391 protein-coding genes, 1 other RNA gene and 40 pseudogenes (1 of these 432 cut by a window edge) are annotated in these 452,734 nt (G+C 65.0%); 220 read left to right on the top strand and 212 right to left on the bottom strand.

Annotated elements, in window-relative coordinates; translation table 11 throughout:
- The first annotated feature begins 1 nt into the window (after nucleotide 1).
- Nucleotides 2-1,303 carry an RsmB/NOP family class I SAM-dependent RNA methyltransferase gene (locus tag FOM02_RS22795; protein ID WP_027557472.1) on the top strand — a complete coding sequence of 434 codons (1,302 nt, stop codon included), beginning with the start codon at nucleotides 2-4 and terminating at the stop codon, nucleotides 1,301-1,303.
- Nucleotides 1,304-1,509: 206 nt separating this feature from the next.
- On the opposite strand, the gene FOM02_RS22790 is transcribed toward FOM02_RS22795, so the two are convergent.
- The 3 genes from FOM02_RS22790 to FOM02_RS22780 form a co-directional block, all read right to left on the bottom strand.
- Nucleotides 1,510-1,719, bottom strand: coding sequence for a cold-shock protein (locus FOM02_RS22790; protein ID WP_008141931.1), 210 nt, complete (start codon nucleotides 1,717-1,719; stop codon nucleotides 1,510-1,512).
- A 268-nt stretch (nucleotides 1,720-1,987) separates the two neighbouring features.
- On the bottom strand, nucleotides 1,988-2,320 hold the full coding sequence (locus FOM02_RS22785; protein ID WP_027557473.1) for a DHCW motif cupin fold protein: 333 nt from the start codon (nucleotides 2,318-2,320) through the stop codon (nucleotides 1,988-1,990).
- Between the two features lie 328 nt (nucleotides 2,321-2,648).
- Nucleotides 2,649-3,020, bottom strand: a complete 372-nt coding sequence (locus FOM02_RS22780) for a nuclear transport factor 2 family protein (RefSeq protein WP_027557474.1) — start codon at nucleotides 3,018-3,020, stop codon at nucleotides 2,649-2,651.
- Between the two features lie 148 nt (nucleotides 3,021-3,168).
- Between FOM02_RS22780 and guaA the strand changes: the two are divergent.
- Nucleotides 3,169-4,765 (top strand): annotated as a pseudogene (gene guaA, locus FOM02_RS22775) (glutamine-hydrolyzing GMP synthase).
- A gap of 85 nt (nucleotides 4,766-4,850) precedes the next feature.
- Here the strand turns inward: guaA and FOM02_RS22770 are convergent.
- The 3 genes from FOM02_RS22770 to FOM02_RS22760 all read right to left on the bottom strand — a co-directional run bounded on the left by FOM02_RS22770 (nucleotide 4,851) and on the right by FOM02_RS22760 (nucleotide 6,788).
- A complete protein-coding gene (locus FOM02_RS22770) occupies nucleotides 4,851-5,243 on the bottom strand; it encodes a VOC family protein (RefSeq protein WP_027557476.1) in 393 nt (130 codons plus the stop codon).
- A 194-nt stretch (nucleotides 5,244-5,437) separates the two neighbouring features.
- Nucleotides 5,438-6,037: an NADPH-dependent F420 reductase gene (locus tag FOM02_RS22765; RefSeq protein WP_027557477.1), complete on the bottom strand. Its 600-nt coding sequence runs from the start codon at nucleotides 6,035-6,037 to the stop codon at nucleotides 5,438-5,440.
- Between the two features lie 16 nt (nucleotides 6,038-6,053).
- On the bottom strand, nucleotides 6,054-6,788 hold the full coding sequence (locus FOM02_RS22760; RefSeq protein ID WP_027557478.1) for an SDR family NAD(P)-dependent oxidoreductase: 735 nt from the start codon (nucleotides 6,786-6,788) through the stop codon (nucleotides 6,054-6,056).
- A 274-nt stretch (nucleotides 6,789-7,062) separates the two neighbouring features.
- Between FOM02_RS22760 and FOM02_RS22755 the strand changes: the two genes are divergently transcribed.
- Nucleotides 7,063-7,959, top strand: coding sequence for a LysR family transcriptional regulator (locus FOM02_RS22755; protein WP_027557479.1), 897 nt, complete (start codon nucleotides 7,063-7,065; stop codon nucleotides 7,957-7,959).
- A gap of 114 nt (nucleotides 7,960-8,073) precedes the next feature.
- Here the strand turns inward: FOM02_RS22755 and FOM02_RS22750 are convergent, their stop codons facing one another.
- The 3 genes and pseudogenes from FOM02_RS22750 to FOM02_RS22740 form a co-directional block, all read right to left on the bottom strand.
- The gene (locus tag FOM02_RS22750) at nucleotides 8,074-8,568 is read right to left on the bottom strand and encodes a DUF302 domain-containing protein (RefSeq protein WP_027557480.1); all 495 of its coding nucleotides are present in this window, start codon (nucleotides 8,566-8,568) and stop codon (nucleotides 8,074-8,076) included.
- Between the two features lie 63 nt (nucleotides 8,569-8,631).
- Nucleotides 8,632-9,506 (bottom strand): annotated as a pseudogene (locus tag FOM02_RS22745) (alpha/beta fold hydrolase).
- Between the two features lie 193 nt (nucleotides 9,507-9,699).
- A complete protein-coding gene (locus FOM02_RS22740) occupies nucleotides 9,700-10,470 on the bottom strand; it encodes an alpha/beta hydrolase (protein WP_027557482.1) in 771 nt (256 codons plus the stop codon).
- Nucleotides 10,471-10,687: 217 nt separating this feature from the next.
- Between FOM02_RS22740 and FOM02_RS22735 the strand changes: the two genes are divergently transcribed.
- Nucleotides 10,688-11,650, top strand: a complete 963-nt coding sequence (locus FOM02_RS22735) for an AraC family transcriptional regulator (RefSeq protein WP_027557483.1) — start codon at nucleotides 10,688-10,690, stop codon at nucleotides 11,648-11,650.
- Nucleotides 11,651-11,670: 20 nt separating this feature from the next.
- Here FOM02_RS22735 and FOM02_RS22730 read toward each other — a convergent pair whose 3' ends face one another.
- Entirely contained in the window at nucleotides 11,671-11,934 is a 264-nt protein-coding gene (locus FOM02_RS22730) for a hypothetical protein (protein ID WP_199820225.1), read from the bottom strand.
- Between the two features lie 160 nt (nucleotides 11,935-12,094).
- Here FOM02_RS22730 and FOM02_RS22725 point away from each other — a divergent pair, with 160 nt between their 5' ends.
- From FOM02_RS22725 to FOM02_RS22710, 4 genes are all read left to right on the top strand, one after another.
- Nucleotides 12,095-13,345: a serine hydrolase domain-containing protein gene (locus tag FOM02_RS22725; protein WP_027557484.1), complete on the top strand. Its 1,251-nt coding sequence runs from the start codon at nucleotides 12,095-12,097 to the stop codon at nucleotides 13,343-13,345.
- A gap of 76 nt (nucleotides 13,346-13,421) precedes the next feature.
- On the top strand, nucleotides 13,422-14,303 hold the full coding sequence (locus tag FOM02_RS22720) for an AraC family transcriptional regulator (protein WP_027557485.1): 882 nt from the start codon (nucleotides 13,422-13,424) through the stop codon (nucleotides 14,301-14,303).
- Nucleotides 14,304-14,502: 199 nt separating this feature from the next.
- Nucleotides 14,503-15,165, top strand: a complete 663-nt coding sequence (locus FOM02_RS22715) for an SRPBCC family protein (protein ID WP_027557486.1) — start codon at nucleotides 14,503-14,505, stop codon at nucleotides 15,163-15,165.
- Nucleotides 15,165-15,527 (top strand): ArsR/SmtB family transcription factor, encoded by a 363-nt coding sequence (locus FOM02_RS22710; protein WP_027557487.1) that lies wholly within the window; start codon nucleotides 15,165-15,167, stop codon nucleotides 15,525-15,527. The genes FOM02_RS22715 and FOM02_RS22710 overlap by 1 nt, the downstream gene beginning before the upstream one ends.
- Before the next feature lie 130 nt (nucleotides 15,528-15,657).
- Here the strand turns inward: FOM02_RS22710 and FOM02_RS22705 are convergent, their stop codons facing one another.
- A complete protein-coding gene (locus tag FOM02_RS22705) occupies nucleotides 15,658-16,797 on the bottom strand; it encodes an FAD-dependent oxidoreductase (RefSeq protein WP_027557488.1) in 1,140 nt (379 codons plus the stop codon).
- Between FOM02_RS22705 and FOM02_RS22700 the strand changes: the two genes are divergently transcribed.
- Both FOM02_RS22700 and FOM02_RS22690 read left to right on the top strand, forming a co-directional pair.
- The gene (locus tag FOM02_RS22700) at nucleotides 16,726-16,983 is read left to right on the top strand and encodes a hypothetical protein (RefSeq protein WP_265442307.1); all 258 of its coding nucleotides are present in this window, start codon (nucleotides 16,726-16,728) and stop codon (nucleotides 16,981-16,983) included. The two genes, FOM02_RS22705 and FOM02_RS22700, sit on opposite strands and share 72 nt — an antisense overlap.
- A gap of 113 nt (nucleotides 16,984-17,096) precedes the next feature.
- Nucleotides 17,097-17,546: a TetR/AcrR family transcriptional regulator C-terminal domain-containing protein gene (locus FOM02_RS22690; RefSeq protein WP_265442139.1), complete on the top strand. Its 450-nt coding sequence runs from the start codon at nucleotides 17,097-17,099 to the stop codon at nucleotides 17,544-17,546.
- Between the two features lie 3 nt (nucleotides 17,547-17,549).
- Here FOM02_RS22690 and FOM02_RS22685 read toward each other — a convergent pair whose 3' ends face one another.
- Nucleotides 17,550-18,050 (bottom strand): peptide deformylase, encoded by a 501-nt coding sequence (locus FOM02_RS22685; protein ID WP_027557490.1) that lies wholly within the window; start codon nucleotides 18,048-18,050, stop codon nucleotides 17,550-17,552.
- Nucleotides 18,051-18,255: 205 nt separating this feature from the next.
- Here FOM02_RS22685 and FOM02_RS22680 point away from each other — a divergent pair, with 205 nt between their 5' ends.
- From FOM02_RS22680 to FOM02_RS22660, 5 genes are all read left to right on the top strand, one after another.
- Complete coding sequence (locus tag FOM02_RS22680; protein WP_027557491.1) at nucleotides 18,256-18,840, top strand: TetR/AcrR family transcriptional regulator; 585 nt, start codon at nucleotides 18,256-18,258, stop codon at nucleotides 18,838-18,840.
- 166 nt (nucleotides 18,841-19,006) lie between these two features.
- Complete coding sequence (locus FOM02_RS22675; RefSeq protein ID WP_265442202.1) at nucleotides 19,007-19,525, top strand: DUF308 domain-containing protein; 519 nt, start codon at nucleotides 19,007-19,009, stop codon at nucleotides 19,523-19,525.
- A gap of 141 nt (nucleotides 19,526-19,666) precedes the next feature.
- Entirely contained in the window at nucleotides 19,667-20,683 is a 1,017-nt protein-coding gene (locus FOM02_RS22670; protein ID WP_027557493.1) for an alpha/beta fold hydrolase, read from the top strand.
- 67 nt (nucleotides 20,684-20,750) lie between these two features.
- A complete protein-coding gene (locus FOM02_RS22665) occupies nucleotides 20,751-21,155 on the top strand; it encodes a VOC family protein (protein WP_027557494.1) in 405 nt (134 codons plus the stop codon).
- Nucleotides 21,156-21,791: 636 nt separating this feature from the next.
- A complete protein-coding gene (locus FOM02_RS22660) occupies nucleotides 21,792-23,723 on the top strand; it encodes a peroxidase family protein (RefSeq protein ID WP_265442138.1) in 1,932 nt (643 codons plus the stop codon).
- Between the two features lie 1,009 nt (nucleotides 23,724-24,732).
- Here the strand turns inward: FOM02_RS22660 and FOM02_RS22655 are convergent.
- Nucleotides 24,733-25,191 (bottom strand): cupin domain-containing protein, encoded by a 459-nt coding sequence (locus FOM02_RS22655; RefSeq protein ID WP_027557496.1) that lies wholly within the window; start codon nucleotides 25,189-25,191, stop codon nucleotides 24,733-24,735.
- A 374-nt stretch (nucleotides 25,192-25,565) separates the two neighbouring features.
- Between FOM02_RS22655 and FOM02_RS22650 the strand changes: the two genes are divergently transcribed.
- The gene (locus FOM02_RS22650) at nucleotides 25,566-26,786 is read left to right on the top strand and encodes an MFS transporter (protein WP_265442137.1); all 1,221 of its coding nucleotides are present in this window, start codon (nucleotides 25,566-25,568) and stop codon (nucleotides 26,784-26,786) included.
- A 22-nt stretch (nucleotides 26,787-26,808) separates the two neighbouring features.
- Here FOM02_RS22650 and FOM02_RS22645 read toward each other — a convergent pair whose 3' ends face one another.
- A complete protein-coding gene (locus FOM02_RS22645; protein WP_027557498.1) occupies nucleotides 26,809-27,195 on the bottom strand; it encodes an ester cyclase in 387 nt (128 codons plus the stop codon).
- A 16-nt stretch (nucleotides 27,196-27,211) separates the two neighbouring features.
- Nucleotides 27,212-28,102, bottom strand: coding sequence for a LysR family transcriptional regulator (locus tag FOM02_RS22640; RefSeq protein WP_027557499.1), 891 nt, complete (start codon nucleotides 28,100-28,102; stop codon nucleotides 27,212-27,214).
- A 98-nt stretch (nucleotides 28,103-28,200) separates the two neighbouring features.
- Between FOM02_RS22640 and FOM02_RS22635 the strand changes: the two genes are divergently transcribed.
- Complete coding sequence (locus FOM02_RS22635) at nucleotides 28,201-28,926, top strand: SDR family oxidoreductase (RefSeq protein WP_027557500.1); 726 nt, start codon at nucleotides 28,201-28,203, stop codon at nucleotides 28,924-28,926.
- Here FOM02_RS22635 and FOM02_RS22630 read toward each other — a convergent pair.
- From FOM02_RS22630 to FOM02_RS22620, 3 genes are all read right to left on the bottom strand, one after another.
- The gene (locus tag FOM02_RS22630; protein ID WP_027557501.1) at nucleotides 28,923-29,795 is read right to left on the bottom strand and encodes a bifunctional helix-turn-helix transcriptional regulator/GNAT family N-acetyltransferase; all 873 of its coding nucleotides are present in this window, start codon (nucleotides 29,793-29,795) and stop codon (nucleotides 28,923-28,925) included. The two genes, FOM02_RS22635 and FOM02_RS22630, sit on opposite strands and share 4 nt — an antisense overlap.
- A gap of 43 nt (nucleotides 29,796-29,838) precedes the next feature.
- The gene (locus FOM02_RS22625) at nucleotides 29,839-30,252 is read right to left on the bottom strand and encodes a cupin domain-containing protein (RefSeq protein WP_027557502.1); all 414 of its coding nucleotides are present in this window, start codon (nucleotides 30,250-30,252) and stop codon (nucleotides 29,839-29,841) included.
- 77 nt (nucleotides 30,253-30,329) lie between these two features.
- Nucleotides 30,330-30,731 carry an Ohr family peroxiredoxin gene (locus FOM02_RS22620; protein ID WP_027557503.1) on the bottom strand — a complete coding sequence of 134 codons (402 nt, stop codon included), beginning with the start codon at nucleotides 30,729-30,731 and terminating at the stop codon, nucleotides 30,330-30,332.
- A gap of 150 nt (nucleotides 30,732-30,881) precedes the next feature.
- On the opposite strand from FOM02_RS22620, the gene FOM02_RS22615 reads away from it, so the two are divergent.
- A complete protein-coding gene (locus FOM02_RS22615) occupies nucleotides 30,882-31,352 on the top strand; it encodes a MarR family winged helix-turn-helix transcriptional regulator (RefSeq protein WP_027557504.1) in 471 nt (156 codons plus the stop codon).
- Between the two features lie 76 nt (nucleotides 31,353-31,428).
- Here the strand turns inward: FOM02_RS22615 and FOM02_RS22610 are convergent, their stop codons facing one another.
- The 8 genes and pseudogenes from FOM02_RS22610 to FOM02_RS22575 all read right to left on the bottom strand — a co-directional run bounded on the left by FOM02_RS22610 (nucleotide 31,429) and on the right by FOM02_RS22575 (nucleotide 39,367).
- Nucleotides 31,429-31,578 carry a hypothetical protein gene (locus FOM02_RS22610; RefSeq protein WP_035729843.1) on the bottom strand — a complete coding sequence of 50 codons (150 nt, stop codon included), beginning with the start codon at nucleotides 31,576-31,578 and terminating at the stop codon, nucleotides 31,429-31,431.
- Nucleotides 31,579-31,661: 83 nt separating this feature from the next.
- A complete protein-coding gene (locus FOM02_RS22605; protein ID WP_035729840.1) occupies nucleotides 31,662-32,876 on the bottom strand; it encodes a VWA domain-containing protein in 1,215 nt (404 codons plus the stop codon).
- Nucleotides 32,873-35,097, bottom strand: a pseudogene (locus FOM02_RS22600) (DUF5682 family protein). The gene FOM02_RS22605 and the pseudogene FOM02_RS22600 overlap by 4 nt, the downstream one beginning before the upstream one ends.
- A gap of 4 nt (nucleotides 35,098-35,101) precedes the next feature.
- A complete protein-coding gene (locus FOM02_RS22595) occupies nucleotides 35,102-36,178 on the bottom strand; it encodes an ATP-binding protein (RefSeq protein WP_027557506.1) in 1,077 nt (358 codons plus the stop codon).
- Entirely contained in the window at nucleotides 36,175-37,620 is a 1,446-nt protein-coding gene (locus tag FOM02_RS22590) for a DUF5691 domain-containing protein (protein WP_027557507.1), read from the bottom strand. Before FOM02_RS22590 ends, FOM02_RS22595 begins: the two co-directional genes overlap by 4 nt.
- The gene (locus FOM02_RS22585; RefSeq protein WP_265442136.1) at nucleotides 37,613-38,155 is read right to left on the bottom strand and encodes a hypothetical protein; all 543 of its coding nucleotides are present in this window, start codon (nucleotides 38,153-38,155) and stop codon (nucleotides 37,613-37,615) included. Before FOM02_RS22585 ends, FOM02_RS22590 begins: the two co-directional genes overlap by 8 nt.
- Entirely contained in the window at nucleotides 38,145-38,894 is a 750-nt protein-coding gene (locus tag FOM02_RS22580; protein WP_265442135.1) for an SWIM zinc finger family protein, read from the bottom strand. Before FOM02_RS22580 ends, FOM02_RS22585 begins: the two co-directional genes overlap by 11 nt.
- Before the next feature lie 98 nt (nucleotides 38,895-38,992).
- On the bottom strand, nucleotides 38,993-39,367 hold the full coding sequence (locus FOM02_RS22575) for an MmcQ/YjbR family DNA-binding protein (protein WP_027557509.1): 375 nt from the start codon (nucleotides 39,365-39,367) through the stop codon (nucleotides 38,993-38,995).
- Between the two features lie 69 nt (nucleotides 39,368-39,436).
- Between FOM02_RS22575 and FOM02_RS22570 the strand changes: the two genes are divergently transcribed.
- The 3 genes from FOM02_RS22570 to FOM02_RS22560 all read left to right on the top strand — a co-directional run bounded on the left by FOM02_RS22570 (nucleotide 39,437) and on the right by FOM02_RS22560 (nucleotide 41,380).
- Nucleotides 39,437-39,988, top strand: a complete 552-nt coding sequence (locus tag FOM02_RS22570; RefSeq protein WP_027557510.1) for a carboxymuconolactone decarboxylase family protein — start codon at nucleotides 39,437-39,439, stop codon at nucleotides 39,986-39,988.
- 125 nt (nucleotides 39,989-40,113) lie between these two features.
- Nucleotides 40,114-40,737, top strand: coding sequence for a PadR family transcriptional regulator (locus tag FOM02_RS22565; RefSeq protein ID WP_027557511.1), 624 nt, complete (start codon nucleotides 40,114-40,116; stop codon nucleotides 40,735-40,737).
- Between the two features lie 211 nt (nucleotides 40,738-40,948).
- On the top strand, nucleotides 40,949-41,380 hold the full coding sequence (locus FOM02_RS22560; RefSeq protein ID WP_265442134.1) for an O-methyltransferase: 432 nt from the start codon (nucleotides 40,949-40,951) through the stop codon (nucleotides 41,378-41,380).
- Here FOM02_RS22560 and FOM02_RS22555 read toward each other — a convergent pair.
- Together FOM02_RS22555 and FOM02_RS22550 are read right to left on the bottom strand one after the other, a co-directional pair.
- On the bottom strand, nucleotides 41,361-41,594 hold the full coding sequence (locus FOM02_RS22555) for a tautomerase family protein (protein ID WP_027557513.1): 234 nt from the start codon (nucleotides 41,592-41,594) through the stop codon (nucleotides 41,361-41,363). The genes FOM02_RS22560 and FOM02_RS22555 overlap by 20 nt on opposite strands.
- 27 nt (nucleotides 41,595-41,621) lie before the next feature.
- Nucleotides 41,622-42,362, bottom strand: a complete 741-nt coding sequence (locus FOM02_RS22550) for an SDR family oxidoreductase (protein WP_027557514.1) — start codon at nucleotides 42,360-42,362, stop codon at nucleotides 41,622-41,624.
- A 104-nt stretch (nucleotides 42,363-42,466) separates the two neighbouring features.
- Between FOM02_RS22550 and FOM02_RS22545 the strand changes: the two genes are divergently transcribed.
- The 9 genes and pseudogenes from FOM02_RS22545 to FOM02_RS22500 all read left to right on the top strand — a co-directional run bounded on the left by FOM02_RS22545 (nucleotide 42,467) and on the right by FOM02_RS22500 (nucleotide 51,531).
- Complete coding sequence (locus tag FOM02_RS22545; protein WP_265442133.1) at nucleotides 42,467-43,372, top strand: LysR family transcriptional regulator; 906 nt, start codon at nucleotides 42,467-42,469, stop codon at nucleotides 43,370-43,372.
- 341 nt (nucleotides 43,373-43,713) lie between these two features.
- On the top strand, nucleotides 43,714-45,369 hold the full coding sequence (locus FOM02_RS22540) for an acetolactate synthase large subunit (protein WP_027557516.1): 1,656 nt from the start codon (nucleotides 43,714-43,716) through the stop codon (nucleotides 45,367-45,369).
- 271 nt (nucleotides 45,370-45,640) lie between these two features.
- Nucleotides 45,641-47,467 carry a chloride channel protein gene (locus FOM02_RS22535; RefSeq protein WP_051377935.1) on the top strand — a complete coding sequence of 609 codons (1,827 nt, stop codon included), beginning with the start codon at nucleotides 45,641-45,643 and terminating at the stop codon, nucleotides 47,465-47,467.
- Nucleotides 47,468-47,491: 24 nt separating this feature from the next.
- Entirely contained in the window at nucleotides 47,492-47,839 is a 348-nt protein-coding gene (locus FOM02_RS22530) for a Lin0512 family protein (RefSeq protein WP_018646107.1), read from the top strand.
- Nucleotides 47,840-47,845: 6 nt separating this feature from the next.
- Nucleotides 47,846-48,538, top strand: a complete 693-nt coding sequence (locus FOM02_RS22525; protein ID WP_027557517.1) for a GNAT family N-acetyltransferase — start codon at nucleotides 47,846-47,848, stop codon at nucleotides 48,536-48,538.
- 74 nt (nucleotides 48,539-48,612) lie between these two features.
- Nucleotides 48,613-49,796, top strand: a pseudogene (locus FOM02_RS46880) (serine hydrolase domain-containing protein).
- 22 nt (nucleotides 49,797-49,818) lie between these two features.
- Nucleotides 49,819-50,484, top strand: a complete 666-nt coding sequence (locus FOM02_RS22510) for a DUF429 domain-containing protein (RefSeq protein WP_027557519.1) — start codon at nucleotides 49,819-49,821, stop codon at nucleotides 50,482-50,484.
- A 118-nt stretch (nucleotides 50,485-50,602) separates the two neighbouring features.
- On the top strand, nucleotides 50,603-50,746 hold the full coding sequence (locus tag FOM02_RS22505; RefSeq protein ID WP_167336515.1) for a hypothetical protein: 144 nt from the start codon (nucleotides 50,603-50,605) through the stop codon (nucleotides 50,744-50,746).
- Between the two features lie 80 nt (nucleotides 50,747-50,826).
- The gene (locus FOM02_RS22500) at nucleotides 50,827-51,531 is read left to right on the top strand and encodes a glutathione S-transferase family protein (protein ID WP_027557520.1); all 705 of its coding nucleotides are present in this window, start codon (nucleotides 50,827-50,829) and stop codon (nucleotides 51,529-51,531) included.
- 2 nt (nucleotides 51,532-51,533) lie between these two features.
- On the opposite strand, the pseudogene FOM02_RS22495 reads toward FOM02_RS22500, so the two are convergent.
- From FOM02_RS22495 to FOM02_RS22485, 3 genes and pseudogenes are all read right to left on the bottom strand, one after another.
- Nucleotides 51,534-52,315 (bottom strand): annotated as a pseudogene (locus FOM02_RS22495) (sulfite exporter TauE/SafE family protein).
- Between the two features lie 3 nt (nucleotides 52,316-52,318).
- On the bottom strand, nucleotides 52,319-52,951 hold the full coding sequence (locus tag FOM02_RS22490; RefSeq protein WP_027557522.1) for a TetR/AcrR family transcriptional regulator: 633 nt from the start codon (nucleotides 52,949-52,951) through the stop codon (nucleotides 52,319-52,321).
- A 204-nt stretch (nucleotides 52,952-53,155) separates the two neighbouring features.
- On the bottom strand, nucleotides 53,156-53,527 hold the full coding sequence (locus tag FOM02_RS22485) for a tRNA-binding protein (protein WP_027557523.1): 372 nt from the start codon (nucleotides 53,525-53,527) through the stop codon (nucleotides 53,156-53,158).
- A gap of 103 nt (nucleotides 53,528-53,630) precedes the next feature.
- Here FOM02_RS22485 and FOM02_RS22480 point away from each other — a divergent pair, with 103 nt between their 5' ends.
- Entirely contained in the window at nucleotides 53,631-53,984 is a 354-nt protein-coding gene (locus FOM02_RS22480) for an ArsC family reductase (protein ID WP_027557524.1), read from the top strand.
- Nucleotides 53,985-54,008: 24 nt separating this feature from the next.
- Here the strand turns inward: FOM02_RS22480 and FOM02_RS22475 are convergent, their stop codons facing one another.
- Nucleotides 54,009-54,683: a hypothetical protein gene (locus FOM02_RS22475; protein ID WP_027557525.1), complete on the bottom strand. Its 675-nt coding sequence runs from the start codon at nucleotides 54,681-54,683 to the stop codon at nucleotides 54,009-54,011.
- Nucleotides 54,684-55,002: 319 nt separating this feature from the next.
- Between FOM02_RS22475 and FOM02_RS22470 the strand changes: the two genes are divergently transcribed.
- The 7 genes from FOM02_RS22470 to FOM02_RS22440 all read left to right on the top strand — a co-directional run bounded on the left by FOM02_RS22470 (nucleotide 55,003) and on the right by FOM02_RS22440 (nucleotide 61,614).
- Nucleotides 55,003-55,758, top strand: a complete 756-nt coding sequence (locus FOM02_RS22470) for an ABC transporter ATP-binding protein (protein WP_027557526.1) — start codon at nucleotides 55,003-55,005, stop codon at nucleotides 55,756-55,758.
- Nucleotides 55,751-56,497: an ABC transporter ATP-binding protein gene (locus tag FOM02_RS22465; RefSeq protein ID WP_027557527.1), complete on the top strand. Its 747-nt coding sequence runs from the start codon at nucleotides 55,751-55,753 to the stop codon at nucleotides 56,495-56,497. Before FOM02_RS22470 ends, FOM02_RS22465 begins: the two co-directional genes overlap by 8 nt.
- Before the next feature lie 113 nt (nucleotides 56,498-56,610).
- On the top strand, nucleotides 56,611-57,834 hold the full coding sequence (locus FOM02_RS22460; RefSeq protein WP_265442130.1) for an ABC transporter substrate-binding protein: 1,224 nt from the start codon (nucleotides 56,611-56,613) through the stop codon (nucleotides 57,832-57,834).
- A gap of 74 nt (nucleotides 57,835-57,908) precedes the next feature.
- Nucleotides 57,909-58,772, top strand: a complete 864-nt coding sequence (locus FOM02_RS22455) for a branched-chain amino acid ABC transporter permease (protein ID WP_027557529.1) — start codon at nucleotides 57,909-57,911, stop codon at nucleotides 58,770-58,772.
- Between the two features lies 1 nt (nucleotide 58,773).
- Nucleotides 58,774-59,742: a branched-chain amino acid ABC transporter permease gene (locus tag FOM02_RS22450; protein ID WP_027557530.1), complete on the top strand. Its 969-nt coding sequence runs from the start codon at nucleotides 58,774-58,776 to the stop codon at nucleotides 59,740-59,742.
- Between the two features lie 153 nt (nucleotides 59,743-59,895).
- Entirely contained in the window at nucleotides 59,896-60,540 is a 645-nt protein-coding gene (locus FOM02_RS22445; protein WP_027557531.1) for a DUF47 domain-containing protein, read from the top strand.
- A gap of 69 nt (nucleotides 60,541-60,609) precedes the next feature.
- Nucleotides 60,610-61,614 (top strand): inorganic phosphate transporter, encoded by a 1,005-nt coding sequence (locus tag FOM02_RS22440; RefSeq protein WP_027557532.1) that lies wholly within the window; start codon nucleotides 60,610-60,612, stop codon nucleotides 61,612-61,614.
- Here the strand turns inward: FOM02_RS22440 and sugE are convergent.
- Nucleotides 61,607-61,921 carry a quaternary ammonium compound efflux SMR transporter SugE gene (sugE, locus tag FOM02_RS22435; RefSeq protein ID WP_027557533.1) on the bottom strand — a complete coding sequence of 105 codons (315 nt, stop codon included), beginning with the start codon at nucleotides 61,919-61,921 and terminating at the stop codon, nucleotides 61,607-61,609. The two genes, FOM02_RS22440 and sugE, sit on opposite strands and share 8 nt — an antisense overlap.
- Nucleotides 61,922-62,078: 157 nt before the next feature.
- On the opposite strand from sugE, the pseudogene FOM02_RS22430 reads away from it, so the two are divergent.
- The 8 genes and pseudogenes from FOM02_RS22430 to FOM02_RS22395 all read left to right on the top strand — a co-directional run bounded on the left by FOM02_RS22430 (nucleotide 62,079) and on the right by FOM02_RS22395 (nucleotide 70,884).
- A pseudogene (locus tag FOM02_RS22430) lies at nucleotides 62,079-63,700 on the top strand (peptide chain release factor 3).
- A 230-nt stretch (nucleotides 63,701-63,930) separates the two neighbouring features.
- Complete coding sequence (locus FOM02_RS22425) at nucleotides 63,931-64,509, top strand: hypothetical protein (RefSeq protein ID WP_027557535.1); 579 nt, start codon at nucleotides 63,931-63,933, stop codon at nucleotides 64,507-64,509.
- Between the two features lie 71 nt (nucleotides 64,510-64,580).
- A complete protein-coding gene (locus FOM02_RS22420; protein ID WP_027557536.1) occupies nucleotides 64,581-65,165 on the top strand; it encodes an NnrU family protein in 585 nt (194 codons plus the stop codon).
- A gap of 72 nt (nucleotides 65,166-65,237) precedes the next feature.
- Nucleotides 65,238-66,830: a class I adenylate-forming enzyme family protein gene (locus tag FOM02_RS22415; RefSeq protein WP_027557537.1), complete on the top strand. Its 1,593-nt coding sequence runs from the start codon at nucleotides 65,238-65,240 to the stop codon at nucleotides 66,828-66,830.
- A 168-nt stretch (nucleotides 66,831-66,998) separates the two neighbouring features.
- On the top strand, nucleotides 66,999-67,652 hold the full coding sequence (locus tag FOM02_RS22410) for a tetratricopeptide repeat protein (protein ID WP_027557538.1): 654 nt from the start codon (nucleotides 66,999-67,001) through the stop codon (nucleotides 67,650-67,652).
- A 30-nt stretch (nucleotides 67,653-67,682) separates the two neighbouring features.
- A complete protein-coding gene (locus FOM02_RS22405; protein ID WP_265442129.1) occupies nucleotides 67,683-68,144 on the top strand; it encodes a hypothetical protein in 462 nt (153 codons plus the stop codon).
- 104 nt (nucleotides 68,145-68,248) lie between these two features.
- Nucleotides 68,249-69,631, top strand: coding sequence for a ribosome biogenesis GTPase Der (gene der / locus FOM02_RS22400; protein ID WP_027557540.1), 1,383 nt, complete (start codon nucleotides 68,249-68,251; stop codon nucleotides 69,629-69,631).
- Nucleotides 69,628-70,884, top strand: coding sequence for a TCR/Tet family MFS transporter (locus tag FOM02_RS22395; protein WP_265442128.1), 1,257 nt, complete (start codon nucleotides 69,628-69,630; stop codon nucleotides 70,882-70,884). The genes der and FOM02_RS22395 overlap by 4 nt, the downstream gene beginning before the upstream one ends.
- Nucleotides 70,885-70,986: 102 nt before the next feature.
- Here the strand turns inward: FOM02_RS22395 and FOM02_RS22390 are convergent, their stop codons facing one another.
- From FOM02_RS22390 to radA, 6 genes are all read right to left on the bottom strand, one after another.
- Complete coding sequence (locus FOM02_RS22390; protein ID WP_027557542.1) at nucleotides 70,987-72,213, bottom strand: ABC transporter substrate-binding protein; 1,227 nt, start codon at nucleotides 72,211-72,213, stop codon at nucleotides 70,987-70,989.
- Nucleotides 72,214-72,380: 167 nt separating this feature from the next.
- A complete protein-coding gene (locus tag FOM02_RS22385; RefSeq protein ID WP_027557543.1) occupies nucleotides 72,381-73,526 on the bottom strand; it encodes a hypothetical protein in 1,146 nt (381 codons plus the stop codon).
- Between the two features lie 78 nt (nucleotides 73,527-73,604).
- Nucleotides 73,605-74,345 carry an SDR family NAD(P)-dependent oxidoreductase gene (locus FOM02_RS22380; protein WP_027557544.1) on the bottom strand — a complete coding sequence of 247 codons (741 nt, stop codon included), beginning with the start codon at nucleotides 74,343-74,345 and terminating at the stop codon, nucleotides 73,605-73,607.
- Nucleotides 74,346-74,486: 141 nt separating this feature from the next.
- Nucleotides 74,487-75,998 carry an amidophosphoribosyltransferase gene (gene purF, locus FOM02_RS22375; RefSeq protein ID WP_027557545.1) on the bottom strand — a complete coding sequence of 504 codons (1,512 nt, stop codon included), beginning with the start codon at nucleotides 75,996-75,998 and terminating at the stop codon, nucleotides 74,487-74,489.
- Between the two features lie 28 nt (nucleotides 75,999-76,026).
- On the bottom strand, nucleotides 76,027-76,656 hold the full coding sequence (locus tag FOM02_RS22370; protein WP_027557546.1) for a CvpA family protein: 630 nt from the start codon (nucleotides 76,654-76,656) through the stop codon (nucleotides 76,027-76,029).
- Between the two features lie 166 nt (nucleotides 76,657-76,822).
- Complete coding sequence (gene radA, locus FOM02_RS22365; RefSeq protein WP_027557547.1) at nucleotides 76,823-78,271, bottom strand: DNA repair protein RadA; 1,449 nt, start codon at nucleotides 78,269-78,271, stop codon at nucleotides 76,823-76,825.
- 203 nt (nucleotides 78,272-78,474) lie between these two features.
- Here radA and FOM02_RS22360 point away from each other — a divergent pair, with 203 nt between their 5' ends.
- Together FOM02_RS22360 and FOM02_RS22355 are read left to right on the top strand one after the other, a co-directional pair.
- The gene (locus FOM02_RS22360; RefSeq protein ID WP_035729830.1) at nucleotides 78,475-79,632 is read left to right on the top strand and encodes an ABC transporter substrate-binding protein; all 1,158 of its coding nucleotides are present in this window, start codon (nucleotides 78,475-78,477) and stop codon (nucleotides 79,630-79,632) included.
- Nucleotides 79,632-81,701: a putative bifunctional diguanylate cyclase/phosphodiesterase gene (locus tag FOM02_RS22355; protein ID WP_027557549.1), complete on the top strand. Its 2,070-nt coding sequence runs from the start codon at nucleotides 79,632-79,634 to the stop codon at nucleotides 81,699-81,701. Before FOM02_RS22360 ends, FOM02_RS22355 begins: the two co-directional genes overlap by 1 nt.
- A gap of 7 nt (nucleotides 81,702-81,708) precedes the next feature.
- Here FOM02_RS22355 and FOM02_RS22350 read toward each other — a convergent pair whose 3' ends face one another.
- The 9 genes from FOM02_RS22350 to FOM02_RS22310 all read right to left on the bottom strand — a co-directional run bounded on the left by FOM02_RS22350 (nucleotide 81,709) and on the right by FOM02_RS22310 (nucleotide 88,547).
- Complete coding sequence (locus tag FOM02_RS22350; protein WP_027557550.1) at nucleotides 81,709-82,434, bottom strand: sulfite exporter TauE/SafE family protein; 726 nt, start codon at nucleotides 82,432-82,434, stop codon at nucleotides 81,709-81,711.
- Between the two features lie 44 nt (nucleotides 82,435-82,478).
- Nucleotides 82,479-83,396, bottom strand: a complete 918-nt coding sequence (locus tag FOM02_RS22345; protein ID WP_027557551.1) for a ribokinase — start codon at nucleotides 83,394-83,396, stop codon at nucleotides 82,479-82,481.
- A 9-nt stretch (nucleotides 83,397-83,405) separates the two neighbouring features.
- Nucleotides 83,406-83,852: a ribose 5-phosphate isomerase B gene (gene rpiB / locus FOM02_RS22340; protein ID WP_018646068.1), complete on the bottom strand. Its 447-nt coding sequence runs from the start codon at nucleotides 83,850-83,852 to the stop codon at nucleotides 83,406-83,408.
- Between the two features lie 68 nt (nucleotides 83,853-83,920).
- Entirely contained in the window at nucleotides 83,921-84,715 is a 795-nt protein-coding gene (locus FOM02_RS22335; RefSeq protein WP_027557552.1) for a transporter substrate-binding domain-containing protein, read from the bottom strand.
- 20 nt (nucleotides 84,716-84,735) lie between these two features.
- Nucleotides 84,736-85,494, bottom strand: a complete 759-nt coding sequence (locus FOM02_RS22330) for an amino acid ABC transporter ATP-binding protein (RefSeq protein WP_027557553.1) — start codon at nucleotides 85,492-85,494, stop codon at nucleotides 84,736-84,738.
- Between the two features lies 1 nt (nucleotide 85,495).
- A complete protein-coding gene (locus tag FOM02_RS22325) occupies nucleotides 85,496-86,164 on the bottom strand; it encodes an amino acid ABC transporter permease (RefSeq protein ID WP_027557554.1) in 669 nt (222 codons plus the stop codon).
- A gap of 7 nt (nucleotides 86,165-86,171) precedes the next feature.
- Nucleotides 86,172-86,855 carry an amino acid ABC transporter permease gene (locus tag FOM02_RS22320; RefSeq protein ID WP_027557555.1) on the bottom strand — a complete coding sequence of 228 codons (684 nt, stop codon included), beginning with the start codon at nucleotides 86,853-86,855 and terminating at the stop codon, nucleotides 86,172-86,174.
- Between the two features lie 10 nt (nucleotides 86,856-86,865).
- Nucleotides 86,866-87,765 carry an NAD(P)-dependent oxidoreductase gene (locus tag FOM02_RS22315; protein WP_027557556.1) on the bottom strand — a complete coding sequence of 300 codons (900 nt, stop codon included), beginning with the start codon at nucleotides 87,763-87,765 and terminating at the stop codon, nucleotides 86,866-86,868.
- Nucleotides 87,766-87,809: 44 nt separating this feature from the next.
- Nucleotides 87,810-88,547 (bottom strand): FadR/GntR family transcriptional regulator, encoded by a 738-nt coding sequence (locus FOM02_RS22310; protein ID WP_027557557.1) that lies wholly within the window; start codon nucleotides 88,545-88,547, stop codon nucleotides 87,810-87,812.
- Nucleotides 88,548-88,727: 180 nt separating this feature from the next.
- Here FOM02_RS22310 and FOM02_RS22305 point away from each other — a divergent pair, with 180 nt between their 5' ends.
- From FOM02_RS22305 to FOM02_RS22295, 3 genes are all read left to right on the top strand, one after another.
- A complete protein-coding gene (locus FOM02_RS22305) occupies nucleotides 88,728-89,036 on the top strand; it encodes a hypothetical protein (protein ID WP_027557558.1) in 309 nt (102 codons plus the stop codon).
- Between the two features lie 84 nt (nucleotides 89,037-89,120).
- Nucleotides 89,121-89,489: a GFA family protein gene (locus FOM02_RS22300; protein ID WP_027557559.1), complete on the top strand. Its 369-nt coding sequence runs from the start codon at nucleotides 89,121-89,123 to the stop codon at nucleotides 89,487-89,489.
- A gap of 102 nt (nucleotides 89,490-89,591) precedes the next feature.
- Nucleotides 89,592-90,407, top strand: a complete 816-nt coding sequence (locus FOM02_RS22295; protein ID WP_265442127.1) for a DUF4886 domain-containing protein — start codon at nucleotides 89,592-89,594, stop codon at nucleotides 90,405-90,407.
- Nucleotides 90,408-90,508: 101 nt separating this feature from the next.
- Here FOM02_RS22295 and FOM02_RS22290 read toward each other — a convergent pair whose 3' ends face one another.
- Nucleotides 90,509-91,279, bottom strand: a complete 771-nt coding sequence (locus FOM02_RS22290; RefSeq protein ID WP_027557561.1) for an exodeoxyribonuclease III — start codon at nucleotides 91,277-91,279, stop codon at nucleotides 90,509-90,511.
- A 40-nt stretch (nucleotides 91,280-91,319) separates the two neighbouring features.
- On the opposite strand from FOM02_RS22290, the gene FOM02_RS22285 reads away from it, so the two are divergent.
- On the top strand, nucleotides 91,320-91,538 hold the full coding sequence (locus FOM02_RS22285; RefSeq protein WP_027557562.1) for a cysteine rich repeat-containing protein: 219 nt from the start codon (nucleotides 91,320-91,322) through the stop codon (nucleotides 91,536-91,538).
- 145 nt (nucleotides 91,539-91,683) lie between these two features.
- On the opposite strand, the gene alr is transcribed toward FOM02_RS22285, so the two are convergent.
- Both alr and FOM02_RS22275 read right to left on the bottom strand, forming a co-directional pair.
- A complete protein-coding gene (gene alr, locus FOM02_RS22280; protein WP_416207789.1) occupies nucleotides 91,684-92,943 on the bottom strand; it encodes an alanine racemase in 1,260 nt (419 codons plus the stop codon).
- 64 nt (nucleotides 92,944-93,007) lie between these two features.
- Nucleotides 93,008-94,519 (bottom strand): replicative DNA helicase, encoded by a 1,512-nt coding sequence (locus FOM02_RS22275; protein WP_027557564.1) that lies wholly within the window; start codon nucleotides 94,517-94,519, stop codon nucleotides 93,008-93,010.
- Between the two features lie 546 nt (nucleotides 94,520-95,065).
- Here FOM02_RS22275 and FOM02_RS22270 point away from each other — a divergent pair.
- On the top strand, nucleotides 95,066-95,272 hold the full coding sequence (locus FOM02_RS22270; RefSeq protein ID WP_027557565.1) for a hypothetical protein: 207 nt from the start codon (nucleotides 95,066-95,068) through the stop codon (nucleotides 95,270-95,272).
- A 17-nt stretch (nucleotides 95,273-95,289) separates the two neighbouring features.
- Here FOM02_RS22270 and FOM02_RS22265 read toward each other — a convergent pair whose 3' ends face one another.
- Nucleotides 95,290-96,540, bottom strand: coding sequence for an SAM-dependent methyltransferase (locus FOM02_RS22265; RefSeq protein WP_265442126.1), 1,251 nt, complete (start codon nucleotides 96,538-96,540; stop codon nucleotides 95,290-95,292).
- Nucleotides 96,541-96,821: 281 nt separating this feature from the next.
- Between FOM02_RS22265 and FOM02_RS22260 the strand changes: the two are divergent.
- From FOM02_RS22260 to FOM02_RS22250, 3 genes and pseudogenes are all read left to right on the top strand, one after another.
- A pseudogene (locus tag FOM02_RS22260) lies at nucleotides 96,822-97,244 on the top strand (hypothetical protein); the annotation flags it as partial.
- Between the two features lie 138 nt (nucleotides 97,245-97,382).
- Nucleotides 97,383-97,979 carry a TetR/AcrR family transcriptional regulator gene (locus FOM02_RS22255; RefSeq protein ID WP_027557568.1) on the top strand — a complete coding sequence of 199 codons (597 nt, stop codon included), beginning with the start codon at nucleotides 97,383-97,385 and terminating at the stop codon, nucleotides 97,977-97,979.
- An 11-nt stretch (nucleotides 97,980-97,990) separates the two neighbouring features.
- Nucleotides 97,991-98,458 (top strand): PaaI family thioesterase, encoded by a 468-nt coding sequence (locus FOM02_RS22250; RefSeq protein WP_027557569.1) that lies wholly within the window; start codon nucleotides 97,991-97,993, stop codon nucleotides 98,456-98,458.
- 118 nt (nucleotides 98,459-98,576) lie between these two features.
- Here FOM02_RS22250 and rplI read toward each other — a convergent pair whose 3' ends face one another.
- The 4 genes from rplI to rpsF all read right to left on the bottom strand — a co-directional run bounded on the left by rplI (nucleotide 98,577) and on the right by rpsF (nucleotide 101,066).
- Complete coding sequence (rplI, locus tag FOM02_RS22245; protein WP_027557570.1) at nucleotides 98,577-99,176, bottom strand: 50S ribosomal protein L9; 600 nt, start codon at nucleotides 99,174-99,176, stop codon at nucleotides 98,577-98,579.
- Between the two features lie 51 nt (nucleotides 99,177-99,227).
- A complete protein-coding gene (locus FOM02_RS22240; RefSeq protein WP_027557571.1) occupies nucleotides 99,228-100,196 on the bottom strand; it encodes a DUF2232 domain-containing protein in 969 nt (322 codons plus the stop codon).
- Nucleotides 100,197-100,323: 127 nt separating this feature from the next.
- Nucleotides 100,324-100,563, bottom strand: a complete 240-nt coding sequence (gene rpsR, locus FOM02_RS22235; RefSeq protein WP_007592020.1) for a 30S ribosomal protein S18 — start codon at nucleotides 100,561-100,563, stop codon at nucleotides 100,324-100,326.
- A gap of 5 nt (nucleotides 100,564-100,568) precedes the next feature.
- Entirely contained in the window at nucleotides 100,569-101,066 is a 498-nt protein-coding gene (gene rpsF, locus FOM02_RS22230; RefSeq protein ID WP_027557572.1) for a 30S ribosomal protein S6, read from the bottom strand.
- A gap of 347 nt (nucleotides 101,067-101,413) precedes the next feature.
- On the opposite strand from rpsF, the gene FOM02_RS22225 reads away from it, so the two are divergent.
- The 9 genes and pseudogenes from FOM02_RS22225 to gmk all read left to right on the top strand — a co-directional run bounded on the left by FOM02_RS22225 (nucleotide 101,414) and on the right by gmk (nucleotide 110,029).
- On the top strand, nucleotides 101,414-102,118 hold the full coding sequence (locus FOM02_RS22225; protein WP_027557573.1) for a TetR/AcrR family transcriptional regulator C-terminal domain-containing protein: 705 nt from the start codon (nucleotides 101,414-101,416) through the stop codon (nucleotides 102,116-102,118).
- A gap of 3 nt (nucleotides 102,119-102,121) precedes the next feature.
- The gene (locus FOM02_RS22220; RefSeq protein ID WP_027557574.1) at nucleotides 102,122-103,147 is read left to right on the top strand and encodes a fatty acid desaturase family protein; all 1,026 of its coding nucleotides are present in this window, start codon (nucleotides 102,122-102,124) and stop codon (nucleotides 103,145-103,147) included.
- A gap of 172 nt (nucleotides 103,148-103,319) precedes the next feature.
- Nucleotides 103,320-104,278, top strand: a pseudogene (gene fabD, locus FOM02_RS22215) (ACP S-malonyltransferase).
- Nucleotides 104,279-104,345: 67 nt separating this feature from the next.
- A complete protein-coding gene (fabG, locus tag FOM02_RS22210; protein WP_027557576.1) occupies nucleotides 104,346-105,083 on the top strand; it encodes a 3-oxoacyl-[acyl-carrier-protein] reductase in 738 nt (245 codons plus the stop codon).
- A 313-nt stretch (nucleotides 105,084-105,396) separates the two neighbouring features.
- Nucleotides 105,397-105,636 carry an acyl carrier protein gene (locus tag FOM02_RS22205; protein WP_008551805.1) on the top strand — a complete coding sequence of 80 codons (240 nt, stop codon included), beginning with the start codon at nucleotides 105,397-105,399 and terminating at the stop codon, nucleotides 105,634-105,636.
- Nucleotides 105,637-105,744: 108 nt separating this feature from the next.
- Nucleotides 105,745-107,010 carry a beta-ketoacyl-ACP synthase II gene (gene fabF / locus FOM02_RS22200; RefSeq protein WP_027557577.1) on the top strand — a complete coding sequence of 422 codons (1,266 nt, stop codon included), beginning with the start codon at nucleotides 105,745-105,747 and terminating at the stop codon, nucleotides 107,008-107,010.
- A gap of 124 nt (nucleotides 107,011-107,134) precedes the next feature.
- Nucleotides 107,135-108,365: pseudogene (gene mltG / locus FOM02_RS22195) on the top strand (endolytic transglycosylase MltG).
- 113 nt (nucleotides 108,366-108,478) lie between these two features.
- Complete coding sequence (locus FOM02_RS22190; protein WP_027557579.1) at nucleotides 108,479-109,366, top strand: YicC/YloC family endoribonuclease; 888 nt, start codon at nucleotides 108,479-108,481, stop codon at nucleotides 109,364-109,366.
- Nucleotides 109,367-109,369: 3 nt separating this feature from the next.
- Nucleotides 109,370-110,029, top strand: a complete 660-nt coding sequence (gmk, locus tag FOM02_RS22185) for a guanylate kinase (RefSeq protein ID WP_265442125.1) — start codon at nucleotides 109,370-109,372, stop codon at nucleotides 110,027-110,029.
- Here gmk and FOM02_RS46875 read toward each other — a convergent pair.
- The 3 genes from FOM02_RS46875 to FOM02_RS22175 form a co-directional block, all read right to left on the bottom strand.
- On the bottom strand, nucleotides 109,962-110,582 hold the full coding sequence (locus FOM02_RS46875) for a hypothetical protein (protein WP_322596981.1): 621 nt from the start codon (nucleotides 110,580-110,582) through the stop codon (nucleotides 109,962-109,964). The genes gmk and FOM02_RS46875 overlap by 68 nt on opposite strands.
- Complete coding sequence (locus tag FOM02_RS46870) at nucleotides 110,567-111,118, bottom strand: hypothetical protein (protein WP_322596980.1); 552 nt, start codon at nucleotides 111,116-111,118, stop codon at nucleotides 110,567-110,569. The genes FOM02_RS46875 and FOM02_RS46870 overlap by 16 nt, the downstream gene beginning before the upstream one ends.
- A 449-nt stretch (nucleotides 111,119-111,567) precedes the next feature.
- Nucleotides 111,568-111,975 carry a hypothetical protein gene (locus FOM02_RS22175; protein ID WP_084334123.1) on the bottom strand — a complete coding sequence of 136 codons (408 nt, stop codon included), beginning with the start codon at nucleotides 111,973-111,975 and terminating at the stop codon, nucleotides 111,568-111,570.
- Between the two features lie 525 nt (nucleotides 111,976-112,500).
- Between FOM02_RS22175 and FOM02_RS22170 the strand changes: the two genes are divergently transcribed.
- On the top strand, nucleotides 112,501-112,821 hold the full coding sequence (locus tag FOM02_RS22170) for a low affinity iron permease family protein (protein WP_027557584.1): 321 nt from the start codon (nucleotides 112,501-112,503) through the stop codon (nucleotides 112,819-112,821).
- A 10-nt stretch (nucleotides 112,822-112,831) separates the two neighbouring features.
- Here FOM02_RS22170 and FOM02_RS22165 read toward each other — a convergent pair whose 3' ends face one another.
- Both FOM02_RS22165 and FOM02_RS22160 read right to left on the bottom strand, forming a co-directional pair.
- Nucleotides 112,832-113,533, bottom strand: a complete 702-nt coding sequence (locus FOM02_RS22165) for a Crp/Fnr family transcriptional regulator (protein ID WP_027557585.1) — start codon at nucleotides 113,531-113,533, stop codon at nucleotides 112,832-112,834.
- A 15-nt stretch (nucleotides 113,534-113,548) separates the two neighbouring features.
- The gene (locus FOM02_RS22160; RefSeq protein ID WP_265442124.1) at nucleotides 113,549-113,788 is read right to left on the bottom strand and encodes a hypothetical protein; all 240 of its coding nucleotides are present in this window, start codon (nucleotides 113,786-113,788) and stop codon (nucleotides 113,549-113,551) included.
- A gap of 160 nt (nucleotides 113,789-113,948) precedes the next feature.
- Here FOM02_RS22160 and FOM02_RS22155 point away from each other — a divergent pair, with 160 nt between their 5' ends.
- The gene (locus FOM02_RS22155) at nucleotides 113,949-114,680 is read left to right on the top strand and encodes a Crp/Fnr family transcriptional regulator (RefSeq protein ID WP_027557587.1); all 732 of its coding nucleotides are present in this window, start codon (nucleotides 113,949-113,951) and stop codon (nucleotides 114,678-114,680) included.
- A gap of 18 nt (nucleotides 114,681-114,698) precedes the next feature.
- On the opposite strand, the gene FOM02_RS22150 is transcribed toward FOM02_RS22155, so the two are convergent.
- The 7 genes and pseudogenes from FOM02_RS22150 to FOM02_RS22120 form a co-directional block, all read right to left on the bottom strand.
- A complete protein-coding gene (locus FOM02_RS22150; RefSeq protein ID WP_027557588.1) occupies nucleotides 114,699-115,418 on the bottom strand; it encodes a Crp/Fnr family transcriptional regulator in 720 nt (239 codons plus the stop codon).
- 315 nt (nucleotides 115,419-115,733) lie between these two features.
- Nucleotides 115,734-115,970, bottom strand: coding sequence for a hypothetical protein (locus tag FOM02_RS22145; protein ID WP_027557589.1), 237 nt, complete (start codon nucleotides 115,968-115,970; stop codon nucleotides 115,734-115,736).
- Between the two features lie 67 nt (nucleotides 115,971-116,037).
- Entirely contained in the window at nucleotides 116,038-116,199 is a 162-nt protein-coding gene (locus tag FOM02_RS22140; RefSeq protein WP_027557590.1) for a Flp family type IVb pilin, read from the bottom strand.
- 151 nt (nucleotides 116,200-116,350) lie between these two features.
- On the bottom strand, nucleotides 116,351-117,409 hold the full coding sequence (locus FOM02_RS22135; RefSeq protein ID WP_027557591.1) for an alcohol dehydrogenase: 1,059 nt from the start codon (nucleotides 117,407-117,409) through the stop codon (nucleotides 116,351-116,353).
- 72 nt (nucleotides 117,410-117,481) lie between these two features.
- Nucleotides 117,482-118,339 carry a 16S rRNA (adenine(1518)-N(6)/adenine(1519)-N(6))-dimethyltransferase RsmA gene (gene rsmA, locus FOM02_RS22130; protein ID WP_027557592.1) on the bottom strand — a complete coding sequence of 286 codons (858 nt, stop codon included), beginning with the start codon at nucleotides 118,337-118,339 and terminating at the stop codon, nucleotides 117,482-117,484.
- Nucleotides 118,339-118,974: pseudogene (gene pdxA / locus FOM02_RS22125) on the bottom strand (4-hydroxythreonine-4-phosphate dehydrogenase PdxA); the annotation flags it as partial. The gene rsmA and the pseudogene pdxA, both read right to left, overlap by 1 nt.
- Before the next feature lie 92 nt (nucleotides 118,975-119,066).
- Nucleotides 119,067-119,950: pseudogene (locus FOM02_RS22120) on the bottom strand (LysR family transcriptional regulator).
- A 122-nt stretch (nucleotides 119,951-120,072) separates the two neighbouring features.
- Between FOM02_RS22120 and FOM02_RS22115 the strand changes: the two are divergent.
- Nucleotides 120,073-120,708, top strand: coding sequence for a pyridoxamine 5'-phosphate oxidase family protein (locus tag FOM02_RS22115; protein ID WP_027561251.1), 636 nt, complete (start codon nucleotides 120,073-120,075; stop codon nucleotides 120,706-120,708).
- Between the two features lie 180 nt (nucleotides 120,709-120,888).
- Here the strand turns inward: FOM02_RS22115 and FOM02_RS22110 are convergent, their stop codons facing one another.
- From FOM02_RS22110 to FOM02_RS22100, 3 genes are read right to left on the bottom strand one after another with little or no spacing between them, the layout of a single operon-like run.
- Nucleotides 120,889-121,620: an ABC transporter ATP-binding protein gene (locus tag FOM02_RS22110; protein ID WP_027561250.1), complete on the bottom strand. Its 732-nt coding sequence runs from the start codon at nucleotides 121,618-121,620 to the stop codon at nucleotides 120,889-120,891.
- Nucleotides 121,617-123,386 carry an ABC transporter permease subunit gene (locus tag FOM02_RS22105; protein WP_051378232.1) on the bottom strand — a complete coding sequence of 590 codons (1,770 nt, stop codon included), beginning with the start codon at nucleotides 123,384-123,386 and terminating at the stop codon, nucleotides 121,617-121,619. Before FOM02_RS22105 ends, FOM02_RS22110 begins: the two co-directional genes overlap by 4 nt.
- 5 nt (nucleotides 123,387-123,391) lie before the next feature.
- On the bottom strand, nucleotides 123,392-124,432 hold the full coding sequence (locus FOM02_RS22100; protein ID WP_027561249.1) for a branched-chain amino acid ABC transporter permease: 1,041 nt from the start codon (nucleotides 124,430-124,432) through the stop codon (nucleotides 123,392-123,394).
- Between the two features lie 177 nt (nucleotides 124,433-124,609).
- On the opposite strand from FOM02_RS22100, the gene FOM02_RS22095 reads away from it, so the two are divergent.
- Nucleotides 124,610-125,131: a MarR family winged helix-turn-helix transcriptional regulator gene (locus tag FOM02_RS22095; RefSeq protein ID WP_027561248.1), complete on the top strand. Its 522-nt coding sequence runs from the start codon at nucleotides 124,610-124,612 to the stop codon at nucleotides 125,129-125,131.
- 130 nt (nucleotides 125,132-125,261) lie between these two features.
- Here FOM02_RS22095 and FOM02_RS22090 read toward each other — a convergent pair.
- The 9 genes and pseudogenes from FOM02_RS22090 to FOM02_RS22050 all read right to left on the bottom strand — a co-directional run.
- Nucleotides 125,262-126,347, bottom strand: a pseudogene (locus FOM02_RS22090) (glycerate kinase type-2 family protein); the annotation flags it as partial.
- Between the two features lie 230 nt (nucleotides 126,348-126,577).
- Nucleotides 126,578-127,807, bottom strand: coding sequence for an ABC transporter substrate-binding protein (locus FOM02_RS22085; protein ID WP_027561246.1), 1,230 nt, complete (start codon nucleotides 127,805-127,807; stop codon nucleotides 126,578-126,580).
- Nucleotides 127,808-128,038: 231 nt separating this feature from the next.
- Nucleotides 128,039-129,265 (bottom strand): ABC transporter substrate-binding protein, encoded by a 1,227-nt coding sequence (locus FOM02_RS22080; protein ID WP_027561245.1) that lies wholly within the window; start codon nucleotides 129,263-129,265, stop codon nucleotides 128,039-128,041.
- Between the two features lie 116 nt (nucleotides 129,266-129,381).
- The gene (locus FOM02_RS22075; protein ID WP_027561244.1) at nucleotides 129,382-130,617 is read right to left on the bottom strand and encodes an ABC transporter substrate-binding protein; all 1,236 of its coding nucleotides are present in this window, start codon (nucleotides 130,615-130,617) and stop codon (nucleotides 129,382-129,384) included.
- Between the two features lie 31 nt (nucleotides 130,618-130,648).
- On the bottom strand, nucleotides 130,649-131,665 hold the full coding sequence (locus tag FOM02_RS22070; protein WP_027561243.1) for a branched-chain amino acid ABC transporter permease: 1,017 nt from the start codon (nucleotides 131,663-131,665) through the stop codon (nucleotides 130,649-130,651).
- 2 nt (nucleotides 131,666-131,667) lie between these two features.
- Nucleotides 131,668-132,546: a branched-chain amino acid ABC transporter permease gene (locus FOM02_RS22065; protein WP_027561242.1), complete on the bottom strand. Its 879-nt coding sequence runs from the start codon at nucleotides 132,544-132,546 to the stop codon at nucleotides 131,668-131,670.
- 12 nt (nucleotides 132,547-132,558) lie between these two features.
- Nucleotides 132,559-133,272: an ABC transporter ATP-binding protein gene (locus FOM02_RS22060; RefSeq protein WP_008135694.1), complete on the bottom strand. Its 714-nt coding sequence runs from the start codon at nucleotides 133,270-133,272 to the stop codon at nucleotides 132,559-132,561.
- Nucleotides 133,269-134,066, bottom strand: a complete 798-nt coding sequence (locus FOM02_RS22055; protein WP_027561241.1) for an ABC transporter ATP-binding protein — start codon at nucleotides 134,064-134,066, stop codon at nucleotides 133,269-133,271. Before FOM02_RS22055 ends, FOM02_RS22060 begins: the two co-directional genes overlap by 4 nt.
- 66 nt (nucleotides 134,067-134,132) lie before the next feature.
- Entirely contained in the window at nucleotides 134,133-134,999 is an 867-nt protein-coding gene (locus tag FOM02_RS22050) for an IclR family transcriptional regulator (protein ID WP_027561240.1), read from the bottom strand.
- A 130-nt stretch (nucleotides 135,000-135,129) separates the two neighbouring features.
- On the opposite strand from FOM02_RS22050, the gene FOM02_RS22045 reads away from it, so the two are divergent.
- The 9 genes from FOM02_RS22045 to FOM02_RS22005 all read left to right on the top strand — a co-directional run bounded on the left by FOM02_RS22045 (nucleotide 135,130) and on the right by FOM02_RS22005 (nucleotide 148,766).
- Nucleotides 135,130-137,226, top strand: coding sequence for a 3-hydroxyacyl-CoA dehydrogenase NAD-binding domain-containing protein (locus tag FOM02_RS22045; protein ID WP_027561239.1), 2,097 nt, complete (start codon nucleotides 135,130-135,132; stop codon nucleotides 137,224-137,226).
- A 111-nt stretch (nucleotides 137,227-137,337) separates the two neighbouring features.
- Complete coding sequence (pimA, locus tag FOM02_RS22040; RefSeq protein ID WP_027561238.1) at nucleotides 137,338-139,020, top strand: dicarboxylate--CoA ligase PimA; 1,683 nt, start codon at nucleotides 137,338-137,340, stop codon at nucleotides 139,018-139,020.
- Entirely contained in the window at nucleotides 139,017-140,204 is a 1,188-nt protein-coding gene (locus FOM02_RS22035; protein ID WP_027561237.1) for an acetyl-CoA C-acyltransferase, read from the top strand. The genes pimA and FOM02_RS22035 overlap by 4 nt, the downstream gene beginning before the upstream one ends.
- A 134-nt stretch (nucleotides 140,205-140,338) precedes the next feature.
- Nucleotides 140,339-141,529, top strand: coding sequence for a pimeloyl-CoA dehydrogenase large subunit (gene pimC, locus FOM02_RS22030; protein ID WP_027561236.1), 1,191 nt, complete (start codon nucleotides 140,339-140,341; stop codon nucleotides 141,527-141,529).
- Between the two features lie 177 nt (nucleotides 141,530-141,706).
- Nucleotides 141,707-142,849: a pimeloyl-CoA dehydrogenase small subunit gene (gene pimD / locus FOM02_RS22025; RefSeq protein ID WP_027561235.1), complete on the top strand. Its 1,143-nt coding sequence runs from the start codon at nucleotides 141,707-141,709 to the stop codon at nucleotides 142,847-142,849.
- 134 nt (nucleotides 142,850-142,983) lie between these two features.
- Entirely contained in the window at nucleotides 142,984-143,757 is a 774-nt protein-coding gene (locus FOM02_RS22020) for an SDR family NAD(P)-dependent oxidoreductase (protein WP_027561234.1), read from the top strand.
- A gap of 265 nt (nucleotides 143,758-144,022) precedes the next feature.
- Entirely contained in the window at nucleotides 144,023-145,525 is a 1,503-nt protein-coding gene (gene glpK / locus FOM02_RS22015) for a glycerol kinase GlpK (RefSeq protein WP_027561233.1), read from the top strand.
- 83 nt (nucleotides 145,526-145,608) lie between these two features.
- A complete protein-coding gene (locus FOM02_RS22010; protein WP_027561232.1) occupies nucleotides 145,609-148,056 on the top strand; it encodes a penicillin acylase family protein in 2,448 nt (815 codons plus the stop codon).
- Between the two features lie 116 nt (nucleotides 148,057-148,172).
- Complete coding sequence (locus FOM02_RS22005) at nucleotides 148,173-148,766, top strand: GNAT family N-acetyltransferase (RefSeq protein WP_027561231.1); 594 nt, start codon at nucleotides 148,173-148,175, stop codon at nucleotides 148,764-148,766.
- 41 nt (nucleotides 148,767-148,807) lie between these two features.
- On the opposite strand, the gene FOM02_RS22000 is transcribed toward FOM02_RS22005, so the two are convergent.
- Nucleotides 148,808-149,002, bottom strand: a complete 195-nt coding sequence (locus FOM02_RS22000) for a DUF6636 domain-containing protein (RefSeq protein WP_231164210.1) — start codon at nucleotides 149,000-149,002, stop codon at nucleotides 148,808-148,810.
- A gap of 328 nt (nucleotides 149,003-149,330) precedes the next feature.
- Here FOM02_RS22000 and FOM02_RS21995 point away from each other — a divergent pair.
- Nucleotides 149,331-149,762 (top strand): annotated as a pseudogene (locus FOM02_RS21995) (ABC transporter permease subunit); the annotation flags it as partial.
- Nucleotides 149,763-149,766: 4 nt separating this feature from the next.
- A complete protein-coding gene (locus FOM02_RS21990; protein ID WP_265442123.1) occupies nucleotides 149,767-151,404 on the top strand; it encodes an ABC transporter ATP-binding protein in 1,638 nt (545 codons plus the stop codon).
- Nucleotides 151,405-151,518: 114 nt separating this feature from the next.
- On the opposite strand, the gene FOM02_RS21985 is transcribed toward FOM02_RS21990, so the two are convergent.
- Entirely contained in the window at nucleotides 151,519-151,749 is a 231-nt protein-coding gene (locus tag FOM02_RS21985) for a hypothetical protein (protein ID WP_027561216.1), read from the bottom strand.
- Nucleotides 151,750-151,786: 37 nt separating this feature from the next.
- Nucleotides 151,787-152,068, bottom strand: coding sequence for a hypothetical protein (locus FOM02_RS21980; RefSeq protein ID WP_027561215.1), 282 nt, complete (start codon nucleotides 152,066-152,068; stop codon nucleotides 151,787-151,789).
- A gap of 274 nt (nucleotides 152,069-152,342) precedes the next feature.
- On the opposite strand from FOM02_RS21980, the gene FOM02_RS21975 reads away from it, so the two are divergent.
- Entirely contained in the window at nucleotides 152,343-152,597 is a 255-nt protein-coding gene (locus tag FOM02_RS21975) for a hypothetical protein (protein ID WP_141263098.1), read from the top strand.
- A 110-nt stretch (nucleotides 152,598-152,707) separates the two neighbouring features.
- On the opposite strand, the gene FOM02_RS21970 is transcribed toward FOM02_RS21975, so the two are convergent.
- Both FOM02_RS21970 and FOM02_RS21965 read right to left on the bottom strand, forming a co-directional pair.
- Nucleotides 152,708-153,550: a C40 family peptidase gene (locus FOM02_RS21970; protein WP_027561214.1), complete on the bottom strand. Its 843-nt coding sequence runs from the start codon at nucleotides 153,548-153,550 to the stop codon at nucleotides 152,708-152,710.
- A pseudogene (locus tag FOM02_RS21965) lies at nucleotides 153,543-154,918 on the bottom strand (leucyl aminopeptidase family protein). The gene FOM02_RS21970 and the pseudogene FOM02_RS21965 overlap by 8 nt, the downstream one beginning before the upstream one ends.
- Before the next feature lie 204 nt (nucleotides 154,919-155,122).
- Between FOM02_RS21965 and FOM02_RS21960 the strand changes: the two are divergent.
- The 3 genes from FOM02_RS21960 (at nucleotide 155,123) to FOM02_RS21950 (ending at nucleotide 158,049) form a co-directional block, all read left to right on the top strand.
- Nucleotides 155,123-155,326, top strand: coding sequence for a hypothetical protein (locus FOM02_RS21960; protein WP_018454690.1), 204 nt, complete (start codon nucleotides 155,123-155,125; stop codon nucleotides 155,324-155,326).
- Nucleotides 155,327-155,625: 299 nt separating this feature from the next.
- Nucleotides 155,626-157,140, top strand: coding sequence for a metallophosphoesterase family protein (locus tag FOM02_RS21955; protein ID WP_027561212.1), 1,515 nt, complete (start codon nucleotides 155,626-155,628; stop codon nucleotides 157,138-157,140).
- A 93-nt stretch (nucleotides 157,141-157,233) separates the two neighbouring features.
- The gene (locus FOM02_RS21950; protein ID WP_027561211.1) at nucleotides 157,234-158,049 is read left to right on the top strand and encodes a tetratricopeptide repeat protein; all 816 of its coding nucleotides are present in this window, start codon (nucleotides 157,234-157,236) and stop codon (nucleotides 158,047-158,049) included.
- Between the two features lie 56 nt (nucleotides 158,050-158,105).
- Here the strand turns inward: FOM02_RS21950 and FOM02_RS21945 are convergent, their stop codons facing one another.
- The 10 genes from FOM02_RS21945 to FOM02_RS21900 all read right to left on the bottom strand — a co-directional run bounded on the left by FOM02_RS21945 (nucleotide 158,106) and on the right by FOM02_RS21900 (nucleotide 167,025).
- Complete coding sequence (locus tag FOM02_RS21945) at nucleotides 158,106-159,083, bottom strand: type II secretion system F family protein (protein WP_027561210.1); 978 nt, start codon at nucleotides 159,081-159,083, stop codon at nucleotides 158,106-158,108.
- 9 nt (nucleotides 159,084-159,092) lie between these two features.
- Nucleotides 159,093-160,070, bottom strand: coding sequence for a type II secretion system F family protein (locus FOM02_RS21940; RefSeq protein WP_027561209.1), 978 nt, complete (start codon nucleotides 160,068-160,070; stop codon nucleotides 159,093-159,095).
- Between the two features lie 15 nt (nucleotides 160,071-160,085).
- Nucleotides 160,086-161,423: a CpaF family protein gene (locus FOM02_RS21935; RefSeq protein WP_265442122.1), complete on the bottom strand. Its 1,338-nt coding sequence runs from the start codon at nucleotides 161,421-161,423 to the stop codon at nucleotides 160,086-160,088.
- Nucleotides 161,424-161,556: 133 nt separating this feature from the next.
- Nucleotides 161,557-162,822: an AAA family ATPase gene (locus tag FOM02_RS21930; protein WP_027561207.1), complete on the bottom strand. Its 1,266-nt coding sequence runs from the start codon at nucleotides 162,820-162,822 to the stop codon at nucleotides 161,557-161,559.
- Entirely contained in the window at nucleotides 162,819-163,553 is a 735-nt protein-coding gene (locus FOM02_RS21925; RefSeq protein WP_027561206.1) for a CpaD family pilus assembly protein, read from the bottom strand. Before FOM02_RS21925 ends, FOM02_RS21930 begins: the two co-directional genes overlap by 4 nt.
- A 19-nt stretch (nucleotides 163,554-163,572) precedes the next feature.
- Nucleotides 163,573-165,048: a type II and III secretion system protein family protein gene (locus tag FOM02_RS21920; RefSeq protein WP_027561205.1), complete on the bottom strand. Its 1,476-nt coding sequence runs from the start codon at nucleotides 165,046-165,048 to the stop codon at nucleotides 163,573-163,575.
- Between the two features lie 11 nt (nucleotides 165,049-165,059).
- Nucleotides 165,060-165,860, bottom strand: a complete 801-nt coding sequence (cpaB, locus tag FOM02_RS21915) for a Flp pilus assembly protein CpaB (RefSeq protein WP_027561204.1) — start codon at nucleotides 165,858-165,860, stop codon at nucleotides 165,060-165,062.
- 128 nt (nucleotides 165,861-165,988) lie between these two features.
- Nucleotides 165,989-166,513, bottom strand: coding sequence for an A24 family peptidase (locus FOM02_RS21910; RefSeq protein WP_027561203.1), 525 nt, complete (start codon nucleotides 166,511-166,513; stop codon nucleotides 165,989-165,991).
- Between the two features lie 129 nt (nucleotides 166,514-166,642).
- Complete coding sequence (locus FOM02_RS21905) at nucleotides 166,643-166,789, bottom strand: hypothetical protein (RefSeq protein WP_167336537.1); 147 nt, start codon at nucleotides 166,787-166,789, stop codon at nucleotides 166,643-166,645.
- Between the two features lie 71 nt (nucleotides 166,790-166,860).
- Nucleotides 166,861-167,025 carry a Flp family type IVb pilin gene (locus FOM02_RS21900; protein WP_008546920.1) on the bottom strand — a complete coding sequence of 55 codons (165 nt, stop codon included), beginning with the start codon at nucleotides 167,023-167,025 and terminating at the stop codon, nucleotides 166,861-166,863.
- Between the two features lie 271 nt (nucleotides 167,026-167,296).
- On the opposite strand from FOM02_RS21900, the gene FOM02_RS21895 reads away from it, so the two are divergent.
- The 4 genes from FOM02_RS21895 to FOM02_RS21880 all read left to right on the top strand — a co-directional run bounded on the left by FOM02_RS21895 (nucleotide 167,297) and on the right by FOM02_RS21880 (nucleotide 170,221).
- Entirely contained in the window at nucleotides 167,297-168,124 is an 828-nt protein-coding gene (locus FOM02_RS21895; RefSeq protein ID WP_027561202.1) for a sterol desaturase family protein, read from the top strand.
- Nucleotides 168,125-168,291: 167 nt separating this feature from the next.
- Nucleotides 168,292-168,801: a pilus assembly protein N-terminal domain-containing protein gene (locus tag FOM02_RS21890; RefSeq protein ID WP_027561201.1), complete on the top strand. Its 510-nt coding sequence runs from the start codon at nucleotides 168,292-168,294 to the stop codon at nucleotides 168,799-168,801.
- A gap of 209 nt (nucleotides 168,802-169,010) precedes the next feature.
- Nucleotides 169,011-169,583: a TadE/TadG family type IV pilus assembly protein gene (locus tag FOM02_RS21885; protein ID WP_027561200.1), complete on the top strand. Its 573-nt coding sequence runs from the start codon at nucleotides 169,011-169,013 to the stop codon at nucleotides 169,581-169,583.
- 23 nt (nucleotides 169,584-169,606) lie between these two features.
- On the top strand, nucleotides 169,607-170,221 hold the full coding sequence (locus FOM02_RS21880) for a TadE/TadG family type IV pilus assembly protein (RefSeq protein WP_027561199.1): 615 nt from the start codon (nucleotides 169,607-169,609) through the stop codon (nucleotides 170,219-170,221).
- A gap of 115 nt (nucleotides 170,222-170,336) precedes the next feature.
- Here the strand turns inward: FOM02_RS21880 and FOM02_RS21875 are convergent, their stop codons facing one another.
- From FOM02_RS21875 to FOM02_RS21865, 3 genes are all read right to left on the bottom strand, one after another.
- Nucleotides 170,337-170,549 carry a cold-shock protein gene (locus FOM02_RS21875; RefSeq protein ID WP_027561198.1) on the bottom strand — a complete coding sequence of 71 codons (213 nt, stop codon included), beginning with the start codon at nucleotides 170,547-170,549 and terminating at the stop codon, nucleotides 170,337-170,339.
- 267 nt (nucleotides 170,550-170,816) lie between these two features.
- Nucleotides 170,817-171,107 (bottom strand): translation initiation factor IF-1, encoded by a 291-nt coding sequence (infA, locus tag FOM02_RS21870; protein WP_008546913.1) that lies wholly within the window; start codon nucleotides 171,105-171,107, stop codon nucleotides 170,817-170,819.
- A gap of 25 nt (nucleotides 171,108-171,132) precedes the next feature.
- The gene (locus FOM02_RS21865) at nucleotides 171,133-172,365 is read right to left on the bottom strand and encodes a DEAD/DEAH box helicase (protein ID WP_265442201.1); all 1,233 of its coding nucleotides are present in this window, start codon (nucleotides 172,363-172,365) and stop codon (nucleotides 171,133-171,135) included.
- A gap of 480 nt (nucleotides 172,366-172,845) precedes the next feature.
- On the opposite strand from FOM02_RS21865, the gene urtA reads away from it, so the two are divergent.
- The 17 genes and pseudogenes from urtA to FOM02_RS21780 all read left to right on the top strand — a co-directional run bounded on the left by urtA (nucleotide 172,846) and on the right by FOM02_RS21780 (nucleotide 187,588).
- Entirely contained in the window at nucleotides 172,846-174,168 is a 1,323-nt protein-coding gene (gene urtA, locus FOM02_RS21860) for an urea ABC transporter substrate-binding protein (RefSeq protein ID WP_027561196.1), read from the top strand.
- Between the two features lie 81 nt (nucleotides 174,169-174,249).
- Nucleotides 174,250-175,859: pseudogene (gene urtB, locus FOM02_RS21855) on the top strand (urea ABC transporter permease subunit UrtB).
- Nucleotides 175,856-177,022, top strand: coding sequence for an urea ABC transporter permease subunit UrtC (gene urtC / locus FOM02_RS21850; protein WP_027561194.1), 1,167 nt, complete (start codon nucleotides 175,856-175,858; stop codon nucleotides 177,020-177,022). Before urtB ends, urtC begins: the two are co-directional and overlap by 4 nt.
- A gap of 6 nt (nucleotides 177,023-177,028) precedes the next feature.
- The gene (urtD, locus tag FOM02_RS21845; protein ID WP_018646608.1) at nucleotides 177,029-177,790 is read left to right on the top strand and encodes an urea ABC transporter ATP-binding protein UrtD; all 762 of its coding nucleotides are present in this window, start codon (nucleotides 177,029-177,031) and stop codon (nucleotides 177,788-177,790) included.
- A gap of 3 nt (nucleotides 177,791-177,793) precedes the next feature.
- The gene (gene urtE / locus FOM02_RS21840; protein ID WP_027561193.1) at nucleotides 177,794-178,489 is read left to right on the top strand and encodes an urea ABC transporter ATP-binding subunit UrtE; all 696 of its coding nucleotides are present in this window, start codon (nucleotides 177,794-177,796) and stop codon (nucleotides 178,487-178,489) included.
- Nucleotides 178,490-178,544: 55 nt separating this feature from the next.
- Nucleotides 178,545-179,354 carry an urease accessory protein UreD gene (locus FOM02_RS21835; protein ID WP_416207777.1) on the top strand — a complete coding sequence of 270 codons (810 nt, stop codon included), beginning with the start codon at nucleotides 178,545-178,547 and terminating at the stop codon, nucleotides 179,352-179,354.
- Between the two features lie 24 nt (nucleotides 179,355-179,378).
- A complete protein-coding gene (locus FOM02_RS21830) occupies nucleotides 179,379-179,681 on the top strand; it encodes an urease subunit gamma (protein WP_027553946.1) in 303 nt (100 codons plus the stop codon).
- 112 nt (nucleotides 179,682-179,793) lie between these two features.
- The gene (locus FOM02_RS21825; protein ID WP_026202067.1) at nucleotides 179,794-180,099 is read left to right on the top strand and encodes an urease subunit beta; all 306 of its coding nucleotides are present in this window, start codon (nucleotides 179,794-179,796) and stop codon (nucleotides 180,097-180,099) included.
- A 57-nt stretch (nucleotides 180,100-180,156) separates the two neighbouring features.
- A complete protein-coding gene (locus FOM02_RS21820; RefSeq protein WP_027561191.1) occupies nucleotides 180,157-180,696 on the top strand; it encodes an HD domain-containing protein in 540 nt (179 codons plus the stop codon).
- Nucleotides 180,693-181,214 carry a hypothetical protein gene (locus FOM02_RS21815; protein ID WP_027561190.1) on the top strand — a complete coding sequence of 174 codons (522 nt, stop codon included), beginning with the start codon at nucleotides 180,693-180,695 and terminating at the stop codon, nucleotides 181,212-181,214. Before FOM02_RS21820 ends, FOM02_RS21815 begins: the two co-directional genes overlap by 4 nt.
- Before the next feature lie 45 nt (nucleotides 181,215-181,259).
- A complete protein-coding gene (ureC, locus tag FOM02_RS21810) occupies nucleotides 181,260-182,975 on the top strand; it encodes an urease subunit alpha (protein ID WP_027561189.1) in 1,716 nt (571 codons plus the stop codon).
- A gap of 130 nt (nucleotides 182,976-183,105) precedes the next feature.
- Nucleotides 183,106-183,405, top strand: coding sequence for a putative quinol monooxygenase (locus FOM02_RS21805; protein WP_027561188.1), 300 nt, complete (start codon nucleotides 183,106-183,108; stop codon nucleotides 183,403-183,405).
- Between the two features lie 14 nt (nucleotides 183,406-183,419).
- Nucleotides 183,420-184,082 (top strand): urease accessory protein UreE, encoded by a 663-nt coding sequence (gene ureE, locus FOM02_RS21800; protein WP_027561187.1) that lies wholly within the window; start codon nucleotides 183,420-183,422, stop codon nucleotides 184,080-184,082.
- On the top strand, nucleotides 184,063-184,791 hold the full coding sequence (locus tag FOM02_RS21795) for an urease accessory protein UreF (protein WP_265442200.1): 729 nt from the start codon (nucleotides 184,063-184,065) through the stop codon (nucleotides 184,789-184,791). Before ureE ends, FOM02_RS21795 begins: the two co-directional genes overlap by 20 nt.
- 39 nt (nucleotides 184,792-184,830) lie before the next feature.
- Nucleotides 184,831-185,454: an urease accessory protein UreG gene (gene ureG, locus FOM02_RS21790; protein ID WP_008131868.1), complete on the top strand. Its 624-nt coding sequence runs from the start codon at nucleotides 184,831-184,833 to the stop codon at nucleotides 185,452-185,454.
- A 299-nt stretch (nucleotides 185,455-185,753) separates the two neighbouring features.
- Nucleotides 185,754-187,409, top strand: coding sequence for an HWE histidine kinase domain-containing protein (locus FOM02_RS21785; RefSeq protein WP_027561185.1), 1,656 nt, complete (start codon nucleotides 185,754-185,756; stop codon nucleotides 187,407-187,409).
- A 17-nt stretch (nucleotides 187,410-187,426) separates the two neighbouring features.
- Nucleotides 187,427-187,588, top strand: a complete 162-nt coding sequence (locus tag FOM02_RS21780; protein ID WP_265442306.1) for a hypothetical protein — start codon at nucleotides 187,427-187,429, stop codon at nucleotides 187,586-187,588.
- 384 nt (nucleotides 187,589-187,972) lie between these two features.
- Here FOM02_RS21780 and FOM02_RS21775 read toward each other — a convergent pair whose 3' ends face one another.
- Nucleotides 187,973-189,115, bottom strand: coding sequence for an OpgC domain-containing protein (locus FOM02_RS21775; protein ID WP_027561183.1), 1,143 nt, complete (start codon nucleotides 189,113-189,115; stop codon nucleotides 187,973-187,975).
- 576 nt (nucleotides 189,116-189,691) lie between these two features.
- On the opposite strand from FOM02_RS21775, the gene FOM02_RS21770 reads away from it, so the two are divergent.
- The 3 genes from FOM02_RS21770 to FOM02_RS21760 are packed head-to-tail and all read left to right on the top strand — an operon-like array spanning nucleotide 189,692 to nucleotide 193,209.
- Nucleotides 189,692-191,806: a TonB-dependent siderophore receptor gene (locus FOM02_RS21770; RefSeq protein WP_231164211.1), complete on the top strand. Its 2,115-nt coding sequence runs from the start codon at nucleotides 189,692-189,694 to the stop codon at nucleotides 191,804-191,806.
- A gap of 9 nt (nucleotides 191,807-191,815) precedes the next feature.
- Nucleotides 191,816-193,030 (top strand): PepSY-associated TM helix domain-containing protein, encoded by a 1,215-nt coding sequence (locus tag FOM02_RS21765; protein WP_051378228.1) that lies wholly within the window; start codon nucleotides 191,816-191,818, stop codon nucleotides 193,028-193,030.
- Nucleotides 193,027-193,209, top strand: a complete 183-nt coding sequence (locus FOM02_RS21760) for a hypothetical protein (protein WP_051378226.1) — start codon at nucleotides 193,027-193,029, stop codon at nucleotides 193,207-193,209. Before FOM02_RS21765 ends, FOM02_RS21760 begins: the two co-directional genes overlap by 4 nt.
- 2 nt (nucleotides 193,210-193,211) lie before the next feature.
- Here FOM02_RS21760 and FOM02_RS21755 read toward each other — a convergent pair whose 3' ends face one another.
- The 3 genes from FOM02_RS21755 to FOM02_RS21745 form a co-directional block, all read right to left on the bottom strand.
- Complete coding sequence (locus FOM02_RS21755) at nucleotides 193,212-193,667, bottom strand: hypothetical protein (RefSeq protein ID WP_027561179.1); 456 nt, start codon at nucleotides 193,665-193,667, stop codon at nucleotides 193,212-193,214.
- Nucleotides 193,668-193,749: 82 nt separating this feature from the next.
- Nucleotides 193,750-194,121: a DUF883 family protein gene (locus FOM02_RS21750; protein ID WP_027561178.1), complete on the bottom strand. Its 372-nt coding sequence runs from the start codon at nucleotides 194,119-194,121 to the stop codon at nucleotides 193,750-193,752.
- Between the two features lie 78 nt (nucleotides 194,122-194,199).
- Nucleotides 194,200-195,312, bottom strand: a complete 1,113-nt coding sequence (locus FOM02_RS21745) for an AI-2E family transporter (protein WP_027561177.1) — start codon at nucleotides 195,310-195,312, stop codon at nucleotides 194,200-194,202.
- A 212-nt stretch (nucleotides 195,313-195,524) separates the two neighbouring features.
- Between FOM02_RS21745 and FOM02_RS21740 the strand changes: the two genes are divergently transcribed.
- Together FOM02_RS21740 and FOM02_RS21735 are read left to right on the top strand one after the other, a co-directional pair.
- On the top strand, nucleotides 195,525-196,313 hold the full coding sequence (locus tag FOM02_RS21740; protein WP_027561176.1) for a L,D-transpeptidase: 789 nt from the start codon (nucleotides 195,525-195,527) through the stop codon (nucleotides 196,311-196,313).
- 16 nt (nucleotides 196,314-196,329) lie between these two features.
- Complete coding sequence (locus FOM02_RS21735; RefSeq protein WP_027561175.1) at nucleotides 196,330-196,983, top strand: DUF2865 domain-containing protein; 654 nt, start codon at nucleotides 196,330-196,332, stop codon at nucleotides 196,981-196,983.
- A gap of 201 nt (nucleotides 196,984-197,184) precedes the next feature.
- Here the strand turns inward: FOM02_RS21735 and FOM02_RS21730 are convergent, their stop codons facing one another.
- Nucleotides 197,185-199,278 (bottom strand): methyl-accepting chemotaxis protein, encoded by a 2,094-nt coding sequence (locus tag FOM02_RS21730; protein WP_027561174.1) that lies wholly within the window; start codon nucleotides 199,276-199,278, stop codon nucleotides 197,185-197,187.
- A 341-nt stretch (nucleotides 199,279-199,619) separates the two neighbouring features.
- The gene (locus tag FOM02_RS21725; RefSeq protein ID WP_027561173.1) at nucleotides 199,620-201,713 is read right to left on the bottom strand and encodes a methyl-accepting chemotaxis protein; all 2,094 of its coding nucleotides are present in this window, start codon (nucleotides 201,711-201,713) and stop codon (nucleotides 199,620-199,622) included.
- Between the two features lie 272 nt (nucleotides 201,714-201,985).
- Here FOM02_RS21725 and FOM02_RS21720 point away from each other — a divergent pair, with 272 nt between their 5' ends.
- Nucleotides 201,986-202,141, top strand: a complete 156-nt coding sequence (locus tag FOM02_RS21720) for a Thivi_2564 family membrane protein (RefSeq protein ID WP_008546817.1) — start codon at nucleotides 201,986-201,988, stop codon at nucleotides 202,139-202,141.
- Nucleotides 202,142-202,204: 63 nt separating this feature from the next.
- On the opposite strand, the gene FOM02_RS21715 is transcribed toward FOM02_RS21720, so the two are convergent.
- The 4 genes from FOM02_RS21715 to cysD form a co-directional block, all read right to left on the bottom strand.
- Nucleotides 202,205-202,405, bottom strand: coding sequence for a CsbD family protein (locus tag FOM02_RS21715; protein ID WP_008546815.1), 201 nt, complete (start codon nucleotides 202,403-202,405; stop codon nucleotides 202,205-202,207).
- Between the two features lie 145 nt (nucleotides 202,406-202,550).
- On the bottom strand, nucleotides 202,551-204,716 hold the full coding sequence (locus FOM02_RS21710) for a malate synthase G (RefSeq protein ID WP_027561172.1): 2,166 nt from the start codon (nucleotides 204,714-204,716) through the stop codon (nucleotides 202,551-202,553).
- A gap of 404 nt (nucleotides 204,717-205,120) precedes the next feature.
- Nucleotides 205,121-207,037, bottom strand: a complete 1,917-nt coding sequence (cysC, locus tag FOM02_RS21705; RefSeq protein ID WP_027561171.1) for an adenylyl-sulfate kinase — start codon at nucleotides 207,035-207,037, stop codon at nucleotides 205,121-205,123.
- A 20-nt stretch (nucleotides 207,038-207,057) separates the two neighbouring features.
- Complete coding sequence (cysD, locus tag FOM02_RS21700) at nucleotides 207,058-207,852, bottom strand: sulfate adenylyltransferase subunit CysD (protein ID WP_027561170.1); 795 nt, start codon at nucleotides 207,850-207,852, stop codon at nucleotides 207,058-207,060.
- Between the two features lie 245 nt (nucleotides 207,853-208,097).
- Here cysD and cysG point away from each other — a divergent pair.
- From cysG to FOM02_RS21640, 12 genes and pseudogenes are all read left to right on the top strand, one after another.
- Nucleotides 208,098-209,525: pseudogene (gene cysG, locus FOM02_RS21695) on the top strand (siroheme synthase CysG).
- Nucleotides 209,522-209,839, top strand: a complete 318-nt coding sequence (locus tag FOM02_RS21690; RefSeq protein ID WP_027561168.1) for a DUF2849 domain-containing protein — start codon at nucleotides 209,522-209,524, stop codon at nucleotides 209,837-209,839. Before cysG ends, FOM02_RS21690 begins: the two are co-directional and overlap by 4 nt.
- 11 nt (nucleotides 209,840-209,850) lie before the next feature.
- A complete protein-coding gene (locus FOM02_RS21685) occupies nucleotides 209,851-211,506 on the top strand; it encodes a nitrite/sulfite reductase (protein WP_027561167.1) in 1,656 nt (551 codons plus the stop codon).
- Nucleotides 211,493-212,008 (top strand): DUF934 domain-containing protein, encoded by a 516-nt coding sequence (locus FOM02_RS21680; RefSeq protein ID WP_027561166.1) that lies wholly within the window; start codon nucleotides 211,493-211,495, stop codon nucleotides 212,006-212,008. The genes FOM02_RS21685 and FOM02_RS21680 overlap by 14 nt, the downstream gene beginning before the upstream one ends.
- Nucleotides 212,005-212,732: pseudogene (locus tag FOM02_RS21675) on the top strand (phosphoadenylyl-sulfate reductase). The gene FOM02_RS21680 and the pseudogene FOM02_RS21675 overlap by 4 nt, the downstream one beginning before the upstream one ends.
- A gap of 112 nt (nucleotides 212,733-212,844) precedes the next feature.
- Nucleotides 212,845-213,858 carry a sulfate ABC transporter substrate-binding protein gene (locus FOM02_RS21670; protein ID WP_092216572.1) on the top strand — a complete coding sequence of 338 codons (1,014 nt, stop codon included), beginning with the start codon at nucleotides 212,845-212,847 and terminating at the stop codon, nucleotides 213,856-213,858.
- Nucleotides 213,859-213,894: 36 nt separating this feature from the next.
- Complete coding sequence (gene cysT, locus FOM02_RS21665) at nucleotides 213,895-214,731, top strand: sulfate ABC transporter permease subunit CysT (protein ID WP_084334537.1); 837 nt, start codon at nucleotides 213,895-213,897, stop codon at nucleotides 214,729-214,731.
- 11 nt (nucleotides 214,732-214,742) lie between these two features.
- On the top strand, nucleotides 214,743-215,654 hold the full coding sequence (gene cysW / locus FOM02_RS21660; protein ID WP_027561162.1) for a sulfate ABC transporter permease subunit CysW: 912 nt from the start codon (nucleotides 214,743-214,745) through the stop codon (nucleotides 215,652-215,654).
- Nucleotides 215,644-216,677 (top strand): annotated as a pseudogene (locus FOM02_RS21655) (sulfate/molybdate ABC transporter ATP-binding protein). The gene cysW and the pseudogene FOM02_RS21655 overlap by 11 nt, the downstream one beginning before the upstream one ends.
- A 182-nt stretch (nucleotides 216,678-216,859) precedes the next feature.
- Nucleotides 216,860-217,360: a CAP domain-containing protein gene (locus FOM02_RS21650; RefSeq protein WP_027561160.1), complete on the top strand. Its 501-nt coding sequence runs from the start codon at nucleotides 216,860-216,862 to the stop codon at nucleotides 217,358-217,360.
- A 79-nt stretch (nucleotides 217,361-217,439) separates the two neighbouring features.
- A complete protein-coding gene (locus tag FOM02_RS21645) occupies nucleotides 217,440-218,615 on the top strand; it encodes a DUF3734 domain-containing protein (protein ID WP_027561159.1) in 1,176 nt (391 codons plus the stop codon).
- Nucleotide 218,616: 1 nt separating this feature from the next.
- A complete protein-coding gene (locus FOM02_RS21640; protein WP_027561158.1) occupies nucleotides 218,617-219,405 on the top strand; it encodes a 3-hydroxybutyrate dehydrogenase in 789 nt (262 codons plus the stop codon).
- Between the two features lie 133 nt (nucleotides 219,406-219,538).
- Here the strand turns inward: FOM02_RS21640 and FOM02_RS21635 are convergent, their stop codons facing one another.
- The 3 genes from FOM02_RS21635 to FOM02_RS21625 all read right to left on the bottom strand — a co-directional run bounded on the left by FOM02_RS21635 (nucleotide 219,539) and on the right by FOM02_RS21625 (nucleotide 223,066).
- Nucleotides 219,539-220,363 (bottom strand): sulfite exporter TauE/SafE family protein, encoded by an 825-nt coding sequence (locus FOM02_RS21635; RefSeq protein ID WP_092216567.1) that lies wholly within the window; start codon nucleotides 220,361-220,363, stop codon nucleotides 219,539-219,541.
- 186 nt (nucleotides 220,364-220,549) lie between these two features.
- Nucleotides 220,550-221,917 (bottom strand): flippase, encoded by a 1,368-nt coding sequence (locus FOM02_RS21630; protein ID WP_027561156.1) that lies wholly within the window; start codon nucleotides 221,915-221,917, stop codon nucleotides 220,550-220,552.
- A 309-nt stretch (nucleotides 221,918-222,226) separates the two neighbouring features.
- A complete protein-coding gene (locus FOM02_RS21625; protein ID WP_027561155.1) occupies nucleotides 222,227-223,066 on the bottom strand; it encodes a protein-disulfide reductase DsbD domain-containing protein in 840 nt (279 codons plus the stop codon).
- A 141-nt stretch (nucleotides 223,067-223,207) separates the two neighbouring features.
- Here FOM02_RS21625 and FOM02_RS21620 point away from each other — a divergent pair, with 141 nt between their 5' ends.
- A complete protein-coding gene (locus tag FOM02_RS21620; protein WP_027561154.1) occupies nucleotides 223,208-223,852 on the top strand; it encodes a YqgE/AlgH family protein in 645 nt (214 codons plus the stop codon).
- A gap of 220 nt (nucleotides 223,853-224,072) precedes the next feature.
- Here the strand turns inward: FOM02_RS21620 and FOM02_RS21615 are convergent, their stop codons facing one another.
- Both FOM02_RS21615 and FOM02_RS21610 read right to left on the bottom strand, forming a co-directional pair.
- Nucleotides 224,073-224,960, bottom strand: coding sequence for a TauD/TfdA dioxygenase family protein (locus tag FOM02_RS21615; protein ID WP_027561153.1), 888 nt, complete (start codon nucleotides 224,958-224,960; stop codon nucleotides 224,073-224,075).
- 98 nt (nucleotides 224,961-225,058) lie between these two features.
- Entirely contained in the window at nucleotides 225,059-225,838 is a 780-nt protein-coding gene (locus FOM02_RS21610) for an SDR family NAD(P)-dependent oxidoreductase (protein WP_027561152.1), read from the bottom strand.
- A 97-nt stretch (nucleotides 225,839-225,935) separates the two neighbouring features.
- Here FOM02_RS21610 and FOM02_RS21605 point away from each other — a divergent pair, with 97 nt between their 5' ends.
- Together FOM02_RS21605 and FOM02_RS21600 are read left to right on the top strand one after the other, a co-directional pair.
- Nucleotides 225,936-226,673 carry an SDR family NAD(P)-dependent oxidoreductase gene (locus tag FOM02_RS21605; RefSeq protein ID WP_027561151.1) on the top strand — a complete coding sequence of 246 codons (738 nt, stop codon included), beginning with the start codon at nucleotides 225,936-225,938 and terminating at the stop codon, nucleotides 226,671-226,673.
- Nucleotides 226,674-226,733: 60 nt separating this feature from the next.
- The gene (locus tag FOM02_RS21600; protein WP_027561150.1) at nucleotides 226,734-227,105 is read left to right on the top strand and encodes a CsbD family protein; all 372 of its coding nucleotides are present in this window, start codon (nucleotides 226,734-226,736) and stop codon (nucleotides 227,103-227,105) included.
- A gap of 132 nt (nucleotides 227,106-227,237) precedes the next feature.
- Here FOM02_RS21600 and FOM02_RS21595 read toward each other — a convergent pair.
- A pseudogene (locus FOM02_RS21595) lies at nucleotides 227,238-228,599 on the bottom strand (SGNH family hydrolase).
- 170 nt (nucleotides 228,600-228,769) lie between these two features.
- On the bottom strand, nucleotides 228,770-230,152 hold the full coding sequence (locus tag FOM02_RS21590; protein WP_416207788.1) for a lytic murein transglycosylase: 1,383 nt from the start codon (nucleotides 230,150-230,152) through the stop codon (nucleotides 228,770-228,772).
- A gap of 208 nt (nucleotides 230,153-230,360) precedes the next feature.
- Here FOM02_RS21590 and galU point away from each other — a divergent pair, with 208 nt between their 5' ends.
- Nucleotides 230,361-231,236 (top strand): UTP--glucose-1-phosphate uridylyltransferase GalU, encoded by an 876-nt coding sequence (galU, locus tag FOM02_RS21585; protein ID WP_027561147.1) that lies wholly within the window; start codon nucleotides 230,361-230,363, stop codon nucleotides 231,234-231,236.
- A 175-nt stretch (nucleotides 231,237-231,411) separates the two neighbouring features.
- On the opposite strand, the gene FOM02_RS21580 is transcribed toward galU, so the two are convergent.
- Entirely contained in the window at nucleotides 231,412-232,908 is a 1,497-nt protein-coding gene (locus FOM02_RS21580) for a diguanylate cyclase (RefSeq protein ID WP_027561146.1), read from the bottom strand.
- Nucleotides 232,909-233,061: 153 nt separating this feature from the next.
- On the opposite strand from FOM02_RS21580, the gene FOM02_RS21575 reads away from it, so the two are divergent.
- A complete protein-coding gene (locus FOM02_RS21575) occupies nucleotides 233,062-233,325 on the top strand; it encodes a hypothetical protein (RefSeq protein ID WP_027561145.1) in 264 nt (87 codons plus the stop codon).
- Nucleotides 233,326-233,499: 174 nt separating this feature from the next.
- On the opposite strand, the gene FOM02_RS21570 is transcribed toward FOM02_RS21575, so the two are convergent.
- The 3 genes and pseudogenes from FOM02_RS21570 to FOM02_RS21560 all read right to left on the bottom strand — a co-directional run bounded on the left by FOM02_RS21570 (nucleotide 233,500) and on the right by FOM02_RS21560 (nucleotide 238,015).
- Complete coding sequence (locus tag FOM02_RS21570; protein WP_027561144.1) at nucleotides 233,500-233,757, bottom strand: hypothetical protein; 258 nt, start codon at nucleotides 233,755-233,757, stop codon at nucleotides 233,500-233,502.
- Between the two features lie 243 nt (nucleotides 233,758-234,000).
- A complete protein-coding gene (locus tag FOM02_RS21565) occupies nucleotides 234,001-236,877 on the bottom strand; it encodes an EAL domain-containing protein (RefSeq protein ID WP_027561143.1) in 2,877 nt (958 codons plus the stop codon).
- Nucleotides 236,878-237,017: 140 nt separating this feature from the next.
- Nucleotides 237,018-238,015 (bottom strand): annotated as a pseudogene (locus FOM02_RS21560) (NAD(P)H-quinone oxidoreductase).
- A 113-nt stretch (nucleotides 238,016-238,128) separates the two neighbouring features.
- Between FOM02_RS21560 and FOM02_RS21555 the strand changes: the two are divergent.
- Nucleotides 238,129-238,320, top strand: coding sequence for a DUF1192 domain-containing protein (locus FOM02_RS21555; RefSeq protein ID WP_027561141.1), 192 nt, complete (start codon nucleotides 238,129-238,131; stop codon nucleotides 238,318-238,320).
- A 701-nt stretch (nucleotides 238,321-239,021) separates the two neighbouring features.
- On the top strand, nucleotides 239,022-239,531 hold the full coding sequence (locus FOM02_RS21550) for a DUF1465 family protein (protein ID WP_027561140.1): 510 nt from the start codon (nucleotides 239,022-239,024) through the stop codon (nucleotides 239,529-239,531).
- A gap of 179 nt (nucleotides 239,532-239,710) precedes the next feature.
- Here the strand turns inward: FOM02_RS21550 and rpmE are convergent, their stop codons facing one another.
- Nucleotides 239,711-239,938 (bottom strand): 50S ribosomal protein L31, encoded by a 228-nt coding sequence (gene rpmE, locus FOM02_RS21545; RefSeq protein ID WP_027561139.1) that lies wholly within the window; start codon nucleotides 239,936-239,938, stop codon nucleotides 239,711-239,713.
- Between the two features lie 201 nt (nucleotides 239,939-240,139).
- Here rpmE and FOM02_RS21540 point away from each other — a divergent pair.
- Nucleotides 240,140-241,952: pseudogene (locus tag FOM02_RS21540) on the top strand (ABC transporter ATP-binding protein/permease).
- A 155-nt stretch (nucleotides 241,953-242,107) separates the two neighbouring features.
- Here the strand turns inward: FOM02_RS21540 and FOM02_RS21535 are convergent.
- The 4 genes from FOM02_RS21535 to FOM02_RS21520 form a co-directional block, all read right to left on the bottom strand.
- On the bottom strand, nucleotides 242,108-242,332 hold the full coding sequence (locus FOM02_RS21535) for a hypothetical protein (RefSeq protein ID WP_027561137.1): 225 nt from the start codon (nucleotides 242,330-242,332) through the stop codon (nucleotides 242,108-242,110).
- Nucleotides 242,333-242,420: 88 nt separating this feature from the next.
- The gene (locus FOM02_RS21530) at nucleotides 242,421-242,867 is read right to left on the bottom strand and encodes a GNAT family N-acetyltransferase (RefSeq protein ID WP_027561136.1); all 447 of its coding nucleotides are present in this window, start codon (nucleotides 242,865-242,867) and stop codon (nucleotides 242,421-242,423) included.
- A complete protein-coding gene (locus tag FOM02_RS21525; protein WP_027561135.1) occupies nucleotides 242,867-243,895 on the bottom strand; it encodes a peptidoglycan -binding protein in 1,029 nt (342 codons plus the stop codon). Before FOM02_RS21525 ends, FOM02_RS21530 begins: the two co-directional genes overlap by 1 nt.
- 16 nt (nucleotides 243,896-243,911) lie before the next feature.
- Nucleotides 243,912-244,934 carry a hypothetical protein gene (locus FOM02_RS21520; RefSeq protein ID WP_027561134.1) on the bottom strand — a complete coding sequence of 341 codons (1,023 nt, stop codon included), beginning with the start codon at nucleotides 244,932-244,934 and terminating at the stop codon, nucleotides 243,912-243,914.
- A 256-nt stretch (nucleotides 244,935-245,190) separates the two neighbouring features.
- Here FOM02_RS21520 and FOM02_RS21515 point away from each other — a divergent pair, with 256 nt between their 5' ends.
- From FOM02_RS21515 to FOM02_RS21505, 3 genes are all read left to right on the top strand, one after another.
- Nucleotides 245,191-246,210, top strand: coding sequence for an SAM-dependent methyltransferase (locus FOM02_RS21515; RefSeq protein ID WP_027561133.1), 1,020 nt, complete (start codon nucleotides 245,191-245,193; stop codon nucleotides 246,208-246,210).
- 230 nt (nucleotides 246,211-246,440) lie between these two features.
- The gene (locus FOM02_RS21510) at nucleotides 246,441-247,634 is read left to right on the top strand and encodes an efflux RND transporter periplasmic adaptor subunit (protein WP_092216635.1); all 1,194 of its coding nucleotides are present in this window, start codon (nucleotides 246,441-246,443) and stop codon (nucleotides 247,632-247,634) included.
- 6 nt (nucleotides 247,635-247,640) lie between these two features.
- A complete protein-coding gene (locus FOM02_RS21505) occupies nucleotides 247,641-250,796 on the top strand; it encodes a multidrug efflux RND transporter permease subunit (RefSeq protein WP_027561131.1) in 3,156 nt (1,051 codons plus the stop codon).
- A gap of 135 nt (nucleotides 250,797-250,931) precedes the next feature.
- Here FOM02_RS21505 and FOM02_RS21500 read toward each other — a convergent pair whose 3' ends face one another.
- The 8 genes from FOM02_RS21500 to tkt form a co-directional block, all read right to left on the bottom strand.
- Complete coding sequence (locus FOM02_RS21500; RefSeq protein ID WP_027561130.1) at nucleotides 250,932-251,723, bottom strand: inositol monophosphatase family protein; 792 nt, start codon at nucleotides 251,721-251,723, stop codon at nucleotides 250,932-250,934.
- 97 nt (nucleotides 251,724-251,820) lie between these two features.
- Nucleotides 251,821-252,903 (bottom strand): tetratricopeptide repeat protein, encoded by a 1,083-nt coding sequence (locus FOM02_RS21495; protein WP_092216554.1) that lies wholly within the window; start codon nucleotides 252,901-252,903, stop codon nucleotides 251,821-251,823.
- A gap of 8 nt (nucleotides 252,904-252,911) precedes the next feature.
- Nucleotides 252,912-253,586 carry a thiamine phosphate synthase gene (locus tag FOM02_RS21490; RefSeq protein WP_027561128.1) on the bottom strand — a complete coding sequence of 225 codons (675 nt, stop codon included), beginning with the start codon at nucleotides 253,584-253,586 and terminating at the stop codon, nucleotides 252,912-252,914.
- Between the two features lie 3 nt (nucleotides 253,587-253,589).
- Entirely contained in the window at nucleotides 253,590-254,615 is a 1,026-nt protein-coding gene (locus FOM02_RS21485) for a class I fructose-bisphosphate aldolase (RefSeq protein WP_027561127.1), read from the bottom strand.
- Between the two features lie 321 nt (nucleotides 254,616-254,936).
- On the bottom strand, nucleotides 254,937-256,004 hold the full coding sequence (fba, locus tag FOM02_RS21480; protein WP_027561126.1) for a class II fructose-bisphosphate aldolase: 1,068 nt from the start codon (nucleotides 256,002-256,004) through the stop codon (nucleotides 254,937-254,939).
- Nucleotides 256,005-256,060: 56 nt separating this feature from the next.
- Nucleotides 256,061-257,257, bottom strand: a complete 1,197-nt coding sequence (locus FOM02_RS21475; RefSeq protein WP_027561125.1) for a phosphoglycerate kinase — start codon at nucleotides 257,255-257,257, stop codon at nucleotides 256,061-256,063.
- A gap of 143 nt (nucleotides 257,258-257,400) precedes the next feature.
- Nucleotides 257,401-258,408, bottom strand: a complete 1,008-nt coding sequence (gap, locus tag FOM02_RS21470) for a type I glyceraldehyde-3-phosphate dehydrogenase (RefSeq protein WP_027561124.1) — start codon at nucleotides 258,406-258,408, stop codon at nucleotides 257,401-257,403.
- 170 nt (nucleotides 258,409-258,578) lie between these two features.
- Nucleotides 258,579-260,573 (bottom strand): transketolase, encoded by a 1,995-nt coding sequence (gene tkt, locus FOM02_RS21465; protein ID WP_265442199.1) that lies wholly within the window; start codon nucleotides 260,571-260,573, stop codon nucleotides 258,579-258,581.
- Nucleotides 260,574-260,966: 393 nt separating this feature from the next.
- Between tkt and FOM02_RS21460 the strand changes: the two genes are divergently transcribed.
- The 5 genes from FOM02_RS21460 to FOM02_RS21440 all read left to right on the top strand — a co-directional run bounded on the left by FOM02_RS21460 (nucleotide 260,967) and on the right by FOM02_RS21440 (nucleotide 263,590).
- Nucleotides 260,967-261,287 carry a DUF4164 domain-containing protein gene (locus FOM02_RS21460; protein ID WP_014439722.1) on the top strand — a complete coding sequence of 107 codons (321 nt, stop codon included), beginning with the start codon at nucleotides 260,967-260,969 and terminating at the stop codon, nucleotides 261,285-261,287.
- Nucleotides 261,284-261,667 (top strand): cell division protein ZapA, encoded by a 384-nt coding sequence (locus FOM02_RS21455; protein ID WP_027553871.1) that lies wholly within the window; start codon nucleotides 261,284-261,286, stop codon nucleotides 261,665-261,667. Before FOM02_RS21460 ends, FOM02_RS21455 begins: the two co-directional genes overlap by 4 nt.
- 133 nt (nucleotides 261,668-261,800) lie before the next feature.
- Nucleotides 261,801-261,961: non-coding RNA, 6S RNA (gene ssrS / locus FOM02_RS21450), on the top strand.
- Between the two features lie 230 nt (nucleotides 261,962-262,191).
- The gene (locus FOM02_RS21445) at nucleotides 262,192-262,788 is read left to right on the top strand and encodes a 5-formyltetrahydrofolate cyclo-ligase (RefSeq protein WP_027561122.1); all 597 of its coding nucleotides are present in this window, start codon (nucleotides 262,192-262,194) and stop codon (nucleotides 262,786-262,788) included.
- Complete coding sequence (locus FOM02_RS21440; protein WP_027561121.1) at nucleotides 262,766-263,590, top strand: TIGR00282 family metallophosphoesterase; 825 nt, start codon at nucleotides 262,766-262,768, stop codon at nucleotides 263,588-263,590. Before FOM02_RS21445 ends, FOM02_RS21440 begins: the two co-directional genes overlap by 23 nt.
- Before the next feature lie 230 nt (nucleotides 263,591-263,820).
- Here the strand turns inward: FOM02_RS21440 and FOM02_RS21435 are convergent, their stop codons facing one another.
- Entirely contained in the window at nucleotides 263,821-264,888 is a 1,068-nt protein-coding gene (locus FOM02_RS21435) for a CobW family GTP-binding protein (protein WP_051378224.1), read from the bottom strand.
- Nucleotides 264,889-265,009: 121 nt separating this feature from the next.
- Between FOM02_RS21435 and FOM02_RS21430 the strand changes: the two genes are divergently transcribed.
- Nucleotides 265,010-266,107, top strand: coding sequence for a cyclase family protein (locus FOM02_RS21430; RefSeq protein ID WP_027561119.1), 1,098 nt, complete (start codon nucleotides 265,010-265,012; stop codon nucleotides 266,105-266,107).
- A 254-nt stretch (nucleotides 266,108-266,361) separates the two neighbouring features.
- Here the strand turns inward: FOM02_RS21430 and FOM02_RS21425 are convergent, their stop codons facing one another.
- From FOM02_RS21425 to FOM02_RS21405, 5 genes are all read right to left on the bottom strand, one after another.
- Nucleotides 266,362-267,705 carry a c-type cytochrome gene (locus FOM02_RS21425; RefSeq protein ID WP_027561118.1) on the bottom strand — a complete coding sequence of 448 codons (1,344 nt, stop codon included), beginning with the start codon at nucleotides 267,703-267,705 and terminating at the stop codon, nucleotides 266,362-266,364.
- On the bottom strand, nucleotides 267,702-269,867 hold the full coding sequence (locus tag FOM02_RS21420) for a xanthine dehydrogenase family protein molybdopterin-binding subunit (RefSeq protein WP_167380856.1): 2,166 nt from the start codon (nucleotides 269,865-269,867) through the stop codon (nucleotides 267,702-267,704). The genes FOM02_RS21425 and FOM02_RS21420 overlap by 4 nt, the downstream gene beginning before the upstream one ends.
- 8 nt (nucleotides 269,868-269,875) lie before the next feature.
- Nucleotides 269,876-270,340, bottom strand: a complete 465-nt coding sequence (locus FOM02_RS21415) for a (2Fe-2S)-binding protein (protein ID WP_027561116.1) — start codon at nucleotides 270,338-270,340, stop codon at nucleotides 269,876-269,878.
- Between the two features lie 716 nt (nucleotides 270,341-271,056).
- A complete protein-coding gene (locus FOM02_RS21410; protein ID WP_027561115.1) occupies nucleotides 271,057-272,481 on the bottom strand; it encodes a methyl-accepting chemotaxis protein in 1,425 nt (474 codons plus the stop codon).
- Nucleotides 272,482-272,684: 203 nt separating this feature from the next.
- Complete coding sequence (locus FOM02_RS21405; protein ID WP_027561114.1) at nucleotides 272,685-274,433, bottom strand: methyl-accepting chemotaxis protein; 1,749 nt, start codon at nucleotides 274,431-274,433, stop codon at nucleotides 272,685-272,687.
- 205 nt (nucleotides 274,434-274,638) lie between these two features.
- Here FOM02_RS21405 and FOM02_RS21400 point away from each other — a divergent pair, with 205 nt between their 5' ends.
- The 7 genes from FOM02_RS21400 to FOM02_RS21370 all read left to right on the top strand — a co-directional run bounded on the left by FOM02_RS21400 (nucleotide 274,639) and on the right by FOM02_RS21370 (nucleotide 279,957).
- A complete protein-coding gene (locus FOM02_RS21400; RefSeq protein ID WP_018646706.1) occupies nucleotides 274,639-275,385 on the top strand; it encodes a YebC/PmpR family DNA-binding transcriptional regulator in 747 nt (248 codons plus the stop codon).
- Between the two features lie 233 nt (nucleotides 275,386-275,618).
- Entirely contained in the window at nucleotides 275,619-276,146 is a 528-nt protein-coding gene (ruvC, locus tag FOM02_RS21395) for a crossover junction endodeoxyribonuclease RuvC (RefSeq protein ID WP_027561113.1), read from the top strand.
- Nucleotides 276,143-276,760, top strand: a complete 618-nt coding sequence (gene ruvA, locus FOM02_RS21390; RefSeq protein ID WP_027561112.1) for a Holliday junction branch migration protein RuvA — start codon at nucleotides 276,143-276,145, stop codon at nucleotides 276,758-276,760. The genes ruvC and ruvA overlap by 4 nt, the downstream gene beginning before the upstream one ends.
- Entirely contained in the window at nucleotides 276,757-277,815 is a 1,059-nt protein-coding gene (gene ruvB, locus FOM02_RS21385) for a Holliday junction branch migration DNA helicase RuvB (RefSeq protein ID WP_027561111.1), read from the top strand. Before ruvA ends, ruvB begins: the two co-directional genes overlap by 4 nt.
- A gap of 145 nt (nucleotides 277,816-277,960) precedes the next feature.
- On the top strand, nucleotides 277,961-278,878 hold the full coding sequence (locus tag FOM02_RS21380) for a metallophosphoesterase (protein WP_027561110.1): 918 nt from the start codon (nucleotides 277,961-277,963) through the stop codon (nucleotides 278,876-278,878).
- A 67-nt stretch (nucleotides 278,879-278,945) separates the two neighbouring features.
- On the top strand, nucleotides 278,946-279,395 hold the full coding sequence (gene ybgC, locus FOM02_RS21375; RefSeq protein WP_027561109.1) for a tol-pal system-associated acyl-CoA thioesterase: 450 nt from the start codon (nucleotides 278,946-278,948) through the stop codon (nucleotides 279,393-279,395).
- 94 nt (nucleotides 279,396-279,489) lie between these two features.
- Complete coding sequence (locus FOM02_RS21370) at nucleotides 279,490-279,957, top strand: DUF1348 family protein (protein WP_027561108.1); 468 nt, start codon at nucleotides 279,490-279,492, stop codon at nucleotides 279,955-279,957.
- Between the two features lie 210 nt (nucleotides 279,958-280,167).
- On the opposite strand, the gene FOM02_RS21365 is transcribed toward FOM02_RS21370, so the two are convergent.
- On the bottom strand, nucleotides 280,168-280,881 hold the full coding sequence (locus tag FOM02_RS21365) for a type 1 glutamine amidotransferase (RefSeq protein WP_027561107.1): 714 nt from the start codon (nucleotides 280,879-280,881) through the stop codon (nucleotides 280,168-280,170).
- 27 nt (nucleotides 280,882-280,908) lie between these two features.
- Nucleotides 280,909-281,838, bottom strand: coding sequence for a LysR substrate-binding domain-containing protein (locus tag FOM02_RS21360; protein WP_027561106.1), 930 nt, complete (start codon nucleotides 281,836-281,838; stop codon nucleotides 280,909-280,911).
- A 276-nt stretch (nucleotides 281,839-282,114) separates the two neighbouring features.
- Here FOM02_RS21360 and FOM02_RS21355 point away from each other — a divergent pair, with 276 nt between their 5' ends.
- From FOM02_RS21355 to FOM02_RS21305, 10 genes and pseudogenes are all read left to right on the top strand, one after another.
- A complete protein-coding gene (locus FOM02_RS21355; protein ID WP_027561105.1) occupies nucleotides 282,115-283,149 on the top strand; it encodes an ABC transporter substrate-binding protein in 1,035 nt (344 codons plus the stop codon).
- A gap of 23 nt (nucleotides 283,150-283,172) precedes the next feature.
- A complete protein-coding gene (locus tag FOM02_RS21350; protein ID WP_027561104.1) occupies nucleotides 283,173-284,213 on the top strand; it encodes an ABC transporter ATP-binding protein in 1,041 nt (346 codons plus the stop codon).
- Complete coding sequence (locus FOM02_RS21345; RefSeq protein WP_027561103.1) at nucleotides 284,210-285,085, top strand: ABC transporter permease; 876 nt, start codon at nucleotides 284,210-284,212, stop codon at nucleotides 285,083-285,085. The genes FOM02_RS21350 and FOM02_RS21345 overlap by 4 nt, the downstream gene beginning before the upstream one ends.
- Nucleotides 285,082-285,891: an ABC transporter permease gene (locus FOM02_RS21340; RefSeq protein ID WP_027561102.1), complete on the top strand. Its 810-nt coding sequence runs from the start codon at nucleotides 285,082-285,084 to the stop codon at nucleotides 285,889-285,891. Before FOM02_RS21345 ends, FOM02_RS21340 begins: the two co-directional genes overlap by 4 nt.
- A gap of 8 nt (nucleotides 285,892-285,899) precedes the next feature.
- Nucleotides 285,900-287,036, top strand: a complete 1,137-nt coding sequence (locus tag FOM02_RS21335) for an NAD(P)/FAD-dependent oxidoreductase (RefSeq protein WP_027561101.1) — start codon at nucleotides 285,900-285,902, stop codon at nucleotides 287,034-287,036.
- Nucleotides 287,037-287,067: 31 nt separating this feature from the next.
- Entirely contained in the window at nucleotides 287,068-287,364 is a 297-nt protein-coding gene (locus FOM02_RS21330) for a (2Fe-2S)-binding protein (RefSeq protein WP_027561100.1), read from the top strand.
- A pseudogene (locus FOM02_RS21325) lies at nucleotides 287,361-288,778 on the top strand (NAD(P)/FAD-dependent oxidoreductase). The gene FOM02_RS21330 and the pseudogene FOM02_RS21325 overlap by 4 nt, the downstream one beginning before the upstream one ends.
- Nucleotides 288,775-289,896: an NAD(P)/FAD-dependent oxidoreductase gene (locus FOM02_RS21315; protein WP_027561098.1), complete on the top strand. Its 1,122-nt coding sequence runs from the start codon at nucleotides 288,775-288,777 to the stop codon at nucleotides 289,894-289,896. The pseudogene FOM02_RS21325 and the gene FOM02_RS21315 overlap by 4 nt, the downstream one beginning before the upstream one ends.
- 15 nt (nucleotides 289,897-289,911) lie before the next feature.
- Nucleotides 289,912-290,256: a RidA family protein gene (locus tag FOM02_RS21310; protein ID WP_027561097.1), complete on the top strand. Its 345-nt coding sequence runs from the start codon at nucleotides 289,912-289,914 to the stop codon at nucleotides 290,254-290,256.
- Between the two features lie 164 nt (nucleotides 290,257-290,420).
- Nucleotides 290,421-292,036 (top strand): annotated as a pseudogene (locus FOM02_RS21305) (ABC-F family ATP-binding cassette domain-containing protein).
- Nucleotides 292,037-292,157: 121 nt separating this feature from the next.
- Here FOM02_RS21305 and FOM02_RS21300 read toward each other — a convergent pair.
- The gene (locus FOM02_RS21300; protein ID WP_027561095.1) at nucleotides 292,158-293,492 is read right to left on the bottom strand and encodes a dicarboxylate/amino acid:cation symporter; all 1,335 of its coding nucleotides are present in this window, start codon (nucleotides 293,490-293,492) and stop codon (nucleotides 292,158-292,160) included.
- A 157-nt stretch (nucleotides 293,493-293,649) separates the two neighbouring features.
- On the opposite strand from FOM02_RS21300, the gene FOM02_RS21295 reads away from it, so the two are divergent.
- The 11 genes from FOM02_RS21295 (at nucleotide 293,650) to FOM02_RS21245 (ending at nucleotide 306,899) form a co-directional block, all read left to right on the top strand.
- Complete coding sequence (locus tag FOM02_RS21295) at nucleotides 293,650-294,969, top strand: solute carrier family 23 protein (protein WP_027561094.1); 1,320 nt, start codon at nucleotides 293,650-293,652, stop codon at nucleotides 294,967-294,969.
- 73 nt (nucleotides 294,970-295,042) lie between these two features.
- A complete protein-coding gene (locus FOM02_RS21290; RefSeq protein WP_027561093.1) occupies nucleotides 295,043-295,879 on the top strand; it encodes a glucose 1-dehydrogenase in 837 nt (278 codons plus the stop codon).
- Between the two features lie 74 nt (nucleotides 295,880-295,953).
- On the top strand, nucleotides 295,954-296,775 hold the full coding sequence (locus FOM02_RS21285; protein WP_027561092.1) for an NAD-dependent protein deacetylase: 822 nt from the start codon (nucleotides 295,954-295,956) through the stop codon (nucleotides 296,773-296,775).
- Between the two features lie 141 nt (nucleotides 296,776-296,916).
- On the top strand, nucleotides 296,917-299,001 hold the full coding sequence (locus tag FOM02_RS21280) for a hydantoinase/oxoprolinase family protein (RefSeq protein ID WP_027561091.1): 2,085 nt from the start codon (nucleotides 296,917-296,919) through the stop codon (nucleotides 298,999-299,001).
- A 2-nt stretch (nucleotides 299,002-299,003) separates the two neighbouring features.
- Entirely contained in the window at nucleotides 299,004-300,662 is a 1,659-nt protein-coding gene (locus FOM02_RS21275) for a hydantoinase B/oxoprolinase family protein (protein ID WP_027561090.1), read from the top strand.
- 33 nt (nucleotides 300,663-300,695) lie between these two features.
- A complete protein-coding gene (locus tag FOM02_RS21270; protein ID WP_027561089.1) occupies nucleotides 300,696-301,694 on the top strand; it encodes a TRAP transporter substrate-binding protein in 999 nt (332 codons plus the stop codon).
- A 10-nt stretch (nucleotides 301,695-301,704) separates the two neighbouring features.
- Nucleotides 301,705-302,298, top strand: coding sequence for a TRAP transporter small permease subunit (locus FOM02_RS21265; protein ID WP_027561088.1), 594 nt, complete (start codon nucleotides 301,705-301,707; stop codon nucleotides 302,296-302,298).
- 31 nt (nucleotides 302,299-302,329) lie between these two features.
- Nucleotides 302,330-303,634 (top strand): TRAP transporter large permease, encoded by a 1,305-nt coding sequence (locus FOM02_RS21260; protein ID WP_027561087.1) that lies wholly within the window; start codon nucleotides 302,330-302,332, stop codon nucleotides 303,632-303,634.
- 310 nt (nucleotides 303,635-303,944) lie between these two features.
- Nucleotides 303,945-305,663 (top strand): pyrroloquinoline quinone-dependent dehydrogenase, encoded by a 1,719-nt coding sequence (locus tag FOM02_RS21255; RefSeq protein WP_027561086.1) that lies wholly within the window; start codon nucleotides 303,945-303,947, stop codon nucleotides 305,661-305,663.
- An 89-nt stretch (nucleotides 305,664-305,752) separates the two neighbouring features.
- Complete coding sequence (locus FOM02_RS21250; protein ID WP_108914503.1) at nucleotides 305,753-306,094, top strand: c-type cytochrome; 342 nt, start codon at nucleotides 305,753-305,755, stop codon at nucleotides 306,092-306,094.
- Between the two features lie 37 nt (nucleotides 306,095-306,131).
- The gene (locus FOM02_RS21245; RefSeq protein ID WP_027561084.1) at nucleotides 306,132-306,899 is read left to right on the top strand and encodes a substrate-binding periplasmic protein; all 768 of its coding nucleotides are present in this window, start codon (nucleotides 306,132-306,134) and stop codon (nucleotides 306,897-306,899) included.
- A gap of 69 nt (nucleotides 306,900-306,968) precedes the next feature.
- Here the strand turns inward: FOM02_RS21245 and FOM02_RS21240 are convergent, their stop codons facing one another.
- Nucleotides 306,969-307,613: a glutathione binding-like protein gene (locus tag FOM02_RS21240; RefSeq protein WP_027561083.1), complete on the bottom strand. Its 645-nt coding sequence runs from the start codon at nucleotides 307,611-307,613 to the stop codon at nucleotides 306,969-306,971.
- Nucleotides 307,614-307,719: 106 nt separating this feature from the next.
- Between FOM02_RS21240 and FOM02_RS21235 the strand changes: the two genes are divergently transcribed.
- Nucleotides 307,720-308,388 carry a TetR/AcrR family transcriptional regulator gene (locus FOM02_RS21235; protein ID WP_027561082.1) on the top strand — a complete coding sequence of 223 codons (669 nt, stop codon included), beginning with the start codon at nucleotides 307,720-307,722 and terminating at the stop codon, nucleotides 308,386-308,388.
- 423 nt (nucleotides 308,389-308,811) lie between these two features.
- Here FOM02_RS21235 and FOM02_RS21230 read toward each other — a convergent pair.
- Nucleotides 308,812-309,196, bottom strand: a pseudogene (locus FOM02_RS21230) (hypothetical protein); the annotation flags it as partial.
- 279 nt (nucleotides 309,197-309,475) lie between these two features.
- On the opposite strand from FOM02_RS21230, the gene FOM02_RS21225 reads away from it, so the two are divergent.
- The gene (locus FOM02_RS21225) at nucleotides 309,476-309,847 is read left to right on the top strand and encodes a Crp/Fnr family transcriptional regulator (protein WP_027563822.1); all 372 of its coding nucleotides are present in this window, start codon (nucleotides 309,476-309,478) and stop codon (nucleotides 309,845-309,847) included.
- Nucleotides 309,844-310,656, top strand: a complete 813-nt coding sequence (locus FOM02_RS21220; RefSeq protein ID WP_027563821.1) for an MBL fold metallo-hydrolase — start codon at nucleotides 309,844-309,846, stop codon at nucleotides 310,654-310,656. Before FOM02_RS21225 ends, FOM02_RS21220 begins: the two co-directional genes overlap by 4 nt.
- Before the next feature lie 131 nt (nucleotides 310,657-310,787).
- On the opposite strand, the gene FOM02_RS21215 is transcribed toward FOM02_RS21220, so the two are convergent.
- From FOM02_RS21215 to FOM02_RS21205, 3 genes are all read right to left on the bottom strand, one after another.
- Complete coding sequence (locus FOM02_RS21215; protein WP_027563820.1) at nucleotides 310,788-311,285, bottom strand: TPM domain-containing protein; 498 nt, start codon at nucleotides 311,283-311,285, stop codon at nucleotides 310,788-310,790.
- 3 nt (nucleotides 311,286-311,288) lie between these two features.
- Nucleotides 311,289-312,176, bottom strand: coding sequence for a TPM domain-containing protein (locus FOM02_RS21210; protein WP_027563819.1), 888 nt, complete (start codon nucleotides 312,174-312,176; stop codon nucleotides 311,289-311,291).
- A 165-nt stretch (nucleotides 312,177-312,341) separates the two neighbouring features.
- Nucleotides 312,342-312,944 (bottom strand): LemA family protein, encoded by a 603-nt coding sequence (locus tag FOM02_RS21205; RefSeq protein WP_027563818.1) that lies wholly within the window; start codon nucleotides 312,942-312,944, stop codon nucleotides 312,342-312,344.
- Between the two features lie 145 nt (nucleotides 312,945-313,089).
- Here FOM02_RS21205 and FOM02_RS21200 point away from each other — a divergent pair, with 145 nt between their 5' ends.
- The 3 genes from FOM02_RS21200 to FOM02_RS21190 are packed head-to-tail and all read left to right on the top strand — an operon-like array spanning nucleotide 313,090 to nucleotide 316,297.
- A complete protein-coding gene (locus FOM02_RS21200; protein ID WP_027563817.1) occupies nucleotides 313,090-313,941 on the top strand; it encodes an enoyl-CoA hydratase in 852 nt (283 codons plus the stop codon).
- Between the two features lie 4 nt (nucleotides 313,942-313,945).
- Complete coding sequence (locus FOM02_RS21195; RefSeq protein WP_027563816.1) at nucleotides 313,946-315,085, top strand: acyl-CoA dehydrogenase family protein; 1,140 nt, start codon at nucleotides 313,946-313,948, stop codon at nucleotides 315,083-315,085.
- A 15-nt stretch (nucleotides 315,086-315,100) separates the two neighbouring features.
- Nucleotides 315,101-316,297: an acyl-CoA dehydrogenase family protein gene (locus FOM02_RS21190; protein WP_027563815.1), complete on the top strand. Its 1,197-nt coding sequence runs from the start codon at nucleotides 315,101-315,103 to the stop codon at nucleotides 316,295-316,297.
- A 202-nt stretch (nucleotides 316,298-316,499) separates the two neighbouring features.
- Here FOM02_RS21190 and FOM02_RS21185 read toward each other — a convergent pair whose 3' ends face one another.
- The 3 genes from FOM02_RS21185 to FOM02_RS21175 all read right to left on the bottom strand — a co-directional run bounded on the left by FOM02_RS21185 (nucleotide 316,500) and on the right by FOM02_RS21175 (nucleotide 320,932).
- Nucleotides 316,500-318,821: a xanthine dehydrogenase family protein molybdopterin-binding subunit gene (locus FOM02_RS21185; RefSeq protein WP_265442119.1), complete on the bottom strand. Its 2,322-nt coding sequence runs from the start codon at nucleotides 318,819-318,821 to the stop codon at nucleotides 316,500-316,502.
- Between the two features lie 208 nt (nucleotides 318,822-319,029).
- On the bottom strand, nucleotides 319,030-319,905 hold the full coding sequence (locus FOM02_RS21180; protein WP_027563813.1) for a dihydrodipicolinate synthase family protein: 876 nt from the start codon (nucleotides 319,903-319,905) through the stop codon (nucleotides 319,030-319,032).
- A gap of 61 nt (nucleotides 319,906-319,966) precedes the next feature.
- Entirely contained in the window at nucleotides 319,967-320,932 is a 966-nt protein-coding gene (locus tag FOM02_RS21175) for a VOC family protein (RefSeq protein ID WP_265442118.1), read from the bottom strand.
- A gap of 233 nt (nucleotides 320,933-321,165) precedes the next feature.
- On the opposite strand from FOM02_RS21175, the pseudogene FOM02_RS21170 reads away from it, so the two are divergent.
- Together FOM02_RS21170 and FOM02_RS21165 are read left to right on the top strand one after the other, a co-directional pair.
- A pseudogene (locus tag FOM02_RS21170) lies at nucleotides 321,166-322,031 on the top strand (S1C family serine protease).
- Nucleotides 322,028-322,399 (top strand): response regulator transcription factor, encoded by a 372-nt coding sequence (locus FOM02_RS21165; RefSeq protein WP_027563810.1) that lies wholly within the window; start codon nucleotides 322,028-322,030, stop codon nucleotides 322,397-322,399. The pseudogene FOM02_RS21170 and the gene FOM02_RS21165 overlap by 4 nt, the downstream one beginning before the upstream one ends.
- On the opposite strand, the gene FOM02_RS21160 is transcribed toward FOM02_RS21165, so the two are convergent.
- The 4 genes from FOM02_RS21160 to FOM02_RS21145 form a co-directional block, all read right to left on the bottom strand.
- Entirely contained in the window at nucleotides 322,394-323,461 is a 1,068-nt protein-coding gene (locus FOM02_RS21160) for a sensor histidine kinase (protein WP_027563809.1), read from the bottom strand. The genes FOM02_RS21165 and FOM02_RS21160 overlap by 6 nt on opposite strands.
- Complete coding sequence (locus tag FOM02_RS21155) at nucleotides 323,448-324,140, bottom strand: response regulator transcription factor (protein WP_027563808.1); 693 nt, start codon at nucleotides 324,138-324,140, stop codon at nucleotides 323,448-323,450. Before FOM02_RS21155 ends, FOM02_RS21160 begins: the two co-directional genes overlap by 14 nt.
- Nucleotides 324,141-324,240: 100 nt before the next feature.
- On the bottom strand, nucleotides 324,241-324,777 hold the full coding sequence (locus FOM02_RS21150; RefSeq protein ID WP_027563807.1) for a hypothetical protein: 537 nt from the start codon (nucleotides 324,775-324,777) through the stop codon (nucleotides 324,241-324,243).
- A 330-nt stretch (nucleotides 324,778-325,107) separates the two neighbouring features.
- Nucleotides 325,108-327,438, bottom strand: a complete 2,331-nt coding sequence (locus tag FOM02_RS21145) for a Tex family protein (protein ID WP_027563806.1) — start codon at nucleotides 327,436-327,438, stop codon at nucleotides 325,108-325,110.
- A 416-nt stretch (nucleotides 327,439-327,854) separates the two neighbouring features.
- Between FOM02_RS21145 and FOM02_RS21140 the strand changes: the two are divergent.
- Both FOM02_RS21140 and FOM02_RS21135 read left to right on the top strand, forming a co-directional pair.
- A pseudogene (locus FOM02_RS21140) lies at nucleotides 327,855-328,955 on the top strand (ring-opening amidohydrolase).
- Between the two features lie 111 nt (nucleotides 328,956-329,066).
- Nucleotides 329,067-330,536: an amidase gene (locus FOM02_RS21135; protein ID WP_027563804.1), complete on the top strand. Its 1,470-nt coding sequence runs from the start codon at nucleotides 329,067-329,069 to the stop codon at nucleotides 330,534-330,536.
- A 170-nt stretch (nucleotides 330,537-330,706) separates the two neighbouring features.
- Here the strand turns inward: FOM02_RS21135 and FOM02_RS21130 are convergent, their stop codons facing one another.
- The gene (locus FOM02_RS21130; protein WP_027563803.1) at nucleotides 330,707-331,018 is read right to left on the bottom strand and encodes a hypothetical protein; all 312 of its coding nucleotides are present in this window, start codon (nucleotides 331,016-331,018) and stop codon (nucleotides 330,707-330,709) included.
- 134 nt (nucleotides 331,019-331,152) lie between these two features.
- On the opposite strand from FOM02_RS21130, the gene FOM02_RS21125 reads away from it, so the two are divergent.
- On the top strand, nucleotides 331,153-332,061 hold the full coding sequence (locus FOM02_RS21125; RefSeq protein ID WP_027563802.1) for a PaaI family thioesterase: 909 nt from the start codon (nucleotides 331,153-331,155) through the stop codon (nucleotides 332,059-332,061).
- Nucleotides 332,062-332,129: 68 nt separating this feature from the next.
- On the top strand, nucleotides 332,130-332,495 hold the full coding sequence (locus FOM02_RS21120; protein WP_027563801.1) for a hypothetical protein: 366 nt from the start codon (nucleotides 332,130-332,132) through the stop codon (nucleotides 332,493-332,495).
- Here FOM02_RS21120 and poxB read toward each other — a convergent pair.
- The 3 genes from poxB to FOM02_RS21105 all read right to left on the bottom strand — a co-directional run bounded on the left by poxB (nucleotide 332,492) and on the right by FOM02_RS21105 (nucleotide 335,869).
- Nucleotides 332,492-334,228, bottom strand: a complete 1,737-nt coding sequence (poxB, locus tag FOM02_RS21115; protein WP_027563800.1) for a ubiquinone-dependent pyruvate dehydrogenase — start codon at nucleotides 334,226-334,228, stop codon at nucleotides 332,492-332,494. The genes FOM02_RS21120 and poxB overlap by 4 nt on opposite strands.
- A gap of 80 nt (nucleotides 334,229-334,308) precedes the next feature.
- Complete coding sequence (locus tag FOM02_RS21110) at nucleotides 334,309-334,941, bottom strand: 2-dehydro-3-deoxy-6-phosphogalactonate aldolase (protein WP_027563799.1); 633 nt, start codon at nucleotides 334,939-334,941, stop codon at nucleotides 334,309-334,311.
- Nucleotides 334,942-334,954: 13 nt separating this feature from the next.
- Complete coding sequence (locus FOM02_RS21105; protein ID WP_027563798.1) at nucleotides 334,955-335,869, bottom strand: 2-dehydro-3-deoxygalactonokinase; 915 nt, start codon at nucleotides 335,867-335,869, stop codon at nucleotides 334,955-334,957.
- Between the two features lie 210 nt (nucleotides 335,870-336,079).
- Here FOM02_RS21105 and FOM02_RS21100 point away from each other — a divergent pair, with 210 nt between their 5' ends.
- Both FOM02_RS21100 and FOM02_RS21095 read left to right on the top strand, forming a co-directional pair.
- Complete coding sequence (locus tag FOM02_RS21100; protein ID WP_027563797.1) at nucleotides 336,080-337,177, top strand: LLM class flavin-dependent oxidoreductase; 1,098 nt, start codon at nucleotides 336,080-336,082, stop codon at nucleotides 337,175-337,177.
- A gap of 57 nt (nucleotides 337,178-337,234) precedes the next feature.
- Nucleotides 337,235-337,789: a flavin reductase family protein gene (locus tag FOM02_RS21095; protein ID WP_027563796.1), complete on the top strand. Its 555-nt coding sequence runs from the start codon at nucleotides 337,235-337,237 to the stop codon at nucleotides 337,787-337,789.
- A 1-nt stretch (nucleotide 337,790) separates the two neighbouring features.
- Here FOM02_RS21095 and FOM02_RS21090 read toward each other — a convergent pair whose 3' ends face one another.
- The 5 genes and pseudogenes from FOM02_RS21090 to FOM02_RS21065 form a co-directional block, all read right to left on the bottom strand.
- Nucleotides 337,791-339,020 (bottom strand): FAD-binding protein, encoded by a 1,230-nt coding sequence (locus FOM02_RS21090; RefSeq protein ID WP_265442198.1) that lies wholly within the window; start codon nucleotides 339,018-339,020, stop codon nucleotides 337,791-337,793.
- A gap of 325 nt (nucleotides 339,021-339,345) precedes the next feature.
- Entirely contained in the window at nucleotides 339,346-340,233 is an 888-nt protein-coding gene (locus FOM02_RS21085) for a LysR family transcriptional regulator (protein WP_027563795.1), read from the bottom strand.
- Nucleotides 340,234-340,357: 124 nt separating this feature from the next.
- Nucleotides 340,358-342,188 (bottom strand): annotated as a pseudogene (locus tag FOM02_RS46865) (sigma-54-dependent Fis family transcriptional regulator).
- Nucleotides 342,189-342,424: 236 nt separating this feature from the next.
- Nucleotides 342,425-345,726 (bottom strand): annotated as a pseudogene (locus tag FOM02_RS21070) (carboxyl transferase domain-containing protein).
- Between the two features lie 190 nt (nucleotides 345,727-345,916).
- Nucleotides 345,917-347,194 (bottom strand): annotated as a pseudogene (locus FOM02_RS21065) (methyl-accepting chemotaxis protein); the annotation flags it as partial.
- Between the two features lie 161 nt (nucleotides 347,195-347,355).
- Here FOM02_RS21065 and msrB point away from each other — a divergent pair.
- From msrB to FOM02_RS21025, 8 genes and pseudogenes are all read left to right on the top strand, one after another.
- Complete coding sequence (gene msrB, locus FOM02_RS21060) at nucleotides 347,356-347,868, top strand: peptide-methionine (R)-S-oxide reductase MsrB (protein WP_265442116.1); 513 nt, start codon at nucleotides 347,356-347,358, stop codon at nucleotides 347,866-347,868.
- Nucleotides 347,869-348,137: 269 nt separating this feature from the next.
- Nucleotides 348,138-350,423, top strand: a complete 2,286-nt coding sequence (locus FOM02_RS21055; RefSeq protein ID WP_027560349.1) for a flagellar hook-basal body complex protein — start codon at nucleotides 348,138-348,140, stop codon at nucleotides 350,421-350,423.
- Nucleotides 350,424-350,458: 35 nt separating this feature from the next.
- Nucleotides 350,459-352,342, top strand: coding sequence for a flagellar hook-associated protein FlgK (gene flgK, locus FOM02_RS21050; protein WP_027560348.1), 1,884 nt, complete (start codon nucleotides 350,459-350,461; stop codon nucleotides 352,340-352,342).
- 20 nt (nucleotides 352,343-352,362) lie between these two features.
- A complete protein-coding gene (locus tag FOM02_RS21045) occupies nucleotides 352,363-354,264 on the top strand; it encodes a flagellar protein (RefSeq protein ID WP_265442115.1) in 1,902 nt (633 codons plus the stop codon).
- A 71-nt stretch (nucleotides 354,265-354,335) separates the two neighbouring features.
- Nucleotides 354,336-355,121, top strand: a complete 786-nt coding sequence (locus FOM02_RS21040; RefSeq protein ID WP_265442114.1) for a hypothetical protein — start codon at nucleotides 354,336-354,338, stop codon at nucleotides 355,119-355,121.
- A 10-nt stretch (nucleotides 355,122-355,131) separates the two neighbouring features.
- A complete protein-coding gene (locus FOM02_RS21035) occupies nucleotides 355,132-356,763 on the top strand; it encodes a hypothetical protein (protein ID WP_265442113.1) in 1,632 nt (543 codons plus the stop codon).
- Nucleotides 356,757-358,010: an ATP-grasp domain-containing protein gene (locus FOM02_RS21030; RefSeq protein ID WP_265442112.1), complete on the top strand. Its 1,254-nt coding sequence runs from the start codon at nucleotides 356,757-356,759 to the stop codon at nucleotides 358,008-358,010. The genes FOM02_RS21035 and FOM02_RS21030 overlap by 7 nt, the downstream gene beginning before the upstream one ends.
- Nucleotides 358,007-359,504 (top strand): annotated as a pseudogene (locus tag FOM02_RS21025) (pyridoxal phosphate-dependent decarboxylase family protein). The gene FOM02_RS21030 and the pseudogene FOM02_RS21025 overlap by 4 nt, the downstream one beginning before the upstream one ends.
- Before the next feature lie 79 nt (nucleotides 359,505-359,583).
- Here the strand turns inward: FOM02_RS21025 and flbT are convergent.
- On the bottom strand, nucleotides 359,584-360,009 hold the full coding sequence (gene flbT, locus FOM02_RS21020; RefSeq protein ID WP_027560342.1) for a flagellar biosynthesis repressor FlbT: 426 nt from the start codon (nucleotides 360,007-360,009) through the stop codon (nucleotides 359,584-359,586).
- A 323-nt stretch (nucleotides 360,010-360,332) separates the two neighbouring features.
- On the opposite strand from flbT, the gene FOM02_RS21015 reads away from it, so the two are divergent.
- From FOM02_RS21015 to flaF, 4 genes are all read left to right on the top strand, one after another.
- Nucleotides 360,333-362,576 carry a DUF1522 domain-containing protein gene (locus tag FOM02_RS21015; protein ID WP_265442111.1) on the top strand — a complete coding sequence of 748 codons (2,244 nt, stop codon included), beginning with the start codon at nucleotides 360,333-360,335 and terminating at the stop codon, nucleotides 362,574-362,576.
- A gap of 323 nt (nucleotides 362,577-362,899) precedes the next feature.
- Entirely contained in the window at nucleotides 362,900-365,140 is a 2,241-nt protein-coding gene (locus FOM02_RS21010) for a DUF1522 domain-containing protein (RefSeq protein WP_027560340.1), read from the top strand.
- 242 nt (nucleotides 365,141-365,382) lie between these two features.
- Nucleotides 365,383-367,623 carry a DUF1522 domain-containing protein gene (locus FOM02_RS21005; RefSeq protein ID WP_027560339.1) on the top strand — a complete coding sequence of 747 codons (2,241 nt, stop codon included), beginning with the start codon at nucleotides 365,383-365,385 and terminating at the stop codon, nucleotides 367,621-367,623.
- A 291-nt stretch (nucleotides 367,624-367,914) separates the two neighbouring features.
- A complete protein-coding gene (gene flaF, locus FOM02_RS21000; protein WP_027560338.1) occupies nucleotides 367,915-368,283 on the top strand; it encodes a flagellar biosynthesis regulator FlaF in 369 nt (122 codons plus the stop codon).
- Nucleotides 368,284-368,351: 68 nt separating this feature from the next.
- On the opposite strand, the gene FOM02_RS20995 is transcribed toward flaF, so the two are convergent.
- The 4 genes and pseudogenes from FOM02_RS20995 to FOM02_RS20980 all read right to left on the bottom strand — a co-directional run bounded on the left by FOM02_RS20995 (nucleotide 368,352) and on the right by FOM02_RS20980 (nucleotide 370,877).
- Nucleotides 368,352-368,711: a hypothetical protein gene (locus FOM02_RS20995; RefSeq protein WP_027560337.1), complete on the bottom strand. Its 360-nt coding sequence runs from the start codon at nucleotides 368,709-368,711 to the stop codon at nucleotides 368,352-368,354.
- A 159-nt stretch (nucleotides 368,712-368,870) separates the two neighbouring features.
- On the bottom strand, nucleotides 368,871-369,368 hold the full coding sequence (locus FOM02_RS20990; RefSeq protein ID WP_027560336.1) for a hypothetical protein: 498 nt from the start codon (nucleotides 369,366-369,368) through the stop codon (nucleotides 368,871-368,873).
- A 12-nt stretch (nucleotides 369,369-369,380) separates the two neighbouring features.
- Nucleotides 369,381-369,752, bottom strand: a complete 372-nt coding sequence (gene flgJ / locus FOM02_RS20985; RefSeq protein ID WP_027560335.1) for a flagellar assembly peptidoglycan hydrolase FlgJ — start codon at nucleotides 369,750-369,752, stop codon at nucleotides 369,381-369,383.
- Nucleotides 369,752-370,877 (bottom strand): annotated as a pseudogene (locus FOM02_RS20980) (flagellar basal body P-ring protein FlgI). Before FOM02_RS20980 ends, flgJ begins: the two are co-directional and overlap by 1 nt.
- A 284-nt stretch (nucleotides 370,878-371,161) precedes the next feature.
- On the opposite strand from FOM02_RS20980, the gene FOM02_RS20975 reads away from it, so the two are divergent.
- Nucleotides 371,162-371,575, top strand: coding sequence for a flagellar assembly protein FliX (locus FOM02_RS20975; protein ID WP_027560333.1), 414 nt, complete (start codon nucleotides 371,162-371,164; stop codon nucleotides 371,573-371,575).
- Nucleotides 371,576-371,759: 184 nt separating this feature from the next.
- Here FOM02_RS20975 and FOM02_RS20970 read toward each other — a convergent pair whose 3' ends face one another.
- Complete coding sequence (locus FOM02_RS20970; protein WP_092213791.1) at nucleotides 371,760-372,131, bottom strand: winged helix-turn-helix transcriptional regulator; 372 nt, start codon at nucleotides 372,129-372,131, stop codon at nucleotides 371,760-371,762.
- 146 nt (nucleotides 372,132-372,277) lie between these two features.
- On the opposite strand from FOM02_RS20970, the gene FOM02_RS20965 reads away from it, so the two are divergent.
- Nucleotides 372,278-372,889: an NAD(P)-dependent oxidoreductase gene (locus tag FOM02_RS20965; protein WP_027560331.1), complete on the top strand. Its 612-nt coding sequence runs from the start codon at nucleotides 372,278-372,280 to the stop codon at nucleotides 372,887-372,889.
- Nucleotides 372,890-373,105: 216 nt separating this feature from the next.
- Nucleotides 373,106-373,471, top strand: coding sequence for an RNA polymerase-binding protein DksA (dksA, locus tag FOM02_RS20960; protein WP_008554760.1), 366 nt, complete (start codon nucleotides 373,106-373,108; stop codon nucleotides 373,469-373,471).
- A gap of 284 nt (nucleotides 373,472-373,755) precedes the next feature.
- Here dksA and FOM02_RS20955 read toward each other — a convergent pair whose 3' ends face one another.
- Nucleotides 373,756-374,154: a winged helix-turn-helix transcriptional regulator gene (locus FOM02_RS20955; protein ID WP_027560330.1), complete on the bottom strand. Its 399-nt coding sequence runs from the start codon at nucleotides 374,152-374,154 to the stop codon at nucleotides 373,756-373,758.
- Between the two features lie 98 nt (nucleotides 374,155-374,252).
- Between FOM02_RS20955 and FOM02_RS20950 the strand changes: the two genes are divergently transcribed.
- A complete protein-coding gene (locus FOM02_RS20950; RefSeq protein ID WP_027560329.1) occupies nucleotides 374,253-375,281 on the top strand; it encodes an SDR family oxidoreductase in 1,029 nt (342 codons plus the stop codon).
- Nucleotides 375,282-375,366: 85 nt separating this feature from the next.
- Nucleotides 375,367-376,146 carry a 2-keto-4-pentenoate hydratase gene (locus FOM02_RS20945; RefSeq protein ID WP_027560328.1) on the top strand — a complete coding sequence of 260 codons (780 nt, stop codon included), beginning with the start codon at nucleotides 375,367-375,369 and terminating at the stop codon, nucleotides 376,144-376,146.
- A gap of 262 nt (nucleotides 376,147-376,408) precedes the next feature.
- Here FOM02_RS20945 and flgH read toward each other — a convergent pair whose 3' ends face one another.
- The 5 genes from flgH to FOM02_RS20920 all read right to left on the bottom strand — a co-directional run bounded on the left by flgH (nucleotide 376,409) and on the right by FOM02_RS20920 (nucleotide 381,525).
- On the bottom strand, nucleotides 376,409-377,170 hold the full coding sequence (gene flgH / locus FOM02_RS20940; RefSeq protein ID WP_027560327.1) for a flagellar basal body L-ring protein FlgH: 762 nt from the start codon (nucleotides 377,168-377,170) through the stop codon (nucleotides 376,409-376,411).
- Between the two features lie 3 nt (nucleotides 377,171-377,173).
- Entirely contained in the window at nucleotides 377,174-378,313 is a 1,140-nt protein-coding gene (gene flgA / locus FOM02_RS20935) for a flagellar basal body P-ring formation chaperone FlgA (protein WP_027560326.1), read from the bottom strand.
- A gap of 10 nt (nucleotides 378,314-378,323) precedes the next feature.
- Nucleotides 378,324-379,112: a flagellar basal-body rod protein FlgG gene (gene flgG / locus FOM02_RS20930; protein WP_027560325.1), complete on the bottom strand. Its 789-nt coding sequence runs from the start codon at nucleotides 379,110-379,112 to the stop codon at nucleotides 378,324-378,326.
- Between the two features lie 16 nt (nucleotides 379,113-379,128).
- Nucleotides 379,129-379,890 (bottom strand): flagellar basal-body rod protein FlgF, encoded by a 762-nt coding sequence (flgF, locus tag FOM02_RS20925; RefSeq protein ID WP_027560324.1) that lies wholly within the window; start codon nucleotides 379,888-379,890, stop codon nucleotides 379,129-379,131.
- A 612-nt stretch (nucleotides 379,891-380,502) separates the two neighbouring features.
- Nucleotides 380,503-381,525 (bottom strand): NADP-dependent oxidoreductase, encoded by a 1,023-nt coding sequence (locus FOM02_RS20920; protein WP_027557458.1) that lies wholly within the window; start codon nucleotides 381,523-381,525, stop codon nucleotides 380,503-380,505.
- A 491-nt stretch (nucleotides 381,526-382,016) separates the two neighbouring features.
- On the opposite strand from FOM02_RS20920, the gene FOM02_RS20915 reads away from it, so the two are divergent.
- Nucleotides 382,017-382,535 (top strand): hypothetical protein, encoded by a 519-nt coding sequence (locus FOM02_RS20915; protein ID WP_027557457.1) that lies wholly within the window; start codon nucleotides 382,017-382,019, stop codon nucleotides 382,533-382,535.
- 16 nt (nucleotides 382,536-382,551) lie between these two features.
- On the opposite strand, the pseudogene guaB reads toward FOM02_RS20915, so the two are convergent.
- Nucleotides 382,552-384,043, bottom strand: a pseudogene (gene guaB, locus FOM02_RS20910) (IMP dehydrogenase).
- A 443-nt stretch (nucleotides 384,044-384,486) separates the two neighbouring features.
- Between guaB and FOM02_RS20905 the strand changes: the two are divergent.
- Nucleotides 384,487-385,977, top strand: a complete 1,491-nt coding sequence (locus FOM02_RS20905) for an MFS transporter (protein ID WP_027557455.1) — start codon at nucleotides 384,487-384,489, stop codon at nucleotides 385,975-385,977.
- A gap of 84 nt (nucleotides 385,978-386,061) precedes the next feature.
- Here FOM02_RS20905 and FOM02_RS20900 read toward each other — a convergent pair whose 3' ends face one another.
- Entirely contained in the window at nucleotides 386,062-388,035 is a 1,974-nt protein-coding gene (locus FOM02_RS20900; protein ID WP_027557454.1) for a hypothetical protein, read from the bottom strand.
- Nucleotides 388,036-388,349: 314 nt separating this feature from the next.
- On the opposite strand from FOM02_RS20900, the gene FOM02_RS20895 reads away from it, so the two are divergent.
- The gene (locus tag FOM02_RS20895) at nucleotides 388,350-389,276 is read left to right on the top strand and encodes a class I SAM-dependent methyltransferase (RefSeq protein ID WP_159073913.1); all 927 of its coding nucleotides are present in this window, start codon (nucleotides 388,350-388,352) and stop codon (nucleotides 389,274-389,276) included.
- A gap of 81 nt (nucleotides 389,277-389,357) precedes the next feature.
- Here FOM02_RS20895 and FOM02_RS20890 read toward each other — a convergent pair whose 3' ends face one another.
- From FOM02_RS20890 to FOM02_RS20870, 5 genes and pseudogenes are all read right to left on the bottom strand, one after another.
- A complete protein-coding gene (locus tag FOM02_RS20890) occupies nucleotides 389,358-390,464 on the bottom strand; it encodes a hypothetical protein (RefSeq protein ID WP_265442110.1) in 1,107 nt (368 codons plus the stop codon).
- A gap of 105 nt (nucleotides 390,465-390,569) precedes the next feature.
- On the bottom strand, nucleotides 390,570-391,358 hold the full coding sequence (locus tag FOM02_RS20885) for a hypothetical protein (protein WP_265442109.1): 789 nt from the start codon (nucleotides 391,356-391,358) through the stop codon (nucleotides 390,570-390,572).
- Nucleotides 391,304-393,082 carry an FG-GAP repeat domain-containing protein gene (locus tag FOM02_RS20880; protein ID WP_265442108.1) on the bottom strand — a complete coding sequence of 593 codons (1,779 nt, stop codon included), beginning with the start codon at nucleotides 393,080-393,082 and terminating at the stop codon, nucleotides 391,304-391,306. The genes FOM02_RS20885 and FOM02_RS20880 overlap by 55 nt, the downstream gene beginning before the upstream one ends.
- Nucleotides 393,083-393,268: 186 nt before the next feature.
- Nucleotides 393,269-393,955 carry an RlmE family RNA methyltransferase gene (locus tag FOM02_RS20875; protein ID WP_027557452.1) on the bottom strand — a complete coding sequence of 229 codons (687 nt, stop codon included), beginning with the start codon at nucleotides 393,953-393,955 and terminating at the stop codon, nucleotides 393,269-393,271.
- 1 nt (nucleotide 393,956) lies between these two features.
- Nucleotides 393,957-395,029 (bottom strand): annotated as a pseudogene (locus FOM02_RS20870) (Ppx/GppA phosphatase family protein).
- 215 nt (nucleotides 395,030-395,244) lie between these two features.
- Between FOM02_RS20870 and FOM02_RS20865 the strand changes: the two are divergent.
- Nucleotides 395,245-397,614, top strand: a complete 2,370-nt coding sequence (locus FOM02_RS20865) for a xanthine dehydrogenase family protein molybdopterin-binding subunit (RefSeq protein WP_265442107.1) — start codon at nucleotides 395,245-395,247, stop codon at nucleotides 397,612-397,614.
- 55 nt (nucleotides 397,615-397,669) lie between these two features.
- Here FOM02_RS20865 and FOM02_RS20860 read toward each other — a convergent pair whose 3' ends face one another.
- The gene (locus tag FOM02_RS20860; protein ID WP_084334115.1) at nucleotides 397,670-399,112 is read right to left on the bottom strand and encodes a DUF5107 domain-containing protein; all 1,443 of its coding nucleotides are present in this window, start codon (nucleotides 399,110-399,112) and stop codon (nucleotides 397,670-397,672) included.
- On the bottom strand, nucleotides 399,113-399,913 hold the full coding sequence (locus FOM02_RS20855) for a hypothetical protein (RefSeq protein ID WP_027557449.1): 801 nt from the start codon (nucleotides 399,911-399,913) through the stop codon (nucleotides 399,113-399,115).
- A gap of 107 nt (nucleotides 399,914-400,020) precedes the next feature.
- Between FOM02_RS20855 and FOM02_RS20850 the strand changes: the two genes are divergently transcribed.
- From FOM02_RS20850 to FOM02_RS20840, 3 genes and pseudogenes are all read left to right on the top strand, one after another.
- The gene (locus FOM02_RS20850; protein ID WP_265442106.1) at nucleotides 400,021-400,524 is read left to right on the top strand and encodes a YaiI/YqxD family protein; all 504 of its coding nucleotides are present in this window, start codon (nucleotides 400,021-400,023) and stop codon (nucleotides 400,522-400,524) included.
- Nucleotides 400,525-400,526: 2 nt separating this feature from the next.
- Complete coding sequence (locus tag FOM02_RS20845; RefSeq protein WP_027557447.1) at nucleotides 400,527-402,338, top strand: ABC-F family ATP-binding cassette domain-containing protein; 1,812 nt, start codon at nucleotides 400,527-400,529, stop codon at nucleotides 402,336-402,338.
- Nucleotides 402,339-402,399: 61 nt separating this feature from the next.
- Nucleotides 402,400-403,478, top strand: a pseudogene (locus FOM02_RS20840) (D-TA family PLP-dependent enzyme).
- 99 nt (nucleotides 403,479-403,577) lie between these two features.
- Here the strand turns inward: FOM02_RS20840 and FOM02_RS20835 are convergent.
- The 8 genes and pseudogenes from FOM02_RS20835 to FOM02_RS20800 all read right to left on the bottom strand — a co-directional run bounded on the left by FOM02_RS20835 (nucleotide 403,578) and on the right by FOM02_RS20800 (nucleotide 413,133).
- Nucleotides 403,578-404,798, bottom strand: coding sequence for an NAD(P)/FAD-dependent oxidoreductase (locus FOM02_RS20835; RefSeq protein ID WP_084334165.1), 1,221 nt, complete (start codon nucleotides 404,796-404,798; stop codon nucleotides 403,578-403,580).
- Nucleotides 404,795-405,712: an SDR family NAD(P)-dependent oxidoreductase gene (locus FOM02_RS20830; RefSeq protein WP_027557444.1), complete on the bottom strand. Its 918-nt coding sequence runs from the start codon at nucleotides 405,710-405,712 to the stop codon at nucleotides 404,795-404,797. The genes FOM02_RS20835 and FOM02_RS20830 overlap by 4 nt, the downstream gene beginning before the upstream one ends.
- A 221-nt stretch (nucleotides 405,713-405,933) precedes the next feature.
- Nucleotides 405,934-406,413 (bottom strand): MaoC family dehydratase, encoded by a 480-nt coding sequence (locus FOM02_RS20825; protein WP_027557443.1) that lies wholly within the window; start codon nucleotides 406,411-406,413, stop codon nucleotides 405,934-405,936.
- 130 nt (nucleotides 406,414-406,543) lie between these two features.
- Entirely contained in the window at nucleotides 406,544-408,259 is a 1,716-nt protein-coding gene (locus FOM02_RS20820) for an AMP-binding protein (RefSeq protein WP_027557442.1), read from the bottom strand.
- Nucleotides 408,260-408,391: 132 nt separating this feature from the next.
- Nucleotides 408,392-409,285, bottom strand: a pseudogene (gene mmsB / locus FOM02_RS20815) (3-hydroxyisobutyrate dehydrogenase); the annotation flags it as partial.
- Nucleotides 409,286-409,304: 19 nt separating this feature from the next.
- Entirely contained in the window at nucleotides 409,305-410,372 is a 1,068-nt protein-coding gene (locus FOM02_RS20810) for an enoyl-CoA hydratase/isomerase family protein (RefSeq protein ID WP_027557440.1), read from the bottom strand.
- Nucleotides 410,369-411,514, bottom strand: a complete 1,146-nt coding sequence (locus tag FOM02_RS20805) for an isobutyryl-CoA dehydrogenase (RefSeq protein WP_027557439.1) — start codon at nucleotides 411,512-411,514, stop codon at nucleotides 410,369-410,371. Before FOM02_RS20805 ends, FOM02_RS20810 begins: the two co-directional genes overlap by 4 nt.
- A gap of 121 nt (nucleotides 411,515-411,635) precedes the next feature.
- Nucleotides 411,636-413,133: pseudogene (locus FOM02_RS20800) on the bottom strand (CoA-acylating methylmalonate-semialdehyde dehydrogenase).
- Between the two features lie 102 nt (nucleotides 413,134-413,235).
- Here FOM02_RS20800 and FOM02_RS20795 point away from each other — a divergent pair.
- A complete protein-coding gene (locus FOM02_RS20795; protein WP_027557437.1) occupies nucleotides 413,236-414,144 on the top strand; it encodes a LysR family transcriptional regulator in 909 nt (302 codons plus the stop codon).
- Nucleotides 414,145-414,254: 110 nt separating this feature from the next.
- On the opposite strand, the gene FOM02_RS20790 is transcribed toward FOM02_RS20795, so the two are convergent.
- Both FOM02_RS20790 and FOM02_RS20785 read right to left on the bottom strand, forming a co-directional pair.
- Nucleotides 414,255-414,875 (bottom strand): TetR/AcrR family transcriptional regulator, encoded by a 621-nt coding sequence (locus FOM02_RS20790; protein ID WP_027557436.1) that lies wholly within the window; start codon nucleotides 414,873-414,875, stop codon nucleotides 414,255-414,257.
- A gap of 70 nt (nucleotides 414,876-414,945) precedes the next feature.
- A complete protein-coding gene (locus FOM02_RS20785; protein WP_027557435.1) occupies nucleotides 414,946-415,473 on the bottom strand; it encodes a PaaI family thioesterase in 528 nt (175 codons plus the stop codon).
- 152 nt (nucleotides 415,474-415,625) lie between these two features.
- Between FOM02_RS20785 and FOM02_RS20780 the strand changes: the two genes are divergently transcribed.
- From FOM02_RS20780 to FOM02_RS20770, 3 genes and pseudogenes are all read left to right on the top strand, one after another.
- The gene (locus FOM02_RS20780; RefSeq protein WP_027557434.1) at nucleotides 415,626-416,396 is read left to right on the top strand and encodes an enoyl-CoA hydratase; all 771 of its coding nucleotides are present in this window, start codon (nucleotides 415,626-415,628) and stop codon (nucleotides 416,394-416,396) included.
- 293 nt (nucleotides 416,397-416,689) lie between these two features.
- Complete coding sequence (locus tag FOM02_RS20775) at nucleotides 416,690-417,886, top strand: acetyl-CoA C-acyltransferase (protein ID WP_027557433.1); 1,197 nt, start codon at nucleotides 416,690-416,692, stop codon at nucleotides 417,884-417,886.
- A gap of 226 nt (nucleotides 417,887-418,112) precedes the next feature.
- A pseudogene (locus tag FOM02_RS20770) lies at nucleotides 418,113-419,409 on the top strand (MFS transporter).
- Here FOM02_RS20770 and FOM02_RS20765 read toward each other — a convergent pair.
- From FOM02_RS20765 to FOM02_RS20755, 3 genes are all read right to left on the bottom strand, one after another.
- Nucleotides 419,406-420,803, bottom strand: a complete 1,398-nt coding sequence (locus tag FOM02_RS20765) for a carbohydrate porin (RefSeq protein WP_027557431.1) — start codon at nucleotides 420,801-420,803, stop codon at nucleotides 419,406-419,408. The pseudogene FOM02_RS20770 and the gene FOM02_RS20765 sit on opposite strands and share 4 nt — an antisense overlap.
- Nucleotides 420,804-420,809: 6 nt before the next feature.
- Nucleotides 420,810-421,829 carry a transporter gene (locus FOM02_RS20760; RefSeq protein WP_027557430.1) on the bottom strand — a complete coding sequence of 340 codons (1,020 nt, stop codon included), beginning with the start codon at nucleotides 421,827-421,829 and terminating at the stop codon, nucleotides 420,810-420,812.
- A gap of 116 nt (nucleotides 421,830-421,945) precedes the next feature.
- Complete coding sequence (locus FOM02_RS20755) at nucleotides 421,946-422,725, bottom strand: acetoacetate decarboxylase (RefSeq protein WP_027557429.1); 780 nt, start codon at nucleotides 422,723-422,725, stop codon at nucleotides 421,946-421,948.
- A 230-nt stretch (nucleotides 422,726-422,955) separates the two neighbouring features.
- Between FOM02_RS20755 and FOM02_RS20750 the strand changes: the two genes are divergently transcribed.
- The 3 genes from FOM02_RS20750 to FOM02_RS20740 all read left to right on the top strand — a co-directional run bounded on the left by FOM02_RS20750 (nucleotide 422,956) and on the right by FOM02_RS20740 (nucleotide 425,555).
- Entirely contained in the window at nucleotides 422,956-424,131 is a 1,176-nt protein-coding gene (locus FOM02_RS20750) for a patatin-like phospholipase family protein (protein ID WP_027557428.1), read from the top strand.
- A 489-nt stretch (nucleotides 424,132-424,620) separates the two neighbouring features.
- On the top strand, nucleotides 424,621-425,046 hold the full coding sequence (locus tag FOM02_RS20745; RefSeq protein WP_231164346.1) for a YybH family protein: 426 nt from the start codon (nucleotides 424,621-424,623) through the stop codon (nucleotides 425,044-425,046).
- A gap of 233 nt (nucleotides 425,047-425,279) precedes the next feature.
- A complete protein-coding gene (locus FOM02_RS20740; protein ID WP_018319867.1) occupies nucleotides 425,280-425,555 on the top strand; it encodes a DUF3303 domain-containing protein in 276 nt (91 codons plus the stop codon).
- Nucleotides 425,556-426,204: 649 nt separating this feature from the next.
- On the opposite strand, the pseudogene FOM02_RS20735 reads toward FOM02_RS20740, so the two are convergent.
- From FOM02_RS20735 to FOM02_RS20725, 3 genes and pseudogenes are all read right to left on the bottom strand, one after another.
- Nucleotides 426,205-427,076: pseudogene (locus FOM02_RS20735) on the bottom strand (Bug family tripartite tricarboxylate transporter substrate binding protein).
- Between the two features lie 171 nt (nucleotides 427,077-427,247).
- Complete coding sequence (locus FOM02_RS20730) at nucleotides 427,248-428,462, bottom strand: CaiB/BaiF CoA transferase family protein (RefSeq protein ID WP_027557425.1); 1,215 nt, start codon at nucleotides 428,460-428,462, stop codon at nucleotides 427,248-427,250.
- The gene (locus tag FOM02_RS20725; RefSeq protein ID WP_265442105.1) at nucleotides 428,459-429,322 is read right to left on the bottom strand and encodes a hydroxymethylglutaryl-CoA lyase; all 864 of its coding nucleotides are present in this window, start codon (nucleotides 429,320-429,322) and stop codon (nucleotides 428,459-428,461) included. The genes FOM02_RS20730 and FOM02_RS20725 overlap by 4 nt, the downstream gene beginning before the upstream one ends.
- A gap of 219 nt (nucleotides 429,323-429,541) precedes the next feature.
- Here FOM02_RS20725 and FOM02_RS20720 point away from each other — a divergent pair, with 219 nt between their 5' ends.
- Entirely contained in the window at nucleotides 429,542-430,504 is a 963-nt protein-coding gene (locus FOM02_RS20720; protein ID WP_027557423.1) for a LysR family transcriptional regulator, read from the top strand.
- Nucleotides 430,505-430,645: 141 nt separating this feature from the next.
- Entirely contained in the window at nucleotides 430,646-432,019 is a 1,374-nt protein-coding gene (locus FOM02_RS20715) for an aldehyde dehydrogenase family protein (protein WP_027557422.1), read from the top strand.
- A gap of 313 nt (nucleotides 432,020-432,332) precedes the next feature.
- On the opposite strand, the gene FOM02_RS20710 is transcribed toward FOM02_RS20715, so the two are convergent.
- Both FOM02_RS20710 and FOM02_RS20705 read right to left on the bottom strand, forming a co-directional pair.
- The gene (locus FOM02_RS20710; protein ID WP_027557421.1) at nucleotides 432,333-432,827 is read right to left on the bottom strand and encodes a hypothetical protein; all 495 of its coding nucleotides are present in this window, start codon (nucleotides 432,825-432,827) and stop codon (nucleotides 432,333-432,335) included.
- A gap of 119 nt (nucleotides 432,828-432,946) precedes the next feature.
- The gene (locus FOM02_RS20705; protein ID WP_027557420.1) at nucleotides 432,947-434,401 is read right to left on the bottom strand and encodes a type II and III secretion system protein family protein; all 1,455 of its coding nucleotides are present in this window, start codon (nucleotides 434,399-434,401) and stop codon (nucleotides 432,947-432,949) included.
- Nucleotides 434,402-434,671: 270 nt separating this feature from the next.
- On the opposite strand from FOM02_RS20705, the gene FOM02_RS20700 reads away from it, so the two are divergent.
- The gene (locus tag FOM02_RS20700) at nucleotides 434,672-436,147 is read left to right on the top strand and encodes an FAD-binding oxidoreductase (RefSeq protein ID WP_027557419.1); all 1,476 of its coding nucleotides are present in this window, start codon (nucleotides 434,672-434,674) and stop codon (nucleotides 436,145-436,147) included.
- 24 nt (nucleotides 436,148-436,171) lie between these two features.
- Here the strand turns inward: FOM02_RS20700 and FOM02_RS20695 are convergent, their stop codons facing one another.
- From FOM02_RS20695 to FOM02_RS20680, 4 genes are all read right to left on the bottom strand, one after another.
- The gene (locus tag FOM02_RS20695; protein ID WP_322596979.1) at nucleotides 436,172-436,522 is read right to left on the bottom strand and encodes a hypothetical protein; all 351 of its coding nucleotides are present in this window, start codon (nucleotides 436,520-436,522) and stop codon (nucleotides 436,172-436,174) included.
- Nucleotides 436,523-436,983: 461 nt separating this feature from the next.
- Nucleotides 436,984-438,681 carry a GMC family oxidoreductase gene (locus FOM02_RS20690; RefSeq protein WP_027557417.1) on the bottom strand — a complete coding sequence of 566 codons (1,698 nt, stop codon included), beginning with the start codon at nucleotides 438,679-438,681 and terminating at the stop codon, nucleotides 436,984-436,986.
- A gap of 228 nt (nucleotides 438,682-438,909) precedes the next feature.
- Entirely contained in the window at nucleotides 438,910-440,469 is a 1,560-nt protein-coding gene (locus tag FOM02_RS20685; RefSeq protein WP_027557416.1) for an acyl-CoA carboxylase subunit beta, read from the bottom strand.
- Entirely contained in the window at nucleotides 440,399-441,373 is a 975-nt protein-coding gene (locus tag FOM02_RS20680; RefSeq protein WP_027557415.1) for an IclR family transcriptional regulator, read from the bottom strand. The genes FOM02_RS20685 and FOM02_RS20680 overlap by 71 nt, the downstream gene beginning before the upstream one ends.
- Nucleotides 441,374-441,467: 94 nt before the next feature.
- Between FOM02_RS20680 and FOM02_RS20675 the strand changes: the two genes are divergently transcribed.
- The 4 genes from FOM02_RS20675 to glsA all read left to right on the top strand — a co-directional run bounded on the left by FOM02_RS20675 (nucleotide 441,468) and on the right by glsA (nucleotide 447,038).
- Nucleotides 441,468-441,689, top strand: coding sequence for an acetyl-CoA carboxylase biotin carboxyl carrier protein subunit (locus FOM02_RS20675; protein ID WP_027557414.1), 222 nt, complete (start codon nucleotides 441,468-441,470; stop codon nucleotides 441,687-441,689).
- Between the two features lie 200 nt (nucleotides 441,690-441,889).
- A complete protein-coding gene (locus FOM02_RS20670) occupies nucleotides 441,890-443,056 on the top strand; it encodes a TAXI family TRAP transporter solute-binding subunit (RefSeq protein ID WP_027557413.1) in 1,167 nt (388 codons plus the stop codon).
- Between the two features lie 37 nt (nucleotides 443,057-443,093).
- Complete coding sequence (locus tag FOM02_RS20665; RefSeq protein ID WP_027557412.1) at nucleotides 443,094-445,169, top strand: TRAP transporter permease; 2,076 nt, start codon at nucleotides 443,094-443,096, stop codon at nucleotides 445,167-445,169.
- A 21-nt stretch (nucleotides 445,170-445,190) separates the two neighbouring features.
- On the top strand, nucleotides 445,191-447,038 hold the full coding sequence (glsA, locus tag FOM02_RS20660; protein WP_027557411.1) for a glutaminase A: 1,848 nt from the start codon (nucleotides 445,191-445,193) through the stop codon (nucleotides 447,036-447,038).
- Nucleotides 447,039-447,179: 141 nt separating this feature from the next.
- Here the strand turns inward: glsA and FOM02_RS20655 are convergent, their stop codons facing one another.
- The 7 genes and pseudogenes from FOM02_RS20655 to FOM02_RS20625 form a co-directional block, all read right to left on the bottom strand.
- Complete coding sequence (locus FOM02_RS20655) at nucleotides 447,180-447,482, bottom strand: nucleoside triphosphate pyrophosphohydrolase family protein (RefSeq protein ID WP_027557410.1); 303 nt, start codon at nucleotides 447,480-447,482, stop codon at nucleotides 447,180-447,182.
- Nucleotides 447,483-447,507: 25 nt separating this feature from the next.
- Nucleotides 447,508-448,035, bottom strand: a complete 528-nt coding sequence (locus tag FOM02_RS20650) for a carboxymuconolactone decarboxylase family protein (RefSeq protein WP_027557409.1) — start codon at nucleotides 448,033-448,035, stop codon at nucleotides 447,508-447,510.
- A gap of 578 nt (nucleotides 448,036-448,613) precedes the next feature.
- Entirely contained in the window at nucleotides 448,614-448,967 is a 354-nt protein-coding gene (locus tag FOM02_RS20645) for a Zn-ribbon domain-containing OB-fold protein (RefSeq protein ID WP_092216515.1), read from the bottom strand.
- Complete coding sequence (locus tag FOM02_RS20640) at nucleotides 448,964-450,100, bottom strand: thiolase family protein (RefSeq protein WP_027557407.1); 1,137 nt, start codon at nucleotides 450,098-450,100, stop codon at nucleotides 448,964-448,966. Before FOM02_RS20640 ends, FOM02_RS20645 begins: the two co-directional genes overlap by 4 nt.
- A gap of 144 nt (nucleotides 450,101-450,244) precedes the next feature.
- A pseudogene (locus tag FOM02_RS20635) lies at nucleotides 450,245-451,443 on the bottom strand (CaiB/BaiF CoA transferase family protein).
- A 125-nt stretch (nucleotides 451,444-451,568) separates the two neighbouring features.
- Nucleotides 451,569-451,775 carry a hypothetical protein gene (locus tag FOM02_RS20630; RefSeq protein ID WP_027557405.1) on the bottom strand — a complete coding sequence of 69 codons (207 nt, stop codon included), beginning with the start codon at nucleotides 451,773-451,775 and terminating at the stop codon, nucleotides 451,569-451,571.
- Nucleotides 451,776-451,898: 123 nt separating this feature from the next.
- A pseudogene (locus tag FOM02_RS20625) lies at nucleotides 451,899-452,734 on the bottom strand (acetyl-CoA acetyltransferase) (it continues 333 nt past the right edge of the window).

Raw genomic sequence — 452,734 nt, 5'->3', positions numbered from 1 at the left:
AATGACTCCCGCTGCCCGGCTGTCCGCAGCCATCGAACTGATCGACACCATCGAGAAGGACCGCGTGCCCGCGGCCAAGGCGCTGAAGGAGTGGGGCACCGCGCACCGCTTCGCCGGCTCCGGCGACCGCGCCGCGATCGCCGGCCTCGTCTGGGACGTGCTGCGCCGATACGCCTCGAGCGCCTATCTCATGGACGCCGACACCGCGCGTGCCAGGCTGATCGGCATGCTCCGCCTCGAACGCGACATGGACTCGGCCACCATGGCCGCGATGTTCGACGGCAGCCGCTTTGCGCCGACGCCGCTGACCGATGCCGAGCAGGCCGCGCTGGCCTCGCGCTCCCTCAAGGACGCCCCGCCTGCGGTCGTCGGCGACTATCCCGAGTGGCTCGACCCGCACCTTGCAAAAGTGTTCGGCGAGGACCGCGCCGCGGAGGCAGCCGCGATGGCGAGCCGGGCGCCGCTCGATCTGCGCGTCAACACGTTAAAATCCAACCGCGACAAGGTGCTGCGCGCGCTGGCTCATCTTCACGCGAAGCCTGCGCCGTGGTCGGCAACGGGTTTGCGCATCGAGCTTTCGGCCGATGCGCGCAACCCCGGCATCCAGGCCGAGGAGGATTTCATCAAGGGCGGCGTTGAAGTTCAGGATGAGGGATCGCAGCTTGCGGCCCAGTTCACCGCGGCAAAACCGGGCGAGCAGGTGATCGATCTCTGCGCTGGCGCCGGCGGCAAGACGCTGGCGCTCGCCGCCCTGATGCAGGGCAAGGGCCGCCTCATTGCCACGGATCGCGACAAACGCCAGCTCGTGCCGATCCACGAGCGGCTGTCGCGCGCCGGGGTCCACAATGCCGATGTCCGCACGCCCAAGGGCGAGGCCGATCCGCTCTCGGACATCCAAGCCAGCGCCGACCTCGTCGTGATCGACGCGCCCTGCACGGGAACCGGAACCTGGCGCCGCAACCCCGACGCCAAATGGCGCATGCGGCCGGGCGCGCTGGAGATTCGTCTGCGCGACCAGGCCGAGGTGCTGGAGCGTGCGGTTCCCCTGGTGAAGCAGGGCGGCCGCATCGCCTACATCACCTGCTCGGTGCTGGCGGAGGAGAATGGCGAGCAGGTCAGGGCGTTCGTTGAACGCCATCCGGAGTTTGCGGTCGTTCCGCCCGAGCAGACCGCCAGCGTGCTCTGGGACAAGGCTGAGGCCTTTGCCGAGGCCGCGCTGCAGTCGGCCGAGGGCTGGCTGATGACGCCGCGGCGCACGGGCACGGACGGCTTTTTTGTGTCGGTGCTGCGAAAAACGGGATGATCAACGTTGTCATTCCGGGGCGCGCGTAGCGCGAGCCCGGAATCCATCGTGCGGCGGTCTCCGCGGGTCCATGGATTCCGGGCTCTCGCTTCGCGAGCCCCGGAATGACAGGGAAAACAAAAGCCCCGCGGACCGGATCCCGGTCGCGGGGCTTTCGAGTTCTAGTGCTCTGCCGGTACGTCCGCGGTCAGAGCGTGCGCTGGCGATTAGCCGACGCGGAGATTGTCAGCCGACGACTTGCCGCTGCGGCGGTCGGCGACGATGTCGAACGAGACCTTCTGGCCTTCGTTGAGGGAGGAGAGGCCAGCGCGCTCGACGGCGCTGATGTGGACGAAAACGTCCTTCTGGCCGTCGTCCGGCTGGATGAAACCATAACCCTTTTGGGTGTTGAACCACTTCACGGTGCCCATAGCCATGGGAAATTTCCTTTAGTTAGTTAGAGACGGTACGCACGTGGGCCGGTACGCAACGCTGCGCCCATAGCCCTGATGAGTCGATGTTTTGGAGAAATCATCTGAAGCGTGCGCGCCTGTCTTAGACGAGGCGAAGCGGCCCAGTCGTTCGGCCAAGTATCGATGATCACAATATAGCGAGATAATTAGACTTCTTCAAGGCACCACCCGTGAACCGGCACGTCCGCGGACTTTGCTATTTTGCGGTGCAAATTGGCCGTTTTCGCGCGTCTCAATCGACGATGAAGAGCGTCGCGCCCACCGCCGTCGAGGACCGGTGCGCGGCATCGCCGAAATCGGAAACCTGGTAGCTCATCCCCGCCGTGAGCTTGAATTTGCGCCCGTCGCGCAACTCCGAGTCGAGCTCGCCCTTGAGCACGTAGAGCACGTGGCCGCGGTCGCACCAATGATCGGCAAGATAGCCCGGCGAATACTCGACCATCCGCACGCGCAAATCGCCGATGTTGAGCGTGCGCCAGAGCGCTTGCCCGGTCTCGCCGGGATGCACGGTGGCCTCGACCTTGCTCCAGTCGGTGACGGTGAACGGGGAGGCGGGGAGTTTCATGGAAGGACGGTCCTTGGATTCCAGTAATTCGTAGGGTGGGCAAAGCGAAGCGTGCCCACGGTGTCTTTCCGCAATGATGGAAGACATGATGGGCACGGCGCAAGCGCGCCTTTGCCCACCCTACGAGTGCTTTGTTGAAGCAGCGCGCCCGACTCTCTGAGCGTCCCCCTGAGGTGGCCGCTTCTTCAGCGGCCCTCGAGGGGCGACAGCCCGGCTGCATCCGGGCCGTGCATCCTTCGAGGCTCCCCATGGGACGCGTTGCGTCCCATGCTTCGCACCTCAGGATGACGGGGAAGGGAGCGAAATTGCCGAGCCAAAAGAGCAGCGACTAATGCGGCAAATGGTTCGCCGACCCCTGCACGATCAGCCCGGCATCATTCACCCGCAGATATTCGCAGATCCTCTTGCCGCGCTCGTTCTCGTAAAACACCACCACGCTATCAGGGCTGACGAAGACATCGATCAGCGAGAAATGCAGCTCCGGCAGCAGGGCGAGCGCCTTGCCCCAATAGGCCCGCAAGCTGTCCTTGCCCCGCACGGTGCCGCTGGCATCGAACCCCATCGCCGGGATGCGGTCCGAGGTCATCACGGCCGCCTCGTCATAGAGCGTGAGCACCCGCTCGAGGTCGCGTGCGTTCCAGGCCTCGACCCAGGTCCGGCCGAGCGCGGCAAGCTTTGACGGCTGATGATGCTGTGACATGGCGATCTCCCTGGTTGGCCCCAGTTTGAGACTGAGGCAATTAGGTCAATAATACTTACCTATATCGATTTGTCCATGCCCAAAGAAGCATGTGGGCGCGCGAGCCGGCGCGGTTGCGGGCAGAGGCGTGGTCGCGTATCTGCTTGCCATGACAGCAGCACAGAACGACCGCTCCGCGTCGACGCCCTCGGTGGCCTCGGCGCACGACAAGATTCTCATCGTCGACTTCGGCAGCCAGGTGACGCAGCTGATCGCGCGTCGCGTGCGCGAGGACGGCGTCTATTGCGAGATCGTCCCGTTCAACAAGGCCGAAGCCGCCTTCGCCGAGATGAAGCCGAAAGCGGTGATCCTCTCCGGCGGCCCTGAGTCGGTGCATGAGGCCGGCTCCCCCCGCGCCCCGCAAGCGATCTTCGATTCCGGCGTGCCCGTGATGGGCATCTGCTACGGCCAGATGACCATGGCGGCCCAGCTCGGCGGCGAGGTCGAGGGCGGCCATCACCGCGAATTCGGCCGCGCCGATGTCGAGGTGAAGGCGCAGAGCCAGCTGTTCGCGGACGTCTGGTCATCGGGCAGCAAGAACCAGGTCTGGATGAGCCATGGCGACCGCATCACCAAGATGCCGCCGGGCTTCTCGGTCGCCGGCACGTCGCCGAACGCGCCGTTCGCGATCATCCAGGACGAGAAGCGCAAGTACTACGGCCTGATGTTCCACCCCGAAGTGGTGCACACGCCAGACGGCGCCAAGCTGATCCGCAATTTCGTCCGCAAGATCGCTGGCCTCACCGGCGACTGGACCATGCGCGCCTTCCGCGAGGAGGAGATCGCAAAAATCCGCCAGCAGGTTGGCAAGGGCAAGGTGATCTGCGGCCTCTCCGGCGGCGTCGACTCCGCCGTCGCGGCCGTCTTGATCCACGAGGCCATCGGCGACCAGCTCACCTGCGTGTTCGTCGATCACGGCCTCTTGCGCCTCGATGAAGCCAAGACCGTCGTCGACCTGTTCCGCCACCACTACAACATCCCGCTCGTGCACGTGGATGCGTCAAAGCAGTTCTTGGGCGAGCTCGAAGGCGTCACCGACCCCGAGAAGAAGCGCAAGACCATCGGCCGCCTCTTCATCGAGGTGTTCGAGGCTGAAGCCAAGAAGATCGGCGGCGCCGACTTCCTCGCGCAAGGCACGCTCTACCCCGACGTGATCGAGAGCGTTTCCTTCACCGGCGGACCTTCGGTGACGATCAAGTCGCACCACAATGTCGGCGGTTTGCCTGAGCGCATGAACATGAAGCTCGTCGAGCCCTTGCGCGAGCTGTTCAAGGACGAGGTGCGCAAGCTCGGGCGCGAGCTGGGTCTTCCCGAAATCTTCGTCGGCCGCCACCCGTTCCCGGGCCGGCCTCGCCATCCGCTGCCCCGGCGACATCACCAGAGACAAGCTCGACATCCTGCGCAAGGCCGATGCCGTCTACATCGACCAGATCCGCAAGCACGGCCTCTACGACGAGATCTGGCAGGCCTTTGCGGTGCTGCTCCCGGTGAAGACCGTCGGCGTCATGGGCGACGGCCGCACTTACGATTATGTGGTTGGCCTGCGCGCCGTCACCTCCACCGACGGCATGACCGCGGACTTCTACCAGTTTGACATGAAGTTCTTAGGCGAGACCGCCACGCGCATCATCAACGAGGTGAAGGGCGTGAACCGGGTGGTGTACGACGTGACCAGCAAGCCGCCCGGGACGATTGAGTGGGAGTAGGGGATCTCGACGCTATTGGTCGATTGACCCCATTGATGCCATCGCTCCGCTAGTCGCCCGTGAGAACCGCTTTGGGCGGCGGATTCTAGGAGGGGATCTCCTGCGCGATCTCCCACATATGACCGGATGGGTCGGAAAAGGCGGCGGTGCGACGACCCCAGGGACGATCGATGGGGCCGTTCACGAGGTCTACGCCGCTTTGCCGAAGCCTCGCGCACGCTTCATCGACATCGGCGACGCGAATGGTCATGAGCATGCGAGGTCCGGCGCTTGAAGCAGCCGGCACCACCGGCTCCACGAGCTGCAGCGCCTGCGTCTCCTGGAGCAAGTTGATCATGACGCCACCGAGCCCGATCACGCTGCATACGGCATCGGAATAGATTGGCCTCGCATCGAACACGGTCTCGTAGAATGTCCTTGTGCGCGCGAGATCGTCAACGAAGAGGGTCACGCACTCCAGATTGTTCAAGCTGTTCATTCGAGCGGGCCTCGGTTAACTGGTCAGTCGAAGTTTCTTTCGACAAAAGATAACAACGTATTTGGCAATAATGAAGCAGATTGCCTTTTCGACTCTTGCGCCGCTCGCGCATGTGCAGCAGCACGTGAAAGAAGGCGCGTGGGAGTACAATGGAGTTGTATCTCCCCGCTCTTCGAACGGCGCCGATACGCCGACTACTGCTCCTTCCTGAACAAATCCTGGAAGATGAGCTGGCCCCAGACGCGGTCGCGTGCGTGCACCAGCGCGCCACCCTCGTTGAGCCTTCCCAGCTTGACGGGTGCGAAGCCGAGTTGTTTGGCCAAGGCCGCCACGGGCGCGGTCGCGTCCTCGTCGTCGCTCGAGAGAAAGACGACCCGATGGCCGCCCTCGACGACCGGATCGGCAGCCAGTTTGGCCGCAACCAGGTGGTTGAAAGCTTTCACGAGCTTGGCACCGGTGAATGCCTTCGCGACGAAGGCGGAGGACAGGAGACCGTCCAACTCCTCGGGGGGAACCAACGCGTTCATCGCATCGATGACTGTCTTGCCTGTCCAGCTCGGCAGGGCCTTCGCAACCTCGCGATGCTCCCCGAACGGGACCGCCAAGATGATCGTATCGGCCTCGAGTGCTTCCCGTAGCGGCTTGGCGACGACCGCGGGTCCAATCGCCCGAGCCTGCGGCGCCAACGCCTCGGGCGGCCGGCGGCTCGCGACGGTGACCTCGATGTTCTTACGGGCGAAGGCATGGGCGAGGGCCTGGCCTACCTTGCCGAATCCTACAATTGCGTAGCTCATAATGCTTCTCCGATTTTCAGATGGCCGAGAAGCCGCCGTCGACGGACAGCTCCAGCCCATTCACGAAGCTGGAATCGTCTGAAGCCAGAAACAGCGCGGCCGCCGCAATTTCCTCAGGACGACCCATCTTTCCCCGCGGGATCAGGGATTCGAACATCCGCTTCGCCTCCTCGGTGAGAACCTGGTCCTGCATCGGTGTGGCGATCGGCCCCGGGTGCAGCACGTTCACCCGGATATTCCTGTCCTTCAGTTCGTTGAGCCACCCGCGTGCGAATGCGTGCAACGCCGCCTTGCTCGCTGCATACACGCTGTAACCGGGAAAACCTTTCACCGACGCAACTGATCCCGTCATGAAGATCGATCCGCCATCGCTGAACAGCGGCAACGCCTTCTGAACCGTGAACAGCGTGCCGCGCGTGTTCAGGCCGAAGGTCGCATCGAAATGCTGCGCGGTAATCTCGCCCAGTGGGACGGCGTTGCCCATGCCGGCGCTCGCATACAGGACGTCGATCTTGCCCTTTTCTCGCTTGACCGTGTCGAACAGACGATCGAGGTCGTCGAGATCGGCCGCGTCGCCGCGCACGCCGGTCACGTTCCGGCCAATCAGCTTGACGGCCTCGTTGAGTACCTCCTGCCTCCGGCCCGTGATGAAAACGTAAGCGCCTTCTTCAACGAACCGCTTGGCGCTCGCCAGCGCCATGCCACTCGATCCACCCGTGATGACTGCAACCTTACCTTCAAGCTTTCCCATGACTTTTCCTTCAGACTCCGTCTTTGGTCGTTGGGGGATGCCCCCGAGGACCTCGACATAGGTCTGCCGGCGTCGGGCGTTGAGTGCGGAAGCGCGCACATCGGTGGTGCGAAATCGATCCGGCTGGACGACGGGCGTCAGCAGTGGCGATCAGTGTCCGCCGTTCGAAATGGGGCCGCGCTCGTCGACATAGGCCACAATGACCACCATATTGCTGTTCGATGTACTCGATACGGGCTTTGGAAGGCGCACCCCAGCGGTGCCGGATTGCACCATGATCGACTGGGATGACGTTCGCTACTTTCTTGCCGTCGCGCGCGGAGGCTCGGTGCGGGCTGCCGCCGAGCGCCTCGGGGTGAACCATTCGACCGTGCTGCGACGCGTCGCCCAACTGGAGGAGCGGCTCGGGGCGCAGATGTTCGAGAAGCTGCCATCGGGCTACCGCCTGACGGCTGCGGGAGAGGAGGTCCTCGAACTCGCGGATCAGATGGAAGCGTCGTCGCACCAGCTGGAGACGCGCGTCTTTGGCCGCGACCAGAGCGTGCGCGGGCTTCTGCGGGTGACACTGGCACCGCCGCTGGCGACACACCTTCTCATGCCTGACTTCGCCGATTTCGCGCGCCTGCATCCGGACATCGAGATGGACATCCTGTCGTTCGGCGAGCTGGCAAATCTGACCAACCGGGAGGCCGACGTCGCGATCCGCGTCGTCTACGACCGCAAAACCATGCCGCTCAATCTCCACGGCCTGAAGGGACCGGAGCTGTTCGGCGGCGTCTACATGTCCAGGGATCGACTAGCCGCGTGGCGTGCTGGCGCGCCTGATCCTATCCGGTGGATCGTCATAAGCATTCATGGAATCCCGGATTGGGCCCACGAGGGTGAGGTTCGCACCGCCGGGGTTCCGTTCAGGGTCACAGATGCGGGAGCGCAGATCGTTGCAGTAAGGCAAGGGCTCGGGATGACGACACTGCCGTGCTTCGTCGGAGATGCCGATCCCCTGCTGGTGAGGGTGCCAGGCACCGACCTGCACATGTACGGAACGCTCTGGCTTCTCACACAGGGGGAGACACGCAAGACGAAGCGCGTGCGGCTCTTCACGGAGTTCGTATCCCGCAGGCTCGCCGCGTACGCTCCGCTTCTCGCAGGGCTGTCCATATCGCCTGACTGACGCCCCGCACCGTCGTCTGAGCCTTGATCCTGGCCGCGAACGATTTCTGCGCCTCGGACGCGATGCTTGGTCGCGACGGCTGCTTGTGATTCAAAGCTCAGACGTCGATGGCACTCAGCTTGCGCATTCTCGGAGCAAGGTTGTGATTTTCGCGTCGAGATTTCGGGCGACGGAGAGTGCGTCCGAATTGCCATAAGGCAGCAGAAAGCTCTCCATTTTGTCGTAAGAGATGTGCACGCCATCGGGGCGCTCATCGATGAGCACTGTGACCGGAGCGTAAGATCCAGCATCGGGCACGTGCTTGACCATTTCCTTCATGATGAGTGGATTGCCGATCACTAGCCGTATGATTTTAGGCGTCTTGGATCCGGCTTCGCGACGCAGAATGTCGCCCAGGTCAAATTCCGCGAAGAGCATAAGGTCCGTTCGGCCGAGGCCGCTTCGTACAACGCGCTCCAAATCCGGGAAGGAATTTGTCGCCCTCGTTTCCTTGAAAAATTCGATCATGTTGGGTCGCCCGACCGCCGATTTGAGCGCCGCCACAATAGTGTCGAATGATTTTGAGCTCGTGAGGCTGAAGCGATCCACTTCGATTTTGGCGATTGTCATTTTGTCCTCTGTAACAACTCTCATGGATAAGGTGCGCCTGATCCCGTCGGAGCGCGCCTCGTGTCATGCGGCCACGGGTTGGGCATCCAGGAAAGTCCGGACGTGGCTGACGAACATCTCGTGGTGCTGAAACAGCGCGCCGTGCCCTGAATCGGGATAGAGGACCAGCTGAGCATTGCTGAGTTCCCTAGACATTGCGTAGGCGTTGCTCGCGGGGAGCATGGTGTCGTGGCTGCCGCTGACCACAAGAGTGGGTTGGCGGATGGCGCGCAGGATGGCGTGTCCGGGGTCGGGTGTGGCGCACCAGGTGATCAGCGCCTTGGCCTGCGGATCGGTGACAGCGCTGCCGTTATCGGTGTCCCGATCGTCCTGACGGACCTTTGCTCTTTTCAGGAAGGCAAGGCCGGAGGACTGGCTGGCAGGTGAAGTCGTGAAAAATAGCGGCAGCCGTGGGTCCGGCGCATCGGTTTTGGAGAATGCGTCCTGCAGAACCGCCAACAGGTGTTCCTCGCCACCTTTCGGCGCAGTACCGACGAGTATGAGCTTGCGGACCAGCTGTCCGTGCTCGGCAGCGATCTGCTGAGCGACGCAGCCGCCGAGGGAAAAGCCGAGCAGGTCCACTTTGGAGAGGTCGAGCAAGTCGACGAAATTGATGGCGTCTCGCGCCATCGCCTCGACGTTCTCGGGCGTTTGACCGGTCGAGCGGCCGACCCGGCGTTGTCAAAGGCGATCACGGGGCGATCGGTGGCCAGCGCGTTGACGACGGCGGGGTCCCAAGCGTCGATGTTGCCCGAGAAGTGCTGCAGAAGAACCAGCGGAGTTCCGGTCGCGGGGCCGAGACGGCGATACGCGAAGCGGATTCCGTGGCCTTCAATGTAACGAGTTGGCGCCGTTTCGAGCGTAGTGGCGTCCTGGCTCGCGATGTCGCGTTTAGTCATGTCATCCTCCGGATGCTTGGCATGAGATAATTGGGTGGGGGATCGGCGTGGCGCAGTGACCGAGGCCTTCTCCAGTACGGCGCTCGCGCTTCTGCGGCTTCGCCAGCTTTTCGTGATCGCGGTCTGGGCGTTCCGCATTTGCCCGAAGAGAACGTGCGCGCTCCCGGCGTGAAAGGTGCCGGGAGCGGCATCGTCATTTCACGAGCGTTGCCTTTTCGATGACCTCGGCGACTTCCTTGGCATGGACGACGAGCGAGGCATGGCTGCCGGCAACGTCCGTCACCTGAGCCTTCATCCTGGCTGCGAACGACTTCTGGGCCTCGGGCGCGATGACCTTGTCCTTCGTGGTGATGACATCGAAGGTCGGCTTGTCACGCCAGGCCGCAATGGTCACGGGAGCCTCGAACGCAGCGACGCTCAATGGAAGCTGCGATTTGGCCAGGTGCTCGGCGATCTCCGGCGGAAGGTCAGCCGCGACCGCCGACGGAAACACCTTGGGATCGATGTACAGATTGCCCTTCGCGTCGGGATGGATCGCGTTGCCGCCTTCGGTCGGCGGGCCGGCCTTTGACAGCGATGCCAGGGATTCGCCGACGTCCGGCGCGAAGGCGGAGACGTAGACCAGCGCCGAGATCTTGGGATCATTGCCGGCTTGCGTGATCACCACGCCGCCCCATGAATGGCCGACCAGCACGGTCTTGCCGTCCTGTTTCGCGAGCGCCTGCTTGGTGGCATCGACGTCAGCGGTGAGCGAGGTGAGCGGATTTTCGACGAGCGTGACGTTGTAGCCCTTCTTCGTGAGAATGTCGGCAACGGGCTGCCAGCTCGTCTGGTCCACGAAAGCGCCGTGCACGAGCACGATGTTGTGGGCTGCTCCCTTGGGCAGTTCGGCGGAAGAAGCGGAGCCGGCCAATGTCGTTCCGGCCAGGAGTACGGTGACGGCTGAGAGGAGGAAATTTAGCATTGATCGTTCCTGTTGGCATGTCGGACGGAATGAGTCCTGCGGGAATGGACAGGCGTTTCCAGCCAGGTCGCGGTCTTTTCCATCCGCCGTTGGCGAAATGGTTGCCGCCCGTGGCGTCGGCCCGCCGCGACATGAACTAGTTCGCGGTCTTTTCGGACTGTAGGGATCAATCGTCCGGATGTTGTGTCCGATCGTCCACCGGACTAACTTCGGCGTCATGGACATCCTCGCCCAGGTGCTCGATCGCGTCCGTCTCGGCGGGACGTTGCTGTTTCATTTCGAGCTCGGCCATCCCTGGAATCTGGAGCTGCCGGCGCGCCCCTACGCCCTGTTTCACTATCTCAGCCGGGGCTCGGCGACCCTCGCGCTCGAACAGGGACAGGAAATCCAGATGACAGAGGGCGACTTTGTCGTGATCACGCGCGGCGAGCCCCATGGGTTTTATTCGGATCGCCGGGCCAAGCCTTTGCAGATCGTGGACCTCGATCGATCGTCAGCACGTCTGGGCGTCGTTCGTCACGGCGGCCGTGCAAAGCCGTCCTCGACCATGATCTGCGGCAATTTCACCGTGTCGCGGCCCTCGTTCGACGGCGTGCTGGAATTACTTCCGCCCGTGCTTCTGCTGAAGCCGACGGCGGACGGGGGCTGGCTCGAAGCCATCCTGCGCCGCATGGTGAGTGAGTCCGCGCTCGAGCGTCCTGGCCAGCGCGTCGCGCTTTCACGCTTGACGGAAGTGCTGTTTGTCGAGGTGCTCCGAAGCTGGATCGCGTCTCTCAGTCCCGGACAGGGCGGCTGGCTCGGGGCCATATCGGACCCGCATATCGGACCGGCGCTCAGATTGATCCACGAAAACCCGGAGCGGCCCTGGACGCTGAGCGACCTCGGGCAACGCGTGGGGCTCGGCCGCTCGGTATTTTCGGCCCGCTTCACCAAGCTCGTCGGCCAGTCCATGCACCGTTACGTGATCGAACGCCGGATGGCGGAAGCGGCATTCCTGCTCGAAACCACCGATGAGCCCATCGCACGGATCGCGAGCCAGGTCGGTTACGAGACAGCGGCGGCGTTCTCAAAACTCTTTCATCGACATCATGGCATGTCGCCCGGCCGCTACCGGACCGCTCAACGCCTCGATGGAAGCCAAGGTCAACTGCGCGGTTCGGACGTGAATGTCTCCGATTGATTGCACGCCAGCTGTGAATGTCAGGCAGTCGTCATTTCGGGCACACCGGCGGCGAGAACCGTCTCGAAGAATGCGTTGACGTCATCCAACCGGAGGCAACAGCTGAACCAGCTCGTCGCAGGGGCGAGATCGGCGTGCGGGAAGAACGCCAGCGTCAGATCGCCCCGCTTCAGGATCATCCACGCATCGTCGCGCCAGGTCTGTTCGAAGCCCAGGGCTCCGTAAAACCTCGCCGTTGTTCCGAAGTCTCTCGAAGGAAGGTTCGCCGTCGCGCTATCGGTCATCGGGTCGCTCCGTCAGGTCTTGCTGCCAGTCGCTGCATCCGCCCGCAAGCCGCTCTCACGTCGCCTCTGATCGTCGTGCAGGTCCCCTTGCACAAACGCAGGATCTAACGTCGCGCTCTCCTATGCTACGACATCGGCATTCCCTCCGGAGCCCGTGATCATGTCTGCTGCGACCCAAGCGCCCGCCACCGCGACCGAGACCGATCCTGAAACGCTCGGCTGGATGCGCGGCTTCCCGCCGTCCCCCGATCGCACCATCACCTTCCAGAACGGCTCCTTCCGCAGCTTCCCCGAGCTGCGCTGGGCCTGGAGCAACGTGCGTCAACTCGTGCCGACGGTGAATGTCTGGCGCGGGGCAGGGCCTGCATCCGTGCTGCCGCGCGTGGACCATGACATCGGCGCGGTCGCCTCGACGTCGATGGACGGCCGGCCCATGACCTTCGCAAAAATGCTGGAGGAGACGTACACCGACGGCATCGCGGTGCTGCATCGAGGCAGGCTGATCTATGAGCGCTATTTCGGCGCGCTGAAGCCGCACAAGCCTCATATCGCGATGTCGGTGACGAAGTCGTTCACCGGCGTGCTCGCGGGCATGCTGGTCGCCGAGGGCAGGATCGATCCGCAGGCGCCGGTCACCGATTATGTGCCGGAGCTGAAGGCGAGCGCGTTTGGCGATGCGCGCGTGCACGAGGTCATGGATATGACCACGGGGCTCGAATACACCGAAGTCTACACCGACAAGAACTCGCACGTCTGGGGCCTGCGGCGTGCCAACGGCATGGCGCCGATCCCGGCTGATTATGATGGCCCGACCACCATTTTCGATTTCCTCGTCGCGCAGAAGAAGCAGGGCGAGCACGGCAAGGCCTTTGCCTACAAGACCGTCAACACCGACGTGCTCGCCTGGATCGTCAGGCGCGCCAGCGGCATGACGCTGTCGGACCTGCTCTCCGAGCGGATCTGGACCCGGATCGGCGCCGAGGAGGATGCGCATTATCACGTCGACCGCATCGGCACCGAGAGCGGCGGCGGTGGTCTGTCCACGACGCTCCGCGATCTCGCCCGCTTCGGCGAGACCATGCGCAACCACGGTCGCTTCAACGGCCGGCAGATCGTGCCGTCGCAGGTGGTCGAGGACATCGCGCGCGGCGGCGATCCCGAAAAGTTCAAGCCGGCCGGCTACACCACGCTGCCCGGCGCCTCCTATCGCAATCAATGGTGGGTCACGCACAACGCCCACGGCGCCTATATGGCGCGCGGCGTTCACGGCCAGGGCATCTATGTCGATCCCAAGGCCAAGATGGTGATCGCACGCTACGCCTCGCACCCCACGGCGGGCAACGCCGCCAACGATCCGGTGACGCTGCCGGCGTACATGGCGCTGGCGAAGGAGCTGATGGCGGGCGGGTAGGGGTACCAAACCGCAAGATCGGTCGAGCACGCCGAGGCCGTCACCGGCTAACTGCACCCGCCACGGAGGAGGGACGATGACGGCGGCGCTGCAAAACTATCAGGCCCGGATGCGCAGGGTGCTGGAGCATATCGACCGGCATCTCGACACGGATCTGGACCTGGATAGCCTCAGCAGCGTTGCGGCCTTCTCGAAATTCCATTTCCACCGGCAGTTTTCGGCAACCTTCGGGTTGTCCGTGCATCGCTATGTCCAGCTCGCCCGTATGAAGCGCGCTTCCTACCGGCTGGCTTACAGCGACGCCCTGAGCGTCACGGACATCGCGATGGACGCCGGCTACGATGCTCCGGATGCCTTTGCCCGCGCCTTTCGGCAACGGTTCGGGCAGTCGCCGTCATCGTTCCGGAAATCGCCGGATTGGGAGCCGTGGCTTGCGGCCTTCGGGCCTCTCGATATTGCGAGGAGCAAGCTCATGCAGACGACCTTTACCCCTGACGACGTGACGATCCGCGACGTGCCCACCATCAAGGTGGCGATCATGGAACACCGCGGCGACCCGGCGACGCTCGGCGCCACCATCCAGCGCTTCATCGCCTGGCGCAAGTCCGCGGGCCTGCATCCCAGCACGAGCCCGACCTTCAATGTCTGGCGATCCGAACGGCGACCGGCGCAGCCGGCCGATTACAGCGCGGACCTCTGTGCCGGGACCGACCAGCCGATCGTGGCGAATGGCGAAGACATCAAGGCCGGCGAGATCCCCGGCGGACGCTGCGCCGTGCTGCGCGTCGTCGGCTACACCGACAATCTGGAGCCCGCCGCGCTCTATCTCTATCGGGACTGGCTTCCGGCCAGCGGCGAGGAGGCGCGCGACTTCCCGCTCTATTGCCAGCGGCTGAGCTTCTTCCCTGATGTGCCGGAGCACGAGACGGTCGCGGAGCTGTTCCTGCCGCTGAAGTAGCTGCCGAACGCCGAGCTTGTAGGATGGGTAGAGCGCAGCGAAACCCATCATCGCTCCTCCACGGGGAAAGCGATGGGTTTCGCTTCGCTCTACCCATCCTACGGTCCTACCCATCCTACGGTCTCCTAAATATCAGTATTGACTTATATTAGTGTGAGCCGATATTCATCGTCCTGCGCAAACGGCAAGGAGGCTCGCAATGGAGATCGACGTCGCCCGGGTGTTGGGGCTTGTGACGCGTTCGGTGAGGAATTTCGAGAAAGATGGCAAGGCGGCGAGTGCGGTGACGCTGACGCGCCTGTACGACACCAGCGTCGACGATCTCTGGGACGCCGTGACCAGCCGGGAGCGTATTCCGCGCTGGTTCCTGCCGGTCGAAGGCGATCTCAAGATTGGCGGACGGTATCAGCTCAAGGGCAATGCCGGCGGCACCATCACCGCGTGCACGCCGCCGAGCCACTTTGCAGCGACATGGGAATTCGGCGGCGGGGTGAGCTGGATCGACGTCCAGCTCGCAGCCGAACGGGGCCAGGCGCGTTTGACGCTTGAGCACACCGCGATCATCGAGGATCATTGGAATCAGTTCGGTCCGGGCGCGGTGGGGATCGGCTGGGACCTCGCCCTTGCGGGGCTCGAGCGATATGTTGCGACCGGGGCGTCGGTCGACCACGAGACGGCCGAGGCATGGATGGGCTCTCCCGCGGGCAAGGATTTCATGACGATGAGCGGCGAGTACTGGCGCGCGGCGCATGTAGCAAGCGGTGTCGATCCGGCCGAAGCGAAGCAGCGCTCGGATCGCACCATCGCGTTCTATCGCGGCGAGATGCCGCCCGACATCGCCCATCCGGGCACAGGAAGCTGATGCACGCCTTCGAGGTCCTCGCCGATCCCGTGCGCCGCCGTATCCTCGAGCTGCTGGTATCAGGCGAAATGGCGTCCGGCGAGGTCGTTGAGGTGATCGGGGCCGAGTTCGGCATCACGCAGGCGGCCGTGTCGCAGCACCTCAAGGTGCTGCGCGAGAGCGGCTTTGCCATCGTCCGCGCGGAGGCGCAGCGACGGCTCTATTCGGTCGACATTGCCGGGCTTCGGGCGGTGGATGCGTGGATCGGCCAGTTCAGGAATTTCTGGGAGCCGAAGCTGGATGCCCTGGCGACCGAGATCGCGCGCGGAAAACGCGAGCGTCGCAACGCGCCGATCACCAAGCGGGGCGGGAAGAGGGCGTGAGCTTCGCCAAGTAGTTCGCCATGTAGGATGGGTAGAGCGAAGCGAAACCTACCATCGCTCCTTCACAGGGAAAGCATGTTGCGATCATGGCCGGTGCGCGGGTCATGCCGGTCATCATCACGAGAATGGATCATTCCGGCATCCTCTCCCGCATCCCGGTGAAGAAGTCCACCAGGCTGTGCGGCGCGCGGTCGCCGAGGCAGAGCTCCAGGATCTGGTGCGCGCCTATCGCGGCTGACTGGCTGCGGGGGAATAGCGCGGCTTCGTAAGTTGCCAGCGCCGCTTCGATGTCGGCGGGGTGCGCGGCGATGGCCTTGCCGAGCTCCGCACCATCGAGCATCGCGAGGTTCGCGCCGTCGCCGGCCGGTGGCATCAAATGCGCGGCATCGCCGAGCAGCGTCACCCCACGCACGCGGTCCCAGCGATGGTCGTTCGGGAGTGTGTGGAGCATGCGTAGCACCGGCGGCGTGTCGGCATCGGTCATCAACGCCGTGAGCGCCGGCGCCCAGCCCTCGAATTCAGCCGCGATGTGCGCCGTCGCGCCAGGAGCATCGGTGAAATCGATCGCGGTGAACCATTCAGCCGGGCGGTTCAGCGCGATGTAGGCGTGCAGCACGCTGTCGGGCTCGCGATGCGCAAAGATGCCCTTGCCGGGTGCGTTCGCAAACATTCCGCCGCCGCCGACGGCCTCGGCTGACGCAGCGTGCTGCGCGTCGGCATCGCGCAGATAGGTCTCGATGAACGACGTGCCGACATAGTCTGGCGTCGCGCTCGACAGCAGCGGCCGGACCTTCGACCAGGCGCCATCTGCGCCCACAAGCAGTTCGGTGCTCACGTACGACCCGTCTGCGAATGTCAGCTCATGCCGTCCGTCGCCATGCGCGGCGACGCTCGCCAGCTTCTTGCCCCATCGGATCGTTTCCGCGGGCAGGGAGTCCAGAAGCATGCGCCGCAGGGCGCCGCGACGCACCTCGGGCCGTCCGCCCGTGCCATCGTCCGGCTCGTCGAGCAGCACTTTGCCGTGCTGGTCGAGCACGCGCGAGGCCTGTCCGCCTTCGTGAATGAGGCTGCGGAATTCCTCGAACAGTCCTGCCGCCTTCAGCGCGAGCTGTCCGCTGTCGTCGTGGATGTCGAGCATCCCGCCTTGCGTCCGCGCCATCGCGGAAGCCTCGGCTTCGTAGAGAGTGACGAGAATGCCATGCAGGTGCAGCACGCGGGCGAGGGTGAGGCCGCCGAGGCCTGCGCCGACGATCGTGACGGGGGGCGTCATCGGGGTCCTTTACGAATGTTTATGGAACATCGTTCCATAGTATTGGAACGTTGTTCCAGTCGTGTCAAGATAGCGTTGATGGCGAAGAAGACTCACCGAGTTGAACGGCGCACTGACGCTCTGTCGCGGGAGCGGATCATCGCGGCCGCAATTGAAATTCTCGACGCCGGCGCGAGGGCGCCCTGACCGTCCGTGCGCTCGCTGCGCATCTCGCAACAGGAAGCGGCGCGATCTATTGGCACGTCGCCGACAAGAGCGAGCTGCTTGCGGCGGCGACCGACGAGGTCATCGCGGGTGTCATGTCCGAGGTGGCCGGTGGCGCCAGGCCGCGCGAGGCGATCCGGTCGGTCGCGCTCGGCGTGTTCGACGCGATCGATGTCCATCCCTGGGTCGGCGCGCAGCTCTTCCGCGAGCCGTGGCGGCCTGCGATGCTGGAGATCATCGAGAGCATCGGCGGACGGCTCCAGGCGCTCGGTGTGCCCCCGGCCGCCCAGTTCGATTCGGCGTCGGCGCTCGTGCACTACATTCTCGGCGTTGCCGGGCAGAATGCCGCCAACGCACGCGTTCATGCCCCTGATACAGATCGGTCCGCCTTTCTCGCCTCCGTCGCCGCGCAGTGGGAGGCACTCGATCCCGCGAAGTATCCATTCGTGCGACAGATGGCGGCGCAGCTGCGCGACCACGACGATCGCGCGCAGTTTCTCGCCGGTATCGATCTGATCCTGGCGGGGATCGGCACGGTTCGGTAGGCCCTATGAACCCCGCGACAGCTTCTCGAACTTCTTCACCAGCCGCTTGCGCTTCAGCCGCGATAGCCGCTGGATCCAGAACATGCCGTCGAGCTGGTCGATCTCGTGCTGGTGGCAGACGGCGCGCAAGGCTTCGGACTCCTCGGTCTGCATGTTGCCGTCGAGATCCCAATAGCTGATCCGCACGCGGGCGTGGCGCTGCACCTCGTCGTTGACGCCGGGCATCGAGACGCTGCCTTCCTTGTGCATGATCATCTCGGGCGAGGCCCATTCGATCGCCGGATTGACGTAAGTCTGAGGCCCCGCTGTGGCGTCGAGCTCGAGCACGACGACGCGCAGGGGCACGCCGATATGCGGGGCGGTGATGCCGATGCCCGGCGCGGCGCGCATCGTCTCGAGCAAATCGCCGGCAAGCTCGCGCAAGGCCTCGTCGAACGCGGTGACGGGGCGGGCAGGGACTGTGAGGCGGCGGTCGGGATAACGGACGATCGGACGAATGGTCATGCAGGGCTCCTAGAGCATGATCCGGAAAGTGCGCAGCGGTTTTCCCTCGCGACAAACGCGGAACGCGTTTGCGCGGAGATCATGCTCAAACGACAACCTAAAGCGCGATGACGATTCATCCCAATCTCATCGCGCTTTAGCACTCACGGATGGTTGAAGCACCCCATTCTTGACGCTCTACCAACTGGAAGGTAGTTTATCCGCCATGACCAACGTTTCCTCGACCGCCGACGACATCCTGGCCTGCGCGCGCAGCCTGATCATCGCGGGCGGCTATAACGGCTTCAGCTATGCCGACATCGCCGATGTCGTCGGCATCCGCAAGCCGAGCATCCACCACCATTTCGCCAGCAAGGTCGATCTGGTCCGCACCCTCGTGTCGCGTTACCGCGAAGAAGCGGAGGCCGGACTGGCTGCCCTGGAGCGCAACATCCCGGATCCGCGCGACCAGCTCAAGAGCTACGTCGGGTACTGGGAGGCGTGCATCACGGACGCGACGGCGCCATTCTGCGTCTGTGCGCTGCTGGCCAGCGAGCTTCCGATCCTGCCGGAGGAGGTGGCGCTCGAAGTCCGCGCGCACTTCCGTGCGCTCGCGTCCTGGCTGACATCGGTGATGGAGCGCGGCAAGCGGAAGGGGCGGCTTCATCTGTCCAACTCAGCCAAGGTCGAAGCTGAAGGATTCATGGCGACTATTCACGGCGCGATGCTGTCGGCACGCGCTTACGGCGATCCAAAGATGTTCGGTGTGATCACCGGCCCGCTGCTGGAGCGGCTCTCGACCAGGCACTGAAGACACCGGCGAGACGATCACAGCACCCCGAGGGCGAGCGGGGTGAGGGCGTCTTGCTGCGCACGGAAACTACCAACTAGTAGGTAAAGGAGCGACTGCAATGGTGCAACATCAACTGGATCTGGTTCGTGCCGACCGCGAGCAATGGCTGAAGCAATACTAGTTCCTGCGCGCGGCGTTCTCGATCGCCTGGGTCGTTGCCGCGTTTGCGGTCGGACCGTCGTCTGCCGCGATCGCCGGCGTCTTGCTCGTGCTCTATCCGGCATGGGACGCCGTGGCCAACTTTGTGGATGGCCTGCGCAGCGGCGGGCTCGATCAAAACCGCACGCAGATGCTGAACGTCGTGGTCAGCCTTGCGACCGCGATCGCGGTCCTCGTGGCATTGCAGATGAGCATGAACTGGGTCCTCGGCGCGTTCGGCGCCTGGGCGATCCTGTCAGGACTGCTCCAACTGGGCACGGCTGTGCGGCGCTGGAAAAGTTTTGGCGCGCAATGGGCCATGGTGCTCAGTGGCGGCCAGTCGGCGCTCGCTGGCGCGTTCTTCATCTTCCAGGCCACGACGCCGATGTCGCCATCGATCGCGACTGTCACGGGTTATGCCGCGGTCGGTGCGGTCTATTTTCTGGTCTCGGCCGTCTGGCTCACCGTCAGCGCATGGCGCGCCAGAAGGGCACAGCTGGGATGATGCGATGGCGTCGGCGGGATGATGACATCATCCCACTGTTTTTTGCCGGGCGAGTCAAATCGCGGTCTGGCAATTGCCCTGCATCGTCGCGTGGCCTAACGTTGCCGCCAACAACAAGAGCGGGAAGCGGAGGACAACTTCATGCGCACGATCGCAATCGCACTGGCGGCAACCATCACCGCGGCAACGCCGGCTGCAGCCGATTATCTCGTCAAGGAGGTCGGCAGCTTCCACATCGGCGGGCACACCGAGACGCTGAACGGACTTCCATCCAAGGAGATCGTGTTCTCGCCCGGCGCGCCGCCGATCAAGGTCGATCCGAACGGCGAGTTCGAGGTCGAGCAGATGTATGTCCAGTTCGTCAGGCTCGCGCAGCCGAAATCGAAGCTGCCGCTGCTGCTCTGGCATGGCGGCGGTCTCTCCGGCGTCACCTGGGAAACCAAGCCCGACGGCAAGCCGGGCTGGCAGCAGTTCTTCCTCAATGCCGGCTATGACGTCTACGCGTCCGATGCGGTCGAGCGCGGCCGCGCCTCCTGGGCGCGCTACCCTGAGATATTCAAGAGCGAGCCGTTCTTCCGGCCGAAGAAGGAGGCCTGGGAGCTGTTCCGGATCGGGCCGAGCTACGAGGTCGGCGGCAAGCGCGAGGCGTTCGAGGGCGAGCAATTCCCGATCGAGGCATTCGACCAGTTCGCCAAGCAGGGCATCCCGCGCTGGGCCACCAACGACGCCGCCACGCAAAAAGCCTATGACGCGCTGGTGCAGAAGGTCTGCCCGTGCATCGTCATCGTTCACAGCCAGGGCGGCAATTTCGGCTTCACCGCGGCGCTCAATGCGCCCGACAAGGTCAAGGCGCTGATCACGATCGAGCCGTCAGGCGCACCTGATCCCACCAAGGCGGATGCCGCGAAGCTCAAGGGCGTGCCACATCTGATCGTGTGGGGCGATTTCCTCGACAAGGTCCCGGTATGGTCGAAGCTGGTGGTCAACCCGACCAAATGGGGACAGGCGATCGCCGCTGCGGGCGGCAAGGTCGATACGTTCGAGTTGCCCAAGATGGGCATCAAGGGCAACACCCACATGCTGATGATGGACCGCAACTCGGACGATGTCGCGAAACTGGTCAACGACTGGATCGGGAGGCAGGGGCTGGAGAACTAGGGCGCGGGGGTCGTAACGCGAAGCTTGAGTCGCGCCCGACCCTTGTTGAATCCAGAAGGAGAGAAGCATGCTGGGAAAAGCGAAGGTGGCTACCCGTCTTCCCGCCAAGGATCTGGATCGGGCACGTGCGTTCTATTCCGAAAAACTCGGCCTCGATCCGGTTGAACAGCGCGAAGGTGGACTGCGCTACGTCTGCGCAACTGGTGAGTTTGCGATATTCATCTCGGCCGGAGTGCAATCCGGCACGCACACGCAGATGGGCTGGGAGGTGGAGGATATCGATGCAACCGTGCGCGAGCTTCGCGCGCGGGGAGTTAAGTTCGAGGAATATGATTTGCCCGGTCTGAAGACCGTCGATGGCATCGCCGAGATCGCCGGGAATTATCCCAGCAAGGGTATCGGTGAGCGAGGCGCGTGGTTCCGCGACAGCGAAGGCAATCTTCTTGGAATCGGACAGCCGGTTCGTTCCTGACGGGCGGCTGGGCCGCCGCGGGCTGGAGTTGGTCCGAGGCTGTCTGTGTTCGGTGCTCATCCGAACGTCGGCTATCCGGCGTGGAGCGGAAGCAAGCACGCAGCGATCTAGGCCGCCGATTTTGACATGCAATTGAAGCGCTTGCGGCTTTTGGTTTGATGGAAAACATCAATACTCGCTTTGGGAGATGGACAGAAGCCGGAAACCAGTTTCGCGAAGAGTTCAACAGGATAAGAGGACTAGCATCGGTCGAAAATCCCGGTGGCATCAAATTGGTTGGGCGACCAAAATCGGAAAGCTGATCGGTTATCCGCTTATGGCCCGTCAGCGAAGTTGCAACGCTCCCCATTGAGATCCGCTTTGTGAGCTTGAGCGGATTAGATTTACTCGCTCTGAGTTGTTCGCATTCTGACCCATGTGAGACATGCGATGATGGCCGCTTTTAATGCTGCGTTGAGGGCCATTGCAGACGCGCGCGTTCGGAATCGGACAACCGGATAGGTCACAAAAATTGTGGTACCGCCCAAGAATCCCCGAAAATGCTTTCACATTGTCGCTTAACAACCGCACGAGCAACACAATGAATCAAGCAGTTTATAGCGCAAGCTGGGGACTTTGCTCTCAGGGAGGGTACCCATGGCGCTCCGATTCCGTACTATCGACGGTTCAAATAACAATCTTTCCGACGCGGCCCTAAATCAGGCAAACACAGACTTTGCGCGCGTGGGGCCGGCAAATTTCGCCGACGGCTTTGGCGCCATGCAGCCTGGTCCAAACCCACGCGAAATCAGTAACATCGTGGTGGCGAACGGTCCCGACACGCATCTTGAGGTCAACGGCGTGGCGCTATCCGGGATGATGTACGCATGGGGTCAGTTTGTCGATCATGACCTCGACCTGGAAAAGAGCGGAACCAATACAGCGGATATTTCAATACCCGTGCCGGCGGGTGACAGCCTACCTCAAGGCACCGTAATTCCTTTGACGCGGGTGGCGATCGATCCGGCGACCGGAGTGCTCGGACACCCCGCAACTGCCATTAACACGGTGACCGGCTGGCTTGATGGCTCCCAAGTGTATGGTTCCGACACCGCGACTGCAGCCAGCCTTCGCACCGCGGATGGTCACATGAAGGTATCGGCCGGCGACAATCTGCCCATCGTTATGACCGCGCAGGGACCCGCCTTTGCGGCGGGGGATGTGCGGGCGCAAGAGAATCCCGATCTGACTGCTCTGCAGACTTTGTTTGTCCGTGAACACAATTACCAAGTCGATAAACTGCACCAAGAGCACCCGCACTGGAGCGGCGACCGCTTGTACGAGACCGCCAAGGCGATCACCACCGCGGAAATGGTCAACATCACATATAATGAGTTCCTGCCGCATTTGTTGGGATCGGCTGCCATTCCGGCCTATCACGGTTACGATCCGAACGTTAACGCCAGCATCACCGAGGAGTTTGAAGGTGCGGCCTATCGCTTCGGACACTCTATCGTCTCGAGCGACATCAATGGCATTAACAATCTGGGCGCGACCACCTCGGAACAATCGCTGGCGGACACCTTCTTCGAATCACCGGCGGCGTTCGCTGCCAATGGCGGTGCCGATGGATTGTTGCGACATCTTTCCAGCGATATCGCGCAACCGCTCGACACACACATCATAGAGGATCTCAGAAGCCTCCTGAGTGATCCTCCGGATGCTGTCGATCTGGCCGCTACCAACATTCAGCGCGCTCACGATCTAGGCCTCGGAACATTGAACGAAACGCGGGCGGCTTTGGGGCTTGCTCGCTACACAAGCTTCAACCAGATCACCTCGGATTCGGACACGGCTTCAGCACTGAGGCAGGCCTACGGAACGGTCGATGCCATCGATCTTTGGACAGGCGGTCTGGCAGAGGCTCACACGTCGGGAGCCGCAATCGGTCCGACCTTCGGCAAGATTATCGCTGACCAGTTCACGGCATTACGCGACGGGGACCGGCTCTATTTCGAGAACCAGGGCTTTGATCCGCAAACACTGCAGGAGATCAAATCGACCACCCTCTCGGACATCATCAAACGCGATACGACAGGCACGACCGCCATGCAGGCCGATGCGTTCATATCAACAGAGCGGCACTCCGGCGCGCTTGGCGGGGTGGATCCGACCGGGGCCGATGCAGTGAGCGGTCAGGCTCAACTCATCGTCGGATCTCCAGGTGAGGATACACTGACGGGCGGAAACCTGGACGACACATTGGTGGCAGCACCTGGCCACATGACGATGACCGGCGGTGCCGGCGCTGATACTTTTGTGTTCAACCTTGAGGACCTCGTAAACCCGGAGGACTGCTTGTTGGCACCACGTGGTCACAGGACAATGTTCAACCATGACATCACGGCGGCCCACAGCGCGGTCATCACCGACTTCGATCCTAAGGTCGATCAGCTGCAACTCCTCAACCGTGCTTTCCTGTCGCTATCTTACGACCATCACGGTGGAACCCTCCTGCAGTACGGCAACGAAACCATCGACCTGCTTGGCGTAAGGCCGGATGCGTTGCGCGGTAAAGATTGGACATAAGTTCAAATGCTGCGGGGCTCGGCGGTTCTCGTGTGGCGGATGCCCCCCATGCGAGAGCCGTCTGTCTCCGGCTAATAGTGGTCTGGTCGGATTTGGCAGCGGGCTGCCTTCCATACTGCGCGCTGCCAAAGCTTGAGTTTGCCGAACTCATTCAACGAAAATCACTCATATGGTGGTGGTTTCGAATGCCATCGCGAAAGCACTCGCCTCGGTTCGAAGGCGGCATTATCGGCCATCGAGATCGCGCTTGAGCCCTGCTACGGCCTTAGCGGCTTGATCCGGGCGCGTGCAGTGTCCATTACTTTCGAGCCCGGTAAACCCAACCCTCAGGACGGATGACGTCCGCTTGTAGCTCTCAGCTGACCTGCCGCGGGTCGGGTTGAGGACTGCTTCCGACCCTTAGCGGATACACATGGTTGCCAATGCCCTAAGCGAACGCCGCAGTTGCTGGCTCACCGAGGAAAGATCGCGTTGATGCAATTCGAGTAGGTTCGTCTTCGTGCGCCTCAGACCCGGAAACCTCGTAGTCCACAAGAGCGGCGGCCCGATCATGATGATTGAGCGGGTGTGGCCAGAACATTTATGGCTGCCCAATCGCCAGAATTACCCGTGCGATTGCATATGGGTGGAGGACCGTATTCAGAAGGCCGCCACTTTCCCGGCCTTGGAGTTGCAAGCGGTCCGCGCTGACGGTTCTTCACGAAGCTACGACGAGGAAGCTCATGACTGACGGCGAAGTCTAATGCGGCGCGCCATGATGGGGGTAGGCTTGGCCCTCGCAATGCTTGTAGGTCTCTATTTCTACGGATCGCCGCAATACAGAGCACTGAAGAAAGACTGCATCGAAACCGGCATGGACCATTCGGATGCTCCATCGGACGATGATTTGCATCGCTTGTGGATGGCTTGCCGCAAGATAGGCTTTGGCGCTCCGTTGTGAAACGAGGCAGGTGCTCTTCCTGGCGTAGCGGCCCCCCGTGGGAACCAGTCGCGTTTATAGGTACACGGCTTAGTCCGGATAGGGCGTGCCGTCCTTGTGCACGAAGCGGCCGTCGGAGTTTGCGCTCATCATGTCGATGTCGGAGCAGGTCGTGAGGTCCTCGGGCGCGCGCGAGCCGACTTCGAGATAGACCGCCACCGCATCCGAGCGGTTGATCATGTGATGGCCGTTGCCGCTGCCTTTCGGGAAGGCGGCGCAGTCGCCTGCGCGCAGCACGGTTTCGCCTTCGTCCTCGACCAGCACCACCTCGCCTTCGAGCACGTAGACGAACTCGTCCTCATGCGAATGCCAGTGCCGCTGGCTGGACCAGTTGCCCGGCGGCAGGCGCATCAGGTTGACGCCGAAATCCGACAGGCCCCCGGCATTGCCGAGCCTCTTGCGGATGCGCTCGGCGCATGGCGCGTCGAAGGGTGCCGGATAGCCCGAGCCGTTGCGGGCCGGCACGGTGGCGATGTCGATCTTTGGCATGTGAAAGGTCCGTTCAAAATCAGTGCATCGAACTCGCATGGATCGGCAACTGCGCGCCATGATCGGCGGGCGTCCAAACGTGCTGCGACTATGCTGGCGGGATGATGACATCATGCCGGTGTTTTGCCCGACGTGTCAAATTGCTTGCTGGCATCGCGATGCATAGCGATTCTTGGGCATCGCAAGCGATGGGTCTCGTAAGTCATTGATCCCGCTGCGGCCGGCTACTGTGCATGGGGTTGTTTTCGACATTTTTGATGTGCGGGGGCGAAATTCGCGCCGCCAGAGAGCCTGCCGCAAAAAATCGCGCTACTCTGTCGGCCCGCGCGGTTCCCATTCGTCTTCCACCCAGACAGATCTGACGGGAGACCAAAATGAACGCTTCCTCCTATCGCTGGGTGATCGTCGCCGCCGGCGGCTTGCTCGGCTGCGTCGCGATCGGCGGCATGTTCTCGCTGCCGGTGTTCCTGCAGCCGATCACCAAGGACACCGGCTGGTCGGTGACCGGCATCTCCAGCGCGATGACGATCGGCTTTCTGGCGATGGCCTGCACCAGCATGGCCTGGGGCACGGCGACGGACAGGTTCGGGCCGCGTCCGGTGGTGCTGACGGGATCGACGGTGCTGGCGCTGAGCCTGTTTGCCGCGAGCCATGCGACCTCGCTCGTCGTGTTCCAGTTCGTGTTCGGCCTCCTGGTCGGCGCCTCCTGCGCCGCGATCTTCGCGCCGATGATGGCGACCGTCACCGGCTGGTTCGACACGCAACGCAGCCTCGCGGTGTCGCTGGTGTCGGCCGGCATGGGCATGGCGCCGATGACGATGTCGCCCCTCGCGGCCTGGCTCGTCTCCGGCCATGACTGGCGCACCTCGATGCAGATCGTGGCGCTGGTGGTCGGCGCCATCATGATCCCGGTCTCGCTGCTGGTGCGCCGTCCGCCTGCGCTCGCGCAGGCCGCGGCGGCGCCGATGGGTGAGGGGACCGCGCAGGCGGAGATGTCGATGGCCGAGGCGCTGCGCTCGCCGCAATTCCTGATCCTGCTCGCGACCAATTTCTTCTGCTGCGCCACCCATTCCGGCCCGATCATCCACACCGTGTCCTATGCCGTGAGCTGCGGCATCCCGCTGATCGCGGCGGTGACGATCTACAGCGTCGAGGGGCTTGCCGGTATGGGCGGCCGCATCGCCTTCGGCCTAATGGGCGACCGCTTCGGCGCCAAGCGCGTGCTGGTCTCGGGGCTGCTGCTCCAGGCGTTCGGCGCGCTCGCCTATGTCTTCGCGCATCAGCTCGCGACATTCTACGCGGTCGGCGCCGTGTTCGGATTCATCTATGCCGGCACGATGCCGCTCTATGCCGTGCTCGCCCGCGAAAACTTTCCGCTTCGCATGATGGGCACCGTGATCGGCGGCACCGCGATGGCCGGAAGCCTCGGCATGGCGACCGGCCCGCTGGCCGGCGGCCTGATCTACGACGCGTTCTCCAGTTACGCCTGGCTCTACATCGCCTCCTGGGCGATGGGCCTGGGTGCGTTCCTGATGGCGATGACGTTCCGCCCCTTTGCCAAGCCGCAAGGCGAGGCGGCGCCGGCGGCGGCGTGATGGCGACCGTCGAGGCGCAGCGTCAGAGCTGCGCCTCGATCGCCGTCTTGTCGATCACCGACCAGACCTGCCGAATCTTTCCGTCGCGAAATTCGTAGAACACGTTCTCGCAAAAGGACACACGCCTGCCATTGACGGCGAGCCCGAGGAACGTCCCGACCGGCGTGCAATCGAACTTCAGCCGGGCAGCGATGCGAGGCGGATCGGAGATCAGCATCTCGATGTTGAATCGCAGATCTGGGATCTCCCGAAAATCCTGCTCAAGCATCGCGCGATAACCGGAGAGCCCGAGCGGTCGCGCGTTGTGGGCGACGTCGTCATGCACGAACTGCCCGAGCGCCGGCCAGTCCTGCCGGTTCAGGCAGCCGATGTAGGCGCGGTAGATGCCGGCGAGGTCGGCTCCGGTCATGGCACATTCCTTCGGCTCACGCGCGCCGCTGCACGTGCTCGATCAGCGCGCGCAGCTTTGGCGCAAGGTTGCGGCGGCTCGGATAATAGAGATAGAAGCCGGCGAAGAACGGGCAATAGTCTTCCAGGATCGGCACCAGCTCGCCGCGTGCGATCGCAGGGCGAAAGCTCGCCTCCATGCCGAAGGTGATGCCGGCACCGGCCACCGCCAGCTTGATCATCAGCGCCATGTCGTTGGTGGTGATCTCGGGCGCGACCGCGACGCTGAACTCCTTGCCGCCTTCCGCAAACTCCCAGCGATAGGGCACGACGTTCGGCGCCGGACGCCAGCCGATGCAGCGAAAGGATGGAAGCTCGGACGGGTGCGAGGGAACGCCGAAGCGGTCGCGGAAGGACGGCGCGCAGACCGCGAGCTGGCGTTCGTCGCCGGCGATCGGCACCGCGATCATGTCCTGCTCGATCACCTCGCCGAGGCGGACGCCGGCGTCATAGCCGGCGGCGACGATGTCGAACTCCGCATCGGTCACGGTGACGTCGAGCTGCACGTCGGGGTGGGCTGCGGTGAAGCCGGCAAGAAAAGGCCCCGATAGGAAATGCTCGGCAATCGAGGAGACCGCGAGCCGCAAGAGTCCGCGCGGCTGTCCCTGCAATGCTTCGGTGTTGCCGAGCGCGGCGCGCATGTCGGCGAGGGCAGGGGCGATTTCCGCATGCAGCCGCTCGCCGGCCTCGGTCAGGCTGACGCTGCGCGTCGTGCGCTGCACGAGCGCGATGCCGAGGGTTTGCTCCAGCCGCTGGATGGTCTGGCTCACGGCCGAACGCGTCACGCCGAGACGGTCGGCGGCAGCCCGAAAGCTCCGCTCTTTGGCAACCAGCGCGAAGACGGCGAGGGCGTTGAGGTCAGGTTCCATTGGTTAGATGAGCTTGCCGGACTGGTTAGGGATCGTCGTCTTATCACGACGGTGGCTCCGGTCCATCTTCGGCGCCATTAATCACGAGGAAGGACCACATGCCCGTCGATAAAGTCGTTCTCATCACCGGCGCCTCCAGCGGCATCGGTGCAGGCATCGCCCGCGAACTCGCCGCGGCCGGCGCAAAGGTCTTGCTGGGTGCGCGTCGCGTTGATCGTCTGAAGGATCTCGCAGCCGAGCTGAACGCTGCGGGTGGAACGGCGCTCGCGCATCCGCTCGATGTGACCGACCGCGCCAGCGTCGCCGCCTTTGCCAATGCTGCGCGCGGCGTCTGGGGGCGAGTGGACGTCATCATCAACAATGCGGGTGTGATGCCGCTGTCGCTGATGGCCTCGCTGAAGGTCGAGGAATGGGACCGGATGGTCGACGTCAACATCAAGGGCGTGCTGTACGGCATCGCGGCCGTGCTGCCTGAGATGGTGGCGCGCGGTTCGGGTCATGTGATCAACATCGCCTCGATCGGCGCGCTGAGCGTATCGCCAACCGCGGCGGTCTATTGCGCCACCAAATACGCGGTGCGGGCGATCTCGGATGGCTTGCGGCAGGAGCACGGCAACATCCGCGTCACCTGCATCCATCCCGGCGTGGTCGAAAGCGAGCTCGCCAGCACCATCACCGATCCCGCAGCCGCCGAGGCGATGAAGACCTATCGGGCCATTGCGCTCCAGCCGGGCGCGATCGCCCGCGCGGTACGCTTTGCGATCGAGCAGCCCGAAGACGTCGACGTCAACGAGATCGTGGTGCGCCCGACGCGGACGACCTAAAGCCGCTTCTCGAAGAACAGGTCCGGATAGGGATCGTCGTTGAAACGCGGGATCTCGCGCCAGCCGGTGGTGCGGTAGAGCTGGCCGGCCTCGGGCAGCGCGCTGTTGGTATCTAACCGGAGCAGCGCGATGCCGAGCTCGCACGCTGTGGCCTCGGCTGCGTCCATCAGGCGCCGGCCGAGCCGCAAACCGCGCGCAGCGGGGGCAACCCAGAGACGCTTGATCTCGGCGTAGCCATGATCGGTTCCCTTCAGGCCGACGCAGCCGATCGGCAGCGTGTCCGACATCGCGACGATGAAGCTGCCGTGCGGGCGGCGCATGTCTTTTGCGTCGGGATCGCGCGACAGCGAGACATCAAAGCCCTGCTTGAAGCGGCGGCCGAGCTCGGCATAGTACTCGCCGAGGCAGTAGCGCGCCTCCTGGCTCTGCGGATCCATCTCGTCCAGCGTGACGCGCTCCTGCGTCAGGGCTGAGGCGATCAGGTCCATCGCCGCGAGCAGCGCCTCGCGCTGCGAATGCCGGGCGAGGAAGCCCTCGGCCTGCGTGTTCGACAGCGCTTCATATGCTGCGAACTCGCGCCGGCCCGCGCGCGTCAGTGTGGCGACGCGCCGGCGTGCATCGTCCGCGTGGGCATTGGTCTCGACCAGTCCCTCGTCCTCGAGGCTGCGCAGCAGCCGGCTCATGAGCCCGGAATCGAGGCCGAGATAGTCGCGGATCTCAGCGACATCCGAACGCCCGTGCCCGATTGCGTTGAGCACGCGTGCGGCCCCGAGCGCGCGCCCGCGACCCAGGAACGAGGTGTCGAGCGCGCCGACGGCGGAGGTGACGGCACGGTTGAAGCGGCGGACGCGTGAGACGGGGTCGAGCATGATATCTGACTTTAGTCAGATATCGTTTTCCAGTCAATCGGAGTTACTTTGTCAGCGTCAGCAGCGGCTTGTCCTTCGCGACGATATAGGTCGCAAGCTCGCTCGCAGGCACCGCGCCGACGTTCTTCGCGGCATGCACCGTGCCGGCCGGGATGAACAGCACGTCGCCGGCCTTCAAGGTCACCGGCGGCTTGCCCTCGACATCGTATTCGATGGCGCCCGCCAGCACGTAGATGATCTCTTCGCCCGGATGGGTGTGCCGTCCGAACGCCACGCCGGGGGCGAGGTCGACGCGGACCTGCACAGCCTCGCGACCGGACGCGCTGAGATCGTGGCGCTGCAAATCCGTGCGCGTGACGCCGGACGGCTGCGCCGCCGCGGGCAGGGTGAGAAGATTGGCGGTGAGCACAGCCGCGCTGGCAAGGACACGCACGGCTGAGGAAAGGCGATGGCCCATGGTCGGCTCCTGATGTTGACGGGATGAATTGAACCGCGCGGGCCCGGCCGGCGCAGGCCGGGCCGCGTCGTGGTGTGTCAGACGAGTGTCGTCGTCACTTCGATGTTGCCGTGAACCGCCTTGGAGTAGGGGCAGATGCCGTGCGCGGCCTCGATCAGCTCCTGCGCAACCGTGTGGTCGACGCCGGGTACGCTGACATCGAGCCGGGCACGCAGGAAGAAGGCGCCGTTCGCATTGTTGAGGTCGATCGTGGTGTCGACCGAGGGCTCGCTCGGCAGCTTGACCTTGCGCTGGGCGGCGGCGAGCCCGAGCGCACCGAGGTAGCAGGCCGACCAGGCGGCGGCGAACAGGTTTTCGGCGGCGGGATGCGGCTGCGCCAGCTTGATGTCGAGCGACCCGTCGCTGGAGTGCGCGGTACCGTCGGCGCCGGAGGTGACGTGGGTCTTGCCGGTGAAGAGGAGCTTGGCAGCGGTCGACATGGCGGAATTCCTTTCGGGTGAATATAGATCGGATACGATCTAATCGTATGCGCGTTGAAATAGACCCCATGCCCGGACCGGTCAAGCTCTTCCGATTTAATCGGATGCGATTTATATGGGTTGCGAGATCACGAATTGCGGAGGTTCCCCATGGCCCGTACCCCCAAAGCCGCCGAAAAGCGGCGAAAACTGTCGAATTTCCTGTGCTTTGCGGTCTATTCGGCCAATCTCGCCTTCGGCCGCGCCTACAAGCCGCTGCTGGACAAGGTCGGGCTGACCTACACCCAGTACATCGCGATGGTGGCGCTGTCGGACCAGGACGAGCTGACCGTCAGCGCGCTCGGCGAGAAGCTGTTTCTGGAATCCAACACGCTGACGCCGATCCTGAAGAAGCTCGAGCAGATGGGGCTGATCAAGCGGCACCGCGATCCCGCCGACGAACGGCAGGTGCGCCTGAGCCTAACGCCGGCGGGGCGCAAGCTGATTGAGCAGGATCTCGGCGGGTCCCTGATCGAGGCGACCGGCCTCGGCGACGAGTTTCCAGTGGTGCAGCAGACGGTGAGCCGCTTGCGCGACAATCTACTGCGCGCGACGCAAGCGGACGACGCAAAGAAGCGCTAATTAACGCGCCAGGTGAGGGCGGCCCGAGGCGAATGCCGCCTCCGACGCGAGGATGAAAGACGAGCGCGTCTCCGATCTAGCAGGGCGCGCGCGGAATCATCCACGTCGCGAAGGTCTGCCAGTTGCCGTCTTCGCGCCGGCGTTGATAGGCGACGAAGTCGGCGTCTTCGCCATGCATGAGCTCATAGCGATGGGTCTTGGCGGATGCCGTGCTGGATTTGGTCATGGAAAGTCTCCATCTGGAATGGACTTTCCATTGAGCTAGTTGCGGTGCAGCATGGCGCCAGTGGGAGGATGAGGATCATCCCATCACGTTCTGGAGAGGCTTTGCGTCGTCTTCACATCGCTTACGGGCCGGATCAGCTTGATATCCCGGTCGGCGGCCCAGCCGGCGATGTCCTCGCGCTTCAGCGCTGTCGCCATCAGATCTGGAAACTGATCCGGCGTGCAGGCAAAGACGGGAATGCCGAGGCTGGCGACCCTCGCAGACAATACGGGGTCGTAGGAGGGGCGGCCGGTGTCGGTCAGGGCCAGAAGCACGATCACGTTGATCCCGCGCGTTGCAAGCCGGGCCAGCCGGTCAACCAGCGCATCCGCATTGCCGCCTTCATAGAGATCAGTGATCAGGATCAGATGCGCCTTGGACGGCCGCTCGATGCGCTCCTCGCAGTAGGCGACCGCGCTGTTGATGTCGGTGCCGCCGCCGAGCTGGACGCCGAACAGCACTTCGACGGGATCGGCGAGCTCTTCCGTCAGGTCCACGATCGCGGTGTCGAAGCAGACGAGCTTGGTCGCGACCACCGGCAGCGAGGCCATGACCGCCGCGAAGATCGAAGCATAGACGACGGAGGTTGCCATCGATCCCGACTGGTCGACGCACAGGATCACCTCGTCGAGATCGACGATGCGGCGTTGCTGGCGCAGGAATCCGATCAGCCGTTCCGGTACCACGGTGCGATGCTCTGGCTGGTAATGGCGCAGATTGGCCTTGATGGTGCGCGGCCAGTCGATGTCGGCGAAGCGCGGGCGACTGGTGCGCAGCGAACGGTTCAGCGCGCCGCGGATCGCGTCAGCTGTGCGCCGCTCGAGCCGCTCCATCAGCTCGGCCACCACCTTTGCGATCACAATTCGTGCGGTGTCCTTGGTCTTCTCCGGCATCACGCCGCGCAGCGCGACGAGGTCGGCGATCAGGTTCACGTCCGCTTCGACGGTTGCGAGAAATTCGGGCTCGAGCAGCATCTGGCGCAGTCCTTTGCGCTCGAAGGCGTCTTTCTGGATCACCTGCACCACGGGGGCAGGGAAGAACTCCCTGATATCGCCGAGCCACTTGGCAACGCGCGGTGCCGAGCCACCGAGACCGCCGCGGCCTTTCTTCGGCGCGTCGTCGCCGTTGCCGTAGAGCGCGGTCAGGGCCTCCGACATGCGGCGATCGCTGTCTGACAGCGTGATCGTGTTTCCCGCGTCGTCGACATCGACGCCGAGAGCCAGCGTCCAGCGGCGGTTGCGCTCGTCTGTCTGGCTCATCGTGGAGCTCCGGAGTTGAGCAGTGCAATCACGCGGGCCGCGTGCTGCAGCCAGATGGCTGCCGCATCCGGGATGAGCCGATATCCCTTCGCGCCACCAGCGCTCCGCGCAAACAAGGCATCCATCAAGCGCCTGCGCTCGTTGCGGTCCAGTGCCGAGAAGACTCGGCGGAACAGCGGCAGGCTGCCGGTAAAGGCTTCATCGTCGAGTGACAGCAGCCAGCCGTCCACCGCGCCGCGCAACGCCGCGTCGTGGATCAGCCGCTGACCTGCGCCCTCGAAGAAGCCTTCGAAGAAACCCGCGGCCTCGGGAACCGGCGTGCCGGGCGACAGCATTCGCGCGAGCAGGTCGGCGGTGTGATCGGCGGCCAGCAACTCGGCTTCATAGAGCAACCGCGCGGCGGTACCGGCAATCAGCCGGGTGGTCTGGTCATCGTGCAGAACGGCCGTCAACGCCTCGCGCCATTTGCCGACGATGTCAGCTTCGAGCTGGGCCAGTTGAATCGCGGCATCGGCTGCGAGGATGGCACCGCGCAGCTTGCTTGCTGCCGGAACATCCAGGTTGCGTGCGGCGTAGGGCAAAGCGAGCGCCGCCTGCACCACGATCCGCGGCATCAGGGCCGTCAGATGCTCGACGGTGCCGGCGCGCGCCTCGCCGTAGCGCAGGATGTCGGCCATCGGCGGCAGTGCGCCGAGCAGCGACTGGCCGTCGCTGGTGAGGGCTGCCTTGGTCTCCAGGGCAGCGATGCCGGACTCGGTGGCGCGCGGCAGATCGGCGATCATGGCGTTGCGCACAAGGCTCGCGAGGGCGCCGAGGTCCGCCTCCTTGCCCATCGCCTCGATCAGGCGGCCGGCGGCCGCTTCCGCGATGGTGGAGCCGTAGAGCAGGTTCTCGACCAGCCGCACCGCGAATTCGGGCTCCCAGCGCAATTGCCAGTTCTCGCGGAACGTGCCCCGGCTGCGGCCAGCGTCCGTCAATCGTCCCCATGGCACATCGAGCGCGCCCAGACGGTGCAGCAGCGTTGAACGCATCAGCCCGCTTTCGCTGCGCAGATCGAGCGTCAGCGGCCGCTCGAGCGCTTCCGGCTTCAGCCGCGTTGCCTTTTGCTGGCGCTGGAGATCGTCCAGGAGCGGCGCCAGCGGTGTCGCCGACGGGATCGATCCGACACCCGCGCCGACCAGGAGCTCGGCCGCGACGTCGTTCCACATGGCGCGCTCGCCGTTGCACAGGCAGGCGATCGCTGCCTCGCGCAGCTCCTCGAATCCGGGCGAGGGCCGCTCGCGTAGTGCCGCGAGCGCGACGCCAAGACGCTGCGCCTCGATCACCGAAGCAGTCGAGACGAATGACCGCGCTCGCGTAGCACGCGCGTTACCTTGGCGAGCCAAAGGGAGGCCCGGTCGCCGTCGCGGGTATCCCAGAGATGCGCGCACCAGCCGGGCGCGACCACGCCCGCGCCATAGCCGCTCGCGCGCGACAGGCGCGGGGCCGTCCACGGCGCCCAGGTCGCCTTGATCTTCGTCTTCGGCCGGGCCTTGAGCACTTCGCGGTCGGCCGCAAGGCTGCGACGCTCGGCCAGCGCCGGCACGTGCCAGGCGCCGCAGACGACCGCGATAGCACCACCGTACTCCTTCGTTGCCTTGGCGATCTCGATCCGCATATGGGCTTCGCGCGCGGCCTCTCGGGCGGTGAGCAGTTTTGCCTCGGCGCGCAATGCCGTCATCGCATCCGCAACGGCGGTGAACACGGGCCCCGATGCGGGATTTTCCTCGATGACATCGGACCACCAGGACTCGCCGTCGTCATAGCCGGCGGCGGTCGCGAGTGCCCCGATCGGGTCATAGCTGATGGGATCGTCATCGGCCTTCGTCGCGGTCTCCTCCGCGATCTCGCTTGCCGCGACGCCCAGCCGGTCGGATGCCGGCAGGTCGATGAACCGCAGTGCTGCGCGGTGACGCACCGCCCAGCGCGTGGCCTGATATTCCGGCGAATACTCCGCAAAGGGAAAGAAGCTCGCATTTGCCGGATTGTCTTCGGCATAGGTCAGTAGCGCCACCGGCGTCACCATATCAGGGTCGGCAAGCATGGGCAGCAGCTCGGAAGCATCCGACGGCCCTTCGATCAGCACCGCGATCGGCTTCAGCGCATCGAGCGCTTCCACCAGCCGCCGGGCCGATCCGGGCCCATGGTGCCGGATGCCGAACAGGTGAACATCGCCGGCCATGGTGTCAGATCAGATCGGTCAGCGAGGCGTAATAGCCTTCAAAGCCGCGCTTCTTCTTCAGCACGGTCTCGAGATATTCGCCGAGCACGGCCGTATCCTGTACAGGATCCCTGACCACCGCGCCGATCATGTTGCTGGCCAGCGTTTCCGGCGTCAGCTTGCCGTCGTTGAAGAAGGTCGCCTGGCTGATGCCACCAACCATGACCGCGATCGCCTCGGCTGTCGACAGGCCGCCGGACGGAGATTTCAGCGCGACCTTGCCGTCCTCGGTCGAGCCCGAACGCAGCTCGCGGAAGATCGCGACCACTCGCGCGACTTCTTCGGCGACGTTCTTCGGTGCCGGCAGATCGAGGTTCTGCGCCATCTCACTGACGCGCTTGACGACGATCGACACTTCTTCCGCAGCGCTGTCGGGCAGCGGCAGCACGACGACGTTGAAGCGGCGCTTGAGCGCGGAGGACAGCTCGTTGACGCCCTTGTCGCGGTTGTTGGCGGTTGCGATGATGTTGAAGCCGCGCCGCGCATAGACGGCGGTGTTGAGCTCCGGGATCGGCATCATCTTCTCGGACAGCACGGTGATCAGCGTATCCTGCACGTCGCTGCCCATCCGCGTCAGCTCCTCGAACCGGCAGAGCTTGCCGCCTTCCATCGCGCGCATCAGCGGAGTCGGCACCAGCGCGTCGCGGCTCGGCCCGTGAGCGAGCAACTGGGCGTAATTCCAGCCATAGCGGATCTGGTTCTCGTCGGTCCCGGCGGTGCACTGGATCACGAGCGTGGAGTCGCCGGTGATGCCGGCGGCAAGATGCTCGGAGACCCACGACTTGGCCGTGCCGGGTACGCCGAGCAGCAGCAGCGCGCGGTCGGTTGCCAGCGTCGCGACGGCGGTCTCGATCAGCCGCTTGTCGCCGACATATTTGGGCGTGATCGCCGTGCCGTCGGCTGCCTTGCCGCCCATCAGATAGGTCACGACCTGGCGCGGCGACAGGGCCCAGCCCGGCGGACGATGGCCGTCGCCGGCCGCGAGCGCCGTCAGCTCGGCCGCAAAGCTTTCCTCGGCGGGCAACCGTAGTTTCTCGCTCATGGGTTTTCTCCATCATCGTCCAAAGCGGCGTTGAGCCGCAGCGTGTCGAGGCGCGGGTCGCCCTGCAGCAGGCCTGCGCCGGTCAGGCGCTGCAGGGTCTGCTGCGCCGCCGTGCGCGAGGCCAGCAACCCCAGCGCATGAAGTTCCGCAACATGATCGGATGGCTTTGCATCATCGCGCTGAAGCTCGGCCAGCAGCTTGGCGCCGGCAGGCGCCGACAGCGGATCGTCGAGGCGCGCGGCAGCGCCGGCGATCACCTGCGCCATCTCGAAGCCGATGCCGTGTGTGCGCAAACCCGCTGCCGCAAATCCTGCCCGCTCGGCGGGCGCAAGTCGGGGTGCGAGCGCCACGATGAGACCGGTTGCATCGTGTTGGCTGACGATTCCGGCTGCCTGCGCGAGCTGTGCATCGGTACCGGTCTCCAAAATCAACTTGATCAGCCCCGCGTCGGCTGCCGGGTCCACGTTCCAGTCCCACGCGGCGATCAGATCCTGCGGACTGAGACCGAGCGTGCCCGAGAATGACATCAGATCGGTGCCGTCGAGCAGGGCTTTCCGCCGCTGCCACTGCGCCGGTGTCTTCGGAGTTTCGATGTGGACCACGCGGGAGCGGCGCAGCAGCCCCTTCATCTTCACCGAGAAGAAGCCGGCGAGCTCCGCAATATCCTCGCCTGCTGCAGGACCATGGCCGAGACGTGCAAGCATGGATGTTGCAAGCGCCTTGATCTTCGGCGCGCGATCGTTGGCCGCGAGCTCCTCGAGAAAGGCAGCGTCGTCGCCGGACAATCGCTCCGACAGCAGCGCCAACAGGCGCAGCCGCACATCGGCATTCGCGCCGCCGAGTTTTGCTTCGAGCAGCACCCGTGCCACAGATGGATCGCGCCGCCTGAGCCCGATCAATGCGGCCTTGCGCGCGGCCGGCCAGAAGTCTTCCCAATTCTCCGCGGTGAGCTGGTCGCCGGTCTGTCGCCGCGTCGTCGCACCCGCTGCGGTGGATGCGGCCCAATCGCGCCAGGCGGCATAGACGTCGGGCGCATCATCGTCGTTCGCGTCCGGCATCCAGTCGGCAGGATGCGTCGTCCAGCCGCGCGCGGCGAGGAAATGGACGGTTTCGGTTCTGGAAGCCGCATCCTTGCTCGCCGCAAGGATCCGGCGCACCAGCGGCCGCAATGTCTCTGGCACAGTCGGCAGCGCGAGCGCGGGAATGTCGGGCAATACGCGCAGCGCCGACGACGGCTCGGTCGTCACGGTCGCACCGAGGAACTGCCCCGACAAAGCGAGCAGTCGCAGCTCGGCCTCGACGGGATCGTCGCCAAGCTCGGCGTTCCAGAACGACGCGGCGGATGCGGCGGCCGAGCCCATGGTCCAGCGCGTCACGACCGCGCCCATGGCCTCGAAGATCGCTTCGGCTGTGATCGCTTCAGCTCTGATCGCTTCAGTCATGGCCGGCGATCCTGCCCCAGGGGGTCTGCGCGGCGAGGATCGTGAGGCGATTGCCCGACCAGATCGCAGCTGTGCGCGTCAGCTCTGTGCCGGCCAGCAAACCCGCCGCGCTGCCGGTGATAGGCAAGGTGTCGGTGCCGTCCGCAGAGCGCCACCATGCGTGCCCAGCATCATCGCGCGCGATCCGTCCCTGCGGCAGCAGCAGCGGAACATCGATTGTCCAGGGCTCTGCCAGCAGAGGGCGCGTCAATGCGTGGGAGAGCGTCTCATCCGGCGCGGGCCATTCGTGCGTGAGGGTCTCCTCCGCAGCGTCGCGCCGCACCAGCAGGGCGCGCAGCGGCTGCTGCGACGGATAGAAGACGAGTTCCGCCTGGAAGCGTTCGCCGGGCGTAAACACCGAGCCGCGCCGTCCGGCACTCGCCGGGAAGAAGTCGAGCAGCATCGCAAATCGTGGCCCGGCCGCGCCGAGATTGAGCAGCCATGTGGTTTGCGAGACCAGGCCGTCGCGCCGCGTCTGCACTTGCTCAGCCAGCACTTCCCAGTTGTCCGTTCACGTGCGGCGCTTGCGGGATCGGTCCTACGCACCGTCTGCGTGCGCCTGCGGCAAGCGCAAGCAGGCGCGCCGGCAATTCGTCGATCCGTCCGGCCAGCACCGCGGCCTTGCCGTCGACCAGCCGCGCGGCGATGCGCCGGCATCGCGCGGTCGCATCGTCGATGAAGCCGGACAAGCCCAGGCGGAGTTGATCGCCGATCCATTGCTCGAGTGCGTCAAGCGCATCGAGGATGGCGCGCTCGGTCTCCTCGTTGCGTTTGGCTGCCTGTGCCTCGCGCCGTGCTGCATCCTTCGGGTCTTCGGCGGCTTCAGGTTCGGCAGTGCGCGCGGCGCGCAAATCCTTCTCGCCGGCCGGAGCGGCGGCGCCTGCCGGTTTGGCGGCGGATGTGCCGCGCCGGCGGCCCAGCCAGTCGCTGACCCAGGCCGGCGTCTCGGCGGGCGCAAACGGCACGATCGATTCCGCGTTCAGCCACAACAGGCCGAGCACATGCTTGCAGGGGAATTTGCGCGACGGGCAGGTGCACTTGTTGCCGAGGTCGCGGAGATCGGCCATCACCCGGTACGGGTTGGCGCCGGAGCCTGCGCATTCACCCCAGATCAGCGCGCCATCCTGGCTTCCGCCGACGCCGGACCATTTGGCAGGCTTGGCGAGTCCGGCGGCCGCCTTGAGCGAAGATTGATCGGTAGCGAGTTGCTCGACCGCCTTCAGATCAATCGCCACGCCGGCTTCCTAATTCGAATCCACGATGGTCAGTATATCGGGGAAGGATGAAAGCTCAATGTCGCCGGGCGTGGCCGGTCGGCTGCACGCGGAGATCGTCATGCGGGCCCGGTCTGCGGCGACGCAAGCCCAAGCTCCTTGCGCAGCTTCTTCGAGAGCCTTGCGACGATCAAGGCATGGGCCTGCGCCAGATACGCCGCGAGCTCGGCATCCGGCAGCGCGTTGTTGCTGACGAGCTGCACCCATTTCGCCCGCGCCAGATAAGGCGCCGGGCGTGCCAGGCCATGCTCGATCAGCATCGCGTAGGCCATGTTCGAGACCTTGAACATGTAGCCGCCGGAGCGCGCGGCAAAGCCGCCGCCGAGCGCGAACATCTTGCCGCCAACCTTGAACACGGACGTGCCTTCCCACTGCACCACCCTGGTGACGGCGGGCAGGCGGAGGCAGCGTGCTTCAAATGTCCTGGGTGTCATGCGATCGCGTCCGATACGCGAGGCGAGCCGTTATGGCAGGATGCGCGTTCCAACGAAGGATGAATTGCCATGTCGCGCGTTTCAATCAAGGCCAGGGACGATCTGCCGGAGATGCTGAGGCCGCTGTGGGACAAGATGACGACCTACGGTGCGTTCGAGAACCAGGCCGGCGTCATGGCCCACCGCGCGCCGATCTTCAAGCACATGTGGTCGCTGCTGGTCGATCTCGCCGAGGAAGGCAACATATCGAAGCGCCATCTCGAGCTGGCACTGGTCACGGTCTCGCTGCTCAACAAATGCGATTACTGCGTCTCGCACCACGCGCCAAAGCTGGCGGTACAGGGCGTTTCGGAGCAGGGCGCCGCTCACCTTCTCGACTACAAGGATCATCCCGAGCTCGATGAACTCGACAAGCTCGTCGTCGAATATTCCATCGCCGTCACCAACAACTGGAACAGGACGCGCGACGAGATCTTCGGCCGTCTTCGTGCGCATTTTTCAGAAGCCCAGATCGTCGAGTTGACCTGGCGCATCGCGCTCTGCGGTGCCTTCAACCGCTTCAACGACATTCTCCAGCTCGAGGTCGAGCAGGGCGTTCCTCACAGCCAAGCCGCGGAGTAATCGCGAGCGGCCACGCCGGCCTCGGCGGGACCGGCGCGTTGCGGCGGCCGATCACGGATTTGTGGGTTGCGGCTGGACTATCGCAAACTATATCGTAAGATATGTTTTACAAAAGGACGTACGATATGCGCCACGGACGAGACCACAGAGATTTCCACTTCGGGCACTTCGCCCACTTCGCCATGGGCCGGCATGGCGGCGGTCGGCGCTTCGGCCGCGGCGGGCACGGTTTTTTCGGGCGCGGCGGGGATGATTTCCCCGGCGCGCGGCGGCTGTCCTCGCAGGACCTCCAGCTCGTCATCCTGGCGCTGCTCGCCGAAAATCCCGGGCACGGATACGAGCTGATCAAGATCATCGAGGAGCGCTCCGACGGCTTCTACACGCCGAGCCCGGGCGTGATCTATCCGGCGCTGACCTATCTTGAGGAGGTCGGCCACGCGCGCGTCGAGCAGGATGGCGGCCGAAAGCTCTACAGCATCACGCCGCAGGGCGAGGCGCATCTGGCCGAGAACCGCGCGACCGCTGACGCCATCCTTCAGGCGCTGTCGCGGATCGGACGCCGCATGGACGAGGTGCGCGAGGCCTTTGCCGGCATCAGCGATCTCGACGCGGATGCCTCGGACGAATTGCACCGTGCCCGCCACAATCTCAAGCGCGCGCTGCGCACCAAGCACGGCAGCGACTCCGCCGAAGCACGCCGGATCGCTGCGATCCTGGATCGTGCCGCGGCGGAAATCCTCGGCAAGTGAGGCCGCAGATGAACGATCGGCCTCACAGCCCAATCCAGGACCCGCGCGTCAACGCCGTCATCGCGCGCCTGCAAGGCGCGCGGCAGCGGCCATCGGGCGGCGGGCCGCGCGGCGATCCCCCACCGCCTAATGCCGACGCAGGGCTTTTCGATCCATCCCCGAGCAGGGCGAACTGATCTACCTGCTTTGCCGCGGCCTGCGCGCCAAGCGCGTGGCGGAGTTCGCGACATCGGTCGGCATGTCCACGCTGTATTTCGCGGCCGCCATCCGCGACAATGGCGGCGGCACCGTGATCGGCTCGGAGATCGTGCCGGCCAAGGTCGAGACCGCGAGGCGCAATCTCGCCGAGGCGGGTCTTGCCGACTATGCCGAGATCCGACAAGGCGATTCGCGGCAGACGCTGCGCGATCTCGGCGGCCCCGTCGACTTTGTCCTGATCGACGGCTGGCCGGGCGAAGGAGGTCCCTCGCTCGCGCGCGAGGTGATCGAGATCGTGGTGCCGCAGCTTCAGGTCGGCCGCTATGTCATGAACGACAACGCCGAACCTGATTATCTCGACTTCATCCGCGATCCCGAGAACGGCTTCGTCTCGATGACGCTGCCGCTCAAGGGCGGCACCGAGCTCAGTCTGAAGCTGAAGTAACGACGTCGCCGGCGCGATACGCCTCGGGAACCACGAACACCTCGTCGGCGCGGCCGTAGCCGCCGTCGGGCACCTCCTCGATCAGCACCATCGTGTGCGGCCGCGCCGCTTCGCCGAAATAATGGACGAACAGCGCGGTGAGGTTATGCACGATCTCCGTCTTCTGGCTCCGCGACAGCGCGGCCTGCGGGATCTTGATGTTGACGAACGGCATGATGGTTCTCTCTTTTGTGTGTGGTGGTCAGATCACGCCGCCATTGGCGCGGATGATCTGGCCGTTGACCCAGCCGCTGTCGCGGCCGGCGAGGAAGGCGACGATGCCTGCGATGTCGTCGGGCTGGCCGAGGCGGCCGAACGGGTTCATGGCGGCGATGGCGCGCACCTGCTGCTCGCTCTTGCCCTCCAGGAACAGCCGGGTTTCGACCGGGCCGGGCGCGACAGCGTTGACGGTGATCTGCCGGCCGCCGAGCTCCTTGGCGAGGATGTGCGTCATGGCTTCGATCGCGGCCTTGGTCGCGGCGTAGACGCCGTAGCCGGGCTGGTAGAGGCCGATGACGCTGGAGGAGAAGCTGACGATGCGGCCGCCCTCGCGCAGCCGCCGCGCTGCTTCGCGCAAGGAGCGGAACACGCTGTCGAGGTTGATCGACGTCTGTCGCGCGAACGCTTCGTCGGTCACCTCGGCGAGCGGGCCGAGCTCCATGATGCCGGCATTGTTGACGAGGATGTCGACGCCGCCGAAGGCCTGCTCGGCCGCATCGAACAGCCGCGCCGGCGTTGCCGGATCGGCGAGGTCTGCCTGCACGGCGATGGCGCGTCCGTCTGCGGCCTCGATCTCGGCCACGAGCGCATCGGCGGCATCGCGGCCGCTGGCATAGTTGATCGCAACCGCAATCCCGTCCTGCGCCAGCCGGCGGGCGATCGCCGCGCCGATGCCGCGGGAGCCTCCGGTGACGATGGCGGAGCGCTGATGTTGGTTGGTCATGGCGGCTCTCCTCGATGTTGATGAGGGCGAGAATAGCTGGTCGCTGTGTCCGGATAATCACCCAATACTTGCCATCACTTGTCGGTTGTGGTGAACAATCGACCATGGACCGCTTTGACGCCATGCGCCTGTTCGTCCGCCTCGTCGAGCGCCGGAGCTTTACGGCTGCGGCTGCCGACCTCGGCATTCCCCGCTCAACGGCGAGCGAGGTCTTGCGCGGGCTCGAAGCGCGCCTCGGTGCGCGCTTGCTGGAGCGGACGACGCGGCACGTCACGCCGACGCTCGACGGCGAGGATTTTTACCGCCGCTGCGTCGCCATCCTCGCCGAGGTCGAGGAGGCGGAAGCCGCGATGCGGGATGCGCAACCCCGCGGCCTGCTCCGCATCGACGCGCATCCCTTGCTGACCCGCACCTTCATCCTGCCGCATCTGCCGGAATTCCTGGCGCGCCATCCGCAGCTCGAATTGCAGATCGGGCAGGGCGACCGCTTGGTCGATCTCGTGCGCGAAGGCATCGATTGCGTGATCCGGTCTGGCCAGCCCGACGACAGCGGCATGATCCTGCGCCGTCTCGGCACGGTCGCGGAGATCACGGTGGCGAGCCCGGCCTATCTCGCACGCCACGGCATGCCGGCGACGCCGGATGCGCTCGACGGGCATCAGATGGTCGCCTTCCTCTCTTCGCGCACCGGCGACGTGCTGCCGCTGGAATTTTCCGTCGCCGGCGCGCTGCGTCATGTCGTGCTGCCGAGCCGGGTGCGCGTGAACAATTCCGACACCATGGCCGATCTCGCGCGGCTCGGCTTCGGCCTTGCGCAGGCGCCCCGCTATCGCTTCGCCGATGATCTCGCCAGCGGCGCGCTGGTCGAGGTGCTCGCCGATTATCCGCCGTCGCCGACGCCGCTCTCCGCGCTCTATCCGCAAAATCGTCAGCTAGCGCTGCGCCTGCGCGTCTTTCTCGACTGGCGGCATCTTTGCCGCGGCGAAGCTGTGAGGGGCTGTAAGATCTAAGGCTACGAGATATTGCGTTGCCCGTCGGGCAAAACACCCAAACCATCGGTCAACGCCGCGCGCCAAAGGTATCGAGGCAAAGCTCGGGCGAAATGCGCCGCGAGGATGCGAAGGTGTGTCTGGGAGGCCGTAGGATGGGTAGAGCACTTGCGAAACCCATCGTTTTCGGCGCGAGGAAGCGTTGATGGGTTTCGCTTCGCTCTACCCATCCTGCGAAGCGCGTGCAGGAATGCACGACGCAAGACGGATTACGCTTCATTGTGAGTTGTGCATATGCCCCAGACCGCTACCATGCGATCGCTTCCGTGGAACACGGGAGCACAGCAGCAAGCGGAGGCGACATGAGCAAGCAGGACCAAAAAGTGAAGGGATCGGACCTGTTTGTCGCGGCGCTGGAGAACGAGGGTGTCGATCGCATTTTTGGCGTGCCCGGCGAGGAAAATCTCGATCTCGTCGAATCGCTCCGCACCTCGAAGATCCAGTTGATCCTCACCCGCCACGAGCAGGCCGCCGCCTTCATGGCCGCGACGCATGGGCGGCTGACCGGCAAGCCCGGCGTGTGTCTCTCGACCCTCGGCCCCGGCGCGCTCAACCTGTCCACCGGCGCGGCCTATGCGCATCTCGGCGGGATGCCGATGATCCTGATCACCGGCCAGAAGCCGATCATGAGCAGCCGGCAGGCGCGCTTCCAGATCGTGGACGTGGTCGCGACCATGAAGCCGCTGACAAAACTGTCGCGGCAGATCGTCAGCGCCTCCTCGATCCCGACCGTGGTGCGCGACGCGTTTCGCGTGGCGATGGAGGAGCGGCCCGGACCGGTGCATCTCGAATTGCCCGAGGACATCGCCGGCGACGAAGTGCCTGCGGCCCCCGTAATCCCGGTTCATCCGATCGAGATCCCGGTCGCCCATCGCGGCGCGCTCGACCGTGCCGCCGAGATGATTTTGGCCGCAAAGCGTCCGCTGGTGATGATGGGCGCTGCCACCAGCCGGCCGCGCTCGACCCACGGCATCGCCAGCTTCGTGCGGCGGACTGGCATTCCCTTCTTCACCACGCAGATGGGGAAGGGCACCGTGCCCGGCGGCACCAATCTCTACATGGGCACCGCGGCGCTGTCCGAACGCGACTACGTCCACGACGCCATCGACGCCGCCGACCTGATCGTCGCGATCGGCCACGACCCCGTCGAGAAGCCGCCCTTCATCATGGGCCCGTCGGGGCCGAAGGTCATTCACGTCAGCTACACGCCGGCGAGCGTTGAACTTGTCTATTTCCCTGATGCCGAGGTCGTCGGCGATGTCGGCCCGAGCCTGGAGCTGCTCGCCGATCGGCTCGAAGGCAAGCTGCCGCAGGCGGCGGCGTTGCTGCCGCTCCGCGAAGAGATTCTCAATCACATCGCCGACCGTGCCACCGAGGCGCGCTGGCCGCCGACGCCGCAGCGCATCGTGCACGACATCCGGCAGGTCATCCCCGAGAACGGCATCGTCGCGCTCGACAACGGCATGTACAAGATCTGGTTCGCGCGCAACTACCGCACCCGCGTCGCCAACACGCTGCTGCTCGACAACGCGCTGGCGACCATGGGCGCCGGCCTGCCGTCGGCGATGATGGCGGCCATGCTCTATCCCGACCGCCGCGTGCTCGCGGTCGCCGGCGACGGCGGCTTCATGATGAACAGCCAGGAGATGGAGACGGCCGTCCGCCTCAAGCTCAATCTGGTCGTGCTGGTGCTCGAGGACAACGCCTACGGCATGATCCGCTGGAAGCAGGCCGTCGATCATTTCGCCGATTACGGCATGACGTTCGGCAATCCGGATTTTGTCCTCTACGCCAAGGCCTATGGCGCGAAGGGACATCGCATCGAGAGCATCGACAGCTTTGGTCCGACGCTGGAGGCGGCGTTCAGGGAAGGCGGGGTGCATCTGGTCGCGATCCCGATCGATTATTCGGAGAATGTGCGCGTGCTCGTCGACGAGTTGCGGGCGCGGGAGAAGTAGGTCACGAGGGACTAGGCCTTCCATGGTTCGAGACGCCCGCTTTGCGGGCTCCTCACGATGAGGGTTTGACATCTCGCCACGAACACGAACCATCCTGAGGAGCCCGCAAAGCGGGCGTCTCGAAGGATGTGCCACAACGGGATTTTTGCCTCACTTTCCGGGATTTAGGGTCTGCCCGATCTAGAGGCCGGCGAATACCTGCCATTCCTTGATATATATCGTGCCACGATATATTGGCTGGCGCGAGCAATCCTCCCGAATAGAGCAATTCATGCGCCAGACCCTGGACATCACCGGCGGGCTCCCGCGTCCTCGCGGCAAGCCCGGAGACTTCACCGCCGACCGCCGTGTGCTGGTCTTGATCGGCATGGCCCTGGTGGTCGGCAGCCTTGGGGCAGGGGCCGCCTGGGTGCTGCTGAAGCTGATCGCGCTGGTGACCAACCTGGTCTGGTTCGGCCATGTCAGCACCGAGAACGTCTCGCTGGCGAACGCCCATCCGGGGCTCTGGATGGTGCTGGCACCGGCGCTCGGCGGTCTCGTGATCGGCCTGATGGCGCGGTTCGGATCGGAGAAGATCCGCGGCCACGGCATCCCCGAGGCGATCGAGGCGATCCTGATCGGCGGCAGCCGGATGCAGCCGAAGGTCGCCATCCTGAAGCCGCTGTCCTCGGCGGTGTCGATCGGAAGCGGCGGGCCGTTCGGTGCCGAAGGCCCGATCATCATGACCGGCGGCGCGATCGGCTCGATCTTCGCGCAGTGTTTTCATCTCACCGCCGCTGAGCGCAAGACGCTGCTGGTCGCGGGCGCGGCGGCCGGCATGACGGCGATCTTCGGCACGCCGATCGCAGCGGTCCTGCTCGCCGTCGAGCTATTGCTGTTCGAATGGAAACCGCGCAGCTTCCTGCCTGTGGTGACCGGCGCCGTGATCTCGGCCGCCTGGCGTCCGCTGCTGTTCGGGACGGGGCCATTGTTTCCGTTCGCGGAACGGCCGGACCTTCCCTGGTGGGGCCTCGCAGCTGCGATCGGCGTCGGCATCGTGGCCGGCCTGCAATCTGGACTGATGACGCGGCTGCTCTACGCCATCGAAGATTTGTTCGACCATCTGCCGTTGCACTGGATGTGGTGGCCGATGCTCGGAGGCTTGATCGTCGGCCTTGGTGGACTGATTGATCCGCGCGCGCTCGGTGTCGGCTATGACGTCATCGCCGATCTGCTCTCCGGCCACATGGTGCGCGACGAGGCGATCCGGCTCTTGCTGGTGAAATCCGCGATCTGGGTGATCGCACTGGGTTCGGGCACATCAGGCGGCGTGCTGGCGCCGCTGCTCATCCTCGGCGGCACGGCGGGCTGGATGGAGGGACTTGTGCTTCCAGGTGGCGCATCATTCTGGGCGCTGGTCGGCATGGCCGCGATGATGGGCGGCACGATGCGCTCGCCGCTGACCGGCGTGATGTTCGCCATCGAGCTGACCGGCAATATCGACATGCTGCTGCCGTTGCTGGCGGCGACCGGGGCGGCGCACGCCGTCACGGTGCTGTTGCTGAAGCGATCGATCCTGACCGAGAAGATCGCGCGCCGCGGCCAGCACATCACCCGCGAATACGCGATCGATCCGTTCGAGCTGATGCGCACCGCCGATGTCATGGTCACGAAAGTCGACACGCTGCCCGTCGACATGCCTATCGACGAAGCGGTCACGTTCTTCACCTCGGATCAGCGCCGTCACAAATCCTATCCCGTGGTCGCCGCCGACGGACGGCTCACCGGCATGGTGACCCGTGCTGACGTGCTGCGCTGGCGCACCGAGGGCGATCACCACGCCGCAACGCTCGACGACGTCGTCTCGGACACATCGGCCGTGGTGGCACATCCCGACGACGTGCTGGGCCGGGTCGCCGATCTCATGGTGGCCTCCGATCTCGGGCGTTTGCCGGTGGTCGATCGCGCTAGTCATCGTGTGGTGGGCCTCGTCGCGCGCAAGGATTTGCTGCGCATTCGCGCGGTCGTGAACGCGCAGGAGGAGGACCGCAGTGCATATTTCCTGCGCGAAAAGGCGCTTGTGCGGGAGGCGCGGATCGCAGAAGGTCAGCCCCTCTGAACTCCAGCACTGACAGGAATGAACATGACACGTGTTCGCTGCGTTACCGAGATGGGCATGGGCGTCGACGTTCACGGCAGGGACGCCACCAAGGCAGCGAAGCGCGCGGTGTCCGATGCCATCCGGCATTCGAGCCTCGGGTTTTTCCGGATGATCGGCAAGACCGCGAACGACATGTTCGTCGATGTCACGATCGGCGTGCCCAATCCGGAGGCCGTGGACAAGGAGGCCGTTGCCAAGGAGCTGCCTTACGGCACCGTGACCGTCACCGCGGTCAAGGGCGGGCTGGAGATTCCCTCGGCCACGGAAGTGGCCAACGACCCCATCCTCATCGCCAATGCCGCCGTCATCGTCAGCTTCGACAAGGACTAGGGTCCGGTGTCTGACCGCGATGAGGCGCTGCTGGATCGCCCGATCTGGAGCGCGCTGACGACGAGCCAGAAGCATCTGGCGGAGGGCGGTGCGCGCGCGCTGCGCTATCCCCAGGACATGACGCCGTTCGCCGACATGGTGGACATGTCGGAAGCGAGCTTCGCCGCGCTCGGTGATTTGATGTCGGGCTCGCAGGTCGCCGCGCTGTTCACGCCCGAGCCGGTCGACGTTCCCGCCGGCTTCAAGGTCGTGCTCGCCGAGACCGGCGAGCAGATGATCGGCTCGCCCGCCGACAGCCCGCTGCGCGATGCCGAGATCGTCACGCTGGGAGCTGCTGACGTTCCCGCCATGATGGCACTGACGGAACTGACCAAGCCCGGGCCTTTCGCCGCGCGGACGCACCAGCTCGGCACATTCCTCGGCATCCGCGCCGGCAACGAGCTGGTCGCGATGACCGGCGAGCGGATGAAGCCGGGAAAGTTCGTGGAGATGACGGCCGTCTGCGTGCATCCCGACTATCGCGGGCGCGGCTACGCGCAGGCGCTGCTTGCGGCGGTCGCGCGCCGGATCGAGGCGCGCGGCGAGATTCCGTTCCTGCACGTGTTTTCGAACAACACCTCGGCCATCGCGCTGTACCAGCGGCAGGGCATGCGCATCCGGCGACAGCTCCACGTCACCGCGCTGATGAAGCAGGGATGATCGCCCTTCAGGGGCGGTCTTCATTTCCAGCGAAAGCGCGCTATATCCATCCCCAACCATCATTGGGGGGACACATGGACGCCAGGACACCTGATTTTTCCGCCGCGCGGACTGCGATGCAGCGCTACGTCGATCAGGAGATCATTCCCGGAGTATCCTGGGCGGTGCTGCGCGGCCGGGAGGTCGTCGACCAGCAGTGCGTCGGCTTCGCCGATCGCGAGGCGAACACTGTGTTGCGTCCCGACCACATCTTCCGTGCGTTTTCCAACACCAAGATCTTCGTCACCTGCGCGATCATGCTGCTGGTCGAGGAAGGCCGCATCGGGCTCGATGACCCGATCGAGAAATGCCTGCCGCAGCTTGGCAACCGCAAGGTGCTCAAGCAGGGCGCGACGAGCCTTGCCGATGTCGAGCCGGCAAAAAGTCCGATCACGATCCGCCAGCTTCTGACCCATACCTCCGGCCTCAGCTACGGCATCTTCGATCCCGGTACGGTGCTGTTCAAGGGCTATAACGAAGCGCGCGTGCTCAATCCGCTGACGCCGCTCGCCGACATGATCGACAAGCTCGCCGATCTGCCGCTGTCCTATCATCCCGGCGCTGGTTGGGAATATTCGGTGGCGACCGACGTGCTCGGCCGCGTCGTGGAGGTGGTGTCGGGCAAATCCCTCGATGCCTTCCTTAAGGCGCGCATTTTCGATGCCCTGGGCATGACCGATACCGGCTTCCATGTGCCGGAGGCGCAGCAGGGCAGGCTGGTGGCGCTCTACAACGGCGCGACGTGCTCGATCCCATGAAGCCGGGCCTGACGCGGGCCGACAATCTGCCTTACCCGCAGGCCTATCGGCAGCCGTTCCCGCGGCTGTCGGGCGGCGGTGGTCTGGTCTCGACCTTGCCTGACATGCTGGCGCTGGTCCGCGCGCTGCTGCCGGGCTCGGATGCGCTGCTCAAGCCCGACACGCTGCGGCTCATGATGACGAACCAGTTGCCATCGGGGCAGACCATCCGCTTTGCCAATCTCGGGCCGATCCCCGGCAAGGGCTTTGGTCTCGGCGGCGCTGTCACCTTCGCGCCGACGCCCTTTGATCCGCCAAATTCCGTTGGCGAATTCCAATGGGGCGGCCTCGCCGGCACTCATTGGTGGATCTGCCCGGAGGCCAACACCGCCGGCGTGCTGATGGCCCAGCGCTACATGGGTTTCTGGAATCCGTTCTTCTTCGAATTCAAGCGCCTGGCCTATCAGGCCGTCGGAGGCTGACCGCGAATTCATTCGGTATGACGTGTCCAACTATCTCGGCCTCGACGGGTTTCGCTTTGGCTGGGTCGCAGCCTGGATCGACGAGCGCGGCGAGCACGGCTTCGATTACTCACCCGGTCTGACGCGGTTGCTCGCGATGCCGCATGCGCGCGCGATGATCGACATGCCGATCGGATTGAAGCCGAGCGGCTACCGGGCCTGCGATTTGCGCGCACGCGAGCTCGTTGGCCCCGCCGTGTTTCTCGGCGCGCGCCGTGACCTCTGGACGTTTCCCGACATGGCGACGGCCAATCGCCACTACTGGGAGCATGAGGGCAAGGGCAGGGGTGTGTCGGCGCAGCTCTGGAACATCAGGGACAAGATCAGGGACGTCGATGCGATCATCACGCCGGCGCGGCAGGCGGCGATCGGCGAAGCGCATCCGGAATTGATTTTCTGGAATCTCGCTGGCCGCGTGCGGCTTGCCAGGAAGACATCTGCGGAAGGCCGCGAGCAACGCATCGCGCTCCTGGCGCAACGCGGCTTCACCCGCCTGCCAAAATGGCTGACGCAGCGGCATGGCACCGGCATCGGCCGTGACGATCTGATCGACGCCTGCGCCTGTGCGGTCGCGGCACGCGACAGCACGCAGCGTGTGGGTGGCGAGGAGGTCGATCCGCGCGGGTTGCGGATGGAGATCAATTATTGAGACGCCTCGCGGCACGGCCATCGATCGGGAAAAAGCGGCAATTTATTTGACGCATATAGGAACTGCCTGTGGTCGGACCGCGTTCCCTGTGCGAACCGATTATGGAGAATTCCTCGCGATGAATGATGCCAGTCAATTCGCGACCGCGATGCTCGCGCTCGTCTTCACCGGGGCGCTTCTCGTCACCGGGCAGCTCTTCATCGAGCGGCGCGCGCAGCACGACGTGGTGTACGCAACCAGCCATTTGCTCCGACCATTATGATCCGGCCAACTGCCCGGCCTTGCGCCGTTCGCCGTCTCGCCTAGATTAGGCGGCGTCTCACGAACGCAGCCGGGGTCCCGATGTCCGATCTGTCCGCCTTTCCCATCACCAAGCGCTGGCCGGCCGAGCATCCCGAGCTGCTCCAGCTCTATTCGCTGCCGACGCCGAACGGCGTCAAGGTCTCGATCATGCTGGAGGAGATTGGGCTGCCATACGAGGTGCATCTCGTCGACTTCGGCAAGGACGACCAGAAGACGGCGGAGTTTCTCTCGCTCAATCCGAACGGCAAGATCCCGGCGATCCTCGATCCCAATGGCCCCGGCGGCAGGCCGCTGCCGCTGTTCGAGTCCGGTGCCATCCTGCAATATCTCGCGGAGAAGACCGGCAAGCTGCTGCCGCAGGACGCCGCGCGCCGCTACCAGACCATTCAGTGGGTGCATTTTCAGATGGGCGGCATCGGGCCGATGTTCGGCCAAGTCGGCTTCTTCCACAAATTCGCCGGTAAGGATTTTGAGGACAAGCGACCGCGCGATCGTTACGTCAGCGAGGCCAAGCGTCTGCTTGACGTGATGGAGACGCATCTCTCCGGCCGGCAGTGGTTCATGGACGATGATTACACCATCGCCGACATCTCCATGCTGGGCTGGGTGCGCAATCTCATCGGCTTTTACGGCGCCGGCGATCTCGTCGAGTTCAATCAATTCAAGTCGGTCGGCGCCTGGCTTGAACGCGGGCTGGCGCGCCCGGCGGTGCAGCGCGGGCTGAACATTCCGAAGCGGCCGTGAGGTCAGCTCAGCGCCTTGTACGCCATGTAGAGCGCCATCAGCGAGACGAGGGCGATCATGGCCCGGCGCAGCGCCGATTTGCTGACGCCGTTGGCCATGCGCGCGCCGAGGTCGGTGCCGATCCACAGGCCGGCAACGATGCCGATGATGGCCGGCCAGCCGACCATCAGCCCTTTGCTCCAGTAGATCCAGGCTGCCGGAATGTTGGTCGGGATCACCGAGAAAATCAGGCTGACAAGTTGCGCCTGATGTTGCGGCACGCGCAGGCCCGCGGCGAGGCCGACGGTGATCGCGAGCCCGCCGCCGATGCCCATGAAGCCGGAGGAAAATCCGGCGAGCATGCCGATGAGGAGCAGTGGCAGCCAGGGCAGTTCATTGCCGTCACCGGCCTTGATGCCGTCGTCCTTGCGCTCGCGGCGCAGGATCAAAAGCGCGATCAACGCGACGAGATAGACCACGTAAGTCCATTGCAGAACAGAGTCCGAAACCGACGCCGCGGCATAGCCGCGCCCACGCCGCCGACCAGAAATCCAGCGCCGATCCAAATGATCCATTGCAGCGGACTGCGATTGCCGCTCTGCCAGTAGCGGCGCGCGCCGGCGAGGCCGGTTGGGGGGATTTGCGTGATCAGCGATGTGCCCTGGGCAACGTGTTGCTCGGCCCCGAGCAGCAGCACGGAGAAGATCACGAGGCCGCCACCCGGGCTCGTGCCGGTGAAGCCCGATGCCAACCCTGCGACCAGACCGACGCCGGCGCCGGCGAGGAGTTCATGAATCCAGGACATCGGTCATGCTCTGGTTCGTCGCTTCACGTCCGGCTTCGTGGTGCGGAAGCCATCGATCACGCCAGCAACGGCCGCCATGCAGGCCTCGACGTCAAAATCCTCGCCCCAGCACTTCTGCAGCACAAAGCCCTGGAAGATCGCGATCAGCACACGCGCGATCGCGTCGGCGCCGAGATCGCGCTTGATCAGCCCGTCGTGCTGGCCGCGTTCGACCAGTGCCACGATCAGGGCACGCGGCATGTCGATGCCTTCGACGACGCTGATACGGACGCGGCGGTTGCGCAGCGCTTCGGCCCAGCCATGGATGCCGACGCGTCGCCGCGCTTCGCCGGCAGGGTCGGAGAGCCATTGGGCGTAGACGCGGACCAGCGCGCGCAGGCCTTCGATCGGATCGCCCGATCCTTGTGCGACAGAGTTGAGAACGGCCTCGCGGCGATGCCGGTCGTCGGCCAGCGCCTCGATCAGATCGTCCTTGCTCTGGAAGTAGAGATAGACCGCGCCGTGGCTCAGCCCCGACCGCTTCACGATGTCGGCCATGCCGGTCTGGTGGAAACCGTCCTCGGCGAAGCAGGTGAGGGCAGCCTCCAGAATCTGCTGCCGCCGGCCTTCGCGCTGCTTGTCGCTGATCTTGGGCATCTTGACCGTCCGTAAATAACTGACTGATCGATCGTTTTAGCTGTCGGCGGGGTGTGACCCAAAAAAGGTCGATCAAAATAAAAAACGATCGATCAGTCATTTTATTGCCAAGCTGCACTTTGGTCAAGTCCGACCCGCCAGAGCCGGGAAAAGAGGAGGATTATTCGGTTGCGAACGCGGAGAGGCGATGGCCTGGCCCGGCTGCTAAAACAGCCGCCCGCCGTTCGGCACTGGCTTGCTCGGCTGCACCAGCACCACCTTGCCGTCGGCATCAGGGAAACCGAGCGTCAGCACTTCGGAGACGACCGGCCCGATCTGGCGCGGCGGGAAATTGACGACGGCTGCGACCTGTTGTCCGACCAGCGTCTCGAGCGGGTGGTTTTCGGTGATCTGCGCCGAGCTCTTGCGCACGCCAATCACAGGTCCGAAATCGATCCACAGCCGAAAGGCCGGCTTGCGCGCCTCCGGGAACGGCTTTGCGTCGACGATGGTGCCGACACGGATGTCGACCGCGAGGAAGCTGTTGAAGTCGATGGTCGGCGAGGCGGCCGCTGCGGAATCGTGGGTGACGTGCATAGGATGTCCGTTGGGCGAGTTGGCGTCGTTCGCAATATTGTGGCGCGACGCGGAGTTTCGTACAACGCCGTGGTCACGATACGACGCATGCGCGGGGGACGTCTTGCCCAACATCATCTATGGCATCAAGAACTGCGACACCATGAAGAAGGCGCGCGCCTGGCTCGATACCCACGGCGTCGCGTATGAATTCCATGACTACAAGGTGGTGGGCGTCGAGAAGGACAAGCTCAAGCAGTGGAGCGACAAGGTCGGCTGGGAGACGCTGCTCAATCGCGCCGGCACGACTTTCAAGAAGTTGCCCGATTCCGACAAGGAAGGCCTCACCGAGAAGAAGGCGCTGGCGTTGATGCTAGCGCAACCATCGATGATCAAGCGGCCGGTGCTGGAGATCGGCGGCAAGCTGCTGGTCGGCTTCAAGCCGGACATCTATGCCAAGGACGTCAAGACCAAATAGGTCGACGCCCGATCTCTCTGGGCGTCAGTTCAGCTCGATGATCTCGGTGGTGACGCCGGGCTGATCGACGAACTCGACCACGTCGGCCGCCGCAATGCGGCCGGGGGCACGATGAAACAGGTCGCAGTCGATCACCGCGCGCAGCTTCGGGCGTGGCAGCGCGTCATTTCCGCGCATCAGATTCTTGATCTCGAAGCCGCCGTCCTCGCAGAAGGTCTTGAGCGAGGCGATGACGTGGCAGATCTTGCCGTCGGTCTGGAACGGCAGCAGCAGGCGCTCATAGGCTACGACGCGGCCGTAGATGTCGTCGACATCGGCAACGCTGTAGACCGGAAGTCCGCGCGCGACGCATTCGTAATAGATCGGCATCACGAACGGCACGAGTCGTGGCCCGATATAGTCGTCGAGCAGAACGCCCTTGCCGGTATGTCCGTAGGCGCGCGAGATGCGAGTGCCTTCGCTCTGGATGGTCAGCCGCGGCGTCGGAGCTGAGCTGTCCACCGTGTAATAGATGAGATCGGACAGCTCGTCCTCGAGTCTTGCCGGCTGATACTCCCAGATTGCCGGCACCATCTGCTCGCGCGCATAAAGTCGCAGCCACGTGTTCAGGAGATCACGCTGCCGGATCGACTTGACGACGGAGGGAGCAGCACTTGAGAAATCCAAAACAATATTCCCGGCATGTAAAAGCCCGCACATGATCCATGTTGCGGGAAAATTTTCTATGAAGGCTGGCGCGGGGAACGAAAGACCGTTAACGACGGCTTGATGACCGGAGCTTTCGCGAACCGGGAGGCCGGGCAGGCGGCATCAAAACATCTCCGACTAAGGGAGCATTTGTATCCCAGCCGGAGGCCTGATCTGCTCAGCTTTCCGCCTTGCCTAACCCCCGTCACCTCCGGCATATTCCGCGCCCGGAGGCGGCGTTCCGGGACAGGCTCCAAGGCCTCCGGAAAGCCGAAGTAAACAAGGACAGCCACGCGCGACCAGCGCGTCGTGCGGGCAGGGGGAAATCTGTTTGGCCGATGAGTTCATTCTCGAAACGGAAGGCTTGACCAAGGAGTTCGCGGGCTTCTTCGCCGTCCGCGATGTTGCGCTCAAAGTCCGCCGTGGGAGCATTCACGCGCTGATCGGCCCGAACGGTGCCGGCAAGACGACGTGCTTCAATCTTTTGACCAAGTTCCTGAAACCGTCTGCCGGGAAAATCCTGTACAAGGGCCAGGACATCACCGCGATGGCGCCGGCCGACGTGGCCCGCATGGGCCTCGTTCGTTCGTTCCAGATCTCGGCGGTATTTCCGCATCTCACCGCACTGGAGAACGTCCGAGTCGCGCTCCAGCGCCAGCACGGCTCCTCGTTCGATTTCTGGCGCTCGAAGTCCGTGCTCAACCGCTTCAACGACCGCGCCCGCGAGCTGTTGAACGATGTCGGCCTCAGCGAGTTTGCCAATACGCCCGCGGTCGAGATGCCCTACGGGCGCAAGCGCGCACTTGAGATCGCAACCACGCTCGCGCTCGACCCCGAGATGATGTTGCTGGACGAGCCGATGGCCGGCATGGGCCACGAGGACATCGACAAGATCGCGGCGCTGATCAAGCGCATCTCCGCGAAATACACCATCCTGATGGTCGAGCATAATTTGAGCGTCGTCGCCAACCTTTCCGACATCATCACCGTGCTGACGCGCGGGCAGGTGCTGGCGCAGGGCCATTATGCCGAGCTCACCAAGGACGAGCGCGTCAAGGAAGCCTATCTGGGAGCCGGTCATGCCTGAGACTGCGATGGCCGAAGCTCCGGCAAAGGCCGCGACCGGCGGCAACATCCTCCAGGTCCGCAACCTCGAAGCCTGGTACGGCGAGTCCCACATCCTGCACGGGATCAACTTCGACGTGAATGCCGGCGAGGTGGTCACCCTGCTCGGGCGCAACGGCGCCGGCAAGACCACCACGCTGAAGTCGATCATGGGCATCATCGGCAAGCGCGCCGGCTCGATCAAATTCAACAACCAGGACATCATCCGCGCGACCTCCGACAAGATCGCCCGCATGGGCATCGCGTTCTGTCCGGAAGAGCGGGGGATATTCTCCAGCCTCGACGTGCGGGAGAATTTGTTGCTGCCGCCGGTGGTCCGCGCCGGCGGACTGCCGCTCGAGCAGATATTCGATCTGTTTCCGAACCTGAAGGAGCGGCTGAACAGCCAGGGCACCAAGCTGTCCGGCGGCGAGCAGCAGATGCTCGCGATCGCGCGCATCCTGCGCACCGGCGCGAGCTTCCTGATGCTGGACGAGCCGACGGAAGGTCTTGCGCCCGTCATCATCCAGCAGATCGGTCACACCATTGCGCGGCTCAAGAAGGAGGGCTTTACGATCCTCCTCGTCGAGCAAAACTTCCGCTTCGCCTCCACCGTCGCCGACCGCTACTACGTGGTCGAACACGGCAAGATCATTGACGGATTTTCCAATTCGGAGCTTGCCGCCAACATGGACAAGCTCCACACCTATCTCGGTGTCTAGAGCATGATCAGGATGGGGAGAGCCGCGTTAGCACAAAGTGTGTAGCGGTTTTCCGAAGAGATCGTGCTCAAACCGAAGAACGGCCAACGAGAAAAATTCAAAAGGAACGTTGCATGAAGACCAGGTCGATTGCGTCATTGCTGCTGACCACCGCGCTCACCTTCGCCGCAACAGGCGTCGCATTTGCGCAGGACAAGACCGTCAAGATCGGCGCGCTGTCCGATCAGTCGGGCCTCTATGCCGATCTCGGCGGTCCCGGCTCGACGCTCGCCGCGCAGATGGCCGTTGAAGATTCCGGTCTTGCGGCGAAGGGCTGGAAGATCGACATCATCTCCGGCGATCACCAGAACAAGCCCGACATCGGTACCGCGATCGCGCGGCAGTGGTTCGACGTCGACAAGGTCGACGTCATCGTCGACGTGCCGAATTCCGGCGTGGCGCTCGCCGTCAACAACGTCGTCAAGGAGAAGAACGGCGTCTACATCAACTCGGGCGCGGCGACCTCCGACCTCACCAACGCGCAGTGCTCGCCCAACACCGTGCACTGGACCTACGACACCTACATGCTGGCCCACACCACGGGCCAGGCGCTGGTGAAGGCCGGTGGCGACACCTGGTTCTTCCTGACCGCCGACTATGCGTTCGGCGCAGCGCTCGAGCGCGACACCACCGCCGTCATCACCGCCAACGGCGGCAAGGTCGTCGGCGGCGTCAAGCATCCGCTGAACACGCCGGATTTCTCGTCCTTCCTGCTCCAGGCCCAGGCCTCCAAGGCCAAGATCATCGGCCTTGCCAATGCCGGCGGCGACACCACCAACTCGATCAAGCAGGCGGCCGAATTCGGCATCGTCAAGGGCGGCCAGAAGCTCGCGGCGCTGCTGTTGTTCCTCACCGACGTCAAGGCGATCGGCCTCGAGACTGCGCAGGGCCTCAACTTCACCGAGACCTTCTATTGGGACATGGACGACAAGACCCGGGCCTTCCCCAAGCGCTTCGCCGACAAGATGAAGAACAACGCTCCACCGACCATGGTGCAGGCGGGCGTCTATGCGGGCGTGCGCCACTACCTCAAGGCGCTGGAAGCGCTCGGCGGCAATTCGCATGACGGCGTCAAAGTCGTCGAGAAGATGAAGTCGATGCCGACCGAGGACGATCTGTTCGGCAAGGGCGAGATCCAGCCCAATGGCCGCACCATCCACAACGCCTATCTGTTCGAGGTGAAGAAGCCCTCGGAGTCCAAGGGACCGTGGGACTTCTACAAGCTCGTCGGCACGGTGCCGGGCGACCAGGCCTTCACGCCGCTCTCCGAGAGCAAGTGCGCGCTGTTGAAGAAGTAAGATAACGGCCCGCAGGCCTTAATGGCCTGCGGGCGACTTTCAGGGGAACGCCGAAGGGACCGGGTGCGGGATCGATGCAGGCTCTATACGCTCAGCTACTGGTGGGACTGATCAACGGCTCGTTCTACGCGCTGCTCAGTCTCGGGCTTGCCGTGATCTTCGGCATGCTCAACATCATCAATTTCGCCCATGGCGCGCTCTACATGATGGGCGCATTCGTCGCCTACTTCCTGCTCAACCTCGGCGGCATCAACTACTGGTGGGCGTTGCTGCTGGCCCCCATCATCGTCGGCATCTTCGGCATGATCCTGGAACGGACCATGCTGCAATGGCTGACCGGGCTCGATCACCTCTACGGCCTGCTCCTGACCTTCGGCATCGCGCTGATCGTGCAGGGCGTGTTCCAGAACTATTTCGGCTCCTCCGGCCTGCCTTACGCCATTCCGGACCAGCTCAAGGGCGGCATGAATCTCGGCTTCATGTTCTTGCCCGTCTATCGCGGCTGGGTGGTCATCTTCTCGCTGGTGGTGTGTCTGGCCACCTGGTTCCTGATCGAGAAGACGCGGCTCGGCGCTTACCTGCGCGCCGCCACCGAGAATCCGACGCTGGTGCGCGCCTTCGGCATCAACGTGCCGCGCATGATCACGCTGACCTACGGTCTCGGCGTCGGCCTTGCCGCGCTCGCCGGCGTGCTTTCGGCGCCGATCAACCAGGTGCGGCCGCTGATGGGCGCCGACCTGATCATCGTGGTGTTCGCGGTGGTCGTGATCGGCGGCATGGGATCGATCATGGGCTCCATCATCACCGGCTTCGCGCTCGGTGTGATCGAGGGCCTGACCAAATATTTCTACCCCGAGGCCTCCAACACCGTCGTGTTCGTGCTGATGGTGCTGGTGCTCTTGGTGAAGCCAACGGGATTGACGGGAAGGGCGGCCTGAGATGACAGCCTTGACGGACGACACGCTTTCGGTAACCCCGCGCGCGGTGCGCGACGAGATGATCGTCTTCGTGGTGATGGCGCTGCTGCTGGCGTCGGTGCCCTTCACAGGGGTCTATCCGTTCTTCGTGATGCAGGCGCTGTGCTTCGCGCTGCTGGCCTGCGCCTTCAACCTGCTGATCGGTTACGGCGGATTGCTGTCGTTCGGCCACGCGATGTTTATGGGCACGGCCGGCTATTGCAGCGCGCATGCGCTGAAGGTGTGGGCGCTGCCGCCGGAGCTCGGCATTCTCGTCGGTATCGCCGCGGCTTTCGGGCTCTCGATCATCACCGGCTACATCTCGATCCGCCGCCAGGGCATCTATTTCTCGATGATCACGCTGGCGCTGTCGCAGCTCTTGTACTTCATCTATCTCCAAGCGCCGTTCACCCATGGTGAGGACGGCATCCAGGGCATTCCGCAGGGACGCATGTTCGGCGTGCTCGATCTGTCGAAGCCGACCGTGCTCTATTACGTCGTGCTGGTCGGCTTCCTCGCCGGCTTCCTGCTGATCTATCGCATCATCAATTCGCCGTTCGGCGAGGTGCTGAAGTCGATCCGCGAGAACGAGCCGCGCGCGATCTCGCTCGGCTATCGCACCGACCAGTACAAGTTCCTGGCGTTCGTGCTGTCGGGGACGCTGGCGGGCTTTGCCGGTGCGCTGAAAGTGTTCGTGGCGCAGAACGCCTCGCTCACCGACGTGCACTGGACGATGTCGGGCGAGGTCGTGCTGATGACGCTGGTCGGCGGTCTCGGCACCATCTTCGGCCCGGTGGTTGGTGCCTTCGCGATCATCGCCATGCAGCAATACCTGGCGGGCTTCGGCCAGTGGGTGACGGTGATTCAGGGCTCGATCTTCGTGGTCTGCGTGCTCACCTTCCGCCGCGGCGTCATTGGCGAAATCGCCCATTACTTCCGGCGTTCGCTCTAAATCATTGATATCGCATCAATTTCATTGGTGCGCTAAAGCGGTGGATGATCCGGCGCCGCGGGTGTGAGAAGACACGCGCGCGGCGTCGAAATGGTCTATGACAGTTTTGTGACGGCTCGTTCGGGCCGGGCCATTTCGAGCCGGTAGCGACCCATGATGCGTTGGTTTCGCGCTCTGCTTCCCAGGGAAGAGCGCTTTTTCGAACTGTTCGACCGCCATGCCCAGACCGTGATTCAGGGCGCGTTTGCGCTCCAGGGCGTGCTCAATGGCGGCGAGGAGACGCCGGTCTATTGCCAGCGGGTCAGCCAGTTCGAGAACGAGGCCGACAACGTCACCCGCGAGGTGCTGACGGCGGTGCGACGCACGTTCATCACGCCGTTCGATCGCGGTGACATCAAGAACCTCATCACCTCGATGGACGACGCCATCGACCAGATGCAGCAGACCGCAAAGGCGGTGATGCTGTTTGAGGTCCGCGCCTTCGAGCCGCCGATGCGCGAGATCGGCGGGCTTCTGATCGAATGCGCCAATCTGGTCGGACGCGCTTTGCCGCTGTTGCAATCGATCGGGCCGAACGTCGCGATGCTGACAGCCATCACGGAGGAGCTGACCAAGCTCGAGGGGCGTGTCGATGACCTCCACGACATCGGGCTGAAGGAATTGTTCCTCAAGCATCGCGATGGCAACGCGATGGATTTCATCGTCGGCGTCGAGATCTACGACCACCTCGAAAAGGTGGCCGATCGCTTCGACGACGTCGCGAACGAGATCAACAGCATCGTCATCGAGCAGGTCTAGCGCATGATCCGGAAAAGTGTGCAGCGGTTTTCCGCTCAGATCATGCGCGAAGAGTAAGGCAGGGCCGCCGTGGATGCCGCGTTGGGTCTTCCCGTCCTGGTCGGACTGATCGCCGTCGCGCTGCTGTTCGACTTCCTGAACGGCCTGCACGACGCCGCCAATTCGATCGCGACCATCGTGTCGACCCGCGTGCTGCGGCCGCAGTTCGCGGTGCTCTGGGCCGCCTTCTTCAATTTCATCGCCTTCATGGTGTTCGGCCTGCACGTCGCCCAGACCATCGGCACCGGCATCATCGATCCCTCGATCGTCGATGCCCAGGTGATCTTCGCCGCTCTCATCGGCGCCATCGTCTGGAACCTCGTGACCTGGGCGCTCGGCATCCCGTCCTCCTCGTCGCATGCGCTGATCGGCGGCCTTGTCGGCGGCGGCATGGCCAAGGCGGGGATTTCGGCGGCGGTGTGGGGCGGTCTGTCGAAGACGGTGCTGGCGATCGTCCTGTCGCCGCTGGTCGGCTTCTTTCTCGCGATGATGCTGGTCGCGATCGTGTCCTGGCTCTCGGTGCGCTCGACGCCGTTTGCGGTCGACCGCGCGTTCCGCATCCTGCAATTCGCCTCCGCCTCGCTCTATTCGCTCGGCCATGGCGGCAACGACGCGCAGAAGACCATGGGCATCATTGCCGTGCTGCTCTATTCGCAGGGCCATCTCGGCGGCGAATTTTCGGTGCCGTTCTGGGTGGTGCTGTCGTGCCAGGCGGCGATGGCGTTGGGCACGCTGATGGGCGGCTGGCGCATCGTCCGCACCATGGGCCTGCGCATCACCAAGCTGACGCCGATGCAGGGCTTCTGCGCCGAGACGGGCGGCGCCGCGACGCTGTTCATGGCGACGTTTCTCGGCGTTCCCGTCTCGACCACCCACACCATCACTGGCGCCATCGTCGGCGTCGGTGCCGCCCGCCGGGTTTCGGCGGTGCGCTGGAACGTCGCAAGCTCGATCGTCTATGCCTGGGTGATCACCATCCCGGCCTCGGCCATCGTGGCCGCGCTGACCTGGTGGGCAGTCCAGCTCTTCAGGTGACGAGCTTCAGCCCGACGATGCCGGCAACGATCAGCCCGATGCTGGCGAGGCGGAAGGCGGTGGCGGGCTCGCCGAACAGGAAGATGCCGAGCGTGGCAGTGCCGACCGCGCCGATCCCGGTCCAGACCGCATAGGCGGTCCCGACGGGCAGGGATTTGAGGGCAAATCCCAGCAGGATGACGCTGCCGGCCATCGCCGCGAGCGTGACGACGGACGGAACAAGCCTGGTGAAACCCTCGGTGTACTTCAGCCCGATCGCCCAGGTGATCTCGAGAAGACCGGCGACGAACAGGATGCTCCAGGCCATGACGACCCTCCATTCAAGGCAGGGTCGTCCCCGCTGGCGATTAGTTGTGAAAAGGAGGGCCGTCCCTCCCAAACGGCGATATGGGGCTGGCTGAAGGGCTCCGCAATCACCAAATCAGGCTTGATCAGGCCCATTTTCCCTGCCAAACGCTCCCGCCATGTCCGACATCGCCACCACCACAGCCGAATCGCCGGCCCGTTCCCCGCTTGCCGCCGAAGTGGCGCGTCGGCGGACCTTTGCGATCATCTCGCATCCAGACGCCGGCAAGACCACGCTGACCGAAAAGCTCCTGCTGTTCGGCGGCGCCATCAACCTCGCCGGCCAGGTCAAGGCAAAGGGCGAACGGCGCAATACGCGCTCGGACTGGATGAAGATCGAGCGCGAGCGCGGCATCTCGGTCGTGACCTCGGTCATGACCTTCGAGTTCGAGGGCCTCGTGTTCAACCTCCTGGACACGCCGGGCCACGAGGACTTTTCGGAAGACACCTACCGCACGCTCACCGCGGTCGATTCCGCGGTCATGGTGATCGACGCCGCCAAGGGCATCGAGGCGCGCACCCGCAAGCTGTTCGAGGTCTGCCGGTTGCGCGACATCCCGATCATCACCTTCATCAACAAGATGGACCGCGAGAGCCGCGACGTGTTCGAGCTGCTCGACGAGATCGAGAAGACGCTGGCGCTCGACACCACGCCGATGACCTGGCCGGTTGGCCGCGGCCGCGACTTCCTCGGCACCTACGACGTCATCAATGGCGGTGTCCGCCTGCTCGAAGGCGGCGCGCCAAGACTGGCGCGGCGCAGCAGATCGCGATCGCCGAACTCGCCAAGCTCAACGCCAATCTCGACGCCTCTGCTGTGAAGGACGAACTCGAGCTCGTCACCGAAGCTTCAAAACCATTCGAGCTCGACGCGTTTCGCGAAGGGCATCTGACGCCGGTCTATTTCGGCAGCGCGCTGCGCAATTTCGGCGTCGGCGACCTCCTGGAAGGCCTCGGCAAGTTCGCGCCCGAGCCGCGCGCGCAGGACAGCGACCAGCGCAAGGTCGAGGCGACAGATCCGCGCATGAGCGCCTTCGTGTTCAAGATCCAGGCCAACATGGATCCGAACCACCGCGACCGCATTGCCTTCGCGCGCCTGTGCTCCGGCAAGCTCAGCCGCGGCATGAAGGCCAAGCTCGTGCGCACCGGCAAGAGCATGCCGCTGTCGAGCCCGCAATTCTTCTTCGCGCAGGACCGTTCGGTCGCGGACGAGGCCTTTGCCGGCGACGTCGTCGGCATTCCCAATCACGGCACGTTGCGCATCGGCGACACGCTGACCGAAGGCGAGGATTTCAATTTCGTGGGCGTGCCGAGCTTTGCGCCGGAAATCGTTCGCCGCGTGCGGCTCACCGACGCCATGAAAGCGAAGAAGCTGAAGGAAGCGCTTCAGCAGATGTCGGAAGAGGGCGTGGTCCAGGTGTTCCGCCCGCGCGACGGCGCGCCGGCACTGGTCGGCGTGGTCGGCGCGCTTCAGCTCGACGTGCTGAAGGCGCGCCTCGAAGCCGAATATTCGCTGCCGGTCGAGTTCGAGGTCAGCGAATTCCAGCTTGCGCGTTGGGTCTCCTCCGAGGACCGCAAGAAGCTCGACACCTTCATCGCCGCCAACACGTCCAGCATCGCCGACGATGTCGACGGCGATCCCGTGTACCTGGCGCGGAACGAGTTCTATCTCGGTTACACCAGGGAGCGCGCCGAGGGCATCGAGTTCACCAACGTCAAGGACGTCAAGAAGAAGGGGTAGGGCGCTCTCGCCCGCCACTGGCCAAACGCCCCACTGTCATTCCCCGCGAAGGCGGGGAATCCAGTACGCCGCAGCCCATCGATTCAATCATTGCCGTCACGGCGTACTGGGTCGCCCGGTCAAGCCGGGCGACGACAGCGTGCTCGAACGCAAGCATGTGAACGTCCGCAGGCTTGACGTTGTCAGAGGCAATGCCACCTTCAACTCGTGTGACATCGCGAGCTCGCATCATGTGGCGCGGCATCCTCGTTCTGTTCCTGCTGGCGATGTCGACGATCGCCGCCGACGCGCGGCCGCGCCAGATCAATCCGATCCCGTTTTCACACGAGCCGTGCAGCGTGCTCGACGGCCGGCCCTGTACGCCGTCTTATTGCAGCCCGCTCGAGCCCGGCCCCTGCATTCCCGAGATCGACTATCCGTACGGCCAGAATCTCCAGCTCACGGTCGAGAGCGTTCCGTCCGACGCCGATCGCGCCAAATATCAAAGGCCGGATCACGACCTCGACACGATCGGCGACCTCTTCGCCGAGCTGCGCAGCTGCTGGTTGCCGCCCTCCGATAATGCGCGGGCGGGCATGCAGATGTCGGTGCGCTTCAGCTTCAACAAGGCGGGCGGCCTGATCGGCCCGCCGCGCCTGACATACGCGACCGCGGGCGTCCCCGCCGACATCCGAACGACCTACCTCAACGCGATCAATTCATCGCTGAAAGCCTGTCTGCCGCTGAAATTTACCAGCGGCCTCGGCGGCGCGCTGGCGGGCCGGCCGATCGCGATCCGCTACGTCGACAATCGGGGGCTCGGCAAATAGCGCGTCAGTTGCGACCGGCGGCCAATCGATGATACGCCATGGGCGGGGGCGTTGGACGAGGGGAGGATGTCGTGGGTCTGCTGGTCATGATCCTGGGGCTGGTGCTGTTTTTCGCGGCCCATGGTTTCACCACGAAACGCGAGGCGCGCGCGCAAGCCATCGTGAGGCTGGGCGAGGGGACCTACAAGCTCCTTTACTCCGTCGTTTCGCTTGCGGGGCTGGCGCTGATCATCTGGGGCTTTGCCCATTATCGTAGCTCCGGCTGGATCGACGTCTGGTATCCGCCGAAGGCGCTCAAGCACATAACCCTCGCGCTGATGCTGCCCGCGGTCATCCTGGTGGTCGCCTCCTACCTGCGCGGCCGCATTTATGCGACGCTGAAGCATCCGATGCTGGCGGGCATCAAACTGTGGGCGGCAGCGCATCTGCTCGCCAATGGCGATCTCGGCTCCATCATCCTGTTCGGCTCGTTCCTGGGCTGGGCGGTGTATGACCGCATTTCGCTCAAGCATCGCAAGGACGCTGGCGGGCCGCCGATCCCGGTGGGCGGCGTCACCAACGATCTGATCGCTGTTGCTGTGGGCGTCGTTGCCTATCTGGCTCTGGCGTTTGCGTTCCATCCGGTGGTGATCGGTGTTCCCGTCGTGGGGGTGTAGCCGATCGGCACAAGACACGGCCTGCACGTCCGTGCGCGGAAGATAACAAGAGCAACAAGCCGAGGCATTCCGATGGACTGGTGGCAATCTCAGATCCCGCCGATGCGTCTCGAGGCGCGCTTTGGCGATCGGGCGGTGCCGGCGTTCTGGGACCGTCCGGCGAGCTTGTGGGCCATGATTGCGGACGCCTGCGCACGCAATGCCGATGGCGAAGCGCTGATCGCAGGCGACGTCCGCCTGAGCTGGCGGCAGGCGGTAGAGCAGGCCGCGCGGATCGCGGCGGGTTTCCGCAAGCTCGGCCTGCAACGCGGCGATCGCGTTGCGATCCTGCTCGGCAACCGCATCGAGTTTCCGCTGCTGCTGTTTGCCGCCGCGCATGAGGGCCTCGTCACGGTGCTGCTGAGCACGCGCCAGCAGAAACCCGAGATCGCCTATGTGCTCGCCGACTGCGGCGCCAGGATCCTGATCCATGAGGCAGGACTTGCCGACCGGCTGCCCGATGCATCGGATGTCCCCGATGTGATCCACCGCATCGCCATCGACAGCGATCCGGCCCTGTCGCGTTTTGGCATGCTGGCGGACAATCCTCCGGCACCGGCGCCTGTCGAGGTGGGCGAAGAGGACACCGCGATGATCCTCTACACCTCGGGCACGACGGGCAAGCCGAAGGGCGCGATGCTCGCCCATTGCAACATCGTGCATTCCTCGATGGTGTTCGTGTCCTGCCTGCAATTGACGGAAACGGACCGTTCGATCGCGGCGGTGCCGCTCGGCCATGTCACCGGCGTCGTCGCCAACATCACGACGATGATCCGCTGCGGCGGCGCGCTGATCATCATGCCGGAGTTCAAGGCCGCAGAGTATCTCAAGCTCGCCGCGCGCGAGCGCGTCACTTACACGGTGATGGTGCCGGCGATGTACAATCTCTGCCTGCTCCAGCCCGATTTCGACAGCTATGATCTCTCGAGCTGGCGCATCGGCGGCTTCGGCGGCGCGCCGATGCCGGTCGCGACCATCGAGAAGCTCAAGGCGACGATCCCCGGTCTGAAGCTTGCGAACTGCTACGGCGCCACTGAGACGACGTCGCCGTCGACGATCATGCCGGGCGAGCTGACCGCGAGCCACATCGATAGCGTCGGCCTGCCGTGCCCCGGTGCGCGCATCGTCGCGATGGGGACGGACGGGCGCGAGCTGCCGCCCGGCGAGATCGGCGAGCTCTGGATCCAGAGCGCCTCGGTCATCAAAGGTTACTGGAACAATCCGAAGGCGACGGCGGAGAGCTTCACCGCCGGATTCTGGCACTCCGGCGATCTCGGCTCGGTCGACGCCGAAGGCTTCGTCCGCGTGTTCGACCGGCAGAAGGACATGATCAACCGCGGCGGGCTGAAGATCTATTCCGCCGAGGTCGAGTCTGTGCTGGCCGGCCACCCCGCGGTGGTCGAGAGCGCGATCATCGCCAAAGCGTGCCCGGTGCTGGGCGAGCGCGTCCATGCCGTCGTGGTGACACGCGCGCCCGTGGCCGCCGACGCCTTGCGGGCCTGGTGCGCGGAACGGCTGTCCGACTACAAGGTCCCCGAGACCATGGCGATCACCGCCGAGCCGCTGCCGCGCAATGCCAATGGCAAGGTGCTGAAGCGGCAGCTGCGGGAGCTCCCGGGAGCCTGAGCCGGGCGGGCGGTCTTCCGGGCTCCTGCGGGGTGGTTAACGCCTTGATCGGGCTGGCTTTGCCTTGCCACCGCCATATCGTTAGGGTACCTCGCCGCCACACGGGGACGGGATTCCTGACGCGGACGCACTGGCGCGCGCACCGGGACGGGCATGGGATTGGCATAAGTGTCTGAATTATTTGACGAAGTCGACGAGGAAGTACGTCGCGAACAGCTCAAGAAGCTGTGGGATAAATATTCGATCTACTTCATCGCCCTGATGGTGCTCATCGTGGCCGCCGTCGGCGGCTGGCGCGGCTATCAGTACCTGGAGGCCAAGAAGGCCGCCGAGGCCGGCGCCGCCTTCGAGAAGGCTGTCGAGCTGTCCGACCAGAACAAGCACGCCGAGGCCGAAGCCGCCTTCACCGAGCTCGCCGCCAAGGCGCCGTCGGGCTATCGCACGCTGTCGAGACTGCGCGCTGCGGCCGAGGCCGCCCCCCGCGATCCCAAGGCAGCCGCGAAGATGTATGACGACATCGCCGCCGACCGCAGTGTGGGTGGCGAGTGGCAGGATCTGGCCAAGATTCGTGCCGCCGGCTTGCTGCTCGACAGCGCGTCCTATGCCGACATGCAGCAGCGGCTGGAGGCTTCGGCCGCGCCCAAATCGACATTCCGCCACAGCGCGCGCGAGATGCTGGCGCTGTCGGCCTGGCGCAACAACGACGCGACCGCCGCGCGCAAATGGCTCGATACGATTGCCGAAGACGGCGAAACGCCGCCCGGCCTGCGCTCGCGCGCCGAGGCGCTCCAGGCTCTGCTGCCGCCCGTCGCCAAAAGCTGACGACGGACCTCTGACGTAACGAGACACAAGATGCGCCGCACGCCACGCTTGATCGCAGCCGCCGTCCTGATCGCCTTCACGGGTGTCCTGGGCGGCTGCTCCAGCTTCGATCCAAGCGACATGCTCGACTTCCTCGACACCAAGAAGAAGCTGCCGGGTGACCGCAAACCGGTGTTCCCGGAAGGTGTCCCGGGCCTCGAGCAGGGCGTCCCGAAGGAGCTGTACAAGGGCGCCCAGCAACAGCCCGATCCGAACGCGGGTGCCGTTGCGGCCTTGCCGACCGAGCCGCCGCCGCCCGAACCGGCCAAGGGCGCCAAGGCGAAGAAGAGCAAGCATCCGGCGCCCAAGCAGAAAATCGTCCGCAAGCGCACCACCGCGCCGCCACCGGACCAGACCGTTCAACAGCAGCCGGCACAATCGGCCCAGACCACGCAGCAGCAGTCGCAGGGTGGCTTCCCGGCGCCGCTGCCGAGCGGCAGCTTCTCGCGCTAGAGCATGATCCGGAAAAGTGTGAAGCGGTTTTCCGAAAAGATCATGCTCAAACAATTACCTCCATTGCATTGACAGGCGCAGCCCCGGCAGCGCACGAATGACCGATGTCCTTCACGATCGCCATCATCGGCCGGCCCAATGTCGGCAAATCGACGCTGTTCAACCGCCTGGTCGGACAGAAGCTCGCGCTCGTCGATGATCTGCCGGGCGTCACCCGTGACCGCCGCGAGGGTGAGGCCAGGCTCGGCGACCTCCAGTTCACCATCATCGATACCGCCGGCCTCGACGAGGGTGCCAAGGGTTCGCTGACCGCGCGGATGCAGGAGCAGACCGAGACCGCGATCGCGCAGGCCGACGCGCTGTTCTTCGTGATCGACGCCCGCATCGGCCTCACGCCCACCGATCGCGCCTTCGCCGATTTCGCCCGCAAGGCCAACAAGCCGGTGGTGCTCGTCGCCAACAAGAGCGAAGGCAAGCATGGCGATGCCGGTGCGATGGAAGCGTTCGCGCTTGGTCTGGGCGATCCCATCCAGATCTCCGCCGAGCATGGCGAGGGCATGGGCGAGCTTTACGACGAGCTTGCCAAGTTGATGCCGGAGCCTGTCGAGGAAGATGAGGATGAGGACGACGCGCCGCTCTCGGAAGAAGAAGCCGCGACGCGCCCGATCCGGGTCGCCATCGTCGGCCGGCCCAATGCCGGCAAGTCGACGCTGATCAACCATCTGCTCGGCGAAGAACGTTTGTTGACGAGCCCGGAGGCCGGCACCACGCGCGATTCCATCGCGGTCGAGATCAACTGGAAGGGCCGCGAATTCCGCGTGTTCGATACCGCGGGTCTACGCCGGCGCTCGCGCATCGAGGAGAAGCTGGAAAAGCTCTCGGTCGCGGATGCGCTGCGCGCGGTGCGCTTTGCCGAAGTCGTTGTGTTGATGATGGACTCGCAGAACCGCTTCGAGGAGCAGGACCTGCGCATCGCCGATCTGATCGAGCGCGAGGGCCGCGCCGTCGTGCTCGCCGTCAACAAATGGGACCTGATGGAGACCAAGGGCGGCGGCGCGATCTCGGGCCTGCGCCGCGATGCCGATCACTGGCTGCCGCAGGTCAAGGGCGTGCCGATCGTCGCCGTTTCCGGCCTGATGGGTGAGGGCATCGACCGCCTGATGCAGGCGATCCAGGATGCCTATGCGGTCTGGAACAGGCGCGTGCCGACCTCGGCACTCAATCGCTGGTTCGAGCAGGCGATCCAGGCCAATCCGCCGCCCGCGGTGTCCGGCCGCCGGTTGAAACTGAACTACATCACGCAGAACAAGGCGCGCCCGCCGAGCTTTGTGCTGTTCTGCTCGCGCGCCGATGCCGTGCCGCAGTCCTATCTGCGCTATTTGACCAATTCCATGCGCGAGACGTTCGAGCTGCCGGGCACGCCGGTGCGCATCACCCTGCGCGAGAAAGCCAATCCCTTCGCGCACAAGCGCAAGCGGCCGTCATGAGCGACGGCGCCGGCGAGGCGGTGGCGCAGGGCACAGCGCCGGTCCGGCGCGGCGCGGTCGCCTTCATCTTCGTCACCATCCTCTTGGACATGGTCGCGCTCGGCGTGATCATGCCGGTCCTGCCAAAGCTGATCGAGGGCTTCGTCGACAACGACACCGCGCATGCGGCCCGCATCTTCGGCCTGTTCGGCACCGCCTGGGCGCTGATGCAGTTCGTGTTCTCGCCGGTGCTCGGCGCACTCTCCGATCGCTTCGGGCGGCGACCGGTGGTGCTGTTGTCGAATTTCGGGCTCGCCGCCGATTATGTGCTGATGGCGCTGGCGCCGTCCCTGACCTGGCTGTTCATCGGCCGCGTCATCTCCGGCATCACGTCGGCCAGCATCTCGACCGCGTTTGCCTATATCGCCGACATCACGCCGCCAGAACGCCGCGCGGCAATCTTCGGCAGGATTGGCGCTGCCTTCGGCGCCGGTTTCATCCTCGGTCCGGCGCTCGGCGGCCTGCTCGGCGATATCGATCCGCGGCTGCCGTTCTGGGCGGCGGCGGCCCTCAGCTTCGCCAATGCGCTCTACGGGCTGTTCGTCCTGCCGGAATCCCTGGTGCCCGAGAAGCGCGCGCCGTTCCATTGGAGAAGCGCCAATCCGGTCGGAGCGCTGCATCTGCTGCGGTCCAATGCGGCGCTGGCCGGACTGTCGATCGTCAATTTCATCGCGCAGGTCGCGCATGTCGTGCTGCCCTCGACCTTCGTGCTGTATGCGACCTATCGCTACGGCTGGGATTCCAAGACGGTCGGATTGACGCTCGCGATGGTCGGCATCTGCGCCATGGTGGTGCAGGGGCTCGCCATCGGCCCGATCGTGGGCGTGCTTGGCGAGCGCAAAGCGCTGGTGCTCGGCCTGTGCTGTGGCGCGATCGGCTTCGTGATCTTCGGCGCCGCGCCGACCGGGCCGTTGTTCTGGATCGGCATTCCCGTGATGTCGCTATGGGGCATTTCGGGCGCCGCCATGCAATCGTTGATGACACGGCTGGTCGCGCCCGATCAGCAGGGCCAGTTGCAGGGCGCAACCGGGAGCGTGCAGAGTGTCTCGCAGCTCGTCGGCCCGTTCCTGTTCACGCTGACGTTCTCCTACTTCATCGGCGCCAGCGCGCCGCTGCATCTGCCCGGCGCGCCATTTCTGTTGGCGGCGGCGCTGATGGTGGTGTGCGTGATGATTGCGATGCGGGCGCTGAATGCCACGAAGACGGTCCCGTAGGGTGGGCAAAGCGAAGCGTGCCCACCACTTCGCGTAGTCGTGTAGAGAAGGTGGGCACGGCGCTTGCGCGCCTTTGCCCACCCTACGGCAGCGTCGATTGGGCTATTTCTTCACCAGCGGGCACTCGCTGTCCTTGAGCGGCTTGGCCGCGTCTTCAGCCGAGATGGTCGCGACCAGTTTGTAATAGTCCCACGGCCCCTTCGACTCCTCCGGCTTCTTCACCTCGAACAGATAGGCCGGGATGATGCGGCGGCCGTCCTCGCGCAGCGGGCCCTTGCCGAACAGCGGATCGTCGGTCGGGATTTCCTTCATCTTGGCGACGACCTTGGCGCCGTCATGCGGGTTGCCGCCGAGCGCTTCGAGTGCCTTGAGGTAATGCAGCACGCCGGCATAGTTGCCGGCCTGCGTCATCGACGGCATCGCCTTGTTGGCGGTTTTATCCTGGAAACGCTTCGAGAAGGCGCGCGTGCCCTCGTTGAGGTCCCAGTAGAACGATTCGGTGAAGGTGAGGCCGTGCGCGGTCTTGAGGCCGAGCGAGTGAACGTCGTTGATGAACAGCAGGAGCGCGGCGAGCTTCTGGCCGCCTTCGACGATGCCGAACTCGGCCGCCTGCTTGATTGAGTTGGTGGTGTCGCCGCCGGCATTGGCGAGCCCGACGATCTTCGCCTTGGAGTTCTGCGCCTGCAGCAGGAACGAGGAGAAGTCGGACGTGTTGAGCGGATGCTTGACACCACCGAGCACCTTGCCGCCATTCGCGGTGACGACCGCGCTGGTGTCACGCTCGAGCGCGGCGCCGAACGCATAGTCGGCGGTCAGGAAGAACCAGGTGTCGCCGCCGGCCTTGGTCAGCGCCTTACCGGTGCCGTTGGCGAGCATGTAGGTGTCGTAGGTGTAGGAGATGGTGTTGGCGTTGCACGCCTTGCCGGTGAGGTCGGCGCTGGCGCCGCCATTGTTGAGCAGGACGACGTTCTTTTCCTTGGCGACGTTGCTGACCGCCAGAGCTACTCCGGAGTTCGGCGTGTCGGTGATCATGTCGACCTTCTGGGTGTCGATCCACTGCCGCGCGATGTTCACGCCGATGTCCGGCTTGTTCTGATGGTCGCCGCTGACGACTTCGATCTTCCAGCCCTTGGCAGCCAGGCCGGAATCCTCCACCGCCATCTTGACTGCCACCACGGAGTTGGGGCCACCGATGTCGGCGTAGAGACTGGACATGTCATTGAGCACGCCGATCGTGACAGTCTTGTCCTGAGCGTAGGCGGATGTGGCAAAACCGAAAGCGGCGCAGGCCAGAAGGGCCGCGGAGCGGCGCGCGAACGTCGTCGTCATAAAAGGTTTCCTCCATTGTCAAATATGCGGACGGCTCTCTTGCGGAGCCTTGTTCCGGCTGATCGCTCTACCGTGTCCCGCAGGTCCCGGCAATGCGCCTAAAGCCGGATGACGCTGCGTCGTAGCGTCATCCGTCGGTTAACTTTTGGGCAAAATGCGTTGAGACGCTATTTGAGCGCGTCCGAGGTCAGCTTGAATTTCTGGATGCGTTTTCCGGTATCGACCTCGGCGGTATAGACGTTACCCTTGGCGTCGACCGCCATCGCATGCACCCAGTGGAATTGCCCGGCATTGCGGCCGTTATGGCCGAAGCTGCCGACGACACTGCCGTCGTCGCGCTTGATGACCCTGATCTCGTTGTTCTCGCCGTCGGCGCTGAGCAGATAGGTCTGCTTCGGATCGGGCCAGATCGCGATGTCCCACACCGCGCCATTGCCGAGCGTGTTCTTCTCGAAGAAGAACTCCTTCACGAAGGTGCCGTCCTTCTTGAACACCTGGATACGGTTGTTGATGCGATCGCAGACATAGACGAGGCCGTCATTCGCGAGCTTCACGCAATGGACGGGGTTGCCGAATTGCTGCGACACCGGCGCCTTGGGATCGTACGCCGCCTGCTTGGCGTCATCGGGCTTGTTGCCGTAGGCGCCCCAGTGCCGCTTGTAGGCGAGCGTCGTCGCATCGAACACGATGACGCGGCGGTTGCCGTAACCGTCGGCGACGTAGATCTCGTTCGCCTCCTTGTCGAGCGCGGTTTCGGCGGGCTTGCCGAGCTGCGTCGTGTCGTTGCTGCCGAGGCTCGGCGCGATCTTGCCGATCTGCGCGACGAACTTGCCGTCCAGCGTGAACTTCAGGATCGCGTTGTCGTTGTCGGCATTGCCGCCGACCCAGACGAAGCCGCGTTCGTCGACCTCGATGCCGTGCTCGCGGCCGACCCATTCATAGCCTTCGCCCGGACCGCCCCATGAGCGCAGGAGGTTGCCGTCGCTGTCGAACTCGAGCACGGGCGGCGCCGAGACGCAGCACTTGGAGCGCGGCGGATTGAGGCTCGCGCCTTTCTCATCGTCGGTGAGCGAGCGCGGGCGATGGATGACCCAGATGTGGCCCTGCCAATCGACGGTGATGCCGCCGACCTGGCCGAGGATCCAGTTGTTCGGCAGCTGCTTTGGCCAGGAGGGATCGACCGCGAAGGTCGGGACATCGCCGGCAATCGCAACGCCCGGAAGAACGAACGCAATGGCTGCGATCAGGATGGAAAAAGCGTGAGAGACATTTGCGAGCGCACGCGAAAGCCCTGCGCGATGCCATGGTGTCATGGCGACCTCCCTTTTTTGGCCTGCGGCTTGCTGCCGTCTAGGCGCGGGCAGTCAATCGCGGGGAGGCACTTGAGTCAATCAGGCCGGCGGGCGGAAGCTCATCAGGGTGCGGGTTTTGTAGTCGTAGAACTTGCCGGTCTCGGTCCAGTCGGGGGCGCATAGCGGCACGATGAATTCGGCGACTTGCTCGGGCGTGTCGAGCGTCACAGGGTCTTCGCCGGGCATCAGGGTGGCGCGCATGCGGGTACGGATCGGCCCGGGATTGAACAGGTTGACGCGGATAGGCGTGTTCGCGGTCTCCTGCGCCCAGGCGCGCGCCAGCGTTTCCAGTGCGGCCTTGGAGGCGGCGTAGGGGCTGACATAGGCGGTTGCCTTGTTGGCGGCGCCCGAGGTGATGAACACGGCGCGGCCGGCATCGGATTGCCTCAGCAGCGGCTCCATGCAGCGGATCAGCTGGAAGTTGGCGGAGACGTTGACGGCCATGACGTCGTTGAAGGTCTTCAGCTCGATATGGCCGACCGGCGAGGAGGGGCCGAGCACGCCGGCATTGCCGACGAGGATGTCGAGCTTGCCGTAGCGCTCGTGCAGGCCAGCGCCTAACCGCGCGATGCCGTCAAAATCGGTGAGGTTCAGTGGCACCAGCGTGGCGCTGCCGCCCACTTTGCGGATCTCGTCGTCGAGCTCTTCCAGCCCGCCTTGCGTGCGCGCGGTCGCAACGATATGGGCGCCGGCCTTTGCCAGCGCGAGGGCGGTAGCAAAACCGATGCCGCGCGAGGCGCCGGTGACGAGAGCGATGCGGTTGGCGAGTGGCTTTGTCATGGCGGGGTTTTACAGGCGTGAACGGCCGGGACAAGCCCCCATCCGCACCTGTCATTCCGGGATGGTGCGAAGCACCAGACCCGGAATCTCGAGATCCCGGGTTCGATGCTTCGCATCGCCCCCGGGATGACGCTTTCAGCGTCAGCTCGCCTCCGCCAGCAGCGACAATTGCCGCGGCTGCGGCTCGGTCTGGGTCTGGTCGGTGAGGTGGGTCGGATAGGCCCCGGTGAAGCAATGGTCCGAGAATTTCGGATTGGCGGGGTCGCGGCCGGGCTCGCCCATGGCGCGGTACATGCCGTCGATCGACAGGAAGGCGAGCGAGTCGGCACCGATGATCTCGCGCATCTCCTCCAGCGAATGCGTCGCGGCCAGGAGGCCGCCGCGATCGGGCAGGTCGATGCCGTAGTAGTCGGGGTAGAGGATCGGCGGCGAAGCAAGGCGGAAATGCACTTCCTTGGCGCCGGCATCGCGCATCATGCGCACGATTTTCTTCGAGGTCGTGCCGCGCACCAGGGAGTCGTCGATCAGGATGATGCGCTTGCCTTCGATCGCGGCGCGATTGGCCGAGTGCTTCATGCGCACGCCGGACTCGCGGATCGCCTGCGTCGGCTGGATGAAGGTGCGGCCGACATAGTGGTTGCGGATGATGCCGAGCTCGAACGGCACGCCGGAATGCTGGCTGTAGCCGACCGCGGCGGGCACGCCGGAATCCGGCACCGGCACGACGACGTCGATCGGCACGTGGCTCTCGCGCGCGAGCTGCGCGCCGAAGGCCTTGCGCACCTCGTAGACCGAGCGGCCGTGGACGATGGAATCCGGCCGGGAGAAATAGATGTATTCGAAGATGCAGGGGCGCGGCGCCATCGGCGGGAACGGCTTGTGGATGTCCTGGCCGTTCTCGTCGAACACGATGACTTCGCCCGGCTCGATGTCGCGGATGAAGCGCGCGCCGATGATGTCGAGCGCGCAGGTCTCCGAGGTCAGGATCGGGCAGCCGTCGAGCTCGCCGAGCACCAGCGGGCGGATGCCGCGCGGGTCGCGCGCGCCGACCAGCTTCTTGTTGGTCAGCGAGACCAGCGCATAGGCGCCCTCGATCTCGCGCAGCGCGTCGATATAGCGCTCGATGAAGCGGGCGCGCTTGGAGCGTGCGACCAGATGCAGGATCACCTCGGTGTCGGTGGTCGACTGCATCATCGCGCCGTGCTTCACGAGCTCGCGGCGCAGCGTCAGGCCGTTGGTGAGGTTGCCGTTGTGGGCGACCGCGAGACCGCCGGCATTGAGCTCGGCGAACAGCGGCTGCACGTTGCGCAGGATGGTGGCGCCGGTGGTCGAGTAGCGGACATGGCCGACTGCCATGTTGCCGGGCAGGCGCTCGATCACCTCGCGGCGGGAGAAGGTGTCGCCGACGAGACCGAGGCGGCGTTCCGAGTGAAAGCGGCTGCCGTCATAGGAGACGATGCCGGCGGCTTCCTGGCCGCGGTGCTGAAGGGCATGGAGGCCGAGTGCGGTGATGGCGGCGGCGTCCGGATGTCCATAGATGCCGAATACGCCGCATTCCTCGCGAAGCGTATCTCCCTCCAGGTCGTCCTGAAGCTCTAGCGCGGCGGAGCCGGGATCGAGTTCAGTGTGGGCGTCCTGGTCAGGGTGTCGCATCTCGTCCGCGCCTCTCTTTAGGGCCTAATCAACGCGCCGCAGGTTTCTCGATCAGCTTCTTCAAACTGTCACGAGCCGGTTTACTGTATCCGTCGCCACTGCCCGAAGGCTGCTGCTCGGAATCAGCTTGATCATCATCTGGTTTGTTTTTCTTGAATCTCTTCAAGATGGTGTTCTCGGGGTCATCAGGCAAGAGGGACATCAGCCAATCGCCGGTTCCCTGGAGCACCACGCGGGACTTGGCCCCCGTGACCCAGTCGGGGCGCTGCTTGTCCGGCACCAGCCAGGTGAAGAACAGGAACGCGACCACGACGATCAAAAGCCCGCGAGCGAGGCCAAACAGGAACCCCAGGGTACGGTCCAGCGCGCCAATGCGCGAATCCAGGATCATGTCGGAGATCCGGACCGTGATCACGGAAACGATGACCAGGGTGCCGACGAACACGCCGGCAACCACCACCACGCTCGCCACCGTGTCGTTGTTGAAATAGGTCTTGGCCGTCGGCAGCAGCTTCGAGAACGAGTACAGCGTCACGATCGCCGCGGTGCCCCAGGCTGCGATCGACAGGATTTCGCGCATGAAACCGCGGACCATGGCGAGCAGGCCCGAGACCAGCATCACACCGAGCAGGATCAGGTCGAGGAGTGTTACTGGCATCGGCTGGTCTGGTCCGCTCGTACTTCAAAGGTGCTCAGCGAATCGGTGCTTGGCCGTGGCCCTAAGTGAGGGCCAGACGGCATTCCCGGCAAGGCCGCAACCACGCAATCCCATGCTGCTTTTGTGACGGCTGTATAGCGGCGGGGGCGGGGAACGTCACCTCCAGCTAACCCTCTCCACGGCGGAATCTTGCCGGTGTGGCATTTTTCTCCGCCGGAACGCTCTGATCGCCGCGGCGGGAGCCCTTGGCGGCGATTTCGGCCACCAGCGTCGTGAGGCTGTTGACCGCGTTCAGCGACAATCCGGCGTCACCGCCGGCATCGCCGCCCCGGGCCGATTCGGGCAGTACGGCGCGCTTGAAGCCGAGCTTGACGGCTTCCTTGAGCCGGGCCGGGGTCTGTGCCACCGGACGGATCACGCCGGAGAGCGAAATTTCGCCGAAATAGACGGCATCGGTGGGTAACTGCGCATTAACCAGGGACGATACCAGCGCGGCCGCGGCGGCCATGTCGGCCGCCGGCTCGTGGATGCGCAGGCCGCCCGCGACGTTCAGATAGACGTCGTGGCCGGACAGCTTGACCCCGCAATGGGCCTCCAGCACCGCCAGCACCATGGAGAGCCGGCTCTGGTCCCAGCCGACCACGGCGCGCCGTGGGGTGCCGAGTGAGGTCGGGGCCACAAGTGCCTGCAATTCGACCAGGACGGGCCTCGTGCCCTCGATGCCCGCAAAGACTGCGGTGCCGGGCGTGCCGAGGTCACGCTCGGACAGGAACAGCTCGGAGGGGTTGGTGACTTCGCGCAGGCCAAGGCCGGTCATCTCGAACACGCCGATCTCGTCGGTCGGACCGAAACGGTTCTTCACCGCGCGCAGGATGCGGAATTGTTGCGAGCCTTCGCCCTCGAACGACATCACGGCATCGACCATGTGTTCGACGACGCGAGGGCCCGCGATCTGGCCGTCCTTGGTGACGTGGCCGACCAGGATGATGGCAGCGCCGGTCTTCTTCGCGAAACGAATGAGGGCCTGCGCCGAGGCACGCACCTGCGTCACCGTGCCGGGCGCGGATTCCACCGTGTCGGTCCACATGGTCTGGATCGAGTCGATCACGATCAGCCGGGGGACAGCGCCTTCCGACAGCGTCGAGACGATGTCTTCCACCGATGTTTCTGCCGCGAGCTGCACCGGCGCATCCGACAGCCCGAGCCGCTCGGCGCGCAGGCGCACCTGGGCGATGGCTTCTTCGCCGGAGATGTAGACGATGCGGTGGCCGGCGCGCGCCATCATGCTGGTCGCCTGCGTCAACAGCGTCGACTTGCCGATACCGGGATCGCCGCCGACCAAGAGCACTGAGCCGCGGACGAAGCCGCCGCCGGTGACGCGGTCGAGCTCGGTCATCCCAGACGACAGGCGCGGCGCGTCCGGGCTCTTGCCGGCAAGGCTCTCCAGGGCGAACGTCCGGCCCTTGCGCTTGGAGCGGATCGACACCGGGACGCTGCCGCTGGTGTCTTCTTCCGCGAGCGTATTCCACTCGCCGCAGGACTCGCACTTGCCCTGCCAGCGGTTATAGGCCGCGCCGCAGTTCTGGCAGACGAAGGAAAGCGTGTTCTTGGCCATGGGGACAGCGAGTCGGAGGGGTTTCGGGTCTGCTGATAGCACGGAACGGAGGGCAGAGAGCGAACCCTGCCGCCCCCGAATATGGCAATTCAACGCGTTCGATACACCCTTTGTTAGCTCTGCGCTGCGGCTCCAGGCCGGACTTTGCCAAATGTTAGCGGACGCAAGTCCAGTTTCGGAACCAAGACGGGGTGGCGAAACAAATGACTGTGGTCTTGCGCATATTGCTCGCGATGGGCATGGCCTGCGGCGTTCTCATGCCGCCTGGCGGTGCTGTCGCGGCGGACGCCAAGCGTCTCAACATCGTTTTCGTCAACCCCGGCAAGACCGGCGAGGTCTATTGGGACATGGTCGCGCAGACCATGCAGGCTGCCGGCCGCAAGCTCGGCGCGCATATCGAGGTCCTGACCAGCGAGCGGAATTACCGCACCATGCAGGAGCTGGGGTTCGGCGTGGTCGCGCGCGCCGACAAGCCCGATTTCCTCATCCTCTCGAACGAGGAATCCGCCGCCGTTCCGATCCTGGAGGCGGCCGAGGCCGCCGGCGTCAAGACGCTGCTGCTCTCGAACACGCTGATCGGCGATGACGCGGCTCGCCTTGGCCCGCCGCGCCAGAAGCTCAAGACCTGGCTCGGCGATATCACGACCGATCTTCAGACCGCGGGGGCGCGGATGGCGAACGCGCTGATCGCCACCGCACGTGCCGAGAAATGGCAGAGCCCGGACGGCAAGATCCACATTCTCGGCATCGGCGGTGACGAGATCACCCCGTCCTCGATCGCCCGCAATGCCGGCCTCAAGCTCGCCGTCGAGGCTGCGCCCGATGTCGTGGTGGACCGGATGCTGTTCGCCAACTGGACGCAGTCCGAGGCCGAGCAAGTCACAGCGAACTATCTGGGCTGGGCCTCGCGCAAGGAGATCAGGCCGGCCGGCATCTGGGCCGGAAACGATCCTATGGCGCTCGGCGCGCTGCGCGCGGCGATCGCTGCGGGCCTCACGCCCGGCCGGAACATCCAGGTGGCCGGCCTCAACTGGTCCGACGACGCGCTGCGCGAGATCAAGGCGGGCCGCCTGCTCCTGAGCGACGGCGGCCATTTCCTGCTCGGCGGCTGGTCGATCGTTCTCCTGCGCGACTACGCCGATGGCTGCGATTTTGCGGCCGCGTCGCCGCACGTCGAGGTCAAGACATCTGCGATCACGCGCAACAATCTGGCTTCGGTCGGCGACCTCATCAGAGTGCGCGCCTTCGACCGCATCGACTTCACGCGGTTCAGGGCGAAGCCTGGACGCTGTGGCCAGTATGACTTCTCGATCGACGCGCTGATCTCGTCGCTGGCGCCGCTGGAAGGCACCGCTGATTGATGCGAAACGAAGACGACATGACCGATCCGGACCGCAGAGCGCAGACCGTGCCGCCGCGTCTGCGCTCGGTCGTCCGCGCGATGATCTGGGCCACCGTGCCGGTTCTGCTGCTGGTGCAATTGCTCGCCTCCGCCGGCGTCGAGGCTTCGAGCTTCTGGTCGCAGATCCGGCAGCTCGACGCCCGTATTGCCCGCGTCGCCGAGAGCCGGGCCGAGCTGATCGCCGAGCCGCTCTGGAAGATGCGTTACGACCAGGTCACGGGCGTGCTGAACGAGATCATGCACGACGAGACCATCGCGGCGGCAGCCGTCTATGACGACACCGGCGTTGCGATTGCCCGCGTGGTGGCGCGTCCCTCGGAGCAGGGGGTTGCGGAGGTCTCGCGTCCGATCCGCTACAGCAACGGCAACATGTCGGTGCAGGCCGGCCGTATCGCGATCGCCTATTCGCATGCGGCGCTGTATGCGGATGCAGGCAGCCGGCTGGTGCTGCTGCTGGTCGTCGGCCTGCTCGCAACGCTCGCCACCCTGATCGCGATGCGGATCTCCGCCAACATCTTCATCGGCAAGCCGCTGGCGGCGATGATGTCGGCGATCCAGCGCAGCAAGCAGGACGGCCGCGCCTATCCGGCGGAGGTCAAATCCTCCAATGAATTCGGCCAGCTTGCCCGCGCCTTCAATGCCATGCAGCACACGACGGCGGGCGCGCTCGACCGGCTCGGGCACATGGCCGCGCACGATCCGCTGACGGGCCTGCCCAATCGCCGCTCGCTGTCCGAGCACCTGGTGACGCTGAGCAAGGATGCCGGTTCGCCGGACTCGCTGATCGCGTTCTGCTTCATCGATCTCGACGACTTCAAGGGCATCAACGACACCTTTGGCCACGATGCCGGCGACAAGTTCCTGGTCCACATCTCCGAGCGCCTTCGTGCGGCAGTCGAGCCGCAAGACTGGGTGGCGCGGCTCGGCGGCGACGAGTTCGTCGTGATCCGTCCCGAGGTCAGCAACCAGGCGACCGCGCAGGCGTTTGCGCGCCAATTGCTGGACGCGATCTCCGAGCCAATCCGGCTGCACGACAAGCAGGTGGTGCCGCGCGCCAGCATCGGCCTTGCCGTGCGCCGCGCCGGCGACCCCGAATTGTCGCATTTGCCGGCGCTTGCCGACATTGCGCTCTACCATGCCAAGAGCAAGGCGCCCGGCACCGTCGCCGTGCTGGACGAAGCGCTTCAGCGCGACTATCGCCGCCGCAGGGATCTCGAACTCGCCGTTCCCGCAGGCTTCGCCGAGGGGCAGTTCGAGGTCTGGTATCAAAGCCAGGTCGACCTCGAGAGCCAGGCCGTCGTCGGGCTCGAGGCGCTCATCCGCTGGCGCCACCCTGAACATGGCGTGATCGGCCCCGGCGAATTCCTGCCGCTGATCGAGCGCAGCGGCAACAATGCGCGGCTGACGCGCTATGTGCTGACCGATGCCTGCCGGGCGCTGCAGCTTCTGGCCGCCGCTCGCAAGCCGCAGATCCGGATCGCGATCAACCTGCCGCCGTCCGAGCTCGCCGACCATTCGCTCGCCGCCGAGCTGCGCGCCACCTGCGCGCGCTTCGATGTCGCGCCATCGTCGCTGGAGCTCGAGATCACCGAGGGCTCGCTGATCAACAACATCGCCAGCGCCTCCGAGACGCTGCACCGGTTGCGGCGCTTAGGTGCCACCATCGCGCTGGACGATTTCGGCACCGGCTACTCTTCGCTCGCACATCTCAGGCGCTTCCCGCTGGACAAGGTCAAGATCGACAAGGCCTTCATCAGCGAGATCCCTGATAGTGCGGAAGACAAGGCGATCGTCGGCGTCATTGCATCGCTCGCCGGCACGCTGGGGCTGACGCTCGTCGCCGAAGGCATCGAGCGGGCCGAGCAGGCGCAGGCGATGCGCGAGATGGGCGTGACGCTGGGGCAGGGCTATCTCTATCACCGGCCACAGCCGCTCGAGGCCGTGCTGCAATGGATCGAGGGACAAGCCGTGCCCGAGAGGCGTGTCATTGCGGAGAGCCCGTCGATCGCGCCGGAATTTGCCGCCTGAGGGCTGCTTACGACTGCGCCGCGTTCCAGAGCATCGAGAGCCCGGCCGCGATCATGATCGCGTCCATCAGAAGGCGGAACATCTCGGGCTTCAGGTGCAGCACGAAACGCTTGGCGATGAAGGCGCCTGACATCAGCGAGGCGCCGGCGATCAGGCCCTTGATGAAGACGTCACTGGTGAGCGCGCCGAACCGTTCGAAGGTCACGGACTTCGCAAAGTAAAGGCCGAGCGAGGAGGCCGCTTCGGTGGCGAGGAAGGCGCCCTTGGACAGGCCGTAGAACAGGAACAGCGGCACGCTGAGCGGACCGGTCGAGACCACGATGCCGGTGAGATAGCCGATGACCGCGCCGCCGATCGCGAGATGCCAGAGATTGGCCTTGAGGTCATGCCGCGCCAGGGCGTGCCGCACCGGTACCATCGCAATCAGGAAACTGCCGATGGCGAGATCCACGGCATGCGAGGGCAGCGCCAGCAGCGTGCGCGCGCCGAGCGCGGCGGCCGGAATTCCCGTCACCGAATAGGCCATGCAGGCTCGCCAGTCGACCTCGCGCCACCACGCCAGGATCCGCGAAAAGTTCGCCATCACGGAGGCGACCGCCATGATCGGCACCGCCTCCTTCGGCCCGTAGGCATAGACCAGCACCGGCATCAGCATGATCGACGCCCCCGTGCCGACGATGCCTGAGATGGTGCCGGCGATCAGGCCGACGGTGAGGACGAAAAGAAAGGCCAAGGGCGGGGGCTCCGGGAATCGGAGCACTGTAGCCGCGGACGACGCTAAGCGAGAGACGGAATCTTCGCCCGCATCGGCATGCCAGCCTGAGCGCCCGGCACGAGGCACTTCTGGGCCGCCGCTTCGCATCCGACCTGGAGCGCGGTTTGCAGTGGAACCTCCTCGTGGACCATCGCCGCAAACGCGCCGACAAAAGTGTCGCCGGCCCCGGTCGTGTCCACTGGCGTGATGCGCGGGGCGGGCGCGTGCAAACGGGTTCCGTCCGCTGCCACAGCCAAGGCGCCCTGAGCGCCGGCGGTGACGATGCAGGTGAGGTCACCCGTCCTAGCCAAGTCCGCGGCTGCAGCTTCGTAACCGGACGGCGCGAGGCCGATGGCGACTGCGGCGTCCATGGCCTCGTGCTCGTTGAGGAGGAGATAGTCGGTGACGCTGAGAAGCTCGGACACCATCTCGCGCGTCATCTTGTCCGGGACAGGCGCGAGGTTCCAGATGACGGTGCCGGAGGCCGATGTCGTTCGCCACGCGGCTTGCAGCGCCTGTGCAAAGGGCACCTCCATCTGAAGCACCAGCACCACGTCAGTGCCAAACAGCGCGGCGGGCAGGTCTGCGGCATTCGCGGCCATGTTGGCGCCGCTCGCCACCGTGATCGCATTCTCGCCGGCCTGATCGACCGTGATGAAGGCGCAGCCGGTCGGCTCGTCGGCCCTGACGATGAGACCGGTGTCGACACCGTTTGACTTGAGGTTCTCGATCGCGCTGTCGCCGAACCCGTCCCGGCCGACGCAGCCCGCCATGCGGACCTGTCCCGGCCCCGCAATCCGTGCGGCGGCGACGGCCTGGTTGGCGCCCTTGCCGCCGAAATGCGTTTGGTAGGACGGCGCGAGCACCGTCCGTCCGGCGCCGGGAATGACCGGGACCTGCGCGACCAGATCGATGTTGAGCGACCCGAACACCAGGATCATGAGGGGACGTCAGCCTTGCTCGTCCATGACGCGCAGCTTCTCGACGCGGCGGCGGAAATCCTCGTCGGTGGAGAATTCGGCCGAGAGATAGGATGAGACGAGGTCCACGGCGAGCCAGGCGCCGACGATCTGCGCGCCGATGCACATGACGTTGACGTCGTCATGCTCGACGCTCTGATGGGCGGAGTGGACGTCGTGGCAGACCGCGGCGCGGATGCCCTTCATCTTGTTGGCGGCGATCGAGGCGCCGACGCCGGTGCCGCACACCATGATGCCGCGTGCGGCTTCGCCCGAGGTCACCTTCTGCGCCACGGCCCGCGCGATGTCGGGGAAGTCCACCGGCTTGTCGTCATAAGAGCCGACGTCGACGATGTCGTGGCCGAGCTTGCGGATGTGGTCGATGACGGTCTGCTTGAGCGGCCAGCCGGCGTGGTCGGATCCGATGACGAGACGCATGTGATGTCCTTCTTGATTTTGTATTGGCCGTGACAGCCGAACAGCGGCTGTCACGGAGTCTCTCTGGTTCAGCTGCGCATGTCCGGCGGCAGCTCGACGCCGTGGAATTTCCTGTAGATCGCGTTGAGCTTGCCGTTCTTGACGTTCTCGGTGATCCAGGCGTTGAGCTTGTCCATCAGCCGCTGCTCGCCCTTCTTCAGGCCGATCGCGAGGTCGAAGGTCGCCAGCGGAATCCGGGACTCGAACACGCGCGAGGGGTTCTTCACGCCGATCTGGTTGATGATCGTCGCCGACGAGGCGACGCAGTCGACCTGGCCGGACACGGCCGCGGTCACCATGGTGGCGTCGTCGTCGTAGCGAGCGATCTTGAGGTCCTTGTCCTTCATGTTGGACAGGGTGGTGTCCTGCGTGGTGCCGCGCGAGACGCCGATGGACTTGTCCTTCAGGTCCGGCCAGTCCTTCACGGTCGACGACTTCAGGCAGCCGACGTCGGATTGCAGCGTCGCATAGCGCTTGGTGAAGTCGATGACCTTGGCGCGCTCGGCCGTCACCGACAGGGTCGAGATGATGATGTCGGCCTTGCCGGTGAGGACGTTGGGGATGCGGGTCGCACCGGTGGTCTGGATGAATTCGAGCTCGAGCCCCCAGTCCTTGGCGAGCAGCTGGGCGACTTCGACGTCGGAGCCGGTCGGATTCATGCTCGAATCCATCATGCCAGAAGGCGGGATGGCGAGATCGGTCGAGATGCGGATCTTCTTTGCCTGCGTGATGTCGTCGAGCAGGTCGGCCGATGCCGGCGTGGCCGCCATCATGATGAGGCCGCACAAAGCCGCGGCGGTGCCCAGCAACGCCTTGTTTGTCATTCTTGGTTCTCCTCTCCCTGTTATGATTTTAAGTTTCCCGTCCCCACGAATTGCGTGAGTTCGGGGGTGGTCGGCGACGTCAGGATCGAGGCGGGTCCGGTCTCGTGGACCTTGCCGCGATGCATGAACACGATGCGGTCGGCGATTCCCTTGGCAAAGCCCATCTCGTGGGTGACCATCACCATGGTCATGCCATCCGCCGCCAATTGTTCGATCACCTTCAGCACTTCGGCGGTAAGCTCGGGATCGAGCGCGGAGGTGACCTCGTCGAACAGCATGACCTTCGGCTGCATCGCCAGCGAGCGAGCAATGGCCGCGCGCTGCTGCTGACCGCCGGAGAGCTGTTCGGGATAGGCATGCAGCTTCTCCTCGAGCCCGACCTGCGCCAGCACTTTCCGCGCGAGGTCCCTGGCCTGCGCAGAAGCCATGCCCTTCACCGCGCAGGGGGCAAGCGTGATGTTCTGCTCGATCGTGAGGTGCGGAAACAGATTATAGCTCTGGAACACGATGCCGACGTCCTGGCGCAGCGCGCGCAGGTCGACGTCGGGACGGTCGACCCGATGTCCGCACACGACGATCTCGCCGCCATCGACCTTCTCGAAGCGGTCGATGCAGCGCAGCGCCGTGCTCTTGCCGGAGCCGGAGCGGCCGATCAGTGCCAGCACCTCGCCGCGCTCGACGGCGAAGGAGACGCCGTCGAGCACCCGGAGCGGCCCAAAGCTCTTCTGCACGTCGCGGAGCGACACGATTGGTTCGGAGGAGAGGGCGTTTTGCTGCATGTCAGGCCGGTGCGAGGTTGGACCTGCCGCGCCCCATCCGCCGCTCCAGCCTCTGGCTGAACAGCGACAGCGGATAGCACATGGCGAAATAGGTGACGGCGATGATGGCGTAGATGGCGAACGGCTCGAACAGCGAGTTGTTGACGATCTGGCCCGAGCGCATCAGCTCGACGAAGCCGACGACGGAGGCGAGCGAGGTGTTCTTGATGATCTGCACCATGAAGCCGACGGTCGGCGGCGTCGCGATGCGGATCGCCTGGGGCAGGATCACCTTGATCATGCGCTGGGTCCGGGTCAGCGCGAGGCCCTCGGCTGCCTCCCATTGCGGCTTCGGCACAGACTGGATGCAGCCGCGCCAGATCTCGCCGAGATAGGCGGCGACATAGAGCGTCAGCGATGCGCCGGCGGCCGTGAGCGGCGAGACCTTGAGGCCGATCGCGGCAAGGCCGAAATAGCCGAGGAACAGGATGACGAGCAGCGGCGTGCCCTGGACGAGCTGGACATAGACGGCGCTGGCGATCCGCACCGGTTTGAGCGGTGAGATCCGCGCCAGCGCGATCACGAAGCCGACGATGCCGCCGCCGATGAGCGCGATCACCGAGAGGCCAATGGTCCACGATGCGCCCTGGCCGAGGAACATCAGATGATTGATATTGAGATGTCCGCCCATGGTCATCTCACAGCGGCGTGCCGAGCCGGCGCCGGCGCGGAAACAGCACGAGGCCGAGGCCCCAGAAGCCGGCGCGCATCACCAGCGACAGGATGACGTAGAGCACGGCGACGATGATGTAGGTCTCGAACGCGCGATAGGTGTCCGACTGGATGTAGTTGGCGACGGCCGTGAGCTCCTCCGCCGAGATCTGCGAGCAGACCGAGGAGGCCAGCATCAGCAGCACGAACTGACTGGTCAGGGCCGGATAGACCTTCTCGACGGCCGGCAGCAGGATGATGTGCCAGTAGATCTGCAGCCGCGATAGCGCCAGTCCCTCGGCCGCCTCGATCTGTCCGCGTGGGATCGCCTCGAAGCCGGCGCGCATGATCTCGGCGGTGTAGGCGCCGACGTTGATGGTCAGCGCCGCCACAGCCACGGTGAAGGCGGAGAATTTCAGGCCGAGGCTGGCGAGGCCGAAATAGACCAGGAAGATCTGCACCAGCAGCGGCGTGTTGCGGATCGCCTCGACGTAAACTTTGCACGCTCCGGCGATCAACGAGCTCCGCGAGCCGCGGCCGACAGCTGCGAGCGTGCCGATCAGAGCGCCGAGCAGGGTCGCGAAGAAAGCCAACTCGAGCGTCAGCGCAGCGCCAGCCAGGAAACTTGGCCAACGCTCCATCACTGCGGGAAAGTCGAGTTGGAGGCTCATCGTATCAGCTTCAACCGGTCGTCTGGTTGGTCATGCGGTCGTAGACGCGGAACAGCGCCTGGTTGCCGTTGCTGCCTTCGCCATGGGCGCGGGCGTCGACATATTGGCTGGTGACCAGCGCGGTGCCGGGCAGGGGCACGTTGAGAGCCTGCGCGTGCTCCTGCACGAGGCGGAGGTCCTTGAGCTGCAGATCGATGCGGAAGCCGGCGGAGACGTCGCCCGCGATCATCGAAGGGCCGAGCTTGTCGAGCATCCAGGAAGCCGCAGAGCCGCCAAGCAGCACCCGGCGCAGCAGATTGAGATCAATGCCCGAGGCGCGCCCCAGTGCCAGCGCCTCGCAGATCGCCTGGATGTTGATGCCGCAGATCAGCTGATTGCAGAGCTTGACCGTTTGTCCGGCGCCGGATGCGCCGACATGCGTGATGGTCGTGCCCATCGCACGGAAGAACGACTCGGCCTTGGCGAACGCGTCAGCATCGCCGCCAGCCATGATCGAGAGCGCGGCGTTCTTGGCGCCTACCGGCCCGCCTGAGACCGGCGCGTCGATGAAGCTGACGCCAGCTTTTTGCAAGTCGGCATGGATGCGGCTGACCGCGACCGGAGAGATCGTGCTCATGTCGACGATGAGCTTGCCGGGCGGGGGAGACTTGAGGAGCCCGTGGTCGCCATAGATGGTCGCCTCGACATGGGGCGTGTCAGGCAGCATGGTGATGACGATGTCGGCGCCTTCAGCGGCATCGGCGGGGCTCGCGGCGCGCGTCGCGCCTTCCTTGACGCTGTCGGCCAATGCAGCCTCATTGAGATCGAAGGTGCGAACCGCGTGGCCGGCCATCAGCAGGTTGCGCACCATCTCGCGGCCCATCGTGCCGATGCCGATGAAGCCCACATTGCCCTTGTCGTTCCGTCCCATGTTATCGATCCGTTTTTTTGGTAAGTTTCTTGGCTTGTCCGCGATCAGCCTGAGGCGCTCTTGTCGATGTCGCCGACGATGGCGCGCCGCCGGTATTCGTCGCCGATGGCAAAATGCTTGCGCAGCGTCGTATCCGCCCGCTCGGGATCGCGCGCGATCACCGCTTCGAAGATGCGGCGGTGGTCGTCGATCAGATAGTTTTTCATCGACGGGAAGGCCTGCACCAGCTCGCGGCGGCTGCGATGCGAATGCGTCAGCAGGCCCGCCATCGAGCTGTGCAAAACGGAAAGCGTTTCCGAATGTGACGCCACGACGACGGCGCGGTGGAATTCGAAGTCGGCCATTCCGCCGGCATCGGCTTCGTCGATCGTCTCGCCGATCTTCGCGAGCGCGCGCTGCAGGCGCTCGAAATCGGCAATGTTGGCGCGCTCGCAGGCGAGGCGGATCGCCTGGCATTCGATCGCGACGCGCGCCTGCATGACGTCGTCAAGCATGTCCGCTTGCTGGGCCAGCGCGAAGGTGAAGAAGTCGTTCAGCACCGAAACGTCCGGCCGGGTCACGACGGTGCCGATGCGGTCGCGGATCTCGACGATGCCGAGCACCGTCAGGGCGCGCAGCGCCTCGCGGACGATTGGCCGGCTGACGCCAAGCAGGGTTGCGAGCTCGCGCTCGGAGATCAGGCGGTCGCCGGGCTTGAGCGAGCCCGCAAGCAGGCGCTCGCGCAAGAAGGCGAATACCTTCTCGAACCCTTTTTCGCCTTCGGTGGCGCGCTTGAGCTCCATCCCCGTCTCGCTTTGGTCTGATCGTGGTCAGACCAGTAGGCTAACCAGAGCGATGGCGTCAAGGGCCTTGGTTAATGGCTGATGTGTCAGGCCTGCCCAATCCGACCGGTTCCCCGGCCTGATCCTTAGAATTTGAAGCGTATTGATCGGAGCGTTCGCTCAAAGAATTTGAGGTCCGCGATGCCCGATCACCACTCCTTCTCCGCGCTCGACCGCCATGCGGTGCTCGGCGGATCCGACAACGGCTTTCCCTGGTACGCCGGCGCGATGCTCGCATTTGAGGCGAGCGAAGTGGTGCGGCTGCGCTGCGAGAAGCTCAGCCATGGCGACGAGGCGGCCGGGCAGGAGGCCGTGCTGATGGTGAGCGAGAAGATCGCCGCGGCCTTCGAGGCGGCAGCCAATTTGCTCGCAGGGGCAACGCCGGCGGCCATCATCCAGCGTTACCGCGAGCATGTGGCCGCGAACGCCAAGCGGCTGTCCGCCAACTGAATTTTCCGGCAGGGTTTGCTGCTGACAGCATGTTGGCAGCAGGGGCCGGCTACGACCATCTCCTGACAAAACGGGGAGCGGGTCATGCCGATCGAGGCAAGCTGTCATTGCGGTGAGACGGTATTCGAGGTGACGGAGGCGCCCGTCAGCGTCACCCGCTGCACCTGCTCGCTTTGCGCCAAGCGCGGCGCGCTGTGGGCCTATTACACGCCGGCGCAGTTTCGCCTGCTGTCACCGGCTGACAACGTCGCGACCTATCTCTGGGGCAGCCGCACGGTCAAACATCATTTCTGCGCGAGTTGCGGCTGCGGCACCTATTCGGAGTCGCCGGACTGGTCGAGCGGCAAGCCCGATTTCGACAATCCCAAGGTCGCGGTCAATGCGCGCCTGTTCGACGATTTCGATCTCGACGCCGTGCCGGTCAACATGATCGACGGTAAGAATTTGTGGTGAGCATTGAGCACGGAGGCTTGCGCATATCTGCTGCACGTCCGTCCCCTTGAGGCCGTCTTGAAAAGCTGATCTGGTTCCGGCCCGAGAAAAAGGGAGGAAGCCATGATGCGTCTTATTGCGCGAGCAATGCTCGCAATGTGTCTGGCCGTTGTGGCCGGCCTCAATGCGCAGGCACAGACCAAGCCGAAGGTCACCTCGCTCGGGCCAGACTTCCCCAAGGCCGCGCTGTTCGTCGGCAACAGCTTCTTCTATTACAACAACGGCATGCCCGGGCATCTCTCCTTCATGGAGCGGGCAGCCGATGCCGAGAACAAGGCGGCCTATCGCAACACCATGGCGACGATCGGCGGCTCCGGCCTCGACTGGCACGACATGGACAATCTGCTGCGACCCGGCGGTCTCGGTGCGTATTCCTTCGACGACCAGAACAACGTGGTCTTCAACAAGCCGGGCAAGCAGTACGACGCCGTCGTGATGATGGATTGCAGCCAGTGCCCGATCCATCCGCAGCTGAAGGACGCGTCCACGACCTTCGCCAGCAAGGACAGCGAGATCGTCCGTGCCCATGGCATGCGGCCGGTGTTTTTCATGTCCTGGGCCTACGCCGACAAGCCTGAGATGACGGAGGCGCTGGCCGAGGCCTACACGAGCGCCGGCAATGCCAACGATGCGCTGGTCATTCCCGCAGGTCTTGCCTTCGCCCGCGTCCGCAAGATCCAGCCCGAGCTCAATCTCTATGCGCCCGACAAACGGCATCCGAGTCCCGCCGGCACGTATCTCGCAACCTGCGTGACACTGGCCGCGCTGACGGGACGCTCGCCGGTCGGCAATTCCTACACGATGGGGCTTGATGCGCCGACGGTGGAGCTGCTGCAGAAGGCGGCGTGGGACACGGTGCAGGATTATTACGGCCGCTAACCTGGCGAGATCTCGTAGGGTGGGCAAAGCGAAGCGTGCCCACCAATGCTTGATGGTGGGCACGGCGCTGGCGCGCCTTTGCCCACCCTACAGCACCTCGCTTATTTCAGCACCACCCACGCCGGCGCATGATCGCTCGCACCTTCCTCGCCGCGCACCTTCTTGTCGACACCGGCCTTCGCCATGCGTGAGACGAGCGCAGGGCTGAGGAGGAGATGATCGAGCCGCAGGCCCGCATCGCGCGGCCAGCGGTTTCGCTTGTAATCCCAGAACGTGTAGATGCGCCTGTCCGGATGCAGTTCGCGGATCGCATCGCACCAGCCTTGCGCGATGAGCGAGGCAAAGGCCGCGCGGCTCTTCGGCTGGATCAGGGCATCCTTGTCCCATGAGCGGGTCGGATAGATGTCGATCTCCGTCGGCGCGACATTGTAGTCGCCGGCGAGCACCACGGGCAGATCCTGCTTGATGAAGGTTTTGGCGTGGCGCTTGAGCCGTGCGAACCAGTCGAGCTTGTAGTCGAATTTCGGACCCGGCTGCGGATTGCCGTTGGGCAAGTAAATGCTCGTGACGATGATCCCGCGCACCGCGGCCTCGATATAGCGGGCTTCATAATCCCCCGCTTTTCCCGGCAGGCGGTCGCGCGTCAGCACTGGCTCGACGTTGCGGGCGAGGATGGCGACGCCGTTCCAGGTTTTCTGCCCACACCACACTGCGCCATAGCCGGCCTTTTCGATCGCGGCCGCCGGAAATTCGCCATCACTTGCCTTCAATTCCTGAAGCGCGACGACATCGGGCTTCGCTGCGCGCATCCAGGCCAACAGATTGGGCAGGCGGCGGTTGATGTTGTTGATGTTGAATGTCGCAATCTTCATGTAGAGCTACCGGCTCCTGCCTTCCGTCACCGGAGATACAATGTCCAAGTTGAGCTTTGCCGCCATCGTCCTCGCCGTCGCGTTCTCCGGCGTCGCTTCGGCACAATCGTCCGATCCGCGCGGTGCGTGCAAGGCGGACTATGACAAATTCTGCGCCGGCATCGCGCCGGGCGGCGGCAAGGTCATCGCCTGCCTCGAGGCCAAGCGCGATCAGCTCAGCGCCACCTGCAAGGCGGCGCTCGACAGCCGGAAGAAGTAACTCTCGTGTCCCGGACGCGCGTAGCGCGAGCCGGGACCCAGAAAGCGACACGGTACCCCGTTGAGAGATGGGCCCGGGCTCTGCAGCACACGACGCCGCGAAAGGCGGCGCACTGCGCTGCGTCCGGGGCACGAGCGCGCGTTTGTTAGCTCGGCAGTGGCGGCGGACTTGTCGGCTGCTCGATCGGCGGCGGCGAGGGCGGCTGCTCGGTCGTCGGCGCGGGCTCGGGCTTTGTCAGCGGCTCCACCACGTTGCCGCCCTTGTAGACGCGGGCATAGCGGTGGCCGAGGCTGGTCAGCACCTCATAACCGATCGTGCCGAAATGATGCGCGAGTTCGTCGACGGTGATGCCTTCGCCGAGCAGCGTCACCATGTGGCCGCGCCGCGCCGCGTTCGGCGGCAGATCGGTGATGTCGATCGCGATCAGGTCCATGGAGACGCGGCCCGCGACCGGGCAGCGCTTGCCCGCCACGATCACCTCGGCGCCCCGGGTGCCGTCATTGGAGCTAGCGGCGCGGAAATAACCGTCGGCATAACCGACCGCGACGATCGCCAGTTTCGTCGGCCGCCGCGCGGTCCAGGTGCCGCCATAGCCGACGCTGTCGCCGCGCTCGACATTGCGGACCTGCACGATGCGCGCCTTGAGATCCACGACCGGCTGCATCGGATTGTCGGCCTCCGGCGTCGGATTGACGCCGTAGAGCGCCGCGCCCGGCCGCACCATGTCGAACTGGAAGGGAGCGCCGAGGAAGATGCCGGAGGAATTGGCGAGCGCCGCCGGCACGCCGGAGAATTCGCTGGCGATGCCGCGGAAGGCCGCGAGCTGTTTTGCGTTGACCGGGCTGTTGAGCTGCTCGGCCGAGACCAGATGACTCATCACCAGCGTGATGCCGTGGTCGCCGGCATTGATGCGGGGGATGATGGCCTGCGCTTCTGACAGCGTCAGTCCGAGCCGGTTCATCCCGGTGTCGATGTGAACAGCGACGCCGCCGCTCCAGCCGGTGCGGCGGCAGAACACGTCCCATTCGGCGAGCTCGTTGAGATCGCCGATGACAGGCCGGCAGTTGATGTTGGCGTAGTGCTCGCCGGTGTTCTGGAAGTAGCCGCCGAGCACGTAGAGCGCGGCCTCCGGCACGGCTTCCCGCACCTTGCGCGCTTCCTCGATGGTGGCGACGAAGAAGGTCTTGCAGCCGGCCTTGCTCAGGGCGCGCGCAACCTGTTCGGCGCCGCAGCCATAGGCGTCGGCCTTGATCACCGCCGAGCATTCGGCCGGCACCGCCGTCTTCTCGAGCTTGCGCCAATTGGCAATGATCGCGTCGAGATCGACGGTGAGCACGCCGCCATAGGCTGCGAGCGCGGCAGCCTGGTTGGCCTCCGCGGAGAGAAGGCCTGATTGCGGGATCATTTTCGGGTCGGACGCCATTGTCATGGCGCCGTTTTACGCAAGAGGCAGGTCCGGTTCAAGGAACTCAGTAGTCGTTGCCGCCGCGAGCCGGCAGCTGACTGTCAGGCGCGAGGTCGCCGAACCGCGTGACCGAGGCTTCGAACGCCAAATCGACGGTGCCTGTCGGGCCGTGGCGCTGCTTGCCGATGATGACTTCGGCTTTTCCGTGCGCAAGACTCATGTCTAGCTGCCACTTCTCATGCTCAGGCGTGCCTGGGCGGGGCTCCTTCATCGCGAGGTAATATTCCTCGCGATAAACGAACAGGACGACGTCGGCGTCCTGCTCGATTGATCCGGATTCACGCAAGTCGGAGAGCTGCGGCCGCTTGTCGTCGCGGGATTCGACCTGGCGCGAGAGCTGGGACAGCGCGATCACGGGAACGTTGAGCTCCTTGGCCAGCGCCTTGAGGCTGGTCGTGATCTCCGTGATTTCCTGCACGCGGCTGTCGCTGGCGCGCTTGCCCGAGCCCGAGAGCAGCTGGATGTAGTCGATCACGAGCAGATCGAGGCCCTTCTGGCGCTTCAGCCGGCGCGCGCGTGCCATCAACTGCGCGATCGACAGGCCGCCGGTCGCGTCGACATAGAACGGCAGCGATTGCAGCTCGATCGAGACCTCCCGGATCTTGTCGAAATCGGCTTCCGAGATGCCGCCGCGGCGGATGTGGGAGGAGGGAACGCCGGTGCGCTCGGCCACGATACGCGTGGCGAGCTGGTCGGCCGACATTTCGCAGGAGAAGAAGCCGATGACGCCGCCATTGGCGGCCTTCGTGGTGCCGTCGGCCTGGAGTTCCGGGACGTAGGCTCGTGCGACATTGTAGGCAATGTTGGTCGCTAGCGAGGTCTTGCCCATGCCGGGACGGCCCGCGACGATGATGAGGTCGGAGTGCTGCAGGCCGCCCATCTTGGTGTCGAGGTCGCGCATGCCCGTCGAGATGCCGGACAGCTTGCCGTCGCGCTGGAACGCCTTTGCAGCGAGATCGACCGCGACAGCCAGTGCCTGCGAGAATTTCTGGAAGCCGCCATCGTAGCGGCCGGATTCGGCGAGCTCGTAAAGCTTTCGCTCGGCGTCCTCGATCTGCGCCCGCGGCTGGAAGTCGACCGGCGCGTCATAGGCGACATTGACCATGTCCTCGCCGATACCGATCAGGTCGCGCCTGAGCGACAGGTCGTAGACGGTGCGGCCATAGTCCTGAGCATTGATGATGGTGGTGGCTTCGGCCGCGAGCCGCGCCAGATATTGCCCGATGGTCATGCCGCCAACGTCAGTGTCGGCGGGCAGGAACGTCTTCAGCGTCACGGGCGTCGCGATCTTGCCCATCCGGATCAGGCTGCCGGCGGTCTCGAAGATGGTCTGGTGCAGCGGCTCGAAGAAATGCTTCGCCTCCAGGAAGTCGGAGACGCGGTAGAAGGCATCGTTGTTGACCAGGATCGCGCCCAGAAGGCTCTGTTCCGCCTCGATATTGTGCGGCGCGCTCCGATAGGCGGGCGTTCCGGGCTCGGGCGCGAGTTTGAGGACGTTCGAATCAGTCAGGGCCATGGTCGGACGTGCTTAGCAATTTTCTTGGGCGGATGCGGGGCCCGGGATAAAGCGCCGCCGCGGCCCAAAGCGGAAGCGAAAGCTCGTCGCTATCAACCGATCTTAAAAGCGGTGGATGATTAGCGGCCGCAGCATGCGCCGTGCTTGACGGATTTTGCGGAACTCCGCCCCGCCCGGCGGCAGTCGCAGCCGCGCCACGGAAAAATCCGGATGACGTGAACCTTATGGGAGAGGGCGCAGACCTATTCAGACGCGTACCGAACGCGGCTGGCCGGGAGCCTTCGGCTCGGGTTCAAACCAGCAGGAGGTACACCAGCGCAACCAGGGCCGCTCCGACGCCGGTGGCGATCAGGGCGTAATCGGTGCGGAGGTCGTCCTGCACATCGAATGAGGTTCGGGTCTCTTTGCTCATGGCGACGGTCTAGGCCGGACCCGACCAGACTTATGTGAAACAGATCACATCTCCCCGGATTCTTTCGGGGTAGAGCCGGAACAGGCAGGCGGGCAGGGGGTTATCTTTGACCCGCCATCAGGGAGAGGCAAGCGATGCGGCCAGAACGGCAGCACCATCAGTGGCGAAGCGAGGCCGGTAGCCGGCTCTGGCTGTCAGGCCTGATCGCCGCCATGCAGCACGCCGAACGCCCCGACATCCGCCGCCAGCCGGTCGCACCCGAGATCATCGCGGAACTGCGGGCGCAACTGACGTTAGCGGCCTCTCTCCGGTCCTCGCCGGTCTCAACCCTGCGTCACTAGAACTCATTCACCAAAACTCATTCACCGGCCAGCTTCAGCCTGGGCTTGGCGCCACTTTCGATCGCCCGCAGGCGGGCTTCCTCGCGTGTGATGTAGTCCCGGGTGATCGGCACCACGCCTTGGCGCTTGGTGAGCTGGATCTGGAAGTTCATCATGGCCTGCTTGCGGAACGTCATCTCGCAGGCTGCCAGGTAAAACTCCCACATCAGCGCGAAGCGTTCGTCGTAGAGCTGCGCGGCCTCCTCGCGCCGCGCCATGAAGCGCTCCCGCCAGGCCTTCAGCGTATCGGCATAATGCAGGCGCAGGATCTCGATGTCGCAGACCAGCAGACCAGCGCGCTCGATCGCCGGCAGCACCTCCGACAAAGCGGGGATGTAGCCGCCCGGGAAGATGTATTTGGCGATCCAGGGATTGGTCGAGTCCGGCCCCTGCGACCGCCCGATCGAGTGCAGCAGCATGACGCCGTCCTCGCTCAGGAGCTCGGCGCAGCGCTGGAAATAGGTGTCGTAGAACCTCGCACCGACATGCTCGAACATGCCAACCGACACGATGCGGTCGAACGGCCCGTCGATGTCGCGGTAGTCCTCGAGCAGGAAGCGCGCCGATCGGCTCAGGCCTTTCTCGGCCGCACGCGTATTGGCAATCTGCAGCTGCTCGGTCGACAGCGTGACGCCGGTGACGTCGGCGCCGGCGATCTCGGCGAGGTAGAGCCCGAGCCCGCCCCAGCCGGAGCCGATGTCGAGCACGCGCTGGCCGCTTCCAACGACCAGCTTTGCGGCAATGTGCCGCTTCTTGGCGAGCTGCGCATCGTCGAGCGTGGCGTCCTGCGTCTCGAAATAGGCGCAGCTATATTGCTTGTCGGCATCGAGGAAGAGCGAATAGAGCCGCGCGTCGAGATCGTAATGATGTGCAACGTTGCTGCGGGCGCGCGAGCGCGGATTGAACTGCTTCAGGTGCCGCGTCAGATAGCGCAGGTGCCACCAGGGTTTTGCCCACTGCGGCAATAGGTCGGGTTGATCGAGCAGGATCGCGAGCCCATCAGCTATGGTGCCGCGCTCGACGACGAACTCGCCGTCCATATAGGCCTCGCCAAGCCCGAGCTCGGGATTGATGAGGATCTTCCGCTCGGCCTCGGCGGTGACGAAACGCACCGCGACCGGCTCGCCCGAGCCGTCGCCAAAGGTGAACTTCGATCCGCTTGCGCTGGTCACCTTCAGCGACCCGCGGCGGATGAAATGAGACAGGAATCTACGCAACAATCGGTCCATCGACACCTTCCTCTCGAGCGAACCCGAAGAGATGCGACTAACCCGGTCTTCACATCTGACGCTCAGGTCCCGCTCTGGTTCCTATGCGTTTGCATGTAAAACATGGGGAGGATGTTCCGGCCGCACTATTGCGCCGGGTTCAAAGCCGATATTCCAAAACCGCTTAACCACATCCTTGCGGGTGGGGCCTGCTTCCATTCGCGGCTCAATCCGCTAAAAGGTGACCCGCCGCCGCGCCCGCCGCCGGCTGCACCTCTCGGAATTCAATGGAGATGATGGGAATGTCGAGCCGAGCGCTCAGCCTCGCGACGGTATTGCTTCTGATCGGCTTCGGCGCGACCGATACCGTTCTTGCGCAGGCGACGAACCTCGAGGCCGGCAAAAGTCCGTCCCAGATCTTCGCGCAGACCTGCAATGCGTGCCACAAGAGCCCGCGCGGCCTGTTGAAGTCCGTCGCGCCCGGCTCGCTGCCGGGCTTCTTGCGCCAGCACTACACCACGAGCTCGGACATGGCGGGCATCCTCGCCTCCTACCTCGTCTCCAACGGCGCCACCGATACCCGCTACCAGGCCAAGGACGGCAAGAAGGACGGCGCCAAGGAGAAGGACGCCAACACCGCGCCGGGCCAGTCGCCAGAGCATCAGGGCCGCCGCCAGCGCTCGCAGGAAGCGGCGACTGCTGCGGCGCCGCCGGCGGAATCCTCCGGCACGCCAGCGCCGCCGATCTCGCGCTAATCCAGCTGAAATTCCCGATCGATCTGCGGAGGTCGCGTCATCGCGACCTCCGCATCGTCTTGACCGTGATTAGAGTATTACTCTAGAGTATAGCTCTAGGAGGCGCGGATGGCGGCGAGTGTGCGTGATGACCTGTTGGCGGCAGGGCTGTTCGTGTTCGACCGCGTCGGCTTCGAAGCTGCGACGGTCGCCGCGATCCGTGCCCGCGCGCGCGCGTCGAACGGCAGCTTCTTCCATGTCTTCGGCTCGAAGAAGGAGCTCGCCGGCGCGCTGTTCCTGGAGGTGCTCGGGCACTATCACGCCGCGGTGCTGGCCGCGCTCGATCCCGAGCCCGACGCCAGGCAGGGCATCGATCGGCTGATCCGCGCGCATCTCGACTGGGTCGTCACCAGCCGGCGCGAGGCGCGCTACCTGTTCGAGATCTCGCGCAGCGAATGGGGCGAGGACGTGCGCGACGCCCAGCGCGCACAGAATGCACGCCTTGCCGAAGGCATCGAGCGTTGGCGCGCGCCGCTCGTCGCCGGCGGCGAGCTGCTGCCGATGACGCCGGTGATGTTCGTCAGCCAGCTGATCGGGCCGGCGCAGATCTTTTGCCGCGCCTTCCTGTCGGGGCGCGACCGCACCGATCCCCGCGGCGAGGCCGATGCGCTGATCGCCTGCGCGATCCGTGCGCTGATGTCGCCTGACCGCATCAACCAGGACTAAGGAGAAGCCTCATGCGAGCCGAAGCAGATCCCGAATTTGAGCCGATCGCCGCGCGTATCCACGCCAATGTCGGCCGGCAGGGTTTTATGAATCTGGTCGGCGCCGAGCTGTCCGAATTGTCGCGCGGCACCTGCACGATCGCCGTGGGCCGCCGGCCGGAGCTGCTGCAGCAGCACGGCTTCTTTCACGGCGGCGTCACCGCCTTCCTGGTCGACAACGCCACGACCATCGCCGCGGCTACCTCGCGCGGCCAGCCGGCGCTGACGGCTGAATACAAGCTGAATTTGTTGTCGCCTGCAGTCGGCGACAAGCTGATCTGCCGGGCGAGGGTGATCAAGCCGGGCCGCCAGGTCTCGGTGGTCGCCGCCGACGTGTTCTGTGTCAGCGACGGCGTCGAGAAGCATACGGCAACGGCGCTCGCCTCGATCGCGATGCTCAGCGAGGATGTCGCCGCCAAAACGAAAAGCCCGGCCGCCTGAGGCGACCGGGCTGATCCACTCTCCGCCGTCATTGCCGGGCTTGACCCGGCAATCCATCGCTTGAGCAAAACTCTTTCGATGGATGCGCGGGTCAAGCCCGCGCATGACGAGTTGTTGCTTACTTCTCTTCCGCAGCCGGGGCCGGCTCGGCCTCGTCGTGCTGGGCTTCCGGATCGAAGAACTCGCCGGCGGCGGCAATCGCCTCGGCGGCCGCATCGCGGTCCTCGTTGCGGGTCGAGATGTCCTCGCCGCGGTTGATGCGCTCGGCCTCGTCCTGGCTGCGTGCAACCGTGACGGTGACCTCGACCTCGACCTCGGGGTGGACGGCGACGGTGATCGAGTGCTTGCCGATGGTCTTGATCGGCGCATCGAGCTGCACCTGCGGGCGGGCCAGCGAAACGCCGTCGGCTTCGAACGCCATGACGACGTCACGCACCGTGACCGAGCCGAACAGCTGACCGGCTTCCGACGCCTGACGGATCACGATGATGTTCTTGCCCTCGATCTTCTCGGCGACCTTGGACGCCTCGGCCTTCGAGGCGAGGTTGCGGGCCTCGAGATCGGCCTTCATGCCGTCGTACTTGGCGCGGTTGTCGGCGGTGGCGCGCAGCGCCTTGCCGCGCTTGAGCAGGAAATTGCGGGCATAGCCGTCGCGAACCTTCACGACTTCGCCCATCTGGCCGAGCTTGTTGACGCGTTCCAGCAGAATGACTTCCATATTCGTTCTCCTTTTGAAGTGCTGTTTGAGTTCTGGGTTACAGGGGTGGACTTAAGGGGTCGGCAAAGGCGGCGGCTGGCGACTGCGCAAGTAGCGCTCGCGGAAGCCGAACACCGCGTCCGCGAGGCCGAGGGCGGTCAGCAGGACGAGGCTCACGCTGAACATGAAGATGATGGCGTATGCAGCAGCGAGCCAGAATCCGCGATTGGCGAGGTCGCGTGTGATGGTGTGCAGAACGGCAAGGCCGATCAGCGCATAGGCCACCATCAGCACGGTCGTGACGATGACAGCCAGGATGCCGGCCATTCCGCCGGAGAAGCTGAAGGCAAGCGCGACACAGAGCGCCACGAGCGTCATTGGTGGCAAGCTCGTGCTGCTGAGGTCCGGCCAGGGCCGATGCAGCTTGCCTGAAACAGCCGCGACTTTCGCGGCAAGCCAGAGATTGAGGGTGAGCGTCGTCATCTGCGAGGCCGCAACCAGAACCGGCGTCACGGCGACCATCAGGCTGACGCGGGGATCGCTCTCAGTGACGGTCGTATCGCCCACCAGCGAGAAGATCCTGGCGAAGCCGCGGCGCATCGCGTCGCCGATTGCCGACGCGTCAGTCCCGAGCGACAGCAGAGATCCTGCGGTGAGAAGCGTCGCCAGTGCCGCGATCCACAGCAGGATACGCCCGAGCGGATACCATTCGACCTCGACGGCAGCCGCATCGGCCACCGTCGTACCGCCAGTGACGGACCGTCCAAGCATGGCGAGATGCCCGAGCCACCAGGCCGGCAACGCGATCGCAAGACCGTAACCCAGGGCCAGAGGCATGCTGAGCGCACCGCCGATGACGAGCATGGCGGCGAGACCGCCAATCGCGCCGCAGAGCGGGCCCCAGGCGATCGCAGCCAGCATGAGCGGCAGGGGAGCAAGGCAAACCAGGACGAGCGAGATCAGCGCGCCCGACACGATCGAGGCGAACATCAGGGCCGACGCAGCGCCGGCGATCAGGGCTATCAGTCCAAAGGCCATCATCAGCTGTCCCGCTCCCTTCGAGCGGTTAGAGGCGTCTCGCCCCAACCATCGGCGACCGGACGACCCGGAAGCCTTATGAGATCAAAGAGTGCGACCGGCGGCGGTGGCGCCGCCGGCCGAATTCGTCTTAGCGAATGACGTAGGGCAGGAGGCCCAGGAACCGCGCGCGCTTGATGGCGCGGGCGAGCTCACGCTGCTTCTTCGCGGACACGGCGGTGATGCGGCTCGGCACGATCTTGCCGCGCTCGGAGACGTAACGCATCAACAGCTTGGAGTCCTTGTAGTCGATCTTCGGCGCATTGGCGCCCGTGAACGGGCAGCTCTTGCGACGACGGAAAAACGGACGGCGTGCACCAGCTTCAGCCATTGATCTTACTCCCCATCCGTCGTGGTTTCAGCTTCTTCGCGCGGACGGCGCGGGCCGCGATCACCGCGGAAGCCGCCGTCGCGATCGCCGCCACGGAAACCACCCTCGCGGTCGCCACGGAAGCCGCCACCTTCGCGGTCACGGAAGCCGCCGCCACGGTCATCACGCTCGCGATCGCGATCGGCCTTGCGCATCATCGCGGACGGGCCTTCCTCAAGCTCCTCGACGCGAACGCTGAGATAGCGGATCACGTCTTCGCTGATGCGCTCCTGGCGCTCGATCTCGGCGATCGCCGCAGCCGGCGCGTCGATGTTGAGCAGCACGAAGTGCGCCTTGCGGTTCTTGTTCATGCGGTAGGTGAGGGAGCGAACGCCCCAATTCTCGGTCTTGGTGACCTTGCCGCCGAGACCTTCGACGATCCCGGTCATCTGCGCAGTCAGCTCTTCGACCTGCTGCGTGCTCGCGTCCTGACGCGCGAGAAAGACATGCTCATAGAGAGCCATGATGGTCCTTTCCTCGTGTTGGCGCATCGCCCGGCGTCAAGCCCTTAAGAGGCCTTCGGAAAGGACTCTGGGATGAAGCTCAGAAGGCGGAAACACGGGACGACGGGCCGACTGGCCCTGCCACACCAAAATCACGAATGATTTGCTGAGACCGTCCGTTCAGCTCCCGGCCGGGGTCTGCGGATGGCGCGCTTATACGGATTTTGGCCGGCTTTGCAAGGTTGCCGGTCACCTTTTCGGCCCGGATGGTTCCGGTGCGGTTCCGGTCTAACCCACCTCCGCATACCACATTCCGGCTTGAATTACTTGTTTGTATGTCATACAAATAAATCCAGCGAGAGATTTTCATGGCCAAAAAGTCTGTCCCTGAACCGATAGAGGCGGCCGGCGACCCCAAGCACGCGGTGCGCGCGACACGCTCGGCCGGCCGCAAGATGCGGTCGCTCCTCCTGGACGCGGCGAGCCCGCTGTTCCGGGAGCGGGGGCTGTCAGGAGCCTCGATCACCGACATCGCGGCGGCCGCGAACGCGTTCCCGAGCCAGATCACCTATTACTTCCGCACCAAGGAGGCGCTGTTCGTCGAATGCGCCTGCCGCGATCTCCTGTATCTCGCGCGCGCGACCGAGCAGGCTGCTCAGAAGGCCCGCACGCCGGCGGAATACACCTACGCGCTCGCCGAGACCGTGACGGCAAGCGATTCGATCGCCTTCTTCGCCGAAGCCCTGACACTGACGCGGCGGCGCCAGGATCTCGCGCCTTTGGTCGAGCGCACCATCGAGCGCCTGCACAGCGAAGGCACGCGCGCCTATGCGGGCCAGGTTGCCCGCCACGGCTGGCGTTCATTGCGTGCGCCCGACGAAAGCTCGCGGCGGTTCTGGGCCGTCGCCATCGGCGTCATCCTCGAAGGCTACGCGATGGGCCGCTCGCCCGACGCGCTCTGCGCCGAGATGCTGCGCGTGCTCGGCGAGCAGGCAAAATCGACAAACGACACCGCGCGCCTGCGTCTCGTCGACGAGCGCGGTGCATTCGGCAATTCCAACGAAGAGGGCTAGTCCATGACCGCACTTCGCATGCGTGCCCGCGATTTCCTGACCGACGATCAACTTGCCGACGTGCGCCAGCGCGTGACGTGGAAGGGCGTCGCGCTGATCGCGCACGCCTGGGCGCTTATCATCGGTGCGATTGCGCTCGTGGCGTGGTGGCCCAATCCGCTCACTTACATCTTCGCGGTCGCGATTATCGGCTCGCGCCAGCTGGGCCTTGCGATCCTCATGCATGACGGCGCGCATGGCTGCCTGTCTGCCGACGAGAGGACCAATCTGGCGCTGAGCCAGTGGCTCTGCGCCTATCCGCTCTTTGCCGAGACGCGCAGCTATCGGCGCTATCATCTCCAGCACCACGCGCGCACGCAGCAGGAGGACGATCCTGATCTCGTGCTGTCGGCGCCGTTTCCCATCACGAAGCTCAGCTATCGTCGCAAGTTCATTCGCGACATCACCGGGCAGACCGGCTATCAGCAGCGCAAGGCGCAACTCCTCAACGCGCTGGGACCGAAGGATTGGCCGTGGCGCCAGCGCGCCGCGCATTTCTGGGAGAAGCTCGGCCCGCAATGCCTCGTCAACGCCGCGATGTTTGCGGCGTGCGCGACGGCCGGCGTGTGGTGGGCCTATCCGCTGCTATGGCTGGTGCCGCTGCTGACCTGGATGATGGTCATCACCCGCATCCGCAACATCGCCGAGCACGCCGTCGTGCCTGACAGCAGCGATCCCCTGCGCAACACCCGCACCACGCATGCAAACTTCCTCGAGCGCCTGTTCATCGCGCCGTACTACGTCAACTATCACCTCGAGCATCATCTGCTGTTCTACGTGCCCTGCTACAATCTGCCGAAGGTGCATCGCCTGCTGACCGCGAGCCGGCATGCCGGCCGCATGGAGGTGCAGCCCGGCTACGCCGCGGTGCTGCGGCTCGCGACCGCGAAACCCGACCGGGACGACCGTCCGGGACAGCTGGTCAACAGCGCGCGCCGCGCGCAGGCGGGGGCGGCGGTCGATGCCAACCAGACCAATGGTGGATTCTAGGGGCCGCATCCCCAGGTGAATGCCGGCCGAAGTTCCTATCTTGGCTTGACATTCCGGCCCTAGACGGGTCTACGGCCCCCTTTGGAGCGTGATCCGGAACCATGGCCCAAGGCCGCGCGTAATCGGCTGCCGGTTCTCGCAAGTGATCACGCCCGACAAGCAGGGAGCGCCGATGACGGCAGCATTCACATTTCCGGGGCAGGGGTCCCAGGCCGTTGGCATGGGCAAGGCCCTGGCCGATGCGTTTCCGGTGGCGCGCGCCGTGTTCGACGAGGTCGATGCCGCGCTTGGCGAGAAGCTGACGACGACCATCTGGGATGGCCCGGCCGAAACCCTCCAGCTCACCGAGAACGCCCAGCCGGCGCTGATGGCGGTGTCGATCGCCACCCTGCGCGTGCTGGAGGCCGAAGCCGGGTTTTCCGTCGGGCGGGATGCGGCCTTCGTCGCCGGCCACTCGCTCGGTGAATATTCGGCGCTGGCCGCGGCTGGCAGCCTGACGGTCCCCGACACCGCGCGGCTGCTTCGCACCCGCGGTCTCGCAATGCAAAAAGCCGTTCCTGTCGGCGTTGGCGCGATGGCCGCGCTGCTTGGCCTCGACTATGAGGCGGCCATTGAGGTCGCGGGCGAGGCTGCGCAGGGGCAGGTCTGCCAGGCGGCCAACGACAATGGCGGCGGCCAGGTGGTGGTCTCCGGCGACAAGGCTGCGGTCGACCGGGCCGTCGAGATCGCCAAGACCAAGGGCGCCAAGCGCGCCATGTTGCTGCCGGTGTCCGCGCCGTTCCACTGCAAGCTGATGCAGCCTGCCGCCGACGCCATGGCCGAGGCGCTGGCCAAGGTCACGATCACGGCGCCGGCTGCGCCCTGGTGTCGAACGTGCTGGCGAGCGCCATCACCGATCCCGACGAGATCCGTCGCCGCCTGATCGAGCAGGTCACCGGCACGGTGCGCTGGCGCGAGTCGGTTGCCTATATGGCAGGGCAGGGCGTCACGCGCTTCTTCGAGATCGGCGCGGGCAAGGTTCTGACCGGACTCGTCAAGCGCATTGCCGACGGTGCCGTTGGCGTTGCGGTCGGCGGTCCCAACGACATTGCCGCCGCCAAGGATGCATTGGCCGCTGCGAAGCAGGCTTAAGGTTGCGCACGATCTTGCCGGAAAACCGCTACGCACTTTTCCGGATCGTGCTTTGGAGGAGTTTTCGATGTTCGATCTGACTGGCAAGAAGGCGCTCGTCACCGGCGCGACCGGCGGCATCGGCGGCGCGATCGCGCAGGCGCTGCATGCGCAGGGCGCCACCGTTGCGATTTCGGGGACGCGGAAGGAAGTGCTGGATGAGCTTGCCGGCAAGCTCGGCGAGCGCACCCATGTATTGCCTTGCAACCTCTCCAAGGCCGACGAGGTCGAGGCGCTGGTGCCTGCCGCCGAAGCTGCGATGGGGCAGGTCGACATCCTGATCGCCAATGCCGGCATCACCCGCGACAATCTCTTCGTCCAGCTCCGCGATGAGGACTGGGAGGAGGTCATCAACGTCAATCTGACCGCGACCTTCCGCCTGGCGCGCGCCGCGACCAAATTGATGATGCGTAAGCGCTTCGGCCGCATCATCGCCATCACCTCGGTGGTCGGCGTCACCGGCAATCCCGGACAGGGCAACTACACCGCGTCCAAGGCTGGCCTGATCGGCATGATCAAGACGCTGGGCGCCGAATACGCCAAGCGCGGCGTGACCGCGAACTGCATCGCGCCCGGCTTCATCAAGACGCCGATGACCGACGCGCTCAACGACAAGCAGCGAGAGACGATTCTGACCAAGGTTCCGGCCGCTCGCCTCGGGACGCCCGAGGACATTGCGGCCGCCGCCGTTTACCTGAGTTCGAACGAAGCAGCCTACGTCACCGGCCAGACCATCCACGTCAATGGCGGCATGGCCATGATCTGAAACCCTCGTCCCGCACTGCCCACGCGGGCGGTGCGGGATGCGGCAAACGGCCGTTTCCGGAGCGAAATGAGGCTTGTAGTCAAGGCAGTTGAAGTATGATAACCGGACCTTCAACGGATGGGCAAAGAACGCCATTGCAGGTTTTTGAAACCCTGTATATTGGCGATGCGGTGCCTTGGCCGTCGTTCGCCGGGCCCAGCATCGGTTTGGATGGGGCCAAATCAAAGTTCGTAAGCGAAGGCAGTAACACGACCACGACGGCTCGTATCGTCCCGGGGGGTCGGGTCTACAGGGAACAACACGAGGTTAAGCAATGAGTGACATTGGCGAGCGGGTTAAGAAGATCGTGGTCGAACACCTTGGTGTTGAGCCCGAGAAGGTTGTCGACAACGCGAGCTTCATCGACGACCTCGGCGCCGACAGTCTGGACACCGTCGAGCTGGTGATGGCGTTCGAAGAAGAATTTGGTTGCGAGATTCCGGACGACGCCGCGGAGACGATTCTCACCGTCGGCGACGCCACGAAGTTTCTCGAGAAGAACGCGAAGAGCTAAGGCTCTTCATTTTCGCGGGGACAACATTGAAACCGGACGGGCCGCTTGCCAGCGGTCAGCCGGTTTCTTGTTATTGGCCGTGAATCTTTCGATGCGGAGTTTTCGGATATGAGGCGGGTTGTCGTCACGGGTCTCGGCATGGTCTCGCCACTCGGTTGCGGCGTCGAGCCGACCTGGAAACGCATCCTCAACGGTGAGAGCGGTGCGCGGCCGATCGAGAGCTTCGATGTCTCCGATCTGCAGACCAAATACGCTTGCACCGTCGTGCGCGGCGACGGCAGCAACGACACCTTCAATCCCGACAAATGGATGGAGCCGAAGGACCAGCGCAAGGTCGACGACTTCATCATCTTCGGCATGGCCGCGGCCGGCCAGGCGCTCGACGATGCCAACTGGCATCCCGAGACCGAAGAGGACAAGTGCGCGACCGGCACCATGATCGGGTCCGGCATCGGTGGCCTCAACGGCATCGCCGACACCGCGATCCTCTTGAAGGAGCGCGGACCGCGCCGGGTGTCGCCGTTCTTCATTCCGGGCCGCCTGATCAATCTCGCCTCCGGCTACGTCTCGATCGCCCACGGGCTGAAGGGACCGAACCATTCCGTGGTCACGGCCTGCTCGACCGGCGCGCATGCGGTCGGCGATGCCGCCCGCCTGATCGCGCTGGGCGATGCCGACGTGATGGTCGCGGGCGGCGCCGAATCGCCGATCAGCCGCATCGGCATTGCCGGCTTCAATGCCGCGCGTGCGCTGTCGACCGGCTTCAACGACACGCCCGAGAAGGCCTCGCGTCCCTACGACAAGGACCGCGATGGCTTCGTGATGGGCGAGGGTGCCGGCGTCCTCGTGCTCGAGGAGCTCGAGCACGCCCAGCGCCGCGGCGCCAGGATCTACGCCGAGGTGATCGGCTACGGCCTTTCGGGTGACGCCTATCACATTACGTCGCCGTCGCCCGATGGCGATGGCGGCTTCCGCAGCATGTCGGCGGCGCTCAAGCGTGCCGGCCTGTCGCCGTCGGATCTCGACTACATCAACGCGCATGGCACCTCGACACCGCTCGGCGACGAGATCGAGCTCGGTGCGGTCGAGCGCCTGCTCGGCAACGCCGCCTCCAAGGTCGCGATGTCCTCGACCAAATCGTCGACCGGCCATCTCCTCGGTGCGGCCGGCGCGATCGAAGCGATCTTCGCCATTCTCGCGATTCGCGATAATGTCGTGCCGCCGACGATCAACCTCGACAATCCGTCGGTCGAGACCGCGATCGACCTCGTGCCGCACAAGGCGAAGAAGCGTGAGATCAACGTCGCGTTGTCGAATTCTTTCGGTTTTGGCGGTACCAACGCGTCGGTGATCGTCCGGCGCCTGGTCCATTAGTTTGTGGTTGCGACGAATCCACCGTTTTGCCGTATTCGGCGATAGTCATGGAAGCGGGCGCGTGCATTGGCAGGGCAAGCGATTGCCAGGCTGCGATTGAACCGGCAGGATTCAGGTTGCTTCGATGAGTGAAAGGCCGCCCATTTCGCCCCGGAGCCCGCGGGCTGCGCTCGAGCCCGAGCAGGTCCCGCCGCCGCCGAAGCGATCGGACCGCGCGCGCAATCCCTTCGTGGTCGTCGGCAATGCCATCATCACCCTGCTGCTGATCGCCATGCTCGGCGCCGGCGGCGTCTATTATTACGGCCGGCAGGTGCTCGAGGCGGCGGGGCCGCTGAAGGAAGACAAGATCGTCAACATCCCGCAGCGCGCGGGCAAACGCGACATCGCCGAGACGCTGAACCGGGAAGGCGTGACCGACGTCAACCCATGGGTGTTCATTGCGAGCGTTGCCGCGCTGAAGGCGAGCTCTGACCTCAAGCCGGGTGAGTATTCGTTCCAGAAGAATGCGTCCTTGCGTGACGTCATCGCCACCATCGTCGAGGGCAAGGTGGTGCAGCACGCCGTGACGATACCGGAGGGCCTGACCTCCGAGCAGATCGTGGCGCGGCTGTCCGACAACGACATTTTCACGGGCAGCGTGCGCGAGCTGCCGCGCGAGGGCACGCTTCTACCGGAGACCTACAAGTTCCCGCGCGGCACCACGCGCGAGCAGGTGATCCAGCGCATGCAGCAGGCGCACAAGCGCGTGCTGGCCGAGATCTGGGAGCGCCGCAGCCAGGACATTCCGGTCAAGTCGCCGGAGCAGCTGGTGACGCTGGCCTCGATCGTGGAGAAGGAGACCGGCAAGCCGGACGAGCGCAGCCGTGTTGCTGCCGTGTTCGTCAATCGGCTGAAGCAGCGGATCAAGCTGCAGTCCGATCCGACCATCATCTACGGTCTCGTCGGCGGCAAAGGCACGCTCGGCCGTCCGATCAAGCGCAGCGAGATCACGCAGCCTTCGCCCTACAACACCTATGTGATCGAGGGCCTGCCGCCGGGCCCGATCTCCAACCCCGGCCGCGCCTCGCTGGAAGCCGCTGCCAACCCGGCCCGCACCCGCGACCTCTATTTCGTCGCCGACGGCACCGGCGGGCATGCCTTCACCGAGACCTACGACGCGCACCAGAAGAACGTCGCCAAGCTGCGCGCGATGGAGAAGCAGATCCAGAACGACACGGTCGAGCCGGCTGAGGATGCGCCGCCGGCGGCCGCCGCGCCCGCCGCGCCAGCAGAAGAAGCCGCCGGCCCGCCCGGCGAATCCCGCTCCGGCCCGGCAGGGCGCGGTGCAGCCCTCGCCGCCGGTGGTCCAGCGCTAAGCTGCTGCAGGTCTGCTACGGGACTTTGCGGATTCCACTTTCCTGCAAAATAGTCTTAAGATTCGCGTGGCTTGATGCCTTGCGAATCCTGCGTTTCCGGAGAAATTGACCTGATGGCGCTGTCGTCCATGACCGGCTTTGCCCGAAGCCACGGCGCAAGCGGGCCGTATACGTTCGAATGGGAATTGAAGTCGGTCAACGCCAAGGGCTTTGACTTGCGGGTGCGGCTGCCGCAGGGGTTCGACGAGCTCGAGGCCCATGCCAAGAAACGCGCCGGCGAGCTGCTCTCGCGCGGCACCGTCTACGCCAATCTCAACGTCAAGCGCGCCAACGCTGCGGCCTCCGTCCGCGTCAACGAGGACGTGCTCAATGCCGTGCTCAAGGCCGCCGCGCTGATCTCCGGCAAGGTTGACGCCGTGGCGCCAAGCATCGACGGCCTGCTCGCCATCAAGGGCGTCGTCGAGGTCGCCGAGCCCGAGGGCGACGAGGAGGAGGACAAGGCCGCGCGTGCTGCCGCGGCCGAGGCCTTCGACAAGGCGCTCTCCGAGCTCGTTGCGATGCGCAAGCGAGAGGGCACCTCGCTCGGGCAGATCCTGACCCAGCGCGTCGACGAGATCGAGCAGCTGTCGAAGCAGGCCGAGGCCGCGCCGGGCCGCAAGCCCGAGGCGATCAAGGCGAGGCTCGCCGAGCAGATCGCGACGCTGCTCGACACCTCCGACCGTTTCGATTCCGACCGCCTGATGCAGGAGGCGATCCTGATCGCCACCAAGGCCGATATCCGCGAGGAGCTCGACCGCATCGCCTCGCACATCGCGCAGGCGCGCGAGCTGATCGGCAAGGGCGGCCCGATCGGCCGCAAGCTCGACTTCCTGGCGCAGGAGTTTCACCGCGAGGTCAACACCTGCTGCTCGAAGTCGAACGACATCGAGCTGACCAATACGGGGCTCGCCATGAAGAACGTGGTCGAGCAGTTCCGCGAACAGGTCCAGAATCTGGAGTGATCGATGACAGCAGGCGGTCACGGAACTGACGGGGTCGAACGGCGCGGATTGATGTTCGTGCTGTCCTCACCATCGGGCGCGGGCAAGACGACGCTGTCGCGTCTGTTGATCGACCGGATGCCGGGCCTGCGCATGTCGGTCTCGGCGACGACGCGGTCGAAGCGGCCCGGCGAGGTCGACGGGCGCGACTATCTGTTCGTCGACAAGCCCAGGTTCGAGGCGATGGTGAAGGGCAACGAGCTGCTGGAATGGGCGACCGTGTTCGACAACAGCTATGGCACGCCGCGCGCACCAGTCGAAGCCGCGCTGTCATCGGGACAGGACGTGCTGTTCGACATCGACTGGCAGGGCACGCAGCAGCTGCGCGAGAAGGCGCGGGCGGATGTCGTCAGCGTCTTCATCCTGCCGCCGTCGGCGGCAGATCTCGAGAAGCGCCTGCACTCGCGCGCGCAGGATTCCGACGAGGTGATCCGCAAGCGCATGAGCCGCGCCAGCCACGAGATGAGCCACTGGGCCGAGTACGACTACATCGTCATCAACCACGATGTCGATGAGGCCTTCGCCGAGGTGCAGTCGATCCTGAAGGCCGAGCGCCTCAAGCGCGAGCGGCGGATTGGCCTCGTGGGATTTGTGCGAAGTCTGCAAAGTCAGCTTCAAGGCTAGGCTGCCTCAGCCGCGGTCCTTCCTGCGCCAGCCGTTCCAGCATCGCCGTGATCACGTCGATGTCGACCGCATCCTCTTTGTGCGCATCCTCTTTGCCTTCATCCGAGTCGCGATCGGCCGGAGCTTCTTCGGAAGCCTCGTTGGCCGCGAACTGCGGCGCTGACGTCTCGATCTTGAATTCGCCGTTGAATATGTCGGCCTCGTCGAGATCTGCGATCACTTTGCGAGCGGGAGCGGAGTGCGCTGCGATCCTGCCGATCGCACTGCTGAATTCGACGAGCTGCGCGGCTTTTGGTGGCGCAGCTTTCAGCTGCGCGGCTTGGGGCTGTATGATCTGGGGACGCACGGCATCGAAATCCACCGGGCCGGCCTTCTGCGCGCGCGAGGCGTCATCGAGCCAGGGGGCGCGGCCCGGATTTTCGTCCTGCGGCTCCCAATCGTCCCAATGCGCGCGGCGGTCGGCCTGGCGGGTGCGCCTGCCAGCGACGCGGTAGATGATGCTGGCGAGGACGCCGGCCAACGCCAGCGCGCCGCCGATCACGAGCAGCACCATCTGGAGCGAGCCGGCCGGATTGTAGGTGCTACTGTCTGCGGCCGCGAGCGCCGGGGATTTTGAAGCCTTTGTGCCCGGGGTTGCGACAGGCGCGGGCGCGGCTCCGGCGCGGGTGATGTGGCCGCGGAGGCATCGGGCCAGGGCGAGGCGACGGCGGGCTGCTGCGCGCTGCTGTCGAGCGGAGGGGTTCGCAGCCTGTTGCGGGCGCGTGCGTCCTGCACCGCGCGCTGGGGCGGCGCGGCTGCATCCGCCGCGGGTGTGTCGGCCGCAGTCTGCACCGGCTTTGCGCTGTCCTTTGCATTGTCCTTGCCGCCTTCGGCACGGAGATACCAGCATTGCCGCTTGGTCGAGCGCTCGACGCGGTAGTACCAGTGCTGGCCCTGCGGCGCGATGCCCTTCGGCGAGGCGAGACAGTCGGCGGCGGCGTTGGCCGCGCTCGATGCAGCCGGCGCGTTCTGCGAGACGGCAGCTATGGGCGCGCCGGCAACGATGCTGCCGATCAGCGCGGAAATGAACTTTGCGGTGCGGTTGCCCATCCTGGTCTCCCGTTTACGCATGACGCAACTCTCAACTGCCGCTTTGTCATCAAAGACTTGGGTGGCAATGAGCCGCAAATCCGGAGAGGATGTGGCTTGAATCGGGCCCGCGCGGTGGTCGTTCCACCGCGAATTAAGGCATCTTCCTTAACGTTATTGCTTCGTCGAACGCCAGGTTCCACCGCAGCCGTCGGAACAGCGCCAGGTGCCGGAACCGCTTCGTCCCGCGAGGCGGCCGGCGCCGGTAAAGGTCACGCCGTTGCCCGTGCAGGAGGTCCGCCACGTGCCGCAATGCGACGCGTGGGGAGCCTTGAAGCATGAACGGCCGAGCGCCTAGCCGGGCCGTCGCCCTTCGAGGCCTCCACTACCCTCCGGCACCTCAGGGTGACCGCGAGATAGAGCGGCGATCAATCCAGATTGCGAACGCGCCTTCTCCTTCCCGCGGCAGGTCAGTAGCGATAGCCGTACTGACCCGGGCAAACCCAATTGCCGTAGGTATCGTAGGTGCAGCCGCTATTGTTGTTGTAGTAGCCGTAAGCTCCTGCCGCGGCGGCTCCTACCGCAGCCGCTCCCAGACCATAGGCTGCGCCTCTGTAGGCGCCGCGATAGGCGGCATTGCGGTAGACACCCCTGGCGACCGGCCGTCCAGGTATCGGGCGGTATCCATAGCCGCGACCCGCCACGCGATATCCGCCGACACGTCCGGCATGAACAGCACCGCCCCGGACGTGGGCGCCGCGCATGCCTCCGCCTCCATGATACCCCCCGCCGCCACGGCGGGCATACGCCTCATCTGGAATCAGGCTCGCGGTGATCAGGACGAGAGCTGCCAGCGCAGCGAGAATGTATCGAAGCATGGCGTTCCTCCGTGAGTTGGGGTGCCGTGCAACATCGACGCGATACTGCGCCGTGAGGATCGGCGCCCTCCGAGAACCTCAGCTTCGCACCGGTGTCTGATTTGACTTAAATCAAGCATCCTCGCGGTGTGGGCCGCGCACGCATTGCTTTGGCAGCTCGCGCGCGACAGACGAATACTGGGAACAACTCCCACGCGGCCACGTCATCCATGAGACGAGGGAGATGCCCATGAAAACGCTCGTTGCGGCGATCGTATTTGCAGCCATGTCCGGGCCAGTCATCGCCCAGAACACGGGGCCGGCCCGCAAACCGGCATGGACAGGCCGGAAAATACGAACGGTGCCACTGAGAGAGGGGCGATGGACACCACAGGCATGAACACCAATCGGGTCAACCCACCCGAGACGAAAGATGCGTCCAGAGAACGCAGGACGGGCGACAAGAAGAAGTAGGCGTTCGCAACGGCTCTCCCCATCCTGCGGTTTCCCCGTTGGAACGCCGGTCCGCCGCGCGCGTTGCCGCGCATGTCATCTGCCGACCCAAAAGGCTGGCTCACCGAGATCGGCGTCGCGACGTCGCGGCCAGCGGCGTTCATCGTCTTCGTGGTCTATGGCGTTGCCTGGATCACGCTGGGTAACGGGCTCGAATGGCACTCCTTCGCGACGCTGGCGACCTGGGGCATGACGCTGGTGATCCAGCGCGCCGAGCACCGCGACACCCAGGCGATCCACGCCAAGCTCGACGAGCTGCTCAAGGCCGGCGGGCGCGCCGATGCGATGACGGTCGATGACGAGGACGCGGAGGACGTCGAAAAGCAGCGCAAGGAGATTCGACGAAGCGGGTAGGGCGGCGCGGTCAGGTCAGATAGTCCGGCCTGAAATCGGCGAGCGCTTGCAGCTCGTCGCGCTGGAGCAGCTCGATCTCGCTGCCCTCCCACGCGATCAGGCCGCGATGCCGCAGCTCCTGGATGGTGCGGTTGACGTGGACGATCGACAGTCCGCAGGCATCGGCAACGTGCCGCTGCGTCATCGGCATCTGGAAGCAGCCGTCGGTGACGAGGCCGACGATATCGAGCCTTGCGGCGAGCTCGCAAATGAGATGCGCAACCTTGGGGAGGGCCGCCTGGGCGCCGAGGCGCGCGATCCATTGCCGCGAGATTGCCGCATCGATCAGCGTCTCGCGCCAGAAGGCGCGGGTCAGATGCAGCGAGCCGTCGAGCAGCTGCTTGAGGTGGGCGTGCGCGACATAGCCGACGACCGACGGTCCGAGGCCGACGAGGTCGGCGTCCATGGGCGAGACCAGCAGCGTGTGCAGGCACGGCATGTCGCCGGGAGCGTGGAACGCCAGGATCTGGCTGCGATCGCCGACGATGCGGGCCTGGTAGAGGAAGCCGCTGACGACGAAGACACAGCGCGAGGCGGCCTCGCCCTGGCGCAGAACGATCTCGCCATCCGCGACCTGGCGCAGCGTCGACGGCAGGCCGGCGATCTGCCGCCGTTCGTTTTCGGAGAGACCTTCGATCGCCTGGAGACGCGCGATGAACTTCGGATGCGGCATGAGTGGAGACGCGCCTCAGCCGTCCCGCGGCATGGGAGCTTCGCGCAAGCGCTGCGACAGCTTTGCGATGGTCCAGTCGGAGACGGGCAGGCTGCGGAACTCGCGGATGGCGCGAGCCAACTCCTGATCCGACATCGGCCGGACCGGCTCTGCCAGCGTGCCGTCTGCGAAGGCGTGGCTGATGCTGGCGAGGTGCGCGCTCGGACCCGCTGCGAACAGAGAGCGGATGCGCTCCATGATGGTCGTTGGGATCATGAGAAGGCCGGTTCGGTCCGCAATCGGGGTGACGGGGTGGTGCGATCCGGTGCCGTCCGCGACTCCGTTAGCAACCTGTGCTTCCGCTTCGCGTTCTAGTCCGCTGAACGCAGGCCAGAGGTATCATTTGATAGAGCTGGCGTGATTTTTGGCGGCCGCTATGGAAAAAACCCACGACGTGCTGATCCGGAACCTCGGCGAGCACACCAAGCTCGCCGCGGAGGATGTCGCCGAAATCCGCGCGCTCACCTTCACCCAGCGCGATTTCGCGCCAAACGAGGATTTCATCCGGCAGGGCGACGAGCCCGAGCATTCGGCGCTGGTCGTCTCCGGCATGGTGGCGCGCTACCATCTGCTCGGCAGCGGGCGACGCCAATATCTCGCGTTCCATCTTTCCGGCGACCTGCCTGACTCCCAGGGCCTGTTCATCGACCAAATGGACCATGCGCTCTGCGCGCTCGGGCCCGCCACGGTCGCCTTCATCCCGCATCGCGAATTGTTCATCGCTTTCCGGCGGCGGCCGACGTTCGGACAGGCGGTCTGGCGCGAGACGTTGCGCGATGCCGCGATCTTCCGCGAGGCCATCACCAACAACAGCGCCCGGCCGATGCAGGCGCGCATGGCGCATCTGTGCTGCGAGCTGTTCTACCGCGCCCGCGTCGCGCAGCTCGTCCGCGGCAATCGCTGCCGCGTGCCGATCAGCCTCACCCAGCTCGGCGAGACGCTGGGCATGGCGATCGCAACAGTGAACCGGACGCTCGCCGAGCTCAGGCGGACGGGAACGATGGATCTGCGCGAGGGCGAGCTGATCGTGCTGAAATGGCGCGAATTGCAGCGGCTCGGGGATTTCAATCCGGCCTATCTGCATCTCAAGCCGCAGTTGGTGCGGTGAACGCGTAGCGCCAGATGGCTAGCCTTCGGCCGCGGCCACGCCACCCAGCACTTCGTCGAAATGCTTCTTCACCCAGTCGTTGCAGGAGCAGGCCCGGGCTTCGAGCGCCAGGGCATCGAGGATCAGGATGGCGCCGCGGCGGGTCGCGAGGATGCGCCTCGCCTTGAACATCTGGATCACGCGGCTGGCATAGCTGCGGGATACGCCGAGCATGCCGGCGAGCTGCTCGTGGGTGAGGGGGATCTCGGGGCCGCCGATATGCTCCTGCGCGGAGAGGATCCATTTGGCGGCGCGCTGCTCGATCGAATGCGCGGCGTTGCAAGCCGCGGTCTGGAGCAGCTGCGCGAACTGACAGTCCGCATGGCGCGAGAATAGCTCCTGGAGCGTCACTGACCTCTGCTGCGCCTGCTCGAGCGCACGCAGCGGCAGCCGCACCAAGCTGCCGGCGAGCTTCACGACGATGCGTGAATAGGCCAGCGAAGGGTTGCGGCCGGCAGGGATGCCGATCACGCTCCCGCGGCCGACCAGCAGGCTCTCGACCTCGCGGTCGTCCTCGACCGGCACCGCGAACGACACCAGCGTCGGGCCGCAGGGGAAATGAACCACCGCGACGTCGTCGCCGGCGTGATGCAGGATGTGGCCGGCCTCGAGTTCGACCGGTTGGAGGTGAGGCGCGAGCAGTTCGAAATCCTGAGGGCTGAGCTGCTGGAGAAGATCGTTCGGGGGCCGACCGGTCACATGTGTTTCTCTGGCCGGGAATCGGCACCGGTCAGAACCCTACGTTTCATCGGCGGAACCGACGGTTCCAAAGTGCACACAAGGGCTTCGCGAACGTTGAAAAGTCGGCGGCGCAGGCTTGCGGAAATTCGTAAGCCGCCGGCCGCATGGCGGCACTCATGCGGTCGTCTTCGCGCGGTCTGTGCAGGAGTGAACATTGTGGCTTTGCGGATCGGCGTAATGTCGGCAGCCGCCGGGCGTCGGACCGCGTGCGCTCTGCCCGACGGACCGCCGGTCCATACGCCGCCGGGCCGGCGGGCCTGAGGACGATGATCGTCAGCCGAAGCGCGCTTCGCAGTCGTGAAGGAAGCGGCTGTGCGCTACATGCGCGCGGTAGGCGTCGATCGCCCTGTTGGCGAGCATCAGCTGCCGGCGTTCGCCTAGCCTGAGCTGCGCTTCGATCGCGTCGAGAATGACGTTGGCGGACTCGTCGGGAGCACCGAGCTCGCCGCTCTTCTCGAGGGCGCTCCAGGCGATGAAGAATGCGCTTTCGACGGTGCAGCGAATGGTCATGCGCTGCCAACGCGGAGCAGCCCGAGCCGTTCCGCGCGGTGTCGTGCCCTTGAGCAAAAGTCGTGCGTTACTTCAGCGAGCTGCTGATCGAGCCGAACTTCGTCTTCAGCGATGTGCCGAGATTGTTGATGACCGCGATGATCGCCAGCGCGATGCCGGCGGCGATCAGGCCGTACTCGATCGCGGTGGCGCCGGACTCGTCGGCCAGAAAGCGTCGGATGGTCTGCATGGTCTCACCAGAATTCCAGAAGCAAGCTGGCGAAGACGATAATCCGCACGCGCGAGGTTCCCCAATCCGGAACCCCGCCTTGCGTCAATTCCGAGTTAATTGCGCAAGAGAAAGGGGCGGCGAGACCTGCGCCTCGCCGCGAATTGCGCCGTCAGTTCTTCAGCACGATGCGGCCGACGACCTTGCCGGCGCGCAATTCGTCGATCCATTTCTGCACGTCGCCCATCGGCTCCTCGCGCATCGGCGTCGGCTTGATCTTGCCGGCGCGGGCGAGCGCCATCAGCTCGTGGGCCTCGGCAAGCGTGCCCACCATGAAACCTTCGACTGTGAGGCGCTTGTAGACCCATTGCACCATCGGCAGCGTGAACTGGCCGCCCATCAGTCCGGAGACAACGACCTTGCCGCCGCGCGCGGCGACGGCCACGGCGAACGCCATCGACTTCTCGTTGCCGGCGAAGTCGACGACCTCGTCGAAACCGCCTTCGGTCTCTTTCAGGATGCGCTTGATCACGTCGGCCTCGGACGGATCGTATGCGATCGCTGCGCCGTTCTTCAGCGCGGTCTCGCGCGCGGCGGGGGAGAGATCGGCGACCGTGATCGGTTGCTTGAACATGGCCTGCGCGAACGACAGGCCCATCATGCCGACGCCACCAAGACCGATCAGCAACAGGTTGCGCTGGCGCGGACGGTCGACCAGGCGCTTGAGTGCGCCATAGGCGGTGACGCCGGAGCACATCAATGTCGCGGCCTGGTTGACGGGCAGGGGATCGTAGTCGAGCAGATATTTCGCGTCGGGCACCAGCACGTGGGTGGCGAAGCCGCCGTCGATGGAAACGCCGAGGAAGCGCTGCTTCACGCACAGATTCTCGTCGCCATTCTTGCAGTCGCGGCATTGGCCGCAGCCGATCCAGGGGAAGACCGCCTTCTTGGCACCGACGAGCCCGGCCGGAACGTCCGGGCCGACTTCGTCGACGATTCCCGCGATCTCGTGGCCAAGCGTGAAGGGTAGCGTCATGCCGCGGGTGGTGTCGAGCTTCTTGCCGCCACCGAGATCGGCATAGCCGTCCTGGATGTGCAGGTCGGAATGGCAGAGGCCGCAGCGCTCGATGCGCACCAGCACCTCGCGTCCTTGCGGCTTGGGCGTGTCGACGATGGTCTCGCACAGCGGCGCATCGAATTTGACCAGGGACTGCCGACGCATCAACGCCATATTCCTTCCTCCGAAATTAGCTCATTGTTTGAGCATGATCGCTTTCGGAAAACCGCTTCACACTTTTCCGGATCATGCTTCTTCGCTGCGTATATCGGCCAATTCACGTGCCATGGCAACAAAGCCGGAGATGGGAATGGTCTCGGCGCGGCGCGTCGCATCGACGCCGGCGGCTTGCGCAAGCCGCGCGGGATCGACGCCGAGCGATTTCAGGCTCTGGCGCAGCATCTTGCGACGCTGGCCGAAGGCGGCGGCTGCGACCTGCTCGAGCAGCCTGCGATCGCACGGCTGCGGTTCTGGACGCGGGACGAGGCGCACGACGGACGAGGTGACCTTCGGCGGCGGTACGAATGCGGACGGCGAAATGTCGAACAGGATCTTGGTTTCGCAGCGCCAGTTGGCGAGCACACCGAGCCGGCCATAGGCCTCCTCGTCCTCGCGCGCGACGATGCGCTCGCCGACCTCGCGCTGGAACATCAGCACCATCATGTCGTACCAGGGCGGCCAGGGCTCGATGGTGAGCCAGTTGATCAAGAGCTGGGTCGCGATGTTGTAGGGCAAATTGGCGACGATTTTCGCGCGTTCACCTGCGAGCAGCGGTCGCGGGTCGAAGGTCATGGCATCGCCGTGCACGATCTCGAGCCTATCAGGGTAGCGCGCGGAAATATCCTGAAGCGCCGGGATCGCGCGCTCGTCATGCTCGATCGCGATGACACGCTTTGCGCCGAGCGCGAGCAGCGCGCGCGTCAGCCCGCCGGGGCCGGGGCCGATCTCGACGATGGTGGAATCTTCGAGCGGCGCGGCCGCACGCGCGATGCGTGCGGTGAGATTGAGGTCGAGCAGGAAATTCTGCCCAAGCGATTTGCGGGCCGACAGCGCGTGCTGGCGAATGACCTCGCGCAGCGGCGGGAGGTCGTCGATCGCGCTCATCAGGGTTTGGCAGCCGCCATGCGGCCTGCGAGCTGAAGCGCCGCGATCAGGCTGGCCGGATTGGCCTTGCCGGTGCCGGCGATGTCGAAGGCGGTGCCGTGATCGGGCGAGGTGCGGATGAAGGGCAGGCCGAGCGTGACGTTGACGGCATCGTCGAACGCGACCGTCTTGATCGGGATCAGCGCCTGGTCGTGATACATGCAGACCGCGCAGTCATAGGTGTTGCGCGCGGCGTCGTGGAACATGGTATCGGCGGGCAGCGGACCCCTTGCCTCGATGCCGTCGTTGCGCAGAACTTTCAGTGCCGGCGCGATCACCGTCTGCTCCTCGTGGCCGAGCGAGCCGTCCTCGCCGGCGTGCGGATTGAGGCCGGAGATCGCGATCCGCGGCCGTTCGATGCCGAAGCGGGATTTCAGCTCGCTCGCGACGATGCGAACGGTCGAGACGATCAATTCGCTGGTGAGCTCGGTCAGCGCATCGCGCAGGGCGACGTGGATGGTCACGGGCACGACGGCGAGCCGCGGCGACCACAGCATCATCACCGGCTGCGGCACGCGGCCGTTCTCCGCGGCAAGCTCGGCGAGGAATTCGGTGTGGCCGGGATGGCGGAAGCCGGCGCGGTAGAGCACGCTCTTGAGAAAGCCGTACCTGAAAGCCAACCCAACATAACAGTTGCCGGCTCTGCGCAGCAACGCTACGCGTTGCAGCGCGTCCGGGACACGAGACCTCACCCAAACCGCCACTCCGCCGTCTCCACCACGAGATCGATGAACGCGCGCACCTTGGCCGAGAGCAGGCGCGAGGTCGGGTAGACGATGTGGATCGGCAGCGCCGGCTGCTCGTATTTCGCCAGCAGGATCTTCAGCCGCCCGCGTTTCAGGCCGTCTGCGGCCTGATAGGCGAGCACGCGCGTCACGCCGCCGCCGGCCTCGGCATATTGCAGCGCTGCGTCGGCGCTGTTGCTGGTGAAGCGCGGGGTCGGCGTCACCTCGATCTCGCGGCCATCTTGCACGAAGTGCCAGCTGGCTGACGGGCCGAACTGGATGGTCTGATGGTCGGGCAGCGCCTCCGGCGTCCTCGGCTCGCCGTGGCGCTTGAGATAGGCCGGCGCGGCCACCACGATGCGACGCATCTCGCCGACCTGGCGCGCAACCAGCGAGGAATCGGCGAGATGGCCGATGCGCACCGCGGCGTCGACCGCGTCCTCGACGAGATTGACGAGGTTGTCCGACAGCCTGAGCTCGCAGGCGACCTCGGGATAACGTTTCAGATATTCGGTCATGACGGCCCGACATGCAGCCGGCCGAAGCCGACCGGCGCCGACACCACCAGCCGCCCGCTCGGCCGGTTGCGCTCCTCGCGCGCCGAGCCGTCGGCCTCCTCGACATCGGCGAGGATGCGCCGGGCGCGCTCCAGATACCGCGTGCCGACGTCGGTCAATCTCACCTGGCGCGTGGTCCGCTGCAGCAGCCGGGCGCCAAGATGCTCCTCCAGGGACGCGATCATCCGCGTCACCGCCGAGGGCGACAGCCGCAGTTTTCGCGCAGCTGGCGCAAACCCGCGCAGGTCGGCAACGGTGACGAAGACGTGCATGGCGTCAAGGCGGTCCATGGCATTATTGCATATTACGCAATGATGAAGTGTCAAGCGGCGACATTGTTTTAGTCGCCGGAAGATCCATTTTAGCGGACGAAAGACGCAGAGAATGCGCCGGAATTTCAGGAGATGTTCCGATGACCGCAGTCCACACCTATGCCAGCGACGTCGCCTTTTCGCCGGCGGTGAAATCGATCCAGGCCCGAAAGGGATCGCGCGAGGGCTATGCCCATGCCGAGCAGCGGGGATGGCGCACCGAGGTCGACGAGAACCTTGCGGCGTTCCTGGCTGATGCCAACAGCTTCTACTTTGCGACGGCTTCGGCGGACGGTCAGCCCTACATCCAGCACCGCGGCGGCCCGAAGGGGTTCTTGAAGGTGCTGGACAAGCAGACGCTCGCCTTTGCCGATTACGCCGGCAACCGGCAATACATCACCCAGGGAAACCTGTCCGAGAATCCCAAGGCGTACATCTTCGTCATGGACTACGCCCATCGCCGCCGTGTGAAGATCTGGGGCGAGGCGCGCGTGGTCGAGGACGACGAGGCGTTGACGACGGCGCTGATGCCGAAGGGCTATCGCGCCCGGCCGGAGCAGGTGATCCTGTTCAAGATCGCAGCCTGGGACACCAACTGCCCGCAACACATTCCGCAGAAGTTCGATGCGCCGGACGTGGCGGCCGCACTGGCGGCAAGGGACCAGCGGATCGCGGAGCTGGAAGCGGAGGTCGCGGCGCTGAAGGGAAAGGCGAGTCCATCCGCTAGCGAAAGCTAGAGCGGCTTGCTCGGTGCACCCTCTCCCCTTGCGGGAGAGGGTGGCTCGTCGCGTAGCGACGGGACGGGTGAGGGGTCTACCTCCTCATGAACACAGTGGCGAGTGGAGAGAACCCCTCATCCGGCGCTTCGCGCCACCTTCTCCCGCAAGGGGAGAAGGGAAGAAGAGTCAGCCGCGAAATCAGATCACGCTCGCGCCTTCGTGCTGGAAGCCGAGATAGCTCGCGGCGACCCGCTCGTTCGCCGCGATGTCGCTGGCCTTGCCACTGAGCACGAACTCGCCGAGCTCCATCACGTAGGCGTGGTCCGCGATCTTCAGTGCGGCCTGCGCGTTCTGCTCGACCAGCAGCACCGAGACGCCGGCAGCGCGCAGCTCGGTGACGATGCGGAAGATGTCGGCGACGATGATCGGGGCGAGGCCAAGGCTCGGCTCGTCCAGCATCAGCAGCTTCGGCTCGCCCATCAGCGCGCGGCCCATCGCGAGCATCTGCTGCTCGCCGCCGGAGAGCGTGCCGGCGAACTGCTTGCGCCGCTCCTTCAGCCGCGGGAACAGCGTGTAGACGCGCTCCATCGAGGCTTTCGCCTTGCTCCGCTCGATGCGGAACGCGCCAAGCTCGAGATTGTCCTCGACATTCATGGTCACGAACAATTCGCGGTGCTCGGGGACGAGGCCGAGCCCCATCGCGACGCGGTCCTCGATGTCGAGGCGGGCGAGATCCTGGCCTGCAAAGGCGACGCGGCCCTTCAGCGGCAAGATGCCCATGATGGCCGAGAGCAGCGTGGTCTTGCCGGCGCCGTTGGCGCCGACGATGGTGACGATCTGGTTGGCACCGACCTCGAGCGAGACCGAGCGCACGGCCTCGACCTTGCCGTAAGACACATGCGCGTCGGTGACGGACAACAGGGCGCTCATGCCGCCACTCCGAGATAGGCCTTGATGACTTCGGGATTGGTCTTGATCGTCGCGGGCGTGCCTTCCGCGATCTTGGTGCCGAAATCGAGCACCACGATGCGGTCGGCGAGGTTCATCACAAAGCCCATGTCGTGCTCGACCAGGAGCACGCTCATGCCGCCGTCGCGCAGCTCGCGCAACAGCGTCGCGAGCCGCTGCTTCTCCATGTGGCGCAGGCCTGCGGCCGGCTCGTCGAGCAGCAGCAGCATCGGATCGACGCAGAGCGCGCGGGCGATCTCGACGATGCGCTGCTGGCCGAGCGACAGCGAGCCTGCGAGCTGATGCATCTGGTCGGCAAGTCCGACGCGCTCGATCTGCCGTGCGGCCTCGGCGAGCAGTTTTGCCTCGTCGGCGCGGTCGAGCCGCAGCATCGAGGAGATCGGGCCGGAATGGCCGCGCAGATGCGCGCCGATCGCGACGTTCTCCAGCACGGTCATGTCAGGCACCAGCTTCACATGCTGGAAGGTCCTGCTGATGCCGAGCTTGACGATCTCCTGCGGCGGCGCCTTGTCGACCTTCCTGCCGAGCACCGAGATCGAGCCTGAGGTGGCGGAGAGCACGCCGGTGATCAGGTTGAAGGTCGTGCTCTTGCCGGCGCCGTTCGGCCCGATCAGCGCGACGATCTCACGGGCCTGGACGTCGAAGGAGACGTTGTTGACCGCAACCACGCCGCCGAATTGCTTTCGCGCTTTCTCGACCTGAAGCAGGATGCTGGCCTCGCCGGCCGCGCGTGTGCGATGCTCCAGCTTCAGCGAGGTATCAGGCTTCTTGCCGCCACTGCGCTCGGGCAGGAACGACATCAGCCAGGGCCAGACGCCGCCGGGCGCGAGCTGCAGCAGTGCCACCAGCATGATGCCGAACACGATGGTCTCGACCTGGCCGGAGCCCGGCAGGATCAGCGGCAGGTAGCTTTGCAGCACCTCCTTCATCACCACGACGATCGCCGCGCCCAGCACGCCGCCCCAGACATAGCCCGCGCCGCCGACCACCGCGATGAAGAGATATTCGATGCCGGCCTGCGCGCCGAACGGTGTCGGGTTCACCGCGCGCTGCAGATGGGCGTAGAGCCAGCCGGAGAGGCCGGCGAGCACCGCGGCATGGATGAACACCAGAAGCTTGGCGCGCGGCGTGTGCACGCCGAATGCTTCCGCCGCGACATGGCCGCGCCGGAGCGCGCGGATGGCGCGGCCGGTGCGGGAGTCCAAAAGGTTCATGGTCAGAAGCGCCGAGACGATCACGGCGACCCAGATCGCGTAATAGATCGATCCGGGCGAGAGCATCTTGAACGCGCCGACCGACAGCGGCGGGATCGCCGAGATGCCGTCGTTTCTCCCGAGGAATTCCAGCTTGCTGAAGAGGTAGAACAGGCCGAGCCCCCAGGCGAGCGTGCCGAGCGGCAAATAATGGCCGGAGAGGCGGACGGTGATCAGCCCGAGCAGCACCGCCAGCGCTCCGCTGACCACGAGCGACAGTGGTAGCGTCAGCCACGGCGACAGGCCGTAGGTCGTCGTCAGCACCGCCGTGGTGTAGGCGCCGAAGCCGACGAAGGCCGCCTGACCGAACGAGGTGAGGCCGCCAACGCCGGTGAGCAGCACGAGGCCCATCGCGACCAGGGCGGCAAGGCCGATATTGTCGAGCAGCACGATCCAGAACGGCGGCATGCCCGGGACGAACGGGATCGCCGCCATGACCAGCGCAAAGACGAGGATGGGAAGCCGGCTCTGCATGCGCGTCAGTCCTTCTCTTCCTCGACCGCGGGCGCGGCGAGCGAGCGCAGCAGCAGCACGGGGATCAGCAGCATGAAAACGATCACTTCCTTGTAGTTGGAGGCATAGAAGGACGAGAACGCCTCGACGATGCCGACGACCAGCGCCGCGACGGCAGTGAGGGGATAGCTGACGAGCCCGCCGATGATCGCGGCGACAAAGCCCTTCAGGCCGATCAGGAAGCCGCTGTCATAGTAGAGCGTCGTGATCGGCACGATCATGATACCCGACAGCGCGCCGATCACGGAGGCCAGCAGGAACGCGATCTGCCCCGACAGCGTGGTGCGGATGCCGGCGAGCCGCGCTCCCAGCCGGTTCACGGCGGTGGCGCGCAGCGCCTTGCCGTAGAGCGTCAGGCCGAAGAACAGCCAGAGACCGATGATGAAGGCGATGGTGATGGCGTAGACGGTGATGCTCTGGCCGGTGAAGCGCAGCGCGCCTGCGGTGAAGGCGCCCGAGAGCACCGCAGGTCCGCGCTGGCCTTCGGCGCCGAAGAACAGCAGGCCGAGGCCCTGCAGCGCGAGGTGGACGCCCACGGATGCGATCAGCAGCACCAGCACGGAGGTGTGCGCCAGCGGCTGGAACGCGATGCGGTACAGATAGACCCCGATCATCGCCACGATCACCAGCGCCAGCGCGATGCAGACCGCGACCGGCGGCTTCTGGGCGGTGAAGTAAATCGTCAGTGCCAGCACGATGGCCGGCAGCACGACGTTGGTGAGGAGGCTGCGCACGATCAGCCGCCCATGCAGCGCCTTGCGCGCCACGAACAGGTCGAAGGCGAAGGCGCCGATGCCCAGCGCCAGCGCGAGCTTGGCCGTGCCCGGCATCTGGCCGGCGGCCAGCGAGGCATAGGTCAGCGCACCATAGGTGACGAACTCGCCCTGGGGAATCAGGATCACGCGGGTGACGGCGAACACCAGCACCAGCGCGAGGCCGAGCAGCGCGTAGATCGCGCCATTGGTAATGCCGTCCTGCACCAGGAACAGCATGATGGTGGTATTCAAGACCGGACGCTCCCCCTCAAAAGTCCGGACCGGTCTCCGCAATTGCGGTGGACGGTCCGCTCACAGCCATTGAAAAACGCTGACGATATTTGATATGGTCCATAACAATTATCAAATATAATCTCAAGGGTGGGAAGCGACCCGTCCCGAATTTAGCGGGATTACGAGCACGAGGCGATGACCGTTTCCAAAACCGCTGAAAAGTCTTCCGAAAAGGCCGCCGACGCGGCCAAGGGCCGCAAGGACGCGGCCGAGCCGCAGGCCGAGGCCCTCCAGCTCGGCGAACTCTCAGAGCAGCTGGGCTATGTCCTGAAGCGGGCGCAGCTCAAGGTGTTCGAGAACTTCTTGCGCTGCATGGCCTCGCTCCAGCTGACGCCGGCGCAGTTCTCGGTGCTGCTGCTGGTGGAGAAGAACCCCGGCCGTAACCAGACCGAGATCGCCTCAACGCTCGGCATCCTCCGCCCGAACTTCGTGGCCATGCTCGACAATCTGGAGAGCCGCGACCTCTGCGCGCGGATCCGCTCCACCAACGACCGCCGCTCGCACATCCTGGTCCTGACCGACAAGGGCAAGGCCGTGCTGAGCCGCGCCAAGAAGCTCGTCGCAACCAAGCACGAGGCGCGGCTGAACGACCTGCTCGGCCAGGCCAACCGCGAAGCGCTGATCGGGATGCTCGCGAAGATCGCGAACGAGTTTTGAGGCGGGCTGTCGGGCGGCCGCGGAGCATGATTCGCGAGCTTCCAGGCTGCCGAGCTCTAACCGCGCGGCACACTGCGCTCTCTCCTCCCCCGCAAGGGGGAGGGAACGCAGCGGAGCGTGGGGCGAGATATCAATCCACCAGGATCACGCGGATATCGTTCACGTTGGTCAGCGTCGGGCCGGGCTGCAGCAGATCCCCCGTCGCCTCGAAGAACGTGGTCGCGTCGTTGTTGTCGAGATACGCCTGCGGCTGCAGCCCCAGCGCCTTCATCTTCGCAAACGTCGCAGCATCGATCAGCGCGCCGGCGGGATCGGTCGGGTGGCCGGCGCCGCCATCGGCGCCGTCGGTATCGCCGGCGAGCGCCGCGATGTCAGGCGTGTCCTTGAGCAGCTCGGCGAGCGCCAGCGCGTATTCCTGGTTGGGGCCGCCACGGCCATTGCCGCGCACGGTGACCGTGAGCTCGCCGCCGGAGAGGATCGCGACGCGCTTGCCTTGCGCGCGGGCTGCAAGCGCGAGCTTGGCGTGATCGGCCGCGACCTCGCGGGCCTCGCCCTCGAGGTCGGCGCCGAGATCGATCGTCTCATAGCCGGCCTCCTGAGCGAGCTTCACCGCCGCATCGAGCGATTGCTTGGGACGCGCGATCAGCTCGAACGTCGCGCGCGCGAACGCGCCATCGCCAGGCTTGCAGCTTTCATTGGCGGGATCGTCCAGCGCGCGGCGCACGGCATCGTCGATGGCGAGCTTGTATTTCGCCACGATCGCGCGCGCATCGGCGAGCGTGGTCGGATCCGGCACGGTGGGACCGGAGGCGATCGCGGAGGGATCGTCATGCGGCACGTCGGAGATCGCGAGCGTGACGATCTCGGCGGCATTCTTGCCGGCGCGCGCCAGCCGCCCGCCCTTGATTCGCGACAGATGCTTGCGCACCGTATTCATCTCGCCGATCGGCGCGCCCGAGCGGAGCAGCGCCTTGTTGACCGCCTGCTTCTGCGCAAAGCTGATGCCGTCGACGGGTGCGATCCAGTTCGCCGAGCCGCCGCCGGTGAGCAGCACCAGCAGCAGATCATCGGGCCCGGCCTCGCCCGCGAGCGCGAGCGTGTCGGCCGCGCCCTTGAGGCCAGCTTCGTCAGGCACGGGATGGCCGGCCTCGACCACGCGGATGCGGCGCGTCGGCAGGCCATAGCCGTGGCGGGTGGTGGCGATGCCGACGAGGCGCACAACAACCTAAAGCGCGATGACGATTCATCCCAATCTCATCGCGCTTTAGGCGGACGGAAGCGATGGCGGCGAGGTCGCCGGTCACCTGCCTAGCGCATCGGGCGCCAAAGCGTAAGCAGGCTTTATCGTCATTCGATTGTGCAATCGCGTGATCATAATCGGCGCGCAAGCAAAAGCCCCCTGCGATCGTCTCGCAGGGGGCTTGATGCGTCGCGTATGTCGTCCGGCTAGCCGCCGACGTCGGCGCTGATCACGTCGCCGAACAGTTCCCAGCGCTCGCCCTTGAACCTCTCGAGCCGGAGCTGGCTGATCGGCGCAAAGTCGGTCGCGGAGGTGTTGATCTGGACGCCCGGCAGCAGCGCCTCGGTGCGGAAGTCCTTCAGGCTGGCGGCCTGCTTCATGATGTTCTCGCGGGTGAGATTGTCACCGCATTGCTTCAGCACCTGGACCAGCGTCTGCGCCACCGCGTAGCCGACGATGGTGCCCTTGTCGAGCTTGTCGCCTTCCGGGAAGTACTTGGTCATGAAGGCGAGGAATTCCTTCATGCCGGGATCGTTGTTCCACTCCGGATCCGACACGTCCTTGAGATAGTCGGCCGAGATGATGTCCTGGCCGTTCTCGAAGCCGGCGGGCTTCATCACGCTGCCGACCGAGGCCGAGACGTTGTTGAGGAAGTGCAGCGGCTTCCAGCCGATCTCGGCGTTCTTCTTGATCGCCTGCGCGGCGAATTTCGGCGTCGTGATGTTCATGAACACGTCGGCGCCGGTCGACTTCAGCTTGACGATGTGGTTGTCGATGGTCGGCTCGGAGGTCTCATAGCTCTCCTCCATGACGATCATCGAGGCGGCTTTCGAGCCGAGGCCGTCCTTCAGGCCCTTGAGGTAGTCTTTGCCGTAATCGTCGTTCTGGTAAAGCACGGCGATCTTTGCGTCCGGCTTGTTCTTCAAAAGCCACTTCGCGTAGATCTGCGTCTCGCTCTGGTAGTTGGGCTGCCAGCCCATGGTCCACGGGAAGTTCTGCGGATCGTTCCACTTGGTGGCGCCGGTGGCGACGAACAGCTGCGGCACCTTCTTCGAGTTCATGTATTTCTGGATCGCCGAGTTCGGCGGCGTGCCGAGCGAGTTGAAGATGAACAGCACCTCGTCGCTCTCGACCAGCTTGCGCGCCTGCTCCACCGTCTTCGGCGGCGAATAGGCGTCGTCGTAGGAGATGTAGTTGATCTTGCGGCCGTTGATGCCGCCCTCTTCGTTGATCTTCTTGAAATAGGCGGCTTCGGTCCGCCCGATGATGCCGTAGGCGGAGGCCGGTCCGCTGTAGGGCATGATGTTGCCGATCTTGATCTCGGTGTCGGTCGCGCCGGTATCGTATTTCTTCTGGGCCGATGCAGTGGAGGTCGAGGCCGCAATGAGCGCGAGCGCCAGTGACGCGGCCGCAAGTTTGCCGGTGACAGCGGGCATTCCTATCTCCCTATTTTCTTGGTGTGTGTGCGTTTCCTTTTCTTGTCTTGCTTGTTCTTGGCGACGCGGCCGTAATTCAATACGATTTGGCAGGTGCCTTCAACAGAAAGCCCCTGCGACGGCGTCGCCGGGGCTGCTTCTTTAGTAGTCAGCGCCCGTGTGCGCTTGCGAGACGGCGCAGCTGTCTGGAGTTGTTTAACAAGTCACGAACGATCTTGAGTTGCCCGGCTTTCAGTGCCCATGGTCGCTCGAGATGATGTCGCCGAACAGCTCCCATTTCTTGCCCTTGAAGCGCATCATCTGGAGTTGCTCGATCGGGGCGAAATTGTCGGGTGCGGTGTTGATCTTGATCCCCGGCAGCAGCGTGTCGGGCTCGAAATCCTTCAAGCTCGCCGCCTGCTTCATGACGTTCTCGCGGGTGAGGTCGTCGCCGCACATCTGAAGCACCTTCACCATGGTCTGCGACGCGGCATAGCCGAACACCACGCCGGCATCGAGCTTGTTGGCCTTGGGGTCGTACTGCGCGATGAAGTTATAGAACTTCTTCATGCCGTCATCGGCGTTCCATTGCGGGTCGGAGCCGTCCTTGGTGTAGGTCGCCGACAGCACGCCTTGCGAGATCTCGATGCCCGCCGGCTCGAGCACGCCGCCGACTGAGGCCGAGACGTTGGAGATGATGTGGACCGGATGCCAGTTGATCTCTGCGGCCTTCTTGATCGCTTGGGCTGCAAATTTCGGCGTGGTGATGCTGATGAAAACGTCGGCGCCCGAGGCCTTCAGCTTCACGACGTGCTCGTCGATCGCCGGCTCCGAGGTGTCGTAGCCGTCCTCCATCACGATCATCGACGCCTTCGCGCCGAGGCCGTCCTTCAAGCCCTTCAGATAGTCCTTGCCGAAATCGTCGTTCTGATAGAGCACGCTGATCTTGGCGTCCGGCTTCTCCTTCATGATGTACTTGGCGTAGATGCGCGCCTCGCTGGCGTAGCTCGGCTGCCAGCCCATGGTCCACGGATATTGCTTCGGATCGTTCCACTTCGAGGCGCCGCTCGCCACGAACAATTGCGGCACCTTCTTCTCGTTCATGTATTTGCGGATCGCGCTGTTGGTGGAGGTGCCAAGCGAGCCGAAGATCAGCAGCACCCCGTCGCTCTCGACCAGCTTGCGGGCCTGCTCCACCGTCTTCGGCGGCGAATAGGCGTCGTCATAGGAGATGAACTTGATCTTGCGGCCGTTGATGCCGCCCTCGGCATTGACCTTGTTGAAATAGGCTTCCTCGGCCTTGCCGATCGCGGCATAGGCGGAGGCCGGCCCGCTATAGGGCATGATGTTGCCTATTCTGATCTCGGTATCGGAAGCGCCGCTGTCGTATTTCTTTTGCGCCAGCACAGGGCCAGTCATCGCAATGCACAACGCGAGTGCGACCCACAGGGACGCAACCTGAAGACGAACGGCAGTCATTGTTCTCCTACCCGGGCTCGGATCGGCGCATTGAACAAGATTGGCGCCCGGCGTCAACAAAAAGCCCCCGCGATCGTTCGCGAGGGCTTCTTGTTTCGGACTATTGCGTCAGCTTGTCACTCGGAGGCGACGTCGCCGCTGATGATCTCGCCGAAGAGTTCCCACTTCTCGCCCTTGAAGCGCTGCATTTGGAGCTGCGCGATCGGGGCGAAGTCGGTGGCGCTGGTGTTGATCTTGACGCCGGGCAGCAGGGTGTCCGGTGCAAAATCCTTCAACGAGGCCGCCTGCTTCATCAGGTTGGCGCGGGTGAGATCGTCACCGCACATTTCCAGGACCTTGGCCAACGTCGAGGCCGCGCCGTAGCCGTAGACCATGCCGGTGTCGGTCTTGTCGGCGCCGGGCATGTACTTGTCGACGAACTCGTTCCACTTCTTCATGCCGGGATCGTTGTTCCACTGCGGATCGGTGGAGTCCTTGGCATAGGCCGCCGACAGCACGTCCTGCGAGGCCTCGAAGCCCGCCGGCTTCATCACGCTGCCGACCGAGATCGACACGTTGGTGAGGATCTGCAGCGGCTTCCAGCTGAGCTCGGCGGTCTTCTTGATGGTCTGCGCGGCGAATTTCGGCGTCGCATAGATCAGCAGCACGTCGGGATTGGCGGCCTTGATCTTGACGATGTGGCCGTCGATCGACGGCTCGGACACCTCATAGCTCTCTTCCAGGATGATCATGGACGAGGCCTTGGCGCCGAGGCCGTCCTTGGTGCCCTTGAGGTAGTCTTTGCCGAAATCGTCGTTCTGATAGAGGATCGCGACCTTGGCGTTCGGCTTCTCCTTCATCAGCCACTTCGCGTAGATCTGCGCTTCGCTCTGGTAGGAGGGCTGCCAGCCGATGGTCCAGGGGAAGTTCTTCGGGTCGTTCCACTTGGTGGCGCCGGTGGCGACGAACAGCTGCGGGATCTTCTTGGCGTTGAGGTATTTCTGGATCGCGGTGTTCGAGGGCGTGCCCAGCGGGTTGAACACGGCCAGCACCTCGTCGCTCTCGACCAGCTTGCGGACCTGCTCGACCGCCTTCGGCGGCGAATAGGCGTCGTCATAGGTGACGAAATTGACCTTGCGGCCGTTGATGCCGCCCTTGTCGTTGATCATCTTGAAATAGGCTTCTTCGGTCTTGCCGATGATGCCGTAGGCCGACGCCGGCCCGCTGTACGGCATGATGTTGCCGACCTTGATCTCGGTATCGGAAGCGCCGGTGTCGTATTTCTTTTGCGCGAGTGCCGCGCCCGAAGTGAGAGCAAAGGCTGCCGTTGCCGTGACCAGCGCGGCGGCTCGCAGTGTTCTTTCAAAAAGCAATTCGGGTCTCCTTGGTTTAACGAACGAGTCTTCAGTTCTTCCTGAGCTTGCCAGCGAGCTGCTGGCCCAGGATCGCGACCTGCCTTGCGCCGTGTGGCACGAGGTAGATGACGAGGAACAACAGCACGCCGAACACCGCGCCGGAGAGGCCCTTGGAGATGCCCTCCGCGATGTTCGGCACGAAGATGATGAAGGCGGCGCCGACGATCGAGCCGGGCAGCCAGCCGACGCCGCCGACCACCATGCCGAGGAACAGCGAGATCGCGAGCGTGATGGTGTAGCTGTCGGGCGCGACGAACTGCACCGCGATGGCGCCGAGCGAGCCGGCGATGCCGGTGATGGCGGCGGAGACGCCGAACGCCAGCGTCTTGTAGAGCGCGACGTTGATGCCCATGGCGGAGGCCGCGATCTCGTTGTCGCGGATCGCCATGAAGGCGCGGCCCGAGCGCGAGCGCAACAGGTTCACCGAGAAGATGTAGATCGCCAGCACGACCACGAGCGTGAAATAGTACAGCCACATGTCCTGCGACATCGACAGGCCGAACGGCGCGTCGGGCTTGGTGACGACGAGGCCCTGCACGCCGCCGGTCCAGTGCTCGAGGAAGTTCAGCTTGAGCAGCTGCGGCATCGCGGTCGCGAGCGCGAAGGTCGCCAGCGCCAGATAGACGCCGCTTAGCCGCAGCGCCGGCTGGCCGAACAGGAAGCCGAAGCCGAAGCAGACCACGCCGGCAATCGGCAGCGTCAGCGCATAGTTGACGTTGAAATGCTCCATCAGCACCGCGGTCGTGTAGGCGCCGACCGCGTAGAACGCGCTCTGGCCGAGCGAGAACTGGCCGCTTCCGCCGGTCAGGATGTTGAGCGCCAGCACCGCGAGCCCATAGATCAGAAGCATCGTCATCTGGAAGATGATGAAGTTCTTGACGAAGACGGGAGCGATGATCAGCGCGGCCAGCACCACCAGCGAGGTGCCGGTGCCCAGCGTCATGGCCCGCTTCGGAACGGCCTCGACCGCCTCGTGGCCTTCGACGACTTCTTCTGCTGCGCTCATGATCAAACTCGCTTGACGATGTGCCGGCCGAACAGACCAGCGGGTTTGACGACCAGGACGGAGATGATCAGCGCGAGCGCGATCGGGAGTTTCAGCTCGTTGCCGACGCCGGGAATGTAGGTGCCGGCGAGGTTCTCGAAGATGCCGACCAGGAAGCCGCCGACCACGGCGCCGAACGGGCTGGTGAGACCGCCGAGCACCGCGGCGGCAAAGCCGTAGATCAGCACGCCGCCCATCATGTTGGGCTCGAGGAACACGACGGGGGCGATCAGCATGCCGGCGATCGAGCCGATCGCGGTCGCCATGCCCCAGCCGAGCGCGATCATCCAGCTCGTGTTGATGCCGACGAGGCGGGCCGATTCAGGTACCGAGGCGGCCGCACGCATCGCAAGGCCAATCCTTGTATACTGGAAGAAGAAGTAGAGGCCGAGCAGCAGCAGCACGGTGACGCCGATCATGCCGGCCTGGTGGGTCGAGATCAGCTGGCTGCCCAGGAACGGCGAGGAGCCGAACGGGGTCGGATACTGCTTGATGGTGAAGTCCCAGAGCAGGCCGGCCGAGGAGTTGATGATCGCATACAGCGCGATGAAGCCGGCGACGTTGGTCAGCACTGGCGCTTTCGCAAGCGGCTTGAACAGGATGCGCTCGATCGCGATGCCGGCGACGAAAGAAAATACCAGCGTGATCAGGAAGGCGGCCCAGTAGGACACGCCCCACTGCATCAGCTGCCAGGAGATGAAGGTCGAGAACATCGCCATCTCGCCTTGCGCGAAGTTGAGATGATCGATGGCCTGGTAGATCATGACCACGGCCAGCGCCATGCAGGCGTAGATCGCGCCGGTGGCAATGCCGGCCAGCACTTGGTTGGTGAAAAGCTCCATCGTGCCGGCTCCTCAGTAACCCAGATAGGATTTGCGGATTTCTTCGTTGTTCGCGATGTCCTTGGCGTTGCCCGACATCACGATGCGTCCGGTCTCGATCACATAGGCCTGGTCGGCGAGCTCGAGCGCGAGCTGGGCGTTCTGCTCGACCACCAGGATCGACACCTTGTCCTCGCGGTTAATCTTGCCGAGGATGCCGAACAGGTCGCGCACCACGAGCGGCGCAAGGCCGAAGGACGGCTCGTCCAGCAGCATCAGGCGCGGCCGCAGCATCAGCGCGCGGGCGACCGCGAGCATCTGCTGCTCGCCGCCAGAGAGCGTGCCGGCCTGCTGGGTGTGGCGCTGCTTCAGCACCGGGAAATGCGCATACATGCGCTCGATGTCGGAGACGATGCCGGCGCTGTCCTTGCGGGTGATGGCCCCGAGCTGCAGGTTCTCCTCCACCGTCATGGTGGTGAAGGTGCCGCGGCCCTGCGGCACGTGGGCGATGCCGAACCGCACGATGCTCTCGGTGGAGCGGTTGTTCAGCGGCTTGCCGTCGAACTCGATGCCACCGGTGGAGCGCACCATGTTGCAGATCGCGCGCAGCGTGGTGGTCTTGCCGGCGCCGTTGGCCCCGAGCAGCGTCGTCAGCGAGCCCTCGTTGAGCGAGAAGGACAGGCCATGGAGCGCCTGGACCTGGCCGTAATAGGCGCGCAGGTCCTTGACGTTGAGCAGTGTCGTCATTGGTCCTTGCTCCCGAGATAGGCCTTGATGACGTCGGGGTCCGCCTGCACCTGGCTAGGGGTGCCTTCGGCGAGCTTCTTGCCGAAATTGAGCGCGACGACGTGATCGGCGATCGACATCACGAGGCCCATGTGGTGCTCGACCAGCAGCACGGTCATGTGGCGTTCGTCGCGGATGCGGCGAATGAGGTCGCCGAGCACATAGACTTCCTCGTGGTTGAGGCCGCCGGCAGGCTCGTCGAGCAGCAGGATCTTCGGGTCGGCCGCCAGCGCGCGCGCCAGCTCGACACGCTTCTGCGTGCCGAAAGGCAGGCCGGAGACGGTGGTGTGGGCGACGTCCTCGAGGTCGAGATAAGCGAGGATCTCGTGCACCTTCTTGTTGACGTCGCTCTCGCTGCGCCGGACCCAGGCGAGCCGAAGGGAGTCGCTGATGATGTCGCTGGAGGTCTTCGAATGGGCGCCGACGCGGACGTTGTCCATCACCGAGAGGTTCGGAAACAGCGCCACGTTCTGGAAGGTGCGGCCGATGCCGATCTCGGCGATGCGGTGCGGCGGCCGGGACAGGATGCTCGCGCCTTCCATCATAATGTCGCCGGACGACGGCTGATAGAGCCGCGAGAGACAGTTGAAGAGCGTGGTCTTGCCGGCGCCGTTGGGGCCGATCAAGCCGAGGATCTGGCCCTTGTGCATGTCGAACGACACGCCGTTGAGCGCAACGATGCCGCCGAACACGACGCTGACGTCGCGAACCGCGAGCAGGGGCGATGTTCCCTGCGCGAGCTGTGCCTGCGTCATCTCGTCTCGCCCACCGAGTTCAGTGGGCGATGGGGCGATGCGAACCGCTCCCGGTGACGACAAAGGCTATCTGATCCCCTCGGCCACACGCGCAACTTTTCCTCCTGATTTCAGCTTTTTGCTGATTTCTTTTTTGGATTGCGGCATCAGTCCCCCGAGTGCCGCTTCGATGTTCCTTACCATCGCCAGCAGACGCGGTCCAATGTCGTTGATCAAACGCTCTTCCGTGAAGCGGAATGCGGGCGCGCCGCAATTGAATGCGTAAGGTCCGGTTCCGTCGTTGAGCCTGAGCGCGACGCCGGCGGCTCCGATGTCGTCGTGCCAGTCGCCGACCGAAATCGCGAAGCCGTGTTTCGCGACGGTCTCGCCGGAGCGTTCCAAGCCGTCGCGCATCTTGGGCCAGCGGCTGCCGTAATGTTCGCGCAGCATGCGGGACAATTCGGCGCGATCCTCGTCGTCGAGCGCCCAGAAATAGGCGCGGCCCATCGCGCTGGTTGCAATCGGCACGCGGGAGCCGACGTCAAGTTGAACGCCGACCGTCTCGGTGCCGCGGCTCTGCCCGAAATAGATCATGCTGTGACGGTCGCGGCCGCCGACGGCCACGGCGCCGCCGGTCGCGCGCATCACTTCCTCGCGAAACGGCTCGGACAAATGCCGAACGCCGAGATTGGCGAGCGCGGCGTAGCCGAGCGACATCGCGGCGGGCGCGAGCTGGTACTTCTCGAAACGGGGAACCGGCGTCAGATAGCCGAGCTTCGTCAACGTGTAGGTCAGGCGCGAAACCGTCGGTTTCGGCAGGTTGGTGCGGGCCGCAATCTCCTGATTGCCGAGCAGACCGTCATTGGGTTGGAATGCGCGCAATACGTCCAGTCCGCGGGAAAGCGCGACGACGAAATTCCGATCGGTCGCAGTCTTCTTTCCTGTACGCTTCATCCCTGATCTGCTTCTTGCGCGGAGTCGTTGACAAGCCACGTGCTTCAAAATAACCCTGCCGTCAAGATGCGGAATTAAATTCCGCACCGCGAAATCGAACAAAAGTAAATCCCCGCCAAGGAGGGACACCGTGAGCGAAGTGGTCAAGCTTGAGCGTCATGATGAAGTCGGCATCGTCACGGTCGACAGCCCTCCGGTCAATGCGCTGAGTGCCGCAGTTCGCGGCGGCATCCTGGAATGCATCAAGGCCGCCGTCGCCGATCCCGCCATCAAGGGCATCGTGCTGACCTGCGCCGGCCGCACCTTCATTGCCGGTGCCGACATCACCGAATTCGGCAAGCCGCCGAAGCCGCCGGCGCTCAACGATGTGCTGGCCGAGATCGAGAATTCGCCGAAGCCCGTCGTTGCCGCGATCCACGGCACCGCGCTCGGCGGCGGCCTCGAGGTCGCGCTCGCCTGTCATTTCCGCGTTGCGGTGAAAGAAGCCAGGCTCGGCCTGCCCGAGGTGAAGCTCGGCCTCTTGCCGGGTGCCGGCGGAACCCAGCGCCTGCCGCGCGCGGTCGGGCCCGAGCTCGCAGTCAAGATGATCGTCGGCGGCGATCCCATCGGTGCCGCTGAAGCGCTGAAGAACGGCCTGATCGAGGAGATCATCGAGGGGCCGGCCTCCGGCGGCGAAGCCTTTGTGCGCAAGTTGCTTGCGGAGAAGCGTCCGCTGCGCCGCCTGCGCGATGACGATTCCAAGATCGCGGCCGCCAAGGCCGACCGCTCGATCTTCACCAACGCGGTCGCCGCCATGACCAAGAAGTCGCGCGGCCTGGAAGCGCCGTTCGCGGCGGCCGACGCCGTCGGCTACGCCATCGACCTGCCGTTCGACGAAGGTCTGAAGAAGGAGCGCGAGGGTTTCCTCAAGCTCGTCGCCAGCGACCAGTCCAAGGCGCAGCGTTACGCCTTCTTCGCCGAGCGCGAGGCCAACAAGATCGCGGGCGTGCCCGAGGGCACCAAGTCGCGGCCCGTTAACCGTGTTGCCATTCTCGGCGCCGGCACCATGGGCGGCGGCATCGCGATGTCGTTTGCGAACGCTGGTGTTCCCGTCACCCTGATCGAGACCGGCGAGGAGCAGCTCAAGCGCGGCCTGGGCATCATGCAGAAGAACTGGGAAGCGACCGCCGCGCGCGGCGGCATCCCGGCCGACGCGCCCGGCAAGCGCATGGCGCTGATCAACGGCGTCGTCGGTATCGAGAATGTCGGCGATGCCGACCTCGTCATCGAGGCCGTGTTCGAGACCATGGCGGTGAAGAAGGAGGTGTTCGGCAAGCTCGACCAGTTCGCAAAGCCGGGCGCCGTGCTCGCATCCAACACCTCGTATCTGAACATCGACGAGATCGCGAAGTCGACCAAGCGTCCGCAGGACGTTTTGGGCATGCACTTCTTCTCGCCGGCCAACGTCATGAAGCTGTGCGAGATCGTGCGCGCCGACAAGACCGCGCCAGATGCGCTGGTGACGGCTGTCACCATCGCGCGCAAGATCGCGAAGGTGCCGGCCGTGGTCGGCGTCTGCGACGGCTTTGTCGGCAACCGCATGCTGGCCCAGCGCGGCAAGCAGTCGGAGAAGCTCTTGTTCGAGGGCGCGCTGCCGCAGCAGGTCGACGCCGTCGTGACCAAGTTCGGCATGCCGATGGGGCCGTTCGCGATGGGCGACCTCGCCGGCCTCGACATCGGCTGGCGCTCCCGCAAGGATCGCGGCATCAAGTCGGAGATCGCGGACGCGCTGTGCGAAGCCGGCCGCTTCGGCCAGAAGACCGGCAAGGGCTACTACAAGTACGAAGCCGGCTCTCGCGCGCCGCTGCCCGATCCCGATGTCGAGAAGCTGATCGACGAGACGCTGCTGCGTCTCGGCCGCAAGAAGCGCGTCGTCAGCGACGAGGAAATCCTCGAGCGCATGATGTACCCGATGATCAACGAGGGCGCGAAGATCCTCGAAGAGGGCATCGCGGCGCGTCCCTCCGACATCGACGTGGTCTGGCTCTACGGCTATGGCTGGCCGATCTATCGCGGCGGCCCGATGTTCTGGGCCGACAGCGTCGGCCTCAAGCACATCGCCGATCGCCTGTCGTTCTACGCCAGGGAGACCAACGATCCGAGCCTCGAGCCCGCCCCGCTGCTGAAGAAGCTCGCTGCGGAGGGGAAGACGTTCGCGTCGCTGGCCGCGGCGTCGAAGGCGGCTTGATGGTTGGCGTCATTCCGGGATGGTCCGAAGGACCAGACCCGGAATCTCGAGATTCCGGGTTCGGCTCTTCGAGCCGCCCCGGAATGACGGTCTGTGTGGCTTAAGGAATCCATGACCCATCCCGGCGAACAGTTTTATCCCGAGGGCGTGCACTGGGACGACACCATCGCCCAGGGCTCGCTGCCTGACCTGCTGTCGAAAGCCGCCGCCGATTACGGCCCGCGCACCGCGCTCGAATTCCGCGATCGCCCCATCACCTATACCGGGCTCGCAGCTCAGGCCGAGCGCGCCGCGGCGGCGTTTCTGCGGGCTGGCATCGGCAAGAACAGCTCCGTCGCGCTGTTCCTCGGCAACACGCCCGATCATCCTGTCAATTTCTTCGGCGCACTGAAGGCTGGCGCCCGCGTTGCGCATCTGTCGCCGCTCGACGGCGAGATCGCGCTGACGCACAAGGTCTCCGACTCCGGCTCGCGCGTGCTCGTGACCTCCAACCTCGCCGCGCTGCTGCCGACCGCGCTGAAGTTTCTGGAGAAGGGCCTGATCGATCGCCTCGTCGTCTGCGAGGACGACGATTGGGGCAAGGTCGGCACGCCGCAGGCGGCGATCCCTGGGGATCCCCGCATCGTCACCTTCAAGACCTTCGTCGATGGCGCCACCGCCCCCGCAGAGTGGCCGTCCGTCACGGCCGACGACGTCGCGCTGCTGCAATATACCGGCGGCACCACCGGCCTGCCCAAGGGCGCGATGCTGACGCATGGCAATCTCACCTCGGCGGTCTCGATCTACGACGTCTGGGGCAAGCCGTCGCGTGCCGCGCGCGGCGATGTGATCGAGCGCGTGATCTGCGTGCTGCCGCTATTCCACATCTACGCGCTCACCGTCGTGCTACTATCCGCGCTCAGCCGCGGCAATCTGATCTCGATCCACCAGCGCTTCGACGTCGAAGCCGTGATGCGCGATATCGAGGTCAAGCGCGCGACGTACTTCCCGGGCGTGCCGACGATGTGGATCGCGATCGCCGCGCTCCCGGATCTTTCCAAGCGCGACTTCTCCTCGCTCGCCACCATCGGCTCCGGCGGTGCGCCGCTGCCGGTCGAGATCGCGAATTTCTTCGAGCGCAAGGTCGGCAAGAAGCTGCGCAGCGGCTGGGGCATGACCGAGACCTGCTCGCCCGGCACCGGCCATCCGCCTGTCGGTCCCGAGAAGCCCGGCTCGATCGGCCTGATGCTGCCCGGCATCGAGCTCGACGTCGTTTCGCTGGACGACCCGACACGTGTGCTGCCGCCCGGCGAAGTCGGCGAGATCCGCATCAAGGGGCCGAACGTCACCAAGGGCTACTGGAACAGGCCGGAGGGATCCACTGACGCCTTCGTCGATGGCCGCTTCCTCACCGGTGACATCGGCTATGTCGACTCCGACGGCTATTTCTTCCTGGTCGACCGCAAGAAGGACATGATCATCTCCGGCGGCTTCAACGTCTATCCGCAGATGATCGAGCAGGCGATCTACACCATTCCGGGCGTGCACGAGGTGATCGTGCTCGGCATTCCCGACCAGTACCGGGGCGAGGCTGCAAAGGCCTTCATCAAGCTCAAGCCCGACGCAAAACCGTTCACGCTCGACGAGCTGCGCGCGCAGCTCGCCGGCAAGGTCGGCAAGCACGAACTGCCGGCCGCGGTCGAGTTCGTCGACGATCTGCCGCGCACGCCGGTCGGAAAATTGTCGCGCCACGAATTGCGCCAGCAACAGAAACCATCACAATCCACCCCACTTGCATCAGGAGGTCGTTCTTGACCGACGCCGTCATCGTTTCCACCGCCCGCACCCCGATCGGCAAGGCCTATCGCGGCATGCTCAACGCCACCGAGGGCGCAACCCTGCTCGGTCACGCCATCGGCGAAGCCGTCGCCCGCGCGAAAGTCGACCCGAAGGAGGTCGAGGACGTCGTGATGGGCGCAGCCCTCCAGCAGGGCGCGACCGGCGGCAACATCGCGCGCAAGGCGCTGCTCCGTGCAGGTCTCCCTGTGACTGTCGCCGGCACCACCATCGACCGGCAATGCGCCTCGGGCCTGCAGGCCATCGCGCTCGCCGCGCGCTCGGTGATCTTCGACGGCGTCGAGATCGCGGTCGGCGGCGGCGGCGAGTCGATCTCGCTCGTGCAGAACGACAAGATGAACGGCTTCCACGCCCAGGACCCGGCGCTGCTCAAGATCAAGGGCGAGGTCTACATGCCCATGATCGACACGGCGGAAGTGGTCGCCAAGCGCTACGGCATCTCGCGTGAGAAGCAGGACGAATATTCGCTGGAGAGCCAGCGCCGCACCGCGGCCGCGCAGCAGGGCGGCAAGTTCAGGGACGAGCTCGCCCCGATCAAGACGCAGATGGCGGTCACCGACAAGGCGACCGGCGCCGTGTCGATGAAGGAAGTGACGCTGTCGCAGGACGAAGGCCCGCGTCCCGAGACCACGATCGAGGGCCTTGCCGGCCTCAAGCCGGTGCGCGGCGAGGGTTTCTCGATCACCGCCGGCAATGCCAGCCAGCTCTCCGACGGCGCCAGCGCCTCGGTGATCATGAGCGACAAGGAAGCGGCGAAGCGCGGCCTTGCGCCGCTCGGCATCTTCCGCGGCTTCGTCTCCGCCGGCTGCGAGCCGGACGAGATGGGCATCGGCCCGGTCTTCGCGGTGCCGCGCCTTCTGAAGCGCCATGGCCTCACCGTCGACGACATCGGCCTCTGGGAGCTCAACGAAGCCTTCGCGGTGCAGGTGCTGTATTGCCGCGACAAGCTCGGCATCGACCCCGAGAAGATCAACGTCAATGGCGGCGCGATCTCGGTCGGCCATCCCTACGGCATGTCGGGCGCGCGCCTCACCGGCCACGCCCTGATCGAAGGCCGCCGCCGCAAGGCCAAGTACGCGGTCGTCACCATGTGCGTCGGCGGCGGCATGGGCGCGGCGGGACTGTTCGAGGTGTTGCAGTAACGGGCCCCGTCGTTCCGGGGCATTCGCGTCAGCGGATGAACCCGGAACCTCGAGCCACGATCTCTGGATTCCGGGTTCGCGCTTCGCGCGCCCCGGAATGACGAATAGGGAATAACGTTTCACAGGAGGATCCGATGGATCTCGCATTCACGAAAGAAGAGCAGGCGTTTCGCGAGGAAGTGCGATCATTCTTCCGCGACAACGTGCCGCCGGATACGCGGCGCAAGCTGGTCGAGGGCCGTCACCTCACCAAGGACGAGATGGTGACGTGGTGGCGCATCCTCAACAAGAAGGGCTGGGGCGTCAGCCACTGGCCCAAGCAATATGGCGGCACCGGCTGGACGAGCGTGCAGCACTATATCTTCAACGAGGAGCTGCAGTCCTATCCGGCGCCGCAGCCGCTCGCCTTCGGCGTCAGCATGGTCGGCCCCGTCATCTACACCTTCGGCAACGAGGAGCAGAAGAAGCAGTACCTGCCGCGCATCGCCAATGTCGACGATTGGTGGTGCCAGGGCTTCTCCGAGCCGGGTTCCGGGTCCGACCTTGCTTCGCTCAAGACGAAAGCCGAGCGCAAGGGCGACAAGTGGATCATCAATGGCCAGAAGACCTGGACCACGCTCGCCCAGCACGCCGACATGATCTTCTGCCTCTGCCGCACCGACAACAATGCGAAGAAGCAGATGGGCATTTCCTTCATCGTGTTCTCGATGAAGTCGAAGGGTGTCACCGTGCGCCCGATCCAGACCATCGACGGCGGCGTCGAGGTCAATGAGGTCTTCTTCGACGACGTCGAGGTGCCCGTCGAGAACCTGATCGGTGAGGAGAACAAAGGCTGGGATTACGCAAAATTCCTGCTCGGCAATGAGCGCACCGGCATCGCCCGCGTCGGCGTCTCCAAGGAGCGGCTGCGCCGCATTCGCGATCTCGCCGGCAAGGTCGAGTCGGGCGGCAAGCCGGTCATCCAGGATGCCGCGTTCCGCGAGAAGCTCGCGGCCTGCGAGATCGAGCTGAAGGCGCTCGAGCTGACGCAGCTCCGCGTCGTCGCCGATGAAGGCAAGCACGGCAAGGGCAAGCCCAATCCGGCCTCCTCGGTGCTGAAGATCAAGGGCTCCGAGATCCAGCAGACCACCACCGAGCTCTTGATGGAAGTGATCGGCCCGTTCGCCGCGCCTTACGACGTCCACGGCGACGACGGCTCCAACGAAGCCATGGATTGGACCGCCCAGATCGCGCCGAGCTACTTCAACAACCGCAAGGTCTCGATCTACGGCGGCTCCAACGAGATCCAGCGCAACATCATCGCCAAGGCGGTGCTGGGGCTGTGATCTGCTCCCTCTCCGCGGAGGCGGGGAGGCCCATGTTTCCACCGTCATTCCGGGGCGCGACGAAGTCGCGAGCCCGGAATCCATAACCACCAATCGGGATTATGGATTCCGGGCCTGGCCCTTCGGGCCATCCCGGAATGACGAAGCCAAATAGTCCGGGTACGAGGAACCAAAGAAATGGATTTTGACCTGAACGAGGAGCAGAGGCTTCTCAAGGAAAGCATCGACGGCCTGCTGACCGATTCCTACGATTTCGAGCAGCGCAAGAAGTACATGAAGGAGAAGGGCGGCTGGAGCAAAACCGTCTGGGGCAAGCTCGCCGAGCAGGGCCTGCTCGGTCTGCCCTTCGCGGAGGCCGATGGCGGCTTCGGCGGCGGCGGCGTCGAGACCATGATCGTGATGGAAGCGCTCGGCAAGGCGCTGGTGCTCGAGCCGTATCTGGCGACGGTCGTGATCGGCGGCGGCTTCCTGCGCCATGCCGGCAGCGATGCGCAGAAGGCTGCGCATGTGCCCGGGATCATCGACGGCAGCAAGACGCTGGCGTTCGCCCAGCTCGAGAAGAACTCGCGCTACGATCTGTTCGACGTCTCGACGACGGCGAAGAAGAAGGGCGACGGCTGGGTCATCGACGGCGAAAAATTCGTCGTGCTCAACGGCGAGAACGCCGACACGCTTGTCGTCACAGCCCGCACCAAAGGCGATCGCCGCGACAAGACCGGCATCGGCGTGTTCCTCGTTCCCGCGAACGCCAAGGGCGTCACCAAGAAGTCGTATCCGACCCAGGACGGCCTGCACGCCGCCGACATCACTTTTACCGGTGTCGAGGTGGGCGCGGATGCTGCCATCGGCAATCCCGACGACTCGCTCTCGCTGATCGAGCGCGTGGTGGACGAAGCCCGCGTCGCGCTCTGCGCCGAGGCAGTTGGCCTGATGGACGAGTCGCTCAAGACCACGGTCGAGTACATCAAGACGCGCAAACAATTCGGCGTCGCGATCGGCTCGTTCCAGTCGCTGCAGCACCGCGCCTCCGACATGTTCGTCGCCGCCGAGCAGGCGCGCTCGATGTCGATGTTCGCGACCATGGCTGGTGATTTCGAGGACGCCAAGGAGCGCTCCAACGCGATCGCCGCGGCCAAGGTGCAGATCGGCAAGTCGCTGAAGTTCGTCGGACAGCAGGCGATCCAGCTCCACGGCGGCATCGGCATGACCATGGAGGCAAAGATCGGCCACTACTTCAAGCGCCTCACCATGATCGAGAACACCTTTGGCGACACCGACTACCACCAGCGCCGCGTCGCGGATGCGGGTGGGTTGATCTAGTCGACACACAACGACTGTCATCCCGGGGCATCGCGCAGCGATGAACCCGGGATCCATCGGGCGGCGTCACGCGCGGTGAAATGGATTCCGGGTTCGCGCTTCGCGCGCCCCGGAATGACCAGGAAGGGACAACAATGAAAAACACCCCGTTCGATCTCACCGGAAAAGTCGCCGTCGTCACCGGCTCCAGCCGCGGCATCGGCCGCTCCTCGGCCGAGCTGCTGGCCAAGCTCGGCGCAAAAGTCGTTGTCTCCTCCCGGAAAGCGGAAGCGTGCAAGGAAGTCGCCGACGGCATCAACGCATCCGGCGGCGATGCCACCGTCATCCCCTGCAACATCGCGCGCAAGAACGAGGTCGAGGCGCTGATCTCCGGCGCCACCAAGCATTACGGCAAGATCGACATCCTCGTCTGCAACGCCGCCATGAACCCGTATTACGGCCCGCTGCTCGACATCTCCGACGAGGCCTTCGACAAGATCATGGGCTCGAACGTCAAGAGCAACATCTGGCTTTCTGCGCTCGCGATCCCGCAGATGGCCGAGCGCGGCAATGGCTCGGTCGTCATCATCTCCTCGATCGGCGGCCTGCGCGGCTCCACGGTGATCGGCGCCTACGGCATCTCCAAGGCCGCCGACTTCGCGCTGTGCCGCTCGCTCGCCGGCGAATGGGGCCCGAAGGGCGTTCGCGTCAACTGCATCGCGCCCGGCCTCGTCAAGACCGATTTCGCCCGCGCATTGTGGGAAGACGAAGCCATGCTCAAGCGCCGCACCGCCACCACGCCGCTTCGCCGCATCGGCGAGCCCGACGAGATCGCCGGCGCAGTCGCCTACCTCGCCTCCGACGCCTCGAGCTTCATGACCGGCCAGACCATCGTCATCGACGGCGGCGTGACCACGGCGGCGGTGTAGGGATTTGCTCCGATCTCTCGGCTCGTCGTCCCGGACAAGCGAAGCGCAGATCCGGGACCCATAACCACAGGGAGTGGTTTGACGAAGACACTTGATTGCCAGCTCGGCCTCTAATTTCTCCCTGGGGTCCCTGCTTTCGCAGGGACGACGGCGGAGCTTGAGGCGCGCTTAGGGATATTGACCTTCCGCCTCCAATCCGCTCCCTTTGGCGCGACACAATGATCCCCCACGGGATAACGCCGAGAAAACGCCAAGGTAAGCCGCCATGTCTTTCGTCCTCGCCATCGACCAGGGCACCACCTCTTCGCGCGCGATCGTGTTTCGCGGCGATATTTCCATTGCGGCGAAGGCGCAAGCCGAGTTTCCGCAGCATTTTCCGGCCTCGGGCTGGGTCGAGCACGAGCCGGAGGACATCTGGACCTCGACCGTGATCGTCTGCCGCGAGGCGATCGAGCAGGTCGGCATCAGCGCAAAGGACATCGCCGCGATCGGCATCACCAACCAGCGCGAGACCACCGTGGTGTGGGACCGCGCTACGGGCCAGGCCGTGCACCGCGCCATCGTCTGGCAGGACCGCCGCACCGCCGACATCTGCGCCAAGCTAAAGGCCGACGGTCGCGAACCCGTGATCTCGCAGAAGACCGGCCTGATCATCGATCCCTATTTCTCCGGCACCAAGATCGCCTGGATCCTCGACCACGTTCCCGGCGCGCGCGCACGCGCCGCGCGCGGAGAATTGATGTTCGGCACCATCGACTGCTACCTGCTCTGGCGCCTCACCGGCGGCAAGGTGCACGCCACCGACGCCACCAACGCCTCGCGCACGCTGCTGTTCAACATCCACACCGGCCAGTGGGACGACGAGCTGCTGGAGATCATCGGCGTGCCGCGCTCGATGCTGCCCGAGGTGAAGGATTCCTCGGCCCGCTTCGGCGAGACCACGCCGGATCTGTTCGGCGGCGCCATCGCCATCTCAGGCATTGCCGGCGACCAGCAGGCCGCGACCATTGGCCAGGCCTGCTTCCGCCCGGGCATGATGAAGTCCACCTACGGCACCGGCTGCTTTGCGCTGCTCAACACCGGCACCACGCCGGTCGTGTCCAAGAACAAGCTGCTGACCACCGTCGCCTACCAGCTCGACGGCAAGCGCACCTATGCGCTCGAAGGCTCGATCTTCGTGGCGGGGAGCGCCGTGCAGTGGCTGCGCGACGGCCTCGGCATCATCAAGCACGCCGCCGAGACGGGACCTCTCGCGGATCAGTCGGACTCGATGCAGAGCGTCTATCTCGTCCCCGCCTTCGTCGGCATGGGCGCGCCCTACTGGAATCCGCGCGTGCGCGGCGCGCTGTTCGGCCTCACCCGCAACACCGGCCCCGCCGAGCTCGCCCATGCTGCGCTGGAAAGCGTCTGCTACCAGACCTTCGACCTCTGGGCCGCGATGCGCGCGGACTGGCCGAGCTCGGAGACGGCCAGCGTCGTGCTCCGCGTCGACGGCGGCATGACCGCCTCCGACTGGACCATGCAGCGCCTCGCCGATCTCCTCGACGCACCGGTCGACCGCCCCGTGATCCAGGAGACCACGGCGCTCGGTGCCGCCTATCTCGCCGGCCTTCAGGCTGGCGTCTATCCTGAGCCGACGAAGTTCGCCGACAATTGGCGCCTCGAGCACCGCTTCAAGCCGAACATGAGCCAGGCGACGCGCGAGCGGAAGCTCGCCGGCTGGGCAAGGGCGGTGAAGGGCGTGCTCGCGAGCGACGAGGGGGAATAGCGAGCGCGCACCCGGATTGCGCTTCGCTCCATCCAGGCTACACGGCTTCACCGGCAATAAGAACAACAATGGGAGGAACGACAATGAACACGGATTTCAACCGGGTCATGCAAAAGCTCTGCGGCGCGGCGATCTGCGCCGCACTGCTCACCTCGACGTCCATCGCGCGCGAGAAGCCGAACCCGCTCGAGAGCGCGCGGCAGGTCAAGACCGACGTCGCCGGCCTCAACGCCCCCGCCCAGATCCTGGTCGACGTCTGGGGCATCCCGCACATCTACGCCGGCAACGAGCACGACCTGTTCTTCCTGCAAGGTTTCAACGCCGCGCGCGACCGGCTCTGGCAGATCGACCTCTGGCGCAAGCGCGGGCTCGGGCTGCTCGCCAAGGATTTCGGCCAAGCCTATGTCGAGCAGGACAAGGCGCTGCGGTTGTTTCTCTATCGCGGCGACATGAATGCGGAGTGGGCGGCCTACGGTCCCAAGGCGAAGACCTATGCCGAAGCCTTCGTCGCCGGCATTAACGCTTATGTGGCCGACGTGCGCGCCGGAAAACGCCCGCTGCCGATCGAGTTCAGGATCGCCGGAACGATGCCGGATCCATGGACGGCGGAGGATGTCGTTCGCATCCGCAGCCACGGCCTGACGCGCAACGTCGCCTCCGAGGTGAAGCGTTCGCTGGTCGCCTGCGCCGCAGGCCTCGAGGCCGATCGCTTCCGCGTCAAGCTCGAACCGGCCTGGACCACGAAAATTCCTGATGGCCTCGACCCCTGTACCGTGCCGAAGGCCGTGCTCGCGCCTTACGATCTCGCGACACGTCCGGTCGCCTTTGCCGCGCCCAAGGACCAGAAGGCCGCGCTCGCGCACGATCCCGACAAGTTTCTCACCGAGGCCGATCAGCAGCGCGACACCATCGGCTCAAACAATTGGGTGATCGCAGCCTCGCGCACCGCGACGGGTCGCCCGATCCTCGCCAACGATCCGCATCGCGAGCACAGCGTGCCCTCGCTGCGCTACATCGTCGGGCTCAATGCGCCCGGCCTCTCCGTGATCGGTGCCGGCGAGCCGGCGCTGCCCGGCATCTCGATTGGCCACAACGGCACCATCGCCTTCGGCCTCACCATCTTCAATGTCGACCAGGAAGACCTCTACGTCTACGAGCTCAATCCCGAGAATCCCAACCAGTATCGCTACGGCAGTGGCTGGGAGGACATGCGCATCGTCCGCGAGAAGGAGCAGGTGAAGGGCGAGGCCGATCGCGACCTCGAGCTGAAATTCACCCGGCACGGGCCGGTGATCTACGTCGATGACGCAGGCAAGCGCGCCTTCGCGGTTCGCTCGATCTGGTTCGAGCCCGGCACCTCCGCCTATTTCGGCTCGTCGGACTACATGACCGCGAAGGACTGGAACGGCTTTCTTGCGGCGATGCGCCGCTGGGGCGCGCCGTCGGAGAACCAGGTCTATGCCGACACCCGTGGCAATATCGGCTGGGTCGCCGCCGGCAAGACTCCGCGCCGCGCCAATTATGACGGCCTGATGCCGGTGCCCGGCGACGGCCGTTACGAATGGAAGGACTTCCTCTCGCTCGACGATCTGCCGAAGGCCTATCAGCCGAAGCAGGGTTTTCTCGCCACGGCGAACCAGATGAATCTTCCGGCGGATTATCCCGTGGCCGAACGCAAGGTCGGCTTCGAATGGGCCGACAGTGCGCGCTGGCAGCGCATCACCGAGGTGCTCAGTGCGAACAACAAGGTCACGCTCGCCGATGCCATGGATCTGCAGAATGACGACACCGCGATGCTGGGGCGGCGGCTGGTCAAGCTGCTGCAGCCTTTGTCGTCGGACGACGCCAATGTGAAGAAGGGCCTCGAGCTGCTGAAGCCATGGGACGCCCGCGATGCCGCCGACAGCGCCGCCGCGGCCGTGTTCGAGGTCTGGATCGCCAACCATCTTGGTCCGGTGTTGCTGAAGACCACCGCGCCCAAGGCGGTCGATCTGATCGCGCCCGAGGCCTCCAGCATTTCGGCGGTCGTCGCCTATCTCGAATCGCCCGATGCCGCGCTCGGCTCCGATCCTGCCGCCGGACGTGACCAGGTGCTGCGCGAGAGCCTTGGCGCCGCGGTTGCCGACGTCGCGGGCAAGCTTGGCGCCGACTCCTCCACCTGGCGCTGGGGCCGGCTGCACGTCGCAAAATTCGACCATGCCTTGATGCCGCTCGCCGACAAGGCCACCGCGGCGCAATTGTCGGTCGGCCCGCTCGCCTTCGGCGGTGCCGCCAACGTGCCGCGCGCCGCCACCTATCGCCGCTCGGACTATCAGCTCCTCTCCGGCGCCTCGTTCCGCATGGTGCTCGATGTCGGCAATTGGGATGCGAGCCGCACCATCAACACGCCGGGCCAGTCGGGCGATCCCTTCAGCGGCCATTACCGCGACCTCGCGCCGCTCTGGGCGACGGGACAGTATGTCCCGCTGCTCTACAGCCGCCCGGCGGTCGAAGCTGCGACGGCGGAGGCGATCACGCTGACGCCGCGATGAACGACACGCATCCACAAACACGCTGTCGCCCCGGCCTAGTGCGCAATTGCGCACGGAGCCGGGACGACACTGATTGTATGGCCGCCGCTTTGGCCTAAACTGAACGAGCCAGCCCCATGATCCTGCCCGATGGTTATTCCGACGTTCCCGCCGGGAAAATCGCGGCGGTCGTCACCCATCTGGAGATGACCGCGCCTCCCGCACGCCGCGATGATCCACCCGGCAGTTGGTCCCTGCGCAAGGTCGATGCGCCCGCGCTCGATTGGTATCGCGATCTCTACCGCCGCGTCGGCGAGGAATGGCTGTGGTTCTCGCGGCCGCGCATGAGCGACGCCGAACTCGCCGCAATCATCCACGCGCCTGATATCGAGGTCTACTCACTGGTGGTAGACGGCCGCGATGAAGGTCTGCTGGAGCTGGACTTTCGCGAAGCCGGTCAGTGCGAACTGGTCTATTTCGGCGTCACCGGGAGCCTGATCGGCACCGGCGCCGCGCGCTTCCTGATGAACCGCGCGCTGGAGCGCGCATGGTCGCGCGAGACGTACCGTGTCTGGGTGCACACCTGCACCTTCGACCATCCCTCCGCAGTCGCGTTCTACCAGCGCTCCGGCTTCCGCCCCTTCCGCCGGCAGATCGAGATTGCGGACGATCCGCGGCTTGACGGCATGGCGCCACGCGATGCCGCGAAGCATGTGCCGATCATCGAATAGGGCGGGAAACCGTCTCCCGAATGTCACTTCGCTCTGCGACCTCAAAACACCTTCTGCTCCGCCCGCGCCAGCGAAAATCCGTGCTGCATGGCGTTGAAGCACGTCACTCCCGTCTGCTCCGACCGGCAGGTGAAGCCCGCGCGCTGCCACACCTCGCCATAGGCGAGCACAGGCAGCGAGGCGTCCATCACGCTGTCGCCGGCGCAGATGCGCCCCGCGCTGCCCTTGGTGCTCATCTCGAAGGCGTGACCCCAGTCGAGTTCGCAATCGCGGAAGCGTGTCGGTCACCATGATGTCGCAGCGGAGCAGGCCTTGTTTATTTTCCTGGCCGTTATCGGCAAAGAATTGGCAGACGATGTTTCGCGACGGCGTCAGGAAGCCGATCGGACGGTCTTGTGCATGGGCGCGACCAAGCGGCAATCCAAGCAGGATCGACATCAGGAAAACGGTGCCCGGCCTGATCATGCAATCCCCCCAACTAGAGCATGATCCGGAAAAGTGCGGAGCGATTTTCCGAAAAGATCATGCTCAAACAACGACCTAAAGCGCGATGACGATTCATCCGTGCCGGGCTTCTTCGTGCTGCTCGGCATCCTGCTGCTGTTCTCCTGGGTCTCGCTGGTCGGTCTGGTGCGGGCCGAGTTCCTGCGCGGGCGCAACTTCGAATACATCCAGGCGGCGCGGGCGCTCGGCGTCTCCAACCCGGTCATCATGTTCCGTCACTTGCTGCCGAACGCGATGGTCGCGACCATGACGTTCCTGCCGTTCATCGTCTCCTCGTCGGTGATGACGCTGACGGCGCTCGACTTCCTGGGCTTCGGTCTGCCGCCGGGATCGCCTTCGCTCGGCGAATTGCTCTCGCAGGCCAAGGCCAATGTGCAGGCGCCATGGCTCGGCTTTTCCGGCTTCTTCTCGGTCGCGATCATGCTGTCGCTGTTGATCTTCATCGGCGAAGCCGTGCGCGACGCCTTCGATCCGCGCAAGACGTTCAGGTAAGGCCATGGACGCAATCAACCAGCCCCTGCTCAGCGTGCGCGACCTCTCGGTGGCCTTCCACCAGGGCGGCGCGACGACGCTCGCGGTCGACAAGGTCTCGTTCCAGATCAAGCGCGGCGAATGCGTCGCGCTGGTCGGAGAATCCGGCTCCGGCAAGTCCGTCAGCGCGCTCTCGATCCTGAAGCTGCTGCCTTATCCGAACGCCTCGCATCCCTCGGGCAGCATCCGCTTCAAGGGGCAGGAGCTGATCGATCAGAGCGAGCAGCAGATGCGGGAGATTCGCGGCAGCGATATCTCCATCATCTTCCAGGAGCCGATGACCTCGCTCAATCCGCTGCACACGATCGAGGCGCAGATCGGCGAGATCATCCAGCTGCACAATCCGACCAGCAATGCAGAGGCGCGCAGGCGGACGCTGGAATTGCTGACGCAGGTCGGCATTCCCGAGCCCGAGACGCGGCTGAACAGCTATCCGCACCAGCTCTCCGGCGGCCAGCGCCAGCGCGTCATGATCGCGATGGCCCTCGCCAACGAGCCTGACCTGTTGATCGCGGACGAGCCGACCACGGCGCTCGACGTCACGGTGCAGGCGCAGATCCTGGCGCTGCTCGCCGAGATCCGCGCGCGGCTCGGCATGAGCCTGCTGTTCATCACACACGATCTCGGCATCGTGCGCCGTATCGCCGACACCGTCTGCGTCATGAAGGGCGGCTTGATCGTCGAGCAGGGGCCGGTCGAGCAGGTCTTCAAGACCCCGAAGCATCCCTATACCCGTGACCTGCTCGCGGCCGAGCCGAAGCCCGATCCGGCGCCGCCGCAGCCGGCTGCGCCCGTGGTGATGTCGGCCGACGATGTCAGGGTCTGGTTTCCGATCAAGCGCGGCCTGATGCGCAAGACGGTCGGTCACATCAAGGCGGTCGACGGCGTCAGCGTTGCCGTGCGCAAGGGCGAGACGCTCGGCGTCGTCGGCGAATCCGGCTCGGGCAAGACCACGCTCGGGCTTGCACTGCTGCGGCTGATCTCCTCGAACGGCCGTATCGTCTTCCTCGGCAAGGACATCCAGGGCCTGCGTTTCAAGGAGATGCGCCCGTTCCGGCGTGACATGCAGATCGTGTTCCAGGATCCGTTCGGCTCGCTCAGCCCGCGCATGTCGGTCGCCGACATCATTGCCGAAGGCCTCTCCGTGCATCAGCCGAAGCTGTCGCGCGAGGAACGCGAGGCGCGCGTCGTCAAGGCGCTGGAGGATGTCGGGCTGAAGCCGGAGATGCGCTACCGCTATCCACACGAATTCTCCGGCGGCCAGCGTCAGCGCATCAGCATCGCGCGCGCGGTGGTGCTGGAGCCGGATTTCGTCGTGCTCGACGAGCCAACCAGCGCGCTCGACATGCTGATCCAGGCGCAGATGGTCGATCTGTTGCGCGAGCTCCAGCGCAGGCGCGAGCTCACCTACATGTTCATCTCGCACGATCTGCGCGTCGTCGCCTCGCTCGCGAGCCACCTCATCGTGATGCGTGGCGGCAAGGTGGTCGAGGAGGGGCAGGCCGCGGAACTGTTCAAGAATCCGAAGACCGATTACACGCGCGCGCTGTTCGCGGCGGCGTTCCGGCTGGAAACGGCGGGGAACGGGTCGGTCGCGACCTGATCCCAGTCATCCCGGGGTGCGCGGTAGCGCATCCCCGGGATGCGCGCTAGCGCGAACCCAGGGAACGCTTCTGCCTGCGGCCAAAGTGGGCCGCACCTATCAGATCGCGCTAATCTACGCGGCGCGTTGCTTGTCTGATTGTTCCTCGACCGTGCTCGCTGTTTTTTCCAAACCCTTTTCGTAATTGCCCGCGAACCTCTCGATACTGTCGGCCCACATCCTCAACATTGAGACCTGAAGGTTGATCATCGGTTTCAATGCATGCATGCCGATTGCAGTCGCTGCGGCGATGCGCCGTTGCGGGTCGTTGGCGAAACGGTCTTCAGTAGCGGTCTTGTCGGCCATGCTGTTCGCTCCTTTGCTCTGGTGTTATGACCTGAAGTCACCTCCCGGGTTGTGAACTGCGTGCTTCCAAACACTCGGCCAAAACCTGATCTGCCGCGAGCCGCGCACCTCGGTCGTCGTGCAATTCATCCAGCTTCTTCAGGTAGGCAACTGCGGCTATTTGCAAGAGATCGAAGTCATCTTCGCCGGTGTCGCGAAGATTGGTGATGTAGCTGTAGAGTGCGGAACGCCTGTTGTCGTTCTCGCTGATGCCGCTATGGATCAGCAAGTAGTTTCGCCAAGCGAACGCACACGCGCCTTCCCTGGCTTGAGAACTCATGGGCACCTCCCAAAGCCAGAGAAAGACTGACGACGCGTTTCGTTCCGCAAACCTCTCAATTGTAACGTTGTTCCGTAGCTGCGCTGCGAGGTGGGGCGGGATGCCTTTCGATTGCCGGCTTGCTCGAATGATTCTGCATGAGTTCCCTGAAAAATGAGCCTGGGGAACGCACGAGATTTGCGGTCCTCTGTGCTGGAGTGTCGCAGTCGGCTTCGCTCGAATATATCGCTATCCGCGGTAATATCCGGCCCGAGAGCTTGGCGCGGAGTCGGTGATGGCCTCAAAGCTGTCTTCGGGCACTGTTGCTGCCTTGCTCCTGATTGGAGCAACGGTGATTTTGATCGCAAGTCGGCCACCCCCGTGGCTATTGCTGCTGCTTGGTTCCTTCGCACTGGCGGTGCTGTATATCGTCGCGAGAACGAGGTCGCGTTACGATCCGCTCGATCCACGTTTCGGCAGCTGCATCCCTCCGATTTCCAAGCCGAAGACCAGCGCCGGCGATGTGCCCAAGCAGCGTGGCGATGTCTGATATCGATCAGATGCGGATCCGCTTCGGGCTCAAGACCGACATGCGGCCGTATCGGTTTCAACGTCGCCTTCGGCGAGTAAAGCGGACACGGCGAACTATGAATAAAGGCCCTACAGCCGCTTGATCGCGACGACGTCGCTGCCGGCTTGCCTGATCCGCGCGAGCGCCGGCGCGATCGGCTCGATCACTGTCGCCATGTGATACGCGTTGGCGTGGACCATGGTAGTGCCGTCGCGCACGATCGCGACATGCCCCTTCCAGAAGATCAGGTCACCGCGCAGCAGGCTGCTCCGCTCGTGCGGCTCGAGCGCGCGGCCGAGGCTTGCCTGCTGCATGTCGCTGTCGCGCGGGCAGCCGATGCCGGCAGATGTCAGCGAGACCTGGACGAGGCCCGAGCAATCGATGCCAAGACTGCTCTTGCCGCCCCAGAGATAGGGCGTGCCGACGAAGCGTTCCGCGACTGCGACGAAATCTGGCTCGCGATGATCGAGCGGGACGAGATGCGCCTTCGGCAAGAAGGTCCCGTCATGCGCCACGGCAAAGCTGCCATCCTCGCGCGCAATTGCGAGCTTCGATCCCAGCACGAGCGTGGCTGATGGCGGCAGCTTGATGGAGGGGCCGGGGAAAGCCAGCGTTCGCAGCGCGTTGACCACATGGGTCGGGGCGGCCGATGGCTTGCCCAGCGCCGCATCGGGCAGCCAGCCGACATAGCCATCGCCATTGAGCTGGCCCCAGGCCCAGCCTTCGCCGTTGCGATCGTAGACCGTGACCCGCTCGCCGCGCAGCGCTTCGGTCATCAGCATTGCGCCGGATGACGGTTGCTCGCGCACCGGCGCTATCGGATCGACCACCTCGAATTCCTCGCCGGCGACGAAGCGCTTCGCCTCGACCTTGCCTTCGAGATATTTCGCGGCGAGGTCGCCCCGCGCCGGCGTCAATCGCGGATCATGCATAGCGCTCGCTCAGCACTTTGTAGATGGCGCGCGCGGCCTGGCATTCGCCGCCCTCGGGGCGCGCGGGCTTTGCCGACGGGGTCCAGCCGTAGATATCGACATGCAGCCAGCTCTTGGCGTGCTCGACGAAGCGTTGCAGGAACAGCGCGCAGGTGATCGAACCGGCAAAGCCGCCGGATGGGGCGTTGGTGATGGTGGCGGTCTTCGAATCCAGCCACGCATCGTAAGGCGGCCACAGCGGCATCCGCCACAACGGATCGTTCTCCTTCACCGCGCAACGCGCGACGTCGGCGGCGAGCGTCTCATCATTGGTGTAAAAGGGCGGTAAATCCGGTCCCAGCGCGACGCGCGCCGCGCCGGTCAGCGTGCCCAGGTCGATCAGCAGGTCCGGCTTCTCCTCGTCGGCCAGCGCCAGCGCGTCGGCGAGCACGAGCCGGCCTTCCGCGTCGGTGTTGCCGATCTCGACCGTGATACCCTTGCGCGAGGTGAAGATGTCGAGCGGGCGGAAGGCATTGCCGGCGACCGCGTTCTCCACCGCCGGGATCAGCACGCGCAGCCGCACCTTCAGCTTGGCATCCATCACCATGCGCGCCAGCGCCAGCACGTTGGCGGCGCCGCCCATGTCCTTCTTCATGATCAGCATGCCGCTCGACGGCTTGAGATCGAGCCCGCCGGTATCGAAGCAGACGCCCTTACCGACCAGCGTCACTTTCGGATGCGAGGGATCGCCCCAGCCGATGTCGATCAGCCGCGGCGCGCGGCTGGAGGCCATGCCGACGGCGTGGATCAGCGGAAAACCCTTCTCCAGATCCTCGCCGAGGGTGCAGGCAAAGCTTGCACCGAACTCAGCGGCGAGGTCTTGCGCGGTCGCAGCGAGCTCCGCGGGCCCCATGTCGTTGGACGGCGTGTTGATGAGGTCGCGCGCCAGCATCGCGGCATCCGCGATGCGGGTGATCTCGGCGGCATCGACACCATCGGGCGGCACCAGCCGGACGTCGGGGCGATCGGCCTTGCGGTAGCGCGCGAAGCGGTAGCATCCCAGCGCGAAAGCGAGCGCCGCCAGCCGTGCGTCGTGCGGTGCATTGGCGAAGCGATAGGTGCCCGGCGGCAGCAGGCCGGGCAGGGCGCCCGGCCGGAACAGGTCGCGCGATCTTGCGCCGTCGTCATCGAGGCCGAACAGGCACCTCCGCGAATTGCGCCGTCGGGCGTCGGCAGCGCCAGATAACCGCCGGGCTTGGCGGCATAAGCGTTGGCAGTGGCGAACTGGCGTTGTGCCGGCGGCAAGCTTTCGCGCACCGCATCCCAGCTCGACTTGGTGACGAAGGTGATCGGGATGGCGGTGGACGATGTCTCGAAGACAGAAGGCATTGGCGGGTCCGGATCGTCAGATCGACAGGTCATGCGAAGGCACGAGACTTCGCAGAGTTTTGCCGTGGCCGCAATCGGCTTTGCTGTCACCGTTCAGCGAGCCGCTACTCGCCGCGAGGGGGCCATGCTAGGTTCCGGAGAGCGGCCGCCAGCTCTGCCGGGATCGCCAGCGGCCGACGACGAAGCCTGCCGGGAGGACGTGCGATGGAATTTGTGTGGAGCGTGGTCACATTCATCGGCCAGGCCGTCGAAGCGATCTTTGGTTATGTCGAGCATCATCACTGGATCTTCGCTTTCCTTGCCGGCGGTTACGTCTTCTATCTCCACGACCGCTCCGTCCACGCGCGGTTCGATGCGCTCGACAAGCGCATCGACGAAATCCGCAAGCGCCTGGCCATCGAATATTGATCGGGACCGACGAAACGTTCGTCGGGCAGCTCTCGTATCTCGTGTTGAGAACTGCCGTTCACGACGGCACAGCCGCAGGGCTTTACTAGCGCCGCGGTTGTGGCATTATTGACGAGTATTTTAGATTGTGCCGCACGTTTCTGCACGTATCGAGAGTAAGCGCGTAGCGGCACGCGTTATCTGCCCGGGTCACCCCTGCCGGGCCCGATCCCGGTCTGATCTGTTCGTCCTGAGCTCTTCGTCCAAGGCATTCTTCCGATCATTTAGGCGGCGCAGCATTCGCGAATGAGCGGCGCAAAATGGATAGATCATTCGTTATTGCGCACATCTCCGACCTGCATCTGGACGGGTCCGGCCGGCTGTTGGCGACGATCGAGACGCTCAGTGCCGCAATTCGCGAAGCGATGGCCGATGTCGCTGACGTTCCCGACCGCATCCTGCTGATCACGGGCGATCTCGTCGAGGATCCGACGCCGCGTGCGCTCGATGAAGCGCTCGCCGTCATCGCCTCGTTCCGCCAGACCGGGCTGTTCACGGACATCCAGGCCGTTGCCGGCAATCACGACGTCAAGCGCCCGAGCCAGCGTGCGGGTCGTCACGACGTCTACGACTACCTGCATCTGCCGCGGACATCGAAGAGCGTCTACTACCGCCAGGCTGGACTCGATCTGGTGCTGCTGGATTCCAACCGCGCCAGCCTCTCGAAGCTGGCGAGCGGCAATATCGACGAGAACGCCTACCACGCGCTGGTCGCCGATTCAGCCCGGCTGAGCGTCGAGCTCGCCGGCAGCATGGGCTCTGGGGGACGCGCCGATTATGCCGAGCTGGCGGAGAACCTGGTGCGCGTGCTGGCGCTGCATCACCATCCGCTGCCGCAGGCGACCGGCGAAGGAAAGCGGTTTCTCGGGGCACCCGACGAGCCGCTGATGTATCTGGCTGCGCCCGCGACCTTCCTTGAAGCTGCGACCTCGCTCAACGTCAATCTGGTTCTGCATGGCCACCGCCATGTCGAGGGACTGACGCGGTATTCAATCCTCGATCCGCGCGCCACGCGGAGCGACAGCGGCGAGGCGCTCTGGCGCACGATCTACGTGCTCTCCTGTCCGTCTTCGACCGGCCAGGCGGGCGACGATGCCGGCTTCAACATCGTCCATTTCGGCCCGTCGTCCGATGCGGGCCAGACGGCGTATCGCTTCGCGATCGCCCGCTATTCGCGGCCGCGCAACGACGGCGCGTTCGGGACGCTCGACTCCAACCTGCCTGATGGCATCATCAGGTTGCCGGCAGGGCGGGATTTTTCGCGCGACCCTGCCGTCCAGGCGATGATCGAGATCGGCGCATGCAGGACGCTGACGCGGGACCAGGTCGCAGCACTGGTCCGCCGGCTGTTGATGCGCCGCGCCTTCTACGCCGATGGCGAGGCGTCGTGGGCGAGCGCGCTCTATGTCTATCTCGTCACCTCCCATGCATGGGCCGACCTCGCGAGCAAATTCGCGAGGTCGGGGCGTAAGCATGAGGTCGATGCGCTGGCAGCGGTGACGCTGCTGCTGCGACCGCTGATCGCGCAATCCGCCGCCGTGCTCGGCATCGACGACGATCAGCTCGATGAGCTCCGCGCCAGGCGTCTGGTCCATCGCGACGATCTTCAGCGCGAATTGCCGGGGATGCCGGGCACGGACATCGATGTCGCGGCGGAGGCACGGCAGAGGGTTCAATCCCTGCGGGACCTGAACGAACAAGTGAAGCGGCTTGGTCTGGATCTTGGCCTCGATCTGGATCTCGGTGGCGAGGCGCCACCGCGAACGCCGCCATGAGGGGCAGGGAGGCTGACGTTAACCGGCCGTTAGGGTTAACAGTCTATTGCTGACGCGTTCGGCTCGATCAATCGGCTCGAGAGTCAAAGCGTCATGCGTCAACGGTTCAGTCCTGCCCGGCTTCTCGTGTCTGCCTCGCTCATCGCGATGGTGGCGACCGGCCTCGGCGGCTGCACGGCAATGTCAAAGCTCTCCGACGTCACCGGCTCGATCGGGTCGAAGGCGGAAGCCGCGCCGTCCGCAGATCCCGTACGTGCCGTCGAGGTCTATGGCGAGCGCTACCGCGCCAATCCCAAGGATCCCGACGCGGCGCTCGCCTATGGTCAGGCCTTGCGCGCCAACGGCCAGCGCGCCCAGGCCGCTGCCGTGCTGGAGCAGGCGACCATCGCCAATCCCGGCAACAAGGCGCTGCTCGCCCAGTACGGCCGCGCGCTCGCCGACAACGGTAATTTCCAGCAGGCCTTCGACGTGCTGTCGAAGGCGCACTCGCCCGACAATCCGGACTGGCGCCTGCTCTCGGTGCAGGGCACCGCGCTCGATCAGATGGGCCGTCACGAGGAGGCGCGCTCCTACTACGCGAGCGCGTTGAAGATCGCGCCGGGCGATCCCGGCGTGCTCTCCAATCTCGGCCTGTCCTACATGCTATCGAAGGATTTGCCCAAGGCCGAGGAGGCGCTGCGGCAGGCCTATGCCTCGCCGCGCGCCAGCAGCCGCGTGCGGCAGAACCTCGGCCTTGTCGTCGGTCTTCAAGGCCGTTTCACTGAGGCCGAGACCATCGTGAAGGCGGACCTACCGCCGGATCAGGCCGCGGCCAACGTCGCTTATCTGAAGGACATGCTGAGCCGTAGCGATACGCCGCGCGGCGCACCGAAGCGCACGCCGGTCGCTTCGCTCAGCCAGGCCGACTGATCAAACCCGATTTTGCGATTTGAAGCCGATATGCGGGCCGCGCGCGGCCCACATATTTAGTAGTGCAGCTCGGAGATCTTGATGCCGGTCGGTCCGAGAATGACCACGAACAACACCGGCAGGAAGAACAGGATCATCGGCACCGTCAGTTTCGGCGGGAGCGCGGCGGCCTTCTTCTCGGCCTCGTTCATGCGCATGTCGCGGTTTTCCTGCGCCATGACGCGCAGGGAATGGCCGAGCGGGGTGCCGTAGCGCTCCGCCTGCTGAAGCGCGAGACAGACCGACTTGACGCCCTCGAGCCCGGTGCGCCGCGCCAGGTTCTCATAGGCGGCCTTGCGATCCTGCAAATAGGACAGCTCGGCCGTGGTCAGCGTGAACTCCTCCGACAACGCGATCGACTGGCCGACGATCTCGGTGGCGACCTTGCGGAACGCCATTTCGACCGACATGCCGGCTTCGATGCAGATCAGCAGCAGGTCGAGGGCGTCGGGAAAGGCGCGCTTGATCGAGAGCTGGCGCTTGGAGATCGCATTCCTGAGAAACAGCATCGGGGCCTGGAGGCCGAGATAGGCCGCGCCGATGCAGATGCCGATCTTGATCGGCATCGCCTGCTCCATGTGCGCGATCACGAAGACATAGATCACCGAGCCGACGAACAGCACGATCGGGGCGACCATGCGCGCGAACAGGAAGGTGATGTAGGGGGCCTGGCCGCGATAGCCCGCCATGATGAGCTTGTCGCGCGCGGCTTCCTGCGCGAGCCATTTGGTGAGGTTGAAGTCCTCGACGACCTTGGAGACGATCTGCTTCGGGGTCTGGCGCAGCGAGACCTTTTCGTTCTTGTTGAGGCGGTCGCGCTCGCGCTGCCGGATGCGTTCGCGCTCGCTCGCCACCGCCTTCATGCGCTTGGAGAGGCCCTCTCCGGCGAACAGCGGCATCACCAGCGTATAGACAGTGGCGCTGGCGGCGATGGCCGCCAGCAGCATGGTCATGAAGTGCGCGTCATGCAGTTTCGTAATGAGGAAGTCGACCATGGGGCACCGTCAGAAGTCGAAATTGATCATCTTCTTCATCACCATGATGCCGATCGACATCCAGATGACGCAGCAGACCAGCATGAACTGGCCGGTCGGATGGGTCCAAAGCAGGGAGATGTATTGCGGCGTCGTGAGATAGACGAGGAACATCACGATCGGCGGCAGCGAGCCGATGATGCCGGCGGAGGCCTTGGCTTCCATCGACATCGCCTGAATCTTCTCCTTCATCTTCTTGCGGTCGCGCAGCACCTTGGAGAGGTTGCCGAGCGCTTCGGAGAGGTTGCCGCCCGACTTCTGCTGGATCGATACCACGATGCCGAAGAAATTGGCTTCCGGCAGCGGCATGCGCTCGTAGAGCCGCGAGCAGGCCTCGCCAAGCGGCATGCCGATCGCCTGCGTCTCGATGATGGCGAGGAACTCGCTGCGCAGCGGCTCCGGCGAGTCGGCGGCGACGACCTTGATCGATTCGAACAGCGGCAGGCCCGCCTTGATGCCGCGTACGATGACGTCGACCGCATCGGGCAGCGCCTGCAGAAACTTGGTTTCGCGGCGCTTCTTCAGGAAGCCAAGCGCCCAGCGTGGCAGGCCGAGGCCGGCGGCAAAGGCGAGGCCGCTGGCGCCGAGCAGACCGCCGCCGCCGAACATAACGGCGGCGAAGCACACGGCCGCCACGATGCCGGAGACGATCCAGAATTTCTGCGGTGTCCAGTCTAGCCCCGCCTGCGACAGGCGGACGCTGAGCGAGGCGCTCTTCTCCTGGAGGCGCCGGGCCTCGAGATCCTTGAGCGTGGACTCCACCTGCTCGCGGCGCGAGCGTTGCGTTTTCTCGGCCTGGCGCGCGGTCGGCGCCTCGGCGCGCGCGATCGAGGCACGGCGGCTTTCGGCCTTTCGTTCCCCCGACAGCAGCGGATAAAGGAAGACCCAGGCGATGCCACCGACGGCGGCGGTGGCGAGGAAGGCGAGGGCGAGGACCTGCATGTTCATGGCGCGCTGACCTGCTTACGTCTTCGGCGCCACTTCCGCAGCGTCAAGCGCGGCGGCAAGGCGCTTCTCGTCGCCATAGTAGCGGGCTCGCTCCCAGAACTTCGGGCGGCCGATGCCGGTCGAGCGGTGCCGGCCGATGATCTTGCCGTTGGCGTCCTCGCCGACCATGTCGTAGAGGAAGATGTCCTGGGTGATGATGGTGTCGCCTTCCATGCCCATCACCTCGGTGATGTGGGTGATGCGGCGCGAGCCGTCGCGAAGACGCGCGGCCTGGATGATAACGTCGATCGAGGCGCAGATCATCTCGCGAATGGTTCGCGAGGGGAGGGAGAAGCCGCCCATCGTGATCATGGATTCGCAGCGCGACAGCGCCTCGCGCGGGTTGTTGGCGTGCAGCGTGCCCATCGAGCCATCGTGGCCGGTGTTCATGGCCTGGAGCAGGTCGAACGCCTCGGGTCCGCGGACCTCGCCGACGATGATGCGTTCGGGGCGCATACGCAGGCAGTTGCGCACCAGTTCGCGCATGGTGACCTGGCCCTCGCCCTCAATGTTGGGCGGGCGGGTTTCCAGCCGCACCACATGGGGCTGCTGGAGCTGGAGCTCGGCGGCGTCCTCGCAGGTGATGACGCGCTCGTCGTGCTCGATGTAGTTGGTGAGGCAGTTGAGCAGCGTGGTCTTGCCCGAGCCGGTACCGCCAGAGATCAGCACGTTGCAGCGGACGCGGCCGATGATCTGGAGGATCTCGGCGCCCTCCGGCGAGATCGCGCCGAACTTGACGAGCTGATCCAGCGTCAGCTTGTCTTTCTTGAACTTGCGGATGGTGAGTGCGGGCCCGTCGATCGACAGCGGCGGCACGATGGCGTTGACGCGGGAGCCGTCGGCGAGACGCGCGTCGCAGATCGGCGAGGATTCGTCGACGCGCCGGCCGACCTGGCTGACGATGCGCTGGCAGATGTTGAGCAGCTGCTGGTTGTCGCGGAAGCGGATGCCGGTGCGCTGGATCTTGCCGCCGACCTCGATGTAGACGGTGTTGGCGCCGTTCACCATGATGTCGGCGATGTCGTCGCGCGACAGCAGGGGCTCGAGCGGGCCGTAGCCGAGCACGTCGTTGCAGATGTCGTCGAGCAGCTCTTCCTGCTCGGCGATCGACATCACGATGTTCTTGATCGCGATGATCTCGTTGACGATGTCGCGGATTTCTTCGCGCGCGGATTCGGAATCGAGCTTGGCGAGCTGGGCCAGGTCGATGGCCTCGATCAGCGCGCCGAAGATGGTGGCCTTGACCTCGTAATAATTGTCCGAGCGGCCAAGGCGACTTTGACAGAAGAGCTTAACAACCTGGCGGCCGTACACCGATGACGACGCGCGACACCGTCGGCGCCGGAGCCGGGGTCGGCTCTGGCGACACGGCGCCGGGCTTGGGGGCCCGAAGGTCGGTGTCTGTTCCGCTACGCTTACCGAACACTTAACGACTCCATGCGGCGGCCTATTTTCCCCGCAACTTCTCAATCAGCGGTGAAAGCAGGGACGACTTTTGTTTCTTCGTCTCGCTGCGGCCGGTCAGGCGCTGGGCGATCTGAAGGAACATCTCGATCGACTTGTGGTTGGCGGAGATCTCCGCGATCATCTGGCCGTTGTTGGCCGCCGAGCCGAAGATCTGAGGCTCGAACGGGATCGAGACCACCGGCTGGCTCTCGATCGCCTTGGCGAACTCCGCCGCGGCGATTTCGGGCCGTTTGGGGACGCCGACCTGGTTCAGGCAGTACAGCGGCGGCCGGTCGTTGGGGCGCGAGGCCTTCAGCAGGTCGAACAGGTTCTTGGTGTTGCGCAAGTTGGCGAGGTCGGGCGCCGCGACGATCAGGATGTCGTCGGCCCCGATCAAGGCGCGCTTGGTCCAGCCCGACCATTGGTGGGGGATGTCGAGCACGATGCAGGGCATGGTGGAGCGCAGCGTGTCGAACACGGCATCGAAGGCGTCGGTGCCGAAATCATAGACCCGGTCGAGCGTCGCCGGCGCAGCCAGCAGGCTGAGATGGTCGGTGCATTTCGACAGCAGGCGGTCGATGAAGGCGGTGTCGACGCGATCAGGCGAGAACACGGCGTCGGCAATGCCCTGCGGCGGGTCCTGGTTGTAGTCGAGCCCGGCGGTGCCGAAGGCGAGGTCGAGATCGGCGACCACCGCGTCCATCGCGAGGTCGCGCGCGATCGCCCAGGCGACGTTGTGGGAGATGGTGGAGGCTCCGACGCCGCCCTTGGCGCCGACCACGGCGATGATGCGGCCGACCGCCTTGGCTTCCGGCGCCGAGAACAGGTTGCAGATCGAGCGGACGACGTCGATCGGGCCGACCGGCGCGAGCACGTAATCGCTGACGCCGCGGCGCACCAGCTCGCGATAGAGCATGACGTCGTTGATGCGGCCGATCACGACCACGCGGGTGCCGGCGTCGCAGACGGTGGCGAGCTGGTCGAGCCCGCCCAGGAGGTCGTTGCGGCCGTCGCTCTCGAGCACGATCACGTTCGGCGTCGGTGCCGAGCGGTAGGCCTCGATCGCGGCCGCCATGCCGCCCATCTGGATCTTCAGATGGGCCTTGCCGAGACGGCGATCCTCGCCGGCCGACTGCACCGCGGCAGCGGTCTCCACGGTCTCGCAGAAGGCCTGGACCGAAACACGCGGCGCAGGCGCAATATGCTCCTCGACCGGCGGCGGGGCCTCCGGCTGCTCTTCTTGGGTCTGGCGAGCGTAGCTGATCATTTGCCGGTGTCGCTGAGTTTGGCCCTGTCGGATTCGGGATAGGTTGTCGCCGTCGTCGTTCCCTTGCGATATTTCTCGAAGGCCGTGATGCGACGCGCCGTGTAGGGCGGAGTTTCAGGCCGCGGCTGCTCGAGATCCGACGGATTGTCGACCATCGCCGCCAGATTGCGCTGATAGGCGCAGCCGTAGTTGTAATAGTCCTTGTTCTCGAACCAGCTCTTGTTCTTCATCGACGGTCCGATGTCCTCCGGCCACAGGCCGCAGGGACCCGCGACCGCGGCGATCCTGGAATAAGTGAGCCGGATCGGCGGCAGGAAGCGCCTGTCGTCCGGCTGGTAGGGACGAACGTTGATGCCGCGCGGGGGGATGCCGGCTCCCGCCAGCATGGCCTGGATCTCACGCATCGTCTCCGCGACCGGGCGCGCATTGGGCGTGCCGGACGGCACGTCGATGCGGATCGCACCGGTGCCTTCATGCAGCCAGGCCGACGCGACGCCCATCACGTCGGCGCGCTGGGCGGCGGTCAATCCGCCGCGGGCATGGCCGACGAAGACGACGATCGAGCGGTTCTGCTCCTCGATCGCGATCGGATGGCGCTGCCTGTAGTCGTCGGGAATCGAGGCGGTCGTGACCTCGTCGTGCTGGCAGCCGCCGAGCGCGAGCGCCATGCCGACGAGCGCGCCACCGAGGCGGATGGCGCGTTTGCGAAGCTGGGGTGGTCTAGTCATCATCGTGAAGTCCCCGTTCCGCTCAGTCGGTAATGAAGCCGTAGGTGCCGCGGTAGTTCTTGGCCGGTTCGGTCCGGCCGGGCACGCCGTAGATGCGGTTGATGTTGCCGATCAGCTCAGCCTGCGGATCGGCGGGCGCTGCGAAGCCGTCATCCGGCCGCGACAGGTCCTTTGGTGCCGTTGCGCGAACAACGTAGGGCGTTACGATCACGACCAGCTCGGTCGCGTTGTTGACGAAGTCGCGGCTGCGGAATAGCGTGCCGAGGATCGGGAGCTGCATCAGGCCCGGCAATCCGCTGACCGCCTGCCTGGTTTGCTGCTGGATCAGGCCGGCCATCGCCATCGCGCCGCCGGAGGGAATTTCCAGCGAGGTCTCGGCGCGGCGGGTCCTGATCGAAGGCACCGTCAGCGAGTTCACGGAGGTCGAGGTCACCGCCTGGGACAGCGTGATCGCATTTTCGTTCGAAAGCTCCGAGACCTCGGTCATCACCCGCAGGCTGATCTTGCCCTCGCTCAGAACGACCGGGGTGAAGTTGAGCGAGATGCCGAACTTCTTGAAGCTGATCTGGGTGGTACAGACATGCGTGGTGGGATCGCACGCATAGCCTGCCGGCACCGGGAATTCGCCACCGGCGATGAAGGTCGCGGACTCGCCGGAGATCGCGGTGAGGTTCGGCTCGGCCAGCGTGCGGATCACGCCCGCGGTTTCCATCGCGCGAAGGGTGGCCTGCACCGACGGGGCCCCGCCGAATTTCGCGGTCAGATTGTTGCCGTCGACGAGGTTGTGACCGAGCGCCGTGAACGGATTGGTGTTGGTGAAGCTCACCACCGAGGTGCCGTAGTTCAGGTTCGCAGTCAGGTCGATGCCGAGCTGCTTGACGATGCTGCGCTGGACCTCGGCCACCGTCACCTTCAGCATGACCTGGTCGCGGCCGCGGATCACGATCGAGTTCACCACCTTGTCGGCGCCGCCGGCGAGCCGCGCGGCGAGATCGTTGGCCTGCTGCGCTTCGAGCGGATTCGCCGCCGAGCCGCTCAGCACGACACCGTCGCCGAGCCCGTCGATCTGGATGTCGGCGTTCGGCAGGACCTGCTTCAGCGCGGCGCGCACGCCATTGAGATCGCGCTTGACCGCGATGTCATAGGCCGCGATCTGCTGGCCGGCGGAATCGAAGAACACGATGTTGGTCTGGCCGACCGAGGCGCCGATGATGTAGGCGCGCTGCGCCGAGCGGACCACCGCATTGGCGATCTTGGGGTCGGCGACCAGCACGTCCTTGATGTCGCGCGGCAGGTCGATCACGATGGACTTGCCGACGCCGAGCGAGAGGAAGCGCGCGTTCATCTGGCCGTCGGCCGCGACCGGCGTCACGGGGCGATAGTCGGCGGCGACCACGGGGGTGAGCACCGGGTTCAGCGTCAGCGCAAGAGCGGCCGAGAACGACAGGGCGCGGACCAGTGAGGTTCGCATCGTCGCCAAATCTGCCCTGCATTTCATATCGACAGTCCTCATCGTGCCTTCGCGGTCGAGCTCGGGATACCGTAGCGAATGATCGAAACGCCATCGCGCTTCTGCAAGGAATCGTCGAGCGTGATCTCGCTCATCTTGACGTCGGCGATGCTGCGCAGCGCCAGCGACAGCGTTCCGGCCTGACGGGCCGAGGACAGCGCCTGGGTCTGTGCCGGATTGAGCTCGAGCGTGACGGTCTTGCCGACCACCGTGTTCTGGCCGTCCTTCTCCTTCGGAGCCTGGTCGATGGCCAGGACGCGGACGTTGGACAGGATGATCTCGGAGGTGACGATATCGGGCGCGCCGCTGCTCTGGTCGGGGTTCTTCAGGCGGCGGGTCAGAAGCACGTCGACGCGATCGTTGGGCAGGATGAAGCCGCCCGCGCCGGTCTCCGGCGAGATCTCGGTCGAGATCGCCCGCATGCCGCTGGGCAGGATGGCCGCCATGAAGCCGGAGCCCTCGGCCTTGACCAGCTTCTGGTCGCGGATCGGTTCACCCTGGATGAAAGGCGCGCGCGCGATCGAGCCGGTCACCTGGGTGGCGCCCTCGGGACGCTCGTTGCGGCGAATGAAAGTGGAGCTGGCAGTCGCGGCCGGCCAGGTCTGCCATTGCACATCGTCCGGCTTCACGGTCTGACCGAGGCCGATGTCGTTCTTGGCGACTAGGACGTCGACAGTCGGAAGCTGCGGAGCTTGCGCCACTTGGGTCGGCGCAGAATTGTCCGAGCCGCTCGCCAGATACGCGGCGACGCCGCCGGCGCAGATGGCAACCGTCAGGACGACAATGCGTGCCCTATTCATACGCTTCACTTTCCAACAAAACGCCGCGACGCTGCCGCCGCCGTAATCGGCAGTTGACCAGCTATTCGTCAAAGCATGGTTAATGAGGCGTATCTAAATCGCCTTAACGCCTGGTTTACCCGGCGTGTTCAGCGCAGTGCGAAGTGAGTAAGGTCGATCGCCTTCACCCACTCGGTCTCCGGATAGACCATCAGCGCGCCAAGCGTGAGCGCAATGCCGTACGGAATGCCGGTTTCCTTGTCGTGCAGCCGCGCAAGCCAGGCCTGGCCGGCGAGGCCAAAGGGCAGCGGCCATTGCCGGAACTGGAGCAGAAGCAGCGTCAGCGCGCCGCCGAACAGCGAGGCGTAGAGCAGGAAGTCCATCAGCGGCGCGAAGCCGAACCACAGCGCGACGGAAGCTGCGACCTTGGCGTCGCCGCCGCCCATCCAGCCCATCGCAAAGCAGGTGAAGGCCACGGCCAGCAGCAGCGCGCCGGCGCCGACATGGCTGAGCATCTCGTAAGGTGCCATGCCACCTGCGAAAGCGAGCACGAAGAACCCCGCCACCAGCGCCAGCGACACGCGGTTCGAGATCGTCATCGTGAAGAGATCGCTCGCGGCGGCGAAGGCCATCAGGGCCGGAAAGAGCAGAAGGCGCGCAAGGTCGAGGATCATGGGCGTCTTGAGGCCTGTTCTTGAGCCTGGGTTCGTCGCGGGATCGGGCGTCGCGCGATGCTAGCCGGCAGTGCTAAACAAACCGACAACGGCGGCGGCCCTGAGGGCATAAGCCCGCCGAAAGCGCGTTCACCAGAAGCTGGCAATGCGCGCGGCGAGCGCGACCGTCGCAAGCAGCAGCGCAAGGCAGACCCAATAGGCCGGCGAGCCGGTCTGTGCCGCCTCCGCTTCGTTTGCCGCGACCGCGGCATCGGTTGTGTACTTGCGCAACGCCACTGGAACTCGCCGTCTTCGCAAAAAAACAAAGGCCCCGGAGGTCCGGGGCTTTTGCCGTCGTGTCGCGGGGCTTACTTCAGCGAGGAGCTGATCGAGCCGAACTTGGTGTTCATCGTGCTGCCGAGGTTGTTGACGACAGTGATGATGGCCAGCGCGATACCGGCGGCGATCAGGCCGTATTCGATGGCGGTGGCGCCGGATTCGTCCTTCGCGAAACGCGCAATCAGATTCTTCATGAACGTAACTCCATCTGGTGTGTGTGTTCGCCTCGTTCGGCGCTGTCGTTGACGCGCCGAACATGAGAGCCGAGCTCTTTCGGTAGAGTTAATTCGATCGCGTAAACACGCGTCCTGCACGGCGCTTTTGGCCAGAGTGAATGTCGCCTTAAGGCGCAAGCTGCAATTCGCCTCGGTTCCGGACCCGCCGCAAGCGCAGCATCGGCTTCACCGTCCCTTAAATTTCGCGGAGTAGGCCTAGGCAGGACCAGAGTTCAGAAGAGAGGCGACGATGTCGAGCCTGCCCATGCAAGTCGCCCTGATGCTCGGCGAGACCATCGAGAAGGTTATCCCCGTCACCTTCGCGCTCGCGGTGGTTTTCACGGTGCTCGAACATTTCTGGGCCTGCAATCCCGGTCCGTCGTGGTGGCGCAAGCGGGAGATCGTCACCGACATCTGCTACTGGTTCTTCGTTCCGGTGTTCGCCCGCACCATGCGGATCGGGCTGCTGATCGTCACCGCCGGCATCGTCTTCAACATCCACGACGCCGACGAGCTGATCGCCTTCTACGACAACGGCCACGGCCCGCTCTCGCAACTGCCGCTCTGGGTCCAGGGCGTCCTGTTCCTGGTGCTGGCGGACTTCATGCTGTACTGGCTGCACCGGCTGTTTCATGGTGGCGAGTTCTGGAAATACCACGCCATCCATCACTCCTCCGAGGAGATCAGCTGGATCTCGGCGGCCCGCTTTCATCCGGTCAACCTGGTGCTCGGCACGATCGGCGTCGACGTCGTGCTGCTGATGGCCGGCATCTCGCCGAACGTGATGATCTGGGTCGGCCCGTTCACCACCTTCCATTCGGCCTTCGTGCACGCCAACCTGAACTGGACCTTCGGGCCGTTCAGATACGTGCTGGCGACGCCGGTGTTCCACCGCTGGCACCACACATCGCTCGAGGAAGGCGGCGACACCAATTTCGCCGGCACCTTCCCGATCTGGGACGTGCTGTTCGGGACCTTCCGCATGCCGAAGGGTGAGCTGCCGAAGGACTACGGCAAGGACGAAGCGACCATGCCGAAGGAGATCGCCGGCCAGCTCGCCTATCCGTTCCGGCGCTAGAGGCGGGGTCCGGCGCCTTCGAGTGCCGCAAAATGCCCGTCCGTTCAAACAATAGTCGGCGAATTTGCGGAACGTTCACGAATTAAAGGCAGGTTAGCGGTGTCGGGCACCGGCTCCGCTGTTATCTGTTCGCTTCTGCCGGTCTGTGACGTCCCGGGGGTAAGAGTATGCGTAAAGAGTTGCTGCGCCGTCATGCGCGCGTCTGTCTTCTGGTTGCGGCTGCGGTGCTGGCATCGCCTTCTGCCGGCCTTGCCGAGCCGACCGCCGATACCATCGCGGTCAATGTCGACCAGGCTAAGCTGGTCCGGCTTCCGGGCAAGGTGGCGACCATCGTGGTCGGCAATCCCTTGATCGCGGACGTCACACTCCAGCCCGGCGGCATGATCGTCGTGACCGGGAAGGGTTATGGCGCCACCAATTTCATCGCGCTCGACCGCAGCGGCGAGATCCTGGTCGACCGCCAGATCCAGGTCGAAGGCCCGAGCGACCGCCTCGTCACCGTCTATCGCGGGATCGAGCGCGAGTCCTACAGCTGCATGCCGCTTTGTCAGCGCCGCGTGACGCTGGGCGACAGCGACGCCTATTTCAACAACACCATGAGCCAGGCCGGTTCGCTCGCCAGCACTGCCAGCGGCAATGCCGGCGGCGGTGGCGGCGGCCCCGCCAAGACCAACTAGCAAGACGAACTGGCACGATTTGCCCGGGCAGGATCGCTGGTCCTGCCCGCAACGTTGCTTGCGGCAAGCCTCGTTTCTGCGAACCGCTGGTGGTTAACGCGCCGTTAACGGTGCGGTCCGGCGGGTGCGGATCGCCTGAAACACTTAAACAATCAGTTTCCGCTATTGAACGCGGCAGATGATCGTCCGCTGCTGGGGAATTTGACGCGATGCCATCGCCTGCGCCTACGAGGTTCACGCTGCTTGCCGCGCTGCGCCGGTTTCGCCGCAACCGCCGCGGCTCCGCAGCCGTCGAGTTTGCATTGGTCGCACCGGTCTTCTTCGCGCTGCTGTTCGCCATCATCGAGGTGGCCATCATGTTCTTCGCAAGCCAGGTGCTCGAAACCGTCACGCAGAGTTCCGCCCGCGTGTTGCTGACTGGGCAGGCGCAATCCGGTACGGTGACGGCCTGCGCGGTATCCGGCGTGAGCACGCCCTGTTCGCAGGCGACATTCAAGACCTACGTCTGCAGCCAGATCCCAGCGCTGTTTGATTGCAGCAAGCTGTCCATCGACGTTGTGAGCGCGGGCTCGTTCGGAGCGTTGAGCCTCACCAATTATGGCGATTCCTGCAGCTTCAGCCCAAGCGGCGTGCAGTACAGTCCCGGAGGCTCCGGCCAGGTCGTCGTGGTGCGGCTGTTCTATCAGTGGCCGCTCATCGTCACCGGCCTCGGCTTCAACATGGGGTGCAGCAACAAGCGGTTGCTGGTGGCGACTGCCGCATTCAAGAATGAACCGTTCTGAGACAGATGGACCCGAGCTGACCAATGCAGGCGATTGCGAATATCTGGAGGAATGCCCGTAGCGCCGTGCGCGAGTTCGTCGCCGACAGGCGTGCACTCGCGGCGACCGAGTTCGCCGTCATCGTTCCGGTCATGCTGGTGATGTTCTTCGGCACCGTCGAGTTCTCGTCGGCCGTGGCCGTCGATCGCAAGGTCACATTGATTGCACGAACCCTGTCCGATTTGACGTCGCAGTCGATCAAGCTCGCCGATAGCGACATGCAGGACGCGTTCACCGCAAGCATATCGATAGTGCAGCCTTACGACGCCACTCTCGTGAAGGGCACGATCTCGCAGATCTACATCGATGCCGACAGCATTGCCACGGTCCAGTGGAGTAAGTCCGGCACCATTGCGAGCGGAGCGACGCAGGCGACACTGGCGAACTCTGCCCGGAAGGCCGGCGATAAGGTCACCTCGATGATCCCCGCGGCGCTCCTGGTTCCGTCGACCTACCTCATCCTCGGCGAGGCGAATTACACTTACTCACCCACGATAGGCTATGTGTTGAAGACGAGCCTTCCGCTGGGCGATGTTGCCTACACGCGGCCGCGGCAGACCACCTGTGTGCCCTACAACAGCGTGCCGTCGTCGTGCTGATATCTGCGAGCAGGCGCGAACATGAAAAAAGGCCGTGCACTCCGCCCGGCCTTTTCTTTTGACTTGTCGATTTGCTGACTTGTTCGCTCGAGCCTTTCGGGCCGTGAGCGGTGACTCAGCCGGCGGCGCGGAGGTTGTCGGCTGCCTGCTTGCCGGAACGACGGTCGGCCACGATCTCGTAGGAGACCTTCTGGCCTTCGCGCAGCGAGCCGAGGCCGGCGCGCTCGACGGCGCTGATGTGAACGAACACGTCGTTGCCGCCGTCGTCGGGCGCAATGAAGCCATAGCCCTTGGTCGCGTTAAACCACTTCACGGTTCCCATGCTCATGGGGGTAGTCCCTTCTCAGATACACAATGTAAAAGCCCGCTCGCGCAGGCAGGTTAGATCGAATTTTTGGAAGGGTCGTCAGCGTGTCTGAACCGGCTGTACCGGTGGATGCTAATGTCGTCCGGCCGAAAATCGATTAATTCATTTTATTGGAAATAGGGCCTCAGAACAATCCTGACGTGCACGATTTTTTGATCCGCCGCGATGTCCGCGGCAGATCAGCATACAGGTCAGAATTTTAATTCCGCGCTCGCGCGCCGGAGTCGATCAGCGGCGGCGGAACTGACCGCCGCGCTGCGGCCCGCCTCGCGGCGGTCCGCCGGCTGTTGCGGGACGTTCGTCCTTGTGGCGGAAAATCAGCCGGCCCTTCTCGAGGTCGTAGGGCGACATCTCCACCGTCACGCGGTCGCCCGCCAGCGTCTTGATGCGGTTCTTCTTCATCTTGCCGGCGGTGTAGGCGACGATCTCGTGTCCGGCGTCGAGCTGCACGCGGTAGCGCGCGTCGGGGAGGATTTCGGTGACCAGTCCTTCGAACTGGATCAGCTCTTCCTTAGCCATGTGGTTGTCTCCAGTCGGTGGACGGCTAGTGCGAATGAGGATTGCGGTTCGGTCGACCGGCGGGACGGCTCTCGCGACGCAAAAAGGCAACGCCTTGTATTCCATCAGGCTTGCCTGCGCTATGCGCGGGACGCTGTTCCGACCGATCGGTTGGTGAGGAGTTCATCTTACCACCGGAACCGCGGCGACGGCGAGACCCCTTGGAGGCCTTGTGGCCTTCACCGGGCCTGCCATCAACAGGTCTGCCCTCGACATGGCGTCCTTCGCCGGGCCTTCCGTCGACATGCCGTCCTTCGCCCTGCCGGCCGGCGCTGTGGTGTCGGCCGTCGGCATGCCTTTCGTCGGTACGCCGTCCGTCACCGTGCCGTGCGCCCTGCGGACGCTGGCCCGGGCGGCCGCCGGCCGGCCTGTCGTTGTTGCGGCGGCGGGGGGCAGCCCACGAAAGCGGGCGTCTCGAACCATGCAGCCCCGAGCACGTTCGGTAGCCTTCGTCCTTCAGCAGCTTGGTCAAGAAGGCCGGCTTGGCCGAGAAATCAACCTGGAGAATGCGCTGGTTGATCCGCTCGGCGGTCGAGGAGACCGGGGTCACCGCGACGCGGGCGGGGTCACGCAGCATGGAATCGGCAAGCTCGGCGATGTCCTTCGGCATGGTGGCCGAGAAGAACAGCGTCTGCCGCTTGATCGGCAGCTTGGCGACGATTTTGCGGATGTCGTTGATGAAACCCATGTCGAGCATGCGGTCAGCCTCGTCGAGCACGAGGAATTCAACGCTCGAGAGCTTCAGTCCGTTGCTCTGCACGAGATCGAGCAGGCGGCCCGGGGTCGCGACCAGCACGTCGACGCCCTGCATCAGGGAACGGACCTGTCGGCCCATCGGCACGCCGCCGATGGCGAGCGTCGAGGACAGGCGGATGTGGCGGCCATAGGCGTTGAAGCTGTCGAGGATCTGCCCGGACAGTTCCCGGGTGGGCGACAGCACCAGGACGCGGGCCGTCTTCGGCTGCGGCTTGATGCGGTTCTCGAGCAGGCGATGCAGGATCGGCAGCGCGAATGACGCGGTCTTGCCGGTGCCGGTCTGGGCGATGCCGACCACGTCGCGGCCGGTCAGCGCCAGCGGAATGGTTTGAGCCTGGATCGGGGTGGGAGTGACGTAATTCTCTTCGCGAAGAGCGCGGGCGATCGGTTCGGCGAGGCCGAAGTCCTGAAACGAAGTCAAAAGACGGGTTCTTTCCATGTCAAAAGCGGACGCCCGGCGCATCTGGCGCGGCGTACGCAAAAGGGTGTCGAGAAGACACCTGCGTGTTTGGGGTGTCGGATGGCTTGGGAGATATGGGGCAAGCCAGAGGCCCGAAGGGGGCTTAAGAACACGCGGCTCGCTACGACCCCTTGATTCGCAAGAGGTTTCGCTTGCTCATATGGAACATTGAGCGGGCGCTTTCAAGGCAAGCGTGCCCGAAACGGCGATTGCGGTGCAGAAATAGTTATGCCGGAAATTTAGCCAGAGGGGACATTTTGCTTACGAAATGATCTGCCTGCCGCTTTCGCATACATTTCAATTGCTCGTTATTTAGGCGATATGACTGCGGCGAAACTTTGATTAATGGCAATTCTTTAAGCAATAACAAAAGCTTGGTGGGTGCCTCGGGCATGGCACGGTTCTTGCGATTCCGTTAATCGCAGGCGGCCGTGGGGCCGTTTCGCAGCGTATTCACGCCTGCGTCAGGGAGACGAGACACTCATGTTTAACAAATCCACTCACGATATAGCGGCATCATTCAGCCGCCGCGGCGTGCTCGCCGCGACCGCCGGCCTGATGCTCGGCCTGGCTTCCATTTCCGGTGCGAAGGCCGCGGACGACACCATCAAGGTCGGCGTGCTTCATTCCCTGTCCGGCACTATGGCCATCAGCGAAACTACGCTGAAGGACACCATCCTCTTCCTGATCGACGAGCAGAACAAGAAGGGCGGCGTGCTCGGCAAGAAGCTCGAGGCCGTCGTGGTCGATCCCGCCTCGAACTGGCCGCTGTTCGCCGAGAAGGCCCGCGAGCTGATCACCAAGGACAAGGTCTCGGTCGTGTTCGGCTGCTGGACCTCGGTGTCGCGCAAGTCGGTGCTGCCGGTGTTCAAGGAGCTCAACAACATCCTGTTCTATCCCGTGCAGTACGAGGGCGAGGAGTCCGAGCGTAACGTGTTCTACACGGGCGCTGCGCCGAACCAGCAGGCGATCCCCGCCGTCGACTATCTGATGAAGGAAGAGAAGGTGAAGCGCTGGGTGCTCGCGGGCACCGACTACGTCTATCCGCGAACCACCAACAAGATCCTGGAAGCCTATCTGAAGTCCAAGGGTGTCGCCCAGGAAGACATCATGATCAACTACACGCCGTTCGGTCATTCCGACTGGCAGACGATCGTCGCTGACATCAAGAAGTTCGGCTCGGCCGGCAAGAAGACCGCGGTGGTCTCGACCATCAACGGCGACGCCAACGTTCCCTTCTACAAGGAGCTCGGCAACCAGGGCATCAAGGCCAAGGACATCCCGGTGGTCGCGTTCTCGGTGGGTGAGGAAGAGCTCGCCGGCATCGACACCAAGCCGCTGGTCGGCCATCTCGCCGCCTGGAACTACTTCGAGTCGATCAAGAACCCGGCCAACGAGAAGTTCATCAAGGACTGGCAGACCTACACCAAGAACCCGAAGCGCGTGACCAACGACCCGATGGAAGCGCACGTGATCGGCTTCAACATGTGGGTGAAGGCCGTCGAGAAGGTGAAGTCGACCGATCCGGACAAGGTGATCGACGCGCTTCCCGGCATCGAGGCGCCGAACCTGACCGGCGGCACCTCGAAGATGCTGCCGAACCACCACATCACCAAGCCGGTGTTCATTGGCGAGATCAAGGGCAACGGCCAGTTCGACGTGGTCTGGAAGACCCCGAGCCTCGTTGCCGGCGATGCCTGGTCGAAGGAGCTCGACGGCTCCAAGGACCTGATCGGCGACTGGGTCGGCAAGAAGTGCGGCAACTTCAACACCAAGACCAACAAGTGCCTCGGCTCCGGCTCCTGATCCGGACCTGACGTCTATCGCACGATGGGAGAAGACGGCTATTCCGCCGTCTTCTCCCCACTTCTGCCGGGGTGATCCACAGTGCCAACCAATCTATCCGCTCGTCTCTGTACGTTTGTTCTCTCGCTATTCCTGATCGCGTTCGCGCTGCCGGCCTTCGCCGGCCCGTTCGAGGATGCGGTCGCCAAATTCGCCAACGACGAGTTTTCCGACACGGAAGAGGCGATCGGCGTGATCGCCGGCAGTGGCAACAAGCTGGCCTTCCCGATCATCAGCGCGCTCCAGGACGGCCGCCTCATGGCCGATCCCGATAGCAAGAAGGTTTACGTCACCGGTGCCGACGGCAAGTCGATCGACGCCGCAACCGGCGAGCCCGTCGCCAGCGTTCCCGACAGTGCGAGCGCGGTGCGTCTCAACAACCGCCTGCGCCGCAGCGTCGACGCAGCGCTGGGCAGCCTGACGCTGCAATCGCCGGATCTGGCGACGCGCCTCCAGGCCGCGCAATCCGTCTTCAAGTCGCACGAGGAGACCGCGCTCGACGCGGTCGATGCCGCGCTCGCCAAGGAGACCAACAAATCGGTCAAGGCGGCGCTCGGCGAGGCCCGCGCGGCGATCCTGCTGTTCAAGTCCGACGCCAGCGAGGTCGAGAAGCTCGAGGCGGTCGGCGACCCTCAAGGCGCGCGGCGACCAGGAGGCCTTGGCGCTGCTCACCGGCATGGGCGATCAGCCGGCCTCGGTCGACCAAAGCCGCGGCCAGCGCGATCAGCTCGATCCAGTCGTCGCTCGCGGTCTGGTCCACGGTGCAGAACGCCTGGTACGGCCTCTCGCTCGGCTCGGTGCTGCTGCTCGCCGCGATTGGCCTTGCCATCACCTTCGGCGTGATGGGCGTCATCAACATGGCCCATGGCGAGATGGTGATGTTAGGGGCCTACACCACCTTCGTCGTGCAGGAGGTGATCCGCACGCGTTATCCCGCATTGTTCGACTATTCGCTGCTGATCGCCGTGCCGCTCGCCTTCCTCGTCGCCGGCGCGATCGGCGTCTTGATCGAACGCAGCATCATCCGCTTCCTCTACGGCCGTCCGCTGGAGACGCTGCTCGCGACCTGGGGTCTGTCACTGGTGCTGCAGCAGGCCGTGCGCACCATGTTCGGCCCGACCAATCGCGAGGTCGGCAACCCCTCCTGGATGAGCGGCGCCTTCGAGCTCGGCCAGATCACCATCACCTATAACCGGCTCTGGATCCTCTGCTTCACGCTCGCCGTGTTCGCGATCCTGCTGGCGATGCTGCGCTACAGCGCGATCGGTCTCGAGATGCGCGCGGTGACGCAGAACCGCCGCATGGCGGCTTCGATGGGCATCGCGACCTCGCGCGTCGATGCGCTGACCTTCGGTCTCGGCTCGGGCATTGCCGGCATTGCCGGCGTGGCGCTGTCGCAGATCGACAATGTCAGCCCGAATCTCGGCCAGAGCTACATCATCGACAGTTTCATGGTCGTGGTGTTCGGCGGGGTCGGCAATCTCTGGGGCACGCTGGTTGGCGCCTTCACGCTCGGCATTGCCAACAAGTTCCTGGAGCCGGTCGCCGGCGCCGTGCTCGGCAAGATCGCAATCCTCGTTCTCATCATCCTGTTCATTCAAAAGCGCCCGCGCGGATTGTTCGCGCTCAAGGGCCGTGCGGTGGAAGCATGACCCCTCACATGCTGACCCGATCGCTGGACCGCGGTGCGACGATCTTCCTTGCGATCGTCGCGGCCTGCGGCATCCTCATCCCGCTCTCCAATTTGCTGCTGCCCGCAGGCTCGTTCCTTCAGGTGCCGACTTACCTGGTCGCGCTGTGGGGCAAATATGTCTGCTACGCCATCCTGGCACTGTCGATCGATTTGATCTGGGGCTATTGCGGCATCCTCTCGCTCGGCCACGGCGCCTTCTTCGCGCTCGGCGGCTACGCGATGGGCATGTACCTGATGCGGCAGATCGGCACCCGCGGCGTCTACGGCAATCCTGTTCTGCCCGACTTCATGGTGTTCCTGAACTGGCAGAAGCTGCCCTGGTACTGGTACGGCTTCGACATGTTCTGGTTCGCGGCGCTGATGGTGCTGGTCGTGCCCGGCCTGCTCGCCTTCTGCTTCGGCTGGCTCGCCTTCCGCTCCCGCGTCACCGGCGTGTACCTGTCGATCATCACGCAGGCGATGACCTATGCGCTGCTGCTCGCCTTCTTCCGCAACGATTTCGGCTTCGGCGGCAACAACGGCCTGACCGACTTCAAGGACATCCTCGGCTTCAACGTGCAGGCCGAAGGCACCCGCGCGGCGCTGTTCGCGCTGAGCTGCCTGGCGCTGATCACCGGCTTCCTGATCTGCCGCGCCATCGTCTCGTCCAAGCTCGGTAAGGTCTTGATCGCGGTGCGCGATGCGGAATCGCGCACGCGCTTCCTCGGCTACCGCGTCGAGTCCTACAAGCTGTTCGTGTTCACGGTGTCGGCGTGCATGGCCGGTGTCGCCGGCGCGCTCTACGTCCCGCAGGTCGGCATCATCAATCCCAGTGAGTTCGCCCCCGGCAATTCGATCGAGGCGGTGATCTGGGTCGCGGTCGGCGGCCGCGGCACGCTGGTCGGCGCTGCGCTCGGCGCCGTCGTCGTCAACTACGCCAAGACGTTCTTCACCTCCGGCGTGCTCGCGCCGTACTGGTTGTTCATGCTGGGTGCGCTGTTCATCCTGGTGACGCTGCTGCTGCCCAAGGGCATCGTCGGTACCTTCAATGCCTGGTGGGACCAGACAAAGGAAAAGCGCGCGGCGACTTCGGCGAGCGCCGCGGCTGAAGACGGCGTCACCCAACCGAAGATGGCGGAGTAAGCGGTCATGAACGTCATGGATACCCGCGCGACCTCCGCAATGCTTTACCTGGACGGCGTGCACGTCTCGTTCGACGGCTTCCACGCCATCAACAACCTGTCGCTGACGCTCGAACCCGGCGAGATGCGCGCCATCATCGGCCCGAACGGCGCCGGCAAGACCACGATGATGGACATCATCACCGGCAAGACCAAGCCCGACGAGGGCACGGTGCTGTTCGACGGCGTCACGGACCTGACGCGGCTCGACGAGACCCGCATCGCCGAGCTCGGTATCGGCCGCAAATTCCAGAAGCCAACCGTGTTCGAGAGCCAGACCGTGCAGGACAATCTCCTGCTCGCGCTCAACGTCGATCACTCGGTCCGCGGCACGCTGTTCTGGCGCGGCAGCAAGGCGGAGTCCGAGCGCATCGACAAGGTGCTGGAGACGATCCGCCTCACCGAGGCGCGCAACCGCCTCGCCGGCAGCCTCAGCCACGGCCAGAAGCAGTGGCTCGAGATCGGCATGCTGCTGGCGCAGGATCCGAAGCTGCTCCTCGTCGACGAGCCCGTCGCGGGCATGACCGACGTCGAGACGCATCTCACCGCGGAGCTCTTGAAAGAGATCAATAAGACCCACACCGTGATGGTGGTCGAGCACGACATGACATTCGTGCGCGAGCTCGGCGTCAAGGTCACCTGCCTGCACGAAGGCACGGTGCTGGCGGAAGGTACCATCGACCAGGTCTCGTCCAACGAGCGGGTCATCGAAGTCTATCTGGGACGCTGAGCAATGCTTGAGGTCAAGGACATCAACCTGTTCTACGGCGCGGCGCAGGCGCTGCGCGGTGTGTCGATTTCGGCGGAGCCCGGCAAGGTGACCTGCGTGCTCGGACGCAACGGCGTCGGCAAGACCTCGCTGCTGCGCGCCATGGTCGGGCAATACCCGATCTCCTCGGGCGCGATCGTGCTCGACGGCAGCGACATCACCGGCCTCAAGCCCTATGAGCGCGCCCGCAAGGGCATCGGCTTCGTGCCGCAGGGCCGCGAGATATTTCCGCTCTTGACGGTCGAGGAGAACCTCAAGACCGGCTTCGGCCCGCTCAAGCGCGAGGACAAGCACATTCCGGACGACGTGTTCTCGCTGTTCCCGGTGCTGCAATCCATGCTCGGCCGCCGCGGCGGCGACCTCTCCGGCGGCCAGCAGCAGCAGCTCGCGATCGGCCGCGCGCTGGTGATGCGGCCAAAACTGCTGCTGCTCGACGAGCCGACCGAGGGCATCCAGCCCTCGATCATCAAGGACATCGGCCGCGCCATCTCGTATCTCCGAAACCTCGGCAACATCGCCATCGTGCTGGTCGAACAATATCTCGACTTTGCCTGCGAACTCGGCGACAGTTTCGCGGTGATGGATCGCGGCGCGGTGAAGTTCACCTGCGACCGCTCCAATCTCGACCCGAGCGAGATCAGCCGCCAGATGGCGCTGTAGCCCGGAAATTTGCCGCGACCGGCTGGGGAGGCGGATGCGCAGTGAGCTATCAGCCATGTCCGGAGTTTTCGAGGCGAACCGCGCCCGTGGCGCGGTGCGTTTCGATGTCCATGCCCGCGATGGCGTCACGCGACGCGGGACCTTGCATGAATCCGGCTCGCTGCGCGTACGGTTTCCGTCGCCGGAAGGCGAGGGGCTGTCCGGCGTGTTCGTCAACACCGCCGGCGGAGTCGCCGGCGGCGATCGTTTCGACATCGAGATCGCGGCCGCCGATGCCGCGCGCCTGACATTGACCACGGCGGCCGCCGAAAAGGTCTATCGCGCGCCGGGCGCGGCGGCGCAGCTCAACATCGGCTTGAAAGTCGCGGCGGGTGCGCATCTCGCCTGGCTGCCCCAGGAGACCATCCTGTTCGATCGCGCCCGGGTCCATCGCCGTTTCGACATCGAGCTCGATAGCGCGGCGTCGCTCCTGCTTTGTGAAATTGTCGTATTCGGCCGCACCGCGATGGGCGAGCGGATGGAGCAGGGCGAGTTCGTCGACCGCTGGCGGCTGCGTCGCGGCGGGAAGCTGGTGTTCGCCGAGACGGTCCGGCTCGATGGCAATATAGGCGCCAAGCTTGGGCGATCCGCCGTAGCCAAAGGCGGCGCCGCGATCGGCACGGCGCTGATCGTCCCTGGCGATGAGGCCCTGGTCGAAAAAATCCGCGAGGCCTCGGATTCATTCTCCGGCGAGGTCGGAATCTCGGCCTGGAATGGCTTTGCAATGGCGCGGTTCTGTGCCCAAGATGCGGCGCGCTTGCGCGCCGACATGATGGCGGTGCTGGCGCGCACCGGTGCGGCCTTGCCGCGGCTCTGGCTGAATTGATGCGTTGAACGGAAGAGATTTTTCATGAACCTGTCTCCCCGCGAAAAGGACAAGCTTCTGATCTCGATGGCCGCCATCGTGGCCCGCCGCCGGCTGGACCGCGGCGTCAAGCTCAACCACCCCGAGGCGGTCGCGATCATCTCCGATTTCATTCTCGAAGGCGCGCGCGACGGCCGCACTGTCGCCGAGCTGATGCAATCAGGCGCGCAGGTGCTGACCCGCGACCAGGTGATGCCGGGCATTCCCGAGATGATCCACGACATCCAGGTCGAGGCGACTTTTCCTGACGGCACCAAGCTCGTCACCGTGCACGAGCCGATCAGGTAGTTTTGAATTCGTCATTCCGGGGCGCCCGCAGGGCGAACCCGGAATCCAGAAATTGTTGATCGAGATTCCGGCCTTCTCGCTGCGCGAGCCCCGGAATGACGAGGAGGATAGAATGATCCCCGGCGAACTCTTCATCCAGGACGGCGAGATCGAGCTCAATGCGGGCCGCAAGACCGTGACGCTCACGGTCGCCAACACCGGTGACCGCCCGATCCAGGTCGGCTCGCACTACCATTTCTTCGAGACCAACCCCGCGCTGAAGTTCGACCGCAAGAAAGCCCGCGGCATGCGCCTCGACATCGCCGCCGGCACCGCCGTCCGCTTCGAGCCCGGCCAGACCCGCGACGTCCAGCTCGTCGCGATGGCCGGCAAGAAGACCATCTATGGCTTCCGCGGCGACGTCATGGGGAAGCTGTGAGCTCAACAGGAACGAGCATGACGCGGCACCGTTGAGGCGAAAACGGAGGAATTTGCCATGCTGTCGCCAATTCGCCTCATCTCCGAAGCTGCTGAACTCGCTGCGCGCCGCCACAACGGCATGGCGCGCAAGGGGCGCGGCAACGAGCCCTATATCAATCATCTCGCCGAGGTCGCGAACCTGCTCGCGAGCGCGACCGACGGGGCCGATGCCGAGCTGGTTGCGGCCGGTTGGTTGCACGATACGATCGAGGACACCGACACCACACGCGAAGAGCTTGCGCAGACATTCTCAGAGCGTGTCGCCTCCCTCGTCGTCGAATGCACCGATGACATGAGCCTGCCGAAAGCCGAGCGGCGGCAGAAGCAGATCGAGGACGCTCCGCACAAATCCCCCGGCGCAAAGCTGATCAAGATCGCCGACAAGATCAGCAATATCGGCGCCCGCATTCAGACCGATCCGACCAACGAGGAGCGCGACGATCTCGCCGACTACACCGGTTGGGCCGAGCAGGTGGTCGCCGGCTGTCGCGGCGGCAATCCATGGCTCGACACGAAATTCGACGATGCCGTGAAAGCAGCGAGGGCTTTGCTGTGAGTCAGCTTGCCGCGCTGGCGAAACGTTGTGCCCTTTCGGCGTGCGTAGGCCTCTCGTTTGGCCCGCCGCAGGCCAATGCGGACGAGGCTCGATGGCGTCTGTTCGACCAGGGAACGGACGCACTTCTTGCGATTGCAGATACCGACGAGCCCGGTGACGCTTTCGGCCTGCCGCTGCTGTCCTGCACCCAGAAGACCGGCTACGTCAGCATCGAAGGCGAAGCCAAGGAGGGCATTCGCACGGTCATGGCGGAGAGGATCCGGACAGATCAGGCACCCTGGATCAACGTAGCGCCGGATGCCAATGCGGAATCCGCGACCATCGATCTGTTTTATTCTTTCATCGACGGATGGCGCTACAAATTCGGCGTTCAAGTCAGCCACAAGATGTTCGACCGCTTCAAGCGCGATGGTGTCATCGACTTCAAGTTCGGCAAGGCCGAGGTCCACGAGGAATTCAAGGTTGGTCTCGACAATGTCGGCAAATTTCTCGATCTTTGCGCGAGCTCCACGAAGTGAGTGCGAGATCGCGGCTGCACGTATCGGAATGATGGGGGTTCAAGCATGTCCGTGAAGATCAAGCGTTCCGTCTATGCCGACATGTTCGGCCCGACCACCGGCGACAGGGTGCGGCTGGCCGACACCGACCTCATCATCGAGGTGGAGAAGGATTTCACCACCTATGGCGAGGAGGTGAAGTTCGGCGGCGGCAAGGTGATCCGCGACGGCATGGGGCAATCGCAGGTCACCAACAAGCAGGGCGCAGCCGATACCGTCATCACCAATGCGCTGATCCTCGATCACTGGGGCATCGTGAAAGCCGACGTCGCGATCAAGGACGGCATGATCTCGGCGATCGGCAAGGCCGGCAATCCCGATATCCAGCCGGGCGTCACCATCATCATCGGCCCCGGCACGGACGTGATCGCGGGCGAAGGAAAAATCCTCACCGCCGGCGGCTTCGACAGCCACATCCATTTCATCTGCCCGCAGCAGATCGAACACGCGCTCATGAGCGGCGTCACCTCGATGCTGGGCGGCGGCACGGGTCCCTCGCACGGCACCTTCGCGACCACTTGCACCCCGGGCCCCTGGCACATCGGGCGGATGATCCAGTCGTTCGATGCCTTCCCGGTCAATCTCGGCATCTCCGGCAAGGGCAACGCCTCGCGTCCCGCAGCGCTGGTCGAGATGATCAAGGCCGGCGCCTGTGCGCTGAAGCTGCACGAGGATTGGGGCACCACGCCGGCCGCGATCGACAACTGCCTGTCGGTGGCCGATGATCACGACGTCCAGGTCATGCTGCATTCCGATACGCTGAACGAATCCGGCTTCGTCGAAGACACGATCAAGGCCTTCAAGGGCCGCACCATCCACGCCTTCCACACAGAAGGCGCCGGCGGCGGCCACGCCCCCGATATCATCAAGGTCGCAGGGCTCAAGAACGTGCTGCCGTCCTCGACCAACCCGACGCGCCCGTTCACGCGCAACACGATCGACGAGCATCTGGATATGCTGATGGTGTGCCACCACCTCGATCCCGCGATCGCGGAAGATTTGGCGTTCGCCGAGAGCCGCATCCGCAAGGAGACCATCGCGGCAGAGGACATCCTGCACGATCTCGGCGCGCTCTCGATGATGTCCTCGGACTCGCAAGCCATGGGCCGGCTCGGCGAGGTCATCATCCGGACCTGGCAGACTGCCGACAAGATGAAGAAGCAGCGTGGGTCGCTGCCGCAGGACAAGGGCAAGGACAACGACAACTTTCGTGTCAAGCGCTACATCGCCAAGTATACGATCAACCCGGCGATTGCGCACGGCGTGTCGAAACTGATCGGCTCGGTGGAGAAGGGCAAACTTGCCGATCTCGTGCTGTGGTCGCCGGCCTTCTTCGGCGTCAAGCCGGACTGCGTCGTCAAGGGCGGCACCATCGTCGCAGCTCCCATGGGCGATCCCAACGCCTCGATCCCGACACCGCAGCCGGTGCATTACCAGCCGATGTTCGGCGCCTTCGGCAAGGCGCGCACCGCGTCCTCCGTCGTCTTCACCTCGAAAGCCGCGGTCACCGGCGGCCTCGCGCGAAAGCTCGGCATCGAGAAGAAGCTCTATGCGGTCCAGAACACCCGCGGAAAGATCTCGAAGAAGAGCATGATCCACAACGACGCCACGCCCGATATCGAGGTCGATCCGGAGACCTATGAGGTCCGCGCCGACGGCGAACTCCTGACCTGCGCCCCCGCCGAGGTGCTGCCGATGGCGCAGCGATATTTCATGTACTGAAATAGCGGCTCAACGCATGTCCCCGGAACATGTCCGGGGACGGCTTTTCGGGTTTTGCGTTCGATCCCGCCTGGTCTAATGTCCCGCCCGGTATCGTAACCTCAGAGAAGAAAAGCCGGGAGGATTTCTCGTGATCTACGTCGTTGCCACCCTGACCATCAAGCCCGAAACGCGCGCCGAATTCATCGCAGCCGCCACCGCCTGCATCAAGGAGACGCGGAAGGAGCCCGGCAATATCGCCTATGATTTGCACGAGAGCGTCACTGATCCCAGCAAGATGGTGTTCGTCGAGCAGTGGGAGAATGCCGAGGCATTGGTGCCGCATCGTGCCATGGAGCACATGAAGACGTTCGGCCGCGTCGCGGTGAAGTGCTTCACGGCGCCGCCGAAGATCGAGGTGATCACGCCCGAGAAGGTCGAAGTGCGGTAACAGGGTAGAAGCGAATGATCCGGGCGACGCAGGTTAAGGGACAGCACCGCTTCACGGAAGCACCGGCGGATACGGTCGTGCTCGATTTCGACGATCGGCACCGCCGCCGCATGGCGATGACGGGGACGCGCGGCCTCGAATTCCTGCTCGACCTGGAGAACGCCGTCGCGCTGCGCGGCGGCGATGCGCTGGTGCTGGAAGACGGAAAGCTGGTCGAGGTGGTCGCTGCGCCCGAGCCGTTGCTCGAGATCCGCGGCCGCGATCCGCACCATCTCATCCGCGTCGGCTGGCATCTCGGGAACCGTCATCTGCCGACGCAGATCATGGCCAAGGCCCTGCGCATCCGTCGCGACCACGTCATCGAGGCCATGGTGAAGGGCCTCGGTGCGCGCGTGGTCGAGATCGAGGCGCCGTTCGATCCCGAAGGCGGCGCTTACGCCGATGCCGGTCATGCGCATGGGCACGATGATCATGCTCATCATGATCACGCGCACCACGGTCACGGTCATCATCACCATGATCACGATCACGACCACCACGATCATCACGGCCATGACCACCATCACCATGATCATGCCGCGCATGACCATGGACACGATCACCACCATCACCACGACGAGCATTGCGACCATCCAGACCATCACCACGGCCACAAGCATGCTCATGACCACAAATGAGCCGGCCAGTGCCCGCGACCTCGCCGAGGGCGAGGCGGCGGCGCTGTACCGGCTGATGACCTGGCTGTCGCCGGCGTTTCCCGTCGGCGGCTTCTCCTATTCCAGCGGCATCGAATGGGCGGTCGAGGCGGGCGATATCACAGACATCGCGACGCTCGCCGACTGGCTCGAGGCGATGCTCGCCGATGGCTCCGGCTTTTGCGATGCGACGTTTCTGGTTCATGCCTATCGGGCCACGGAGGCGGGTGAAGAGGCCGCCCTGAGCGATATTGCCGAGCTTGCCGCGGCCTTCGTGCCGTCGCGCGAGCGGCAACTGGAGACGACCTCGCAGGGACGGGCCTTCGTCGACATCGCCCGGGCCGCGTGGGATGCAGACGGCCTGGATGCCTTGGTCGCGGCATGCCGCGCGCCACTGGTCTATCCCGTCGCGGTCGGCGTCGTCGCAGCGATGCACGGCGTTCCTCTGGCGCCGACGCTGCACGCCTTCCTGCATGCGCTGGTCTCGAACTGGATCTCGGCGGCAAGCCGCCTCATTCCGCTCGGTCAGACCGACAGCCAGCGCGTGCTGGTGAAGCTGGAAGCCAAGGTGGCCGCCACCGCCAATCGGGCGCTGAATGCGACACTGGACGATCTCGGCAGCGCGACGTTCCGCGCCGATCTCGCCAGTCTGCGGCACGAGACGCAATATACACGGCTGTTTCGTTCCTGAGCGTTGCGGCCTTCGATCCAGCAAGAGAGAGCAAGTCACATGTCGAAATCCCACGGCCCCTTGCGTGTCGGCGTCGGCGGCCCCGTCGGATCGGGCAAGACCGCGCTGATGGACTTGCTCTGCAAGACCATGCGCGAGCGCTATGACATCGCCGCGATCACCAACGACATCTACACCAAATGGGATGCGGAATTCCTTGTGCGCTCGGGCTCGCTGACGCCGGACCGCATCGCCGGCGTCGAGACCGGCGGCTGCCCGCACACCGCGATCCGCGAGGACGCCTCGATGAATCTCGCCGCTGTCGCCGACATGCGCGCAAAATTCCCCGGTCTCGATCTCGTGCTGATCGAATCCGGCGGCGACAATCTCGCTGCCACTTTTTCCCCGGAGCTGGCCGACCTCACCATCTACGTCATTGACGTCGCGGCCGGCGACAAGATCCCGTCCAAGGGCGGCCCCGGCATCACCCGGTCCGACCTGCTGGTCATCAACAAGATCGACCTCGCGCCCCATGTCGGCGCCTCCCTGGAGAAGATGGATACGGACGCGCGGCGCATGCGCGGCGAGCGCCCCTTCGTCATGACCAACCTGAAAAAGAGCGAGGGGCTCGACCGCATCGTCGGCTTCATCGAGGCCAAAGGCGGCCTGAAACGGGCGGGCTGACGGACGCGACGACGTTACGCAGGCGCTTTTCGCCGTTAACACCTGGGGCAGAGCGCACCAGGCGGAACAAATTTCGGACACGGCGATTAATTACCTCCGGTGCCCGGGGGAAGGTTAATCCCGGCCAGACCATCGGCCGGACGAATTAAGCTTTTCGGGCGACCCAAGTTGCGTACTGATGCCTCCTCCTTCATTATCTCCGCCACTGGGGTTCACCCTGTTTCGGCACATGGCCGTTCGAGCGGCGTTCATATGCTCCGTGCTTATTGTCGACCTGCTGCTTTCGCCTGAGTAGTCGCGTGGTCCGGCTGGGTTTCATCATCGGTTTCATCGCTCTGCTCGGAGCCTTGCTCTCCGGGCTGGCGGCCTATCGCGTTCACGACCAGGAGCTGGCGCTGGACCGGATCGCGCTCGCGCGGGCGATCGACGTTCATGCCAGCCTCGTCCAGGACCGGCTGACCGAGCGCGAGCTGCTCGCGCGCGTCGCCTCAGGCCTGTTCCGCGCGCCATCGGTGCTCAAGCCGAACATGCTGGAGCCGCTGCGCTCGGCCATCTACGCCTTCAAGACCGATTTCGTGGTGGCCGGTTGGGTCGCCCGCCTTCAGCCGAACGAGCTCGCTGCGGCGCAGGCCGCGATCTCGGCCGCCGGCTTCCCGAGGCCTGAGATCCGCGACTACAACGACAAGCCGATCACCGGCCTCACCCAGCCGATCGACGTGCTGATGGATCTCGAGCCGCGCAGCGACGAGACCAAAATGCTGCCCGGCCGCAGCTATGATCAGGACCCGGTGCGCAGCGCGATGCTCACCCGCGCCCGGGTCGAGAAGAGGTCGGTCGCCTCCGATCCGGTGCCGCTCTTGCATCCGAACGGGCCGATCGGCGTGATCGTCGCAGCTCCGGTCATTCCCGAAGGCGCGACCGTGCCGGTCGGCTTCGTCACATTTTCTTACGAACTCGCATCGTTGATGCTGACCAATGACGACATGTCGTTGTTCTCGGTCGCGCTCAAGGACCCGCGCAGGGAAGGCGGCGAGCTGATCGCCAACGACCAGGGCGTGGTCTCGACGCGCATTGCGGCGGCGGACGGGCCGGCGCCGTCGGCGACGCGCACGGTGAGCTTCGGCGGCCGCGACTGGCAGCTCAGCTACTACGCCAAGACCAACTCGGCGCGGCGCGCAGAGCAGACCGCGATCATCGTGGCCGCGATTGGCTTTGCCATCACTGCGATGGTCTGCGGCCTGTTCGGCTATGTCGCCTACAACAATTTGCGGCTCAGCCGCGAGATCCAGGTGCGGATCGGCTTCGAGCGGCGGCTGACCGCGGTCATCGACGAGCTCAACCACCGGGTCAAGAACATCCTGGCGGTGATCCAGTCGATCGTGACGCGGACGCTGCGCCACGGCTCGGACATCGACGTCGCGCGCGAGCTTTTGATCGGCCGCATCCATGCCATGTCCAACGTGGTCTCGCTGCTCAGCGAGAGCCAGTGGCAGGGCGTCAAGCTGAAGGGCCTGTTCGAGGCGCGGGCCATCCCGCATGCGGATCGCATCGCCGTCACCGGTCCCGACATCGCCGTCAGCGCGCGCGCGGCGCAGAGCCTGTCGCTGCTGTTCTTCGAGCTCGCCTCACATTCCGACGAGGGCCTGTCGCTGGTCGGCAAGCATCCGCACATCACCGCCAACTGGACGGTGACGGGCGAGGCGCCCGACGAGGTCTTCCATTTCCGCTGGGAGGAGTTCAACACCAGCGAGGCGACGCGCCGCCCGGATTCCGATTTCGGCCTGATCCTGCTCGACCGCGTTGCGCCCGAGGCGCTCGGCGGCACCGCCAAGCGCTTCTTCACCGACGTCTCCTATGTCTACGAGCTGACCGCGCCGATGGAGACGGTGGTCGACATGACCGAGCGCGATCGCACCGACAAGATCTCGGCGCCGGTAAGGCCTGTGCGCGGCTAAAGCGCGATGAGATCAGGATGAATCGTCATCGCGCTTTAGCTTGTTGTTTGGGCGCCACCGGCGCCATCGCCGGCGCCACGGCGGCCTCGCGCCCGGGCTATTATCTCGCCCAGGGCAATTGCTACTACCGCTATCCGAACGGCCAGTACGTGCAGGCCGATCCCCGCGCCTGCTACTGACGATCCAGACGAGCTTTGAAGCGAAGAGGCGGGCTTAGGCCCGCCTCTTTTGTTTTGGGGATTAGCTAGCTGCGCCTGTCGCCGCCGGTTCGGCGGCGCACAACAACTGCCTCCAATTATCACTGGCGCATGTCGGCGCTTCGCGCATTCTCAAAAGAAAAAAGTCGGGACGTGATTCGCGGGGGAGTGTGGATATGCTGGATGCAATCCAGGTCAGCCTGGCGCTGTGGGCCATGATCGTGTGCGGCGGGATCAAGCTGGCGCAGTTCGCGCATTGGCTGTTCTAGAGCATGATCCGGAAAAGTGTGCAGCGGTTTTCCGAAAAGATCATGCTCAAACAACGACCTAAAGCGCGATGACGATTCATCCTGATCTCATCGCGCTTTAGGCCTGCTGGCGCAAGGCCGCCGGCAGGTCCTGCCGCTTGGACCAGGAGATGTAATAGGCAACTCCGGTTAGCGCGGCGAAGCCGACGAGGCTCACCGCGATCTGCATCACCATCAGGTTCGGCCCGGTGATCAAGATGAGATGGCCGGCGAAGGACAGGAACACGGCGATACAGAACACCGCGAGCCATTCCTCGCCGCACGTGATCACCGCCTGAAGCGGCCGCCAATTCAGGCCGGGATGATCGGCCGGAATGAGATGGGTCGCGAGGAAGGCGAGCGCGAGGAAATGGACCACGCGATAGGGCGCGAGGTTTTCCTTGTCGGTCGGCGTGATGCCGCTGAGGAAGACGTCCGGCAGGTAGGCGGACAAGGCCGGCGAATGGCGCATCAGCGTGACAGCCATCGCGAAGATGAGATAGACGCCGGCGAGGATCCGCAGCCAGGACATGCCGCGCAGCGCCCGGCCGGGCGCGCCCGTCACGGCGAACCAGCCGCCCAGCACCATCAGCATCTGCCAGCACAGCGGATTGAAGGTCCACTCCTGATCGGGATAGACCCGGAAATTCCAGTCGAACCAGCGCGCCGCCAAATACAGCGCGACCGATGCACCGAGCGTCACGTTCGGCCGCCGCAGCAGCCCCCACAGCACGAGCGGAAAGAATGCCATCAGCGGGATCATCAGTTGCAGCAGGTCGAGGTTCAGCGGCTCCTCCTGCAGCACGAGGCCGCGCACCAGGATGCGCAGCGGGTGCTCGAGAATCCCGGAGATATTGTATTCGTGGATGATCTCCGGCGCCATCGACTGCGATGCGACATAGGCGATGGTGTCGATATAGATCACGAACAGCACGACATAGGCCGCGTAGAGCCGCCAGACGCGGCGGAAGATGCGCGTCGCGGCGACGAGATAGCCGCGCTCCAGCGCCATCCGTCCATGGATGATGGCGACGCCATAACCGACGACGAACACGAACAGGTCCGCGGCGCCGCTGAAGCCGAAATTGCGCAGCGTCAGCAAATTGACGACGTTGTTCGGGATGTGATCGACGAACACCGACCAGTTGGCGATACCGAGCGTCAAATAGAGCCTGGCGTCGTGATGGAATGCGGCGAGGTTCGCCTTAACCGACGGCTTCATTGCTAAATATTTCTTTTGGAATCAGGGCGCTGCTTTTAGCGGCAACCGCCAGCCCGTCCGAGTAGCGTTTGCGTGAGCGGGGCCGGTTTTGTCCCGGCTGGTGAAAAATTGCGCAACGCGAGCCGGCGTGGTGGCGGGCCCGCGCTTACCCCCGCCCGGGACGCAATTTTCGGAAAGAGGGCCGTTCTGTCTTCGGCTTACGAGAGACCTTCCGCGGCGGCGCTGCATGGTTCTGCGCGTGGTTGCAGCGCTTCTCAAGTCTAGAAATGGAAAATCTCCAGGCTGGAGGCCTTCTAGCAGGCAAGGTTGAACCGCTGCGGTACCTCCTTGGTCCGGCTGCATGCATGCGCGGCCGTCGGAATTGGGGAAGTTGCAGTGGGCGTTTTGGAAGTGGGGCGCTGGCGGCTCGTGGGGGCCGTCAGCTCAGTTGTTTTGATCATTGCGACGGGGGCGGCGGCACAATCATCGACGGCGGCGCCCACCGAGCTCAGCCCGGTCACCGTGCAGGGAAGCGCACCTCCGAAAGGTGCGAACGCATCACCTTCGCGCCGAAGCAACGCGGCCCGCGCGCGAACGGTGCGACGCTCGAATGTGCCCGCCGGCGCCGCTGCTGCGGCCGCAACCGAGGCTGGATCCGGAGCAGGCCGCAAGGAAACGGCCTTCGGCCACGTCGATGGCATGGTCGCAACCCGCAGCGGCACCGGCACCAAGACCGATGCGGCGCTGATCGAGACGCCCGTCGCAATCTCCGTCGTGACCCAGGACCAGATCCAGGCCCAGGCTGCGCAGAGCATCGCGCAGGCGGTCCGCTATTCACCGGGCGTGCGCAGCGAGACGACCGGCGCAGACGCGCGCTTCGACAATGTTTATATTCGCGGCTTCCTGGCAGACCAGTACCTGGATTCGCAGCGGATCCTGAACTTCGGCGTGTTTGCCTATCCGATCATCGAGCCCTTCAATCTCGAACGCGTCGAAATCCTGCATGGGCCGGCATCGGTGCTGTACGGCCAGTCATCGCCCGGCGGCATCGTCGATCTCGTCTCGAAGCGTCCGACGCTGGAGCCCTATCACGAGATGTTCGTGTCAACCGGCAGCTATGGCCGCGCGCAAGGGGGCGTCGATCTCTCCGGCCCGATCGACAAGAACAAGGAGTTCCTCTACCGCTTCACGGCGTCCGGCTTCGACGTCAACAGCCAGGTCGACCACGTCGAGTATCAGCGTATCTCGATCGCGCCGTCGCTGACCTGGCGCCCCGACAACGACACCACGCTGACCGTGCTCGGCACCTATCAGCGCGATCCCAAGGCCGGCTTCTACAATCAATTGCCGCCGAATGGCATCGGCACCATCACGCCCTACAAGGGAAGCTACATCCCGACGAGCTTCTATTCCGGCGAGCCGAATTTCGACAAGACCGACCGTACCCTCGGCATGGTCGGATATCAGCTCGAGCACAGCTTCAACAACAATCTCAAGGTTCGCCAGAACGTCCGCTACATGGACCTCAGCACCGATTTCGCGGTGGTGTCTCCCAACGGCAGCCAGACCGATCCGACCAACCTCGCGCGCGGCGCTTTCACGACGCAGGAGGTCATCCGCTCCATCAACGCCGACAACCAGGTCGAGACGAAGTTCAATGCCGGCCCGTTCGAGCATACCGTGCTCGCCGGCCTCGACTACCTCCACGCCACCGACAACCGGCTCAATGGCAGCCTCACGGTCGTCCCCGCGATCAATGCGTTCAATCCGGTTTACGGGGTATCGATCGGGCCGGTGCCTTACACGACGAACGTCCATCAGAGCCTTGATCAGCTCGGCGTCTATGCGCAGGACCAGATCAAGTTCGATCGTTGGGTCGCGTTGCTCGGTATCCGCCACGATTTGGCGCAGTCCCGCACGGAAACACTGACCTATGCGAGCGGCGTCACCGCGATCGCGCCGAAATCCGATACCGCGGTGACCAAGCGCGGCGCGCTGCTCTACAAGTTCGACAACGGAATCGCGCCCTACATCCAGTACACCGAGTCGTTCCAGCCGATTGCCGGCACGACCTTCGCTGGCAGTCCGTTCGCGCCGACGACCGGCCAGCAGGAGGAAGTGGGCATCAAGTATCAGCCCAATGCCAAATCACTCTACACGATCGCGGCGTACAATTTGATCCAGCAGAACGTGCTGACACCGGATACCGATCCGTCCCACGGCGTCGGACAGCGTGTCCAGACCGGCGAGATCCGTTCGCGCGGCATTGAGCTCGAGGCCAAGACCGAGGTCAACCGCGAGCTGACGCTGCTGGCCTCCTACACCTATCTCGACAACGTCGTGACACGGAGCAACACGCCAACCCAGCTCGGCAGGCATCCCGTCGGCATGCCCATGAATTCGGCAGCGGCCTGGGCCGATTACACCTTCCGCAGCGGCCCGCTCGACGGCTTTGGTCTCTCCGGTGGCGTCCGCTACGTGGGCGAGACGCCGGGCACGACCGCCAACACGTTCTACGTCCCGGCCGTGACGCTGTTCGATGCCTCGCTCCATTATGATTTCTCGGCGCTGGGGCCGATGTTCAAGGGCTATTCGGCACAGATCAACGCCACCAACATCTTCGACAAGACTTACGTCACGCTCTGCCAGGACATCGGCTGCTATTACGGCCTGCGCCGCAACGTGATTGCGACGCTGCGCTACCGCTGGTAGAGGAACGGGATGAGCGAGCAGGCCGCCTTCGAGGAACGTGTGTATGAACGCAAGCCCGCACTGCGGCGCTGGCTGTTCGTGCACAAATGGTCGAGCCTGATCTGCACGCTGTTCCTGCTGCTGATCTGCATCACGGGCCTGCCGCTGGTGCTGCGCGACGAGATCGACGGCCTGCTCGACGACGCCTTGCCTTATGCCCAGGTGGCGGAGGGCACGCCCAATGTCAGTCTCGACCGGGTGGTCGAAGCCAGCCGGAAAATGTATCCCGGCGAGACCATCATCTCGGTGTTCGTCGATGACGACGAGCCCAAGATCATGGTGTTCATGGCGAGCTCCTGGGAGGCGTTCAAGGCCAATCGCCGGGCGATCCATTCGATCCGGTTCGACGCCCACACCGGCGACGTGCTGAAGCAGACGAAACCGTTCGGCGAGGACGGGCTCACCTTCCTGCAACTGATGTTGTCGCTGCACCGTGATCTCTTCGCAGGGCTCGCGGGCGAGCTGTTCCTCGGCGCGATGGCGCTGCTGTTCATCGCCGCGATCGTCTCGGGGATCGCGATCTACGGGCCGTTCATGCGCAAGCTTGATTTCGGCACCGTACGTGCGGCCCGGTCGCGGCGGTTGAAATGGCTGGACCTGCACAATCTGCTCGGCGTCGTCACCCTCGGCTGGGCGCTGGTGGTCGGCGCCACCGGCGTGATCAACGAGCTCTCGACGCCTCTGTTCGCGCTATGGCAGCAGACCGACGTGCGCGCGATGCTGGCGCCGCTGCAAGGCAAGCCGGTGCCGCAGACCTCCGAACTGTCCTCGCCGCAGGCCGCCTACGACACCGTGAAGGCCGCATTCCCCGACATGACCACCACCAGCGTGGTGTATCCGGGCGCGCCGTTCGGCTCGCCGTTCCACTACGTGGTCTGGACCAAGGGCAGGGAGCCCTTGACCTCGCGCCTGTTCAGCCCGGTGCTGGTCGATGCCAGGAGCGGCGCGCTGGTCGCCGCGGTCACCATGCCCTGGTATCTGCGCGCGCTGGAGCTGTCGCGTCCGCTGCATTTCGGCGATTACGGCGGCATGCCGCTGAAGATCATCTGGGTGCTGCTTGACCTCACCACGATCGTGGTGCTTGGCAGCGGAGTTTATCTCTGGTTTGTGCGGTCGCGGGCCAGCAGGGCGCAGGAGGGGTCTGCGGCGGCCATGCCGCTGGCATCGCCAGGTGCCGCGGAATGACGGGACGCCGTTCGCTAGCCCTGATCTGGCGCTGGCCGTCGCTGCTCGCAGCCTTGAGCATTTTCGGCCTGCTCTCCGCGTTGCTTGGTCAAACCGGCTTCTGGCTGCCGCTGTCGTGGATCGCGCTGGCGACGCCGCTCGCGGTGGCCGTGGTCTGCATCAACCGCAGCCGGGCGTGACGTCACTCTGCCGGCTCGGCCGAGGCCTCGTCGGATACGCTGGCGCGGCTCGCCATGATGCCGAGTGCGACGCCGCCGATGGCGAGGATCGGCAAGAGCCGCTTGACTCCGATGGCGCGAACGATCTGGAGCCCCGTGGCGAGCAGCATGGGATCAGCAAGCATGCTGTGCGCCGCCGACTTCGCGGCGCGCTCGGCCGCGATGTGGGCTTCCTTGCGCAATTGCCGCTTGTAGGCCCAATAGCTCACCGCCGCGGTCAGGGTCAGCAGGAAGAAAATGCCAGCCCCCGCGAGGCACGCCTGCACCGGACCATATTTCTCGAGCACCGAGATGAACGCCGCCGCGCACAGGAAGCAGGTCGTGATGAACAGCGCGAATGCGGCGCCTGCGGCGAGGGAGGTCAGCCGCACGGTCGTGCCGGCGGAAGCATTGATCCCGTCGATGATGCGCTGAAACATGGCCTTGCTCCTCAAATCCCCACAAGCCGCCGCCGGCGGCGCCACAGCGCGCCGCCGTTATCTCGATTCCGTTCCGCGGACCTTACCGCCGCCAGGCGGCGCCGATCAGGAAGCCGATGCCGAGCGCGAGACCCACGGTCGCGAGCGGCCGCTGCGTGATCGCATCTTCGAGCGTCTCCTCGATCGACCCGTAGGCGTCCTGCGCAGCACCCATCATCGCGCTGCCCCGGTCCGACATGTCGTCGATCGCCGAATCCATGTTCTCGCGCGCCTGGCGGTAGCCGCGTCTGGCCTGCTTGCTGGTGGAATTGGCAAAGGTATTGAGCGCGTCGGTGATCTGGTCGGTGAGGGCGGCGATATCGCTTTTCACGGCTGCTACATCCTTCTCGAGGCGTTCTCTGGTGGCTTTGTCGGTCCAGTCTCTGATCCCGGCATCGGCATTGGGCGTGGACATCAGGAGCTCCGAACTGTTGACGGCTGAGATAGCCGGAAAACGCTTCGTCGCCGGGGAAGTTCCGTTCACGGAAACCGGTCAGTCCTGCGGCAGCTGCGGCGCATCCGGCGGCAGGAGATGCTCCTTCAGGATCAGCGCGACGATCAGGAGCGGCGAGGACAGGAACGCGCCCATCGGCCCCCACAGCCAGGTCCAGAACGCGAGCGCGAGCAGCACGGCGAGCGCATTCAGCGCCAGCCGCCGCCCGATGATGGTGGGCGTGACGAAGTGTCCTTCCAGGAAGGTGATACCGCCGAAGGCGAGGGCGGCAAGCAGGCCGCCGCTGATGGTCGGGAAGGCGACGAGCCCCACCACGACCAGGACGGCGAACATCGCGATCGGCCCGATGATCGGGATGAAGTTTAGGGTTGCCGCCAGTGCGCCGAGGCCGGCGGGATTGGGCATGTGGGTGAGCGCGCAGACGATGCCGGTGGCAACCCCAACGCCGACATTGATGAGCGTGACGGTCAGCAGGTAATTGCCGAGATGGACCTCGATCTCGTTGAGGATCCGCAGCGTCCGCAGCCGCGCGTCGCGGTCGCTGAAGGTCATGATCAGCGCCCGCCGCAGATCGCGCCAGCTCGCGATGAACAGGATCAGCGTAACGAAGAACAACAGGAATTCGGTGAAGGTCGGCGACAGGAATTCCAGTGTCGGCTGCACCCATTCGAATTTCGGCATCTGGAAGCTCGGCAATCCCTCCGAGCCGCCGACCATGGTCTGCAGCTCCCGCCACAGCAACAGAGGCCGGTCGAACACGTGCAGCTTGTCCTTGAGCTGCGCGCCGAGCTCCGGGAGGCGCGAGCTCCATTCCATCACCGGCGAGGCGATCAGCGCGACGACGAAGGCGACCACGGCGGTCACGGCGACCACGATCAGGACGGCGCCAAGCCCGCGCGGCACCTTGCGATTCTCCAGGAAGGTTGCCGCCGGCGACAGCATGGTGCCGGTGACGAAGGCCATCACCACGGGGAGGAAGAACGCCTTGCCGACATAGAGCACGGCCACGATCGCGATCAGGAGCAGGCCCGCGAGCGCGAAGGCAACGAATTCGGTGCGGCGGATCACCGGCGGCAATTCGCTATGGCTGTCGGGGAGCGGGGCGCCTTCGCCGTTACCGGAAATCAGACGTTCACTGGGAAGGACGCGCACAATATCTCTCTCCCGCACGGAAGCTTCCGCGCGCCCACTCACTGTTGATCGTCCAACGCCCCGGTGGGGCTGCGGTTCCATCGCGGCTTCGTGAAGTCGTGCTCGCTTGACTGTGACGTTGCCGTCTCAACAGGCGGCGGAACTTGAGTCGCGTCGACTGCGTTTGTTGGAAAGCCGCATCACCCTGATGCACACATCCAACGGGGCAGCACATGACAACGTTTCTTGCCGTCCGTCGCCGCTTCTCGCCGCGCGCCGTAACCGCTTTTGCCTTTGCGACAGCATTGCTGACGGTGCCGTTCGGCGCCGCCAGCGCGCAGACCTACGGCTATGCGCCGATGCAGCCGCAGCTCTATCCGCAAGACCAGAGCTATTCGCGAGGTTACGCCAGCCAGGGCTATGTCACCGGCGAGCCGCAGGCGACGGATGAGGACGCCGCGCTGCCCGATCGGCTGCGCAAGCAGATCGTCAGCTTCGACCGCGGCGAGCCGGCCGGTACCATCGTCATCGATACCGGCAATACCTATCTCTACTACGTGCTCGGCAACGGCCGTGCCATCCGCTACGGCGTCGGCGTCGGCCGCGAGGGCTTCACCTGGTCGGGCGTGCAGAGCGTCAGCCGCAAGGCGGAGTGGCCGGATTGGCATCCGCCGGCCCAGATGATCGCGCGCCAACCTTATCTGCCGCGCTTCGTCGCCGGCGGCCCGGGCAATCCGCTCGGCGCGCGTGCGATGTATCTCGGCTCGAGCGAATACCGCATCCACGGTACCAACGATCCCACCACGATCGGAAAGTTCGTCTCCTCCGGCTGCATCCGCATGACCAATGAGGACGTCATCGACCTGTTCAGCCGCGTCAATATCGGCGCCAAGGTCGTGGTGCTGCCGAAGAACGCCCCGCTGATGGCCAAAGGCGGCGACCCCGTTCGCAAGCGCCCGGCGATGACGACGCTGCCGTCGGGCCGGCAGGCGCTGAACATGCCGACGTCGACCGTGAACTAAGAGTACGAGAGGTCACATGATCAGACGTTCGATCGGCAAACTGGCCGGTGGCGCGGCGGCGTTGTTCGCCGTCGCCTCTCTCGGCCTCGCGCTGACGCCGTCCGCGCATGCGGAGGATTTCTTCTCGGCCTTGTTCGGCGGCTTCCGCATGCGTCCGCCGCCGCAGATCCGCGTCCCGTTCCCGAACGACGACATGCCGCGCTACGAGGCGCCGCGTTCGCGCGCCAGCTATGGCGGCGGCACGGCCTATTGCGTGCGCGGCTGCGATGGCCGTTACTTCCCGGCGCAGGGCAACGATGCCGAGAGCAAGGCGCAATCCTGCAAGAGCTTCTGCCCGGCGTCCGAAACCTCGCTGGTTTATGGCAGCAATATCGACGAGGCGACGACAGAGAACGGAAAATCCTATTCCGACCTGCCCAACGCCTTCCGCTATCGGGGCGAGCTGGTTGCCGGCTGCACCTGCAACGGCAAGGATCCGGTCGGGCTCGCCCAGGTCAAGGTCGAGGACGATCCCACCTTGCGCAAGGGCGACATCGTTGCCGGCGCCGACGGCCTTGTCGTCGCCAACCGCAACGCCAACGACCGCCACGGCGTCGCGATGAACTTCTCGCCACTGCCGCAATCAGTCCGCGCCAAATTCCGCCAGGTGCCGGTGGTGGCGAAGGAGTAGGGCGGGCATTGGCTGAGTTGTCGCGATAGCAGCCCAACAAAGATTGTCGTCCCGGACAAGCGAAGCGCAGATCCGGGACCCATAACCACAGGAAGAAGTTTGGCGAAGACTCGGAGTTAGCAGCTCTCGCCAAACTCCTCCCTGTGGTTATGGGTCCCCGCGTTCGCGGGGACGACAGCGCGCTTGTCGTGCCAGCGTGGCCTAGGCCGCCCGAATCTTGCCCAGGAAGTCGCTGACCTGCTGGCCGAGCTGGCGGCTCTGCGTCTCCAGCGTCTCGGAGGCCTGCTTGACGTTCTCGGCCGCACCGGCCGCGGTGTCGGCGTCGGCCTTCACGCCGGTGATGTTGTCGGAGACGTTCTTGGTGCCCTGTGCCGCGTATTGCGTGCTGCGGGTGATCTCCTGCGTCGCCGCGCCTTGCTCCTGCACGGCGGCGGCGATGGCGGTCGCCACTTCATTGACCTCGCCGATGATGCCGCCGATCGCCTGGATCGCGTTGATGGCATCGCCCGCGACCTTCTGGATGTCGGCGATCTGCTCGGAGATTTCCTCGGTCGCCTTGGCAGTCTGGCTCGCCAGTGACTTTACCTCGGAAGCGACCACGGCGAAGCCGCGGCCGGCCTCGCCGGCGCGCGCCGCTTCGATCGTGGCATTCAGCGCCAGAAGATTGGTCTGCGCGGCGATGGTGTTGATCAGCCCGACCACCTCGCCGATGCGGCCTGCGGATTGCGCCAGCCCCTGCACGGTGCCGTCGGTCTCGCGCGCCTGGTTGACGGCACGGCTGGCGATGCCAGCGGCATGGGCCGCCTGCTGGCTGATGTCGTTGATCGAGGCCGACAGCTCCTCGGCGGCGGCCGCCACACTCTCGACGCTGGTGGAGGCGTCGTTCGACGCCTTGCCCGCGATCTCGACGCGCTCATTGGTCTTTTGCGACACCGCGGAGAGGTCGCCCGAGGTCTTGCGCATCTCGCCGGAGGCTTCGCTGAGCTCGCCCAGCGACTGGCGCACCACGCCCTCGAACTCGCCGACATAGGCCTCCATCGCGCGCTGGCGGGCGGCAGCGCCGGCATTGCGCTCGCGCTCCTGCGCCTCGATCTTGAGCTTGTCGATCGCCTGCTGCTTGAACGTCTCCAGCGCACCGGCGAGCGAGCCGATCTCGTCGTGGCGGTCGAGATAGCCGCTGTCGACGCTGAGATCGCCGCCGGCGACTTTGAGCATGGCGTCGCGAATCCGGTGCAGTGGCGTGATCACGCGGCGGCTGACCGCCAGCATGGCGGCGCCGGTCAGGACGATGGCGGCCACGAGCAGCGCCGTGTTGATGATCAGCCACTGGACCGCGGCCGAGCGCTGAGCCGCGGAATGATCCTTGGCGGCCTCCAGCGCCGCATCGGCGAGCTTCACCGCGGTCATCATGCGGGGCACCGAATAGGGGCTCCACTGGTTGGCGGTCATCGACGGCTTCTCGCCCTTGGCGATCGTCGTGATGATACCGTCGCGCGTGGCGGCATATTGCGGGTCGAAATAGGTCGACTTGGTTTCGCTGATCGCGGCGCTGAGGGCCGGCGGTAGCTGCATGCCCGAGGCGGCCAGCTCGATTGCAGTCCAGGCGGCGTCGGTGCCGCCGACGAATTTGGTGTAGGCCAGCTGCAATTCGGGCGTAATCTTGCCGCCTCCGAGCGCGTTGCCGACGATCTGCGAGGATTCGCCCGCATTGCTGCGCAGCAGCCAGGCCATCTGCTTGATGGTCAGGAGCTGGTCGATGGTGGCGTCCTGGTGGTTGACGCTGGCGGCGAGTGCGCCGGCCAGCTTTTCGAGCTGCACCATCAGCGTGTCTTCGGTTGCGACATATTCCTTGGCAAGACCGGCGCGGCGATCAGCGCGGGGCTTGACGGCCTCGGTCCAGAACTCGGCCTGCTCGGCCAGCAGCGTCTTGTTCAGGGTGCCGAGATCGGTGAGGAACGCCTCACGCTGGACGAGGTCGGTCGTCGGCAGGATCTCGAGCGTGCGGGCCAGCGCCGGCATCAACGCCTGGCGGATGTCGCGGATGTATTTTTCGATGTCCTTGTCCATCGGGACGTCGGAGGTCAGCTGGCGGTTGCTGGTCGAGCGGTCGGCCCGGATATTCGCCATCGCCTTGAACACTTCGGCCGAGGCGGCGGAGACCGCGACGATCCGGTTGGCCTGCTGCAGCCGGCCCCATGAATTCCACGCGCTGATCGAGAAGCCGATGACAACGACGAGCGCGGTGGACAGGATCACCGCCTTCAGCAGCGTGGAGACGGTCAAGCGGTTGAGCATCGGACACCCCGGTATGCGTTTCGAAGTTCGTGGCCCTGAACGGCGCCCCCACGAACCTCGAACGACCAAAGGGATGCACGTAGATGCGCATGCTCTCGGGCAGGCGCTCGATGCGCATTTGGCCTGAAAAGGGTAAAAACTTAGACAGTGTTCCCGGGGTATAATTACGGGGCCTTAGCATGCGGCGCTTGCGCGGGCTCGCATCATCGGTGTTCGGCTCGCATCGCCGGTGGTTGAAGCGACGCCGCCCCAATCTCCGCCGTCGTCCCCGCGAACGCGGGGACCCATAATGGGTCCCCGCGTTCGCGGGGACGACAGCGAGTTTGTGGCGCCAGCGTGCCCTACGCCGCGCGGATCTTGCCGAGGAAGTCGCTGACCTCGTGGCCGAGCTGACGGCTCTGGCTTTCCAGCATCTCCGAAGCCTGCTTCACGTTGTCCGCGGCCGCCGCAGCAGCGTCCGCATCCGCCTTGACGCCCGTGATGTTGTCCGAGACGTTCTTGGTGCCCTGGGCCGCGAATTGCGTGCTGCGGGTGATCTCCTGGGTCGCCGCGCCCTGCTCCTGGACGGCGGCGGCGATGGCGGTTGCGACCTCGTTGACCTCGCCGATGATGCCGCCGATGGTCTGGATCGCGTTGATGGCGTCGCTCGCTACCCTCTGGATGTCGGCGATCTGACCGGAGATTTCCTCCGTCGCTTTCGCGGTCTGGCTGGCCAGCGACTTCACCTCGGATGCGACCACCGCGAAACCGCGTCCGGCTTCGCCGGCCCGCGCGGCTTCGATCGTGGCGTTGAGCGCGAGCAGATTGGTCTGCGCCGCGATGGTGTTGATCAGACCCACGACCTCGCCGATGCGTCCTGCGGACTGGGCCAGCCCCTGAACCGTGCCATCGGTCTCGCGGGCCTGGTTGACGGCGCGGCTGGCAATGCCCGCGGCATGGGCCGCCTGCTGGCTGATATCGTTGATCGAGGCCGAGAGTTCCTCGGCGGCGGCGGCGACGCTGTCGACGCTCATCGAGGCGTCGTTGGAGGCCTTGCCGGCGACCTGGACGCGGTCGTTGGTCTGGCGCGACACCGCGGAGAGATCGCCAGAGGTCTTGCGCATCTCGCCGGAGGCTTCGCTCAATTCGCCCAGCGTCTTGCGCACCGCGCCCTCGAACTCGCCGACATAGGCTTCGACCGCGCGCTGGCGTGCGGCCGCGCCCGCATTGCGCTCGCGCTCGTGCTCCTCGATCTTGAGCTTCTCGGCCGCCTGCCGCTTGAAGGTCTCGAGTGCGCCGGCCAGCGCGCCGATCTCGTCCTGGCGGTCGAGATAGCCGCTGTCGACGGCGAGGTCGCCGCCGGCGACCTTGAGCATGGCGTCGCGGATGGTGGTGAGCGGATGGATGACGCGGCGGCTGACCAGCATGATCGCGCCGGCGGCAAGTCCGATGGCGAGCGCCAGCAGCGTGAGCTGCACGATCAGTGCGCGTTGAGCCGCGCTGCGCTGGTCCAGCGTATGGCTCTTGGCGGCATCGAGCGCGGTCTCGGCCACGGCCACTGCGCCGGCGAGGCGGCCCACCGTGACCGGGGTCCATTGGTTCGCCGTCATCTCGGCCTTTTCGCCATTGGCAAGCGTATTGGCGAGGCGATCGCGAAGCGCCAGATATTGCGGATCGAAATAAGCGGTCTTGACCGTCGCCATGGCGGACGACAGGGCCGGCGGCAGCTGCATGCCCGAGGCCGACAATTCCAGCGCCTTCCATGCCGCGGCCGTTCCGCCGACATATTGGGTGTAGGCGAGGCGGGCCTCCGGCGTGATGCGGCCGGCATTGAGCCCGGTCGAGATGATCAGCGAGGCTTCACCGCCGGTGTTGCGCAGCAGCCAGGCATTCTGCTTGATCGACAGCAACTGGTCGATCTCCGCGTCCTGGTGGTTGACGCTGGCGGCGAGGATGTTCGAGAGCTTGTCGAGCGTCTCGAGCAGGCCCTGCGTCGTCTCCATGTACTCTTTCGGCAGGCCGGCACGACGCTGGTCCTTGGGCTTGGCGACGTCCTCCCAGAACTGCTTCTGCTCCTCGGTCAGCAGCTTGTAGAGCCGCGACAGCTCCGGCACCAGCGTGCCGGACTGCGGAAACTCCATGGCAGGCAGCAGCTCCAGCGCGTGTCCCATCGCCGGCATCTCGGCGTCGCGGATCCCGCGCAGATATTTCTCGATCTCGGGATCCATCGGCTCGGTCGCGTTGAGGAGCCGGTTGGTGCTCGAACGGTCGGTGCGCAGATTGTGCATCGCCTTGAACAGATCGGCGGAAGCGTCCGCGATCTGCGAGATGCGGTTGGCGGTCTTGAGGCGATCCCAGGACTCGTAGGCGGTGAGCGAGAGCGCAATCACCACGCAGGCCGACGTGATCGCGATCACCGCCTTCAGCAGCGCGGATACAGTCAGACGATTGAGCATCGAAATCCCCCCAAAGTCCCATTTCCAAAGGTCGTGAAGACGCCCGGCAACATCGAAAACATTGGGCGCGCAGATCGGCAATTGCGTACCGTTTGCGGCTCGGAGCCCGAACGGTTTCCGCATCTGAAAGGAAAAGGGTAAAGTTTTAGGCAGCCGGCCGCACTGTAGAAATACGGAATTACCAGAAGTTGTAATGGGTTGGCCGGATGGAACCGGCGCGCGAGATCGGCGTTGGGACTACCGTTGGCAATTGGCCTGAAGGGGGCCTCGCAATGCTGGTCGGCGTACTCGTCACCTTTCTCGTCGTTATTCTCGTGCTTTATCTCATCAACATGCTGCCGATGGACGGCCGCGCCAAGCAGATCGCGCGCGTGATCGTGATCATCATCGGCATCGTGTCGTTGTTGAAATATCTCGCGGTGTTTTAGCGAGAGCGGCCTACGGCCCAAACAGAAAGCCCCGGCGCGAGCCGGGGCTTCGTTCGTGCCGCACTAGTGCAGCGACTTCAGCCAGTCGTCGACGTCCTGACGGACCTGGTCCTTGGCCTTGCCGTAGCGTTCCTGCAGCCGGCCTTCGAGCTGCTCGCGGCGTCCCTCGATCAGCTGGAGGTCGTCGTCAGTGAGCTTGCCCCATTTCTCCTTGGCCGATCCCTTGAACTGCTTCCAGTTTCCTTCGATGCGATTCCAATCCATGACCATCTCCCGTTGGTTGATGGCCCGACAACGCGAGGCGCGCGCAGCCGTTCCGCGGCGCGCCGCGGCGTTTCGCCCAACAAAAAGCCCCGGCTCGCGCCGGGGCTTTTGACGTCCGAATGACCGGGCTCAACCCGCCGCCTTGTTATCCAAGCGCCTTGGCCTCGCGGCGGCGCGCGGTGAGGATGTATTCGGTGTAGCCGTTCGGCTGCTCGCGTCCCCTAAAGATGAGGTCGCAGGCGGCCTTGAAGGCAACGCCGTCGAAGGCTGGCGCCATCGGCTTGTAGATCGGATCGCCCGCGTTCTGCTTGTCGACGACGACGGCCATGCGTTTGAGCGATTCCATCACCTGCGCCTCGGTGATCACGCCCTGGTGCAGCCAGTTGGCGAGATGCTGGCTGGAGATGCGCAAGGTCGCGCGGTCTTCCATCAGGCCGACATCGTGGATGTCAGGCACCTTGGAGCAGCCGACGCCCTGGTCGATCCAGCGCACGACGTAACCGAGGATGCCCTGGCAGTTGTTGTCGATCTCCTGCTTGACGTCGTCAGGCGCCCAGTTCGACTTCGATACCGGAATGGTGAGGATGTCCGAGAGCTTGGCGCGCGGGCCACCCTTGGTCAGCTCCTGCTGACGTGCGATGACGTTGACCTGGTGGTAGTGCAGCGCGTGCAAGGTCGCCGCGGTCGGTGAGGGCACCCACGCCGTGGTGGCGCCGGCCTGCGGATGCGCGAGCTTCTGCGCCAGCATGTCCGCCATCTTGTCGGGGGCGGCCCACATGCCCTTGCCGATCTGGGCATGGCCGGGCAGGCCGTCGATCAGGCCCATGTCGACGTTCCAGTCCTCATAGGCCTTGATCCAGGCCTGCGCCTTCATCTCGTTCTTGCGGATCATCGGACCCGCTTCCATCGAGGTGTGGATCTCGTCGCCGGTGCGGTCGAGGAAGCCGGTGTTGATGAACATGATGCGCTTGGAGGCGCGCTGGATGCAGGCCTTGAGGTTGACGGTGGTGCGCCGCTCCTCGTCCATGATGCCGACCTTGAGCGTGTTCTCGGGCAGGCCGAGCATCTTCTCGACGCGATCAAAAATCTCGCAGGTGAGCGACACTTCGTCGGGACCGTGCATCTTCGGCTTGACGATATAGGCCGATCCGGTGCGGCTGTTCTTGACCTTGGAGTTACCCTTGAGGTCGTGGATGGCGAGCAGGCCGGAGACGGCGGCATCGAGCAGGCCTTCCGGCACTTCCTCGCCCTTCTCGTCGAGTACCGCGTCGGTGAACATGTGGTGACCGCAATTGCGCATCAGGAGCAGGCTGCGGCCGTGCAGCTTGAGCTCGCCCTTGCCATCGGGCGTCTTGTAGACGCGGTCGGCGTTGAGCGAGCGCGTCAGCGTCTTGCCGCCCTTCTCGAAGTCCGCCGACAGCGTGCCGTTCATCAGGCCGAGCGTGTTGCGATAGACCAGCACCTTGTCCTCGGCGTCGACCGCGGCGACCGAGTCTTCCATGTCGAGAATGGTGGAGACGGCGGCTTCCATGATCATGTCGGCGACGCCGGCCGGATCGTCCTTGCCGATCGCGCTGCTGCGGTCGATCGACACTTCGACATGCAGGCCGTTGTTGACGAGCAGTACCGCGCTCGGCGCAGCCGCATCGCCCTGGAAGCCGGCGAACTGCGCGGCGTTCTTCAGCGCGGTCGCGTTGCCGCTCTTGAGCTTCACCGCGAGCTGGCCCGCGACGACGCTATAGGCGGTGACGTCGGTGTGGCTGCCGGTCGCAAGCGGCGCGGCGGCGTCGAGGAAGGCCTTTGCTTTCGCGATCACCTTGTCGCCGCGGGCCTTGTTGTAACCCTTGCCGCCCTCGGAAGGATCGTGCGGGATCGCGTCGGTGCCGTAAAAGGCGTCATAGAGCGAACCCCAGCGCGCGTTCGCCGCGTTCAGCGCATAGCGCGCATTGGTGAGCGGCACGACGAGCTGCGGGCCGCAGATCTTGCCGATCTCCTCGTCGACATTGGCGGTCTCGACCTTCTGCGTCGCCGGCTCCGGGACGAGATAGCCGATCTGCTTCAGGAACGCGGTGTAGGCGTCGAGGTCGAACGCCTTGCCCTTGTTGGCGCGGTGCCAGTCGTCGATCTTGGCCTGGAGCGCGTCGCGGAACGCCAGCAGCTCGCGGTTCTTCGGTCCCAACTCCTTGATGATGCCAGCAACCCCGGCCCAGAACGCATCCGGCGCGATCCCCGTTTTCGGGGCCGCTTCCTTGGCGATGAAGTCAAACAGGACGGGAGCGATCTTCAATCCGTGGGCGTCGACGCGTTTCATGATGGGCTTTCTTGTTGGAAATGGCTGTTTTTGGCTGCTTTTGACCCGACAGCAGCAAAATGCGCCCACGAGGGGCGGCTTTCGGGGACCTATTAGCCCCAAAATCGAGGCGGTGAGAAGACCCCCAAAGGTTTGTCAAAATGTCAAGGCGAGGGGGTTGGCTCGTTTTACAAACCGATCGGGCCCGGCTCCACACCACGCGCACAACTGCGCTCCCTCCCCCTTGCGGGGGAGGGCGGGGGAAAGGGGTGGCCCAGGAATTGGTGTGTCTGAGTTCGACGGAGCGAGTGCTAGTGATGGAGAGAGTCCCCCGTGTGGACCCCTCTCCCTAACCCTCCCCCGCAAGGGGGAGGGAACGCACTGCCCGTGTGGCGCCGCGCGCGTGCCAGCGAAAGCACGTGTGCTCAAATATTCGCGGCGAGGTCCACGAGCTCGTCGAACAGCACGCCTGATGTCTTGAGCATGAGTTCGATCTCGTCTGCCGCCTCGGCGACCGTCCGCTTCGACGTGTCGATCACGAGCTCTGCCGCCTGCGGCGCCTCGTAGTCGTTGCCGATGCCGGTGAACGAGGCGAGCGCGCCGGCGCGGGCTTTCTTGTAATGGCCCTTGGGATCGCGCTCCTCGCACACCTCCGCCGGCGTCGCGACATGAATCTCGCGGAAGGCGGTGTCGGCGATGCGGCGCGCGGTGGCGCGGTCCTCGCGGGCGGGCGAGACGGCCGCAACGATCGCGATATGGCCGTTGCGGGCGAGATGTGTCGCGACCTCGGCGAGGCGGCGGATGTTCTCGCTGCGATCGGCGGCCGAGAAGCCGAGATCGCTGTTGAGGCCGGCGCGCAGCGTGTCGCCGTCGAGCAGGATCGGCGAGCCGCCATTGGTGAAGAGACGCCGCTCCAGCGCCCGCGCCAGCGTCGACTTGCCGGAGGCCGGCAGGCCGGTGAGCCAGACAACGGCACCGTTGTGGCGATAGCGCGCGGAACGCTCGTCCGGTCGCAGCGCCGATTCCACCGGCACGATGTCGACAGGCACTGCGCGCTGGCCGGCATCGACCGACAGCACCAGGCCGCCGCCGGCGATGCGTCCGGACACTTCGATCACGAGGCGGCCGGTGCGCGGGTTCTCGGTGTAGGGATCGGTGGCAATCGGATTCGAAAGAGAAATGTCGATCTCGCCGACATGGTGACGGCCGATCGCCTTGTTCTCGCTGCTGGAGAGCTCGCCGGGATCGACCGCCTTCTCGATCGCGACGACGGTGGCGCGGCTTTCCTTCGGTCCGCAGCGCACCAGCAGCTGGTCGCCCTTGGCGAGCGGCTTGTCGTGCAGCCAGAAGATGCGCGCGCGCAGCCGCCGCGTCTCGCGCGGGGCGGCGCCCGCATGCGCGATGATGTCGCCGCGCTCGATGAACAATTCGCGGTCGAGCGTGATGCCGACCGAGCGGCCCGCGCCCTGACGGCTTGCGATTGGTGTCAGCGGCCAGCTCTCGACCGACTTGATCTTCGCGATCTTGCCGGCCGGCATAATCACGATCTCGTCGCCGGCAATGAGGCTGCCGGATTCGATGCGGCCCGCCACGATGCGGCGGTCGTCGAACTTGTAGATCGCCTGCACCGGCAGGCGCAGCGCCAGCGCTTCCAGCGGCCGGGCCGGCTCGAGCCGGTCAAGCGCCTCGACCACGGTCGGTCCCTTGTACCAGCCGATGCGGTCGGTGTGCTCGGCGACGCCGTCGCCATCGCGCGCCGAAATCGGGATCACCGCTGCCGGCGTCACGCCGAGGCCGTTCAGATGCGCCGAGATTTCCTCGCTGATCGCCTTGAAGCGGTCGGATGAGAAATCGACGCGGTCCATCTTGTTGACGACGACGGCGACCTGCTTCACGCCGAGCAGATGCAGGAGATAGCCGTGCCGCCGGGTCTGGTCGCGCACGCCTTCGAGCGCATCGATGATCAGCACGGCGCCGTCAGCTTGCGAGGCGCCGGTGATCATGTTGCGCAGGAATTCGGCGTGGCCGGGCGCGTCGATCAGCACGATGTCGCGCGAATTGGTGCGGAAGCGGATCTGCGTGGTGTCGATGGTGATGCCCTGGTCGCGCTCTGTCTGCAGCGCATCGAGCAGGAACGACCATTCGAACGGCATGCCGCGCCGCGCGCTGACGGCTTTCAGCATTTCCAGCTTGCCCTCGGGCAGGCTGCCGGTCTCGTGCAGGAGACGACCGACCAGCGTCGACTTGCCGTGATCGACATGGCCGACGATGACGATGCGCACTTGCGGACGCGTGGTGCCGTTCGGCGTGGCGGACGACGTGGGGGTGACGATCATGTTCATAGCCGCGGTGCGTCCTAAGATCAGAGATAGCCGGCGACGCGCAGGCGCTCGAAAGCGTCCTCGGTCTCATGGTCGAGCGCACGGCCGGCGCGCTCCGGCACCTTGGTCTGCTCGAGCTCGATCAGGATCTCGTCGATGGTCGACGCGGTCGAATTCACGGGGTTGGTGATGTCCTGATCGCCCAGCGAGCGATAGCGCTTGCCGTCCTTGGCAAGATACAGCGGGATGATCGGAATGTTCTCGCGCTTGGTGTAGGCCCAGATGTCGGCCTCGGTCCAATGCAGGATCGGGTGGATGCGCAGGTGAGCGCCCTGGGGAGGCGAGGCGTTGAAATGATCCCAGAACTCCGGCGGCTGGTCGCGCACGTCCCAATTGCCTTCGAGACCGCGCGGTGAGAACACGCGCTCCTTGGCGCGGGTGGCCTCCTCGTCGCGGCGTATGCCGGCGATCAGGCCGTCAAAACCGTATTTGCCGAGCGCCATCTTGAGGCCCTCGGTCTTGCGCGCGGCGGAACGGGCGGCGGGGGGAAGCGTCGGGTCGACCGCATCGATGGGCGGGCAGGGCTCGACGCGCAGGTCGAGATCCCACTCCTTCCCGTAATGATCGCGAAAGCGATACATCTCCGGAAACTTCTTGCCGGTGTCGACATGGAGGGCCGGGAACGGCATGCGACCGAAGAAGGCTTTCCGCGCCAGCCAGATCATGACGTTGGAGTCCTTGCCGAGCGACCACAAGAGGGCGATCTTTTTCAGGCGGGCAAAGGCCTCGCGGAAGATGTAGATGCTCTGGGCTTCGAGCTGGTCGAGATGGTCCATGCTGGGCGCAAGATCAGCAGAAAATTCTTGCGTGCCCGAGCGGCTGACGAGGGCCGGGCTGCTCACTCCGACAACTGCGGAATCGTCCTTGAGAAGATGCATCTCTGGCACTTTGCGTTTGGAGGCGAAAATTCTATAGTTGCAGTGCAGAAGAGAAGAAAAAATTTTCTCTTTGCGCGCTCGAAACGACACATATATAGAAAATAATTCCAGTCAACCCCGGATGTGGGGGAAGCGAGTATCGCATGCGGTTCTTGCCGGTGTTTCTCGATCTCAAGGCCGGTCCGGTGGTCCTCATCGGCACGGGCGAGCTTTTGCGCGCAAAATTGCGCGTGCTCGCCGCTGCCGGCGCGCACATCCGCGTGCATGCGATCGACGGCAATCATGACCTCGGCCTCGGCTCCGAGGACGCGGCGCGCGTTGAGATCGCGAGCGGCGATCCGCTGACCGCTGATCTCGCCGGCGTCATCGCCATCGTCTGCGCCGGTGCGGGTGACGTCGGCGTGGCCATGTCGGTTCGCGCCAAGGCGCTCGGCCTCCCCGTCAACGTCATGGACGATCTCGAACATTCCAGCTTCATCTTCCCGGCCATCGTCGATCGCGGCGATGTCGTGGTCGCGGTTGGCACCGGCGGTACCTCGCCGGTCGTGGCGCGGCGCGTGCGCGAGAAGATCGAGGCGCTGCTGCCCGCGCGCATTGGCGAGCTCGCCGAGTTCATCGGCACCTTTCGCAAATCGATCAATGAGCGGATCGCCGAGTTTCCGCTGCGCCGCCGCTTCTGGGAGCGCGTCATCGACGGTCCGATCGGCGCTTCGGTGCTCGCCGGCCGCAAGCGCGAGGCGGACGTGGCGCTCAAGTCCATTTCTGATCCGTCGGCATTTGCGCGCGCGGACAAGCCGGAAGGCTCGGTCGCGCTGGTGGGTGCCGGTCCCGGCGATCCTGACCTTCTCACCATCAAGGCGCTGCGTGCGCTGCAGGATGCCGACATCGTCTTCCATGACGAGCTGGTCTCGCCCGAAATCCTCGATCGCATCCGCCGCGACACAACGCGCGTTGCGGTCGGCCGCCGCGTCGGCAAGCCCGGCATCGGCCAGGACGCCATCAACAAGCGCATGATCGAGGCCGCGCAGTCCGGCCAGCGCGTGGTGCGGCTGAAGGGCGGCGATCCCTTCGTGTTCGGCCGTGGCGGCGAAGAAGTCGAAGCGCTGCGCGCCGCCGGCGTCGCCTACTCCGATCATTCCCGGCATCACCGCGGGGCTCGGCGGCGCCGCCGATTTCGAGGTGCCGCTCACCTTCCGTCATGAAGCGACCCGCATCACTTTCCTCACCGCGCACAAGGCGCGCGATGCCGAAGCCGTGGACTGGTCGACGCTGACCGACACCAGGATGACCGTCGTGGTCTACATGGGCATGACCGCCGCGCCCGCGATCCGCGAGGGCCTGTTCGCCGCCGGCCGCTCGCCGGAGACGCCGGTCGGCGTCTTCGCCCGCGTCACCGCGTCCCGACGCGCAAGGCGCGATCGGCACGCTGCGCCGATCTGCCCGAGCTCGTGCGGCGGACCAATGGCGGTCCCGCCATCCTCATCATCGGCGACGTGGTCCGGCATGCCGGCTCGCTTCTCCGCCAAACCCCAAAACAAATCATCTCTGACCTATTGGATGCAGCCGAATGACCTCCCCGCTCGAACAGAAGAAGATCAAGATCGCCGGCCCCTCGGTCGTGACCGCCAACCGCACGTGGGACGGCATCGTGGTGTACCGCACCGCCGCCAAGAGCTGGTCCGCCGACCTCTCGGAAGCTGCGATCGTGCGCAACTCCGACGAGGCCAAAGCGTTGCTTGCAGAGTCGGTCGCCGATGACGTCGGCGCCATCGGCCCCTATATCGCCCCGGTGCAGGTCGGCGCGGACGGCAAGATCGAACCCGGCAACCTGCGCGAACAGATCCGCCGCACCGGTGTGACCATCGGGTCGTCGGCCCAGGTTTAAGGCGCTTTCTTATGTATGCTTACGACGAAATCGACCGCACGCTCGTCAACGAGCGCGTCTCGGAGTTCCGCGACCAGGTGAAGCGCCGCCTCTCCGGCGAGCTCACCGAGGACGAGTTCAAGATCCTGCGTCTTCAGAACGGCGTCTATCTGCAACTGCACGCCTACATGTTCCGTGTCGCGATCCCCTATGGAACGCTGGCGACGAACCAGTTGCGGGCGCTCGCCCATGTCGCGCGGAAGTACGATCGCGGCTACGGCCATTTCACCACCCGGCAGAACATCCAGTTCAACTGGATCAAGCTCGCCGAGCTGCCGGATGCGCTGGAAGATCTCGCCCAGGTCGGCATCCATGCGATGCAGACCTCCGGCAACAACATGCGCAATGTTACCTCGGACCAGTGGGCCGGCGTCGCGCCGGGCGAGATCGAGGATCCCCGCATCTGGTCGGAGCTGATCCGCCAGCACACCACGCTGCATCCGGAATTCTCGTTCCTGCCGCGCAAGTTCAAGATCGCGATCACCGCGTCGGACCATGACCGCGCCGCGATCAAGATCCACGACATCGGCCTCCGCCTGATCAAGAACGAGAAGGGCGAGACCGGCTTCGAGGTGCTGGTCGGCGGCGGCCTCGGCCGCACGCCGTTCATCGCCAAGACCATCAAGCACTTCGTGCATGGCCGCGATATCCTCAGCTACATCGAGGCGATCCTGCGCGTCTACAATCAGTACGGTCGCCGCGACAACATCTACAAGGCGCGCATCAAGATCCTGGTGCACGAGCTCGGCATCGAGAAATTCTCGCGCGAAGTCGAGGACGAGTGGCAGCACATCCGCAACTCCTCGCTCCAGATCGACGACGAGGTGATCGAGGACATCCGCTCGCGCTTCACCTATCCCGCTTACGAGAAGCTGCCGCACATGCCGGACGAGCTGCGCCAGGCCGCGGCCGATCCTGAGTTCGAGGCATGGCGCAAGAACTCGGTGGCTCCGCACAAGGTGCAGGGCTATTCCATCGTCACGATCTCGCTGAAGCCGACCGGCGGGCCTCCGGGCGATGCCACCGCCGAGCAGATGGATGCGCTGGCCGATCTCGCCGACAAATACTCGTTCGGCGAAATCCGCGTCGGTCACGAGCAGAACCTGGCGCTGCCGCACGTCGCCAAGCGCGATTTGCCGGCGCTCTGGAAGGCGCTCGACAAGCTCGGCCTCGCGACGCCGAATGTCAATCTGATCACCGACATCATCGCCTGCCCGGGGCTCGATTATTGCTCGCTGGCCAATGCGCGCTCGATCCCGATCGCGCAGGAGCTGACGCGGCGCTTTGCCAATCACGAGCTCGCCAATCTGATCGGCCGGCTCCACATCAACATCTCCGGCTGCATCAATGCCTGCGGCCATCACCATGTCGGCCACATCGGCATTCTCGGCGTCGAGAAGAACGGCGAGGAGGTCTACCAGATCACCATCGGAGGCCGTGCCGACGAGAACGCCGCGCTCGGCACCCTGATCGGTCCCGGCGTCAAGTTCGACGAGGTCGCCGACGTCGTCGAGGACATCGTGGAAGCCTATCTCGCGCTGCGCGAGCGGCCCGAAGAGCTGTTCATGGACACCGTGAAGCGTCTCGGCGTCGAACCCTTCAAGGAGCGCGTCTATGCCACTCGTTAACGGCGGAAAGATCGCCGACGACAGCTTCGTCAAGCTTGCCGTCGACACGCCGCTGCCCGAGGGCGGCGACATCCTGGTACCGGCCGAGCGCTTCCTCGGCGAGGCCGAAGGCTTGCTCAAGCGCGCCGGCAAGGTCGGCGTGATCTGGCCGAACAACCGCGACATCGACGAGCTGGTGCCGTATCTCGGCAAGGTCGCCGCCGTCGCGCTGGTGTTCCCGACCTTCCGTGACGGGCGCGCCTACAGCCAGGCGCGGCTGCTGCGCGAGCGCTACAATTATCGCGGCGAGCTGCGCGCCACCGGCCAGATCCTGCGCGACCAGTTCGTGTTCATGCTGCGCGCCGGCTTCGATTCCTTCGAGGTCAAGAAGCAGGCCGACGCGGAAGCCTTCATGCAGACCGCCAAGCGCTATTCGGTGTTCTACCAGCCGACCGGCGATGGACGCATCACGGCGCTGCACCGGCGCATGCAGCTGCGTCATTCCGAGGGTGTCGGCACGTGAACGCGATCGCGCCCCAGGTCTCACCGTCCATCTCTGCACTGCCTTCGGCGGAAGAACTCGATCGCGCCTTGCGCGATGCGTCCCCCGCGGGGTCATTGCCGCGGCGCTGAAGACGGTGGGGCGCGAGAAGCTCGCGCTGGTGTCGTCGTTCGGCACGGAATCGGCGACGCTGCTCAAGGTGATGGCAGACGTCGATCCCGCGATTCCCGTGATCTTCCTCGATACCGGCTGGCTGTTCGAGGAGACGCTGGCCTATCGCGACGCGCTGATCGAAACGCTGGGCCTCAAGGACGTCCGCTCGATCAAGCCGGCGGAGGAAACGCTGTCGCGCGAGGATCCCGAGCGCGACCTCTGGTTCTCCGATCCCGACGCCTGCTGCCGTATCCGCAAGGTGGAACCGCTGGCGCGCGCGCTAAAACCGTTCGATGCCTGGCTCAACGGCCGCAAGCGCTTCCAGGGCAATGCGCGCGCCGACATTCCGGTTGTGGAGGACGACGGCGTGCGGTTGAAGTTCAATCCGTTCGCGAATGTCTCGCGCGAGGAACTCGAAGCGATTTTCGTCCGCGCCAAATTGCCGCGTCACCCACTTGCGGCGTCCGGTTTTCGCTCGGTCGGGTGTATGCCTTGCACGAGCAGAACGGCCGAAGGCGAGGATGAGCGCGCGGGTCGTTGGCGCGGCCGCGCCAAGACAGAATGCGGCATCCACACGATGAAGACTTCGTAGCACAGTCGATCTGCCACGCTGCGAACAAGAAAATCCGGTTCCGTTGACTTGAGAGCGTTTCGCCACGAGTTTCGCCTGCATGCCTTCGCTGACACTGGCGTCGTCGAAGTGAATGGAGTTGGACATGATGCGCCGTATCGTTCCGCTCGCTGCAGGACTGCTCGTATCGAGCCTCGTGGCAAGCTCGGCTCTCGCCGCTGACATCAATCTTTTGAACGTGTCGTACGATCCGACGCGTGAGCTCTATGCCGAGTTCAACAAGGCGTTCGTGAACGCCTATCAGAAGGAGACCGGCAAGAGCGTCGAGATCAAGCAGTCGCATGGTGGCAGCGGCTCGCAGGCGCGCGCCGTGATCGACGGCTTGCAGGCGGACGTGGTGACGCTCGCGCTCGCCTATGACATCGATGCCATCGCCGGCAAGGGCCTCACCGCGGCGGATTGGCAGAAGCGTCTGCCGCAGAATTCATCACCCTATACCTCGACCATCGTGTTCCTGGTGCGCAAGGGCAATCCCAAGGGCATCAAGGACTGGGACGATCTGCTCAAATCCGGCGTTGCCGTGATCACGCCCAACCCGAAGACATCGGGCGGCGCGCGCTGGAATTATCTGGCCGCGTGGGGCTTTGCGCAGAAGAAATACGGCTCGGCCGACAAGGCCAAGGACTTCATCGGCAAGCTCTATCAGCAGGTGCCGGTGCTCGATACCGGCGCGCGTGGCGCCACCGTGACCTTCGTCGAGCGGGGCGTTGGCGACGTGCTGCTGGCCTGGGAGAACGAGGCGTTCCTCGCGCTCAAGGAATTCGGTCCGGAAAAATTCGAGATCGTGGCGCCGCCGCAATCGATCCTCGCCGAGCCGCCGGTCGCGATCGTCGACAAGGTTGCCGATAAAAAAGGCACCCGCAACGCTGCCGATGCCTATCTCCAGTATTGGTACACCAAGGAAGGGCAGGAGATCGCCGCGCGCAACTTCTACCGTCCGCGCGATCCCGTGATCGCGAAAAAGTACGAAAACTCGTTTGCAAAGGTCGAGCTGTTCACGATCGACGACGTATTCGGCGGCTGGACCAAGGCGCAGAAGGAACATTTTGCCGACGGCGGCGTCTTTGATCAGATCTACAAGAACTGATCGGGCGCTGTCGAAGGGGCTTTAACAGGGGGCCTGGTGAGCGCACTCGCAGCACGACGCCGGACACTGCCGGGCTTCGGTCTCACGATGGGACTGACGCTGTCCTGGCTGTCCATCATCATTCTGATTCCGCTCGCCGGCCTGTTCCTAAAATCGCTCGAGCTCAGCCCCGAGCAATTCTGGAACATCCTCTCCAGTCGCCGCACCCTGAATGCGCTGCGGGTCTCGTTCGGCCTGGCCTTCGCGGCGGCCTGCGTCAATCTCATCATGGGCAGCATCATCGTCTGGGCGCTGGTGCGCTACCGCTTTCCCGGCCGGCGCATCTTTGATGCCATCGTCGATGTGCCCTTCGCACTGCCGACGGCGGTTGCCGGCGTCGCGCTGACCGCGCTGTTCGCCGAGAAGGGCTGGCTGGGCGCGCCGCTCGCCGCGCTCGGTATCAAGGTGGCGTTCACGCCGGTCGGCATCTTCGTCGCCATGATCTTCATCGGTATTCCGTTCGTGGTCCGCACCGTGCAGCCGGTGCTCCAGGATCTCGATCCCGAGATCGAGGAGGCCGCGGGCAGCCTGGGGGCCAGCCGCTGGCAGACCATCATCCGCGTGATCCTGCCCTCGCTCGCGCCGGCGCTGCTCACGGGTCTCGCGCTCGCCTTTGCGCGTGCGGTCGGTGAATACGGCTCGGTGATCTTCATCGCCGGTAACTTACCCAACGTCTCGGAGATCGCGCCGCTCTTGATCGTGATCCGGCTCTCCGAATTCCGCTACGCCGACGCGACCGCGATTGCGGTGGTCATGCTCGTCGTCTCCTTCGTCGTCATCTTCGCCGTCAACCGGCTCCAGCGCTGGGCGCAGAGCCGGATCCCAGTGCGCTGAGGAGGATGGCGATGACGATGCAGATCGCAGACACGGTGTCGCTGACGTCGCCCGATGCACGCGCACGTGCACATGCTGCCGCAGCCCGCGACAGCCTGCGCACCGAACCGCGCGCGGTGCGCGCCATCATCATCTCGCTCGCGGTGATCTTCCTGTCCGTCTTCGTCGTGCTGCCGCTGGTCGTGGTGTTCGCGCAGGCGTTCTCGCGAGGGATCCTCGCCTATTTCGCCGCGCTCGCCGAGCCGGAGGCAATGGCGGCGATCAAGCTGACCTTGATCGTCGCGGCGATCTCGGTCGGCTTCAATCTCGTTTTCGGCCTCGTCGCCGCCTGGGCGATTGCGAAGTTCGATTTCCCGGGCAAGACCTTCCTGATCACGCTGATCGACCTGCCATTCTCGGTGAGCCCGGTGATCTCCGGCCTCGTCTTCGTGCTGCTGTTCGGTGCGCAGGGCTATTTCGGCGGCTGGCTCAGGGATCACGACATCCAGATCCTGTTCGCGGTGCCCGGCATCGCACTCGCCACCACTTTCGTGACCTTCCCGTTCGTGGCACGCGCGCTGATCCCGTTGATGCAGGAGCAGGGCACGCAGGAGGAGGAAGCCGCGATCTCGCTCGGCGCCTCCGGCTTGCAGACCTTCTTCCGCGTCACGCTGCCCAACATCAAATGGGGCGTGCTCTACGGCGTCCTGCTCTGCAACGCGCGCGCGATGGGCGAGTTCGGCGCGGTCTCAGTGGTCTCCGGCCATATCCGCGGCGAGACCAACACCATGCCGCTCCTGGTCGAGATCCTCTACAACGAGTACCAGTTCGTCGCCGCCTTCGCGATTGCCTCGCTGCTGGCGATGCTGGCGCTGATCACGCTGATCGCCAAGACAATTCTCGAACGTCACCTCGACGAAGGACAAGACGTCAATGACCATTGAAGTCAAAAATCTCGTCAAGAAGTTCGGCAGCTTTGCCGCGCTCGACGGCGTCGACCTCAGGGTCGACAATGGCGAGTGCTGGCGTTGCTCGGTCCCTCCGGCTCCGGCAAGACCACCTTGCTGCGGATCATCGCCGGTCTCGACTGGCCTGATTCCGGCGAAGTCTCCTTCAACGGCGAGGACGCGCTGGCGCAGGGCGCGCGCGAGCGCCACGTCGGCTTCGTGTTCCAGCACTACGCGCTGTTCCGCCACATGAGCGTGTTCGAGAACGTCGCCTTTGGCCTGCGCGTGCAGCCGCGCGCCGTCCGCAAGGACGAAGCCACGATCCGTGCGCGGGTCAAGGAGCTGCTCGACTTGGTGCAGCTCGACTGGCTCGCCGACCGCTATCCGAGCCAGCTCTCCGGGGGCCAGCGCCAGCGCATCGCGCTCGCCCGCGCGCTCGCGATCGAGCCGCGCATCCTCCTGCTCGACGAGCCCTTCGGCGCGCTCGATGCCAAGGTGCGGAAAGAACTGCGAAGGTGGCTGCGCTCGCTGCATCACGAGATCAACGTCACCTCGATCTTCGTCACCCACGACCAGGAGGAGGCGCTGGAAGTCGCCAACCGCGTCGTGGTGATGGACAAGGGGAAGATCGAGCAGATCGGCTCGCCGGACGACGTCTACGAGACGCCTGCGACCGCCTTCGTCCACGGCTTCATCGGCGAGTCCATAGAATTGCCGGTCCAGGTCGACGGCGGCGTGATCCGGCTCGGCGACCGGCCGCTCGCCCTTGCCGCGGATGGGCTTGCGCCTGGCGCGTCAAGACTGTTCGTGCGGCGACATGACATGCTGGTCGGCCCGCCCGGCAGCGGCGCCTTCGAGGGCGCGGTCCAGCACGTCCGCAATTTCGGCCCGGTGCAGCGCGCCGAAGTCGCACTATCAGGCGGCGAAACCATCGAGATCGATGCCCCCCGCGACAAGGAACTCCGCGCCGGCGACACCATCGGCCTCGAGCCGAGGCGTTACCGGATATTTGCAGGCTAGAATTCCCGCGTCATTCCGGGGCGCGCGTCAGCGCGAACCCGGAATCTCGAGATTATAGAGGGAGATTCCGGGTTCAGTGCTGCGCACTGCCCCGGAATGACACCGGACAGATTTTCCTCAAAATTCACCTTTCAGCCACGGTTGGTATGCAACAACGGCCCCTCATTTGGGGGCCCCGATCCATGCGCGCTGCGGCCGCAATTCTCATCCTATTGCTTCTCGCCGGCTGCGCCGGCAATGAGGCGCCGGTCCAGCAGCCGTCGATGTATGCCGACATGGCCGTCCCCGGCGCCCAGCTCGACGCGCAGGCCGCCGCGATCATGATTTCGCAATACCGCCAGAACAACATGCTCGGCACGGTCGTGGTCGATTCCGATCTGATGCGGCTCGCCGAATCCCAGTCCCAGGCCATGGCTGCCGCCAACAAGATGGACCACGACGTTCGTGCTCCGCTGGCCAAACGGCTGACCGCCGGCGGCTACCCCGCGACCGTCGCGGTCGAGAACATCTCGGCCGGCTATCATACGCTGGCGGAAGCATTTTCCGGCTGGCGCGACTCGCCTCCGCACCGTGCCAACATGCTCAAGAACGGTGTCACAAAATTGGGCATAGCGGCGAGCTATGCTCCGGGCACCAAATACAAGGTGTTCTGGACCATGATCCTGGCTTCGACGGACCGATAAGCCAGACTTGATCCCGGGATGCATTGACGGGGTGGCGAAACTGTCGCCACGGTGGCTCGCCTTTTGCTATTGTTCCCGTATGACCGACCATAGACCGGAATCCGCCAGCGTCCCCGCGAATGCGCAACGTGTCCTGGTCCTCCAGGGCGGCGGCGCCCTCGGCTCGTACCAGGCCGGCGCCTATCAGGCGCTGTGCGGCTACGGTTTCGAGCCGGAATGGGTCGCCGGCATCTCGATCGGTGCCGTCAACGCCGCCATCATCGCCGGCAACGAGGGGCACACCCGCGTCAAGCGGCTGAAGGAATTTTGGGAGATGGTCTCCGCGCCGGTGCCGTGGAAACCGATCGGCAAGAGCGACCACAGCCGCGAGCTGTTCAACTCGACCAGCGCCGCTTTGATCGCGACCTTCGGCGTCCCCGGCTTCTTTGTCCCGCGCGTGCCGCCCGCGCCGCTCTGGCCGCCGGGCCATCGCGAAGCCGAAAGTTATTACGACACCGCGCCGCTGAAGAAGACGCTGGAGCGCCTGGTCGATTTCGACCGCATCAACGACCTCAAGACGCGCCTGTCGGTCGGCGCCGTCGGCGTCACCTCCGGCAACTTCAAATATTTCGACAATTACGAGTTCAAGAAGCTCGGCAAGAAAATCGGCCCCGAGCACATCATGGCCTCCGGCGCGCTGCCGCCCGGCTTTCCCTCCGTCGTCATCGAGGGCGAGCATTACTGGGACGGCGGCATCGCCTCCAACACCCCGCTCGACTACGTGCTCGATGCCGAGCTCGCGCGCGACATGCTGATCTTCCAGGTCGACCTGTTCAGCGCCCGCGGCGACCTGCCGAATTCGCTGCTCGAGGCGACCGAGCGCGAGAAGGATATCCGCTTCTCCAGCCGCACGCGCATGAACACCGACAAGAACAAGCAGATCCACAACGCCCGCAGGGCCGTGCGCGACCTGATTTCCAAATTGCCCGATTATCTCAAGAACGATCCTTCCGTCGAATTCCTTGCGAAGGCGGCACGTGAGAGTACCGTCACTGTGGTGCACCTGATCTACCGCAGCAAGAACTACGAATCCTCGTCCAAGGATTACGACTTCTCGCATGTCGCCATGGTCGAGCATTGGGAAGCCGGCGTGCGTGACGTGCATCTGTCGATGCGCCACAAGGATTGGCTGGAGAAGCCGCAGTCCGGCGAGACCATGGTGACCTACGATCTCACGGGGGACGTCACCGCGCCCCCGGCAAAAAGGAGCGAATAAGATGGGTACTCTCTCAGGCAAAAACGCCGTCGTGACCGGTTCGACCAGCGGTATCGGGCTTGCTTATGCGCGCGCCTTCGCCAGCGCCGGCGCCAATGTCGTCATCAACGGCTTCGGTTCCCCTGAGGACATCGAGAAGGAGCGTTCGAAGATCGAGTCCGATTTTGGCGTCAAGGCAGTCTATTCGCCCGCCGACATGACCAAGCCGGCCGAGATCGCCCAGATGATCGCGCTCGGCGAGAAGACGTTTGGCTCGGTCGACATCCTCGTCAACAATGCCGGCATCCAGTTCGTCTCGCCGATCGAGGAATTCCCGATCGAGAAGTGGGACCAGATCATCGCGATCAACCTGTCCTCGGCCTTCCATGCCATCCGCGCCGCTGTCCCCGGCATGAAGAAGAAGGGCTGGGGCCGTATCATCAACACCGCCTCGGCGCACTCGCTGGTCGCCTCGCCCTTCAAGTCGGCCTACGTGTCGGCCAAGCACGGCATCAACGGTCTCACCAAGACCGTGGCGCTCGAAGTGGCGACCCACAAGATCACCTGCAACTGCATCAGCCCCGGCTATGTCTGGACGCCGCTGGTGGAGAAGCAGATCCCCGACACCATGAAGGCCCGCAACCTCACGCGCGAGCAGGTCATCAACGACGTGCTGCTCGACGCGCAGCCGACCAAGGAGTTCGTGACCTCCGAGCAGGTCGCAGCGCTCGCCCTGTTCCTGTGCGGCGATGACGCCGCGCAGATCACCGGCACCAACCTGTCGATCGATGGCGGCTGGACCGCGGAGTAACGGCCCGATGCCGGTAGGGTGGGCAAAGGCGCGTCAGCGCCGTGCCCACCATCTTTGCCTGGTCGAGAGAAATGGTGGGCACGCTCCGCTTTGCCCACCCTACGAGAGCGAGGACGAGGCGGCAGCCTCTCGCCTAATGGCTCCAGGCCAGCGCCGTCACGATCGCGGACGACAGGTTCAGCTCCGCGAACATGATCTTGCCAGCGACCACGACGAGGACGCAGGCGAGCGCGGCGCGCAGCACCGTCTCGGGCACGCGCGTTGCGCTGTAACTGCCGAGGATGATGCCGGGCAGCGAGCCCAGCAGCAGAACGCCCATCAGGCCCCAGTCGACCGAGCCGAGCAGCCAGTGTCCGGCGCCCGCGACCAGCGTCAGCGGCACCGCATGCGCGATGTCGGAGCCGACGATGGTCGCCATCGGCAGCCGCGGGTAGAGCAGCAGCAGCACGGTCACGCCGACCGCGCCGGCGCCGACGGACGAAATCGAGACCAGCACGCCGAGCACGATGCCGGTGACGACGGTCGCAATCGCGGTGGTGCGCTCGTCGACACCTTCGAGGCGCTTGCGGTAGCGCTCCATGATCGATTTGCGGAAGATCAGCGAGGTCGCGGTCAGCAGCAGCGCAAAGCACAGCACGAGGTTGACGAGGTTGCGCTCGGAATCGCTTTTCAGGTCGAGCTTCCACAGCACCAGCAACGTCAGCGCGCTCGCCGGAATGCTGCCGCAGGCGAGCCGCAGCACCGCCGGCCAGTGCACGCTGCGCGACCAGCCATGCACCACGCTGCCGCCGGTCTTGGTGGCGGCGGCATAGAGCAGGTCGGTGCCGACGGCGGTCGTGGGATGGATGCCGAACAGCAGGATCAAGAGCGGCGTCATCAACGAGCCGCCCCCCACGCCGGTCATCCCGACAAGCAGGCCGACGCCGAAACCAGAGGCGACATAGAGCGGATCGATCATGTGCGGGGAATCTAGGTTTATCTCGTCGGTTGGGCAATATGACGTAGAATAAACTTTCCCTGCGGCGCAACTAGTTGGAGGGAATAAGAAAAATCGTTCTTCAGGGCGGGAGATGGTAGGAGTTTCACCTCCGCCCCAAGCGTACCGCGAAACGGCCGTTCCCTCGCACCGGCAGGCGCTTAGCGCCTATTTGCCAAACGCCAGCACGTGCAGCCCCAGCCGCTGCCGCACGATCCAGAACAGCAGCACCGTCTCGAAGGTGAGCGAGATCGAGGTTGCGGCCGCGGCGCCGTGACCGCCGTAGCGCGGCACCAGCGCGATGCAGAGCACGAGGTTCATCACGAAGGCCAGCGCGTAGGCCAGCGCACAGATCTTCTGCTGGCCGAGCATGTTGAGCAGCCGCTCGACTGGCCCGATCGCGGCGCGCACGACGAGGCCGATGGCGGCGACGAACATGATGTCGTAGCCGACCACAAATTGCGGTCCGAACAGCCAGAGCAGCGGCTTGCCGAGCGCGAGCAGCACGACCGTTGCCGCCAGCGACGGCCAGAACGTCCAGTTGATGGCATGCGCCACATAAGCCGACAGCCGCGCCTTGTCGCCGAGGGCGTTGTATTCGGCGAAGCGATGCGCCGTCGTCGCCGACATCGCGTAGTGGATGAACGACACCAGCGCCAGCGTCTTCACCACGGCGAAATACACGCCGACCTCGTCGGATGGACGGAACTGCTGCAGCACCAGCACGTCGGTGTAGGACAGCAGCAGATAAAAACTTTCGACCAGCAGGATCGGGAGTGACACCGCGAGCCAGCCGCTGATGTCGTAAGCCTTGGGGCCCGGCTCGATGTGATCGGCGAGCTTGCGGTTCAGCACCACCATCTGCCCGGTCATCGCGATCCACACCGCACCGAGGCTTGCGACCATCGCGGCGACCGCGCCGAGATGATAGCCGAGCAGGAACGCCGCGGCGGTGATGCCGATGATCAGCGCCTGGCGGATGATGAATTGCGGCATCAGGCCGAGCTGCATCCAGTCATGCGAGCGCGCGATGCCGTCCTGGGTGTTGGCGACGACGAAGGCGGGCAGCGTCATGCAGCCGATATAGAGCGGCAGCTCCTCGGCCGGGTTGATCCAGGGCGACAGCAGCCTGACGATGCCGGCGAGAGCGAGTGACACCAGTGTGGAGACGGCAAAGGTCAGCCAGCGGCTGCCGGAGAGGAAGCCGCGCAGCAGCGCATGCTCACCGCTGGTGCGGTACTCCGGAATGATCTTCTGCGCGGAGGCGGAGATGCCGAAATCCATCATGCTGCCGAGCAGCAGCACCCAGGTCCAGACATAGACATAGATGCCGTAGTCGGAGGTACCCATCCAGCGCGCCAGCAGCACCTGCGAGAAATAGGCGAGGCCCGCGCTGATGACGCGGATGATGAAGATGGTGCCCGCCAGCCGCCGCGTCAGCGACGCCTCGCTCGATCCGCCGGTCAACCTGGCCCGCAGCCGCGCGATCAGCCCGGCCGGTCCGGTCGTTGCGGGTTCTGCATCCATCACGGCCAATTCGAAGAATCCCCAGGCGCCCGCATTCTGCGGCAGGCTTGGGAATTAGCAACCATTCGTTAAGATTCGGTTGGGTGGGGGTGATGGCGCGCCACCCTCCGCTGTCGTCCCCGCGAAGGCGGGGACCCATAGCCACAGGGAGAAATTGTAGCGCGAGCTGATAAACTCCGAGTCTTCGCCAAACCACGGCCTGTGGTTATGGATCCCGGGCTCGCGCTGCGCGCGCCCCGGGACGACAGCGGAATATGAAGCGCTGGCAGAGCAACTCACTCGCCGCGTCCTGACTGCCGCCGCGACGACAGCTCCGCCTCAATCCAAACTCGTATTGAACTCGTACGACTTCTCCGGCCCGACCAGCGTGAATTTCAACGCCGCCCCATCAGGCTTGGCCCCCGGCGGCAGCCCGTCGAGCTCGAAGGTAAATCGCTTCACGCCCGGCGGTGCCTGGTCGACCGGGGCCGGAATCGGCAAGGCCCAGTCCGGCGTCGGCCCTTCCACGAACAGGTTGACGTTGCGCTTGTCAGGCACGACCACGTCGACCACCACGTTCTTGGGCCCATCGCGCTTGACGTCGCGGATGGTCAGCGGATTGGGATCGCCGATATTGGCCGGCTTCGGCACCGTGTCGAGTGCGGCGCGCAAATTCGCGTCCTCGGTCGAGGCGACGTTGTTGAAGCCGAGCTCGGCACTGGCCTCGACGGGAATGCAGAGCTTCTCGCACACGGCGTAGTTGATCTCGGCGCGCAAGGTCACCGGCTTGTCGGCGGCCTTGGGCACGATGCGCAGGGGCAGCACGATCTGGTCGTGATAGCCGATCGAGTGGCCGCCCGCGCCGTCGTCGAATTTCTGCGGCGCCGGCCACATCACCGTCACCGCTTCGACATTATCCGACTTCGAGAAGTCGAACCGCGGCGGAACGCCGGAATCGCCCGGCATGCGCCAATAGGTCTTCCAGCCGGGCTGGATCTGGAAGGAGATACCGCCGAGCAGCACCGCGCCGCTGCGCGAGCCCGCGACCAGCCGCACCGCGGAGTGTCCGTCGCGCTGCCAGGGCGAGGCGTCGTCGGCATGAGCCGCGAACGCCAGCGACGACGCAAGCAGGGTTGTCGCGACGCCAATCGCCGCACGCAGGGGAACTCTTGTCAGCATGGCACGTCTTTACAGGGTCACCCTGGGCCAAACCATTGAATTGCTTGTGATGGATGCACTTGAATCAAGTCTCTGCAAGCCTTGATTTGACAGCGGCCCGGCCCGACATCAGGATAGGAATTGAAACCGGAGTGCTTCACCATGGCTCCTACAGGCAAGAGGACGGGCGAAAGCACCCGCAGCGCAGGCCCTGCGCTCCCCAGCTCGGCCGGTTATCTGGACGGCCGGCTCCTGATCGCAATGCCCGTGATGGGTGACTCCCGCTTCGAACGCTCGGTGATCTATCTCTGCGCCCATTCGGCCGAGGGCGCGATGGGCATCATCGTCAACCAGCCGGCCGGCAGCATCGACTTTCCCGAGCTCTTGCAGCAGCTCGGCATCATCAAGAAGGGCGAGCACATCAAGCTGCCCGGGAATGCCGAAACCATGAAGGTATTGCAGGGCGGTCCCGTCGACACCGGCCGCGGCTTCGTGCTGCATTCCAGCGATTTCTACATCGAGAAGGCGACGCTGCGCATCGACGACGGTGTCTGCCTCACCGCGACCGTCGACATCCTGCGCGCGATCGCCAACGGCTCCGGCCCCAAGCACGCCATCCTCGCACTCGGCTATGCCGGCTGGGCGCCGGGCCAGCTCGAGACCGAGATCCAGAGCAATGGCTGGCTGCATTGCGACGCCGATGCCGACCTGATCTTCGGCGACGATGTCGAGGAGAAGTACGGGCGGGCGCTACGCAAGATCGGCATCGACCCCGGCATGCTCTCGAACGAGGCCGGGCACGCTTAGCTGGCGCAGCGCCCCCCGCTGTCGTCCCGGACAAGCGGAGATTCTGGCAACGCGTAGCGTTGTCCAGAACGTAGCGCCGATCCGGGACCCATAACCACAGGGTGAAGTTTGAGGCAGGCTGGTCAAGGCTAGCCTTCGCCAAACCACTCCCTGTGGTTATGGGTCCCGGATCGGCGCTCCGCTTCGCTGCGCTTGTCCGGGACGACAGGGTAGTATGTCGCTACTCCGCCGCCTGCTGCTGCACCGTCGGCTCGGTCCCCGCCACCGTCGCCCTGCGCATGTCGCGCGGCTGGGACTGGTCGTAGCGGCGGACGCGGTGCATGGTCTGGCGGTTGTCCCACATCACGAGGTCATGCAGCTTCCATTTGTGGACATAGACGAACTCTGCTTGCGTCGCATGCTCGTTGAGGTCGCGCAGCAGCAGGCGTCCCTCCGGCATGCTCATGCCGACCACCTTGCCGGCGTGCGATGACAGATACAGCGACTTGCGGCGATGCACCGGATGGGTGCGCACCAGCCGTTGCAGCACTGGCTTGAACATCTCCTTTTCTTCTTCGGTATATTCGGTGAAGCCGAGCGATCCCCGCGAATACATCAGCGAGTGCTCGCAGACGAGGTCCTCGAGCTCCGCCTTGATCTCGTCGTCGAGCGCGTCATAGGCCGCGCGCATGTCGGCGAATTCGGTGTTGCCGCCCTTCGGGTTCACCACGCGCGCCGACAGCAGCGAGAACTTTGCCGGGATTGGGCGGAACGAGCTGTCGGAATGCCACAGGCAGTTGCCGAGATTGAACAGATGCGTGCGGCTGTCCTTGGCCAGCGGCTTGCCGTCCTTGCCGAGATTGGAGACGTCGTTGAGGCCGGACTGCAGCCGGTAGTCCTTTTCCTTGGTCACGGTGCCGCCGCGCGCATCCTCGCGCTGGCCGAAGTTGAGCGCAAACGCCATCTGCTGCTCGTCGGTGATGTCCTGGTCGTGGAAGACCAGCACCGCGTACTTGTCCATTCCCGCCTCGACCTCGCGCGCCTCGTCCGGTGTCAGCGGCTTGCGCAGATCGAGGCCCGAAACCTCGCCGACAAAATGCTTCTGAAGCTGCCGGATGGCGATCGTCATGGCGTTTTCTCCCGCTGGCTGCGAGCGGTTGGTCCCGCTCTGTCAGTGAAAAAGCTACTCCTGCACTCGGAGTTGTCAACGCGCGGCGCGCATAGCTCTCACGCGTTGCGCGCCATCAACCCGCCGTCGACTGGGATCACCGCGCCCGTGAGGAAAGACGCCGCCGGCAGACACAGGCTCAGCGTCATATGCGCGACCTCTTCGGGGTCGCCGTAGCGGCCGAGTGCCGTGCGGCGCTTGGCGTAGATGGTCTTGTGCTCCTCCGAGATGCGGTCGGTGATCGCGGTGCGGATCGGCCCCGGGCAGATGCAGTTGACCGTGATGCCCTCGCGGCCGAGCTCGACCGCGAGCGAGCGGGTCAGGCTCGCCACGCCGCCCTTCGCCGCCGAATAGGGGCTGTGCAGCGCGGTGGCGCCGAGCGCCTCGGTCGAGGCGATGTTGACGATGCGCGGGCTCTTCGACTTACGCAAATGCGGCAGCGCGGCGCGGATGATGCGCGGATGCGCCGTCAGCATCACGGCGATGCCCTTGGCCCAGGCGTCTTCATAAGTCTCGTCGTCGATCGGGACGCGTACGGAGATGCCTGCATTGTTGACGATGATGTCGAGTCCGCCGAAATGCGCGGCGACATCGCCGACGACGCGCTTGATCTCGCCGGCATCGGCGACGTCGAGCTTCCACGCCTTCGCCGCGCCGCCGCTCGCCGCGATCTCCTTGGCAACGGATAGCGCGCCTTGCTCGTCATAATCGGTGACGGCAACGTTCGCGCCCTCGGTCGCAAATACGCGCGCGGTCGCGCGTCCCATGCCGCTGGCGGCGCCGGTGACGAGAACGGTCAGGCCCTTCACCGACCGGCTGAGCTCTCTGGACTCGGTCATGCTGTTTCCTCGCAGCGTCTTGCTTGTTGTTATGATTGACAAGGCTGGCATCGATCCGCAGACAGGTCAAACAAGCAAAACAAGAAGGGAGGCCGCCATGGCGAACGAGCTCGATTTCTCAGGCAAGCAGGTGCTGGTCGTCGGCGGTTCCAGCGGCATCGGCAACGGCATCGCGCAGGCCTTTCGCGTCAGGGGCGCTAGCGTTGCGGTTTGCGGCACGCGTGCTCATGCAACGGAATATTCGGCGGCGGAAGGCTCCGATCTCACCGGTCTCGCGTACGCGCAACTCGACGTCAGCAATGCCGGTGCCATCGAGGCGTTCACGCCGTCCTTCGACCGGCTCGATATCCTGGTGCTCGCGCAGGGGGCGGTGATCTATCGCCGCGGCGAGTTCGAGATGAGCGGCTTCCGCAAGGTCGTCGAGGTCAATCTGATGAGCCTGATGGCGTGCGCAACGCGATTCCATTCCATGTTGCGGGACGCCAAGGGCGCGCTGATCATGGTGTCCTCGACCGCGGCCTATCACTCCACCATGGGCAATCCCGCCTACAACGCCTCGAAGACCGGCGCGGTCGGATTGACGCGCACGCTCGGCGAGGCGTGGGCCGAGGACGGCATCCGTGTCAACGGCATCGCGCCGGGCCTCGTCGACACCAAGATGACGAAGGTGACGACGGACAATCCCAAGCGGCTCGAAGGTGCACTTTTGCGCATTCCGCTGCGGCGATTGGGCACGCCCGCCGACATGGCGGGCGCCGCACTGTTCCTGGCCTCGCCGCTGTCGTCCTACATCATCGGCCAGACGCTGGTCGTCGATGGGGGACTCATTCTCTAACTCGCTGGAACCCCGCCGCGCCTGATCGGTTACTTGGGCTGACCCCCGAGGAGGAGCATCATGGACACGGATCGGATTGTCGGATCGGCGAAGGAATATGCCGGACGCGCGGAAGGCGCAGTCGGAGACATGGCAGGCGATGCCAAGACGCAGGCGTCGGGCAAGGCACGCGAAGCCGCAGGCACGGTGCAGAACCTCTACGGCCAGGCCAAGGATGCCGTGCGCGATGCTGCGGACACCGCGACGGGCTACGCCAAGGACGCCTATGAGAACAGCGGCGACACCTTCCGCGATGGCACACAGGCGCTGTCGAAGAAGGTGCAGGACAATCCGCTCGGCGCGCTGCTGGTCGCCGGCGGTATCGGCTTCGCACTCGCCCTGCTGATGTCGCGCCCCGCACGTCGCCCGCCGCCGTCGCGCTGGCGCTATTGAGGCTGAGCGACCCGCCACGTCATTCCGGGGCGCCGCGTTTACGCGGCGGACCCGGAATCCAGATGTGACGGCACGAGATTCCGGGTTCGCGCTATGCGCGCCCCGGAATGACATCTGACATCACTCAGCAAGCTACCGGAAAATCTCGGCCGAGCGCCCGACATTGCCAGGCGGCCGCGGGATCGCGGGGTTGGGATTCGGATTGCGCGGCGCCGGCGCGAATTGACGCGGCGGTGGCTGCGGCGAGCCGAAGCCGAAGAAATCGCGAAATGATGGCGCGGCCTGCGCCGGCTGCTGTGGCGGTGCCGGCGGCTTCTTCCGCCGGCTCGCTCGGCAGCGCGATCGGGCCGGAGCGGCCGCCAACAGGCGCGTGATCTCGCGCTCGACATAGTGCGCGAGCTTGCGCGCGCCGGCCTTGGTGAAATAGACGCCGTCACCGCTGCGCAGCTGGCGGATCTGGCCTTCGAAGTCCGGGCCCTTCTGGAGGAAGCGGCCGGCTTCGTCGACGAAGCCGTCCCAGACGTCGACATAGGTGATTCCGGCCTTGGCCGCGCCCTCGCGGTAGAGCGAATCCAGGAACAGCATGTCCGCCGTGCCCTTGGGGCCGCGGATCGCGGGCAGGCCGACCCAGAGCACCGGCACGCCCTTGGCCTTGAGGACGTTCGCGAGCTCCTCGATCTTCTTGCCGTAGAGTTCGACCCAGCGCTCGTCGCGGAATTCATAGACGCCGTTCGGATTGCGCGCCGTCTTTTCCGGCGCGGCCGCAGGCGTGTCGGCGTTGTCGGCATCATCCTGCGGCAGATCGGTGTCGGCCGGCTTGTCGTCGGGCTTGGCGGCGGTGTCCGGCTTGGCGTCGCCGGGCTTGGCCTCACCCGGCTTGGTTTGCGGCTTGGCGCGCGCGCCCTTGTCGTTCTTCTTGTCCTTGTCTTTGTCCGACTTGTCGACAACCGGCTCGCGGATCGAGATGCGGTCGTTGAGACCGAGCATGACGACGATGACGTCAGGTTTTTCGGTCTCGAGGATACCTCTGGCCGCCGCCGCCCAATCCGAGGGCTCGCCCTTCGGCTGGTACTTGATCAGGCCCGAGGTGGTCTTGTGCTTGCGGATCACGCCCATGTCGGGCTGCTCGGTGTAGGCGTCTTCGAGGCCATAGGCGAGCCAGTCGGCCATGGCATCGCCGATCACGAGCACGTTCTTGTCGGGCGTGGTGTCGCGCTTGGCTGGTGCCGGCGCGCGCGAAAAATCCTGACGCGGGGCCTGCTGTTGTGGTTGCTGGAACGGCGCGAAGAAATCACCGCCGAACCAGCCACCGCCACCACCGCCTTGACGCGGCGGCGGGGCCTGGCGTTGCGGTGGGCCGCCGAAGCCGGGGAAGTTGAAGAACTGCGCCGAGGCAGGTCCCGCGATCGAGACCAGGATCGCAAGCGCCGTCCCCAGCGCGATCAACGGGCCGGTCTCGGTCAGCGCCTTGAAGAAAGACTTTGGCTTCGACATGCGATCTCGGGCACGCGCAATAGGGATCGGGATAGGCTCGATATAATAACGGAATCAGGCGCCAAACGGGCAGATTCCGTCACAGATTCTTTGCCCATACACCGGGGAACTGCCGCCGCCGTCAAGGCTGCCAGCCAAAATCCCTGTTCAGGGTTACTTTCGGCGCGATTTTACCGCCCGCGCAACCGGTCCAGCACATCGGAGGAGGCAAACCCGTCCGCGGGGACCCCGATCGAGGCCTGGAAATTGCGCAGGGCTTCCCTTGTCTGGCCGCCGAACTGGCCGTCCGGGGTGCCCTTGTAGAAGCCGCGCTGGGCCAGCAGCTGCTGGAGCTCCAGCCGCTCGGTGCGGGACAATTCGCGCTCCTGGCGCGGCCAGGGCTGCACGAAGGGCTGGCCACCGCGCAGCCGATCGGCGAAATGGCCGATCGCCAGCGCATAGGCCTCGGCCGGATTGTACTTCATGATGACGCGGTAGTTCTGCAGCATCAGAAAGCCGGGGCCTTGCGCGCCCGCCGGTGCCAGCAGATAGGCCTTTTCCGCCGGATGTGGGAAGGGCTGGCCCGTCGCCCGCTTGAGGCCGAGCTTCTCCCATTGCGCGATCGTCATCGCCTTGGCGCGATCGGCCAGCATGTAGTTGAAGCCCTGCGGCACCACGACCTCGAAGCCCCAGGTCTGGCCCGACTGCCAGCCGTCCTTCTTCAGGTTGTTGGCGGTCGACGCAATCAGGTCGGTGGGATTGTCGACGACGTCGCGCCGTCCATCGCCGTCGCCATCGACGGCAAAGCGCTTGAACGCAGTCGGCATGAACTGGGTCGGGCCGAACGCGCCGGCCCATGAGCCGCGCATCTGCTCGGGCCTGAGATCGCCGCGGTTGAGGATCTCCACCGCGGAGAGAAACTCGTCTTTGAAATAGGCTTGGCGGCGACCGATGCAGGCGAGCGTCGCGGTCGATTGCAGCACGCTGCGGTCGCCCATCTGTGTCGAGTAGTTGGATTCGATGCCCCAGATCGCGGCGATGATGTAGCGATCGACGCCGTATGCCTTCTCGGTGGCGTCGAACTGCGCCTTGTATTTGGCGAGCACCTCGCGGCCCTTGGCGAGGCGGTTGTCGTTCACGAGGATGTCGAGATAGTCCCAGATCGATTTCGTGAATTCCGGCTGCGAGTCCATCAGGTCCATGATGCGCAGGTCGGGCGAGAGCCCGGCGGTGAAGCGCTGGAAATTCTCCTGGGTGATGCCGCGCCGTGCGGCATCGGGCCACATCCCGGCAACGCAATTGTCAAAATTGGAGGCCGCCTCGCGGATCGCTGCCGCCGTCATCAGCGGATGGCCGGAGGCGCCGTCCTCGCCGCTCCAAGGTTGGACTCCCGTTTGTACCCCGCCGGGGCCGGGCGGGGCCTGCGCGGGCGCCGGATTGGGGCCGGAGAAAATGCCGCCGAACAGGTTCGACAGGCCGTTTTGCGACTGGGCGTTCACGCTGGCCGGCAGCAGTATTGCAACTGCAACAATCACTCCGGTCAAAGATCCGGCACGTTTCGCCAGTGCTGCCATCGATTGCATCATGTCCTGTCCGTCCGGCCGAAAATCCGCCGTTCAAGAGGCCTGGCGACGGTTGCCAATAGCTTAACAAAGGTGAAATTTTGGTGGCTGATTTTTTCTTAACTCTGTGAGCGGGAGGCCCCACATCCGCCTTTGTTGGCGGCTGCAAACAGGCTAGCAAGATACCATTGCTCCCTTCCTCAGGTATTCGATCGATCCCATGAAGATTCGCAAAGCCGTATTCCCCGTCGCCGGCCTCGGCACCCGCGTGCTGCCCGCCACCAAGGCGATGCCGAAGGAAATGCTGACCATCGTCGACAAGCCGCTGATCCAGTACGTCTATGACGAGGCCAGGGAAGCCGGCATTGAGCACTTCATCTTCGTCACCGGCCGCAACAAAAATGTCATCGAAGATCATTTCGACAAGATGTTCGAGCTCGACACCACCCTGGCCGCTCGCGGCAAGAAGGCCGAGCAGGAGATTTTGGCGCAGAACCAGCCGGACGCCGGCGCCGTCAGCTTCACCCGCCAGCAGGCGCCGCTCGGCCTCGGCCACGCGGTCTGGTGCGCGCGCGACATCGTCGGCAACGAGCCGTTCGCGGTGGTGCTGCCGGACGAGCTCGTGCTCAACACGCCGGGCTGCCTGAAGCAGATGATCGAGATGGCGTCCTCGCTCGGCGAGAAATCCAATGTGATCGCGGTCGAGGCGGTGCCCGACCATCTCACCCATCAATACGGCATATGCGGCATCGGCAAGCGCAACGGCAAGATGTTCGAGGTCGACGGCATGGTCGAGAAGCCGGCCAAGGGCACCGCGCCCTCCAACCTCTCGATCACCGGCCGCTACATCCTGCAGCCCGAGATCTTCAAGATCCTGGAGACCCAGGAGCGCGGCGCCGGCGGCGAGATCCAGCTGACCGACGCCATGATCGGCCTCGCCAAGACGCAGAAATTCTACGGCGTCGAGTTCGAGGGTGAGCGCCATGATTGCGGCTCCAAGCCCGGCTTCCTCCGCGCCAACATCGCCTACGCCCTGAAGCGCCCCGAGCTGCGCGATGGGCTGATCGCGGAGATGAAGAAGTATCTGGGGCAATAGTAGTAGCCCCATATTCCGCCGTCGTCCCTGCGAACGCAGGGACCCATACCGCGGAATCCATCGATCGCGTTCGGTCGCAGTACCGAACGACGAGTCTTCGCCAAACCACTCCCTGGGGTTATGGGACGACACCGATTTTGAAGCGCGCGTTATCGCCTCATAACGACAGCGCGCCTCACGCCACCAGCGACAGCTTCGGCAGGCTTGCCACCACCGACTGGTTGCGCCCGCCCGCCTTCGCCGCATAGAGCGCCTTGTCGGCCGCGGCGACCAGGATCGACCAGTCCATGCCGCTCGCCGGCACGAGGCTGGCGATGCCGCAGGACACAGTCGATGTCGCCTGGTCGTCGGACCAGCCCTGCACCTTGGCGCGGATGGTCTCGGCGACCTTGAACGCGTCGGTGGCCGAGGTGTTCGGCAGCAGCACCGCGAATTCCTCGCCGCCATAACGCGCGGCGCAATCGCCGGCGCGGCTCACCGAGTCCGAGATGCAGATGGCGATGCCGACCAGCACCTGGTCGCCGGCCTGGTGGCCGAACGTGTCATTGTAGGCCTTGAAGTGATCGGCATCGATCATCAAGAGCGCGATCGACGTCTTTTGGCGCATCGCGCGCCGCCATTCGACGTCGATGACCGAATCGAACTTGCGGCGGTTCTTCAGGCCGGTGAGCGCATCCGTCGTCGCCATTTCCTCGAGCTTGCGCTCGGCCGTGGCGCGCCGGCCGATCTCGCGCGCGAGCACGAGCGTCGATGCCAGCATGAACAGCGCCAGCGCCAGCACCACGGCGCCGATCCGAAACGCCTCCTTCTGCCAGAGCGCGAACACCGCGGCGAGCGGCTTGCCCGCCACCACGAACAGCGGACCGTTGTCGCCGCTGCGGACATAGAGTCGCGGAGTCGGATCGACCGGGCCTTGTCCCGAATAGGCGGTGCCGATGCGGAGATTGTCGGCCTTCCAGGTCTGCCTCTCGTTCAGGTTCTTGCCGATGATGTCGAGGTCGAACGGCCGCCGCATCATGATGGTGCGGTCGCGCTTGAGCACGGTGATGGTGTCGTCGGGATCGAGGCTCAGCCGCTCGAACAATTCGTGGAAATAGCTGAAGCGGATCGAGCCGGCGACGACGCCCATGAAGCCGCCGTCGTTGTCGCTGATGCGCCGGCTCAGCACGATCGAATAGGCGCCGCGAAACAGCATCGGCCGGCTGATGAAGAGCCCGGCACCGGGATTGTCGCGATGGACCGTGAAGTAATCCTCCTCGCCGCGGTTCTCCGGCAGCGGATCGAGCGTGGAGGCGTCGATGGCCAGCCGGCCCTCGGCATCGAACACCTGGATGGCGCCGAAATGCTTCGCCGTGGTCGCATGGTCGAACAGGATCAGGTGACGGATCGGCTTGGAGACCGTGGCGAGCTCGGGCAGCAGCATGTTGCCGGCGACCGCCTTCAGCGACAGATCGTAGATCTCGATGTTGCGGCTGATGTCGGACTCGATGGTCGTCGCGAGGTTCTCCAGCGTCTGGCGGGCGAGCGCCTCCTCGCCGCGGCGCATGTCCAGCATGACGTTGACGCAAATGGCGGAAAAGCCGATCACCGTCACCACGGACGAGATGATCAGCAGCTTCGCCGAAATGCGCCACGGCCGGCGGGCCGTGACTTCGCGCCATCCAGACAGCATCGCTCGCTCCCGATCCTGATGGATGCGCCCGAAAGCTTGCGTAGTGTTTAAGCCGCGACGGCGAAGCCGCGATGAGTTAAGAATCGGTTTAATGGGCTAGCGTTTTTCGGCAGGTCTCGCGTGACGAGACCCAGCCCGCACGAGAGGACGATTGTGAACGACTACGATGCGTTGCGCGACTATCTGATGCGGCAGAAGCAGGCCGAATTCGTCCTGACATTCGAACAGATCGAGGAGATCATCGGCGCGGCCCTGCCGCGCGCGGCGAACCGCGCCTCGTGGTGGGACAGCCTGCGCAGCCCCGACATCCAGATGCCGCAGCGCGAAGCCTGCCTCGCCGCCGGCTTCGTGGCGACGCGGATGCCTGACGGACAGAGCGTGCGGTTTACGAAGCGAAAGAACGACCGGCGCCGGTAGTACGGCGAGTGACACTGCTGCCTCTCCTCTGGAGGGGAAGGTCGTTTCGCAGCGCGACAGTATCGTAGGGTGGGCAAAACGAAGCGTGCCCACCACTTCAGTTGTGATGTTGGGTCGTGGGCACGGCGCAAGTGCGCTTTTGCTCACCCTACAGTACTGGTCAAACCAAGGCCTTCATTGGCGCCACCGGGACCAGCGTTCATCATCGGCGTGTGCTCGTATCAGACATCTGGTCGTCTGCTGGTCGCAGGCGCGCATGCAGACGTTCTGGCGGCCCCTGAAGTCACCGGCCCCGCCGGTGTAGATGGCACATGAGCCGATGCAGTTTGCGCCTCGATCCTCGCATCGTGCCGCCGTCACGGCTTCGGCCGACGAGGCGAGGAACATTCCGGTGCCTATGAGGGTGATCGCGTAGAAAAGGTGCCGGTTCATCCGTATCTCCTGAGAAGGACGCGCTTGGTCTGCTCATCCCAGCCGTTGCGCTTGACGCGTGCGGGCACACCGAGAACGACGTGGAGCCCAGCGGCCTCGATGACGAAACCGTTCTGGATCGAATGCTGCGCGCCATTTTTCGCGGCGGTTGAGCCGCGGACCATTGATCTGGATCAAGCAGGGCCTGATCGGGCACCTCACCCCGCGCGCTGCGCGGACGGCCCCAAGAAGGGGAGAGGTGGGTTAGCTCGCCGCTTCCAGCCGCACTTCCGTCAAAAAGCGCATCGCCGCGTCAGCGTCCATCGGCTCGCCGAAGGCAAAGCCCTGCGCGTATTCGCAGCCCATCTGGTAGAGCTCGACCGCATCGGAATCGGTCTCGGCGCCTTCGGCGACGACGTCCATGCCGAGATCGTGCGCGAGCGCGATGATCGACTTCAGGATCACCGGACGGGTGCCGCGGCTGGTGGTGCGGACGAAGGACTGGTCGATCTTGATGGTGTCGAACGGGAAGCGCTGGAGATAGGCCAGCGACGAATGGCCGGTGCCGAAATCGTCGAGCGACAGGCCGGTGCCGAGCTCGCGGATGCGCGTCAGCATTTGGGCTGCGTGCTCCGGATTCTCCATCACCAGCGATTCCGTCAATTCCAGCTTGAGCGTGCCGCGCGCCACCGAGGAGCGCGACAGCACGGTGCGGACGTCGTGGATCAGGTCGTGCCGCAGCAGCTGCCGCGAGGAGACGTTCACGCTTGCGAAGATCGGCTCGCGCGAGCGCATCGCGCGCTGCCACACTGAGAGCTGCTTTGCGGTCTGGTCGAGCACGAACATGCCGAGATCGACGATCAGGCCGGTCTCTTCGGCGATGGTGATGAATTCCGACGGCGCCATGCGCCCGAGCTTCGGGTGATCCCAGCGCGACAGCGCCTCGAAACCGGCGATCGAACGATCCTCCAGCCGCACGATCGGCTGGTACAGGATGGTGATCTCCTGCCGCTCGATGGCGCGGCGCAGCTCACTCTCCAGCGTCAGCCGGTCGGTCTTCCGGGCGCGCATGGCGGGCTTGTAGACGTCGATGCGGTCGCCGCCGATGCGCTTGGAGTGATACATCGCAAGCTCGGCGTCCTTGATGATCTCGTCCGTGAGCTGAACTTGCGGATCGGAGAGCGCAAGACCGATTGAAGCCGTCAGGAAGATCTCGCGGTCGTTGAACGCGATCGGCGCGCGGATGGTCTTGCGGATGGTCTCGGCGAAGGCGGTGATGCGCGCCGGGTCCTGCTCCGACAGCAGGATCAGGCCGAACTGGTCGCCGGCGAGCCGCGCCAGCGTGTCCTGCGGCTTCAGGATGCGGGTGAGGCGGCGGGCCAGCGTCAGCAGGATGGAATCGCCGACCGCGATGCCGACGGAATCGTTGACCTGCTTGAAGCGGTCGAGGTCGATCACCATCAGCGTCGGGCGCAGCGTCGGCATGGTCTTGGCGAAATGCGCGACCGCGCCGAGCCGGTCCATGAACAGCTTGCGGTTGGGCAGGCCGGTGAGGTTGTCATGCACGGAATCGTGCAGCAGGCGTTCCTCAGCGTTGCGCAGTTCAGTGACGTCGGTGAGCGTGCCGACCACGCGCGAGACCTCGCCGTCCGAGCCGACCACCGGGCGCGCCTTCAGCGCGAACCACATGAAATGACCGTCCGGCGTGCGCAGGCGGAAGTCCTGGACGAGCCGGCCGCGGCGCTGGTCGAGCACGCTGTCGAGCGCGGCGCGGAAACGGTCCTGGTCGAGCGGATGCAGCACTTCGAGCCACGATGCCGCCGGGCCTTCCAGCGTACCGCGCTTGAGGCCGAGCAGGGCTTCGGTCTCAGGGCTGGTGAACACCTTGTCGGCGGAGACGTCCCAGTCCCAGATCAGGTCGCCGGAACCGGCCAGCGCCAGTGCGCGGCGCTCGATGTCGGAGACGACGCCGGTGCTGGCGCCGCCGCCGGCAAAGGCGTGCTGCATGACGGTGAAGCCGATCAGCATCACGATCAGCACAAGGCCGCCGAGCAGGGCAGGGCCGACGATGTCGTTGGTGACGGAGCCCGCCACCGTCATGCCGGCCGCGACCACCCAGACCACCAGGAGGAACCAGGTCGGGATCAGCAGCACGGCGCGGTCGAAGCCGTGGGTGGAGAGATAGACGATCAGCGCAAAACCGGCGAAGGCGATCAGCACCAGCGAGATGCGGGCGATGCCGGAAGCCACCGCCGGGTCGAACAGCGCGAGCGCGACGAGGGATCCGAGGAACGCCAGCCAGCCCACCGTGATGTGCGAATAGCGCACATGCCATCGACTGAGGTTGAGATAGGCGAACAGAAACACCAGCAGCGTCGCCGCCAATATCGCTTCACCCGCCGCGCGCCAGATGCGCTCGGCGTTGTTCGACATGTCGAGCACCTTGCCCCAGAAGCCGAAATCGACGCCGATATAGACCAGCACCGCCCAGGCCAGCGCCGCGGCGGCCGGGAACATGATGCTGCCCTTCACCACGAACAGAATGGTGAGCACCAGCGCCAAGAGGCCGGAGATGCCGATCACGATGCCCTGGTACAGCGTGAACGAGTTGACCTTGTCCTTGTAGGCTTCCGGCTCCCACAGATAGAGCTGCGGCAGCTTGTCGGTGCGCAGCTCGGCGACGAAGGTGATGACGGCGCCGGGGTCGAGCGTGATGCGGAAGACGTCGGCGGTCGGGCTTTCCTGCCGCTCCGGCCGGTCGCCGGTCGAGGGCGTGATGGTCGCGATGCGCGACAGCCCGAGGTCGGGCCAGAGCAGCCCCGAGGAGACGATGCGGTAATGCGGCGCGACGATCAGGCGGTCGAGCTGGTCGTCGGTGTTGTTGGCGAGCGCGAACACCACCCAGTTCACGCCACCCTCGCGGGCGCGCACCTCGATGCGGCGGACGATGCCGTCGGTGCCGGGCGCGGTGGAAACCTGGATGCGGTCGGCATCGCTGCGCTGATGCTCGAGCACGCCGGTGAGGTCGATCGCGGGCGCGTCGCTACGGACGCTGACAGCATCGAGCGCGCGCGCAGGATACGCGGCGACAAGAATCATGAGGCCCAGCGCGATGGGCGCGAGGCACCTGATCAGACGCAAGGTCAGTTCTCCGCGTTCGACGCAAACTGCGAGTGCAAGACATTTTCAAACCGGACCGGAAGTGGTTCGGCGCGTCGCGATAGATGCCACGAAAGCGAGGAAAATCAAAGGGTTTCCGCCGTCCCCTGTGGGTCAGCGGCCTAGGCCTCCAACACAATTTTGCCAATATGTGCGCTCGTCTCCATGCGCCGGTGCGCGTCGGCCGCCTTTTCCAGCGGGAAAGAGCTGTCCATCACCGGTTTGACGCGGCCCTCGCGCAAAAGCGGCATCACTTTCTGCTCGATTGCGGCCACCATTGCCGCCTTGTCCGCATTACTACGGGGACGCAGCGTCGAGCCGGTATGGGTGAGGCGCTTCACCATCACCTTGGCGATGTTGGCGGTGATCTTGGGACCGTTGAGGGTCGCGATCTGGACGATGCGGCCGTCGACCGCGGCGGCGTCATAGTTGCGGTCGACATAGTCGCCGGCGACCATGTCGAGGATCAGATTGACGCCGGCCTTGTTGGTCTCTTCCTTGACGACAGTGACGAAGTCCTCGGTCTTGTAGTTGATGGCGCGGTCGGCACCCAGCTTGAGGCAGGCATCGACCTTGTCTTGCGATCCCACGGTGACGAACACTTTTGCGCCGAACGCTTTCGCGAGCTGGATCGCCATGGTGCCGATGCCGGAGGAGCCGCCATGGATCAGCAGCGTCTCGCCGGCCTTGAGGCCGCCGCGCTCGAACACGTTGTGCCACACCGTCATCAGGGTTTCCGGCAGCGCGCCGGCTTCCTTGATCGACAGCGCCGGCGGCACGCTCATCGCCTGGGCGTCCTGCGCGATGCAGTACTGCGCATAACCGCCGCCGGCGACCAGCGACATCACCTTGTCGCCGATCTTGTGCCGCTTGGCGTTGCTGCCGACCGCGACCACCTCGCCGGCGATCTCGAGGCCGGGCAGGTCGCTGGCGCCGGGCGGCGGCGGATAGCGCCGGAGCGCTGCGCCACGTCGGGCCGGTTGACGCCGGCGGCCTCGACCTTGACCAGGATCTCGTCCGGACCGGGCTGCGGCACAGGGCGTTGTTCCGGCACCAGCACCTCCGGTCCGCCGGGCTTGGAGATGGCGACCACGGTCATTTGCGCGGGCAGCTTGTCCATGATGTGTCCTTGAGCAAAGGTGCGGGAGGAAACGAGGCCTTTGCTTAGCCAGCGCGGCCCAAGCTGGCAACCGCCTCAGCCGTGTGGCTCGCGCGAACGCAGGAGGAACGAGCATGCCGATCGAAGACGACGACCGCCCGCGCAAGAAGATCAGCCATGAAATCGGACAGGATCTCTCACTCTTGTCAGTAGAGGAGCTGACCGAGCGCGTCGCTCTCCTCAAGACCGAGATCGCAAGACTCGAAGAAGCCGCCACCAAGAAGCGCGCCTCGCGCGATGCGGCGAACAGTTTTTTCAAGTCGTAGGATTTTCGCGGCTCTCGTGTCTCGGACGCGGTGCGGCACGCAGTGACGCTCCGCAGAGCCGGGACCCATGCCACTCGCAAAACTATCGCGTGCCGTCATTCCGGGGCGGCGCGCAGCGCCGAGCCCGGAATCCATAACCACAGGACGCCGAAACGGGCAGGCGGGCAACTCCGTCTTCCTGTGGCTATGGGTTCTCAGATGCGCAATCGCGCATCGTAGCTCGCGACTTCGTCGCGCCCCGGAATGACAGCGAGAAGGAAGCGCGATCACTTCCCGAGCATGAGGGACGATTTGTTCCGCATCGCACTCGGCCTCTGGCCGACATGGCTAACGAACCCTCAAAAAATTAGCTCGTTTACTCCGAATTAAGCTTTTCGCTTTATGACTGGAACCGTCCTCGTTTGGACACCGAGTGGCTCCTGTCCACTCTGTTTGACGCCTCCCTGTTATCAACTTTCAAAGCCGCCGGTCTCCGGCGGCTCTTTTTTTGGTCCAAAGCGTTTTCGAGCGAAGTGGGTACCGGTTCGCGTCAAGAAAACGCGTCGAAACGAGTCTCCTTTCGGTTGAATTCCGAGGAAAGACCCGCGGAAACCATATCCGCAGCTGCCGCTGGACTCCGCGCCTCGCCCGCGCAATGATTTGTTCATCATAATCCGGCGCCAAGGCCGGGTGGGTAAACAGTTGCGTAAGGGGCGTTAACCATGGAAGGTTTGCAGGCCGACGGCGCTCTCGTTCAACTCAGCGAGCGGTTCACCAATTCTGCGGCGTTCGGCGCGCTGTTCCGCGAGGGCATGGACCTCGTCGAAGAGACCGCCTCCTATCTCGACGGCGCCGGCCGCACCGAGGCCAAGGCGCTCGATCGTGCCGTCAGCCTCACCTACGCGACCGAGAGCATGCGCCTCACCACGCGCCTGATGCAGCTCGCCTCGTGGCTGCTGCTGCACCGCGCGGTGAAGGAAGGCGAGATGACGCTGGTCCAGGCCAATCGCGAGAAGACCAAGGTCAAGCTCACCGCCGCCGATCCCGGCCCCACCGACACCATCGAGAAGCTGCCGGCCCAGCTCCAGGACCTGATTCACCGCTCGATGAGCCTGCAGACCCGCGTCCGCCGTCTCGACACCTCGATCCACACCCCGCCGACCGAGCACGTCGCCATCGGCAACCCGCTGGTGCCGCAGCTCAACGCGCTCAAGGCTGCGTTCGAGCGGTAAGCTCTATCAACAATCACGGTCGTCATTCCGGGACGCGCCTCTTGGCGCGGGCCCGGAATCCATACTCCCGATCGTGGTTATGGATTCCGGGCTCGCCCTTCGGGCGCCCCGGAATGACGGCCCAAAACAAAAACGCCCCCGGTGCTCCGCGTTTTTCGTCACCAGCCTTGCGGGCCGGATCAATCCTTTTTGAGAAAGCCCGAAAACTTCTTCTGGAAGCGCGAGACGCGGCCGCCGCGGTCCATCAGCTGCTGGGAGCCGCCGGTCCAGGCCGGGTGCGACTTCGGGTCGATGTCGAGGTGCAGCTTGTCGCCTTCCTTGCCCCAGGTCGAGCGGGTCTGGTACTCGGTTCCGTCCGTCATGACGACCGTAATCGTATGATAATTCGGGTGAATTTCGGCTTTCATGGCAATTCCTCGGCGCCCGGCGCCTTGCTTGAGTGACTATTGAATGACGGATTTGGCCGGCTCTATACCTCACAGGTCCCCTTAAAACAAGCCATTGTGGGGACTTGAGAACCGGGCCGTCCCCTAAGGGACATCCCGGATTTGCCACTCCCCTTTCACCGGCCTATGTGGAGCTGACTTGTCTCCCTGGGTCCGGATCTCATGAGCGCTGTGGAACGGCTTGACGACCAGTACCGCGACGAGCGCGACGGCGCACCGACCGAAGCCCCGTCGATCGAAGCCGAGCTGATCGAGCAGCCCGCCAAGGGCCGCGCCAGGCTGCGGCCGCTGCTGGCGCTCGCGCCCTACGTGGCGCGCTATCGCGGCCGCGCGGCGCTCGCCTTCGTGGCGCTCACGATCGCGGCGCTGACCACGCTGCTGGTGCCGGTCGCTGTGCGCCGGATGATCGACTTCGGTCTCTCGCCGGAAGGCATCGCGCTGATCAACAGCTATTTCTCGGTGATGATCGCGGTCGTGGCCGTGCTCGCGCTCGCCAGCGCCTCGCGCTACTACCTCGTGATGACGATCGGCGAGCGCATCGTCGCCGATCTCAGGCGCGACGTCTTCGCCCATCTGCTCTCGCTCTCGCCCTCCTTCTTCGATTCCGCGCGCAGCGGCGAATTGGTGTCGCGCCTCACCGCCGACACCACCCAGATCAAATCCGCGGTCGGCGCCTCGGTCTCGATCGCGCTGCGCAACCTGATGATGTTCCTCGGCGCCACGGCGATGATGGTGATCACCAGCCCGCGCCTCTCCGGCTTCGTGCTGCTCGCCATTCCCCTGATCGTGCTGCCGCTGGTCGCCTTCGGCCGCTGGGTGCGGCGGCTGTCGCGCAATGCGCAGGACACGCTGGCTGATGCCTCCGCCTATGCCGGCGAGCTGGTCGGCGCGATCCGCACCGTGCAGGCCTATACCAGCGAGGGGCTGGCCGCGAAGCGTTTCGGCGGCGAGGTCGAGCAGGCCTATGAGGCCGCGCGGACCTCGACACAGGCGCGCGCCGTGCTGACCGCCATCATCATCTTCATCGTGTTCGCGAGCGTGGTCGCGATCCTCTGGATCGGCTCGCATGACGTCTTGACCGGCGCGATCACGCCGGGCCGGCTCGGCCAGTTCGTGCTCTATGCCGCGTTCGCCCGCGGCCGGCCTCGGCAGCTCAGCGAGGTCTGGGGCGAGGTCGCGGCGGCTTCAGGCCGAGATCGCCGCGCCCGCATCGGCCGCGCGCGCTGCCGGTGCCGGCGCGCGGCGAGGTCGGCTTCGACCACGTCAGCTTCGCCTATCCCGCGCGGCCCGATGTCAATGTGCTCGACGCCATCTCGTTCACCATCCGCCCCGGCGAGAAGGTCGCGATCGTCGGCCCCTCCGGTGCCGGCAAGAGCACGATCTTCCATCTGCTGCTGCGCTTCTACGATCCGCGCAGCGGTGCGATCTCGCTCGATGGCGTGCCGGTCAGGTCCGCCGATCCCCACGATTTCCGCTCGCGCATCGCGCTGGTGCCGCAGGACTCCAACGTGTTCGCCGCGACGCCCGCGAGAACATCCGCTTCGGCCGGCCCGACGCGAGCGATGCCGAGGTCGAGCGCGCCGCCGAGCTCGCGCATGCCGCCGAGTTCATCCGCCGCCTGCCCGAAGGTTATGAGACCCCGCTCGGCGAGCGCGGCGTGACGCTGTCAGGCGGCCAGCGCCAGCGTATCGCGATCGCCCGCGCCATCCTGCGCGATGCCCCGCTCTTGCTGCTCGATGAAGCCACCTCCGCGCTCGATGCCGAAAGCGAGACGCTGGTGCAGACCGCGCTGGAGGAGCTGATGCGGCACCGCACCACGCTCGTCATCGCCCATCGCCTCGCCACCGTGCTCTCCTGCGACCGCATCCTGGTGATGGACCACGGCAGGATCGTCGAGCAGGGCTCGCATGCCGAGCTCGTCGCGGCGAACGGGCTTTATGCCAGGCTGGCGAGGTTGCAGTTCGAGGGCGCATGAGGCTGAGGCGCTGCGATCGCCGCCCCACCCACAGTGTCATCGCCCGCGAAGGCGGGCGATCCAGTATTCCGAGAGGTCTGCGAGATGCGGCTGGGCCGCGGCGTACTCGATGCCCCGGTCAAGCCGGGGCATGACAGCTCGTTTTGGAGCACCGCTTACCGGCACTTCGGCGACAGCGTCGGCACGTTCGGCCAAGGCCAGTTCTTCCAGCTTCCGTCCGCTTCCACGCAGACCGACGGTCCGGGGCTGTTCGTTGGCGCAGGGGTGCTCGCCGTCTTTGATGCCGCAAAGCGATGGTCGACATAGGTCGTCGACACATAGCCGGCGACGATGACGCCCAGCATCACCGAGGACCCCTTGGCCAGCTCGCTCAGCTTCATCGATCGTCTCCATACGCTTGCCATCGCTGAGACAACGAATAACCGGCGCCGCGGGATCCCCTAAGTGACCGGCGTCACGCCCGCCAGATCACGCTTTCCAGACCATCTTCAGCACAGGCCGGCCCGAGGTCGGATTCACGTCGTCGCCGGCGTGCGTAAAGCCGTTGCGCTCGTAGAAGCGGATGGCGCGGGCATTGTCCTTGTTGACGAGCAGCGTGATGCCCGACGGCGACAGCCGCTTGGCCTCGTCCACCAGGAGCCGCGCCGCATCCGAGCCCCAGTGATCCGGATCGACTACGAGCTGGTCGAGATAGCCCTCGCCGTCGATGGTGACGAAGCCGGTCAGCGCGCCGTCCTGTTCGGCGACGACGATTTGGGCGTTCGGCACCAGATCCTTGCGCCAGCGCTCGCGCCACCATGCGAGCCGCGCAGCGAAATCGATCTGCGGATAGGCCTGCTGCCAGGTGCGATGCCAGAGATCGATCGAGGCTGCCTCGTCCTCGGGCCGGTAGGGGCGGAGGTGGAGCGCGCTCACTACCGCTCCGTCAGCTTCAGCTCGATGCGACGGTTGCGCTTGTAGGCCTCCTCGGTGTTGCCGGTGTCGAGCGGCTGGAATTCGCCGAAGCCGGCAGCAACGAGGCGCTGGGCCGGCACGCCGAGCGAGATCAGGTACTGCACCACCGAGATGGCGCGGGCCGCGGAGAGGTCCCAGTTCGACTTGAAGTTCACCCCGGTGACCGGGCGCAAATCGGTGTGACCGTCGACGCGCAGCACCCAGGGAATCTCGCTCGGGATCTTCTTGTCGAGATCGATCAGCGCGGTCGCCAACGTCTCGAGCTCGGCGCGGCCCTCGGGCAGCAAGGTCGCCTGTCCGGTGTCGAAGAACACTTCGGACTGGAACACGAAGCGGTCGCCGACGATGCGGATGTCGGGGCGGTTACCCAGGATCGCGCGCAGGCGGCCGAAGAACTCCGAACGATAGCGCGACAATTCCTGCACGCGCTGCGCCAGCGCAACATTCAAGCGAGAACCCAGGTCGGCGATGCGGTTCTGCGATTCCTTGTCACGCTTCTCGGATGCGTCGAGCGCCTCTTCCAGCGCCGCCAATTGCCGCCTGAGCGCGCTGATCTGCTGGTTCAGCACCTCGATCTGCGCCAGCGCCCGCGCCGAGACCGCCTTTTCCGAGTCCAGCGCCTTGCCGAGCTCGGCGGTCTTGCCCTGCGCGTCGTTGCCGGCGCTCGCAAGGCCCTCGTAAAGGCCCTTCATGCGGTCGCGCTCGGACTCCGCCGAGGCAAGGCCGGCCTTCAGCTGCGAGACCTGGTCGTCGAGCGAGAGCTTGCCGAGCTTCTCCAGCGAGAGCAGCTCGTTGAGCTGTGCGATCTTGGCATTGAGCTGCTCCAGTGCCTTGTCCTTGCCGGTGACCTCCTGCGACAGGAAGAATTGCACGACCAAGAAGACCGAGAGCAGGAACACGATCGACAGCACCAGCGTCGACAGCGCGTCGACGAAGCCGGGCCAGTAATTGAAGGCGCCTTCGCTGCGGCGGCCGCGCGCTAGAGCCATGTTGCTAACCCTTCTGCTAACCCTTCTCGGGCTGGCGCGCGAGCCGTTCCAGGAGGCGCCGGATCTCGCGGTTCTGCTCGCCCTGGCCGTCGGCCCATTCGCGGATCATCTGCTGCTCGGTGCGCATATGCGAGACCAGCGCCTGGATCGCTTCGGCAAGGCTTGCCATCGCCGCGGTGGTGCCGCGGCTGCCGCTGCCTTCCTCGAGCACGGAGCGCAAGCGTTCGACGGCCGCCTGAAGCTCGCCGCTGGCGACGCCGCCGCCGGTGGCTGCTGCGACCGCGACTTCGCCGCTGCCATATTCGCGCACCGTGGTGGCGAGCCAGTCTTCGAGGTCGGTGTAGAAGCGGTTCTGCGCCTGGCTCGATTGCAGATCGAGGAAGCCGAGGATCAGCGAGCCGGCGAGGCCGAACAGGGAGCTCGAGAACGAGATGCCCATGCCACCGAGCGGGGCGGCGAGGCCCTCCTTCAGCGTGTCGAACAGGGCGCCGGAATCGCCGCCGACCTTGAGCCCGTCGATCACCTTGCCGACCGAGCCGACCGTCTCGATCAGGCCCCAGAAGGTGCCGAGCAGGCCGAGGAAGACCAGGAGGCCGGTCATGTAGCGGGAGATATCACGGGCTTCATCCAGGCGGGTCGCGATCGAATCGAGCAAATGCCGCATGGTGGTCTGGGTGATGCTCATCCGCCCGGAGCGCTCGCCGCCCAGGATCGCGGCCATCGGCGCCAGCAGCTTCGGGTGCCGGGACGGGGCGAGGCCGGGATCGGCAACGCGGAAATTGTTGACCCAGGAGACCTCAGGATAGAGCCGGATCACCTGGCGGAAGGCCAGGATGATGCCGATGAACAGCACGCCGCCGATCAGGGCATTGAGCCCGGGATTGGCGAAGAAGGCCTGGATGATCTGCCTGTAGAGCACCACGCCCACCAGGGTGCACAGCACCAGGAAAACCAGCATCCGTACCAGGAAGACGCTGGGCGAGGACAGTTTCGTATACTCGATATCCATGGAGGAGCGGGGCGGGGCGCCAGGCGGCATGGCCGGTATCATCCGTTACGAACGTGATTGCAGTGCGCACTATGGCACAGCGCCAGCCCAAAAAAAGCGCCGGATGAGCCGATTTCGTGGACAGCGGCCGGAACCCAAAGCGGAAACCGTGCTTTGATAACGCATCGTCTGCAAAAGTTTGCCCATCCCCAGGCCGCCGCTGCCCTGGGCCTGTCCCCGGCCTGTTGCCGGCATCTGCGTTCTTTCCTCCGCTGCCCCCATAAGACCTGCCCAAGGGAGTGGTCGCATGAGCGTCGTCTCCGCCATCATCGGGACTGCCGAACGCGTGCCGCTGCCCGACGTCGTGATCCGCGCCGCGATCCAGCGCCTGTGCTCGCGCACGGCCTCACGCTTGTCGGCGCCGGGTGCAGCCGACGATGCCGCCTTCGCCGGGCGGATGATCCTGCGGCCGATCGCCGGCGAAGCGGATGCCGGACATCGCGAGGTACCGGCAGCGTTCTTTGCGCAGCTGCTCGGCCCCAACCTCAAATACTCGTGCTGCTTCTACAAGACCGATGCGACCACCTTGCAGGAGGCGGAGGAGGAGGCGCTGCGGCAGTCCGTCGAGCACGCCGGTCTCGCCGACGGCCAGACCATCCTCGACCTCGGCTGCGGATGGGGCTCGCTGTCGCTGCGGATGGCGCGGCAGTTTCCGCACGCGACGGTGACCGCGGTGTCGAACTCGCAGGCGCAGCGCGCCTATGTCGCGGACGAGGCGCGGCTGCGCGGGCTGTCGAACCTGCGCGTGGTCGATGCGGACATATGCGCGTTCGCGCCCGAAGGCGCGTTCGACCGTATCGTCTCGGTCGAGACGTTCGAGCACGTCATGAACTGGCGCAAGTTGATGACGCGGCTGCGGTCGTGGCTCGCGCCCGAGGGGCGCTTCTTCATGCACATCGCCACCCATCGCGCCGGCTCCGATCTGTTCGACCGGCCCGATCGCGAGGACGGGATCGCCCAGCACGTCTTTACCGGCGGGCTGATGCCGAGCCATCACCTCGTCAGGCAGTTCGACGACATCTTCGCGATCGAGAAGGAATGGTGCTGGAGCGGCACGCATTATCAGCGCACCGCGTACGACTGGCTCGCCAATTTCGATGCGCATCGCGACGCGATCGAAGCGTCCTTGCACGAGGTCCATGGCGAGGAGGCCGGCCTCTGGATGCGGCGCTGGCGCTGGTTCCTGCTCGCGACCTCAGGCCTGTTCGGCTATGCCGACGGAACCGAATGGGGCGTCAGCCGCTACCGGCTGAAGGCCGCTGAGTGATTGCGATGTTCCGTCGCAGCGCGCCGTGATGGAACCCGACTCACAATCCGGTGAATCCAAAAAAACCTCCAGAAGTCAGCGCGATAGGCCGTGTGACATTGAGCCGCCCGCCGGATGCGTTGCGTCGCAGCAAGTCCATTCTATTTTGACGGCAGCAGTCGCGCGGAATCGCCCAGGACGGGCCGGCGCGGTGTGTGATCAGTTTCAACAACATCGGGGCACTTACCTTCATGTCAGGACTTCGCGCGCGAACGGCATGCGTTGCAATGATGCTCGCGGCCTTTGCGCCGCTGCTCGCCGGCTGCGATGAATCGAACTCGGCCGTCTCCGCCGCTCCGCCGGCCGACCCTGACGTCAGCATCGTCGTCGTCAAGCAGCAAGCCCGCGCCGTGGTGCGCGAGCTGCCGGGCCGCATCGCGCCGACCCGCATGTCCGACGTGCGGCCGCGCGTCTCCGGCATCGTGGTCGAGCGCCTGTTCCGCCAGGGCAGCGAGGTGAAGGCCGGCGATCCGCTCTACCGCATCGATCCGCGTCCGTTCGAGGTCGAGGTGATGGCCAACGAGGCCGCGCTCGCCAAGGCCGAGGCTGCGCTGATGCAGGCCAAGCAGCAGGCGCATCGTATCGCCACGCTGACCAGCCAGCGCGCCGCGCCCGAGGCTGAGAACGAGAAGGCGGTCGCCGCCGAGCGCCAGGCCCAGGCCGAGGTCGAGGGCCGCAAGGCCGATCTCGCGCGCGCCAAGCTCAATCTCGACTACGCCACCGTGCGCGCGCCGATCGACGGCACCGTCGGTGCGGCCCTCGTTAGCGAGGGCGCGCTCGCGGTGCAGAACGAGACCAATCTTGCCACCATCCAGCAGCTCGATCCGATCTATGCCGACTTCACCCAGTCGGTGAACGAGCTCAACCAGCTCCGCCGCGCCTTCGAGAGCGGCGATCTCGAGCGCATCGCCGCCGATGCCGCCAAGGTCCGCCTCGTGCTCGACGACAACACGCTTTATTCGCTCGACGGCAAGCTCTTGTTCTCCGACGCCAAGGTCGACGCCCATACCGGGCAGGTGACCTTGCGCGGCGAGTTCCGCAACCCCAAGCGCGAGCTGCTGCCGGGCATGTATGTCCGTGTTCGCATCGACCAGGGCCTCGACTCCGATGCCATCGCGGTGCCGCAGCAGGCGATCCAGCGCAATGGCGGCGGCGGCAGCGAAGTGTTCGTGGTCAAGGACGACAACCGCATCGCGGTGCAGCCGGTGCGCACCGGCTCGGTGCAGGACGGCTTCTGGTTCGTCACCGAGGGCCTGAAGGCCGGCGACAAGGTCGTGGTCGAAGGCTTCCAGAAATTTGCGGCCGGCGACAAGGTCAAGCCGCAATCCTGGTCGGAGGCGGACGCGACCGCGGACAACCGGCACGCCGAAAAAGTCACGCGGTAATCCGCCATGGCGAGTTTCTTCATCGACAGGCCGATCTTTGCCTGGGTGGTCGCGCTGTTCATCTGTCTGATCGGCGCGATCGCGGTGCCGCTGCTGCCGATCGCGCAATATCCGATCATCGCGCCGCCCTCGATCTCGATCTCGACCAGCTATCCCGGCGCTTCGCCCGAAAACCTCTACAACAGCGTCACGCGCCTGATCGAGGAGGAGCTCAACGGCGCCTCCGGCATCCTCAATTTCGAATCGACCAGCGACTCGCTCGGCCAGGTCGAGATCATCGCCAATTTCCAGCCGGGCACCGATACCAGCGCGGCTTCGGTCGAGGTGCAGAACCGCATCAAGCGCGTCGAGGCGCGCCTGCCGCGCGCAGTGATCCAGCAGGGCATCCTGATCGAGGAAGCCTCGAGTGCCGTGCTGCAGATCATCACGCTGAACTCGACCGACGGCAGCCTCGATGAGGTCGGCCTCGGCGATTTCATGATCCGCAACGTGCTCGGCGAGATCCGCCGCATCCCCGGCGTCGGCCGCGCCACGCTCTATTCGACCGAGCGCAGTTTGCGTGTCTGGGTCGACCCGGCCAAGCTCGTCGGCTATGGCCTGACCGCGGACGACATCAACAAGGCGATCGCCGCGCAGAACGCGCAGGTGGCCTCGGGCAGCATCGGCGCCGAGCCCTCGACCGCGACCCAGCGCACCTCGGCGCTGGTGCTGGTCAAGGGCCAGCTCTCCTCGCCGGACGAATTCGGCGCCATCATCCTGCGCGCCAATGCCGACGGCTCGACCGTGCGCCTGCGCGACGTCGCGCGCATCGAGGTCGGCGGCCTCAGCTACCAGTTCAACACGCGCCTCAACGGCAAACCGACCGCCGGCCTCTCCGTGCTGATGTCGCCGACCGGCAATGCGCTGGCGACCGCGAGCGCGGTCGAGGAGAAGATGAAGGAGCTGTCGCGCTTCTTCCCGGCCAACATCACTTACGAGATCCCCTACAACATCACGCCCGTGGTCGAGGCCTCGATCAAGAAGGTGCTGTCGACGCTGGTCGAAGCCGTGGTGCTGGTGTTCGTGGTGATGTTCCTGTTCCTCCAGAACATCCGCTACACCATCATTCCGACCATCGTGGTGCCGGTGGCGCTTCTGGGCGCCTGTACCACGCTGCTGCTCGCCGGCTATTCCATCAACATGCTCTCGATGTTCGGCATGGTGCTCGCAGTCGGCATCCTCGTCGACGACGCCATCGTCGTGGTCGAGAATGTCGAACGCATCATGAGCGAGGAGGGCCTGTCGCCGAAGGAGGCGACGCGCAAGGCGATGTCGCAGATATCGGGCGCCATTATCGGCATCACCCTGGTGCTGATGGCGGTGTTCGTGCCGATGGCGTTCTTCCCGGGCTCGGTCGGCATCATCTACCGCCAGTTCTCGGTGACCATGGTCGCCGCGATCGGCTTCTCCGCCTTCCTCGCGCTGTCGTTGACCCCGGCGCTGTGCGCGACCCTGCTCAAGCCCGTCACGGCCGGTCATGGCCACGCGAAGCGGGGCGTGTTCGGCTGGTTCAACCGCATGCTCGAGGGCGGCAAGGAGGGCTATTCCCGCACCGTCGGCTTCTCGCTCAGGCGCACCGGGCGCCTGATGCTGGTCTATGCCGCGCTGCTGGTGGGCCTGTCCTGGGCCTTCGTCAGCCTGCCCGGCGGCTTCCTGCCGATCGACGACCAGGGTTTCGTCACCACGGACGTGCAGACGCCGTCGGATTCGTCCTATCCGCGCACCGAGGCCGTGATCGAGAAGGTCGAGAAATATCTCGCCGAGCGCCCGGGCGTGAAGGATGTCACCTTCCTCACCGGCTTCAGCTTCTCCGGCCAGGGCATGAACACCGCGCAGGCCTTCATCACCTTGAAGGACTGGTCCGAGCGCGGGCCGAAGGAGTCCGCCGCGGCGATCGTCAATGACATCAACCGCGATCTGGGATCGTCGATCCGCGATGCCAAGATCTCCGCGCTGCAGCCGCCGCCGATCGACAATCTCGGCAACTCCTCCGGCTTCTCGTTCCGCCTCCAGGACCGCGGCCAGAAGGGCTATTCCGCCCTGATGCGCGCGGCCGACCAGCTGATCGCGGACGCCAATGCGAGCCCGGTGCTGCAGAAGGTCTATATCGAGGGCCTGCCCGAGGCCGGCGTGGTCAATCTCGTGATCGACCGCGAGAAGGCAGGTGCCTTCGGCGTCACCTTCGAGGACATCAACAACACGATCTCGACCAATCTCGGCTCGAACTACATCAACGACTTCCCGAACCGCGGCCGCATGCAGCGCGTCGTGGTGCAGGCAGATAGCCGTGATCGCATGCGGACCGAGGACATCCTCAACTACAACGTCAAGAACAGCCGCGGCCAGCTGGTGCCGTTCTCTTCCTTCGCTACCGTCGAATGGGCGCGTGGTCCGACGCAGATCGCCGGCTTCAACTACTATCCCGCGGTGCGCATCTCCGGCGAAGCCAGGCCCGGCTTCACCTCGGGCGATGCCATCGCCGAGATGGAGAAGCTTGCGGGAAGGCTGCCGCGCGGCTTCGGCTATGAATGGACCGGACAATCGCTCCAGGAAAAGTTGTCGGGCTCGCAGGCGCCGTTCCTGCTCGGCCTCTCGGTGCTCGTGGTGTTCCTGTGTCTGGCCGCGCTCTACGAAAGCTGGACCATCCCGCTCGCGGTGCTGCTCACCGTGCCGCTCGGCATCGTCGGCGCCGTGATTGCGGCGATGCTGCGCGGCCTGCCCAACGACGTCTATTTCACCGTCGGCCTCATCACCATCATCGGTCTCGCCGCCAAGGACGCGATCCTGATCATCGAGTTCGCCAAGGACCTGCGCAAAGAGGGCAAGCCGCTGGTGGACGCCACCATCGAAGCCTGCCGCCTGCGTTTCCGCCCGATCCTGATGACCGGCCTTGCCTTCATCTGCGGCGTGCTGCCGATGGCCATCGCTCACGGCGCCGGCGGCGCCAGCCAGCAGGCACTCGGCAGCGTCGTGATGGGCGGCATGATCGCGGTGGTGATCCTGGCGCTCTTGATGGTGCCGGTGTTCTTCGTCTCGGTGCAGCGCGTGCTGGCGGGAGACCGGGAGCCGAAGGCGGCGAAGGAAGCCGAGGCGTATGGGCCGCCTGCGCCGGTGAAGCCCTAGGGCAAACTGTCATGCCCCGCGAAGGCGGGGCATCCAGTACGCCGCGGCCTGTCCGTATCCACGAACGACTCTGGAATACTGGATCACCCGCTTTCGCGGGTGATGACGGCGGAGTGTGAAGCGCGAGCTGTCGCCTTAGGCCGGCTTCCGCAATATCTTCACCAGCTCGCCGTGCACGAACTCGTTGCCGCACACCACGTGGCCGGTCAGCAGGGGATCGTCGTTGCCCTGGACGCCAGACACCGTGCCACCCGCTTCGCGCACCATCAGCATGCCGGCGGCGATGTCCCAGGATTGCAAATTGCGCTCCCAATAGCCGTCGAGGCGGCCGGCGGCGACGAAGGCCAAATCGAGCGAGGCGGCGCCGAAGCGGCGCAGGCCCGCGACGCGGTCCTGGATCGCAGTCATCTCGCGGCGGAATTCCTCGTGGTCGCCGCGGCCGATATGGGGCAGGCCGCAGGCCACCACGCATTCGTTGAGCTGGCGGCGGCCGGCGACGCGCAGGCGCTGGTCGTTGAGGAAGGCGCCCTTGCCGCGCTCGGCGATGTAGAGCTCGTCATTGGCGGGATTGTAGATCACGCCGGCGATGACCATGCCCTCGCGGGCGAGGCCGATCGAGATCGCGAATTGCGGAATGCCGTGGAGGAAGTTGGTGGTGCCGTCCAAGGGGTCGACGATCCAGGTGTGGCTCTTGTCGGTGCCCTCGCGGGTGCCGCCTTCCTCGCCGATGAAGCCGTAGCCGGGCCGCGCCTTGGCGAGGTCCTGGTAGAGGATCTCCTCGGCGCGCTTGTCGGCGAGCGAGACAAAATTGGCCGGCCCCTTCAGCGAGACCTGCAAATGCTCGATCTCGCCGAGATCGCGCTTGAGGCTACGGCCAGCGCGGCGCGCGGCCTTGACCATGACGTTGATAGTTGCGGAATACAGCATGGGCTCTGGGTCTTGTCGGGGGAAAGGGCGCGAAAGCACGCCTGTTTGAGCGATTGGGTGCCCTGCGGGGGCCCTCAGGTCAAGTCATTGCGTCAGGTCATTTGGTCCCGAGCCATTTCTTGGCGGCGGCCTCGGCCTTGGCCCGGTCCTCGGCCGGCAGGTCGGAGAGCTGCTTGTCGAGATCCGGATCGCCCTTGCCGCTGGTCTTCGCCACCAGATGCCATTTGAAGCCCTCGATCTTGTCCACGGGCACGCCCATGCCGTTGATCAGCACCCAGGCCAGGCGATTCTGCGCGATCGCGCTGCCCTGGCGGGAGGCCTTGCGAAGCAACGCGACAGCCGCCGGCTGGTTCTTCGGCGTGCCGGTGCCGTTGAACATGGCGATGGCATATTCGACCTCGGCATCGACATTGTCGGCGAGCGAGGCGGCCTGGAGCAGGCGCACTGCGCGCTCGGGGTCCTTCGGGACCCCGGTGCCTTCCTTGTAGAAGGTCGCGAGCGCATATTGCGCCTCGGGCAGGCCGGCATCCGCGGCCTGGCGCAAGAGCTCGGCGGAACGCTTGACGTCCTGCGGCAGGGTCTGGCTGTCGAGATACAGCAAAGCGAGGTTGTAGGCCGCCTTGGGCTCGCCGAGCTTGGCGGCGGAGGCCATCAGCTTCACCGCCTCGCCCTTGTCGACCGGGCCGCCGCGGCCGGAAATGCGCATCATGGCGAGCGCGAACATCGCTTCGCGGTCGCCGGCGTCCGCAGCGCGCTTGTACCATTCGACCGCCTTGGCGTAGTCGCGGCGGATGCCCATCGCGTTGGAATAGAGCTCGCCGAGCATGGTCATCGCCTTGGGATCGCCGGTCGCGGCGCGCGCGGTGGCGAGATCGAACGCGGTCTTGTACTGGCCGCGCTGATAGGCGCCGAACACCAGATCGACACCGGGCGTGTCGCTGGGCGGCGCGGGAATCACGGTTGCGGGCAGCGCCGGTTTTGGCGAGGCGGCCGGCTTGGGAGAGGCCGACGGTTTCGGCGCCGGAGCGGCCTCCTTCTTCTTGGCGGCGGGAGGCGGTTTGGGCTTCTGCTTTTCGGCGGGCGGGCTGGGGACCGTCGCCGGTGGCGTGATCTGGAGCTGTGCGGCCGCGGGCACTGTCAACAGCAGCGTGGCCAGGATGGTGATGCACGGGAGCTTCATGTCGGGTGCTAACCGTGCTCCTCACCCGCAGGCGCGGTGGCATGGGCCTTCTTGATCGCAGCATCGGCCTCGATCAGCGCAGCCTTCGGCCCGCGCGGATCGGCCCAGATGAACTCGCCGACCAGCACGAAATCGGCGCCGCTGGCGGCGAAGTCGTAGGCCTCTTGCAGCGAGGTCGCAAAGCCGACGCAGGGCGGCTCGAACAGCTCGGCCCACCAGTCGAGCCGCTCGGCGATCGCCTGCGACGACGGCCGCTGTCCCTTCGCGTCGGGCTCGCCGAACAGCAGGTAGTCGGCACCCATCTCGCCCGCATCCATGGAATGGTGCCGCGTCGTCAGCCCGCCGACGCCGGCGATGCGATCGGGCTTGAGCGATGGCAGCGCCTCCTTCAGCGCGGCGATGCCGGGCAGGTGTGCGCCGTCGGCGCCGCCACGTGCGACGAGCTCAGGATGGCCGTCGACCAGCAGCGCGGCGCCCGCCTTTTGCACCGGCGGCGCGAGCGCCTTGATGCGCGTGATCATGCTGCGCTGGTCGGTCTCCTTCAGGCGCAGCAGCACGGCGGCGACATCGGCGGAGGCGAGCAGGCCCGGCAGCTCGGCGACAAGCGCAGCGGGATCATCGACAACGGGCGTCGCGAGATAGAGACGCGGCGCCGGGCGCGGCGGAGGCGATTTGTTCGACAAGATCTAGGCCGCTTTCTTTTCCAGGCTGCTTTGCCATTCGCCCTTGGAGGCGAGACCGTTCATGCGCGCGCGATGGCTGAACGCGCTCTGTCCGGCCGCGACATTCTCGGCCTTGCCCGACCAGGCCTTCTGCGGCGCGGCCTGCAGCGCGCGGCCGTAGGAGAAGGTCAGGCCCCAGGGCAGCGGGCCGAGCTTGTGCATGGCGTTGAGATGCGCGGTTGCCTCCTCGTCGGACTGGCCGCCGGAGAGGAAGGCGATGCCGGGCACCGCGGCGGGCACGCACGCCTTGAGCATTCGGATCGTCTTCTCCGCGACCTCCTCGACGGAGGCCTGCTTTGCGCATTTCTTGCCCGAGATCGCCATGTTCGGCTTCAGCACCATGCCTTCGAGCGCGACGCGCTGCACGCGCAATTCCTGGAAGGTCTTGTTGAGCACGCGGCTCGTCACCTCATAGCAGCGCTCGATGTCGTGATCGCCGTCCATCAGCACCTCGGGCTCGACGATCGGCACGATCTGCGCGGCCTGGCACAGCGCGGCATAGCGCGCCAGCGCATGGGCATTGACGCTGATCGCGGTCATCGAGGGAATGCCGCTGCCGATGTCGATCACCGCGCGCCATTTGGCAAAGCGCGCGCCGCGCTCGTAATATTTCTTCAAGCGCTCGGCGAGCTTGTCGAGCCCGATGGTGACGAGCTCGCCCGGGCACATCGGCAAGGCTTGCGTACCCTCGTCGACCTTGATGCCGGGAATGGCGCCGCTCTGTTCGATCAGCTTGACCAGGGGCGTACCGTCCTTCGCATCCTGCCAGATCGTCTCGTCATAGAGGATCACGCCGGAGATGTACTGGCTCATGGCGTCCTTCGACCGGAACAGCATCTCGCGATAGTCGCGGCGGTTGGTTTCGGTCGATTCCACGCCGATCGCGTCAAAACGCTTCTTGATGGTGCCGGAGGATTCGTCGGCGGCAAGGATGCCCTTGCCCGGGGCGACCATGGCGGTCGCGATCCTGTTGAGCTCAGTCAGATTCATCGAGAGGTCCTCCCAAAACGATTCTGCCCTTGCCCGTGAAAATAGACCGTTCTCGGGCAATTGCCGAGTTAACGTTGGTCGCAGGGTAAAGGGGGGATCGGCTTGGGGTCAGCGCTGGGCCGGCCGGGCGGCTCTTTACCTCGCCCCGCTTGCGGGGAGAGGTCGGATCACATCGCAGATGTGATCCGGGTGAGGGGGTATCGGTCTATCGAAAGGGCACAATTCGCGGCGAGAGCCCCTCACCCCAACCCTCTCCCCGCGAAGAGCGGGGAGAGGGGGAGGATAGAGCGGGCGCGCCGCGGCTCACGCCACCGCGATCGCTTACGCCACCTTCGGGTCCAGCTCGCCCTTGGCGTAGCGCTTGGCCATTTCGGCCGTGGTCAGGACCTTCTTGATCTTGGAGGCCTGGCCCGCGGTGTTGAACTCCTGGAGCCGCTGCTTACACAGCTTGGTCATGGCTTCCATCGCCGGCTTCAGGTACTTGCGCGGGTCGAACTCTTCCGGGTTGTCCTTGAGCACTTTCCGGATCTGGCCGGTCATGGCCATGCGGTTGTCGGTGTCGATGTTGATCTTGCGCACGCCGTTCTTGATGCCGCGCTGGATCTCGGCAACTGGCACGCCCCAGGTCGGCTTCATCTTGCCGCCATAGGCGTTGATGATGTCCTGGAGGTCCTGCGGCACCGAGGAGGAGCCGTGCATGACCAAGTGCGTGTTCGGCAGCTTGCGGTGGATCTCCTCGATCACGTTCATGGCGAGGATGTCGCCGTCGGGCTTGCGGGTGAACTTGTAGGCACCGTGCGAGGTGCCCATCGCGATCGCGAGCGCGTCGACCCTGGTCTCCTGGACGAACTTCACGGCCTCGTCCGGATTGGTCAGGAGCTGGTCATGGCTGAGCTTGCCCTCGGCGCCGTGGCCGTCTTCCTTGTCGCCCATGCCGGTCTCCAGCGAGCCGAGCACGCCGAGCTCACCCTCGACCGAGATGCCGCCGAGATGGGCCATGTCGGTCACGGTCTTGGTGACGCCGACATTGTAGCCCCAGTCGCCGGGGGTCTTGCCGTCGGCCTTGAGCGAGCCGTCCATCATCACCGAGGTGAAGCCGGCCTGGATCGCGGTCATGCAGGTCGCGGGCTCGTTGCCGTGGTCGAGATGCACGCAGACCGGGATGTGCGGATAGATCTCGGTCACCGCGTCCATCATGTGCTTGAGCATGACGTCGTTGGCGTAGGAGCGCGCACCGCGCGAGGCCTGGATGATGACGGGCGCGTCGACCTGGTTGGCGGCGTCCATGATCGCCAGCGCCTGCTCCATGTTGTTGATGTTGAAGGCCGGTACGCCGTAATCGTTCTCAGCCGCATGGTCGAGCAATTGACGCAACGTGATCCGAGCCATCTGTCTTTCTCTCCGTTTGGGCCTAAAGGGGGCCGCTTCTTGCTTGCCGTTCTAAATTACTTGGTGCGCAGAACTTCGACGCCGGGCAGGGGCTTGCCTTCCATCCATTCAAGGAACGCGCCACCGGCGGTCGAGACATAGGTGAAATCACCGGCCACATGGGCCTGGTTGAGCGCGGCAACCGTATCGCCGCCGCCCGCGATCGAGATCAGCTTCTTGGCCTTGGTGCGCTCGGCCGCGTGCTTGGCGGCCGCGACCGTGCCGCGGTCGAACGGCTGCATCTCGAAGGCCCCGAGCGGTCCGTTCCAGACCAGCGTTGCCGCGTCGTCGATCGCGGCATGGACGCGCGCGACCGATTGCGGGCCGACGTCGAGGATCATGCCGTCGGCCGGGATCGCGTCGAGGCCGTAGGCATGCGAGGGCGCATTGGCGGCGAAATGATAGGCGACGGTGGCGTCGACCGGCAGGATAATGGCGCAATTGGCGGCTTCCGCCTTCTCCATGATGCGCAGCGCGGTCGGTGCGAGATCCTTCTCGGCCAGCGACTTGCCGACCGCGACGCCCTGGGCGTGCAGGAAGGTGTTGGCCATGCCGCCGCCGATCACCAGCGCGTCGACCTTGGTGACGAGGTTTTCGAGCAGGTCGATCTTGGTCGAGACCTTGGCGCCGCCGATGATGGCGATAACAGGCTTGGTCGGCGAGCCCAGCGCCTTCCCCAGCGCATCGAGCTCGGCCTGCATGGTGCGGCCGGCATAGGCCGGCAGCTTGTGGCCGAGGCCTTCGGTCGAGGCATGGGCGCGGTGCGCGGCCGAGAACGCGTCACTGACCCAGATGTCGCCGAGCTTTGCGAGCTCAGCGACGAAGGCCGGATCGTTCTTTTCCTCTTCCTTGTGGAAGCGGGTGTTTTCGAGACACAGGATGTCACCATCATTCAAGGCCGCCACAGCCTTGGCCGCGGGCTCGCCGATGCAATCGTCGGCGAACGCAACGGGCTTCTTCACGACCTTCGACAGCGCTTCCGCGACGGGCTTGAGCGACTCTTTGGGATCGCGTCCCTTGGGCCGGCCGAAATGCGCGAGCAGGATGACCTTGCCGCCCTTGTCGGAAAGCTCCGTGATGGTCGGCGCGACGCGCTCGAGCCGGGTCGCGTCGGTGACGCGCCCGTTGTCCATGGGCACGTTGAGATCGACGCGCAGCAGCACGCGCTTGCCCTTCACATCGACGTCGTCGAGGGTGCGGAATTTGTTCGCCATCGGACACTCTCTCTTGTCCCGGGCGCTACTAGCGGCACGAAGTGTCGCTGTGCAGAACCGGGACCTACGCGGGGAGATGGGTCCCGGCTCTGCGGAGCAGCGCAAGCGCGCTGCACCGCGTCCGGGACACGAGACCTACGTTCTTAGATCACCTTCGCCATCGCGACGGCGGTGTCCGCCATGCGGTTGGAGAAGCCCCACTCGTTGTCGTACCAGGACATCACGCGCACCAGCGTGCCGTTCTGCACCTTGGTCTGGTCCTCGTGGAAGGTCGAGGAGTGCGGGTCGTGGTTGAAGTCGATCGAGACGTTCGGCGCATTGGTGTAGCCGAGGATGCCCTTGAGCTGCTGCTCGCTGGCGCGCTTCATCGCCGCGTTGATTTCCTTGGCGTCGGTGGCGCGCTTGGCGACGATCTTGAGGTCGACGACCGAGACGTTCGGGGTCGGCACGCGGATCGCGACGCCGTCGAGCTTGCCCTTCAGCTCGGGCAGCACCAGGCCGATCGCCTTGGCGGCGCCGGTCGAGGTCGGGATCATCGACATCGCAGCCGCACGGCCGCGGTAGAGATCCTTGTGCAGCGTGTCCAGCGTCGGCTGGTCGCCGGTGTAGGCGTGGATCGTGGTCATGAAGCCGGTCTCGATGCCGACGAGATCGTTCAGAACCTTGGCGACCGGCGCGAGGCAGTTGGTGGTGCAGGAGCCGTTCGAGACGACCAGGTGATCCTTGGTCAGGGTCTCGTGGTTGACGCCGTAGACGATAGTGGCGTCGGCGCCGTCGGCGGGGGCGGAGACCAGCACGCGCTTGGCGCCGGCGGTCAGATGCGCGGAGGCCTTGTCCTTCGCGGTGAAGATGCCGGTGCACTCCAGCGCGATGTCGACGCCGAGATCCTTCCAGGGCAGCTTCGAGGGATCGCGCTCGGCGGTCACCTTGATCTTGTTGGCGCCGAGGCTGATCGAGTCACCATCGACGGTGACGGTGCCGGGGAAGCGACCATGGACGCTGTCGAAGCGGAGGAGATGGGCGTTGGTCTCGACCGGACCGAGATCGTTGATGCCGACGACCTCGATGTCCTTGCGGCCGGACTCTGCGATAGCCCGCAGCACGTTGCGGCCGATGCGGCCAAAACCGTTAATTCCGACGCGGACTGCCATGTTTCGTCTCCTTCAATGACCGTTCAGTGACGGCTGTTCAATAACCCCATCGTCCCGCACAACGCGCTTGGCGCGCCTGCGAGGTTTTTTAGACGGAACGCCCGGTTCGGCCGGGCGGTGCTTGATCATATGAGGAGTGTCGTAGTCCTTTTTTTTGGCAAGCTCAACTCTTAGGAAACGCGCTTCAGCACAGCGTTAACCGCAGCCTCGGCGGTAATGCCGAAATGCTTGAAAAGGTCCTTCGCCGGGCCGCTTTCGCCGAAGGAATGCATGCCGACGAATTCACCATCCTGGCCGATCACGGCATCCCAGCCCCAGCGCACGGCGGCCTCGATCGCGACCTTCACCGGCGCGTTGCCGATGATCTCGGCGCGCTTGGCCTCTGGTTGCGCTAACAACAGCTCGAGCGAGGGCACCGAGACCACCCGTGACGCGATGCCGCGCTCGGCGAGCTGCTTCTGGGCGGCAACCGCGATCTCGACCTCGGAGCCGGAGGCGAACAGCGTCGCCTTGGCTTCGCCTTGCGCTGCGACCAGCTCGTAGGCGCCGGCGGCGCAAGGGCTGTCGTTCGGCGCGGTGGTGCGGAGCTGCGGCAGGTTCTGCCGCGTCAGCGCCAGCACGGTCGGGCCGTCGATGCGGTTCAGCGCGAGCTCCCAGCACTCGGCGACCTCGATGGCATCGCAGGGGCGGAACACGCGCATGTTGGGAATGGCGCGAAGCGCGGCGAGGTGCTCGACCGGCTGGTGGGTCGGGCCGTCTTCGCCGAGACCGATGGAGTCATGCGTCATCACGTAGACGACGCCGGCGCCCATCAGTGCGGCGAGGCGCATCGCGGGCCGCGCATAATCGGTGAACACCAGGAAGGTCGCACCGTTCGGCGCGAAGCCGCCATGCAGGAAGATGCCGTTCATCGCCGCGCACATGCCGTGCTCGCGGATGCCGTAATGGATGAAGCGGCCCTTCGGCGTCTTGGCGGAGAAGGCGGTCGCCGATTTCGCCTTGTTGTTGTTGGAGCCGGTGAGATCGGCCGAGCCGGCGAGGAATTCCATCGGCATAGCGCCGGCAATCACCTCGATCACGGCTTCCGAGGATTTGCGGGTCGCCGCCGTCATCGGCTTTTCCAAGAGCTCCTTCTTGTACGCGCGCACCGCCTTGGCGAGCGAAGCCGGCCGCTCATGGCGCAGGCGGCGCTCGAACTCGGCGCACTTGCGGCTGCCGAGCTCAGCGAGCCGTGCTTCCCATTCCTGCCGGGCCGCAGCACCGCGGCTGCCGGCTGCGCGCCAAGCCTTCAGCACGTCATCCGGCACGGAGAACGGCTCGAGCGAGATGCCGAGATTTTCCTTGGCGGCCTTGAGCTCGTCGGCGCCGAGCGCCTCGCCATGCGCCTTCGACGTGCCGGCCTTGTGCGGGGCGCCGAAACCGATGGTGGTGCGGCAGGCGATCAGTGTCGGCTTGTTCGACTTCTTCGCGCGCGTGATGGCGTCGGTGATGGCGGCCTGATCCTGGCCGTCGATCTTCTCGGCGGCCCAGCCCGCCGACTTGAAGCGCTTCACCTGGTCGACGGAATCGGCGATCGAGGTCGGGCCGTCGATCGAGATGCCGTTGTCGTCGTAGAGCACGATCAGCTTGCCGAGCTTCCAGTGCCCGGCCATCGCGATCGCTTCCTGCGACACGCCTTCCATCAGGTCGCCGTCGGAGGCGAGCACATAAGTGTGATGGTCGACGATCTTCTTGCCGAACTCGGCGGCCAGCATCTTCTCGGCGAGCGCCATGCCGACCGCGGTCGAGATGCCCTGGCCGAGCGGGCCGGTGGTGGTCTCGATGCCGTTGGTGCGGAAATTCTCGGGGTGTCCGGGCGTCAGCGAATCGACCTGACGGAACTGCTTGATCTGGTCCAGCGTCATTTCGGAATTGCCGGTGAGATGCAGCAGCGAATAAAGCAGCATCGAGCCGTGGCCGGCCGAGAGCACGAAGCGGTCGCGATCGGGCCAGCTAGGCGCGGCCGCGTCGTATTTCAGGAACTGCGTGAACAGCACGGTTGCGATGTCGGCGGCACCCATGGGCAGGCCGGGATGGCCCGATTTCGCCTTCTCGACAGCGTCCATCGAAAGGCCGCGGATCGCGTTGGCCATACGGGTGTGGTCGACCTGCGTCATGTCTGAAATCCGTCTGGAATGAGGCGCTTGGCGGTGTACGCCCGCGCGGGAAGGGGGCCTCGCGGCCGCGTAAGGTCGGGGCTGGGATAGCACCTCAGTTCCGGAAGTCCAAGGCAATCAAACGCCGGTTTGGCCGCAAAAGTTGCGTCATACAGGCTCTGGACCCGAAGGGCCGGGTTAGCGAAAAGTGGCGGCCCGGTCTTGCTTGCGGCAAAGGCGGGGCGTGTGCGCGGGGGATCATGCTCGCAAGATCGGTGCATAGTTTCGCGGCGGCGTTGCGCTTGGCTAGCTTGCCACGTAAATTTCTGCTTCTAACCGCTTGCCGAACCGAGTCTTTTGCCGGACGGCAAGCTCCAGGGAAAGGCCACTGGGTAAAGGCCGCCAGGTTCCGCCGCTGACTGCATGAACGATCGCGTTTCCAACAGCTCTGCCATGACGGAGTCCTCGGCCGTCGAGATCGAGATCGCGACTCGCAGGCTGACGGCGGCGCTCGACGCGCTCGAAAGCGCGGTGGAGCGGCGGCGCGATGCCGATCGCGACGAGAACGAGTTGGCTGCGCGCATCCAGGCGCTCGGCGCCGATCGCTCGCGGCTTGCCGACGAGCTCGATGGAGCTTTGGTGAAGGCGCGCAAGCTCGAGCGCACCAATCGCGAGATCTCCGACCGGCTGGATTCCGCGATCGTCACGATACGCTCGGTGCTCGATACCGGAGAGGACGGATGAGCCACATCAACGTCACCATCAACGGCCGGCAATACCGCATGGCCTGCGAGGAAGGCCAGGAGGTGCGGCTGCTCAAGCTCGCCGAGAGCCTGGAGACGCGCATCCAGTCGCTGCGCGGAAAGTTCGGCGAGATCGGCGATGCGCGCCTCACCGTGATGGCGGCGCTCACCGCCTGCGACGAGCTGGTCGATGCCGGCAACCGCATCCGCACCATGGAGCAGGAGCTGAACGAGCTCCGGGATTTCCGCAATGCCGCCGTCGAGCGCGCGAGGATGACGCAGACCGCGGTGGTCAACGCGCTGAACGCCGCCGCCGAGCGAATCGAGAAATCGACCCAGGTCCTGAACCGCACCGTCGGCGGCGGCATCGCGATCGGGTAGGGCCTGCTGCCACGCAGGCACTGCGCTCCCTCCCCCGCTTGCGGGGGAGGGAGCGCACCGGTGAACTTGGCAAGCAAGTGGGTAGCCACTCGCCGGGCTGGCGATTCGTCAACATCGTTGTTACATTGTCCCGGCGAGGCTGCGACGTGCGTCAGGAGCCATATATCCCCGGGGCCTTATCGATCCTTTAGGGAACTGTCCCTGGCCGGGCCCGTGGGCTCGGGCATATGGTGCCCACCTACTTTCGTAGGGAACTCCGGGATCGAGTGCTTCAACGGCGTCCGCGGCCTCGCACTGTTTCTTCCTTCTGGTTCGTGCCTGTCGAATTTGCGTCCCCGACACGCTTGCGGTTCAATTGAGGCTCGGTGTCATGCCCCGCCTGGTGCGCAATTGCGCACGGGGACCGGGGCATCCAGGACGCCGCGGCGTCGAGGTCTGTGCACTGGCGTTTCTGGAATACTGGATCGTTCGCATTCGCGGACGATGACGGCGGAGCAAGACTTCGCCATCGGGGGAAAACGCGCATGTCCAACTCCAAAGCCGAACTCCGCGCCAAGGCCCTCGCCAAGCGCGACGCGCTGAGCGAGAAGAAGCGCATCGCTGCCGCCGCAAAGCTCGCCAAGCGCGGGCTGCCGTTCGACCTCTTGCCCGGCAGCATCGTCTCCGGCTATTCGCCGATCCGCAGCGAGATCGATCCGATGCCGCTCCTGAAGAAGCTCGCGGAGCAGGGCGCAAAGCTGGCGCTGCCCTGCGTTACCACGCGCGGCAAGGCGCTGATCTTCCGCCTCTTCCATCCGAACGACCGCCTGATGCTCGGCCCGCTCGGCATTCCCGAGCCGTCGCCGGCAGCGGCCGAAGTGATCCCCGACATCATGCTGACGCCGCTTGCGGCGTTCGACCGCCTCGGCCATCGCATCGGCTATGGTGCGGGGCATTACGATTTCACCTTCGCGCATTTGCGCAAGGCCAAGCACATCGTCGGTATCGGGCTTGCTTTTGCAGCGCAGGAGATCGAGGCGGTTCCGGCACTATCCCACGACGTGGCGCTGGATTATGTGCTAACGGAATCGGACGTGTTCGATTTCCGGAGTTCTGAAGTTGCGCATTCTCTTCGTGGGTGATGTCGTCGGCCGTAGCGGGCGCGAGGCCGTCGCCGAATACCTGCCCGGCATGGTCAAGGACTGGTCGCTCGATTTCGTCGTCGTCAACGGCGAGAATTCGGCCGGCGGCTTCGGCATCACGGAAGCGATCTACCGGGAGCTCGTCGAGGCCGGCGCCGACGCGGTGACGCTCGGCAACCATTCCTGGGACCAGCGCGAGGCGCTGGTGTTCATCGAGCGCGCCGACCGCTTGGTGCGTCCCGCCAACTATCCGCGCGGCACGCCCGGCCGCGGCGCCGCTCTGGTCGAGACCAAGAACGGCAAGCATGCGCTGGTCGTCAACGCGCTCGGCCGCGTCTTCATGACCCCGTTCGACGATCCCTTTGCCGCGCTCGAGCGCGAGCTCGGCGCCTGCCCGCTCGGCGTTGCCGCCGACGCCATCGTCGTCGATTTCCATTGCGAGGCGACCAGCGAGAAGCAGGGCATCGGCTTCTTCTGCGACGGCCGCGCCAGCCTCGTCGTCGGCACGCACACGCATGTGCCGACCGCCGATCATCAGATCCTCTCCGGCGGCACCGCCTACATGACCGATGCCGGCATGACCGGCGATTACGATTCCATCATCGGCATGCAGAAGGAAGAACCGCTGCGGAGATTCACATCGGGAATCCCGTCAGGCCGCTTCGAGCCAGCCGCAGGTGTCGCGACGCTCAGCGGCGTTGCGGTCGAGACGGATGACGCGACGGGCCTGGCGCTCAAGATCGCGCCGGTGCGTGTTGGTGGAAGGCTGGAGCCGGCAACGCCAAAATTCTGGTTGAGCTGAAGAACGAAGCTACACCCTCGTGTCGTCCCCGCGAACGCGGGGACCCATAACCCCAGGGAGTAGTTGTGATGCGAGACTGGTCACTACGAATCTTCGCCAAACCACTCCCTGTGGGTATGGGTCCCGGATCGGCGCGCGCCTGAGGGCGCGCTTGTCCGGGACGACAGTTGAGATTGACGCACGCAACTGCGCATCAATTGCGTCGTCTGTTCCCTTGGCGCCGCCGAGCCTCATGCCGCCGCGCGGACCGCCTGCCACAGCTCCAGCACGTCCGATCGCGAGATGCCGCGCGTGATGAAGACGATGCGCGAGCGGCGATCGCTGTCGGGCCAGGCGGCCAGCGCCACCGGCGGGTGGAAGACGTGATGCACGCCGTGGATCACGACCGGCGCAGCCTCGCCGTGAAGATTGAGAATCCCCTTCACCCGCAAGAGGTCAGCGCCACGCGCGTTGCGCAAATGCGCGAGCCAGTGCGTCACCGTTATCCAGTCGAGCGGCTCGTCGAACGCGAGCATGAAACTGGTGATGGATGCGTCGTGATCGTGATGATCGTGGTCATGATGCGCGTGACGATCGTGATGCGAATGACCGGCATGCGCGTGCGGCTCGGCGAAGGCGTGCTCATTGAGCCAGCGCGCAACGTCGATCCTTTTCTTCTCGGGATCGATCAGGCCCGCACCGAATAGCTGGGCCGGATCGATCTCGCCATGATCGACGGTTTCGATCCTCGCGCCGGGATTGAGCTGGCGGAGACGCAGCTCCAACAAGCCGACATCGTCGACCAGATCGCGCTTGGTGATCAACAGCCGGTCCGCCAGCGCGACCTGCTTCACCGCCTCATACTGGCGGTCGAGCTGATGCGATGCGTTGACCGCATCGACCGTGGTCACGATCGTGTCGAGCCGCAGGAAGTGCGAGACGAGCGGGTTGTTGAGCAGCAGCTGCACGATCGGCGCGGGATCGGCGAGCCCGGTGGTCTCGACCAGGATGCGGCGGAACGGCGGAATCTCGCCGCGGTCACGCTTGACCAGGAGGTCCCGCAGCGTCTGTTCCAGATCGCTGCGGATGGTGCAGCAGATGCAGCCGCTTGCGAGCACGGCAACTTCGCCATCGACGCGCTCGACCAGGAGATGGTCGAGACTGACCTCGCCATACTCGTTGATGATGACGGCGCTGTCCTTCATGTCGTCGCGGCGCAGCAGGCGATTGAGCAGCGTGGTCTTGCCGCTGCCGAGAAAGCCGGTGATCAGCGACACCGGGAGTCGCTGCGCCGATTTGTCGGTTTCGAACAGGCCCATGGGAAGCTCTCCCGCCATCGGTCTTATTTTTGTCGCTGGACAACAGCGTAATGGAGGAGGAGGGTAGCCGGAAACAATTTGAGAGTCAGATTTTGTTCTGACCACAACCTGGGAGGGTGCAATGTCTAATGAGATCAACAACGTAGATCAAGACGACAGCGGCTCCACGACCGATCGGCGGACCCTGCTCCGCACCGCGGGCATCGCCGGCGTCGCAGGAGCCGCCCTCGCCGGCTCGATGCACGGCAAGTTCTCGCTTGCACCGATCAGCCAAGCCCAGGCGCAGACCGCGACCTCCATGCCCAAGGGCACCGACAAGCCGTGGTGGCCGTCGAAATGGGGCAAGGACGACGAGTCCGGCGCATCAAATCACATCACGCCCGAAAAGGTCCTCGATGCCGCGAAATGGATCAAGGACGGCAAGATCTACAAGATCGGTCGCGTCTACGAAGGCGGCATGCCGCTGTTCGGTCCGCGTGCGTTCACGCTGCGCATTCCCGGCAGCCCGACCGGCGGCCCGTTCGGCGACAACAAGATGGTCTATCACGACGAATTCCTGACCACGGAGATCGGCCAGACCGGTACCCAATTCGATGGCCTCGGCCATATCGGGATCCAGTTGGGCAAGGACGGCGACAAGAACGAGATGCGGTTCTACAATGGTTTCACCGCAACCGAGATCAGCGACGCCTACGGTTTGAAGAAGCTCGGTGTCGAGAAGCTCAAGCCGCTGTTCACCCGCGCGCATCTGGTCGACATGGTCGCGCTGAAGGGCGGGATGATGGACGTCGGCCAGGAGATCACCGCGGCCGACATCAAGGCCGCGCTGGCCAAGCAGAACATTCCCGAGAGCGACATCAAGCCGGGCGATGCCATCATGTTCCACACCGGCTGGGGCTCGCTGTGGATGAAGAACAACGACCGCTTCAACAGCGGCGAGCCGGGCATCGGCATGGATGCGGCGAGGTGGGTGATCGAGAAGGATCTCGCGCTCACCGGCGCCGACACCTGGGCGGTGGAGGTGGTGCCCAATCCCGACAAGTCGCTCGCTTTCGTGGTCCATTCCGAGCTGCAGACCAAGCACGGCATCCACAACCACGAGAACCTCTTCTTCGACGATCTGATCGCCGACAAGAAGTACCAGTTCGTCTATTGCTTCGCGCCGGCCCCGATCAAGGGCGCCACGGGCAGCAACGGCTGCCCGATTGCGCTTACGTGAGGGGATGGATCGGCGCGGGCAGATGAAGCGTCCGCGCCGATGTTTTGGGTAGGGTGAAAGCGGCGCGACAGCCTCAGCGTCGTCCCTGCGAAAGCAGGGACCCATAACCCCAGGGAGTAGTGATTGCGCGAAGCCGGTCACTCCGAGTCTTCGCAAAACTATTGCTGCGGCGTATGGGTCCCGGATCTTCGCTGCGCTCGTCCGGGACGACGGCGGAGATTGACGCGCGATCGCGCATCAATCTCGCCATCACGCTACTCCGCCGTCTGCTCCCGCAGCTCCGCCACATCCTTCGCCGTCAGCTTCGAGCCCTTCGTCCCGAACCGCGCGGTGACGTAATTCGCGACTGCTGCGATCTCGTCGTCGGTATACGCGCTTCCGAACGCGGGCATCGACAGCGCACCGTCAGGCGTGTGGCGCTTGGTGCCCGAGATCACGATCTGTGCGACGTTGGTGGCGGCGGGGTCGTTGACGGCCCAGGTGCCGGTGAGTGTCGCCATCGGCGAGACCGGGCTGTCGCCGCTCCAGCCGTGACAGCTGGCGCAGGCGCTGGCAAACACCTTCTTGCCGCGCGCATCTGCAGTCACGCCTTCCTTGTGCGAGGCGGGCGCGACTGGCGCTGTGGTGGCGGGCAGGTCGGGCGAGGGCTGCGGCGGCACGCTGCGCAAATAGGCAACGATGCTGCTGATGTCTTCGGGCGCGAACTGGCTGAAGCTGTGGTCGACCGCTTCGCCCATCGGGCCCGACGCCGAGCCGTGGCCCGGCGCGTGGCCGAGCGACAGATAGGAGATCAGATCCTGGTCGCTCCAGTTGCCGAGACCCGTCGCCTTGTCGGAAGAGATGTTGAAGGCGCGCCAGCCCGCTGTGATCGCGCCGGCGAACTTCTTGCGGTTATCCAGCGCGAAGCCGAGATTGCGCGGCGTGTGGCACTCACCGCAATGCGCCAGCGCCTCGGCGAGATACGCGCCTCTGTTCCATTCCGGGCTTTTCGAAGTATCGGGCGTGAAGCGCGTGTCCGGATTGAACACGGCCGACCAGACAATCATCGCCCAGCGCTGGTTGAACGGGAACGACAGCGTGTTCTCGGGCGCCTTGGCGCGCACCGCAGGCAGGCTGAACAGATAGGCCTTCACCGCCAGCACGTCCTCGTCGGTCATGAACGTGTAAGACGTGTACGGCATCGCCGGATAGAGCCGGGCGCCGTCACGGCGCTGGCCGTGCTGGACCGCGTTCAGAAAGTCCTGGTCGCTGTAATTGCCGATGCCGGTGTCCTTGTCCGGCGTGATGTTGGTTGAATAGAGCGTGCCGAACGGCAGCTTGAAGGCGAGGCCGCCGGAATAGTCCTTCTCGCCCGGCTTGGTGTGGCAGACCATGCAATCGGCGGCCTTGGCGAGATATTCGCCGCGCTCGACCAGGCTCGCTTTCTCCAGCTTGGCCGGCACGCCGGTCGGCTTGCCGGCGCGGTAATCCGCCGGCGCCACCTTGGTGCCGCCGGCAAAGTCGAGCGGGCCGGGCCTGCGGATGAGGAAGACGCCGAGTCCTGCTACGACGACGGCGATGACGACGAGGCTTCCGAGGATACGCATCTTGCCGCTCATGCCTTCTTCCCCGCAGCCAGCAGTTTCCGATCGATGGGCAGGCGCCGTAGCGCCACGCCGGTTGCAGCGTAAATCGCGTTGCGCAGCGCCGGAGGTCCGGCATTGACGCCGGCCTCGCCGATGCCGCCCGGCGCCTCGCCGCTTTTCACGACGGTGACATCGATCTTCGGCGTCTCGTTGATGCGCATCATGCGGTAGTCGTGGAAATTCGACTGCTGCACGCGGCCCTTGTCGATGGTGATCTCGCCATAGAGCGCGGCGGTGAGGCCGAAGATCAGGCCACCCTCGATCTGCGCCTTCACCGTATCGGGGTTGACCGCGATGCCGGTGTCGACCACCGAGGTGACGCGGCGGAGCACGATCTCGCCGAAGTCGTCGATCTCCGCTTCGACCACGGACGCGATGAAGCTTGCGAATGACGGCTGCACGCAGACGCCGCGGCCAACGCGCGGCGGCAGCGGCTGACCCCAGCCGGATTTCTCGGCGACCTGGTTCAGCACCGCGAGCATGCGCGGGTTCTTCGTCAGCATGGATTTGCGGAACTCGATCGGGTCCTTGCCCGCCTTGCGCGCGAGCTCGTCCATCGCGCATTCGACCGCGAACACGTTGTTGTTCGGGCCGACGCCGCGCCAGAAGCCGGTCGGCACCGACAGCGGCTCGGCGCGGACATATTCGACGTGGAAGTTGGCGAAGTCGTATGGCGCGTCCACCGCCGCGTCGATCGCGTCGATGTCGATGCCCTTCTGGAACGCCGGCGGCAGCCAGCGCGCCAGCACCGCGGAGCCGGCGACCTTGTATTTCCACCCCGCAATCTTGCCGTCGACCAGCGATGCCGTGATCTGGTCGCGATAGACCGGACGATAGACGTCGTGCTGGATGTCCTCCTCGCGGGTCCATATCACCTTCACGGGATAGTCGACCTGCTTTGCAATTTTCACCGCCGCGACCACCATGTCCGGCTCGAGCTTGCGGCCAAAGCCGCCGCCGAGCAGATGCTGGTTGACGATCACCTTGTCGACCGGAACACCGGCGGCCTTCGCCGCCTCCGACTGCACGCGCGTCATGATCTGCGTGCCGGTCCAGATCTCGCAGGCATCCGGCCTGACGTGGACGGTGGCGTTGATCGGCTCCATCGACGCATGTGCCAGGAACGGCAGCTCGTAGGCCGCCTCGAACCTGTCGCCGCTGGCGAGCGCCCTGCCGATGTCGCCGGTGGATTTTGCGACGGCACCATCCTTCTCGCTGGCCTTGCGCAGGTCGTCCCAGACGTCCTTGGTGGTGATTTTCGCGTTCGGGCCTTCGTTCCACTCGATCTTGAGCGCTTCGAGACCTTTCTTGGCCGCCCACATGTGATCGCCGATGACGCCGACGGCGTCGTCGAGCACGACGACCTTGCGCACGCCGGCGACTTTCATCGCTGCACTGTCATCGACCTTGCCGACCTTGCCGCCGAACACAGGGCAATTGGCGATTGCGGCGATCTTCATGCCGGGCAGGATCGCGTCGATGCCGTAGAGCGCCTTGCCGTTGACCTTGTCAGGCGTGTCGAGCCGCTTCAGCGGCTGGCCGATGAGGACAAAATCCTTGGGATCCTTGATCGCGACGTCCTTCGGCGGTGTCTGGCCCTGGGCGGCGAGCGCCAGTTCGCCGTAGCCGAGCTTGCGGCCGCTTGCGGCATGCGCGACCTCGCCCTTCGACGCGGTGCAGCTTGCAGCGTCGACGCCCCACTGGGTGGCTGCGGCCTGCACCAGCATGGCGCGGGCGGTGGCGCCGGCCTTGCGCAGCGGCAGCCACCAGGCGCGGATCGAGTTGGAATTGCCGGTGACCTGCAGTCCGAAGGTCGGGTTGCCGTAGAGCTTGTCGTTGGGCGGGGCGTGCTGCACCTCGACCTTGCTCCAGTCGGCATCCAGCTCTTCGGCGATCACGGCCGAGATCGACGTGTAGGTGCCCTGTCCCATCTCGACCTGCGGCATCATCAGCACGGTGCGGCCGGTCTCGTCGATGCGGATGAAGGCGTTGGGCGCGAATTTGCCGTCCGTCACATCGCGTTGCACCGGCTCGTTGCCGGCGGCGCGCAGCGGCAGATGGAAGGCGAGCAGGAAGCCGGTGGCGAGGCCGCCGGTCAGGAGTGAGCGGCGGGAGACGCTATTGTGTGCATTCATGGCGGACCTCAAGATTGCTTGCCGTTGGCGGCGTGCTTGATGGCCTCGCGGATGCGGACATAGGTGCCGCAGCGGCAGATGTTGCCGGCCATCGCCGCGTCGATGTCGGAATCATCAGGATTGGGCGTTGCCGCCAGCAGCGCGGCGGCGGCCATGATCTGGCCGGACTGGCAATAGCCGCACTGGATCACTTCGGCATCCAGCCAGGCCTTCTGCACCTTCGCACCCGCAGGCGTGTTGCCGACATGCTCGATGGTGGTGACGGCCCGGTTCGCGACCGCGCTGACGGGCAGCACGCAGGAGCGCACCGCCTTGCCGTCGACATGCACCGTGCAGGCGCCGCATTGCGCGATACCGCAGCCGAACTTGGTGCCGGTCATCCCGAGAATGTCGCGCAGCACCCACAGCAAGGGCATTTCAGGTGGCGCGTCGAAGGATTTTTGTTCGCCGTTGATGGTGAGTGTCGTTGCCATGTGCATCCCCTTGCTCGACGAGCGCTTACGGCGTCGGCGATTTGCGCGCGACCATAATCATATCGATGCGAAACGAAGAAGCACCGACATTTCCGGCAATGCATATTTGCGCGAACGCAGCGCCCGGCCATGACGTTCACGAATTTGTGCGGCGATCGCAGCACGCGTTCTGGGCTAATTGATATGATAATCGTCATGTTTTGACGCATTTTCGTCGCGCGCGCCGCAGATCGTCGTGCGAATGCGCAAAATCATGCGATGTCGAAATTCGTGCGATTGGGAAAGGCAGGGGTGGCACCCCGATGAAATCAATCGCGACGGCTTGTTGTTGTGCCCTCTCCCCTTTCGGGAGAGGGCAGCGATGTCAGTAGACGCAGACTCACTCGGGTGAGGGGGCTGTCTCCGCGTATGATCCTCTCTTATTCCGAGGCAGCCTTGCGCGCTGATAGAGACCCCTCATCCGGCGCCATAGCCGAAGCTTCGCTTCGGCGTTCCCAAGAACGGCGGCCAGAGGCCGCCTATGCCACCTTCTCCCGCAAGGGGAGAAGGGAGAGGAGCGCATGGCAATTTCGGAATAATAGCATTATGCGCCTGTTTTGCCCGACGGGTCAAGCCGCGCCAGGCCCGCCGACTGCAAGCCGCTGATTCCTCCCGCCCCGGCTACTGTGCATGGGGTTGTTTTCGAGGTTTTGATTCAAGGCCCGCAGCAGCGGTCGTCAGCCCTGCCGAAAACCCATCCGGAATGCGCCCCAGTGCCTGCCGCGGATCACGATCGGCGAGGACAGGTCCTTCATCAGTACGAACTGCCCGCCGCCCATGTCGCGGCGATAGGTCTGCAGCAGGAAGGGTTTTGTGTTGGCCGCGACCTTCTTCACCGCGCGGTCGGTGAACAGGCGGCGGTTGCGGCAGTTGGCGTTATTCCAGACCGGGTCCTTGCCCTGCGGCAGGCGGTAGTTCGGATTGTGGGTCGGCAAATAGCCGCCCCTGGCCCAGGCGACGCAGAACACGATGCGGGGATCGGATTTCTGGATCGGGTCCTGGATCGCGGGCAGCACGCGGTCGGTGAAGTCGACATAGTGCGTCTTGTACTGCTTGGGATCGGTGCCGGGGATCTCCCGGTAGTTCTCGTCCATGAGCTGGTCGAGCGTGATCTCGCCGCGGTCGATGGCGGCCTCGAACTCGGCCGAGATGCGCTTGGCGGTCTCGACGACGACGCGGATCAGCGGCGCGTCCGAGGTCTCGACGCCGCTGTCGGCGATCAGCGCGATCAGCGTTTCGGAGGTGTCGAGCAGCTTTGTCACGCGCTGGTCGGCGTTCTTGAGATCGCGCGAGGAGAGGTCGACGCCTTTGGCGAGCTCGTTGAGCTCGCTGATGACGGTGTCGCAGTGCCCGAGATTGGAGGTCGCCGCGCGCGTGACGCTGTCGATCTCCGCTTCCACCGAGGCGAAGCCCTGCTGGACGCGCGAGATGATGCCGGAGATCTGCTGGGCGCCTTCGCCTGCGGTCTTGGCGCGCTGCGAGGCGTCGCTGCTCTCGCCGATCAGGCCTTCGATCTGGCCGTCGAGGTCGCGCACGGTGTCGGAGATCTGATGCGTGGCCTGGCGGGTGGCTTCAGCGAGATTCTTCACCTCGCTCGCGACCACCGCAAAGCCGCGGCCGGCATTGCCGGCGCGCGCGGCTTCGATGGTCGCGTTCAGCGCGAGCAGGTTGGTCTGCTTGGCGATCGCCTCGATCGAGCCGGACACTTTTGCGACCTGCGCCAGCGCCGAGCCGACCGCGCTCAAGCGAGCCTCGATACGTTCGACGGCTGCGACCAGCTCGGAGATGTGGCTGACGGCGGTGTCGACTGCGCTGCGCGACTGCGCGATCTCGCCGACCGCGGCCGACGTCGTCGACTGCACCGCCTGTGATGCGTTGGCTATGTCGTGATTGGCCGAGACCATCGTCTCCGCCGTCTTCTGGAGATGGTGGAACCGTTCCGACTGGTTGGCGACGCGGTTTGCGACTTCCTGGACGTTGCCGGCAATATCGGCGAGCTCGACGCCGAGGCCGCCGATGCGGTCGGCGAGCTGGTCGATCAGCCGTTCAGCCAGCGTCCGGTTGGAGCCGGTGTCCATAACTGCAAGTTGTGCGACGGACATGTCTTAAGGGTCCTCCAGTCGGAGCCGTACGCCGGCCCCCCGCGGCATTCCCATTCCAACTCCGACGTTAAAGGATGATTCGCGGCTGGCGTCTTGCCTGAGCGTGCACAAGGCGCAATTTGCGCCTTGGTTTTTCGCGCCCAGGTTTTTTGTGTGAGCATGGTCTCGTCGAAAAACCGCAGCCCACTTTTTCGGACCATGCCCTAGAGCTTGTAGGCGGTGCGGAATCCACCCCAGTGCCGGCCCTGCACGCGGATCGGCACGTCGATCTCGCGCATCATGACGGTGTTCCCGTTGCCCATGTCGCGCGCATAGCTCTGGACCAGGTACGATCGCAGGTTGCGCGCGGCGGCGAGCCCCGCCGGATCGTTGAAGATCCGTCGGTTGCGGCTGTTGGCCGTGTTCCAGGCGATATCGCCCGGCCGCTGCGGATGCGAATAGATCTTGTTGTGCACGGGCAGGAAGCCGTTGCGGTCGACCATGGCGCAGAACGCCATGCGCGGGTCCTTGGCGAGGAAGGCCTCCTGGAACGGCGGCAGCGCGCGGTCGGCCCAGTCCAGATAGCGGGTGCGGTATTGCTGCGGATTGGTGCCGGCGATGTCCGCGTAATCGGTGTCGAAGAGATCGTCGACCTTGACCTCGCCGCGCGCAAGCGCCTGCTCGAAGATCTGGGTCAGCGCGTTGCCCGCTTCCATGGCGCGGGTGACGAACTCGGTGTTCTCCTCGTGGATCGACCAGAGCCTGTCCTCGATCTTCTCGGAGAGCTCGGCATTGGGGGCAATGAACTGCGCGCGGGCGCCGGCCTTGGACTGCTCGATCACGCGCAGGCGGCAGGCGCCGACGTCTTCGAGGTTGCCTTCGATCATCGTGTGCGGTGCCAGCCGCCCAGCGTCGGCGCCGCCGATCAGCACGCCGTCCATCGCAATCTCGTAGACCGGCATCACGCCGCGCGACGTCTCGAATTTGAGATGGCAGGGCAGCCGCTCGGTCTTGCGGCGATCGTCGTGCTCGCTCTGGCGCAGCAGCACGGCGCAGCGCGATTTCAGCTTCTGCGCGAAGGTGGTGACCGCCTTGCCGGCGCTGGCGACGTTCTCGCCATGGGTCTCGGCGGCCTTGGTCGCGGCGTCGATCTCGGCTGCGCTCTCGCCGACCGAGATGATGAACTCCGAGGCGCTGGCGGCATTGCCGGAGACTTCGCTCGTTGTGGCGTTCTGCTCGGCGACCGCCCCGTTGACGGTGTCGAACACCGGACGGATCGCTTCGATCGCCTGCGAGATGCGGTGCACGGCGTCGGCGGAGCCGGCGGCATCGCGCTGCAGCGCGTCGATCTTCTTCGAGATCTCTTCCGTGGCGCCTTGCGTCTGGACCGCGAGCGCCTTCACCTCGGTGGCGACGACCGCAAAGCCCTTGCCGGCCGCGCCCGCACGCGCGGCCTCGATGGTCGAGTTGAGCGCGAGCAGCGTCGTCTGCCGCGCGATCTGCGCGATCAGGTTGACGACGTTGCCGATCGCCGCGGAGGACTCGCGCAGGCGGTCGACATTGGCGCGGGCTTCCTGCGCCGCGGTGCTGGCCTCATCGGCGAGCTTGGCGGCCGCGCGGACCTGGGCGCCGATGCCTTGCGCGGATTGGGTGAATTTGTCGGCGGCATGAGCGAAGGTCGAGGCGGTCGACTGCGCGGCGTTGGTGCGGCCGGTGAGGGCGTCGGTGCGGTCGCGGATGTCGGCCAGCGTCGCGGCGGTCGCCTCGGCGCCGCCGGCCACCGAATTGGCGGCGCGCTCGAGCTGGCGAATCATCGCCCCGAGCTCGAGTTCCAGCAGTTCCAGGATTTCCCGCGCCGAATCGCCCTCAGCGGCCGGGGCGGGCTCGGAATGGGCCGCCGGCTGCACAGTCTGCGGGGCGACCGCAGGCGCAGCCGTATCCGGCAGACGCTTCCGAAATAGTCCGAACGCCATCGGGTTTCTCTTGTCGGGGAACGGTCAGGCGCTATTTTCGCAATCCGGAATGAAATCAGGGTTAACGGTGCCTGACCTCTAGGCAGGGGGCCGTACGGTATTACCTTAAAGTCGTAGAGCCTCTTTCATTCCGGTGGGTGGAGGGCCTATAAGGCCGCGCTTCCCTAAGCTCACCTTGGCGCACGATTCCTTTACGAGACCACGCATGGCCGGACATTCCCAATTCAAGAACATCATGCACCGCAAGGGGCGGCAGGATGCGCAGAAGTCGAAGCTGTTCGGCAAGCTGGCGCGGGAAATCACCGTCGCCGCCAAGCTCGGCACGCCCGACCCCGCCATGAACCCGCGCCTGCGCGCCGCCGTGATCGCCGCGCGCCAGGAGAACATGCCGAAGGACAATATCGAGCGCGCCATCAAGAAGGCGCTCGGCAGCGACGGCGAGAACTATGACGAGATCCGCTACGAAGGTTATGGCCCGGGCGGCGTCGCCGTCATCGTCGAGGCGCTGACCGACAACCGCAATCGCGCCGCCTCCGACATCCGCTCCTTCTTCACCAAGTCGGGCGGCAATCTCGGCGAAACCGGCTCGGTTTCCTTCATGTTCGACCGCACCGGCATCATCGAATACGACCGCAGCGTCGCCGATGACGATGCGGTGCTCGATGCCGCGATCGAGGCCGGTGCCGACGACGTCGTCTCCGGCGAAGGCGGTCACGAGATCTACGCCTCGACCGAGAGCTATCGCGACGTCGCCAAGGCGCTGGAGGCCAAGTTCGGCGAGCCGCGCAAGGCCGCGCTGATCTGGAAGCCGCAGAACACGGTCGCCGTCGACGACGAGACCGGCGAAAAGCTGCTCAAGCTGATGGACCTGCTCAACGAGCACGACGACGTCCAGAACGTCTACGCCAATTTCGAGGTGTCGGACGCGCTGGTCGCGAAGATGGGCGGCTAGGCCGTCCGGTAGCCTCATCCACCGCTGTCATCGCCCGCGAAGGCGGGCGATCCAGTATTCCAGAGGCGCCAGCGGATACGGAGAAGCCGCGGCGTACTGGATACCCCGCCTTCGCGGGGTATGACGACGGAGTATGAAGTGGGCAGCCCTGCTCACCCGAGACATCCCACTTCCCCTGTTACTTCCGTTCTGTTTCTGTTTCCCCCATCGCAGCCAGCCGCTATCACTGGCCCATGACCGCGCTCCCGATTCGTGGCCCCGTCCGCATCATCGGCATTGACCCCGGCCTGCGCCGCACCGGCTGGGGCGTGATCGAGGCTGAGGGCAACCGATTGATCTACGTCGCTTGCGGTTCGGTGGAGCCGCGGGACGATCTGCCGCTGTCGAGCCGGCTGCTCGCGATCCATGAAGGGCTTGCGGCCGTTCTGTCCGATCACAAGCCGATCGAAGCCGCGGTCGAGCAGACTTTTGTCAACAAGGACGGCGTTGCGACGCTGAAGCTCGGCCAGGCCCGCGGCGTCGCCATGCTGGCGCCTGCAATGTTCGGCATCTCTGTCGCCGAATATGCGCCGAACCAGGTCAAGAAGACCGTGGTCGGCGCCGGCCACGCCGACAAGCAACAGATCGCGATGATGCTGAAGATATTGCTGCCGAAAGCCGAGCCGCCGTCCGCGGACGCTGCCGACGCGCTCGCCATCGCCATCACTCACGCTCACCACCGCCAAAGCACGGCGCTCCGGCTAAAGGTGGCGGGACTATGATCGGCAAGCTCAAGGGCCTGATCGATTCCTACGGCGAGGATTTTGTGATTCTCGACGTCGGCGGCGTCGGCTATCAGGTGCACTGTTCCTCCCGCACGTTGCAGCATCTGCCTTCGCCGGGTGAAGCGGCCGTGCTGTCGATCGAGACCTACGTCCGCGAAGATCAGATAAAGCTGTTCGGCTTCCGGACCGACCAGGAGCGCGAATGGTTTCGTCTGCTCCAGACCGTGCAGGGCGTCGGTGCCAAGGTCGCGCTCGCCGTGCTCGGCACGCTGCAGCCTTCCGATCTCGCCAACGCCATTGCGCTCCGCGACAAGGCCGCGGTGGCGCGCACGCCCGGCGTCGGCCCCAAGGTGGCCGAGCGTATCGTCACCGAATTGAAGGACAAGGCGCCGGCCTTCGCCAGTGTCGATCCGGCCGTGGTGCATCTCGCCGGCGCCGTCGACGATCAGCGCGCGCCGCGCCCCGTTGCAGATGCGATCTCCGCCCTGGTCAATCTCGGTTACGGCCAGCCGCAGGCCGCCGCGGCCATCGCATCGGCATCGCGCAGCGCGGGTGAAAGCGCCGAGACGGCGCAGCTCATCCGCCTCGGCCTGAAGGAGCTCTCGAAATGAGCGATCCCAAGGCCAACCGCATGGTCTCGCCCGAGCGCCGTAGCGACGATGTCGGCGACACTGCGCTGCGTCCACAGTCGCTGTCCGACTTCGTCGGCCAGCAGCAGGCGCGCAAGAACCTCTCGATCTTCATCGAGGCGGCGCGCAAGCGCGGCGAGGCGCTGGACCACGTGCTGTTCGTCGGTCCTCCCGGCCTCGGCAAGACCACGCTGGCGCAGATCGTGGCGAAGGAGCTCGGCGTCGGCTTTCGCGCGACATCAGGCCCCGTGATCGCCAAGGCCGGCGATCTCGCAGCGCTGCTGACCAATCTCGAAGAGCGCGACGTGCTCTTCATTGACGAGATCCATCGCCTCAGTCCCGCGGTCGAAGAAGTGCTCTATCCCGCGATGGAGGACTTTCAGCTCGACCTCATCATCGGCGAGGGGCCGGCGGCGCGCTCGGTGAAGATCGAGCTGTCGAAATTCACCCTCGTCGGCGCCACCACACGCGCCGGCCTGCTCACCAATCCCTTGCGCGACCGTTTCGGCATTCCGGTCCGGCTCAATTTCTACACCATCGAGGAGCTCGAGAGCATCGTCACGCGCGGCGCCCGCGTGCTCAATGTCGGCATGAGCACTGATGGCGCCAACGAGATTGCGCGCCGCGCCCGCGGCACGCCGCGCATCGCCGGCCGTCTGCTCCGCCGCGTGCGCGATTTCGCCTCGGCCGCCAATGCCGACAAGATCGACCGCAAGATCGCCGACCACGCGCTGAGCGCGCTCGAGGTCGACGCGGCGGGCCTGGACGCCATGGACCGCCGCTACCTCTCGACCATCGCGCTCAACTATGGCGGCGGCCCGGTCGGGGTCGAGACGATGGCCGCAGCGCTGTCCGAGCCGCGCGATGCGATCGAGGACATCATCGAGCCTTATCTCATCCAGTGCGGCTATCTCCAGCGCACCCCGCGCGGCCGGTTGCTTACCTCGCACGCCTTCCGCCATCTCGGCATCGCCGAGCCCTCGCGCGATGCGGCGGCACAGTTCGGCCTGTTCGGCACGGACGAGAGCGACGACTGATCGCGTCGAAAGGGTCCGGTTGTCATGAACTTCCGGTAATCTTTGTGCAGGCAATTTGCACGAGGATGCGGACGGTCTGCACCAGCGCACCCCAATTCCGCTTCAATCGGGCCGCATCAAGAAAGTGCATCACGTTCGGGCTTCCATGATCTCGCGTCGTCATCTCATCCGGTCCATCGGTGGCCTGTCCGCTCTCGGCGTCTCGACCGCCGCCTATGGCGTCGGTGTCGAGCCGATGCGGCTCCGCGTCACCCGCTATCATCCGACCCCGCGGCAATGGCCGGCGGATCTTCGGCTGAAGATCGCGGCGGTCGCCGACATCCATGCCTGCGATCCCTGGATGTCGCTGGAGCGGATCGAAGCGATCGTCGACCGCACCAACGCGTTGAATGCCGATCTCATCGTGCTGCTCGGCGATTATGTCGCCGGCGTTCATCAGGTCACGCGCATCATTCCGTCGAGCGAATGGGCGAGGGTGCTGTCCGGCCTCAAGGCACCGCTCGGCGTGCATGCCGTCATGGGCAATCACGATTATTGGGACGACCGGACCGTGCAGCGGGCCGGCCGCGGGCCGACCGTCGCGCATCGCGCGCTGGAGGCGGCCGGCATTCCGGTCTACGAGAACGACGCCGTGCGCCTCACCAAGGACGGCCGCTCCTTCTGGCTCGCCGGTCTCGGCGATCAGCTCGCCTTTGCGCCGGCGCAGCGTTTCCGGAGTGTGGCGCGGTTCGGTGCCGACGATCTCGAGGGCACGCTGGCGAAAGTCACCGACGACGCGCCAATCATCCTGCTCGCGCATGAGCCCAACATCGCCTGGCGCGTGCCGGCGCGCGTCGCGCTGCAACTGTCCGGCCACACCCATGGCGGCCAGGTCCGCCTGCTCGGCTGGTCGCCGGCCGTTCGGGGTCCGAATAGCGGCAAGCTCGCCTATGGTCATGTCAGGATGAAATGCGACGTCATCATCTCCGGCGGCCTCGGTTGCAGCTTGATGCCGATCCGCGTCGGCGTACCGCCTGAGATCGTCGAGGTGACGCTGGGGCGGGCGGCCCCGGTCGTATCCTGACACGCTTGCGCGGCCGGCCGTTTTTGCGCAAAACGGGCCGGTAGCAAAAAGCCAAGAGGCCTGCGACGTGACTGCCCATCTCGACGGCGAGATCCGCGACGGCCGCCATCACATGCAGGTCCGCGTCTATTACGAGGACACGGATTTCTCCGGCATCGTCTATCACGCCAATTATCTGCGCTACATGGAGCGCGGGCGTACCAATCATCTCAGGCTGATGGGCGCCGAGCAGCAGGCGCTGTTCGAGCAGGTCGAGACCGAAGGCGTCGGATTCGCCTTCGTCGTGCGCTCGATGCACCTCGACTTCCTCAAGCCCGCACGGATGGACGACGTGCTCGATGTCGTGACGTGGCCGATTGCGGTGAAGGGCGCCTCGATCATGCTGGCGCAGGAAGTGCGACGCGGCGACGACGTGCTGGTTAAGGCCGAGGTCCGCGTCGCCTTCATCAGCGGCGGCCGCGCCCAGCCAATCCCGAAATCAATTCGTGCGCTGATGAAAGCCGATTTGATTTCCTGATCGCCCGATAAGTGATCGGCCGATAGGTGACAGCCTATCGACTCCACCGCGTACGGGGATAGATTTGCGGCCGCCACCAACTGATGAGGCCACCATGTCGCGCCCGCCGCTTCCACCCTTCACCCGTGAGACCGCCGCGCAAAAGGCGCGCATGGCCGAGGATGCCTGGAATTCGCGCGATCCAGTGAAGGTGTCGCTCGCCTATACCGAGGACAGCCGCTGGCGTAACCGCTCCGAAGTGTTCCAGGGTCGCGAAGCCATCGTCGCGTTCCTCACCCGCAAATGGGAGAAAGAGCACGACTACCGCCTGATCAAGGATCTCTGGGCCTTCGACGGCAACCGCATCGCGGTGCGCTTCCAGTACGAATGGCATGATGGAAAGGGCCAGTGGTATCGCTCCTACGGCAACGAGCAGTGGGAGTTCGACGAGCACGGCTTGATGAAGCGGCGCGAAGCGTCGATCAACGACATCGCGATTGCGGAGAAGGACCGCCGGTTTCATTGGGCCGCGCCGGGCCCGCGGCCGGCCGACGTGCCGGGGCTGGGGACGGATCCGTTTTGACCTTCGCGAGATAGCGCGGCAAGCGCACTGCACCCTCTCCCCTTGCGGGAGAGGGGGGCTCGCCGCGTAAGCGGCGAGACGGGTGAGGGGTATCTACCCTCACGAGTAGTCTAGCGTGCGGATGGAATCTCATCCGGCGCTTCGCGCCACCTTCTCCCGCAAGGGGAGAAGGGAAGAAGCCGTGGTGCGGTGACTGTTGCGAACTAAATTTTAGGTCGCCGCGCGCTTCGCCAAGAACCGCGTAATCGCCCCGCCGAGCTTCGCGTTGTCCATCGGCTCCGCCAACGATGCCCTCGCCGTTGCCACGACATCGTCCGGCGCCTTGCCGTCGCGCAACTCACAACACACTTCCGCAAACCCAACGTCGAACTCCGGATGCGGCTGCACGGTCAGCGTCGCGCCGTTGGCGTAGAGCAGGCCGGCATGCGGGGTGAAGTCCGAGGAGAGAATTGTCAGTGCGCCCTGCGGCGGCTCGATCACCTGATCCTGATGTGAGGCCGCGATCGCGACCGCTTCGCCATCGACGACGCCGTTCTCCGGCAGCACGCGATAGACGTGCCGCCCGATGCCCCAGCCTTTCTCCGACTTGCGCACGGTGCCGCCGAGCGCCTGCGCGATCAGTTGGTGGCCGAAGCAGACGCCGACCATCGGCGTCTTGTTGGCGTAGGCGGTGCGGACGAAGTCTTCGAGCGGCGCGATCCAGTCGAGCCCGTCATAGACCCCGGCCGCCGCGCCGGTGATCAGCACGGCTTCGAGGTTGCGCGGATCGGGAAGCGCATCGCCATTCGGGATGCTGACGACGTCCACCGTCGCGTTCGGATCCTCGGCCTGGACCATCCGCTCGAACATGTCCGGGAACGAGCCGTGACGCTCGCGATATTTTTGCGGGACCCGTCCGGTCTCGATGATGGTGATGCGTGCCATGTGTCCTCAGGTAGGAGATCGGCCTCATCAGTGCAAGCAATCAGTCATGCGCGCGAGCCGTTCGTCGAATTCGGTGAGCGCCTTGCGCATGGTCTCGACCAGATCCAGCGCCACCGGCGAGGGGCTGCGCTGCGCTGGAAAGACCGCGGAGAATTCGAAATCGATGCGCGGCAGGAAGCGGCGCACGACGACGCCGCGCGTTGCAAATTCCTGCGCGGTGAAGGGATCGCAGATCGAGACGCCGAGCCCGGACGAGACCATGCCGCACATGATTTCCGACAGCGTGGTCTCGACGCGCAGCACGCGGCGGACATCGTGGCGGTGGAAGACCTGGTCGACGAGATGCCGGCTCGACGATCCCGCCGACAGCGAGATGAAGGTCTCGCCCTCGAAATCGCGCGGCTCCAGCACTTCTTTCTCTGCGAGGCGATGGCCGGTCGGCAGCACCGCGACGCGAGCCAATGCCGGCAGCCGCTGGCTCGGCAGGCCGGAATGCGCGATCGGCACCTCGGCAAAGCCGATGTCGCATTGATTGTTCAGTACCCAGTCGACCACGATCGGCGAGATCACGCCGAAGAAGGCGAGGTTGAGGTTCGGCCGCTCCATCAGGAAATGTCCGGCGAGACGCGGCAAGTATCCATTTGCCAGCGCCGGCAGCGCCGCGATCCGCAACGAGCCGGTGCGGCGGCCGCGGATTTCTTCCGCAGCCGCGGTGATGCGTTCGAGACCGACGAAGGAGCGCTCGACCTCGGTGTAGAGCGCCATCGCCGCGGCGGTCGGCACGAGGCCGGTGCCGCGCCGCTCGAACAGCTCCATCTTGAGCAGCGCCTGGAGGTCGCGCAGCAACCGGCTCACCGCCGGCTGCGTCACCACCATCAGCTTCGCCGCCTCGGTGACGCTGCCGGTCAGCATCGTCGCCCGGAAGGCCTCCACCTGCCGCGAATTGATCCGCGCCATCCCGAATTCCATTCATAACATTCTGGTATGCAGAGGGTGCCATTATTCATTGGACGATGGAAGTATACGTCTGCGATCTTTTTCATCAGGACTGGAGTCAGCCCGCTTTTTCGGCAGATTGGAGGGATTCAAACCTCCAGATCGCGCCAAATCCGCCGAATGGGGGCCGGAGCCCTGATCGGAAACGGATTGGCGCGGAAGGGAATGCGGCAACGCGCTTCAGCCAGCGAGACTCGTCGGCACGTCACCTCATTCCGGTATTGGAGATCGGTCCAAATGAAGACTCTTCGCCTCCTGACAGCGGTCAGCATCGCGGCGCTCATTGCCGCCCCCTCAGCCGCCTCGGCCCAGCAAAAGACGCTCTATGTCGCCGGCTATGGCGGCTCGTTCGAGAAGACCATCCGCGACGAGGTGATCCCGGCCTTCGAGAAGGAGAACGGCGTCAAGGTCGAATACGTCGCCGGCAACTCCACCGACACGCTGGCAAAGCTCCAGGCGCAGAAGGGCAACCAGCAGATCGACGTCGCCATCGTCGACGACGGCCCGATGTACCAGGCGATCCAGCTCGGCTTCTGCGGCAAGCTCGATGGCCTGCCGGCCGATCTCTACGACACCGCGCGCTTCAAGGACGATCGTGCCGTTGCGATCGGTATCGTCGCGACCGGGCTGATGTACAACACCAAGGTGTTCGCCGAGAAAGGCTGGGCGCCGCCGACCTCGTGGAACGACCTGAAGGACACCAAATACGCCAAACAGCTCGTGATCCCGCCGATCAACAACACCTATGGTCTCGAAGCGCTGGTGATGTTGTCGAAGATGAACGGCGGCGGCGAGTCCAACGTCGATTCCGGTTTCAAGATCTTCAAGGAAGAGATCAATCCGAACGTGCTCGCCTATGAGCCGTCGCCGGGCAAGATGACCGAGCTGTTCCAGTCCGGTCAGGCCGTGATCGCGGTGTGGGGCACCGGCCGCGTGCAGAGCTTTGCCAACACCGGCTTCCCCGTCGACTTCGTCTATCCCAAGGAAGGCGCCGCGACGCTGCTGACGACGGCGTGTCCGATCAACAAGCCGAACGCCTCACCGCTGGCCTCAAACTTCGTCAAGATGCTGCTCGATCCCAAGATCCAGCTCGTGATGCTGAAGGATTACGGCTACGGCCCGGTGCTGAAATCGCTGAAGGTGCCGCCGGAGCTCGGCAAGATGGCGCCGATCGGCGAGCGCGCGGCCAAGCTCTACAATCCGGACTGGACCGTGATCAACGAGAAGCGCGAGGAGTGGACCAAGCGCTGGAATCGCGAGGTCGAGCGCTGACCGGTCGCAGCGGAGACAGCGTGATGGCTTATCTTGAGCTCGATCGGGTCGCAAAGCAGTTCGGTGCGCAGACTGTGGTCGACGACTTCAGCCTGTCGGTGGGGAAGGGGGAGTTCATCTCCTTCCTCGGCCCGTCCGGCTGCGGCAAGACCACCACGCTGCAGATGATCGCGGGCTTCCTCGATCCCACGCGCGGCGCGATCCGCCTCGAGGGCAAGGACCTGACCGCGATCCATCCGGCCAAGCGTGGCCTCGGGATCGTGTTCCAGAGCTATGCGCTGTTTCCGCACATGACCGCGGCGGAGAACGTCGCCTTTGGCCTGGAGATGCGTAACGTGCCGCGCAACGAACGGGCCGAACGCGTTCGCGCCGCGCTCGCGATGGTCGGCCTTGCCGGTTACGAGGACCGCCATCCCCGCCGCATGTCCGGCGGCCAGCAGCAGCGCGTCGCGCTGGCGCGCGCGCTGGTGATCAAGCCGAGCGTGTTGCTGCTCGACGAGCCGCTGTCCAACCTCGACGCCAAGTTGCGGGAGGAGATGCAGATCGAGCTGCGCCAGATCCAGCGCACCATCGGCACCACCACGATCCTCGTCACCCACGACCAGAACGAGGCGATGTCGCTGTCCGACCGCATCGTTGTGATGAGCGAGGGCAAGATCGAGCAGATCGGCACCCCGCAGGAAACCTACGAGAGACCGGCCTCGGCTTTCGTCTCGCAGTTTTTGGGCAAGACCAATGACTTTGCCGGCACGATCGACCGGACCGTCTCGCCGACGCAACTGATGGCGGGCTCCTGGCGTGCACCGGCGCCGGCCGGGCTTGGCGGTCCCGTGACCGTCAGCGTTCGCCCCGAAAGAATCGGCTTTGGCGACACAGGCCTCAGCGCAAAGATCGTCACGCGTATCTTCCAGGGCAATCACTGGCTGTTCCAGTGCGACAGCGAGTGCGGCCCGGCGATCGTGATCCGGCAGAACGACGGAAAGGCGCAGCCTGCCGAAGGCGACGCCGTTCGCCTGACCTGGCGGCCCGAGGATATGAGCGTGCGCGCGAGGGCCGGCGCATGAGCGCGGCCGCCGAGGAGCGCAGCGCGCGTGCGCCATGGGCGTTGACGGCGCCTGCTTTGATGCTGTTCGTCGGCGTCCTGCTGATTCCGCTCGCAATGACGGTGATGCTGTCGTTCCACGATTGGGGCCAGTACAAGGGCATCGAGCCGGTCTTCATCCTCAAGAACTGGCACGAGATCGCGACCGATCCCTATTACGCCGAGATGTTCTGGCGGACGTTTCGCATCGCAATTCTCACCACGCTGCTCACCGCATTGCTTGGTGCGCCCGAGGCTTACATCCTCAACCGCATGAGCGGCCGCTGGAAGAGTTTTTTCCTGCTGGTCATTCTCGGGCCGCTGCTGATCTCCGTCGTCGCGCGCACGCTCGGTTGGGCGCTGCTGTTCGGCGGCAACAACGGGCTCGTCAACAAGCTCCTGATGTCGCTCGGCGTGATCCGTTTCCCCATTCCCTTCATGTTCACCGAAACCGGCATGGTCGTCGCGCTCGCACATGTGATGATGCCGTTCATGGTGCTGTCGGTGTGGGCGGCACTGCAGCGGCTCGATCCGCAGATCGAGAATGCTGCGATGTCGCTCGGCGCCGGTCCTGCGACCATCATCCGCCGCATCATCATGCCGCAGATCATGCCGGGCGTGCTCTCGGGCGCGATCATCGTGTTCTCGCTGTCGGCCAGCGCCTTCGCGACACCGGCGATCATCGGCGGCCGCCGGCTCAAGGTCGCGGCGACGCTCGCCTATGACGAATTCCTCAACACGCTGAACTGGCCGCTCGGTGCCGCGGTCGCGACGCTCCTTCTCGTTGCGCTGGTCCTCATCGTTGTCGGCAGCAACGCGCTGATCGAGCGCCGCTATGCGGAGGTGTTCCGATGAGACGGAACGGGCCGCTCGCGCTGATCTTCCACACCATCTTCGTCATCGTCATGGTGGCGCCGATCCTGGTCGTGTGCCTCGTTGCCTTCACGCCGGAAGGCTTCCTGTCGCTGCCGACCAACGGCTTCTCGCTGCGCTGGTTCAGGACCATCGCGAACTACCCGGAATTCATCCACGCCTTCTGGGTCAGCCTCGGCCTCGGTGCGCTGTCGTCTCTCGTCGCGCTGCTGTTCGCGGTGCCGGCGGCGCTCGCGATCGCGCGCTATCGCTTCCGCGGGCGCGATGCGCTTGCCGCGCTGTTCCTCTCGCCGCTGATGATCCCGCACGTCGTGCTCGGCATCGCCTTCCTGCGCTTCTTCACCTCGGCCGGCCTCGGCGGCAGCTTTGCCGCGCTGATCATCGCGCATGTCATCATCGTGTTTCCGTTCGCGCTGCGGCTGACGCTCGCGGCAGCAACCGGTATGGACCGCACGGTCGAGATGGCAGCAGTCTCGCTCGGCGCCGGCGGCTGGACGCTGTTTCGTCGCGTGACCCTGCCGCTGATCCTGCCCGGCGTCGTCAGCGGCTGGGCGCTCGCCTTCATCCAGTCTTTCGACGATCTCACCATGACCGTCTTTCTCGCGGCACCCGGCACCGAGACGCTGCCGGTGCGCATGTTCCTCTACATCCAGGACAACATCGATCCGCTGGTGACGTCGGTCTCGGCCTGCGTGATCGCGATCACCATGACCGCCCTCATTCTGCTCGACCGCTTCTACGGGCTCGACCGCGTGCTCGCCGGCAAGGGTGGCGATACCGGACGATAGGAGAACCCATGTCCAGGGATTACGACGTCGCCGTGGTCGGCGGCGGATTGCTCGGCTCCGCCATTGCCTGGGGCCTCGGCCGGCTCGGCAAGAGTGTCGCCGTGCTCGACGAAGGCGACATCACCAAGCGCGCCTCGCGCGCGAATTTTGCGCTGGTCTGGGTTCAGAGCAAGGGGCTCGGCATGCCCGCCTATACGGTCTGGACCGTGCAGGCCTCGCAGGCGTGGGGGCGGCTTGCTTCCGAGCTGAAGCAGCAGACCGGCCTGGATGTCTCGTTGCAGCAGAACGGCGGCTTTCATCTGACGCTCGGCGAGGACGAGTTCGGTCAGCGCACCGAGCTCGTCAAGCGCATGCACAACCAGGTCGGTGCGGCCGACTACAAGATGGAGATGTTGCGGCCCTCCGACATCAAGAAGGCGCTGCCGCTGATCGGCCCAGAGGTCTCCGGCGGCAGCTATTGTCCGCTCGATGGTCACGTCAATTCGCTGCGCACCTTCCGCGCCTTCCACACCGGTTTCAAGGCGTTCGGCATCGACTATTTCCCGGAGCGCCCGGTCTCGGCGATCACTAAGAGCGGCGGCGAATTCCGCCTGGCCACGCCGAAGGGCGAGCTGCGCGCCGCCAAAATCGTGCTCGCCGCGGGCAATGCCAACCAGACGCTGGCTCCGATGGTCGGCCTCTACGCGCCGATGGGCCCGACCCGCGGCCAGATCGTGGTGACCGAGCGCACCATGCCGTTCCTCCCGCATCCGCTGACCACGATCCGCCAGACCGACGAGGGCACGGTGATGATCGGCGACAGCAAGGAGGACGAGCTCGACGAACGGACGTTGAAGCCTTCGATCAGCGGCGTGATGGCCGATCGCGCGCAGCGGATGTTCCCGCATCTGTCGCGGCTCAACGTGGTCAGGAGCTGGGCCGGCATCCGCGTCATGCCGCAGGACGGCTTTCCGATCTACGACCAGTCGGAGACGCACCCCGGCGCCTTCGTCGCCTGCTGCCATTCCGGCGTGACGCTCGCCTCCAACCACGCCTTCGAGATTGCCCGCATGGTCGCGCAAGGCGCGCTCGAGCCGGAGCTGGTCGGCGCGTTCTCGGCCAGCCGGTTTGGCGGCACGAGCGCGGCGAACAAGAGCGGCTATTAAAGATTTCAAGAAGGAGCCAAGAGGCATCCCCATGTTCAAGAGATCCGAACAGGACAAGCGCCCTCAGGTGCAGATCTTCGTCGACGGCGTCGCCGTCGCGGCGCGCCAGGGTGACACCGTCTCCGCCGCGTTGCTGGCCTCGGACCGCGACGCGCGGCGATCCACCGCGGTGAGCGGCGCGCCGCGTCTGCCCTACTGCATGATGGGTGTGTGCTTCGACTGCCTCGTCACCATCGACGGTGTCGGCAACCGCCAGGGCTGCCTCGTGCCCGTCGCCGAGGGCATGCAGATCGAGATCCAGAAGGGCAAGCGGGAGATCGGACGATGAGCGTGGCTCCCAAGCGCGAAGACTACGACGTCGTGGTGATCGGCGCCGGCCCTGCCGGCCTCGCTGCCGCTGCGACCTCCGCCGAAGCCGGTCTTTCGACGCTGCTGCTCGACGAGAATATCGGACCCGGCGGCCAGGTGTTCCGCGCCATCGCCTCGACGCCCGTGACCGACCGCAACCAGCTCGGTGCCGATTATTGGGTTGGTGCAGATCTCGTGCAGTCGCTGCGCGCGAGCGATGCCGAGGTGATCCACCGCGCGACGGTCTGGAGTCTCGACCGCAACCTCGACATCGCCGTCTCGATCGGCGGCGCGTCCGCCTTCGTCAAGGCAAAGCGCGTGATCCTCGCGACCGGCGCGCTGGAGCGGCCGTTTCCGATTCCTGGCTGGACGTTGCCGGGCGTGATGACGGCGGGCGCGGCGCAGACCATGCTCAAGTCGTCGGCACTGGTGCCGGACGGACGCACCGTGATCGCGGGGCAGGGGCCGCTGCTCTGGCTGCTCGCCGCGCAGATTCTGCGCCTCGGCGGCCGCATCGACCGCATTCTCGACACCACCGAGCGCGGCAATTACTTTGCGGCGCTGCCTCATGCCTTCGCCTTTCTGACCTCGCCCTATTTCGCCAAGGGCCTGTCGATGATGCGCGAGGTCAAGGCCAAGGTGCAGGTCGTCTCGGGCGTCACTGAGCTCGCCGCGGCCGGTGACGGCCAACTGGCCAGCGTCAGCTATGTCGCGGGCGGCAAACGCGAGACAATTCCTGCGGATCTCCTGCTCCTGCATCAGGGCGTCGTGCCCAACGTCAATCTCGCGATGTCGGCTGGTGTCGAGCATCGCTGGGACGATCTGCAATTGTGCTGGTCGCCCGTGCTGGACGCGAGCGGCAATTCGTCGGTCGCCGGCATCGCGATCGCCGGTGACGGCGCTGGCATCGGCGGCGCGAATGCGGCCGTGGTGCGCGGTCGTATCGCGCTCGTGCTGCTGTGGAAGCACTCGCGCCCGCAGCCGCGGCGAAGCTCCCCGCGATGGCGACGCTCCGTTCCGATCTCGCCAAGGCCGAACGCGGCCGCGTCTTCCTCGACACGCTGTTCCGCCCGTCACCGCAGTTCCGCATTCCCTCGGGCGACACCATCGTCTGCCGTTGCGAAGAGGTGACGGCCAAGGACGTGCTCGACTCCGTGGCGATCGGCGCGACGGGGCCGAACCAGCTCAAGGCCTATCGCCGCACCGGCATGGGCCCGTGCCAGGGCCGGCTCTGCGGCCTCACCGTCACCGAGCTGATGGCGCAGGCGCGCGGCAAGACTCCGCAGGAGATCGGCTATTACCGGCTGCGTGCGCCGGTCAAACCGATCACGCTCGCCGAGCTCGCCGCCGTCCCGAAGAGCGAGGCCGACGTCAAGGCCGTGGTGCGCGGATGAGCCGAAACGTGGATGCGATCGTCGTCGGTGGCGGCATCCACGGATGCTCGACCGCACTGCATCTCTGCCTCGCTGGCCTGAGGCCGGTTCTGATCGAGAAGGACTATGCCGGCCGCCACGCCTCGGGCGTCAATGCCGGCGGCGTGCGCCAGCTCGCGCGGCACATCCCCGAGATCCCGCTCTCGATCCGCTCGATGGGAATTTGGGAGAAGATCACCGATCTCCTCGACGACGATTGCAGCTTCGAGAGCCACGGCCAGGTGCTGGTCGCCGAGAACGAGGACGAGCTCGCCGTCTGCCGCGCGCGCGTCGCCGAGCTCAATGCGCTCGGCTTCGCCCATGAAGAGCTGATCGACGCGGCCGAGTTGCGGCGCCTCGTGCCGGCCGTTGCCGAGACCTGTCCCGGCGGCGTCGTCTCGCGCCGCGATGGCGCGGCCAATCCGGCGCAGACGACGACGGCGTTCCGGCGCAAGGCCGAGCAGTTAGGTGCGACCGTGCACGAAGGCGTGGCCGCCACCAACATCCGCTACGACGACGGCCTCTGGCACGTCGATGTCGGCAGCGAGAGCTTTGCCGCACCGGTGCTCGTCAATGCCGCCGGTGCCTGGGCCGGGAAGATCGCTGCTGATCTCGGTGAGCCCGTTCCGGTCGAGACCGTGGCGCCGATGTTGATGATCACCTCGCGTGTGCCGCATTTCATCGACCCCGTCGTGATCCTGCGCGGCCGAAAGCTCTCCTTCAAGCAATTCAAGAACGGCACCGTGCTGATCGGCGGCGGCCATCTGGCGACGCCCTATCAGGAGCGCAACGAGACGGTGCTGGACTGGAAGAGCCTTGCGACCAGCGCGCAGACCGTGTTCGAGCTGTTTCCGGTGATGCGCAGCGCGACGATCGTCCGCGCCTGGGCCGGCATCGAGGCCAAGATGAAGGACGACATTCCCGTGTTCGGCCCGAGCAGCCGTCACATGGGTCTGTATCACCAGTTCGGCTTCTCGCTGCACGGTTTTCAGCTCGGCCCCGGCGCCGGCGCCGTGATGGCGGAGCTGATCGTCAATGGCGGCACCCAGACCCGCGTCAGCGATCTCGGCATCGACCGCTTCTATTCCCCCACGCTCTAACCTCAAGAGGACATCATGAGCATCACCCGCAACATCCGCACGCCCATTCAGCACCGCGCCGTCGAAGCCAACGGCTTCGTCTTCATCGGCGGCACCATCGCCGACGACATCTCGGGCTCGATGGGCGAGCAGACCCGCAACATCCTGGGCAAGATCGCCGGCTATCTGAAGGAAGCCGGCACCGACAAGTCGCGCGTCGTCAGTTCCTCGATCTTCGTGACCGACCTCTCCAAGAAGAACGAGATGGATCCGGTCTGGACCGAGTTCTTCGGCGACAATCTGCCGACCCGCGCCACCGTTGGCGTCGCCGATCTCGGCGGCGCGCTGATCGAGGTGGTGGTCACCGCGCTCAAGGGTTGATCGTAAAGCCTGTGGGGGCGTCAGCGCCTGGGGCACTGTCGTCCCCGCGATCTTGATCTCGCCCGATTGCGGGACTAAGAAGAAGCTTCATCAATCAGGATATTCGAGAGCCATGGATTTCACCCCGACCGCAAAGCCCATCCGCCTTGCTCACGGGGAATTCCATGCCTGCTTCAATCATCCTGTCGAACCTGTCGCTGTCCACGCCTGACGGCCGTTCTCTTCTCTCCAATATCGATCTGACATTCGCGGCCGAGCGGACTGGCCTCGTCGGCCGCAATGGCGTCGGAAAGACGACGCTGCTTGCGTCGATCACCGAGGAGCATGTTCCCCAATCCGGGCGCGTCCTGGTCAACGGCAGCATCGGCCTGCTGCGCCAGGACGTGCAGGTGCTCGCGGGCGCGACCGTCGCCGATCTGTTCGGCGTGCGGCAGGCGCTGGAGCTCTTGCGCCGCGCCGAGCACGGCGACGCCTCCGCCGAAGAGATCGCCACGATGGACTGGACCCTCGAAGCGCGGCTCGAGGCCTCACTGGCGCGCGTCGGGTTCGATCCATCTCCCGATACGGAGCTGTCCTGCCTGTCCGGCGGCCAGATCACGCGGGTTCGTCTCGCCGCGCTGCTGTTTGCCGAGCCCGACTTCCTCCTGCTGGACGAGCCCACCAACAACCTCGACCTGGACGGACGCATGGCCGTGATCGATCTCCTCGCCGCCTGGCGTGGCGGCGCAGTCGTCGTCAGCCACGATCGGGATTTGCTCGAAACCATGGATGCGATCGTCGAGCTGACGTCGCTGGGCGCCATGCGATACGGCGGCAACTGGAGCAGTTTCCGCGCACAGAAGGCCGTCGAGCTGGCGGCAGCGAGGCACGACCTCGCGCACGCCGAAAGGCGTCTGTCCGAGATCGATGGCAAGGCGCAGGAAGCTGCGGAGAAGAAGGCGCGGAAGGACAGCGGCGGCCGGAAGAAGCGCGCTAGAGGCGACATGCCGCGGATACTCGCCGGCGCGCGCCAGGACCGCAGTGAGGATAGCGGCGGCAGGAATGCGCAAATCGCCGAGCGGCGGCGCGTGGAGGCCGTTGAAGCCGTCGACACGGCAAGTCGGCGCATCGAAATTCTTCAGCCGCTGTCGGTCAAATTGCCCGCGACGAACTGCCGGCGGGCAGGGAGATGCTTGCGCTCGACAGCATCAGCGCCGGCTACCGGCCGGAGCGGCCGGTCCTGCGCGATCTCTCATTTGCCATCGTCGGGCCCGAACGGGTCGCGCTGGTCGGGCCGAACGGTTCCGGCAAGACGACGCTGCTGAGGGTCATCGCCGGCGAGCTGCGCCCGTTCTCTGGCGCCGTGCGGCTCAGGCCGGACGTCGCGTTGCTGGACCAGAAGGTCAGCCTGCTCGATCCCTCGATCTCCATCCTGGAGAATTTCGGCCGTCTCAATCCAAAGGCCGGCACGAATGAGCGCCATGCGGCCCTCGCGCGCTTCATGTTTCGTGCCGACGCCGCCTTGCAGATCGTCGGGACCCTGAGCGGCGGGCAGTTGCTTCGTGCAGGCCTTGCTTGCGTGCTTGGCGGGGTGACGCCACCGTCCCTGCTGATCCTGGACGAGCCGACCAATCATCTCGACATCGACTCGATCGAGGCCGTTGAAGCGGGCTTGCGAGCCTATGACGGCGCGCTGCTCGTCGTCAGTCACGACGAAGTATTCCTGCGGGCGATCGGGGTCACGCGGCGGCTTGACCTCACGAGCGAACGTGACTGTAGACGCCGGTCATTCGAACAATAAAAACCCGACGCCCTGCCCCCAGCGCGTCGGGTGGAAAAAATGAGTATCAATCAGTGATCCCAACACCACTGTTGTGACGCGCGCCGTGGCCTTTTTCTACTCCGGGAAACTACCGCGTCGGCTATGACGCCGAACTGCCGCCCGGCTCCAGCGCCTCGCCGATCTCCAGCGGATGCGCCATGGTCTCGTGCAGCGCCTCGCGGTCGAGCTCGCCTTCGGAGATGCTGATGACCACGCAGGCGACGCCGTTGCCGATCAGATTGGTCAGCGCGCGGCATTCGCTCATGAACTTGTCGATGCCGACCAGGATCGCGATCGACTGGATCGGGATGTCAGGTACGATCGAGAGCGTCGCTGCGAGCGTGATGAAGCCGGCGCCGGTCACGCCCGAGGCGCCCTTCGAGGTGATCATGGCGATGCCCAGAATGCCGAGCTCCTGCCAGATCGTCAGATGGGTGTTGGTCGCCTGCGCCAGGAACAGCGTCGCCAGCGTCATGTAGATGTTGGTGCCGTCGAGGTTGAAGCTGTAGCCGGTCGGGATCACGAGGCCGACCACCGAGCGCGAGGCGCCCAGATGCTCCATCTTCTGGATCATCTGCGGCAGCACCGTCTCCGACGACGAGGTGCCGAGCACGATCAGGAGCTCGTCCTTGATGTAGGCGATGAAGCGCAGGATCGAGAAGCCGGCGAGGCGGGCGATCGAGCCCAGCACGATCAGCACGAACAGGATGCTGGTGAGATAGAACGTGCCGATCAGGGCGGCGAGGTTGAGCAGCGAGCCGAGGCCGTAGGCGCCGACGGTGAACGCCATCGCGCCGAAGGCGCCGATCGGCGCCACGCGCACGATGATGCGGATGATCCCGAAGAACATCTTCGCGGCCTTGTCGATGGCCTCGGCGATGGGCTCGCCGGCCTTGCCGAGGAAGGCGATGGCGAAGCCCGAGAGGATTGAGATCAGCAAAACCTGGAGCAGGTCGCCGCGCGCGATCGCGCCGACATAGCTGTCGGGGATGATCGCCATCAGATGGGCGACGATGCCCTCTTCCTTGGCCTTGGTGACGTAGGTCGCGACCGATTTCGGATCGATCGACGCCGGGTCGATGTTGAAGCCGTGGCCGGGCTGGAGGATCTCGCCGACCAGGAGGCCGACGGCGAGCGCGACGGTCGAGACCGTCTCGAAATAGATCAGCGACTTCAGCCCGACCCTGCCGACGCGCTTGAGATCGCCCATCGAGGAGATGCCGTGCACGACGGTGCAGAAGATCACCGGCGCGATCATCATCTTGATCAGCGCGATGAAGCCGTCGCCGAGTGGCTTTAAGGCCTTGCCGAGATCGGGATAGAAATAGCCGATCAGCACCCCGAGCGCGATCGCGATCAGCACCTGGACGTAGAGGATCTTGTACCAGGGCTGATGCCGGCGATGGACGGCTGGCTGGATCGCGACTTGTGTCATATTGTGGGCCCCGGAACGCATTGATTTTGCAAGATTTGAGTCGGGCAAGATTTGAATCTTGTATGTCCTGCATCATGTGATGGCCGCCGCAGAAGCGACAATCACATTTTTGTCGGATCGCACGAAGATCAGTCGCTGCAGCGCAACCGGGGGGAACATGACAACGACGACAAGCTCGGATGAGCAAGGGCAGGGCTATTTTCCGCGCTGGAAGCTCAAGACCTCGGGCGTGATCTTGCCGGAGGAACGGCTGTCGTGGGGCCAGACCGTCATCTCCGGTCTCCAGCATTGCGTCGCCATGTCGGGCTCGACCATCATCGCGCCGCTGCTGATGGGATTCGATCCCAATGTTGCGGTCCTGTTCTCCGGCATCGGCACGCTGATCTTCTTCGTCATCGTCGCCGGGCGCGTGCCGAGCTATCTCGGCTCGAGCTTTGCGTTCATCGCCGTCGTCATCGCCGCCACCGGCTATGCCGGGCAGGGGCCGAACCCGAATATCTCCGTCGCGCTGGGCGGCATCGTCGGCGCCGGCGTGCTCTATGGCGTGATCGCGCTCATCGTCATGTGGTCGGGCGTCGGCTGGGTCGAGCGGCTGATGCCGCCGGCCGTCACTGGCGCCGTGGTCGCAGCGATCGGCCTCAACCTCGCGCCAGTGGCAGTCAAGGCGGTGAGCGCCAATGCTTTCGAGACCTGGATTGGTCTTGCGACCGTGCTGATGATTGGCGCGTTGGCCGTGGCCGCGCCGGGCCTGTGGCGGCGCCTGCCGATCATCCTTGGTGCGATCGGCGGATATCTGTTGTACCTGCTGTTCGCGAACGGTCTCGGTTTCGGCAAGCCGATCGATTTTGCGCAACTTGCGGCCGCGCCGTGGATCGGCCTGCCGCACTTCACCACACCGACCTTCCAGGCCGACGCGATCTTCCTGATCGCGCCGGTCGCGGTCATCCTCGTCGCCGAGAACCTCGGTCACATCAAGGCCGTCGGCGCCATGACCGGCCGCAGCCTCGATGCCTATCTCGGCCGTGCTTTGTTTGCCGACAGCCTCGCCACCATCGTCGCGGCCTGCGGCGGCGGCACCGGCGTCACCACCTATGCCGAGAACATCGGCGTCATGGCGGCGACGAAGGTCTATTCGACCTTGCTGTTTGCGTTCGCGGCGACGGGCTCGATCCTGCTCGGCTTCTCGCCGAAATTCGGCGCGCTGATCCTGTCGATCCCTGGCCCCGTCATCGGCGGCCTCTCGATCGTGCTTTTCGGCTTGATCGCGGCGATGGCCGGACGGATCTGGGTCGAGAACAAGGTCGACTTTGCAAATCCGGCGAACCTGATCACCGTCGCGGTGGCGCTGACGGCGGGCGCCGGCGACCTCACGCTGAAATTCGGCGCCTTCACGATCGGCGGCATCGGCACCGCGACCTTCGGCGCCATCATTCTCTACCAGATCCTGACCTCGCCGCTTGCGCGCCGCGCGGAATGAATCCCAGCGATGCCCTGACGGGATGGAACAAAAAGCCTGTTCCATCCATGATGAAGTATCCCGGAGAAAGCTCATGACACAGACCGACCGCTCAACCCCTTTTGCTTCGCGCCTCGTCGGCCAATACGCGCTGGTGACCGGCGCCTCGCAAGGCATCGGCCGCGCCGTCGCCGTCCGGCTCGCCCAGGAGGGCGCGACCGTCGCCATCAATTATGTCGACCATCCCGAGAAGGCCGACGAGTCGCTCGCGATGGCACGAACGGCTTCGAGCGACCGCGGTCACGGCAAGCTCGATCATATCGTCGTCAAGGCCGACGTCAGCAACGAGCAGGAGGTCACTGCGATGTTCGAGACGGTCTTGGCGCGCTTCAAGCGCCTCGACTGTCTGGTCAACAATGCCGGCTTCCAGCGGGAGTCGCCGAGCGAGGCGCTCGACATCGACACCTATCGCCGCATCATCGACGTCAATCTCAACGGCGCGGTGCTCTGCGCGCAGAAAGCGCTCGCGCATTTCGTCGCGCGCGGCGGCGGCGGCAGCATCATCAACTGCTCCAGCGTCCACCAGATCATCCCGAAGCCGGGCTATCTCGCTTATTCGATCAGCAAGGGCGGCATGGCCAATCTGACGCGCACGCTGGCGCTCGAGTTCGCCGGTCGCGGCATCCGCGTCAACGCGGTCGGCCCTGGCGCGATCGACACGCCGATCAACGCGGCCTGGACCGGCGATCCCGAAAAGCGCGGCGTCGTCACCAGCCACATTCCGCTTGGCCGCGTCGGCACGCCGGAGGAGATCGCCGCGGTGTTCGCCTTCCTCGCCTCGGATGAAGCGAGCTACATCACCGGGCAGACCATCTATGCCTGCGGAGGCCTGACGCTGTTTCCGGAATTTCGCGAGAACTGGGCGAGTTGAAGCTCGGTCCGATGGGGCAGCAGGCGTCCGCGCTGCATCTGGCAGAATCCGTCCGCGCGAACTACATCTGCGCCATGACAAACTCCCCGCTGGCAAGCTCCCCGCTTCAGGATTTCGTCGGCCGGCACGACAATCTGTTCGTGCTGACCGGCGCCGGTTGCAGCACCAATTCGGGCATTCCCGACTATCGCGACAGCCATGGCAATTGGAAGCGGACCCAGCCGGTGAACTTCCAGGCCTTCATGTCGGAGGAGCCCACGCGCCAGCGCTATTGGGCGCGCAGCATGATCGGCTGGCGGCGCTTCGGCCAGGCGCGGCCGAACGATGCGCATCACGCGCTGGCCCGGCTCGAGGCTGGCGGCCGCTGCGGCATGCTGCTGACCCAGAATGTCGATCGGCTGCATCAATCCGCCGGCCACCGCCAGGTGATCGACCTGCACGGCCGGCTCGACCTCGTCCGCTGCATGGGCTGCGGGGCGAAGACGCAGCGCAGCGAATTCCAGGACAGGCTCGGCCGCGTCAATGCCGAATGGCTGACGCTCGATGCCGCGGACGCGCCCGACGGCGACGCCGATCTGGAGCATGCGAACTTCTCGTCGTTCAACGTGCCTCCTTGCGAGGCCTGCGGCGGCATCCTCAAGCCCGATGTCGTGTTCTTTGGCGAGAACGTCCCCCGCGATGTCGTCGCCACCGCGCAGGATCATCTGGCGCAAGCCGACGCCATGCTGATCGTCGGCTCCTCGCTGATGGTCTATTCCGGCTTCCGCTTCGTGCAGGCCGCAGCGCAGCGCAACATTCCGATCGCCGCGATCAATCTCGGCCGCACCCGCGCCGACGATCTCCTCACGCTGAAGGTCGAGGAGCGCTGCGAAGCGGCGCTTGCATTCCTGCTCTGAAGGGCCGCGAGACGAACACGTCTTGCCTATTGCATAGGTGCCAAGCAGAATAGCCGGGCGCAGCGCTTTCGGCATGCTCGATGGCATGGAAATTGCTGCATTTTCGCCCTGGGTTTTGACGATCAGCCGGAGAAGTTTGGAATGCTTGAAGGAGCCGAGGTGCGGCTTGCCGTCGATATCGGCGGCACGTTCACCGACATCGTGCTGGACGTGGGGCAGGATCGCAAGACGCGCAAGGTGCTGACGACGCCGCAGCGGCCCGAGCAGGCGGTGCTGGAGGGCATGCGGCTCATTCTCACCGATGCGCGTGCGCATATCAGCGACATCGACGTCTTCATTCACGGCACGACGCTCGCGACCAACGCCATCATCGAGCGGCGCGGCGCTAGGACCGCGCTGATCGCGACCGAGGGCTTTCGTGACGTGCTCGATATCGGCACCGAGAGCCGCTACGACCAGTATGATCTCTCAATCGACAAGCCGAAGCCGCTGGCGCCGCGTTCCCTGCGTTTCACGGTCCCCGAGCGTATCGACGCCCATGGCGCCGTCCGCCTCCCGCTGGACGAAGCTGCGGTGCGCGCACTCGCCCCAAAATTGCGCGAGCAAGGCGTCCAGAGCGTCGCGATCGCCTTCCTGCACTCCTATGCCAATCCGGAGCATGAGCGCCGCGCTGCGGCGATCATCAGCGAAGAGATGCCAGGCATCTCCGTGACCGTCTCCTCCGCCGTGTGTCCTGAAATCCGCGAATATGAGCGCACCTCCACCGCGGTCGCCAACGCCTATGTGCAGCCGCTGATCGACGGCTATCTCGCCCGCATGGCCGATGCCTTGCAGGTCGAGCAGTTCCGCGGCGCCATCTATCTCGTCACGTCAGGTGGCGGCGTCACCTCGATCGAGACGGCGCGGCGCTTTCCGGTGCGCCTCGTCGAATCCGGTCCGGCCGGCGGCGCCATTTTCGCGGCGCAGATCGCGGCGCGGCTCGGCGAGAGCAAGGTGCTCTCCTTCGACATGGGTGGCACCACGGCAAAGATCTGCCTGATCGAAAAATACCAGCCCGAGACCTCGCGCGTGTTCGAGGTCGATCGCGCCGCGCGTTTCCTGAAAGGCTCCGGCCTGCCGGTGCGCATCCCCGTGATCGAGATGGTCGAGATCGGCGCCGGCGGCGGCTCGATCGCGCATATCGACGCGATGAAGCGCGTCACTGTCGGTCCCGAGAGCGCCTCGTCGGAGCCGGGACCGGCCTGCTACGGCCGCGGCGGCCAGCGCCCGGCCGTGACGGACGCGGACGTTGCGCTCGGCATGATTGACCCCGATGCCTTTGCGGCCGGCACGATCAAGCTCGATCCGGAGCTGTCGAAGCAGGCGCTGCTGCGCGATGTCGGCGAGCCGCTCGGCCTCTCCGCGGAGACTGCGGCCTATGCCGTGCATGAGGTCGTCTGCGAGAACATGGCGAGCGCGGCGCGCGTGCATGCGGTCGAGCGCGGCGAGATCGTCGGCCAGCACACGCTGATCGCCTTTGGCGGTGCCGCGCCGCTGCATGCGGCGCGCGTTGCCGAGAAGATCGGCGTCTCCCGCGTGATCGTGCCATCGAACGCCGGCGTCGGTTCGGCGGTCGGTTTCCTTGCGGCTCCCATCGCCTATGAGCTAGTCCGCAGCCGGCATGTCCGGCTCGACGATTTCGATACCGAAGCGGTCTCCGACCTCTTGCAGGAGATGGTGACCGAGGCCCGAGCCCTCGTCGAGCCGGGCGCGGCCGGTGCGCCGGTGCGCGAGCGCCGCGCCGCTTTCATGCGCTATGTCGGCCAGGGCCATGAGATCAGCGTCGAGCTGCCGAACCGGCCGCTGACGCCATCCGATCTCGCCGGCCTGCGCCAGAAATTCGAGGCGGATTATTCCGCGATGTTCGAGCGCCCGATCCCCGGCGCGGCGATCGAGGTGTTGAGCTGGTCGGTGCTCGCAACCACCGAGGCGCGCAATCCGTCGCCCGTTGCCGCCGTTGCGCGCAAACCTGCGGCCAAGGCGTCCGGTAGCCGAAAATTCTTCGACGGCCGCGCCGGCGAGGTGATCGAGATCCCGCTCTATCGCCGCGAGGACATGGCGCCGGGCGCGACGATTGCGGGTCCGGCGGTCATTGCGGAGGACGAGACCTCCACCTTCGTCTCCACCAGTTTTGACGCCCATATCGACGGTGCCGGCAGCATCGTCATGGAACGGAAGGCAGCCTGATCATGAGCAAGGCAAATGGCGCGAGCCTGATCGACCTTCAGATCATGTGGCACCGGCTGATCGCCGTGGTCGAGGAGCAGGCCCAGGTGCTGCTCCGCACCGCCTTCAGCCCGATCGTGCGCGAGTGCGGCGACCTCTCGGCCGGCGTGTTCGACCTCCGGGGACGCATGCTGGCGCAAGCGGTGACCGGCACGCCCGGCCACGTCAACTCGATGGCGGAATCCGTCAAGCACTTCATCGCGCATTTCCCGCTGGAGACGATGAAGGAGGGCGACGCCTACATCACCAACGACCCCTGGATGGGCACCGGCCATCTCAACGACTTCGTCGTCACCACGCCCTGCTTCAAGGACGGCAAGATCGTCGCGCTGTTCTCCTGCACCAGCCATCTCATGGACATCGGCGGCATCGGCTTCGGCCCTGACGCCACCGACGTGTTCATGGAAGGGCTCTACATCCCCATGCTCAAGCTGATCGACCAGGGCGTCGTCAACGAGACGCTGATGGCGATGATCCGCACCAACACGCGGCTGCCGATTGACACCGAGGGCGACACCTATTCGCTCGCCGGCTGCAACGACGTCGGCTGCGAGCGCCTGGTCGAGATGATGACCGAGTTCGGCATCGACACGCTCGACGAACTCGGCGACTACATCTGTGACCGCTCGCGCGAGGCCGTGCTGGCCGAGATCGCAAAGCTGCCGAAGGGCAGCTGGCGCAACACGATGGTGGTCGACGGCTACGATGCGCCGGTCACGCTCGCTGCGACGCTGACGATCTCGGACGAAGGCATCCACGTCGATTTCGACGGCACCTCCGCTGCCTCGAAGTTCGGCATCAACGTGCCCTTGTCCTACACCACGGCCTACACCGTGTTCGGCCTCGGCTGCGTCGTCGCCTCGCAGATCCCCAACAATGCGGGCTCGCTCTCGCCGCTGACCGTGTCGGCGCCCGCGGGCGCGATACTCAATGCGCCGAAGCCCGCGCCGGTCGCCTCACGCCACATCATCGGCCAGATGCTGCCCGACGTGGTGTTCGGCTGCCTGCGTCAGATCATCCCCGAGCGCGTGCCGGCGGAAGGCACGTCCTGCCTGTGGAATCTCAATGTGCGCGGCCAGACCCGCTCCGGCGTCGGCGGCAATTACGGGTTCTCGATGGCGGTGACCTCCAACGGCGGCACCGGCGCGCGGTTCGGCAAGGACGGCCTCTCCGCGACCGCCTATCCCAGCGGTGTGCGCGGCACGCCGGTCGAGATCGCGGAAACGCAGACGCCGCTGATCTTCTGGCGCAAGGAGCTGCGCCCGGATTCCGGCGGGGCAGGGCGCACCCGTGGCGGCCTCGGCCAGATCATCGAGGTCGGCAGCGGCGTCGACGCGCCGTTCGACATCCTCGCGGCGTTCGACCGGATCGATCATCCGCCGCGCGGCCGCGATGGCGGCAAGAACGGCGAGGCCGGCTATGTCGGCCTCAAGTCCGGCAAGAAGCTGCGTGGCAAAGGCTTTCAGCAAGTGCCGCCGGACGACCGGCTGGTGGTGATGACGCCCGGGGGCGCCGGCATCGGTGCGCCGACGATGCGCGATCGTGCCGCGGTCAAGGACGACATCGAAAGCGGTCTCGTGTCCGCCGACAATGCGGTTGCAGTTTATGGGTACTCGCGCTGATGCATCAGCGCGTTTGTTAAACGGAGGGGCTCGATGATCACGCGACGGAACTTCACCGCGGGCGCAGCGACGCTGCTCGCCGCCGGCCACATCTCGACCCGCGCGCAGGCCGCGACGACAAGCTGGGACATGTCGACGGTCTGGCCCGACGGCAATTTCCACACCCAGAACGCGATGGCCTTTGCGGAAGAGGTGAAGAAGCAGAGCGGCGGCTCGGTCGCCATCACCGTGAAGGCCGGCGGCCAGCTCGGCTTCAAGGGTCCCGAGCACCTGCGCGCCGTGCGAGACGGCCTCGTGCCGCTCGCCGACGTCCTCAACATCCAGCAGGTCGGCGACGAGCCGTTCATGGGCGTCGAGAGCATCCCGTTCCTCTGCGGCTCGATGGACGAGCTCAAGGTGCTGCACAAATATGTGCGGCCCGAATATGAGAAGGTCGCCGCGCGCAACAACCAGAAGATCCTCTACATCGTGCCGTGGCCGACGCAGTATCTGCATCTCAAGACCAAGGTCGCCGATGTCGAGGGATTGAAGAACATCAAGATCCGCGCCCCCGACAAGAATGCGGTCGACATGCTGGCGGTAGTCGGCATGGCGCCGGTGATGATTCCCTGGGGCGAGACCATCCCTGCGCTGGCGTCGGGTGCGGTCTCCGGCGTCTCGACTTCGGCGGTGTCGGGTGTCGACGGCAAGTTCTGGGAGTTCCTGAAATACATCTATCCGACCAATCACGTCTGGTCGTCGCAGATGCTCACCGTCAATCTCGACTCCTGGAAGGCTCTGAGTGCCGATCAGCAGAAGCTCGTCGCCGATATCGCAGCGAAGATGGAGCCGGGCTTCTGGGCGAACTCGCTCAAGGCCGATGTCGACAGTCTCAACCGCCTCAAGGAGGGCGGCATGGAGGTGGTGCCGGTGTCCGACGCGATGATGACGGAGATCCGGGCCAAGACCGCGCCGCAGCTCGATGCCTTCCTCAAGCGCGTGCCGGCGGCCGACAAGCCGGTGCGGGCCTATCTCGCCGAAATGAAGCGCTGAGGCCCGGCTCATGACCAGCGTTTCACCGGCGGCTCCGCAAAGTCTCAACGCGGCGGCGCCGGCGCCGCTGCGCATCCTGCTCGACGGCATCGATCGTCTCGGCCGGCTCGACGGCTGGATCGGCGGCGGCTGCCTCCTCACGCTGACGCTGCTGATGCTGTGCGAGGTCGCAACGCGCTTCCTGTCGAACTTCCTGTCGTTCTTCCCGCCGACCATCTCGATCGCCTGGGAATATTCGTCTTACCTGATGGCGGCCTCGTTCACTTTCGGCGCCGCCATGACGCTGCGCGTTGGCGGCCACATCCGCGTCGTGCTGCTTCTGAAGAACGTGCCGCCCCCGCTGCAGCGTGCCATCGAGATTCTCTCGGCATCCGCCGGTTTTGCCTTCATGGCGTTCCTGACCTCGTCCATGGCGAAGTTCGCCTGGAGCGCCTTCGTGCGCGGTCAGGTTTCGACCTCGAGCGACACGCCGCTGTGGTTTCCGCAAGCGGTCGTCACCTTCGGCATGCTGCTGCTGACTCTTCAGTTCCTGGCGCGGGCGATCCAGGCGGTGCTCGGGCTGCCGCTGGAGGATCACCGCATGAAGGCCTCGCCCGTCGAATGACCGCCTTGCTCGCTATCGGATTTTGGATCCCATGACCATCGAAGTCGTCGCCCTGTTCGGGATTCTGTTTGCGCTGCTGGCGGGTGGCGTCTGGATCGGTCTTACCCTCGCGCTCACCGCGACGCTGCTGCTCGCGATGTTCCGCTCGATCCCGCTCGACAAGCTACTGCCGCAATACGCCTGGAACATCCTGACCACGCAGGAGCTGCTGGCGTTGCCGCTGTTCATTCTGATGGGCGAATTGCTGTTTCGCACCCGCCTGTCGCGCGCGCTGTTCCAGGGACTTGCGCCCTGGGCCGGCCTTCTGCCGGGCCGCCTGCTGCATGTGAACGTGATCGGCTGCACCATCTTCGCCGCGATCTCGGGCTCCTCGGCGGCAACCACGCAGGTGATCGGCCGCATGTCGCTCAACGAGCTCCTGCGCCGTGGCTATTCGCGTGACATCGCGATCGGCTCGCTCGCCGGCGCCGGCACGCTCGGCTTTTTGATCCCGCCGTCCAACATCATGATCATCTACGGCGTACTTGGCGACGTCTCCATTCTCAAGCTCTTCACGGCCGGTGTGCTGCCCGGCCTGCTCCTGGCCGCGACCTTCATGGGCTGGGTGATGCTGCACACCTCGCTCAAGCCTTCGATGGTGCCGGAGACAGAAGCAAAGCTCTCGCAGGTGCCATGGGGTGAACGCTTCGCCGCGCTCAAGGATCTCGCGCCGGCGCTGTTCCTGATCGCCTGCGTGCTGGGCTCGATGTATGGCGGGCTCGCGACGCCCTCGGAGGCCGCCGCCGTGGGCGTTCTTGGCGCAGGCCTGGTTGCCTGGGCGCAAGGCTCGATGTCGCAGCAGGTCATGCGCGATGTGTTGATCGGCTCGGTCGTCACCTGCTCAATGATCGCGCTGATCGTGTTAGGGGCCTCGATCCTCGGCAATGCCGCGGCGTTCCTCGGCATCCCTCAGGCGGTGGCCGCTTTCGTCAAGGGCCTCGGCCTGTCGCCCTTCATGCTGATCGTGGTGCTGATCATCTTCTATTTGATCCTCGGCTGCTTCCTCGACGGCTTCTCGATGATCGTGATGACGCTGCCGATCGTGCTGCCGATCGTGAAGGGCGCGGGCTTCGACGAGATCTGGTTCGGCATCTTCCTCGTGCTCGCGGTTGAGATGGCGCAGATCACCCCGCCGGTCGGCTTCAACCTGTTCGTGATCCAGGGCCTGACCGAGGACGGCCTCGGCTACATCGCGCGCGTCACGATGCCGTATCTGGTGATCATGGTGGGCTTCGTGCTCTTGCTGACGCTGTGGCCCGGCATTGTTACGATCTTGCCGCGGGTGCTGTACGGATAACGTTTCGCCCGAACGGAGATCGAACGGTCAGCGCTGCTGTCGTTTCAATTCGCCCTCTGCGCCAATTCGCCTCCCGCGCGCATTCCGTCTTTGCACGCCCCTGTAATCCGTCGTACGCTGTGCATGCAGACGTGCGACAGCAATCATGCCGGTGAACGCAGCTCCTTTGGCGATATGCGCCGAGGGAGAGGGAGATTTATTGGCAGTTCATCTCCGATGGAGAACAATCGACGCGTACTGAACTGCAAACATTCCTCGCAGCGGCGTTCACGAGACGCAATCAATAAACACCAAGCGGGAGGAAGTGCATATGAGGAAGCAGTGGCTCAACTCGGGCCTACCTGTTCTCGCCGTTGCGGCATTTGCGGCATCGGCGGCGTTGGCCCAATCAGTGGATACGGCCCGTATCGAGGCAGCCGGCCAGAACGACTGGCTCACCTATCACGGTTCATACAAGTCCCATCACTACAGCCCACTCGCGCAGATCAATGCGAGCAACATCGGCAATCTGGGCGTCGCCTGGATGCACATTCCCGGGCGATCGACGCGCGGCCTGCAGTCAATGCCGCTCGTCGCCGATGGCGTGCTCTACTATTCGGGTTCCTACAGCCGGGTCTTTGCGCTGAACGGCGCGACGGGCGAGGTCATCTGGTCGTTCTTTCCCGAACTTGATGAAGCGCTCATCAGCCGACAGACCCACTCTCCCTACAACCGCGGCGTGGCCCTTGGTGAAGGCAAGGTCTTCGTCGGTACGATGGATGGTCGTCTCTTCGGCCTCGATGCGAAGTCGGGAAAGGTTCTCTGGGAAACCAGGCTGATCGACTCGCAGAAGCTCACGGTCGGCTTCACCGGCGCGCCGCTTTACGCGAAGGGGAGCGTGATCATCGGCTCGCAGGGAGGGGAATGGCCGGGTCGCGGCCCGATCTTCGCCGTCGATGCCACCACCGGCAAGAAGAAGTGGGAGTTCCTGACGGTCGCGGGCACCGACGAAGCCATGAAGACCTGGGGCAACGATTCCTGGCGAACCGGCGGTGGCGGCGGCTGGATGCCGGGTACCTACGACTCCGAGACCAACACCATCCTGTGGGGCACCGCGAATCCGGCGCCGCTCTACGACTGGTCCGGCGCTGACTACAAGACGCAAGGTGCGCGGCCCGGCGACAATCTCTACACGAGTTCAGTTATCGCTCTCGATATCGATACCGGAAAGCTGAAATCCTACCATCAGGAACTGCCGCACGACGCCTGGGACTTCGACAGCGCCGTCGGCGAGTTCGTGATGCTCGAGCGCGACGGCCAGAAATACGTGGTTCATCCGAACAAGGGCGGCTTCGTCTTCGTCTACGACCGCAATCTCGGCGTGAAGAACGTCTGGCGGCTGGTCGAGAACATCAACTTCGTCAAGGATATCGATCCCAAGACCGGCGCGCTGATTGGCCGTCGCGATTTCCCCGTCGGGAAAGTCACTGAAGTGCCGCTCTGTCCGTTCATCGGCGGCGGCATCAGCTGGAATGCCGGCTCGTACAGCCCGAAGACCGGTCTCTACTACAAGATCGGCCAGGAATGGTGCATGACGCTCGATATCCAGAAAACGACGCCGGTCACCGCGCCACAGGTTCAGCTCAACATCGGCGCCGATTTCAAGATGGCGCCGCCTCCAAGCGGCGAGATCTATGGACACCTCGACGCGCGCGATCCCATCACGGGGGCAAAGAAGTGGGAGGTTCGCTACCCCGAGCCGCCGCTCGGGAGCGTGCTGTCGACCGCAGGCAATCTCGTGTTCGTGCCTGATTCCCGCGGCGTCCTTCACGCCTATGATGCCGAAACCGGGGCCGAGCTGTGGAAGCACAACAATGGCACCGGCCACCAGGGCGGCATCGTCAGCTACTCCGTCGGCGGCAAGCAATACATCGCAGTGACAGCCGGCTTCGGCGGTATGCTGGCAGACGAATATGCCCCGAACTTCGGTGGCGTCTACAAGAGCATGCCGCGTGACGACGGCGCCCTGGTCGTCTTCAGCCTGAAATAGTCCCCTTGAACGATCTGCCGAGGAGCGGGTGCAAGCCCGCTTCTCGGTCGATCGCAGCGGCCGCGCGTGATTTCGGGAATGGAGCGGACGTGTTGAAACTGCATTTGAAGTCGTATCCGGCGGCGCTGGGTGTTTCGTTGCTGTGCGTTGTGGTGGCTCAAGCACAACCTGCTGCGCCTGCGCCGGACAACGGGTCGCTGGATGTCGAGCAGTTGTTCGCGGGGACCTGCGGCTTTTGCCACTCCGACGGCGGCCGGGCTGCCGGCAGGGGACCGCAACTGATGAATTCGCCACGAGACGACGAATTTCTGCACAACCGTATCAAGACCGGCAAGCAAGGTGCGATGCCGGCATTCGGCGAGAGCTTCAATGACGCGCAGATCGACCAGATCGTCAAATATATCCGCGCCTTGAAGCCGCGCGCGGGTTGACCCGCCGAGACCTGATCCATCCAGATGAGGACGCGGAATGAAGGCAATTGTGCTGGCTATCGTCGCTGCCGCCATCGTTCTGTCGGAACCGGCGCAGGCGCGAACCCTGGACGCGATCCGCGCGAGTGGCGCGATCGGACTATGCGCGCATCCCAATTCGCTTCCTTTTGCGAGCAAGGCCGGTGATCCGCCCGGCTTTCAGGTCGAGCTGGGACGGGCGCTGGCGCGCGAGCTCGGTGTTTCGCTGCGGCTCGACTGGATCATCACGCAGTATCAGATGCGCAGCGCCGGCTGCGACATTCTTCTGGACGTCATCGCCGACCGCGAAGCGCAGGGCGAAACCCGCTTGAGGATCTCGAAACCGTACTATCGCACGGGTGTCGCGCTCGCGGTGCCGTCATCCAGCGCGCTCACCTCGTTCAAGAGCCTCGGCGAGCATACCAAGGTGGGGGTGCAGGTCGGCTCTGTCGCCGCCATGATCATCGGTCAACGGCGCGTGCCGACGTCGACCTTCGGCTTCGAGAGCGACAGCCTCGATGCCGTATCAAACCATGAGATCGACGCAGCCGCGGTTACGCCCACCGCGGCGAGCTATTTCAATCTGACCCATCCGGACAAGGCGCTGCGGATCCTGGATCGCGACGAGGGCGTGGCCGACCTCAACTGGAACGTCGCCGTCGGCATGATCCGTCCGGACGATGCGTTGCGCGAAGCCATCGACGGAGCGCTGGAGCGGCTGCGCAACGACGGCACGATCGAGCGGATCTACGGCCGCTACGGGATCGTGCTGCAGACGCCGAGATAGCCGAATTGCTAACGACGCCGTCCCGGTTTGGCCGGGACGACGTCGCGATGCGAAGATATCGCGTTGGCCTCAAGCCGCCGCCTTCTTCCGCGCCTGCTCGGCCTTGTACAGCTCGAATTCCTCCGCGATCGCCTTCGCGATCGAGGGACGCTGGCGCAGGCGCTCGTAATAGGCCTTCACGTTCGGCCATTTCGCGAGCTCGATCGGCGGCGTCGCCATGGTCCAGTTGATGACCGTGACGAGATAGGCGTCGGCCACGCTGAAATGGTCGAGCAGGAACTCGCGCCCTTCCAGATACTTGTCGAGATAGTCGAGCCGCGACAGGTTCTTCTCCAGCACATAGGCCTTGGCTTCCTGCGGCGCCTTGCGGTCGAGCACGGGGATGAACAGACCCTTGTGCAGCTCGGTGCCGATGAAGCACAGCCATTGATGGAGCCGCGTACGCTCGATGCCCTGTGTCGCGCCGAGGCCGGATTGCGGAAAACGGTCCGCGACATATTGCAGGATTGCGGCGTTCTCGGTCAGCACCACGCCTTCGTCGGTGCGCAGCGTCGGCACGAGGCCGATCGGGTTCACGTTGCGGAAGTCGGTGCCGTCGTTCAGCACTTTCTTGGTCGGCGGATCAACTTCGAGATAGTTCGCGTCCGCGCCTGCTTCATAGAGCGCGACGCGGGTCGCCATGGAGCAGGCGAGCGGCGAGAAATACAGATCCATCTTGGGCCTCCTTGGGCAAAATCCTCTTGGGTGTCGCTCAACCTGGCCAGATTGATTTTTGTACCATCTTGCATAATATATCTACGGTCAAGGATTATTTTGCGAAATGGTACAAAAATCGAAACCGCCAGCTGCTGCCAGTGAACCCGAGCGCCGCGGCGAACCTAAGCGCCGGGGACGGCCGCGCACCTACGAGCCCGACGTCGCGCTCGGCAAGGCGCTCGACCTGTTCCGCAAGCAAGGTTTTGCGGCCACCTCGCTCGACGATCTCAGCGAAGCCACCGGCATGAACCGGCCGAGCCTTTATGGCGCCTTCGGCGACAAGCGCGAGCTCTACATCAAGAGCTACCAGCGCTATCGCGACGAAGCGGGCGAGGCGATGGTCGAGATCTTCCGCCAGGAGATGCCGCTGCGTCAGCGGCTGGAGCGCATCTACGCTTCCGCGCTGGACATCTATCTGTCCGGCGACACCGGCCCGCGCGGCTGCTTCACGGTGGTGACCGCGGCCTCCGAAGCCGTGAGCGATCCCGAGATCCGCGCCATGGTGCTCGATGGTCTCACCGGGCTCGACAAGGCTTTTACGAGCTGCTTCCGCCGCGCCAGGGAGAAAGGCGAGTTGCCGGAAAGTGCCGATCCGTTCGCGCTGGCGCAGATCGCCTCCGCCACCGTCCACACCATCGCCATCCGCTCGCGCGCCCGCGTCCCGCGCAAGGAGCTCGAGGCGATCGTGAAAGGCGCGATCGATGTGATGGTGGGTGCTGACGCCAAAACCTAAGTTGTCGTCCCGGACAAGCGTAGCGTAGCGGAGCGCAGATCCGGGACCCATAACCACAGGGAGTGGTTTGGCGATGACTAGGAGTTAAAAGTCTTCGGTACGATGATCGTGCGTTATCGATGGATCACGCGGTATGGGTCCTCACGTTCGCGAGGACGACACTGAACTTGGAGCGCCGCTCTTCGCGCAACTACGCCGCGCGAATCTGCGCGAGGAACCGATCCACCTCGTCCCGCAGCCGCTGCGACTGTTTCGACAGCTCGATCGCCGAGCCCAGCACTTCCTCGGCGGCCGTGCCGGTCGCTGCGATGCCGTCCGTGACGCCCGCGATGTTCTGCGAGACCTCGCCGGTGCGGGCGGCGGCTGCTGGACGTTCTGCGCGATCTCCTGCGTCGCCGTGCCTGCTGGCCGACGGCGGCGGCAATCGCGCGACCACCGCGGCCATCGCCGACAGGCGACGCTTGTCGCCGGTCTCGCGCGGCGCTTCCGGCTTCACATGAGGGGCAAACTCCTCGCGCTCCCAGGAGCGGTCCGAGGGCGCCATCACGATCAGCTTGCCGGGCTTAGGCTCAGGCTTTGCCTCGGCTTTCGGCTCAACCTTGGCCTCGAACTTCGGCACCTCGATCCGGGGCGGTTCGATCCTGGGGGCATCCGCCTTCACCGGATCGGGCTTCGGCGGCGCCTCATGGTCGGGGGCAATCGAGGGGGCCTCGATGCTGGCGGCAGCCTCGACGGCCTGCGGCACGGTCGCGGCGGCTTCGACGACGTTCGTCTGTTCGCCGGTCTCCTGGGCAGCCTGCTCGGGCATTGGTTCGCTCACGGCTCAAATACTCCAGTCTGGATTGACCTTTTGGTAACTTTCATTGCTTGCGAAATCCTTACCTCCGGACCCGCTTACCGAAATTTTAGGAACTCATCCGGGGCCGAATTGGGTCGGGAAAATGGAACCGGCGTGGCGGCGTGCAACAAATCGTCAGCCGATGCTGCCCTGCGGCAGACGCTCGCCTTAGCCGAAGGGCTGCTTGCCCGTCATCGGCCTCTGGCTAACATGGGCGGTCCCGTCAGCCAGAAGGCGTTTGGGGGTGCCATGACGATCGAGAAATGCATCAACGCGTTTGGTGTCGATGACGTCATTTTCGAGGAAGGCTCGACCGGCCGCGAGCTGTTCGTCGTCCTCGACGGCGAGGTCGAGATCGCCAAGATGAACGGCGCCAGCAAGACCACCATCGTCAAGCTCGGCAAGGGCGAGTTCTTCGGCGAGATGGCCGTGATCGACGGCTCGGCACGCTCGGCGACCGCGATCGCGGCGGCGCCGAACACCAGGGTGATGCGGATCAATCACGCCCGCTTCGTCTATCTCGTCAGCCAGCAGCCGGCGTTCGCGCTGATGGTGATGGATGCGCTCTCAAAACGTCTGCGCGCCTCCAACGCGGTCACCTACCGGGCGGCGCAATCATGAGCGATCGCAAGCCGACCGCCTTCCCGGTCCTGATGAAGAACGACACCTGCTCGCTGATCCAGGCCGCCGACGACGTCTACCAGATCCGCTTCGCCAATCGCGCCGCCAATGCCTATCTGGTGCGCGGCTCGGCGCGTACCATTTTGATCGATGTCGGCCTGTCCTCGAACTATCCGTCGATGGTGGAGTGCCTGAACTTCGCCGGATGTCCGCCGGAGACAATCGATATGGTCGTGCTGAGCCACGAGCATCTCGACCATATCGGCGCCGCCTGGCACTTCAACGAGCGTCGCACCTTCATCGCTGCGCATCGGCTCGCCGCCAACAAGATCATGCTGCGCGACGACTTCTCGATGCTGCGCAAGATGTTCAACGAGCCGAACGTGCCGATCAATGTCGACATCTGGCTCGAGGAAGGCAATCTGATCGACCTCGGCAATTTCCGCCTCAACGTGATGCACACGCCGGGCCACACCTCGGCCTGCATCACGCTGTACGACCAGGACAAGGGCCTGTTGTTCGCCGCCGACACCTTGATGCCGGGCGGGGTGATGGGCGGCGTGTTCGGCTCCGGCAGCATCGCCGACTATATCCAGTCGCTGGAGCGGCTGAAGGGACTGGATTCGAAGATCCTGCTGTCGGGACACGGGCGGCTGTCGGATACGCCGCAGGACGATGTCCGCATCGCGATCGCGCGCTCGCATGGCCTCCTGGAAGACACCGCGCAATTGTTCGACGCGCTCGACGCGCGCTCGAACTTCGAGCCGATCATGCAGTCGGTGCGGGATCTGAACAAACTGGATGATTAGGTGGCGGGCGCTTCTGCCACCCCCGTCATTGCGAGCGTAGCGAAGCAATCCAGAATGTCTCTGCGGTGGCAGTCTGGATTGGTTCGTCGCACGGGCTCCTCGCAATGACGGGGTGTGGACTATCGTCCCCCTCACATCACCACGGGCGCATCCGGCAACTCGTTCGGATGCGGTCCGCCCGGTGGGAAGTGCCTGGCCAGCTCGCGCGACACCGCGGCGATGCCGCCGATCACGCCTGGCTCGAACCGGCCCGCGGCGAACTCCGCCTCCATCGCGCGACAAATCGTCTCCCAGCCCTCGGCACCCACCTTCGCGTCGATGCCGCGATCGGCGATGATCTCGACATCGCGGTCGGCGAGCAGCAGGTAGATCAGCACGCCGTTGTTATGCGCGGTGTCCCAGATCCGCAGATGCGAGAACACGTCGAGCGCACGCTCGCGGGCTGGCTGGTCGCGGAACAGCGGACGGCCGTCGAGCGCGCCTTCGACCACGAAGCGGACCTGGCCGGAATGGGTCGCCTCGCTGCTCCTGATCGCCTGCTCGATGCGATCGAGCACGGCTTGCGGAAAGACCTGCTTTGCCCGCCAATGATGCTGCACCAGGTGTCTGGCAATGCGCTTGATGCTCATGACCTACCAGCTCCCCGAGGCGCCGCCGCCGCCAAAGCTGCCGCCACCGCCGCTGAAGCTGCCGCTGTCGCTACTCGACGAGCCGCTGCTCCAGCCGCCTCCCGCGCTGCCGCTCGACCAGGAGCCGCCACGCGACGATCGCGTGCTTGGCGCCATCGCCGAGAACAGGTCGGCGATGAACCCGATGATGAAGCCGACGACACCGAGGGCCATGGCGAGTGCGAAAGAGCCGAGAATGAACCAGGCAAGCGCGGCGATGATGCCGCCGGTCACCAATGATCCGGCCAGCCGCCCCAGCATGGCGCGAAAGAACCCGCCCACCCCGATCGAGGCGAACAGCGTCACGATGAAGAGCGGTCCGAGGTCGTCGAGATTGCCGAAATTCACGCTTGGTGAGGGAACCGGCAGCGGCTCGCCGTCGATGACGCGGATCATGCGATCGACACCGTCCGAGATACCGCCGCCAAAATCGCCCGTTCTGAATTTCGGGGTGATGATCTCGTCGATGATGCGCCGCGAGGTGACGTCGGTGAGCGCGCCTTCGAGGCCGTAGCCGACCTCGATGCGCAAGTGCCGGTCGTTCTTGGCGACGATCAGGATCGCGCCATCGTCGACCTTCTTGCGGCCGATCTTCCAGGCGTCCGCGACGCGGATCGAGAATTGCTCGATCGTCTCCGGCTGCGTCGTCGGCACGATCAGGACGGCGATCTGGCTACCCTTGCGCGTCTCGAAATCGCGCAGCTTTTGCGTGAGCGTGGCGATGTCGCTGCCCGACAAGGACCCGGTCTGGTCGATCACACGGCCGGTGAGCTGGGGGACGGCGACGTCGGCCGCAGCAGCGAAGGCAAAGGTGAGAGCCAGCGCGACGGCGAGGGCAATCCGCGAGAGCATGCTCGAACAAGCCCGCCACACCCTCGCTGTCATCGCCCGGCTTGACCGGGCGATCCAGTATTCCAGAGACGCCGGCGAGATGCGGAGGGGCCGCGGCGGACTGGATTCCCCGCCTTCGCGGGGAATGACAGTGGTGAGTGGGGCGCGCATCTGTGCCGAACGCGGCTACTTCGACGGCGCCGGGTTGAAATCCACCTTCGGCGCGGTCGAGATCTCCTTCTCGTTCTCGACCGAGAAATTCGGCTTCTCCTTGTAGCCGAACGCCATCGCGGTGAAGTTGGTCGGGAACGAGCGGATGGTGACGTTATAATCCTGCACCGCCTTGATGTAGCGGTTGCGGGCGACCGTGATGCGGTTCTCGGTGCCCTCGAGCTGCGACATCAAATCCCTAAACAGCGCATCCGACTTGAGCTGCGGATAGTTCTCGGTGACGACCAGCAGCCGCGACAGCGCGCTGGAGAGCTCGCCCTGGGCGGCCTGGAATTTCTGGAAGGCGGCGGGATCGTTCAGCACCTCCGGCGTCGCCTGGATGCTGCCGACCTTGGCGCGCGCGTTGGTGACGCCGAGCAGCACGTCCTTCTCCTGCTGCGCAAAGCCCTTCACCGAGTTGACGAGGTTGGGCACGAGATCGGCGCGGCGCTGATACTGGTTCACGACCTCGGACCAGTTGCCCTTGATCTGCTCGTCCTCGGTCTGGATCGCGTTGTAGCCGCAGTTCGTCAGGCTCAGCGAGGCCAGCGCCGCCAGTACGGTGAGGATCTTGCGCATGGAATTTCTCCCGGTGGAATCTGGTGCAAACTACCAGATCGCGCGCGAAAAGCAGCCGATTTACGCAAGCCTCTTGCCTATCCCTGGCCGACATAGTCAACTCGACGAAACAATAAGACCAAATGGAAACGCCAGGGGGAACGCGATGTCTTCGTTCGAGACCATCCTCGTTGAGCGGCCGGAGCCGGCGATCACCCGGATCGTGATGAACCGGCCCGAGGCGCGCAATGCGCAGAATCTGCAAATGACCTACGACCTCAACGCCGCCTTCGACGAAGCGGTGCAGGACGATGCGGTCAAGGTCATCATCCTCGCCGGCAACGGGCCGCACTTCTCCTCAGGCCATGACCTCCGCCCCGGGGCTAAGAATGCCGCAGGCATCGATTTTCCGCCGGTAGGAAATTGGGGCGGCTTTGCCGAACCGAACGCACATGGCCGCTTCGCGCGCGAGCAGGAAATTTATCTCCAGATCACGCGGCGCTGGCGCAATCTGGCGAAACCGACCATTGCCGAGGTGCACGGCAAGTGCATCGCGGGCGGCCTGATGCTGGCCTGGGCTTGCGACCTCATCGTCGCCAGCGACGACGCGCAGTTCTGCGACCCCGTCGTCACCATGGGCGTCTGCGGCGTCGAATGGTTCGTGCATCCTTGGGAACTCGGCTCGCGCAAGGCCAAGGAGTTTCTGTTCACCGCCGACAGCTGGAGTGCGCAAGAGGCGCATCAACTCGGCATGGTCAATCAGGTCGTCCCGCGCGCCGAGCTGTCGTCGCGCGTGCTGGAGCTGGCGCGCCGGATCGCAGCAAAGCCGGCCTTTGCGCTCAAGTTGACCAAGGAGGCCGTGAACCGCTCGGTCGACGTGATGGGCCAGCCCGCCGCGATCGACCAGGCCTTCGCGCTGCATCAGCTCTGCCACGCCCACAATCTCCAGGAGTTCGGCATGATCGTCGATCCATCCGGACTGCATCCCTCCGTGCGCAAGCCGCCGGCCGCGGAGTAGCGACATGGACCTCAATCTCAGCGACGAGCAACGGCTGCTGCGCGAGAGCGCGGAGCGCTTTGTCGCCGAAAGCTACGATGCCGATCATCGCCGCAAGATGGCGAACGATCCGCTCGGATACAGCCCTGATGTCTGGAAACAGTTCGCCGAGCTCGGCTGGCTGGCGCTGCCGGTCCCTGAGGAGTTTGGCGGGCTCGGCGGCGGCGCGGTCGAGATCGGGATTCTGATGGAGGCGTTTGGCCGTGGGCTGGTGTCCGAGCCGTATATCGCGACGGTCGTGCTCGGAGCGGCGCTGATCGAGACGTGCGGCACCACCGCGCAGAAGCAGGAGCGGCTGCCGAAGGTCGCCGACGGATCGCTCAAGCTCGCCTTTGCGCATTCCGAGCGCGCAGCGCGGTTCGATCTCGCCAAGGTCGCGACCACCGCTCACAAGACAGCCGAGGGCTGGCGCCTTTCCGGCAGCAAGATCGCGGTGCTCGACGGCCACGCTGCCAACGAGATCATCGTCTCCGCGCATATCCATGATCATCGGGGACCGTCGGGACGCATCGGCCTGTTCCTGGTCCAGGCGAAAACGCCGAGCGTTGCCATGAGTGACTATCAACGTCTCGGCGGCGGACGGGCCTGCAACATCGAGCTGTCAGGCGTGGAGCTGCCGCAGGACGCTCTCCTCGGTGACGATAGCGACGTATTGCCGGTGATCGAATGGGCCGTCGACCGCGCCATGGCTGCGTTAGGTGCGGAGGCCGTCGGCATCATGCAGACGCTGCTCGACACCACGCTCGACTACACCAAGATCCGAAAGCAGTTCGGCCGGCCGCTCTCCGCCAACCAGGTGATCCGCCACCGCCTCGCCGACATGGCGATGCAGGTGGACGAGGCGCGCTCGATGGCGCTGCGGGCTGCGTTGAAGGTGGATGCTGCGCCGGTCGAGCGTGCTCGGGCGGCGTCAGGCGCGAAAGCGAAAATCGGCAAATGCGCACGCTTCGTCGGCGAGCAGTCGATCCAGCTTCACGGCGGCATGGGTGTCACCGAGGAGCTCGAGGTCGGAGCCTATTTCAAGCGGCTGGTCGCCTTCGACACACTGTTCGGCGGCAGCGCGCATCACTATGCCCGCCACGCCCAGCTTGGCCGCACCGCCTGACCCAAGGAGCGCATCATGGACCTCACGTTCAATGCCGAGGAGCGCGCCTTTCAAAGCGAGGTGCGCGGCTTCATCGCCAAAAACCTGACCGACGAGATGAAACGCGCGACCGCGCTGACACCGTCGGTGTTCTCCGATCCGCCGATCGGCATGGCCTGGCAACGGGCGCTGCACCGGCAGGGCTGGGGCGCGCCGGGCTGGCCGGTCGAATATGGCGGCCCCGACTGGACGCCGGCGCAGCGCTGGATCTTTGAAACCGAGTCCGCGCGCGCAGGCGTGCCGAATGTCAACGTGATGGGCGTGAAGATGGTCGGGCCCGTCATCATCGGCTTCGGCTCGCCCGAGCAGAAGAACTTTTATCTGCCGCGCATTCTCTCGGGCGAGGATTACTGGTGCCAGGGTTATTCCGAGCCCGGCTCCGGCTCCGACCTGTCGTCGCTGAAGACGCGCGCCGTGCGCGACGGTGACGACTACATCATCAACGGCACCAAGATCTGGACCACGCATGCGCATCACGCCAATCGCATGTTCGCGCTGGTACGCACCAGCGACGGGCCGCGGCAGCAGGACGGCATCAGCTTCATCCTGATCGACATGAAGACACCGGGCATCACGACGCGCCCCATTCTCACCATCGGCGGCGACCACGAGGTCAACCAGGTGTTCTTCGACGACGTCCGCGTGCCCGTCGCCAACCGCGTCGGCGAAGAAGGCAAGGGCTGGACCTACGGCAAGTACCTGCTCGAGTTCGAGCGCGGCTCGGGCATTGCGTCAGCGAAGCTCCGAGAGGGGCTGAAGGCGATCGCGGAGCTCGCCGAGTCTGATCTGACCGGGCGCGCGATCGACAGTCCCGATATCGCAACGCGCATCTCGGAGGTCGAGGTCGACATCGACGCGCTGGAGATGACCGAGCTGCGTGTGCTCTCGGCGCTGCAGACCGGGCAAAATCCCGGCGCGGTGTCGTCGATCCTGAAGCTGCGCAACAGCGAGATCCGCCAGGCCGTGACGCGCCTCGGCGTAGACGTGATCGGCCACGACGCCCTCGCCGTCGAGCCGATGCGTCCGCTGTACAAGCTCAATCACGAGCCCGCGACGCCCGAGGACATGCTGACGGTAGTGCCGGAATATCTCAACGGGAGAGCGTACACGATCTTCGGAGGCACGTCGGAGATTCAGCGCGATATCATTGCGAAGATGATGCTGGGGATTTGAGGCGAGCTGGCGCTGCACACCCCGCTGTCGTCCCGGACAAGCGAAGCGCAGATCCGGGACCCATAACCACAGGGAGAGGTTATGGCGCGAGCTGGTCACTACGAGTCTTCGCCAAACTCGACCCTGTGGTTATGGGTCCCGGGTTCGCGCTACGCGCGCCCCGGGACGACAGTTATGTTTGCGGCGACGGCGAAATCTTTACCTAGACAGCCCTCGCGTCCCTGATCGCCTGCCAGATCTTCTGCGGCGTCAGCGGCGTGTTCAGCTGGGTGATGCCGAGCTCGGCGAGCGCATCCATCACACCGTTGGTGACGCAAGGAGGGCCGCCGATGGCGCCGGATTCGCCGCAGCCCTTGGCGCCGAGCGGATTGGTGCGGCAGGGTGCGGAATCGTCCAGCGTCACCACGATCGGCGGCACGTCGTCGGCGCGCGGGATGCAATAGTCCTGGTAGCTCGCGGTGAGGAGTTGGCCGTCGGCGTCGTAGGAGACGCCTTCATACAGCGCCTGGCCGATGCCTTGCGCGACGCCGCCATGGATCTGGCCGGTGACCAGCATCGGGTTCACGGCGACGCCGACGTCGTCGACCGTGGTATAGCGCACGACCTTGGAGACGCCGGTCTCGGGGTCGATCTCGACCTCGCAGATATGCGTGCCGTTCGGCCAGCTCGGACCGTCGACCTCGCCCTCGGAATCGACGCTGAGCTTCGCGCCGCTCTCCTTCTCGGCGAGGTCGAACAGGCTGATGCGGCGGTCGGTGCCGACCACGGTGAGCATGCCGCCCTGATATTCGATGTCCTCGACCGACGTCTCCAGCACGTTCGCAGCCTTCTCGCGCGCCTTCTGGATCAGATCGCTGGAGGAAACCACGACCGCGGTGCCGCCGACGAACAGCGAGCGCGAGCCGACGCTGCCAAAACCCATGGCCAGATCCGTGTCGCCCTGAACGACGTCGATCTTGTCCATGGCGATGCCGAGCGTGTCGGAGATCATCTGGGTATAGGTGGTCTGCAGCCCCTGCCCCATCGCCATAGTGCCGGAATGCAGCACGACGCGTCCTTGCGAGGTCGCGTGCAGGCTGACCTTCTCGGTGTGGGCGCGGCCACCGGTCCATTCGATGTAGGAGGTGAGCCCGCGGCCGTAGAGCAGGCCCTTCTTCTTCGCGGCCTTCTTGCGCGCGGCGAAGCCGTCCCAGTCGGCGAGCTTCACTGCGCGGTCGAGCATGTGCGCGAAGGCGCCGGAATCGTAAACCTGGCCGGCCGCGTTGGTGTAGGGCAGCTGCGCCGGCTTGATGTAGTTGGCCTTGCGGATCGCACGCGGATCCATGCCGATCTTGCGGGCAGCAGCGTCGAAGAGACGCTCGACGATGAACACCGCCTCGGGCCGGCCCGCGCCGCGATAGGCGCCGACTGGTGCGGTATGGGTCATCACAGACTGCACCTCGAAATGCACCAGCGGCAGGTCGTAAACACCGGTCTGCACGAACGGCCCGAGCACCAGCGGGATGATGTTGGCCGCGCCCGAGGAATAGGCGCCTGTGCAGCCGATCGACTTGACGCGATAAGCCAGCACCTTGCCCTTCTCGTCGAGCGCAAAGGACGCCGTCGAGGTGAGATCGCGGCCATGGGTGCCGCCAACGAACTCGTCGGTGCGGTCGCCGCGCCAGCGGATCTTCTTGCTCAGCTTGGTCGCGGCATAGGCGACGATGCCGTCCTCGGGATAGAGGTTGGTCTTCTGGCCAAAGCCGCCGCCGATGTCGCCGACCAGCACGCGCACGCTGTCCTTGGGACGCTTGAGCACGGCTTCCGCCAGCACGTCGCGGGTCGAGGCCGGGGTCTGCGACTGCACGTGCAGGAGCAGACGGCCGGACTTCTTGTCGATCTCGGCAATGGTCGAGCGCGGCTCCATCGCGGAGGGCACGAGGCGCTGGCTGACGAGGTCGAGCTCGACGGTGTGCGCGGCCCTGGCGAAGGCTTCGTCCACCTTCGCGGCATCGCCGTAAGCCATCGCGCCGACGATGTTGTCGGGCGCATCTGGCCACACCACGGGCGCGCCGGGCTTCACCGCCTCGACCGGATCGACCACCGCGGGCTGCACGTCGTAATCGACCACGATCGCTTCGGCCGCACTCTGCGCCTCGGCACGAGAGGAAGCCACCACTGCCGCCACGGCCTCACCGGCATAGCGCACGATCTCATGGGCCAGCAGGCGGCGCGGCGGCACCGTCATCGGCTTGCCGTCGGGGCGCTTGAAGATGCTCAAGGTCGGGATGGCGCCGACGTCGTCCTTGACGAGGTCCGCACCGGTGTAGACCGCGGTGACGCCGGGCATCGCCGCCGCCGCGCTGGTGTCGATCGAGACGATCTTCGCATGCGCATGCGGCGAGCGCAGCACATGCAACCACAGCGCGCCATCTTCCGGCTTGTCGTCGATGAATTGCCCCTTCCCGGTGAGCAGCCGCTGGTCTTCCAAACGCTTGACGGGCTGCCCCGCTCCGAAACGCAAATTGCCGGGAAGAATGTTCATTCCGTGGGGTCCTCAGGGTCTTTTCGAAACTGCGGGCAGCCTTTTAGCGGATCGACCGGAGGCATGCCAGCCGCGCTTTTGGGCGGCGGGACCATGGATTCGTCATGCCCGGGCTTGTCTTAGAGACCGTCATTCCGGGGCGATGCGCAGCATCGAACCCGGAATCTCGAGATTCCGGGCTCGCCCTGCGGGCGCCCCGGAATGACGGCTAACTCAGCTCCCTCAACGCCGCTTCCACGACCTTGCGCGCCTCGGCGGTCAGCGGGGCCTGCGGCGGGACGGGATCGCCGACATCGTAGCCCTGGATCGCGAGGCCGGCCTTGATGCAGGCGGCGAGGTTGAAGCGGGCGAAGGCTTCGTTGATGCGCCACAGCCTGCGCTGGAGCGCCATGGCCTCGTCCCAACGGCCGGCCCTGCAGAGGTCGTAGAGCGCAACGCTCTGGCGCGGGATGATGCAGGCCGGGCCCGCCATCCAGCCGAGCCCGCCGATCAGCATCACCGCAGCCGGGATATGGGCGGAGGCCGAGAACACGCGCAAGCCATCGCCGCAGCGGTTCATGATGGAGAGCAGCCGGCCGGTGTTGGTCGAGGCGTCCTTGATGTAGCCGATGCGCGGATGCTCGGCGAGGCGCGCGATGACGTCGAGCGTCAGATCGGAACGCTGGAATTGCGGATTGGTGTAGATGACGACGGGAACGTCCACGGCGTCCGCAATGGCGCGGAAATAGGATTCGACCTGGGCATCGGCAAGCGGGAAGTACGCCTCCAGGATCGCCAGGATGCCGTTCGCACCACACTTCTGGTACGCCTTCGCCTGCGCTACCGCATCCGCCGTCGAGGTGGAGGCGACGCCGGCCAAGACCGGCACGCGGCCCTTGGCGGCCTCGATCGTGGTCTGCACGACCGCCATTCGCTGCGCGGAATTGAGATAGGCGAACTCGCCGGTGGACCCCAGCGGCGTCAGCCCGTGCACGCCGGCGCTGATCAGATCGTCGCAGAGCTTTGTCAGCACCTGCATGCGCACCGCGCCATCGGCATCGACGGGCGAGACGAGATAGGGGAAGACGCCGTGGAAGTCGGTCATGTCAGATGGCCCCGGAAAGCTGGCTACGCCTGACCGGTCTTACCAACGCCCGTCCCGGCGATCAAACCCTGATCAGCCGCACCCGCGTGCCCCAGGGATCGATCGCCTCCACGCCGTCAGCAAGCGCGGTGACCTTCGCACCGCCCTTGCGCAGGCGCTCCTCCTGCGCGGCGAGCAGCTCCTGCTTCGCCATCACCAGCGAGAACCAGGCGAGGCCCGTAGCGGTGTCGTCGCGCTGGCCGGCGCCCTGGCTCTGCCAGACGTTCATCGCGAGGTGATGGTGATAGCGGCCTGACGACAGGAACGCAGCTCCGTTGCGGCTGCGGGTCGGGTCGAGGCCGATCGTGCCGTGGTAGAAACTCTGCGCCTGCGCGAGATCGCCGACCCGCAGATGCATGTGGCCGATGCGCAGTCCGTCCGGCGCCTTGGCATAATCAGGCACGCGCGTGTTGGTGAGCGACAACAGGTCGGGGATGTTGAGCTCGTCGGTCGCCATCTTCACGCTGCCCTCGCTCCACTGCCATTGCGAGGGATCGCGGTCGGCATAGACCTCGATGCCGTTGCCTTCGGGGTCGTCGAGATAGACGGACTCGCTGACGAGATGATCGGCGAAGCCTGACAGCTTCACGCGGTGTGAGGCCGCGTGTACCAGCCAGCGCGCGAGGTCCTTGCGCGTCGGCATCAGGAAGGCGGTATGATAGAGGCCGGCGGCGCTGCGCGATTCAATCGCGGCCTCGGGACGGGCCTCCAGCACCAGCAGCGTGATGCCGGCCGTGCCGAGCTTTGCACCCGTCGCGGAGCGCTCCATCACGGTGAGCCCGATCACGTCGCGATAGTAGTCGGCGACCGTGTCGAGGTTCTTCACCCGCAGCGTCACCATGCCGACCCGCATCGGCGTGCGGCTGGCATAGGTCGGTCCGCCGCCTTGCGGCGTGCCTTCGGCACGCGCAGCCGCCGCGGCGGCCATCGCGAGCGAACTGGCGCCGGCGAGTTGAAGCAGGGTGCGGCGGGTGAGATCGATGGTCATCAGTCAGGGCTCGCGGAAAAGGCTTGAGGCCGGGCGGTGCAATTTGGCGATTGCTACACGTTCCCGTGAGCGCCTCCCAATCACATATTCGTCGGCCGTGGTCCTACGGAAGCCAGGTCCTGACGCGAAGTCCTGACGCGAAGTCCTGGCCACCCGGCCAGTTTCGCAAATGCCGGCGACATCCCAGATTGAGGACAGCTTACAGGAGCCTTGATTCCTTGCAGGAGCCTTGCATGACCGACCCAACTCCTCTGTCTTCACTCTCGTCCGCGCTTGCGGACGTCGTGGCGCGCACCGCGCCGTCCATCGTCTCCGTGCATTCGCATCGCTCGCGCTCGACCGGATTCGTCTGGAAGCCCGGCCTGATCGTCACCGCCGACGAGGCCCTGGCCGACGAGGGCGAGGTCCAGATCGGCCTGTCCGACGGCAGCACCGCCGTCGCCACGATCGCGGGCCGTGACCACACCACCGATATCGCGTTGCTGCGCGCTGACACCAATATCGCGCCGGTGAAACTGGCGCAACGGTGCCCGCCCTCGGCTCGCTCTCGGTCGTCGTCGCCACCGATCGCGACGCCCCGAGCGCGGCGCTCGGAATGGTATCGGCCTCGGGCAAAGGCTGGCGCTCCCTGCGCGGCGGCGACATCGATGCGCGGATCGAGCTCGACGTGCGCTTGCGCGATAGCCATGAGGGCGGGCTCGCGCTCGATGCATCGGGCGAGGCCTTCGGCATGGCCGTGCTCGGGCCGCGGCGCGTGCTCGTCATTCCCACAGCGACGATCGAGCGCGTCGCGGCGCAGCTCGAGACGCGCGGCCGCATCGCCCGCGGCTATCTCGGCCTCGGGCTCCAGCCGGTGCGGCTCGACGATGGCGTCGGCGCGATGGTGATGAATGTCGACAAGGCCGGGCCGGCCGCCGCGGCCGGCATCCGCCAGGGCGACGTGATCGTCGCGGTCAACGACCAGAAGCTGTCAGGCGTCCGCGCGCTGTCCCGGACATTGGGGCCTGCGAGCGTCGGCACGGTGGTCGACGTCGCGGTGCGCCGCGGCGGCGAGCCGGCCAGCTTCAAGGTCACGATCGGCGAGAGGCCGGAGACGTGAGCGCGGACACGACGCCGGAGATCGTTCTGTCCCTCGAGATCGACGATCCCGTCCTTGCCAATCGCCTCGCAACGCTGCTCGGCAGCGTCGCGGGGCTTCGTCTTGCCGGGCCAGGTGAGCAGGCTGCGGTGACGGTCATCGCGCGCGATCCACGCCGCATGCCCGAGGATATCGCGCTGACGCAGCGCGAGCTCGACGTGCTGGCGCTGATGGCGGAAGGCGCGTCCAACAAGATGATCGCGCGCCAGCTCAACATCTCCGTGCACACGGTGAAATTCCATGTCGGCTCGCTGCTGGACAAGCTCGATGCCACCGGCCGCACCGATGCAGTCGCACATGCGGCACGCCGCGGCGTGATCGAGCTATGACGTGGGGAAGCTGAGCCGGACCGTAAGGCCCGGCGCATTGTCGTGTAGGGTTATCTCGGCGCCGTGGAGGCGCGCGACCGCAGCGACCAGGCTGAGGCCCAGCCCGTTGCCCGGCGTGTAGCGGCTCTGCTCGAGCCGGGTGAAGCGCTTGAAGACGTGATCGCGCTGCGCAGCGGCAATGCCGGGACCATCATCCGCGATCGCGATGTCCGCCCCGCCACCGGCGCTGCGGCAGGTCACGGTGACCTGCCCGCCTGCGCGGCCGTGCTTGATCGCATTGTCGACGAGATTGGCGATGGCGTCGAACAGCAGGTCGCGGTCGCCCGTCACGGAGACCTCACGGTCGCCACTGATGCTGAGACGGGTCGCGACCTCTTCGGCGGCGGCGTCGTAGAGTTCGACCACCTCGCCGGCAACCTCGACGAGATTGAGCCTGCGGAAGGCGCCCTTGCGGGCGCGGGTCTCGATCTCCGAGATCCGGGTGATGGAGGCGAACATGCCGAGCACGGCATCGAGATCGGCGATGGTGTCGCCGATCAACGCGGCATCGGCCTCGCTGTCGCGCGGGGTGTGGTAGGCCTTTTCCAGCCGGCCGCGCATGCGCGTCAGCGGCGTCCGCAGATCATGGGCGACGTTGTCGCTAACCTGCTTGACCTCGCCCATCAGCGTCTCGATGCGGTCGAGCATCAGGTTGAGGTTTTCCGCGACGCGATCCCATTCGTCGTGGCTGCCACGCAAGGGAATGCGCCGGTCGAGACCGGAGAGCATGATGGCGCGGCTGGTGGCATTGATCTCCTCGATCCGGCCGACCGTGCGCCGCGTCACCAGGACTGCCGCAAGGCCAGCCAGCATGGCCAGCAGCATGGCGACCGCGAACATCGCGAGCCCGATCATCGCGGTGAAATCACCGTGATCGCCGGCATCGCCGACCCGGCTACGCACATAGGCAAGCGTGCCGAAATAGACATAGGCCATGATCGCCGCGACGATCAGCCCGAACACCGCGATCGCGATCAGCGCCAGGCGAAAGGTCGAGGAGCGGAGCGTCTTAGCCAGGAGCACGGAGGCAATATCCGATGCCGCGGATGGTGTGGATCAGCGGATAGGCCTGGGCATCGTCGACCTTCCGGCGAACGCGGCCGACATAGACGTCGATGATGTTGGTGGAGGGATCGAAATGCAGGTCCCAGACGTGCTGGAGCAGCATCGCGCGCGAGACGACGCGGCCCTCGTTGCGGACGAGATATTCGAGCAGCTGGAATTCGCGCGGCAGCAGCGGAATCTTGCGGCCGCGGCGGCTGGCATTGCGCGCGATCAGGTCGACGGCGAGATCGCCGACGCGCAAGATGGTTTCCTTGGCGATGGTCTCGCTGCGACGGCCCAATGCTTCAAGGCGGGCGAGAAGCTCGACGAAGGAGAACGGCTTGACGAGATAATCGTCGCCGCCAGCACGCAAGCCCCGGACACGGTCGTCGACCTCGCCGAGCGCCGAGATGATCAGGAACGGCGCGGCGATGCCGTCGTCGCGCAACTGGCGCATCACGGTGATGCCGTCGATATCGGGCAGCATGCGGTCGATCGTGATCACGGCATAGTCGCGCGCCGCGCCGTGGCTGAGCGCCTCGCGTCCGGTTGCGGCGAGATCGACCTCATAGCCCGAGGTGGTCAATTCCTCGACGAGCTGGCCTGCGGTTTCCGGATCGTCCTCGACGACCAGGATGCGGCGGTGACCTCCGGTCATGCGAAACTCCGCGCGACGATCGCCACCAGACTATCCCGTTCCGGGGCTGAGCGGAACCGCCCGGTGGCGATCGCGACAATGGTGCGGTACGGCGATGCGACTACCAATAGTCTCCGCACACATTGACCCATTGCCAGCCGTAGGGCGTCAAGCTCCTGCGCCAGCAGCCGTCGTCGTAATAATTGTAATAGTCGGCGTAGAAGGGCCCGCCGATGAAAGCGAAACGACGGAAGTGATGATTCCGGAAGAAGGCGTGGCGGCCGATGAAGGTCCTGCCGTGCCAGCCGGCGCCGGCAAAGCGCGGTCCGATCGCCGCATGCGCGAAGCGTGGTCCGCCGAAGCCAGGTCGAGCAAAGCCTGGCCCGCCGACACGGGCAAAGCTGGCGCCGCCCATCCCGCCGACACGCATGCCGCCGAAACCTCCGCCATGCATGCCGCCGCCGAAGCCACCCGCATGCATTCCGCCGCCGCCGAAATGCCCGCCGCCGCCAAAGCCGCCATGGCCACCGCCACCAAAGCCGCCCCCGCCGTGTCCGCCACCACCACCACCGCCGCCACGCGCGAGCACTGGTGAAGCAACCGCCATCATCGCTGCGAGCGTCGCCGCGGTGAGGCCTTTGAGAAGCCTGTTGTTCATCGAAGCATCCTCCTTGCACTGCGGCGGTCACCGCGCCGCACGAGGATGATCAGATGAGAGGAAGGGACGGGCAGCTTCAACTTACAAACGCGCCAGATTCTGACGCGGGTGTTAGGGAGGGGGAGCCCAGCTCTATCGCTCCCTCTCCCCGCCCTTACGGGGAGAGGGTGGGGTGAGGGGCTGCTGCCGCGAATTCGATTTAAGTTGAGGGCGCGCGCGTAGGAGTCGGATGGACCATTGACCCGGCCGACAGTCTGCCTGCCCCTCACCCGGAATCCGCGCTGCGCGCGAATTCCGACCTCTCCCCGCAAAGCGGGGAGAGGTCAAGAGTCACGCCCGCTTGCCGTTGTTCTTTTCAGCAGCCCTGCGCATGGCTTCGGCGAGGGCGCCGCCGCCGGAGGATTCCTGCTTGCGCGGCGCCGACGAGGTCATGCGGCTCGTGTTGCGCGAGTTGTCGCGCTGCATGCCCGGCGCGTCCTTCTTGGTGCCGACCTCGTCGTCGAGGCGCAGAGTGAGCGAGATGCGCTTGCGGGCGACCTCGAAGTCCAGCACCTTCACCTTGACGATGTCGCCGGGCTTCACGACCTCGCGCGGATCCTTGATGTAGTTCCTGGACATCGCCGAGATGTGCACGAGGCCGTCCTGGTGCACGCCGATGTCGACGAAGGCGCCGAAGGCGGCGACGTTGGTCACGGTGCCCTCGAGGATCATTCCCTTCTGGAGATGCTTGATCTCCTCGACGCCTTCCTTGAACACCGCGGCCTTGAACGCCGGACGCGGGTCGCGGCCGGGTTTCTCAAGCTCGCGCAGAATGTCGGTGACGGTCGGCAGACCAAAGGTCTCGTCGACGAAATCCTTCGGCTTCAGCGTGCGCACGATCTCGCTAGAACCGATCAGCGCCTTGATGTCGCTCTTGGTGGCCGCGAGGATGCGGCGCACCACCGGATAGGCTTCCGGATGCACGCCAGAGGCATCGAGCGGGTCCTCGCCGCCGAGGATGCGCAGGAAGCCGGCGCACTGCTCGAACGCCTTCGGCCCGAGCCGCGGCACGTCCTTGAGCGCCTTGCGCGACTTGAACGGTCCGTTGGCGTCGCGATGCGCCACGATGCTCTGGGCAAGGCCGGAGCCAACACCCGATACGCGGGCGAGCAGCGGCGCCGAAGCCGTGTTGACGTCGACGCCGACCGCGTTCACGCAGTCTTCGACCACGGCATCGAGCGATTTGGCGAGCTTGGCCTGGCCGAGGTCATGCTGATATTGGCCGACGCCGATCGCCTTGGGCTCGATCTTGACGAGCTCGGCGAGCGGATCCTGCAGGCGGCGGGCGATCGAGACCGCACCGCGCAGGGTGACGTCGAGGCCGGGCAGTTCTTCCGAGGCGAAGGCCGAGGCCGAATAGACCGACGCGCCGGCTTCCGACACCACGATCTTGGACATCTTCAGCTCGGCAAGGCCCTTGACCAGCTCGGTCGCGAGCTTGTCGGTCTCGCGCGAGGCGGTGCCGTTGCCGATCGCGATCAGCTCGACGCGATGCTTCATCGCGAGCCGGCCGAGCGTCGCGAGCGACTCGTTCCACTGCCGCTGCGGCTCGTGCGGATAGATCGCGGTGGTATCGACCACCTTGCCGGTCGCATCGATCACGGCGACCTTGACGCCGGTGCGGTAGCCGGGATCGAGACCCATGGTGACGCGGGTGCCGGCGGGCGCCGCCAGCAACAGGTCGCGCAGGTTGGAGGCGAACACGCGGACGGCCTCGGTCTCGGCCGCGTTCCACAGCCGCATGCGCAGATCGATGTTGAGATGCACCTGGATCTTGGTGCGCCAGGCCCAGCGCACGGTGTCGATCAGCCAGCGGTCGCCGGCGCGCTTGAGGTCGGCGATGCCGAACCGCTTCATGATCTTCAATTCATAGGAGCCCGGAACGCCAGCGGGCGGCGCTTCCTCGGACTGGATCTGGAGGTCGAGGATCTCTTCCTTCTCGCCGCGGAACATCGCGAGGATGCGGTGCGACGGCAGCTTGGTCAGCGGCTCGGAGAAATCGAAATAGTCGGCGAACTTCTCGCCCTCGGTCTTCTTGCCGTCGCGCACCTTGGACGCCATGCGGGCATTGGTCCACACGTCTTCGCGCAAGGCGCCGATCAGGTCAGCGTCCTCGTCGAAGCGTTCGACCAGAATGGCGCGCGCGCCGTCGAGCGCAGCGGCGGCATCGGCAACGCCCTTCTCGGCGTTGATGAAGCCTTCGGCCACCACCTTCGGATCGTTGCCGGGCTCGGCGATCAGCTGATTGGCGAGCGGCTCGAGGCCAGCCTCCTTGGCGACTTCCGCCTTGGTGCGGCGCTTCGGCTTGAACGGCAGATAGATGTCTTCGAGGCGGGCCTTGCTGTCGGCGGCCATGATCGATGCTTCGAGCGCGGCATCGAGCTTGCCCTGCTCGCGCACCGACTCCAGAATGGCCTTGCGGCGATCCTCGAGCTCGCGCAGGTAGACCAGGCGCTCCTCCAGGGTGCGCAATTGCGCGTCGTCGAGCGCGCCGGTCGCTTCCTTGCGGTAGCGGGCGATGAAGGGAACCGTGGCGCCGCCGTCGAGTAGCGTCACCGCCGCCTCGACCTGCTCGGCCCGAACCCCAAGCTCCTGCGCAATCTTCTGGTTGATATTGGCCACGCGAGAATTCCCTCCAAGCACGCGACGCGAACCGAACCCGGCCGCGGGACGCCGCTTATGGACCAACCGGGGTTGATTCATCAAGGTACTGCGACAGACCGTCGACAAGGGATTTTTTTGCCAGACCGATGCGATCTCGCCACAATCGTGGGGATGTCGGCGGCTTCTCTCTTGCGTCGCGGCAGACCGAGATAGCCACCTCGTCATCCTGAGGTGCGAGGCATGGGACGCATAGCGTCCCATGCGGAGCCTCGAAGGATGAGCGGCCTGGATGCAGCCGGGCCGTCGCCCTTCGAGGCTCCCTTCGCTCGCACCTCAGGGTGACGGTGAGAGATGAACGCTTGCGGCTTGACATCAGCCCCGTGTTCCGCGCCTGTTTGATCTGCCGGACCACCGAACTCCACACGGGGACTATCATGCGGACAACAGCGGTCGGCGTCTTCAAGATCGCCACCAGGGGCCCGGGCGACGTCTCCGGCCTGATGGCCATGATCGTTTCAGGCGCGATCGATCCCACATCCATCCTCGCCATTCTCGGCAAGACCGAGGGCAATGGTGGCGTCAACGATTTTACCCGGGAATATGCCGTCGCCGCGCTGTGCACGGCATTGGCGCCAAAGCTCGGGCTGTCGTCAGAGGCAGTCGAGCAGCGCATCGCCTTCGTGATGTCCGGAGGCACCGAGGGCGTGCTCAGCCCGCATATCACGGTGTTCACACGCCGCGAGGCCGAGCGGCCGGCCGGCATGTCGGGCAAGCGGCTCAGCATCGGCATGGCGCACACGCGGGATTTCCTGCCCGAGGAGCTTGGCCGCTCCGCGCAGATCACGGAGACGGCCACGGCCGTGAAAGCCGCCATGGAGGATGCCGGCATCACCGATCCCACTGACGTTCATTTCGTCCAGATCAAATGCCCGCTGCTCACCAGCGAACGGGTCGAGGCGGCAAAAGCGCGCGGCAACAAGACGGCGACGACGAGCTCCTACAGCTCGATGGCCTATTCGCGCGGCGCCTCCGCGCTCGGAGTTGCGGTGGCGCTCGGCGAGATCGCTTCCGATATTCGCGATGAGGACGTGCTGCGACGCGACGATCTGTTCTCGAACGTCGCCTCGACCTCGTCAGGCATCGAGCTGATGCATAACGTCGTCATCGTGCTCGGCAACTCCGCGTCATCGGCGAGCACGTTCGAGATCGGGCATGCCGTGATGGACGACGCCATCGATGCTGCGGCGGTGATGTCGGCGCTGACGAGTGTCGGGCTTGGCACGACGCCGCAGCCGGGCCGCGAGCTCGTCAATGTCTTCGCCAAGGCCGAGGCCTCGCCCGATGGCAGCGTGCGCGGCGACCGCCACACCATGCTGGAAGACACCGACATCAGCTCGACACGTCACGCCCGCGCCGCGTCGGCGGCCTGATCGCCGGCCTTGCCGGCACCGGCGCGGTCTATGTTTCCGGCGGGCGCCGAGCACCAGGGGCCTGCGGGCGGCGGCCCGGTTGCGGTCATCGCACGCCTGTCTTAATGACGCGCCGACCTCTCCGCCCGGCGCAACCCTGCCCTTCGCGCCGGCTCGGTTGATTCACGCGGGCCCTTGCGAAAAAGGTGGCGCCCGCATCTTAGGGGATCTGACTTCATGACTTTGCCTATGAGCTGGAATGAATGGGCGCAGCACGATGGCGTCGCGCTGGCGGCGCGCGTCCGCAATGGCGAGCTGACGGCCAAGGAACTGGCGCGGCAAGCGGTCGCTGGCGTTGCCAAGGTCAATCCGGCGCTGTCGGGCGTGGTCGAGCTGTTCGAGGACGTGATCGCCGATCCCGCCAGGGACGGCGCCAATCTGTCCGGCCCGTTCGCCGGCCTGCCGTTCCTGATGAAGGATCTGGGACCGACCATGAAGGGCCGGCTCCAGGAGATGGGCTCGGTGTTGATGCGCGGCAATCGCGCCGCCGCCGACACGTTCCTCACCGGCAAGTTTCGCCAGGCGGGATTGAACCTGATCGGGCGCACCACGACGCCGGAATTCGGCGTATGCAGCTCGGCCGACAATCCCGCCGTCTATGTCACACGCAATCCCTGGAATACCGATTACACCACCTGCGGCTCGTCGGCGGGCAGTGCGGCGATGGTCGCGGCCGGCGTGGTGCCGATCGCGCATGCGACCGACGGCGGCGGCTCGATCCGCATTCCCGCCGGCGTCAACGGCAATATCGGCCTGAAAGTCTCGCGCGGTGTGTTCTCGCTCGCCCCGCACATGTCCGACCTCACCGGCCTTGTCTCGATCCAGGGCTGCCAGTCGCGCTCGGTGCGCGACACCGCCGCTTTCGTCGATCATGCGCGGGGACCTGCGCCCGGCGAGTTCATGCCGTTCTGGACCACGGCGCAACCCTATTCGGAGATGATCAAGCGCGATCCGGGCAAGCTCCGTATCGCGCTGTCCCACACCTGGGGCGATTACACCGCGACGCCGGAGATCGCCGCCGAGCTGGAAAAGACCGGCCGTTTCCTCGAAGGCCTCGGCCATCACGTCGACTACGCGCTGCCCGAGCTCGACTTCCGCGCCGCCTTCGCGGCACAGACCACCTGCTACATCAGCAATTTTGCCGTGGTGATCTCCAACATGCTCGCCGCGCGCGGGCTTGAAAAGCCGCCGGAAGATCTGATCGAGCCCATGAACATCCGCATCTGGGAAGCCGGCCGTCACACCAGCTTCGCCGAGCGGGCGAAGATGCAGGGCGTGTTCAACACCACCTCGCGCGGCTTCGGCGCGTTCTTCGAGCAGTGGGACGTGATCCTGACGCCGATCACCGCGCTGCCGACGCCGAAGGTCGGCACGAAGGAATATCTCACCATCTCCGACAATCCCGATGTGCTCGACTGGTTCGGCAATCTCTGGCGCTTCTTCGCCTTCACGCCGCTCGCCAATCTCTGCGGCATGCCCGCGATCTCGATGCCGATGGCGGCGCAAGACCACGGCCTGCCGCTCGGCATCCAGGCGATCGCCAAGCAGGCCAATGACGGCCTCTTGCTACAACTCGCCGCCCAGATCGAGCGTGCGCTCGACGGCAAGTGGAACGGCGGCAGGAAGCCGAAGGTGCATGTCGGCTGAGGCAGGCCCGTTCGTTTCGTAAGCCCCGCGCTTGCGGCCATCCTTCGAGACGCCCGTCGATGGCGGGCCCTCAGGATGCGGTCTGATTTCGCGGCGATATCTCAGACCCTCATGGTGAGGAGCGCCGCCTGGCGGCGCGTCTCGAACCGTGCGGGCCCACACGGCTGCCTTCAGTTCTTCACCGCCGGAATGTCCTCCGTGGGCTGCTGCTGACCCTGCTTGAACATCGCCAGCGCCTTGTCGAGCGCTTCACGCAAGGCAAGCGCTGCGGCGACGCTGCAACGCAGGTGCGCGGTCTGGACCACGTCGACCCTGACCGCGGCGCCGACCGGCATCAAGAGGTTCGCGGCGAGCTCGATCTGGATCGCGCCGTTGTGATGGCCGAAGCAGGAGGCGCCGTCGAAATAGATGATCGGCGCGCGCTCCGAGCTCGAGCTCGAAATGGTGACGGGCCCCTGAGCGGGCGTTTCGGGGTCGGTCATGGGCGCTCCTTGCGGCTGGTCGAACAAACGAAGCGCCCACCATCGTTGCTTCCGTCCGCCCTGTCGAGGCCCAACTGCCTCCGGCGACCTGTTCGGGTTTTGCACCGCGCCCGGCACTGGTCTAGAACATCGCCATGTCCACTCCACCGACCACGCTCCCCTTCGAGGAACTCGCCGAGGCGATCAAGGGCCGCCGTTCCGATTACGGCCATATCAGCGGGCTTCAGCTCGACCGCTTTGCGCCGGGCGAGGCCTGGTCCAGCCTGCCCTACCGGCCGGTCTTCGTCGGCGACACCGAGACCGGCGTGCTGCATGGCGGCGTGGTCACCGCGATGCTGGACGAGAGCTGCGGCATGGCCGTGCAACTCGCGCTCGACGGCACCCGTGCGATCGCAACCCTGGACTTGCGCATCGACTACCAGAAGCCGGCAACGCCGGGCCTCGACATCAAGGCGCATTCGGTCTGCTACCGCACCACGCGCTCGATCGCCTTCGTGCGCTCCACCGCCTACCAGGAGTCCGAGGACGATCCGGTCGCGACCGCGACCGCCTGCTTCATGATCGGCGCCAACCGCACCAACATGCTCGCCGACCGCAGGATGGATGCGCGCAACATCCCGACGCTGGAGGCGCCGGATGATCCGGACGGCCCGTTCGCGAGCAGCCCGTTCGCACGCTGCCTCGGCATCCGCATCAATGACGACGGCACGCTGACCATGCCGTTCTCGCCGAAAATCATCGGCAACCCGATCCTGCCCGCGATCCATGGCGGGATGACCGGCGCTTTTCTCGAGACCACCGCGATCGTCGGCGTGACGCGCGAGCTCGGCATCGCCGCGCTGCCCAAGCCGATCGGGCTCACCGTCAACTATCTGCGTTCCGGCCGCGCGCTCGACAGCATTGCCAATGTCTCGATCGTGAAACAAGGCCGCCGCATCGTCGCCTTCGAGGCGCGGGCCTGGCAGGACGATGGGGACAAGCCGATCGCGACCGCTTTCGGCCATTTCATGCTGCGCCCGACGCCCGGAAGTGACGAGGAATAGGCGTATTTTCCCTTGACGGCAGGGGGCCGGGCCACAACGATAGCGCGTTCCCTGCGAGAGGTATTGGGTTGCGGCATCCGCTCGACATCATCGCCATGTTCGCCGCGCTCTGGCTGCTGGCGGCGATGGTGCTCGACGCGTTGACGCCGAAAGAGCTGACGGCGGTGATGATCGGGATTGCGATCGGGCCCGCCATCGTCATTACCGCCGTGTTCTATTATCTGCGCTGCCCACGCACCGATTTTGCGGTGATGTTCGCGGCGCTCTGGCTGATCTCCGACGTCGCCATGGCGTTCATCTCGCCGACGCAGCTGCCGCATTTCCTGATCGCGCTCGGCTTCCTGCCGGCCTTGCTGATCGGCATCGTGCTGCACTGGCAGCGCTTCCAGCGCCGCCACGAGCGGCTGCCGGTGCCGTCAGTGAAGCGCGGTTAGCGCGGCAAGAGGTTCGTCTTCGCGAGGTCGAGCACCTCGTCGCCGCGGCCGTTCATCACCGCGCGCAGCACCCACAGGCTGAAGCCCTTGACCTGCTCGGCTGTGATGGTCGGCGGCATCGACAGCTCCTGCTTGGCGGTGACGACGTCGAGCAGCGCCGGCCCGTTGTGGGCCAGCATCTCCTTCATCGCGCCCGGCAGCTCGCCGGGATCCTCGACGCGCTTGGCAAAGATGCCCATCGCGCGCGCCATCGCGGCGAAATCAGGATTTTCCAGATCGACATTGGTGTCGACAAAGCCGGCCGCCTTCATCTCCAGCGCGACGAAGCCGAGCACGCCATTGTTGAAGACGACGACCTTCACCGGCAGCTTCATCTGCGTCAGCGTGATGAGGTCGCCCATCAGCATGGTGAAGCCGCCGTCGCCGGAAAGCGAGATGACCTGGCGGCCGGGCTGCGCGGCCTGCGCGCCGATCGCCTGCGGCATGGCATTGGCCATCGAGCCGTGCACGAACGAGCCGATCAGCCGGCGGCGGCCGTTCATGTCGAGATAGCGCGCGGCCCACACCGTGGGCGTGCCGACATCGGCGGTGAACACGGCATCGTCGGACGCGTGGTCGCTGATGACCTTGGCCAGATACTGCGGATGGATCGGTTTGCTGCCGGGCGTGCCCTTGGCGAGCGAGTCGAGACCCTCACGCGCCTTCTTGTAGTGCGCGATGGCATCGTCGAGATGCCTGCGCTGCGTCTTGGACTTGAGCAGCGGCAGCAGCGCCTCGATGGTCAGCTTGACGTCGCCGACGAGGCCGAGATCGATCCTGCACCGCCGTCCCAGATTTTCCGGGCGGATGTCGATCTGCGCGACCTTCGCATCAACAGGGAAGAACTGCTTGTAGGGAAAGTCGGTGCCGAGCATCACCAGCGCGTCGCAGGCGTGCATGGCGGCATAGCCCGAGGAGAAGCCGATGAATCCGGTCATGCCGACATCGTAAGGGTTGTCGTATTCGACATGCTCCTTGCCGCCGAGCGCATGCACGATCGGGCTCTTCAGCGTTTCGGCCAGTTGCATCAGCGGTGCGTGCGCGCCGGCGCAGCCGCGGCCGCAGAACAGCGTGATGCGCTCGGCGCGGTTGAGGAGATCGGCGAGCGCCTTCAGCTCATCCGCCTGCGGCACGATCTTCGGTGCGGATAACGCGAGGCCACGTGTCGTCGACAGTGCGCGCTTCGGCGGCGAGCGGAAGGCGACGTCGCCGGGCATCGCCACGACGGCGACGCCGCGCAGACCGACCGCCGCGCGAATCGCGTTCTCCAGCACATAAGGAAGCTGGCTCGAATCAGAGACCAGCTCGCAGTAGTGACTGCATTCGCGAAAGAGGTTTTGCGGATGTGTCTCCTGGAAATAGCCGCCGCCGATCTCGGCGGTCGGGATCTGCGCCGCGATCGCCAGCACGGGAACGCGGCTGCGATGGGCATCGAACAGGCCGTTGATCAGATGCAGATTGCCCGGGCCGCAGGAACCCGCGCAGACCGCGAGGCTTCCCGTCATCTCGGCTTCGCCGGCAGCGGCGAAGGCTGCAACCTCCTCGTGCCGGACATGGATCCACTCGATGGTGCCGCGGCGGCGCAGCGCCTCGGTCAAGGCGTTCAGGCTGTCGCCGACGATGCCATAGATGCGTTTGACGCCGGCCTGCTCGAGCGTTCCCACGAACAGATCGGCCACGTTGTTGATCGCCATGTCGGTCTCCTGATCTCGCCGGTAGAGCAAGATAGGATAACGCGCGACCGTGACGGCATCACGGCTTGTTTATTGCGCGCTCAGTCTTTCGCAATCGCCCGATCATAGGCCACAATCGTCGCCTTCGCCCGCACCGCGACATCGGCGGCCGACATGCCGGGCTTGTAGAGGCTCGAACCCAGCCCGAACGCCGTCACGCCGCCCTTGATGTATTCGGCAAAATTCTGGTCGGAGACGCCGCCGACAGCGGCAATCATCACGCCCGCGGGCAACACGGCGCGGATCGCGGCGATCCCGGATGCGCCGAGCACGCTGGCCGGAAAGAATTTCAGGCCCGATGCGCCGGAGCGCGCCGCGAGCAGCGCTTCCGTCGGCGAGAACACGCCGGGCAGGGTCACCATGCCGTGCTGATGCGCGCGCGCAAGCACGTCAGTATCGACATTGGGCGAGACCATCAGCTTGCCGCCGGCATCGTTGAGGCGGTCGACATCTGCGGCGGTCAGCACCGTCCCGGCGCCGATCAGCACGCCAGCCGGCGCCTGCTTCACCGCAACGCCGATCGAACGGAACGGATCGGGCGAGTTCAAGGGAATCTCGATCGCGGTCATGCCGGCCTCGATCAGCACGCCGACGATGGCCTCGGTCTCCTCCCGCTTGACGCCGCGCAGGATCGCGACCAGCGGACGCTTCATCGATGGAAAAGGAACGCTCATCTCAAAAATCCCTCTATTTCGTCCAGATCGCCGCAGCGGCCATCGACAGACCGCGGCGGACCGCTTCGTCGGCATCGACCGGCTGCACGGCGACCGCCAGCGCATCGAAAGCGTGGCGATACAACGTCGCGAGCCGCCCCGAGGCAATCAGCGTAATGCCCGCTTTTGGCAACGCTCCGGAGAGCCCTGCCGCGAGCTCGGCGCCGATCAACGTGCCCGACAGCGTCTCGCGCGCCGCAGCCGGCGTACCGCCGAACAGCAACTGCCGCGACCGCGCGGTGAATAGCAAATTGGCGGCGAAGGCCGGCGCGTCGTACGCAGCCTTCACGGCCGCTTTGAAGCTCGCGATATCTTCGGCCTCATCGGCACCGGCCACCGCGAGCGACAAGATCGTCTCGCGCGAAATGACGCTGAAGAGCTCCCCGGTCATGAAGGTGGAAAAGCGAGCGACCGTACCGTCCTTCACCCGCACCCATTTCGAATGGGTGCCGGGCATGCAGACCAGCGCCTCGCTGGCGGCATCGAGGCCAAGCGCGCCAAGCAGCTGCGTCTCCTCGCCGCGCATCACGTCCGGCGCGCTGGCGTCGCGCTGCGCGATGCCCGGTAGAATGCGGATGTCGCGCGCCTCAGCCGGCACACGCGCGGCCTGCTTCAGGATGGCGGCGAGCGGCGCCGGCGTGTCGACGTAGCCGGCCTCGACCCAGCCGGTTTTTGCGCCGGCCATGCCGCAGACGAGAACGGGCAGAGGATCGGGCGCCTCGACTGCGCGGAGATGCGACTGCAGCACGGCGGAGAAGCCAGCCTTCGCCGCCGTCAGCATGCCCTCGCCGCTGCGGCGCTCGGCCAGAACCTGGCCGGTGCGATCAACCAGCCACAGGCGAAAACTGCTGGTGCCCCAGTCCACCGCGACAAAAGCGGGTTCGGTCATCGTGTCCTCGTCTCACAGGCAAGACGGCGTCTCGCGACAATGAGACGGCGCTTTGCAAATCTGCCTCGGGATATCGGCTATTGCGGCCGCAAACCAGCCTTTTCTCGCAAGTCCGAGGGCGAGCCGCGCTGGCACACGCCTTGCTGAAGCCTCTCCACTCACGTCCGTGAACCGCGCAGCAAGACGCGTCAACATCAGATGAGGAAACCCATGGAGATCGGCTATTTCACGATGCCTTCGCATCCGCCGGAGTGCGGTCTGAAGGAAGGGAACGACTGGGACCTGCAAGTCATGCGCTGGCTCGACGAGCTCGGCTATCAGGAGGCCTGGGTCGGCGAACACCACACCGCGCCCTGGGAACCCAATCCCACGCCGGACCTCCTGATCGCGCAGGCCTTGATGCAGACCAAGCGCCTGCGCATCGGGCCGGGCGGCTTCCTGCTGCCCTATCACCACCCGGCCGAGCTCGCCAACCGCGTCGCGATGCTCGACCATATGTCCGAGGGCCGGCTCAATTTCGGCGTCGCGGCGAGCGGCCTGCCGAGCGACTGGGCGATGTTCAACGTCGACGGCATGAGCGGTCAGAACCGCGACATGACGCGCGAGGCGTTGGAGATCATCCTGAAGCTCTGGAGTGAGCCGGCGCCGTTCACCCACAAGGGCAAATACTGGACGGTGACCAAGCCGGACACGATGTTCGACTTCCTCAAGCCCCACATCAAGCCGCTGCAGGCGCCGCATCCGCCGATCGGCGTTGCCGGGCTATCGAAGAACTCAGACACCTTGAAGCTCGCAGGTGAGCGCGGCTTCATCCCGATGAGCCTCAATCTCAACCCGGCCTATGTCGGCAGCCATTGGGACTCGGTCGAGATCGGCGCCGCCAAGACCGGCCGCAAGCCGAACCGGCAGGACTGGCGCCTGGTGCGTGAGGTGTTCGTTGCCGATACCGACGAGGAGGCCTGGAAGCTGTCGACCGGCGACATGATGGGCCGGATGATGCATGAGTACTTCCTGCCACTGCTCGGCCATTTCGGCTTCAAGGACTACCTCAAGCACGCGCCCGACGTGCCCGACAGCGACGTCACGGTCGAATATTGCGCCAAACGGAACTGGATCGTCGGCTCGCCCGCGACCGTCGCCGAGAAGATCGAGAAGATCTACGACGAGGTCGGCGGCTTCGGCGTGCTCTTGGTGTTCGGCTTCGACTACAAGCACAAGGCCGAAGCCTGGCACCATTCGCTCTCGCTGCTCAAGAACGAGGTGATGCCGCGCCTGACGCATCTCGGCTCCGCGAAGAAGGCAGCTTGACCCAATACGGGTGCGGCGCGATCCTGCCGCACCCGCTTTCATTTCGGAGATTTCCGCGTGAGCGTCGACGCGAAGGATTTCAAGCAGGCGATGCGCCAGTGCGCCGGCGCCGTGGCGCTGGTCACGGTCGGCGCCGAGCACGGCAAGCGCACGGGTTTGACGGTGACCTCGGCCTGCTCACTGTCCGACAATCCGCCCTCGCTGATCGTGTGCGTCAACCGCAATGCCAGTGCGCATACGCGCATCCGCGAGGAAGGCGCCTTCGCGATCAACTTCCTGCACGAGGATCACGCGATGCTGGCGCTGACCTTCAGCGGCCAGAAGGGCGTCAACGGCGACGACCGGTTTGCGTTCGGGCAGTGGACGCGCGGCGCAACCGGCGCGCCGGTATTGACCGACGCGGTCGCAGCCTTCGACTGCGTGCTGGCGCAGGAATTCGAAACCAGGACGCATTCGATCTTCGTCGGCGAGGTGCGCGGCGTGTCCCATTCGGATGCCGCGAAGCCACTGGTGTATCTGCGCGGCCATTTTCATACGCCGCAGGAGATGCGCGAGACGGTCGCGCTCGGCGACCTCGATGCGCGGCATCTCAGCTGGACGGATTTCTCCTGATCTAGAACAGATCATAGCCGGGCGTGAGGATGCCGTCCGGGTCGTGACGACGCCTAGCCTCGCGCAGCAGCGGCCATCTCGCGCCGAAATGGTCGGCCCAGTCCTGCGACGACATGGCGAGTGCGCTCACCGGATACAGCATGCCGCCTGCCTCGCGAATGCGATCGTACAGTGTGCGGTTGCGGACGACCTGCCGGTCCGCATTCGCCTTGTCGGCCGTTACAGGGATGCGGATGAGATTGAACGGGACGACGACGCGCTCGTCAGGCAATCGAAGCAAGGGTGTCCGGCATGCATCCTTGAACATCGGATAGTAAGTGATCCGTCCGAACGGGCCGAGATCATCGCTGTTCAGTTCAGCAATGACCTCGCTTGCGACCTCCAGCGCGTTGCTGCCGCGCAAGTATGTCAGCAGCCAGGGGTGCGGATTGAACCATTGGCCGTTCGACCGCAGCAGCTTCTCGAGCTTGGCGAATACGTTGGCGTCCTCCCCGAAGCCAAGGTCCGAGACGGTCTCGCGCTTGTCGGCGAGGCCCGCGAGCAAAACCTTGTCGTCGGGGGGCGTGCTGTTGTCGTAGAAGACGCCCGCTTCGAGTTGATAGCGCCAGCCGCCGGCGCTATCAGGCACGACAGCGCCCTGCAACTGATCGAAACGTCGCTCGTCCAGAGCGCGCCGCTGATCGGCGGTCAGCGAGGCAAGATCGGGATAGGACAGCAGATAACGCCTGACACGTTCGGGCGCACGCATCAATCGAAGCGTCGCCCGCGTGATGATCGCGCACTGCGACAGCCCGGCCCGAACGGCGTCGAACAGCTCGGCATGCGCAGTCGGCGAGCAGGTCAGCTCCACGCCTTCGCCGGTGACGACATCGAGCTCCAGAACCTGATCGGTCTGGAGACCATGCCGGGACGATGATCCGCCGATTCCACCGACGGCAAGCGTGCCGCCGACGGACAGGCCGAGATAGTTTGTCAACACCGGAGGTGTGAGCCCCTTGGCCAGCGTCGTATCCAGCACATCGTGCCAGGTCGCGCCGGCATCGACCACGACGCGATCGGGCTCGATCCGGTGGATCGCGGCCAGCGCTCCAAGGTCCATCACGATGCCGTCCTCGGCCATGGCCCTGCCGTAGGTCGCGTGGCCCTGCCCGCGCGCCGCGACCTTCAGGCCCTGCTCGCGCGCCCAGCGCAGAATGTCGACGACCTCGCCGCTGGTCGCGGGTTTGCAGATGGCCCGCGGCCGCCTCTGAACGATGTGGCCGAAATCCTGCGCGGCCGCCGCGCAGGATTCCGAATCGTCCGCGAGCAGGAACTTCGGCGGCTGCGGTCGCGTGCGCCAGACTGTCCGGCGAGGGTGGCGGAAGCCAGCGTCGCGGTGACGCTGACGCCGGCGTGCAAGAGTGTCCGTCGATTGGGAGCCATGGAGCAGTCCTTTGCGCCTCGCCGGGCGGATATGCGCCCCGCTTCAAGCTGCGATCGACGGCAGGTCAGGACAACCGGCGCCTCGCGGGATAGACATTCCCGCCAAATGGTAGAAATGCGTTCCCGGACGCGGCTCAAAGCCGCTCGTGCTTCAGCCTTTCCACCAGCAGATCGACGAAGAGATGCGTCTTGGCCGGCGGTATCGCGCTCGGAGGGAACACGGCGCGCACGGGCGTTCGCGCGGCCTCGAACGCCTCCAGCACGATTTCGAGCGCGCCCTGATCGACGAGATCGCGGATCTGCCAGAACGGGCCATATCCGACACCGAGGCCATGACGGGCGGCCGCATGCGCAGCCGTCATATTGTCGGTGTGAAAGCGGCCGTTCACCTGCACGATCGCCGCGCTGCCGTCGATCTGAAACCGCCATGCATCCGCTTCGCCGCGATTGATCTTGCGCAGGATGCATTGATGCCTGGCGAGATCGTTCGGATGATGCGGGCGGCCATGGCGCGCAAAATAATCGGGCGCGCCGTAGACGACCGTGCGCAGCTCGCCCAGCCGCCGGGTCTTCAGCGAGGAGTCCGGCAATTCCCTGATCCGCACGGCGAGATCAAAGCCATCGCCGACGACATCGACAGGCCGGTCGGACATGTTGACGTCGACTTCGATCTGCGGGAAGCGCGCCATGAACTCGGCGATCACGGGCACCACATGGGTCGATCCGAACAGGACCGGTGCTGCGACCTTGAGCAGTCCCGACGGCTCGACGCGCCGGTTCGCGGCTTCGAGCCGCGCTTCGGTGATTTCCGCAAAGGCCGGCTTGACGCGGCGATAGAACGCCAGACCCGCTTCGGTCGCCACCGATTGCCGCGTGGTTCGCCGAACCAGTTCCACACCGACACTGCGTTCCAGCGCGGCGAGTACGCGGTTCACCGATTGCAACGACCGACCCAATTGCCGCGCGGCGGCCGTCTGGCTTCCCGCCTCGATGACCGCCAGGAAGACCTCGATCTCCTCCATCGAATGCGCTCCTCTCTCGAACTCTCGGGAATGTATGTTCGCGGCGGCGCGTTTGCCGCCTGATCCGGGAGAGCAGATCAAGGGCCGGGCGGCGTCAGGGTTCCGGCAGGAGCCCCCTTGCTCGTTAGATCTTCAATTGCTTGATCTTGCGATAGAGCGTGGCGCGGCTGAGTTTGAGCGCGCGCGCTGCTTCAGTGACGCGGCCACCGTGCTGCCGCAGGGCCTCGACGATGGTGGCGCGCTCGGCCACTTCGAGAGCAGGCTCCGCGGTCCTTCCACCGAACGGCGGCAGATCGAGATCGGCATCCGTGATGATGCCGTCCTCCGCCGTGCAGCCCGCAAGCCGTAGCACATGGCGGAGCTGACGCATGTTGCCGGGGTAGGAATACGCTGTGAGCAACAACCAGGCTTCGTCCGACAGGCGGCAATTCGGCGCTTCCTCGCGCGCGATCTGGCGAATGATGTCGTCCCGGTCGGCGCGATCACGTAAGGCCGGCAGCCGCACCTCCATGCCGCGCAGGCGGAAATAAAGATCGGGACGGAAGGCCCCCTCTTCCGCCATGCGGCCGAGATCGCGATGGGTGGCGCTGATCAGGCGGATGTCGACCGGCACCGGCCTGCGCGCGCCGAGCGGCCAGACCTCGCGATTCTCCAACACGCGCAGCAGGCGCGTCTGCAGCGCGATCGGCATGTCGCCGATCTCGTCGAGGAAGAGCGTGCCGCCGTCGGCTTGCACGATCAGGCCCTTCGACCCCTCGCGCCGCGCGCCGGTGAAGGCGCCGGCCTCGTAGCCGAACAGCTCGGCGTCGATCAGGCTCTCCGGCATCGCCGCGCAGTTCAGCGCAACGTAATTGTTGCGCGCGCGGTTGCTGGCGGCGTGAATGGCGCGCGCGAACACGTCCTTGCCGACGCCGGTCTCGCCATGCAACAGCACCGGCAGATTGTGATCGCCGATGCTCCTCAAGCGCTTGACGCTCTTGACGAGGCCTGGATCCCGGCCGGCGAGCCGGTGCAGCGCGTCGAAGCGATCGCGGCGCATCGCGCGCGACGGCGACTGCACGCAGCGGCGCGCGATGTGGCCTGGCCCAATGCACGGCGTCGCGCGGCGCAGCTCGACGAGTTCGTCCTGTTACGCGCGGCGTGATGATCGACTTGACGTAGCGCGACAGATCGATGCCGGATGCGATCATGCCGTCGGTGAGGCCGAGCAGCGCACGCGCCGAGCGGCAGGCGCCGACGACGCGGCGGTCGTCGTCATAGGCGATGAGACCGCTGCCGCCATCACCCGGCACGGTCGCGATCCACGCGTTGCGGAAATGACCGCGGAAGATCGCGCCCTCCATCCGCCGCGTCGCCTCCATCGTCACCGCCAGCGCCAGCTGATGCGCGGCGCGCTCGAGGTCCTCGCGGCAGGAGGTGATGTTGATGGCGCCGGCGAGACGGCCGGCCTGGTCGAACAGCGGCGCCACCGCGCAGGAGAACATGTGCCATTGCGCACGGAAATGTTCGTCGCGATGCACCAGGATCGGCTTCTGTTCCGCAAGCGCGGTGCCGAGCCCGTTGGTGCCCTCGAACGTCTCGGCGAAGTTCGAACCGGTGTAGATCTTCCAGTCCAGGAACATCTTCGCGTCGGCCTCGCCGGGCAGGCGGCTGAACAGCATGGTCGCATTCGCGTCAGCCAGGTTGACGCAGTAGCCGGCGTCGCGCAGCACGCGGGCGAGATCGTCGAGCTCGGGCGTTGCGAGCCTGATCACCTCTTCCATGGGTTCTGCGACGTGACGGATCTCTGCCTCGGTCAGCGTCTGCGGCGGGCCTTGGCGGGCGGGATCGAGCTTGTGGCTGATCAGACAGCGCCGCCAGGAATTGGCGATGCGCGAGGAGGCATCGACGTCGGCCACATGATTGGCGACGGACAGAACACGGGCGACATGGTTCGAGGCCGACAGGCTGGCCATCGCGGACGTCTCCACCCTGTATTATTGTGCAAAGTCTGGCAGCACGGGCGGGGATGTCAATCGGTCAATCGGGAACCGGGAACACAAGCACGGCGCGCTGTCTCCAGTTGTCATTCCGGGGCGATGCGAAGCATCGAACCCGGGATCTCGAGATTCTCAGGTGCGCAATTGCGCACCGGAGTTCGGCTCTCCGGGCCGCCCCGAAATGACCCCGCATTGCAATTGCTGCACCGCGCTCACCACGTGTCGATGCAGGGCCGCTTCTTCTCCGTCCTCGCCGGCGGCTTCGGCACGGAGCGCAGGCCGGCCATGATCCAGCGCCGCGTCTCCGCGGGGTCGATGACGTTGTCGATCTCGAACACCGAAGCGATCGAGACCGCCTTGCCGTTGGCATAGAGCTCGGCGACCTTGTTCCGATAATAGGTCTCGCGCTCCTCGGGGTCGGCGATCGCCTCCATCTCCTTTCGGAAGCCGAGGCGGACATAGCCTTCGAGGCCCATGCCGCCGAACTCGCCGGTCGGCCAGGCCGCGGTGAAGAAGGAGGCGTGGAAGCCGCCGCCGATCATCGACTGCGCCCCTAAGCCATAGCCCTTGCGCAGCACGATGCCGAACAAGGGCACGGTGAGGCTCGCGCCGGTCACGAACATGCGCGAGACGTGACGGACGATCGCGGTCTTCTCGGCCTCGGGCCCGACCATGAATCCGGGCGTGTCGCAGAGCGACACGATCGGCAGGTCGAAGGCATCGCAGAGCTGGAGGAAGCGGGCGGCCTTGTCGCCGGCATCGGCATCGATGGCGCCACCGAGATGGCGCGGATTGTTGGCGATCAGGCCGAACGGCTCGCCTTCGATCCGGATCAGCGCGGTGATCATGCCGACGCCGTAGTCGCGGCGCAGCTCCAGCACGGAATCTTTGTCGGCGACGAGATCGATCACGTTGCGGATGTCGTAGACGCGCAGGCGGTTCTCAGGAATCGCGCGACGGAGCAGGCGCTGGTCGGCGGCTTCCCAGTCCTGCACCGCACCCTGGAAATAGGACAGATACTTTTGCGCAACCCGCGTCGCCTCCTCCTCGTCCTCGACCAGGATGTCGATGACGCCGTTCGGCGACTGGAATGAAACCGGGCCGACCTCGGCCGGGTGATAGACACCGAGCCCGCCGCCCTCGATCATCGCCGGGCCGCCCATGCCAATTGACGCATTCTTGGTAGCGATGATGACATCGCAGCAGCCGAGCATCGCCGCGTTGCCGGCGAAGCAATAGCCGGAGACGACGCCGAGACGGGCACAAGGCCGGAGAGCCTTGCAAACTGCACGAAGGACGGGCCGTCGAGGCCGGTCATGCCGAGCCGGTCGGTGTCGCCGGGCCGACCACCGCCGCCTTCCGCGTAAAACACCAGCGGCACGCGCCAGTCTTCCGCCAGCGTCAGCATGCGGTCGATCTTCTTGTGGTTCATGTGGCCCTGCGTGCCCGCAAGCACGGTGTAGTCATAGGCCACGACGATACAGCGCGCACCGTCGGGTCCGAACTTCTCGGCATTCACCGTGGCAACGCCCATCACGAGGCCGTCCGCCGGCGTGTTCTTGATGAGATCGTCGAGCTTGCGACGGCGGCGCTGGGCGGCGATCGCAAGGCTGCCATATTCCATGAACGAGCCTTCGTCCACGAGCTGGGCAACATTCTCGCGCGCGGTGCGCTGGTTGGTGTTGCGGCGGCGCTCGACCGAGGCCGGGCGGTTGGCATCGAGCGTGTTGGCCTGGCGCGCGATCAGCTCGGCGAGGTCAGGACGGATGTGGTCGAGATCGATGTCGGCTTCCGCCGCCGTGCTGTCAGCCGCGACGTCGAGCGGCTCCAGATACATGATCGGTTCGCCATGCATCAGCGTGACGCCGTCGCCGGCGACGAGTTTTGTCACCCGCCCGCCCTGTTCGGCCATGACCAGATGCTCCATCTTCATGGACTCGATCACGGCGAGCTGCTGACCGGGCCGCACGATCTCGCCTTCTTTCACTTGGATGGTGACGATGGTGCCCTGCAAGGGCGCTGCGACCATCACCGCGCCTTCGGGCACGACTTGCGCGATATGCGCTTCCGCGCAGTGATCGCCGCGCTCCGTCGCCGTGAAGTAGAGCGGCTTGGCCGCCCCGTCCGCTGCCTCGACCAGCTTCGCAACGTTGCGGTCGATGAAATCGGTCGCGATGCGGTTGGTCCTGAAATCAGGATGGGCCAGCACGGCCTGAAGGAAGGCGATGTTGGTGACGACGCCGTCGATCCGGAACTCGCGCAGGGTGCGCGAGGCTTTGGCCACCACGTCATGCCAGGCTTCGCCCGGCGTATGCACGATGACTTTTGCAAGCAGCGAGTCGAAGGCCGCGCTGGTCTTGTAGCCGGCGTAACCAAAGCTATCGACGCGAACACCGGGCCCCGACGGCGGCTCGAACACCGCGAGCACGCCGCCGGTCGGATGCGTCGCGCCGGTCTCGTCCAGCGTCTCCATGTTGATACGGAGCTGCATCGCATAGCCGCGCGGCTTCGGGATCGAACCCTGCGCCATACCGAGCGAGGCCAGCGTTGCGCCTGCCGCGACCGCGAGCTGGGCGCGGACGAGATCGAGGCCGAGCACCTCTTCCGTCACGGTGTGCTCGACCTGGAGACGTGGATTGGCTTCGATGAAGGCAAAGCTGTCCTCGGCGGTGTCGTCGACCAGGAACTCGAACGTACCGAGATTGTCATACGAGGCCGCAGCCGCAAGCTGCTTCGCCGCCTCGATGATACGGCCGCGCAAGCCGTCGCTGAGCGACGGGCTCGGCGCCACCTCGATCAGCTTCTGGTGCCGGCGCTGGATGGTGCATTCGCGCTCCCAGAGATGGGAGATCGCGCCGTGCTTGTCGCCGATGATCTGCACCTCGATATGGCGCGCCTGCCGGATCAGCCGCTCGGCATAGACGCCGTCGAAACCGAACGCGGCCTTGGCCTCGGACTGGCAGCGCGCATAGGCCTCCGCCAGATCAGCAGCCTTCTCCACCACGCGCATGCCGCGGCCACCGCCGCCGGCCATCGCCTTGATCACGATCGCGGCGCCCTTGCCGAGCGATTCGAAGAAGGCCGTGATCTCCTCCAGCGACGACGGGCCACTGGTGCCGGCGATGATCGGCACGCCGCAGCGTTTTGCCAGTTGCCGCGCCGCGACCTTGTCGCCGAAAAGCTCCAGCGCGGCCGGCTTGGGTCCGACAAAGGCAATGCCCGCGTCAGCGCAGGCTTTTGCGAACGCCGCATTCTCGCTGAGGAAGCCGTAGCCGGGATGAACGGCATCGCAGCCCGCGCTCTTCGCCGCCTTCACGACAGCGTCGATATCGAGATAGGCCCTTGCGCCGCGGCCGGGAATTTCGACCGCCTCGTCGGCGACGCGCACATGCAGCGACAGCGCATCGTCAGCGGGGTGGATCGCAACCGTCGTGATGCCGGCATCGGCCGCCGCGCGCGCGATGCGGATGGCGATCTCGCCGCGGTTGGCGACCAGGAGTTTCTTGAACGACATGCGGCGTCTCCATGCCCGCACAGGCTGCGGGTCGGCAGGTTCGATGATCCTGCTTCTTCACTTTAGCCGCAGCCGTCAAGGGTGGGAAAGCCGGTCGCGATGACCGGTCCCGCGGGCCGGAATATCAATGGCCCGCATGCGCCGCGACGCGGCGAATTATCCGCACCACGGCAGAGCTATTGGCGCTGTATCAAGCCGCGCGTACGCCCGCCACGAAGGTGCTGACCTCGTTCTCCAGCGATTGCAGCTTCTGGGTCAGCCGGCCGCTCGATTGCAGCACGAGGCCCGCGGCCTGGCCGGTCTCTGCCGTCGCATCGGTGACGCCGGAGATGTTTTGCGAGACCTGGTCGGTGCCGGAGGCCGCCTCCTGCACGCTGTGGGCGATCGCTTGCGTCGCGGCGCCCTGCTCCTCCACGGCGGCCGCGATCGAGGAGGAGATCTCGTTGACCTCCATGATGGTCTTGCGAATGCTGTCGATGTTGCCGACGACCTGGTTGGTCTCGGCCTGGATCGCGGTGATCTGCGCGCCGATCTCGTCGGTCGCCTTCGCGGTCTGGCTCGCCAGCGACTTCACTTCGCTCGCGACCACGGCAAATCCCTTGCCAGCCTCGCCTGCGCGCGCGGCCTCGATGGTGGCGTTGAGCGCGAGCAGATTGGTCTGCGAGGCGATCTGGTTGATGAGGTCGATGACCTCGCCGATCTTGTGCGCGGCGGCGGCGAGCCCCTGCACGGTGTCGTTGGTGCGCTGGCCGTCGGCGGCGGCCTTGTCGGCGACGCTCGCCGCCTGGGCGACGCGCTGGCTGATCTCGGTGATCGAGGACGACAGCTGGCCGGCGGCGGAGGCCACCGTCTGCACGTTGCTGGAGGCCTGCTGGCAGGCGGTGGCGACGAAGCTCGCGCGATCGGTGGCTTTGTTCGCGGTTTCCGACATGCCTTGCGCGGCCTGCTGCATCGCGCGCGCCTCGTTGAAGACATCGCGGACCACGGCCTGCACGCTCGCCTCGAACTTGCCGGCGAGATCGGCCATGGTCTTGCGCTTCTCGTCGTCGGCCCGTTGCTTCGCTTCCTGCTGCTCGGTATGCATCCGGCCCACCGCCGACGCATTGTCCTTGAACACGGCAAGCGCCTTGGCGAGCCCGCCGACCTCGTCGCGGCGCTCGGTGTAGGGCACATCGAACGCGCTGTCGCCGGCCGCGAGACGCTCGGTCAGCGCGGTGATCTTTGCCAGCGGCTTGGTGACGCTGCGGCCGATCACGAAGGAGGCGCCCAGCACGAGCACGAGCACCGCAAGGCACACCAGCGCGAAGGTCATCGCGTCCTGGCGGAACACGGCGTCGACGTCGTCGAGATAGATGCCGGTGCCAATGATCCAGCCCCAGGGCGCAAAGCCCTTCACATAGGAGATTTTCCCGACCGGCTGGTCGAAGCCGGGCTTGGGCCAGAGATAGCCATAGAAGCCGGCGCCTGTTTCTTGGCTCCGACCCCCGAAACCTGCGCCGGAAGCCGTGGAACCGGTTCCGCAGGACGCCAGCGTCTCGCAATAACCCTGAGAAAAATTCCGCCCGGAAGTGTAACGTCGGCCGTTAGAGCCCGTATCTCAGGCGTGGACTCCCGCGCACGGAGAATGAGATGTTTGACCGCCGCATCCTGCTAACGACTGCCGCCGGCCTGTTCGGCCTTTCCGCCTTCCGCTGGCTGAGGGGATCCCCCGCCGAGGCTGGTGAGAAGGCCGCGGAAAAATTCGAGATCGAGAAGACGGAGGTCGAGTGGCGCGCCCAGCTGACGCCGCAGCAATATGAGATCCTGCGCAATCACGGCACCGAGCGGCCGGGCTCCAGTCCGCTGCTGAAGGAGCACCGCAAGGGCATTTTCGCCTGTGCCGGCTGTGACCTGCCGCTGTTCGCGTCCGATACCAAGTTCGAGAGCGGCACGGGCTGGCCGAGCTTCTACCAGCCGATCGAAGGCAATGTCGGCAAGACCGAGGACCGCACATACGGCATGCTGCGCACCGAGGTGCACTGCCGGCGCTGCGGCGGCCATCTCGGCCACGTCTTCGACGACGGTCCGAAGCCGACCGGCTTGCGCTACTGCATCGACGGTTTCGGGCTGGTCTTCCACCCGGCCGCGGCGTCAGCGACGTAGTTAGTGAGGTGTCATTTCGGAGCGATGCGTGAGCATCGAATCCGGACTCTCGAACTTCCGGGTTCGGTCTTGGGGACCGCCCCGGAACGACAGGATGTCCCGGCAATTGTTGCCGGCCCGGCAATTGTGCCCCGGTCACGTGACCGGGGCCTGTCTATTTAAGTCATTGATTTCCTGAAAATACCCGCATTGGCATAGCCCTTGCGACTGTCTCTTCCGACTGCGGCCATGGTCGACCGGCCGCCGGGATCGGATTTGGAGACAAAGTTATGGGTATCTTCGATGCAATGAACACCTCGGTGGGTGGCCTGCAGGCGCAGTCCTACGCGCTGCAGAACATTTCCGGCAACATCGCGAACTCATCCACCACCGGTTACAAGGGCATCGGCACCAGCTTCGTCGATCTCATTCCCGACGCCTCGGTCCCCAGCAAGCAGGTCGCGGGCGGCGTGACGGCCAACGCCAAGGCGACGATCACGACGCAGGGCACGATCTCCTCGTCCACCGTCGCCACCAACATGGCGATCACCGGCGACGGCTTCTTCTCGATCCAGAAGGCGACCGGGATCGTCGACAACGTCCCGGTGTTCAGCGGCGTCACCTATTACACCCGCCGCGGCGACTTCCAGCTCAATGCCAACGGCAACCTGGTCAACGGCGCCGGCTATTATCTGATGGGCACCACGGTCGACCCCAAGACCGGCAACCCGACCGGCAACGTCGCCACCGTCCTGAAATTCCAGAACAACTTCATTCCGGCGCAGGCGACAACCTCGATCCAGTACGCCGCGAACCTGCCGTCGCAGCCGAACACGGCGGCGAGCTCGACCGCGGCGGCCAAGACGCTGCTGGCGGCCGGGGGCCTGAACCCGTCGGATTTCGCCGCCAACCCGCTGATCGTCGGCACGCCGCCGCCGCCTTATGTGAACGCGACGGTCTCCGGCGCCGCCGCTACCGGCAATCTGCGCTCGGCCTACACGTCGACGACGGTAACCGGCTCGGTGGCCCTGCTGAACAGCGCATCGGCCGCAGCGAGCACCGGTACGTCCCTCGACCCGAGCGCAAGCCCGCATCTCGGCGTGTCGTTGGCCGGCCAGACGTTGACCATCAACAACGGCAGCGGCCCTTATACGATCACCTTCGACAACACCGCGACGGGCATCACGACGACTGCGAACAGCACCGTGATCGGCGTGAAGGCCGGCGCCACGACGACGGTGAACGATATCCTCACTGCGATTCAAACGGCCGGTGGCGCCGGCAACGGCGTCACCGCCACGATCACCGGTACCGGCAACATCCAGATCGCAGGCGGCACCCTCGTCGATCTTGCGATCAGCGGTAGCGCGGCGACCACGCTCGGCCTCAGCAACGTGACGCGCGGTGGCAACGTGCTGTCCACGCCCGCGATCACCGGCAATACGCTGCTCGGTGGTGCCGCTATGCCCGGCGCTTCGGAAGTTCTCTCCTCGGGTTTCCAGGCAGGGTCGGCGGGGCCGCCCGTCGTTAATCCCGATACGATCACGGTGAACGGTCAGACGCTCACTTTCGTCTCGGGTGCTGCGAGCGGCGCGAACCAGATCAGCGTCAACGACGACATCTCGACCTTGCTTCAGAAGATCGACTTTCTCGCCGGCACTTCAGGCTCGTCGATCAGCAACGGAGTGATCACGCTGAATACCGGCACCGCAAACCCCTCTTTGAACGTCTCCAGCAGCAACCCCAATGCGTTCGCGGCGCTCGGCTTCACCTCAGCCGTTTCCAAGCCTCGCGGCGGCGGCGGAACGGCCGGCACGGGCACCGTGATCGGCAACGACGTCGCGACCTTCACCAAGGAAACGATCAGCGGTGGCGCGGTGACCGCCTACAATGCGGCCGGCACGCCGGTGAATCTGCAGCTCCGTTGGGCCAAGACCGACAGCGCCTCGCTGGGAACCGGTCATTCCGACACCTGGAATCTGTTCTATCAGACTGACCCGAACGCGACCGGCACGAACGTTGCGTGGATGAACACGGGACAGGCCTTCACCTTCGCCGCCGACGGCTCGCTGACCTCGCCGAGTGGCTCGGGCATCACCATCAACAACGTCACGGTCAGCGGCCAGCAGCTCGGCTCGGTCGCCTTCAACATCTCCCAGGGCGGGCTGACGCAATATGCCAGCACGAGCGGCGCCGTGACCATCAACACCATCACGCAGAACGGCTACGCCGCCGGCCAGCTCCGCTCGGTCTCGGTCAACAACAGCGGCCTCGTGGTCGGAACCTTCTCCAACGGCCAGAACCTCGATCTCGCCCAGGTGACGTTGTCGCATTTCAACGGCACCAACTATTTGAAGGCGCTCGACGGCGGCGCGTACGCCGCGACCGAACAGTCGGGACCTGCGATCGACGGCGCTTCGGGCACCATCAGCGGCTCGTCGCTGGAAGGCTCGAACACCGACATCGCCGACGAGTTCACCAAGCTGATCGTGACCCAGCAGGCCTATTCGGCCAACACCAAGGTGATCACGACGGCCAATTCGATGGTGCAGGACCTCCTGAACGTGTTGCGCTGATCGGCGCGTGACGTAACCAAAGGCGGTAAGTACACATGGGTTTGAGTTCAGCCCTCGCCAGTGCGATGAGCGGTCTGCGTGCCAACCAGGCCGCGCTCTCGATCGTCTCTTCGAACGTCGCCAACTCGCAGACGCCGGGTTACGTCGTCCAGACGGCGAACCAGATCGAGGTCACCACCGGCGACTTCGGCTCGACGGCGATGACGACCGGCGTCAGCCGGGAGCTCGACACCTATGTGCTGAACCAGCTCCGCACCGAGACCGGCGGCAGCGGCTATGCCGACCAGATGGCCAACATTCTGAAGCAGCTTCAGAATGTCTATGGCACGCCCGGCAACGACGGCACGCTCGAAAGCGCGCTGAACAAATTCACCACGGCGCTGCAGGCGTTGTCGACGAGCTCAGGCGCCTCGTCGGCGCAGACCGTTGCGCTGGGCGCGGCGCAGGCGCTGGCGCAGCAGCTCAACGTCACCACCAAGGGCATCCAGTCGCTGCGCTCCAATGTCGAGCAGGATCTCGGCACCTCGGCGCAGGCGGCCAACGCGGCGATGCAGAAGGTCGCCGACATCAACACCAAGCTCCAGGGCCTGTCGGCCAACGATCCCTCCGCCGCGACGCTGATGGACCAGCGCGACCAGGCCATCAACACGCTGTCGAAATATGTCGACGTCCGCGTCACCACCGACGGCTCCAATCAGGCCAACATCTACACCACCACCGGCATCCAGCTGGTCGGCGCCGGGCTCGCCTCGCAATTCTCCTTTGCCTCTGCCGGCGCGTTGTCGGCGACCTCGCTCTACAACAGCGATCCCGCCAAGTCCGGCGTCGGCGCGTTCAACATCAAGCTGCCGAACGGCTCGCAGCTCGACGTCGTCGCCAACAACGTGGTTTCCTCGGGCCAGATCGCGGCCGATCTGAAGCTCCGCGACCAGACGCTGGTGCAGGCGCAGACCCAGATCGACCAGCTCGCCGCCACGATGTCGAGCGCGCTGTCCGACAAGACCACCGCCGGCAGCACGGTCTCCGGTCCGCCGGCCGGCTTCGACCTCGACCTTGCCGGCGCGCAAGCAGGCAACACGGTCAACATCACCTACACGGACACGGCGACCAACACCCAGCGCCAGGTCACGCTCGTCAACGTGACCGATCCGGCGGCGCTGCCGCTCCAGAACGCCACCAACGCCAATCCGATGCGGGTGGGCGTCAATTTCTCTAGCGGCATGGGTGCGATCGCCTCCGCGCTCAACACCGCGCTGGCAGGCTCGCATCTGTCGTTCTCCGCCGCGCCGTCGCCGGCGACCGCGACGACGCTGCGGGTCACCGACGACAACACCGGCCTTGCCAAGATCAATTCGGCTTCCACCTCCAAGACGATGTCGTCGCTGGCCTCGGGCAATCCGCAACTGGCGCTGTTCACCGACGGCGGGCAGGCGCTCTACACCGGCGCGATCACCGCATCGGGCTCGCAGATGACCGGCCTTGCCGGGCGCATCGCCGTGAACACGCAGCTGGTCGCCGATCCGACCAAGCTGTCGGTCTACAACACCTCGCCGGTGACGCCCCCGGGCGACACCACGCGTTCGGACTATCTCTACTCGCAGCTCACCAGTGCGGTGTTCTCCTATTCGCCGACCACCGGCCTCGGCTCCGCGAACCAGCCCTTCACCGGCAGCGTCTCGAACTATCTCCAGCAGTTCCTGAGCGTGCAGGCCAACGCCTCGACCCAGGCAACCCAGCTCCAGCAGGGCCAGAGCGTCGTGGTCTCGACGCTCCAGGCCAAGTTCAACTCGACCTCCAGCGTCAACCTCGACTCGGAGATGTCGAACCTCATCCAGCTTCAGAATGCCTATGCCGCCAACGCCCACGTCATGTCGGTGGTGCAGAGCATGATGAACACTTTGATCCAGGCTCAAGCGTAACCAGTACAGGGCTCTGAAAGATGTCGATCAGCAGCATCAACTACTCCTCGTCGGTTCTCGGCGCGCAGATCCGCAACATCAACCAGCAGCTCACCGATCTGTCGACGCAGCTCTCGACCGGCAAGCTGTCGCAGAACTATTCGGGCATGGGCACCAACGAGGGATTTGCGATCGCCGGGCGCTCGCAGCTCTCCAACATCGCCGCCTATACTGACACGATCACCAACGTCAACGTCAACATCAACCTCGCCAATACCGCGCTCCAGTCGCTGACGACCATTCGCACCAACACCCAGACGGGTTCGGCCAGCACGGCGCAGGATCTCAACGTCAACGGACAGACGGTGGCGCAGAACACGGCCGCGGCCCAGTTCGGCTCGATGGTCGGCGTGCTGAACACGCAGTCCGGCAACCGCTATCTGTTTTCCGGGACCGCGTACAACACCCAGCCGGTCGCCAATGCCGGGGACATCATCAACGGCACCACGACGCAGGCGGGCTTCAAGACCGTCATGGCCGAGCGCCAGGCCGCCGATCTCGGCGCCAACGGCATGGGGCGCCTGGTGCAGGCGCAGCCGACGCCGAGCTCGGTGAAGGTGTCGGAAGACGCCGCGGGATCGCCGTTCGGACTCAAGATCAAGGCGGTGTCCTCGACGCTGACAGGGGCGACCGTCACCGGCCCAAGTGGCTCGCCGGTGTCGTTCTCGGTCGATCTCAACGGCGTCAATCCGAACAATGGCGACAAGCTGAGCGTCCAGTTCACGCTGCCGGACGGCACCACCGAGCAGATCGACCTGACCGCGTCCACGGCGACGCCGACGCCGCTCGGCAGCTTCGCGATCGATGCGAGCGTCCCGGTCAACCCGAACAATACCGCGGCGAATCTCAACACGGCGCTGAACACCGCCATCAAGAAGCTTGCCAACACGTCGCTGGTCGCGGCCTCGGCCGTGACCGCGGGTGACAACTTCTTCAACACGGCAAGCTCGGTGACCGGGACGACGGCGGTCACCAATCAGGTCGCCCCGCCGGCTTCGAACATCGCCACGGGCGCGACGGCGCTGTCCGGCGCAAGTGGATCGGACTCGATCACGCCGGGCTTTTCCGCCGGCGACACCATCACCGTCAACGGCACCACGCTGACCTTCGTCAATTCGGGGGCGACCGGCAACCAGCTCAACGTGACCGACAGCATCCAGACGCTGATGAGCAAGATCGACCAGATCACGGGCACTTCCAAGCCGTCGACGATTCATGGCGGCGTGATCACGATCAACACCGACGATGCGGCGAGCCTGAGCATCACGGGCTCGAGCCCGGGCGCGACCGCCGCGCTGGGTTCGCTCGGTTTCAGCACGACGCCCGTGACCGCCACGCAGCCGCCGCTGCGCGTTGGCTCCTCTCCGGCGAGCTCGGCCACCACTCTGGTTAACGGCTCGGCCAACACCATTAAATGGTACCAAGGCAATGACGGACCGGGCTCGCCGCGTTCGACCGCGGTCGCGCGGGTGGACGATTCCGTCACGGTGCAGTATGGCGCGCAGGCGAACGAGGACGCGATCCGCCGGCAGTTGCAGGCGATTGCCGTGTTCGGCACGTTTTCGACGACCCCGGGCGGGCAGTATTCGGGCGGGCAGGTCGCCGCGCTGAGCCTACGCACGACCCAGGCGCTGACCCAGCAGCCCGGACAGCAGCGCATCGAGGACATCCAGACCGACATCGCGATGGCCCAGAACACGATGAAGGACGCGACCACGCGCCAGACCCAGGCCAAGGCGCAGCTCCAGTCCATCATTGACCAGGCGGAGTCGGCCCCGCAGGACCAGGTGGCGAGCGAGATCCTGGCGCTCCAGAACGCGCTCCAGGCGTCCTATCAGGTGACCTCGAACCTCGCCCAGCTCTCGCTCGTCAAGTTCCTGTAAGGATACGTTAAGGCGTCGTTAACCATGCTTCTTTACCTCTTGGTGAGGATTGGAGCGGGGCGGAGCGGCCAATGTCGGACAGGATGCAGCTGGTGGTGGCGACGCCGTGCTTCGGCGGCCAGGTCTCGAGCATCTATGCCAGCTCGATCCTTGCGCTCCAGCGCGCCGTCCACGGAATGTCCAATCTCGATCTCAAGGTGCTCATGCGCGACGGCGACGCGCTGATCACGCGGGCGCGCGCCAATCTGGTCGCGATGTTCCTGGACGATCCCAAGGCGACGCATTTCCTGTTCATCGACGCCGACATCGGCTTCAAGCCGGAGCAGGTGTTCCGGCTGATGGAGTGCGGCGCGGACGTCGTCGCCGGCTGCTATCCGATCAAGCGGGTCAACTGGAACAAGGCGAAGCGCGCGATCGAGGCCCACCGCACTGACGTGCCGGCCGCCGCGCTCGACTACGTGCTCGAGATCGAGGACCCCGACCGCATCGTGGTCGTCAACGGTTTCACCCGCGTGCGCTACGCCGGCACCGGTTTCCTGATGATCCGCCGCCACGTGCTGGAGGCGATGTGTCGCCATCCGGCCTACGCGAATCTGCAGTTCTTCCGCGAGCATTCGCACGACACGCTGGCGGCGAGCCAGAACCGGTTCGCGCTGTTCGAATGCATGATAGATTCCGCGACCGGCACGTATCTCTCCGAGGATTTTGCCTTCTGCAAGCGCTGGACTGACATCGGCGGCGAGATCTGGGCCGACATCCAGAGCTCGCTCGACCATGTCGGGCCATCGGTGTTCCACGGCGACGTCGCCTCGCAATTCGCAGCCGCACCCGCGGCGGCGGCGGCCGACGCGGCGTGAGCCTTGCGGGATGAGCACCGGCGCATCCCGTCTGTCAGCTTCGGAACGCGCGCCCGACGGCGGCTCGCGCTCTCGTCTGCGCGATCTCTTCACGCCATTGGACACGCTGCTGGTCTCCGGCGGAGACTCGCGCCTGGCGCTCGATCCCCGGGATCGCGTCAACGCCTATGGCTGTGCGGCCTCGCCCGAGCCGGAGATCTGGAATTTCGCGTCCTCGACCGCGTCGACCATCTCGCAAGCAGCCTATGACCGCGCTGCGCTGGCGCGCGAAGAGCTGATGCACAGGTGCCTGTTCGACGAGGTCGAAATCGCCTTCGATGCGCGCTGCGAGGGCATGCGCGAGGAGCTGCGCGGCCATCTCCAGCTCTCGCCGCGGGTCGACGTCGTGTTCTCGCCCTCCGGCACGGACTCCCAGCTCCACGCGCTGTTCCTGGCGAGCGCGGTGCTCGGCGCCTCGCCGGTGACGATCGTGGTCGGCACGGATCAGACCGGCAGCGGCACGGTTCATACCGCACGTGGACACCATTTCAGCTCGACGACGGCGAGCGGCGTTGCGGTGCGCAAGGACGCCGCGGTTGCGGGTCTTTCCGGCGACAGCATCGCGGTGCCGCTGCTGGACGCCGCCTACGGCATCGCGATGCGCGCGGATACGGATGCTGCGGTGATGCGTGCCATTGAGACCAGCTTCGCGCAAGGCCGCTGCGTTCTTCTGCACATCATGGATTCGTCAAAACTCGGCTGGCGCGCGCCGAGTGCTGCCTGCCTCGATGAGATCGCGCGGCGCTGGCCGCGCAAGGTTCAGGTGGTCGTCGATGCCTGTCAGGCGCGGCTCGGCCGCCGCCGGCTGCGCTGCTATCTCGACCGCGGCTACATGGTGCTGATGACCGGCTCGAAATTTTTCGGCGGACCTGCCTTCAGCGGTGCGCTGCTGGTGCCGAAAGGCCTGTCGCGGTCGATCGACCGGATCGGCGCGATCGCGCCGGGCATTTTCGATTATGCCGGCCGCGGCGACTGGCCGACGGCCTGGACGGTGCTGCGCTCGCGGTTCGAGCGCCGACCGAATTTCGGTCAGTGGCTGCGGTGGGAAGCCGCGCTCGCGGAGATCGGCAGGTACTACGCAGTGCCTGGCGCTTTCCGCGCCAGGGCGCTGGCCGAGCTTGCGGCCAGCATCGACAGCATGATCGCGCTGTCGCCGTCGCTGCGTGCCATTCCAACGGCGACCGAGAACATCGGTGCAGATGACGAGGAATTCGCCCGCGCCACGATCCTTCCGTTCATGCTGCTGCGCGACGGCAAGCCTGCCTCGCTCGCCGAGACCAGCGCCGTTCATCGGGCGCTCGCGCGCGACATGAACGAGGAGCTCAGCGGCAGCGCGGCGGACCGCCAGGTCGCCGCACAACGCTGCCTGGTCGGCCAGCCGGTCCGGCTAGAGCGGCAGGGCGAGGCGCCGCAGGCCGCATTGCGGCTTTGCGTCGGCGCGCGGCTCGTCACCGAAGCCTGGTCGGCGGATCCCGCACAGGCGCAACGCAATTTGCAACATGTGCTCGATCGCATCGCCCACGTCCTGGTGAAGATCGAGCTGCTGCTTGACCGTGCCACGGCTGCGCCGGGGAAGTTTGTGCTCGAGGCCCAAAGATGCTGAATCCTGTTTCCGCGCCTGATAGCGTGACCACGCCGAACTATTCCGACCGCATCGGCTTTGCGCAGTTGACGCGGCGGGCCTTCGAGGGCGGCGATCTGCATCCTTTGCGCGAGCATCTGCTGGCGCGCATCGCGGAAGGAACGGCGGAGGCGGGCGAGGGCCTCGACCTGTCGTTGATTGCCCAGCTTCTCGGTGAGAAGGAGGCCGGGCTCGTGATCCAGACCGAGGTGCTCGCCTTCCATCAATTGTTTCGCACGCCGTGCGCGGTTGCCAAGCCGCGCCTGCGCGTGCTCGCGCTCGCGGCCGATATCGACATGGGCGGCAACACCCCGATCGAATTCCTGCTCGAAGGCTCCGACATCGAGCTGCTGACGCTGTACGTGGTCAAGGGAGTCGGTCTGCCAGAGACGTTGCCTGATCACGACGTCGCCATCGTGGTCGCCTCCGATTCCGAGGAATGCCGCGAGACGCTCGCTGTGATCGAGCAGGCTGCACCGCGCTGGCCGCGGCCGCTGCTCAATCGCCCCGAGCTGATCGGCAATCTCGATCGCGACAAGCTGTATCGGCTGCTGGCTGATATCCCCGGTCTCGACATTCCCGTGACCGTCCACACGACGCGCGCGCAATTGTCCGACCTGCTGGAAGGCAAGATCGCCTGCGCGGACATCACGGGCGAGCTGCGCTTTCCGATGATCGTGCGGCCACGCGGTACGCATGCGGGCGTCGGACTTGCGAAGGTCGACGATGCAGCGGCGCTCAAGGTCTATCTCGCCGAGCGGCAGGAGCAGGACTTCTTCGTCGCGCGTTTCGTCGATTATGCGAACCCCGACGGGCTCTACCGCAAATATCGTCTCACCATGGTCGACGGCAAGCCTTACGCCTGCCACATGGCGATCGCCGACCGCTGGGACATCTGGTATCTCAACGCCTACATGGCGTTCAGCGAGGAGAAGCGCGCTGAAGAAGCCACCTTCATGCTCGACTTTGACAACGCTTTCGCCGCGCGTCATCGCAGCGCACTCGCCGAGATGAGCAAGCGCGTCGGCCTCGACTATTTCATCGTCGATTGCGCCGAGAACCGCGATGGCGAGCTGCTGGTCTTCGAAGCCGACAACACCGCCGTCGTGCACAACATGGATCCGCCGGCCGTGTTTCCCTACAAGCCGCCGCAGATGCGCAAGATCTTTGCTGCGTTCACCGCGATGCTGTCGCGGCACGCCAGCGCCGGCGCGGAGAGTGCAGCATGAACGAGATCATCCGCAACACGCAGAGCTCGATCACGAACGGCTCGCTCGATCCGCAGGACTGGAGCGAATTTCGCGCGCTCGCCCATCGCATGCTGGATGAGACCATCGACGGCATCGCCAACATTCGCTCGCGTCCGGTGTGGCAACCGATCCCCGACGAGGTCCGCACGGCGTTGAAGAGCGACGTGCCGCGCGGGGCGAGCGAGCTCGCCGAGGTCTATCGCGAATTCGCAGAGCACGTCGCGCCCTATGCGACGGGCAACGTCCATCCCGGCTTCATGGGCTGGGTGCATGGCGGCGGCACCGCGGTCGGCATGCTTGCGGAGATGCTCGCGGCCGGCCTCAACGCCAATCTCGGCGGGCGCGACCACATGCCGATCGAGGTCGAGCGCCAGATCGTCGGCTGGATGCGCAATTTGTTTGCCTTCCCGGACAGCGCCAGCGGGATCTTCGTCACGGGCACGTCGATGGCCAATCTGATGGCGGTGCTGGTGGCACGCACGGCAGCGCTCGGCACGTTGGCGCGACAGCACGGCATCGGCAATGACGGCGCGCTGCTCGCCGCCTATACGTCGCGGGCCGCGCATGGCTGCGTCTCGCGGGCGATGCACATCGCAGGGCTCGGCACCGATGCGCTGCGCAAGATCGATGTCGACGCCGATCATCGCATCGACGTCGCCGCGCTGCGCGCGCAGATCGCCGCGGACCGCGAGATCGGCTTCAAGCCGTTCCTTGTCCGTCGCCTCCGCCGGCACGGTCGATATTGGCGCGATCGACGACCTCAGGGCGGTTGCGCAGCTGTGCCGCGAGGAAGGCATCTGGTTTCACGTCGACGGTGCCTTCGGTGCGCTCGCAATTCTCTCGCCCGAGCTCGCGCCACTGCTCGGCGGCATCGAGCTCGCCGATTCCATCGCGCTCGATTTCCACAAATGGGGACAGGTGCCCTACGATGCTGGCTTCCTGCTGGTACGCGACGGCGAGCAGCATCGGCAGGCCTTTGCGCAGCCGGCGGCCTATCTCAGCCGCGAGGCGAGGGGGCTTGCGGCCGGCACGGTCTGGCCCTGCGATCTCGGCCCCGATCTGTCGCGCGGCTTCCGCGCGCTGAAGACCTGGTTCACGTTGAAGACGTTCGGCACCGATCGGCTCGGCGCGGTGATCGCGCGGAGCTGTGCGCTGGCAAAATATCTGGAGGCGCGCATTCTGGCCGAGCCGCGGCTGGAATTGCTGGCGCCGGTGAATCTCAACATCGTCTGCTTCCGCTATCGCGCCGCCGACGCGGTCAACCGCGAGGTGGTCGCCGACATCCAGGAGTCCGGCATCGCGGCGCCGTCGAGCACGACGCTGGATGGCAAGTTCGCGATCCGCGCGGCGATCGTCAATCATCGCACCGAGGAGACCGACATCGATGCGCTGGTTGCGGCCGTGCTCAAGTTCGGCGCGCAGCGCAGCGGCGGCGTGATCGAGGTCGAGGCGCCGCCAATCGCGGCGCAGTGATCACGAAACGCCGATGAAAAGCGAACGGCCCCGGAGGTGATCCGGGGCCGTTGTCGTTCAGGCGGAGGATACGGCTCGATCAAGCGGCCGAACTGACGTCGCCGTTCGGATGGGTGGCTTTGTACTGGTCGCGCAGCTTGTCTTCATAGGCGATCAGCTTGCGGGCCTCCTTGAGGGCCCGGTAGAGGTCGCCGCTCATGATGTTGTTGTTGATGCCCTCGATGATCGGCCAGGAGCTCGGCACTGCGGTGACGATGTCACGCACGAGGTTGAAGTAGGTGCCGTGCTGGGTCTGCGGATCCGGCGAGATGTACATCAGCTGGACCGCCAGATAGACGAGCTTGGCGGGGCTGTCGGCGGTCTCCGGCGTGAGGATATCGCGCTGGCGCAGGATCGGCACGTTCTCGCCGTCGATCAGAAGACGGGCGCGCTGGTCCGTGTTGGTGATCACGGAGTTGCCGACGATGATGCGTTCGTGCGGTTTGAGCTCGACCTTGAGAGCCATGCCTGTTCTCCATCAACTATTTTGTAACGAGCGGCGCGCGTCCCGGTGAATGACAACTGCCGACCCTGATTTGGGTCCAATCCTTGCTGAATGTGGTTAACGGGTCGTAAAGATTCGCGGTCGTGTTGAAGAGCGTAACGATCTCAATGGCTTGAGCGGTTGCAAAGAGCTGCGCTGCAAGCGTGCGGGACGGCGCTTGGGGCCCGACGCGGACAAACCGGCGGTTTCATTTCACGGATTGTTAGAGGCTCGGAGGCACCGTCCGCCGGTCGTTTGATCAATCTCGGTCAAACAGGACGCGTAGCTACCAGAAAGGTAACAGTATGTCCGGTATCGTTCTCTCCTCTTCGGTTCGTCAGAACCTCCTCTCCCTCCAGTCCACCGCCGACCTCCTCGCCACCACCCAGTCGCGTCTGTCGACCGGCAAGAAGGTGAACTCGGCGCTCGATAACCCCACCAACTTCTTCACCGCCCAGTCGCTCGACAACCGCGCCAGCGACATCAACAATTTGCTCGATGGCATCGCCAACGGCGTGCAGGTGCTGCAGGCCGCCAACACCGGCATCACCTCGCTGCAGAAGCTGCTGGACTCCGCGAAGTCGATCGCCAACCAGGCGCTGCAGACCACGGTCGGCTACTCGACCAAGTCGAACGTCTCGACCACGATTGCTGGCGCGACGGCCTCCGACCTGCGCGGCACCACGACCTACACCAGCACGACCGCGCTCTCCAACGTGCTGTTCTCCGGCGCGTCCGGTGGCGCGACCGTTGCGACCGGAACGACGACGCTCGGCGGTGTCACCGCTGCCCTGACCGGCTCGGCTGCAGTGGCCGGCGACGGTACGACCGCCTTCACCGGCGCCTTGAAGCTGGCCGGTACCGCCGGTGCGACGACCATCGCTTCCGGTGCGGCACCAACCGACGGTGAAACGCTGACCGTCGATGGCCACACGATCACTTTCAAGGCCGCGGACGTTCCGACCGGCGCGAATATCCCGTCGGGATCCGGCACCGTCGGCAATGTCCTCACGGACGGTAACGGCAACTCGACCGTCTATCTTGGCGCTACGGCTGCCACGGGTAGTGCGCAGGACCTGCTGAATGCCATCGACATTGCCAGCGGAGCTCAGACGGTCTCGATCGCCAGTGGCACTGCTACCCTGAGCGGCGGCGGCACTGCTAACAGCATCGCCGCCGGCAAGGTCACCCTGAACACGGGTACCGGCGCTGACCTCAGCATTTCCGGCAGGGCCGACCTTCTGAAGGCCCTCGGCCTGACGGGCGCGGCCGGCAGCGGCCAGGTCACCGTCACCCAGGCGCGTTCGACCACTTCGACCACGCTCGGAACCCTGATCCAGGACGGATCGACGCTGAACGTGGACGGCAAGACGATCACATTCTCGAACGCGAAGACGCCCACCACAGTCGCAACGGGTTCCACCCAGGTCGGCAATTTGGTCACGGATGGAAACGGCAACTCGACCGTTTACCTTCAGGCCGGCAACGTCAATGACGTTCTGAACGCCATCGATCTCGCGACCGGTGTGCAGACCGTCAAGACGGCGGGTGCTTCCGGTGCCCTGCAGACGACCGCAGGCGCCAAGAACTCGTCGATCGTGGCTGGCGCGCTCAACCTCTCGACCGGTGCGAACGCGGACCTGTCGATCACCGGCACCAAGAATGCGCTGTCGGCGCTCGGCCTGACCGGCTCCACCGGCACCGGCACCGCCTTCACCGCGAGCCGTTCCGCGGCGTCGGGTGGCATCTCGGGCAAGACCTTGACCTTCTCCTCCTTCAACGGCGGCTCGGCGGTCAACGTCACCTTTGGTGATGGCACCGGCGGCACGGTCAAGACGCTCGATCAGCTCAACACGCAGCTGCAGGCGAACAACCTGTCGGCCACGATCGACGCCAACGGCCTGCTCACGGTCTCGGCCACCAACGACTACGCGTCCTCGACGATCGGATCTGCCACCGCCGGTGGTACGATCGGTGGTACGATCACCTCGGCCCTGACCTGGTCGAACGCCACCGCGCCGGTTGCCGATGCCGTTGCTCAGGCCACCCGTACCAACCTGGTGTCCCAGTACAACAACATCCTGACCCAGATCGACACGACCTCGCTGGACGCCTCGTTCAACGGTGTCAACCTGCTCAACGGCGACCAGCTCAAGCTGGTGTTCGACGAGACCGGTAAGTCCAACCTGAACATCACGGGCGTGACCTTCAACTCGAAGGGTCTGGGTCTCGCCTCGCTGGTGCAGGGCACCGACTTCATCGACAACGCGGCGACCAACAAGGTCCTGACCAACCTGAACTCGGCGTCGAGCACGCTACGTTCGGAAGCCTCGACGCTCGGTTCGAACCTCTCGGTGGTGCAGGTGCGTCAGGACTTCAACAAGAACTTGATCAACGTGCTGCAGACCGGCTCGTCCAACCTGACGCTGGCCGACACCAACGAGGAAGCGGCCAACAGCCAGGCGCTGTCGACCCGCCAGTCGATCGCAGTGTCGGCGCTGTCGCTCGCCAACCAGTCGCAGCAGAGCGTGCTCCAGCTGCTCCGCTAATAAGCGGCTGACATCGCAATCAAGTCATGGCGGCGGGGCTTCGGCCCCGCCGCTTTCTTTTTGCGCAGCCGATCGAGAGGTGGTCTGGCGGCTCCGAAAAGTAACTCTTGGTTATGGTTAACAGGGAGCAAACGCCGAAAAAACGTGAGGAGTTTCAGGTCGATCGTCACCGATCTTGACCCGCTCTCTGAGCCTTATGGTGAACCGGCGCTTACGGCTCGTGAGAAGGTTTCACCCTTTGTTAGCCATGTCCGCGCAGGCTGTGCCCGTCACTCGATCCGAAGCGATCGAACGAAGACGCGTAAACCAGAAGGGTAAGAGTTATGTCCGGTATTGTTCTCTCTGCGTCGGTTCGTCAGAACCTGCTCTCTCTCCAGTCCACCGCCGACCTCCTCGCCACCACCCAGTCGCGTCTGTCGACCGGCAAGAAGGTGAACACGGCGCTCGACAACCCCACCAACTTCTTCACGGCACAGTCGCTCGACAACCGCGCCAGCGACATCAACAACCTGCTCGATGGCATTGCCAACGGCGTGCAGGTGCTGCAGGCCGCCAACACCGGCATCACCTCGCTGTCGAAGCTGCTCGATAGCGCGAAGTCGATCGCCAACCAGGCGCTCCAGACGACGGTCGGCTATTCGACCAAGTCGAACGTCTCGACCACGATTGCTGGCGCGACGGCCTCCGACTTGCGCGGCACCACGACCTACACCAGCACGACTGCTCTCTCGAACGTGGTGTTCGACGGTAGTGCGGGCGGTACCACCGTTGCGTCCGGAACAACCACGCTCGGCGGCGGGTCCGCTTCGCTGGTCGGATCCGCGGCGCCTGACGGTGCAGGAACTGCGGCCAAACTGGCTACGACCCTTACGCTCGCCGGCACCCCCTCAGCGACAACCATTGCCGCCAAGGGCGCGCCTTCGGACGGCGAGACGTTGACGGTCGATGGGCACACGATCACCTTCAAGGCGGCCGACGTTCCGACCGCGGCGCCCTCAGGCTCGAGCAAGGTTGGCAACATCGTTACGGACGGCAACGGAAACTCTACCGTCTACACGGGTGCCACGGCTCCGACCGGCTCGGTGCAGGACCTGCTCAATGCGATCGATCTGGCGACCGGAGCTGGGAAACTTAACGGCGCTGGTAATGCCGTCGTCGCCGGCTCGGGCACTTTGGCTTCCGTTAGCGCAGGTGGTGTTCTTACCCTCACGACTGGTACCGGTGCTGATCTTAGCGTCACTGGCCGGGCCGACCTCCTGAAGGCCCTGGGCCTGACCGGGGCAGGGGGCAGCGGTAGCGTCACTGTGACCCAGGCGCGCTCAACCGCCTCAGGCACACTCGGCACTTTGATCAAGGACGGCTCGACGCTGAACGTGGACGGCAAGACGATCACGTTCTCGAACGCGGCGACGCCCACCACAGTCGCAACGGGCTCCACCCTGGTCGGCAATTTGGTCACGGATGGAAACGGCAACTCGACCGTTTACCTTCAGGCCGGCAACGTCAATGACGTTCTGAACGCCATCGATCTCGCGACCGGTGTGCAGACCGTCAAGACGGCGGGTGCTTCCGGTGCCCTGCAGACGACCGCAGGCGCCAAGAACTCGTCGATCGTGGCCGGCGCGCTCAACCTCTCGACCGGTGCGAACGCGGACCTGTCGATCACAGGTTCGGGCAACGCATTGTCGGCGCTCGGCCTGACCGGCTCCACCGGCACCGGCACCGCCTTCACGGCGAGCCGCGCCGCATCGGCCGGCGGTGTCTCGGGCAAGACCTTGACCTTCTCCTCCTTCAACGGCGGCACGGCGGTCAACGTCACCTTCGGCGACGGCACCGGCGGCACGGTCAAGACGCTCGATCAGCTCAACACGCAGCTGCAGGCAAACAACCTGTCGGCCACGATCGACGCCAACGGCCTGCTCACGATCTCGGCGACCAACGACTATGCGTCCTCGACGATCGGATCTGTGATCGCTGGTGGCACGATCGGCGGCACGATCACGACCTCACTGACCTGGACGAACGCGACGACGCCGACCGTCGACGCAGTTGCCCAGGCCACCCGCTCGAACCTGGTTGCCCAGTACAACAACATCATGTCGCAGATCGACACGACCTCGGTCGACTCGTCCTTCAACGGCGTGAACCTCTTGAACGGCGATCAGCTCAAGCTGGTGTTCGACGAGACCGGCAAATCGAGCCTGAACATCACCGGCGTGACCTTCAACTCGAAGGGTCTGGGGTTGGCCGGCCTGGTACAGGGTGTCGATTTCATCGACAACTCCGCGACCAACAGAGTGCTGGCCAAGCTGAACGCAGCCTCGAGCACGCTGCGGTCGGAAGCCTCGACGCTCGGTTCGAACCTCTCGGTCGTGCAGGTGCGTCAGGACTTCAACAAGAACCTGATCAACGTGCTCCAGACCGGCTCGTCCAACCTGACGCTGGCCGACACCAACGAGGAAGCGGCCAACAGCCAGGCGCTGTCGACCCGCCAGTCGATCGCGGTCTCGGCGCTGTCGCTGGCCAACCAGTCGCAGCAGAGCGTGCTCCAGCTGCTCCGCTAATAAGCGCCTGAAATCACGGAACTAAAACTGGCGGCGGGGCTTCGGCCCCGCCGCTTTTTTCGTTCGTGCAGGGGCTCGATCGAGCCCGTGTTCCGGGCCGGGGAGGGCGCTAACCCGGCATTAACCCTATCCCTTAAGTCGCCGTTAACCATACTTTAAAGGACAGCCCCTAAAACTCGACAAAAGCCCGCTTTCCAGATCGGCGAGCCCGATTCGTATCCGGTTCAAAAGGAAGACCGCCAATGTCCAACATCGTTCTCTCGGCGTCAGTTCGCCAGAACCTGTTGTCGCTGCAATCAACGGCCGACCTGCTCGCCACCACCCAGTCCCGACTGTCGACCGGCAAGAAGGTGAACACGGCGCTGGACAACCCGACCAACTTCTTCACCGCGCAGGGGTTGGACAACCGGGCAAGCGACATCAGCAACCTGCTCGACGGTATCAACAACGGTGTGCAGGTGCTTCAGGCGGCCAACACCGGCATCACCTCGCTGCAAAAGCTGATCGACAGCGCCAAGTCGATCGCCAACCAGGCGCTGCAGACCACGGTCGGCTACTCGACCAAGTCGAACATCTCGACCACGATCCCCGGCGCGACGCCGGCGGATCTGCGCGGCACCACGAGCTACACTTATGCGACCGCGACCGGCAACGTCGTCACCAACGGCACGGGCGGCGGTACGACTCCGATCACCACCGGCACCACGCTCGGCGGCGTTTCGCAAGCCCTGACCGGTAACGCCGCTCCCGACGGTGCGGGCACGGCGGCCAGCCTTGCGCCGAATCTCAAGTTGCTCGGTACGCCGAGCGCCACCACCATTGCGGCGAACGGCGCACCATCCGACGGCGATGTGTTGATTGTCGACGGCAAGACCATCACCTTCCGGGCAGGGGCAGCCCCTGCGGTCGCCAACGTTCCCGCCGGCTCAGGCAAGAACAACAACGTCGTCACCGACGGCAATGGCAACTCCACGGTTTACCTCGGAACAGCTGCCGCCCCGGCCGCCTCCGTCCAGGACGTGATGGACGCGATCGATCTCGCAAGCGGCGTGCAAACCGCGGCGATCACGGGTGGCACCGCAACGCTGTCGAACTCCTCGGGCGCCAACGCCTCCATCGCCGGCGGCCAGCTCACCCTCACCACCGGCACCGGCGCCGATCTCAGCATCACGGGCAAGGCCGACTTCCTCAAGGCGCTGGGCCTGACCACCGCGACCGGCTCCGGCAATGTCAATGTGACCAAGGCGCGTCTGACCGCCCCAGCCACGCTGGGCACGCTCGTTCAGGACGGATCCACGCTCAACGTCGACGGCAAGACGGTCACGTTCAAGAACGCGGCCGCGCCTGCTGCCGCGCCGACCGGGTCGACCAAGATCGGCAACATCGTCACCGACAACAATGGCAACTCCGTCGTCTACCTCCAGGGCGCAACCGTTCAGGATTCGCTCAACGCGGTCGATCTGGCGTCGGGCGCCGGTATCGTCAGTGGCGGCGCCGTGGTCGCGGCCAGCGGTTCGTCGCTGTCCACCGTCGTCAACGGCGCTCTCAAGCTCAGCACCGGTACCACCGCAGATCTGTCGATCACCGGAACGGGCAACGCGCTGTCCGCGTTCGGGCTGACCGGTCCGACCGGCACGGGCACCGCCTTCACCGCGGGACGCTCGCCGGGTCCGGGCAGCATTTCGGGCAAGACGCTGACCTTCACCTCCTTCAACGGCGGCACGCCCGTGAACGTCACCTTCGGCGACGGCACCAACGGCACGGTCAAGACGCTCGACCAGCTCAACAATCAGCTTCAAGCCAACCACCTGACGGCGACGATCGACGCCAACGGCGTGCTCACGATCACCACCGTCAACGAATACGCCTCTTCGACGCTCGGCTCGGTGACCGCCGGCGGCGTCGTCGGCGGCACGATCACCGGCACGGTTGCCTTCACCACCGCACAGCCGCCGATCCAGGATCCCGTGGCGCAGACGGCGCGCTCCAATCTGGTCAATCAGTTCAACAACATCCTGGCGCAGATCGACACCACTTCGCAGGACGCTTCGTTCAACGGCGTCAACCTGCTCAACGGCGACACGCTGAAGCTCGTCTTCAACGAGACCGGCAGTTCGACGCTCAGCATCAACGGCGTGGTGTTCAACGCGGCCGGCCTCGGCCTCAGCAACCTCGTCAACGGCGTCGACTTCATCGACAACGGTGCGACCAACAAGGTGCTGGCGAGCCTGAATGCGGCCTCGAGCACGCTGCGCTCGGAAGGTTCCGCGCTCGGCTCCAACCTCTCGATCGTGCAGGTGCGTCAGGACTTCTCGAAGAACCTGATCAACGTGCTGCAGACCGGCTCGTCCAACTTGACGCTGGCCGACACCAACGAGGAAGCGGCCAACAGCCAGGCGCTGTCGACCCGCCAGTCGATCGCGGTCTCCGCGCTGTCGCTCGCCAACCAGTCGCAGCAGAGCGTGCTCCAGCTGCTCCGCTAGTCTCGCGGCGTAAGAAATTGAATCGTAACGTCGCGGCGGAGCTCATGCTCCGCCGTTTTTATGGAGATCGCTAAGGCAGGATTAGCCGAGATCGATGCGCATCATGCGAGACGTGTTTACAGCGCGCATGTGCACATCTAGCTTCGCGATGACGAAGGACTCCGCGACCCGTAATAGTCCGGAGGGCTTCCAAGCAGACACGTAAGCAAATCTTAAGCGGTGCTGCCTAGGGTTGGGAAAGAAATCCTTAAGCGCGTTCAACGGGCTAGGTAAACCTCCAAGGTGTGATTGATGTCGAATTCCGCTGCCTCGGCTTACGCGCGTGTCGCAACGACCACCGCCTCTCCCCGGGACATCGAAGCGCAAACCCTGCTGAAGGCCGCCAACAAGCTTCAGGATGCCGTCAACAGCGCCGATCCGCTCAGCGAGCAGACCATGCAGGCGCTGATGTTCAATCGCAAGCTCTGGACGATCTTCCTCAGCGAGGCGATGCGCGACACCAATCCGCAGCCGCTCGACGTCCGGCAGAAGATCGCCAATATCAGCGTGTTCGTGCTGAGCCAGACCGCCGCGCTCCAGATGAGCCCGCAGTTCGATCACTTCCGTCCGCTGATCGAGATCAACCGCAACATTGCCGCCGGTCTGTCCGGCCGCCCGTAAGGACGGTGCTCCCCGCGACCGGCTCAACCTATCTCGGCACCGCGCTTGCTATGCGCGACACCTGATCGTCAGGCGCTGAGGTCCGTATTGAGCGGACGCGAGGGCTGGGCCTTCAGATCCTCCGCATGGAAGTAAGCCCGCCGGCGCAGCATCGCCTCGTCGGGAAACTGGTTGACCACTGCGTCGGTCTTCTCGTTGACCACCTGAAAAACGAACGAGGCGGCCGCCTGGTCGAACACGACCTGGCGCGAGATGTTCTGATTGTTCTGGAGATCATTGCGCACGGCCGCGCTTGTATCGCTCGCGGCGACCGTCTGGCTCACCGGCAAATCAGTTTGCACGGCCTCGTTCGCCGCCGAATTCGACGTCGTCACGATCTGCGCGGGGGCCGGTATCCCCACCGGCCGGATGCTGAAATCTGTACTCATGGCAGCCTCCTGGTTGCCTTACGCGAGTCAAATCCCAACCCCTCTCAATGCGCAACCATGGAACACCAGGATTGAAGACCGGGTAAGGAAACGTGCCTAACCGCGCGACGAGATCGCCGCGCGGTTTTTCGTAAAATTGTAGCTTGTTGTTGCGCGCGCTCAGAGCGAGCGGCTGACCGCGAGCGGCGTGATGTGGCGCGGGCCGGGAGCGGCGCGGCGTCCTGCGGCCGTATAGGTGTTCGGGACGTTGCGCTTCTGGATCTCGGCGTTGACGCCCCGCACGACGCTCTCGGAGACCGCATGTGCGGTGGCAAGCACCGTGAGATTGACCTGGAGCATGGCGCGGAACGCGTCGTGATGACGATGCAGCGTCGAGAGCAGCTCGGGTGCGGATTTCGCCAGCTGGGCCTGGTTGGCCTTTAATTCACTGACGGCGACGACATAGTTCTTCGACAGCTCCTGCTTCCTGCTCTCGAGCGTCATGGCCTCGCGGACCTTGCCGGCACGGACGAGCTCGGTCTCGCGTTCGATCAGGCCGAGCAGGGCGTTCATCGCATCCATCAGGTTCTCGGCGAGCTTGCGCGCTTCAATGCTGCCGGGCGCGGTGTTCGGGCGCTGCGCTGGCATCGGCTGACGTGCGGCGGTGAATTGGTTCATCTCGTTTTGACCTTATGCCGTGCGGATGGTTTTCGCCTGCTGCATGATCAGGGTGCGGTAGACCTCGGTGGCAACGCCGACGCCGCCGGCCTTGGCGAAGTTCTTGGAATATTGCTCGGTCAGCATCGAGCGCCACACGCCGGTGCCCGGCGTGTCGCCGAATGGGCCTTCGCCCTTCAGGCCCGAGGTCATCTGCGAGAACATGCTGTTGAGGAACATCGCCTCGAAATCGGTGGCGGTCTTCTGCGCCTTGGCCTGCTGCTGCGGCGAGACCTTCTGCAGCGCGGCGGCGAGCTCGAAATCGGGGCGGCCGTTGCGGCTCTCGACGGAGAAGGCCGGGGAGTAGGTGGTGAGGTGCGGGGTGTTGATCGTGCTCGTCTGCATCACATCACCTCGATGTCGGCTTCGATCGCGCCGGCGGCCTTGATCGCCTGGAGGATGCTGATGAGATCGCGCGGGCCGATGCCGAGGCCGTTGAGGCCGTCGACGAGCTGCTGGAGCGAGACGCCGTCCTTGACGAGAGCCAGCTTCCTGCCGTCCTCGGTGACGGAGACGCTGCTACGCGGCGCGACCACGGTGCGGCCGCGTGACAGCGGGTTGGGCTGGCTGACCTGCGGGGCTCTCCGAGATCGTGACCGTGAGATTGCCCTGCGCCACCGCGACGGTGGCGACGCGGACGTCGCGGCCCATCACGATGATGCCGCTGCGTTCGTCGATGATGATCTTGGCGGCCAGATCAGGGTCGACCTGGAGCTGCTCGATCTCGGTGAGGAAGGCGACGACGTTGCCCTTGAACTCCGGCGGGATCGAAAGCTGCACCGTCGAGGGATCGATCGGCTCAGCGGTCTTGACGCCGAGATAGTCGTTGATCGCCGCTGCGATCCGTTTGGCGGTGGTGAAGTCGGCGTTGCGCAGCGCCAGGCGCACGTTCGGCAGCCGGTTGAGCGCGAACTCGATCTCGCGCTCGATGATGGCGCCGTTGGCGATGCGGCCCACGGTCGGCACGCCGCGCACGATTTTTGCAGCTTCGCCTTCGGCCTGGAAGCCGGAGATCGCGAGCGAGCCCTGCGCCACCGCATAGACGTTGCCGTCGGCACCGAGCAGGGGGGTGACGAGGAGGGTGCCGCCCTGAAGGTTCTTGGCATCGCCGAGCGCGGAGACGGTGACGTCCATGCGCGTGCCTTGCGTGGCGAAGGCCGGCAGATTGCCCGTGACCATCACCGCGGCGACGTTGCCGGTGCGGATGGTGGCGCCGCGGATGTTGACGCCCATGCGCTCGAGCATCGCTTGCAGCGATTGCTTGGTGAAGGGGATGTTGTTGAGCGTGTCGCCGGTGCCGTTGAGGCCGACGACGAGGCCGTAGCCGATGAGCTGGTTCTGCCGCACGCCTTCGATGTTGGCGAGGTCCTTGATGCGCGAGGTCGCAGCCGCCGAACTGACCGACAGCGCCAGCGCCGACAGCGCGGCGCAGGCCACCCCAACAATCCTCACCCAACGAACGCCTGGCATTCTCTGCTCCCCAAGGCCCCTCAAAAAGCCTCCTCAAATCGAAGGACCTTCTGCGACACTCCCATGACGAGCTGGTCCGACGCTTTCCTTGCGAGCGCTGTGCCAACCCGGCGCAGTGGAGCTAGATCGCTGAATAGGTTGAATAAATCTGTTTCGACCGGTGTCAGCGGCCGTTGTCTCTGAGGAGCGAAACTGCCGCATGTCGGCAGATTTTGCCGGGCTGTTTACGTCCCGTTAACCATAAAACAGCGAAGGTGAGGCATCGATCACCCGGATTGCTTCCGATGCGCATCTACGGACCGAACGGCACCACGCTTGGAGCGCCGGCCAGCCAGGCCAGGCGAACGGGCTCGGGCACCTTCGTGCTGCCCGACACCTCGTCGGCGCAGGAGACGCGGAGCGCCGCCGCACCGAAGGCTGCCGGTAATATCGACGCGCTGATCGCGCTGCAAGGCATCGAGGAGGATCCGGTCGAGCGCCGCAAGCGCTCGGTCGCCCGCGGCAAGACCGCGCTCGACGTGCTCGACGATCTCAAGATGGGGCTTCTCTCCGGCAATCTCGACGCCTCGACCGTGATGCGGCTGCGCGATGCGGCGGCGAATTTGAAATCGTCCTCGGGCGATGCCGGACTGGATGCCGTGCTTGCCGAGATCGAGCTGCGCGTCGAGGTCGAGCTGGCCAAGGCCGGGCAGGCCTGATCGTTATCCGTCACCCCCGCGCAACGGCGAAGCCGTTGTCGCCTGAGGTGGCCGCTTCTCCAGCGGCCCTCGAAGGGCGACGGCCCCGCTGAGAAGTCTCGGCCGTACATCCTTCGAGCTCCCGGCGCGACGCTTTGCATCGCGCCGCTCGCACCTCAGGATGACGGGTCTGCCACTCGTCCTGTTAAGCCGCTTCATCCTTCAGCTGCGCGTCGTAGCGGCGCTGGGCGGCGAGGACGTCTTTCAGATTTTGCTCGGCCCAGTCGCGCAGGGGATCGACTGCGGCGGCGAGGGTTATGCCGAGCTGCGTGATCGAATACTCCACCGTCACAGGCACGGTCGCGATGGCGCGGCGCTTGATCAGGCCGTCGCGTTCGAGCGATTTGAGAACCTGGCTCAGCATCTTCTGCGAAATGCCTTCAATCGTCCGGCGCAACTGATTGAAGCGCATCGGCTCCTCGCGCAGCAGCAACAGGATCAGCACTGCCCATTTGTCGCCGACGCGATCGAGGATCTGGCGCGTGGGGCAGTTCGCTGCATAGACGTCGGGTTTCATCATTGGGGTCCTCAGATCCATTTCCGTTCCGGCGGTTACGCGGGTTACTCCGGCGTAATCAGGTAAGCACAAAGTGCTCTCTTAACACCAGCATTCTTTGCGATATTTAGTCACCGCTAGTTACTATAGAAGCAAAGGAGCCCTCCATGAAAATCGCAGTCGCCGGCGCCTCGGGCCGGGCAGGGTCGGAGATCACCAAGGAACTGTCCCGACGCGGCCACGCGGTCACGGCCATCGCCCGCAGTCCCGAGAAGATCGCGGCTCTGCCGAATGTCACGCCGACCAAGGGCGACGTGCTCGACCAGGCCGGCCTCGCCATGCTGTGGGCGGGGCACGACGTTGCGGTGAGTTCCGTGCACTTCCTCGCCAGCGACCCGCTCAAGCTGATCGGTGCGGCGAAGCAGTCCGGCGTAAGCCGCTACCTCGTCGTCGGTGGCGCGGGCAGCCTGGAGGTCGCTCCCGGCGTGAAGCTGGTCACAACCCCCGGTTTTCCCGCCCAGTACAAGGCCGAGGCCGAGAAGGGTTCCGACTTCCTCGACCTGCTGCGGCAGGAGAAAGACCTGAACTGGACCTTCATCTCGCCTTCGGCGCTGTTCGTCGAGGGGGAGCGCATTGGCAAGTTCCGGCTCGGGACCGATCAGCTTCTCGCAGATGCGAACGGGAAAAGCTGGATCAGCTTTGCCGACTACGCCATTGCACTGGCCGACGAGATCGAGCGCCCGGCCCATCTGAGGCAGCGCTTCACGGTCGGCTACTAGGCCTTCGGCCGCCCCCCAGGCTCTCCAGGATAAACCTTCCTGTGCAAGGGTTTGGGGGCGGCACCTGGGCGATCAGGACAATATTGTCTGTCACAGGACGTAGCTATATAAGGCCCCGCTCAACGGACCCCGTTCCGTTAGCGAGTCGTTGCTTAGACAGATGGGCCGCCCTTGGAAAAGTTGAAAAACTACCGACCAACCGAAAAAGAGCCTTTCATGAACGACCGGCAGAAGGAGTACTTCCGTTTGAAGCTCCTCGCCTGGAAGGATGAGATCCTCAAAGAGTCCAAGCTCACCCTGCAAGCGTTGCAGGAGGAGAACGTCAACCACCCCGATCTTGCCGATCGGGCATCGTCCGAAACCGACCGCGCCATCGAACTCCGCGCCCGCGACCGCCAGCGCAAGTTGATCGCCAAGATCGACGCCGCGCTCCAGCGTATCGAGGACAACACCTACGGCTATTGCGAGGACACCGGCGAGCCGATCTCTTTGAAGCGGCTCGAAGCCCGACCCATCGCGACGCTCTCGGTGGAAGCGCAGGAGCGCCACGAGAAACGCGAGAAGGTCTATCGCGACGAATAGAGCCCGAGCCGCAGAGTTGCGGCTCTTTGTTTTTGGGACGCAAGGCGCCGTTTCGCGCCGGGACCAGCTTTTTGCCTGTCGCCTGCGGCCGCGCACGTCAATGTGTGAGCGCAATCGCGAAAAGTGAATCGCGATCAATGGGCTAGAGTCACTTCCTCCGAGCTCACGTGAGTTCGGATGAGAAACAGCCTTCACTTCAGGTGGGGGAAGATTTTGCGAGTCGCGTCAACAAGATCGACTCCAAGCTTGCGGCGCTGAACGAGCTGCATCACGCATCGCTGCAATCAGGCCTGTCGCGACGCCGCAAGGCGCGCATCGCCATAGAGCCTGGACCAGCTCAACATTTCCTTAAACGCCGGCAACAGGCCGTAAGCCGCATCCGTCAGCTCGTACTCGACCCTTAAGGGTTTTTCCGCGAACACGGTTCGCGTTACGAGGCCATCCTGCTCGAGCTCGCGCAGTTGCGTCGTCAGCATGTGCTGGGTGATGCCGCCGATCGATCGTCGCAACGCACCGAAACGAACCGCGCCGTTCATCAGCGCGAACAGGATCTCCAGCTTCCACTTGCCGCCGAGGGCATGGATGGCCCGCTTGAAGTCGGCGAGCAGGGTAGGGTCCGGGCTGCAATCGCAGTCGCCATCACAAACGCTGGTCAGATTTTCCATACCGGTCTCGAAATCCATTCTACTTGTTCCCCCAGGACATAGTGACCAGATGCGGCCTTGAGCAGGGCCATGGCGGAACCAAATTCGCCGGCCTATGCAGCGAGGGAAGTTTGGCAATGAGCACTGTTCTGGTCACTGGCGGCTCGGGCTTTGTCGGAGTCCACGTCGTCCTGCAACTGATGGCCGCCGGCCACAAGGTGCGGACCACGGTGCGTCGGCCGGACCGGCGGGACGGCGTGCTGGCCATGCTCCGCGAGGGCGGGGCGGCTGCACCGGAGAGCCTGTCGTTCTTCACCGCCGACCTCACCGCGGACGACGGTTGGCGCGAGGCAGCCGCCGGCTGCGATTACGTGCTTCATGTCGCCTCGCCCCTGTCGACCAGTGTTCCCAAGGACGAGAACGAGATGATCATCCCGGCCCGTGACGGCACGCTGCGGGTGCTGCGCGCCGCGCGCGAGGCCGGCGTCAGGCGGGTCGTCATCACCTCGTCGCTGGGGGCGATCGGTTATGGCCATCTGCCGCGCGAAAAACCGTTCGACGAGACCGACTGGACCAATCTCGAGGGCACCGACGTGCAGCCCTACATCAAGTCCAAGACGCTGGCCGAGCGGGCGGCCTGGGATTTCATCGCGCGTGAGGGCGGCGGGCTGGAGCTGTCGGTGGTCAATCCCGCCGGCATTTTCGGCCCCGTGCTGGGGCCGGATTTCTCCGGCTCGATCGAGATCGTCAAATCACTGCTCGACGGCGCCATGCCGGCCGTGCCGCGGGTCTATTTCGGCGTGGTGGACGTGCGCGACGTCGCCGAGCTGCACCTGCGGGCGATGACGGCGCCTGAAGCGAAGGGCGAGCGTTTCATCGCGGTCTCCGGCGAGACGATGTCGATCCTCGATATAGGCAAGGTGCTGCGGCGGGAACTCGGACCCCGGGCGCGGCGGGTTCCGCGGTTTCAGGCCCCGGATTGGCTGGTGCGGCTGGCCGCGACCCGGGTCCCGCTGCTGCGCGCCGTGGTGCCGATGCTCGGACGTGTCAGGCATTCCACCAGCGCCAAGGCGAGGTCGGTGCTCGGCTGGCAGCCGCGCTCCAATGGCGAGGCGATCCTCGCCACCGCCGAAAGCCTGATCCGGCTTGGCCTGGTCAGGAGTTGAGGCCGGCCGCCCGGGCGCGCTTGTCAGGCCCGGGCGGGGATGCTGAAGTGCCGTCCTCGATTGGGTAGCGTGGGAGACGGCGCCGATGGACAAGATTCTCGCAGGCGCAAAGGCGATCGCGCTGGCGCGCCGCAACCATGCGCCGCTGGCGGCGCTGGAGCGTCCTCCCGCCGATGAGGCCGAAGGCTACCGGGTCCAGCGGGCGCTGCACGATCTGCTGCTGCCGCATGTCGGGCCGCTGGTCGGCTACAAGATCGGCTGCACCAGCCAGGTGATGCAGGACTATATCGGCATCCCGCACCCCTGCGGTGGCGGCGTGTTCGAGAAGGGAGTGCATGACAGCGGCGCGAAGCTTGCCGCCAAGGACTATGTCCGTGTCGGCGTCGAATGCGAGATCGCGGTGCGGCTGCAGCGCGACCTCGCCGCCGGCGAGGCGCCGTTCACGGCCGAATGGGTCGGCGAGGCGGTCGAGGCCTATCAACCCGCGATCGAGATCGTCGACGACCGCTATGTGAAATGGGAGACGATGGGCGCGCCGACACTGATCGCCGACGATTTCTTCGCCGCCGGCTGCGTGCTGGGCGAGGCGGTGCCGCGCTCGTCGGTGCCGGACCTGAAAGCGGTCAAGGGCCGCGCCATCGTCAACGGCGAGGAGGTCAGCCACGGCACCGGCGCCGACGTGCTCGGCCATCCCCACAACGCGCTCGCCTGGCTCGCCAATCATCTCGCCGCCGAAGGCAAGGGCCTGCACGCGGGGCAGCTCGTGCTGACCGGCAGTCTTGTGAAGACACTGTGGCTGAAAGCCGGCGACAAGGTGCGGATGGAGCTGGATGGGCTGGGCGTGGTCGAGGTGGAGTTTACGTGAGCTCTCCGCGTCGTCATTGCGAGGAGCGAAGCGACGAAGCAATCCAGAGTCTTTCCGCGGAGGGATACTAGATTGCTTCGCTGCGCTCGCAATGACGGGGTGTGAGGCGGCGACGTCGCTACAATTGCGCTGACGTCACGCGCTGCAAAGCATAGATCGCCAAAACACATGCGGCCCTCGCCAGGGGAGCTAGCGAGGGCCGCGTAGTACACCGTCGTTCGCGCCTAGGTTCGCGAACACGATGTGGGAGCTCGGGAGAGACTTAGAAGGGCAGCAGCACGTCCATGACTTGCTGGCCGTAGCGCGGCTGCTGCACGTCCATGATCTGGCCGCGGCCGCCATAGGCGATGCGGGCCTGCGCGATCTTGGTGGAATCGATGGTGTTGTCGCTCTGGATGTCTTCGGGGCGGACGATGCCGGCGACCACGAGCTCGCGGATCTCGTAATTGACGCGGATCTCCTGCTTGCCCTCGACCACGAGATTGCCGTTCGGCAGCACCTGGGTCACGACGGCGGCGACGTTGGTCTGCAACGCTTCCGTGCGGTTGACCGAGCCCTTGCCGTCGCTGGAGGCTGACGAGTCGGCGGTGAGGATACGGCCTGGCAGGATCTTGTTCGCCTGCGTGATGGTCTTGGACCCGATGAAATCGGTAATGCCGGAATCTTCCGAGTTGGTGCGGCTGCGCTGGGTCTCGTTGGCGATGTTGGCCTTGTCGGTGATGTTCACGGTCACCGTGAGCAGGTCGCCGATCTGGTGTGCGCGCTGGTCCTTGAAGAAGGCGCGGCTGCCGTTGCGCCACAGCGAGTTCGGATTGTAGGAGGCGACTTCCGGCTTCGGCATCGGCATCTGCACCGGCTTGTAGCCGGGCTGCGTCGTCGGATTGTCGATCGCCGACAATTTCGGTTGCTCGCCGATCTGCGACAGCCGGTCGATCGAGGAGCAGCCGCCCAGCGCGCTGGCTGCCAACAGCAGGGCCGAGATCGCGATGCGACGAAGACGGGAAGCCGAACTGAACGAGGACATGACTTACTCTGACTTGGCTGGAGCTTGCGAGACGCGAGTTTGCGGGATCTGGGCTTGCGCGACCTGAGCCTGTGATGCGGGAGCCTGGACCAGGTTCCGGACGAGAGCTGCTGTGTCGACGGGGGCGGGCGCTTCGTCGCGCTTCAGCGAGGAGGTCTGCTCGACCGCAGGTGCCATCGGCGCGGATTGGCTCGCGCCCTGGACCGTCACCTGGCCGCGGCCAGTGACGACACCGGTCAGGGTGCGCTTGGTCTGGAGGTTGAGGACGCTCACGGTGTCGCCCTCGGCGCCGCTCTCGATCGCCTTGCCGCGGGTGGTGAGGTAGATGCCGGGCACCTGATAGATGACGGTGACGCTCTGGTCGCGCTGCACGAAGTCGGGCTTGACGATGTCGGCGACGTGGATCGGGGTGCCCGCGCGCATCGGCCGGCGCAGCTGCATGCCGATGGTGCGCTCGCGCGAGGCGGGCTCGCCGGTGACTTCCGCCTTGGGCCGCCGCTCCAGCGAGATGTCGGAGGATTTGAGGAGGTCCGCGCGGTCGATGTCGCGCGTCAGCACGGCCACTTCCACCGTCTCGATCGCGGTGCCGGTGAAGCGCAGCTTGGTCGGCGTCGGATTGCTGTCGTTGCTGACCTCGAAGGCGATGTCGAAACGGCCGCTGCGGGCGTCGTAGCGGGTCGCCACCGGCTGGAGCGCGCCGGTGTTGGAGGCATCCAGCCGCATGTCGGAGACGCCGCGGTCGAAGGTCACGGCGATGTTGGCGGCATCCCCAAGGCCGAAGCGGCGTTCGAGCGCGGAGGCGACCGCGATCTCGAGATCCTTGTTCGCGAGCGTGCGGGCGAGGCGGGTGACCTGGACCTCCTTGATATCGCCGGTCATCACGCCGATCACCTGCTTGGCGCGGAGCACGCTCAGCACCTGGGCGACCGGCAGCGCGCCGGTGGTGCCGAGATCGGGCGAGCGGTAGACCGGGATCAGGGCGGCCGAGCCGGCATTGTCGATGAGGTCGCCGACCCGCACCACGTCCGACGTCACGGTGACGCTGGCGCGCAGCATCGGCGCGGCGATGACGTCGTCGGCGGCCTGCGCCGGCAGGGCCAGCATCAAGAGAGCGGAGATCGTGGCGATTGTGGTGCGGATCATCGTCATCACCTCAGCGGAACAGCGCCGTGGTCGATTGCATCATCTGGTCGGCGGCGCTGATGACCTTGGCGTTCATCTCGTAGGCGCGCTGCGCGGCGATCAGGTCGCTCATCTCCGAGACGACGTCGACATTGGCCTGCTCCAGGCTGCCTTGCGTGATCTTGCCGTAGCCCTCGGAGTTCGCGGTGCCGTCCTGCGGCGGACCGGAGGAGGGCGTCTCGGTGAACTGATTGCTGCCGACCGGCTGAAGGCCGGCCTTGTTGATGAAGCGGGTGAGGCCGATCTGGCCGAGCACGGTCGAGGTCGACGAGCCCGGCAGCGTCACCGAGACCTGGCCCTGCTCGTTGACGGCGAGGCCCGAGGCATTGTTCGGGATTGTGATCGTCGGCTGCACCGGGTTGCCCTGTGCGGTGACGACTCGGCCCTGATTGTCCATCTGGAAGGTGCCGTCGCGGGTGTACTGGTAGGTGCCGTCGGGCATCAGGATCTTGAAGAAGCCTTCGCCCGAGACCGCGAGGTCGAGATCGTTGCCGGTCTGTGACAGCGTTCCTTGCGTCATGCTGCGCGGCGTGCCGACGGTCTTGACGCCGCCGCCGATGTCGACGCCGACAGGCACGATGGTGCCCTGATCGGAGGCCTGCGCGCCGACGCGACGGACGTGCTCGTAGATCAGGTCCTGGAACGCCGCGGTCTGCTTCTTGAAGCCGGTGGTGCGCAAGTTGGCGATGTTGTTGGAGATCACCTGAACGTTGAGTTCCTGTGCCGCCATTCCGGTCGCTGCGGTGTGAAGCGCCTGCATGTCAGTTCTCTCCTAATCAGGCCGGAACGTCGGCGAGCTTCTCGATCGCCGATTTGTGGAGGTCGCTCTGCTGCTGGAGCAGGTTGGCGATGGCGGTGTAGCTGCGCATGACCTCGACCATGCGGCTCATCTCGCCGACCGCATTCACGTTCGACTTCTCGATGTAGCCTTGCTGCGCCGTGGACTTGGTGTCGGCCTGCTGGGTCGCCGATCCCGCGCTGTAGAGGTTGGCGCCGAGCTTGCTCAGCTTGGCCGGATCGTCGAACGACACCATGCGGATCTTGCCGCGGATCGAGTCGGTCTTGGCGGTGCCCTCGAGCACGGTGATGGTGCCGTCGGGCGCGATGTTGATGTCGTGGTCGGTCGGCTGGAACGTGATCGGTCCGCCGGTGCCGAGCACGAGGTTGCCGTCGGAGGTGACGAGCTGGCCGGTGCTGCTGAGCGTGAACTTGCCGTCGCGGGTATAGCGCTCGGCGCCGTTGGCCTGCACCGCGAAGAACGCGTTGCCGGAGATCGCCACGTCGAGCGGGTTCTTGGTCTCCTCCATCGGCCCTTGGCCGACGTCGCGGAAGGTGCCGCGGTCCTGCACATAGGAGACGCGCCGGTCGGAGCCGACGAAATTGTCCTCGCGCGCGTTCGAGTTGAGGTACTCCTCGAACAGCGAATGGTCGGCCTTGAAGCCGTTGGTGTTGGCATTGGCGACGTTGTTGGCGATGACATCCATCTGCCGTTCCAACGTCATCTGCCGTGACAGGCCGATCAGAAGCGCGTTCTGCATCGGAAATCTCCCCTGAGTGGGCCTGCCACCTCGCTCTCCCAAGCGCCTTGGCGGACCCGTGAACGAGACTGTCAGGTTCTCCCAAACCTTCCGGTCCCGGCCCTCTCTCAGCGAAAGCCGTGCCAACTCATAAAAATTAGATATTACAATGATTTATCGATTTTTCAGCCGCGCCGGCAGGCGGCAGAAAGGTTCTGTTAGCCATGTTTGCCCGGCAGATTTTTCCTAGCAGAGGCCCAATCGAAAGGTTCCGTTAACCATTATTACCGTAGCGTTTGCGTGTAAGAGGAGCGCATTGCGCTGGGGCATTTGTATCGCGTCACTGTCTGCCAGGAGGCTTCGCTCTTTCGATTCCTTTGAGAGATGAGCCGGGATCACGTCGTCGTGGCGGCCCATCACGAACATGGCCACCCAATAGCCGGCAGCCAATAGGATTACGCAGAAAACACTGATCTCTAACATCGCTACACCTAAAATATGCGCGATGATTCAATGCCTTCGCCCTGGCGTCAATGAACCGACGGTCACACCTGCGGCTTTTGCGGGCAGGTGTGGCCGATTGGTGACTCTTTGTTAACCATTGATGTCCGGCATATGACGCCGGTGCAACAACTACAGCTTGTCGGGTCCGACCCGCACCAGCTGCTTGCCGAAATTGGCGCCCTTCAGGAGGCCAATGAAGGCGCCGGGGGCGCTCTCCAGGCCCTCGGTGACGAACTCCTTGTACTTGACCTTGCCGTCGCGAACCCACCCCGACATGTCGCGCAGGAAGTCGCCATGGCGGGAGGCGAAATCGGAGACGATGAAGCCGCGGAAGGTCAGCCGCTTGGTCAGCGTCGCGCGCATCATCGATGCCGCCCATTTCGGCGGCTTGGCCTCGGTGTCGTTGTAATGCGCGATCAGGCCGCAGACCGGCACGCGCGCGAACGGATTGAGCAGCGGGAACACCGCTTCGAACACCGCGCCGCCGACATTCTCGAAATAGACGTCGATGCCCTTCGGGCAGGCGAACTTCAGCTTGGCCGGAAAATCGGTCTCGCGATGATCGAGGCACTCGTCGAAGCCGAGCTCCTTCACCACGTAATCGCACTTGTCCTTGCCGCCGGCAATGCCGACCGCGCGTGCGCCCTTGATCTTGGCGATCTGCCCCACGGCCGAGCCGACCGCGCCCGAGGCGCCAGCAACGACGACGGTCTCGCCTTCTTGCGGCTTGCCGATGTCGAGCAGGCCGGTGTAGGCGGTCATGCCGGGCATGCCGAGCACGCCAATGGAGGTCGAGATCGGACCGAGCCTGGGATCGACCTTGATCAGGCCCTTGCCATTCGAGATCGCGTTCGTCTGCCAGCCGGTGCGTGCGCGGACGATGTCGCCCTTGGCGAAGTCCGGGTTGTTGGAGGCGACGACTTCGCTCACCGCCTCGCCTTCCATCACGCCGCCGACCGGCACCGGCGCGGCGTAGGACGGCCCCTCGCTCATGCGCCCGCGCATATAGGGATCGAGCGAGAGCCAGATCGTGCGCAGCAGGACTTCGCCGGCACCGGGCGTCGGCACTGCGAATTCCTCCAGACGAAAATCAGACGGTTTTGGTTCGCCAACGGGACGCGCGGCGAGAACGATGCGCTTGGCTTGGGACATGATGTTTCCTCCGGATTGTACTTCGGCGTGAACGGAAGCGGACGGAGTGAGGCGCGTCAATACAAAAGCGGTGGAGCCACACACACACACGCTGTCGTCGCCCGACTTGATCGGGCGACCCAGTATTCCAGCGGCAGTTGTGGTTGAGCCGAAAAGCCGCGGCGTACTAGATGCCCCGGTCAAGCCGGGGCATGACACCGTCGTTGAGGCAACCGCGCCGAAACTCACGCGCTCGCACACAGCTCTCGTGTCCCGGACGCGCGCCGGCACGCAGTGACGCTGCGCAGAGCCGGGACTCAGAAGCGAAACGACGGATGCAGAGACACGGGCCCCGGCTCTGCAGCGCATCACCAAAGAGGTGCTGCGCTGCGTCCGGGGCACGAGAGCGAAGGCGGCTGGCGCCACCGTTCCCTAGAATTTTAAGCAGCGAATTAAGATCGTGATCAGCCCACCAGCCTAGGCTGTACCAGGGAGATCGCCTCGCCTTTGCCGTGCACAGCCGCCTCGGCAACGAGATCAACAGGCTAAAAGAAATTGGACAGGAAATGACATCGCTGAGGCAGCAGATCGGGCAGACGGGTCTCGCAGCCCCGAAGAGCACGGCGTGGCAAATCGCGTTGGTCATAGCCGGCTTGCCGATCATCTTCTTCGTGATCGGCCCCACGCTCCTTGCGTGGCTGTCAGGCAGGTCCACGGACCTTTTTACAACGGCGGGCGGTCTTGCAGCTCTGGTGCTCATCCTCCTGCCGACATGGATCGCGCTCTTTCTCAATCAGCGCCATGTCCTGCTGATCTGTTTGTCAAATCTCGTCTGCGTCTTGATCGGCGTCCTCGGCGCAGCCGACATGCCCGTTTTCAGCTGGATCGGTCTCGGCAGCGAAGCGTGGTGGTCAGTCCTGGGGTGGCAATTCGCACTCATCTGGTCGTTCATCAACAGCAACAGACCAGCCGCGGCGGAGCGCGATCCGTCCGCCCCGCCGGTCCCATCACTGACAACGATCAGCCCATGACCTTGGGTCGGCGTAACTAGCCGCCACCCGGATAGTTCGGCGCCTCGCGCGTGATGGTGACGTCGTGGACGTGGCTCTCGCGCAGGCCGGCACCGGTGATGCGGACGAACTGCGCCTTGTCGTGCAGCTCCTTCATGTCCTTGGCGCCGACATAGCCCATGGCGGCGCGGAGGCCACCGGCGAGCTGGTGCATGACGTTACCGACCGGCCCCTTGTAGGGCACCTGGCCCTCGATGCCCTCAGGCACGAGCTTGAGCGAATCCTTGATGTCCTGCTGGAAGTAGCGGTCGGCAGAGCCGCGCGCCATCGCGCCGACCGAGCCCATGCCGCGATAGGCCTTGTAGGAACGGCCCTGCCACAGGAACACTTCGCCCGGCGTCTCGTCGGTTCCGGCGAGCAGCGAGCCGACCATGGCGATGTCGGCACCGGCAGCGAGCGCCTTGGCGAGATCGCCGGAGAACTTGATGCCGCCGTCGGCGATGACGGGAATGTCGGCCTTCTTGGCCGCTTCCACCGCGTCCATGATCGCGGTGAGCTGCGGAACGCCGACGCCGGCGACGATACGCGTGGTGCAGATCGAGCCCGGACCGATGCCGACCTTGATGCAGTCCGCGCCGGAATCGATCAGCGCCTGCGCGCCGTCGGTGGTGGCGACGTTGCCGGCAACGACTTGCACCGAATTGGACAGGCGCTTGATGCGGTTCACCGCATGCAGCACGTGACGGGAATGGCCATGCGCGGTGTCGACCACGACGAGATCGACGCCGGCATCGATCAGCCGCTCGGTGCGCTCGAAGCCGGTGTCGCCGACGGTGGTGGCGGCGGCGACGCGCAGGCGCCCTTGCGCGTCCTTGCAGGCGAGCGGATGGGCGACCGCCTTCTCCATGTCCTTGACGGTGATCAGGCCGACGCAGCGATATTGCTCGTCGACCACCAGCAGCTTCTCGATGCGGTGCTTGTGCAGCATCCGCCGCGCTTCATCCTGGCTGACATTCTCGCGCACCGTGACGAGGTTCTCGTGCGTCATCAGCTCGGAGACTTTTTGCCGGCGGTCGGTGGCAAAGCGCACGTCGCGATTGGTGAGGATGCCGACCAGCTTGCCCGGCGTGGACTTGCCGGCGCCGGTGACGACGGGAATGCCGGAGATGCCGTGGTCGCTCATCAGCTTGAGCGCATCGTCGAGCGTGGCCTCGGGGCTGATGGTGAGCGGGTTCACCACCATGCCCGACTCGTAGCGCTTGACCTGCCGCACCTGGGCGGCCTGCCCTTCGGGATCGAAATTGCGGTGGATGACGCCGAGCGCCGGCCTGCGCCATGGCGATCGCCATGCGGGCTTCGGTGACGGTGTCCATGGCGGAGGCCATGATCGGGATGTTGAGCGGAATGGCGCGGGTGACGCGGGAGCGGATGTCGACCTCGCCCGGCATGACGTCGGACAGGCCCGGCTTCAACAGCACGTCGTCGAACGTAAAGGCTTCGCGGATGCCTTGAAGTTGCACCGTGGCCATCTGCCAACTCCTTCCTGCGGCCGTGCCGCAAATGCTTATGGATGAGCGCCACCCTCGGCGTACCTTGCGGCATCGCCGGAGAATCGGAGCCCATCGGTGGGGTTGACGCCGGTCGATAGCACGGCCGCGTGACGAATCAAAGCAATTCGGACCGGCGGCCAGCCATGCACAGGCTTTTTGAGTAAATTCGGCGTGGATAGGCTCGCCGGCGGGGCCCACCCACCGTTCTTCCGGCGCGCGACCTAGTCGCGAGCCCGGAATCCATCCCGCAGCGGTCCCTGCGGTCCGATGGATTCCGGGCTCGCGCCACGTGGCGCGCCCCGGAACGACGAAGGAGCGAGCACAGCATTTAGGTGCTATGCGTTGATCCGCAATGGTCGCCGCCGGGCGGCAGTGTTAAGCCGCAGTCCACCCTCTCTTCTGATTTTCATTACCAATCTGTCATGGTCGACAAGCAACGCGTCATCCCGCTGATCGTGGCCACTGCTCTCTTCATGGAGAACATGGACTCGACCGTCATCGCGACCTCGCTGCCGGCGATCGCGGCCGATATCGGCACCAGCCCCCTGACGCTCAAGCTCGCCATCACGTCCTACCTCTTGTCGCTGGCGGTGTTCATCCCGGCGAGCGGCTGGACCGCCGACCGGTTCGGCGCGCGCATGGTGTTCGCGATCGCGGTCGGCGTGTTCATGGTCGGCTCGATCGGCTGCGCGCTCTCGACCTCGGTCACCGATTTCGTGTTCGCGCGCATCCTCCAGGGCATGGGCGGGGCGATGATGACGCCGGTCGGGCGCCTCGTGCTGCTGCGCTCGGTCGACAAGAGCGCGCTCGTCAACGCCATGGCCTGGGTGACGATCCCTGCCCTCATCGGCCCCGTGATCGGGCCGCCGCTCGGCGGCTTCATCACCACTTATGCCTCGTGGCACTGGATCTTCCTGATCAACATCCCGATCGGGCTGCTCGGCATCTTCATGGCGCTGAAGTTCATCGATCCCATCAAGAGCGAGACGCAGGAGCCGTTCGATCTCTACGGCATGGTGCTTGCCGGCATCGGCCTTGCCGGCATCGCGTTCGGCCTCTCCGTCGCCGGGCTCAACCTGCTGCCCTGGAGCACGGTGGCGGCGCTGATCGTCGGCGGCGCGATCTCGATGACCCTCTACGTCATCCACGCCCGGCGGACGGGATCCCCGGTGCTCGACTTCTCGCTGCTGAAGCTGCCGACGCTGCGGGCGGCCATTTTCGGCGGCTTCATGTTCCGGCTCGGCATCGGCGCGCTGCCCTTCCTGCTCCCGCTCTTGATGCAGATCGGTTTTGGCCTGTCGCCGTTCCATTCCGGCCTCGTCACTTTCGCCTCCTCGTTGGGGGCGATGGGCATGAAGACGCTGGCGGGCCGCATCATCCGCGCCTTCGGCTTCCGCAACCTGATGACGGCGAACGCGATCATCAGCGCGTTCTTCCTCGGCGTCTGCGCGCTGTTCACCGTAACGACGCCGCTCCTGATCATCATGGTGATCCTGGTGGTCGGCGGCTTCTTCCGCTCGCTGGAGTTCACCGCGATCAACACGGTCGCCTATGCCGACGTCGAGACCGCGCAGATGAGCCGGGCCACCACGCTCGTCAGCGTCAACCAGCAGCTCGCGGTCTCCGCCGGCGTCGCCGTCGGCGCCGCCAGCGTGGAGACGACGATGTGGCTCAGCCATGTCAGCGAGATCAACGCCACCGTGTTCGCGCCCGCCTTCGTCGTGGTGGCGCTGACCTCGGCGGCCTCGAGCTGGTTCTTCTGGCAGATGCCGGCCGATGCCGGCCACGAGATCTCCGGCCGCAAGGCCACCGAGATCGCGAGCCGCAAGGGTGCGGGCAAGGGCGCGGCCAAGGCTGCCGTCAAGGCCGCGACCGAGGATACCCAGGACGTGCGCGACCAGCGGCTGGGGTGAGCAACGCGCCAACGAGAAGAGCGATGGCCCAAGGGCCATCGCTCTCTTGATCGTCCACGACCCTCTCGGGTCGCTCGAAGCGCGTCAGTTCAGCGTGATGCGATAGAGCGCGACGCCCAATCCCAACGGCTTCGCTGGCGAGCCTGCGGTCGAGCTGTGGAGCTGAAGCTCGCCGTTGACCGCGGTCGCGGTATAGTCCTCGATCAGCTGCAGGCTCGGATCCGGTGCGCCGCTGGTATTGCCGGAGTGAGCGTTGGCGTAGTCGATGAAGTTCTTGAGGTTGCTCGTGGTCGCATCGACCTGGTAGCGCTGGACCCTCACCGGCCCGCTGTAGCCAACCGTCTTGAAGATGTTCGAGACGGAAATGGAGAAGTTCTCCGCCGTGCCGGTTCGGGTGTTGGCGTCGTTGTTGAAGACCAGATACGGGTCGAAATTGTAGACCATGACATTGGTCGAGCTCTGGTCGCTGGTGACGAACGCATTGAGGTGCGACCCCGAGGTCGGCGTCACCGTGACCTGATTGCGCAGCCCCGTCATCAGATTGTACATCTTGAACACGTTGGTGTGCGGCTTCGGCAGGAAGGTGTAGGAAGTTCCGCTGCCATAAGTGTGCAGCAGGCTGGCCGTGCCGAGGGCCGAAGGAGCGGCCGGCCCGCCATAGACGAGCCGATCCTCGACCGTGAGGAAGGATCCCATCGTCACGCCCTGGGCCAGCGCCTCCGGCAGGAACGCGGCAACCCATGCTGCTCCCTTGTGCGACCAGTTGACGTCGCCGTTCGAGCAGCTCGACGGTCCCCATTCCGACAGGAAGAGCGGCACGTTCTGCATGTTATAGGCATTCAGCTTGGCCCTGTAGGCATTGGTCATCTGCTCGAACAGGGCGAACGGCTGCGTGACGTCATCGCAGGCGTGCTCGACCGTGTTGGTGCGGAGGGTTTCGACCGAGCCGTAGTAATGGAACGAGAAGTGATTGAGCGGCATGTTGAACTTCGCGCCGTACGGCAGAGCGGACGGATTGAAAACCTGCTCGATGAACTGCTCTTCCAGCGAGGGGCCCGTTCCCTGCGGTCTCACAATCAGATTCCAGCCGGCCATTGCAGGGCCCGCGATCTCGATGGTCTTGCCGTTATAGGCACTGTTCTGGCCAAGCTCGGCGTTCACCGCGGTGATCGCATCGGCGAAGATCTTCTGCACGGGCAGAAGATTGCGGCCCAGACGGCGCGCGTCGCCATTGTTGGGAAATCCCAATTGCGGATTGTCCTCGTCGGTGATCGCGTAGGCCTGTGACGTCGAGCTGAAGCTGTACGTTGCCGGGTTCATCCACCACAGCCAGCGTTTCCAGGGGCCAAGATCCGGAGGAGCACACGTCGAGCCGTTGCACACCGGGTAGTCAGCCGCGATGTCGATCTCGTTGCTGACCTCGAAGACTGCCGTTTGCGCGACGCCCGTGAACGCCCTGGTCGCGATGTAGCGGACGAGTGCCTTGGCGTAATCCTTGTAATGATCAATGATTTTCGGGCTGTTGGCGTTGTTCGGATCGATGCGCCGGTCGCCCCACGTCTCCGGCTCGCCGTACTGAATAAAGCTTATCGGCATGTGCGAGGCGACCGCCATGTGGGGTGAAAGATTGGCCTTGAGCAGCCAGTCGAGCTGCCACGCCAGCGGGAAGCAGTCGCCCGCGCTAAAGGTGGGAGGGGTGGCGGCGTCGTTGCCGCCGAAATTTCCCTGGGCGTCGATGTCGCAATATTCATCGGTCAGCAGCAGGCGGGCCCGCTTCGTGCCGATGCCCGCGAGCAGCGGCAGCATCTGATCGATGAGCGTATCGGGGTAACCGCTCACGGACCCCGGCGCGTTGCCGCTCTGGAAGATGTTCTTGAGGGTCGGCAGCACGTTGCCGCCGCCTTGCGGAAGCGTCGAAGCCGCGTCGATCGAGATGGTCGCGTCCGCCGCGGCGATCTGAATCTGACCCAGACTCAGCGCTGTCGCGGCAAGAGCCGCGAGAACAAGACGACGATGCTGCCGGCCCGCTGGACGGCCCGGATTGTTCAGGATGTGCATGCTATTCCCCAGAAACAGGATTGCCCGCTTAGATTGCGGCAAACAGCATCATCACCCTCGATCGCTACAGGATTATGATAACATAACATATGTAATGATATTCGCGGGTAAGGCTTGCGAGATGCGCATCGTCGCAGTCAGCGAAGCGCACTCCGACCGGCAAAGACGCTGCAGAAACGGGACGGATTTCCGAAAATTCCAGGCCAAACAACAATACTGGCTGCGCCAAATATCATATCGAACGCAAGCTGCATCAAACTGTCGTATTTCGCGTGATAGACGGTGCCCGTCGGGACGAATTGGGGATGTTGCGCGTGAACAGGCTGTCCAGGGACATCATCAAATCGACCTTCCTGAGGGTGCACCGGGTGGCGCTGAGCGGCGGCCTTGTCGTGCTGCCGAACCATTACTACACGCCGATCGCCGACGTACGCGAGCTGGAGCGGACGAAGGACAAATGGGCGAAGCGGTCTCCGATGACCGGAATCGACTCCGACATCGCGCGGCAGGCCTCGCGCCTGCGGGAGATCGTCAAGCCGTTCGAGCCCGAATACCGCGGCAACAGCACCTACCAGGAAGGCGCGGCCAGGGGCTTCGGGCCGGGCTTCGGCTATGTCGAGGCGCAAGCGCTGCACGGCGTGCTGCGCTGGCTCAAGCCCAAGCGCGTGATCGAGGTCGGGTCAGGCGTGTCGACACATTGCGCGACGAAGGCGCTGGCGATGAACGCGGCGGAGGGGCATCCCGGCAAACATACCTGCATCGAACCGTATCCGAGCGATTATCTGAAGAGCTCGCCCGAGATCGAGCTGGTGGCCAGCAAGGTAGAGGAGCTCGACCCCGCCACGTTCGATCAGCTCGGGGACGGCGATTTCCTGTTCATCGATACATCGCATGTGGTCCGGCCGGTGGGCGACGTTGCTCATCTCTATCTCGAGGTGATTCCGCGCATCAAGCCGGGTTGCGTGATCCATATTCACGACATCTATTTCCCCTACTCGTTTCAGCGCGATCTCCTGAACGCGCTGTTCCAGGGCGCCGAGACAACCGTGCTCCAGGCGCTGCTGACCAACAACGACCGGCTGGAGATCCTATTCTGCCTCAGCATGCTGCACTACGACGCGCAGGACGTGCTGAAGGAGGTCTTCCCGGAATATGTACCGATCCCCGACGTCAACGGCTTGAACGTGCCCAATACGACGGGACATTTTCCGTCGTCGATCTATCTGCGCGTGCGCGGGTAACCGGTGCCGCGCCGGCGCCGGCCATGGCCGGCGTGCTGGCGCGTTGTAGACGCGCCCCGACGATCGGGCTCGCGCAGGCTGTCAGGCATGCGCGGCCAGTTGGGACTGATTGGCCGCATCCTGAGCCGCGGTGATGAGCGTGCCGCCGTGGCCGTCGGACGTCAGCACGAAGCTCGTGGCAGCGTATTGACCCAGCAACGTCAACGACGCGATATGCGGGCCATCGGAGACGGTGAGATGGCCGCCGCTGTTGCTGGCATTCGCTGAATAGCCAAGCGTCGTGCCCCCGCTGCTGAAGGCGATGTCGGAAAGGTCGATGCGGTCGCCGCCGCCAAATCCCGTGATCGATCCGGCGAACCCATCGGAATTGTCGAGCTGAAGCGTCGCGCCGCCCGGCGCGAAGGCGAGCTTGGCGGTGGAAGCGGAGGGGATATCGAGCGTCGTGCCTGCTGCGATCGTGGTCACCGGCTGATTGGCGGCGTAGACTTGCACCTTCTCGCCATTCACATCACTCCACGCGATCGCGAACCCGCCATCCTGCGACGCGACAAGCTGGGGATGAACCTGATCCTGGGTCGCCTGCACGTTGATCGCGACTTCGCTGCCGACAGGAGACTGCTGATACGCGTCGAACAGCTGCGCCTTGACGACGGTTCCACCGGTGCTGCTGGCGCCCTGCCACATGATGGCGAAATTGCCGTCAGCCAGCGCGGTTACCTTCGGCTGGGATTCAACAAACGCGTCGATGGGAACGATCATCGCATCGATACGAATCTGATATCCGATCTTGGTTCCGCCGGCATCGAATTGCTGTGCCATGATCACGTCCGTGACCGCCGCACCGTTGTAGCGCTCCTCTTCCCACGTGACGACGAATCCGCCCGTAGATAATACGGCCACGTTCGGGTTGCTCGTGAACGCGTACCCGATCGTCGAATTGACCGCGATTTCCGCGCCGATCTTGTTGCCCTGTGCATCGAATATCTGGGCCACGAAACCCGGTCGTTTGACCTCCTCAGGGGGTGTTCCGACAGGATTGATCTGAAGAGTGAGCTGATTCCAGACGGCAACGAAGCTACCATCTGCAAACCGGGCCAGGGCCGGCGAACTCCCGCCACTCTTGTCCAGGACGGCATCGACCTGGTTGCCGATCATCGTCCCGTTCGTATCGAACGTCTGCGACCTCAAGATCGCATCTCCGTTCAGCGTATCACGATGAACCCACGTTACGACGAGACTGCCGTCGGCCAGAGCTGCCACGGAAGGCGTTGGGAGCTGAACTTGAAGGCCCGGTTAGCCGAGATTGAATCCCAGTTGGCCTGATTCAGTTTCGACGTGAAATGGCGCTCCCGCCGGAAAGCCGTTCGGAGCGAAAAGCTGGATTTCGACGCCGGCGTATGGAACGCCCAAGCCAGGGTAAGAAGCCGCCCACGCCACCGCGAATCCTCCATTCGCCAATGCCGTAACGGAAGGATGCGCTCCCGGAGCGGCGAGCAACGGGAATGGCATTTGCGCGACGGTTTCCGCGCCAACCTTCGTACCGTCTGGGGCAAGGATCTGGGCATGAACCGTCGATCCATCCAGCCAGGCGATCGCGAAATTGCCGCCGGTCAATTCGGCCACGGCCGCGCCGTTGACGCTCGCGGCTTGAAGTTCTGGTCCGGCGGTCAGTACGGCCGGAGCAACCGGCCCAACCTGAATCCCGGAGAACAAGACCGCGAAGATGCCGGAGAAGTCAGGCCCTCTGCCCATTCCATCGACAATGACGGAGCCGTTCTGGTCACCACGCACGAAGGACAGGCCGCTCACCGGCAGATCGGTGGCACCGACCGTGTAGCTGAACACCATTTTGGTGGGATCGCCGAGCGCCGCGGTTGCGGCCGCGTCATAGACCACGATGCCGCCGTCGTTGAGCGTGAACGTCAGTCCGTCGCCGGTGACCGTCACGGCGCGGCTCATGGTCACCGTGAAGACCACGGTGTCGCCCACGTGCTCCACGCCATTTGAAGGCGAGGCGACAACGGAAGTCACCGTCGTCGGCGGCGTCTCGACCTGGATCCCGGCGAACGAGGCCGTGAACATGCCCGAAAAATCGGGGCCCCTGCCCATTCCATCGACGATGACAGTGCCGTTCTGGTCGCCACGCACGAACGAAAGGCCATAGACCGGCAGATCGGCCGCGCCGACCGTGTAGTTGAACACCATCTTGCGGGATCGCCGAGCGCCGCGGTTGCAGCCGCGTCATAGACCGCGACCCCGCCATCGTTGAGCGTAAATGTCAGTGTTTGGCCTGTGACCGTCACGGCGCGACTCATGGTCACCGTGAATGTCATGGTGTCGCCCACATGTTCTACGCCGTCTGTCGGCGAGGCCACGACGGAGGTCACCGTCGTCGGTGGCGTCGCGACCTGGATGCCCGCGAACGAGGCCGCGAACACGCCGGACAAGTCAGGGCCAACTCCAGCCGCATCGACGATCTGCGAGCCGTTCTGGTCGCCGCGCACGAAGGACAAACCGTTCACCGGCAGATCGGATGCGCCAACCGTGTAGCTGAACACCAGCTTGGCCGGATCGCCGAGCGCCGCCGTCGCGGCTGCGTCATAGATTGCGACGCCGCTATCATTGAGCGTCAATGTCGGCGTGCCACCTGTGATGATCACCGCGCGGTTCATCGTGATCGTGAAGGCTATGGTGTCGCCGGGATGTACCAAACCGTACGCCTGCGACGCGGTGACGGAAACGACTCTGGTCGGTCCGGTGTTGATCAATACCGATAGCGAGTTGGTAGCGGAGTTGGGCACCACCAGGTCAGGCCGACCATCGCCGTTCAAGTCGGCCGCCACAACAGGCTGGTTACCCTGCCCGACCGCATAAGTCCCTCCCGGGCCGAAGGTGCCATCGCCATTGCCCAGTTGGACGGAAACGTAGCTCTGGCCATAAACTGAGGACGCAGCGTCCGGCCGGCCGTCACCATTCAAGTCCAGCAGCACTTGAGAGTCGGGGAAATTGATCGGCGCCGGGTGTATGCCGCCCGGCCCGTCAACGAGGTGTGTCGCTACAGTGAAGGTGCCGTCGCCATTGCCGAGGAACAGCATGTTGCCGCCGCCGACATCAGGGCGGCCGTCTCCATTCACATCGCCTATCGTAACGTAGGGATTGACATATGGTGTTGTGTAGTCGTGCTGCGCCTGGAACGTACCATCTCCGTTGCCGAGCACGATCGATACCGTATAGCTCCACTGCCCAGCCGCGAGGTCGGGCCGACCGTCTCCATTCAGATCTCCAACCGCCAGCGAAAGCACTCCGGCATCGCCCTGGTACTGGTTTAAGATTGTTCGCGGCGCTCCAAAGCTGCCATCGCCGTTATTCAGCATGAGCGTGACGCCGTAGAACTGGTTCAATTCCACCACATCGGACCGGCCGTCTCCGTTCAAGTCGGCCAGCACAATGGAAGTCGATGCTCCTGGCGACGCGTAACTTATCGGCGACCGAAATGTGCCATCGCCATTGCCGATCAGGACAACCGTCCCACCATTTAGTCCGCCTTCCACGATATCGAGCCGGCCGTCGCCGTTGACATCGCCGATGGCGACGGCGTTCGGAGCATTTCCGGCCGCGTAGGCCGTCTGAGCCTGGAACGTACCGTCACCATTGCCGAGCAACACCGAAACGGTGTTTGACCCTCTGTTCGCGCTCACGAGGTCCGGCCGGCCGTCACCGTTCACGTCGCCGATCGCAACGGATTGGGGCGACGTCCCGGTCGCGTAGCTCGTCTGTGTGCCGAAGGTGGGCGGCGATGTAGCCATCACAAGGTCTCCCCGGATTGATCGGACTCACCGAGTATCCATTCCACTTGTGGTTGCTTACGCTTTGGCCTTACCACCGGATCACGGCGGCGGGATCATCGCGTTGCATCGCTACAGAATTATGATATTATTAACATAACATGAGGTGAGACGGGCGGCACTGACGCTCGCAAAGCGTCTCGGCCGCTACTCTCCGCCCGCCCCACGAAATCCCGTCGCGAGCACGTAGCGCTCCGAGGAATCCTGCCGGCTCGCCGCCGGCTTCACGTGACGCACCGTCGCAAAGTCGCGCTTGAGCTGGGCGAGCAGATCGGCGTCGGCGCCGCTCTGGAAGGTTTTTGCCAGGAACGTGCCACCGGGCTTGAGCACGTCGCAGGCGAAGGCAGCCGCCGTCTCGACGAGGCCGACGATGCGGAGCTGGTCGGTCTTGCGATGGCCGGTGGTGTTGGCGGCCATGTCGGACATCACGATATCGGCGCCGCCGCCAAGCATCGCGGTGAGCTTGTCGGGTGCGTCATTGTCCATGAAATCGAGCTGGGCGAAGTCGACGCCGACGATCTCCGGCATCTCCAGCAGGTCGATGGCGACCACCTTGCCCTTGCCCTCCGCGGAGCCGACGCGCTTGGCGGCGATCTGGCTCCAGCCGCCGGGCGCGGCGCCGAGATCGACCACGGCCATGCCTGATTTCAGCAGGCGGAACTTGTCGTCGATCTCGAGCAGCTTGAACGCGGCGCGCGAGCGATAGCCTGCCGCCTTGGCCTTCGCGACATAGGGATCGTTGAGCTGCCGCTCCAGCCACAGCTTGGACGACAATTTGCGCTTGCCGCCGGTCTTGACCTGGACGTGCAAGCGGCCGGTGGTGTCTTTCGCCATCTCACCAGCTCCGAATCGCGCCGTCCTCGCGCATCATCTCGACCAGCATGCCCTCGCGCAGGCCCCGGTCGGCGACGCGCAGGCGCGGCAGCGGGAAAGCGCGCCTGATCGCATCGAGGATGCGCAGCCGGCCAGCACGAGATCGGCGCGCTCGACGCTGATGCAGCTGTTGTTGGCGCGCTCCTCGTAGCTCATGCCGAGCAGCTTGTTGATGGTCGCGGTGATGTCGGCATCGTTCATCCAGATACTGTCGATGCGGCGGCGATCGTAGCGCGGCAGGTTGAGATGAATGCCGGCGAGCGTCGTCACCGTGCCCGAGGTGCCGAGCAGATGCATATCCGTGAGGTCGCGGCCGTGCTGCTCCGCGAACGGCGCGACGTGCTGCGCGACCTCGTGCTCCATCGCGGCGTAGATCTCCGGCGTCACGTCGCGGCCGCCGAATTGTTCGGCCAGCGTGACCACGCCGTACGGGATCGACATCCAGGCTTTGATGCGCGGTTCCGGATTTTGCGGATCGCGCTCGATCCGCACCAGCTCAGTCGAGCCGCCGCCGATATCGAACAGGATCGCGCCCCTGCCCCTGGGATCGACCAGCGGCGAGCAGCCGAGCACGGCGAGCGCCGCCTCGGTCTCGCGGTCGATCACCTCGAGCTCAATGCCGGTCTCGGCCGCGACGCGGCTGCGGAACCCTTCCGCGTTCGAGGCGGCGCGACAGGCTTCGGTCGCGATCAGCCGCAGCCGCCGCGCCTTGCGCAGATTGATCTTGTCGCGGCAGATGCTGAGCGCGGCAATGGCACGCTCGATCGCGGCCTCGCTGATGCACCCGGTCGCCGAGACCCCCTCGCCGAGCCGGATGATGCGCGAGAAGGAATCGACCACGCGAAAGCCGTCCTGGGTCGGACAGGCGATCAGCAGCCTGCAATTGTTGGTGCCGAGGTCCAGCGCCGCGTAGACGCCGGTTCCGGCGGCCTGCGCGGGGACGGCAGGCTCGGTGGCCAACGCCACCGCCGCCATCGACCCCTCCAGCTCACCGTGCGGCACAAGGCCGTCGCGGAGCCGCGTGTGGTCATTCATACAAACTGTCTTTCCACGACCACATGGGCCGATCCGGAATTGCTTTTTCGCCTGAAACATTAGCAGCGCGGCCGGCCTGCGCAACATCGCATCACATAGGACCATGCCCATTCGTGCGTTGTCGTGAACGGGCCCGTGGGTTATCTGAAAGGGGGTCCGGCCCCCTCCAGGCGCCCCGCGAAATCGCGCAAATGCCGGCTTTTCAGGTCATTTCCATGCAAGAACACACCAAATCCTCCACGCTCGAAAACGCTATTGCACTGCAAAAATACGGCGTCGGGCAGCCGGTCCGCCGCAAGGAAGACGACACGCTGGTGCGCGGCAAGGGTCGCTATACCGACGATTTCAACCTGCCCGGCCAGGCCTATGCCGTGATCGTCCGCTCGACCCATGCCCATGGCGTCATCCGCGGCATCGGCATCGACGCCGCCAAGGCGATGCCGGGCGTGCTCGGGGTGTGGGCCGGAACCGACCTCGATGCCGCCGGCTATGGCCCCTTCACGTGCGGCCTGCCGCTGAAGAGCCGCGACGGCTCGCCCCTGCCACGACCAACGCCAGCCGCTGGCGACGACAAGGTCCGCTTCGTCGGCGATCCCGTCGCCTTCGTGGTGGCGGACACGCTGGCCCAGGCGCGCGATGCCGCCGAGGCAGTCGAGCTCGATATCGAGCCGCTGCCCGCTGTGACCGATCCCGAGGAAGCGGCCCAGCCCGGCGCGCCGCAGCTTTACGACCACATCCCGAACAACGTCGCGCTCGACTACCACTATGGCGACATGGACAAGGTCAATGCCGCCTTCGCCAGCGCCGCCCATGTCACCAGGATCGACATCGAGAACACCCGCGTCGCCGTCGTCTCGATGGAGCCGCGCGTGGGGCTCGCCTCCTACGACAAGACAACCGAGCGCTACACCATCCAGATGCCGACGCAGGGCGTTGCCGGCAACCGCGCCAACCTCGCCAAGAACCTGAAGGTGCCGAACGAGAAGGTGCGCATCCTCACCGCCAATGTCGGCGGCTCCTTCGGCATGAAGAACGTCAACTACCCCGAATACATGTGCATCCTGTACGCGGCGAAGGCGCTCGGCCGCCCGGTGAAGTGGCTGGACGAGCGCTCGACCAGCTTCCTCTCGGACAGCCACGGCCGCGCGCAGAAGATCCACGCCGAGCTCGCGCTCGATGCCGAGGGCCATTTCCTCGCGGCAAAGCTGTCCGGCTACGGCAATCTGGGCGCCTACATCACCGGCGTTGCGCCGGGGCCGCTCTCACTCAACACCGGCAAGAATTTTTCAAGCGTCTACCGCACGCCGCTGATGGGCATCGACATCAAGACGGTCTTGACCAACACCACGCTGATGGGCGCCTATCGCGGCGCCGGCCGGCCCGAGGCGAACTATTACATGGAGCGGCTCATCGACCGCGCCGCCGACGAGATGGGCATCAACCGCCTGACGATGCGCAAGCGCAACTTCATCAAGCCGAACCAGATGCCCTTCCCCGCCTCCTCCGGCGTCACCTATGACAGCGGCGACTTCCAGGCCGTGTTCAACAAGGCGCTCGAAATCTCCGACCACGAGAATTTCGCCAAGCGCAAGAAGGAGAGCAAGAAGGCCGGCAAGCTGCGCGGCATCGCGGTCGGCTCCTATCTCGAGGTCACGGCGCCGCCGAGCGTCGAGCTCGGCAAGATCGTGTTCGATCCTGACGGCACCGTGCAGCTGATCACCGGCACGCTCGATTACGGCCAGGGCCATGCCACACCGTTCGCGCAGGTGCTGTGCGACCAGCTCGGGGTGCCCTTTGAGAACGTCAAGCTGGTGCAGGGCGACAGCGACATCGTCCACACCGGCAACGGCACCGGCGGATCGCGCTCGATCACCGCAAGCGGCATGGCGATCGTGGGCGCCGCCAAGCTCGTCATCGAAAAGGGCAAGCGCGCCGCTGCGCACATGCTGGAAGCGTCCGAAGCCGACATCGAATTCGAAGGCGGCAGTTTCACCATCGCCGGCACCGACCGCAGCATCGACATCATGGAGCTCGCCAGGAAGCTGCATGACGGCAAGGTGCCGGAGGGTGTGCCTGACAGTCTCGACGTCGACCACACCAGCGAGCCGGTGCCGTCGGCCTTCCCGAACGGCTGCCACGTCGCTGAAGTCGAGGTCGATCCGGACACCGGGGTGGTGCAGATCGTGCGCTACAGCGCGGTCAACGATTTCGGCACGGTGATCAACCCGTTGCTGGTCGCGGGCCAGCTCCACGGCGGCGTGGTCCAGGGCATCGGCCAGGCGCTGATGGAGCACATCCGCTACGACGAGAGCGGCCAGCCGATCACGGGCTCGCTGATGGACTACGCCCTGCCCCGCGCCGAGGACGTGCCGAACATGACGGTCGGCGATCACCCTGTGCCCGCCACGACCAATCCGCTCGGCAGCAAGGGCTGCGGCGAAGCCGGCTGCGCCGGCAGCCTGTCGACGGTGGTGAACGCGGTGCTCGATGCGCTCTCCGACCACGGCATCAAGCACATCGACATGCCGCTGACCCCGGAGCGCGTGTGGCGCGCGATCCAGGATGCGAAAGGCAAGGCGGCCTAGGCGAGTTCCGCGCTCCTGATAACGCCGGCGGCTTCGACCGGCATTTCGAAAGAGATCACTTGATCGCCGTTTCGGCGGCGATCAACTCTTTTCCCTCGGTGGTCGTGATCGTAAGCCGTATCTTTTCCCCGCTGCGGCCGTCGGCAATCGCTGCCGCAATGCGATTTCCGTTGCTCGGATCGGCGCTCACGGCCCCGCTGAACACAGTCGTGTCACCTCGTTTCAACGTGACAAGCAACGGGATGGCCGGTTCGATGCTGAAGAACTCGAGAACGGCGCGAGACGCCTCGGCCGAGAAATTGATCAGGATTTTCTCGTTCGCATGCGTCACGTTGCTCATGCCGACGGTTGGGCTGTAGGTTTCCGGAGTCGACACCTCGCTGCGTGCGGGAAAGTCTGCGCTGTGGAAAAACTGGTCCGACACGCCCGCCCATAATTCGACGTAGGGCCGCCACTCGTTCGGATCCTTCCGGGCATCGGTTTCGCCGGTCAGCGAAGGAAACCCCCACGTCCACATTTTCAAGCCCCGCGTGAGGGTATTGTCCGCAATGCGAATAATGCCTTCTGCGTTGTCATGGTTGATGACGCCCCAGAAATTCCCGCCCTGCATATCTGGTGCAGCATAGGCGATGCCCATCGTTGGCCAGTTCTTGAAGTAGCGCAGCTTTTCGAAGCGCCGCCTGTCCATACCCGCGCTCTCGTCGCCGTCTGCCAGATTGGCCGACCAGGCAGGCGTCGTGTAAGTTCGGATCGGCGCGATGATTTCGGCGCCGCCCGTTGCCCTCAGATTTTTCGGCTCCGATCCCGGAGCGAGCGTCGTGCACGTCCAGTACTCGTATTGAACAGCCCTGTCGTTCGGATTCTTCAGCACCACGCGCGCATCGAGTGCGGCACGATCGGCCTTCAGCGTAACGTAGTAGTTCGCCTCGATGCCGGTCGCGCCCCTGAACTTGCTGGGCCGCGCGGAATAGTCGAAGTCATCCTGGAACGACATCACGATCGTGACTTCGTCGGTGCCCTCCTTCACCACCCGGAAAGCCCACGGCTTCAGCCACGTCTTGCCATGCTCGGCATCCGGGAACGTTGGGAAGATTCCGCCGTACACCATCAGCCAGTCGTAGTAGAAATTTCCGGCCTTCATGCCGTAGGGCACTCCGACTTCCGTTCGATAAAGCTGCTCGTGGCCGGTCGGCTTGTAGACCATGGAAAGAATACGCCCTCCGAATTCGGGCACGAGCGTTACCTTCAGATATCGGTTCTCAAGCACGTAGGATTTGAAATTGCGTTCGACGATCGTGCTCTTGTCGAGCGATCCGCTGACAAAGCCATTCTCCGCATCGACGGCGAACTTGACGGTGCTCCACGTCGTCGTCTGCTCGCTGAGTGACACACGATCGGGCACCGGCGCGGCGGCGTGCACAACGCAAAGCCGACAGAGCGACAAAAGGAGTGCTATTCCAAGACAAACGAGGGCACGCAAGGAGACCTCAACTGGCATTCAGGCCACCGCCTGCTCGCGCGGCTGGTAGATCGCGGTGTGCTGGCAATGCGCAATCGGGGTCGTGCCGTTGGCAACGACCAGCGCGTCGAGCTCGACGAAGCGGTGGCCTTTCTTCTCGTAATTCGCGGTGACTTTCGCCCGCGCGGTGATCTCGTCACCCGTTTGCGCGGCGGACAGCAGCTGCATGCGGCTGCCGACATGGATCCATGGGCCCAAAATCGTGTTGTCCACCAGCACGCGGTTCATCACGCGCTGGATCAGGCCGGGGTGGCCGAGCCCGTCGCGCGCGAAGACCGGGTCGGTCTCCCTGATGTCGGCGAGATAATCGGCCGCGTCCTGCCCGGCCCAGCGGCGCGGGATCGTGCCGAGCCATTTGCCGGTCTCGAAAGTCGCGGGGCTGACGGGCTTGCGTTCGGCTACGACCGGCACCGCCACATAGTCCTTCAGCGACACCACAGGCGCAGCCGCCGGCAGCGAGGCCGTCCCCGTCGCGCAGAGCTCGGTGCGGCTGAAGACCTCGATCGTGAGCAGGCCGTTGTGCTCGGTCGCATCGACATCGGCGGTCTCGCCGTCATAGACCGGCTTGATGAAGCGGGCCTCGACCAGCCCGCGGGAGAAGAAATCGCGGCCCCAGCGGGCGATCGGCACGTGCATCATGTAGGCGAAGACGTCGACGCCCGGGACCAGCCCGCCGGAAAAGCCGAAGCGGCGCGCCACCGTATCGTCATGCATCTTGTTTTCGGACTGTTTTGCGGTGTTGTAGGCCTCGACGCGCCAGGTTTCGAGCCGGTTCGGCATGGGGTCATCTTCCCTGTGTTTTTGTTGTTTCGGGGCCGATCGTAGGCCCCCGGGAACAGCGGTCAATCCCCTCGCCTTTGGGGCCCGAATGGGGTACCACGCGGCCAATGACTGACACCCCCACCCGCATCTATGTCGACGCCGACGCCTGTGCGGTGAAGGACGAGATTTATCGCGTCGCGCTCCGGCATAAGGTGCCTGTGAGCGTGGTCGCCGGCAACTTTATCCGCGTGCCGCAGGACCCGATGATCGAGCGTATCGCCGCCGGCACCGGCATGGACGCGGCCGACGACTGGATCGCGGAGCGGGCAAAGCCCGGCGACGTGGTCGTGACATCAGACATTCCGCTCGCTAGCCGCTGCGTCAAGGCGGGCGCCGACGTGATCGCGCCGAACGGGAAACCGTTCACCGAGGAATCGATCGGGATGACGCTGGCGCTCCGCAACCTGATGACGGATCTGCGCTCGGCCGGCGAAGTCACCGGCGGTCCGCGATCGTTCGCGCCGCGCGACCGTTCCGCCTTCCTCTCGGCGCTCGACCAGACGCTGCGCCGGATCCAGCGCCGCCGCACTGACGCGGCCGCCACGAGCCAGAATCTGAGTCAAGGCTGATCATGGCGCCGCCGCTGATTCAACTGAAAGACATCAAGCTCACCTTCGGCGGCACGCCGCTGCTGTCGGGCGTCGAGCTCAACGTCGCGCCGTCCGAGCGCGTCTGCCTGATCGGCCGCAACGGTTCGGGCAAGTCGACACTGCTGAAGATCGCGGCCGGCCAGATCGAGCCCGATAGCGGCACGCGTTTCGTCCAGCCCGGAGCCACTGTGCGCTATCTGCCGCAGGAGCCGGATTTCGGCGACCACAAGACCACGCTCGCTTATGTCGAGTCTGGGCTCGCCCCCGGCGACGACCAGCACCAGGCACGCTACCTGCTGGAGCAACTCGGCCTCACCGGCGAGGAGAACCCGCACAATCTCTCCGGCGGCGAGGCCCGCCGCGCGGCGCTGGCCTACGTGCTCGCGCCCTCGCCCGATATCCTGCTGCTGGACGAGCCCACCAACCATCTCGATCTCGCCACCATCGAATGGCTGGAGCAGGAGCTCGACGGCCGCCGCAGCGCGCTGGTGATCATCAGCCACGACCGCCGCTTCCTCACCAACCTGTCGCGCTCGACCGCCTGGCTCGACCGCGGCAAGATCAAGCAGATCGACCGCGGCTTTGCCTCGTTCGAGAGCTGGCGCGACGAGGTGCTGGCCGAGGAAGAGCGCGACCAGCACAAGCTCGACCGCAAGATCGTGGACGAGGAGCACTGGCTGCGCCACGGCGTCTCCGGCCGGCGCAAGCGCAACGTCAAGCGTCTCGCCAATCTGCACGCGCTGCGCGACCAGCGCCGCAACTATCGCGGCACCGCCGGCGCCGCCAGTCTCGCCGCGGCGGAAGCCGAGCAATCCGGCAAGCTGGTGATCGAGGCCAAGGGCATCACCAAGGCCTATGGCGAGCGCAAGATCGTCGAGAACTTTTCGACCCGCATCCAGCGCGGCGACCGGCTCGGCGTCATCGGCCCGAACGGCGCCGGCAAGACCACGCTCGTCAACCTGCTCACCGGCGCGGCGGAGCCTGATTCCGGCATCGTGCGGCTCGGCGCCAATCTGGAGACGGCCACGCTCGACCAGCACCGCGAAAGCCTCGATCCCAAATCGACGCTGGCCGAAGCGCTGACCGGTGGCCGTGGCGATCAGATCATGGTCGGCGGCAAGCCGAAGCACGTCGTCGGCTACATGAAGGACTTCCTGTTCGCCCAGGAGCAGCGCGGTACGCCGGTGGAGGTGCTCTCCGGCGGCGAGCGCGGCCGGCTGATGCTGGCGCGGGCGCTGGCCAAGCCGTCGAACCTCCTGGTGCTGGACGAGCCGACCAACGATCTCGACCTGGAGACGCTCGACGTGCTCGAGGAAATGCTCGGCGATTACGACGGCACGGTCATCCTGATCAGCCATGACCGCGACTTCCTCGACCGCGTCGTCACCTCCGTGATCGCGCCCGAGGGCAACGGCAAGTGGATCGAATATGCCGGCGGCTACAGCGACATGCTGAGCCAGCGCGGCGCGGATCTAAAGCGCGAGACGGCGAAGGCGCAGCCTGTTGCAGAAAAGAAAGAGGAGCGCGCCCCTGCTCCGTCGTCCGCGCCCAAGCGCAAGCTCAGCTTCAACGAGAAGCATGCGCTGGAAACATTGCCGAAGAGGATGGACACGCTTCAGGCCGATATTGCAAAATTGCAGCGCGTGCTCGACGATCCCAACCTCTACGCCAAGGATCGCAAGACATTCGACGACACGTCGGCTGCGATCGCCAAGGCGCATGAAGAACTGTCCGCCGCCGAAGAGCGCTGGCTCGAACTGGAAATGCTTCGCGAAGAAATAGAGCAGGCCTGAATCGTAGGATGGGTAGAGCGCAGCGAAACCCATCCTACGGGTCCGGAAATAGAGAGATCATATGACCACTCCCCTCGCCGCCAAGATCGCCCGCGAATACGGCACGCCCTGCGCCGTCATCGACATGGACAAGGTCGAGCGCAACATCGCGCGCATCCAGAAGGCCTGCGATGATGCCGGTGTCGCCAATCGCCCGCACATCAAGACCCACAAGAACCCGACCATCGCCAAGATGCAGGTCGCGGCCGGCGCCAAGGGTATCACCTGCCAGAAGATCGGCGAGGCCGAGATCATGGCCAATGCCGGCATCGACGACATCCTGATCAGCTACAATCTGCTGGGCGAGGAAAAGATGGCGCGGCTCGGCGCGCTGAATGCCAAGACCAACATGACGGTCGCCGCCGACAATTCGACCGTGGTGGCCGGCCTGCCGAAGGCGCCGCAGCTTCCGGCCGCCCGCTCTCGGTGGTGGTCGAATGCGACACGGGCCGCAAGCGCGCGGGCGTCGAGACGCCCGCGGAAGCGATCGCGCTGGCACACGAGATCGCGGGGTCGAAGGGGCTCGAATTTGCCGGCTTCATGCTCTACCCGACCGAGACAGGCTGGGGCGATGCGCAGAAGTTTTTCGACGAAGCGCTCGCCGGCGTGCGCGCGCACGGGCTCGATGACAAAATCGTCTCGACTGGCGGCACGCCGAACCTCGTCAACCTCGGCAAGCTCAAGGGCGGCACCGAGCACCGCTTCGGCACCTACATCTACAACGACCGCATGCAGGTCGCCGCCGGCTCGGCCACCTGGGATGACTGTGCTCTGCACATCTATTCGACCGTGGTGAGCCGCGCCGCGCCCGAGCGCGGCATCCTTGACGCCGGCTCGAAGACGCTGACCACGGACACCGGCGGCCTCGACGGCCACGGCCTGATCCTGGAGCACCCCGAAGCCAAAATCGCGAAGTTCGCCGAGGAGCACGGCTTCCTCGACCTCTCCCGCAGCAATACGCGCCCGAACGTCGGCGACGTCGTCCGCATCGTGCCGAACCACGTCTGCGTCGTCGTCAACATGATGGACGAGGTGGTGATGGTGCGCGGCGAGGAGATCATCGGCACCCTGCCGGTCGCCGCGCGGGGGAAGCTGCGGTAGGGCTGCGCTGCGGTAGGGTGGGCAAAGCGAAGCGTGCCCACGACTTCTCGTCGCAATTTCGAAAGATGGTGGGCACGGCGCTTCGCGCCTTTGCCCACCCTACGATTTCTTGAGCCAGCTTAGCACCCCCCTGCCCGCGGCCGCCCCTGTCGCGAACGACGCCTGCAGCAGATAGCCGCCGGTCGGGGCTTCCCAATCCAGCATCTCGCCGGCGGCGAACACGCCGGGTATTCTGCGCAGCATGAACTGGTCGTCGAGCTCGTCGAAAGCGACCCCGCCGGCGGTCGAGATGGCGCGGTCGATCGGGGCGACGCCGGTGAGCTGAACCGGAATCGCGTTCACCAGATGCGCAAGCTCCGGCGGCGAGAACGAGGCCAGTTGCCGCCCCGACGCAATGGCTGCCTCCTGCATCAGGCCGATACCGACGGGTGATAGTTGCGCCGCCTTGCGCAGGAAGTTTGCAAGGGACTGCTTGCCGCGCGTGCCTGACAGGCGCGTGGTCAGCCCGGCGGCGTCGAGGTCCGGCCGCAATGCGATAGTCAGCTTCGCCTGCCCGAGGCCCAACACCGCCTCGCGCAATTCGGCCGACAGCGCGTAGATCGCGCCGCCCTCGATGCCACCGCGCGTGATCATCGCCTCGCCGCGCACGGTGTGCGCGCCGATCGTCAGCGCCACGCCCTTGAGCGGCTGGCCCTCGAAACGGCCGCGGAACAATTCGGACCATGCGACCGTGAAGCCGGAATTGGCCGGCCGCAGCTTTGAGATAGCGATGCCTTTCGCCGCGAGGATATCGACCCAGCCCCCGTCCGATCCGAGCCGCGGCCAGCTTGCGCCGCCGAGGGCCAGGGCGGTGGCGCCAGCCCCGATGGCGACCGTGCCGTCAGGTGTTTGAAACTGGAGCCGCCCCTCAGCATCCCAGCCGGTCCAGCGATGCCGAAAGGCAAACCGGACGCCGGCGCTATCGAGCCGCCGCAGCCAAGCGCGCAGCAAGGGCGAGGCCTTGAACGCCTTTGGAAACACCCGCCCGCTGCTGCCGACGAAGGTCGGCTCGCCCAGCGCTTCGCTCCAGGCGCGCAGCGCGTCGGGCGGAAAGGCCTCGATTGCGGCTTGCAGCCCCGGCGCGGCCTCGCGATAGCGCGCCATGAACTCCCGCAGCGGTTCGCTGTGCGTGAGATTGAGCCCACCCCGGCCTGCCATCAGGAATTTGCGGCCCGCTGACGGCATCGCGTCGTAGACGGTGACGCGGGCGCCGTCCTGCGCCAGCACCTCGGCCGCCATCAGCCCGGCGGGACCGGCACCGATGACGGCGACGTCAGTCAGAGCTTGATCCCCGCCCGTGCCGCGGCTTGCGCCACGTATTTCTGCGTCTGCTCGAACGCGCCCTGCAACGCCCTGGCCTTCGACATGTCGCTGATCTCCGCGAAATGCGCGGCGATCGCATCGGGCGTCCACTCGGACTCCGGCAGGTTGATGCCTTCGCTCTCGATGATCCTGATCACGGCGAAGGAGCCGGCACCGGCGCCCATGATGGTGCGGGTCGGCGCGTCCTCGCTCAGCATGTACTCGACCGCGGGCGTGATCGCGTTCGGCTTCATCAGCTGCAGCGCCTGCGGCGGCAGCAGCTCTTCGGTCATGCGGGTCGCCGCGGTCGGCGAGATGATGTTGACGCGGATGTTGTTCTTGCGGCCTTCCTCAGCGAGCACGTTCATCAGGCCGACCATGCCGGATTTCGCCGCGCCGTAATTGGCCTGGCCGAAATTGCCGTAGAGGCCGGAGGACGAGGTCGTCAGCACGATCCGGCCGTAGTTGCGGTCGCGCATGCCGGCCCAGGCCGCCTTGCAGCAATAGAACGTGCCGACGAGGTGCACGTCAAGCACCTTCTGGAAATCGGCCGCTTCCATCTTGCCGAACGACTTGTCGCGCAGGATGCCGGCATTGGCGCACATCAGGTCGACGCTGCCCCACTCCTTGGTGGCGCGCTCGACCATCGCGGTGACCTGCTCGAAGTTCGAGACGTCGGCGCCGTCGGCCATCGCGGTGCCGCCGGCTTTGCGGATCTCCTCGACCACGGCTTCCGCCGGCGAGAGCGAGCCCCCGGTGCCGTCACGCGCGCCGCCGAAATCGTTGACCACGACCTTTGCGCCGCGGCTGGCGAGCGCCAGCGCATGCGCCCTGCCGAGACCATTGCCCGCGCCGGTGACGATGGCGACGCGTCCGTCGAACCTGATTGCCATTGTGCTTCCTTTCTTCCTTCTCCCCTTGCGGGAGAAGGTGGCGCGAAGCGCCGGATGAGGGGTTGTCTCGGCAGATGAGCGAGTGGACTCACCCGGCTTCATCTCGCTCCGCTCGATTTCGCCACCCTCTCCCGCAGGGGGAGAGGGCGCACCGAGCGTGGATTATGCAGCTTTTGAGCAGCGATGGGTTGCCGGGTCAAGCCCGGCAACGACGCCTCAAGTCAGGCGAAATAGATCAGGCCGAGCCAGTCAGCGACCAGCGCCGGCTTGTCCTCGCCTTCGATCTCGACCGTCACGTTGGTGCGGGACTGGAGCTCATTGGGCTTGCGCAGCTTGGCTTCCGCTAGCACGAAACGGCCGCGGACGCGCTTGCCCGAGCGCACCGGCGAGATGAAGCGCAGCTTGTCGAAACCGTAGTTCACGCCCATCGTGGTGCCCGCGATCACAGGCATCACCTCGTAGGACATGATCGACAGCAGCGACATCGTGAGGAAACCGTGCGCGATGGTGGTGCCGAACGCGGTCTCCTTCTTGGCGCGCTCCGGATCGACATGGATGAACTGGTGATCCTCGATCACGTCGGCATAGGTGTCGATGCGGGGTTGATCGACCAGGTGCCATGACGATACGCCGATCTCCTTGCCGACCATGGCCTGATAGGCCTCCAGCGTAATCGGCGGCTTCTTCCAGACTTCGTTCATTACTAGCTCCTCATGCCGTCATTCCGGGGCGATGCGGAGCATCGAGCCCGGAATCCGTCGCGCCGCAGAACCTGGTGCGAAATGGATTCCGGGCTCGCGCTTCGCGCGCCCCGGAATGACGAAATCTCACTTAAGTTTCGCCCCGTGTTTTCGGCAGCTCCGGAAAATCCTCCTCGCGGAATTCCCGGCCGCGTAGCGGATCATTGCGATCATCGTCGCGTTCGAGCCGTCGTAGCTGCACGCGGCGGATTTTTCCAGAGATCGTCTTCGGCAACTCGGTGACGATTTCTAGCCGGCGGATGCGCTTGAACGGCGCAAGGCGCGTGTGCAGGTGCTGGAAGATCGAGAGCGCCGTCTCCGGTGTTCGCTCCGCGTCCGACGTCAGCAGCACGAAAGCCTTGGGGATCGCGAGCCGGATCGGGTCCGGGCTCGGCACCACCGCGGCTTCGGCGACGAGCTCATGCTCGAGCAGCACACTCTCCAGCTCGAACGGGCTGATGCGATAGTCGGACGATTTGAACACGTCGTCGGAGCGGCCGACGAAAGTGAGATAGCCGTCCTCGTCAGCGAAGACGACGTCGCCGCTGCGATAGAGCTCGCCCTCGGCGCCCGAGAGCTTGCCGTCGTCGCCCTGATAGCCCTGCATCAGGCCGGCCGGACGGTCCGCGCCGAGCAGCAGCGCTACCTCGCCCTCCCGGGCAGGATGGCCGTCGGCATCGCTGACCTGCACGCGATAGCCGGGCAGCGGGCGGCCCATCGAGCCGACCTTGATAGGCTGCCCCGGCGAGTTGCCGGCAAGCGCGGTGGTTTCGGTCTGGCCGTAGCCGTCGCGGATGGTGAGGCCCCAGGCCGCCTGCACCTGGTCGATCACTTCAGGATTGAGCGGCTCGCCTGCGCCGCAGACTTCGCGAAGGGTCACCTTGAACGAGGCCAGGTTCTCCTGGATGAACAGCCGCCACACCGTCGGCGGCGCGCACAGCGTGGTGACGCCGCAGCGGCCGATGGTGGCGAGCAGTCCTTTGGCATCGAAACGCGGCTGGTTGACCACGAACACGGTGGCGCCCGCATTCCACGGCGCGAAGAAGCAGCTCCAGGCGTGCTTGGCCCAGCCGGGTGACGAGATGTTGAGATGGACGTCGCCGGGCTTGAGCCCGATCCAGTACATGGTGGAGAGATGCCCGACCGGATAGCTGCGCTGGCTGTGCCGCACGAGCTTTGGCTTTGCTGTGGTGCCCGAGGTGAAATAGAGCAGCATCGGGTCGTCGGCGTTGGTCGGGCCGTCGGGCGTAAAACTCTCGGGCGCTTTCGCCGCCTCGTCATAGGCAAGCCAGCCATCCGAGGCAGCGCCGACCACGATGCGCACGACATTCTCGGCGCCAAGGCTTGCGAATTTCGCGACCTGATCTTCGGCCGCCACCACCGCCTTGGCCTTGCCGCGATCGAGCCGATCGCGCAGTTCTTCGGCGGTGAGCAGCGTGGTTGCGGGAATCACGACGACGCCGAGCTTGATCGCCGCCAGCATCGTCTCCCACAACGGAACCACATTGCCGAGCAGCAGCAGGAGATGATCGCCGCGCCTCAAACCCTGCGCGCGGAGGAAATTCGCGACCTGGTTGGAGCGCTGCGAGAGCGCCGCGAAGGACAGCTTGGTCTGCTTGTCCTGCGCGGCATCGACGATCCAGAGCGCGGGGCGATCCTTGGCGTCGGCATCCTTCGCGAGCTCGTCGAACCAGTCGAGCGCCCAGTTGAAGGGAACTGGATCGGGCCAGCGGAAGCCTTTGACCGCTGTCTCGTAATCCGTGCGGTTATGAAGCAGAAACGCGCGCGCTTCCTGAAATGTCGTCATGGTCCGGGCCCGTCGAATTGATCTTCGAGCGTAGCCCGGATGGAGCGAAGCGCAATCCGGGGCCGGTCGCGCCATTCGAGGGAACCGTCCCGGATTTCGCTTCGCTCCATCCGGGCTACGGGCAAAGCCTCGCTATTTTCCAGCGAGGCTGCGAACGTGCTTGATAATTCCGGAAAAATCCACCCCGCCCTGGCCGGCTGCGTCGAAAGACTGATAGATCTCCTGCGCATGCTTGCCGAGCGGCGTCGCGGCGCCCGCGGCCTTGGCAGCGTCCTGCGCCAGGGTCAGGTCCTTCACCATTAGCGCCGAGGCAAAGCCCGGCTTGTAGTCGTTGTTCGCCGGCGAGGTCGGCACCGGGCCCGGAACCGGGCAATAGGTCGTCAGCGACCAGCACTGGCCCGACGAGGTCGAGGCAACGTCGAACAGCGCCTGGTGCGAGAGGCCCAGCTTTTCGCCGAGCGCAAATGCCTCGCTCACCGCGATCATGGAAATGCCGAGGATCATGTTGTTGCAGATCTTGGCGGCCTGCCCCGCGCCGGCGCCGCCGCAATGGACGATCTTCTTGCCCATCTTCTCCAGCACGGGCTTTGCCGCCGCGAACGCGCCCTCCTCGCCGCCGCACATGAAGGTCAGCGTCGCGCCCTTGGCGCCGCCGGTGCCGCCGGAGACCGGCGCGTCGACCGAGAGCACGCCGTTCTTGGCGGCGAGCGCATGCGCCTGCCGCGCGCTCTCGACGTCGATGGTGGAGCTGTCGATGATCAGCGCGCCCTTGGTCATGGCAGGAACGACCTCGTTCCAGACGCCGAGCACGTGCTTACCTGCGGGGAGCATGGTGACGACGACATCGGCGCCCTTCACGGCTCCGGCCGCGCTGTCGGCGATGCCGGCGCCGTCAGCCTTTGCCTGGTTGCGGGAGGCCTCGACCAGGTCGAACGCCACCACCTTGTGGCCGGCCTTGACGAGGTTGGCCGCCATTGGGCCGCCCATGTTGCCGAGACCGATGAATGCGATCGTGGTCATTGTCGTTTCCTCCGCTGTCGCGTTGTTAGTTAAACTTCAGCTCATCAGTGCCGATCTCGGCGAGATACGGCGCCAGCATCTCTTGCGTGACATCCTCGATCCGCGGCGGCGACCAGGTCGGATTGCGGTCCTTGTCGATCACGGCGGCGCGCACGCCCTCGCGGAAATCGTCGCTGCGGAAGACCTCGCATGCGGCGCGATATTCGCGCACCAAGCACTCCTCCAGGCTCGACGCTGTACGCGCGAGCCGCAAGAGCTTCAGCGTCACTACCATCCCGCGCGGCGATTTTTCGTTGAGCGTCTTCAGCGTGGCCAGCGCAAACTCCGAACCGTCGCGCTTGAGCGCGGCAAAAATGTCTTCCATGCGATCGAAGCCGAACAGCGCGTCAATGATCGGCTCCTTGGCGGCGACCGGCCCCGCAGTCTCGCCGGTCGCAAAACCGTTGATGAGCTTGGTGACGTCGGCAGCCGTCGCGCCCCGGCGAACCTTGGTCAGCGCCTCGCGCAGCTCCGGCCACTTGGCGGCCAGCACCACGGCGTCCGCAAATTTGGCGTGGATCGCATCGGGGCCGTTCATGGTCTGGCCGGTCAGGCCAAAATAGGTGCCGATCTCGCCGGGCGAGCGCGACAGCAACCAGGTGCCGCCGACATCGGGGAAGAAGCCGAGCCCGACCTCGGGCATTGCCAGCTTGGTGCGATCGGTGACGACACGATGGCTAGCATGGCCCGACAGCCCGACGCCGCCGCCCATCACGAGGCCGTCCATGAACGCGACATACGGCTTCGGGTATTTCGCGATCCGCGCATTCATGACGTATTCCTGGCGCCAGAACCGCGCGCCGAGATCGCCGCCTTCGCGCGAGCTCTCCCAGAGGCCGCGGATGTCGCCGCCGGCACAGAGGCCGCGCTCGCCGGAGCCTTCGAGGATGATCACTGCGACTTCAGGATCAGTCTCGAACCTATCGAGCGCCGCGTCGATGCCCTCGGACATCTCCAGCGTCATCGCGTTGATCGCCTTCGGGCGGTTGAGCCGGATCACGCCCGCCGCGCCCTCGCGGCGAACGATGAGATCGCCCTCCTCCACTGCACTCATCGCGCGCCCTCGATCAGTTTGCGCGCCACGATGAGCCGCATGATTTCATTGGTGCCTTCGAGGATCTGGTGCACGCGCAGATCGCGCACGATCTTCTCGATGCCGTATTCGCTGAGATAGCCGTAGCCGCCGTGAAGCTGCAGCGCGTGGTTGGCGACCTCGAAACCGACATCGGTGCCGAAGCGTTTCGCCATCGCGCACAGCATGGTGGCGTCGGGGTCCTTGCGGTCCAGCGCCGCCGCAGCGCGCCACAGGAACGTGCGCGCGGCCTCGAGTTCGATCGCCATGTCGGCAAGGCGGAATTGCAACGCCTGGAATTCGTCGAGGCGCTTTCCAAAGGCCTTGCGCTCCTTCATGTAGGCGCGCGCCTTGTCCAGCGCAGTTTGGGCGCCACCCAGAGAACACGCCGTGATGTTGAGGCGGCCGCCGTCGAGGCCCGCCATCGCGATCTTGAAGCCGACGCCCTCTTCGCTGAGCCGATTGGCGACCGGGATACGAGCGTTCTCGAACATCACCGCGCAGGTCGGCTGCGCGTTCCAGCCCATCTTGCGCTCATTGGCGCCGAAGGACACGCCCGGCGTCTTGCCATCGATGACGAGGGTCGAGATGCCGCCGGGGCCGTCGCCACCGGTGCGAACCATGGCGACCAGCAGATCAGTGCCGCCTGCGCCGGAGATGAACTGCTTCTGGCCGTTGAGGACGTAATGATCGCCGTCGCGCACGGCGCGGGTGCGAAGCGCCGCCGCGTCCGAGCCGGCGCCCGGCTCGGTCAGGCAGTAGCTTGCGATCAGCTCCATGCTGCACAGCTTCGGCAGCCATTGGTGGCGCTGGGTGTCGCTGCCGTAGGCATCGATCATCCAGCTTGCCATGTTGTGGATGGAGATGAAGGCCGAGGTGGTCGGGCATCCCGTCGCCAGCGCCTCGAAGATCAGCGCCGCGTCGAACCGACTCATGGCGGAGCCGCCGACATCGTCGCGGATGTAGATGCCGCCCATGCCGAGGCTTGCTGCCTCGCGCATCACGTCGACGGGAAAGTGCTTCTCCTCGTCCCAGCGCAGCGCGTGCGGCGCGATCTTCTCCGCCGCAAACGCCAGCGCCATCTCGCGAACCGCGACCTGATCCTCGTTCAGAGCGAACTGCATGCTGGGCTCCTCACCTTCCTCGTCATTGCGAGGAGCGAAGCGACGAAGCAATCCAGGCTGCCTCTGCGGAAAGATTCTGGATTGCTTCGCTGCGCTCGCAATGACGGGCTGGGCAACAGCCCTACTTCATCAGCGGGATCGAGAACTCCGCGCCTTCCTTGACGCCGGACGGCCAGCGCGAGGTCACCGTCTTGGTCTTGGTGTAGAAGCGGACCGAGTCCGGGCCGTGCTGATTGAGATCGCCGAAGCCGGACTTCTTCCAGCCGCCGAAGGTGTAATAGGCGATCGGCACCGGGATCGGCACATTGATGCCGACCATGCCGACATTCACCTTGGCCGCAAAGTCGCGGGCGGCGTCGCCGTCGCGGGTGAAGATGGCAACGCCGTTGCCGTAATCATGCTCGGACGGCAGCGCCAGCGCTTCCTTGTAGTCGTGCGCGCGCACGACCGAGAGCACCGGGCCAAAAATCTCTTCCTTGTAGATCCGCATGTCCTTGGTGACGTTGTCGAACAGCGAACCGCCGAGATAGAAGCCGTTCTCGTAGCCCTGCATCTTGAAGCCGCGGCCGTCGACGGCGAGCGTCGCGCCTTCCTTGATGCCGATGTCGATGTAGCTCTTGACCTTCTCGACCGCGTCACGCGTGACCAGCGGACCATAATCGGCCGACGGATCGATCGAGGTGCCGATCTTCAAGGACTCGACGCGCGGGATCAGCTTTTCCATCAAGCGATCCGCGGTGGCCTTGCCGACGGGCACCGCGACGGAGACGGCCATGCAGCGCTCGCCGGCCGAGCCGTAGCCGGCACCGATCAGCGCGTCCACGGCCTGGTCCATATCGGCGTCGGGCATGACGATGGCGTGGTTCTTGGCGCCGCCAAAGCACTGGCAGCGCTTGCCGGTCTGGGCCGCGCGCTCATAGATGTACTGCGCGATTGGCGTCGAGCCGACGAATCCGACGGCCTTGATATCGGGGTCATCGAGGATGGCGTCGACCGCTTCCTTGTCGCCGTTGACGACGTTGAGGATGCCGGCCGGCAGGCCCGCCTCGATCATCAGCTCGGCGAGCAGCATCGGCACGCCAGGATCGCGTTCCGACGGCTTGAGGATGAAGGCATTGCCGCAGGCGATGGCGGGCGCGAACTTCCACATCGGGATCATCGCCGGGAAGTTGAACGGCGTGATGCCGGCAACGACGCCGAGCGGCTGGCGCATGGAGTAGATGTCGATGCCGGGGCCTGCGCCCTCGGTGTACTCGCCCTTCATCAGGTGCGGGATGCCGCAGGCGAATTCCGCGACCTCGAGGCCGCGCTGGATGTCACCCTTCGCATCGGGAACGGTCTTGCCGTGCTCGCGGGCGAGAAGCTCGGCGAGCTTGTCGTAATCGCGCTGCACCAGCTCGACGAATTTCATCATGACGCGGGCGCGGCGCTGCGGGTTGGTCGCGGCCCACTCGGGCTGCGCTGCGCGCGCGTTCTCGACGGCGGCGCGGACCTCGGCCTTGGACGCCAAGCGCGACCTTGGCCTGGACGTCACCGGTCATCGGCTCGAAGACGTCGGCGGTGCGGCCGGAGGTGCCCTTCACTTCCTTGCCACCGATGAAATGTCCGACTGAACGCATGGAATGATCTCCTTGAGGGCGAGCTTGAACGCTTTGACAAATCCTATTGACCTGCATTTTATAGGATTCAAGTCTGAGATATTGCACCATAGATGTGCGAAAATGCTGGATCAAGGTAGCATCGACTGGGACGACTTTCGCTTCGTGCTGGCCATCGTGCGGGGCGGCTCGGTGTCGGCTGCGGCAAAACAGCTCGGCGTCGATCATGCAACCGTGATCCGCCGCGTCGACCGCCTGGAAAAGCACCTCTCGGCCAAGCTGTTCGACCGGCGCAAGACCGGCTACCTCCTGACCGAGGCCGGCCAGCGCGTCGCTGACAGCGCGGAAGCGATGGAATCGACCATCGTCGCCAACCAGGAGCAGGTCGGCGGCTCCGTGGCACGGCTGACCGGCACGGTGCGGATCGGCGCGCCCGACGGCTTTGGCACCGCATTCCTGGCGCCGCGGCTGGCGCCGTTCGCGGACCGCTATCCCGACCTCGATCTGCAACTTGTGGCGACCGCGCGGCTGTTCAGCCTCTCCAAGCGCGAAGCCGATATCGCCATCAGCCTCACCATGCCGAAGGAAGGCCGCATCGTCGGCCGCAAGCTGCTGGATTACCGCCTCGGGCTTTACGCCGCGCCCGCCTATCTCGACCGCTTCCCGACAATCGCCTCGCGGCAGGACCTGCCGCAGCATCGTTTCGTCGGCTACATCGAGGAGCTGCTGTTCACGCCCGAGCTCGACTATCTGCCGCAGGTGTCGCCGCGGATCTCGGCCCGCTTCCGCAGCGCCAATCTGATCGCGCAGCTCAATGCCACCCTCGCCGGCTTCGGCATTGCGGTGCTGCCGCACTTCATGGCGGCCGACTATCCGCAGCTCGTGGCGGTGCTGCCGGAGGAGATCTCGATCACGCGGACGTTCTGGATGCTGATGCACGCGGACAGCAAGGACCTCGCGCGGATCCGGGCGGTTGCGGATTACATCGGCGAGATCGTGGAGCGCGAGCGGGCGTTGTTTGCGGGGCGATAGCACCGGTCCACAGGGTGGGCAAAGGCGCAAAGCGCCGTGCCCACCATCTCTCTCCGATAACGACGAAATCGTGGGCACGCTTCGCTTTGCCCACCCTACGGCATCTCGGCCTAGCTCTGCTTCGCTTTCTTCGGCGCCGTCACCTTCGGCTCGCGCTTCGCGCCCTCGAGCGCGCTGTCCTTGCCCGCTTTCAGCACCTCGTCCGACAGCTCGCTGGAGCCGGCGATGCGCGCCAGCAGCATGGTGCCCGCCATCGTCGCCAGCGTCGCGATCGCCTGCTTGCGCGCTGCCTTGCGCGGCTGGTTCTGGATGTAGCTGGTCATCATCTCGATCATCTCATCGAGCTTGCCGGCGAAGGCTTTGCGCGTCTTCGGGCTCTCACGAGCGATCTCGGCGCCGAGCGCGGGGATCGAGCAGCCATGGCCGGGATTGTCGCGATGCAGCGCGGAGAGATAGGTCTCGACGATCTGGGCCAGTTGCTTCTCCGGCGCGGCCTGATCGGACTGCTTGCGCCAATGCTCCATCGAGCGGTCCATGGCATAGGCGAAGGCCTCGATCACCAGCGCCTCGCGGGAGTCGAAATGCGCGTAGAAGCCGCCATGGGTCAGGCCCGCCTCCTTCATGAGATCGGCGACGCCGATGCCATGGGCGCCCTTCTCGCGCAGCCGCACCGAGGCCTTCTTCACGATCCGGTCGTGGGTTTCCTGCTTGTGTTCCCGGGAATAGCGCATGCGGATCTCATTGGATGTCGAAGATCATCTCATAACACAGAAATGAACCAGGCGGTGCATTAATTCGTGTTTAGACATTGCCGATCATCGAAAAGGTTGCAGTCGCATGGACCGCGAGCGCGCCCTTGCCGTCGCGCACAAAACCCTCGGTGTAGCTGGTCTGGCGGCCCAGCTTGATGATCTTGCCTTCGGCCGAGATCAGCCCGGACCGGACCGACAGCGGGCGGAGGAACGTCATCTTCAGGTCGAGAGTCACGGACGATTGGCCAGCCTCCAGACGTGTCGAAATGGCGCAGCCCATGGCGGTGTCGATCAGCGCCGCCGCCGTCGCGCCATGCAGCAGCCCGATGGTATTTTCCAGATCCTCGCGCGGCTCCAGTTCCATGACGATCCGCCCCGGTTCGACCACGGCCATGACGAAGCCGATCAGCTTTGCGAAGGGCGGCGGCGGCAGCCGGCCATCACGGATGCCCAGCATGGCGTCCATGCCGGACAGCCCCATCGCCACTTTCGCAACCGGCGCCGGCACCTGCCAGTCCACCACGCGCTCGCGCCGCTGCGCCGGCGAAAACAGGTCGAGTTGCTCAAGTTCGGTCATGGCGGCCTCTTTGAATGATGCACGTCATACTATGCCACGGACTTCGCACTGGCAACTCCGCCCTGCCCGCTTGACAAGAAGGGCGTTTCGGCCCGGAAGTGATGCGGACGTGCGCGCCTCGCGCCTGTCCACGAAACCTTCGAGATGCCAAGATGGAAATGCTCAACAATCACTGCGGAGTGACGCGCGATGCGCGCGGCGTCGTTCATGTCGCGATCTGCAACGCCGGCTCGCTCAACATCCTGGGCTCGCCCGTGACCGACGCGGTGCACGAAGGCCTGCAGCAGCTCTCGTCCGACCGCAGCATCCGCGTCCTGGTCCTGCGCGGCCAGAGCGAGAAGAGCATGATCGGGGGCGCCGACATCAAGGAGATGGCCAAGCTCGACCAGAAGTCAGCTGAGGCCTTCATCAGCCGCCTGCGCGATCTGTGCGAGGCCGTGCGCCAGTTCCCCGCCCCCGTGATTGCGCGCATGCCCGGCTGGTGCCTCGGCGGCGGGCTCGAGGTCGCAGCCGCCTGCGACTTCCGCATCGCCACGCATGATGCGCATTTCGGCATGCCGGAGGTGCGCGTCGGCATCCCCTCGGTGATCCACGCGGCGCTGTTGCCGCGCCTGATCGGCTGGGCCCGCGCGCGCTGGCTGGTGATGACGGCGGAGAACATCGACGCGCCAACCGCGCTGGCGTGGGGGCTAATTGATAAGGTCGCACCGGAAGGTGGGCTGGACGCCGCCGTGGAGCACCTGGTGAATGCCCTGCTCGAATGCGGCCCGGAGGCGCTGCGCTCGCAGAAGGCGCTGCTGCGGCAATGGGAGGAATTGCCGCTGACGGAATCGGTGAATTTGAGCGTCAAGGTCTTTGGTGAGTCGTTCCTGACGGACGAGCCGACGCGGCTGATGCAGGCGTTTGTCAACCGGAAGCGGTAGGTTTTCCTGCGGTAGTGAGCCGTCACCGCTCCAAAGGCGGTGTCATGCCCCGCGAAGGCGGGGCATCCAGTACGCCGCGGCCCGTCGGCTCAATCACGACTGCCTCGGAGTACTGGATCGCCCGCCTTCGCGGGCGATGACGGCGGTATGCGGAACGACCACCGCGCCCCCCCAATCGAACGACCAAATCTCATCCGACCCACGACATTTTCTCATCCCTCGCGCGGTTGCATTTTTTGCGTCGCATCATATGATGATCATAATCTAAATCATCATCGCCAGGGAGTTTTGTCATGGCCGAAGCCGCCGATCCCGTCGTCATCGTCTCCGCCGCCCGCACCCCGCTCGGCCGCTTCATGGGCGAGCTGTCGCCGCTTGCCGCGCACAAGCTCGGCTCGCATGTGATTGGCGCCGCGCTGGAGCGCGCCAAGCTTGCGCCGGAGAAGGTCGATGAGGTCTTCATGGGCTGCGTGCTACCGGCCGGCCAGGGCCAGGCGCCGGCGCGGCAGGCCGCGCGTGCAGCCGGTCTGCCCGATGCCACCGGCGCCACCACCGTGAACAAGGTCTGCGGCTCCGGCATGAAGGCGACCATGCTGGCGCACGACATCATTCGCGCCGGCTCGGCCGAGATCGTCGTCTCCGGCGGCATGGAGAGCATGAGCAACGCGCCATATCTGCTCGCCAAGGCCCGCGGCGGCTATCGCGCGGGGCACGACCGCATCATTGACCACATGATGATGGACGGCCTCGAAGACGCCTACGAGACCGGCCGCTCCATGGGCGATTTCGGCGAGGCCACGGCCGAGGCCTACCAGTTCACCCGCAAGGACCAGGACGCCTATGCGATGGAGACGCTCAGCCGCGCCCGCAAGGCGGTTGAGGACGGCGCCTTCAAGGCCGAGATCGCGCCGATCACGCTGGCCGAGAAGGCCGGCCCGCGCATCATCGCCAATGACGAGCATCCGCTGAAGGTGGATCCGGCAAAAATCCCGGGACTGAAGCCGGCGTTCCGCGCCAACGGCACCATCACGCCGGCCGCCTCCTCCGCCAATGCCGACGGCGCCGCCGCGCTGGTGCTGACCAAGCGCTCGCTGGCCGATCGCAATGGCCTGCCTGCCATCGCCGAGATCAAGGGCCACGCTACCCACAGCCAGGAACCGCAATGGTTCACCACCGCGCCGATCCCGGCGATCCGCAAGTTGCTCGAGAAGGTCGGCTGGGCTGCCTCCGACGTCGACCTGTTCGAGATCAACGAGGCCTTCGCCGTGGTGGCAATGGCGGCGCAGCGCGACCTCGGCATTCCCCGCGACAAGCTCAACATCAACGGCGGCGCGTGCGCGCTCGGCCATCCCATCGGCGCCACTGGCGCGCGGCTGATCGTGACGCTGCTGCATGCGCTCGAGGCCAACAATCTCAAGCGCGGCGTCGCGGCGCTCTGCATCGGTGGCGGCGAAGCCACCGCGATCGCGGTGGAGCGGCTGACGCACTAAAGCGCGATGAGATCAGGATGAATCGTCGCGCTTTAGGTTATGGTTTGAGCATGATCTTTTCGGAAAACCGCTGCGCACTTTTCCGGATCATGCTCTAACGCCTGATGTCCTGAATCTCCGATGTCCTGAATTGAGGGAAGTCTGTCATTTCAGACTTCCCTCTTCCGTGCCAGACTGCAACGATGACGCAGGTCTCCCAAAGCCTGCCAACCAAGATTGAGGCCCAATGATCTCGAACTGGCTCGCGGCGGCACTCGGCCGCCGCAACATCCACTACGGCTGGGTGATGGTCGGCGTCACCTTCCTCACCGCGCTGATCAGCGCCGGCACGGTCGGTGCGCCCGGCGTGTTCATCGTCCCGCTTCAGAAGGAATTCGGCTGGAGCACGGCGGAGATCTCCTCCGCGCTGTCGATCCGCTTCATCCTGTTCGGGCTGATGGCGCCGTTCGCGGCTGCGCTGCTCAACCGCTACGGCCTGCGCAACGTCACGCTGGCGGCGCAGCTGATCGTCGTCTCGGCGCTGGTCGCTTCGCTGGGCATGACGCAGGTCTGGCAGCTGATCGCGCTGTGGGGCGTCGTGATCGGCATCGGAACCGGCATGACCGCGCTGGTGCTGGGCGCCACCATCGCAACGCGCTGGTTTGCAGCAAGACGTGGCCTCGTCGTCGGCATCATGACCGCGAGCGTCGCCACCGGCCAGCTCGTGTTCCTGCCGTTGCTGGCAAGCCTCACCGAACGCTACGGCTGGCGGCTTGCGCTCGGCTTTCGTCTGCATCGCGCTCGGCGTCTCCGCCCTCGCCGTGCTGCTCGCGATGCGCGATCGGCCGAGCGACGTGGGCCTGCGCCCGTTCGGCGACGAAGGCACGGCACCCCTGCCCGCCCCGCCGGTCAACCACGGCTCGATCACGGGCGTGGCGCTCGGCACGCTGCGCGATGCTTCGAAGTCGAGCGCGTTCTGGATCCTGTTTGCGACCTTCTTCGTCTGCGGCGCTTCGACCAACGGCCTGGTCCAGGTGCACCTGATCCCGATGTGCCTCGATTTCGGCATCCCGCAGGTGCAGGCGGCGAGCCTGCTCGCTGCGATGGGCATCTTCGACTTCTTCGGCACCATCATGTCGGGCTGGCTCTCGGACCGCTACGACAACCGCTATCTGCTGTTCTGGTATTACGGCCTGCGCGGGCTCTCGCTGATCTCCCTCCCCTTCAGCGATTTCTCGTTCTACGGCCTGTCCGTCTTCGCGATGTTCTATGGGCTCGACTGGATCGCGACGGTGCCGCCGACGGTGCGTCTCACGGCGCAGAAGTTCGGACCCGAGCGCGCCAATCTGGTGTTCGGCTGGATCTTTGCCGGTCACCAGCTCGGCGCCGGCACCGCTGCGTTCGGCGCCGGCTTCTCGCGGACGGTCTATCAGAGCTATCTGCCTGCGTTCTTCATCGCCGGCGCGCTCTGCGTGTTCGCTTCGCTGATCGTGCTGGCGCTGTCGCGGCAACCGAAGGCCGAGCCGAAGCCCGCGATGGCCTAGTACCTGATCGTGGTGGTGACGCCGAACACTGCGGCGTCACCGATCCGCGAGAGGCCGGTCGGATCGTTCGGATTCGGGATGCCACCGGAGGGGCGCCACACGTACTGGAAGTAAGGTGCAATCAGCCAGCCCGGCTTGATGTGCGCCTCGTAGATCATCTCGAGCAGGGTCTCGTTGCTGCGCACCGGCCCCGCAACGCCGGTGTAGAAATTCGTATCGACATCGAGATTGCGCGCGGTGTTCGAGATCCGCATATAGGCCATCGCCACGCCGAAGCGGTCGAGCGGACGGCCCGGCGTGAAGCCGACGAAGCCGATGCCGCCGTCGAGATAGAGATCGATCAGGTTGCGGTCCGGCGGGCTGTAGGCGATGCGGCCGAACGCGGTGACACCCGGGAGCGAGGCCGAGGTCGTGTTGTCCTTGACCTCCGGTGGACGGTAGAGCACCTGCTCGATGACGGCGAAGATGCCGTAATTGCCGCGGAGCCTTGCCGGAATGCCGCTGCCATCTGGGTCGGCGATCGACTGCCCTTCCACCGTGAAGCGCTGGCTGTCGAACGAACCATAATGCTTCCACGCGCCCGGCGTGAAATTGCCGGCAAGCGGACGCCCGCCGATATCGATGTCGTAGTTGAAGCGCACCTGCCCGATCACCCAGGGCGGATCGTTGACGCGGAAGGCAAGGCCGTGATGATCGCGCAGCTGCGGATCCTGATCGCCCGGACCGGACGGATCGCCGTTGAAGACCGCGCCGAACAGCGTGACCTGGTCCGACAGCGTGGCCTTGACGCGGATGCCGGGCACCGCGATCGGCGGCGCCGGGCCGCCGGCCGGAAGGTTGCTCGCCTTGATCGCCGGCCAGCCGAAGGTGCCGTTGATGAAGAGGTCGTCGGTCTGGCTGTCGAAGAACTCGACGTCGGCGGCCTGCTGACCGGCCCTGATGTTGAGGCGGTCGTTGAAAAAACTCTGCTCGAAATAGGCGTTGTAGAGCCGCTGGTCCGGCAGCGCCTCGATCTCGCTGATGGTCGCGAGATTCACCACGTAGTTGCGCGAGAGCCCCTGGCCGTAGATCACGAAGCCGTTGGCGTAGAAGCGGCCGCCGGTCCAGCCGACCAGCTTGTCGAGATCGGCATCGATCGACAGGTCGAGGCGGCCGAAATGGATGGCGCCGCGCTTCACGCCGCCGGAAACGTTGGCAATGTTGTCCGCGATGTAGGTGGCGCCGAAATTCAGGCCCTTGTTGGCGAGGCCGTCATGCCACTCGTTGAACCATTTCGGAAACAGCCATTCGGCCGCGCTCTCGTCCTTGGCGCCGGCGAATGCATCCGTGCTCGCCAGGGCGAGCGCAATGGCGGCGGCGCTTTGCAGCAGCAATCTGTGGGCAGTTCCGGTCACGGCAGGCTATTTTTTGAAGATGCCTGTGCGCCGCATGAACAGATAGGCCGCACCGACCGAGCAGATCATCATCGCAGCCGCCCAGATGAAGCCCTCGTCGACGTCGGTGAGCGGCAGGCCCTTGGTGTTCATGCCGAAGATGCCGGTGATCAGCGTCGGCGGCAGCAACAGCGAGGTCACGATCGAGAGCGTGTGGAGGTGGCGGTTGCTCTCCTCCTCGTTCTTGAAGCGCAGCTCCTCCTCGAGCAGGCGGCTGCGCTCGCGCAGCTCGACGATGTCGTGGTCGAGACCGTCCAGCCGCTGCGCCAGCTTGCCGGCATGGATGCGCAAGCTTGGCGCAAGGTGGTCGGTGTTCTTCTGGTCGAGCCGGTGGAACAGCACGCGCAGGCCGGTGAGCTGGCGATGCAGGCGGACGCAGGTCCGGCGCAGGCGGCCGAGATTGCGGCGCATCTCGGGCTTGGCCTCATCGGCGAGAATGCGCTCCTCGATGTCGTCGATTTCCTGGCCGAGCTTGTCGGCCATCCGGTCGAGCGTGTCGGCGACCTCGTCGACGATCTTCTCCAGGAGATGAGCGACATTGTCGACGCGGTAGCCGCCTTCGAGCACGCGGCGCGTCGCATCCGCCGAGCACAGCGCCTGATGGCGGCCGGAGACCAGCAGATGCTCGGTCATGGCGAAGCGCAGGAACGCGGTCTCCTCCGTCGCGCTGTCGATCTCGCGCACGAGATCGGAGAACACGCCGTAGACGCAATGGTCGATGACGTGGAGCTGCTGGAACGTGTCGTTCGACAGCAGCAGCTCGCGCGCGAGCGGCGGCAGCGGCGATGCCGCGATCCACGGCCGCACGCGACCATCTGTCAGGTTGAAATGCAGCCAGAGCCGGCCATCATGAGTGAACTCGATCGGCTGGTCGATCGGAAGCGGCTCGGCGCTACCGTCGCTGTGCAGGCGGAATGCCCAGACCAGGCCGGGAATAGCGGGCTCGGTGTTCCCTATCGCGCTGACAAGCTTTGCCGGCTCAGCCATGGCCAACCCCAACCGTCAACAGATGCCCCGCTCCGGAAGATGGCTGACGGCATCTTCCGGACCCACGCGGGGTACTCAATTACGGCTTTGTTACAGTTTGATGATGGCGAGCCGCCCTACTCGGCGGCCAGCCCCGTCGCGGCGGCTTCGGCTTCCTTGACGTAGTCGTGGACGACGCGGCCGAACGGCAGCGTCAGGTCGGCGATGTAATGGTGCGCGCCGAGGCAACGGCGAACCGGGAAGTCGGCAACCGGCGCATTGACATGCGGCACCAGATGCAGCCGGCCCGGCCCCATCCACGAGCCCTTCGGCACGATGTCGATCAGGTTGATCGCAACGAGCTGGCAGACCTCGAGCCGGCCGTCGACGCCGGGGATCATCTTCAGATTAACTTGCGTCTTCGACAGCGTGGCGCGGGTGAGATCGCCGTTGCCGGCCATGCTCTCGTGCTTGTAGCCCATGGTGCCCATGGCGACGAGCTGGCCGGCGTATTCCAGCGTGCCCGTCAGCGTGTCCTTGACGATCTCGAGTTTCGGATGGGCGTACTTCTTTGGAAAGCCCCAGATCTCGCGGCCGGCGGCGATCGGCGGATCATCGTCCAGATACATCTGCGAGACGAAGTTGACCTCCTCGCCGTTGAGGCGCGCGGGAATGACGAGGCCGGATTCAGTGTAGCTGCCGAAGCCGGAGGAGTCCGGCATCTTGATCCATTCGTAATGCACGATCGACTGGTCGATCGGCTCCAGCGGCTCAGGCAGGCCGGCGCGGATCAGGTCCGGATCGGTTTCGTAGGTGATGACCAGGAATTCGCGGTTGACGAAGCGGTACGGACCGGCCGGATAGCTCGGTCCCGCAGCCGGCATCGACGGAAGTCTCAGCACGTCTTCCCTGCGCATCTTGATCTCCTGTGTGATGCCTCTGTGACGTCCGCGCGCCGGTTCGCGGATATTATGCAAATTGCTAGCCGCCGTCATTGACTGCGATGTGAAGGATTTCCGTCAGCCGCGCGACCTGCCGCCATTCCCGCTGCGGCCAGCATGCATGCGGACGATGCATCGGCGCCGCAATTGTCATCAGGTCGTCACCACCGGACGCAATCGTTTGGAATAGGCAGGAGGCATCGCCCATGGACGCCCGTACGTCGCAACCGACACATTCGACCCACCAGCCCCCTTCGCGCGGCTGGCGGCCCGAGCGCTGCGACCGCGTCGCGCTGGTGCTGCAAGGCGGCGGCGCACTCGGTGCCTACCAGGCCGGCGTCTACCAGGCGCTGCACGAGGCCGGCATCGAGCCCGACTGGGTGTGCGGCGTTTCGATCGGTGCGATCAATTCCGCCATCATCGCCGGCAACAAGCCGGAGAAGCGGCTGGAGGCGCTGCGCATCTTCTGGGAGCGCATCACCAACCGCAAGATCTGGCACTACACGCCTGACGGCGACGTCTTCCGCCAATGGCGCAATCTCTACAGCGCCTGGATGACGTCGGCGATGGGCCAACCCGGCTTCTTCACCCCGCACCAGATCAATCCCTGGTTCAGCCCGGTCGGCGCCAGGACCGCGACCAGCTATTACGACACGATGCCGCTGAAGGAGAGCCTGCTCGAGCTCGTCGACTTCGACCTCATCAACGAGAAGAAGGTCCGCTTCGCGGTCGGCGCGGTCAACGTGCTCTCCGGCAACTTCATCTATTTCGACAACGCCCATGACGAGATTGAGCCGGAGCACATCATGGCCTCCGGCGCCCTGCCCCCGGCGCTGCCGATGGTGCGGATCGGCACCGATCATTTCTGGGATGGCGGCATCGTCTCCAATACGCCGCTGCAGCATCTGCTCGACCAGGAGGACGCGCTCAACTCGCTGGTGTTCCAGGTCGACCTGTTCAGCGCCCGCGGCGTGCTGCCGCGCTCGATCCAGGACGTGATGGCCCGCCACAAGGACATCATGTATTCCTCGCGCACGCGCCACAACACCGACGTCTACCGCCGCACCCACAATCTCAAGGTCCTGCTCTACAAGGCCCTGGCGAAGATCCCGGACGAGCAGCTGTCCGACGAGGACCGCCAGCTCAAGGCGAGCCTGCGCAACATGCCGGAGATCGCGATCCTGCATCTGATCTACCAGCAGAAGGCCTATGAGGGCGACGCCAAGGACCACGAGTTCTCGGGCACCTCGATGCGCGAGCACTGGACCTCTGGCTACGAGGACACCAAGCGCACCCTGAAGCGCCGCGACTGGATCAAGATGCCCGAGGAAGGCATGGGCCTCGTGGTGCACGACGTGCACCGGGAGACGGAGAGCGCGTGAAGAGCGCCTCGCTCGAGGCGCTCCAAACAAAAATTCGAAAACAACCCCATGCACAGTAGCCCGGGGCATGGCGGATCAATGACGTGCCCGTCCCGCAAGCGGATTTGACACGTCGGGCAACACACCGGCATAATGGCACCATCGCAGGACTGTGCGGGACGCCTCTGTCCAGGCTTCAACGGACACGTCGCGGCGTATCATCGCGCGACGCGCAAACACCGGGCTCATGCACCAAAGATCGGTAAGCTGCGCTAGGTCCTAGCGGCACGTCAGCGAAACCTCGGGCCTCAAACTCACTGCGACCCTCACGCACTGCGCCGGTCGCGACCGCCGGCAATCTCCACTGTGCAGCTTCGTCAATGGTGCTGACGGTAATTCCCCGGAATTGCCGTTGCGCCTGCCCCGGTCTGGGATGCGTCATTCAACGCATCCACTTCGAGACAGACGGCTGCCCTGCAGCCGCATCGTACATTGGGTCTGGAGATGATCATGCGCAACATAGCGTCAGTGATGACAATCGTGATCTCGTTGAGCGCGCCGGCTTTGGCCCAGAAGGCCGAGATTGATGCGAACAATGCGAAATGGATCGAACTGTTCAACAAGGGCGATTTTGCCGGGATTGCGTCCCTCTACACCGCCGACGCGATCGCATTCCCGCCCGGCTCCGCGATGGTGCAGGGCCGAACAGCCATCGAGGCCATGTGGAAAGGCATGGCAGAACAAGCGACCGATCCGAAGCTCACAACGGTGGATGTCAAACCGCTTGGGCCTTCCGCGGCACGCGAGATCGGCACGTTCGTCCTGAAGACAAAGGGATCGGCACCGCAGGAAATCACCGGCAAATATGTCGTTGTGTGGGAGAAAGTCGGAGACGACTGGAAGCTCGCCACCGACATCTGGAACGATGGCAAATAGTCGTCTTACGCTTTGCAGGTCCGCTCTGCGCCGCAAGGCATGACAACCTACTGCGAATGTTCGACTGCGATTGCCGTGCGCCGGAAGGATCGCGGCCGTGCCCGGGGATGGCGCGTTGGATCAAAACCGGCGCACCTATTCTTTCGCCGTTGTCATTCGAGACGCCGGCGCTATCGTGCGTATGCGGCACAGCCGCGACATTCATCCGATAATTCTAGTGATGGGAGAATCGCATGAAATTCATAACCACCTGGAGCGTACCCCAAGGCACCTTCAATGCAGCCGTCGCCCGCTTTCTGGAGACCGGAGGCGCGCCACCCGAGGGCGTCAAGATGCTGGGTCGTTGGCATGGCATGAATGGACAGGGATTTGCGATCTCTGAATCGAGTGATCCAAAAGCCATGTATCGTTGGCTCGCGCAATGGTCTGACCTGCTCCCATTGACCGTTACCCCTTGCCTCGAGGACGGAGACGCGGGCGAGGTGATGGCGTCGCTCCCCAAACGGTGACCATCAAGCGTTGATCATCGATACACACGTCGCTGCCGCCGCCGAAACCGGCGGTAGTGACATGCTCGCCAGTGACGACGTCTCAGGACATCATGACCGGGCTTATTGTGTGCCGATGGATAGCGCGTTCCTTCGCAACCGGCTGCAAGTCCCGGGCGTTCGTCGCTGCCCGTCGCCACTCACTTAGGGATGCTCGTTCGCTCCCCTCGGTGAAATAGATGACCCTTGACGATCATTGTGAATGTAACTGCGATGCATAACCAGAGCAGCAGGCTCACCGCCCCGCCAATGAGCAGGCCACGAAAGACGCGTATCCCGTCATCCTCGTCAACGTGCTTCGGGTGCTTGTGACGCGTATGGCGATCGCGTATCGGATCGATTTCACCCATCCGCAATGCAAGGATCGTCCGGTCAAGCACTTCAAGAGGGAATTCAGCCTACCTCCTTCGAGGTACCTCATTCCCGCGATGACAAATGTCGCCCGCTTCACGCGGCCACGGCGAGATTGCGCTCGCGCAGCGCTTCGAACGCCGGCAGCGCGGTCATGTCGTGGAGAAAGACGCGGTCCAGCGTCAGCAGGTCCCGCGTCCCCATAGGTCCTCGCCGTATGGGATTGCCAGATCTTCTCGAACAGCGTTCGCGGCGTGCCCTACTCGCCTGTGATGCCAAGCGCGCGGACAAGCTCGCCCCGCGCCTTGTAGTCGATGTCGATCTGGCGCTTGAAGTCATCCTGGGTGCCACCCATGGCGACCATGCCCTGCTTGTCGAGCCAGGTGCGCATCGTCTCGGTCGCAAGGATCGCGTTGATCTCCTTGTTCAGAGCCGCGATCACCGGCGCGGGCGTCTGCTTCGGCAGCATCAGCCCGATATAGCTGATGATCTTGAAGCCGGGATAGGTCTCGCTGATGGCCGGCACGTCCGGCAACGACGGATAGCGCTGCTCCGACGTGACACCAAGCAGCTTGATCTGGCCAGCGGTTGCCAGCGGCTCCACGGCCGTCGGTGCGCCGAAGATCAGCGGTATCTGCCCGGCCAGGAGGTCGCTCACGGAGGCCGCCGTTCCCTTGTAGGGAATGTGGGTCATGGTGAAGCCGCCGGATTCTGCAGCATCTCACCGGCGAGGCGATGCGGCGTCGAAGCGCCGGCGCTGCCAAAGCTCAGCGCTTGCGGCTTCTGCTTGCCGAAAGCGACGAGCTCGGCGACGGAATTGGCCGGCACATCCTTCGCCGCAGCCAGCAACAGTGGTGACCAGGCGACGCTGACGACCGGCTCCATCGCTTTCGAAAGATCAAAATGGTTGCTGGTGGCGAGGTGCGGATCGATGGTGAGCATCGCATCCGTCACCATCAGCACCGTGTATCCATCCGGCTCCGCTCGCGCCGCCGCCTGCGCGGCGATCATGCCGTTGGCACCGGTCTTGTTCTCGATGACGACGGAGATCTTGAAGGTGTCGCCGAGCTGCTTGCCGATGATCCGTGCAAGCGCATCAGCCTGTCCGCCCGCGGAATAGCCGACCAGCATCGTGATCGTCCGCGCGGGATAGGCTTGTGCCCTTGCGGGCTCAACCATCGCAACCAGCCCAAGCAGCGCGATCGCGCTTGCCGGAATACGCGCCTTCCGTTGAAGCAGCGTACGGGACATCATGATCCCTTCCCTCCCTGTTTGCAGATGGTGGCTCAGCCACTCTTCTTTTTATGCAGGCATGTTCGCGGACACGCCCAATATGCCGGCGGCGCGGAGATCGGCGATCTCGGGCGCCGAATATCCGGCCGCGCCGAGGATCTCGTCAGCGTGTTCGCCGACGCGAGGCGGCTGGCGTTCGAGGCTCGGCCGGTCGCGCGCGTCGCCGAACTCGACGGGCAGCGCCGGAATTCCAACCAGCGGCCCGCCGCCAAATCCGGCGATCGCCGTTGCCAGCAGTCCGCCATTGGCCAAGAGATGCGGATCGACCGACAGCTCATCCGGCCGTCCCACCCGCGAATACGCCACGCGGGCCGTTTCGCATTTGGCGAGAATCTCCTCGAGGGGCAGTCGCGTAATCCGCCGCTCCAGCTCGGGCAGCATCCATTCGCGCGCTTCGCATCGATTGGCGTTGCCGAGGAGCCTCGGATCGTCGCGCCAATCGCCGAAGCCGAACGCGTCGCAGAAGCGTTGCCAGTGCCCGTCGGAGGTGCATCCGATGAAGACCTGGCCGCCATCCGAGGCCGTGAAGACGTCGTACACGCCCCAGGCATTCTTGCGGGCCGGCATTGGCGGCATCGGGCCGCCGATCACGGCGCTGCCGACGACGAGCGCGCCGAGCATGAAGGTCGCGCTCTCGAACAGCGAGCTCGAGACCTTCTGGCCCATGCCGGTGAGGTCGCGTTCGCGCAGCGCCGACAAGGCCGCCACGACGCCGAAGACGCCGCCGAGGATGTCGATCACGGGCGCGCCCGCGCGCAGCGGCCGGCCGGGCGGGCCCGTCATATAGGCAAGGCCGGATTGCATCTGCACGACTTCGTCGAGCGCGCCGCGATTTTCGTAAGGGCCTTTCAGGAAGCCCTTCATCGACAGGTACACGAGCCGCGGGTTGACCTTGCGCAGATCGTCCCAGCTGCACTTCAGCCGCTCGATCGTCCCGGGTCCGAAATTCTCCAGCACAACATCGGCATCCCTGACCAGCCGATGCACGATCGCCTGCCCCTCCTCGCGCTTCAGATCGATCGAGATCGAGCGCTTGTTGCGGTTGTAGGTTGCGAAGAAGCCGGCGGCGAAGCCCGGCAACCGGCGGGTCGGGTCGCCATCGACGGGCTCGATCTTCACGACGTCGGCGCCGAGATCGGCAAACAGGACGCCCGCGCACGGCCCCATGATGGTGTGGCCGAAATCCAGCACCTTCAGTCCGGCGAGCGGCTTTGCGGAGGTCATGCGCTCGCCCTCCGCCGCAACGCTGCGAGCGTGCCCGATCGTAGCGCGGCGCTTGGCAGCCGGTGCCCGACGATCCGCTCGGCAAGACGTCCCGCCTCGATCAGCGCCTCGATGTCGAGACCGGTCGCGATGCCCATTTCCTCGCACAGCAGCGCCAGCTCTTCGGTGGCAATGTTGCCGGGCGCCCCCGGCTGGCCGGCGAACGGACAGCCGCCGAGCCCCGCCACCGCGGCATCGAACGCAGTGACGCCAAGCCGCAGCCCCTCATAGGCGCAGGCGATGCCCTGGCCGCGGGTATCGTGCAGATGCAAGGCGATCCGTAAGTTATCCCAGCGGTCGCGTACGGCGCCGACGGCCGCGGCGACCCGTCGTGGGGTGGCCCAGCCCATCGAATCCGCAAGCGACACCTCGCGCACCTCGATGCCGGCCTCGCGCGCGATGGCGAGACCGTCGGACACCGTCTCGACCACCTTGGCAGCCGGCACGTCCCCGCCAAAATTGCAGCCGAACGCGGCCATGATGATGATCTTGGCAATCGGTACGCCCGCCTGCCGGTGTGCGCGCACATAGTTTCGCATCGCCTCGATCTGCCCGGCGCGATCACGATTGAGATTGCGACGTGCGAACGGCTCGGAGGCGCTCAGCGAGATGAAGCCTGCAAGCGTGAGCTTTTCCTTGAACGCCAAGGCGCGCTGCAGACCGCTGTCGTTGAACCAGAGCGCCGAGTATGCGACGTCTGCACGCGGGCTGAATCCCGCCACCACCGCCTCGGCGTCGGCCCAGCCCGGCACGTGCTTGGGATTGACGAAGGAGGCAACCTGAATGCGCGAAAGACCGGTCGCCGAGAGCGCGTCGATCAAGGCGATCTTGTCCGCGGTCGCGATCGGCCCGGCTCGATCTGAAAGCCCTCGCGCGGCCCCTCCTCGGTGATGACGATCCTGTTCGGCAGATCCATGCCGCGACGCTCCCGGAGCCGTTCTTGTGGGTTCTGGCCGGAGCTTGCCGGGAGGCGCGACATCTGACAAATATAATATGAAGATCATCGTGTTCTGATTATTAGATCGATAGGAAGACGTGCGATGGCGCTCGGATTGCGGCAGATCAGATATTTCATCGCGATCGCCGACGCCGGCGTGCTGTCGCGGGCGGCCGAGACCCTCAACATCGCGCAGTCCGCGCTCAGCCATCACGTTGCGGCGCTCGAAGCCGATCTCGGCGTGAAGCTGCTGGAACGGCGGCCACGCGGCGTCGCCCTGACCGCGGCCGGCCGCCGTCTCTACGAACATGGCAGCGCGGTGCTTGCGAGCCTCGGCAAGGCCGAGGAGGACGTGCGGAGCTTCAACGAGGCGGCGACCGGACCCGTGAGCCTCGGCCTCAGCCACACCGCGATCTCGATGGTCGCCCTCGATCTCATGAAGGCGGTCCGCAAGCACTCCCCCGGCGTGCATCTGAGCGTCGTCGAAGCGCTGTCACCGGCGCTGATCGAGCGCGTCCTCTCCGGCACAGTCGATCTCGCGCTGGCGTACAATCCGCCGCGGGATGCCCGCCTCGACGTGACGTGGCTGCACGAGGAAGACCTCTACCTCGTCGGGCATCCGAGCCTGATCGGCCGATCCTCCGCGCCGATCGCCTTCTCCGCCATTCCGCAGGGGAGCGTGCTCGGGTTGACGCCGATTCCGGCATCACGCGCCATCATCCAGACCCAGGTGCTGCGCAACCAGATTATCCCGAGCGAAACACTCGAGGTCGATTCGCTGTCGGCGCTGCGCATGGCGCTCGAAGCCGGCCTCGGATGCGCGATCCTGTCCCGCGCAACTGTCCTTGCGGACATCGCGGCGGAGAAATATCACGCGCGCCGCATCGTCGATCCGCCCCTCTCGCGTTCGCTTGGACTCGTGGCTCTCGCGGACCGGCCGCAGACCAAGGCCTTCCTCGAGGTCCGCAAGACCGTGACGGAGGTCGTCCGCACGGCCGTCGACGAACGGCGATGGCCAGCAAAGAGGAGCGAGCGGCAAAAGCGACGGCGTGGTGCTGCGGCCTGATCCTTGATTGCGAAATCGCACGACTGATGCTCTCTCTGCCAATGCGCGACATGGCGACCGGCCGCGGCACCGAGCTAAACTATGGGCGCGCCACGAGGCTCCAGCGCCACGCCAAGAACACAACACGCCATGGAGACGAGAATGCTCAAAGTCGTACAGGCCTTCGACCGAAAAGAGATCGCCGAGCTCGCCAGCGACGGCGCCGCAGCGCTGGAAGCGAAGTACGAGACTGCGCGAAGGCTGCTCGCGGACCGAAAGGCCTGGCTGAAACCGCATCAGCGGATCGCCATCCTCCACAAGCTCGCCGATCTCGTTGCCGAGAAGCGGCAGGATTTCGGCCTTCTGATCGCGCGCGAAGGCGGCAAGCCGCTGACGGATGCATTGATCGAGACGGATCGGGCGATCGACGGCATCCGCTCGGCGGCCGACTTTCTGCGCACCCGCGCCGGGGTCGAGATCCCCATGGGCCTGACGCCCGCGAGCGAGGCCCGGCGGGCATGGACCATCAAGGAGCCGATTGGCATCGTCGCGGCGATTTCGGCCTTCAACCATCCGCTCAACCTGATCGTTCACCAGCTCGCCCCGGCGATCGCGACCGGCTGCCCGGTGATCGTCAAGCCGGCGGGCACGACGCCGCTGTGCTGCGTGGAACTGGTGAAGCTCATTCACAAGGCGGGCATGCCGGAAGGCTGGGTTCAGACCTTCCTCCCGGAAGATCACAGCCTTCCGGAAAAATTTGCGACCGACCCGCGCGTCGCCTTCCTCAGCTTCATCGGCTCGGCGCGTGTCGGCTGGCACCTGCGATCGGTCATCACTCCCGGCGCGCGCTGCGCGCTGGAGCACGGCGGCGTCGCTCCCCTCATCATCGACCGCAGCGCCGATCTCGAGAAGATCATCGAGCCGGTCGTCAAGGGCGGATATTACCACGCCGGCCAGGTCTGCGTGTCGGTCCAGCGCATCTACGTCCATTCTGCGCTTCAGAAGGAATTCATCGACAGGATGGCGGCGCGGGTCGAGGCCCTGAAGGTGGGGGATCCAACGCTTGCCGAGACCGAAGTCGGGCCGCTGATCACGCCAAACGAGGTCGCGCGTGTCGAAAGCTGGATCGCCGAGGCAACCTCGGCCGGGACGCGCCAGATCGGCGGCGGACGGTTGAGCGAGACGACGCTCAAGCCCTCGATCCTCGTTTCACCGCCCCGCAATGCGAAGGTCTCGACGCTCGAAGTGTTCGGGCCGGTGACCTGCATCTACCCGTTCGATCACATCGACGACGCGATCGCCGAGGCCAACTCGCTGCCCGTCTCGTTCCAGTCCGCCATCTTCACGCGCGATCTCGCCACAGCCCTGGATGCGGCAGAGCGCCTCGACGCGGCGGCGGTGATGATCAACGACCATACGGCGTTCCGCACCGACTGGATGCCTTTCGCCGGCCGCCGCGTCTCCGGACACGGTGTCGGCGGCATCCCCTACACGATGCACGAGATGACCGCGGAGAAGATGATCGTGTTCAAGTGAACGCTCGTCACCAGCGCGGACGACCGGCTCTGTCCTCCGCCGGTGTGTGGCCGCGACCTGTTCAGCAATCAGCTGTTACAAACCGGAAGGACACCGCGACTGGAGAGAGGACCGCCGCCAGGTGCTCGGGGAGTGTCAACGACCGGGTTCGAGGCGACGGTCCTCAGGCGCGAGAACTTGGGGAAATTCCAGGGCCTGAGGCGAACGATAACGGCCGCCGTGCCGCTTCGCCAAGCGGAGAAGGATTGCTGCGTATGGAGAATTGTTGCGCATGAGCAGCGATCGAGGCCGAGCGATCGAAATCACTTCGAAATCACCTGGCCTCCTTGTTCAATTCGATTGCGACCTCCGACATCCAGGAGCCCGGCGCCTCCATCAGGAAGGACTGATGATTGCTCTTGGTCTGGATCGTCACCAGCGCGGCCACGGTGTTGCCCTCGATACGCGCCTCGATCAGGCCGTCCTTGTTGGTGCCGTAGACCTTGCCGCCCTGCCGGTATTCGCTCTCGAACCAGTTTCCGGACAGCTCCGTCCCGCTCTGTTCGATGTTCGCGGACAGAACCATCTTGTACGCATCGCTGGCGCAGCGCAGGTCAAGCGTCAACGACCGGCCCGGCTTCGTGACGTTGTAGGCGACCTTGCAGCGGACCTTCTCACGCGGGCCATCCGACGGCTTCATCGTGCCGATGCCCGACCACGCGCCGGCGAGGCTATCGAACACCGGCTCTGCGCGTAACGGGCCGATGCCGGCGAGCGCGAGGCAGGCGGCGCCAATGCCGATGCGCGCCGCCGAAAACTTGAAAAACATTCTGCCAATCCTGATCCATAAAGTCCGCCCGCGTCCTAGGCCCCGATGACCGCAGGATGTTGACGAAGATATTTAGAAATGTTGCGGAGATTGCCTGAAACGTTGCCGGGCAAGGTGCGTCAATCGGTGATGAAGCCGATATCGCCGTGGTGGCCTCCCGCCGGCCCCGTTCGGCCGTAGATGCGACTGATGTTGCCGATCAGATTGGCTTGCGGGTCGCTCGCGGCGACGAAGCCGTCGTCCGGCCGCGACAGCTCTCTCGGGCTCACGGCGCGGACGAGGTAAGGCGTCACGAGAACGACGAGCTCGGTCTGATTGTTGACGAAGTCCTGGCTGCGGAACAGCGCGCCGAGCAGCGGCACCTGCATGAGACCGGGCAAGCCATTCACGGCGCGCTTCGTCTGGTCCTGAATGAGGCCCGCGATGGCCATGCTCCCGCCGGAGGGAATCTCCAGCGTGCTCTCGGCCCGGCGCGTCTTGATCGACGGGACGGTCAGGGAGTTGGTGGTCGTATCGCTCACGGCCTGGGACAGGGTTATCGAATTCTCGTTGGAGAGGTCCGACACTTCGGTGGTCAAATGCAGGCTGATGCGGCCTTCCGCCAGCACCACCGGCGTGAAGCTCAACGACATGCCGAATTTCTTGAAGCTGATTTGCGTGGTGCAGACATGGGTGGTGGGGTCGCAGGAATAGCCTGCGGGAACGGGAAACTCGCCGCCGGAGATGAAGGTCGCGGCCTCTCCCGAGATCGCCGTCAGGGTCGGCTCCGCCAGGGTGCGCACGACGCCCGCCTTCTCCATCGCCCTCAGCGTGGCCGTCGTTCCGCCGGCGGACAGCGACACGTTGTTGCCGTCGACAAGGTTCTTGCCATAGGCCGTGAAGGGATTGGCGTTCGTCAGGCTGACGACCGACGTGCCCGAACTGAGGCTCGTGCTGAGATCGACGCCAAGCTGCTTCACGATCTCGCGCGAGACCTCGGCAACCGTCACCTTCAGCATCACCTGGTCGCGCCCCCGGACCGTAATCGAGTTGACGACCTTGTCAGCCCCGCCCGTGAGGCGCGCGGCGATGTCGTTGGCCTGCTGGGCTTCGAGGGGCGTCGCGGCGATGCCGGTCAAGATGACCCCATCGCCGACGCCGTCGATCTGGATGTAGGCCGCCGGAAGCGCCTGCTTCAGCGCGGCGCGGACACCGTTCAGGTCGCGCTTGACGGCAATGTCATAGGCAACGATCGGCTGGCCGGCCGCATCGAAGAACACCACGTTCGTCTGCCCGACAGCCGCGCCGATGATGTAGGCGCGCTGCGCCGATCGCAGCACGACGTTGGCGATCTTGGGGTCGGCGACCAGCACATCCTTCGTATCGCGCGAAAGATCGATCACGAAAGACTTTCCGACGCCAAGGGACATGAACTTCGCATCTAGCTGGCCGGCCGCCTCTCCTCGCCTCGGCGGTCGGTCGTCTGCCGCCCCGGCCGCAGACGACAGTCCGCAGCAAGCGGCGGCCAGGACAAGCAGTGCCGAAAGCCGGTGCCGGGAAACACGCGGCGATGGCCTGGCGCCAAACGTAACCATTGTCCTCAACGTCGTGTCTCCTGAAAGACGCCACGGGGCCCTCACGGTCGGCAAGGGCGCCCATGGCGGTCGATGCGGCTTGAACGAAGCGGGCCAGGCGTTCAGGCGCGTCCAAAACAACGGAAACAAAATTGAGGACGGCGATACACGCCGGAAAAAGATGCCTAAATCCAGCCCGAATGCCGTTAGACTCGCCCGCCCCAAACGTGGACAATGGCCGAAAGCGCTTCGCGCGCGCAGTGCACACCAAGATGCGCCAGAGGAAACAAGATGCCGGCTGCCTTCCCGTCCTCCATACCCGCCATCCCCACCGCCCCCTTGACCGCCGAAATGCGCGATGCGCTGCGCGCGATCGTGGGCGACAAGGGCCTGATCGAGGATGACCACGGCAAGCAGCCTTTCGTGACGGACTGGCGCGGCCTGCTGGTCGGCGGTGCCGGCGCGGTCGTGCGTCCCGGCAGCACCGCGGAAGTCTCGCAAGTGGTGCGGCTGTGCCATGAGCACGGCGTCGCCATCGTGCCGCAGGGCGGCAACACCGGCCTGATGGGCGGAGCCACGCCCTGGCCCGCGCACACCGGCATCGTGCTGTCGCTCGGCCGCATGAACCGCGTGCTGGAGGTCGATCCCGTCGGTTATGCGATGACGGTGGAGGCCGGCTGCGTGCTCCAGACGCTTCAGGAGACCGCCAGCCAGCACGACAGGTTCCTGCCGCTCAGCCTCGGCGCACAGGGCTCGTGCATGATCGGCGGTAACCTCTCGACCAATGCCGGCGGCGTGCAGGTGCTGCGCTATGGCAATGCCCGCAATCTCGTGCTGGGCCTCGAGGTCGTCCTGGCTAATGGCGACGTCTGGGACGGACTGCGCGCGCTCAAGAAGGACAACACCGGCTACGACTTGAAACACCTCTTCATGGGCGCCGAAGGCACGCTCGGCATCATCACCAAGGCCGTGCTCAAGCTGTGGCCGGCGCCGAAGGACGTCTGCACGGCATGGCTGGCGATCCGCGATCCGCGCGCGGCATTGGAGATCCTGTCAGACGCGCATGCGGCGTCCGAGGACAATGTCGGCTCCTGCGAGCTGATGAGCCGCAGCGCCATCGACATGGTGCTGCGCCATATTCCCGGCACGCAGGACCCGCTGAAGGCGGAGACCCCATGGTACCTCCTGCTCGAATGGTCGTCGTCGCGCCCGCGCCAGGACGGCGCTGACGGCATGTCCGAGAAGCTGGAGCAGTTCCTCGCCGATCAGCTCGAGGCCGGCCGCGTGCGCGACGCGGCGATCGCAAGCACGGTCGGTCAGTCCCGCAACATGTGGCGCATCCGCGAGAGCGTCGCCGAGGCCTCGCGGGCCGAAGGTCCGGGGCTCAGCTACGACGTCTCGGTGGCGATCTCCAAAATTCCTGATTTCATCGACAAGGGGCTCAAGGCCGTGCTCGACATTCTTCCGAGCATTCGCCCCTACCCGCTCGGGCACATCGGCGACGGCAATCTGCATTTCTCGTTCATGGGACCCAAGGGCATGGATCAGCAGACGCTGAACCAATACACGGCCGCGATCACGCGGGCAGTGAACGACCTCATCACCTCGATGGGCGGCTCGATCTCGGCGGAGCACGGCATCGGCGTCGACAAGCTCGACGAGCTCAGCCACTACCGCTCGAAGACCGAGCTCGACATAATGCGCACCATCAAGCGCGCGCTCGATCCGCAGAACATCATGAATCCCGGCAAGGTGCTCCGGCTGTGATGACGCCGGGCACCCGCCATTGTCTCAGCCGCGCGGGTTGACGATGGTGTAGCCCCGCAAGGAGCGTGCGTGCATGCGCGTGGTGTGCCCGCCGGAATTGGCGTCATACGCCATCCACATGTCGCCTCCGAGGTGCTGCTCCAGGACGAAGACATGCCCGCGCCTCGCCGCGACCATCCCCGGCGCCGGCGCCGTGCGCGGGAAGCGCAGCCAGTTCGAGGCGAGATTCAGTTCCGGCACGACACGACCGAACACGCGTAGCGACGCGCCGCAGCCGCAGAACGATGAGGGGCAGCCGGCCGGTCGGCCGCCGACGATGCGCTCGCCGGACGCGACGATCGTGGTGGCGGTGTTGCCTGCATCGGTCAATGTCATTTGGGTTGAGCGATAGGCTTGCAACGAATGCCTGGGTGCCCGCTCGCGGCGGGTTTGCGAATACGAGAAGTCGCAGGGCATGGTGACGTTGCATTCAGACGCCTGGAGAGCGCGATAAGGCCGCGCTTCCGAGGCCGCGGAAGTGACGATAACGATGATGAACGCAGAAACAACTTGTTTGATCATTGCAGGACTCTGAGTTGGAGGGTCCTGCCCCGCTCGGGAGAGATCAATAAAGGTTTGGCCGAAATGGGCCTAAAGGGCGGCGGAAAAACCGCTTCAACTTGGGCACTTAACTTAGATTATGTTCAAACTGTCCGGTTCGCGGCGCAGTTTTGAAAGTGCCGTGGATCGAGCTTGAGCTGCGGCGAGGCGGAAGAGCTCCGCGCCGAAGCCGACAGTGCAAGGACCGACCGCAGCGCGGATGCTGCGGTGTGTTCGTGACAAGCGGATGCCCGCCCCTACTGCATCATCGTGGCCGCGATCTTCTCCGCCGACATCAGCACCGGAAAATTGGTGTTGGCGCACGGCACGACCGGAAAGATCGAGGCGTCGACGACGCGGAGGCCCTGGATGCCTTTGACGCGGCCTTGGCTGTCGACCACCGCCATCGGATCGTCCGCCCGACCCATGCGGCATGAGCAGGAGGCGTGCCACACACCGATCGTCGCCTTGCGCACGAAGGCTTCGAGCGCCTCGTCGTCGTTGATCACCTGGTCGAAGGTGAAACCTTCCACCACGAAATTGTCGATCATGTAGTGACGCAGTGCCGCCGGCCCGTCCATCAGCGTCGCGGCGATCTTGGTCAAAATCCTGTTCTTGTTATTGACCACGCCGATCTTGCGGACCTTGTCGGTATAGGCAGCCGGGAACGGCTTGTCCGTCACCTTCTTGACGATGTCGCTCATCTGAATGGCCGCCATCTTGCGGAAGCCGCTCATCAAGCGATCGAGATCGCGGCGGTCGGACAGCAGATTGAACTCGACGATCGGCTCAGCTGAGGGATCACGCGAAGCGAGCTTGACCTGCCCGGTCTCGGAATAGGTCTTGTTGACGAAAGTCAGCAGCGAGCCGATCTGCTCGCCGACGGCGTGCCAGGCCGATTTGCTGAGCAGGACGACAAACATGTCCCCCTTCGGCACGCCTTCGAGCCCGGACGAATAACGCAGGCCAAGCTGCATGTGGCGCCTGGTGTGCTCGTTCATGCGCGCGCCGCGGCGGACGAAGGACGACAGCGAGATCGAGGGATGATCCATCAGGCGCTGGCCGACGCCGGCAAGGCCCATCAGGACGGGAATGCCTAAGTCCTTGAGATGGCCGACCGGGCCGATGCCGGCGCGCAGCAGATGCGCCGGCGAATGGATGGCGCCGCTGGAGAGGATGATCTCACGGCCCCGGAACTCCTGCTCGCGTCCGTCGACCAGCGCCTTCACGCCGACGCATTGCGTGCCTTCGAACAGCAGCTCTCTCACTTGCGTGTTGGTGGAGATGGTGAGGTTGGCGCGCTGGCGCGTGCCGCGATCGAGATAGCCCATCGCGGCCGAGACGCGCTGTTCGGCCTGGTTGGAATGCGTCACCGGGAAATAGCCGTCGACGAACTCGCCGTTCTGGTCGGCGACGAATTGATGGCCGGCCTGCTGGAAGGCGTCGGCGAAGGCCTGCGAATGCCGCGTCCAGTGCTCCCTGGGAATGCGGCGCACGGGAATTCGGCCATCCTTGCCGTGATACGGGCCGTCGAAATCGAGGTCACGTTCGACTTTCTTGAAGAACGGCAGCACGTCCTTCCACGTCCACCCCTCGGCGCCGCGCGCGTCCCATTCGTCGTAATCGGTCGGCGCGCCGCGATTGGCCATCTGGCCGTTGATCGACGAGCCGCCGCCGAGCACGCGCGCCTGCTCGTATTTGCGCAAGGGCGGACGTGCTTCGTTGGGATTGTTGTGGCTGACGACCTGGGTGGTCACCTTGAGCTCGGTCCAGTGGAAGCGTGGGTCGAAATAGGCTGTGCCCGGATAACTGTCCCTGATCTCGGCCGGCTCGTTGCCGGGCGGCGTGTCCTGCCCGGCTTCGCACAGCAGGACCTTGTTGGCGCTCCTGGCGGAGAGCCGGTGGGCCAGCACGGACCCCGCCGAGCCGCCGCCCACGATGATGTAGTCGTACACGATTGGCGTTTCCTCTTGTTCTTGTTTCAGGGAGGATAGCGCGGGATTGCGACGCGATGGAAGGCTTGATTGCGTCGCCATCGACCCGTCATCCTGAGGCGCCCGCGCAGCGGGCCTCGAAGGATGCACGGCCCCGATGCAGCCGGGCCGTCGTCCTTCGAGGCTCGTCCTGCGTCGCAGGACGAGCGCCTCAGGATGACGGTGATGGAGTTTGTGCCTCAGCCGCGTCTACGGCCTGATCGTCATGTTCTCCGGTGGCCCGGCTTTGCGCAAGGGCTCGGCCAGCCGCGCGAACTCGCACAACAGCGACCGCGTCTTGCGGGGATCGATGATCTCCTCGACCCAGAACTTTTCGGCCGAGCGGAACGGCGAGCGCAGCTTGTTCAGCCGCGACTCGATCTCCTTCAGCTTCTCCGCCTTGTCCTCGGCCGCATCAATGTCGGCGCGGTAGGCGGCCTCGATGCCGCCTTCGAGCGGCAGCGAGCCCCAATAGGCCGACGGCCAGGCGTAGCGGATCGAGAAGCGGTCGGCGGGTTGATGCACCACGCCGGCAACCCCGAAGGCGTTGCGCAGGATCACGGTGCACCAGGGCACAGTGGTCTGGTTGACCGCGGCCATGGCGCGAACGCCGTGGCGGATGGTCGCCGCCTTCTCGGCGTCGAGGCCGATCATGAAGCCGGGGCAGTCCATGAGATAGACCACCGGCAGATGGAAGGTCTCGGCGAAGTCGACCCAGCGCACCACCTTCTGGCAGGCATCCGCGGTCCAGGAGCCGCCATAGTGAAAGCTGTCGCTGGCGAGCACCATCACCGCCCTGCCCTCGAGCCGGGCGAGACCGACGATGATCGGCTTGCCAAAATTCTTGGCGACCTCGAAGAACGAACCCTTGTCGACGACCGACTCGATGATCGGCCGCATCTTGTAGACCTGCTTGCGGTTGCGCGGCACCGCGTTCATCAGCGCTTCGTCGCCACGTTCAGGATTGTCGGTGCAGGGCAAGGTCGGCGGCAACTCGTAGACCGACGACGGCAGATAAGAGAGGAAGCGCCGCGCGCAGGCGAACGCCTCCTCCTCGGTGTCGACCGCATGATCGACCGCGCCGGCGCGAGTCTGGATGTCAGCGCCGCCGAGCTCTTCCTTCGAGAGGTCCTGCCCCAGCGCCTTCACCACCGGCGGCCCCGCGACGAACATCGCGGACTTCCGCGTCATGATGGAATAGTGGCTGGCGGCAAGACGCGCCGCACCGAGGCCTGCGACCGAACCGAGACCGAGCGCGACCACCGGCACCCGCGACAGGTTCTCCGTCGTGAAGCGATACCAGCGCGTGCCGCCGATACCGCCCGGCAGATTCGCCGCGCCCTTGGTCTCGATGGTCTTGACCGAGCCGCCGCCGCCGGACCCTTCGATGATCCGGATGATGGGCAGACGGAAGTCGTGCGCCATCTCCTCTGCCATCAAGGGCTTTGCGGAAATGGAGGCATCCGCAGATCCGCCGCGCACGGTGAAATCGTCGCCGACGACCACAACAGTGCGGCCGTCGACGCGGGCGCGGCCGAACACGCAATTCGCCGGCGTCAGTTTCTTCAGATCGCCGCTGGAATCGTACTCACCGATGCCGGAGACGGCACCGATCTCGTGGAAGCTGCCTTTGTCGATCAGTTTGTCGATGCGCTCCCGAACAGTCAGCCGGCCCTGGTCATGCTGTCGCTTGACCTTGTCAACGCCGCCCATCTCCCGCGCGAAGGCTTCGCGCCGGGCGAGCTCGTCGAGTTCCGGCTTCCAGTTCATTCACTCCCTCCGAATGGATCGGCTTGTTATTGTTGTGCACGGCCATGGCGACCGGTTTGCGTGAGATACGGTTGGCGAACGCGTCGCCTTCCGCGCCCTCCATCAGGCTGCCGAGCGAGCGGCCGAGTGCGAGCATCAGCGGCGCGACTTCGGCATGCAGACGTTCTTCGTCATACATCGCCGACAGAAGCCCGATCGTGATGACGACGAAGGTCTGATATTGCGGCGACCAGATCGGTACCGCGAGGCCATTGATGTGCGGGCTCCACAAGCCGCAGGCCACGACATAGCCGCGCTCGCGCAAAGACTGACGGTTGGCCTCGATCCGGGGCCTCAGGATCTTCACAGCCTCGGGCGCTTCGCGCTCCATCTCCGCGATGAAGGCATCGCCGACTTCAGGTGCCAGCGCCGCCGTATAGGCCGCGCCCGCGGCGGTCGACGCCATCGAGATGCGGCTGCCGGTGCCCTCGTGCAGGCCGAGCGCCGCTGCCGAGCGCGCGAACTGAAGATAGACGAGATGGAAGCGATCGGGGACGACGAAGCCGACCGTGCCTGGCAGCTGCTCGGCGACTTCCTGGAGCCGCTGGCGGATCATGCTACGCAGCTGCGCGCCCTTCATCATCGAGGCGCTCATCGCCACCGCGCTCGGGCCGATGCGATATTTCTGATCGCGCGGCAGATAGACCAGCTGGCCCATGCGGGTCAGCGTGTGCGTGAGCCGCGACACCGTCGATCGCGGCAGACCGCAGCGATTCGAAATCTCGAGATTGCCGAGCCTCGCCTCGTGGCCCTCGAAGCATCGCAACACGTCGAACGCGCGCGACACCACCTGGATGACATCGCCCTCGCCGGCGTCGCCAGCGAGCGCACCTTGCCTACTCAACCGCTCCGATCGTCGTCCCATGTTCCCTACCGTCTGTTCCGCTCTGCGGAATTAAATTCCACTTGCAGACGACGCTACCTCAGGCATTTTGCGACGACAACAAAAAGGCGATGGCATGCCAGAAATTAAGATCGTCACGGAGGTCGCGGGACGAATCTGCGCAACTCCCGTGCAAGTTGGAGGAACCGTTGCGGATGGCGACGACGTTGTGGTGGTCGAGGCGATGAAGATGGAGATCCCGGTGCCCTCACCTGCGAGCGGTACGATCACATCGCTCCTCGTCAAGCTCGACGATCTCGTTGCCGAAGGACAGGCGATCGCGATCGTCGCGAGTTAATGCGCATACGTCGCAGCCATGGTTGCGCAATCTTTGCGTCGTCATCCTTGGGCGCGCGACAATCTGTCTGCACAATTCCTGTGGTCGCGGTACGGCGTTGCCATTGCCTGATCGCGGTGACATGATCTGTTCAAACAAAAATCTGTTTCAAACAAAGTAAGAAAATCCTCGCGCGAAAGCGGGGATCATTGGAGGGAAACATGTTTCGTGGGCTGATCGTGCTCGCGCCTGCCTTGGTTGCGGGCATTTCTTTTGCGTCTACACGCTATGCGTTCGCCGAAGACATCAAGCTGCCGGCGACATTGACCTTCACCGCCTATGACACCGGCACTGCCGGCTTCAACATCGCGGTCGGCGTCGGCAAGATGATGAAGGACAAATATAGCACCGACGTGCGCGTGCTCCCCGCCGGCAACGATGTTGCGCGGCTTGCACCGCTGCGTGCCAAGCGCGCGGCGTCATCCGCGATGGGATCTGGCACCTATTTCGCGCAGGAAGGCGTGTTCGAGTTCGGCGCAAAGGAATGGGGCCCGCAGCCGCTCCAGATCATGCTCTCGAGCGTCGATTGCAATTGCGGTTCGCTTGGCGTCGCAGCCGATACCGGCGTGAAAGAACTGAAAGACCTGAAAGGCAAGCGCGTCGGCTTCGTCGTCGGCTCGCCCGCGCTGAACCAGAACTCGCTCGCGGTGCTCGCCTTCGCCGGCCTGACGCAGAAGGACGTCAAGGCCGTCGAGTTCGCCAGCTACGGCGCGATGTGGAAAGGCTTGATCAACAACGACGTCGATGCCGCCTTCGGCACCACCATCACCGGCCCCGCCAAGGAAGCCGAGACCTCGCCACGCGGCCTGATCTGGCCGCCGTTGCCCGCCAAGGACAAGGAAGGCTGGGCGCGGATGCAGAAGGTCGGCTCGTTCTTCTTCCCGCAAGTCGCGACCTGTGGCGCCGGCATCTCGCCGGAGAAGCCGGTCGAGCTCGGCAACTACCCCTACCCGATCTTCGTCGCCTACGCCACGCAACCGGCCGATCAGGTCTATGCGATGACGAAAGCGATGATCGTGAACTACGATGCCTACAAGGACTCCGCGCCCGGCGCCGGCGGCCTCGCCGCCGACCGCCAGACCAAGAACTGGGTGGTGCCCGTGCACCCCGGCGCGGTGAAGGCGCTGAAAGAAGCCGGACAATGGTCTGATGCGCAGGAGGCGCACAACAACAAGCTGTTCAAGCGCCAGGAGGTGCTCGCTGCGGCTTGGGCGGAGTACGGCAAGTCCAATCCGCCGTCGGATGACAAGGCCTTCCTCGACGGCTGGATGAAGGCGCGCGCCGCGGCGCTGGCGAAAGCCGACATGCCGAACGGGTTCGAGGACTAGTCCACCAGCTGTTACCAGCCCACGCGCGGGGTCGATGATGTCTTCTGCTTCCACCTCCACCGGCCCCAAGGACGAGACCAAGCGGATCGTGTTCGACGATCCGCACGGTGCCGCCGGCAACATGCAGGAGGCCGAGGTCACCCGCGTGCGCACGTTGCGCGGCGCCTGGCGCTGGACGCTGATCGTCGCGACCGCGGCGACCATCCTGCTCTGCATCAACCAGCAATTCTCGCTGCGCTTCTTCATCGGCTACACCCAGCTCAACACGGAGTATTTCTATCTCCTGATCGCCCTGATGCTGCCCTTCACCTTCCTGATCTTCCCGGGCACCGAGCGCGCGCCGCTCGACCGCATTCCCTGGTACGACCTCGTCTTCTTCGTCGTGACCTTCGCTGCGGCATTGCTGCTGATGTCGACCGTGCGCAAGGCCGCCGAGGCCGGCTGGGAATTCGGCGGCGCGCCGAACACCGTGATCGCCGCGGGCCTCGTGATGTGGGCGATGCTGATGGAGGCGCTTCGCCGCACCGGCGGCTGGAGCCTGCTGCTGAGCGTGCTGCCCTTCACCGTCTATCCCCTGTTCGCGGAAGCCGGCTGGCTCGGGCCGTTCCGCGGCACGCAGTCCACGATCGAACAGGCCACCGCCTATCACGTGCTCTCGGGCGAGAGCCTGCTCGGCATTCCCATTCAGGCCTTTGCCGACACCGTGATCGGCTTCCTGGTGTTCGGTACCGCGCTGATGATGACCGGCGCTGGAAAGTTCTTCATCAACCTCGCCTTCGCGCTGTGCGGGACCTTCCGCGGCGGCGCGGCGAAGGTCTGCATCTTTGCGAGCGGCCTGCTCGGCATGATGTCCGGCTCGATCATCTCCAACGTGCTGACCGCCGGCACCATGACCATCCCCGTCATGAAGAAGAGCGGTTTTCGCGCCTCCTATGCCGGCGCGATCGAGGCCTGCGCCTCCACCGGTGCCGTGCTGGCACCGCCGGTGATGGGCGCGACCGCTTTCGTCATCGCGCAGTTCCTCAATGTCAGCTACGCCGACGTCGCGCTCGCCGCGATCATCCCGGCGGCGCTCTATTATGTCGGCCTGTTCATGCAGGTCGATGCCTATGCCGCCCGTCACGGGTTGAAGGGCATTCCGCGCGCCGAGCTGCCGCGGATCATGGATACGATCAAGGACGGCTGGTACTACGTCTTCGTCATCGCGCTCCTGATCGTGATGCTGCTCTATTTCAAGCGAGAGAGTCACGCGCCGTTCTATGCGACCGCGCTGCTGCTCGTGCTCAACCAGTTCTTCTCCAAGGACACGCGCTGGACGCTCGCCACCATCGGCAAGTTCCTCGAGGTCAACGGCCGCACCTTCGTCGAGCTGGTCGGCATCCTCGCGGGCTGCGGCCTCCTGATCGGCGCGTTCTCGATGACCGGTGTGGTATCGAGCCTTGCCAACGACCTCCTGCACATCGCCGGCGACAATCCATTCCTGCTGCTCGGCATGTGCGCGCTCACCAGCCTGATCCTCGGCCTCGGGCTGACGACCACTGCCTGCTACATCTTCCTCGCCATCCTGGTCGCGCCGGCGCTGGAGAAGCTTGGGCTCAACAAGATGGCCGTGCACATGTTCATCTTCTACTGGGGCATGCTGTCCTCGATCACCCCGCCGGTCGCGATCGCCTCCTTCGCGGCCGCAGGCATTGCTGGCTCGCCGGCGATGAAGACCGGATGGGAATCGATGTGGGTCGGCAGCATCATCTATTTCATCCCGTTCTTCTTCGTGCTCAATCCGGCGCTGGTGCTGCAGGGCCCGAGCCCCTATCTCGCCGGCCTCGGCCTGATGGGGCTCGCCGCATTCGGCACGATGTTCATCTGCGGCGGCATCCAGGGCTACCAGTCCTTCGTCGGCGACTTGCGCGGGACCGGCGCACTGGAATGGCCGATCCGCGTGCTGCTGGTGATCGGCGGCTTCGTGGTCGCCACGCCAGGCGGCGGGATCATGCCGCTGTCACAGATGCAGGTGACGCTGCTCGGCCTTGCCATCCTGGTACCCACGGTGTTGATCGCCCTGCTGCTCGTCCGGCGACAGGCCACCGTGCCTGACGGGTTGCGCGCGCCCTGATTGCGTTGCACAACAGGGGCGATGAAACCGCTCTCGCCTCTCGCTTCCGCCTGGACCCGTTCGAAACCGCCTTTGCTGCGGTTTCTGGACAATTGCCTCAATGAATTCTCTGCCGAAACTTCGGGCAACGTCGCCAACTACATTCCTGAGCTGAGCAAGGCCGACCCTGCCTATTTCGGCATCAGCCTCGCCACGCTGGACGGCCATATCTACGAGGTCGGCGACAGCCAGGTGCCCTTCACCATCCAGTCGATGTCGAAGCCGTTCGTGTTCGCGCTGGCGCTGGATCTTTTGGGCGCGAGCAAGGTCGAGAGCGCCATCGGCGTCGAGCCGTCGGGCGATCCCTTCAACTCGATCCGGCTCAACTCCGAGAACCACCCGTTCAACCCGATGGTCAATGCCGGCGCGATCGCCTGCACCGGACTCATCTACGACAGCAGGGGCACTGACGCCTTCGAGCAGATCCGCGCCGCGCTCGGCCGTTTTGCGGGACGCGACCTCGCCGTGGACGAGGCTGTCTACACCTCCGAGAGCCAGACCGGCGACCGCAACCGCGCGATCGGCTATCTGCTCAAGACCAATGCGGTGATCTCCGACAATGTCGCAGGCGTGCTCGACGTCTATTTCCGGCAATGCGCGGTGCTGGTCACGGCGCGCGACATCGCGGTGATGGCGGCGACGCTCGCCAATCGCGGCGTCAACCCGGTGACGGGCGAGCAGGTGCTGACGCCGTACGCGATCTCTCGCACACTCTCTGTCATGACGTCGTCGGGCATGTATGACTATGCCGGCGAATGGATCTACCGGATCGGCATTCCCGCCAAGAGTGGCGTCGGCGGCGGCATTCTGGCCGCCCTCCCTGCCCGCCTCGGGCTCGGTAGCTACTCGCCGAGGCTCGACAAGCACGGCAACAGCGTGCGCGGCATCAAGGTCTGCGAGGCGCTGTCCTCGCATTACGATTTGCACATGCTCAACCGCAGTGACGACGCGCGCAACGTGGTCATTGCCGACTACGACATCGGCAAGAGCCCGTCCCGCCGAGTCCGCCGGCCGCAGGAGCGCGAGATCCTCGCAGCTCACGAGCAGGAGGTACGGATCATCGAGCTGGTCGGCACGCTGTCGCTGTCGGCGGTCGACTACGTCTCGCGGCGGCTGGCGGGACGGCCGCGGCCGCAAATCGTGATCTTCGACCTGCACCGCGTCACCTCCACCACCCGCGCCGGCGCGCGGCTGGTGGCAGAGGCGTTCGAGGAGCTCGCGGTGCTGAACGTCACGGTGGTGCTGTCGGGCGTCAGGCGCGCCTCCAGGGAATGGAATACGCTGCGGGAGTGGACCGCCGAGCTGAAGAACGTCCGCGACTTCTACCTGCTCGACACCGCGATCGAATGGGCGGAAGACCAGATCGTCTACCGCTATGGCGGCTCGATCGACTTCCACGAGACCACCGAGCTTGACGAGCAGCCGCTGCTGGCCGGGCTCAGCGCGGAAGAGCTGACCGACCTCGCCTCGATCTGCACGATCCGGACATTTCAGTCAGGCGCGAAGATCATCACCGCAGGCGATCCCGCCGACGCGCTATTCTTTCTGCGCAGCGGCGCGGTGCACGTCACCCTGCCCGACGGCGTACGGCTGGCGACGCTCACGGCCGGCATGGCGTTCGGCGAGATGGCGCTGATCGAGACCACACGCTCCGCCGACGTGTTCGCGGATATGGCGGCGACCGCGTTCGAAGTGCCGCTGAAGGACTTTGAGCGCTTCCGCAAGCAGCACCCGCGCGCCAGCGAGCGCGTCATGCGCAACCTCGCGCAACTGCTCGCCGACCGCCTGATCGTCGCCAATGCCAAGGTGGATATCCTGACGTCGACCTGAGCGCGGCTGAGGTTCATTCACAAGCGGTCGTCGTGCCCGGGCTTGTCCCGGGCATCCACGGTTCTTCGTGCTGCATGGCAAGGCGTGGATGGCCGGGACAAGCCCGGCCATGACGCCGGAGCTCCCCAGCTCTCGCTTGCACTAGCGGCTCGCCGCCTCGCCCAGCCGCCGCTTGATCTTCGCCGCGCTGGCCTCGAGCAATTTGGATGGCTGCTGGCCGGTCGCGGCGCACAGGCAGGCCCAGTAGTAGATGACATCGCCGAGCTCATCGACGAGGCCGGCCTTGTCGAGCCAGTCGTCGCGCAGCAGCTTCTTGATGTGGTCGGCGACCTCGCCGGATTCGCCGGCAAGGCCAAGACCGAGATAGGACAGCCGCTCGTTGGACGGATGCTCATCGACTTTCGCAATGCTCGCGGCCCAGACCGCATATTCATCGATCGTCATGAGCATCCCTCGCTGCGGGTTTGGATCAGCCCACCACTTCGGTGACGGGCTGGAGATCGATCTCGAACGTCTCCAGGAATTTTGAAGTCATGATGTAGAAGCCGACCGAGAGCTGCAATTCGACCAGCGCGGCCGGCGTCAGCTTCGACGCGATCGCCTTGAAGGTCGCGTCCGTCGGCTTCCTCAGCTTGACGATCTCGTCGGTGAAAGCGAGCGCGGCGCGCTGCACCTCGTTGAAGCAGGTCGCAGCCTGCCAGTTCTCGAGCGCCTCGTTCTGCTCGTCGGTGACGCCGACATTCTTGCCGATGCGCTTGTGCGCGACGATCTCGTATGGCGCCTCGCACAGGATGCCGGTGCGCGTGATCGCGAGCTCGCGCACGACCGGATCGAGCTCGCCCTTGTGGCGGATCGCGCCGCCGAGGCGGCAGTACTGCTCAAAATAGCTCGGCGAATGCGCCATCATCCGGAAGATGTTGGCATGGCGGTTCTTGTCGAGGATTTCGCGGGTGCGGTCGGATGCGTTGATTGGATCGCTGTAGAGGATGCGGGCCATGATTTTCCTGAAGATTTCCTTGAGCCTTTGATGCTTTTTGTCGTTAGCGGCGAAAATTCCCCAAAACTCTATTCTTGCGCGACCGCAGGAGCAACATCATCGAGTCAAATTGCCGCCGCATTGCTGATCGACCTTGGCACAGTCGATATTCGCCGCGTGGGGACAAATCGCGGCGGATACTCGCAAGGGGTGTTCCGAGTAAAAACAATTGACCGTCGATTGCGCAGCGCGCGCAACGATGAGTCACGCCCAAGTCTAGGGAGAAAAAGGCATGAAGGAAGCCACCAAGGGGGCGGCCTCGGGAGCGCTCGCGCATATGCTGGCGGTGACGGCGATGCTCGTCATCGCCAGCATATTGTTCTACGGGCGTTAGTTGCGTTGAGTTTGAGCGTTTTCGTCGTTCCGGGGTGGCGTCTCGCACAGCGCCAGACCCAGAATCCCGTTCCAGGTTCGGTCCCCATGACCGCCCCCGAATGACGAATCAGGCTAAGGCCTCGTTCCGACGAAAGCGGGATGGGGCTTTAGTCTCGTAGCCCGGACGGAGCGCAGCGCAATCCGGGCTACGACGTCCAATCCCACTATTTCTGTTTTGCAAAGAACGGCACGAGTTTTCCGGCGAACGGCTTGAAGCTCGCGACGACCTCGTCGCCGATGGCGAGATCGTTCTCGCCATGCGCCATCATGCGGAAGCCTTCCGCGCAATCGACCAAGAGGATGTTGTAGGGCACGTGCGCGCGCGTCTCGGGCGTGGCGGCGCGGCAGACGAGAGAGGTCGCGTACACCCTGCCCTTGCCGCTGGCGCGTTGCTCGCACGGGTCGGCAGCTCCGCAGGCCGCGCAGAAGGCACGGTGGAAATACTGGACGTGGCCGCACGCGGTGCATGTCTGATAGGTGATGGCCTCTTCGCCCTTGGTCCAATCGGCCAGACTCATCGCACCCGCTCCAGGAACATGCTGACATGGGACGACAGCACGCCGCCGTCGCCGTGCAAGAGCGCGATCGAGCCGTCGCGAACCTGGCGATTCGCCGCCCGTCCCGTCATCTGCAAATGCGCCTCGACCAGATGCGCCATGGCGCCGCCGACGCCGCAATGTCCGTAGCTGAGCAGGCCGCCATGGGTGTTCAGCGGCATCGCGCCGTCCCGGCCGAAATGGCCTGATCGCACGCGGGCGGCCGCCTCGCCGCGGCCGGCAAGGCCGAGGTCTTCCAGCAGCATCGCGAGCGTGATGGTAAAGCTGTCGTAGATCGCGGCGTAGCGCACGTCGGAGATCGCAAGGCCCGTGGCCTCCTTGGCGCGCGCGATGGAGATTTCGGCGCCGAGTTCGCTGAGCGCCGGCGCGGCCGTGACATGCTGATGGGTATGCGCCTGGGCGCAGCCGCGGATGCGGACGCCAGCCTCGCCGGTCCGCTCGCGGCTGATGATGAAGGCGGCGCCGCCGTCGGAGACCGGACAGCAGTCCAGCAGCTTGAGCGGCATCGCCACGGGCTTGGAAGCCAGGACGTCGGCAACTGTGATGGGATCGTGGAATTGCGCGCCGGGATGCGTGCAGGCGTGGGCGCGCATCAGCACGGCGAATTCGGCGAGATCCTCCTCGGTGACGCCGTATTCGTGCATGTAGCGCGTGGCGACGAGACCGTAATAGGCGGGAATGGTCGGCCCCAGCGGCACCTCGTAATCAGGGTGTCCGACCTGCGCCAGCGCCTGGATCGAGGCGTCGCGGCTCTGCCCGGTGAGGCGATTCTCGCCGGCGACGACGAGCACATTGCGTGCGACGCCGGCCTCAACGAGGTGATGGGCGAGCATGGTCATCGCAAGGCCCGTTGCGCCGCCGACCTGGACCGCATGGGCGTAGGATGGGCGAATGCCAAAATGCTCGGCGAACACGGTCGCCAGCATGATGTGCGGTGAGACGGTGGAGTAGCCGCAGAGGATGCCGTCAATCTCGGCGCGCTGGAGGCCGGCGTCGTCGAGCGCGGCCTGCGCGGCCTTGCTCATCAGGTCGAGCGAGGATGAGCCTTCGTGCTTGCCGAAAAGTGTGAGGCCGACGCCGGTGATGAAGGTCATGCTCTCTCCTCCTCGTCATTCCGGGGCGCGCCGTTAGGCGCGAGCCCGGAATCCATACTCACGATGGTGGTTATGGATTCCGGGCTCGCGCCAAGTGGCGCGCCCCGGAATGACCGATGAAAGAGTTTGCGCCATCTCTTCCCCCTACTCCGGCGCCGAGCGCGTCACGCCGTCGCGAACCATGGCGGCGATCTCATCAGCGGAGTAGCCGATCTCGCGCAGAATCTCCGCGCCGTGCTCGTTGAGCCGCGGCGCCAGCCGCACCGGCTCGGCCTCGGTCTCCGACCAGTTTGCCGTCACCTTCATGCTGCGGATCGGCCCTTCGGTCGGATGCTCAACCACCGGGAAGAAGCCGGTCGCCTCGAGATGTGGATCATGCAGGATCGATGCGAGGTCGTGCATCGGCATCACAGGCACATCGGCCTTGGTCAGAAGATCAATCCACTCGGCGGTCGTGCGCGTCTCGAAGATGCGGGCGAGCTCGGCGTAGACGACGTCGATATTGGCGGCACGGCCGGCGAAGGTCGCGAATTTGGGATTGGCGCGCAAATCGTCGCGTCCCGTCGCGTTGAAGAAATTCTCCCACTGCTTGTCGTTGTAGACGATGACGCTGAGATAGCCGTCGGAGGTCTTGTACGGCCTGCGGTCGCGCGAGAGGTGGCGGGCGTAGCCGCCCTTGTCGAGCGGCGGCTCATAGGTGAGCCCGCCCATGTGGTCGCCCATGACGAAGCCCGCCATGGTCTCGAACATCGGGATGTCAACGCGCTGGCCGCGGCCGGTGCGGTCGCGGTGCACGAGGCTGGCGCAGATCGCGCGACCGCGGTAAGGCCGACGATGCGGTCGACCAGCGCGTTCGGCACGTAGCGCGGCACGCCGTCGCCGGTCTGCGCCATCAGCGCCGGCAGCGCAGTGGCGCCCTGGATCAGATCGTCATAAGCGGGCTTTGCGGCATAGGGCCCGTCCTGGCCGAAGCCGAACACGCCGGCATAGACGAGGCGCGGATTGATCTTGGAGACGACGTCGTAGCCGAGCTGAAGCCGCGCCATCGCCTGCGGGCGGACGTTGTAGACGAGAACGTCGGCATCCTTCAGCAGCCGCAGCACGGCCTCGCGGCCCGCGGGCTTCTTCAGATCGAGGCAGATCGAGCGCTTGCTGCGGTTGGTGTTGAGGAACACCGGGCCCATCCCGGCATGGCGGGTCGGGCCGATCAGGCGGGTGACGTCGCCGTCGAGCGATTCCACCTTGATGACGTCGGCACCGTAGTCGCCGAGCATCTGGGTCGCATAGGGCCCCATCAGCACGGTGGTCATGTCGACGACCTTGATGCCCTTCAGCGGCCCCATGCGTTCGCTCCCGATTGCGCGGGCTCTCTGAAAGCGGCCCAGCGATTTCGGTCCAGCTAAAGGCAGCGGCGCCGCGCGCGCAAGGGCGGCCGGCGTATGGCCGCATGCGCAGGCCGGCGCGCCCGCTATTTCTTCTGGCGGGATTCGCGGATCTTGATGAGGCGGTCGAGCTCTTCGTTCTGCTGGTTGATGCGGTCGGCGATCCGCGACTCGTTCTGCTCGCCGGAGGCGGCCGCGGCCTGCTCGATCAGCTGACGGATATTGTCCTCGATGATCGCGATGCGGTCGTTGAGTGCTTCGAGAGAAATTGAATCTTCGTAGCCATTGCTCATGATGCTTTTCCGCAAATCAATCAGGAGCGTTAAGGTGGACAAAGCGAAGCGTGCCCACCTTGATTTAGCGCAAGGAAAATGGTGGGCACGGCGCTTTCGCGCCTTTGCCCACCCTGCGCGAGCTTACTTCAGCGGCTCCAGCACGGAGACGTAGTTGGCGACCGCCGCGCCACCCATGTTGAAGATGCCGCCGAGCTTGGCGTTCTTGAGCTGCATGCCCTCGGGCGCCTGGCCGGCGAGCTGCATCGCGGTCATCACGTGCATGGAGACCCCGGTGGCGCCGATCGGGTGGCCCTTGGCCTTCAGGCCGCCGGACGGGTTGACCGGCAGCTTGCCGTCCTTGAGCGTCCAGCCCTCCTTGATGGCGCGGGCGCCCTGCCCCTTCGGCGTCAGGCCCATCGCTTCGTACTCGATCAGCTCGGCGACGGTGAAGCAGTCATGGTCTCGACGAAGGAGAGATCGGACAGCTGCACGCCCGCCTTCTCCAATGCACGCTGCCAGGCAATCGTGCAGCCCTCGAACTGGAGGATGTCGCGCTTGGACATCGGCAGGAAGTCCTGGGCATGCGCGGTGGCGCGGAAGCCGATCGACTTAGCCATGCCCTTGGCGGTCTCGGCATCGGCCAAAACCAGCGCAGCGGCGCCGTCGGACACCAGCGAGCAGTCAGTCCGCTTCAGGGGGCCGGCGACATACGGGTTCTTCTCGCTCTCGGCGCGGCAGAAGTCGAAGCCGAAGTCCTTGCGCATCTGGGCGAAGGGATTGGCGACGCCGTTCTTGTGGTTCTTGGCCGCGATCAGCGCCAGCGCATCGGACTGGTCGCCGTATTTCTGGAAATAGGAGCTGGCGATCTTGCCGAACACGCCGGCAAAGCCGCCGACGGTGTCGCCGTCCTCGGGCAGATAGGACGCCTTGAGCAGGTTCTTGCCGATCTCAGGTCCCGGCGTACGGGTCATCTGCTC

Source organism: Bradyrhizobium sp. SEMIA (assembly GCF_014844175.1).
Lineage (GTDB): Bacteria > Pseudomonadota > Alphaproteobacteria > Rhizobiales > Xanthobacteraceae > Bradyrhizobium > Bradyrhizobium arachidis.
Note: the sequence above shows the minus strand (reverse complement) of the source record. Positions and strands in the feature narration are given on the sequence as shown.

Excerpts from the sequence above, each read along its gene's own strand:
- FOM02_RS21235 (WP_027561082.1), top strand. The coding sequence starts at position 307,720 with ATGGTACAAAAATCGAAACCGCCAGCTGCTGCCAGTGAACCCGAGCGC.
- FOM02_RS20805 (WP_027557439.1), bottom strand. The coding sequence starts at position 411,514 with ATGCAGTTCGCTCTGAACGAGGATCAGGTCGCGGTTCGCGAGATGGCG.
- FOM02_RS22700 (WP_265442307.1), top strand. The coding sequence starts at position 16,726 with ATGCAGGTGCAGCACGCGGGCGAGGGTGAGGCCGCCGAGGCCTGCGCC.
- FOM02_RS22005 (WP_027561231.1), top strand. The coding sequence starts at position 148,173 with ATGATCCTGCCCGATGGTTATTCCGACGTTCCCGCCGGGAAAATCGCG.
- FOM02_RS21220 (WP_027563821.1), top strand. The coding sequence starts at position 309,844 with ATGAGCGATCGCAAGCCGACCGCCTTCCCGGTCCTGATGAAGAACGAC.
- FOM02_RS20845 (WP_027557447.1), top strand. The coding sequence starts at position 400,527 with ATGGCGCCGCCGCTGATTCAACTGAAAGACATCAAGCTCACCTTCGGC.
- FOM02_RS21885 (WP_027561200.1), top strand. The coding sequence starts at position 169,011 with ATGCCATCGCCTGCGCCTACGAGGTTCACGCTGCTTGCCGCGCTGCGC.
- FOM02_RS21435 (WP_051378224.1), bottom strand. The coding sequence starts at position 264,888 with ATGGGCCTGTTCGAAACCGACAAATCGGCGCAGCGACTCCCGGTGTCG.
- FOM02_RS20720 (WP_027557423.1), top strand. The coding sequence starts at position 429,542 with ATGGCGCTCGGATTGCGGCAGATCAGATATTTCATCGCGATCGCCGAC.
- FOM02_RS21605 (WP_027561151.1), top strand. The coding sequence starts at position 225,936 with ATGGCGAACGAGCTCGATTTCTCAGGCAAGCAGGTGCTGGTCGTCGGC.
- FOM02_RS21485 (WP_027561127.1), bottom strand. The coding sequence starts at position 254,615 with ATGAATCTGACTGAGCTCAACAGGATCGCGACCGCCATGGTCGCCCCG.
- FOM02_RS21460 (WP_014439722.1), top strand. The coding sequence starts at position 260,967 with ATGAACGATCGCGTTTCCAACAGCTCTGCCATGACGGAGTCCTCGGCC.
- FOM02_RS22725 (WP_027557484.1), top strand. The coding sequence starts at position 12,095 with ATGTCTGCTGCGACCCAAGCGCCCGCCACCGCGACCGAGACCGATCCT.
- rpiB (WP_018646068.1), bottom strand. The coding sequence starts at position 83,852 with ATGCGTCTCGTCATCGGATCCGACCACGCCGGCTGGCCGCTCAAGCAG.
- FOM02_RS20965 (WP_027560331.1), top strand. The coding sequence starts at position 372,278 with ATGAAAATCGCAGTCGCCGGCGCCTCGGGCCGGGCAGGGTCGGAGATC.
- FOM02_RS22325 (WP_027557554.1), bottom strand. The coding sequence starts at position 86,164 with ATGGGCGGACATCTCAATATCAATCATCTGATGTTCCTCGGCCAGGGC.
- FOM02_RS21835 (WP_416207777.1), top strand. The coding sequence starts at position 178,545 with ATGTCCGGAGTTTTCGAGGCGAACCGCGCCCGTGGCGCGGTGCGTTTC.
- FOM02_RS20830 (WP_027557444.1), bottom strand. The coding sequence starts at position 405,712 with ATGGCAATCAGGTTCGACGGACGCGTCGCCATCGTCACCGGCGCGGGC.
- FOM02_RS21285 (WP_027561092.1), top strand. The coding sequence starts at position 295,954 with ATGACAAACTCCCCGCTGGCAAGCTCCCCGCTTCAGGATTTCGTCGGC.
- FOM02_RS20975 (WP_027560333.1), top strand. The coding sequence starts at position 371,162 with ATGCGCATCTACGGACCGAACGGCACCACGCTTGGAGCGCCGGCCAGC.
- FOM02_RS22610 (WP_035729843.1), bottom strand. The coding sequence starts at position 31,578 with ATGACCAAATCCAGCACGGCATCCGCCAAGACCCATCGCTATGAGCTC.
- FOM02_RS21340 (WP_027561102.1), top strand. The coding sequence starts at position 285,082 with ATGAGACGGAACGGGCCGCTCGCGCTGATCTTCCACACCATCTTCGTC.
- flgF (WP_027560324.1), bottom strand. The coding sequence starts at position 379,890 with ATGCAGAACGCGCTTCTGATCGGCCTGTCACGGCAGATGACGTTGGAA.
- FOM02_RS22000 (WP_231164210.1), bottom strand. The coding sequence starts at position 149,002 with ATGAGCACCAAGGGCAGCGCGGGGCGCATCTGCGCCGGCGACAGCGTG.
- FOM02_RS21420 (WP_167380856.1), bottom strand. The coding sequence starts at position 269,867 with ATGAATGCACACAATAGCGTCTCCCGCCGCTCACTCCTGACCGGCGGC.
- FOM02_RS22615 (WP_027557504.1), top strand. The coding sequence starts at position 30,882 with ATGGCCCGTACCCCCAAAGCCGCCGAAAAGCGGCGAAAACTGTCGAAT.
- flgG (WP_027560325.1), bottom strand. The coding sequence starts at position 379,112 with ATGCAGGCGCTTCACACCGCAGCGACCGGAATGGCGGCACAGGAACTC.
- ruvC (WP_027561113.1), top strand. The coding sequence starts at position 275,619 with ATGACCGCGCTCCCGATTCGTGGCCCCGTCCGCATCATCGGCATTGAC.
- FOM02_RS22645 (WP_027557498.1), bottom strand. The coding sequence starts at position 27,195 with ATGACCGGAGCCGACCTCGCCGGCATCTACCGCGCCTACATCGGCTGC.
- FOM02_RS22545 (WP_265442133.1), top strand. The coding sequence starts at position 42,467 with ATGGACCGCTTTGACGCCATGCGCCTGTTCGTCCGCCTCGTCGAGCGC.
- FOM02_RS21125 (WP_027563802.1), top strand. The coding sequence starts at position 331,153 with ATGTCCACTCCACCGACCACGCTCCCCTTCGAGGAACTCGCCGAGGCG.
- FOM02_RS20905 (WP_027557455.1), top strand. The coding sequence starts at position 384,487 with ATGGTCGACAAGCAACGCGTCATCCCGCTGATCGTGGCCACTGCTCTC.
- FOM02_RS22170 (WP_027557584.1), top strand. The coding sequence starts at position 112,501 with ATGTCATCTGCCGACCCAAAAGGCTGGCTCACCGAGATCGGCGTCGCG.
- FOM02_RS21765 (WP_051378228.1), top strand. The coding sequence starts at position 191,816 with ATGAGCGAGCAGGCCGCCTTCGAGGAACGTGTGTATGAACGCAAGCCC.
- FOM02_RS21990 (WP_265442123.1), top strand. The coding sequence starts at position 149,767 with ATGGACGCAATCAACCAGCCCCTGCTCAGCGTGCGCGACCTCTCGGTG.
- flbT (WP_027560342.1), bottom strand. The coding sequence starts at position 360,009 with ATGGCTCTCAAGGTCGAGCTCAAACCGCACGAACGCATCATCGTCGGC.
- FOM02_RS21195 (WP_027563816.1), top strand. The coding sequence starts at position 313,946 with ATGGACCTCAATCTCAGCGACGAGCAACGGCTGCTGCGCGAGAGCGCG.
- pimA (WP_027561238.1), top strand. The coding sequence starts at position 137,338 with ATGACCCATCCCGGCGAACAGTTTTATCCCGAGGGCGTGCACTGGGAC.
- FOM02_RS21985 (WP_027561216.1), bottom strand. The coding sequence starts at position 151,749 with ATGGCCGACAAGACCGCTACTGAAGACCGTTTCGCCAACGACCCGCAA.
- FOM02_RS21405 (WP_027561114.1), bottom strand. The coding sequence starts at position 274,433 with ATGGCGTTCGGACTATTTCGGAAGCGTCTGCCGGATACGGCTGCGCCT.
- FOM02_RS22425 (WP_027557535.1), top strand. The coding sequence starts at position 63,931 with ATGTGGCGCGGCATCCTCGTTCTGTTCCTGCTGGCGATGTCGACGATC.
- FOM02_RS22460 (WP_265442130.1), top strand. The coding sequence starts at position 56,611 with ATGAAGACCAGGTCGATTGCGTCATTGCTGCTGACCACCGCGCTCACC.
- FOM02_RS21005 (WP_027560339.1), top strand. The coding sequence starts at position 365,383 with ATGTCCAACATCGTTCTCTCGGCGTCAGTTCGCCAGAACCTGTTGTCG.
- FOM02_RS22310 (WP_027557557.1), bottom strand. The coding sequence starts at position 88,547 with ATGGAGCTCAAGCGCGCCACCGAAGGCGAAAAAGGGTTCGAGAAGGTA.
- urtD (WP_018646608.1), top strand. The coding sequence starts at position 177,029 with ATGAACGTCATGGATACCCGCGCGACCTCCGCAATGCTTTACCTGGAC.
- FOM02_RS22155 (WP_027557587.1), top strand. The coding sequence starts at position 113,949 with ATGGAAAAAACCCACGACGTGCTGATCCGGAACCTCGGCGAGCACACC.
- FOM02_RS22335 (WP_027557552.1), bottom strand. The coding sequence starts at position 84,715 with ATGACAAACAAGGCGTTGCTGGGCACCGCCGCGGCTTTGTGCGGCCTC.
- FOM02_RS22685 (WP_027557490.1), bottom strand. The coding sequence starts at position 18,050 with ATGACCATTCGTCCGATCGTCCGTTATCCCGACCGCCGCCTCACAGTC.
- FOM02_RS22670 (WP_027557493.1), top strand. The coding sequence starts at position 19,667 with ATGCGCACGATCGCAATCGCACTGGCGGCAACCATCACCGCGGCAACG.
- FOM02_RS46875 (WP_322596981.1), bottom strand. The coding sequence starts at position 110,582 with ATGGTGCTGCTCGTGATCGGCGGCGCGCTGGCGTTGGCCGGCGTCCTC.
- FOM02_RS22490 (WP_027557522.1), bottom strand. The coding sequence starts at position 52,951 with ATGCCCAAGATCAGCGACAAGCAGCGCGAAGGCCGGCGGCAGCAGATT.
- FOM02_RS20650 (WP_027557409.1), bottom strand. The coding sequence starts at position 448,035 with ATGGCCCGCATCCTCTACAGCGATCCAATCAACGCATCCGACCGCACC.
- FOM02_RS22360 (WP_035729830.1), top strand. The coding sequence starts at position 78,475 with ATGACTGTGGTCTTGCGCATATTGCTCGCGATGGGCATGGCCTGCGGC.
- FOM02_RS20875 (WP_027557452.1), bottom strand. The coding sequence starts at position 393,955 with ATGGCGAAAGACACCACCGGCCGCTTGCACGTCCAGGTCAAGACCGGC.
- FOM02_RS22590 (WP_027557507.1), bottom strand. The coding sequence starts at position 37,620 with ATGACTGAAGCGATCAGAGCTGAAGCGATCACAGCCGAAGCGATCTTC.
- FOM02_RS22665 (WP_027557494.1), top strand. The coding sequence starts at position 20,751 with ATGCTGGGAAAAGCGAAGGTGGCTACCCGTCTTCCCGCCAAGGATCTG.
- FOM02_RS21350 (WP_027561104.1), top strand. The coding sequence starts at position 283,173 with ATGGCTTATCTTGAGCTCGATCGGGTCGCAAAGCAGTTCGGTGCGCAG.
- FOM02_RS21300 (WP_027561095.1), bottom strand. The coding sequence starts at position 293,492 with ATGACACAAGTCGCGATCCAGCCAGCCGTCCATCGCCGGCATCAGCCC.
- FOM02_RS21290 (WP_027561093.1), top strand. The coding sequence starts at position 295,043 with ATGACACAGACCGACCGCTCAACCCCTTTTGCTTCGCGCCTCGTCGGC.
- FOM02_RS20695 (WP_322596979.1), bottom strand. The coding sequence starts at position 436,522 with ATGACATTGACCGATGCAGGCAACACCGCCACCACGATCGTCGCGTCC.
- ureC (WP_027561189.1), top strand. The coding sequence starts at position 181,260 with ATGTCCGTGAAGATCAAGCGTTCCGTCTATGCCGACATGTTCGGCCCG.
- sugE (WP_027557533.1), bottom strand. The coding sequence starts at position 61,921 with ATGGCCTGGAGCATCCTGTTCGTCGCCGGTCTTCTCGAGATCACCTGG.
- FOM02_RS21640 (WP_027561158.1), top strand. The coding sequence starts at position 218,617 with ATGGGTACTCTCTCAGGCAAAAACGCCGTCGTGACCGGTTCGACCAGC.
- FOM02_RS22175 (WP_084334123.1), bottom strand. The coding sequence starts at position 111,975 with ATGCTTCGATACATTCTCGCTGCGCTGGCAGCTCTCGTCCTGATCACC.
- dksA (WP_008554760.1), top strand. The coding sequence starts at position 373,106 with ATGAACGACCGGCAGAAGGAGTACTTCCGTTTGAAGCTCCTCGCCTGG.
- FOM02_RS21175 (WP_265442118.1), bottom strand. The coding sequence starts at position 320,932 with ATGACCATCGATCTCACCCGCCGCACCCTGCTTCAACTCGCCGGCGCC.
- purF (WP_027557545.1), bottom strand. The coding sequence starts at position 75,998 with ATGCGACACCCTGACCAGGACGCCCACACTGAACTCGATCCCGGCTCC.
- FOM02_RS21690 (WP_027561168.1), top strand. The coding sequence starts at position 209,522 with ATGACCTCCCCGCTCGAACAGAAGAAGATCAAGATCGCCGGCCCCTCG.
- FOM02_RS21590 (WP_416207788.1), bottom strand. The coding sequence starts at position 230,152 with ATGGCAGCACTGGCGAAACGTGCCGGATCTTTGACCGGAGTGATTGTT.
- FOM02_RS22720 (WP_027557485.1), top strand. The coding sequence starts at position 13,422 with ATGACGGCGGCGCTGCAAAACTATCAGGCCCGGATGCGCAGGGTGCTG.
- FOM02_RS20700 (WP_027557419.1), top strand. The coding sequence starts at position 434,672 with ATGCCGGCTGCCTTCCCGTCCTCCATACCCGCCATCCCCACCGCCCCC.
- FOM02_RS22760 (WP_027557478.1), bottom strand. The coding sequence starts at position 6,788 with ATGGGAAAGCTTGAAGGTAAGGTTGCAGTCATCACGGGTGGATCGAGT.
- FOM02_RS21625 (WP_027561155.1), bottom strand. The coding sequence starts at position 223,066 with ATGCTGACAAGAGTTCCCCTGCGTGCGGCGATTGGCGTCGCGACAACC.
- ureG (WP_008131868.1), top strand. The coding sequence starts at position 184,831 with ATGTCGAAATCCCACGGCCCCTTGCGTGTCGGCGTCGGCGGCCCCGTC.
- FOM02_RS22295 (WP_265442127.1), top strand. The coding sequence starts at position 89,592 with ATGATGCGTCTTATTGCGCGAGCAATGCTCGCAATGTGTCTGGCCGTT.
- FOM02_RS21130 (WP_027563803.1), bottom strand. The coding sequence starts at position 331,018 with ATGACCGACCCCGAAACGCCCGCTCAGGGGCCCGTCACCATTTCGAGC.
- FOM02_RS20945 (WP_027560328.1), top strand. The coding sequence starts at position 375,367 with ATGGACAAGATTCTCGCAGGCGCAAAGGCGATCGCGCTGGCGCGCCGC.
- FOM02_RS20670 (WP_027557413.1), top strand. The coding sequence starts at position 441,890 with ATGTTTCGTGGGCTGATCGTGCTCGCGCCTGCCTTGGTTGCGGGCATT.
- FOM02_RS22370 (WP_027557546.1), bottom strand. The coding sequence starts at position 76,656 with ATGCCAGTAACACTCCTCGACCTGATCCTGCTCGGTGTGATGCTGGTC.
- FOM02_RS21045 (WP_265442115.1), top strand. The coding sequence starts at position 352,363 with ATGTCGATCAGCAGCATCAACTACTCCTCGTCGGTTCTCGGCGCGCAG.
- rplI (WP_027557570.1), bottom strand. The coding sequence starts at position 99,176 with ATGGAAGTCATTCTGCTGGAACGCGTCAACAAGCTCGGCCAGATGGGC.
- FOM02_RS22655 (WP_027557496.1), bottom strand. The coding sequence starts at position 25,191 with ATGCCAAAGATCGACATCGCCACCGTGCCGGCCCGCAACGGCTCGGGC.
- FOM02_RS22680 (WP_027557491.1), top strand. The coding sequence starts at position 18,256 with ATGACCAACGTTTCCTCGACCGCCGACGACATCCTGGCCTGCGCGCGC.
- FOM02_RS21400 (WP_018646706.1), top strand. The coding sequence starts at position 274,639 with ATGGCCGGACATTCCCAATTCAAGAACATCATGCACCGCAAGGGGCGG.
- FOM02_RS22300 (WP_027557559.1), top strand. The coding sequence starts at position 89,121 with ATGCCGATCGAGGCAAGCTGTCATTGCGGTGAGACGGTATTCGAGGTG.
- FOM02_RS21360 (WP_027561106.1), bottom strand. The coding sequence starts at position 281,838 with ATGGCGCGGATCAATTCGCGGCAGGTGGAGGCCTTCCGGGCGACGATG.
- FOM02_RS22390 (WP_027557542.1), bottom strand. The coding sequence starts at position 72,213 with ATGACGACGACGTTCGCGCGCCGCTCCGCGGCCCTTCTGGCCTGCGCC.
- FOM02_RS22315 (WP_027557556.1), bottom strand. The coding sequence starts at position 87,765 with ATGGGACGGAACGACAAGGGCAATGTGGGCTTCATCGGCATCGGCACG.
- FOM02_RS20900 (WP_027557454.1), bottom strand. The coding sequence starts at position 388,035 with ATGCACATCCTGAACAATCCGGGCCGTCCAGCGGGCCGGCAGCATCGT.
- FOM02_RS21190 (WP_027563815.1), top strand. The coding sequence starts at position 315,101 with ATGGACCTCACGTTCAATGCCGAGGAGCGCGCCTTTCAAAGCGAGGTG.
- glsA (WP_027557411.1), top strand. The coding sequence starts at position 445,191 with ATGAAACCGCTCTCGCCTCTCGCTTCCGCCTGGACCCGTTCGAAACCG.
- FOM02_RS21370 (WP_027561108.1), top strand. The coding sequence starts at position 279,490 with ATGTCGCGCCCGCCGCTTCCACCCTTCACCCGTGAGACCGCCGCGCAA.
- FOM02_RS22160 (WP_265442124.1), bottom strand. The coding sequence starts at position 113,788 with ATGATCCCAACGACCATCATGGAGCGCATCCGCTCTCTGTTCGCAGCG.
- FOM02_RS21280 (WP_027561091.1), top strand. The coding sequence starts at position 296,917 with ATGCTTGAAGGAGCCGAGGTGCGGCTTGCCGTCGATATCGGCGGCACG.
- FOM02_RS21580 (WP_027561146.1), bottom strand. The coding sequence starts at position 232,908 with ATGCTGTCTGGATGGCGCGAAGTCACGGCCCGCCGGCCGTGGCGCATT.
- FOM02_RS22290 (WP_027557561.1), bottom strand. The coding sequence starts at position 91,279 with ATGAAGATTGCGACATTCAACATCAACAACATCAACCGCCGCCTGCCC.
- FOM02_RS20995 (WP_027560337.1), bottom strand. The coding sequence starts at position 368,711 with ATGAGTACAGATTTCAGCATCCGGCCGGTGGGGATACCGGCCCCCGCG.
- FOM02_RS20665 (WP_027557412.1), top strand. The coding sequence starts at position 443,094 with ATGTCTTCTGCTTCCACCTCCACCGGCCCCAAGGACGAGACCAAGCGG.
- FOM02_RS22330 (WP_027557553.1), bottom strand. The coding sequence starts at position 85,494 with ATGCAGCAAAACGCCCTCTCCTCCGAACCAATCGTGTCGCTCCGCGAC.
- FOM02_RS21825 (WP_026202067.1), top strand. The coding sequence starts at position 179,794 with ATGATCCCCGGCGAACTCTTCATCCAGGACGGCGAGATCGAGCTCAAT.
- FOM02_RS22660 (WP_265442138.1), top strand. The coding sequence starts at position 21,792 with ATGGCGCTCCGATTCCGTACTATCGACGGTTCAAATAACAATCTTTCC.
- FOM02_RS22345 (WP_027557551.1), bottom strand. The coding sequence starts at position 83,396 with ATGATCCTGGTGTTCGGGTCGCTCAACATCGATCTGGTCGCGCAGGTC.
- FOM02_RS21940 (WP_027561209.1), bottom strand. The coding sequence starts at position 160,070 with ATGAACATGCAGGTCCTCGCCCTCGCCTTCCTCGCCACCGCCGCCGTC.
- FOM02_RS20810 (WP_027557440.1), bottom strand. The coding sequence starts at position 410,372 with ATGAGTGCAGTGGAGGAGGGCGATCTCATCGTTCGCCGCGAGGGCGCG.
- FOM02_RS22205 (WP_008551805.1), top strand. The coding sequence starts at position 105,397 with ATGAGTGACATTGGCGAGCGGGTTAAGAAGATCGTGGTCGAACACCTT.
- FOM02_RS22475 (WP_027557525.1), bottom strand. The coding sequence starts at position 54,683 with ATGTGCGGGCTTTTACATGCCGGGAATATTGTTTTGGATTTCTCAAGT.
- FOM02_RS21570 (WP_027561144.1), bottom strand. The coding sequence starts at position 233,757 with ATGAACCGGCACCTTTTCTACGCGATCACCCTCATAGGCACCGGAATG.
- FOM02_RS21760 (WP_051378226.1), top strand. The coding sequence starts at position 193,027 with ATGACGGGACGCCGTTCGCTAGCCCTGATCTGGCGCTGGCCGTCGCTG.
- FOM02_RS21255 (WP_027561086.1), top strand. The coding sequence starts at position 303,945 with ATGAGGAAGCAGTGGCTCAACTCGGGCCTACCTGTTCTCGCCGTTGCG.
- FOM02_RS21615 (WP_027561153.1), bottom strand. The coding sequence starts at position 224,960 with ATGACGATCGCCATCCGGCAGCTTCAGAAGCATTTTGTCGGCGAGGTT.
- FOM02_RS21245 (WP_027561084.1), top strand. The coding sequence starts at position 306,132 with ATGAAGGCAATTGTGCTGGCTATCGTCGCTGCCGCCATCGTTCTGTCG.
- fabF (WP_027557577.1), top strand. The coding sequence starts at position 105,745 with ATGAGGCGGGTTGTCGTCACGGGTCTCGGCATGGTCTCGCCACTCGGT.
- FOM02_RS22265 (WP_265442126.1), bottom strand. The coding sequence starts at position 96,540 with ATGGACCGATTGTTGCGTAGATTCCTGTCTCATTTCATCCGCCGCGGG.
- FOM02_RS22385 (WP_027557543.1), bottom strand. The coding sequence starts at position 73,526 with ATGACACCATGGCATCGCGCAGGGCTTTCGCGTGCGCTCGCAAATGTC.
- poxB (WP_027563800.1), bottom strand. The coding sequence starts at position 334,228 with ATGGCGATCAACAACGTGGCCGATCTGTTCGTGGGAACGCTCGAGCAG.
- FOM02_RS22225 (WP_027557573.1), top strand. The coding sequence starts at position 101,414 with ATGGCCAAAAAGTCTGTCCCTGAACCGATAGAGGCGGCCGGCGACCCC.
- cpaB (WP_027561204.1), bottom strand. The coding sequence starts at position 165,860 with ATGAATAGGGCACGCATTGTCGTCCTGACGGTTGCCATCTGCGCCGGC.
- FOM02_RS21725 (WP_027561173.1), bottom strand. The coding sequence starts at position 201,713 with ATGCTCAATCGTCTGACTGTATCCGCGCTGCTGAAGGCGGTGATCGCG.
- FOM02_RS21710 (WP_027561172.1), bottom strand. The coding sequence starts at position 204,716 with ATGAAACGCGTCGACGCCCACGGATTGAAGATCGCTCCCGTCCTGTTT.
- FOM02_RS21155 (WP_027563808.1), bottom strand. The coding sequence starts at position 324,140 with ATGACCGGAGGTCACCGCCGCATCCTGGTCGTCGAGGACGATCCGGAA.
- FOM02_RS22190 (WP_027557579.1), top strand. The coding sequence starts at position 108,479 with ATGGCGCTGTCGTCCATGACCGGCTTTGCCCGAAGCCACGGCGCAAGC.
- FOM02_RS21895 (WP_027561202.1), top strand. The coding sequence starts at position 167,297 with ATGTCGAGCCTGCCCATGCAAGTCGCCCTGATGCTCGGCGAGACCATC.
- FOM02_RS21910 (WP_027561203.1), bottom strand. The coding sequence starts at position 166,513 with ATGATCCTCGACCTTGCGCGCCTTCTGCTCTTTCCGGCCCTGATGGCC.
- FOM02_RS21680 (WP_027561166.1), top strand. The coding sequence starts at position 211,493 with ATGCCACTCGTTAACGGCGGAAAGATCGCCGACGACAGCTTCGTCAAG.
- FOM02_RS21425 (WP_027561118.1), bottom strand. The coding sequence starts at position 267,705 with ATGAGCGGCAAGATGCGTATCCTCGGAAGCCTCGTCGTCATCGCCGTC.
- FOM02_RS20705 (WP_027557420.1), bottom strand. The coding sequence starts at position 434,401 with ATGGTTACGTTTGGCGCCAGGCCATCGCCGCGTGTTTCCCGGCACCGG.
- FOM02_RS22450 (WP_027557530.1), top strand. The coding sequence starts at position 58,774 with ATGACAGCCTTGACGGACGACACGCTTTCGGTAACCCCGCGCGCGGTG.
- FOM02_RS20920 (WP_027557458.1), bottom strand. The coding sequence starts at position 381,525 with ATGTCCCAAGCCAAGCGCATCGTTCTCGCCGCGCGTCCCGTTGGCGAA.
- FOM02_RS20780 (WP_027557434.1), top strand. The coding sequence starts at position 415,626 with ATGGAAATGCTCAACAATCACTGCGGAGTGACGCGCGATGCGCGCGGC.
- der (WP_027557540.1), top strand. The coding sequence starts at position 68,249 with ATGTCCTTCACGATCGCCATCATCGGCCGGCCCAATGTCGGCAAATCG.
- FOM02_RS20710 (WP_027557421.1), bottom strand. The coding sequence starts at position 432,827 with ATGTTTTTCAAGTTTTCGGCGGCGCGCATCGGCATTGGCGCCGCCTGC.
- FOM02_RS21925 (WP_027561206.1), bottom strand. The coding sequence starts at position 163,553 with ATGATGACTAGACCACCCCAGCTTCGCAAACGCGCCATCCGCCTCGGT.
- FOM02_RS21505 (WP_027561131.1), top strand. The coding sequence starts at position 247,641 with ATGGCGAGTTTCTTCATCGACAGGCCGATCTTTGCCTGGGTGGTCGCG.
- FOM02_RS22050 (WP_027561240.1), bottom strand. The coding sequence starts at position 134,999 with ATGAAGCGTACAGGAAAGAAGACTGCGACCGATCGGAATTTCGTCGTC.
- FOM02_RS21830 (WP_027553946.1), top strand. The coding sequence starts at position 179,379 with ATGAACCTGTCTCCCCGCGAAAAGGACAAGCTTCTGATCTCGATGGCC.
- flgK (WP_027560348.1), top strand. The coding sequence starts at position 350,459 with ATGGGTTTGAGTTCAGCCCTCGCCAGTGCGATGAGCGGTCTGCGTGCC.
- ruvB (WP_027561111.1), top strand. The coding sequence starts at position 276,757 with ATGAGCGATCCCAAGGCCAACCGCATGGTCTCGCCCGAGCGCCGTAGC.
- FOM02_RS21055 (WP_027560349.1), top strand. The coding sequence starts at position 348,138 with ATGGGTATCTTCGATGCAATGAACACCTCGGTGGGTGGCCTGCAGGCG.
- FOM02_RS21550 (WP_027561140.1), top strand. The coding sequence starts at position 239,022 with ATGGAAGGTTTGCAGGCCGACGGCGCTCTCGTTCAACTCAGCGAGCGG.
- FOM02_RS20750 (WP_027557428.1), top strand. The coding sequence starts at position 422,956 with ATGGACGCCCGTACGTCGCAACCGACACATTCGACCCACCAGCCCCCT.
- infA (WP_008546913.1), bottom strand. The coding sequence starts at position 171,107 with ATGGCTAAGGAAGAGCTGATCCAGTTCGAAGGACTGGTCACCGAAATC.
- FOM02_RS22640 (WP_027557499.1), bottom strand. The coding sequence starts at position 28,102 with ATGGAACCTGACCTCAACGCCCTCGCCGTCTTCGCGCTGGTTGCCAAA.
- FOM02_RS21040 (WP_265442114.1), top strand. The coding sequence starts at position 354,336 with ATGTCGGACAGGATGCAGCTGGTGGTGGCGACGCCGTGCTTCGGCGGC.
- FOM02_RS21500 (WP_027561130.1), bottom strand. The coding sequence starts at position 251,723 with ATGCTGTATTCCGCAACTATCAACGTCATGGTCAAGGCCGCGCGCCGC.
- FOM02_RS21310 (WP_027561097.1), top strand. The coding sequence starts at position 289,912 with ATGAGCATCACCCGCAACATCCGCACGCCCATTCAGCACCGCGCCGTC.
- FOM02_RS21455 (WP_027553871.1), top strand. The coding sequence starts at position 261,284 with ATGAGCCACATCAACGTCACCATCAACGGCCGGCAATACCGCATGGCC.
- fba (WP_027561126.1), bottom strand. The coding sequence starts at position 256,004 with ATGGCTCGGATCACGTTGCGTCAATTGCTCGACCATGCGGCTGAGAAC.
- FOM02_RS22465 (WP_027557527.1), top strand. The coding sequence starts at position 55,751 with ATGCCTGAGACTGCGATGGCCGAAGCTCCGGCAAAGGCCGCGACCGGC.
- FOM02_RS21330 (WP_027561100.1), top strand. The coding sequence starts at position 287,068 with ATGTTCAAGAGATCCGAACAGGACAAGCGCCCTCAGGTGCAGATCTTC.
- FOM02_RS21380 (WP_027561110.1), top strand. The coding sequence starts at position 277,961 with ATGATCTCGCGTCGTCATCTCATCCGGTCCATCGGTGGCCTGTCCGCT.
- FOM02_RS21515 (WP_027561133.1), top strand. The coding sequence starts at position 245,191 with ATGAGCGTCGTCTCCGCCATCATCGGGACTGCCGAACGCGTGCCGCTG.
- FOM02_RS22505 (WP_167336515.1), top strand. The coding sequence starts at position 50,603 with ATGAATGATGCCAGTCAATTCGCGACCGCGATGCTCGCGCTCGTCTTC.
- pimD (WP_027561235.1), top strand. The coding sequence starts at position 141,707 with ATGGATTTTGACCTGAACGAGGAGCAGAGGCTTCTCAAGGAAAGCATC.
- msrB (WP_265442116.1), top strand. The coding sequence starts at position 347,356 with ATGTTTGACCGCCGCATCCTGCTAACGACTGCCGCCGGCCTGTTCGGC.
- FOM02_RS21670 (WP_092216572.1), top strand. The coding sequence starts at position 212,845 with ATGGAGTTGGACATGATGCGCCGTATCGTTCCGCTCGCTGCAGGACTG.
- FOM02_RS22395 (WP_265442128.1), top strand. The coding sequence starts at position 69,628 with ATGAGCGACGGCGCCGGCGAGGCGGTGGCGCAGGGCACAGCGCCGGTC.
- FOM02_RS22305 (WP_027557558.1), top strand. The coding sequence starts at position 88,728 with ATGCCCGATCACCACTCCTTCTCCGCGCTCGACCGCCATGCGGTGCTC.
- FOM02_RS20790 (WP_027557436.1), bottom strand. The coding sequence starts at position 414,875 with ATGCGCTATTCCCGGGAACACAAGCAGGAAACCCACGACCGGATCGTG.
- FOM02_RS20950 (WP_027560329.1), top strand. The coding sequence starts at position 374,253 with ATGAGCACTGTTCTGGTCACTGGCGGCTCGGGCTTTGTCGGAGTCCAC.
- FOM02_RS21820 (WP_027561191.1), top strand. The coding sequence starts at position 180,157 with ATGCTGTCGCCAATTCGCCTCATCTCCGAAGCTGCTGAACTCGCTGCG.
- FOM02_RS21335 (WP_027561101.1), top strand. The coding sequence starts at position 285,900 with ATGTCCAGGGATTACGACGTCGCCGTGGTCGGCGGCGGATTGCTCGGC.
- FOM02_RS22445 (WP_027557531.1), top strand. The coding sequence starts at position 59,896 with ATGATGCGTTGGTTTCGCGCTCTGCTTCCCAGGGAAGAGCGCTTTTTC.
- FOM02_RS21430 (WP_027561119.1), top strand. The coding sequence starts at position 265,010 with ATGTCTAATGAGATCAACAACGTAGATCAAGACGACAGCGGCTCCACG.
- FOM02_RS21685 (WP_027561167.1), top strand. The coding sequence starts at position 209,851 with ATGTATGCTTACGACGAAATCGACCGCACGCTCGTCAACGAGCGCGTC.
- ruvA (WP_027561112.1), top strand. The coding sequence starts at position 276,143 with ATGATCGGCAAGCTCAAGGGCCTGATCGATTCCTACGGCGAGGATTTT.
- FOM02_RS22650 (WP_265442137.1), top strand. The coding sequence starts at position 25,566 with ATGAACGCTTCCTCCTATCGCTGGGTGATCGTCGCCGCCGGCGGCTTG.
- FOM02_RS21110 (WP_027563799.1), bottom strand. The coding sequence starts at position 334,941 with ATGAGCGTTCCTTTTCCATCGATGAAGCGTCCGCTGGTCGCGATCCTG.
- FOM02_RS20755 (WP_027557429.1), bottom strand. The coding sequence starts at position 422,725 with ATGCGCAGGGAAGACGTGCTGAGACTTCCGTCGATGCCGGCTGCGGGA.
- FOM02_RS22715 (WP_027557486.1), top strand. The coding sequence starts at position 14,503 with ATGGAGATCGACGTCGCCCGGGTGTTGGGGCTTGTGACGCGTTCGGTG.
- FOM02_RS21920 (WP_027561205.1), bottom strand. The coding sequence starts at position 165,048 with ATGAAATGCAGGGCAGATTTGGCGACGATGCGAACCTCACTGGTCCGC.
- FOM02_RS22250 (WP_027557569.1), top strand. The coding sequence starts at position 97,991 with ATGCGAGCCGAAGCAGATCCCGAATTTGAGCCGATCGCCGCGCGTATC.
- FOM02_RS22240 (WP_027557571.1), bottom strand. The coding sequence starts at position 100,196 with ATGATGGCCTTTGGACTGATAGCCCTGATCGCCGGCGCTGCGTCGGCC.
- FOM02_RS21185 (WP_265442119.1), bottom strand. The coding sequence starts at position 318,821 with ATGAACATTCTTCCCGGCAATTTGCGTTTCGGAGCGGGGCAGCCCGTC.
- FOM02_RS22770 (WP_027557476.1), bottom strand. The coding sequence starts at position 5,243 with ATGAACAGCTTGAACAATCTGGAGTGCGTGACCCTCTTCGTTGACGAT.
- FOM02_RS21270 (WP_027561089.1), top strand. The coding sequence starts at position 300,696 with ATGATCACGCGACGGAACTTCACCGCGGGCGCAGCGACGCTGCTCGCC.
- FOM02_RS21775 (WP_027561183.1), bottom strand. The coding sequence starts at position 189,115 with ATGAAGCCGTCGGTTAAGGCGAACCTCGCCGCATTCCATCACGACGCC.
- FOM02_RS21650 (WP_027561160.1), top strand. The coding sequence starts at position 216,860 with ATGCGCGCTGCGGCCGCAATTCTCATCCTATTGCTTCTCGCCGGCTGC.
- ureE (WP_027561187.1), top strand. The coding sequence starts at position 183,420 with ATGATCCGGGCGACGCAGGTTAAGGGACAGCACCGCTTCACGGAAGCA.
- rpmE (WP_027561139.1), bottom strand. The coding sequence starts at position 239,938 with ATGAAAGCCGAAATTCACCCGAATTATCATACGATTACGGTCGTCATG.
- FOM02_RS22070 (WP_027561243.1), bottom strand. The coding sequence starts at position 131,665 with ATGAGCGCAGCAGAAGAAGTCGTCGAAGGCCACGAGGCGGTCGAGGCC.
- FOM02_RS22730 (WP_199820225.1), bottom strand. The coding sequence starts at position 11,934 with ATGACCGATAGCGCGACGGCGAACCTTCCTTCGAGAGACTTCGGAACA.
- FOM02_RS22060 (WP_008135694.1), bottom strand. The coding sequence starts at position 133,272 with ATGACGACACTGCTCAACGTCAAGGACCTGCGCGCCTATTACGGCCAG.
- FOM02_RS21950 (WP_027561211.1), top strand. The coding sequence starts at position 157,234 with ATGCGTCAACGGTTCAGTCCTGCCCGGCTTCTCGTGTCTGCCTCGCTC.
- FOM02_RS22550 (WP_027557514.1), bottom strand. The coding sequence starts at position 42,362 with ATGACCAACCAACATCAGCGCTCCGCCATCGTCACCGGAGGCTCCCGC.
- FOM02_RS22570 (WP_027557510.1), top strand. The coding sequence starts at position 39,437 with ATGTCGCGCGTTTCAATCAAGGCCAGGGACGATCTGCCGGAGATGCTG.
- FOM02_RS22135 (WP_027557591.1), bottom strand. The coding sequence starts at position 117,409 with ATGGCGTTGATGCGTCGGCAGTCCCTGGTCAAATTCGATGCGCCGCTG.
- rpsR (WP_007592020.1), bottom strand. The coding sequence starts at position 100,563 with ATGGCTGAAGCTGGTGCACGCCGTCCGTTTTTCCGTCGTCGCAAGAGC.
- FOM02_RS22575 (WP_027557509.1), bottom strand. The coding sequence starts at position 39,367 with ATGACACCCAGGACATTTGAAGCACGCTGCCTCCGCCTGCCCGCCGTC.
- FOM02_RS21205 (WP_027563818.1), bottom strand. The coding sequence starts at position 312,944 with ATGCGCAAGATCCTCACCGTACTGGCGGCGCTGGCCTCGCTGAGCCTG.
- FOM02_RS21875 (WP_027561198.1), bottom strand. The coding sequence starts at position 170,549 with ATGAGCATGGGAACCGTGAAGTGGTTTAACGCGACCAAGGGCTATGGC.
- FOM02_RS21520 (WP_027561134.1), bottom strand. The coding sequence starts at position 244,934 with ATGCCGCCTGGCGCCCCGCCCCGCTCCTCCATGGATATCGAGTATACG.
- FOM02_RS21355 (WP_027561105.1), top strand. The coding sequence starts at position 282,115 with ATGAAGACTCTTCGCCTCCTGACAGCGGTCAGCATCGCGGCGCTCATT.
- FOM02_RS20820 (WP_027557442.1), bottom strand. The coding sequence starts at position 408,259 with ATGACGACATTTCAGGAAGCGCGCGCGTTTCTGCTTCATAACCGCACG.
- radA (WP_027557547.1), bottom strand. The coding sequence starts at position 78,271 with ATGGCCAAGAACACGCTTTCCTTCGTCTGCCAGAACTGCGGCGCGGCC.
- FOM02_RS21715 (WP_008546815.1), bottom strand. The coding sequence starts at position 202,405 with ATGGATTGGAATCGCATCGAAGGAAACTGGAAGCAGTTCAAGGGATCG.
- FOM02_RS22285 (WP_027557562.1), top strand. The coding sequence starts at position 91,320 with ATGTCCAAGTTGAGCTTTGCCGCCATCGTCCTCGCCGTCGCGTTCTCC.
- FOM02_RS21960 (WP_018454690.1), top strand. The coding sequence starts at position 155,123 with ATGGAATTTGTGTGGAGCGTGGTCACATTCATCGGCCAGGCCGTCGAA.
- FOM02_RS22485 (WP_027557523.1), bottom strand. The coding sequence starts at position 53,527 with ATGCACGTCACCCACGATTCCGCAGCGGCCGCCTCGCCGACCATCGAC.
- fabG (WP_027557576.1), top strand. The coding sequence starts at position 104,346 with ATGTTCGATCTGACTGGCAAGAAGGCGCTCGTCACCGGCGCGACCGGC.
- FOM02_RS22455 (WP_027557529.1), top strand. The coding sequence starts at position 57,909 with ATGCAGGCTCTATACGCTCAGCTACTGGTGGGACTGATCAACGGCTCG.
- FOM02_RS20645 (WP_092216515.1), bottom strand. The coding sequence starts at position 448,967 with ATGAGTCTGGCCGATTGGACCAAGGGCGAAGAGGCCATCACCTATCAG.
- FOM02_RS22105 (WP_051378232.1), bottom strand. The coding sequence starts at position 123,386 with ATGCAGAGCCGGCTTCCCATCCTCGTCTTTGCGCTGGTCATGGCGGCG.
- gmk (WP_265442125.1), top strand. The coding sequence starts at position 109,370 with ATGACAGCAGGCGGTCACGGAACTGACGGGGTCGAACGGCGCGGATTG.
- gap (WP_027561124.1), bottom strand. The coding sequence starts at position 258,408 with ATGGCAGTCCGCGTCGGAATTAACGGTTTTGGCCGCATCGGCCGCAAC.
- FOM02_RS22620 (WP_027557503.1), bottom strand. The coding sequence starts at position 30,731 with ATGTCGACCGCTGCCAAGCTCCTCTTCACCGGCAAGACCCACGTCACC.
- FOM02_RS22145 (WP_027557589.1), bottom strand. The coding sequence starts at position 115,970 with ATGACCATTCGCTGCACCGTCGAAAGCGCATTCTTCATCGCCTGGAGC.
- FOM02_RS22010 (WP_027561232.1), top strand. The coding sequence starts at position 145,609 with ATGAACACGGATTTCAACCGGGTCATGCAAAAGCTCTGCGGCGCGGCG.
- FOM02_RS21730 (WP_027561174.1), bottom strand. The coding sequence starts at position 199,278 with ATGCTCAACCGCTTGACCGTCTCCACGCTGCTGAAGGCGGTGATCCTG.
- FOM02_RS21645 (WP_027561159.1), top strand. The coding sequence starts at position 217,440 with ATGACCGACCATAGACCGGAATCCGCCAGCGTCCCCGCGAATGCGCAA.
- FOM02_RS22415 (WP_027557537.1), top strand. The coding sequence starts at position 65,238 with ATGGACTGGTGGCAATCTCAGATCCCGCCGATGCGTCTCGAGGCGCGC.
- FOM02_RS22755 (WP_027557479.1), top strand. The coding sequence starts at position 7,063 with ATGATCGACTGGGATGACGTTCGCTACTTTCTTGCCGTCGCGCGCGGA.
- FOM02_RS21260 (WP_027561087.1), top strand. The coding sequence starts at position 302,330 with ATGACCATCGAAGTCGTCGCCCTGTTCGGGATTCTGTTTGCGCTGCTG.
- rpsF (WP_027557572.1), bottom strand. The coding sequence starts at position 101,066 with ATGGCTCTCTATGAGCATGTCTTTCTCGCGCGTCAGGACGCGAGCACG.
- FOM02_RS21410 (WP_027561115.1), bottom strand. The coding sequence starts at position 272,481 with ATGTCCGTCGCACAACTTGCAGTTATGGACACCGGCTCCAACCGGACG.
- FOM02_RS21980 (WP_027561215.1), bottom strand. The coding sequence starts at position 152,068 with ATGAGTTCTCAAGCCAGGGAAGGCGCGTGTGCGTTCGCTTGGCGAAAC.
- FOM02_RS20955 (WP_027560330.1), bottom strand. The coding sequence starts at position 374,154 with ATGGATTTCGAGACCGGTATGGAAAATCTGACCAGCGTTTGTGATGGC.
- FOM02_RS21365 (WP_027561107.1), bottom strand. The coding sequence starts at position 280,881 with ATGGCACGCATCACCATCATCGAGACCGGACGGGTCCCGCAAAAATAT.
- FOM02_RS22630 (WP_027557501.1), bottom strand. The coding sequence starts at position 29,795 with ATGCTCGACCCCGTCTCACGCGTCCGCCGCTTCAACCGTGCCGTCACC.
- FOM02_RS21555 (WP_027561141.1), top strand. The coding sequence starts at position 238,129 with ATGCCGATCGAAGACGACGACCGCCCGCGCAAGAAGATCAGCCATGAA.
- FOM02_RS20880 (WP_265442108.1), bottom strand. The coding sequence starts at position 393,082 with ATGGCTACATCGCCGCCCACCTTCGGCACACAGACGAGCTACGCGACC.
- FOM02_RS22080 (WP_027561245.1), bottom strand. The coding sequence starts at position 129,265 with ATGACTGCCGTTCGTCTTCAGGTTGCGTCCCTGTGGGTCGCACTCGCG.
- FOM02_RS22790 (WP_008141931.1), bottom strand. The coding sequence starts at position 1,719 with ATGGCTATGGGCACCGTGAAGTGGTTCAACACCCAAAAGGGTTATGGT.
- FOM02_RS46870 (WP_322596980.1), bottom strand. The coding sequence starts at position 111,118 with ATGGGCAACCGCACCGCAAAGTTCATTTCCGCGCTGATCGGCAGCATC.
- FOM02_RS21880 (WP_027561199.1), top strand. The coding sequence starts at position 169,607 with ATGCAGGCGATTGCGAATATCTGGAGGAATGCCCGTAGCGCCGTGCGC.
- galU (WP_027561147.1), top strand. The coding sequence starts at position 230,361 with ATGAAGATTCGCAAAGCCGTATTCCCCGTCGCCGGCCTCGGCACCCGC.
- FOM02_RS20685 (WP_027557416.1), bottom strand. The coding sequence starts at position 440,469 with ATGAACTGGAAGCCGGAACTCGACGAGCTCGCCCGGCGCGAAGCCTTC.
- cysC (WP_027561171.1), bottom strand. The coding sequence starts at position 207,037 with ATGAACATGATCGTCACCCCCACGTCGTCCGCCACGCCGAACGGCACC.
- FOM02_RS21475 (WP_027561125.1), bottom strand. The coding sequence starts at position 257,257 with ATGGCGAACAAATTCCGCACCCTCGACGACGTCGATGTGAAGGGCAAG.
- FOM02_RS21510 (WP_092216635.1), top strand. The coding sequence starts at position 246,441 with ATGTCAGGACTTCGCGCGCGAACGGCATGCGTTGCAATGATGCTCGCG.
- FOM02_RS22565 (WP_027557511.1), top strand. The coding sequence starts at position 40,114 with ATGCGCCACGGACGAGACCACAGAGATTTCCACTTCGGGCACTTCGCC.
- FOM02_RS21180 (WP_027563813.1), bottom strand. The coding sequence starts at position 319,905 with ATGACCGACTTCCACGGCGTCTTCCCCTATCTCGTCTCGCCCGTCGAT.
- FOM02_RS22140 (WP_027557590.1), bottom strand. The coding sequence starts at position 116,199 with ATGCAGACCATCCGACGCTTTCTGGCCGACGAGTCCGGCGCCACCGCG.
- FOM02_RS21720 (WP_008546817.1), top strand. The coding sequence starts at position 201,986 with ATGCTGGTCGGCGTACTCGTCACCTTTCTCGTCGTTATTCTCGTGCTT.
- FOM02_RS22220 (WP_027557574.1), top strand. The coding sequence starts at position 102,122 with ATGACCGCACTTCGCATGCGTGCCCGCGATTTCCTGACCGACGATCAA.
- FOM02_RS22795 (WP_027557472.1), top strand. The coding sequence starts at position 2 with ATGACTCCCGCTGCCCGGCTGTCCGCAGCCATCGAACTGATCGACACC.
- FOM02_RS22405 (WP_265442129.1), top strand. The coding sequence starts at position 67,683 with ATGCGCCGCACGCCACGCTTGATCGCAGCCGCCGTCCTGATCGCCTTC.
- FOM02_RS22095 (WP_027561248.1), top strand. The coding sequence starts at position 124,610 with ATGACCGTTTCCAAAACCGCTGAAAAGTCTTCCGAAAAGGCCGCCGAC.
- FOM02_RS20885 (WP_265442109.1), bottom strand. The coding sequence starts at position 391,358 with ATGTTCACGGCCTCGTTCGCCGGGATCCAGGTCGAGACGCCGCCGACG.
- FOM02_RS22380 (WP_027557544.1), bottom strand. The coding sequence starts at position 74,345 with ATGACAAAGCCACTCGCCAACCGCATCGCTCTCGTCACCGGCGCCTCG.
- FOM02_RS22530 (WP_018646107.1), top strand. The coding sequence starts at position 47,492 with ATGACACGTGTTCGCTGCGTTACCGAGATGGGCATGGGCGTCGACGTT.
- FOM02_RS20760 (WP_027557430.1), bottom strand. The coding sequence starts at position 421,829 with ATGGCTGAGCCGGCAAAGCTTGTCAGCGCGATAGGGAACACCGAGCCC.
- FOM02_RS22750 (WP_027557480.1), bottom strand. The coding sequence starts at position 8,568 with ATGACAATCGCCAAAATCGAAGTGGATCGCTTCAGCCTCACGAGCTCA.
- FOM02_RS21240 (WP_027561083.1), bottom strand. The coding sequence starts at position 307,613 with ATGGATCTGTATTTCTCGCCGCTCGCCTGCTCCATGGCGACCCGCGTC.
- alr (WP_416207789.1), bottom strand. The coding sequence starts at position 92,943 with ATGATCCCGCAATCAGGCCTTCTCTCCGCGGAGGCCAACCAGGCTGCC.
- FOM02_RS21100 (WP_027563797.1), top strand. The coding sequence starts at position 336,080 with ATGGAGATCGGCTATTTCACGATGCCTTCGCATCCGCCGGAGTGCGGT.
- glpK (WP_027561233.1), top strand. The coding sequence starts at position 144,023 with ATGTCTTTCGTCCTCGCCATCGACCAGGGCACCACCTCTTCGCGCGCG.
- FOM02_RS21015 (WP_265442111.1), top strand. The coding sequence starts at position 360,333 with ATGTCCGGTATCGTTCTCTCCTCTTCGGTTCGTCAGAACCTCCTCTCC.
- FOM02_RS22785 (WP_027557473.1), bottom strand. The coding sequence starts at position 2,320 with ATGAAACTCCCCGCCTCCCCGTTCACCGTCACCGACTGGAGCAAGGTC.
- FOM02_RS21750 (WP_027561178.1), bottom strand. The coding sequence starts at position 194,121 with ATGTCCACGCCCAATGCCGATGCCGGGATCAGAGACTGGACCGACAAA.
- FOM02_RS22320 (WP_027557555.1), bottom strand. The coding sequence starts at position 86,855 with ATGAGCCTCCAACTCGACTTTCCCGCAGTGATGGAGCGTTGGCCAAGT.
- FOM02_RS22020 (WP_027561234.1), top strand. The coding sequence starts at position 142,984 with ATGAAAAACACCCCGTTCGATCTCACCGGAAAAGTCGCCGTCGTCACC.
- FOM02_RS21105 (WP_027563798.1), bottom strand. The coding sequence starts at position 335,869 with ATGACCGAACCCGCTTTTGTCGCGGTGGACTGGGGCACCAGCAGTTTT.
- FOM02_RS20990 (WP_027560336.1), bottom strand. The coding sequence starts at position 369,368 with ATGAACCAATTCACCGCCGCACGTCAGCCGATGCCAGCGCAGCGCCCG.
- FOM02_RS22595 (WP_027557506.1), bottom strand. The coding sequence starts at position 36,178 with ATGAGCGAGAAACTACGGTTGCCCGCCGAGGAAAGCTTTGCGGCCGAG.
- FOM02_RS21945 (WP_027561210.1), bottom strand. The coding sequence starts at position 159,083 with ATGGTCGACTTCCTCATTACGAAACTGCATGACGCGCACTTCATGACC.
- FOM02_RS22355 (WP_027557549.1), top strand. The coding sequence starts at position 79,632 with ATGCGAAACGAAGACGACATGACCGATCCGGACCGCAGAGCGCAGACC.
- FOM02_RS20825 (WP_027557443.1), bottom strand. The coding sequence starts at position 406,413 with ATGAACGAAGTCTGGAAGAAGCCGCCGATTACGCTGGAGGCCTATCAG.
- FOM02_RS21150 (WP_027563807.1), bottom strand. The coding sequence starts at position 324,777 with ATGAACAACAGGCTTCTCAAAGGCCTCACCGCGGCGACGCTCGCAGCG.
- FOM02_RS21890 (WP_027561201.1), top strand. The coding sequence starts at position 168,292 with ATGCGTAAAGAGTTGCTGCGCCGTCATGCGCGCGTCTGTCTTCTGGTT.
- FOM02_RS20775 (WP_027557433.1), top strand. The coding sequence starts at position 416,690 with ATGGCCGAAGCCGCCGATCCCGTCGTCATCGTCTCCGCCGCCCGCACC.
- FOM02_RS22275 (WP_027557564.1), bottom strand. The coding sequence starts at position 94,519 with ATGGCCCTGACTGATTCGAACGTCCTCAAACTCGCGCCCGAGCCCGGA.
- flgA (WP_027560326.1), bottom strand. The coding sequence starts at position 378,313 with ATGATCCGCACCACAATCGCCACGATCTCCGCTCTCTTGATGCTGGCC.
- FOM02_RS21620 (WP_027561154.1), top strand. The coding sequence starts at position 223,208 with ATGGCTCCTACAGGCAAGAGGACGGGCGAAAGCACCCGCAGCGCAGGC.
- FOM02_RS22270 (WP_027557565.1), top strand. The coding sequence starts at position 95,066 with ATGCGGCCAGAACGGCAGCACCATCAGTGGCGAAGCGAGGCCGGTAGC.
- FOM02_RS22710 (WP_027557487.1), top strand. The coding sequence starts at position 15,165 with ATGCACGCCTTCGAGGTCCTCGCCGATCCCGTGCGCCGCCGTATCCTC.
- FOM02_RS20655 (WP_027557410.1), bottom strand. The coding sequence starts at position 447,482 with ATGACGATCGATGAATATGCGGTCTGGGCCGCGAGCATTGCGAAAGTC.
- FOM02_RS21030 (WP_265442112.1), top strand. The coding sequence starts at position 356,757 with ATGCTGAATCCTGTTTCCGCGCCTGATAGCGTGACCACGCCGAACTAT.
- FOM02_RS20865 (WP_265442107.1), top strand. The coding sequence starts at position 395,245 with ATGCAAGAACACACCAAATCCTCCACGCTCGAAAACGCTATTGCACTG.
- cysW (WP_027561162.1), top strand. The coding sequence starts at position 214,743 with ATGACGATGCAGATCGCAGACACGGTGTCGCTGACGTCGCCCGATGCA.
- FOM02_RS21265 (WP_027561088.1), top strand. The coding sequence starts at position 301,705 with ATGACCAGCGTTTCACCGGCGGCTCCGCAAAGTCTCAACGCGGCGGCG.
- FOM02_RS22635 (WP_027557500.1), top strand. The coding sequence starts at position 28,201 with ATGCCCGTCGATAAAGTCGTTCTCATCACCGGCGCCTCCAGCGGCATC.
- FOM02_RS22540 (WP_027557516.1), top strand. The coding sequence starts at position 43,714 with ATGAGCAAGCAGGACCAAAAAGTGAAGGGATCGGACCTGTTTGTCGCG.
- FOM02_RS20675 (WP_027557414.1), top strand. The coding sequence starts at position 441,468 with ATGCCAGAAATTAAGATCGTCACGGAGGTCGCGGGACGAATCTGCGCA.
- FOM02_RS21225 (WP_027563822.1), top strand. The coding sequence starts at position 309,476 with ATGACGATCGAGAAATGCATCAACGCGTTTGGTGTCGATGACGTCATT.
- FOM02_RS21970 (WP_027561214.1), bottom strand. The coding sequence starts at position 153,550 with ATGCATGATCCGCGATTGACGCCGGCGCGGGGCGACCTCGCCGCGAAA.
- FOM02_RS22535 (WP_051377935.1), top strand. The coding sequence starts at position 45,641 with ATGCGCCAGACCCTGGACATCACCGGCGGGCTCCCGCGTCCTCGCGGC.
- FOM02_RS21495 (WP_092216554.1), bottom strand. The coding sequence starts at position 252,903 with ATGAAGCTCCCGTGCATCACCATCCTGGCCACGCTGCTGTTGACAGTG.
- FOM02_RS22085 (WP_027561246.1), bottom strand. The coding sequence starts at position 127,807 with ATGCCCGCTGTCACCGGCAAACTTGCGGCCGCGTCACTGGCGCTCGCG.
- FOM02_RS21210 (WP_027563819.1), bottom strand. The coding sequence starts at position 312,176 with ATGCTCTCGCGGATTGCCCTCGCCGTCGCGCTGGCTCTCACCTTTGCC.
- rsmA (WP_027557592.1), bottom strand. The coding sequence starts at position 118,339 with ATGAGCGCGATCGACGACCTCCCGCCGCTGCGCGAGGTCATTCGCCAG.
- FOM02_RS21795 (WP_265442200.1), top strand. The coding sequence starts at position 184,063 with ATGCTCATGACCACAAATGAGCCGGCCAGTGCCCGCGACCTCGCCGAG.
- FOM02_RS21275 (WP_027561090.1), top strand. The coding sequence starts at position 299,004 with ATGAGCAAGGCAAATGGCGCGAGCCTGATCGACCTTCAGATCATGTGG.
- flaF (WP_027560338.1), top strand. The coding sequence starts at position 367,915 with ATGTCGAATTCCGCTGCCTCGGCTTACGCGCGTGTCGCAACGACCACC.
- FOM02_RS22765 (WP_027557477.1), bottom strand. The coding sequence starts at position 6,037 with ATGAGCTACGCAATTGTAGGATTCGGCAAGGTAGGCCAGGCCCTCGCC.
- FOM02_RS20745 (WP_231164346.1), top strand. The coding sequence starts at position 424,621 with ATGCGCAACATAGCGTCAGTGATGACAATCGTGATCTCGTTGAGCGCG.
- pimC (WP_027561236.1), top strand. The coding sequence starts at position 140,339 with ATGGATCTCGCATTCACGAAAGAAGAGCAGGCGTTTCGCGAGGAAGTG.
- FOM02_RS22705 (WP_027557488.1), bottom strand. The coding sequence starts at position 16,797 with ATGACGCCCCCCGTCACGATCGTCGGCGCAGGCCTCGGCGGCCTCACC.
- FOM02_RS21085 (WP_027563795.1), bottom strand. The coding sequence starts at position 340,233 with ATGGAGGAGATCGAGGTCTTCCTGGCGGTCATCGAGGCGGGAAGCCAG.
- FOM02_RS22115 (WP_027561251.1), top strand. The coding sequence starts at position 120,073 with ATGACCGCAGTCCACACCTATGCCAGCGACGTCGCCTTTTCGCCGGCG.
- FOM02_RS20855 (WP_027557449.1), bottom strand. The coding sequence starts at position 399,913 with ATGCCGAACCGGCTCGAAACCTGGCGCGTCGAGGCCTACAACACCGCA.
- FOM02_RS20740 (WP_018319867.1), top strand. The coding sequence starts at position 425,280 with ATGAAATTCATAACCACCTGGAGCGTACCCCAAGGCACCTTCAATGCA.
- FOM02_RS21865 (WP_265442201.1), bottom strand. The coding sequence starts at position 172,365 with ATGCGCCGGGCGTCCGCTTTTGACATGGAAAGAACCCGTCTTTTGACT.
- urtE (WP_027561193.1), top strand. The coding sequence starts at position 177,794 with ATGCTTGAGGTCAAGGACATCAACCTGTTCTACGGCGCGGCGCAGGCG.
- FOM02_RS20680 (WP_027557415.1), bottom strand. The coding sequence starts at position 441,373 with ATGGGACGACGATCGGAGCGGTTGAGTAGGCAAGGTGCGCTCGCTGGC.
- FOM02_RS20970 (WP_092213791.1), bottom strand. The coding sequence starts at position 372,131 with ATGAAACCCGACGTCTATGCAGCGAACTGCCCCACGCGCCAGATCCTC.
- FOM02_RS20860 (WP_084334115.1), bottom strand. The coding sequence starts at position 399,112 with ATGCCAGTTGAGGTCTCCTTGCGTGCCCTCGTTTGTCTTGGAATAGCA.
- FOM02_RS21900 (WP_008546920.1), bottom strand. The coding sequence starts at position 167,025 with ATGAAGAATCTGATTGCGCGTTTCGCGAAGGACGAATCCGGCGCCACC.
- flgH (WP_027560327.1), bottom strand. The coding sequence starts at position 377,170 with ATGTCCTCGTTCAGTTCGGCTTCCCGTCTTCGTCGCATCGCGATCTCG.
- FOM02_RS20715 (WP_027557422.1), top strand. The coding sequence starts at position 430,646 with ATGCTCAAAGTCGTACAGGCCTTCGACCGAAAAGAGATCGCCGAGCTC.
- FOM02_RS21135 (WP_027563804.1), top strand. The coding sequence starts at position 329,067 with ATGACTTTGCCTATGAGCTGGAATGAATGGGCGCAGCACGATGGCGTC.
- FOM02_RS21525 (WP_027561135.1), bottom strand. The coding sequence starts at position 243,895 with ATGGCTCTAGCGCGCGGCCGCCGCAGCGAAGGCGCCTTCAATTACTGG.
- FOM02_RS22740 (WP_027557482.1), bottom strand. The coding sequence starts at position 10,470 with ATGCTAAATTTCCTCCTCTCAGCCGTCACCGTACTCCTGGCCGGAACG.
- FOM02_RS22500 (WP_027557520.1), top strand. The coding sequence starts at position 50,827 with ATGTCCGATCTGTCCGCCTTTCCCATCACCAAGCGCTGGCCGGCCGAG.
- FOM02_RS22055 (WP_027561241.1), bottom strand. The coding sequence starts at position 134,066 with ATGACGCAGGCACAGCTCGCGCAGGGAACATCGCCCCTGCTCGCGGTT.
- urtC (WP_027561194.1), top strand. The coding sequence starts at position 175,856 with ATGACCCCTCACATGCTGACCCGATCGCTGGACCGCGGTGCGACGATC.
- FOM02_RS21415 (WP_027561116.1), bottom strand. The coding sequence starts at position 270,340 with ATGGCAACGACACTCACCATCAACGGCGAACAAAAATCCTTCGACGCG.
- FOM02_RS20630 (WP_027557405.1), bottom strand. The coding sequence starts at position 451,775 with ATGAGCAATGGCTACGAAGATTCAATTTCTCTCGAAGCACTCAACGAC.
- FOM02_RS21755 (WP_027561179.1), bottom strand. The coding sequence starts at position 193,667 with ATGTTTCAGCGCATCATCGACGGGATCAATGCTTCCGCCGGCACGACC.
- FOM02_RS21930 (WP_027561207.1), bottom strand. The coding sequence starts at position 162,822 with ATGATCAGCTACGCTCGCCAGACCCAAGAAGAGCAGCCGGAGGCCCCG.
- FOM02_RS21975 (WP_141263098.1), top strand. The coding sequence starts at position 152,343 with ATGGCCTCAAAGCTGTCTTCGGGCACTGTTGCTGCCTTGCTCCTGATT.
- FOM02_RS21315 (WP_027561098.1), top strand. The coding sequence starts at position 288,775 with ATGAGCCGAAACGTGGATGCGATCGTCGTCGGTGGCGGCATCCACGGA.
- FOM02_RS22555 (WP_027557513.1), bottom strand. The coding sequence starts at position 41,594 with ATGCCGTTCGTCAACATCAAGATCCCGCAGGCCGCGCTGTCGCGGAGC.
- FOM02_RS21035 (WP_265442113.1), top strand. The coding sequence starts at position 355,132 with ATGAGCACCGGCGCATCCCGTCTGTCAGCTTCGGAACGCGCGCCCGAC.
- FOM02_RS21955 (WP_027561212.1), top strand. The coding sequence starts at position 155,626 with ATGGATAGATCATTCGTTATTGCGCACATCTCCGACCTGCATCTGGAC.
- FOM02_RS21735 (WP_027561175.1), top strand. The coding sequence starts at position 196,330 with ATGATCAGACGTTCGATCGGCAAACTGGCCGGTGGCGCGGCGGCGTTG.
- FOM02_RS22605 (WP_035729840.1), bottom strand. The coding sequence starts at position 32,876 with ATGAGCCAGACAGACGAGCGCAACCGCCGCTGGACGCTGGCTCTCGGC.
- FOM02_RS20795 (WP_027557437.1), top strand. The coding sequence starts at position 413,236 with ATGCTGGATCAAGGTAGCATCGACTGGGACGACTTTCGCTTCGTGCTG.
- cysD (WP_027561170.1), bottom strand. The coding sequence starts at position 207,852 with ATGGACCATCTCGACCAGCTCGAAGCCCAGAGCATCTACATCTTCCGC.
- urtA (WP_027561196.1), top strand. The coding sequence starts at position 172,846 with ATGTTTAACAAATCCACTCACGATATAGCGGCATCATTCAGCCGCCGC.
- FOM02_RS21610 (WP_027561152.1), bottom strand. The coding sequence starts at position 225,838 with ATGACCGAGTCCAGAGAGCTCAGCCGGTCGGTGAAGGGCCTGACCGTT.
- FOM02_RS20640 (WP_027557407.1), bottom strand. The coding sequence starts at position 450,100 with ATGACCTTCATCACCGGCGTCGGCCTCACACTTTTCGGCAAGCACGAA.
- FOM02_RS22110 (WP_027561250.1), bottom strand. The coding sequence starts at position 121,620 with ATGAGCGCCCTGTTGTCCGTCACCGACGCGCATGTGTCTTACGGCAAG.
- FOM02_RS21535 (WP_027561137.1), bottom strand. The coding sequence starts at position 242,332 with ATGAAGCTGAGCGAGCTGGCCAAGGGGTCCTCGGTGATGCTGGGCGTC.
- FOM02_RS21295 (WP_027561094.1), top strand. The coding sequence starts at position 293,650 with ATGACAACGACGACAAGCTCGGATGAGCAAGGGCAGGGCTATTTTCCG.
- FOM02_RS21445 (WP_027561122.1), top strand. The coding sequence starts at position 262,192 with ATGTCCAACTCCAAAGCCGAACTCCGCGCCAAGGCCCTCGCCAAGCGC.
- FOM02_RS20730 (WP_027557425.1), bottom strand. The coding sequence starts at position 428,462 with ATGACCTCCGCAAAGCCGCTCGCCGGACTGAAGGTGCTGGATTTCGGC.
- FOM02_RS22780 (WP_027557474.1), bottom strand. The coding sequence starts at position 3,020 with ATGTCACAGCATCATCAGCCGTCAAAGCTTGCCGCGCTCGGCCGGACC.
- FOM02_RS22625 (WP_027557502.1), bottom strand. The coding sequence starts at position 30,252 with ATGGGCCATCGCCTTTCCTCAGCCGTGCGTGTCCTTGCCAGCGCGGCT.
- FOM02_RS21200 (WP_027563817.1), top strand. The coding sequence starts at position 313,090 with ATGTCTTCGTTCGAGACCATCCTCGTTGAGCGGCCGGAGCCGGCGATC.
- FOM02_RS21600 (WP_027561150.1), top strand. The coding sequence starts at position 226,734 with ATGGACACGGATCGGATTGTCGGATCGGCGAAGGAATATGCCGGACGC.
- FOM02_RS22165 (WP_027557585.1), bottom strand. The coding sequence starts at position 113,533 with ATGCCGCATCCGAAGTTCATCGCGCGTCTCCAGGCGATCGAAGGTCTC.
- FOM02_RS21780 (WP_265442306.1), top strand. The coding sequence starts at position 187,427 with ATGAATCGTCATCGCGCTTTAGCTTGTTGTTTGGGCGCCACCGGCGCC.
- flgJ (WP_027560335.1), bottom strand. The coding sequence starts at position 369,752 with ATGCAGACGAGCACGATCAACACCCCGCACCTCACCACCTACTCCCCG.
- FOM02_RS22690 (WP_265442139.1), top strand. The coding sequence starts at position 17,097 with ATGTCCGAGGTGGCCGGTGGCGCCAGGCCGCGCGAGGCGATCCGGTCG.
- FOM02_RS21740 (WP_027561176.1), top strand. The coding sequence starts at position 195,525 with ATGACAACGTTTCTTGCCGTCCGTCGCCGCTTCTCGCCGCGCGCCGTA.
- FOM02_RS20850 (WP_265442106.1), top strand. The coding sequence starts at position 400,021 with ATGACTGACACCCCCACCCGCATCTATGTCGACGCCGACGCCTGTGCG.
- FOM02_RS21010 (WP_027560340.1), top strand. The coding sequence starts at position 362,900 with ATGTCCGGTATTGTTCTCTCTGCGTCGGTTCGTCAGAACCTGCTCTCT.
- FOM02_RS21635 (WP_092216567.1), bottom strand. The coding sequence starts at position 220,363 with ATGATCGATCCGCTCTATGTCGCCTCTGGTTTCGGCGTCGGCCTGCTT.
- FOM02_RS22735 (WP_027557483.1), top strand. The coding sequence starts at position 10,688 with ATGGACATCCTCGCCCAGGTGCTCGATCGCGTCCGTCTCGGCGGGACG.
- FOM02_RS21215 (WP_027563820.1), bottom strand. The coding sequence starts at position 311,285 with ATGAGCATCAAGCGCATTGCCAGACACCTGGTGCAGCATCATTGGCGG.
- FOM02_RS22065 (WP_027561242.1), bottom strand. The coding sequence starts at position 132,546 with ATGGAGCTTTTCACCAACCAAGTGCTGGCCGGCATTGCCACCGGCGCG.
- FOM02_RS21345 (WP_027561103.1), top strand. The coding sequence starts at position 284,210 with ATGAGCGCGGCCGCCGAGGAGCGCAGCGCGCGTGCGCCATGGGCGTTG.
- FOM02_RS20785 (WP_027557435.1), bottom strand. The coding sequence starts at position 415,473 with ATGACCGAACTTGAGCAACTCGACCTGTTTTCGCCGGCGCAGCGGCGC.
- FOM02_RS22255 (WP_027557568.1), top strand. The coding sequence starts at position 97,383 with ATGGCGGCGAGTGTGCGTGATGACCTGTTGGCGGCAGGGCTGTTCGTG.